Source organism: Natrinema longum (genome assembly GCF_017352095.1).
GTDB lineage: Archaea > Halobacteriota > Halobacteria > Halobacteriales > Natrialbaceae > Natrinema > Natrinema longum.
In genome coordinates this window covers 229,110-685,542 of sequence record NZ_CP071463.1, presented here as the reverse complement: position 1 = coordinate 685,542, position 456,433 = coordinate 229,110, and the positions used below count along the sequence as shown (strand labels likewise).

General features: G+C 64.0%; 437 protein-coding genes, 5 tRNA genes, 1 other RNA gene and 8 pseudogenes (2 of these 451 only partly in view). 244 read left to right on the top strand and 207 right to left on the bottom strand.

From position 1 onward, the window contains the following. Positions 1-951, top strand: partial view of a bacterio-opsin activator domain-containing protein gene (locus J0X27_RS03305; protein ID WP_207271040.1) — the 3' portion only. The gene continues 741 nt to the left of window position 1, outside the view; only the last 951 of its 1,692 coding nucleotides appear in the window; its start codon lies off the left edge, out of view; it ends in the stop codon at positions 949-951. Positions 952-1,046: 95 nt separating this feature from the next. Here the strand turns inward: J0X27_RS03305 and J0X27_RS03300 are convergent, their stop codons facing one another. Then, positions 1,047-2,066, bottom strand: coding sequence for an LLM class flavin-dependent oxidoreductase (locus J0X27_RS03300; RefSeq protein ID WP_207271039.1), 1,020 nt, complete (start codon positions 2,064-2,066; stop codon positions 1,047-1,049). Positions 2,067-2,290: 224 nt separating this feature from the next. On the opposite strand from J0X27_RS03300, the gene dpsA reads away from it, so the two are divergent. Further along, positions 2,291-2,836 (top strand): DNA starvation/stationary phase protection protein DpsA, encoded by a 546-nt coding sequence (dpsA, locus tag J0X27_RS03295; protein ID WP_207271038.1) that lies wholly within the window; start codon positions 2,291-2,293, stop codon positions 2,834-2,836. 184 nt (positions 2,837-3,020) lie between these two features. Here the strand turns inward: dpsA and J0X27_RS03290 are convergent, their stop codons facing one another. Next, positions 3,021-3,407 (bottom strand): metal-dependent transcriptional regulator, encoded by a 387-nt coding sequence (locus tag J0X27_RS03290; protein ID WP_207271037.1) that lies wholly within the window; start codon positions 3,405-3,407, stop codon positions 3,021-3,023. A 163-nt stretch (positions 3,408-3,570) separates the two neighbouring features. On the opposite strand from J0X27_RS03290, the gene J0X27_RS03285 reads away from it, so the two are divergent. After that, the gene (locus tag J0X27_RS03285) at positions 3,571-3,750 is read left to right on the top strand and encodes a hypothetical protein (RefSeq protein ID WP_207271036.1); all 180 of its coding nucleotides are present in this window, start codon (positions 3,571-3,573) and stop codon (positions 3,748-3,750) included. A 260-nt stretch (positions 3,751-4,010) separates the two neighbouring features. Here J0X27_RS03285 and arcS read toward each other — a convergent pair whose 3' ends face one another. Next, complete coding sequence (gene arcS / locus J0X27_RS03280; RefSeq protein ID WP_207271035.1) at positions 4,011-5,762, bottom strand: archaeosine synthase subunit alpha; 1,752 nt, start codon at positions 5,760-5,762, stop codon at positions 4,011-4,013. Between the two features lie 287 nt (positions 5,763-6,049). On the opposite strand from arcS, the gene J0X27_RS03275 reads away from it, so the two are divergent. Next, entirely contained in the window at positions 6,050-8,062 is a 2,013-nt protein-coding gene (locus J0X27_RS03275; RefSeq protein ID WP_224214671.1) for a hypothetical protein, read from the top strand. A gap of 89 nt (positions 8,063-8,151) precedes the next feature. On the opposite strand, the gene J0X27_RS03270 is transcribed toward J0X27_RS03275, so the two are convergent. Both J0X27_RS03270 and tgtA read right to left on the bottom strand, forming a co-directional pair. Then, positions 8,152-8,508, bottom strand: coding sequence for an RNA-binding protein (locus J0X27_RS03270; RefSeq protein WP_207271034.1), 357 nt, complete (start codon positions 8,506-8,508; stop codon positions 8,152-8,154). Between the two features lie 91 nt (positions 8,509-8,599). Then, on the bottom strand, positions 8,600-10,093 hold the full coding sequence (gene tgtA, locus J0X27_RS03265) for a tRNA guanosine(15) transglycosylase TgtA (protein WP_207271033.1): 1,494 nt from the start codon (positions 10,091-10,093) through the stop codon (positions 8,600-8,602). Between the two features lie 205 nt (positions 10,094-10,298). Between tgtA and J0X27_RS03260 the strand changes: the two genes are divergently transcribed. Beyond that, a complete protein-coding gene (locus tag J0X27_RS03260; RefSeq protein WP_207271032.1) occupies positions 10,299-10,820 on the top strand; it encodes an SRPBCC family protein in 522 nt (173 codons plus the stop codon). A 105-nt stretch (positions 10,821-10,925) separates the two neighbouring features. Further along, positions 10,926-12,263 carry a Trk system potassium transporter TrkA gene (gene trkA, locus J0X27_RS03255; RefSeq protein ID WP_207271031.1) on the top strand — a complete coding sequence of 446 codons (1,338 nt, stop codon included), beginning with the start codon at positions 10,926-10,928 and terminating at the stop codon, positions 12,261-12,263. Positions 12,264-12,266: 3 nt separating this feature from the next. On the opposite strand, the gene J0X27_RS03250 is transcribed toward trkA, so the two are convergent. Beyond that, complete coding sequence (locus tag J0X27_RS03250) at positions 12,267-13,313, bottom strand: NAD(P)/FAD-dependent oxidoreductase (protein WP_207271030.1); 1,047 nt, start codon at positions 13,311-13,313, stop codon at positions 12,267-12,269. Between the two features lie 76 nt (positions 13,314-13,389). Then, positions 13,390-14,124 carry a histidine kinase N-terminal 7TM domain-containing protein gene (locus J0X27_RS03245; protein ID WP_207271029.1) on the bottom strand — a complete coding sequence of 245 codons (735 nt, stop codon included), beginning with the start codon at positions 14,122-14,124 and terminating at the stop codon, positions 13,390-13,392. Between the two features lie 135 nt (positions 14,125-14,259). On the opposite strand from J0X27_RS03245, the gene J0X27_RS03240 reads away from it, so the two are divergent. The 5 genes from J0X27_RS03240 to J0X27_RS18065 all read left to right on the top strand — a co-directional run bounded on the left by J0X27_RS03240 (position 14,260) and on the right by J0X27_RS18065 (position 18,515). Beyond that, complete coding sequence (locus tag J0X27_RS03240; protein WP_207271028.1) at positions 14,260-15,042, top strand: prephenate dehydrogenase/arogenate dehydrogenase family protein; 783 nt, start codon at positions 14,260-14,262, stop codon at positions 15,040-15,042. After that, positions 15,039-16,604, top strand: coding sequence for a small ribosomal subunit Rsm22 family protein (locus J0X27_RS03235; protein ID WP_207271027.1), 1,566 nt, complete (start codon positions 15,039-15,041; stop codon positions 16,602-16,604). Before J0X27_RS03240 ends, J0X27_RS03235 begins: the two co-directional genes overlap by 4 nt. Before the next feature lie 51 nt (positions 16,605-16,655). Further along, positions 16,656-17,462 carry a 5'/3'-nucleotidase SurE gene (gene surE, locus J0X27_RS03230; protein ID WP_207271026.1) on the top strand — a complete coding sequence of 269 codons (807 nt, stop codon included), beginning with the start codon at positions 16,656-16,658 and terminating at the stop codon, positions 17,460-17,462. A gap of 287 nt (positions 17,463-17,749) precedes the next feature. Further along, positions 17,750-18,145 carry a helix-turn-helix transcriptional regulator gene (locus J0X27_RS03225; RefSeq protein WP_207271025.1) on the top strand — a complete coding sequence of 132 codons (396 nt, stop codon included), beginning with the start codon at positions 17,750-17,752 and terminating at the stop codon, positions 18,143-18,145. Between the two features lie 241 nt (positions 18,146-18,386). Further along, positions 18,387-18,515 carry a hypothetical protein gene (locus tag J0X27_RS18065; RefSeq protein ID WP_277410075.1) on the top strand — a complete coding sequence of 43 codons (129 nt, stop codon included), beginning with the start codon at positions 18,387-18,389 and terminating at the stop codon, positions 18,513-18,515. A 60-nt stretch (positions 18,516-18,575) separates the two neighbouring features. Here the strand turns inward: J0X27_RS18065 and nreA are convergent, their stop codons facing one another. After that, a complete protein-coding gene (gene nreA / locus J0X27_RS03220; protein ID WP_207271024.1) occupies positions 18,576-19,913 on the bottom strand; it encodes a DNA repair protein NreA in 1,338 nt (445 codons plus the stop codon). 288 nt (positions 19,914-20,201) lie between these two features. Here nreA and J0X27_RS03215 point away from each other — a divergent pair, with 288 nt between their 5' ends. Beyond that, positions 20,202-21,164 carry an NADPH:quinone reductase gene (locus tag J0X27_RS03215; protein ID WP_207271023.1) on the top strand — a complete coding sequence of 321 codons (963 nt, stop codon included), beginning with the start codon at positions 20,202-20,204 and terminating at the stop codon, positions 21,162-21,164. A 37-nt stretch (positions 21,165-21,201) separates the two neighbouring features. Here J0X27_RS03215 and J0X27_RS03210 read toward each other — a convergent pair whose 3' ends face one another. The 3 genes from J0X27_RS03210 to J0X27_RS03200 all read right to left on the bottom strand — a co-directional run bounded on the left by J0X27_RS03210 (position 21,202) and on the right by J0X27_RS03200 (position 23,349). Next, positions 21,202-21,591, bottom strand: a complete 390-nt coding sequence (locus J0X27_RS03210) for a DUF7344 domain-containing protein (protein ID WP_207271022.1) — start codon at positions 21,589-21,591, stop codon at positions 21,202-21,204. A 223-nt stretch (positions 21,592-21,814) separates the two neighbouring features. Continuing rightward, positions 21,815-22,822, bottom strand: coding sequence for a TIGR04024 family LLM class F420-dependent oxidoreductase (locus J0X27_RS03205; protein ID WP_207271021.1), 1,008 nt, complete (start codon positions 22,820-22,822; stop codon positions 21,815-21,817). Between the two features lie 125 nt (positions 22,823-22,947). Further along, entirely contained in the window at positions 22,948-23,349 is a 402-nt protein-coding gene (locus J0X27_RS03200; RefSeq protein ID WP_338147519.1) for a DUF8152 family protein, read from the bottom strand. A 50-nt stretch (positions 23,350-23,399) separates the two neighbouring features. On the opposite strand from J0X27_RS03200, the gene J0X27_RS03195 reads away from it, so the two are divergent. Beyond that, positions 23,400-24,827 carry an FAD-binding oxidoreductase gene (locus tag J0X27_RS03195; RefSeq protein WP_207271020.1) on the top strand — a complete coding sequence of 476 codons (1,428 nt, stop codon included), beginning with the start codon at positions 23,400-23,402 and terminating at the stop codon, positions 24,825-24,827. 139 nt (positions 24,828-24,966) lie between these two features. Further along, positions 24,967-26,514 (top strand): TrkH family potassium uptake protein, encoded by a 1,548-nt coding sequence (locus tag J0X27_RS03190; protein WP_207271019.1) that lies wholly within the window; start codon positions 24,967-24,969, stop codon positions 26,512-26,514. Positions 26,515-26,537: 23 nt separating this feature from the next. On the opposite strand, the gene J0X27_RS03185 is transcribed toward J0X27_RS03190, so the two are convergent. Then, positions 26,538-28,325 (bottom strand): histidine kinase N-terminal 7TM domain-containing protein, encoded by a 1,788-nt coding sequence (locus J0X27_RS03185; protein ID WP_207271018.1) that lies wholly within the window; start codon positions 28,323-28,325, stop codon positions 26,538-26,540. Positions 28,326-28,440: 115 nt separating this feature from the next. Next, positions 28,441-30,132, bottom strand: coding sequence for a thiamine pyrophosphate-binding protein (locus J0X27_RS03180; protein ID WP_207271017.1), 1,692 nt, complete (start codon positions 30,130-30,132; stop codon positions 28,441-28,443). 95 nt (positions 30,133-30,227) lie between these two features. On the opposite strand from J0X27_RS03180, the gene J0X27_RS03175 reads away from it, so the two are divergent. Beyond that, the gene (locus J0X27_RS03175) at positions 30,228-31,088 is read left to right on the top strand and encodes a UbiA family prenyltransferase (protein WP_207271016.1); all 861 of its coding nucleotides are present in this window, start codon (positions 30,228-30,230) and stop codon (positions 31,086-31,088) included. Positions 31,089-31,099: 11 nt separating this feature from the next. On the opposite strand, the gene J0X27_RS03170 is transcribed toward J0X27_RS03175, so the two are convergent. Together J0X27_RS03170 and J0X27_RS03165 are read right to left on the bottom strand one after the other, a co-directional pair. Next, entirely contained in the window at positions 31,100-31,303 is a 204-nt protein-coding gene (locus tag J0X27_RS03170; RefSeq protein ID WP_207271015.1) for a hypothetical protein, read from the bottom strand. 157 nt (positions 31,304-31,460) lie between these two features. Next, the gene (locus J0X27_RS03165; RefSeq protein WP_207271014.1) at positions 31,461-31,736 is read right to left on the bottom strand and encodes an amphi-Trp domain-containing protein; all 276 of its coding nucleotides are present in this window, start codon (positions 31,734-31,736) and stop codon (positions 31,461-31,463) included. A gap of 519 nt (positions 31,737-32,255) precedes the next feature. Here J0X27_RS03165 and J0X27_RS03160 point away from each other — a divergent pair. Beyond that, positions 32,256-32,642 (top strand): annotated as a pseudogene (locus J0X27_RS03160) (type II toxin-antitoxin system death-on-curing family toxin); the annotation flags it as partial. A gap of 187 nt (positions 32,643-32,829) precedes the next feature. Here the strand turns inward: J0X27_RS03160 and J0X27_RS03155 are convergent. Both J0X27_RS03155 and J0X27_RS03150 read right to left on the bottom strand, forming a co-directional pair. Further along, positions 32,830-34,008: a redox-regulated ATPase YchF gene (locus J0X27_RS03155; RefSeq protein ID WP_207271012.1), complete on the bottom strand. Its 1,179-nt coding sequence runs from the start codon at positions 34,006-34,008 to the stop codon at positions 32,830-32,832. Between the two features lie 120 nt (positions 34,009-34,128). Continuing rightward, the gene (locus tag J0X27_RS03150; protein ID WP_207271011.1) at positions 34,129-34,866 is read right to left on the bottom strand and encodes a GNAT family N-acetyltransferase; all 738 of its coding nucleotides are present in this window, start codon (positions 34,864-34,866) and stop codon (positions 34,129-34,131) included. Positions 34,867-35,056: 190 nt separating this feature from the next. Here J0X27_RS03150 and J0X27_RS03145 point away from each other — a divergent pair, with 190 nt between their 5' ends. Beyond that, on the top strand, positions 35,057-35,506 hold the full coding sequence (locus J0X27_RS03145) for a hypothetical protein (protein ID WP_207271010.1): 450 nt from the start codon (positions 35,057-35,059) through the stop codon (positions 35,504-35,506). A 41-nt stretch (positions 35,507-35,547) separates the two neighbouring features. On the opposite strand, the gene J0X27_RS03140 is transcribed toward J0X27_RS03145, so the two are convergent. Both J0X27_RS03140 and J0X27_RS03135 read right to left on the bottom strand, forming a co-directional pair. After that, a complete protein-coding gene (locus J0X27_RS03140; protein ID WP_425491933.1) occupies positions 35,548-36,135 on the bottom strand; it encodes a DUF7344 domain-containing protein in 588 nt (195 codons plus the stop codon). Between the two features lie 409 nt (positions 36,136-36,544). Next, a complete protein-coding gene (locus tag J0X27_RS03135) occupies positions 36,545-37,243 on the bottom strand; it encodes a helix-turn-helix domain-containing protein (protein ID WP_207271009.1) in 699 nt (232 codons plus the stop codon). Positions 37,244-37,777: 534 nt separating this feature from the next. Between J0X27_RS03135 and J0X27_RS03130 the strand changes: the two genes are divergently transcribed. Beyond that, positions 37,778-38,728 carry a formyltetrahydrofolate deformylase gene (locus J0X27_RS03130; RefSeq protein WP_207271008.1) on the top strand — a complete coding sequence of 317 codons (951 nt, stop codon included), beginning with the start codon at positions 37,778-37,780 and terminating at the stop codon, positions 38,726-38,728. A 43-nt stretch (positions 38,729-38,771) separates the two neighbouring features. Here J0X27_RS03130 and J0X27_RS03125 read toward each other — a convergent pair whose 3' ends face one another. Further along, positions 38,772-39,818, bottom strand: a complete 1,047-nt coding sequence (locus J0X27_RS03125; RefSeq protein ID WP_207271007.1) for a dipeptide epimerase — start codon at positions 39,816-39,818, stop codon at positions 38,772-38,774. Position 39,819: 1 nt separating this feature from the next. Then, positions 39,820-40,839, bottom strand: a complete 1,020-nt coding sequence (locus J0X27_RS03120; protein WP_207271006.1) for an N-acetyltransferase DgcN family protein — start codon at positions 40,837-40,839, stop codon at positions 39,820-39,822. Between the two features lie 373 nt (positions 40,840-41,212). Here J0X27_RS03120 and J0X27_RS03115 point away from each other — a divergent pair, with 373 nt between their 5' ends. From J0X27_RS03115 to J0X27_RS03095, 5 genes and pseudogenes are all read left to right on the top strand, one after another. Continuing rightward, positions 41,213-42,649, top strand: a complete 1,437-nt coding sequence (locus tag J0X27_RS03115) for a sulfatase (protein WP_207271005.1) — start codon at positions 41,213-41,215, stop codon at positions 42,647-42,649. Further along, positions 42,649-43,074, top strand: coding sequence for a GtrA family protein (locus J0X27_RS03110; protein ID WP_097378684.1), 426 nt, complete (start codon positions 42,649-42,651; stop codon positions 43,072-43,074). Before J0X27_RS03115 ends, J0X27_RS03110 begins: the two co-directional genes overlap by 1 nt. Positions 43,075-43,173: 99 nt before the next feature. Beyond that, positions 43,174-43,728 carry a YqaA family protein gene (locus J0X27_RS03105; RefSeq protein ID WP_207271004.1) on the top strand — a complete coding sequence of 185 codons (555 nt, stop codon included), beginning with the start codon at positions 43,174-43,176 and terminating at the stop codon, positions 43,726-43,728. A gap of 82 nt (positions 43,729-43,810) precedes the next feature. Further along, positions 43,811-45,174: pseudogene (locus J0X27_RS18195) on the top strand (MFS transporter). Positions 45,175-45,423: 249 nt separating this feature from the next. Further along, the gene (locus J0X27_RS03095; protein WP_207271003.1) at positions 45,424-45,618 is read left to right on the top strand and encodes a hypothetical protein; all 195 of its coding nucleotides are present in this window, start codon (positions 45,424-45,426) and stop codon (positions 45,616-45,618) included. Positions 45,619-45,718: 100 nt separating this feature from the next. Here J0X27_RS03095 and J0X27_RS03090 read toward each other — a convergent pair whose 3' ends face one another. Next, entirely contained in the window at positions 45,719-46,648 is a 930-nt protein-coding gene (locus J0X27_RS03090; protein ID WP_207271002.1) for a Vms1/Ankzf1 family peptidyl-tRNA hydrolase, read from the bottom strand. A 29-nt stretch (positions 46,649-46,677) separates the two neighbouring features. Next, on the bottom strand, positions 46,678-47,070 hold the full coding sequence (locus J0X27_RS03085; RefSeq protein ID WP_207271001.1) for a DUF5802 family protein: 393 nt from the start codon (positions 47,068-47,070) through the stop codon (positions 46,678-46,680). 370 nt (positions 47,071-47,440) lie between these two features. Between J0X27_RS03085 and J0X27_RS03080 the strand changes: the two genes are divergently transcribed. The 5 genes from J0X27_RS03080 to J0X27_RS03060 all read left to right on the top strand — a co-directional run bounded on the left by J0X27_RS03080 (position 47,441) and on the right by J0X27_RS03060 (position 53,613). Beyond that, positions 47,441-48,892 carry a hypothetical protein gene (locus J0X27_RS03080; protein WP_207271000.1) on the top strand — a complete coding sequence of 484 codons (1,452 nt, stop codon included), beginning with the start codon at positions 47,441-47,443 and terminating at the stop codon, positions 48,890-48,892. Positions 48,893-49,382: 490 nt separating this feature from the next. After that, the gene (gene mutS / locus J0X27_RS03075) at positions 49,383-52,106 is read left to right on the top strand and encodes a DNA mismatch repair protein MutS (protein WP_207270999.1); all 2,724 of its coding nucleotides are present in this window, start codon (positions 49,383-49,385) and stop codon (positions 52,104-52,106) included. Positions 52,107-52,261: 155 nt separating this feature from the next. After that, entirely contained in the window at positions 52,262-52,405 is a 144-nt protein-coding gene (locus J0X27_RS03070) for a hypothetical protein (RefSeq protein WP_207270998.1), read from the top strand. Positions 52,406-52,537: 132 nt separating this feature from the next. Then, positions 52,538-52,993, top strand: a complete 456-nt coding sequence (locus J0X27_RS03065) for a YbhB/YbcL family Raf kinase inhibitor-like protein (protein ID WP_207270997.1) — start codon at positions 52,538-52,540, stop codon at positions 52,991-52,993. Positions 52,994-53,451: 458 nt separating this feature from the next. After that, on the top strand, positions 53,452-53,613 hold the full coding sequence (locus J0X27_RS03060; RefSeq protein WP_207270996.1) for a hypothetical protein: 162 nt from the start codon (positions 53,452-53,454) through the stop codon (positions 53,611-53,613). Between the two features lie 170 nt (positions 53,614-53,783). Here J0X27_RS03060 and nucS read toward each other — a convergent pair whose 3' ends face one another. Beyond that, a complete protein-coding gene (gene nucS / locus J0X27_RS03055; protein ID WP_207270995.1) occupies positions 53,784-54,527 on the bottom strand; it encodes an endonuclease NucS in 744 nt (247 codons plus the stop codon). 133 nt (positions 54,528-54,660) lie between these two features. Here nucS and J0X27_RS03050 point away from each other — a divergent pair, with 133 nt between their 5' ends. Beyond that, entirely contained in the window at positions 54,661-55,233 is a 573-nt protein-coding gene (locus tag J0X27_RS03050) for a hypothetical protein (protein WP_207270994.1), read from the top strand. A gap of 38 nt (positions 55,234-55,271) precedes the next feature. Here the strand turns inward: J0X27_RS03050 and J0X27_RS03045 are convergent, their stop codons facing one another. Beyond that, positions 55,272-55,757: a DUF7984 family protein gene (locus J0X27_RS03045; protein WP_207270993.1), complete on the bottom strand. Its 486-nt coding sequence runs from the start codon at positions 55,755-55,757 to the stop codon at positions 55,272-55,274. A gap of 360 nt (positions 55,758-56,117) precedes the next feature. On the opposite strand from J0X27_RS03045, the gene J0X27_RS03040 reads away from it, so the two are divergent. Beyond that, complete coding sequence (locus tag J0X27_RS03040) at positions 56,118-58,052, top strand: beta-CASP ribonuclease aCPSF1 (RefSeq protein WP_207270992.1); 1,935 nt, start codon at positions 56,118-56,120, stop codon at positions 58,050-58,052. Positions 58,053-58,220: 168 nt separating this feature from the next. Here J0X27_RS03040 and J0X27_RS03035 read toward each other — a convergent pair whose 3' ends face one another. The 8 genes from J0X27_RS03035 to J0X27_RS03005 all read right to left on the bottom strand — a co-directional run bounded on the left by J0X27_RS03035 (position 58,221) and on the right by J0X27_RS03005 (position 65,292). Further along, positions 58,221-59,918: a sensor histidine kinase gene (locus J0X27_RS03035; protein ID WP_207270991.1), complete on the bottom strand. Its 1,698-nt coding sequence runs from the start codon at positions 59,916-59,918 to the stop codon at positions 58,221-58,223. A 333-nt stretch (positions 59,919-60,251) separates the two neighbouring features. After that, positions 60,252-60,965, bottom strand: coding sequence for a 5,6-dimethylbenzimidazole synthase (gene bluB / locus J0X27_RS03030; RefSeq protein WP_207270990.1), 714 nt, complete (start codon positions 60,963-60,965; stop codon positions 60,252-60,254). Positions 60,966-61,053: 88 nt separating this feature from the next. Further along, on the bottom strand, positions 61,054-61,872 hold the full coding sequence (locus J0X27_RS03025; protein WP_207270989.1) for an endonuclease III domain-containing protein: 819 nt from the start codon (positions 61,870-61,872) through the stop codon (positions 61,054-61,056). Positions 61,873-61,969: 97 nt separating this feature from the next. Next, positions 61,970-62,383 carry a DUF371 domain-containing protein gene (locus tag J0X27_RS03020; RefSeq protein ID WP_207270988.1) on the bottom strand — a complete coding sequence of 138 codons (414 nt, stop codon included), beginning with the start codon at positions 62,381-62,383 and terminating at the stop codon, positions 61,970-61,972. A gap of 156 nt (positions 62,384-62,539) precedes the next feature. Next, positions 62,540-62,908: a hypothetical protein gene (locus J0X27_RS03015; protein ID WP_207270987.1), complete on the bottom strand. Its 369-nt coding sequence runs from the start codon at positions 62,906-62,908 to the stop codon at positions 62,540-62,542. 69 nt (positions 62,909-62,977) lie between these two features. Further along, positions 62,978-64,321, bottom strand: coding sequence for an alkaline phosphatase family protein (locus tag J0X27_RS03010; RefSeq protein ID WP_207270986.1), 1,344 nt, complete (start codon positions 64,319-64,321; stop codon positions 62,978-62,980). Between the two features lie 174 nt (positions 64,322-64,495). Further along, on the bottom strand, positions 64,496-64,624 hold the full coding sequence (locus J0X27_RS18060) for a hypothetical protein (protein ID WP_277410076.1): 129 nt from the start codon (positions 64,622-64,624) through the stop codon (positions 64,496-64,498). Positions 64,625-64,761: 137 nt separating this feature from the next. Then, positions 64,762-65,292, bottom strand: coding sequence for an inorganic diphosphatase (locus J0X27_RS03005; RefSeq protein WP_207270985.1), 531 nt, complete (start codon positions 65,290-65,292; stop codon positions 64,762-64,764). 205 nt (positions 65,293-65,497) lie between these two features. Here J0X27_RS03005 and J0X27_RS03000 point away from each other — a divergent pair, with 205 nt between their 5' ends. Further along, entirely contained in the window at positions 65,498-65,857 is a 360-nt protein-coding gene (locus J0X27_RS03000; RefSeq protein ID WP_097378703.1) for a PadR family transcriptional regulator, read from the top strand. On the opposite strand, the gene J0X27_RS02995 is transcribed toward J0X27_RS03000, so the two are convergent. Continuing rightward, positions 65,854-66,471: a DUF7108 family protein gene (locus J0X27_RS02995; protein ID WP_207270984.1), complete on the bottom strand. Its 618-nt coding sequence runs from the start codon at positions 66,469-66,471 to the stop codon at positions 65,854-65,856. The genes J0X27_RS03000 and J0X27_RS02995 overlap by 4 nt on opposite strands. Before the next feature lie 67 nt (positions 66,472-66,538). Continuing rightward, complete coding sequence (gene rnhA, locus J0X27_RS02990) at positions 66,539-67,132, bottom strand: ribonuclease HI (protein ID WP_207270983.1); 594 nt, start codon at positions 67,130-67,132, stop codon at positions 66,539-66,541. A 162-nt stretch (positions 67,133-67,294) separates the two neighbouring features. On the opposite strand from rnhA, the gene J0X27_RS02985 reads away from it, so the two are divergent. Beyond that, positions 67,295-68,257, top strand: coding sequence for a transcription initiation factor IIB (locus J0X27_RS02985; protein ID WP_006184711.1), 963 nt, complete (start codon positions 67,295-67,297; stop codon positions 68,255-68,257). A gap of 122 nt (positions 68,258-68,379) precedes the next feature. Here the strand turns inward: J0X27_RS02985 and gfcR are convergent, their stop codons facing one another. After that, on the bottom strand, positions 68,380-69,033 hold the full coding sequence (gfcR, locus tag J0X27_RS02980; protein ID WP_097378706.1) for a transcriptional regulator GfcR: 654 nt from the start codon (positions 69,031-69,033) through the stop codon (positions 68,380-68,382). After that, a complete protein-coding gene (locus J0X27_RS02975) occupies positions 69,030-70,154 on the bottom strand; it encodes a glucose 1-dehydrogenase (RefSeq protein ID WP_207270982.1) in 1,125 nt (374 codons plus the stop codon). The genes gfcR and J0X27_RS02975 overlap by 4 nt, the downstream gene beginning before the upstream one ends. Positions 70,155-70,282: 128 nt before the next feature. Here J0X27_RS02975 and J0X27_RS02970 point away from each other — a divergent pair, with 128 nt between their 5' ends. From J0X27_RS02970 to J0X27_RS02960, 3 genes are all read left to right on the top strand, one after another. After that, positions 70,283-71,581: an HAD family hydrolase gene (locus tag J0X27_RS02970; RefSeq protein ID WP_207270981.1), complete on the top strand. Its 1,299-nt coding sequence runs from the start codon at positions 70,283-70,285 to the stop codon at positions 71,579-71,581. A 311-nt stretch (positions 71,582-71,892) separates the two neighbouring features. Beyond that, the gene (locus J0X27_RS02965; RefSeq protein WP_207270980.1) at positions 71,893-72,573 is read left to right on the top strand and encodes a helix-turn-helix domain-containing protein; all 681 of its coding nucleotides are present in this window, start codon (positions 71,893-71,895) and stop codon (positions 72,571-72,573) included. A 142-nt stretch (positions 72,574-72,715) separates the two neighbouring features. After that, positions 72,716-73,651 (top strand): dihydrodipicolinate synthase family protein, encoded by a 936-nt coding sequence (locus tag J0X27_RS02960; RefSeq protein ID WP_207270979.1) that lies wholly within the window; start codon positions 72,716-72,718, stop codon positions 73,649-73,651. Between the two features lie 82 nt (positions 73,652-73,733). Here J0X27_RS02960 and J0X27_RS02955 read toward each other — a convergent pair whose 3' ends face one another. Then, the gene (locus tag J0X27_RS02955) at positions 73,734-74,330 is read right to left on the bottom strand and encodes a hypothetical protein (protein ID WP_224214676.1); all 597 of its coding nucleotides are present in this window, start codon (positions 74,328-74,330) and stop codon (positions 73,734-73,736) included. A 4-nt stretch (positions 74,331-74,334) separates the two neighbouring features. On the opposite strand from J0X27_RS02955, the gene J0X27_RS02950 reads away from it, so the two are divergent. Then, a complete protein-coding gene (locus J0X27_RS02950; protein ID WP_207270978.1) occupies positions 74,335-74,874 on the top strand; it encodes an HAD family hydrolase in 540 nt (179 codons plus the stop codon). A 27-nt stretch (positions 74,875-74,901) separates the two neighbouring features. On the opposite strand, the gene J0X27_RS02945 is transcribed toward J0X27_RS02950, so the two are convergent. Continuing rightward, the gene (locus tag J0X27_RS02945; RefSeq protein ID WP_207270977.1) at positions 74,902-75,135 is read right to left on the bottom strand and encodes a DUF5822 domain-containing protein; all 234 of its coding nucleotides are present in this window, start codon (positions 75,133-75,135) and stop codon (positions 74,902-74,904) included. A 118-nt stretch (positions 75,136-75,253) separates the two neighbouring features. Here J0X27_RS02945 and panB point away from each other — a divergent pair, with 118 nt between their 5' ends. Continuing rightward, entirely contained in the window at positions 75,254-76,066 is an 813-nt protein-coding gene (panB, locus tag J0X27_RS02940; protein ID WP_207270976.1) for a 3-methyl-2-oxobutanoate hydroxymethyltransferase, read from the top strand. A 208-nt stretch (positions 76,067-76,274) separates the two neighbouring features. Then, a complete protein-coding gene (locus tag J0X27_RS02935; RefSeq protein ID WP_207270975.1) occupies positions 76,275-76,472 on the top strand; it encodes a DUF7511 domain-containing protein in 198 nt (65 codons plus the stop codon). A gap of 119 nt (positions 76,473-76,591) precedes the next feature. Here the strand turns inward: J0X27_RS02935 and J0X27_RS02930 are convergent, their stop codons facing one another. Continuing rightward, positions 76,592-77,389 carry an alpha/beta fold hydrolase gene (locus J0X27_RS02930; protein ID WP_207270974.1) on the bottom strand — a complete coding sequence of 266 codons (798 nt, stop codon included), beginning with the start codon at positions 77,387-77,389 and terminating at the stop codon, positions 76,592-76,594. A 231-nt stretch (positions 77,390-77,620) separates the two neighbouring features. On the opposite strand from J0X27_RS02930, the gene J0X27_RS02925 reads away from it, so the two are divergent. Both J0X27_RS02925 and J0X27_RS02920 read left to right on the top strand, forming a co-directional pair. After that, positions 77,621-77,869 carry a DUF7127 family protein gene (locus tag J0X27_RS02925; RefSeq protein ID WP_207270973.1) on the top strand — a complete coding sequence of 83 codons (249 nt, stop codon included), beginning with the start codon at positions 77,621-77,623 and terminating at the stop codon, positions 77,867-77,869. After that, positions 77,866-80,133 (top strand): CDC48 family AAA ATPase, encoded by a 2,268-nt coding sequence (locus J0X27_RS02920; protein ID WP_207270972.1) that lies wholly within the window; start codon positions 77,866-77,868, stop codon positions 80,131-80,133. The genes J0X27_RS02925 and J0X27_RS02920 overlap by 4 nt, the downstream gene beginning before the upstream one ends. 183 nt (positions 80,134-80,316) lie before the next feature. On the opposite strand, the gene J0X27_RS02915 is transcribed toward J0X27_RS02920, so the two are convergent. Then, on the bottom strand, positions 80,317-80,763 hold the full coding sequence (locus J0X27_RS02915; RefSeq protein ID WP_207270971.1) for a UPF0179 family protein: 447 nt from the start codon (positions 80,761-80,763) through the stop codon (positions 80,317-80,319). Positions 80,764-80,821: 58 nt separating this feature from the next. Next, positions 80,822-81,244 carry a DUF5820 family protein gene (locus tag J0X27_RS02910; protein WP_207270970.1) on the bottom strand — a complete coding sequence of 141 codons (423 nt, stop codon included), beginning with the start codon at positions 81,242-81,244 and terminating at the stop codon, positions 80,822-80,824. Between the two features lie 527 nt (positions 81,245-81,771). Here J0X27_RS02910 and J0X27_RS02905 point away from each other — a divergent pair. The 8 genes from J0X27_RS02905 (at position 81,772) to J0X27_RS02870 (ending at position 92,643) form a co-directional block, all read left to right on the top strand. Further along, positions 81,772-83,844, top strand: coding sequence for a PrkA family serine protein kinase (locus tag J0X27_RS02905; RefSeq protein ID WP_207270969.1), 2,073 nt, complete (start codon positions 81,772-81,774; stop codon positions 83,842-83,844). 1 nt (position 83,845) lies between these two features. Further along, positions 83,846-86,131 carry a PrkA family serine protein kinase gene (locus J0X27_RS02900; RefSeq protein ID WP_207270968.1) on the top strand — a complete coding sequence of 762 codons (2,286 nt, stop codon included), beginning with the start codon at positions 83,846-83,848 and terminating at the stop codon, positions 86,129-86,131. After that, positions 86,122-87,447, top strand: coding sequence for a YeaH/YhbH family protein (locus J0X27_RS02895; RefSeq protein ID WP_207270967.1), 1,326 nt, complete (start codon positions 86,122-86,124; stop codon positions 87,445-87,447). Before J0X27_RS02900 ends, J0X27_RS02895 begins: the two co-directional genes overlap by 10 nt. After that, the gene (locus tag J0X27_RS02890) at positions 87,440-89,470 is read left to right on the top strand and encodes a SpoVR family protein (protein WP_207270966.1); all 2,031 of its coding nucleotides are present in this window, start codon (positions 87,440-87,442) and stop codon (positions 89,468-89,470) included. Before J0X27_RS02895 ends, J0X27_RS02890 begins: the two co-directional genes overlap by 8 nt. Positions 89,471-89,546: 76 nt before the next feature. Beyond that, on the top strand, positions 89,547-90,581 hold the full coding sequence (locus J0X27_RS02885; protein WP_207270965.1) for a HEAT repeat domain-containing protein: 1,035 nt from the start codon (positions 89,547-89,549) through the stop codon (positions 90,579-90,581). A 135-nt stretch (positions 90,582-90,716) separates the two neighbouring features. Next, a complete protein-coding gene (locus J0X27_RS02880; protein ID WP_207270964.1) occupies positions 90,717-91,115 on the top strand; it encodes a secondary thiamine-phosphate synthase enzyme YjbQ in 399 nt (132 codons plus the stop codon). A 263-nt stretch (positions 91,116-91,378) separates the two neighbouring features. Then, positions 91,379-91,822 carry a response regulator gene (locus J0X27_RS02875; protein ID WP_207270963.1) on the top strand — a complete coding sequence of 148 codons (444 nt, stop codon included), beginning with the start codon at positions 91,379-91,381 and terminating at the stop codon, positions 91,820-91,822. An 86-nt stretch (positions 91,823-91,908) separates the two neighbouring features. Next, on the top strand, positions 91,909-92,643 hold the full coding sequence (locus J0X27_RS02870; RefSeq protein WP_207270962.1) for an SDR family oxidoreductase: 735 nt from the start codon (positions 91,909-91,911) through the stop codon (positions 92,641-92,643). Positions 92,644-92,663: 20 nt separating this feature from the next. Here the strand turns inward: J0X27_RS02870 and J0X27_RS02865 are convergent, their stop codons facing one another. Beyond that, entirely contained in the window at positions 92,664-94,013 is a 1,350-nt protein-coding gene (locus J0X27_RS02865; RefSeq protein WP_207270961.1) for a sodium-dependent transporter, read from the bottom strand. A gap of 352 nt (positions 94,014-94,365) precedes the next feature. Here J0X27_RS02865 and J0X27_RS02860 point away from each other — a divergent pair, with 352 nt between their 5' ends. The 3 genes from J0X27_RS02860 (at position 94,366) to J0X27_RS02850 (ending at position 97,330) form a co-directional block, all read left to right on the top strand. After that, on the top strand, positions 94,366-95,910 hold the full coding sequence (locus J0X27_RS02860) for an acyl-CoA carboxylase subunit beta (protein WP_207272012.1): 1,545 nt from the start codon (positions 94,366-94,368) through the stop codon (positions 95,908-95,910). Between the two features lie 4 nt (positions 95,911-95,914). Continuing rightward, positions 95,915-96,271 carry a DUF8022 family protein gene (locus tag J0X27_RS02855; protein ID WP_224214677.1) on the top strand — a complete coding sequence of 119 codons (357 nt, stop codon included), beginning with the start codon at positions 95,915-95,917 and terminating at the stop codon, positions 96,269-96,271. A gap of 294 nt (positions 96,272-96,565) precedes the next feature. Next, positions 96,566-97,330 (top strand): hypothetical protein, encoded by a 765-nt coding sequence (locus J0X27_RS02850; RefSeq protein ID WP_207270960.1) that lies wholly within the window; start codon positions 96,566-96,568, stop codon positions 97,328-97,330. A gap of 57 nt (positions 97,331-97,387) precedes the next feature. Here the strand turns inward: J0X27_RS02850 and J0X27_RS02845 are convergent, their stop codons facing one another. Next, complete coding sequence (locus J0X27_RS02845; RefSeq protein ID WP_207270959.1) at positions 97,388-98,515, bottom strand: SPFH domain-containing protein; 1,128 nt, start codon at positions 98,513-98,515, stop codon at positions 97,388-97,390. 165 nt (positions 98,516-98,680) lie between these two features. Here J0X27_RS02845 and J0X27_RS02840 point away from each other — a divergent pair, with 165 nt between their 5' ends. After that, positions 98,681-100,525, top strand: a complete 1,845-nt coding sequence (locus tag J0X27_RS02840; protein WP_207270958.1) for an acetyl-CoA carboxylase biotin carboxylase subunit — start codon at positions 98,681-98,683, stop codon at positions 100,523-100,525. Positions 100,526-100,922: 397 nt separating this feature from the next. Here J0X27_RS02840 and J0X27_RS02835 read toward each other — a convergent pair whose 3' ends face one another. Then, entirely contained in the window at positions 100,923-102,041 is a 1,119-nt protein-coding gene (locus tag J0X27_RS02835; protein ID WP_207270957.1) for a TIGR04053 family radical SAM/SPASM domain-containing protein, read from the bottom strand. 147 nt (positions 102,042-102,188) lie between these two features. Between J0X27_RS02835 and J0X27_RS02830 the strand changes: the two genes are divergently transcribed. Next, positions 102,189-102,545 (top strand): Htur_1727 family rSAM-partnered candidate RiPP, encoded by a 357-nt coding sequence (locus J0X27_RS02830; protein ID WP_207270956.1) that lies wholly within the window; start codon positions 102,189-102,191, stop codon positions 102,543-102,545. Continuing rightward, positions 102,542-103,759 carry a TIGR04347 family pseudo-SAM/SPASM protein gene (locus J0X27_RS02825; RefSeq protein ID WP_207270955.1) on the top strand — a complete coding sequence of 406 codons (1,218 nt, stop codon included), beginning with the start codon at positions 102,542-102,544 and terminating at the stop codon, positions 103,757-103,759. The genes J0X27_RS02830 and J0X27_RS02825 overlap by 4 nt, the downstream gene beginning before the upstream one ends. A 62-nt stretch (positions 103,760-103,821) precedes the next feature. Here J0X27_RS02825 and J0X27_RS18190 read toward each other — a convergent pair whose 3' ends face one another. From J0X27_RS18190 to J0X27_RS02815, 3 genes are all read right to left on the bottom strand, one after another. Beyond that, complete coding sequence (locus tag J0X27_RS18190; RefSeq protein ID WP_281255548.1) at positions 103,822-103,953, bottom strand: DUF7577 domain-containing protein; 132 nt, start codon at positions 103,951-103,953, stop codon at positions 103,822-103,824. Positions 103,954-104,050: 97 nt separating this feature from the next. Then, positions 104,051-104,356: a CGCGG family putative rSAM-modified RiPP protein gene (locus tag J0X27_RS02820; RefSeq protein WP_207270954.1), complete on the bottom strand. Its 306-nt coding sequence runs from the start codon at positions 104,354-104,356 to the stop codon at positions 104,051-104,053. A gap of 104 nt (positions 104,357-104,460) precedes the next feature. Further along, positions 104,461-104,886 (bottom strand): MoaD/ThiS family protein, encoded by a 426-nt coding sequence (locus J0X27_RS02815; RefSeq protein ID WP_207270953.1) that lies wholly within the window; start codon positions 104,884-104,886, stop codon positions 104,461-104,463. 89 nt (positions 104,887-104,975) lie between these two features. Here J0X27_RS02815 and J0X27_RS02810 point away from each other — a divergent pair, with 89 nt between their 5' ends. Further along, a complete protein-coding gene (locus J0X27_RS02810) occupies positions 104,976-106,358 on the top strand; it encodes a heme-copper oxidase family protein (RefSeq protein ID WP_224214678.1) in 1,383 nt (460 codons plus the stop codon). A gap of 24 nt (positions 106,359-106,382) precedes the next feature. Here the strand turns inward: J0X27_RS02810 and J0X27_RS02805 are convergent, their stop codons facing one another. Continuing rightward, complete coding sequence (locus J0X27_RS02805; RefSeq protein WP_207270952.1) at positions 106,383-106,985, bottom strand: twin-arginine translocation signal domain-containing protein; 603 nt, start codon at positions 106,983-106,985, stop codon at positions 106,383-106,385. Between the two features lie 94 nt (positions 106,986-107,079). On the opposite strand from J0X27_RS02805, the gene J0X27_RS02800 reads away from it, so the two are divergent. Beyond that, the gene (locus tag J0X27_RS02800) at positions 107,080-108,345 is read left to right on the top strand and encodes a cation:proton antiporter (protein WP_207272007.1); all 1,266 of its coding nucleotides are present in this window, start codon (positions 107,080-107,082) and stop codon (positions 108,343-108,345) included. Positions 108,346-108,354: 9 nt separating this feature from the next. Here J0X27_RS02800 and J0X27_RS02795 read toward each other — a convergent pair whose 3' ends face one another. After that, positions 108,355-109,569 carry a hypothetical protein gene (locus tag J0X27_RS02795; RefSeq protein WP_207270951.1) on the bottom strand — a complete coding sequence of 405 codons (1,215 nt, stop codon included), beginning with the start codon at positions 109,567-109,569 and terminating at the stop codon, positions 108,355-108,357. Positions 109,570-109,572: 3 nt separating this feature from the next. Further along, positions 109,573-110,199 (bottom strand): DUF7998 family protein, encoded by a 627-nt coding sequence (locus J0X27_RS02790; protein ID WP_207272006.1) that lies wholly within the window; start codon positions 110,197-110,199, stop codon positions 109,573-109,575. 247 nt (positions 110,200-110,446) lie between these two features. On the opposite strand from J0X27_RS02790, the gene ddfA reads away from it, so the two are divergent. Beyond that, complete coding sequence (gene ddfA / locus J0X27_RS02785) at positions 110,447-110,728, top strand: DdfA family disk-determining factor (protein WP_207270950.1); 282 nt, start codon at positions 110,447-110,449, stop codon at positions 110,726-110,728. Between the two features lie 455 nt (positions 110,729-111,183). Here ddfA and J0X27_RS02780 read toward each other — a convergent pair whose 3' ends face one another. Together J0X27_RS02780 and J0X27_RS02775 are read right to left on the bottom strand one after the other, a co-directional pair. After that, positions 111,184-111,936, bottom strand: a complete 753-nt coding sequence (locus J0X27_RS02780; protein WP_207270949.1) for a ribonuclease H-like domain-containing protein — start codon at positions 111,934-111,936, stop codon at positions 111,184-111,186. A gap of 86 nt (positions 111,937-112,022) precedes the next feature. Next, complete coding sequence (locus tag J0X27_RS02775) at positions 112,023-112,679, bottom strand: DUF7504 family protein (protein WP_207270948.1); 657 nt, start codon at positions 112,677-112,679, stop codon at positions 112,023-112,025. Positions 112,680-112,817: 138 nt separating this feature from the next. On the opposite strand from J0X27_RS02775, the gene J0X27_RS02770 reads away from it, so the two are divergent. Beyond that, positions 112,818-113,555 carry a DUF7547 family protein gene (locus tag J0X27_RS02770; protein ID WP_207270947.1) on the top strand — a complete coding sequence of 246 codons (738 nt, stop codon included), beginning with the start codon at positions 112,818-112,820 and terminating at the stop codon, positions 113,553-113,555. 105 nt (positions 113,556-113,660) lie between these two features. On the opposite strand, the gene J0X27_RS02765 is transcribed toward J0X27_RS02770, so the two are convergent. Beyond that, the gene (locus J0X27_RS02765; protein ID WP_207270946.1) at positions 113,661-114,020 is read right to left on the bottom strand and encodes an OB-fold domain-containing protein; all 360 of its coding nucleotides are present in this window, start codon (positions 114,018-114,020) and stop codon (positions 113,661-113,663) included. Beyond that, a complete protein-coding gene (locus J0X27_RS02760) occupies positions 114,017-115,174 on the bottom strand; it encodes a thiolase family protein (RefSeq protein ID WP_207270945.1) in 1,158 nt (385 codons plus the stop codon). The genes J0X27_RS02765 and J0X27_RS02760 overlap by 4 nt, the downstream gene beginning before the upstream one ends. A gap of 523 nt (positions 115,175-115,697) precedes the next feature. Between J0X27_RS02760 and J0X27_RS02755 the strand changes: the two genes are divergently transcribed. Continuing rightward, the gene (locus tag J0X27_RS02755; protein WP_207270944.1) at positions 115,698-116,117 is read left to right on the top strand and encodes a RidA family protein; all 420 of its coding nucleotides are present in this window, start codon (positions 115,698-115,700) and stop codon (positions 116,115-116,117) included. Positions 116,118-116,349: 232 nt separating this feature from the next. Here the strand turns inward: J0X27_RS02755 and hflX are convergent, their stop codons facing one another. Then, on the bottom strand, positions 116,350-117,651 hold the full coding sequence (gene hflX / locus J0X27_RS02750) for a GTPase HflX (protein WP_207270943.1): 1,302 nt from the start codon (positions 117,649-117,651) through the stop codon (positions 116,350-116,352). A 358-nt stretch (positions 117,652-118,009) separates the two neighbouring features. Here hflX and J0X27_RS02745 point away from each other — a divergent pair, with 358 nt between their 5' ends. Beyond that, a complete protein-coding gene (locus J0X27_RS02745; RefSeq protein WP_207270942.1) occupies positions 118,010-118,327 on the top strand; it encodes an FUN14 domain-containing protein in 318 nt (105 codons plus the stop codon). Positions 118,328-118,358: 31 nt separating this feature from the next. On the opposite strand, the gene J0X27_RS02740 is transcribed toward J0X27_RS02745, so the two are convergent. The 8 genes from J0X27_RS02740 to J0X27_RS02705 form a co-directional block, all read right to left on the bottom strand. Then, a complete protein-coding gene (locus J0X27_RS02740; RefSeq protein WP_207270941.1) occupies positions 118,359-119,084 on the bottom strand; it encodes a ribosome assembly factor SBDS in 726 nt (241 codons plus the stop codon). Positions 119,085-119,255: 171 nt separating this feature from the next. Beyond that, entirely contained in the window at positions 119,256-120,017 is a 762-nt protein-coding gene (psmA, locus tag J0X27_RS02735; RefSeq protein WP_207270940.1) for an archaeal proteasome endopeptidase complex subunit alpha, read from the bottom strand. Between the two features lie 4 nt (positions 120,018-120,021). After that, positions 120,022-120,507: an Rpp14/Pop5 family protein gene (locus J0X27_RS02730; protein WP_207270939.1), complete on the bottom strand. Its 486-nt coding sequence runs from the start codon at positions 120,505-120,507 to the stop codon at positions 120,022-120,024. 1 nt (position 120,508) lies between these two features. After that, entirely contained in the window at positions 120,509-121,138 is a 630-nt protein-coding gene (locus tag J0X27_RS02725; protein WP_207270938.1) for a class I SAM-dependent methyltransferase, read from the bottom strand. Continuing rightward, positions 121,122-121,826 (bottom strand): RNase P subunit p30 family protein, encoded by a 705-nt coding sequence (locus tag J0X27_RS02720; protein WP_207270937.1) that lies wholly within the window; start codon positions 121,824-121,826, stop codon positions 121,122-121,124. The genes J0X27_RS02725 and J0X27_RS02720 overlap by 17 nt, the downstream gene beginning before the upstream one ends. A gap of 159 nt (positions 121,827-121,985) precedes the next feature. Continuing rightward, the gene (locus J0X27_RS02715) at positions 121,986-122,273 is read right to left on the bottom strand and encodes a hypothetical protein (RefSeq protein WP_207272004.1); all 288 of its coding nucleotides are present in this window, start codon (positions 122,271-122,273) and stop codon (positions 121,986-121,988) included. A gap of 358 nt (positions 122,274-122,631) precedes the next feature. Next, positions 122,632-123,450: a transcriptional regulator TbsP gene (tbsP, locus tag J0X27_RS02710; protein ID WP_207270936.1), complete on the bottom strand. Its 819-nt coding sequence runs from the start codon at positions 123,448-123,450 to the stop codon at positions 122,632-122,634. A 450-nt stretch (positions 123,451-123,900) separates the two neighbouring features. Beyond that, on the bottom strand, positions 123,901-126,048 hold the full coding sequence (locus J0X27_RS02705) for a hypothetical protein (RefSeq protein ID WP_207270935.1): 2,148 nt from the start codon (positions 126,046-126,048) through the stop codon (positions 123,901-123,903). Positions 126,049-126,191: 143 nt separating this feature from the next. Here J0X27_RS02705 and glyA point away from each other — a divergent pair, with 143 nt between their 5' ends. The 3 genes from glyA to folD all read left to right on the top strand — a co-directional run bounded on the left by glyA (position 126,192) and on the right by folD (position 129,444). Further along, positions 126,192-127,439, top strand: a complete 1,248-nt coding sequence (gene glyA, locus J0X27_RS02700) for a serine hydroxymethyltransferase (RefSeq protein ID WP_207270934.1) — start codon at positions 126,192-126,194, stop codon at positions 127,437-127,439. Between the two features lie 200 nt (positions 127,440-127,639). After that, positions 127,640-128,452: an alpha/beta fold hydrolase gene (locus J0X27_RS02695; RefSeq protein WP_207270933.1), complete on the top strand. Its 813-nt coding sequence runs from the start codon at positions 127,640-127,642 to the stop codon at positions 128,450-128,452. Positions 128,453-128,550: 98 nt separating this feature from the next. Then, complete coding sequence (folD, locus tag J0X27_RS02690) at positions 128,551-129,444, top strand: bifunctional methylenetetrahydrofolate dehydrogenase/methenyltetrahydrofolate cyclohydrolase FolD (RefSeq protein ID WP_207270932.1); 894 nt, start codon at positions 128,551-128,553, stop codon at positions 129,442-129,444. A gap of 167 nt (positions 129,445-129,611) precedes the next feature. Here folD and J0X27_RS02685 read toward each other — a convergent pair whose 3' ends face one another. Further along, positions 129,612-130,337, bottom strand: a complete 726-nt coding sequence (locus J0X27_RS02685) for a DUF7117 family protein (protein WP_207270931.1) — start codon at positions 130,335-130,337, stop codon at positions 129,612-129,614. 309 nt (positions 130,338-130,646) lie between these two features. On the opposite strand from J0X27_RS02685, the gene J0X27_RS02680 reads away from it, so the two are divergent. The 4 genes from J0X27_RS02680 (at position 130,647) to J0X27_RS02665 (ending at position 133,856) form a co-directional block, all read left to right on the top strand. After that, on the top strand, positions 130,647-131,291 hold the full coding sequence (locus J0X27_RS02680) for a hypothetical protein (RefSeq protein WP_207270930.1): 645 nt from the start codon (positions 130,647-130,649) through the stop codon (positions 131,289-131,291). 242 nt (positions 131,292-131,533) lie between these two features. Beyond that, the gene (locus J0X27_RS02675) at positions 131,534-131,680 is read left to right on the top strand and encodes a hypothetical protein (RefSeq protein WP_207270929.1); all 147 of its coding nucleotides are present in this window, start codon (positions 131,534-131,536) and stop codon (positions 131,678-131,680) included. Between the two features lie 463 nt (positions 131,681-132,143). Further along, the gene (locus J0X27_RS02670; RefSeq protein WP_007108369.1) at positions 132,144-132,419 is read left to right on the top strand and encodes a PadR family transcriptional regulator; all 276 of its coding nucleotides are present in this window, start codon (positions 132,144-132,146) and stop codon (positions 132,417-132,419) included. 129 nt (positions 132,420-132,548) lie between these two features. After that, a complete protein-coding gene (locus tag J0X27_RS02665; protein WP_207270928.1) occupies positions 132,549-133,856 on the top strand; it encodes an MgtC/SapB family protein in 1,308 nt (435 codons plus the stop codon). A 269-nt stretch (positions 133,857-134,125) separates the two neighbouring features. Here J0X27_RS02665 and purD read toward each other — a convergent pair whose 3' ends face one another. After that, positions 134,126-135,418 (bottom strand): phosphoribosylamine--glycine ligase, encoded by a 1,293-nt coding sequence (purD, locus tag J0X27_RS02660; RefSeq protein WP_207270927.1) that lies wholly within the window; start codon positions 135,416-135,418, stop codon positions 134,126-134,128. Positions 135,419-135,557: 139 nt separating this feature from the next. On the opposite strand from purD, the gene J0X27_RS02655 reads away from it, so the two are divergent. Beyond that, positions 135,558-136,394: a hypothetical protein gene (locus J0X27_RS02655; protein ID WP_207270926.1), complete on the top strand. Its 837-nt coding sequence runs from the start codon at positions 135,558-135,560 to the stop codon at positions 136,392-136,394. Between the two features lie 22 nt (positions 136,395-136,416). Here J0X27_RS02655 and J0X27_RS02650 read toward each other — a convergent pair whose 3' ends face one another. Then, positions 136,417-139,101, bottom strand: a complete 2,685-nt coding sequence (locus tag J0X27_RS02650) for a DEAD/DEAH box helicase (RefSeq protein ID WP_207270925.1) — start codon at positions 139,099-139,101, stop codon at positions 136,417-136,419. A 3-nt stretch (positions 139,102-139,104) separates the two neighbouring features. Continuing rightward, positions 139,105-140,790, bottom strand: coding sequence for a ribonuclease H-like domain-containing protein (locus tag J0X27_RS02645; protein ID WP_207270924.1), 1,686 nt, complete (start codon positions 140,788-140,790; stop codon positions 139,105-139,107). 303 nt (positions 140,791-141,093) lie between these two features. Between J0X27_RS02645 and J0X27_RS02640 the strand changes: the two genes are divergently transcribed. The 6 genes from J0X27_RS02640 (at position 141,094) to acnA (ending at position 148,597) form a co-directional block, all read left to right on the top strand. Beyond that, a complete protein-coding gene (locus tag J0X27_RS02640; RefSeq protein ID WP_207270923.1) occupies positions 141,094-141,786 on the top strand; it encodes a hypothetical protein in 693 nt (230 codons plus the stop codon). A gap of 177 nt (positions 141,787-141,963) precedes the next feature. Further along, positions 141,964-142,980 carry a thymidylate synthase gene (gene thyA / locus J0X27_RS02635; protein ID WP_207270922.1) on the top strand — a complete coding sequence of 339 codons (1,017 nt, stop codon included), beginning with the start codon at positions 141,964-141,966 and terminating at the stop codon, positions 142,978-142,980. Further along, on the top strand, positions 142,977-143,534 hold the full coding sequence (locus J0X27_RS02630) for a dihydrofolate reductase (protein WP_207270921.1): 558 nt from the start codon (positions 142,977-142,979) through the stop codon (positions 143,532-143,534). Before thyA ends, J0X27_RS02630 begins: the two co-directional genes overlap by 4 nt. 501 nt (positions 143,535-144,035) lie before the next feature. Further along, positions 144,036-144,464 carry a calcium-binding protein gene (locus J0X27_RS02625; RefSeq protein WP_207270920.1) on the top strand — a complete coding sequence of 143 codons (429 nt, stop codon included), beginning with the start codon at positions 144,036-144,038 and terminating at the stop codon, positions 144,462-144,464. 632 nt (positions 144,465-145,096) lie between these two features. Continuing rightward, positions 145,097-145,630, top strand: a complete 534-nt coding sequence (locus J0X27_RS02620) for a calcium-binding protein (RefSeq protein ID WP_224214679.1) — start codon at positions 145,097-145,099, stop codon at positions 145,628-145,630. Between the two features lie 189 nt (positions 145,631-145,819). After that, positions 145,820-148,597 (top strand): aconitate hydratase AcnA, encoded by a 2,778-nt coding sequence (acnA, locus tag J0X27_RS02615; RefSeq protein ID WP_207270918.1) that lies wholly within the window; start codon positions 145,820-145,822, stop codon positions 148,595-148,597. A gap of 187 nt (positions 148,598-148,784) precedes the next feature. Here the strand turns inward: acnA and J0X27_RS02610 are convergent, their stop codons facing one another. Then, complete coding sequence (locus tag J0X27_RS02610; protein WP_224214680.1) at positions 148,785-149,633, bottom strand: cupredoxin domain-containing protein; 849 nt, start codon at positions 149,631-149,633, stop codon at positions 148,785-148,787. A 382-nt stretch (positions 149,634-150,015) separates the two neighbouring features. Between J0X27_RS02610 and J0X27_RS02605 the strand changes: the two genes are divergently transcribed. Both J0X27_RS02605 and J0X27_RS02600 read left to right on the top strand, forming a co-directional pair. Further along, positions 150,016-152,205 carry a thioredoxin domain-containing protein gene (locus J0X27_RS02605; RefSeq protein ID WP_207270916.1) on the top strand — a complete coding sequence of 730 codons (2,190 nt, stop codon included), beginning with the start codon at positions 150,016-150,018 and terminating at the stop codon, positions 152,203-152,205. 269 nt (positions 152,206-152,474) lie between these two features. Next, entirely contained in the window at positions 152,475-152,648 is a 174-nt protein-coding gene (locus tag J0X27_RS02600; protein ID WP_207270915.1) for a DUF7556 family protein, read from the top strand. Between the two features lie 118 nt (positions 152,649-152,766). Here J0X27_RS02600 and J0X27_RS02595 read toward each other — a convergent pair whose 3' ends face one another. Both J0X27_RS02595 and J0X27_RS02590 read right to left on the bottom strand, forming a co-directional pair. After that, on the bottom strand, positions 152,767-153,390 hold the full coding sequence (locus J0X27_RS02595) for a phosphoribosyltransferase (RefSeq protein WP_207270914.1): 624 nt from the start codon (positions 153,388-153,390) through the stop codon (positions 152,767-152,769). Between the two features lie 131 nt (positions 153,391-153,521). After that, the gene (locus tag J0X27_RS02590; protein ID WP_207270913.1) at positions 153,522-154,181 is read right to left on the bottom strand and encodes a class I SAM-dependent methyltransferase; all 660 of its coding nucleotides are present in this window, start codon (positions 154,179-154,181) and stop codon (positions 153,522-153,524) included. A 186-nt stretch (positions 154,182-154,367) separates the two neighbouring features. Between J0X27_RS02590 and J0X27_RS02585 the strand changes: the two genes are divergently transcribed. From J0X27_RS02585 to J0X27_RS02575, 3 genes are all read left to right on the top strand, one after another. After that, positions 154,368-156,476, top strand: a complete 2,109-nt coding sequence (locus J0X27_RS02585) for an ATP-binding protein (RefSeq protein WP_224214681.1) — start codon at positions 154,368-154,370, stop codon at positions 156,474-156,476. Between the two features lie 108 nt (positions 156,477-156,584). Next, positions 156,585-157,652 (top strand): pyridoxal-phosphate-dependent aminotransferase family protein, encoded by a 1,068-nt coding sequence (locus tag J0X27_RS02580; RefSeq protein WP_207270912.1) that lies wholly within the window; start codon positions 156,585-156,587, stop codon positions 157,650-157,652. A 312-nt stretch (positions 157,653-157,964) separates the two neighbouring features. Further along, a complete protein-coding gene (locus tag J0X27_RS02575; RefSeq protein WP_207270911.1) occupies positions 157,965-159,815 on the top strand; it encodes a carbon starvation CstA family protein in 1,851 nt (616 codons plus the stop codon). A gap of 78 nt (positions 159,816-159,893) precedes the next feature. On the opposite strand, the gene J0X27_RS02570 is transcribed toward J0X27_RS02575, so the two are convergent. Next, entirely contained in the window at positions 159,894-162,632 is a 2,739-nt protein-coding gene (locus J0X27_RS02570; protein ID WP_207270910.1) for a DNA-directed DNA polymerase, read from the bottom strand. A 216-nt stretch (positions 162,633-162,848) separates the two neighbouring features. Between J0X27_RS02570 and J0X27_RS02565 the strand changes: the two genes are divergently transcribed. The 3 genes from J0X27_RS02565 (at position 162,849) to J0X27_RS02555 (ending at position 164,142) form a co-directional block, all read left to right on the top strand. Beyond that, on the top strand, positions 162,849-163,013 hold the full coding sequence (locus tag J0X27_RS02565) for a DUF7331 family protein (protein ID WP_169924337.1): 165 nt from the start codon (positions 162,849-162,851) through the stop codon (positions 163,011-163,013). Positions 163,014-163,148: 135 nt separating this feature from the next. Beyond that, complete coding sequence (locus tag J0X27_RS02560; RefSeq protein WP_207270909.1) at positions 163,149-163,658, top strand: DUF7322 domain-containing protein; 510 nt, start codon at positions 163,149-163,151, stop codon at positions 163,656-163,658. Between the two features lie 22 nt (positions 163,659-163,680). Further along, a complete protein-coding gene (locus J0X27_RS02555; protein ID WP_207270908.1) occupies positions 163,681-164,142 on the top strand; it encodes a DUF7346 family protein in 462 nt (153 codons plus the stop codon). A gap of 42 nt (positions 164,143-164,184) precedes the next feature. On the opposite strand, the gene rad50 is transcribed toward J0X27_RS02555, so the two are convergent. From rad50 to J0X27_RS02540, 3 genes are all read right to left on the bottom strand, one after another. Then, positions 164,185-166,869, bottom strand: a complete 2,685-nt coding sequence (gene rad50, locus J0X27_RS02550; RefSeq protein WP_207270907.1) for a DNA double-strand break repair ATPase Rad50 — start codon at positions 166,867-166,869, stop codon at positions 164,185-164,187. Further along, positions 166,866-168,239, bottom strand: a complete 1,374-nt coding sequence (gene mre11 / locus J0X27_RS02545) for a DNA double-strand break repair protein Mre11 (protein ID WP_207270906.1) — start codon at positions 168,237-168,239, stop codon at positions 166,866-166,868. The genes rad50 and mre11 overlap by 4 nt, the downstream gene beginning before the upstream one ends. Positions 168,240-168,513: 274 nt before the next feature. Continuing rightward, positions 168,514-168,783, bottom strand: a complete 270-nt coding sequence (locus J0X27_RS02540) for a MarR family transcriptional regulator (protein WP_207270905.1) — start codon at positions 168,781-168,783, stop codon at positions 168,514-168,516. A 126-nt stretch (positions 168,784-168,909) separates the two neighbouring features. Here J0X27_RS02540 and pan1 point away from each other — a divergent pair, with 126 nt between their 5' ends. Next, positions 168,910-170,127, top strand: a complete 1,218-nt coding sequence (gene pan1 / locus J0X27_RS02535) for a proteasome-activating nucleotidase Pan1 (protein ID WP_207270904.1) — start codon at positions 168,910-168,912, stop codon at positions 170,125-170,127. Between the two features lie 341 nt (positions 170,128-170,468). Here pan1 and J0X27_RS02530 read toward each other — a convergent pair whose 3' ends face one another. Together J0X27_RS02530 and J0X27_RS02525 are read right to left on the bottom strand one after the other, a co-directional pair. Beyond that, complete coding sequence (locus tag J0X27_RS02530) at positions 170,469-173,078, bottom strand: outer membrane protein assembly factor BamB family protein (protein ID WP_207270903.1); 2,610 nt, start codon at positions 173,076-173,078, stop codon at positions 170,469-170,471. Positions 173,079-173,209: 131 nt separating this feature from the next. Beyond that, positions 173,210-173,347 carry a hypothetical protein gene (locus J0X27_RS02525; RefSeq protein WP_207270902.1) on the bottom strand — a complete coding sequence of 46 codons (138 nt, stop codon included), beginning with the start codon at positions 173,345-173,347 and terminating at the stop codon, positions 173,210-173,212. Positions 173,348-173,838: 491 nt separating this feature from the next. On the opposite strand from J0X27_RS02525, the gene J0X27_RS02520 reads away from it, so the two are divergent. Further along, positions 173,839-174,393, top strand: a complete 555-nt coding sequence (locus J0X27_RS02520) for a GMP synthase subunit A (RefSeq protein ID WP_207270901.1) — start codon at positions 173,839-173,841, stop codon at positions 174,391-174,393. A gap of 150 nt (positions 174,394-174,543) precedes the next feature. On the opposite strand, the gene J0X27_RS02515 is transcribed toward J0X27_RS02520, so the two are convergent. Further along, the gene (locus tag J0X27_RS02515) at positions 174,544-174,705 is read right to left on the bottom strand and encodes a preprotein translocase subunit Sec61beta (RefSeq protein ID WP_097379553.1); all 162 of its coding nucleotides are present in this window, start codon (positions 174,703-174,705) and stop codon (positions 174,544-174,546) included. Between the two features lie 85 nt (positions 174,706-174,790). On the opposite strand from J0X27_RS02515, the gene J0X27_RS02510 reads away from it, so the two are divergent. Then, positions 174,791-175,093, top strand: coding sequence for a thioredoxin family protein (locus J0X27_RS02510; protein ID WP_097381592.1), 303 nt, complete (start codon positions 174,791-174,793; stop codon positions 175,091-175,093). A gap of 204 nt (positions 175,094-175,297) precedes the next feature. Then, the gene (locus J0X27_RS02505; RefSeq protein WP_207270900.1) at positions 175,298-175,942 is read left to right on the top strand and encodes a molybdenum cofactor guanylyltransferase; all 645 of its coding nucleotides are present in this window, start codon (positions 175,298-175,300) and stop codon (positions 175,940-175,942) included. A gap of 113 nt (positions 175,943-176,055) precedes the next feature. Here the strand turns inward: J0X27_RS02505 and yqeC are convergent, their stop codons facing one another. Together yqeC and ffs are read right to left on the bottom strand one after the other, a co-directional pair. Then, positions 176,056-176,805 carry a selenium cofactor biosynthesis protein YqeC gene (gene yqeC / locus J0X27_RS02500; RefSeq protein ID WP_207270899.1) on the bottom strand — a complete coding sequence of 250 codons (750 nt, stop codon included), beginning with the start codon at positions 176,803-176,805 and terminating at the stop codon, positions 176,056-176,058. A gap of 188 nt (positions 176,806-176,993) precedes the next feature. Then, an RNA gene (gene ffs, locus J0X27_RS02495) (signal recognition particle sRNA) lies at positions 176,994-177,305 on the bottom strand. 522 nt (positions 177,306-177,827) lie between these two features. Between ffs and nadE the strand changes: the two genes are divergently transcribed. Further along, a complete protein-coding gene (gene nadE / locus J0X27_RS02490; RefSeq protein ID WP_207270898.1) occupies positions 177,828-178,679 on the top strand; it encodes an NAD(+) synthase in 852 nt (283 codons plus the stop codon). 92 nt (positions 178,680-178,771) lie between these two features. Here nadE and J0X27_RS02485 read toward each other — a convergent pair whose 3' ends face one another. After that, positions 178,772-178,954: a hypothetical protein gene (locus J0X27_RS02485; protein ID WP_207272115.1), complete on the bottom strand. Its 183-nt coding sequence runs from the start codon at positions 178,952-178,954 to the stop codon at positions 178,772-178,774. 342 nt (positions 178,955-179,296) lie between these two features. Then, the gene (locus J0X27_RS02475; protein WP_097379546.1) at positions 179,297-179,665 is read right to left on the bottom strand and encodes an Hsp20/alpha crystallin family protein; all 369 of its coding nucleotides are present in this window, start codon (positions 179,663-179,665) and stop codon (positions 179,297-179,299) included. A 145-nt stretch (positions 179,666-179,810) separates the two neighbouring features. Here J0X27_RS02475 and J0X27_RS02470 point away from each other — a divergent pair, with 145 nt between their 5' ends. Beyond that, complete coding sequence (locus J0X27_RS02470) at positions 179,811-180,152, top strand: DUF5798 family protein (protein WP_207270897.1); 342 nt, start codon at positions 179,811-179,813, stop codon at positions 180,150-180,152. 101 nt (positions 180,153-180,253) lie between these two features. Here J0X27_RS02470 and J0X27_RS02465 read toward each other — a convergent pair whose 3' ends face one another. The 4 genes from J0X27_RS02465 to J0X27_RS02450 all read right to left on the bottom strand — a co-directional run bounded on the left by J0X27_RS02465 (position 180,254) and on the right by J0X27_RS02450 (position 182,824). Then, positions 180,254-180,664: a CoA-binding protein gene (locus J0X27_RS02465; RefSeq protein WP_207270896.1), complete on the bottom strand. Its 411-nt coding sequence runs from the start codon at positions 180,662-180,664 to the stop codon at positions 180,254-180,256. Positions 180,665-180,774: 110 nt separating this feature from the next. After that, positions 180,775-181,407 carry an RAD55 family ATPase gene (locus tag J0X27_RS02460; protein WP_207270895.1) on the bottom strand — a complete coding sequence of 211 codons (633 nt, stop codon included), beginning with the start codon at positions 181,405-181,407 and terminating at the stop codon, positions 180,775-180,777. A 181-nt stretch (positions 181,408-181,588) separates the two neighbouring features. After that, the gene (locus tag J0X27_RS02455; protein ID WP_207270894.1) at positions 181,589-182,443 is read right to left on the bottom strand and encodes a geranylgeranylglycerol-phosphate geranylgeranyltransferase; all 855 of its coding nucleotides are present in this window, start codon (positions 182,441-182,443) and stop codon (positions 181,589-181,591) included. A 198-nt stretch (positions 182,444-182,641) separates the two neighbouring features. Next, a complete protein-coding gene (locus tag J0X27_RS02450) occupies positions 182,642-182,824 on the bottom strand; it encodes a DUF7511 domain-containing protein (RefSeq protein WP_207270893.1) in 183 nt (60 codons plus the stop codon). Positions 182,825-182,974: 150 nt separating this feature from the next. Between J0X27_RS02450 and J0X27_RS02445 the strand changes: the two genes are divergently transcribed. The 5 genes and pseudogenes from J0X27_RS02445 to J0X27_RS02425 all read left to right on the top strand — a co-directional run bounded on the left by J0X27_RS02445 (position 182,975) and on the right by J0X27_RS02425 (position 188,870). After that, a tRNA-Arg gene (locus J0X27_RS02445) sits at positions 182,975-183,049 on the top strand. Positions 183,050-183,149: 100 nt separating this feature from the next. Further along, positions 183,150-184,451, top strand: a pseudogene (locus J0X27_RS02440) (DUF7845 domain-containing protein); the annotation flags it as partial. Positions 184,452-184,814: 363 nt separating this feature from the next. After that, positions 184,815-187,436 carry an ice-binding family protein gene (locus J0X27_RS02435; protein WP_338147521.1) on the top strand — a complete coding sequence of 874 codons (2,622 nt, stop codon included), beginning with the start codon at positions 184,815-184,817 and terminating at the stop codon, positions 187,434-187,436. Positions 187,437-187,884: 448 nt separating this feature from the next. Then, positions 187,885-188,139 carry a DUF7692 domain-containing protein gene (locus J0X27_RS02430; protein WP_207270891.1) on the top strand — a complete coding sequence of 85 codons (255 nt, stop codon included), beginning with the start codon at positions 187,885-187,887 and terminating at the stop codon, positions 188,137-188,139. Positions 188,140-188,342: 203 nt separating this feature from the next. After that, positions 188,343-188,870, top strand: a complete 528-nt coding sequence (locus J0X27_RS02425) for a hypothetical protein (RefSeq protein ID WP_207270890.1) — start codon at positions 188,343-188,345, stop codon at positions 188,868-188,870. Between the two features lie 431 nt (positions 188,871-189,301). Here the strand turns inward: J0X27_RS02425 and J0X27_RS02420 are convergent, their stop codons facing one another. Beyond that, complete coding sequence (locus tag J0X27_RS02420; protein WP_207270889.1) at positions 189,302-189,631, bottom strand: DUF5789 family protein; 330 nt, start codon at positions 189,629-189,631, stop codon at positions 189,302-189,304. A gap of 151 nt (positions 189,632-189,782) precedes the next feature. Here J0X27_RS02420 and J0X27_RS02415 point away from each other — a divergent pair, with 151 nt between their 5' ends. Continuing rightward, on the top strand, positions 189,783-190,115 hold the full coding sequence (locus J0X27_RS02415) for a 2Fe-2S iron-sulfur cluster-binding protein (RefSeq protein WP_207270888.1): 333 nt from the start codon (positions 189,783-189,785) through the stop codon (positions 190,113-190,115). A 127-nt stretch (positions 190,116-190,242) separates the two neighbouring features. On the opposite strand, the pseudogene J0X27_RS02410 reads toward J0X27_RS02415, so the two are convergent. The 6 genes and pseudogenes from J0X27_RS02410 to J0X27_RS02385 form a co-directional block, all read right to left on the bottom strand. Next, positions 190,243-190,995, bottom strand: a pseudogene (locus tag J0X27_RS02410) (RNA-guided endonuclease InsQ/TnpB family protein); the annotation flags it as partial. Positions 190,996-191,147: 152 nt separating this feature from the next. After that, positions 191,148-192,509 carry a restriction endonuclease gene (locus J0X27_RS02405; protein ID WP_207270887.1) on the bottom strand — a complete coding sequence of 454 codons (1,362 nt, stop codon included), beginning with the start codon at positions 192,507-192,509 and terminating at the stop codon, positions 191,148-191,150. Positions 192,510-192,619: 110 nt separating this feature from the next. Next, on the bottom strand, positions 192,620-192,943 hold the full coding sequence (locus J0X27_RS02400; protein ID WP_207270886.1) for a hypothetical protein: 324 nt from the start codon (positions 192,941-192,943) through the stop codon (positions 192,620-192,622). Positions 192,944-193,175: 232 nt separating this feature from the next. Continuing rightward, positions 193,176-193,832: a MaoC family dehydratase gene (locus J0X27_RS02395; protein WP_207270885.1), complete on the bottom strand. Its 657-nt coding sequence runs from the start codon at positions 193,830-193,832 to the stop codon at positions 193,176-193,178. 364 nt (positions 193,833-194,196) lie between these two features. After that, positions 194,197-195,021, bottom strand: a complete 825-nt coding sequence (locus J0X27_RS02390) for an alpha/beta fold hydrolase (protein ID WP_207270884.1) — start codon at positions 195,019-195,021, stop codon at positions 194,197-194,199. 77 nt (positions 195,022-195,098) lie between these two features. Continuing rightward, positions 195,099-197,300, bottom strand: coding sequence for a VWA domain-containing protein (locus J0X27_RS02385; protein ID WP_207270883.1), 2,202 nt, complete (start codon positions 197,298-197,300; stop codon positions 195,099-195,101). Between the two features lie 34 nt (positions 197,301-197,334). Between J0X27_RS02385 and cobN the strand changes: the two genes are divergently transcribed. From cobN to J0X27_RS02370, 3 genes are all read left to right on the top strand, one after another. Further along, positions 197,335-201,225 carry a cobaltochelatase subunit CobN gene (cobN, locus tag J0X27_RS02380; RefSeq protein ID WP_207270882.1) on the top strand — a complete coding sequence of 1,297 codons (3,891 nt, stop codon included), beginning with the start codon at positions 197,335-197,337 and terminating at the stop codon, positions 201,223-201,225. A gap of 69 nt (positions 201,226-201,294) precedes the next feature. Further along, positions 201,295-202,041 carry a precorrin-8X methylmutase gene (locus J0X27_RS02375; RefSeq protein WP_207270881.1) on the top strand — a complete coding sequence of 249 codons (747 nt, stop codon included), beginning with the start codon at positions 201,295-201,297 and terminating at the stop codon, positions 202,039-202,041. After that, positions 202,038-202,877 carry a cobalt-precorrin-7 (C(5))-methyltransferase gene (locus tag J0X27_RS02370; RefSeq protein WP_207270880.1) on the top strand — a complete coding sequence of 280 codons (840 nt, stop codon included), beginning with the start codon at positions 202,038-202,040 and terminating at the stop codon, positions 202,875-202,877. The genes J0X27_RS02375 and J0X27_RS02370 overlap by 4 nt, the downstream gene beginning before the upstream one ends. 192 nt (positions 202,878-203,069) lie before the next feature. On the opposite strand, the gene J0X27_RS02365 is transcribed toward J0X27_RS02370, so the two are convergent. From J0X27_RS02365 to J0X27_RS02345, 5 genes are all read right to left on the bottom strand, one after another. After that, the gene (locus J0X27_RS02365; RefSeq protein ID WP_207270879.1) at positions 203,070-203,291 is read right to left on the bottom strand and encodes a hypothetical protein; all 222 of its coding nucleotides are present in this window, start codon (positions 203,289-203,291) and stop codon (positions 203,070-203,072) included. A 189-nt stretch (positions 203,292-203,480) separates the two neighbouring features. Continuing rightward, a complete protein-coding gene (locus J0X27_RS02360; protein ID WP_207270878.1) occupies positions 203,481-206,060 on the bottom strand; it encodes a heavy metal translocating P-type ATPase in 2,580 nt (859 codons plus the stop codon). Between the two features lie 85 nt (positions 206,061-206,145). Further along, a complete protein-coding gene (locus tag J0X27_RS02355) occupies positions 206,146-206,892 on the bottom strand; it encodes a helix-turn-helix domain-containing protein (protein WP_207270877.1) in 747 nt (248 codons plus the stop codon). 168 nt (positions 206,893-207,060) lie between these two features. Next, the gene (locus J0X27_RS02350; protein WP_207270876.1) at positions 207,061-207,429 is read right to left on the bottom strand and encodes a cupin domain-containing protein; all 369 of its coding nucleotides are present in this window, start codon (positions 207,427-207,429) and stop codon (positions 207,061-207,063) included. A 663-nt stretch (positions 207,430-208,092) separates the two neighbouring features. After that, a complete protein-coding gene (locus tag J0X27_RS02345) occupies positions 208,093-208,443 on the bottom strand; it encodes a nuclear transport factor 2 family protein (protein WP_207270875.1) in 351 nt (116 codons plus the stop codon). A 253-nt stretch (positions 208,444-208,696) separates the two neighbouring features. Between J0X27_RS02345 and J0X27_RS02340 the strand changes: the two genes are divergently transcribed. Both J0X27_RS02340 and J0X27_RS02335 read left to right on the top strand, forming a co-directional pair. Then, a complete protein-coding gene (locus J0X27_RS02340; protein ID WP_207270874.1) occupies positions 208,697-209,476 on the top strand; it encodes a DUF7847 domain-containing protein in 780 nt (259 codons plus the stop codon). Between the two features lie 427 nt (positions 209,477-209,903). After that, positions 209,904-210,161 carry a hypothetical protein gene (locus J0X27_RS02335; protein WP_207270873.1) on the top strand — a complete coding sequence of 86 codons (258 nt, stop codon included), beginning with the start codon at positions 209,904-209,906 and terminating at the stop codon, positions 210,159-210,161. 285 nt (positions 210,162-210,446) lie between these two features. On the opposite strand, the gene J0X27_RS02330 is transcribed toward J0X27_RS02335, so the two are convergent. Then, on the bottom strand, positions 210,447-214,754 hold the full coding sequence (locus J0X27_RS02330; protein ID WP_207270872.1) for an Eco57I restriction-modification methylase domain-containing protein: 4,308 nt from the start codon (positions 214,752-214,754) through the stop codon (positions 210,447-210,449). Positions 214,755-215,085: 331 nt separating this feature from the next. Here J0X27_RS02330 and J0X27_RS02325 point away from each other — a divergent pair, with 331 nt between their 5' ends. Further along, a complete protein-coding gene (locus J0X27_RS02325; protein ID WP_224214682.1) occupies positions 215,086-215,634 on the top strand; it encodes a nucleotidyltransferase domain-containing protein in 549 nt (182 codons plus the stop codon). Positions 215,635-215,652: 18 nt separating this feature from the next. Then, positions 215,653-216,141 (top strand): DUF8154 family protein, encoded by a 489-nt coding sequence (locus tag J0X27_RS18250; protein WP_484549480.1) that lies wholly within the window; start codon positions 215,653-215,655, stop codon positions 216,139-216,141. Between the two features lie 143 nt (positions 216,142-216,284). Here the strand turns inward: J0X27_RS18250 and mct are convergent, their stop codons facing one another. Then, positions 216,285-217,454 carry a succinyl-CoA:mesaconate CoA-transferase gene (mct, locus tag J0X27_RS02320; RefSeq protein ID WP_207270870.1) on the bottom strand — a complete coding sequence of 390 codons (1,170 nt, stop codon included), beginning with the start codon at positions 217,452-217,454 and terminating at the stop codon, positions 216,285-216,287. 163 nt (positions 217,455-217,617) lie between these two features. On the opposite strand from mct, the gene glmS (J0X27_RS02315) reads away from it, so the two are divergent. The 7 genes and pseudogenes from glmS (J0X27_RS02315) to J0X27_RS02285 all read left to right on the top strand — a co-directional run. After that, positions 217,618-218,073 carry a methylaspartate mutase subunit S gene (gene glmS / locus J0X27_RS02315; protein ID WP_097379509.1) on the top strand — a complete coding sequence of 152 codons (456 nt, stop codon included), beginning with the start codon at positions 217,618-217,620 and terminating at the stop codon, positions 218,071-218,073. An 8-nt stretch (positions 218,074-218,081) separates the two neighbouring features. Then, positions 218,082-219,515, top strand: a complete 1,434-nt coding sequence (locus J0X27_RS02310) for a methylaspartate mutase subunit E (protein ID WP_097379508.1) — start codon at positions 218,082-218,084, stop codon at positions 219,513-219,515. Further along, positions 219,516-220,790, top strand: coding sequence for a methylaspartate ammonia-lyase (locus J0X27_RS02305; RefSeq protein WP_207270869.1), 1,275 nt, complete (start codon positions 219,516-219,518; stop codon positions 220,788-220,790). It abuts the gene before it with no gap. Further along, a complete protein-coding gene (mch, locus tag J0X27_RS02300) occupies positions 220,783-221,844 on the top strand; it encodes a 2-methylfumaryl-CoA hydratase (protein WP_207270868.1) in 1,062 nt (353 codons plus the stop codon). The genes J0X27_RS02305 and mch overlap by 8 nt, the downstream gene beginning before the upstream one ends. A 54-nt stretch (positions 221,845-221,898) precedes the next feature. Further along, a complete protein-coding gene (gene citE / locus J0X27_RS02295) occupies positions 221,899-222,942 on the top strand; it encodes an L-malyl-CoA/beta-methylmalyl-CoA lyase (RefSeq protein WP_207270867.1) in 1,044 nt (347 codons plus the stop codon). A 282-nt stretch (positions 222,943-223,224) separates the two neighbouring features. Continuing rightward, positions 223,225-224,295: a glycerophosphodiester phosphodiesterase gene (locus J0X27_RS02290; protein WP_207270866.1), complete on the top strand. Its 1,071-nt coding sequence runs from the start codon at positions 223,225-223,227 to the stop codon at positions 224,293-224,295. A 293-nt stretch (positions 224,296-224,588) separates the two neighbouring features. Further along, positions 224,589-224,783 (top strand): annotated as a pseudogene (locus J0X27_RS02285) (response regulator transcription factor); the annotation flags it as partial. Here the strand turns inward: J0X27_RS02285 and J0X27_RS02280 are convergent. From J0X27_RS02280 to J0X27_RS02255, 6 genes are all read right to left on the bottom strand, one after another. After that, on the bottom strand, positions 224,742-225,509 hold the full coding sequence (locus J0X27_RS02280; protein WP_207272114.1) for a response regulator: 768 nt from the start codon (positions 225,507-225,509) through the stop codon (positions 224,742-224,744). The pseudogene J0X27_RS02285 and the gene J0X27_RS02280 sit on opposite strands and share 42 nt — an antisense overlap. Before the next feature lie 230 nt (positions 225,510-225,739). After that, complete coding sequence (locus J0X27_RS02275) at positions 225,740-226,891, bottom strand: acyl-CoA dehydrogenase family protein (protein WP_207270865.1); 1,152 nt, start codon at positions 226,889-226,891, stop codon at positions 225,740-225,742. Between the two features lie 96 nt (positions 226,892-226,987). Then, a complete protein-coding gene (locus J0X27_RS02270) occupies positions 226,988-227,389 on the bottom strand; it encodes a hypothetical protein (RefSeq protein WP_224214722.1) in 402 nt (133 codons plus the stop codon). A 178-nt stretch (positions 227,390-227,567) separates the two neighbouring features. Beyond that, complete coding sequence (locus tag J0X27_RS02265; protein WP_207270864.1) at positions 227,568-227,945, bottom strand: cupin domain-containing protein; 378 nt, start codon at positions 227,943-227,945, stop codon at positions 227,568-227,570. Positions 227,946-228,068: 123 nt separating this feature from the next. Beyond that, positions 228,069-228,494, bottom strand: a complete 426-nt coding sequence (gene nikR / locus J0X27_RS02260; RefSeq protein WP_097381588.1) for a nickel-responsive transcriptional regulator NikR — start codon at positions 228,492-228,494, stop codon at positions 228,069-228,071. A 255-nt stretch (positions 228,495-228,749) separates the two neighbouring features. Beyond that, positions 228,750-229,520: a creatininase family protein gene (locus J0X27_RS02255; protein WP_207270863.1), complete on the bottom strand. Its 771-nt coding sequence runs from the start codon at positions 229,518-229,520 to the stop codon at positions 228,750-228,752. A gap of 729 nt (positions 229,521-230,249) precedes the next feature. Here J0X27_RS02255 and J0X27_RS02250 point away from each other — a divergent pair. Then, positions 230,250-231,041 carry a mechanosensitive ion channel family protein gene (locus tag J0X27_RS02250; RefSeq protein WP_207270862.1) on the top strand — a complete coding sequence of 264 codons (792 nt, stop codon included), beginning with the start codon at positions 230,250-230,252 and terminating at the stop codon, positions 231,039-231,041. A gap of 126 nt (positions 231,042-231,167) precedes the next feature. On the opposite strand, the gene J0X27_RS02245 is transcribed toward J0X27_RS02250, so the two are convergent. Continuing rightward, a complete protein-coding gene (locus tag J0X27_RS02245; protein WP_207270861.1) occupies positions 231,168-231,701 on the bottom strand; it encodes a hypothetical protein in 534 nt (177 codons plus the stop codon). Positions 231,702-231,841: 140 nt separating this feature from the next. Here J0X27_RS02245 and J0X27_RS02240 point away from each other — a divergent pair, with 140 nt between their 5' ends. The 3 genes from J0X27_RS02240 (at position 231,842) to J0X27_RS02230 (ending at position 236,477) form a co-directional block, all read left to right on the top strand. After that, positions 231,842-232,291: a hypothetical protein gene (locus J0X27_RS02240; protein WP_207270860.1), complete on the top strand. Its 450-nt coding sequence runs from the start codon at positions 231,842-231,844 to the stop codon at positions 232,289-232,291. A gap of 118 nt (positions 232,292-232,409) precedes the next feature. Further along, on the top strand, positions 232,410-235,904 hold the full coding sequence (locus tag J0X27_RS02235) for a PAS domain S-box protein (protein WP_207270859.1): 3,495 nt from the start codon (positions 232,410-232,412) through the stop codon (positions 235,902-235,904). A 123-nt stretch (positions 235,905-236,027) separates the two neighbouring features. Then, complete coding sequence (locus J0X27_RS02230) at positions 236,028-236,477, top strand: hypothetical protein (RefSeq protein ID WP_207270858.1); 450 nt, start codon at positions 236,028-236,030, stop codon at positions 236,475-236,477. Here the strand turns inward: J0X27_RS02230 and J0X27_RS02225 are convergent. Continuing rightward, positions 236,462-237,130, bottom strand: a complete 669-nt coding sequence (locus tag J0X27_RS02225; protein ID WP_207270857.1) for an O-methyltransferase — start codon at positions 237,128-237,130, stop codon at positions 236,462-236,464. The two genes, J0X27_RS02230 and J0X27_RS02225, sit on opposite strands and share 16 nt — an antisense overlap. Before the next feature lie 216 nt (positions 237,131-237,346). Between J0X27_RS02225 and J0X27_RS02220 the strand changes: the two genes are divergently transcribed. Beyond that, positions 237,347-237,802, top strand: a complete 456-nt coding sequence (locus J0X27_RS02220) for a dCTP deaminase/dUTPase family protein (protein ID WP_207270856.1) — start codon at positions 237,347-237,349, stop codon at positions 237,800-237,802. 20 nt (positions 237,803-237,822) lie between these two features. Here the strand turns inward: J0X27_RS02220 and J0X27_RS02215 are convergent, their stop codons facing one another. The 3 genes from J0X27_RS02215 to J0X27_RS02205 form a co-directional block, all read right to left on the bottom strand. After that, positions 237,823-238,035 carry a hypothetical protein gene (locus J0X27_RS02215; RefSeq protein ID WP_207270855.1) on the bottom strand — a complete coding sequence of 71 codons (213 nt, stop codon included), beginning with the start codon at positions 238,033-238,035 and terminating at the stop codon, positions 237,823-237,825. Between the two features lie 93 nt (positions 238,036-238,128). Further along, positions 238,129-238,929: an enoyl-CoA hydratase/isomerase family protein gene (locus J0X27_RS02210; RefSeq protein ID WP_207270854.1), complete on the bottom strand. Its 801-nt coding sequence runs from the start codon at positions 238,927-238,929 to the stop codon at positions 238,129-238,131. Next, positions 238,929-240,497 (bottom strand): long-chain-fatty-acid--CoA ligase, encoded by a 1,569-nt coding sequence (locus J0X27_RS02205; protein WP_207270853.1) that lies wholly within the window; start codon positions 240,495-240,497, stop codon positions 238,929-238,931. The genes J0X27_RS02210 and J0X27_RS02205 overlap by 1 nt, the downstream gene beginning before the upstream one ends. Positions 240,498-240,681: 184 nt before the next feature. Here J0X27_RS02205 and J0X27_RS02200 point away from each other — a divergent pair, with 184 nt between their 5' ends. The 4 genes from J0X27_RS02200 (at position 240,682) to J0X27_RS02185 (ending at position 243,166) form a co-directional block, all read left to right on the top strand. Continuing rightward, positions 240,682-241,302, top strand: a complete 621-nt coding sequence (locus J0X27_RS02200; RefSeq protein WP_207270852.1) for a universal stress protein — start codon at positions 240,682-240,684, stop codon at positions 241,300-241,302. Between the two features lie 205 nt (positions 241,303-241,507). Next, entirely contained in the window at positions 241,508-241,678 is a 171-nt protein-coding gene (locus J0X27_RS02195; protein WP_207270851.1) for a hypothetical protein, read from the top strand. 204 nt (positions 241,679-241,882) lie between these two features. Then, positions 241,883-242,311, top strand: coding sequence for a hypothetical protein (locus J0X27_RS02190; RefSeq protein WP_207270850.1), 429 nt, complete (start codon positions 241,883-241,885; stop codon positions 242,309-242,311). Positions 242,312-242,917: 606 nt separating this feature from the next. Further along, a complete protein-coding gene (locus tag J0X27_RS02185; protein WP_207270849.1) occupies positions 242,918-243,166 on the top strand; it encodes a hypothetical protein in 249 nt (82 codons plus the stop codon). Positions 243,167-243,366: 200 nt separating this feature from the next. On the opposite strand, the gene J0X27_RS02180 is transcribed toward J0X27_RS02185, so the two are convergent. The 7 genes from J0X27_RS02180 to J0X27_RS02150 all read right to left on the bottom strand — a co-directional run bounded on the left by J0X27_RS02180 (position 243,367) and on the right by J0X27_RS02150 (position 247,692). Further along, a tRNA-Thr gene (locus tag J0X27_RS02180) sits at positions 243,367-243,440 on the bottom strand. 12 nt (positions 243,441-243,452) lie between these two features. Beyond that, entirely contained in the window at positions 243,453-243,968 is a 516-nt protein-coding gene (locus J0X27_RS02175) for a GNAT family N-acetyltransferase (RefSeq protein WP_207270848.1), read from the bottom strand. Next, complete coding sequence (locus J0X27_RS02170; RefSeq protein ID WP_207270847.1) at positions 243,937-245,157, bottom strand: phosphoglycerate kinase; 1,221 nt, start codon at positions 245,155-245,157, stop codon at positions 243,937-243,939. The genes J0X27_RS02175 and J0X27_RS02170 overlap by 32 nt, the downstream gene beginning before the upstream one ends. Before the next feature lie 101 nt (positions 245,158-245,258). Next, the gene (locus tag J0X27_RS02165) at positions 245,259-245,867 is read right to left on the bottom strand and encodes a CBS domain-containing protein (protein WP_207270846.1); all 609 of its coding nucleotides are present in this window, start codon (positions 245,865-245,867) and stop codon (positions 245,259-245,261) included. Positions 245,868-245,951: 84 nt separating this feature from the next. Continuing rightward, entirely contained in the window at positions 245,952-246,722 is a 771-nt protein-coding gene (locus tag J0X27_RS02160; protein ID WP_207270845.1) for a GTP cyclohydrolase III, read from the bottom strand. A 73-nt stretch (positions 246,723-246,795) separates the two neighbouring features. Next, positions 246,796-247,122: a DUF5785 family protein gene (locus J0X27_RS02155; protein WP_207270844.1), complete on the bottom strand. Its 327-nt coding sequence runs from the start codon at positions 247,120-247,122 to the stop codon at positions 246,796-246,798. A 213-nt stretch (positions 247,123-247,335) separates the two neighbouring features. Continuing rightward, positions 247,336-247,692 (bottom strand): DUF555 domain-containing protein, encoded by a 357-nt coding sequence (locus J0X27_RS02150; RefSeq protein WP_207270843.1) that lies wholly within the window; start codon positions 247,690-247,692, stop codon positions 247,336-247,338. 304 nt (positions 247,693-247,996) lie between these two features. On the opposite strand from J0X27_RS02150, the gene J0X27_RS02145 reads away from it, so the two are divergent. Further along, entirely contained in the window at positions 247,997-248,167 is a 171-nt protein-coding gene (locus tag J0X27_RS02145; RefSeq protein WP_169924357.1) for a hypothetical protein, read from the top strand. Between the two features lie 153 nt (positions 248,168-248,320). Beyond that, positions 248,321-249,052, top strand: coding sequence for an archaeal proteasome endopeptidase complex subunit beta (gene psmB / locus J0X27_RS02140; protein WP_097379481.1), 732 nt, complete (start codon positions 248,321-248,323; stop codon positions 249,050-249,052). Between the two features lie 87 nt (positions 249,053-249,139). On the opposite strand, the gene J0X27_RS02135 is transcribed toward psmB, so the two are convergent. Further along, positions 249,140-250,264 carry a Gfo/Idh/MocA family protein gene (locus J0X27_RS02135; RefSeq protein ID WP_207270842.1) on the bottom strand — a complete coding sequence of 375 codons (1,125 nt, stop codon included), beginning with the start codon at positions 250,262-250,264 and terminating at the stop codon, positions 249,140-249,142. Between the two features lie 361 nt (positions 250,265-250,625). Here J0X27_RS02135 and J0X27_RS02130 point away from each other — a divergent pair, with 361 nt between their 5' ends. Next, positions 250,626-251,321, top strand: a complete 696-nt coding sequence (locus J0X27_RS02130; protein WP_207270841.1) for a ThuA domain-containing protein — start codon at positions 250,626-250,628, stop codon at positions 251,319-251,321. A gap of 55 nt (positions 251,322-251,376) precedes the next feature. Here J0X27_RS02130 and J0X27_RS02125 read toward each other — a convergent pair whose 3' ends face one another. Together J0X27_RS02125 and J0X27_RS02120 are read right to left on the bottom strand one after the other, a co-directional pair. Next, the gene (locus tag J0X27_RS02125) at positions 251,377-252,669 is read right to left on the bottom strand and encodes a TIGR00341 family protein (RefSeq protein WP_207270840.1); all 1,293 of its coding nucleotides are present in this window, start codon (positions 252,667-252,669) and stop codon (positions 251,377-251,379) included. Positions 252,670-252,786: 117 nt separating this feature from the next. Next, positions 252,787-253,638 carry an eIF2B alpha/beta/delta subunit family protein gene (locus tag J0X27_RS02120; RefSeq protein ID WP_207270839.1) on the bottom strand — a complete coding sequence of 284 codons (852 nt, stop codon included), beginning with the start codon at positions 253,636-253,638 and terminating at the stop codon, positions 252,787-252,789. Positions 253,639-253,829: 191 nt separating this feature from the next. On the opposite strand from J0X27_RS02120, the gene J0X27_RS02115 reads away from it, so the two are divergent. The 4 genes from J0X27_RS02115 (at position 253,830) to J0X27_RS02100 (ending at position 256,282) form a co-directional block, all read left to right on the top strand. Next, positions 253,830-254,153, top strand: a complete 324-nt coding sequence (locus J0X27_RS02115; protein WP_207270838.1) for a DUF7969 family protein — start codon at positions 253,830-253,832, stop codon at positions 254,151-254,153. Positions 254,154-254,227: 74 nt separating this feature from the next. Further along, entirely contained in the window at positions 254,228-255,304 is a 1,077-nt protein-coding gene (locus J0X27_RS02110; RefSeq protein ID WP_207270837.1) for an Mrp/NBP35 family ATP-binding protein, read from the top strand. Further along, complete coding sequence (locus J0X27_RS02105) at positions 255,301-255,567, top strand: DUF7976 family protein (protein ID WP_207270836.1); 267 nt, start codon at positions 255,301-255,303, stop codon at positions 255,565-255,567. Before J0X27_RS02110 ends, J0X27_RS02105 begins: the two co-directional genes overlap by 4 nt. Positions 255,568-255,679: 112 nt before the next feature. After that, positions 255,680-256,282 (top strand): uracil-DNA glycosylase, encoded by a 603-nt coding sequence (locus tag J0X27_RS02100; protein ID WP_207272001.1) that lies wholly within the window; start codon positions 255,680-255,682, stop codon positions 256,280-256,282. 19 nt (positions 256,283-256,301) lie between these two features. On the opposite strand, the gene J0X27_RS02095 is transcribed toward J0X27_RS02100, so the two are convergent. Then, entirely contained in the window at positions 256,302-256,520 is a 219-nt protein-coding gene (locus J0X27_RS02095; protein ID WP_207270835.1) for a hypothetical protein, read from the bottom strand. A 112-nt stretch (positions 256,521-256,632) separates the two neighbouring features. On the opposite strand from J0X27_RS02095, the gene J0X27_RS02090 reads away from it, so the two are divergent. After that, the gene (locus J0X27_RS02090) at positions 256,633-257,373 is read left to right on the top strand and encodes a glycosyltransferase family protein (protein ID WP_207270834.1); all 741 of its coding nucleotides are present in this window, start codon (positions 256,633-256,635) and stop codon (positions 257,371-257,373) included. 41 nt (positions 257,374-257,414) lie between these two features. Then, positions 257,415-257,498: transfer RNA gene (locus tag J0X27_RS02085), tRNA-Ser, on the top strand. 229 nt (positions 257,499-257,727) lie between these two features. Here J0X27_RS02085 and J0X27_RS02080 read toward each other — a convergent pair. The 5 genes from J0X27_RS02080 to J0X27_RS02060 all read right to left on the bottom strand — a co-directional run bounded on the left by J0X27_RS02080 (position 257,728) and on the right by J0X27_RS02060 (position 264,317). Next, positions 257,728-258,897 carry an ABC transporter ATP-binding protein gene (locus J0X27_RS02080; RefSeq protein ID WP_207270833.1) on the bottom strand — a complete coding sequence of 390 codons (1,170 nt, stop codon included), beginning with the start codon at positions 258,895-258,897 and terminating at the stop codon, positions 257,728-257,730. Positions 258,898-258,899: 2 nt separating this feature from the next. Beyond that, complete coding sequence (locus tag J0X27_RS02075) at positions 258,900-259,784, bottom strand: carbohydrate ABC transporter permease (protein WP_207270832.1); 885 nt, start codon at positions 259,782-259,784, stop codon at positions 258,900-258,902. A gap of 1 nt (position 259,785) precedes the next feature. Continuing rightward, complete coding sequence (locus tag J0X27_RS02070; protein WP_207270831.1) at positions 259,786-260,670, bottom strand: carbohydrate ABC transporter permease; 885 nt, start codon at positions 260,668-260,670, stop codon at positions 259,786-259,788. Positions 260,671-260,688: 18 nt separating this feature from the next. Further along, positions 260,689-261,876 carry an ABC transporter substrate-binding protein gene (locus tag J0X27_RS02065; protein WP_345778257.1) on the bottom strand — a complete coding sequence of 396 codons (1,188 nt, stop codon included), beginning with the start codon at positions 261,874-261,876 and terminating at the stop codon, positions 260,689-260,691. Positions 261,877-262,343: 467 nt separating this feature from the next. Further along, positions 262,344-264,317 (bottom strand): 3-hydroxyacyl-CoA dehydrogenase/enoyl-CoA hydratase family protein, encoded by a 1,974-nt coding sequence (locus J0X27_RS02060; RefSeq protein WP_207270829.1) that lies wholly within the window; start codon positions 264,315-264,317, stop codon positions 262,344-262,346. A 115-nt stretch (positions 264,318-264,432) separates the two neighbouring features. Here J0X27_RS02060 and J0X27_RS02055 point away from each other — a divergent pair, with 115 nt between their 5' ends. From J0X27_RS02055 to J0X27_RS02035, 5 genes are all read left to right on the top strand, one after another. Next, on the top strand, positions 264,433-265,575 hold the full coding sequence (locus tag J0X27_RS02055) for an acyl-CoA dehydrogenase family protein (protein ID WP_207270828.1): 1,143 nt from the start codon (positions 264,433-264,435) through the stop codon (positions 265,573-265,575). Positions 265,576-265,867: 292 nt separating this feature from the next. After that, positions 265,868-266,407: a CBS domain-containing protein gene (locus tag J0X27_RS02050; protein WP_207270827.1), complete on the top strand. Its 540-nt coding sequence runs from the start codon at positions 265,868-265,870 to the stop codon at positions 266,405-266,407. Between the two features lie 164 nt (positions 266,408-266,571). Further along, a complete protein-coding gene (locus J0X27_RS02045) occupies positions 266,572-266,811 on the top strand; it encodes a DUF8015 family protein (protein WP_207270826.1) in 240 nt (79 codons plus the stop codon). Positions 266,812-266,887: 76 nt separating this feature from the next. Then, the gene (locus tag J0X27_RS02040) at positions 266,888-267,790 is read left to right on the top strand and encodes a universal stress protein (protein WP_207270825.1); all 903 of its coding nucleotides are present in this window, start codon (positions 266,888-266,890) and stop codon (positions 267,788-267,790) included. A 92-nt stretch (positions 267,791-267,882) separates the two neighbouring features. Then, positions 267,883-269,100 carry an MFS transporter gene (locus J0X27_RS02035; RefSeq protein ID WP_207270824.1) on the top strand — a complete coding sequence of 406 codons (1,218 nt, stop codon included), beginning with the start codon at positions 267,883-267,885 and terminating at the stop codon, positions 269,098-269,100. A gap of 195 nt (positions 269,101-269,295) precedes the next feature. Here the strand turns inward: J0X27_RS02035 and J0X27_RS02030 are convergent, their stop codons facing one another. Both J0X27_RS02030 and J0X27_RS02025 read right to left on the bottom strand, forming a co-directional pair. Further along, positions 269,296-269,838 (bottom strand): DUF7122 family protein, encoded by a 543-nt coding sequence (locus J0X27_RS02030; RefSeq protein WP_207270823.1) that lies wholly within the window; start codon positions 269,836-269,838, stop codon positions 269,296-269,298. Next, complete coding sequence (locus tag J0X27_RS02025; RefSeq protein WP_207270822.1) at positions 269,838-270,746, bottom strand: RsmB/NOP family class I SAM-dependent RNA methyltransferase; 909 nt, start codon at positions 270,744-270,746, stop codon at positions 269,838-269,840. The genes J0X27_RS02030 and J0X27_RS02025 overlap by 1 nt, the downstream gene beginning before the upstream one ends. A 123-nt stretch (positions 270,747-270,869) precedes the next feature. On the opposite strand from J0X27_RS02025, the gene J0X27_RS02020 reads away from it, so the two are divergent. Both J0X27_RS02020 and J0X27_RS02015 read left to right on the top strand, forming a co-directional pair. Further along, complete coding sequence (locus J0X27_RS02020) at positions 270,870-271,616, top strand: proteasome assembly chaperone family protein (protein ID WP_207270821.1); 747 nt, start codon at positions 270,870-270,872, stop codon at positions 271,614-271,616. 59 nt (positions 271,617-271,675) lie between these two features. Continuing rightward, complete coding sequence (locus J0X27_RS02015; protein ID WP_207270820.1) at positions 271,676-271,954, top strand: acylphosphatase; 279 nt, start codon at positions 271,676-271,678, stop codon at positions 271,952-271,954. Between the two features lie 149 nt (positions 271,955-272,103). On the opposite strand, the pseudogene J0X27_RS02010 reads toward J0X27_RS02015, so the two are convergent. Continuing rightward, a pseudogene (locus J0X27_RS02010) lies at positions 272,104-272,600 on the bottom strand (hypothetical protein). A 116-nt stretch (positions 272,601-272,716) separates the two neighbouring features. Here J0X27_RS02010 and J0X27_RS02005 point away from each other — a divergent pair. From J0X27_RS02005 to J0X27_RS01970, 9 genes are all read left to right on the top strand, one after another. Next, entirely contained in the window at positions 272,717-274,165 is a 1,449-nt protein-coding gene (locus tag J0X27_RS02005) for an NAD(P)H-hydrate dehydratase (RefSeq protein ID WP_207270819.1), read from the top strand. Continuing rightward, on the top strand, positions 274,158-274,655 hold the full coding sequence (gene moaC / locus J0X27_RS02000; protein WP_207270818.1) for a cyclic pyranopterin monophosphate synthase MoaC: 498 nt from the start codon (positions 274,158-274,160) through the stop codon (positions 274,653-274,655). The genes J0X27_RS02005 and moaC overlap by 8 nt, the downstream gene beginning before the upstream one ends. 12 nt (positions 274,656-274,667) lie before the next feature. Continuing rightward, positions 274,668-275,696 (top strand): NAD(P)H-dependent flavin oxidoreductase, encoded by a 1,029-nt coding sequence (locus J0X27_RS01995; RefSeq protein WP_207270817.1) that lies wholly within the window; start codon positions 274,668-274,670, stop codon positions 275,694-275,696. Between the two features lie 154 nt (positions 275,697-275,850). Continuing rightward, the gene (locus tag J0X27_RS01990; protein ID WP_207270816.1) at positions 275,851-276,243 is read left to right on the top strand and encodes a hypothetical protein; all 393 of its coding nucleotides are present in this window, start codon (positions 275,851-275,853) and stop codon (positions 276,241-276,243) included. A gap of 156 nt (positions 276,244-276,399) precedes the next feature. Beyond that, positions 276,400-277,581, top strand: coding sequence for a sugar phosphate nucleotidyltransferase (locus tag J0X27_RS01985; RefSeq protein ID WP_207270815.1), 1,182 nt, complete (start codon positions 276,400-276,402; stop codon positions 277,579-277,581). Between the two features lie 2 nt (positions 277,582-277,583). After that, entirely contained in the window at positions 277,584-279,386 is a 1,803-nt protein-coding gene (glmS, locus tag J0X27_RS01980) for a glutamine--fructose-6-phosphate transaminase (isomerizing) (protein WP_207270814.1), read from the top strand. A 262-nt stretch (positions 279,387-279,648) separates the two neighbouring features. Continuing rightward, positions 279,649-280,476 (top strand): undecaprenyl-diphosphate phosphatase, encoded by an 828-nt coding sequence (locus tag J0X27_RS01975; protein ID WP_207270813.1) that lies wholly within the window; start codon positions 279,649-279,651, stop codon positions 280,474-280,476. Between the two features lie 63 nt (positions 280,477-280,539). Further along, complete coding sequence (locus J0X27_RS18185) at positions 280,540-280,737, top strand: HVO_A0556 family zinc finger protein (protein WP_425491970.1); 198 nt, start codon at positions 280,540-280,542, stop codon at positions 280,735-280,737. Positions 280,738-280,805: 68 nt separating this feature from the next. After that, a complete protein-coding gene (locus J0X27_RS01970; protein ID WP_207270812.1) occupies positions 280,806-283,259 on the top strand; it encodes an MFS transporter in 2,454 nt (817 codons plus the stop codon). A 238-nt stretch (positions 283,260-283,497) separates the two neighbouring features. On the opposite strand, the gene J0X27_RS01965 is transcribed toward J0X27_RS01970, so the two are convergent. Then, positions 283,498-283,884, bottom strand: coding sequence for a hypothetical protein (locus tag J0X27_RS01965; RefSeq protein WP_207270811.1), 387 nt, complete (start codon positions 283,882-283,884; stop codon positions 283,498-283,500). Between the two features lie 234 nt (positions 283,885-284,118). Here J0X27_RS01965 and J0X27_RS01960 point away from each other — a divergent pair, with 234 nt between their 5' ends. The 3 genes from J0X27_RS01960 (at position 284,119) to J0X27_RS01950 (ending at position 286,922) form a co-directional block, all read left to right on the top strand. Next, a complete protein-coding gene (locus J0X27_RS01960) occupies positions 284,119-284,379 on the top strand; it encodes a MarR family transcriptional regulator (RefSeq protein WP_207270810.1) in 261 nt (86 codons plus the stop codon). Between the two features lie 106 nt (positions 284,380-284,485). After that, complete coding sequence (locus J0X27_RS01955; RefSeq protein ID WP_207270809.1) at positions 284,486-285,925, top strand: flippase; 1,440 nt, start codon at positions 284,486-284,488, stop codon at positions 285,923-285,925. 79 nt (positions 285,926-286,004) lie between these two features. Continuing rightward, the gene (locus J0X27_RS01950) at positions 286,005-286,922 is read left to right on the top strand and encodes an alkaline phosphatase family protein (protein WP_242634233.1); all 918 of its coding nucleotides are present in this window, start codon (positions 286,005-286,007) and stop codon (positions 286,920-286,922) included. A 58-nt stretch (positions 286,923-286,980) separates the two neighbouring features. Here the strand turns inward: J0X27_RS01950 and J0X27_RS01945 are convergent, their stop codons facing one another. Then, positions 286,981-287,919, bottom strand: a complete 939-nt coding sequence (locus J0X27_RS01945; RefSeq protein WP_207270807.1) for an O-antigen ligase family protein — start codon at positions 287,917-287,919, stop codon at positions 286,981-286,983. Between the two features lie 731 nt (positions 287,920-288,650). Between J0X27_RS01945 and J0X27_RS01940 the strand changes: the two genes are divergently transcribed. After that, the gene (locus J0X27_RS01940; protein WP_207270806.1) at positions 288,651-289,811 is read left to right on the top strand and encodes a glycosyltransferase family 4 protein; all 1,161 of its coding nucleotides are present in this window, start codon (positions 288,651-288,653) and stop codon (positions 289,809-289,811) included. 164 nt (positions 289,812-289,975) lie between these two features. Continuing rightward, complete coding sequence (locus tag J0X27_RS01935; RefSeq protein WP_207270805.1) at positions 289,976-290,899, top strand: hypothetical protein; 924 nt, start codon at positions 289,976-289,978, stop codon at positions 290,897-290,899. A 252-nt stretch (positions 290,900-291,151) separates the two neighbouring features. Here the strand turns inward: J0X27_RS01935 and J0X27_RS01930 are convergent, their stop codons facing one another. Then, positions 291,152-292,243: a glycosyltransferase family 4 protein gene (locus J0X27_RS01930; RefSeq protein WP_207270804.1), complete on the bottom strand. Its 1,092-nt coding sequence runs from the start codon at positions 292,241-292,243 to the stop codon at positions 291,152-291,154. A gap of 193 nt (positions 292,244-292,436) precedes the next feature. On the opposite strand from J0X27_RS01930, the gene J0X27_RS01925 reads away from it, so the two are divergent. Together J0X27_RS01925 and J0X27_RS01920 are read left to right on the top strand one after the other, a co-directional pair. Then, complete coding sequence (locus tag J0X27_RS01925) at positions 292,437-293,414, top strand: NAD-dependent epimerase/dehydratase family protein (RefSeq protein ID WP_207270803.1); 978 nt, start codon at positions 292,437-292,439, stop codon at positions 293,412-293,414. Continuing rightward, on the top strand, positions 293,414-294,781 hold the full coding sequence (locus J0X27_RS01920; RefSeq protein ID WP_207270802.1) for a nucleotide sugar dehydrogenase: 1,368 nt from the start codon (positions 293,414-293,416) through the stop codon (positions 294,779-294,781). The genes J0X27_RS01925 and J0X27_RS01920 overlap by 1 nt, the downstream gene beginning before the upstream one ends. Here J0X27_RS01920 and J0X27_RS01915 read toward each other — a convergent pair. Then, a complete protein-coding gene (locus tag J0X27_RS01915; protein ID WP_207270801.1) occupies positions 294,730-296,169 on the bottom strand; it encodes a sugar transferase in 1,440 nt (479 codons plus the stop codon). The two genes, J0X27_RS01920 and J0X27_RS01915, sit on opposite strands and share 52 nt — an antisense overlap. Before the next feature lie 406 nt (positions 296,170-296,575). On the opposite strand from J0X27_RS01915, the gene J0X27_RS01910 reads away from it, so the two are divergent. The 5 genes from J0X27_RS01910 to J0X27_RS01890 all read left to right on the top strand — a co-directional run bounded on the left by J0X27_RS01910 (position 296,576) and on the right by J0X27_RS01890 (position 300,771). Then, positions 296,576-297,562 (top strand): GDP-mannose 4,6-dehydratase, encoded by a 987-nt coding sequence (locus J0X27_RS01910; RefSeq protein ID WP_207270800.1) that lies wholly within the window; start codon positions 296,576-296,578, stop codon positions 297,560-297,562. Positions 297,563-297,706: 144 nt separating this feature from the next. Further along, complete coding sequence (locus J0X27_RS01905) at positions 297,707-298,243, top strand: OB-like fold-containing membrane protein (protein ID WP_207270799.1); 537 nt, start codon at positions 297,707-297,709, stop codon at positions 298,241-298,243. Further along, positions 298,236-298,760, top strand: coding sequence for a metal-dependent hydrolase (locus J0X27_RS01900; RefSeq protein ID WP_207270798.1), 525 nt, complete (start codon positions 298,236-298,238; stop codon positions 298,758-298,760). Before J0X27_RS01905 ends, J0X27_RS01900 begins: the two co-directional genes overlap by 8 nt. Positions 298,761-298,890: 130 nt before the next feature. Further along, positions 298,891-300,012: a DUF4330 family protein gene (locus J0X27_RS01895; protein ID WP_207270797.1), complete on the top strand. Its 1,122-nt coding sequence runs from the start codon at positions 298,891-298,893 to the stop codon at positions 300,010-300,012. Between the two features lie 12 nt (positions 300,013-300,024). Next, positions 300,025-300,771 (top strand): hypothetical protein, encoded by a 747-nt coding sequence (locus J0X27_RS01890; protein ID WP_207270796.1) that lies wholly within the window; start codon positions 300,025-300,027, stop codon positions 300,769-300,771. 92 nt (positions 300,772-300,863) lie between these two features. Here J0X27_RS01890 and J0X27_RS01885 read toward each other — a convergent pair whose 3' ends face one another. The 5 genes from J0X27_RS01885 to J0X27_RS01865 form a co-directional block, all read right to left on the bottom strand. After that, positions 300,864-301,607, bottom strand: coding sequence for a beta-ketoacyl-ACP reductase (locus J0X27_RS01885; protein WP_207270795.1), 744 nt, complete (start codon positions 301,605-301,607; stop codon positions 300,864-300,866). Positions 301,608-301,731: 124 nt separating this feature from the next. Then, positions 301,732-303,309, bottom strand: coding sequence for a class III poly(R)-hydroxyalkanoic acid synthase subunit PhaC (gene phaC / locus J0X27_RS01880; RefSeq protein WP_207270794.1), 1,578 nt, complete (start codon positions 303,307-303,309; stop codon positions 301,732-301,734). Beyond that, positions 303,306-303,851, bottom strand: a complete 546-nt coding sequence (locus tag J0X27_RS01875; RefSeq protein ID WP_207270793.1) for a poly(R)-hydroxyalkanoic acid synthase subunit — start codon at positions 303,849-303,851, stop codon at positions 303,306-303,308. Before J0X27_RS01875 ends, phaC begins: the two co-directional genes overlap by 4 nt. Before the next feature lie 51 nt (positions 303,852-303,902). Then, positions 303,903-304,388, bottom strand: coding sequence for a hypothetical protein (locus J0X27_RS01870; protein WP_207270792.1), 486 nt, complete (start codon positions 304,386-304,388; stop codon positions 303,903-303,905). Further along, complete coding sequence (locus J0X27_RS01865; RefSeq protein WP_097379403.1) at positions 304,385-304,705, bottom strand: AbrB/MazE/SpoVT family DNA-binding domain-containing protein; 321 nt, start codon at positions 304,703-304,705, stop codon at positions 304,385-304,387. Before J0X27_RS01865 ends, J0X27_RS01870 begins: the two co-directional genes overlap by 4 nt. Before the next feature lie 264 nt (positions 304,706-304,969). Between J0X27_RS01865 and J0X27_RS01860 the strand changes: the two genes are divergently transcribed. The 3 genes from J0X27_RS01860 (at position 304,970) to cdd (ending at position 307,546) form a co-directional block, all read left to right on the top strand. Next, a complete protein-coding gene (locus tag J0X27_RS01860) occupies positions 304,970-305,608 on the top strand; it encodes a MaoC family dehydratase (protein ID WP_207270791.1) in 639 nt (212 codons plus the stop codon). Positions 305,609-305,711: 103 nt separating this feature from the next. Then, on the top strand, positions 305,712-307,115 hold the full coding sequence (locus J0X27_RS01855; protein ID WP_207270790.1) for a phosphohexomutase domain-containing protein: 1,404 nt from the start codon (positions 305,712-305,714) through the stop codon (positions 307,113-307,115). A 41-nt stretch (positions 307,116-307,156) separates the two neighbouring features. Continuing rightward, positions 307,157-307,546 carry a cytidine deaminase gene (gene cdd / locus J0X27_RS01850; RefSeq protein WP_207270789.1) on the top strand — a complete coding sequence of 130 codons (390 nt, stop codon included), beginning with the start codon at positions 307,157-307,159 and terminating at the stop codon, positions 307,544-307,546. Between the two features lie 73 nt (positions 307,547-307,619). Here cdd and J0X27_RS01845 read toward each other — a convergent pair whose 3' ends face one another. Continuing rightward, positions 307,620-308,048 carry a DUF488 family protein, N3 subclade gene (locus J0X27_RS01845; protein ID WP_207270788.1) on the bottom strand — a complete coding sequence of 143 codons (429 nt, stop codon included), beginning with the start codon at positions 308,046-308,048 and terminating at the stop codon, positions 307,620-307,622. Positions 308,049-308,107: 59 nt separating this feature from the next. Here J0X27_RS01845 and J0X27_RS01840 point away from each other — a divergent pair, with 59 nt between their 5' ends. Further along, positions 308,108-308,929 carry a nucleoside phosphorylase gene (locus J0X27_RS01840; RefSeq protein WP_207270787.1) on the top strand — a complete coding sequence of 274 codons (822 nt, stop codon included), beginning with the start codon at positions 308,108-308,110 and terminating at the stop codon, positions 308,927-308,929. 42 nt (positions 308,930-308,971) lie between these two features. Here the strand turns inward: J0X27_RS01840 and J0X27_RS01835 are convergent, their stop codons facing one another. The 12 genes from J0X27_RS01835 to J0X27_RS01780 form a co-directional block, all read right to left on the bottom strand. Next, entirely contained in the window at positions 308,972-309,670 is a 699-nt protein-coding gene (locus J0X27_RS01835; protein WP_207270786.1) for an ABC transporter ATP-binding protein, read from the bottom strand. Further along, positions 309,667-310,443 carry an ABC transporter ATP-binding protein gene (locus J0X27_RS01830; RefSeq protein WP_207270785.1) on the bottom strand — a complete coding sequence of 259 codons (777 nt, stop codon included), beginning with the start codon at positions 310,441-310,443 and terminating at the stop codon, positions 309,667-309,669. Before J0X27_RS01830 ends, J0X27_RS01835 begins: the two co-directional genes overlap by 4 nt. 73 nt (positions 310,444-310,516) lie before the next feature. Continuing rightward, a complete protein-coding gene (locus J0X27_RS01825) occupies positions 310,517-311,650 on the bottom strand; it encodes an ABC transporter permease subunit (RefSeq protein WP_207270784.1) in 1,134 nt (377 codons plus the stop codon). Beyond that, entirely contained in the window at positions 311,647-312,549 is a 903-nt protein-coding gene (gene urtB / locus J0X27_RS01820; protein ID WP_207272000.1) for an urea ABC transporter, permease protein UrtB, read from the bottom strand. The genes J0X27_RS01825 and urtB overlap by 4 nt, the downstream gene beginning before the upstream one ends. A 70-nt stretch (positions 312,550-312,619) precedes the next feature. Next, positions 312,620-313,870: an urea ABC transporter substrate-binding protein gene (locus J0X27_RS01815; RefSeq protein ID WP_224214685.1), complete on the bottom strand. Its 1,251-nt coding sequence runs from the start codon at positions 313,868-313,870 to the stop codon at positions 312,620-312,622. A gap of 568 nt (positions 313,871-314,438) precedes the next feature. After that, positions 314,439-315,206: a mechanosensitive ion channel domain-containing protein gene (locus tag J0X27_RS01810; protein WP_207270782.1), complete on the bottom strand. Its 768-nt coding sequence runs from the start codon at positions 315,204-315,206 to the stop codon at positions 314,439-314,441. A 1-nt stretch (position 315,207) separates the two neighbouring features. After that, a complete protein-coding gene (gene dacZ / locus J0X27_RS01805) occupies positions 315,208-316,020 on the bottom strand; it encodes a diadenylate cyclase DacZ (protein WP_207270781.1) in 813 nt (270 codons plus the stop codon). A 536-nt stretch (positions 316,021-316,556) separates the two neighbouring features. Further along, complete coding sequence (locus J0X27_RS01800) at positions 316,557-317,387, bottom strand: IS5 family transposase (protein ID WP_207270712.1); 831 nt, start codon at positions 317,385-317,387, stop codon at positions 316,557-316,559. Between the two features lie 146 nt (positions 317,388-317,533). After that, positions 317,534-318,160, bottom strand: a complete 627-nt coding sequence (locus tag J0X27_RS01795; RefSeq protein WP_207270780.1) for a hypothetical protein — start codon at positions 318,158-318,160, stop codon at positions 317,534-317,536. A gap of 55 nt (positions 318,161-318,215) precedes the next feature. Further along, positions 318,216-318,431 carry a hypothetical protein gene (locus J0X27_RS01790; protein WP_207270779.1) on the bottom strand — a complete coding sequence of 72 codons (216 nt, stop codon included), beginning with the start codon at positions 318,429-318,431 and terminating at the stop codon, positions 318,216-318,218. A gap of 504 nt (positions 318,432-318,935) precedes the next feature. Then, positions 318,936-319,020, bottom strand: a tRNA-Leu gene (locus J0X27_RS01785). 46 nt (positions 319,021-319,066) lie between these two features. After that, positions 319,067-319,240, bottom strand: coding sequence for a hypothetical protein (locus J0X27_RS01780; RefSeq protein ID WP_207270778.1), 174 nt, complete (start codon positions 319,238-319,240; stop codon positions 319,067-319,069). 237 nt (positions 319,241-319,477) lie between these two features. Between J0X27_RS01780 and J0X27_RS01775 the strand changes: the two genes are divergently transcribed. After that, positions 319,478-319,786, top strand: coding sequence for a transcription initiation factor IIB family protein (locus tag J0X27_RS01775; protein WP_207270777.1), 309 nt, complete (start codon positions 319,478-319,480; stop codon positions 319,784-319,786). Positions 319,787-320,057: 271 nt separating this feature from the next. Here J0X27_RS01775 and J0X27_RS01770 read toward each other — a convergent pair whose 3' ends face one another. After that, the gene (locus tag J0X27_RS01770; RefSeq protein ID WP_207270776.1) at positions 320,058-320,522 is read right to left on the bottom strand and encodes a phosphopantetheine adenylyltransferase; all 465 of its coding nucleotides are present in this window, start codon (positions 320,520-320,522) and stop codon (positions 320,058-320,060) included. Between the two features lie 147 nt (positions 320,523-320,669). Here J0X27_RS01770 and J0X27_RS01765 point away from each other — a divergent pair, with 147 nt between their 5' ends. The 3 genes from J0X27_RS01765 (at position 320,670) to J0X27_RS01755 (ending at position 324,930) form a co-directional block, all read left to right on the top strand. Next, positions 320,670-322,925: an NADP-dependent malic enzyme gene (locus J0X27_RS01765; RefSeq protein ID WP_207270775.1), complete on the top strand. Its 2,256-nt coding sequence runs from the start codon at positions 320,670-320,672 to the stop codon at positions 322,923-322,925. Between the two features lie 4 nt (positions 322,926-322,929). After that, the gene (locus tag J0X27_RS01760) at positions 322,930-324,390 is read left to right on the top strand and encodes an outer membrane protein assembly factor BamB family protein (protein ID WP_207270774.1); all 1,461 of its coding nucleotides are present in this window, start codon (positions 322,930-322,932) and stop codon (positions 324,388-324,390) included. A 168-nt stretch (positions 324,391-324,558) separates the two neighbouring features. Further along, positions 324,559-324,930: a 30S ribosomal protein S8e gene (locus J0X27_RS01755; protein WP_097379384.1), complete on the top strand. Its 372-nt coding sequence runs from the start codon at positions 324,559-324,561 to the stop codon at positions 324,928-324,930. Between the two features lie 296 nt (positions 324,931-325,226). Here the strand turns inward: J0X27_RS01755 and J0X27_RS01750 are convergent, their stop codons facing one another. The 4 genes from J0X27_RS01750 to J0X27_RS01735 all read right to left on the bottom strand — a co-directional run bounded on the left by J0X27_RS01750 (position 325,227) and on the right by J0X27_RS01735 (position 330,052). Further along, positions 325,227-326,222, bottom strand: a complete 996-nt coding sequence (locus J0X27_RS01750; protein WP_207270773.1) for a phosphate uptake regulator PhoU — start codon at positions 326,220-326,222, stop codon at positions 325,227-325,229. A 227-nt stretch (positions 326,223-326,449) separates the two neighbouring features. Continuing rightward, positions 326,450-326,677, bottom strand: coding sequence for a DUF7511 domain-containing protein (locus J0X27_RS01745; protein WP_207270772.1), 228 nt, complete (start codon positions 326,675-326,677; stop codon positions 326,450-326,452). 222 nt (positions 326,678-326,899) lie between these two features. Continuing rightward, the gene (gene ppk1 / locus J0X27_RS01740) at positions 326,900-329,341 is read right to left on the bottom strand and encodes a polyphosphate kinase 1 (protein ID WP_207270771.1); all 2,442 of its coding nucleotides are present in this window, start codon (positions 329,339-329,341) and stop codon (positions 326,900-326,902) included. 18 nt (positions 329,342-329,359) lie between these two features. Beyond that, a complete protein-coding gene (locus tag J0X27_RS01735; protein ID WP_207270770.1) occupies positions 329,360-330,052 on the bottom strand; it encodes a metallophosphoesterase family protein in 693 nt (230 codons plus the stop codon). Between the two features lie 173 nt (positions 330,053-330,225). On the opposite strand from J0X27_RS01735, the gene J0X27_RS01730 reads away from it, so the two are divergent. Then, positions 330,226-330,891 carry a 2,5-diamino-6-(ribosylamino)-4(3H)-pyrimidinone 5'-phosphate reductase gene (locus J0X27_RS01730; protein ID WP_207270769.1) on the top strand — a complete coding sequence of 222 codons (666 nt, stop codon included), beginning with the start codon at positions 330,226-330,228 and terminating at the stop codon, positions 330,889-330,891. A 30-nt stretch (positions 330,892-330,921) separates the two neighbouring features. Here J0X27_RS01730 and J0X27_RS01725 read toward each other — a convergent pair whose 3' ends face one another. Further along, complete coding sequence (locus J0X27_RS01725) at positions 330,922-331,692, bottom strand: enoyl-CoA hydratase/isomerase family protein (RefSeq protein ID WP_207270768.1); 771 nt, start codon at positions 331,690-331,692, stop codon at positions 330,922-330,924. 131 nt (positions 331,693-331,823) lie between these two features. Here J0X27_RS01725 and msrA point away from each other — a divergent pair, with 131 nt between their 5' ends. The 3 genes from msrA to J0X27_RS01710 all read left to right on the top strand — a co-directional run bounded on the left by msrA (position 331,824) and on the right by J0X27_RS01710 (position 334,216). Then, positions 331,824-332,354, top strand: a complete 531-nt coding sequence (gene msrA, locus J0X27_RS01720; RefSeq protein ID WP_207270767.1) for a peptide-methionine (S)-S-oxide reductase MsrA — start codon at positions 331,824-331,826, stop codon at positions 332,352-332,354. Between the two features lie 69 nt (positions 332,355-332,423). After that, the gene (locus J0X27_RS01715) at positions 332,424-332,849 is read left to right on the top strand and encodes a CBS domain-containing protein (protein ID WP_207270766.1); all 426 of its coding nucleotides are present in this window, start codon (positions 332,424-332,426) and stop codon (positions 332,847-332,849) included. Between the two features lie 146 nt (positions 332,850-332,995). Further along, the gene (locus J0X27_RS01710) at positions 332,996-334,216 is read left to right on the top strand and encodes an FAD-dependent oxidoreductase (protein ID WP_207270765.1); all 1,221 of its coding nucleotides are present in this window, start codon (positions 332,996-332,998) and stop codon (positions 334,214-334,216) included. Between the two features lie 232 nt (positions 334,217-334,448). On the opposite strand, the gene J0X27_RS01705 is transcribed toward J0X27_RS01710, so the two are convergent. Next, complete coding sequence (locus J0X27_RS01705; protein WP_207270764.1) at positions 334,449-334,808, bottom strand: winged helix-turn-helix domain-containing protein; 360 nt, start codon at positions 334,806-334,808, stop codon at positions 334,449-334,451. 113 nt (positions 334,809-334,921) lie between these two features. Between J0X27_RS01705 and J0X27_RS01700 the strand changes: the two genes are divergently transcribed. Further along, entirely contained in the window at positions 334,922-335,611 is a 690-nt protein-coding gene (locus tag J0X27_RS01700; protein ID WP_207270763.1) for a cob(I)yrinic acid a,c-diamide adenosyltransferase, read from the top strand. Positions 335,612-335,754: 143 nt separating this feature from the next. On the opposite strand, the gene J0X27_RS01695 is transcribed toward J0X27_RS01700, so the two are convergent. Further along, positions 335,755-336,429, bottom strand: a complete 675-nt coding sequence (locus tag J0X27_RS01695; RefSeq protein WP_207270762.1) for a hypothetical protein — start codon at positions 336,427-336,429, stop codon at positions 335,755-335,757. A gap of 410 nt (positions 336,430-336,839) precedes the next feature. Continuing rightward, the gene (locus J0X27_RS01690; RefSeq protein ID WP_207268959.1) at positions 336,840-337,670 is read right to left on the bottom strand and encodes an IS5 family transposase; all 831 of its coding nucleotides are present in this window, start codon (positions 337,668-337,670) and stop codon (positions 336,840-336,842) included. Positions 337,671-337,804: 134 nt separating this feature from the next. Here J0X27_RS01690 and J0X27_RS01685 point away from each other — a divergent pair, with 134 nt between their 5' ends. Continuing rightward, complete coding sequence (locus J0X27_RS01685) at positions 337,805-338,767, top strand: aminotransferase class IV (RefSeq protein ID WP_207270761.1); 963 nt, start codon at positions 337,805-337,807, stop codon at positions 338,765-338,767. A gap of 250 nt (positions 338,768-339,017) precedes the next feature. Here the strand turns inward: J0X27_RS01685 and J0X27_RS01680 are convergent, their stop codons facing one another. The 3 genes from J0X27_RS01680 to J0X27_RS01670 form a co-directional block, all read right to left on the bottom strand. Beyond that, positions 339,018-339,482, bottom strand: coding sequence for a hypothetical protein (locus tag J0X27_RS01680; protein WP_207270760.1), 465 nt, complete (start codon positions 339,480-339,482; stop codon positions 339,018-339,020). A gap of 160 nt (positions 339,483-339,642) precedes the next feature. Further along, on the bottom strand, positions 339,643-340,644 hold the full coding sequence (locus tag J0X27_RS01675) for a restriction endonuclease (protein ID WP_224214686.1): 1,002 nt from the start codon (positions 340,642-340,644) through the stop codon (positions 339,643-339,645). Between the two features lie 310 nt (positions 340,645-340,954). Next, positions 340,955-341,176: a hypothetical protein gene (locus J0X27_RS01670; protein ID WP_207271999.1), complete on the bottom strand. Its 222-nt coding sequence runs from the start codon at positions 341,174-341,176 to the stop codon at positions 340,955-340,957. A gap of 356 nt (positions 341,177-341,532) precedes the next feature. Here J0X27_RS01670 and J0X27_RS01665 point away from each other — a divergent pair, with 356 nt between their 5' ends. Next, positions 341,533-342,222 (top strand): glycosyltransferase family 2 protein, encoded by a 690-nt coding sequence (locus tag J0X27_RS01665; RefSeq protein ID WP_207270759.1) that lies wholly within the window; start codon positions 341,533-341,535, stop codon positions 342,220-342,222. Positions 342,223-342,316: 94 nt separating this feature from the next. Here J0X27_RS01665 and J0X27_RS01660 read toward each other — a convergent pair whose 3' ends face one another. From J0X27_RS01660 to J0X27_RS01650, 3 genes are all read right to left on the bottom strand, one after another. Next, positions 342,317-342,946 (bottom strand): DUF447 domain-containing protein, encoded by a 630-nt coding sequence (locus J0X27_RS01660; protein WP_207270758.1) that lies wholly within the window; start codon positions 342,944-342,946, stop codon positions 342,317-342,319. After that, positions 342,943-343,794, bottom strand: coding sequence for a triphosphoribosyl-dephospho-CoA synthase (locus J0X27_RS01655; RefSeq protein ID WP_207270757.1), 852 nt, complete (start codon positions 343,792-343,794; stop codon positions 342,943-342,945). Before J0X27_RS01655 ends, J0X27_RS01660 begins: the two co-directional genes overlap by 4 nt. Positions 343,795-343,950: 156 nt before the next feature. Continuing rightward, positions 343,951-344,352, bottom strand: a complete 402-nt coding sequence (locus J0X27_RS01650) for an SHOCT domain-containing protein (RefSeq protein WP_207270756.1) — start codon at positions 344,350-344,352, stop codon at positions 343,951-343,953. Between the two features lie 165 nt (positions 344,353-344,517). Here J0X27_RS01650 and J0X27_RS01645 point away from each other — a divergent pair, with 165 nt between their 5' ends. Continuing rightward, positions 344,518-344,862, top strand: a complete 345-nt coding sequence (locus J0X27_RS01645; RefSeq protein WP_207270755.1) for a cupin domain-containing protein — start codon at positions 344,518-344,520, stop codon at positions 344,860-344,862. Positions 344,863-345,100: 238 nt separating this feature from the next. Here J0X27_RS01645 and J0X27_RS01640 read toward each other — a convergent pair whose 3' ends face one another. The 3 genes from J0X27_RS01640 to J0X27_RS01630 form a co-directional block, all read right to left on the bottom strand. Then, positions 345,101-345,859: a tRNA-dihydrouridine synthase gene (locus J0X27_RS01640; RefSeq protein ID WP_207270754.1), complete on the bottom strand. Its 759-nt coding sequence runs from the start codon at positions 345,857-345,859 to the stop codon at positions 345,101-345,103. A gap of 1 nt (position 345,860) precedes the next feature. After that, positions 345,861-346,853: a 2-phospho-L-lactate transferase gene (gene cofD / locus J0X27_RS01635; protein ID WP_207270753.1), complete on the bottom strand. Its 993-nt coding sequence runs from the start codon at positions 346,851-346,853 to the stop codon at positions 345,861-345,863. 142 nt (positions 346,854-346,995) lie between these two features. Further along, positions 346,996-349,464, bottom strand: a complete 2,469-nt coding sequence (locus tag J0X27_RS01630; protein ID WP_207270752.1) for a DUF5059 domain-containing protein — start codon at positions 349,462-349,464, stop codon at positions 346,996-346,998. Between the two features lie 421 nt (positions 349,465-349,885). On the opposite strand from J0X27_RS01630, the gene J0X27_RS01625 reads away from it, so the two are divergent. Next, entirely contained in the window at positions 349,886-351,283 is a 1,398-nt protein-coding gene (locus J0X27_RS01625; RefSeq protein ID WP_207270751.1) for an FAD-binding oxidoreductase, read from the top strand. Positions 351,284-351,316: 33 nt separating this feature from the next. Here J0X27_RS01625 and J0X27_RS01620 read toward each other — a convergent pair whose 3' ends face one another. Then, positions 351,317-352,870, bottom strand: coding sequence for a glutamate-cysteine ligase family protein (locus J0X27_RS01620; RefSeq protein WP_207270750.1), 1,554 nt, complete (start codon positions 352,868-352,870; stop codon positions 351,317-351,319). Positions 352,871-352,973: 103 nt separating this feature from the next. Here J0X27_RS01620 and ligA point away from each other — a divergent pair, with 103 nt between their 5' ends. The 10 genes from ligA (at position 352,974) to J0X27_RS01570 (ending at position 361,642) form a co-directional block, all read left to right on the top strand. Beyond that, on the top strand, positions 352,974-354,707 hold the full coding sequence (gene ligA / locus J0X27_RS01615; protein WP_207270749.1) for an ATP-dependent DNA ligase LigA: 1,734 nt from the start codon (positions 352,974-352,976) through the stop codon (positions 354,705-354,707). 104 nt (positions 354,708-354,811) lie between these two features. Further along, positions 354,812-355,180, top strand: coding sequence for a rhodanese-like domain-containing protein (locus J0X27_RS01610; RefSeq protein ID WP_207270748.1), 369 nt, complete (start codon positions 354,812-354,814; stop codon positions 355,178-355,180). Between the two features lie 361 nt (positions 355,181-355,541). Further along, entirely contained in the window at positions 355,542-356,132 is a 591-nt protein-coding gene (locus J0X27_RS01605; RefSeq protein WP_207270747.1) for a hypothetical protein, read from the top strand. A 516-nt stretch (positions 356,133-356,648) separates the two neighbouring features. Further along, a complete protein-coding gene (hisC, locus tag J0X27_RS01600) occupies positions 356,649-357,794 on the top strand; it encodes a histidinol-phosphate transaminase (RefSeq protein WP_207270746.1) in 1,146 nt (381 codons plus the stop codon). Further along, positions 357,791-358,342, top strand: coding sequence for an adenylate kinase family protein (locus J0X27_RS01595; protein WP_207270745.1), 552 nt, complete (start codon positions 357,791-357,793; stop codon positions 358,340-358,342). The genes hisC and J0X27_RS01595 overlap by 4 nt, the downstream gene beginning before the upstream one ends. Continuing rightward, entirely contained in the window at positions 358,339-358,956 is a 618-nt protein-coding gene (locus J0X27_RS01590; protein WP_207270744.1) for a CDP-alcohol phosphatidyltransferase family protein, read from the top strand. The genes J0X27_RS01595 and J0X27_RS01590 overlap by 4 nt, the downstream gene beginning before the upstream one ends. A gap of 82 nt (positions 358,957-359,038) precedes the next feature. Then, positions 359,039-359,581 carry a multiprotein bridging factor aMBF1 gene (locus J0X27_RS01585; protein ID WP_207270743.1) on the top strand — a complete coding sequence of 181 codons (543 nt, stop codon included), beginning with the start codon at positions 359,039-359,041 and terminating at the stop codon, positions 359,579-359,581. A 178-nt stretch (positions 359,582-359,759) separates the two neighbouring features. Continuing rightward, positions 359,760-360,404, top strand: coding sequence for a triose-phosphate isomerase (gene tpiA / locus J0X27_RS01580; RefSeq protein WP_207270742.1), 645 nt, complete (start codon positions 359,760-359,762; stop codon positions 360,402-360,404). 112 nt (positions 360,405-360,516) lie between these two features. Continuing rightward, on the top strand, positions 360,517-360,954 hold the full coding sequence (locus J0X27_RS01575; RefSeq protein WP_207270741.1) for a DUF8159 domain-containing protein: 438 nt from the start codon (positions 360,517-360,519) through the stop codon (positions 360,952-360,954). Between the two features lie 73 nt (positions 360,955-361,027). Then, complete coding sequence (locus J0X27_RS01570) at positions 361,028-361,642, top strand: toll/interleukin-1 receptor domain-containing protein (RefSeq protein WP_207270740.1); 615 nt, start codon at positions 361,028-361,030, stop codon at positions 361,640-361,642. Here J0X27_RS01570 and J0X27_RS01565 read toward each other — a convergent pair. Further along, entirely contained in the window at positions 361,639-362,337 is a 699-nt protein-coding gene (locus tag J0X27_RS01565; RefSeq protein WP_207270739.1) for a J domain-containing protein, read from the bottom strand. The two genes, J0X27_RS01570 and J0X27_RS01565, sit on opposite strands and share 4 nt — an antisense overlap. A 358-nt stretch (positions 362,338-362,695) precedes the next feature. Between J0X27_RS01565 and J0X27_RS01560 the strand changes: the two genes are divergently transcribed. The 3 genes from J0X27_RS01560 to J0X27_RS01550 all read left to right on the top strand — a co-directional run bounded on the left by J0X27_RS01560 (position 362,696) and on the right by J0X27_RS01550 (position 364,708). After that, on the top strand, positions 362,696-363,121 hold the full coding sequence (locus J0X27_RS01560; RefSeq protein WP_207270738.1) for a DUF3054 domain-containing protein: 426 nt from the start codon (positions 362,696-362,698) through the stop codon (positions 363,119-363,121). A gap of 294 nt (positions 363,122-363,415) precedes the next feature. After that, positions 363,416-363,631 (top strand): DUF8015 family protein, encoded by a 216-nt coding sequence (locus J0X27_RS01555; RefSeq protein ID WP_207270737.1) that lies wholly within the window; start codon positions 363,416-363,418, stop codon positions 363,629-363,631. Between the two features lie 78 nt (positions 363,632-363,709). Continuing rightward, positions 363,710-364,708: an ornithine cyclodeaminase family protein gene (locus J0X27_RS01550; protein WP_207270736.1), complete on the top strand. Its 999-nt coding sequence runs from the start codon at positions 363,710-363,712 to the stop codon at positions 364,706-364,708. A gap of 52 nt (positions 364,709-364,760) precedes the next feature. Here J0X27_RS01550 and J0X27_RS01545 read toward each other — a convergent pair whose 3' ends face one another. From J0X27_RS01545 to J0X27_RS01535, 3 genes are all read right to left on the bottom strand, one after another. Then, positions 364,761-366,017, bottom strand: coding sequence for an inorganic phosphate transporter (locus J0X27_RS01545; RefSeq protein ID WP_207270735.1), 1,257 nt, complete (start codon positions 366,015-366,017; stop codon positions 364,761-364,763). Between the two features lie 112 nt (positions 366,018-366,129). Further along, positions 366,130-367,557, bottom strand: coding sequence for a zinc ribbon domain-containing protein (locus J0X27_RS01540; RefSeq protein WP_207270734.1), 1,428 nt, complete (start codon positions 367,555-367,557; stop codon positions 366,130-366,132). Further along, positions 367,554-368,732, bottom strand: coding sequence for a thiolase domain-containing protein (locus J0X27_RS01535; RefSeq protein WP_207270733.1), 1,179 nt, complete (start codon positions 368,730-368,732; stop codon positions 367,554-367,556). The genes J0X27_RS01540 and J0X27_RS01535 overlap by 4 nt, the downstream gene beginning before the upstream one ends. Before the next feature lie 342 nt (positions 368,733-369,074). On the opposite strand from J0X27_RS01535, the gene J0X27_RS01530 reads away from it, so the two are divergent. After that, the gene (locus J0X27_RS01530) at positions 369,075-370,073 is read left to right on the top strand and encodes a DHH family phosphoesterase (protein WP_207270732.1); all 999 of its coding nucleotides are present in this window, start codon (positions 369,075-369,077) and stop codon (positions 370,071-370,073) included. A 119-nt stretch (positions 370,074-370,192) separates the two neighbouring features. Here J0X27_RS01530 and J0X27_RS01525 read toward each other — a convergent pair whose 3' ends face one another. Beyond that, on the bottom strand, positions 370,193-370,651 hold the full coding sequence (locus J0X27_RS01525) for an Hsp20/alpha crystallin family protein (RefSeq protein WP_207270731.1): 459 nt from the start codon (positions 370,649-370,651) through the stop codon (positions 370,193-370,195). Positions 370,652-370,804: 153 nt separating this feature from the next. On the opposite strand from J0X27_RS01525, the gene J0X27_RS01520 reads away from it, so the two are divergent. Next, entirely contained in the window at positions 370,805-371,494 is a 690-nt protein-coding gene (locus tag J0X27_RS01520) for a type 1 glutamine amidotransferase domain-containing protein (protein WP_097379286.1), read from the top strand. A 136-nt stretch (positions 371,495-371,630) separates the two neighbouring features. Then, positions 371,631-371,807 (top strand): hypothetical protein, encoded by a 177-nt coding sequence (locus J0X27_RS01515; RefSeq protein ID WP_207270730.1) that lies wholly within the window; start codon positions 371,631-371,633, stop codon positions 371,805-371,807. A 314-nt stretch (positions 371,808-372,121) separates the two neighbouring features. Here the strand turns inward: J0X27_RS01515 and J0X27_RS01510 are convergent, their stop codons facing one another. Next, positions 372,122-373,006 carry an IS1595 family transposase gene (locus tag J0X27_RS01510; protein ID WP_207269143.1) on the bottom strand — a complete coding sequence of 295 codons (885 nt, stop codon included), beginning with the start codon at positions 373,004-373,006 and terminating at the stop codon, positions 372,122-372,124. Between the two features lie 124 nt (positions 373,007-373,130). Between J0X27_RS01510 and J0X27_RS01505 the strand changes: the two genes are divergently transcribed. The 7 genes from J0X27_RS01505 to J0X27_RS01475 all read left to right on the top strand — a co-directional run bounded on the left by J0X27_RS01505 (position 373,131) and on the right by J0X27_RS01475 (position 379,993). Beyond that, entirely contained in the window at positions 373,131-373,367 is a 237-nt protein-coding gene (locus J0X27_RS01505) for a hypothetical protein (RefSeq protein WP_207270729.1), read from the top strand. A 208-nt stretch (positions 373,368-373,575) separates the two neighbouring features. After that, positions 373,576-373,782 carry a DUF1918 domain-containing protein gene (locus J0X27_RS01500; RefSeq protein ID WP_207270728.1) on the top strand — a complete coding sequence of 69 codons (207 nt, stop codon included), beginning with the start codon at positions 373,576-373,578 and terminating at the stop codon, positions 373,780-373,782. A gap of 75 nt (positions 373,783-373,857) precedes the next feature. Continuing rightward, on the top strand, positions 373,858-374,307 hold the full coding sequence (locus J0X27_RS01495; RefSeq protein WP_207270727.1) for an RNA-binding protein: 450 nt from the start codon (positions 373,858-373,860) through the stop codon (positions 374,305-374,307). Positions 374,308-374,559: 252 nt separating this feature from the next. Beyond that, positions 374,560-375,198: a TetR/AcrR family transcriptional regulator gene (locus tag J0X27_RS01490; protein ID WP_224214687.1), complete on the top strand. Its 639-nt coding sequence runs from the start codon at positions 374,560-374,562 to the stop codon at positions 375,196-375,198. Continuing rightward, a complete protein-coding gene (locus tag J0X27_RS01485; RefSeq protein WP_207270726.1) occupies positions 375,195-376,676 on the top strand; it encodes an MATE family efflux transporter in 1,482 nt (493 codons plus the stop codon). Before J0X27_RS01490 ends, J0X27_RS01485 begins: the two co-directional genes overlap by 4 nt. Positions 376,677-376,840: 164 nt before the next feature. Beyond that, complete coding sequence (locus J0X27_RS01480; protein ID WP_207270725.1) at positions 376,841-378,079, top strand: cation:proton antiporter; 1,239 nt, start codon at positions 376,841-376,843, stop codon at positions 378,077-378,079. A 162-nt stretch (positions 378,080-378,241) separates the two neighbouring features. After that, a complete protein-coding gene (locus J0X27_RS01475; protein WP_207270724.1) occupies positions 378,242-379,993 on the top strand; it encodes a YcaO-like family protein in 1,752 nt (583 codons plus the stop codon). A gap of 72 nt (positions 379,994-380,065) precedes the next feature. Here the strand turns inward: J0X27_RS01475 and J0X27_RS01470 are convergent, their stop codons facing one another. Next, on the bottom strand, positions 380,066-380,581 hold the full coding sequence (locus J0X27_RS01470; protein ID WP_207270723.1) for a hypothetical protein: 516 nt from the start codon (positions 380,579-380,581) through the stop codon (positions 380,066-380,068). A gap of 151 nt (positions 380,582-380,732) precedes the next feature. Here J0X27_RS01470 and J0X27_RS01465 point away from each other — a divergent pair, with 151 nt between their 5' ends. The 6 genes from J0X27_RS01465 (at position 380,733) to J0X27_RS01440 (ending at position 386,657) form a co-directional block, all read left to right on the top strand. Then, positions 380,733-381,212, top strand: a complete 480-nt coding sequence (locus J0X27_RS01465) for a cupin domain-containing protein (protein ID WP_207270722.1) — start codon at positions 380,733-380,735, stop codon at positions 381,210-381,212. 80 nt (positions 381,213-381,292) lie between these two features. Beyond that, the gene (gene cmk, locus J0X27_RS01460) at positions 381,293-381,904 is read left to right on the top strand and encodes a (d)CMP kinase (protein WP_207270721.1); all 612 of its coding nucleotides are present in this window, start codon (positions 381,293-381,295) and stop codon (positions 381,902-381,904) included. A 440-nt stretch (positions 381,905-382,344) separates the two neighbouring features. Then, positions 382,345-382,854, top strand: coding sequence for a hypothetical protein (locus J0X27_RS01455; protein ID WP_207270720.1), 510 nt, complete (start codon positions 382,345-382,347; stop codon positions 382,852-382,854). After that, the gene (locus J0X27_RS01450; RefSeq protein ID WP_207270719.1) at positions 382,847-384,433 is read left to right on the top strand and encodes a sodium/proline symporter; all 1,587 of its coding nucleotides are present in this window, start codon (positions 382,847-382,849) and stop codon (positions 384,431-384,433) included. The genes J0X27_RS01455 and J0X27_RS01450 overlap by 8 nt, the downstream gene beginning before the upstream one ends. A gap of 54 nt (positions 384,434-384,487) precedes the next feature. Next, complete coding sequence (locus tag J0X27_RS01445; RefSeq protein WP_207270718.1) at positions 384,488-384,943, top strand: hypothetical protein; 456 nt, start codon at positions 384,488-384,490, stop codon at positions 384,941-384,943. Between the two features lie 73 nt (positions 384,944-385,016). Further along, a complete protein-coding gene (locus J0X27_RS01440) occupies positions 385,017-386,657 on the top strand; it encodes an acetate--CoA ligase (RefSeq protein ID WP_207270717.1) in 1,641 nt (546 codons plus the stop codon). A gap of 103 nt (positions 386,658-386,760) precedes the next feature. Here J0X27_RS01440 and guaB read toward each other — a convergent pair whose 3' ends face one another. Then, entirely contained in the window at positions 386,761-388,263 is a 1,503-nt protein-coding gene (gene guaB / locus J0X27_RS01435; protein WP_207270716.1) for an IMP dehydrogenase, read from the bottom strand. A gap of 524 nt (positions 388,264-388,787) precedes the next feature. Between guaB and J0X27_RS01430 the strand changes: the two genes are divergently transcribed. The 5 genes and pseudogenes from J0X27_RS01430 (at position 388,788) to J0X27_RS01410 (ending at position 393,047) form a co-directional block, all read left to right on the top strand. Then, positions 388,788-389,690, top strand: coding sequence for a DUF5794 domain-containing protein (locus J0X27_RS01430; RefSeq protein WP_207270715.1), 903 nt, complete (start codon positions 388,788-388,790; stop codon positions 389,688-389,690). 57 nt (positions 389,691-389,747) lie between these two features. After that, positions 389,748-389,923, top strand: a tRNA-Trp gene (locus J0X27_RS01425). Positions 389,924-390,466: 543 nt separating this feature from the next. Then, positions 390,467-390,856, top strand: a complete 390-nt coding sequence (locus J0X27_RS01420; RefSeq protein ID WP_207270714.1) for a DUF488 family protein, N3 subclade — start codon at positions 390,467-390,469, stop codon at positions 390,854-390,856. Beyond that, positions 390,856-391,181: pseudogene (locus J0X27_RS01415) on the top strand (DUF7845 domain-containing protein); the annotation flags it as partial. The gene J0X27_RS01420 and the pseudogene J0X27_RS01415, both read left to right, overlap by 1 nt. 903 nt (positions 391,182-392,084) lie before the next feature. Further along, entirely contained in the window at positions 392,085-393,047 is a 963-nt protein-coding gene (locus tag J0X27_RS01410) for a hypothetical protein (protein ID WP_207270713.1), read from the top strand. 387 nt (positions 393,048-393,434) lie between these two features. Here J0X27_RS01410 and J0X27_RS01405 read toward each other — a convergent pair. Next, positions 393,435-393,521 (bottom strand): annotated as a pseudogene (locus tag J0X27_RS01405) (IS6 family transposase); the annotation flags it as partial. 348 nt (positions 393,522-393,869) lie between these two features. Between J0X27_RS01405 and J0X27_RS01400 the strand changes: the two are divergent. The 3 genes from J0X27_RS01400 (at position 393,870) to J0X27_RS18055 (ending at position 395,708) form a co-directional block, all read left to right on the top strand. Further along, complete coding sequence (locus J0X27_RS01400) at positions 393,870-394,700, top strand: IS5 family transposase (RefSeq protein WP_207270712.1); 831 nt, start codon at positions 393,870-393,872, stop codon at positions 394,698-394,700. A gap of 129 nt (positions 394,701-394,829) precedes the next feature. Further along, positions 394,830-395,399, top strand: a complete 570-nt coding sequence (locus J0X27_RS01395) for a hypothetical protein (protein ID WP_207270711.1) — start codon at positions 394,830-394,832, stop codon at positions 395,397-395,399. A gap of 177 nt (positions 395,400-395,576) precedes the next feature. After that, complete coding sequence (locus J0X27_RS18055) at positions 395,577-395,708, top strand: hypothetical protein (RefSeq protein WP_277410079.1); 132 nt, start codon at positions 395,577-395,579, stop codon at positions 395,706-395,708. Between the two features lie 416 nt (positions 395,709-396,124). On the opposite strand, the gene J0X27_RS01390 is transcribed toward J0X27_RS18055, so the two are convergent. Further along, positions 396,125-396,361, bottom strand: a complete 237-nt coding sequence (locus J0X27_RS01390) for a winged helix-turn-helix domain-containing protein (RefSeq protein ID WP_207270710.1) — start codon at positions 396,359-396,361, stop codon at positions 396,125-396,127. A 64-nt stretch (positions 396,362-396,425) separates the two neighbouring features. On the opposite strand from J0X27_RS01390, the gene J0X27_RS01385 reads away from it, so the two are divergent. From J0X27_RS01385 to J0X27_RS18180, 4 genes are all read left to right on the top strand, one after another. Beyond that, complete coding sequence (locus J0X27_RS01385; protein WP_242634232.1) at positions 396,426-397,172, top strand: DNA methyltransferase; 747 nt, start codon at positions 396,426-396,428, stop codon at positions 397,170-397,172. Beyond that, positions 397,173-397,955, top strand: a complete 783-nt coding sequence (locus J0X27_RS01380; RefSeq protein WP_207270709.1) for a DNA-methyltransferase — start codon at positions 397,173-397,175, stop codon at positions 397,953-397,955. It abuts the gene before it with no gap. 204 nt (positions 397,956-398,159) lie between these two features. Beyond that, complete coding sequence (locus J0X27_RS01375; RefSeq protein ID WP_207270708.1) at positions 398,160-399,038, top strand: hypothetical protein; 879 nt, start codon at positions 398,160-398,162, stop codon at positions 399,036-399,038. Between the two features lie 53 nt (positions 399,039-399,091). Further along, positions 399,092-399,373, top strand: a complete 282-nt coding sequence (locus J0X27_RS18180; RefSeq protein WP_425491931.1) for a DUF7692 domain-containing protein — start codon at positions 399,092-399,094, stop codon at positions 399,371-399,373. Here J0X27_RS18180 and J0X27_RS17825 read toward each other — a convergent pair. Further along, positions 399,366-399,629, bottom strand: coding sequence for a winged helix-turn-helix domain-containing protein (locus J0X27_RS17825; RefSeq protein ID WP_224214690.1), 264 nt, complete (start codon positions 399,627-399,629; stop codon positions 399,366-399,368). The genes J0X27_RS18180 and J0X27_RS17825 overlap by 8 nt on opposite strands. A 227-nt stretch (positions 399,630-399,856) precedes the next feature. Between J0X27_RS17825 and J0X27_RS01370 the strand changes: the two genes are divergently transcribed. The 3 genes from J0X27_RS01370 to J0X27_RS01360 all read left to right on the top strand — a co-directional run bounded on the left by J0X27_RS01370 (position 399,857) and on the right by J0X27_RS01360 (position 400,917). Continuing rightward, the gene (locus J0X27_RS01370; protein ID WP_207270707.1) at positions 399,857-400,348 is read left to right on the top strand and encodes a PadR family transcriptional regulator; all 492 of its coding nucleotides are present in this window, start codon (positions 399,857-399,859) and stop codon (positions 400,346-400,348) included. Further along, entirely contained in the window at positions 400,345-400,485 is a 141-nt protein-coding gene (locus J0X27_RS01365) for a hypothetical protein (RefSeq protein ID WP_207270706.1), read from the top strand. The genes J0X27_RS01370 and J0X27_RS01365 overlap by 4 nt, the downstream gene beginning before the upstream one ends. 207 nt (positions 400,486-400,692) lie before the next feature. Next, positions 400,693-400,917, top strand: a complete 225-nt coding sequence (locus J0X27_RS01360; protein ID WP_207270705.1) for a hypothetical protein — start codon at positions 400,693-400,695, stop codon at positions 400,915-400,917. Positions 400,918-400,930: 13 nt separating this feature from the next. Here the strand turns inward: J0X27_RS01360 and J0X27_RS01355 are convergent, their stop codons facing one another. The 3 genes from J0X27_RS01355 to J0X27_RS01345 form a co-directional block, all read right to left on the bottom strand. Then, entirely contained in the window at positions 400,931-401,122 is a 192-nt protein-coding gene (locus tag J0X27_RS01355) for a hypothetical protein (protein ID WP_207270704.1), read from the bottom strand. 203 nt (positions 401,123-401,325) lie between these two features. After that, positions 401,326-401,490, bottom strand: a complete 165-nt coding sequence (locus J0X27_RS01350) for a hypothetical protein (RefSeq protein ID WP_169924347.1) — start codon at positions 401,488-401,490, stop codon at positions 401,326-401,328. 702 nt (positions 401,491-402,192) lie between these two features. Continuing rightward, positions 402,193-402,411 carry a DUF8106 domain-containing protein gene (locus J0X27_RS01345; RefSeq protein WP_207270703.1) on the bottom strand — a complete coding sequence of 73 codons (219 nt, stop codon included), beginning with the start codon at positions 402,409-402,411 and terminating at the stop codon, positions 402,193-402,195. A gap of 381 nt (positions 402,412-402,792) precedes the next feature. On the opposite strand from J0X27_RS01345, the gene J0X27_RS01340 reads away from it, so the two are divergent. Beyond that, complete coding sequence (locus J0X27_RS01340; RefSeq protein ID WP_207270702.1) at positions 402,793-403,959, top strand: hypothetical protein; 1,167 nt, start codon at positions 402,793-402,795, stop codon at positions 403,957-403,959. A gap of 89 nt (positions 403,960-404,048) precedes the next feature. Here J0X27_RS01340 and J0X27_RS01335 read toward each other — a convergent pair whose 3' ends face one another. Further along, on the bottom strand, positions 404,049-405,092 hold the full coding sequence (locus J0X27_RS01335) for a M48 family metallopeptidase (protein ID WP_224214691.1): 1,044 nt from the start codon (positions 405,090-405,092) through the stop codon (positions 404,049-404,051). A gap of 285 nt (positions 405,093-405,377) precedes the next feature. Between J0X27_RS01335 and J0X27_RS01330 the strand changes: the two genes are divergently transcribed. Then, positions 405,378-405,776 carry an SPW repeat domain-containing protein gene (locus J0X27_RS01330; RefSeq protein WP_207270701.1) on the top strand — a complete coding sequence of 133 codons (399 nt, stop codon included), beginning with the start codon at positions 405,378-405,380 and terminating at the stop codon, positions 405,774-405,776. Positions 405,777-405,802: 26 nt separating this feature from the next. Here J0X27_RS01330 and J0X27_RS01325 read toward each other — a convergent pair whose 3' ends face one another. Next, positions 405,803-406,792 carry a nucleoside recognition protein gene (locus J0X27_RS01325; protein WP_207270700.1) on the bottom strand — a complete coding sequence of 330 codons (990 nt, stop codon included), beginning with the start codon at positions 406,790-406,792 and terminating at the stop codon, positions 405,803-405,805. Positions 406,793-406,913: 121 nt separating this feature from the next. Between J0X27_RS01325 and J0X27_RS01320 the strand changes: the two genes are divergently transcribed. Then, entirely contained in the window at positions 406,914-407,507 is a 594-nt protein-coding gene (locus J0X27_RS01320) for an NADPH-dependent FMN reductase (protein WP_207270699.1), read from the top strand. 18 nt (positions 407,508-407,525) lie between these two features. Here J0X27_RS01320 and J0X27_RS01315 read toward each other — a convergent pair whose 3' ends face one another. After that, positions 407,526-408,170: a hypothetical protein gene (locus J0X27_RS01315; RefSeq protein WP_207270698.1), complete on the bottom strand. Its 645-nt coding sequence runs from the start codon at positions 408,168-408,170 to the stop codon at positions 407,526-407,528. A 435-nt stretch (positions 408,171-408,605) separates the two neighbouring features. Between J0X27_RS01315 and J0X27_RS01310 the strand changes: the two genes are divergently transcribed. From J0X27_RS01310 to J0X27_RS01280, 7 genes are all read left to right on the top strand, one after another. Beyond that, positions 408,606-409,136 (top strand): hypothetical protein, encoded by a 531-nt coding sequence (locus tag J0X27_RS01310; protein WP_207270697.1) that lies wholly within the window; start codon positions 408,606-408,608, stop codon positions 409,134-409,136. Positions 409,137-409,327: 191 nt separating this feature from the next. Further along, positions 409,328-410,380 carry a DNA-methyltransferase gene (locus J0X27_RS01305; RefSeq protein ID WP_207270696.1) on the top strand — a complete coding sequence of 351 codons (1,053 nt, stop codon included), beginning with the start codon at positions 409,328-409,330 and terminating at the stop codon, positions 410,378-410,380. A 120-nt stretch (positions 410,381-410,500) separates the two neighbouring features. Further along, complete coding sequence (locus J0X27_RS01300) at positions 410,501-412,168, top strand: gamma-glutamyltransferase family protein (RefSeq protein ID WP_207270695.1); 1,668 nt, start codon at positions 410,501-410,503, stop codon at positions 412,166-412,168. Positions 412,169-412,242: 74 nt separating this feature from the next. After that, complete coding sequence (locus tag J0X27_RS01295; protein ID WP_207270694.1) at positions 412,243-415,410, top strand: PAS domain-containing protein; 3,168 nt, start codon at positions 412,243-412,245, stop codon at positions 415,408-415,410. A 107-nt stretch (positions 415,411-415,517) separates the two neighbouring features. Then, a complete protein-coding gene (locus J0X27_RS01290) occupies positions 415,518-415,817 on the top strand; it encodes a HalOD1 output domain-containing protein (protein WP_207270693.1) in 300 nt (99 codons plus the stop codon). 115 nt (positions 415,818-415,932) lie between these two features. Beyond that, positions 415,933-416,811 carry a universal stress protein gene (locus J0X27_RS01285; protein WP_207270692.1) on the top strand — a complete coding sequence of 293 codons (879 nt, stop codon included), beginning with the start codon at positions 415,933-415,935 and terminating at the stop codon, positions 416,809-416,811. A 300-nt stretch (positions 416,812-417,111) separates the two neighbouring features. Continuing rightward, complete coding sequence (locus J0X27_RS01280) at positions 417,112-418,524, top strand: aryl-sulfate sulfotransferase (protein ID WP_207270691.1); 1,413 nt, start codon at positions 417,112-417,114, stop codon at positions 418,522-418,524. 162 nt (positions 418,525-418,686) lie between these two features. On the opposite strand, the gene J0X27_RS01275 is transcribed toward J0X27_RS01280, so the two are convergent. After that, complete coding sequence (locus tag J0X27_RS01275) at positions 418,687-419,208, bottom strand: DedA family protein (protein WP_207270690.1); 522 nt, start codon at positions 419,206-419,208, stop codon at positions 418,687-418,689. A gap of 120 nt (positions 419,209-419,328) precedes the next feature. Here J0X27_RS01275 and J0X27_RS01270 point away from each other — a divergent pair, with 120 nt between their 5' ends. Then, positions 419,329-419,781 (top strand): metal-dependent hydrolase, encoded by a 453-nt coding sequence (locus J0X27_RS01270; RefSeq protein ID WP_207270689.1) that lies wholly within the window; start codon positions 419,329-419,331, stop codon positions 419,779-419,781. A 47-nt stretch (positions 419,782-419,828) separates the two neighbouring features. Here the strand turns inward: J0X27_RS01270 and J0X27_RS01265 are convergent, their stop codons facing one another. Further along, complete coding sequence (locus J0X27_RS01265; RefSeq protein ID WP_207270688.1) at positions 419,829-420,320, bottom strand: metal-dependent hydrolase; 492 nt, start codon at positions 420,318-420,320, stop codon at positions 419,829-419,831. A gap of 165 nt (positions 420,321-420,485) precedes the next feature. Between J0X27_RS01265 and J0X27_RS01260 the strand changes: the two genes are divergently transcribed. Then, entirely contained in the window at positions 420,486-420,887 is a 402-nt protein-coding gene (locus J0X27_RS01260; RefSeq protein ID WP_207270687.1) for a RidA family protein, read from the top strand. A gap of 33 nt (positions 420,888-420,920) precedes the next feature. Here J0X27_RS01260 and J0X27_RS01255 read toward each other — a convergent pair whose 3' ends face one another. Then, positions 420,921-421,940: a lysylphosphatidylglycerol synthase transmembrane domain-containing protein gene (locus J0X27_RS01255; RefSeq protein ID WP_207270686.1), complete on the bottom strand. Its 1,020-nt coding sequence runs from the start codon at positions 421,938-421,940 to the stop codon at positions 420,921-420,923. Between the two features lie 120 nt (positions 421,941-422,060). On the opposite strand from J0X27_RS01255, the gene J0X27_RS01250 reads away from it, so the two are divergent. From J0X27_RS01250 to J0X27_RS01220, 7 genes are all read left to right on the top strand, one after another. Continuing rightward, positions 422,061-423,638 carry a sulfatase gene (locus J0X27_RS01250; RefSeq protein ID WP_207270685.1) on the top strand — a complete coding sequence of 526 codons (1,578 nt, stop codon included), beginning with the start codon at positions 422,061-422,063 and terminating at the stop codon, positions 423,636-423,638. Between the two features lie 210 nt (positions 423,639-423,848). Next, a complete protein-coding gene (locus J0X27_RS01245) occupies positions 423,849-424,709 on the top strand; it encodes a hypothetical protein (protein WP_207270684.1) in 861 nt (286 codons plus the stop codon). Positions 424,710-424,797: 88 nt separating this feature from the next. Beyond that, positions 424,798-425,781, top strand: coding sequence for a glycosyltransferase family 4 protein (locus tag J0X27_RS01240; RefSeq protein ID WP_207270683.1), 984 nt, complete (start codon positions 424,798-424,800; stop codon positions 425,779-425,781). Continuing rightward, a complete protein-coding gene (locus J0X27_RS01235) occupies positions 425,782-426,879 on the top strand; it encodes a glycosyltransferase (RefSeq protein WP_207270682.1) in 1,098 nt (365 codons plus the stop codon). It abuts the gene before it with no gap. Between the two features lie 167 nt (positions 426,880-427,046). Continuing rightward, positions 427,047-427,781 (top strand): hypothetical protein, encoded by a 735-nt coding sequence (locus J0X27_RS01230; protein WP_207270681.1) that lies wholly within the window; start codon positions 427,047-427,049, stop codon positions 427,779-427,781. A gap of 211 nt (positions 427,782-427,992) precedes the next feature. Continuing rightward, on the top strand, positions 427,993-428,571 hold the full coding sequence (locus tag J0X27_RS01225; RefSeq protein ID WP_207270680.1) for a FixH family protein: 579 nt from the start codon (positions 427,993-427,995) through the stop codon (positions 428,569-428,571). 132 nt (positions 428,572-428,703) lie between these two features. Then, positions 428,704-430,119: an FAD-dependent oxidoreductase gene (locus J0X27_RS01220; RefSeq protein ID WP_207270679.1), complete on the top strand. Its 1,416-nt coding sequence runs from the start codon at positions 428,704-428,706 to the stop codon at positions 430,117-430,119. Between the two features lie 26 nt (positions 430,120-430,145). On the opposite strand, the gene J0X27_RS01215 is transcribed toward J0X27_RS01220, so the two are convergent. Continuing rightward, positions 430,146-431,192: an NAD(P)/FAD-dependent oxidoreductase gene (locus J0X27_RS01215; RefSeq protein ID WP_207270678.1), complete on the bottom strand. Its 1,047-nt coding sequence runs from the start codon at positions 431,190-431,192 to the stop codon at positions 430,146-430,148. A 263-nt stretch (positions 431,193-431,455) separates the two neighbouring features. Between J0X27_RS01215 and J0X27_RS01210 the strand changes: the two genes are divergently transcribed. The 4 genes from J0X27_RS01210 to J0X27_RS01195 all read left to right on the top strand — a co-directional run bounded on the left by J0X27_RS01210 (position 431,456) and on the right by J0X27_RS01195 (position 436,634). Then, positions 431,456-431,830: a winged helix-turn-helix transcriptional regulator gene (locus J0X27_RS01210; RefSeq protein ID WP_097379214.1), complete on the top strand. Its 375-nt coding sequence runs from the start codon at positions 431,456-431,458 to the stop codon at positions 431,828-431,830. A gap of 107 nt (positions 431,831-431,937) precedes the next feature. Then, positions 431,938-433,368 (top strand): DEAD/DEAH box helicase, encoded by a 1,431-nt coding sequence (locus J0X27_RS01205; protein WP_207270677.1) that lies wholly within the window; start codon positions 431,938-431,940, stop codon positions 433,366-433,368. A gap of 97 nt (positions 433,369-433,465) precedes the next feature. Then, complete coding sequence (locus J0X27_RS01200; protein ID WP_207270676.1) at positions 433,466-434,992, top strand: DUF790 family protein; 1,527 nt, start codon at positions 433,466-433,468, stop codon at positions 434,990-434,992. A gap of 256 nt (positions 434,993-435,248) precedes the next feature. Beyond that, a complete protein-coding gene (locus tag J0X27_RS01195) occupies positions 435,249-436,634 on the top strand; it encodes an FAD-binding oxidoreductase (protein WP_207270675.1) in 1,386 nt (461 codons plus the stop codon). A 135-nt stretch (positions 436,635-436,769) separates the two neighbouring features. Here the strand turns inward: J0X27_RS01195 and J0X27_RS01190 are convergent, their stop codons facing one another. Further along, positions 436,770-437,891: a pyridoxal phosphate-dependent aminotransferase gene (locus tag J0X27_RS01190; protein ID WP_207270674.1), complete on the bottom strand. Its 1,122-nt coding sequence runs from the start codon at positions 437,889-437,891 to the stop codon at positions 436,770-436,772. A 148-nt stretch (positions 437,892-438,039) separates the two neighbouring features. On the opposite strand from J0X27_RS01190, the gene J0X27_RS01185 reads away from it, so the two are divergent. Further along, complete coding sequence (locus J0X27_RS01185) at positions 438,040-438,705, top strand: DUF6517 family protein (protein ID WP_207270673.1); 666 nt, start codon at positions 438,040-438,042, stop codon at positions 438,703-438,705. 153 nt (positions 438,706-438,858) lie between these two features. Here the strand turns inward: J0X27_RS01185 and J0X27_RS01180 are convergent, their stop codons facing one another. Then, a complete protein-coding gene (locus J0X27_RS01180; protein WP_207270672.1) occupies positions 438,859-439,722 on the bottom strand; it encodes a 2-oxoacid:ferredoxin oxidoreductase subunit beta in 864 nt (287 codons plus the stop codon). Next, positions 439,722-441,476: a 2-oxoacid:acceptor oxidoreductase subunit alpha gene (locus J0X27_RS01175; RefSeq protein ID WP_207270671.1), complete on the bottom strand. Its 1,755-nt coding sequence runs from the start codon at positions 441,474-441,476 to the stop codon at positions 439,722-439,724. The genes J0X27_RS01180 and J0X27_RS01175 overlap by 1 nt, the downstream gene beginning before the upstream one ends. Before the next feature lie 276 nt (positions 441,477-441,752). Here J0X27_RS01175 and J0X27_RS01170 point away from each other — a divergent pair, with 276 nt between their 5' ends. Continuing rightward, positions 441,753-442,391 (top strand): FAD-dependent oxidoreductase, encoded by a 639-nt coding sequence (locus tag J0X27_RS01170; RefSeq protein WP_207270670.1) that lies wholly within the window; start codon positions 441,753-441,755, stop codon positions 442,389-442,391. On the opposite strand, the gene J0X27_RS01165 is transcribed toward J0X27_RS01170, so the two are convergent. Next, a complete protein-coding gene (locus J0X27_RS01165) occupies positions 442,392-442,859 on the bottom strand; it encodes a DoxX family protein (RefSeq protein ID WP_207270669.1) in 468 nt (155 codons plus the stop codon). Between the two features lie 135 nt (positions 442,860-442,994). Between J0X27_RS01165 and J0X27_RS01160 the strand changes: the two genes are divergently transcribed. Next, positions 442,995-443,939 carry a hypothetical protein gene (locus tag J0X27_RS01160; protein ID WP_207270668.1) on the top strand — a complete coding sequence of 315 codons (945 nt, stop codon included), beginning with the start codon at positions 442,995-442,997 and terminating at the stop codon, positions 443,937-443,939. 65 nt (positions 443,940-444,004) lie between these two features. On the opposite strand, the gene mce is transcribed toward J0X27_RS01160, so the two are convergent. The 4 genes from mce to J0X27_RS01140 form a co-directional block, all read right to left on the bottom strand. Beyond that, positions 444,005-444,388, bottom strand: a complete 384-nt coding sequence (gene mce / locus J0X27_RS01155) for a methylmalonyl-CoA epimerase (RefSeq protein WP_207270667.1) — start codon at positions 444,386-444,388, stop codon at positions 444,005-444,007. 194 nt (positions 444,389-444,582) lie between these two features. Further along, positions 444,583-446,751, bottom strand: coding sequence for a PQQ-dependent sugar dehydrogenase (locus J0X27_RS01150; RefSeq protein WP_207270666.1), 2,169 nt, complete (start codon positions 446,749-446,751; stop codon positions 444,583-444,585). A 175-nt stretch (positions 446,752-446,926) separates the two neighbouring features. After that, positions 446,927-448,609 (bottom strand): acyl-CoA mutase large subunit family protein, encoded by a 1,683-nt coding sequence (locus J0X27_RS01145; RefSeq protein WP_207270665.1) that lies wholly within the window; start codon positions 448,607-448,609, stop codon positions 446,927-446,929. 87 nt (positions 448,610-448,696) lie between these two features. Further along, a complete protein-coding gene (locus J0X27_RS01140; RefSeq protein WP_207270664.1) occupies positions 448,697-449,023 on the bottom strand; it encodes a DUF7967 family protein in 327 nt (108 codons plus the stop codon). 56 nt (positions 449,024-449,079) lie between these two features. Here J0X27_RS01140 and J0X27_RS01135 point away from each other — a divergent pair, with 56 nt between their 5' ends. Beyond that, positions 449,080-449,319, top strand: coding sequence for a DUF8142 family protein (locus tag J0X27_RS01135; protein ID WP_097379201.1), 240 nt, complete (start codon positions 449,080-449,082; stop codon positions 449,317-449,319). Positions 449,320-449,354: 35 nt separating this feature from the next. Here J0X27_RS01135 and J0X27_RS01130 read toward each other — a convergent pair whose 3' ends face one another. The 4 genes from J0X27_RS01130 to J0X27_RS01115 form a co-directional block, all read right to left on the bottom strand. After that, positions 449,355-449,945 carry a GNAT family N-acetyltransferase gene (locus J0X27_RS01130; protein ID WP_207270662.1) on the bottom strand — a complete coding sequence of 197 codons (591 nt, stop codon included), beginning with the start codon at positions 449,943-449,945 and terminating at the stop codon, positions 449,355-449,357. After that, positions 449,851-450,729: a M48 family metallopeptidase gene (locus J0X27_RS01125; RefSeq protein ID WP_207270661.1), complete on the bottom strand. Its 879-nt coding sequence runs from the start codon at positions 450,727-450,729 to the stop codon at positions 449,851-449,853. Before J0X27_RS01125 ends, J0X27_RS01130 begins: the two co-directional genes overlap by 95 nt. Positions 450,730-450,965: 236 nt before the next feature. After that, a complete protein-coding gene (locus tag J0X27_RS01120; RefSeq protein WP_207270660.1) occupies positions 450,966-451,892 on the bottom strand; it encodes a DUF7983 family protein in 927 nt (308 codons plus the stop codon). A gap of 120 nt (positions 451,893-452,012) precedes the next feature. Beyond that, positions 452,013-452,669 (bottom strand): HAD family hydrolase, encoded by a 657-nt coding sequence (locus J0X27_RS01115; RefSeq protein WP_207270659.1) that lies wholly within the window; start codon positions 452,667-452,669, stop codon positions 452,013-452,015. A gap of 127 nt (positions 452,670-452,796) precedes the next feature. On the opposite strand from J0X27_RS01115, the gene J0X27_RS01110 reads away from it, so the two are divergent. After that, complete coding sequence (locus tag J0X27_RS01110; protein ID WP_207270658.1) at positions 452,797-454,464, top strand: aldehyde ferredoxin oxidoreductase C-terminal domain-containing protein; 1,668 nt, start codon at positions 452,797-452,799, stop codon at positions 454,462-454,464. A 24-nt stretch (positions 454,465-454,488) separates the two neighbouring features. Here J0X27_RS01110 and J0X27_RS01105 read toward each other — a convergent pair whose 3' ends face one another. From J0X27_RS01105 to J0X27_RS01095, 3 genes are all read right to left on the bottom strand, one after another. Further along, positions 454,489-454,767 carry a ubiquitin-like small modifier protein 1 gene (locus J0X27_RS01105; protein WP_207270657.1) on the bottom strand — a complete coding sequence of 93 codons (279 nt, stop codon included), beginning with the start codon at positions 454,765-454,767 and terminating at the stop codon, positions 454,489-454,491. Between the two features lie 120 nt (positions 454,768-454,887). After that, a complete protein-coding gene (locus J0X27_RS01100; protein WP_425491930.1) occupies positions 454,888-455,397 on the bottom strand; it encodes a YciE/YciF ferroxidase family protein in 510 nt (169 codons plus the stop codon). A 127-nt stretch (positions 455,398-455,524) separates the two neighbouring features. Continuing rightward, entirely contained in the window at positions 455,525-456,082 is a 558-nt protein-coding gene (locus J0X27_RS01095) for an NAD(P)/FAD-dependent oxidoreductase (protein ID WP_207270656.1), read from the bottom strand. A gap of 189 nt (positions 456,083-456,271) precedes the next feature. Between J0X27_RS01095 and J0X27_RS01090 the strand changes: the two genes are divergently transcribed. Next, positions 456,272-456,433 carry the beginning of an MFS transporter gene (locus tag J0X27_RS01090; RefSeq protein WP_207270655.1) on the top strand. It continues 1,041 nt past the right edge of the window, so the window shows 162 of its 1,203 coding nt (coding positions 1-162); the start codon lies at positions 456,272-456,274; the stop codon falls past the right edge of the window.

The following is a 456,433-nucleotide window of genomic DNA, read 5'->3' as shown; positions in this document are numbered from 1 at the left end:
ACCGGGCAGGGGCCAGCGGGGGCGGCGGTCCGAACCGGCCGAGTGAGGGTGATCAACGACACCGAGAGCGACCCCGAGTTCGAACCGTGGCGCGAGGCCGCTTACTCCCGGGGCTACCGGTCGTCGGCAGCGATCCCGATCATCCACGAGGACCTCGTCTACGGGGTATTGTGCGTCTATTCGTCGTCGCCGCGATCGTTCGAAGGACCGGAAGCCGGCGTCCTCGATCGAATCGGCGACATCGTCGCCCACGCGATCACGGCGATCGAACGCAAGGACGCGCTGGTCAGCGACGCCGTCGTCGAACTCGAGTTTCGCATCGGGGCGATGGCCGAGGAACTGGTCGAACTCTCGGCGGCGGAATCGTGTACGATCGAGTTCGAGCAGTTGGTCAGTGGTGACGAGGCCTTGCTCGCGTACGGCTCCGCACACGGCCTCTCCAAGGAGGAGTTCACCGACGCCATCGACAGGACCGACGGGATCGAAGACGTTCGGTTCCGCTCGGTCAGGCGGGACGAACTCGAGTTCGAACTGATCGCACCCGCGGCCGTCTCGCTGTTCGAAACGATCGCCACGCACGGCGGTCGCGTCGCGTCGGCGACGATCGCCGACGGGGAGTTCCGGTTCGTCGTCGAACTCCCGCGTGGCCGGGACACTCGGCGGATGATCGAGCACATCAAGTCCCAGCGCGAGGACGTGACCTATCTCGCGCAGCGCACCACCGAACGGGGGACCCGAAGCGATTCGTCGACCCCGTCCGTGCTCGAAGACGAGTTGACCGACAAACAGCGGGCGGCCCTCGAGACCGCCTACTTCGCGGGCTATTTCGATTGGCCCCGCGGGAGTACGGGCGAGGAGATCGCCGAGCGACTCGGAATCGCGCCGGCGACGTTCAACCAGCACCTTCGGACCGCCGAGCGGAAGTTCTTCGACTCGGTTTTCGGCGAGTAACGGGGCCGACGTTTCATACGGACCGCTGTCAGTCAGTGCCGGCGACCCCGGACCCGTCCGTGGGGTCGCCCGGTCGCTCGAGACAGGGAACCGTCTTAGAGCCCGACGCCGTCCGCGAGGAGTTCGTGAGAGCGCAGGACGTCGTCGTGATCGGCGATGATGTTCTGGACGACGACGTCGTCGACGCCGACCCGATCCGTGAGTTGCTCGAGCAACTCGGCTACCGTCTCCGGACTCCCCGAAATCGAGCGCGGCCAGTCGCCGTCGGGAAGCGGGTTCGGCGTCGGCTCCGGGACGCCCCCGAGTTCTTCGATCGCCGCCTCGACGGACGGTGGCGATCCGACGACGCCGCGTCGCATCCGCTTGTAAGACGCTTCGGCGGTCGCTCGCAGCCTGGCTGCGTCGTCGTCGCTGTCCCCACAGGCGACGTTCATCGCGAGCATTCCGGTCGGTTCGTCCGGGCCAGCACCGAGTGGTGACGGTTCGAACGTGTCGCGATACGTCTCGAACGCACGCTCGGCGAGGGTCGGTCGGATAAATCCGGCAAAACAGTACCGGAGCCCGAGTTCGCCGGCGATCTCGGCGCTCGAGGGACTCGAGCCGAGGACCCACACCTCGGGAACGTCGTCCGCGGATCGGGGGAGCTGGAGGTCGGCGTAGGCGTGGTCGTCCGGGAACCCGTCGTAGAGGTGGCTCACGGTCGCGTCGATCTTCTCGGCGTGGTCCTCGTCGGGGTTTCGTTTCTGTCGGTCGGTCCCCAGCGCACGGTCCGCGGCCGGGATTCCGGTCGCCCGCCCGAGGCCGAGATCGACGCGCCCCGGAGCCAGCGCGTCGAGGGAACTGAACGTCTCCGCGACCTTGAACGGCTGGTAGTGGTTGAGCAAGACCGTGCCGGAACCGACTCGGATCTCGTCCGTTTCGGCCGCGAGGTGCGCGATCAGCGTCTCCGGGGTCGTGCTCGCGATCGAGTCCGTCATTCCGTGGTGTTCGGCCATCCAGAACCGCGTGTAGCCGAGCTCCTCGGCCAACCGGGCGAGCTCGACCGTATTCTCGTAGGCTTCGGTCGCAGTACCGCCTTCCGGGACGGGTGCGAGATCGACGATAGAGAGATCCATACCGACCGCTCGGAAGCGAACGCCCAATAGCCGTTCGATTCGTCGCGATTGTGACTGGGCAAATCACCGACGATCGATCCACGAGAGTTCGACGCCGCACTGGAGACGGCCGATCGACGAGGGATGCCGTCATCGAAACGGCCGCGAGCGATTTTTAGGTCGTACGAAAAAATATAACTAAATTGAAAACTTATATGGGTGAGCAAGTCGTTCTAGAGACTGTGATGAACACGCAGAAGACCGTCCACCAGGAAGCCGGCACCGTCGAGGAGAACGCGCTCAGGCTCGAGCCCGAGAAGGCAGAACAGATCGTCGAGGCGCTGAACAGGGACCTCGCGGATGCGTACGTCCTCTACCACCAGCTCCACAAACACCACTGGAACGTCGAAGGCGCGGAGTTCCTCGACGTCCACGTGTTCCTCCAGGAGGTCTACGAGGACGTCGAGGCAGCAGCCGACGAGGTCGCCGAACGGCTGCAGGCCCTCGGTGGCGTTCCCCACGCGAGCATGACGACGCTGGCCGATAACGCCACCGTCGAACCCGAAGACGAGGACGTCTACGACATCCGGACGTCGCTCGCGAACGACCTCGAGATGCTAGGCGACATCATCGAGAGCTACCGAGAGCACATCGAACTCGCGGAAGGGCTGGGCGATCACGCGACCGCCCAGATGCTCCGCGAGCAACTCGAGACCATCGAGGAACACACCCACCACATCGAACACTACCTCGAGGACGATACGCTCGTCCTCGAGTCGGCGACCAACTAACTGCCGATCAGTCGCGGCCGGCATCATTGCTCCGACCGCGATGTCCGATCGTCACGTCGGGTTCCGTCTTCCGGGCGGCCGTTATTTTCGCGCTCACCAGGGCTGTCATTTCTCCCTTGTCGGCTGATCGTCGCCGCCGAACCCCAGAAGCCACTCGCTTGCGAACCAGCACCCCTGAACTGGATCAGGCGGAGACGTCCACGGCGTCGATGTCCTCGGTCTCGAGGAGGGTTTCCGCGACCCGTTCGGTGACGAGGGCACTGACGTTCCCCGCGAGTGCCATCGCCTCCCCGTCGGGCTCCTCGAGGTCGAGGACATCACGGAAGAACGTCGACAGAACCACGTACGTCTCGTACAGCTCGGCGGCCCTCTCCCGTCCGTGCGCGGTGAGCGTCGCCCCGTCGTACGGTTCGTAGGTGAGATAGCCGTGGTCCTCGAGTCGCTGGAGCGTTTCCGTAACGACCGCCGGGGACCGGTCGAGTTCGTCCGCGACGTATCCCGGTGAGACCGGTTCGCCCACGTCATGAACGGCGAGATAGCACACGAGCAGGTACTGGGAGGCGTCGGTCATGCGTGTCGAGTGGTGCTATCGCGGACGAATCGCTGGTGGTGGGTACGACCCGCGTCGATATCGGAGACGGGCGACGCGGCGACCGATCCCGTCGACCTGCGATCCCGTCTCGGATCGACTGGCATACGATTTAGGGTAGCCTAAAACATTAAAATAGTTGCGGATGGGCGTCGTCGTCGAAACGCCGAGGGGCCTCGAGCGAGAACGGACGACCGTGACCGACCACGGCGAGGATCGATCCGACGGCGATCGAATCGAGTACCGCGAGTGTGAGCTCTGTGGCGACCGGGTGCCCGCCCCGGTCTATCGCGAACACCTGCTCAAGGAGTGTCCTGGTCGCTGACCGCGGGCATCGCTCAGTCGTTTTCTCGTAGCGAGACGCGGCGAAACCCATATCCGACTCGTCGAAATCACAGGGAGATAGTGACGGGACGGGTACGATCGAGGATCTGGCAGTGTCCGAAGTGTGGACGGCGCGTCAACGGGTTCGTGAACGGCCGTCGGTGTCCGTCCTGTCGGGAGGCGGTCCTCGACGACGCCGAACACACCGATCGGCGTGATATCGACGGGGAGTGATCCGTTTCCCTTCCTCCCTCCGCCGCGTCACGTTTCTTCGACGTGACGGATCTCGCAGGCGATCCCGCGGCTACTCTCGGCCATCTCGCGGCCGAACATCTCGGCGCGGCCGACGGCGAACGCCTTCGGTCCCTCGACGATCACCTCGTCGCCGACGCGGATGTCCTCGTCGGCGTCGACGACCCCCGGCGCGAGCACGCTGCCGTGGGGAACGAAGCCGTCGATCTCGACGCGCTTGACAGGGGCGTCGCTCTCGAGCCAGCGCCGTGCGCCCGCGAGCGTAAAGGACAGCGTTCCGTACTGGGGAACCATCGTCGCGAGTTGGGTATCTTCGGGGTCGCGCACCTGGATCTTGGGATAGCGGCTGGTCGTCTGGATGTCCGCGAACAGCTCGTCGCCGGCCCCGTCGCCCAGCAGGTAGTCCGCGATGGCGCGGACGGTGTTGTGCTCGCGCTCGCGCTTGGAATATTTCAACTCGCCCGAGAGCGCACTCGAGAGGTTCGCGAGTGACTCGTCGTCGGTCGGGTGTTCGTCGACGGTGTAGGTGATTTCGAGGTCGAGCGCCTCCTCGACGCGCTCGACGATGTCGCGATAGCCTTCGTCGGGAACGTGGGCAATGATTTCCGGGTACTCGTTTCGTTCGAGGTAGCGCTGCAGGACCGCGCTCACGAACTGTTTCTCGTCTTCCGACCAGCGACCCGTCACGACGGTGTCGTAGTGCTGGGCGGGGTAGGTCGTCTCGAGTTCCTGGGGGACGACGCCGATCGGACTGGTCATCGAAACGAGGTGGGCGCGCCACTGGATGGCGTCGTGGAACTGGCGGTGGCTCTGGGACTCGCTGTAGGGCTTGGCGGCCGAACACGGGACGAGTACGAGCGGATTCTGGAAGCGATTGCGGTACCGCGTCGTCACCCGGTCGGCGAAGCGCTGGATCTCCACGCGGCGGAGGGTGTCTGACGTCGCAGCGTCGATCCGGGCGTCCCGCAGGATTGGCGTCCGCTCCTCGAGGTAGCCCCACTGGGAGTCGAGTTCGCGCATCGCGGCGGTGAGCCACTGGTCGTGACGGGTCTGGCCCTCGATGTAATCTCGAAGACGGCCGTCCCGAATCCGGCGGCGGACGATCGCCAGTTCGGCCTCGAGAGCGTTGACGTTGTGCGCGGCACAGTCCTCGCGAGTGAACTCCTCGCGGGGCCCCTGACAGGCGGGACACGAGCAGGGGAGTTCCTCGAGGTCCTCGAGGAAGTACGCTTCGTCGGTCGTGAGATAGCGGCCTTCGGTACCTTTCACGACGGCTGCGGTCTCGTCGAAGAGGTCGACGCCGGCGTAGGCGAGCACGGCGACGTTTCGCGGAGTGGCGACCCCCGAGAACAGCAGGGCGGTGTCGGTGGGAATCGCCTCGCGAACGTTCACGACGGCCTCGACCAGCGCCGCGCCGTGGCCCATCACGGACTGGACGTCCGAGACGGCGTAGGCGTCCGTCCCGTGGTCGTCGGCGCTCTCGCTCGAGACGACGGCGACGCTCGGATAGTCGACGTCAGGGGAGTCGACGGCGAACGACTCTCGGACTTCCTCGGCGGTGCCGCCGGGGAACGCTCGATGGGGGAGCACCGTGAGTTTCGAACCGTCGCCGTCGGGGAGTTCGCGGTCCTCGCTCCAGAGCGAGCCCGCGTCCTCGAGGACGTCGTCGACGAGTGACGGCGTCGAACGCGACGACGAGAGGCGGAGTTCGCCCACGCGCGCGGCCCCGTCGCGCTCGTGTACTTCGAAGTGATCGGTCATACCCGATATGATCGGGGCGGGCGAAAGAGGGTGTCGATACGCGGGGCCGGGGAGCGCACCGGTTGACGCGATCGCGGACGCGTCTCTGTCCTCGGAAACTGGATCGAGACGAGATCCGGCTTCTTACGGCCGACTCAGAAACCGTCGCATCGAGCGTGTTCTGTCCGACAGCACACTCGTCGTTCATCCTGACTGTTAGTCGCTGCATTGTTCTCGACGGGGACAGAAACCATCCCCGGATATTTGGGAAAATTAACCTTTATACCTCTCCAGTGGGAGGTCAAAGTATGCCATCGGAATCAGACTCGAGATTGCGGTCAGGAGGCGGCTATCGGGCATTGCTCGCCGTCCTTCTGGTTGCTGCAGTTGGAGTAGCGACGATCGGAATGCCGGTCGTCAACAGTGGAATGACGACGACCGCTGAAGCGGCGGAATCGCCGGAGATCGCCGAATCGTACGACTCGGTTTCGCAGGTCGATTCGGAGCGCGATCCGGCCGACGAGGTCTACCTCGGTGAGAACGGGAGCGCCGTGCTTCAGTACGACGACGACGAGGGTGACGTCAACCAAATCGACCTCGGCATGGATGTCAGCGAAGGGCTGGCCTACATGCTGGTCGTCGACGATATCGAGGATCAAGACGAGGAGTTCCAGGAAGCGAACTTCTCGGCAGTCCTCGATCAGAGCGGGTTCTCCGGCGACGGCTCGTTCGTGATGGAACAGCCCGAGGAAGTCGAGAACTTCGAACTCGACGCCTCCGGTGAGGTCACCGACGAGACGAACGAGTTCGAGGCGACCGCCACCGGCACGTTCGAAAGCCAGGGTGGGGCCGCCGGCACCGTCGATACGGACGGCCAGATTACTGCGACCGCGGATCGCTTCGAGACGAGCGGCTCCGTCTCCGCCGACGGAGCGGCGGGCGCGATGACGGGAGCCAACAGCGAGGGAGAGAGCCTCGATCTCTCACTCAACGATACGAGCGACGGCTACACGCTCGACGTGACCCAGGAGCGGGGCGTCTACGACTGGTCGGCAAGCCAGTGGGAAACCCGTGAGCAAGCCGAGCAGACGCTCCAACAACAGTACGGCAGCCTCGCCACGGATCTCGGTGGAACGAGCGAAATCGAGATCTCGAACTACAACTTCGAAGAACGCAGTTCCGGTCAACACAAGCTCGAACTCGAGTTTACCGTCGAGTACACCGGAATCGACGACGGTATCGAACAGCAACTCACGACCGTGCTGGCCAACAGCGAGGAGTACGATCTGAGCCAGTCGGAAGCCGCGGAGGTCGCCGGCACCGTCACCGACCTCGAGATCCAGACCTTCGAGTTCTCGATGGCCACGAGCGGCGGTTCGATGGACGCCGAGTGGGACATCGCCATCGACAACTACGGCGAACTCTCGCTTGCGATGATCGATCTGGCGGAGGCGTCGTCGATGAGTGAGGAGATGGCCCAGGAGGACCTCGAGGATGCCCGCACGGCGCTCGAAGCCCAGCAGGCGGTGGATCTCCAGTCGGAAATCAAGTGGAGCGCATCGGTCGAGCAGACCTCCGATCAGAAGATGGAACTCGACGCCGAACTGTCGAGTAACACGGAAAACTGGGCCGCTTACATCGACGAACTCGAGGCCAACGACGTCGACCCACAGAACGACGTGAGCTTTAGCCTGACGGCGAACACCGACGGCGACGAACTCGCGGTCGACGCACAGTTCGAAATCGAAGCCGAGGATATGGCCAGTCAGGCGATCAATTCGTGGGCCAACTCGGTCCAGAACAACCCGACGACGATGTCCTCGGACACCGACGAGTTCATGACGGCACTGTCGGAGTCCGAACTCGAGGTCGCCCGGGTGGACGGTAACATCGCCGACGGGACGGTCCGCGTCGAAGGCGGAGCGAAGTTCGAGAACATGAGCAAGGTTGCGGACACCTTCAGCGACAGCGTGTCCATCAGCGGGATGGCATCCGGGTCCGCCGGTAACAGCACGTCGCTGTACGTCTACGTCGACGACATGGGTGTCGACACCGAGTCGGCCACCAAGTCCGACATCGAACACCTCGACGTGGTCGGTTCCGAGACGACGGTCCACGAGGCCGGCGAGTGGGACGAAGAGTTCCCGGAACCGGACACTGACGCCATGAGCGAGTATCTCGGCGTCGCCTCCGAGAAAAGCAGCGAAAGCAACGAAAGCGGCGACGGAGACGGCGGCAGCGATACCGTCCCCGGCTTCGGAGTCGGTGTCACGGCGATCGCAGGGCTGCTGACGGCGCTCGTGCTCCGACGGCAGGCCTAACACAGCGGACGACCGTCACGATCGACCCGAACTCGTATTTTTGCGCACGATCGACCCCCAGGAGTACCGACAGTCCCGTTCCTCGCGTCTCAGACCGTCTCGAGGCACGTCGCCGTCGCGGACGTCTGACCGCGGTTGAACGACAGGACCTTGATCCGGAGCACGTCCGTCGGTTCGCAGTGGTCTGGGATGTCCTCGACGAAGACGACAAAGCCCTCTATTTTCCCGACCGCACGTCGCTCCCCGGAGTGATGGTCAGTGAATTCGCGGATGGCGACCTCTTCGACATCGCCGATATCGATCGGTGGCTCGCGTTCCTGGGCCTCCCTGTGGCGTTTCCGAGAGCGCCGCTGGTCCGCGGAGCCGCCGCGGATCCGTTTGAACAGCACCGATGCGATCACGAGCGCGAGGACGACGCCACCGGCGAGTGCGACTTGCCCGAGCATACCGCAACCGGCTGCCGCCTGGGTCTTCGATGTTCCGGTCCCGGTCGGCCGTCGACGGGCGAGCGGTCGCCGAGTGGGCGTTCAGTGACTGTCACCGATTGCGATTCCGGTCGGCCGCAGTGAGATCGACGAGTGCGATGCCGTCGGGAAGCCGGTCGCGAACGTCCGCCGGCCAACCCCGGTGAGCGAGCGTCACGGCAGTCTCGGGGTTCGTCTCGACGAGTCGTGCGACACCGTCGGCCGCGGCCGCGAGGGCAGCCCGATCCGTCCGTGCGGGAACTTCGGCGGTGAGCGGATAGCTCTTCGAGAGCGCCCGCGGGAAGGGGCCAAACGGTGGCTCGACGCGCCAAGCGTCGTCGAACTCGTCGCCCCGCGGGGCGTCCCCTTCAGTGAGCAATAGCCTGTCCGGGACGGACAGCCGTGTGAGGCGGTCGTGGTGGCGAACGACTTCGGGCCGCCGAGCGCTCTCGTGGGAGGTGTAGAAAAACGACCCCTTCGAGACCGGATCCGAGCGCTCGAGTTGTGCGGCGTGATCGAGCAGGGTGCGATAGCCATCGAGCATCGTCGGGTGGGCCCGGGCGCGTTGCTCGACGAGTTCCAGCAGGTTGCCGGCGCGGATCGCCTGCTTGATCCGCCGGATTTCGGCGAAGGTGACGTGGAGGTTGTGCGCGGCGAGTTCCGATTCGCGCTCGCGGTCGGGAAGTCCGCGGAGGTCGGCCGGGGAGTGGTCGGTACAGACCGCACAGGAACAGGGGAGGTACTCGAGGTCCTCGAGGGCTCGCGTCCCACGGACCGTCAGGTAGCGGTCGTCTCGCGCGTAGAGCGCGTACGCTGCCGAGTCGAACAGGTCACAGCCCATCGCGACGGCGAGGGCGAACATCATGGGGTGACCGGCACCGAAGAGATGAACGGGCGCGTCGGCACCGAGTCCGCGTTTGGCGGCAGCGACGACGTCGATCATGTCGTCGTACCGGTAGTCGTTCATCAGCGGGACGACCGCGCCGACCGGAAACACGTCGAGTCCGGTCCCGTCGGCGTGGCGACCGGCTCGCTCGCGTAGCGCCGGATACGTCGAGCCCTGAACGGGGGCGCTGACGAGCATCTCACCCGTATCGGCGGCGTCGGCGATCTCGAGTCGGTCCTGGGTGGTCTCGAGGTCGGATTCGGCGCGCTCGCGGGAGACGTCCGGTGGGGTCGGAATGTCGACCGGCGTGGCGATGTCGGAGCCGATCTCGCGCTGAAACGCGAGGATCTCCTCGGTCGTGACGTCGATGGAGCCGTATTCCGACAGCTGGAACGACCCGGAGTCGGTCATGATCGCGCCGGGGAAATCCAGGAGTTCGTGGAGGCCCTCCTCGAGGGCGCGCTCACGGAGATCGTCGTCGCCGTGGATGATGTAGGAGTTCGTAATGAGGATCTCCGCGCCGAACTCCGTGGCGAGTCGACGAGGGCTGAGCGTATCCAGATTCGGGTTGATAACCGGGAGGAGGGCCGGGGTTTCGACGGTGGCGTCGGCGCGGGGAACGGTAAGCTCCCCGATACGGCCGCCGGCGTCGGTGTCCCGGACTTCGAAGCAATCGCGCATCGACCGTCCGTTGGGTCCTCGGACGTAAGTCAATGAAGGTTTCCGGCCGATCAGCCATCGAGATACCCGAATCCGTCGTCCGCAGGACGCGACGGCGTATCGATCCAGGGCGCGCGTGGCCGATGCGCGCCGTGAGGCGGGCGAGTGAGCCAGTCCCCGCCGATAGTATGACAATCCTTACTTTCGAACGGCTCCTAGGGCTGGCGTGGACAGAATTCTCCTCAGTACGCTCGCCCATCGGTCGCCCGAGGAGGTCTTTCCGTACGTGCGCTCCTTTACCGACTACCCCCGCTATACGGACCACCTTCGAGAGGTCCGGGTCGACGGCGACGGCGACGTCGGCTCCGTCTACGACCTCGAGTTGGCGTGGTGGAAACTCAGCTATACGGCTCGTTCGAGGGTGACCGATATTTCGGCCCCGGAATCGCTGTCGTGGCAGCTGGTCAACGATATCGACGCCCACGGCGAGTGGCGCGTGAGACCGGAGCCGGAGGCCGCGCCGCCGGACGTTGAGACGGCGAGTCGGATCTTCTTCGAGGCTCGCTATGACCCCTACTCGGCCGACAAAAACGCGATCTCCCTCCCGCGGTTCGTTTCGCTGGACTGGGTCATCGAGAAGGTCGAGCCCAAGCTACTCGAGGAAGCCCGGACCGTCGTCGAACGACTGGTCGCGGATATCGAGGGCCGCAGGCGCGAGGTCGAGTTGACGGTTCACGAACTGCCCTGAGACGGCTCGATCAGGCACAATTCACTTGCTGTTCGGTAGTGACGACTCCAGTATGACCGATCGAAGGACTAGCACACAGCTGCGATATCCGCGGGTGAACGCCTGATGCGTGTGCTCGTCGTCGGTGCGGGCGACGTTGGCTCGAACATCGCGGCGAGCCTCGACGACGATCACCACGTGGTCGTGATCGATACGGACCCCGATCGGATTAGTTCGATCACCTACTCCCACGACGTACTCGCGATGGAGGGTGACGGCACCTCGATCGAGACGCTCAGGGACGCCGGCATCGAGCGGGCGGATATGGTCATCGCGAGCACTGACATCGACGAGACCAACATCGTCGTCTGCGGTGCGGCGAAGGCGGTCAGCGATCCGTTCACGATCGCTCGGGTCAGGAAGACGACGTTGTTCGGGACTTGGACGCAGTCCGAGGGGGCGTTCGGCGTCGATTTCATGGTCAGCACCAACCTGCAGACCGCCGAGACGATCGTCCGGATCGCCGGCCTTCCCGGGGCACACGACGTCGAAACGTTCGCCGACGGGCTCGTTCGGATGGCCGAGTTCGAGATCGGATCCGACAGCCCGATCGCCGGTGAGACGGTCTCCGAGGCCGACCGATTCGAGGCACTGACCTTCGCAGCCTTGCTGCGTGATAGCGACGTCATCATTCCCCAGGGCGACACCGAGATCAGGGACGGCGATGCCGTGGTCGTCATCGGCTCCAAGGAGAGCGTCCGTGCGTTCGCGGGTTCGCTGTCGCCGGAACCGACGCTCGAGGACGCACGCGAGATCGTCGTCGTCGGCGGGACGGATATCGGCTACCAGGCGGCGCGACTCTTCGAAGCGGAGGGACTCGAGCCGCGACTGGTCGAGCGCGATCCCGGGCGGGCGCGGGAACTGGCCGAGCAGTTGCCGGGGACGCTGGTCCTGGAAAGCGACGCGACGGATATCGACTTCCTCGTCCGGGAACACGTCGACGACTCCGACATCGTCGTGGCTGCCCTCGAGAGCGACGAGAAGAACCTGCTCGTCTCCCTGCTGGCAAAGCGGATCGGCGTCAAACGAACCATCGGGATCGTCGAGTCCGGCGAATACGTCGACCTCTTCGAGACGGTCGGCATCGACGTGGCCGTCAATCCCAGGCTCGTCACCTCCGAAGAGATCACTCGATTCACCCGCAAGCAGCGGACCGAAAACGTCGCCATGCTCGAGTCCGATCGCGCGGAGGTCCTCGAGATCGAAGTCGACGCCGATAGCGTCCTCTTCGAGCGACGGATTCAGGACGCGATGGCCGGCCTGCCCGCTGCCGTGGTCGTCGGCGCGATCAGTCGCGACGGGGAGTTGATCACCCCACGTGGCGAGACGATAGTCGAAGCCGGCGACCACGTGGTCGTCTTCGTCGATACCGACGTGCTGGAGACGGTGATCGAGGCGTTGTGACCGTTATGCGGTCGATATTTGCTCGGCGGTTTCGATCCCGTTCCGGAGCGCTGCGTGGAGTCGCGCCTCGCCGGCAACCCAGTCGCCCAGACAGTACAGCCCCGCCGCCTGAGCACGCTGCAAGGGACCCTCTGGGACGGCGGCTTCGGGTAACGCGTACCGCCACCCCTGGTGGTCGGTCCAGTCGGGGTCACGCAGGCGCTGGTCGTCGAGGAGGTCGGCGGTCAGCGCCGCGAGGCGCTCTTCGTTCGCCGCCGGTGGCTCGTCGTACCGGTCGACCGACCACTCGTGGTTGGCCTGGACGATCAGCAGCGACTCGCCGTCGGGGACGTGACCGGGTTTGCACTCCTCGCGGCCGATCCAGCCGATTTCGTGGTCTTTGTCGGTGTTCACGAGCGCGTAGTAGGGTCGCTCGAGTTCGAAGGGATAGTGAAAGACTCCGGTCCAGACCGTCCGATAGGGAACCCCCTCGACGGCCTCGACGAGGCGGTCGCGTTCGTCGGCGTCCCAGTCGGCCGAGCGGAGGAGCGAGGCGGTCTGTGGTGCCGGCGGGCTCAAGAGGAGCGTCTCGAACGGGCCCCAGCGGGTCCCGTCGGTGTCCTCGAGGTGCCAGACGCCGTCCTCGCCGTCGGCGGTTCGGTGCAGCGTCTCGATCCGGGTCTCCCGGTGGATGGTCGCGTCGGTTCGATCGAACAGCCGCTTTGCGATCTGTGTCAATCCCTGTCGGTAGGTCCACTTGTGCCCGTCGCGGTCCTCGCCCGGCGAAACGTCGCCGTCCCGGTCAAACGTCCACACCGGGTCGGTGATGTCGACCAGCCCGTCGGCGTCGACGGTTTCGGTCAACAGGTCGACGACCCGTTCGTCGTCGGACGTGACGTAGTTCGCCCCGTAGTCGTAGACGACGTCGTCCCGACGCCTCGTCGCGGCCCGCCCGCAGAGCCCGCGTGATTTCTCGAGGACCGTGATCTCCGTCTCGGCCGCCGTTCGCTCGAGCCCCTCGGTTGCGGCCGCCGCGGCCGCTCCCGCGCCGACGACTCCGATTCGTTCCATAGTCGGGATTCGGACTCGAGCCTTGAAATATCGTGGTTCGAATCCGCTGATTTTCCCGGTCGCTCCGAGTACGATCTCAACGCAGAAAGTTCCCGATCCAGCGATACGGGAGGGGGAGCCGGAGGTATCGTTTCTGCTGGGCTTGCACCCAGCCGATCGTCGTGAGTGCGCCGGCGATCAGCGGCGCGATCGATGCGGTTCCGGCGAGGAAGACGTTGCTGCCGACGATCGCGACGGTCGTCGCGGCCCCGGCGAGAGCGTAGGTGCGCGTGTATCGAACGTCGGTCCCGCGTCGCCAGGCGAGGCCAAAGAGGACTGATCCGGCTCCGAACAACGCGACGAGAAACGCCGTATGCAGCCAGTAGCCGACGTTGGGTTCGATCACGGTAAAGGCCAGTGTGGCAGCCGTTTTCCCTGGAATATCCCAGTACAGCGCGTGTGCCGGGTTGGTTATCGCGAGCGCGATCTCGAGGCCGGCCAGCAGTGCGACGAGCCGATAGACCGTCCGCTGAGCGGGAAGCGCCGGCGTGCTGCTGGCCGTGCTGGCGAACAACAACCACCCCAGCCCGGCCAAGACGGCTCCCAGCGTCGCGATACTGAAGAAGAACCCTTTCACGACCGGGCTCGGATCGAGGACCTGTGCGGCAAACAAGCCGTTCCAGACCGCGACGCCCATGAGAAACAGAATGTACGAGAGGCCGTTGTCGCGGTCCCGGTAGGCGATCGCGGTCGCCAGATACGGATAGGTCGTCAGGACGACGAGCACAGCCCCAGTTGCGAGCACCACGGGCGTCAACTGGGTAGTGTTCATACACCCACTCTCAGTCGAACTGACTTGTATATTCTGGCAGATGGCTGGGGGATTCGAGCGCCGGCCCGCGGCCGGCGGCCCACGCGAGTCGATCGATCGAACGGCTTTTGCAACGTCGGCAGGTAGGAGTGGCCGATGGACGTACTGATCGTCGGTGCGGGCGCGATGGGACGGTGGTTCGGGGCGGCGATCGACGCCCGAATCGCGTTCGCCGACATCGACCGGGACGCGGCGGCCGCCGCAGCCGAGTCGGTGGGCGGCGACAGCGCCGACCTCGAGGGCGAGACGGCCTACGACGTCGTCTGCCTCGCGGTGCCGATGACCCACGTGACCGACGCGATCAGCGAGCAAGCCGGGCGGGCACGACGGGCGATCGTCGATGTCTCGGGCGTGATGGAGCCCGCGATCGCCGCCATGAAGCGACACGCGCCGGCCCTCGAACGGGTGAGTCTGCACCCGCTTTTCGCACCCGAACGGGCACCCGGATCGATCGCGGTCGTCCGCGATCGGTCGGGGCCGGTCACCGACGAGTTGCTGGCCCGACTCGAGGCCCGAGGGAACGGGTTGCTCGAGACGACGGCCGCGGAGCACGACGAGGCCATGGAGACGGTCCAGGCGGCGACCCACGCCGCGGTCCTTTCGTTTGCGCTCGCGGCGGAGTCGGTGCCGGAGGGGTTCGAGACGCCGATATACGAGGGGTTGCGGCGGCTCGCGGGGCAAGTGACCGGCGGTACGCCGCGGGTGTACGCCGACATTCAGACGACGTTCGACGGTGCCGACGCGGTCGCCGACGCCGCAGCCGAAATCGCGGCCGCCGACGCCGACGAACTCGAGGCGCTGTATCGGGAGGCGGCGGGGACCTGGCACGCGGGAATCGGGGACCGACGCGACGACGAGATCGGAGGTGATTCGGAATGAGCGATCAACGCGAATCGATCCGATCGAACGCGAAGTATCTCCGTCACGTCCGACCGATCGATCCCGACGAGATCTGCGAGTACGTCGAGGGGAACCCCCATCCCGCGGTCGTCCGACAACACCTCCGCGAGGACGCCGCGGCCCTCGGGCTGATCGAGCGCGACGACGGCACGTTCGTCCCGGTCGACGACGAGCCGGTTTCGCCCCGTCGGGGGCCGGTCGAGCGATTCCCCGCACCCTACGAGCGACGACTCGAGGACGTACTCGCCGACCGGTACGGCCCGAACTGGGAGGCGGGTGCCTCCGGTGACCTCCTTCGGTCGACGATCCGCCGGTTCAAGGCCGACTATCTCGACGGTCACCCCGTCGAATACGACGCGGACGTCGCGGCCGGCTACGCGATCTATCACCTGCCGGGGTACTACGCGGCGATCCAGTACGCGCTCGACGACCTGGCGGATCGCGGACTGCTCGGTCGGACCCTTCGCGTGCTCGATATCGGTGCCGGCGTCGGGGGTCCCGCGCTGGGGCTGTGTGATTACCTCCCCGACGATGCCTTGCTCGAGTATCACGCGATCGAGCCAAGCGCCGCCGGGGACGTGCTCGAGGAGTTGCTCGCGGAGACGGGACGGAACGTCCACCCGACGATTCACCGGACGACTGTGGAGGAATTCGACCCCGAAGCGGCCGTCAGTGGGGGCGACTCGGCCGACGGATTCGAGCCGACCGCGCCCGACGACGGGTTCGATCTCGTCCTCGCCTGTAACGTTCTGAGCGAACTCGACGACCCGGTTTCGGTCGCGCGATCCGCCCTCGAAGCGCTGGCTCCCGATGGCACCGTCCTCGCGATGGCCCCTGCGGACAAGAACACCAGCGTCGGACTACGCGAACTCGAACGCGAACTCGAGGGGGAACGCCGCTGGGCTCGGGAGGCCGTCGATTTCGATGCGGCCGCCGCCGGGGACGCGGAGCGGTACCGACGCGGCGAGGTGACGGTCTACGGACCCACCGTTCGGCTCTGGCCCGGCGAGACGCCCGCCGATCGGGGCTGGTCGTTCGACGTGCGGCCCGACCTCGAGGTGCCGACGTTCCAGCGCCGCCTCGACGAGGCGACGCCGGACGGCGACGACGACCACGCGCCCGGCGAGTTCGTCAACGTCGACGTCCAGTTTTCCTACTCGCTGCTCCGACTCGATGGCCGGCGGCGGATCGACATGGCCCTCGAGACGAACGAGTGGGCGAAGATGGCCGAGATGGAGCGCCACGTCACCGAGCGGATCGACCTCGTCGCGGCGAAACTCAGCCGATCGTTGAGCGGCGGCGACGGGAACGGCGATCGCGGGAGCGGGCGATCGAACCCCCTGTTCAAGATCAGCGACGGCAGCGAGGACACCGACCACTACGCCGTCGTCACGAACGAGACCGCGCTCAACCGACCGCTGCTCGAGGCCGACTACGGCGACGTCTGTTCGTTCGAGGGGGCCCTCGCGCTCTGGAACGACGACGAGGAGGCCTACAATCTGGTCGTCGACGAGGAGACGATCGTCGACCGGATCGCCTGAATAGCGTCCGGAAGCGGTGGGCTTTTCGCGCCGCCGGCCAACCGACACGACATGAGCGACGACCTCGAGATCCTGTTGACAAACGACGACGGGATCGACAGCACCGGTATCAGGGCACTGCACGACGCCCTCTCCGAGCACGCCAACGTGACCGTCGTCGCTCCGGCAGACGACCGGAGCGCCTGTGGCCGCTCGCTCTCCCACGAGGTCCAGGTCGACGAACGCGAGTTGGGGTATGCAGTCCACGGAACGCCAGCCGACTGCGTCGTCGCCGGCCTCGCCGAACTCGGCCCCTTCCCCGACCTCGTCGTCGCGGGCTGTAACAAGGGCGCGAACCTCGGGGAGTACGTCCTCGGTCGATCGGGGACGATCAGCGCGGCCGTCGAGGCCGCCTTCTTCGACGTCCCCGCGATCGCGACGTCGCTGTACGTCCCCGTCGACGACACCCCCTTCGCGGAGATCGATGTCACGGCCGACGAGTACGCCGAAGCGGCCCGCGTAACGTCGTATTTCGCCGAGCACGCGCTCGAGGCCGGTGTCTTCGAGCACGCGGCCTATCTCAACATCAACGTCCCGCTCCCGGACGGCGAGCCCGCGCCGATCGAGATCACGCAGCCCTCGAAACGCTACGAGATGGACGCCGAACGCGACGGCGCTCACGTCACGCTCCACGACCGCGTCTGGGACGACATGGATCCCGGCTCGCTACCCGACGCAGCGGGAACGGACCGCCGTGCCGTCGTCGAGGGTCGTATCAGCGTCTCACCGCTGACGGCACCACATTCGACGAACCACCACGAGGTACTCACCGAACTCGCCGACGGCTACCTTGAGACGGTCACGTCGGGCGAGCGCTGACGACCGTCTCGACTCGATTCGGGGCTTGGCTCCGCGGAAATCGGAGACTACCGCAGTATCGAACGGTTGGCAGCTCTCGATCGCTCGGTCCGCGGTGGTCGACGAGCCTGTCGGTCGCCGGACGTGATGACTGACTTGCGGGTCGCAAGGTGGCCGCTATTCGATGACGGTACCGTCAGGATAATCACAACGTAACTGGTGGAATCCAATCGTGTATTATAATAAACATAAAATCAAGGTAGGTGGGCGTTCAAGCTGTGGTAGTTCCAATGGAGCGTGATCAATAGATGGTATTCAATACACTCTGGACCCGCATTTCGTCTCTCTGGAGCAGTTCGGGCGACGACTCCCGTTCGGGTGAGTCGACGGCGACATCGAGCGAGGAATCGGGCGAGCACACGGAGGACGAGACGTTAAGCTACGCCGAAGAGATCGAGTACGGCGTCGACGAACGCGAACTACCCGACGAGGACAAGATCCTTCGATTACTCGTCAAACGCGGCGGCCGCGTCGACCAATCGACCGTCCGCGAGGAAACCGGCTGGTCCCAGGATCGCCTCGAGGAGGTCATCGACCGCATGGAAGACGACGATCAGATCAGCGCGATCACCGTCGGTCGCAAACGCGTGATCTGCCGGCGCGGGTTCGAACCCAACGGCTATCGCGGCCATCTCAACGAGTAACGTTCCGGCCGAACGCCGCGACGGTGTCACTCTTCGACGCTCGGAAGCCCGTCAGGGGAAGCCGGCCCCGGCTGCCGTTCTGCCACGCTCGTCGTCGAGTCGCGTCCGAGATGCCGTCGACGGGGAGTGTGACTCGCCCCGGAGATCGCCTGCGTCCGGCCGTCGGATTCGGTTGCCGGTCGTGACGGGTCGGCTGACGTGACCATCATATTTATGGAAGCGAGTTGTGAAGCCAGCTAGCATGCCTTCAGACGAGTTCCTCGACGGGGAATCGCTCACTGGACGACAAGCAGCGGTCATCTTTGCGGGCTTTCTCAGTTTCATTCTCCTCTCCGGCCTCGCGCTGGTCCTCCTCAGAGGGCTGTTCTGACGGTCGGCTACCGCGGGGTCCCGCGTCCCTGGGATCGCGACTCCCGATCGCAGCCTTCGGTCAGTCTCGAGTCGAAAAGGCGTTCAAGTTCGATTGCAAGCCGGCCGCGAGTGCCGATTTGCGCCGCAATCGTGCCTCCGAGACAGGCAACTGCGTCGCGATCGTCGACACGGCCTCGTGGAAGGTCTCGGCTTCGCCGTACTCCCCGGCGAGTGACCGCCGATCGCTGCCACCGGGAGGGCCGTCGAACGCGTTGCGGACGCTCTCGCGGACCTGCCAGACGCCGACCGGTGCCCAGTAGTCGTCGGACACCTCGCGCAAGACGAGACACTTCGCCTGCCGACCGATCGACTCGAGGTGCTCGAGGACGCCCAGTCGGGCGGCGTAGTACGCCCCCGCGGTCTCTTCGACGTAACTCGAGCGCCCCTCGTACCCCTCCGCGGCGCTCGCCATCCAGACGTCGTCGTGGGGGTCGGGGTTCCAGATGCTGCCCGGTGCTTTCATCTCGACGAGTTCGAACTCCCAGTTCCCGGGCGTGAGGACGATCCAGTAGCGGTTGCCGACGTACTCGTTGGTCCAGACCTGCACCTCGTCGATGCTGGGCGCGTTATGGATGCGACCGCGCAGGAACTTGCCGATCGCGTCGTCCACCGCGGTGATCGACCACCGCGTGGGCACCAGCCGGCGCTGTTCGGTCTGCCCGAGCGCGCCCGCCGAGAGGATCGAGTTGATGTCGTAGACGTCGAACCCGCGCCGGTAGAGGTAGGTCATCGCCCCTTCCGCCCGCCAGTCGTCGTCCTCCAGGGCCTTCTTGATCGGTCGGGGAACGTAGGGGTTCTCCCGCAACTCCGCGCCGTTGGCAGTCGCGCGGGGACCACGCGGCGTCGCCACGTCCGTCCCCGCATCGAGCCCGAGGTCCGGTTTGCCGTCCAGCCCGATCTCGAGGTCGACCGGCCGATCGGCGATGGCGACCTCGCGTTGGACGCCGACGAAACCGTCCCAGACGTCGTCGACGTTCGGCGTCAGCCGACTCGCGATGGACGGCGACTCGACGTTCGCACGCTTGCTCGAGTTCAGGAGGCCGGTCCGCCGCTGGAGCACGTCGTCGATGGCGTACCCCTGCTGGTACCAGTCGCCGTCGGTGACGTAGTCCTCGGCGGCGGCCTCGTCGCCGACCGGCGAGAGCAGTCCCACGGGAATGTCGGGATAGTTCGACCGGCCGACGAAGATCGAGGGCGACGTCGAGCCGACGAGCGTGTCGCCACTCAGGGCGTCGTCGAACTGGCGTTCGAACTCCTCGAGGTGATCCGTAATCGCGTAGGACTTCTCCTTGGCGAGGCGTCGACGCTCGGCTTCAGCGTCGGGTTCCAAGTCCTCGATGTAGTCGTCGAGGCGCATTCATCGATACCACGCAGGGCACGGCTTTGAATGTTGAGTTCTGGAGGGCCGACGACCGTCAGTCACCGGCCGGGGAAGATGTCAGAGGCAGAGGTTCGGGTGGGCGTCGGATCACCGAACCTCACTCCATCGTTCGTACCGGGTGGTAAAATACCCGTCAGCGCGTTTTCAGAGTCGGAAAACGCGGTGGCACCGACGCCGACGTTCCATCGCCCACGCGACGCTCAAGGCGTGTCCGCTGCCGCCACGTGCACCATTATACGTCCCTGGTACGTTCTCGCCACCAGTATGCGAGCTGTCCGTCTCCACGAACACGGCGACGCGGATGTACTGCAGGTAGACGAAATCGACCGCCCGGAGCCCGCCGCGGACGAACTCTTAGTCGAGGTCGCGGCTGCGGGGGTCAACCCCGTCGATACCTACTTCCGGGACGGATCGTACGACCCGGTCGCCGTTCCCTTCACGCCGGGCGTCGATTTCGCGGGCGTCGTCGCGGACACCGGATCGGCCGTCGACGACTTCGATGCGGGCGACCGCGTCTACGGCACCGGGATCGGCAACGCCTCCTCGCAGGGAGCCTACGCCGAGTACGCGACGGTCCCGACCGATCGGGTCGTCGAACTCCCCGCCGACGCCGACCTGACCGAAGCGGGGGCCGCGGGCGTCGCGACCGTCACCGCCTGGCGTGCGCTGATCGATCACGCCGACCTCGAGCCCGCCGAGTACTGCCTGATTCACGGGGGATCGGGCGGGGTCGGCCACGCCGCCGTCCAGATCGGTGCTGCCGTGAGCGGCCGGGTGATCACGACGGCCGCCGAGGAGTACCACGAGACGCTGGTCGAGCGAGGGGCGGAAACCGTCCTCGACTACGCGCGCGACGATCTCGCGGACGCCGTCCTCGAGGCGTCGGACGGCGGCGTCGACGTCGTCCTCGATCACCGCCTCGACGACTATCTACAGTTCGACGCGGACGTCGCCGCGCTGGGCGCTCGCGTGGTCGGCATCGGGGAGCGAAGCCCCGATCCGGGCTTCACGAACGACGGTACCGCCCGGTCGAAAGACGTCTCTTACCAGTTCATGAGCGTGTTCAACACGCCGGACCTGCGCGTTCCCCTCCGAGGGATCGGCTACCTCATGACCGACGCGGTCTCGATCGACATCGCGCGGACGTACGACCTCGAGGAAGCCGCCGACGCACAGCGGGCTGTCATGGACGATAGCTTCCTCGGAAAACTCGTCATCGAGCCGTAACGATCGTCGGGCCGTCGCCGATCTACCGCGATCCCTTTTATACGGGTTCGGAAACCGCGTTCTGCCGGTCGAGCAGCGTCCGTCCGCGATCGCGGAGCGTGACCGTTTCCGTCTCGGTTGCGTAATCGACGACGTCCGCGCTTGCCAACTTCGGGATGTGAGTGTGGTGCAGCGAAATGCTGACGGCCCGTCGATCCCGCGGGGAGACGTCGGCGTGATCCGAAATCACGTTCGGCTCCGTGCGCGTCTCTCGAGTCGCGATCTCGACTGCAAGCTCCGTGAGCGTCGCGGACCCGCCGGCCCCCTCGAGGTGGTCCAACACTGCGTACCGTCGCTGATTCGCCAACAGATCCAGTGCCGTCTCTACGGCGTCGGCACGCTCACCGAACGCCGTGAGGCTTTCGGGCGAAGTCAGTAGTGGGATCATACACCCGGTAGGCCCTGGTTCGTATATATACAACGTGTGAGTGAGATCGAAACACTACGTTCCGTTGTCACTGTCGGGAATCGTCGCGTCGACCACCTTTCCCGTGCGATCCCGCGACACGAGGGCAAAACGGGGACGCGTCGTACGGGCTGCTATCCGTCGTCGACGGCGCAACCGCGACCCGTCTCGGGGTTGCACCGGGACATCGGTACAGTAGCCCGTCTCAGGACAGTTCGGCGACTGCTTCCATCGTCGTCCGCTTGTCTTCCTCGGTCATTCCGTTGACGAAGCCGACGCGAACGGCGTCGACACCCTCGATGTCGCTGTATTCTTCGACCCACTCGCGGACTTCCTCGGGGGTCCCCGCAGGAGCCAGCTCGTCGAGCACGTCTTCGGGCAGGGCCGCGGCCATCGCGTCGGTATCCCGTTCCTCCCAGGCGGCCCGTATCTCGTCGACGACGTCGGGGTAGCCCTGTTCGGCGACCGAATTCCCGTAATACGGGCCGTAGGCCCCGAGCAGGAAGGCGACAGTGCTGCGGGCTTTCGTGCGTGCCGCTTCGCGATCTTCCGAGGCGATTCCGCGGACGATCGGGGCCACTCGCAGCTCCGAGAGGTCGTTTCCGCCGAGTTCGGCACCGCGCTCCAGGTCCTCGAGGCGATCCCGAAGCCCGTCTCTCGTGAACAGTTGCGGTGCCCAGCCGTCGCCGAAGCGACCGGCCATCTCGGTGGCCTTCGGGCCGAGCGTGCCGACGTCGATCGGCGGCGGGTTCTCGCTGGGTCCCCGTTCGTATCCCAGGCCGGGAATCTCGAAGATCTCGCCGTCGTAGGCGGGGTTGCCCTCCTCGTAGACCGCGCGCATGATCTCGATCACTTCGCGCGTCCGTCGCAGCGGCCGATCGAACTCCTGGCCGTGCCAGCGTTCCGTGATCGCCGGGGAACTCGGGCCGATCCCGAACCGGAACCGGCCGTCAGCGGCGGCCTGCATCGTCAGTGCCGTCTGGGCGAGCATCGACGGCGTCCGTCCGTACGGCGAGATGACGTCGTTGGAGATGCCGAGGTCGTCCGTGCGGTCGGCGGCCAGCGTCAGCGGCGGCACGATGTTCCAGCCGGTCGTCTCGCCGACCGTGATGCGATCGAAGCCCAGGTCTTCCGCCTGCACGGCCCGGTCGGCGACGCCCTGTGGCCGGTCGTAATCTCCGAGTCGCACCAGTAGGTCCAGTTCGGCGTTCACAGTGCTCCCCTCCGCGTCGGCGCTCGAGTCGCGCGTCGTGTCATCACTGTCAACCGCGACACGAACTCACATAAATTTGTAGCGTTTCCATCCATTCGCCCGAAGCGACCGCTCGTGATCACCGATCACGTCTGGTAGCGGTCGCCGAGTATCTCCTCGCACAGCCGCCGGGCCGCCTCGAGGTGTTCACGAGCCTCGTCGTGGGCCGGTTCGTCGGCTTCGGAGAGGAGGTCGCTCACCGTCTCGACGCGCTCGCGAACGATGTCGGCCTCGAGGTCGCTCGTCGCGGCGTCGCGAGCGACCGCCTCGGCCTCGCCGAGCCAGCGACTCGTCGCTCGCTCGAGGGGCAGTTCGGCGGTCGCCTCGAGGTGGCGGGCGAGCGCGCGGGTTCGGTCCTCGAGGGACGCCGACGCGTCACTGTCGGACGGATCGGGAGACGAGTCGTCGGTCACAGTCGTCCGTTCGGTCGCGAGCACCGTGATGGTTTCCGTTCCCGACCCCGTCCGGAGCACCGGGCGTTCCCTCACCCTTCGAACTGGTGGGAAACGTTGATACTGGTCGTGACTAACGTGGTCCTATGACACCTGATTGTTCGTTCCTCGAGGACCTCGACCTCGCGGACGAGCAGCTATCGTTCGCGGACGGGCGACGGGAATCACACGCGGCCGACTGGGGGACGGAACACAACGACGGCGACGGCGTCGTTCCGGACGCCGTCGTCTGGCCCGAGAGTACGGACGACGTCTCGGCAGTGCTCGCTGCTGCACAGGATCGCGGTGTCCCGGTAACCCCGTACGCTGCGGGGACCGGACTCGAGGGCAACGCCGTCCCCGCCCACGGGGGGATCAGTCTCGATCTCACGCGCATGGACGACGTCGTCGATTACCGGCCCGAGGACTTCCAGATCGACGTCGGCCCGGGGATCATCGGCTCCGACGTCGACGAGTACGTCGCCAGCGATGGGCTGTTCTTTCCGCCGCTGCCCTCTTCGGGCGACATCTCGACGATCGGCGGGATGATCGCGACCGACGCCAGCGGGATGCAGACCGTCCGGTACGGCGAGATCGCCGACTGGGTGCTCGGACTCGAGGCAGTGTTGGCCGACGGGACCGTCATCGAGACGGGATCGCGGGCGATCAAGACCTCGAGTGGCTACAACCTGACCGATCTGCTCGTCGGCAGCGAGGGGACGCTGGCGGTCGTCACCGAGGCGACGCTGGAACTCGCCGGCCGGCCCGAACAGATCCGCGGCGGGCGAGCCATCTTCGAAACGCTCGACGACGCCGCCGAAGCGGTCTTCGACGCGGTCCGGACCGACGTCGGCGTCGCCAAAATCGAACTCGTCGACGGACTGAGCGCGAGGATGGCCAACGAGTATCTCGGGAGCGAACTCCCCGACGCGCCGATGGTCTTCCTCGAGTTCCACGCCAACCACGGGGTCGACGAGGAGATCGAGCTCTGCCGAACGATCTTCGAGAATCACGACGTCGTCCGCTTCGAGATGAGCGACGACGACGGCGAGATGGACGACCTCTGGCAGGCCCGTCGTGAACTCGCCTACGCCGTCGCGAGCTACGATCCCGACCTCGAGCCGCTCCATCCCGGCGACGTAACGGTCCCGATCAGTTCCTACCCCGAAACCGTCCACGAGACGAAGCGGCTCGCCGACGAGTACGACCTCCTCGTGCCGTGCTTTGGCCACGCGGGCGACGGCAACCTCCACTACAGCGTCCTCGTCGACCCCGACGATCCCGAGCAGGTCGAGCGCGGTGAGGATCTGTATCGGACCCTCGTCGACCTCGCGATCGATATGGGCGGGACCGCGACGGGGGAACACGGCATCGGACAGGGCAAACAGGCCTACCTCGAGCCGGAGCACGGTGCCGGCGCGGTCGAGGCCATGCGGACGATCAAGCGAGCGCTCGATCCGTCCGACACGCTCAATCCGGGGAAGATCTTCCCCGAGACGGCCGACGGCGAACGGATCCGCGACCCCGAGCAATAGGGGTGTACTGGATCACCGGCCGCCGTACGGTGCGTGCCGACCGTAACGCAGTTTTTATTGAAGATCCGTGATTCCGATCGGATACTCACGCACGGGCGGCACATCGACGAGGTTGTAGTTCGCTCGAAACCCGATATCTATGAGACACAGGATTCGCGTCGACGTCCGGTCCAGTTGTAGCCTCGTCGGAACCGTACTGAAGTACCTCTCGTTGACGCTGCTCGTTCCGACCGTCGTCGCGCTGTCCTACCGGGAGTGCCCGCTGCCGTTCCTCGTCGCCCTCACCGTCGCCGTCGCCGTCGGCACGGGACTCGAGCGTCTCGAGCCAGAGCCCACCCTCGAGCACCGCGAGGCGTTCCTCATGGTAGCGCTGACGTGGCTCGTGGTTCCCCTCGTCGGAACGATTCCGTACCTCGTCGCGGGGACGGGAACGATCGCCCATCCCGTCAACGCCTTCTTCGAGAGCATGAGCGGGTTCACGACGACCGGTGCGACGGTCATGGGCGAGATTTCCGTCGAGACACACTCGCGGTCGATCATGCTGTGGCGACAGCTCACGCAGTGGCTCGGCGGGATGGGCATTCTCGTGCTCATGGTCGCGATCCTCTCGGAGCTCTCCGTCGGTGGGACACAGCTCATCCGCGAGGAAGCGCCGGGCATCCAGGTCGAGAAACTGACGCCACGGATCCGGCAGACCGCGCGGGCGCTGTGGCTGATTTACGCCGTGTTCACGCTCGCCGCCGTGGTCGTCTACTACGGGCTCAATATCGTCGGGATGGCTCCGAAAATGACGTTCTACAACGCCGTCGCCCACGCGCTCACGACGCTCCCGACAGGCGGGTTCTCGCCGGAGGGGCGCAGCGTCGAGGCCTTCGAACCGATCGTCCAGTGGGCAGTCATGCCCTTCATGGTCATCGCCGGAACGAACTTCGCGCTCTACTGGTACGCCTGGCGTGGCAAGCCCGAACGCCTGATCGGCAACGCCGAATACCGGTCGTACGTCCTGTCGATGGGCGTCGTCGGCGGGCTCCTCTCTCTGCTGTTGTTCCTCGGGGTCGGCCTCGCAACGGTTCCCGAACACGTCGCCACGATTCCGGGCAGTCTCGAGCGCTCGCTGCGCCACGGGCTCTTTCAGACGCTCGCGATCGTAACGACGACCGGCTACGCCAGCATGGACTTCAACACGTGGAGCGAATCGACGCAAGTCATCCTCCTGTTCGCGATGTTTCTGGGGGGGTCGGCCGGCTCCGCTGCCGGTTCGATCAAGATCATCCGCTGGTACATCGTCGGCAAATCGATTCGGCGCGAACTCTTCACGACGATCCACCCACAGGCCGTCCGTCCGGTTCGGATGGGCGGGGTCGGCGATGTCATCGACGAGGAGGCGATCCACAGCATCTTCGTCTTCATCGTGCTCTTTCTGGCCCTGTTCGTGGTCTCGACCGTCCTGTTGTTCCTCGACGCCTACCGAACCCCCGGCCTCTCGCTATCGGCGCTCGAGGCGATCAGCGCCACGATCGCGACGCTCGGGAACGTCGGCCCGGGCGTCGGCGTCGTCGGCCCGATGAACAGCTACGAGCCCTTCTCCAGCGCCGCAAAGCTGTATATGATCTTCCTCATGTGGATCGGCCGGCTGGAGATCCTCTCCGTGCTGGTCATTCTGACGCCCGCATACTGGCGGTCGTAGCGGTGCCGACGACGCGAACTGGGCTACTCGCCTTCACCGACGGTCGAAAGCGAATCCACGTGCCCGTCGTCCGTGCCACGGTCGTAACCGTCGACGCCGATGATATCGAACCGCGCACCACCGTCGACGCCCTCGGTTGCGGTCACTTCCCAGCCGTGTTCGTCGCAGATGTCCGTGACGATCGAAAGCCCGAGCCCCGTCCCGTGTTCGCTCGTGGTGTAACCCGACTCGAAGACCACCGCCGGATCGTCCTCGAATCCCGTTCCCGAGTCGGCGACGAAGAACCCCCGCTCGAGCGTGCCGACGGTGATCGTAAGAGTCGCTTCGTCGCGCACCGTCTCGAGGGACGGCTCCGACGTCGCGGAACCATGCTCCACAGCGTTTCGGAACAGGTTCTCGAGTAACTGCCGGAGCTGCGTCCGATCCGCCTCGATCAGTCGGTCGTCGACGACCGACAGCCGAGCGCCGTCCGTCTCGACCGTCGACCAGGCGGCGCGAGCGACGCTGTCGAGTGCGACCGGTTCGAGTTCGAGCGCGCCTTGCCCCCGTCGTGCCAGTGCCAGCACGTCGTCGATCAGTTCCTCCATTCGCTCGTGGGACTCGGCGACGGTTCGGACGTACTCCGGATCGTACTCCTCCTCGAGCAAGTCGAGGTACCCCTTCGAGACCGTCAGCGGGTTCCGAAGGTCGTGGCTGATGACGGCCGCAAACTCGTCGAGTTTGCGGTTCGTTCGCTCCAGTTCGCGCTCCCGGCGGACACGCTCGGTCACGTCGTGGACGACGATCGTCCAGCCGATCGCTCGGCCGCGGCCGTCGTCGATTGGCGACGCCGAGAGCGTGTAGTGGCGGGGATCGTCGCCGTCCTCGAGCGAGAACTGAGCGGTGCGCTCGTCGTCGTCAGCGGTCGTTTCCGTCTCGATCACCGACTCGATATCGACCGCCGGAACGACGGCCGCGATCGGTTCGCCGACGAGCCCGTCGTGGGGTCGTCCGAAAACCTCCTGTGCGACCGGATTGCTGTCGACGATTCGGCGGTCGCCGTCGACGACGAGCACGCCGTCCTCGAGGTTCGCGACGACCTCGCTGCGTGCGATCGGCGTGATCTCGAGGAGGCGATACCGATAGAGGCCGAACGTGATCGCGAGCCCGGTGACGGTAAACCCCATCGGCGTCACGCCGATGATCTCGAGCGAGGAGGTAGACACCACGGCCGTCGCCCAGGGCACCGCGATCGCGACGAGCACGACGACCCCCTGCCAGCGGTAGAGCCGTTCGCTTCGCACGACCAGATCGAGGACGAGCACGGACGTGGCCGCGAGACAGATCGTCGCGTATCCGAGGTGGACGAACAGCCCGACGTTCGGCTCCGAGGTGGCGACCGTCGCGGTCGACGCCCACCAGCCGCCGAGCGAGACCGTCTCCTCGAACGCCGATCCCCAGAGGACGCCGGTCCAGTCGTTGATCGCCAACAGCCCCACCATGACCAGCGGTTCGATCGCGAGCAGGCCCCGCCGGCGACGGGTCAGCCATCGGTCGTTGCCCGTGTACTGCAGCGCGAACACGAGAAACAGGGTCGGAATCGCGGCGGCACACAGCCACTGGACGTCCGCCCACCGCAGTTTCCAGGCCAGCGCCGTCGATTCGATCTCGAGGACGTGTGCGCCCAGCCAGACGGCGACGCTCGCCATGAGTGCGGTCAGCGCCGCCGAGCCGGAGGCTGGACGAGTCCGCCACGCGGCCACTGCAGTGCCGATGGCGACGACGAACGAGAACAACAGGACGATGCTGTAGGGATTGATCTCCCAGCCCATCCGTTCGTAGCTATCCTTGCGCCAACGACACCCAAGTGTCTACCGGCCAAACGGCGATCCAAAAGGGGTGGACGGATCAAAACGTGAACCGGGTCCTGCTCGGGGCGGCGACGGATCAATCGTGGACCAACACGTCGAGCACGTCCGGGCCGTCGCGACCGAGTGCGTCCTCGAGTGCTCCCTCGATTCCGTCCGGCGTCTCGACGCGTTCGGCGCGCGCGCCGTGACTCTCGGCGTTTTGCACGAGGTCGACGGCGGGCTCGAAGTCCATGCCGACGAACTCGTAGTCGTCTTCCTCGCCGCCCATAATGGAGAGCGTGTTGTCCTTCAGGATACGGTAGTTGCGGTTGTCCGAAATGACGACGGTCAAATCCAGGTCGTAGCGGGCGGCGCTGTAGATCGAGTGGGGGTAGTACTGGTAGGAGCCGTCGCCGATGAAGCCGATCACGTCGTCGGGATCGTCCCGCTGGGCCTCCGCGACGGCGGCACCGACTGCCGCCGGCAGCCCGTAGCCGAGGCCACCGCCCTTGTTCGAGATGTACTGTTCGGGAGCGAGATCCCAGCGAGTCAGCATGGCGTACTTCGAGGTGACTCCCTCGTCGACGATGGCGGCATCGCCCGCGACGCGCTCCATCGCGTCGACCAACTCCGCCTTCGAGGCGCGGGGATCGTCCTCCGCGTCGCCTTCGCCGTAGCCGGCCATCTTGGCCTCTGCCAGCTCTTTGACCTCGGCGACCGCCTCGAGGCGCTCGGCCACGACATCGTCCGAGAGTCGCTCCTGAACGCGTTCGGTGATCCCCTGCATGACGAGTCCCGGATCGCCGATCACGGCTGCGTCGGCCGGCTGGTTCTTGCCCACCTGCCAGCTGTCGTCGCTCAGGTGGATGCAGGTCGTCCCGGGGTCGACCAGCGCCTCCTCGTGGCGGGTCAGCGTCGTGTTCGTCGAGACGCCCGCAAAGCAGATCGTGTCAGTGTCCATCAACATCGCGGCCAAGTCCTCGCTGGTCGGCAGGTAGGAGACCCACTGCTCGTGGTCGGTCGGGAAGTCCACCTCGCAGGAGAGGATCTCGCCGTGGACGCGGGCCCCCGTCGCCTCCGCGAGGTCGACCGCAGCGGCGACGGCGTCGGCTCCCGAGCGGGCGACGTGGTCGCCGACGACCATCACCGGGTCGTCGGCTTCGGCGAGCAGGTCTGCGGCCCGCTCGAGTTGGGCCGGATCGCCGCTGCCGCCGTTGGGAATCGGGCCGAGCCGTTCGGGCTCGGCGTCGGTTTCGCTCATCATCACGTCGAGGGGGAGCCCCAGGAAGACCGGACCGGTCGGGGGCGTCATCGCGACGCGGAAGGCCCGCCGGAGCATCGCCGGCAGCGCCGAGACGTCGAGTACCTCGTCGGACCACTTGCAGAACTCCTCGGCCATATCGACCAGGTTCCCCGAGAGAATGGGCTCCTCGTGGCGGAAATCCGTGCTGTGATTGCCCGCCGTCACGACCAGCGGCGCGCCGGCGATCTTGGCCGCATAGAGGTTGCCGAGTCCGTGGGCCAGGCCGGGCGCGATATGGAGGTTCGCCACCCCGACCGGGGTAACGGAGTCGTCGTGGTGGGCGTGATACCGCCGCCGCTGGGCGTAGCCGCCGGCCATCCCGACCGCGATGTCCTCGTGGAGGCCGAGCCGATACTCGAGGTCGCTGTCGCCGATCGCGTCCATGATCGGGAGTTCGGTCGTCCCCGGATTGCCGAAGACGTAGTCGACGCCGTAGGTCTCGAGAGCGTCAGTGAAGAGATCCGCGCCAGTATACTCGTCCGTCATGCTCGCTCGTGGTACGGCACACCACATCAAATTGTGTGTTTCGGAACCGCGGTGCCCGCCCGAGGTATTATCCGTCAGTTCGTTGTCGTCCGGGTATGGCTCTCGCGAGAGACGGGACGGGTTCGGGCGCGGTCGCTCGAGCGTACTGGTCGCAGGTCCACCCCGTCTTCATGACGCCGCCGCTTGCCGCGTCGCTGTTCGGAGCGATCCTCGCCGGAAGCGTCGAGCCGCTGCGCGCCGGGGTCCACGTCGTCGCGATGTTCGCGGCGGTCTACACGGCCCACGTGAAAGACGGCTACGTCGATTTCCACGTCCGCGGGGAGGACGACGATCACCCGCTGACCGAACGGGGCTGTCGACTCGGCCTCGCGGCGTCGACGGCGGTGTTCGCGGGCTGTTGTCTCCTGCTCGCGGCGCTGGTCGACGTCCTCGTGCTGGCGGTCGTGGTTCCGACGTGGCTGATCGCCTACCACCACGCACCCCAACTCGACACGAACCCCGTGACGGCGACGACCGGCTACTCGCTCGGGATCGCCCTTTCGATTCTCGGCGGGTTCTACGTGCAGGCCGGGACGATCACCCCCGTCTCGTTCGGCTTCGCCGTCGTCTTCCTGATCCTGCTGTCGGGCGTCAAGGTGATCGACGACGCGCAGGACTACGCCTACGACCGCTCGATCCGGAAGCGAACGGTCGCGGTCGCCGTCGGCCCCGACCGCGCCTACGCCGTCGCCTACGGACTGATGACCGCGGCGCTGATCGCCGTCACCGCGTTCGCCGTCCTGCGGATCTTCCCGCTGACCGCCCTGGTGGCGGCGCTGGCCTTCGCCGCGGTCGCCGGCGTCGCGCGCCGGGCCGACCCCGAACTCGCGACCATGCTGCTCGTTCGGGGCTCGTACGTCTTTCTGGCGGTCCTCGTGGCCGCCGTCCGGTTCGATCCGCTCGGCCGTCTCGTCTGACCTCGAGCGCCCTACAGCGACTCCCGGAAGCCACACCGAGGACAGTACATGCAGCCGTCCCTGACCAGCGTGTAGCTCCCATCACAACGACTGCACTGACAGCCCAGCGAGCAGCCGACCTCGCGCGCGAGTCCGGCGACCGTGGTCCGAAACAGGCGCTGCTGGCGCTCGGCCGCCTCGAGTCGCTCCTCGAGAGCGGCTAACTGTGCCGCCATTGCTCGATCGCGTCGGGGTTCTGAAACGCCCGTGTGACGTGGGGTCATGCGGGGGGTAGGTCGTCATCGAAGAAAAGCACGCCCCTACCCGACAGCGGCCGCGATAGTCCGCGCTGTCGTCGGTATCGACCGCCCGGAGAATCCGACCAGAGCGCCGCTACTTGGCTTCGCTCTCTTCGGTTCCCTCCGTGGTTTTCGGCGGCTTCCAGTCGAGTTTGACCGTGACCGTCTCGCGCTGGCCGCGCAGGATCGAGGAGCGCTCGCGGACGCCGACCTCGTAGGCGATCGACCCCGAGGGCGTGAGATCGACCGTTTTGTTCCCCGTTCGGACCGACGTTGCTCCCGTCCCATCGATCTCGTCGGCCAGCGCTCGCAGTCGTTCGGCGGCCTCTTCGCGGGTGACTTCGTCGGCGGAAAGGGTCTTGTCCACCATATCGGACCCAACTACGTTTCGCGGGATAAATAGCACACCCAATGGCGTATCGGTCATAGATGTGCAAAAATACATAATAAAACTGCATTCACACCTACTCGATTAATTCACGACCGACTATCAGTTCCCGTCGGACTGATTCCGAACCGACCCGACGATACCCGGCCCGACCCGGCTCGACCCGGTTCGCTACAGCGGTAGCGAGGCGAACGCCGACGGCGTTCGCCGCGGAAGAGCAATACCGTTCTATTAGTGGCTGACGGTACAGTGCTCCCTCTCATCGGGACTACCGGCACGTATCAGACGACAACTGTTTCTCGGTCCGCGAGAAGCAACACGTCATGGAGTATCGTAGCGTACTGCGCCATCTGCTGCTTTTTTCCACGATCTGTCTCGGAACCTCCGTACTCGAGGTGGTGGTCTCCGAGGTCCGGACGCAACCGCCGGTATCGAATCTCCGCGAGCTATGGACCGACCCGATCTGGTGGTTCGGACTCCTGTTCACGTATTATGTCGTGTGGCGTTATCGAGTTTGCCCTGAACTACATCGAGAGTGGGAGTTTCGGGACGGTGCCCGAAACGATTCACGAGAAATCATTTCACCTCCTCAGACTGTTGGTGGCGAATCACCCGTTCGTCGATGCGAACAAACGCACCGCGCTCAACACGACGGTCGTGTTCTACTTCCTCAACGGATATCGGTTCACGTACGACAACGAGATCAGGATGATCCTCAAGCAGTTCGGCACCGATCAGACGACCGTCGAAGAAGCAGAAACCATCGAATACCTTCGTTCTCATACTGAAGAAATCGACCTCGTCGGAGAGATCGAACAGTGGCGTGATGATCTCATCCAGTACGAACTGGACGAACTGACCGGTGATTCGTCTAACCCGAACGATTAACCGCAGTCGGGGCGATACACCAGATATGGCGACAGAGGAAAGTTCAGAGTCCGATTCTCCCCTCGATGAAGTAATGGACGACATCCGACGAGAACTCGTCCAGCGGGTGGCAGCAGCTGACCGGGACGCGAACCGCGAGATCTACGACGCCCTCGAAAACGAGTAACGCGCTTCGACTCTACTTTTATCAGTTCGTACTCACGATCTTGATCACGTCGCCTTCCTCGAGTTCGTACTCCTCGCCGATCTCCCGATTCGACTTGGCGTTGACCGCGTGGAGGTAGCCGTCGCCGATGTCGGAGTGGACGCTGTACGCCAGATCGACGGGTGTCGATCCCTGGGGTAGCAGGAAGGCGTCGGGGAGGACGTTGCCGCTGCCGTCGGACCACTTCGAGGCGTCCTCGACGGGGTAAGCGGTGAGGTGCTCGAGGAGGTCGTACACAGCGTGATCGAGCGCCGCCTGCACGCCGGTGCCGCTCCATTCGGCCATCGTGTCCGCGAGGTCCTCGAGAGCCCCACGCTGGGCGTCGTTGACGCCGTCGCCGATCTCGATCGACTCGTCGCCGGGATCGTACTCGATGAGATCGTTGTCCGCGGCCCGGCGCAGGGCGAGTTCGCCTTCTGCGGTCGTCGGGATCACCGGTTTATCGAGGTCGAGCAGACGTTCGACGTTCTCCTCGGGTGCGACGTCGATCTTGTTCGCCGCGACGACGATCGGCTTGGTTCGCTGGCGAACGTCACGGGCGAGCGCTTCGCGGTGTTCGTCCTCCCACTGGATGGGGTCGTCGGGGTAGTCGAGGTCCCGAAGGGTCATCGCGATCTGTTTGGGCGATGCGCCGAAGCCGGAGAGCATGTCCGCGAGCGCGTCGTCGATGTCGAAGTCGGGCGAGCGGGACTTGCGTTCGACCGACTCCCAGTTGCGATCGACGATGCCCGCCAGCCAGAGGTCCATCTCCTCCTCGATGAAGTCGATGTCCTCGAGCGGGTCGTGGTCGCCGATGTCGACGGGTTCGCCCTTCTCGTTCGTGCCGCCCGAGGCGTCGACGACGTTGACGATGACGTCGGCGTTCGTGAGTTCGTCCAGAAACTGGTTGCCGAGTCCCTTCCCCTCGTGAGCGCCGGGCACCAGTCCCGCCACGTCCAGGAGTTCGATCGGGACGTAGCGCTTGCCGTCCTCGCAGTTCTCGGCGTTACAGCGCTCGTCGCGCTCGAGACAGGGGCACTCCGTTCGGACGTAGCTCACCCCGCGGTTGGCGTCGATCGTCGTGAACGGATAGTTGGCGACGTCGACCTCCGCCATCGTCGCCGCCGTGTAGAACGTGGACTTGCCGGCGTTTGGCTTCCCGGCAAGCGCGATCGAAAGCATACCGGTCCGTAGCCCCGTCGACAGGAATTGTCTTTCGATTCCGCGAATCCGACGGGAGCCGTCGTGGCGGAGACGGCCACCGGGTCCCGTCGCGACCGTCGCAGGAGTCGATCCGACTCGTTAGTCTCGGAGTTCGACGGCCATCATCACCTCGTCGACGTAGTGGCCGTCGAGTTTGTAGTGGTCTTCCCGGATCGCTTCGGTCTCCCAGTCGTGTTCCTCGAGGAACGCGATCGCCTCGTCGTTGGTCGAAGGAACGCTCTGGTAGACCTTCTCGTACCCGTTGGAGCCGGCCCACTCGAGGCCCCGCGAGAGGAGGTGCGAGCCCAGGCCGTGGCCCTGATACTCCTCGAGGACCCCGACGGTGAGTTCGGCGGTGTGGCTCAACTTCTCGAGTTCCGGCGCGTGGAGGTGGACCCAGCCGACGACCTCGTCCTCGACCGTCGCGACGAAGAACATCCGGGACTGGAGTTCGTTGTGCCGGAGCAAGGCGTCCTCGTGATCGATCTCGTCGGCGACGCTCTCGGCCTCGATGTAGGTTTTCTCTTCGGCGACCCGCCGGATCGCGCCGACGATCCCCGACAGGTCCTCCTGGCGCGCCGGTCGGATGTGGAACTCGAGGTCGTCGGCGACGTACTCCTCCTCGGCACCGGCGTCGATCGTGACCCTGAGCTTCCCGTCGTCTTCCTCGAGACGGCCGTCCCGCTTGAGGATCGCGACGTGGTGACGGAACCCACCGGGGTCGAGGTCTAGGCGGTCCCGCGCCTCGTCGGGGTCGACGACCCCGTGTCGCTCGACGTACTCGTATATCCGTTTCCGGTCCGTGTGACCGAACTCGAGCGTATCTGTTGACGCCATGCCACACGCTACCACTCGTCAGTACTTAATCTTTGGCCGGCTGAAACGCTCGAACTCACCGGTCTCCGGAGCGGACAGTTAAATCGAAAACTGGTGCAGGCGGAAGGGTTTGGGCTGGCCGCTCTTCGGCCCGAGCGTGCGGGTCGTCTCCGCCTCGGCGCGCTCCGAGGGGTGGTGGCTCTTCGGCCCAATGATCGACGCGAACGTGGTGGTCGCTGGTTGTGCGCTCGTCCTCGCGGTAGCGGTCGGGTTGGTTGCCCACGAGTGGACGCACGCGGCGGTGCTTCGACTCGCACGCGTCGAGTACTCCGTTTCCTACTTTCCCGGGCGTTCCGACGGGATCCTCGGACTCCTCGTGACCCGTCCCTGGGCCGTCGTCTCGCCCCGGCCAACCGGCGGCGAATCTCCCTGGGCGCTCCGTCTGGCGGCACTCGCACCGTTCGTCCTCGCGGTTCCCGTCTTCGGACTGGCCGGTGCCGGCTACGTGACCACCGAGACACCGATCGTCGCCACGGCGGCTATCGGCTGGCTCGCCTGTGCGCTCCCGAGCCCACAGGACTTCTCGGTCGCCTTCCACGTCCATCGACTTCTCGAGGAGACCGCCGAACCGAACACCGTCGGCCCCGCTCGGGCCGATTGACGATCGTCGGTTCTGTCCCTCAGCCGGCTGGCGACCTGACCCTACGCGTCGAGCCAATCCGACGCGTTGAGCCAGCCTGTCGACCACGCGTGTGCGCCCGTGACGACGGACATTGCGACGAGAACGATCCCTGTAGTGACGAGTCCGGAGACGGGGACGAGCCCTGCGGCGGTCGTACCGACCAACAGGGTACAGAGGGCGATCGTCGCCGCGTACCGCCGTGGCCACTGATCGGAGGGATCGGGCTCACGAGCGGGCTCGAGATAGGAGTCGAACTGTGCCGTTTGCGGTGTCGCTTCGACGACGCCACGGTCCTTCTCGTAGTCGATGAGCCCGTGATTGTCGAGTTTCGGAAGGTGGGACTGATATAACGAGATGTAGACCCGCTGGCGTTCGCTGGAGCTGAGATTCTCGACGGTCGTTCCCTGCTCCCAGGCGGCGACCTGTTCGGCGAGCTCCCGCAACCGGACCGGTTCCTCTCCGTCACGAACGTAGCGAATCACGTCTCGGCGGCGTTTCGTCTGCAGGAGGTGGTAGATGTCGTCCAGCGACAGTTCCGGGGGGCTCTCGACCTCGTCGGACGCTCGCGCCGACTCGTCGGCGGTATCCATCCGGTTGCGTCCGCTCACATCGGATCTCGCTGAACAGTATTCTCGTCGAACAAATAAAACTACCCACTATTTACGGGCGGAGTTCCGACCGGGCAAAAATCGAACTTCAGGCCGTGAGACGGCCCGTTATTGGCCCGATAGTGAAGCGGTCACACAGCCACGAATGACCGCTCACGATGCGTGAGCACGGGTGATCCACCGGCGTTCACAACGCTTCGGCGTGTCGGGATCGGCATCACGCCGACGTTCTATTATTGCTACGTTCACTAATAAAGCTATTCATTGCCCCAAATTCGAGCGATAGACGGGAACAAATCCTCTTCGTGCAGTAATATCTGCATACGTTGCACAGATTGGATCTGAGAACGGTTTCCGAGATGGATCCGAATCGGGTCCGCTACTCGAGTCGACGACGAGCGTTCGATTCTCAGGGATCGATCGTTATCGGGGCGGTTCCGTCGGACAACTCCGCGCTGACGAGCGCGGCGTGACTCCGACGGAGCCGTTCGGAGAGCGCCTGGTGTGAAATATCGAGTTCCGCGGCCAGTTCCTTGAGTGTCACCCCTCTCGGGACGTCGAAATAGCCGAGTTCGTGGGCCTTACAGATCGTTTCGTACTGCGTTTCGGTCAACGGTGTCCGCGCGCTCGCCAGGTCGTTGACGCCGCTGATTCTGGTGACGTCGACGCCGAATTCGTACTGCTCGAGGAGTTCGTGACACGTCGAGACCGACGCTCGGTCGTGAAAGAGCAACTTCAGCTTCCAGCGACCCGCTCGGCCCTGGGCCGTCAGGATCGCGCCGTCGTTTTCCGTCACGATCTCCTCGAACAGTTTCACGCCGTCACCGAACTCGAGTCGGAAAAGCCATCGGTCGTGCTGGCCGATATCGGCTGCGTCGTCCGTCGTGGCGTTCGTCCCGTCAGCGGCCACGCTCGCGAGGACATCGACGGACGGATCCGCCTCGAGCGCCTGCGTGAGGGTGTCCCGATCCGGACCGCTCGCCCAGACGAGTGGCGGCGATCCACCGATCATGCCGCCGATCTGGAACTCGAACCCCGACACTCGATCGAACGTGCGAGCGAATCCGAGTCGATCGGTCGGAACCTCGAGTTCGACGACTGTAGTCATCATCGGGTTCCACCACAAAGACGTATAGACGGATTTGGTTTCCGGTAGCCTTTCCCGCAACCCAATTTCGATGACTGTCACTTCCGGTTGAGCCTCAGGTATCACAACCGATTGCGTCACTGGAGCCTTGATACTGCGATTGACGGCTGACGTAGAACGGACTGTATCCCCAACATGACAATGTAAAAATAAGATTCGTGGCCCCCCTCGGGACGCCACCCGAGCATCGGAGCCGATCCATCGCGTTTTCACTCCCTGCGACTCCCGGCCAGAGACAAGTACGATCCCAGTCTTCGTCCGACTGGCCACGGTGAGCGATCGGCCGACAGGGAATGCACGGCATCACTCGCGTGGCCACTCGAGTGGGGTGGGTGCCGATCGAGGGTCGAAATCGCGAGCCGCCTCACTGCCTCGGACATCACCGTGTTATGCGGTCGATTCTCACGGCTCTCTTCGGAAAGCAGGACTTTTAGCCACTGGTGGACTGGGATTCGTCATGATGACTCGCGATTCGCTCGAGCGGAGGTGGCAGCGATGACGACCGACGTGACCGAAATCACGGTGATCGGAGACGACGACACCGGGCTGGTTGCCAACGTGACCAGCCTCCTGTTCGAGCGTGGGATCAACATCGAGGACCTCGATCAGGCGGTCCGGGACGGCGTCTTCCGGATGTATCTCGCCGTCGACACCAGCGAGATGGTCTGTACGGAGGAGACGCTCCGCGAGGACCTTCACGACCTCGGCGACGACCTCGGACTGGACGTCCAGGTCCGGTTCCCCGCCGACCGCGAAACCCAGCAGATCGCCGTCCTCGTCACGAAGGAGAGCCACTGCCTCGAGGCGCTGTTCGAGGCCTGGGCCAACGACGAACTCGGCGCGGACATCGGGGTGGTCATCGGCAACCACGATGACCTGCAGCCGCTGGCCGAACACTACGACGTCCCCTTCCACGACATCGGCGACGAGGGCGGCCAGCAAAACGAGGACCGACTCCTCGAGCTCCTCGCGGAGTACGACGTCGACCTGATCGTTCTCGCGCGGTACATGCGGATTCTCAGCCCCAACGTCGTCTTCCGCTACGAGGACCGTATCATCAACGTCCACCCCTCCCTGCTGCCGGCGTTCCCCGGTGCGGAAGCCTACCGGCAGGCGATCGAGGAGGGCGTCCGCGTGGCCGGCGTCACCGCCCACTACGTCACGACCGACCTCGACCAGGGCCCGATCATCACCCAGCGCGCGTTCGACGTCCCCGACGACGCGGATCTCGAGGGCATGAAGCGCCGTGGCCAGCCACTGGAGGCCGATGCCTTACTCGAGGCCGTCCAGCTCCACTTAAACGGCGACGTCTCCGTCCACCGCGGTCGGACCTCCGTCCGGGAGAACGGCACTCACTACCAGCTCGGTCTCCCCGAAGAGATCGAGGAGTTCACGCCCGATCGACCGGTCGACGGCATCGGCAGTGCGGTCGCCGACGACCAGTAACGGACGCCCCACCGAGGGCGAGTCACCGCTCACGACCGACCGGTTACGACGACTCGAGGACGGCACCCGTTCCCGGCCGTTCGAGGCCGGCGAGATCGATCCGGCCGTCGGGCATCGGGACGCCGTCGGCGGGATCGTCGGCCAACAGCAAGGAGCCGTCGAGGTCGGCGTAATCGAGCAGCGGCGCGAGGTGACAGGCCGCCGCGATCGAGGCGTTCGATTCGGTCATACAGCCACACATGACCTCGAGACCGTGGGCGCGGGCGGCACTGATCATCCGTCTGGCTTCCCGGAGCCCGCCACATTTCATGAGTTTCAGGTTCGCGATGTCACAGCGGTCCGCGACCTGCGGGATATCCGCGAGCGTCACGCAGGACTCGTCGGCGGCGATCGGCAGCGCCGAGCGCTCGTAGACGAACTGCAGCCCCTCGGGATCCTCCGCGGGGACCGGCTGTTCGACGAACGCGAGGTCGAACTCCGCGAGCCGGTCGATCTTCGCGAGCGCTTCGTGGGGCGTCCAGGCCTCGTTCGCGTCGACGAACAACCGGGCGTCGGGCGCGACCGACCGGATCGTCCGGACGATCTCGAGATCTCGGTCGGTGCCGAGTTTGACCTTGAGCGTCCCGTAGCCGCGGTCGACGGCCGTCGTCGCCTTCTCGCGCATCGTCTCGAGGTCGTCCAGCCCGATGGTGTAGGACGTTTCGAGGGTCTCGGTCGGATCGAGTCCCCAGTATCGATACAGCGGGACGTCGAACCGTTTCGCGACGAGGTCGTGGAGGGCGATGCTCACTGCGGTCCGCGCGGCCGGATTCCCCCGAACCGTCTCACGCATGCGACGCTCGATCCGCTCGAGGTGGTGGGGATCGCCGACGTCTTCGACGATCGCACAGAGGTCGGGCAGGACGGCCGCGACCGTCGCGGCAGTCTCGCCGTAGTGTTCGGACGGCGCGGCAGCGCCGACGCCGGTCGTTCCGTCGTCGGCCCGGATCCGGACGAGCACGATTTCGGTCTCGGTCGTCGTCCCGCGGGCGATCCCGAAGGGATACTCGAGGGGAAGCGAGCGACGTTCGACGGCGGTCTCGAGGGACATCTCAGCAGAGCACCTCGAGCAACTCGTCGGTTCCAAAGCGGAGCACGTCGCTCGCGGGCGTTCCCAGCGCGTCGGCGTACTCGTCGACGGCCGTGCGGGCGTGCTCGTCGTCCTCGAGGTCAGCGGTGTTGAGCGCGCCGGCGACGACCTGACTCTCCGCGACCGGTGTGGCGATGCGCTCGTAAAGGTCGACGTACGTCGAGATCGACGGCAGCGAGAACGACTCGTAGCCGTGGATTTCCTCCCGGCCGGCCTCGTGACAGAGCACGAGGGCGTCGGGCATCGACCCGTGGAGTATCCCCAGCGTAACCGGTGAGTACGCCGGATGAACGATACTCCCTTGCCCCTCGACGAACAGGTAGTCGTGATCGTCACCCTTCTCGAGAATCATTGCTTCGACCGCACCCGCCGTGAAGTCGCTGACGACCCGATCGATCGGGTTGCCCCAGCCCTCGATCACGATCCCCGTCTGCCCGGTCGGGATCACGGCGGCGTCGTGGCCGGCCCGGCGGGCGTCGCGAGCCAACTCCATCGTGGTCGTCATCTTGCCGACCGAGCAGTCCGTGCCGACGGTGAGGATTACCTCGGCGTCGACCTCGCCAGCGACGCCGTCCGCGACCGTGAGGTCGGCCGGCGGATCCCGGATATCCCGGAGCTCGCAGTCGTTTTCCGCCGCCAGTCGGGCGAACTCCTCGTCGTCGGCGAGGAAGTAATGCAGTCCCGAGATCACGTCACAGCCGGCCTCGAGGGCCGTTCGAACGTCCTCGCGCCACCGTTCGTCGAAGCCGCCGCCGATCGGAGCAATGCCGATCACGAGCGCATCGACGTCGGTCGGCTCGAGATCGGCCATCTCGGCGACGATCGGTGCGTCCTGAACGTCGGGGACGAACTCGGCGACCCGTCGGCCGCTATTCGCGCGGTCGAGAACGGCGACGGCTTCGTGGTCGGAGTACCGGAGCACGCCGAGAGCGGTCTTGGCCTGGTCGGGAAACAGTTCGTGAGCGAGGATGGCAACGCGCATATCCGAACATGAGCGAGGGGCTACTTAACGATAGAGACACGGAACCGAGAGCAGGGAGACGACCCGGCCGAAGGGGCACCTGTTCGGCGTCGTGGTTCGGATCACGTCGGATACAGTAGTGAGCGCTGAACTGTTCGATACCGTGATCGTCTCAGCTGCTAAGTACATATTTGAGAGAGTATCGTATTAGCATAAATATATCACTTCGCCGATACCGAAACCCTCATTCCAATTACTCACCGATTCGGTTGCAACGAAATGGTTCACCAGTTCGGACAGGCCGATCTCGCTCCGCTCTTCGGTACGTCCGTCGTCGCTCGGTGGAACCGTAGTATCGTGGCGAACCGGCGACCGGCGGAGTAACTGAATACACATGGAAACTGACACTTCAGTCTCGAACGTCGTGCTCGTGACGGTCGACTCCCTGCGGGCGGACGCGATCGGTCCATACGATGCCGACCGCCATACGCCAGTGATGGACTCACTCGCCGACCGTGGAACCGTTTTCGAACGAGCGTTCGCGACCGGTAACTGGACGCCGTTCTCGTTTCCGTCGATGCTGGCTTCGCGCCCCGTATTTGGGGATAGTGGACGGATCGGCGTCGAGGATTCGCCGACGCTCGCGGAAGCGGTCTCCGAGGCGGGCGTTTCGACCGGTGGCTTCAACGCCGCAAACGGGTTCCTCACGACACACTGGGGATACGACGACGGGTTCGACGAGTTCGACTCCTTCGTCGCGAACGTCGGTTCCAGCGTCTACAGCCGGTATCTCGCGACCCACCCCACCGTCGAGGCGTGGCTCCAGTTGGCCGCGTCGCCGATCCGACGGGTCGGTTCGTGGCTCCGTGGGGAAACCGACGACCGTCCGTTTCTGGACACGTCACGGATGTTCGACGTCGAACACGCCGCGTGTTCGTTCGTCGAAACGTCGGAATCGCCGTTTTTCCTCTGGGTCCACTACATGGACGTCCACACGCCGTACGTCCCCGCGCCGCGGTACATCCGTGAGGTTTCCTCCGGTCGACTCGGGACACATCGAATGCTGCTCGCCCATACCCGGACCGGGCTGGGATTGGACGTCAGCGATCGAACGCTGGCGGATCTTCGAACCCTCTACCAGGCGTCGGTTCGGCAGGTCGACGCGAGCATCGGACGGCTACTCGAGACGCTCTCGGCGAACGGACTCGACGACGAGACGGCCGTTATCGTGGCTGGAGACCACGGCGAAGAGTTTCAGGAACACGGTCACCTCGCGCACTATCCGAAGCTATACGACGAACTGATTCGGGTCCCGCTGATCGTCGACGTGCCCGGTGCCGAGGGGAGACGGGTAGCGGGACAGGTCGGACTCGATGCGCTTCCACCGACGGTCACCGACTTGCTCGACGTCCAACCACCGGATTCTTGGACCGGCGATACGCTCGTCCCGAGCGTGCTCGAGGGTGATTCGCCGGCGGACGAGCCGATCGTCTCGGTCACCGTTCGTGACGACTCCGTGACGGCACAGCCGATTCCACGATCGCTCGCGGACGGCGACCTCCTCGTCAGCGTCCGGGACCGGGACTGGACGTACATCGAAAACGTCGACACGGACGAAACCGAACTGTATTACCGGCCCGACGATCCGCGCCAACAAACCAACCTCGCTCCCGATCCGACCCCCGAGCAACGCGACCGACTCGACTCGTTCGCACCGATCGCGACGGAGCACGCGACCATGATACGGGCACAGGACTCCGAGGAGACGGCCGACGATGGGGCGGTCGACGAGGACCTCGAGGCCCGGTTGTCGGCCCTCGGCTATCGATAATGATCCGATCGTTCCTTCGCAGCCTCCACGACGGGCCGTTTGCCCGCCAGCTACGCCGGTTCGTTATCGTCGGGGCCGTCGCCGCCGGCGTACAGTTGGTGTTGCTGTGGGCGTTCGTGGACAGTGCCGGACTGCATTACCTGCTCGGTGCGTTGCTGGCGATCGAGATTACGATCGTCCTCTCCTACGTTCTCAACAACGCGTGGACGTTCCAGCGGTCTCAAAACACCGGGACCGTCGACTATCTCGTCGGGTTGCTCAAGACGAACGTCGTCCGTGGGACGGCGATCCCGATCCAGATCGCTGTGCTCTTCAGCATCGTCGAGTGGGCACACGCGCCGTATCTGGTGGCCAACGGGATCGCCATCGTTCTCAGCGGCGTCTATCGGTACGTCCTCGATGCGCGATGGACGTGGGGGACGTGACGACCCGGTTCCGTCTCGACCCGGTCTCGTCCAGATCGCGACGACGTATCGAACCATTAAACGGAACGGAAGTCGAGTATCCGACAAACGATACCAGCAATGGTCGCGATATCCGTGGTCCTCGATGGGGTGATTGCCCTCCTCGCCGGAAGCACCGAGACGATCGTCGAGTCCGCGACCGGTTGGCCCGGGATGGGGATCATCTTCCTCTACTCGTTCCTGATCGCGTTCGCGCTCCCCGGCCCCAGCGAGGTCGTCCTCCTCGCACCGATCGACCTCGGGTTCCCGCCATGGCTGGCGCTCTCGAGCATCATGCTCGTCAGCGCGATCGGAAAGGCAGCTGGCAGCGTTTTCGCGTTTCATATCGGGCAGGAGGTCAAACAATCCGGGCCGGTAACTCGGTGGCTACGGCAGTCCAGATGGGACGTTTTGGGCTGGTCGGAAAAGCGTTCCCTCCAGCTCGCACGACGCTACGGCTACGGCGGACTCGCGATCGCCCTGTCCGTGCCGTTCTTTCCCGACACGATCTCGATATACGCGTTTGCCGTCCTCGAGCGGGATTACCCGAAGTTCGCCGTGGCCACGTTTCTCGGGAGCCTCGGACGGCTCGTCGTGACGGTCGGCTTCGTCGGTGGTCTCGTGAGCGTGTTTTGAGCGCGCCGGGTCGACCACTGGAACGGGTCGGCTCAGGGCAAATGTTACCAGTGTTTAGCGGTTCACAGCCGACCGCTACGTAATGACTGACCGCTGGCTCGTCGCCTGGGGACTGGGCTCGGTCGCATTCGGGGCCGCATCGCTGCTGACACCTCTCTATATCGTCCTGCTCGGCGCATCGCCGGTACAGCTCGGGGTGTTGGCAGCGACGGCAGCCATCGTCGGCGCACCCGGTGCGATCGCGTTCGGTCGACTCGCGAACCGGGTCGATAGCCGTCGACCGCTGGTGGTCGGGACACTGATCGGTGTCACGGCATCGCTTGCCGTCATCCCGTTGCTGTCGTCGATTACCGCGGTCGTCGTCGCGAACGCGGTGCTCTGGCTGTTCGTCTCGTCGGTCGGCCCCGTCTTGACCATGCTCGTCGTCGACGAGATACCGGAGTCCCGCTGGAGCGAACGGATCGGGCTCGTCAACAAGTATCAGGGCTACGGCTGGGCCGGCGGCCTCGTCCTCGGAACGGTCTGGCCGTTCGTCGGGAGCCGACTGCTCGCAGCCGATGCGGTACCCAGAACCCTGTTCTGGGCACTCGCAGCCTGTGCCGGCGTGAGTGCGGTCCTCGCGGCACGAACGCTCCCGCGGCCCGCACCCTCGGACCACGTCACCGACGACCGTGCCGTTCGACGGATCGGCCGACTCCTCACGAGTTCGGGTCGTGGCATCAAGGGTGCGACGTTCGTGTTCGCACCGAACCGGCTCTACTGGACGACGCGTGGGATCGATCCGCGACGGCTGGCCACTCGTTTCGATCCGGCACTGACGACCTACTTCGTCGCCGGACTCTTCTTCTTTACCGGCTCCGCAGCGTTCTGGGCTCCGCTCCCGCTGTTTCTGACCGACATCGGGTTCGACTCGGGGCAGGTGTTCGGGCTCTATCTCGCCTCGAGTCTCGGCTCCGCGGTCTGTTATGAGGGCGCTGGCAGTCTCTCCGCTCGATACGACGTCCGGCACCTGCAAGGGGTGTACTGGCCGCGAGGGCGGTATTGTTCCCGTCGATCGTCGCCATCACGGGATTGGGAGTCTCCGTCGCCTTCGGCACTGCGGGCCTCGTTCTGGCACTCGTCGGGGTCACCTGGGCCGGAATCGCCGTCGTCGGGACGGCGATCGTTACCCGGCTCGCACCGCCGAGCGTTCGCGGCGAGATGCTCGGGGGCTACGTCGCCCTGGGCGCGATCGGCGGCGGTCTCGGGGGCGTTCTCGGCGGCTGGGTAGCGACTCTCGGCTATCTCGCTGCGTTCGTCGTCGCCGGTGGACTCGTCTCGATCGGTGCGGTCCTCGTCCTCTCGCTCGAGGCGATCTCCCCGAGCGATCCCGTTGGGGCGTCGTCGGCGTCGAGGGCTACCGAGAGTGCGGAGAGCGACGCCACGCCTCCGGACACCACCCGATGAGCGGCGTTCGCCGGAGAGAGCTGTAACGCTGGCGAACAGGACCCTCTCTCAGCCGCCTTGGCGTCCGGATGTGCCTCGACTGCGTCACCACATTGGGTACGCGAGACGATTTCGAGGGCAGACAGACGCACTCGAGCGTTCGTCTCTGAGAGCGAAAAACGTGTTTAACCCCCTCGAGACGTATTCTTGCCGTCGATTCCGGTGTAACGGACGATGCGCTTATGATGATGGGCCATGATGCCATGGAACATGAATGGTGTCCTCAACGAGACGACGAACAAGATCCACAAGTACGAATCCGGCCAGTCGGACTTTCAGACGAGTTGCGGAGCGACGTCCCACGTCGCCCACGAACACCTCCGGCTGGTCCCCGTCGAGCAAGCGATCGACGGCGCCGACGCCGACAGGTGTGGGCGCTGTTTCGACGAGGGAGGGGGCTACTGATATGGTCTCCTGTCCGTCAGTGCCGGTGGGACCGAGGCCGTCCTGCGGTCCCGCCGGGACATCGGGACAGCAAACCGTATGAGACCGACGGGATCGACTCCTACAGGACCCGCAGTTCGGTCGTCCAGAACGAGTGGACGGCCTGTTCGAGCGCCGGTTTCGGATCGCCGGTCGCGTCGACGGCGGCCGTCGCGCTCGGCTCGAGATCGGATTCCTCGACGAGCGCGTCGACGATGCCGCGCTGGCCGACGAGATACAGCGGCGTGTCGGCCCGGTCGCCCCCGGCCTCGTACTCGGCGAGCGCCTCCCGACAGCGCTCGAGGTGGTCGTCGATCTGTCCGTCGCGAATCCGCTCGAATCGAGCCTGGGAGAATCCTCCTTTCGAGTGGCTCCCCTTGACGTCGCTTTCGAACCCGCGATAGGCGACCCGGTCGTCGTCCTCGTAGGTGCCGAGGGCGAACAGATCCGTCCGGACGAGCGCGATCGCGTGTCGGCCGGTCGGCAGGAACCACTCCCGCTCGAGTGCGAACCTGTCGTTCCAGACCGCGTCCTGTTCGGGGACGAGAGGGGGTTCGAGGGTCACCGCGAGGAGTCCCGCATCGTCGACGCAACACAGACACGGTGTCGCGTCCTCGAGGAGTGCGATCCGATCGCCCAGGACGTCGTCGAGGGCAGTCCGAACCGAGTCCGAGACCTCGTCGGCCACCCCGACGGTCAGTGCGCCTTCGGGACCCGTCCGAAACGAGGATAGTCGCTCGAACACCGCTTCGAGGTCGCCGCCCCGGAGTCGATCACGGCGACGGACGGTGAGCCCGGGGTCCGCCTCGGGTTCCCGTTCGAGTTCGCCCTCGAGTTGGGCGATCCGATCCTCGAGTCGGTTGATTCGCTCCTCGGCGTCCTGTCTGGCGGTCGCAGCGTCGGCCCGCCGTTCGGATTCGGCCTCGTAGCGCTTCCGCAACCGCTCGTTTTCGTCCTCGAGTTCGTCGATTCGCTCCTTGAGCGATGCGCGGCCGAGCAACTCGTCGAGCATCCAGCCGAAAACGCGAAGCGAGCCTACTTCTACGTTCCGACGTTTCCTCGGTCGTCTGACGGGCGGGTGTGGCCCCGCTCCTGCCAGTTTCCGGTAAACTCGAGCAACTGCCTGGCACGTTCTCGACGGGCGAGGAACACCTCTCGAAGCGAGGGCGGGTTCCTGATTTCGGTTCCCTCGAGCATCGATTCCGGAAGCGCGAGCGTGTTCGTCGGGACGGTCGTCGACCCGTGAACCGGGAAGTGCCGGGATTCGAGTTTCATCACCAGCGGGGCGTCGAGTCGCTCGAGGCCCGTCCCACTCGCGTACACCGCCTCGTTGATCCGCTCGTGTTGGGTCTGATCCATGAGTGCGCGATCCCCGTCGGTCGGGGTCACGTAGAGCCGTCCGAGATAGTAGCCCTGTGAGAACACCTCGAACATGCTAACTAGTCACATGGTCTGGATCGGTATAACTGTTTGCCGAGACGTTTAAATCGGCGCGCTATCAGACCGGTCGCTCGAGGCGGCTTCCGGCGTCGGTGAGCGACCGTCGGCCGTGATCGTTGTCCCCTCGAGTGGACGAACCGGACCGAGACCGATTTTCTCACGGACTCAGCGGCGGGATTTCGGGGTTTTGACGCTGTAAGCAACGGTCGGTCGACCTGAGAGCCGACCGTTCCCGAACGAGACCGGTCAGGGGAACTGTGCCTCTCTTGAACGCTCAAAAGCGCTCTCGACCGCTGAACGGACGGTGTAAACGGTTCGAACGAAGCTCCGCCTTTTTAGTACGTTCCGGTCAAGGTCGGAGTCGATGACAACCACTCGGTCGGTTGCCCTCTTCGTGGCCCTCGCCGCCCTCGCACTCACAGCCGCACCGCTGGTAAGCGGTGCCGTCGTGAGTCCGTTGACCGGGGCCCAACTCACCCAACCCGACCACGCCGAGACGGGAGCGATGAACGCGTCAGTCGGGGGGACGGGACCGACGAACGCGTCAGTCGGGGCGTTGATGCAAGCGAGCGCAGCCGATACCAAACAGACGGTCGATACCGAGATGTTCGACGCAGCATACGACGCTTCGGACACCGACAGCCAAACTGCGCTCGTCGACGAACGAACGACCGACCTCGAAGCGCAGTTGCGGGATCTCGAGGCGGAACGCGCCGAACTCCGGGAGCAACGTGACAATCTTTCCCGTGGAGCCTATCAGTCTCGAATGGCGACGGTGACGGTCGAAATCGCGGCCCTCGAACGATCGATCGATCGAACCGAGCGCCGTGCTGCCGAGACGGGTGGGACCGAAACTCGACTCGCTGCGCTTCGGGAGAACGCGACCGAAGCCCGACGAAACGCCTCGGAACAAGCAGGCCCCAGCATCGAGCCGGTCGCTCGAGGACTGTCCGAGCCGAAGGGGTCGGCCGGTGTCGGCACGGGACCACCGGCCGATCGTGGCGGGCCCGCCGACAAGGGTGGGCAAGGGGCTGATGGCACGCTCGGAAACGCCAACGGTGAGTCAGGTCCTGAGCGCGCACCCGGAAACAGCGCCAGCGGGTCCGGGCCGGATCCGAAACCCGGGAACAGCGGCGATTCGGGGCCTGAGAGCGCACCCGGAAACGGCAACGACTCGAACCCCAAGGATACACCCGGGAACAGCCCCGGTGGAACGGATACCACGCCTGGGAACGGCGGCGACTCGGGACCTGAGAACACACCCGGAAACAACGGTGATTCGGGACCTGAGAACACACCCGGAAACAACGGTGATTCGGGACCTGAGAACAAACCCGGCAACAGCGGTGACTCGGGATCTGAGAGCACACCCGGCAATAGCGGTAACTCGGAATCTGAGAGCACACCTGGAAACACCGGCGACCCGGGATCTGAGAGTTCACCCGGCAACAACGGTGATTCGGGATCTGAGAGTTCACCCGGCAACAGCGGCGATTCGGGATCTGAGAACACACCCGGCAACACCGGCGATTCGGGACCCGAGAGTACACCTGGCAACAGCGGTGATTCGGGATCTGAGAACACACCCGGCAACACCGGCGACTCGGGACCTGACAGCGCGTCCGGAAACAGCGCTCGTGAGCCCGGATCGGAGACGACACCTGGGAACAGCGGCGGTGAGTCGGGGCCCGATAGGACGCCCGGAAACGACGGCGAATCGGGAGCCGGGAACGGGGCTGGAAACGGTGCGAGCGGTGAGCCAGGATCGGATAGCGGCTCCGGAAACGGCGGTGGGTCAGGAAGCGGGGCTGACTGACGGCACCTGTCGCCCGCCAGTGACTGACTCCGTTACAATGCGGATCGTTTTCGAACGGTCGACCGGCTGTCGGTAGGACCTTCCATCCCGTTCGTGGTAGCTCCTGTATCGGTTCCTTGTACGGACTCCTGACAATCAGCGCCGGCCCAGCCGCGACTCCCCTGTGGGGTGGCCGGGATCCGTGACAGCAGCCCGTCTCGGGAGTCGACCCCTCGCGTTCGCTCGCGCTCCCGACAGTGGTCTCGGTGTCCGTGGTCTCGGGTACGATTTCGTCCTCGAAAGTGGTATTCGCGCCCGCTCCTGAGCAGCGACCGAACCGCTGCCTGCCGACCGGCGGTCGCGTCCCGATCGCGTGAACACGACCGACGACGGGACGAGTCGGCCCCCGCATCGCGATCCACGAGTCCCCGTGTACGCTGATCGAGCGGACGACTCGATCTGAGGGGGCGATCCAGCAAGGTATTTCCGCGTCGGGGGGCCGAATTCGGGTATGGATCCGGCGCTTGGCCCGCCCGAGGCGATGGCCGCAAAGCGCGACGAGCTGACGCCCATGATGGCGCAGTACCACGATCTCTGTGCGCGCTACGACGAGGCGATCGTCCTCTTTCAGGTGGGCGACTTCTACGAGACGTTCTGTGGCGCGGCCGAACGGACCGCGCGCCTGCTCGAGATCGCCCTGACGAGCCGCGAGGACAGTACTGGCGAGTATCCGATGGCCGGCATCCCCATCGACAACGCCGAATCGTACATCGAAGAGCTACTCGAGGCGGGCTACCGGGTTGCAGTGGCCGATCAGGTCGAAGAGCCCGGCGAGAGCGCGGGCGTCGTCGAACGGGCAGTGACGCGCGTGATTACGCCCGGAACGCTCACCGAAGACGAACTCCTCGCGAGCGACGACAACAACTTCGTGGCGGCAATCGCTCGCGAGCGAGCGGCCCGAACGGGGGACGACGAACTGGCACTCGCTTTGCTCGATGTCTCCACGGGCGATTTCCTCGCGACGAGTTCCACCGCCAGGGAATCGATCGCCGACGAGGTGAGCCGCTTTGCACCCGCCGAGGCCGTCGTCGGACCGGACGCGCCCGCCGACCTCGTCCCCGAGAACTGTATGGTCACGCCGTACGACGAGGCAGCGTTCGACCGTGACAGCGCCGGGGCGAAGCTTTCGACGTACTTCCGCAACCCCGACGCCTTGCTCGCGAGCGACGCCGAAATCCGTGCCTGTGGCGCGTTGCTTTCCTACGCCGAGTACGTCCGCGGCGGGACACACGAGGGTGAAAGCGGCGAGACGAGCGACGACGATACGGACGAGGCCCCGAATTCCGAGGGGGGTGCCCGCCTCGAGTACCTCACCCACCTCACGCGGTACGATCCCCGCGAGTACCTCCTGTTGGACGCCGTGGCGCTGCGCAGCCTCGAGCTGTTCGAACCGCGCGCCGTCCACGGGCGCGAGGACGCGACACTCGTCGGCGTCCTCGACGAAACCGCAAGCGCACTCGGCGGCAGAAAACTTCGGGACTGGCTCCGGCGGCCGCTGCTCGAACCCGACCGCATCGAGGCGCGACTCGACGCCGTCGCGGAACTCACGAGCGCGGTCCGGACGCGCGAGCGACTGCACGAGCGTCTGCGGGACGTCTACGACCTCGAGCGGTTGATCGGGCGGATCTCCCGCGAGCGAGCGAACGCCCGGGACCTGCGGTCGCTCCGTGACACGCTCGCGGTAGTCCCCGACGTTCGCGAGGAACTCGCCGATGCGGAGTGTGATCGGCTCCGGGAACTGTCCGCCGATCTCGATCCGCTGACGGCGGTCCGCGAACTGATCGACGACGCGATCGTCGCCGATCCGCCGATCGAGATCACCGAGGGCGGGGTCATCGCTGAGGGGTACGACGGGGACCTCGACGAGTTGCGTGCGACCGCCAGAGACGGCAAGCAGTGGATCGACGATCTCGAAGCCCGCGAGCGCGACCGGACCGGGATCGACTCGCTGAAGGTCGGCTACAACTCGGTCCACGGCTACTACATCGAGGTGACGAACCCGAACCTCGATGCCGTTCCCGAGGACTACCAGCGCAGGCAGACGCTGAAGAACTCGGAGCGATTCGTCACGCCGGAGCTCAAAGAGCGCGAGGATCGGATCGTCGGTGCGGAAGAACGCGCGGACGAACGGGAGTACGAACTGTTCCGTGACGTTCGCCGCGAGATCGCGGCGGAGGTCGAACGCGTGCAAGGGCTCGCCGAGGCGCTCGCGACGCTCGATGCCCTCGTCTCGCTGGCGTCGGCCGCCGCCCAGTACGACTACTGTCGGCCCGAGATCCTCGAGCGCGACGGGAGTCAGACCCTCGAGATCGAGGGCGGTCGCCACCCCGTCGTCGAACGGACACAGGAGTCGTTCGTCCCCAACGACGCTCGCTTCACCGACGATCGGCGGCTGGCGGTGATCACGGGGCCGAACATGTCGGGGAAATCGACGTACATGCGGCAGGTGGCCCAGATCGTCCTGCTGGCACAGGTCGGGAGTTTCGTCCCGGCACGCGCCGCCCGGATCACGCCGGTCGATCGGATCTTCACCCGCGTGGGAGCCAGCGACGACATCGCGGGCGGGCGCTCGACGTTCATGGTCGAGATGGACGAACTCGCGACCATCCTGCGGGAGGCCGACGAGCACTCCCTGGTTCTGCTAGACGAAGTGGGTCGGGGTACCTCGACGGCCGACGGGATGGCCATCGCGCAGGCGATCACCGAACACCTCCACGACGAGGTCGGCGCGACGACGCTGTTTGCGACCCACCACCACCCGTTGACCGAACTCACCGAGGACCTCGCGGCCGCGTTCACGCTGCACTTCGAGGTCGATCAGACCGACGGCGAGGTCGTCTTCCACCACGAGATCGCGCCCGGCGCGGCGACGGGCTCCTACGGCGTCGAGGTCGCGACCGCGGCCGGCGTTCCCGACCCCGTCGTCGACCGGTCGCGAGAACTGGTCGCTGACGCGGCGGAGGAGGACCTCGAGACGGACGACACCAGCGCTGCCGACTCGAGTGGCGACCCCGTTCCAGAGCCGACGGAGAGCGCTCCGGAAGCCGCGACCGCGGACGGTGGGGACGTGCCGACGGACGTCGCCGCCGAACTCAGAGCACTCGACCTCGCCCACCTCACCCCGGTCGAGGCGCTGACGGAACTCGATCGGCTGAAGCAGCTACTCGAGGAGTGACGACCGCTTGCTCATCGTCGGGTCGATACCGACGGACTACGAGTTCGCCATAGTCAACGATCAATCACACGAGTGAAGGGTCCCCGCGTTCTGGGAGTCGGTCAGGTTGCAGGGACCGGCACAACGCACAACCGCCTCGGCGAGAAGCTAGTGGTATGACATACCGAACGACGATCGGGTGGTCCCTCATCACGTCGGGTATCGTCACGCTGTTGCTCGCCTTCCTGCCGGGCGATTCGCTGTGGTGGGGCATCGGGCTGTTGGTCCTCGGGATCGCTATATTCGTCGGTCGTCGGTAACCACTCGCCCGCCGTCTCGTCGATGGTGAGCGACACGTCAACCAGTGACACCGCCGTTCGTGGCACCGCGTGTAAGTTTCTTCTCTCTCGGCGGTGAGGGCTCGAAACGGGCGCACACGGAGCGTGAACAACATGGGAGACCTCACACTCGAGAGTCAGGCCTTCGACGACGGCCAACGGATCCCCGAGGAGTATGGCTACACGGAGACGAACGTCAACCCGCCCCTCGAGATCCGCGGCGTCCCCGACGACGCGGCGACCCTCGCGTTGATCGTGGACGATCCGGACGCGATAGAGCCCGCCGGCAACGTGTGGGACCACTGGATCGTCTGGAACGTTCCGCCGGAGACCGGGACGATTCCGGAGGACTGGGACGCCGCGGACGCAATCGAGGGAACGAACGATTACGGCGACCGCGGCTACGGCGGCCCGAACCCGCCGGACCGGGAGCACACGTACCGGTTCAGACTCTTCGCCCTCGAGATGTCGATCGACCTCGGACCCGATGCGGCCGCCGCCGATCTCGAGTCGGCGATCGAGGGGCACGTGCTCGAGCAGGCGCGGCTCGAGGGCACGTATCCTGCCTGACTGATGGGGCCTCGGAGAGCAATTCTGGCTCCCGTCCCGTGCGCCCCATCGAATCGCTTCGTACAGTAGACCGATCGACCGCTGGCGGCTGATTCAGTTATGGGTCGGTCGGACAGGTGGTTTTTCTCCGCGGCCTCCGGATATCGACGGACCGGATGACTCATCGACGAGGTCGAGCAATCGTGGTTGAACTGGAGGGGACGGTTGCATGAGCTACGTGTTGTGGGCGCTGCTGGCGATGGTCTGTTACTCGTTCGCGTTCCTGTTTATGAAAACAGCAGTCCAAGACTTGCCGACGTTCACCGTCATGCCGATCGCGGTCGGCACGCTGGCCGTGAGAGCGACGACTGTGGCGGCCCTGTTCGGCGAGTGGTCAGTTCCGTCGGTGACGAGTCGACCCGTCAGGTTCGCATTCGCAGCAGGACTCTGTCTCGCCGGTGCTGTCGTCGGCTATTTCCGTGCGCTTCGACTGGTCCCGTCAGCACCGTCTTCCGATCTTCGGGATGTTTCTCGTCGGTGGTGCACTCCTCGGCATCGTCGTCTTGGGAGAGCCGGTCACGGCGAAGAAGGCGCTGGGAATCGCGTTCGGCGCTGTCGCGGTCGTCCTCATTGCGACGTGATGACCCGCGTCTCCGTACTCGTGGCCTGAGCGAGTCCTGAGAGAACGGCACGATACGCACGTATCCGTGCCGGGCCCGTCATCGGAACGGAATTCGAAATCACGGCCGTGAGTGGAATCTCCGCTACCGTTCGAGTGGTCGATGGGGTCATCCGACCGTCCGCGACGCGATCACTCGTCGGGGGGTTCGAGCGAGACGAACTCGAGGCCGTGTTCGGTCAGCAATCGACTCGCGCGGTCGGTCACCGACGGCGCGACCAGGATGCCCCGAACGGCGGCGTCGGCGTGGAGGTCGCGCTCGAGGGCGTCGACGTAGCGTCGGAGCTGGCCCACCGCGTCGGGACCGACCCGTCGGCGCTTCAGTTCGACGACGACCGCTCGACCGGCCGCGTCCTCGCCGTAGATGTCGACCGCACCCGCGGGCGTGTCGCGCTCGGTCGCCAGCGGGGTGAACTCGGCCTCGAGCAGGGCGGGGTCCTCGAGGATCCGCTGTCGGAGGTCCTCTTCGGTCCCGACGAGGGCGAGGTCGTTCTCGTCCGACCCCGAGAACGCCGACACCTGCAGGATGTCCCGGAACCGGACACACAGTCGCTCGTCCGGCGTCGACCGCACGCTCTCGAGGACGAGCGCGCCGTCCGCACAGAAAACCTCGTGTTCACACCCCGGCGGCTGCCAGTTGACCGGCTGTTGGCCCTCGTCCGTGTGAACGAGCGCCGCCCCGTCGGGTTTGAGCATGACGTGGCGATCGCCCGCCTCGAGCCGGCTCGAGGCTCGACCGTCGTAATCGACCGTACAACGCCCGTAGACGGTCACGATCGCGTCGCGGTCGATCCCGTCCGCGATCACGTCGCGTGCCGCCGACGGCGTCGGTCCCTGGAGGGTTTCCGTTCGCTGGTCGTGCCCTGAATCCGTCACTGGAACGAGGTAGTGCCGGGACGGATAAAAGGTGCCCGCTGTCGGGTGAATCCCGCGTCGATTCCGCGGTCGCTGTCCGCGCCGGGCGGAACGCAGAAGGTATATTTTCGTCCGGCCCTGCTCGAGAGACACAATGTCGAATCTTCCGACCCGTCGTGGATTCCTCGCACTCGCCGGCACCACCACAGCCGCGTCGCTGGCCGGCTGTTCGCAACTCGATTCCCTGTCGCAATCGGACGGCGGTTCGAACGACGCGGTCACCCTGGCCGTCACGCCGGCCCAAGCGGAGCTAGCGGAGCTCGAATCCGAGGTCCGCTCCGAGATCGAGAACGGGACCCTCAGCGAACGGGCGGCAGCACAGGAGTTCCGCGACGGCCGGGCCGAGTTGACGGCGGAAGCCACGACGGCCGTCGAAGAGTCCGCCGGAAGCGATCTCACGATCGAGGAGTCAGCGCCGGAGTACGGACTGCTCCGTGCGACGGGGACCGACGCGGCGATCATGGAGACGCTCCGAAGCGGCGACGTCAGCGGTATCTACCCCGGCGAGCAGTACGACCTCATCATCCAGCAACGGCAACAGGAGGAGCAACGACGGGCGATGCTCGAAGAACAACAGCAAGCCCAGGACGCGGAAAACGCGACCGACGACTCCGGAACCGAAAACGCGACCGACGACTCCGGGACGGAAAACGCGACCGACGGGTAGCGGCGTACTGGCTGGCGGTCTGATACGTTCCACCAGTCCTACCGCTCGATCGAGAACGGACTCTCCCGTTCGGTCCAGTTCCACCCGGGGAGTCGCTCCTGAAAGCCGGCGGCGAGGGCCGCCTCGCAGTCGTCGATGCCGGCGTTTTCTTCGGCGTCGCCGTGGACGTGAACGTCGGCGTAGTGGAAGGTCGCCTCCCCGAGGGTCCGAAGGGGCTGGCTGCCGGCGATCGTCCCGGCCAGTTCTCGGCCGAGGATCTCGTCGACGACGAACCCCGGATAGTCCCCCTCGACGTCGAGATCCCTGAGGATCGCGACCATGGCGGCGACGTTGACTGCGAGATCGCCGTCCGCGAAGACGGCGTCGACCGCGTCGACGTACTGGTCGTCGGTGACGGCATCGACGTCGGTTCCGAAGATCTCGCCGAGATCGTCGCGGACGTCGTTGATCAGGGGGACGATCGTCTCGGCACGATTGACGACCCAATCCCGCTCCTCACGGACTCGAGCAGCTGTCAGATGCATTTGCGACCGACGACTACGGTCTCCACGGCCCTGGTTTTTGCGAAGGCTTTTATACCACGCAAAGAATAGCCCCGAGTAAGCGGGTTCTCCCTGGAATTGTCCCGCACGGACCAGGATAACCGATCCGGAAGCGTGTTCGTCAGGCACGGCGTAGGATACGATGAATCGGGAGACGAGATGGAGTGTACGCTACGTTGTCCGACCTGGACGACGGCGCTCGCTATCGGTTTCGACGCGGCAGACACCGTTTGGAAGCCGCCGACGAATCGCGAGCCGGTTCCGATTCCCACTCGTCCCTGCTCGGCCTGACGTCGGACGCGGTTCCGGACGGTGAGTTCACGCAAGCCACATTCGGCGATTATGAGCACTGTAGAGCAGCAACTCGACGATCTCAAAGCACAGATCACGAGCGAGTTACCGAGCGATATCTCGGTCTCCTCGGTGAAGTACGAAGGCCCCGAACTGGTGGTCTATACGCGCGACCCGAAGAAGTTCGCCCAGCAGGGCGACCTCATTCGGCAACTCGCGAGCAAACTTCGCAAGCGGATCACCGTCCGGCCCGACCCCAGCGTTCTCTCGCGACCCGAACAGGCCCGCGAGGAGATCATGGACGTTATTCCGGACGATGCAGGCGTCACCGACCTCGACTTCCACGCCGACACCGGCGAAGTCGTCATCGAGGCCGAAAAGCCCGGCATGGTCATCGGCCGGCACGGATCGACGCTCCGAGACATCACCAAAAACGTCGGCTGGACGCCCGAAGTCGTCCGTACGCCGCCGATCGAGTCCTCGACCGTCTCGAACGTCCGGAGCTTCCTCAAACAGGAACGCGACGAGCGCCGAGACATCTTGGAGAAGGTCGGCCGACAGATCCACCGCGAGGAGATGTCCGACGACGAGTACGTCCGCATCACCACGCTGGGCTGCTGTCGCGAGGTCGGCCGCGCGTCCTTTATCCTCTCGACGCCCGAGACGCGGATCCTCATCGACTGTGGTGACAAACCCGGCGCGGAGGGGGAAGTACCGTACCTTCACGCCCCCGAAGCGCTCGGCGCGGGACCACAGACCATCGACGCCGTCGTCCTGACCCACGCCCACCTCGACCACTCCGCGCTGATCCCGCTGTTGTTCAAATACGGCTACGACGGCCCGATCTACTGTACCGAACCCACGCGCGACATGATGGGGCTGTTGACCCTCGACTATCTCGACGTCGCGGCCAAGGAAGGTCGAGCCCCGCCCTACGAGAGCGAGCAGGTCCGCGAAGCGATCAAACACACCATTCCGCTCGAGTACGGCGACGTGACCGACATCGCGCCGGACATCAAACTCACCTTCCACAACGCCGGCCACATCCTCGGCTCGGCCGTCTCGCACTTCCACATCGGTGACGGCCTCTACAACGTCGCCTTTTCGGGCGACATCCACTACGAGGACACCCGCCTGTTCAACGGCGCGGTCAACGACTTCCCGCGGGTCGAGACGCTCGTCCTCGAGTCGACCTACGGCGGTCGCAACGACTACCAGACCGACCAGGAGGACTCCGAGGAGAAACTCAAGGAGGTCATCAACGAGACCTACGACAAGGGCGGCAAGGTCGTCATTCCGGCGTTCGCCGTCGGTCGATCCCAGGAGATCATGCTCGTCCTCGAGGAGGCGATGCGCAGCGGCGACATCCCCTCGATGCCGGTTCACCTGGACGGGATGATCTGGGAGGCGACGGCGATCCACACCACCTATCCAGAGTACCTCCGAGACGACCTTCGGGACCGCATCTTCCACGAGGACGAGAACCCCTTCCTCGCCGAGGAGTTCAACCACATCGACGCCGGCGAGGAGGAGCGACAGGACGTCGCCGACGGCGAACCCTGTATCATCCTCTCGACCTCGGGGATGGTCACCGGCGGCCCGATCATGTCCTGGCTCGGCCACATCGGTCCCGACCCGGACTCGACGCTCGTCTTCGTCGGCTACCAGGCTCAGGGTACCCTCGGGCGACGCATCCAGAACGGCTGGGACGAAATCCCCACCAGCGAAGTCGGTGCCATGGGGAGCGGCGACGGCCGCGGCACCCTCTCGCTGAACATGGACGTCGAAACGGTCGACGGGTTCTCCGGCCACGCCGACCGCGCCGGCCTCGAGAACTTCGTCAAGACGATGAACCCACGCCCCGAGAAGGTACTCTGTGTCCACGGCGACGAGCGCTCCACGCAGGACCTCTCCTCGGCGCTCTACCACGACTACGATATGCGAACCTTCGCGCCGAAGAACCTGGAAACGTTCCGCTTCCTCTGAAAGCCCTCGGCGTGCTCGAAACCGCCGACGGCGTTTTCGGCATCGAGGAATCTTCGATTCATCCACGACGCCCTGGCGGGCACGCCTCGCCCGTTCAACGTCCGCCAGGACAACCAGCGGCGCGGCGCGCGGTCGACCTGCCCGCCCCCGTGACTCGAGCGGGGCAGGTCATTCCTGGAGCGGTGCTGGACGCTCCCGTGTCGCCTCGGCTTTCGGGAGTTCGACGACGAACGCCGCACCACCTTCTTCGGCAGTTTCGACCCACACGTCGCCGCCGTAGCCCTCGACGAGGGTGTCGACCAGGTAGAGGCCGATACCGGTGCCCTCGCTCTCGAGGCCTTTCTGACCGCGCCCGAAGATCTCGTCCCGTTGCCCCTCGGGCACACCAGGGCCGTTGTCCGCGACGCGGATACTGACTGTTCCGTCTCGGTCCTCGATCGAAAGCACCACGCGCGGGGCGTCCGCGGTATTGTGTAGCACGGCGTTGTTGAGGAGGTTCGTGAACACGGAGGACAGCATCTCGTTGGCCTGAACCGTCACGTCAGTCGACGGCTCACCGTCGACACGAAACGCCGCGTCGGGGTAGCTGGTTCGCGCCTTCTCGAGTTGGTTCCAGACGACCGGCATCAGGTGAACGGGCTTGAGGTCCAGGTCGCCGTCGGTAGTCAGCGTTTCCACGAGGTCGCCGATGACCTGCGTGAGGTCGATGACGTGGTCGCTGCTCTCGAGCATCAACTCGAGGTGTTCCTGGCCGTCGGGGTCGACGTGGTCGGAGAGGAGTTCACCACGCCCCGTGATAACGTTCATCTCGTTTCGGATGTCGTGGCGGACGATCCGATTGAGGACGGTCAGTTCCTGTTCTCGGTTTTTCAGTTGCGTCACGTCCCGGAGGACGATCAACCGACCCGACTGTCTCCCTCGCGAGTCCGTTAGTGGCGACAGTTGGATGGCGAAGTGTCGGGCCTCACCGTCGATTTCGAGCGTGCATTCGTTCTGGGCGTCGGCGGTGTCGGTGAACTCGGGAAACCGGGACGAGGGGAACGTCTCCGCGAGGGAGTCCCCGACCGCCATCTCGCTGCCGACGAGTCGTTTCGCCGAGGGGTTCGCGTCGACGATCCGATCCGCCGCGTTGACGACGAAGACGGCGTCTTGCATGTTGTCGATCACCTTCGTCCGCGCGACGGGGACGATATCGAGGAGCTGTAATCGGTCCACTGCGACGTAGAAGCCGACGACCTTGACCGTACTCGTCAGGGCGAGCGTATCGACGGGGACGAACCCGAGCCACCAGACGAGTAGTCCGACCGTGACGAACAGTATCGTCGCGATGAGGACTCCCGCTTGCTTTTCGAACCCCGGAAGCGAGCGGAGCAACCGGAACAGAAGGTAGACTGCGAGACCCAGATACGCCATCATCGTCACGGCGTAGATCCAGTACAGCGGCTCGAACGTGGGGACGAGAAGTCCGGTCGCCGGATCGATCGACGCGGTGTACAACCATTCGTGACGATCGTTCGTCCACGCCACAAACTGGGTCAGGACCGGGACGGCCGTGAGTGCCGCCCCGTTTCGATACGTGATGTACTCCTCGTTGTTGGTGTACTCGACCGCCATGAGCAGATAGCCGATTCCCATGAACGATCCCGCGACGAACCGCCAGTTCCACCAGAAGAGTTTCGTCGACTCCGCCGTCGCGAACAACTGAAGCGACACCGTCACGGAGAGGACGATCACGCCAGCGATGTCCAGCAGGAACCCCTTCGCTCCCCGCCGATCGCGGTGTCGCCAGATCGTGCTCAACAGCACGGTACAGACGACCGCCGCGGCGATGTACGGGAGCGCTATCGGGGTAAATTCGTACGTCATATCCGGATAGAGCCGCCGTGTTGACCGGATGCGCCCCCTCGAGGGAGTGGGTTCCGACACGTGCTTCTATCGACCGTCCGGCGTCGCTGACCGCCTCTACGCGGACAAACTCGCGGTGTACCGGCCGATGAAAGAGACATAAAATACGGTATTTCTCCTATGGCATGAATTGTCAGTGGTCGAATCTCATTAACGTTGTGGCGGAAATGGGGCTGCACCGAGTGCTCGTGGCAGTCGAACTCGACCGTCAGTGACGACAGCGACGGTGTCTCGGCGACCACCCTCGTCCAGGTGTCCACCGCCAGAAGGCGACGACCGTGGCTGCGATTCGGATCAGGAGCTCGGCCCGTGACCGCGACCGTCGTCACCGTCACGCTCGCGGGCAGCGTCGGTCGTCCGATCCGGATTCCACCGTCCCTCGTGGACGAGCGTCTCGACATCGAGTCGGTCGCGCCAGCCCTCCCGTTGGAGGACGGGTTCGTCGGGGAATCCGTCCGCCGGATACCCCAGACAGAGATACGCCACGGGTTTGATATGTGGTGGTATTCCCAGAACCTCCCGGAGCTCGTGTGGGTAGAGAACGCTTACCCAGCCGACGCCCACCCCCTCCACTCGAGCGGCCAGCCAGAGGTTCTGGACGGCGAGACACGTCGAATAGACGTCAGTTCGTCGCATCGAACTCCGACCAAGGACGTGTGGCGCGCCTCGCGTCGGATCACAGGTCACACAGATGTTGACCGGCGAGTCGCGGATTCCCTCGAGTTTCAGCTCCGCAAACTCGCTTCGGCGTGGTTCCTCGTACCCCTCTCGTGCGGCCGCGATGGCACGCTCCGCGATGTCGGCGATGTCGGCTTTCGTTTCCTCGTCCTCGACGACCACGAGATCCCACGGCTGGGAGAAGCCGACGCTCGGCGCGTGATGTGCGGCCTCGATGACGCGCTCGAGGAGGGCGTCCGGAATCGGCTCGTCGCGGAACCGCCGGATGTCGCGTCGATCGAAGATCGTCTTGTACACTGCAGCCCGTTCCGCATCGCCAAACCCAACCATAACTTCACGAATGCAAGCTCGGTTGTATAACGGCGCTGACTGACCGTCGAATCACCGGCTCGAGCGGGGCGTCTCGGGAGTGGTCCCGTCACTCTACCTCGGGAGCCTCGGCCGGGTCGACGACCTCGCCCGTTGCGGGGAAGACACCGACCTGATCGCAGACGTCGGCCATCGGGCAGGCGTCGGGGTCCTCGAGACAGGCGGGCGTGCGAGCCGTACAGTACTCGCGGCCGAACTGGATCGTCGCCGTGTGGCCGAAGCCACACTTCGCCGCGGGGACGTCGCGCTCGAGGACGGCGCGAACGGCCTCGTGAGCCGCGTCCGGGCTCGCGATTCCCATGCGGCGGTAGATCCGGTGGACGTGCGTATCGACGGGGAAGACGCCGCCGCGACCGCCGGCGAAAAGCAGGACGCAGTCGGCGGTCTTCGGACCGACGCCTCTGACCTCGAGGAGCGTCTCGCGGACGACCGACGGCTCCTCGTCTCTGACGAAGGCGTCGAACGCGGCGGCCGAGCCGAACTCCTCGAGAACCCACGCCGCGGTGTCGATGATGGTCTCGGACTTCTGGTTGTACAGACCCGCGCCGCTGATCGTCTCGGCGAGCGTCGACTGCTCGGCGCTCGCGAGCGATTCCGCGAGGTCGACACCGTCGCCGTCGTAGCGATCTAGCAGCGCGTCGTGAGCCGGCTGGCTCGCCTTGTCGCTGGTGTTCTGACTCAGGATCGTTCGCACGAGGCAGGTGAAGGCATCGCGGCCGCCGTACTCCTTCTGCCAGAACAACTCGCCCAGTCGATCGACGACCTCCTCCGCGCGGGTTGCTGCGGTCGCGGGATCGAACTCGGCCGCCGCCCCACCGCCCGCCGTCCCGCCACTGATATTGACTGCAGGCTCCGGATCGTCGCTCATGCCCGTCCGTTAGGACTGCGGGATCAAAACCGCGACGGACTATCGGCCGACGCCCACTGCGACTCGAGGACCTCTCGAGCCGATGCCCCGGAACCGCCTACTCGACGGTAATCGTCACCGTCGCCTCGGCTCCGTCCGCCAGCGCCGCGACGAGGTCCTGATCGAACCCCTCCGCTGCGAACGCCGCCCCCACCACGACGGTCCGCTCGTCGACGTACTCGCTCGTGCGCCCGACCGCGCTGCGCTCGCTGGTGAACTCGAGGTCGGGATCGCCCCGTCCCGTCACGGACTCCGTGTACCCGTCGGCTTCGATGGTGACCGTGATCGTCGCGGCGGCGTCCCGACACGCAGCGACGAACTCGGGGTCGAAATCAGCCGGCGCACGGTCGGCCTCGATCGCGAGAATACAGTCGCCCGCGGGGGTGAGGTAGTCGTCGGTCGTCACCTCGAACGTGCTCGCGTGCTCGGCGCTGACGTGCTCGTGGCCGCGAGCGTGGATGATCTCTTCCATGGCCGTCGGTTCGGTGCCGAGCGGAAAACGCCCTCGAATCCGGCTCGGCTACTCGTGTGCTTCCAACTCGCGATCCACGGATTGATCGGTCAGGTAGGGATCGGTCCCGCGGTGACTCTCGTCGGAGAGCCCACGGTGCCAGCGGGAACGCCCAACTCACGAACCGGACCGATAGCCGGCCCGAAACTCCCGCACGCCGGCCCCGAGCAGGTTCCCGACCACGACGTACACCAGGAGTACGATGAACCCTGTTCCCCAGTCCGCGTGCAGCGAGCCGCGGACGAGACCGACGAGGACCGCGATCGCGGCACCGGCGACTGCGAGGGTTGCCAGTCCGAGTTGGAGCGAAGACCCGCTCGTTCTGTAGAGCAGATACTGCGGGAGCCCGATCCCGATGGCCAGATAGAGACCAATACCGGCCGGGGTAACGCCCAGAACCGCGGTGCTTTCGGTGATGGCGCTTACGAGTCCGGCCAGCAGAACCGCCACGCCTAGACAGCCGACGACCACGAGCGACCGTTTCACACTCGGATTTTTGTTTAAAAAGTTAAACGTGTTGTGGTGGCCGTGGAATCGACCGCGACGTCTCGAGGTCTAGACCAGACTCGCGCCGTCGAAGTCGCTGCGACTGTACTCGACGTCCATCAGATCGAGGATCGTCGGCGTGATGTCGAACAGGTCGGCGTTGTCGATCGTCGCGTCGGGGTGGTCGATGTACAGCGACGTGTCGTCGAAGCTGTGCATCCCGTTTCGTGGGCCGGTGTCGAAGATTTCGGCGTCGCCTTTGAAACCGGATTTGAGGTCGAAGCCGTTGTTCGGGATCGCGACCAGATCCGGTGCGATGTCGTCGTGATCGCCACGGAAGGCCTCCTCCTTCTCGACGACGCGCTCGACGACCGGGTTCCCGTCGGGCCCCTCGAGCGCCTCGAGGTCGGCTTTGAGTTCGTCCCGGACCGCGTCGTACTCGGCTTCGGGGACGGAGCCGCGGGGCTCCCGTCCCTCGAGGTTGATGTAGAAGCGACCGGGGATGAACGAGTAGGCCGTCGTATCGTCGGCAATGTCGTTCAGTTCTTCGGGGTCGTCGGTCCGGAAGGAGAGCCACCCCTCCTCTCGGAGCCACTCGTTGAAGTGAACCTCGTAATCGAGGCTGGTAAAGCCGTGATCGGAGGCGACGATCAGCGTGACGTCCTCGGGCAGCGAGTCCCGGAGCCGGCCGATGTAGTCGTCGATCTTCTTGTAGAACTCGATGAAGTCGTCCCTGTATTCGCCGTCGCGCTCGTAATCCTTGAACAGGAAGTGGTTGACCCGGTCGGTCGTCATGAAGACGCCGAAGAACAGGTCCCAGTCGTCCTCCTCGATGTAATGCTGGAAGGCCTCGTACTGGGCGTCGACCGTCGCGTGGGCGTCTTCGATGAACTCGGCTTTGTCCTCCTGGTGGCCGAGTTTCGGGTTGACGTCGATCCGGTAGTCGAGCGTCTCGAGGTAGTCACGAACGTCGTCGGGGTAGGCCGCCTTCTCGAGGCTGGGCGAGAGAAAGCCCGAGACCATTCGCTGGACGTTGCGCTGGGGCGGGAAGGTGACGGGGACGTTCATTACCGTCGCCTTGCGACCGTTCTCCTGGACGCGGTCCCAGACGCGGTCGGCCTGGACCTCCCGGCCCATCGGGACGTAGGTGTCGTAGGTGCCGACTTCTCGGTCTTGAAAGCCGTAGACACCGGTTTCGCCGGGGTTCATCCCGGTCGTCAGCGACGGCCAGCAGGCGCTGGATTCCGGCGGGACGATGCTGGAAATCTCCTCGGCGGTCCCGTCGTCGGCGATCGCAGCGAAGTTCGGAAACAGTTCCTCGTTCTCCGAGAGGAGACTATACGGCACGCCGTCGACCCCGATGAACGCGACCCGGGGATCGCCGTCGCCCCGTAATCGGTCGAACAGACCCATGGACGGACGTAGTTCGACCGCATACAAGAAGGTTCGTTTCGAGACAGTCTTTTGTGAATGGCTGACACTCGAGAGCCGGTTCGACGGTCACCGCCGGTGACGACCTCGAGTGGGTGCCACCGAATCGCCGCGATCGGGCGGAGGGCGAGAGCTGGTCCGAACGGCCGTGAGTGGCTACGCGTCGTGCTCGCTCGCGGCTTCGGGATCGAAGTTGGTCGGAACGACCGTGAGGTGGGCCATGCCGGCGGCGGACTCGGTCGAATCGTCGGCGGACGACGTTCCTGGGGAGTTCGATGCTGCCATACGGTGAGAGATAGGGCAGGATCGGCCATAAAATTACCCATGCTCATAACGTATGTGGTCGACGGGTGTGGATAACTCTCGGGTATCCGCTCGTCCGCTCGAAAACGGAGCGGACCACACCGCGGCGACGACGTGGATTAGAAGTTCTCGTCGTAGAGGTCCTGGGCGTGCTCGATCGCGTCGTAGGCGGCCTGCTTGTCCTCCCAGCCCTGCGTCTCGACTTCCTTGCCCTCCTCTAAGTTCTTGTAGGTCGCGAAGAACTCGTCGATCTCGTCGAGTTGCTGCTGTGGAATGTCGTCGAGGTCCTCGATGTGATCGTAGCGTGGGTCCTCGCTTGGCACGGCGATGACCTTGTCGTCTTGCTCGCCGTCGTCGTCCATCTTCATCAGCGCGACGGGACGGGCTTCGATGACGCAGCCGGGGAACGTCCCATCCTCGACGAGGACGAGCACGTCGAAGGGGTCCTCGTCGTCGTAGTACGACTGCGGGATGAACCCGTAGTCGCTGGGATAGTGGACGTTGCTGTGAAGCACGCGGTCCAAGACGACGCCGGGGACGTCCTTGTCGTACTCGTACTTGTTGCGCTCGCCCTTGAGACATTCTACGACGGCGTAGATCTCTTCTGGCGGATTCGGTCCGGTCTCGAGGTCTTCCCAGAGGTTGACCATGTATCTGAGAGTCCGCGGTCGATCAAAAAGTACTTTCGTAATCGAGTGTCTGTATCTACGTGACGGTTGCCAGATACCAAACAGACACGAATCGGGCACGTACACCAGTGTCCGGCGGTGTAGCGGTCGGTTCGGGCATGTCCGACCGACTGATACGAAGGATTAGTTGAGAAGTCTTAAATAGTCTGGTGACATTTACCCACGTATGTCAGAGGCACAATCAATTACCGGCGAACAGAGCATTGCCCGCGAACTTACAGCGTTCCAGAACAACATCCTCGTCATCCTCGCCAAGGAGCCGATGTACGGTCTGGCGATCAAACGCGAACTCGAGGACTACTACGGGACGGAGGTCAACCACGGTCGACTCTACCCCAACCTCGACGAACTCGTCGATCTGGGGCTGGTCGAGAAGAGCGAACTCGACAAGCGAACGAACCAGTACTCCCTGACCGACGACGGCTACGACGCCGTCCTCGACGGGCTTCAGTGGAGTCTCTCGAAAGTCGTTACCGGCGACGACCGCGCCGACGAGATTACCGAAATCGTCGAGAACAGCTACTAACGCTCGACTTCCGGGAACGGCTCTCCAGCCGTCTCGAAGACGAGTTCGATCGACTCCGCGAGCAGTTCTCGTTGTTTTGCCGACGGCCAGGCGTTCCTCACGACGTACTCGTCCCGAAACTCCGTGAGTTCCTCGCTCGTCAACGACTCGATCGGTTTCGCGTAGTGATTGCCCGCGAAATCGGCGAGCATCGCAGCGTTGTCCCCGTGAACGTCCCCGTGAGCATCCCTGACCGCCGCGACGAGTTCCCGATTCCGTTCGTCGACCGCTTCCCAATCGTCCGGGTCGTCCGTTCCCTCGAGTGGAATCTCGATGCCGCGATCGATGTTCTCGATTCGGTCGGTCCGGATGACGCCGTCCTCGTGCCACTCCGCGGGGTGGCAGACGAGGACGTCGTCGCCGTCGTCGTCGCGGATACGGAACGTAAAGTCGTGCTTGTCGAGTAGTTCGTCGCGGCGGTCTTCGTAGGCCTCGATCTCGTTGTCGTCGACCGCAGCGCGTTTCAGGCGGGTCAGCCGTTCGACTTCGTCGACGACTCCTCGAGGGAGCTGTCCGTCGTCGGTCGCTGCGGCGTCACCGTCCCCATCGGCGTCTATCGCGTTCCCATCGGTCATAGGAGAGCGTACGCACTCGAACGGTTTTGCCCTTGCCGATCCGGGCTCGGCGGTCGGTCCTCGTCGTCTACGCGTGATCGAGTGCCTCGTTCACGAGGCCGTCCGCGCGGTCGTTGACCTCTCGAGGGACGTACTCGAGGGTCCACTCTTCGAACTCGCGAAGCAGTTCGTGGCCGGTCACGCGCTTCTCGCGGAGTTCGGGGTTGTTGGTGTCGTACTCGCCGCGAACCTGCTTGACGATGAGTTCGGAGTCGCCCCGGACGTGAACCTCGTCGTAGCCGTAGTCGCGCGCGGCCTCGAGGCCCGTGATCAGCGCCTCGTACTCGGCCTGATTGTTCGTCGCCGTCCCGATCGTTTCGCCGCCTTCGGCGACGATTCCGTCGCCGGTGACGATCACCCAACCGATCGCGGCCGGGCCGGGGTTCCCCCGCGAGCCACCGTCGAAGTAGACGTGGGCTCGGCCGCCACCCTCTCGGAGCAGTGCCTCGAGGTCGCGGGGATCCGAGCCCTGAATCACGACCTTGTCGTCGTAGGCCACAGCGGTCGCACCGCCGCGGCTCGCTCGCCAGCGTTCGTGGGCAGTGTTTCCAGAATCGACGGCGACATCCGCCTCCTCGAGTCGTTCACGGGCGGCCTCGACGTCGCATTCGATGACCGGCATTCGTCTCCGTGATCGGCCAGAGCCGGATAAATGCTTTCCGGTTCCGAATCGTAAACTTCGCCTTTCAACCCCTGTAACGGTTGTTTTTCGGGGGTATAACTCAGTAGCGCGAACCACTCGCCCAAAGTTTATATAGGATAGTGATACTACTATAAAAGTGCGATGACACGGTCCACCCGCCAGCGGGAGCGAACGCGCGAGACGGACGAGACCGAGGATCAGGAGGGGGTACGTGCCTGCCCCGAGTGTGAATCGGATAATCTCGTTAAGGACTCCGACCGGGGTGAGCTCATCTGTGAAGACTGTGGGCTCGTCGTGGAGGAAGAACAGATCGATCCTGGCCCGGAGTGGCGGGCGTTCAACCACCAGGAACGACAGGAGAAGTCCCGCGTCGGCGCGCCGACGACTCAGACGATGCACGACAAGGGACTGACGACGACCATCGACTGGAAGGACAAGGACGCCTACGGACGCTCTATTTCCTCGAAAAAGCGCAGTCAGATGCACCGGCTGCGCAAGTGGCAGGAACGCATCCGCACCAAAGACGCCGGCGAGCGGAATCTGCAGTTCGCGCTCAGCGAGATCGATCGAATGGCCTCCGCACTGGGGGTTCCACGCTCGGTCCGTGAGGTCGCGTCGGTCATCTACCGGCGCGCGCTCAAGGAAGACCTCATTCGTGGCCGATCGATCGAGGGCGTCGCAACGTCTGCGCTGTACGCCGCCTGTCGAAAGGAAGGGATTCCGCGAAGCCTCGAGGAAATCTCGGAAGTCTCCCGCGTCGAACGCAAAGAGATCGGTCGCACGTATCGATACATCTCGCAGGAACTCGGCCTCGAGATGCGTCCCGTCGACCCGAAAAAGTACGTCCCGCGCTTCTGTTCCGAACTCGAACTCTCCGAGGAAGTCCAGACCAAGGCCAACGAGATCATCGAGAAGACGGCCGAGGAAGGGCTGCTTTCGGGCAAGTCACCGACCGGCTACGCTGCGGCGGCGATCTATGCTGCCTCGCTGCTGTGCAACGAAAAGAAGACCCAACGCGAAGTCGCCGACGTCGCACAGGTGACCGAAGTGACGATTCGGAACCGGTATCAGGAACAGATCGAAGCGATGGGCATTCACGGATAACGTCGCCGCGCCGTTTCGAACTCGCTTTTTTTATCGCGTCGTCGATCGATCAGCGGTGCTCTCCGATACAGAGAGCAACCGTCGGACGGGTGCCGTCGTCGCTCTATCGTGGCCGAGAGCCGTTATTCTTCTTTGCCGACGCTGATGACCTGCAACAGCGAGTAGACGGGGACGCCCTCGAGTTCCTCGAGGCCCTGTTTGTCCGCGAGGACGATACAGGCGAGTGGCGTGCCACCTTCGGCGCGGATCGCCTCGATCGTCTCCTCCATCGTGGTCCCGCTGGTGATGGTGTCGTCGACGATGTAACACTCGCGGTCCCGAATCCCGGCGAAGTTCCGCGAGAACGTCCCGCCGAGTTCCTCGATGTCGCCCTCCTCCCACTGGTGTTTCGCGGGGGTGTAGGTCCCGAGGTCCGTCTCGAGTTCGCGGGCGACGAGGGTGGCGATGGGACCGCCGGCCTTCTCGATGCCGATCGTCAGATCGACGTCCTCGCCGTGTTTGGCGAGCATGTCGGCCATCGCTTCCGCGATGGCACTCATTCGTTTGCTGTCTCGGCCGATCGCGGACCAGTCGACGTGGATGTCCTGTGGGCCGCTGCCGCCCGCATCCGGCTGCGGTGGTGCTTGATCGGTCGGTTGTGGCGTCGTGTTGCTGCGTTCGACGAGCCAGCTCGCCGTCTCCCGGGAGACGTTGAGCTCGTCAGCGATTTCGCCCTTCGAGAGGCCCCGAGTCGCGAGCTCGGCTGCGCTCTCGATCAGGTCGTCGACGTTTTTCATATGGGTTCGAATTCGAGCGCGGTTTTTATAGTCGTATCGTCATCCGTATCCGTCGTCGATCCGGAGCCAGCCGTCGGGACGGGTGCCGTCACCGCAGGGAACGCACGATCGAGGGCTTCGAGACCGTAGACGCCGGTCACGAGCTCCTCGAGGACCCACTCCGGAAGCGCCGCGAGGGTATCGATGGCGCGTTCGAACTGCCTGCGATTGGAGTTGACGCTGCCGACGAGGGCCTTGTTGTGCAAGACCAGTTCGCGGTGGAGTCGGCCGCCGCTGATCTCGAACGACCAGTCGTCGGGGACGCCAAGCAGCGCGGCGACGCCGTTCGGGGCGAGTGCCTCGATGGATTCGAAGGCGTGTTTCGCGTAGCCGGTGGCCTCGTAAACGACGTCCATCGGCTCGTAGACGGCCGGAATCTCGGGGACCGACGTCTCGCGGGAATCGATATACGTCGCGCCCAGCCGTTCGACGATGTCGATGGACGGATCCGGGCGGTCCCGCCGCCCGAGACAGTAGACACGATCGTACCCCAGCGTTTCGGTGAACATCGCGACGGTCAACAGGCCAAGCGAGCCGTTGCCCAGCACGAGCGCGGATTCGGGCCGCCAGTCGAACGCGGAGCGAGTCGCCCGGGCGTGCTCGAGCGCCTTTTCGGTGATACTGATCGGCTCGACGAGAAATCCCCATCGGGCCAACTCCTCGGGAATCGGAACGAGACAGTCGGCCGGACTCGTGATGTACTCGGCCATGAACCCGTGTGCCCCGACGATCCCTCGCTCGACGTACTCGCCATCGGGTGCCATGTCCGGTTGCCCCCGCTCGAAATACTCGTTGGTCTCGACTCCCGCGGGGGGTCGGCGAACCGTCGGGACGACGTATTGGCCCGCCTCGAGCGTCGTCCCGTTCGGGTCGTCGACGATCCCGACGGCTTCGTGACCGAGAATCAACTGCTCATCCCCGTCGGGGACGCCACCGTGGCTTCCCTCGATGACCTCGTAATCGGTGCCGTCGACGCCCACGCGGCAGATTCGAACGAGCGCTTCGCCGGACGACGGCTCGGGAACCGGCCGCTCGACGACTTCGGGGACGCCCGCCCCGGGCACGACTGCGATGGCTTTCATACTCCTCGGTAGGGACTGCGAGGATAAATATTTATTTCTAATCGAGTAAATACCTCGTCAGCCGACCGAGCGGCTCCGACGCGTCGCTACTGGAAACGATTATCCGGCTGCCGATGCCTGTAGCCCACATGGAACGATACGATCTCGTCTATCAGCTCTACGACGAGTACGACACGAAGACGTTACAGGAGTTTCAGGAGTTCGTCGACGTCTTTCCGGCCGTCGATTCGCGGGTCGCCCTCGAGCACTGGCAGGGCGCGACCGAGGAACTCGAGGATCGCAAGGACGAGATCCGATCGTCGTTTGCGGCCGGCGAAACGTTCGCGGAGATCGCCGCCCGAGCGACCCGCGATCAGGCCTTTACCGCGCTCGACCTCGAGGCGAAGTACGGTCGCGCGGTGAACGTCCTCGTCCTCGACGTCGACGAGACGCTGCGCTCCGCTGGCGGCACCGACAACGAAATTCCACGGGACACGCTGCACGTCTTGACGGAGTTTCACGAGGCCGGCGTCCCGATCGTCATCTGTACCGGCCAGACTTTGGAGAACGTCAAGGGGTTTGCCATCCAGGGACTGGGCAGCGAGATCGTCCACTCGGGAGAGCTCTCGATCGTCTACGAAGCGGGGACGGGCGTGTTCACGCCCGGCCACGGCGCGGCGACGAAGCAACTGCTCTACGACGACCTCGAGGAGGAGATCCGGACCGTCTTCGACGACGTCCGGTCGCGCGTGCTCCCCGAAGCCCCCGAGGACCTCCGACGCGGCTGTCACCTGCAGGGCAACGAGTTCAACGTCACGATGAAACCGAACTACGAGACCGGCACCACGGACGCTCGGGACATCATCGACGAGGCGCTGGTCTACCTCATCGACCTGCTGGCGGACGCCGTCGGCACTACACTCGAGGGGGACGACAGCGATTCGTCGACCGAGAGCGAGGCGGACAACGGGACCACGACGCTCGCCGGCGAGACGGTCGTCGACTGGACTCGTGCCTTCTACGCCGCACAGGACCCCGAGATCAGGGCCGTCCTCGAGGGCGAGGGGGCCTATCCCGACCTCGCCGTCGACGACGCCCCCGAGATCCTTACCGCGGTGCTCGATCGCATCGACGTCGCCTACTACGAGGCGGATGCGGCCGAGATCGGCAGCCTCGAGTTGAACAAGGTCGTCGGCGTCGAGCACGCGCTGGACGTCCTGGGCGTCGACGACCCGTTCGCGCTCGTCATGGGGGACTCGAAGAGCGATCTCCGCGTGATGGAGTGGGTCGCCGACAACGACGCCGGGATCGCGGCCGCTCCGGAACACGCGTCCCAGGACACCTTAGAGCACGTCCTCGAGACGGACGAACTCGTCTTCGATCGGGGGAAGAGCGTCGACGTCCTGCGAACGGTGTACGCCCTGAACCGACTGGCCCGTCTCGGGTGAGCGACTCGGAGCGCTCGCGGACCCGTCGCCACCGTTCTACGACGTGATTTCGACCGCCGGTAGCGGCGACGAACCCATTTAAACGGCCGGAAAAGGAAGGCCCGTTCATCAACCGTACTCGAGTCGTCCCTTCTATCAGCACGATCCGGGCGAACGTGGTCGTCAGCACCTGTCTCACGGCCGTTCGGAGATGGCCGTGGCGACAGGAGACCGGTCGGCCCGATACGTCTCGGACGGATCGGGTTCACACGCTACGAGACCGGTCCCGTTCCCCGATCGAACTCGAGCAACCACTTCGAGGTGAGTATCCAATGACGACGATCGCAGAACTCTCGCTTTCGACCGACGCGTTCGCGCTCGCAGAGACCCTTCAGCAACGACCGACGCTCGAGGTCCGCGTCGAAAGCGTCGTCGCGGAGGGGCCGGATCGGACGGTCCCGCTCGTCTGGTTCTCGAACGTCGATCGGAGCGAACTCGAGGCGGCGCTCGATGCCGACTCGACCGTCGACGAGTACCGGCAGTTACTCGAGACGACCGAGGCCGGCCAACTGTTCTATCGGCTCCAGTACTCCGAGGCAGTCAGCTCGGTCTGTTCCTGTGTCTACAGACACGGGGGGACGGTTCTCGACGCCCAGATCTCGGACGGTCGATGGACGCTCCGGCTCCTCTTTCCCTATCGGGAGGGGCTCTCGGATGCCGTCGCTGCCATCGAGGACCACGGCGTCCGGATCGACGTCAAGCGCATGGTCGAGGCCGGCCAGGGGGAGGACCTCGAGACGACGGCGGCCCTGACCGAGCCCCAGCAGGAGGCCATCGCCGAAGCCTATCGCCAGGGCTACTACGACGTCCCGCGAGAGATCTCCCTCGAGGAGCTGGCGAACGAACTCGATATCTCCCATCAGGCGCTCTCCGAGCGGCTCCGCCGGGCGAACCGCGTACTCGCCGGCGAACAGTTAGAGGAGCCCGCAAGCGAGATGGCAACCACCGACTGAGACGAACTCCTGTCACTCGGTGATAGCGCAACCGCACGCCGGTTCGCGGTTGCGCCGTCGGGTTCGCGGGTGCGACGGGACATCGGGACACCAGACCGTCTGACGGGCGACGTTTTTTGTTCGTGCCCGGTGGACGGTTCCCATGGTCGATCAGGAGCCCGGCGCTGCCGATCCACTGTCGCTTCGTGGCGTCGTCCCGCCGACCGTCACCGCGTTTCACGACGACGAATCCGTCGATTACGATCGCACCGCCGACCACGCCCGATTCGTCGTCGACCGGGGTGTCCACGGCGTCTTCCCGCTCGGAACCAACGGCGAATTTCCGCTGTTGTCCGGCGACGAACGCGACCGGGTCGTCACGGCCGTCGTCGAGGAAGTCGGCGACGAGGTCCCGGTCATCGCCGGCGTCGGCGCGCCGAGTACCTACCAAACCGTCGCCCACGCCGAACACGCCGAGTCGGTCGGCGCGGACGGACTCGTCGTCGTCACGCCCTACTACTACCCGCTGGATCGTGAGGGAACCCTCGAGCACTACCGCCGCGTCGCCGACGCCGTCTCCCTCCCGGTCTACGTCTACCACATCCCGAGCAAGACCGGCAACGAACTGCCACTCGAGACCCTGGCCGAACTCGCCGAACGCGACGTCGTCGTGGGCGTCAAAGACTCGAGCAAGGACGTCCCCTGGCTCGCACAGGCGATCGACCGCAACCCCGAGTTGACCTTCCTCGCGGGCTCGGACTCGCTGATCTTTACCGGGCTCGAGATCGGCTGTTCGGGCGCGGTCAGCGCCGTCGCCAACGCGTTCCCGGAGCTCGTCGTCGAGTGCTACGAGGCCTTCACCGACGGCGACGAGGACCGCGCCCAGGAGCTCCAGAGCACGATCTTCGATGTCCGGGACGCGTTCAAAACCGGCGGCGCGTACATGTCCGGCGTCAAGACCGCACTCCGGATGCGGGAGTTCGACGTCGGCCCGCTGCGGAGTCCCCTCCGGCTCAAAGACGACGACTCCGCCGCCGAACTTCGGGAGGGCCTCGCGGACCTCGATGGCGTTCTCGACGGGCGCTTGGGGAGTCACTGACCGACGTTATCGTAGCCATTGACGGTCGCTGCACACCCGATCGCAAGCCGTCGTGCAATCGGTGTGTAAATCGTTTCAGTCGTTACGATGGACAGTCGGTCCCGGCGAACGGACGATCGCGCTCGTTCGCGCCGTCGACCGCGAGCGACCGCGTCGTGCCGACCAGCTCGGTCTGCCACTCCCGGTCGTAGGCCGGTTCCTCGACTGGCTCCCGCGGCGGGAAGACGGCCCCGTCCGCGAACTGGCCCGACCCGCGCTCGGCGAGGAGAGAGCCCGCGCGGTCGTCGTCTGCCCACCGACGACCGCCGTCGGTCCCGCCCTCCTCGGCCCGCGCCCAGCGGGCCTCGAGGACGTACTCGAGTACCGCGTCGGGGTCGTTCCAGACGCTGCCGAGCGTTCGCACCAGGTAATCGTCTCGAACGGCGAACCTGAAGCTCCCGAGTCTGTACAGATCGAACCCGCGTGCCCTCCCGTCGGCGGTCACGTCGCCGTTCGAATCGTCCTCGAGGTGGGCGTCGATCTCGTCGGGGTCGAACGATCCTGCGAGGTCGTGGATCTTGGGCTGGACCGTTTTCGGGCTGGACCGTTTCTTCGACAGCCGTGCCCGTGTCGGGTAACCGACCGATCGGCCCGTCGGTGTCGCGATCGAAGTTCCTATTCCGGTGTCGCTCGTATCCACAGTCGTGACCGAGTACGACGCAGTCGTCTACGATCTCGACGGGACCCTCGTCGATCTCGACGTCGACTGGAACGCCGTCGCCGTCGACGTCTCCGCCGTCTACGAGCGTGCGAACGTCGAACCGCCCGGCGACGGGCTCTGGGAGATGCTCGAGACCGCGTCCGACGTCGGACTGGCTGCCGAGGTCGAGTCAGCGATCGCCGCCCACGAACACAGGGGGGCACGGACCTCGACTCGGCTCACGCACGCCGACGAACTTCTCGAGCGATCGCTGCCGGCGGGCGTCTGCTCGCTGAACTGCGAGCGAGCCTGCCGGATCGCGCTCGAGGAACACGCGCTCGCGCCGGCAGTGGCTGCCGTCGTCGGGCGTGACACGGTCGGGACGTGGAAGCCCGATCCGGAGCCGTTGCTCGCGACGGTTCGTCGACTCGGCGTCGAGCCGGAGGGGGCCCTGTTCATCGGGGATTCCGCGCGGGATCGGCAGACGGCACAACGAGCGGGTGTCGACTTCGAGTTCGTTGGCGACGGTCCCTCGGGCGTTTGAAACTCGTCGGCGCGGTATTCGCGTCGGTCACGTCCGTTTTCGTTTCGCGTAGGCGAACACGACCAGGGATGTGACTAACCAGACAGGAGCGGCGACTCGGATCGCGAACTCGGCGCGGTCGGCCCAGGTCGGCAGGGTCGCGGTCGTCGACAGCACGGCGACCAGCGGTGCCCCGACGATGATGGTTGCGACGAACGTCGTCTGCATTACCCAGCCGTAGTCGACCCCGTCGGGCGAACTCGTCTCGACAGGTTCTGGCACGTCCGTGTATGGCCATCCGTTCGACTTAAGCGCGCCGAGTCGCCGCGAGGGGAACACGGGTGGATCGACGGCAGCCGAAGAACAACGACGTTTAATCGTCGGAGACTAACCTGTGGGTATGCCTAGCGTGCGGGATATCAGGGCGAAAGCGGGCGAGGAACCGATCACGATGCTGACGGCCTACGACGCACCCACGGCGTCGATCGTCGACGAGGCCGGCGTCGACATCATTCTCGTCGGGGACAGCCTCGGCAACACCAGCCTGGGGTACGAGACGACGCTTCCGGTGACCGTCGACGACATGGCCCGTCATACCGGTGCCGTCGCACGGGCGACCGACGATGCGCTCGTCGTCGCCGACATGCCGTTTCTCTCGATCGGCGTCGACGAGGCAGCGAGTATCGAGAACGCCGGCCGGATGCTCAAAGAGGAGGAGGCTCACGGCGTCAAACTCGAGTGTGGGCCCCACACCGTCGATCTGACCGAGAAGTTGGTCGAACTCGGGATTCCCGTGATGGGGCACCTCGGACTGACGCCCCAGCACGTCAACCAGTACGGCGGCTATCCCCGACAGGGGACGGACCAGGAGGCCGCCGAACGCATCCTCGAGCTGGCCGAGGCTCACGAGGCGGCCGGCGTGTTCTCGCTCGTCCTCGAGCACGTGCCGTCGAACCTGGCGGCCGACGTGACGGCGGCACTGGAGATTCCGACGATCGGGATCGGTGCCGGCCCGGACTGCGACGGACAGGTACTCGTGGTCGACGACGCGGTCGGGCTCAGCGAGTGGTCGCCGTCGTTCTCGAAACAGTTCGGGAACGTCCGAGCGGAGATGGAATCCGCGGTCGGCGAGTACGTCTCGGCGGTCGAATCCGGCGAGTTCCCCGCCGACGAACACAGCCACGAGGAGAGCGACCTCGAGGAGATTTACTGAGCCGAGGTCGGAGCGGCACACCGTCTCCGGCTTGGAAAGCCGGTTCGATCGGGCTGGTATCGCCCCAGCAGTGAATCCGTTCGACGATCCCGCCACGGACACGGAATACTAGGGAACTGATATAGTATATACTCTCATTCTATGCTCAGTGGCAGTATTTATATGACGTGCAGGCATAAAACGAAACCGAACGGCGGAAACCGATACCATGTCACACTCATCGAGGGACACCTGCGACCGCGACTCGGAGACCGATCACGCCGCGGGGCTCCAACACGTGACCGTCGAACGGGCCGGCATCGCAGTCTGTACGATCTTTCCGCGAGCGGTCGGCGAAGACGCGACATCGACGCAATGGATCGCGGCAACCGCCGATTCGTTCGTCGCGCTCGAGGGGAGCAGGTAACCCGCCGACGGTGGCCGTCCGTCGCTCGGAAACCTACGGTGAGGGTACTGGGGATCGACCCGCTTTGATACTGCCCGTCAGCCGCGGGAACGGCTCGGTCGCCTCCCTGTCCGTGCAGTCTAGTACCAGTCTCGGTTCCGATCGGCATCGAGTCCCGCCAGAAACTCCTCGACGACTCCGTTGAACGCCGCAGACTGCTCGATCATCGCCAGATGTGCCGCGTCCTCGAGTTCGGCCAGCCCGGCATCGTCGATTTCGTCGGCGAGATACTCGTGAAACCACGGCGGCGTCAGCTGATCGTACTCCCCGTACGCTACGAGCGTGGGCGTATCGATCTCGTCGATTCGATCGCGGACGTCGAACTGGTGGCAGGTCAGGAAGTCCCGACGCGTGACCGCCTGTCCGCAGTCGTCCATCCGTTCCATCGATCGCTCCCGGATTTCCGGATCGGGGTCGTGGAAGAGTCGATCCGGGCCATGCAGGAACTCGACGGCCCGCTCGAAGTCGGACTCGAGCCACGCCAACAGATCGTCCAGGACGCCGAGTCGCGCGCCGGTTCCCGTCAGCACGGCTGCTTCGGGATCGAACGGACGCTCGAGCAGGATCTGCAGAACGACGGCACCGCCAAGCGAGTTTCCGACGAGGATCTCCGCGTCCGTCGCCTCCGCGACGGCCAACACGTCGTCGGCGTACGCCGATAACGTCGTGTATCCGGCGCTCGCGTTGATATCGTCCGACTGGCCGTGACCGCTGAGATCGATCGTGACGATCGGATGGGCCTCTGCAAGCGCCCGTTGTCCGTTCCACATCTCTCCCGATCTCCCACTCCCGTGAACACAACAGATCGGGGGGCCCTCACCACCTCGATCACTGACGTCGTATGCCGTCTCTCGACCGTGATGTGATACCGTCTCCATACGGAGTCTCACGACCGGGACAGGTATAAAGACTCGAGACAGTTGCGACCGGAGCACGCCAGCAACGAGGATACGGTCCGTCCGACCCAACGGTCGCTATCTCCGCATGGCTGCTCGCGAATTTCACTGTGGACCACGAACAATCAGCTTCGTATCGACTACCGCGCCCTCATGCGATCAGCCTGCAAAAGGTTTATATAGTCCTGGTGCTTACTTTGGGTTAGTTACAGCATGACTCTCGACCAATTCACCCCCGAAGAGGGGCAGGTGGCCCGTCGATACGAGTACGACGACAGCACGGTGATGGCTGTCGACTTCGGTACCGACGCGGCCGACGCCTCGGTCGATCTCGTCGACGATACGGTTATTATCGTCCTCGATGACGACCAACACGAGATCGATCTCCCTGCGAATACCGAGACCGCGCACACGTTTATGAAAAACGGCGTTCTCACTATCGAACTGGAGGCAGACCGATGAAACTTACTGTAAAACCACTGAAGCAAAAGGACGCGGGTCGCGGACTGGCCGCGATCGACCGTGTCTCGATGACCGAACTCGACCTCGAGAACGGAGATTACGTCGTTATCTCGGGCAACGGCGACGGACAGGCCGTCGCTCGCGTCTGGCCCGGCTACCCCGAAGACGAGGGACGCGGTATCGTCCGCATCGACGGCCGCCTGCGCCAGGAGGCCGACGTCGGGATCGACGACAACGTCAGTATCGAACCGGCGGACGTCAAACCCGCCAAATCGGTCACCGTCGCACTCCCACAGAACCTGCGGATCCGCGGCGATATCGGTCCACTCGTCCGCGACAAGCTGAGCGGACAGGCCGTCACTGAGGGGCAGACGGTACCGTTCTCGCTCTCCTTTGGGCCGATGGCCAGTTCCGGTCAGTCGGTTCCGCTGAAGATCGCGAGCACCTCGCCGTCGGGAACCGTCGTCATCACGGACTCGACGAGCATCGAAGTCTCCGAGACGCCCGCCGAGCAGGTGAGCTCCGGCGGCCCCGCCTCTGCCGACGGCGTCCCGAACGTCACCTACGAGGACATCGGCGGCCTGGACAACGAACTCGACCAGGTCCGCGAGATGATCGAACTGCCGATGCGCCACCCCGAGCTGTTCCAGCAGTTGGGCATCGAGCCGCCCAAAGGTGTCCTCCTGCACGGCCCACCGGGGACCGGGAAGACCCTGATGGCCAAGGCCGTCGCCAACGAGATCGACGCCCACTTCGAGACGATCTCCGGCCCGGAGATCATGTCGAAGTATTACGGCGAGAGCGAGGAGAAGCTCCGCGAGGTCTTCGAAGAAGCCGAGGAGAACGCCCCCGCGATCGTCTTCATCGACGAACTCGACTCGATCGCGGCGAAACGCGAGGACGCCGGCGGCGACGTCGAACGACGCGTCGTGGCCCAACTGCTCAGCCTGATGGACGGCCTCGAGGAACGGGGCCGGGTGACGGTCATCGCGGCGACCAACCGCGTCGACGACATCGATCCCGCGCTCCGGCGTGGCGGCCGATTCGACCGCGAGATCGAGATCGGCGTCCCCGACAAGGAGGGCCGCAAGGAGATCCTGCAGGTCCACACCCGGGGGATGCCCCTCGACGAAGGGATCGACCTCGAGCAATACGCCGAAAATACCCACGGCTTCGTGGGAGCCGACCTCGAGTCGCTGGCCCGCGAGAGCGCGATGAACGCGCTCCGGCGGATCCGCCCCGACCTCGACCTCGAGTCCCAGGAGATCGACGCCGACGTCCTCGAGTCCCTGCAGGTCACTGAAGGTGACTTCAAGGAGGCGCTCAAGGGCATTCAACCCTCCGCGATGCGGGAGGTCTTCGTCGAAGTCCCCGACGTCACCTGGAACGACGTCGGCGGCCTCGAGGACACCAAAGAGCGACTCCGCGAGACGATCCAGTGGCCACTCGACTACCCCGACGTGTTCGAGCAACTGGACATGCAGGCCGCCAAAGGCGTCCTCATGTACGGTCCGCCGGGCACCGGGAAGACCCTGCTCGCGAAGGCCGTCGCCAACGAGGCCCAGTCGAACTTCATCTCGATCAAGGGACCCGAGTTGCTGAACAAGTACGTCGGCGAGTCCGAGAAGGGCGTCCGCGAGGTCTTCGAGAAGGCCCGGTCGAACGCGCCGACCGTGATCTTCTTCGACGAGATCGACTCGATCGCGGGCGAACGCGGCCAACGCCAGGGCGACTCCGGCGTCGGCGAACGCGTCGTCTCCCAGCTCCTGACCGAGCTCGATGGGCTCGAGGAGCTCGAGGACGTCGTCGTCATCGCGACGACCAACCGGCCGGACCTAATCGACAGCGCCCTGCTGCGCCCCGGTCGCCTCGACCGCCACGTCCACGTGCCGGTTCCCGACGAGGACGGTCGCAAGAAGATCTTCGACGTCCACACCCGCAACAAGCCGCTGGCCGAGTCCGTCGACCTCGAGTGGCTCGCGGGCAAGACGGAGGGCTACGTCGGTGCCGACATCGAGGCGCTCTGCCGCGAGGCCTCGATGGCCGCCAGCCGCGAATTCATCAACTCGGTCGACCCCGAGGACATGAACGACACCCTCGGAAACGTCCGCATCGGCCGCGAGCACTTCGAGCACGCGCTCGAGGAAGTCAAGCCGAGCGTCACCCCCGAAACCCGCGAGGAGTACGAGGAACTCGAAGAAAAGCTCCAGCAGGCCGAACCCGGAGAGGGACAGGACGAACAGCTCGGACGGACCTTCCAGTAACCGGTCGGTCCGTTCGGTCACGGGAAACGGGTCCGGCTGACCCCACGAGCGAGGAGACTGCCTCGAGGACGAGATCGGTCGCTCACACGGGTTTTCATCGGCTTCACTACGATAGCGATGGCTCGGTCCGTCGGTTCTGTGGCAGCCTCGAGGTCGGGTTCGCGGGCGCGTTGGGACAGCGTCTCAGTCGTCGGTATTCAGTTCGACCAGTTCGAGCGACCGATCGAGGTGACAGACCTCGTGTGGCGGCTCGCCGATGATCGCTTCGATGCGATACTCCTCGTCGAACTCGATGCCGTCGGGTTCGCAGTACTCGTGGCTCGGACACTCGACGTAGGGACAGGGACCGGGAAGACTCGTTTTGCTGCCGGCGAACGCGCCCTTCGAGGTGATGTTCGCACGCGCGGTGACCGGTTCGACCTCCACGGCGCGAACCCCGCCGTCGTGGATGGCACACTCGAGGGTCTGGGCGTTCTCGCGGATGGACGTGATACGGTATTTCGTCCCCTGAGAGAGGTTGAGACACTGGCTCCGGTAGGGACAGCCGGCACAGGCGTCGGCTTCGCCCTCGTAGACGAACTCGGTTCCCGGTTCGGCCAGCCGAGACCCGATGAGCGTAACGGTCGACATGGTTCCCGGTAGTTGCCACCGGCGGTTAAGCGTCACGTCCCGTCGGCCACGACCCGGGTTACTCGCCGCCCGTGAGTTTGTCGAGCCGGTCGAAGTACGCCTCACGAGGGACCTGATACAGCTCCCGATACGCGATCTCGCCGTCGTCGAACGCCCGCGCGAGTTCCACGGTCCGCTCGAGTGCCGCCCCCCGCGTCGGGAATCGCAGCGTCTCGTCGAGCGAGACGTCCGGCTCGAGATAGAGGGTGACGAACCAGTCCTCGGCGTCGGCGGTATCGGCAGGGTTGACGCCGGGGCGGCGGGTCCGCTTGCCGTGGGTGAGATACAGCGTCGGCAAACACGCTGCGGGAAACTCCCCGCCGTCGAAGACGTCCGGGCGGTACGCGAGCACGAGCCGTCCGTGCTCGCCCTCGCTCCAGACCGTCCAGCCATCGGGCAGCCTCGAGCGGTCCACGCCGTCGTTTGTCGCCGGGTCCGACATGGCCGTCCGTACGACCGCCGACCGTAAATTCCCGTCGTCACCGCGGCCGTCCGACAGCGCGCGCGAGCCGACGTGGACGCTGCAGGCCGGCAACTTATGCCCGCGTCCGCCGAATGTGGTGCATGTTACACCACACCAGTATATTATTCTCCAAGTATCTCCTCGAAACAAAATTCTGGTAAATACCTTTTGGGGCTAAGGTTAAGTGGCTGGATTACTCACTCATTAAATACTATCGGTATCCGCTTGCCGGACCGATCCACTCCGCGCCCGTCCCCGGCGCATCGTTGCTCGAGACCTCGAGGGGTGTCGCGCAACGTGACGTGGTGAAAAACGGCATATGACACGACAATACGCCGCCCGCGATTGGGTTACGCTCCTCGGACGCCCGTTCGAGGAGATCGACGAGTACTGCGCGTTCACGCCGGGTGACGCGAGGCGACGGATTCCGACGGTTCGGCCACGTGGTGCCACGGCTGGTCGAACGACTACACCGAAGAGGGGGGACCCCCGCAACCAACGATACCATGACCGGTGATATCGAAACACTCGAGCAGCTCAGTACGGACTACAAGGAATCGATGCCCGCAGACCTGCGGGAAACCAAGTCCTTCGACTGGTACCTAGAGGAGGTCTACGAGGACCCGAAGGTGGCCCGCAACGCCCACCAGCGCGTCGCGGACATGTTCGACTACTACGGGACGACCTACGACGAGACCGAGGGCATGGTCGAGTACCAGCTCGCGAGCGAGGATCCGTTGAACGACGGCGAGAACACCTTCTACGGGAAGGTAATCCACCAGTCGATCCACGAGTTCGTCAACAAGGTGAAATCGGGGGCCCGCCGACTCGGGCCCGAACGCCGGATCAAGCTCCTGCTGGGTCCGGTCGGGTCGGGGAAATCCCACTTCGACAAGCAGGTCCGCACGTATTTCGAGGACTACACGCTCCGGGACGACGGCCGGATGTACACCTTCCGGTGGATCAACCTCTGTGACGTCATTCAGGATCAGGATCCAGCCGACGACACCGTCCGGTCACCGATGAATCAGGATCCGCTCGTCCTCCTCCCCCTCGAGCAGCGCCAGCGGGTCATCGACGATCTCAACGAGAACTTGGACGCCCCGTACACGATTCAAAACGAGCAGTCCCTGGACCCCGAAAGCGAGTTCTACATGGATCGGCTGCTGGCGTACTACGACGACGACCTCCAGCAGGTTCTGGAGAACCACGTCGAGATCGTCCGCTTCGTCGCCGACGAGAACAAACGGCAGGGGCTGGAGACCTTCGAACCCAAAGACAAGAAGAACCAGGACGAGACCGAACTCACCGGCGACGTCAACTACTCGAAGATCGCCATCTACGGCGAGAGCGACCCGCGAGCCTTCGACTACTCGGGGGCGTTCTGTAACGCGAACCGCGGCATCTTCTCCGGCGAGGAACTCCTGAAACTCCAGCGGGAGTTCCTCTATGACTTCCTGCACGCCACCCAGGAACAGACGATCAAGCCGAAGAACAACCCCCGGATCGACATCGACCAGGTGATCGTCGGCCGCACCAACATGCCCGAGTACAAGGACAAGAAGGGCGACGAGAAGATGGAAGCGTTCAACGACCGCACCAAGCGGATCGACTTCCCCTACGTCCTCTCCTACGAGGACGAGGCCAACATCTACGAGAAGATGCTCAACAACGCCGACGTCCCCGACATCAACGTCGAGCCACACACCTTAGAGATGGCGGGGCTGTTTGGCGTCCTCACGCGGATCGAGGAACCCGACACCGAGACCGTCGGACTGCTCTCGAAGGCGAAAGCGTACAACGGCGAGATCGACGAAGGCGACGACATCGACATCAAGAAGCTTCGCGACGAAGCCGCCGCGAAAGCCGAGATCGGCGAGGGGATGGTCGGGATCTCGCCTCGCTTCATCGGGGACGAGATCGCCGAGGCGATCATGGACTCGAAACACCGCCAGCGCGGGTTCCTCTCGCCGCTTACTGTGTTCAACTTCTTCGAGGAGAACTTAGAGCACCACGGCTCGATTCCCGAAGACAACTTCGAGCAGTACTACCGCTACCTCGAGACGGTCCGCGAGGAGTACAAGGAACGCGCCATCGAGGACGTCCGCCACGCCTTGGCCTACGACATCGACGAGATCCAGCGCCAGGGCGAGAAGTACATGGATCACGTGATGGCCTACATCGACGACGACACGATCGAGGACGAACTCACGGGCCGCGAGCAGGAACCCGACGAGACCTTCCTGCGCTCGGTCGAGGAGAAACTCGACATCCCCGAGGACCGCAAGGAGGACTTCCGACAGGAGGTGAGCAACTGGGTCTCCCGACGCGCCCGCGAGGGCGAGGCGTTCAATCCCCAGGACAACGAGCGCCTGCGCCGTGCCCTCGAGCGCAAGCTCTGGGAGGACAAGAAGCACAACATCAACTTCTCCGCGCTGGTCAGCGCCAACGAGTTCGACGACGACGAACGCTCCGCGTGGATCGACGCACTGATCGAACAGGGGTACTCCGAAGGTGGAGCCAAGGAGGTGCTCGAGTTCGCCGGCGCGGAGGTCGCCAAAGCCGAGATGGAAGACTAACATGACCGGACACGACTACGTCTCCGAGGCCGATCGCACACTCGAGGAGACCTACGAGGAACCGATGAGCCTCGCGGCGTACGTCGATCGGCTCTTCGAGCAGCCGACGATCGGCTCCCACGCTTCGAAGTACCTGCTCGAGGCGATCGAGGCCGCCGGCACCCGCACGGTCGTCGAGGAGGGCGAGGAGAAAGAGCGCTATCGCTTCTTCGACGATCCGCACAACGACGGCGAACACGCGATCCTCGGCAACACCGAGGTGCTCAACGGATTCGTCGACGACCTGCGCTCGATCGCCGCGGGGCGGGCGAAAGACGAGAAGATCATCTGGTTCGAGGGGCCGACGGCGACGGGCAAGTCCGAACTCAAGCGCTGTCTGGTCAACGGGCTGCGCGAGTACTCCAAGACTCCCGAGGGGCGTCGGTACACGGTCGAGTGGAACGTCACGACCGCCGAGGCCGGCGAGCGCGGGCTGAGCTACGGCGGCGACGCCACCGCGAGCGACGACCAGCACTGGTACGAAAGCCCCGTTCAGGCCCACCCCCTGTCGGTGTTCCCCGAGAGCGTCCGCAAGGACCTGCTCGAGCGACTCAACGCCGACCTCGACGACCACGTTCCGGTCCAGGTCGATGCGGAGCTCGATCCGTTCTCCCGGGAGGCCTACGACTTCCTCGAGGAGCGCTATCGCCGGAACGGCGAGGAGGAACTGTTCTCGGCGATCACCGACGAGAACCACCTCCGGGTGAAAAACTACGTCGTCGACACGGGCCAGGGCGTCGGCGTGTTGCATTCCGAAGACGACGGCCCGCCGAAGGAACGGCTCGTCGGCTCGTGGATGCACGGGATGCTCCAGGAACTGGACTCGCGGGGCCGGAAGAACCCGCAGGCGTTTAGCTACGACGGCGTCCTCTCGCAGGGAAACGGCGTCCTCACGATCGTCGAGGACGCGGCCCAGCACGCCGACCTGCTCCAGAAGCTGCTGAACGTTCCCGACGAGCAATCGGTGAAACTCGACAAGGGGATCGGGATGGACGTCGACACCCAGATGCTGATCATCTCGAACCCCGATCTGGAGGCCCAGCTCAACCAACACGCCGACCGCAACGGGATGGACCCGCTGAAGGCGCTCAAGCGCCGACTGGACAAACACCGCTTTGGCTACCTGACGACGCTGAGCCTCGAGACGGAGCTCATCCGGCGGGAGCTCACCAACGAGATGGCGGTCTGGGAGGCCGACACCTACGAGGAACTGGCCGATCGGATCCGTGCACCGGTGACGGTGACGGTCAAGGGTCGCGAGGGCGAGACGCGCGTCCAGGAGTTCGCGCCCCACGCCATCGAGGCGGCTGCGCTGTACGCGGTCGTGACGCGACTCGACGAGGAGGATCTCCCGAACGGACTGGATCTCGTCGACAAGGCGCTGATCTACGATCAGGGCTACCTCCAGGAGGGCGATACTCGCCGCCAAAAGGACGAGTTCGACTTCGACGACGACGGGGACGACGGCGATCACGGGATTCCGGTCACGTACACGCGGGATACGCTCGCTGAACTCCTGCAGACCGATCGGGACCGCCACCACGCCGACCTCTCGGTCGAGGACGTCGTCATGCCCCGCGACGTGTTGAACGTCATGGTCGAGGGACTGATCGACGCGCCGGTCTTCTCGACTGGCGAGCGCTCGGAGTTCGAGAACCGGGTCGTCCCCGTGAAAAACTACATCTACGACCAACAGGAGAGCGACGTCATCGAGGCCATCATGCACGACAAACGCGTCGACGAGGAGACCGTCGCCGAGTACGTCGAACACGTCTACGCCTGGGAGACCGACGAACCGCTGTACAACGACCGCGGCGAGCGCGTCGAACCCGACCCGCTGACGATGAAGCTCTTCGAGATCGAGCACCTGGGCCGGTTCTCCGAGGCCGAGTACGAAGGGAATCGCCCCCGCGAGAGCGTCCGGAACTTCAGACGCGAGAAGGTCATCACCTCGCTGAACCGCCACGCCTGGGAGCACCGCGACGAGGACTTCGCCGTCGAAGATGTCGACCTCACGGCGATCCCGGTCATCAAGACGGTCCTCGAGAGCCACGATTGGGACGACATCGAGCGGACCTTCGAGGACTTCGATCCGCGACAGTGGAGCGATCCGCCAAGCGGGACCGAGACGGCGGCGGTCAAGGAAAACACCATCGAGACGATGGTGAACCTCTTTGGCTACTCCGAAGCGTCCGCCGAACTAACCAGCAGACACGTCATGGGGCAGGTGAGCTACCGATGGGACTGAGAGACGACCTCGATCGATTCCGTGAGGTGGGCGAACAGCGCCGCGAGGATCTGGCCGATTTCATCCAGTACGGCGACCTCGGCCAGAGCCGGCCGGGCGAGATCAAGATCCCCGTGAAGATCGTCTCGCTGCCGGAGTTCGAGTACGATCAGCGGGACAAGGGCGGCGTCGGTCAGGGCGAGGACGGGACGCCCGATACCGGCCAGCCGGTCGGCCAGCCACAACCTCAGCCGGGCGACGACGGCGAGGACGGCGAGCCCGGCGAGGAGGGGGGCGACCACGAGTACTACGAGATGGATCCCGAGGAGTTCGCCGAGGAACTCGACGAGGAACTCGGGCTCGACCTCGACCCGAAGGGTAAGAAGGTCGTCGAGGAGAAGGAAGGACCGTTTACCGACCTCACCCGAACCGGCCCCAACAGCACCCTCGACTTCGAGCGGATGTTCAAGGAGGGACTCAAGCGCAAGCTCGCGATGGACTTCGACGAGGAGTTCCTCCGGGAACTCTGCAAGGTCGAGGGAATTTCGCCCCGCGAGGTCTTCGAGTGGGCCCGCGGCGAGAACCTCCCCGTCTCGATGGCCTGGGTCCAGGAGGCCTACGACGATATTCCGGCCGAAGAACGCGGGACGTGGGCGTCGATCGAGGCGGTCGAGGCGAACGTCGAGCGCGAGGACGTCCAACAGAAGATCCGCCGCGAGGGGATCGACCACGTCCCCTTCCGCCGCGAGGACGAGCGCTACCGCCACCCCGAGATCATCGAGGAGAAAGAGAAGAACGTCGTGGTCGTCAACATCCGCGACGTCTCCGGCTCGATGCGCGAGAAGAAACGCGAGCTCGTCGAGCGGACCTTCACCCCGCTGGACTGGTACCTCCAGGGCAAGTACGACAACGCCGAGTTCGTCTACATCGCCCACGACGCCGACGCCTGGGAGGTCGAGCGCGACGAGTTCTTCGGCATCCGCAGCGGCGGCGGCACCAAGATCTCGAGCGCGTACGAACTCGCCGCCGAACTGTTGGAGGAATACCCCTGGACCGACTGGAACCGGTACGTCTTCGCCGCGGGCGACTCGGAGAACTCCTCGAACGACACCGAGGAGCGCGTGATCCCGCTGATGGAGGGGATCCCGGCGAACCTCCACGCCTACGTGGAGACACAACCCAGCGGGAACGCGATCAACGCCACCCACGCCGAGGAACTCGAGCGCCACTTCGGGACCGACGCGGAGGACGTCGCGGTGGCCTACGTCAACGGCGAGGCGGACGTGACCGACGCGATCTACGACATCCTCTCGACGGAAAGTGAGACCGATGAGTAACTCAAATTCGAACGCGGACCGATTCCGCAAACAGGCGATTGCCAGCGATCTGGAGGGGCCGGTCGACGAGGCCCGGAACCTCGCGGTGAAACTCGGCCTCGAGCCCTATCCGGTGAAGTACTGGATCATCGACTACGACGAGATGAACGAACTCATCGCCTACGGCGGGTTCCAGAGCCGCTACCCCCACTGGCGGTGGGGAATGCAGTACGACAAGCAACAAAAGCAGGGCCAGTACGCGGGCGGGAAGGCATTCGAGATCGTCAACAACGACAACCCCGCCCATGCGTTCCTCCAGGAGTCGAATACGATCGCCGACCAGAAGGCAGTCATCACCCACGTCGAAGCCCACTCGGACTTCTTCGCGAACAACGACTGGTTCGGCATGTTCACCAGCGGGCGCGCCAACGAGGAGCAGGTCAACGCCGCCGCCATGCTCGAGCGTCACGCACGGGCGATCGACGAGTACATGTCCGATCCCGACATCGACCGCGCCGAGGTCGAGAAGTGGATCGACCACTGCCTGACCCTCGAGGACAACATCGACCAGCATCAGGTGTTCAGCCGGCGACTCGACGTCGACGGGCCCGCGGGCACGGAGATCGACGACGACCTCGCCGAGCAACTCGACGAACTCGAACTCTCGGACGAGATCAAAGGCGAAGTGTTCACCGAGGAGTGGCTCGACAAACTCGAGGAGGAAGACATCGCCCCGAGCTTTCCCGAAGAGCCCCAGAAGGACGTGCTGGCGTTCGTCCGCGAGCACGGCAAGCAGTACGACGACGAGGCCGGACGAGCGGTCGAGATGACGGAGTGGCAACGCGACATCCTCGACATGATGCGGGCGGAAGCCTACTACTTCGCCGCCCAGAAGATGACGAAGGTGATGAACGAGGGCTGGGCCGCCTACTGGGAGTCGACGATGATGACCGACGAGGTCTTCGCCGGCGACGACGAGTTCCTCAACTACGCCGACCACATGGCGAAGGTGTTGGCCTCCGGCGGCCTCAACCCCTACAGCCTCGGAATGGAGCTGTGGGAGTACGTCGAGAACACGACGAACCGTCGAGCCGTCCTCGAGGCGCTGTTGCGCGTCGAGGGAATCTCCTGGCGCAATCTCATCGATGTCGTCGACTTCGATGCGGTCCTCGAGATCCTCGAGCCGCCGGCGGCGATCGAGACCATTGCGCCCGAGACGCTCGGGCGACTCGAAGAGCTGCCCGAGAAGTGGGTCGACCACGAGGCACTCGAGCGGGCTCGCGAGGGCGAGATCGACGTCGAACAATACCCCTGGAAGGTACTGACCTACGAGGGATTGGCCCGGCGACACTACTCGCTGGTCAAGCGCCAACACCGCGGCTTCCTCGCACGCGTCAATCAGAACGAACTCGAGCGGATCGGCCGCTACCTGTTCGACGACGCCCGCTATTCGTCGGTCGAGGAGGCGCTCGAGGACATTGATTTCACCGCCGGCTGGGATCGGATGTTCGACGTCCGGGAGAGCCACAACGACGTGACCTTCCTCGACGAGTTCCTCACCCAGGAGTTCATCACGGAGAACAACTACTTCACCTACGAACACTCGCAGGCGACCGGGCAGTTCCACGTCGCCAGCGACGCCGCCGAAGACGTCAAAAAGAAGTTGCTGTTGCAGTTTACCAACTTCGGGAAACCGACGATTGCGGTCTACGACGGTAACTACAACAACGCGAACGAACTCCTGTTGGGCCACCAGTACAACGGGGTCATGCTCGATCTGGGGCAGGCCACGGAGACGCTCAAGCGGATCTTCGAACTGTGGGGCCGCCCGGTGAACCTGCTGACCATCGTCAAGGAGGTCGACGAACACGACATCGAGGTCGCCAAGCGCCGCAATCGCGAGCCCGAACCGGAAGAGCAGGGCAAACTGATCCGATACGACGGCCAGACGGTCACGACCGAAGACGTACCCTGGGAGGAGGTCGAACACCTCTCGGCCGACGACATCGATTACGACACGAAACCCGAGGAGTGGCTCGCCTGATCGCGTTTCAAGCACTCCCTTCCGACCGCCGTTGGCCGGAACCCTTTTGATGGCTATCACCCATGCACGGGACACGATGGATGTGGATGGGGGCGGGGGCCTCGAGCAGCAGGGCGGGGGAGCAGCGGGATTCGACCTGCCGGCAGTCCTCGCACAACTCGACGATACCGATCCGGCGGAGCAGCGAGCCGCGGTCCGTCGGATCCGAACGGCGATCGACGAACGGGGGCTGGCCGGGGCGTGCGTTCCGACGGTTCCGAAACTCCGCGCGCTCCTCGAGCGCCCGGAGCTCGACTTTCACGAGGAGATCGCCGCCTGTCTCGCCGATCTGGCGGCCGAAGCGCCGACCGACGTCGCCCCGTCGACTGAGGCGATCGTTGCCGTTGCCGCCGAGCGAACTGATCGGCCGGAGACGCGGCCACTCCTTCGGTGTCTCGCCGCCGTCGCCGCCGAGCGACCGGACGTCGTGGCCGACTATACGACGGCGATTACCGGCGTACTGGAGACACGACGCGGCTTCGATCACTGCGGGCTGCAAGTGCTGGCACACGTCTCGACGGCGGACCCGGCGGCGATCCAGCCGGCGGTCCCGGTTCTCACCGATGCGCTGGCGGTGAACCCGGTCGAGAACGGGACGCCGGCGCTCCGAGCGCTCGGTCGGTTCGTGCGATCCGAGGGGGAGGTACCGTCCCGGGAGTTCGTCACGCACGCTGCCACGCTCGTCGATCACGACGAAACGGCACTCAGACACGACGCGATCGGCTGTCTCGGCGACGTGGCCGACCACGATCCAGCCGCGGTCGAACCGGTCTGTGGATCCCTCGGGGCTTCGCTGTCCTGTTCGGACCCGGATACGCGGGCCATGGCCGCGATGACGCTGGCACGGGTCGCCGACGGGATCGAATCCGCACTCGAGCCGGTTCGCGAACAGCTCTGTGAGTTGCTCGCGGACGACTATCCGCACGTCCGGGTAAACGCCTGCATCGCGCTCGGGAACGGGCGCGTCGACGCGGCCGCGCCACGACTGCGGGCGCTCGCGAGCGACGATCCGTCCCCGAACGTCCGCGACCGCGCCCAATGGGCACTGACACGGACGACCGTCAGTCAGTGACGGCGCGCCCGCGAACCGCAGTGTGGTTGCGCGGGGACGTCGGTACAGCAAACCGTATGACCCGCCTTTCCTGATCGCGCCGATATCGCGAGGAAAACCGGAACCGACTCCATCCGTGCGGTCGTCCCCTCGAGCATGTCGTTTGCAGTCTCGACCGAGTCACGGCTGACGACCGTCGACGTGACCGATCGCATCGCCGCGGCCGTCCCCGACGGCCTCGAGGAGGGGATCTGTACCGCGTTCGTCCAGCATACGACGGCCGGACTCGTCGTTCAGGAAGCCGAACCGCGGCTCCGTGACGATCTCGAGTCGTTCCTGCGGGACGTGGTTCCCGACGAGGGACACGCCCACGACGAACTGGACGGCAACGCGGACTCGCATCTCCGCGCGTCGCTGGTCGGCCCGGACGTGACGATTCCAGTCGCGGACGGCGAGCTGGCGCTGGGAACGTGGCAGTCGGTGCTGCTCGTCGAGTGTGACGGCCCGCGAACGCGGACCGTGTCCGTGACGACCGTCGGCGAAAGCCGTCCGTAACGGCCGGTGAATACGCGCTCGCGGATCGAGGGAAATCGGTCTTACACCCCGACGGGGTAGGAGTCGGTTGAACGTCGGCGAGTAGCCCGTTCGATTCGGACACTGCTATTCCCCGAGATGCGCCCACGTTGAGCCTCGAGACGCGGTTCTGTCCGCAGGTTCCAAATCACTTAGTACGTAGGCTTAACCGGGTCTCCTGACTAGGTGGAGGCGTGTGTCACATTGGATGACCCCACCACACGCTTGTCAGTCGTGAGCCGCCCATGAGCGGTCGAGGGGCCGATTCGGTCGATGTGCTGCTCGTCGAGAACGACGACGCGGACGCCCGGTTGATCCGGGAGGCGTTCGACGAGTTAGCCATCGAAACGTCGCTCCACGTCGTGGCCGACGGGAACGAAGCGCTGGCACAGGTCACCGACCACGACGGCGAGTCACCGTCGATCCCGGATCTCGTCCTCTTAGACATGGATTCGCCGGGGATGTCCGGCCTCGAAGTACTCGAAGCGTTGAGCGACGAGTCGGAACTCGTACCGCTTCCCGTGCTCGTCTTGACGCGGTCGCCGACCCGCGAGCACATCGACGAGAGTTACGAACTCGCGGCGAACGCGTCCCTCAGGAAACCCTCCGATCCGGCGGGGTATACCGAACTGGTCGACGCGATCGCGGACTTCTGGTTCAAACGAGCCGAGTTGCCGACCGATTCGTAGCGCCGGCTCCGTCGGTTCGCTCTCCGTCGTGTGCCCGCCCTCGACAGCCCCCGTCTTTGATGCGACCGGAGCGCACACCCTAGAGCATGGCAGTTCCGACCGCGTTCGACGTCGACTTCGACGGAACCGTCGCAGTGATCACCGGCGCGAGCGGCGCACTCGGCAGCGGCGCTGTCGAACGGTTTCTCGAGGCGGGTGCGACGGTCTGTGCCGTCGACGTGATCGCGCCCGACGAGGGAGACAGCCTGCTCGAGCCCGATCCCGCCGACGAATCCGATCTCGCGTTCTACGAGGCGGACCTGACCGACGAGGACGACGTGGCCGACCTGATGGCGACCGTCGTCGACGACCACGGCCGGATCGACCACCTGCTGAACGTCGCCGGGACGTGGCGGGGCGGCGATCACGTCGAGGACACCGATCTCGAGGAGTTCGAGTTACTCGTGGACGTCAACCTGAAGACGGCCTTTCTGGCGTCCAAACACGCCTTGCCACACCTCCAGGAGACGGCGGGGTCGATCGTCAGCATCAGCGCCCGGTCCTCGCTCGAGGGCGGCGCGGGCGATGGCTCCTACCGGATCACGAAAGCCGGTATCCGGCTGCTGACGGAGACGGTAGCCGAGGAGAACCGCGGGACCGTCCGCGCGAACTGCGTCATGCCGAGCGTGATCGATACCCCGATGAACCGCGAGATGATGCCCGACGCCGATCACGACTCGTGGGTCGACCCCCTCGAGATCGCCGACGTGATGGCGTTTCTCTGTAGCGACGGGGCCGCGGTGACGAGTGGTGCTGCGGTGCCAGTGTACGGCGAGGCTTGATCGGCGAAAACGGCCGCCGATTAGCCGAGGATACCGCTGATCGCCTCGTACGCACCGATCGCGTTCAGTCCGAGGATCACGACCAGCGTGACGACGACGGGTATTCGAAGCGCCCAGATCCAGGCCGTTCCCCACCCGCCGAGGTTTCGAATCCCTTTGCCGAGTTCCTCGAGGCCGAGGTCGGTCTTGACCCAGCCGATGTAGATGGCTAACAACAGTGCGCCGAGGATGAGCAGGATGTTGTTAGCGAGTTCGTCGTAGACCGTGAGCCACGAGAGACTTCCGTCGTACGCGACGGGAACGCCGAAGAGGAATATCACGGTCCCGATGAGAAGCGTCGCCGGGACGCGATCGACGCCGCGTTCGTCGATCAGGTAGGAAACGACGACCTCCATGATACTGATCGCGCTCGAGAGCGCCGCGATGGTGACGGTACCGAAGAAGACCGCCCCGAGAACGCTGCCGAACGGAATGTTGCTAAACGCCTGCGAAAGCGCGATGAAGATGAATCCCGGACCGTCGCCGATTGCGACGATGTCGGCGACGGCGAGGTCGCCGGAGAAGAGGACCGGGAACGCGACGAGGCCGACGGTGAACGCGATCGCCGTGTCTAATCCGACGATGATGACGGCGTCTTTGGCGAGGTTACGATCCTCTCCGAGGTAGGATGCATAGGTGATCATCACGCCCATCCCGAGCGAGAGCGTGAAGAACGCCTGTGCGGCTGCTGCGGGTAAGATACTGGTCCAGTTCGCGGCAATAGTACCCAGTTCAGGTGACAGGTAGTATGCGTAGGCTTCCCCGGCATTCGGGAGCGTTCCGGCGTAGATTGCCAGACCGGCCAGGAGGATGATGATCGCGGGAACCATCAGCTTCACGGAGAATTCGATACCGCGCTGGATACCGAACCCGACGACGGCGATGACGGCCGCCATGAAGATCGCGTGTGTGAGGACCGACATCATTCCCCCGGTCGTTGCTCCGAACTGCGCCGCACCGTCTGCGGCGTAGTTCCCCTGCAGTCCGTAGACGGTGTACTGCAAAACCCAGCCAGCGATGACGCTGTAGTACGAGAGGATAACGAAGCCCGCGAGGACGAACACCCACCCGATCCGCTGCCACGAACCCGTGCCGATCTGCTTGAGCGCGCCGACGGGATTTCGATCCGTGTACCGGCCGACGGTGAACTCGACTAAGATCACCGGGAACCCGATGACCGCGATCAAAGCGAGGTAGACGACGAGGAACGCCGCGCCGCCGAATTCACCGACTTGATACGGGAACCTCCAGACGTTACCCAATCCCACTGCACTGCCGACCGCGGCGAGGATGAACCCCGCTCTCGTTGCCCATGTTTCGCGTTGTGCCATGGTTTAACCCTTTCTCACCATGCCTTAAAACCTTACATTCGGGGACTATATTCAGTATTTTCCGCTTTCAGTGTCATCTGTCATGATTCGTTCCGCATTTGTTCATGAATCGAAAAGTACGTCACGGAATATCCATCCACAATGTGGATGTGTTTCACACTAGGTGGGAATCGATTCCTCCGACCCGTACCCCGGCCACAGCCCAACGGAACTACCACCGGTCGTCCGCCGGCCCGTGTGATACGATAACGCCCGAACCCTCATGGGAAATAATACGAGTTACAGAACGTTTTTTATTCCGGTGGCCGTTGCCTCGGCCAATGAGTCGCCACGGGAGGGTTTCCCTATGACGATGGAGGACCGCATCGACGAACTCGAGGAACTCCGCGAAGAGGCACGGAAAGGCGGCGGCGAGGCGCGAATCGAGAAGCAACACGACAAGGGGAAGATGACCGCCCGCGAGCGGATCGACTACTTCCTCGACGAGGGCACCTTCACGGAGTTCGACCAGCTCCGGACCCACCAGACGAGCCAGTTCGGGATGGAGGAGAAGAAGATCCCCGGCGACGGCGTCGTCACCGGCTACGGCGAGGTCAACGGGCGCACCACCTTCGTCTTCGCCCACGATTTTACGGTCTTCGGGGGGTCGCTCGGCGAGGTCTTCGCCGAGAAGGTCTGCAAGGTCATGGATATGGCGATGGAGGTCGGCGCGCCCGTCATCGGGCTCAACGACTCCGCTGGAGCCCGCATTCAGGAGGGCGTCAAGAGCCTCGCGGGCTACACCGAGATCTTCCGCCGGAATCAGGAAGCCAGCGGCGTCGTCCCGCAGATCTCGGCGACGATGGGTCCGTGTGCCGGCGGAGCCGTCTACTCCCCGGCGATCACCGACTTCATCTTCATGGTCAAAGACACCAGCCACATGTACATCACCGGCCCCGGCGTCACCAAGACCGTCACCGGTGAGGAGGTCACCCACGAGGAACTCGGCGGCGCGATGACCCACGCCAACAAGACCGGCGTCGCCCAGTTCGCCTGCGAGAGCGAGGAACAGGCCTTGGACGACATCAAGCGGCTCCTCTCCTATCTCCCCCAGAACAACGTCGAGGACCCACCGCGCGTCGAGCCCTGGGACGACCCCGACCGGCGCGACGACGCGCTCACGGACATCGTCCCGCCGAGCCCACAGAAGCCCTACGACATGACCGACGTCATCGATAGCGTCGTCGACGAGGGATCCTTCTTCGAGGTGGCGGACAACTTCGCCCAGAACATCGTCGTCGGCTTCGGCCGCCTCGACGGCCGCTCGGTCGGTCTCGTCGCCAACCAGCCCCGCGTCAACGCCGGCACGCTGACCGTCGACGCCTCGATGAAGGCCTCGCGGTTCGTCCGCTTCTGTGACTCCTTTAATATCCCGATCGTCACCTTCGTCGACGTCCCCGGCTACATGCCCGGAACCGACCAGGAACACCGCGGGATCATCCGCCACGGCGCGAAACTGCTCTACGCCTACGCCGAGGCGACCGTTCCCCTCCTCACCGTCATCACGCGGAAGGCCTACGGCGGTGCCTACTGCGTCATGGCGTCGAAGAACCTCGGCGCGGATGTCAACTACGCCTGGCCGACCGCCGAGATTGCCGTCATGGGCCCACAGGGCGCGGTCAACATCCTCTACCGCGAGGAACTCGAGGAGGCCGACAACCCCGACGAGCTTCGGGACGAACTCATCGAGGAGTACCGCGAGGAGTTCGCCAACCCCTACACTGCGACCGACAAAGGGTTCCTCGACGATGTCATCGTCCCCACGGAAACTCGGCCGCGGCTCATCCGCGACCTCGAGATGCTCGAGACCAAACGCGAACAGAACCCGGACAAGAAACACGGCAACATCCCACTGTAGTCAGATGACCTCACAGCAACAGACGGTCGGTGACGGACGTGGCGACCCCACGACGGCCGACGATCCCGCTACCGGGAACGACCCGGCCCTCGCCGGAGGGCTGCCGACGAATGTGGACCTGAACCTGCCGGCGGACGCGGACGACGACGAGGCCGCAGCGATCGTGGCTGCGATCGGCGCGCACCTCCACGATCAGGCGCTCGCGGCCGCCGCCGCGGCAGCCGAGGGCGAGGAGACGTGGGACGACGAGCGCTGGGCCTTCACGGGTCGGGTTCGCGCACAGCAACACCGGACTGTCCGCGTTCCGCGCGATGCACCGACCGATCCGTGGTCGGCTGCGGGGCGGACGAAGCAGTTCTGACGGCAGTTCCGACAGCGTTTCTGAACCGATTCGATCCCGGTTTCTCTACCGATAGCGACCCCGCTGCGGTCTTTTCACGCTTCATAGACGTCGGGTTGCAGCCGTTGGGTTCGTGCAGAAAAGCCATATTCTGGAAGAGTATTTGACACTATATGGGACGGTCACCCTCCGCGAACCAGTCGATTGAACGGTCCGGGATCGTTCGATTCGGTTCTCGAGAACGAAATATCGGTCCAGAGTCGCGTCAACTGCCCGCGTTGCCGCTTTCGAACACTGAAACGGATGCCTGACAGTATGCGTGACCACACCGTCACACTGCTGGTGGTCGTCCTCGTCGTGATGACTGCGGGCTGTGGCGGCCTCGTCGACGATGGGACCGATTCCACGACGAACGACGCGAACGAGAGCGAACTCCTCCCCGGACTCACCGGGGAGGAAGTGACGGACAGCTATCTCCTCCTCAGTGCGCACTACGACGCGTTCGACCACAAATCCTACCGGAACAGCCGGGAGACCGTGATACGAGACGAAACGGGAACGGTCGTCGAGCGCGAGACGGAAACGACAGTCGCTGCGCCGACCGGATCGCCGGCCCGCGTCGAGCGAACCGTCTCCGGGGACGGGACCGAAACGGTGACCTACGATCACTGGATCGACACCGAACTGCCGATCGTTCGAACGAACGAGTCCGGAACGGTCACGTACACGCCGGATTCGACGCGGGCTATCGAACCGACTCCGCCCATCCCGCTGGAGGAGGCCTACGGCGCAGTCGAAACCGTGACGGTCGAGAACGGGTCGGACGAGCAGTATCGCCTCGAGGGCCACACCGACCAACTCGGTCGCTACGAGAACGTCTCGTTTACGCTCACGCTCGCTGCTGACGGCCATCTCGCGGCCTACACGCTCGAGGGCGAACTGACGACCGACGGCGATCGGCGATTCGTCACGGAGGAGTTCACACAGGAGATCACGGCCGTCGAACCGGTCGAGCCGGCGTGGCTCGAGGAGGGCCGCGACGAGATCGAAGAAGAACTGAATTCGAGTACTGACGATTAACGGCGGAAGATTCCTATCCGTGGGCCACGTCTACTCCGCGTCAGCGTCAGGTTCCAGTTACGATTCGTCGTCCGTCTCCGACATCGTGATCGGATTTTCGGCCTCCATTCCCACGTCCTGCCCTTCCTTGATCGCTCGAGCCTGTTCTTCCATCGCTTCGACGTCCATCTCGGCTTGCTCGTCGATCTCGCCGATGATGTCGGCGATGTCGTCTAATCCGATCAGTTCGCGGGTTTCGTCGTCGAACTCGAGGCTGTCGAGTTCCGCCCCGTTGCCCTCCACGTCACTGCCCGAGAGGTGCTTGCCGTAGCGACCGACCAGCGAGGTGAGTTCCTGGGGCATGACGAAGGTCGTCGATTCGCCCTGGCCGATCTCGGCGAGCGTCTCCATCCCCTTGTCGATGACGGCGCGTTCGCCCATCGATTCGGCCGAGCGGGCACGCAGGACCGTCGAGATCGCGTCACCCTGGGACTCGAGGATCTGGCTTTGCTTTTCACCCTGGGCGCGGATGATGTTCGACTGCTTGTCACCCTCGGCCTTCTCGACGGCGCTGCGGCGTTCACCCTGGGCCTCGAGGATCATCGCGCGGCGGCGGCGCTCGGCGGAGGTCTGTTCCTCCATCGCGCCCTTGACGCCCGCGGAGGGGGTTACCTCGCGGACCTCGACCGATTCGACGCGGATGCCCCACTCGTCGGTGGGTTCGTCGAGTTCGGTGCGGATGCGCTCGTTGATCATCTCCCGTCGGCTCAGCGTGTCGTCGAGTTCCATGTCGCCGATCACGGCCCGCAGGGTCGTCTGGGCCAGGTTCGAGACGGCGCGCTGGTAGTCGTCGACCTCGAGGAAGGCGCGTTTTGCGTTCATCACCCGGATGTAGACCACGGCGTCGGCCGTCACCGGCGAGTTGTCGCGCGTGATCGCTTCCTGCTGGGGGACGTCCAGCGTCTGCGTTCGCATGTCGAACGTGTATATCCGCGAGACGAACGGCGGGACGATGTTCAACCCCGGCTCGAGCAGTTTGCGGTACTCGCCGAAGACCGTCAGCGCCGCTCTGTCGTAGGCGTCGACGATCTCGACCATCTGCCAGACCGTGATCACGACGAGCAGGAGTCCGACGAGCCCGACGATCAAGAGCGGATCCTCGAGCACGGATTGGGCCTGCAGCGGGCTGCGTATGAACTCGTACATCGTGTGTATGAGGGTCTCAGATCGGATAACGCTTGCCCATAACTACCATGGGGGGGGCGTTCCGCTCGGTTCGCGGGAGGCGGTTCGTCAACGGTCGAGAGCCGCCGCGTTGTCGAATCCGTTGCGAAAAAGTAAGGTAGGGGCCTACCGACGGTTTTCACAGGAATGTTCAGGAAGGTTCTTGTGGCGAACCGCGGGGAGATCGCCGTCCGCGTCATGCGGGCGTGCGAAGAGTTGAATATCGGGACCGTCGCCGTCTACTCCGAGGCCGACAAGGACTCGGGCCACGTCCGCTACGCCGACGAGGCGTACAACGTGGGGCCCGCTCGTGCGGCCGACTCCTACCTCGATCACGAAGCGGTCATCGAGGCCGCCCGCAAGGCCGATGCCGACGCCATTCACCCCGGCTACGGCTTCCTCGCCGAGAACGCCGAGTTCGCGGGTAAAGTCGAGGCGGCCGAGGGAATCACCTGGATCGGTCCGTCCAGTTCGGCGATGGAATCGCTCGGCGAGAAAACCAAAGCCCGGACGATCATGAGCGAGGCGGACGTCCCGATCGTTCCCGGGACGACGGACCCCGTTACCGAGCCCGAAGAGGTCAAAACGTTCGGTGAGGAACACGGCTACCCGATCGCCATCAAGGCCGAAGGCGGCGGTGGCGGCCGCGGCATGAAGGTCGTCTGGGACGAAAGCGAGGTCGAAGACCAACTCGAGAGCGCCAAACGCGAGGGAGAGGCCTACTTCGACAACGACTCGGTCTACCTCGAGCGCTACCTCGAGCAACCGCGCCACATCGAGGTCCAGATCGTCGCCGACGAACACGGCAACGTCCGCCATCTCGGCGAGCGCGACTGTTCGCTTCAACGACGCCACCAGAAGGTCATCGAGGAAGGCCCCTCCGCGGCCCTGACCGACGAACTCCGCGAGGAGATCGGTGAGGCCGCCCGTCGGGGCGTCGCCGCCGCCGACTACACCAACGCCGGCACCGTCGAGTTCCTCGTCGAGGAAGACCCCGGCCGCGAGGGCCCGCTGGGCCCCGACACGAACTTCTTCTTCCTCGAGGTCAACACGCGGATTCAGGTCGAGCACACGGTCACCGAGGAGATCACCGGTATCGACATCGTCAAACGCCAGATCAAGGTCGCTGCCGGCGAGGAGATCGACTTCGAGCAAGACGACGTCGACATCGACGGCCACGCGATGGAGTTCCGGATCAACGCCGAAAACGCGGCCAACGACTTCGCGCCCGCGACCGGTGGGACCCTCGAGACCTACGACCCGCCGGGCGGGGTCGGGGTCCGCATGGACGACGCGCTCCGACAGGGCGACGAACTCGTCACGGACTACGATTCGATGATCGCGAAGCTCGTCGTCTGGGGCGAGGACCGCGACGAGTGTATCGAGCGCTCGCTGCGCGCGCTCCGCGAGTACGACATCGCGGGCATCCCCACGATCATCCCGTTCCACCGGCTGATGCTGACCGACGAGGAGTTCGTCCAGAGCACGCATACGACGAAGTACTTGGACGAGGAGTTAGACGAGAGTCGCATCGAGGAAGCCCAAGAGCAGTGGGGCGGCGACACCGGTGACGGCGGCGCAAGCGAGGACGAAGAGGAGGCCGTCGAACGCGAGTTCACCGTCGAGGTCAACGGCAAGCGCTTCGAGGTCGAACTCGAGGAACACGGCGCGCCCGCGATTCCGGCCGGCGACGTCGACGCCGGGGGCGCGACGGCCAGCCGTCCGGAGCCGGCAGGCGGCTCGAACGAGGACGGCGGGGGCGCGGAACTGGAGGGCGACGGCGAGACCGTCGACGCCGAAATGCAGGGGACGATCCTCGACATCGAAGTCGAGGAAGGCGACGAGGTCGCCGCCGGCGACGTGCTGGTCGTCCTCGAGGCGATGAAGATGGAAAACGACATCGTCGCCTCCCGTGGCGGCACCGTCACGCAGATCGCCATCGAGGAAGGCGACAGCGTCGATATGGGCGACGTGCTGGTCGTCCTCGAGTAACGCGGGCACACGGGTGTGGCCCGGCATCGTTGCGAACGGATTCGGGGGAATCCCGAAGTCGATCGTCCCCCATCGACCGATCGCACGCGCCGCCGATCCGAGACCCTGTGACCGATCGTCGGGATACGACGGCTGCTCCCCGGTATGGTATTCGTCGACCATCCACCCATATCTGCTCCGGTGGTGCGTGCACTCGACTGCGACTGATTCCGATGTAACGGTTCCACCGAGCTATCGTCGACGGCGTCGAGCCTGTGCGATCGACGGGGTCGTCCCCAGTCGTCGTTGATCAGCCAGCCAGGATCGGACGCCGTCACTCCGTTTCTCTCCGCACGAACCTACGAGCGATCCGCTCGTTTCGACACGAGTCGACCCCGGATGGGGTCACAGTCGGCGGTCAGTCGCCGCTCGAGACGCCACGTGTCTCGCCGTCGGCATCGTCCCAGGGGAGCGGTCCGTCGTAGCCCTCGGGAACGAACGGACAGAGCGGATCGCTGGCGAGTGGGTCGCCGGTGTGGGCGAACGCACGCGATCGGCTGCCGCCACAGACGTTGCGATAGGGACAGGCACCACACTTGCCCGAGAGCCGATCACGGTCGCGCAGCGACTGGAACAGCGGCGAATCCCGGTAGAGCTCCGTGACGGGCCGATCGCGGACGTTGCCGGCCGACTGCGGCAGGAATCCCGACGGGAACACCTCCCCCGTGTGACTGACGAACGCGAAGCCGTCGCCCGCGACGATCCCGGTCCGGCGTTTGACGCCGGGATCCGGTTCGTCCCCGGCCTGCTCGGTCCGTCGTTGCATCGATACGCGCCGATACTGCGGGGCCTCGGTCGTCTTGACGCCGAAGGGCTCCGTCTCGCTGACCTCGGCCAACCACTCCATCACCGCGTCGGCCCGCTCGGGGTCGACCGGCTCGAGAATCCGACCCCGGCCGACGGGGACGAGGAAGAAGACGCTCCACATCACGGCCCCGATCTCGGTCAGCAGATCACGGATCGCGGGGAGTTCGTCGACCGTTTGCCGACAGACCGTCGTATTGACCTGGACCGGGAGACCGGCGGCTCGAGCGTCCTCGACGGCCCGTATCGTCTCCTCGAAACTCCCGTCCTCGCCGCGGAAGGCGTCGTGGGACTCCGGGGTCGCTCCGTCGAGACTGACCGCCATTCGTTTGAGCCCAGCGTCGACCATCGACTCGATGCGGTCGGCGGTTAGCGACCCCGTTCCGCTGGGCGTGATCGTCATCCGCAGGCCGAGGTCGTCGCCGTAGGCGATCAGTTCCTCGACGTCGTCCCGGACGAGCGGGTCGCCACCCGAGAGGACGACCAGCTGGCCGTCGCCGAACTCGGCGGCTCCCTCGAGCAGGGCTTTCCCCTCCGCCGTCGAGAGTTCGTCGGGGTGGCGCTGGGGCTTGGCGTCGGCCCGACAGTGATCGCAGGCGAGCCCGCAGGCCTGGGTGAGTTCCCAGATGAGGACGAACGGTCGCTTGGACGTGTCGAGAGTTCCGGGGGGCATAGGGGAGGCTGGGGATCGGAGGGCCGAAAACGACCCCACTGTTCCCGCCGGGCGGGAAGACGGGAAGATGTTCGACCGCCGGGCGGGGTATTCCCGCTCGCTGGGAGGTCGCGCAACTACCTTCGGTATCGTCTCGTAGGTGTCGATATGGTCGAGAAAGCACGTCGGTCGGCAGTCGAGAGCGACGAGCGAGGGAACCCGACCCGGCAGTGGGAAGTCTTCATCCGCAACGAGGAGGGGGACCCGATGCGCCACGTCGGGAGCGTCGCCGCCGCGAGCGCAACGGCGGCACACGAACACGCGTCGCGGCTGTTTGGCTGGTACGCCGCCGACGTCTGGCTCTGCCCGGCCGACGCAGTCGAGCGGTACTCGACGCGCGGTCTCGCGGAGACGGCCGAAGAGCGGCCGGACGAAGATACTGGCGACGACGATAGCGACGGAGAGGGCGATGAACCCCGCGTCTACAAGGAAACCGCCGGTGCCTCGGAGGTGAACAGTCTGTGATCTCGATCAGCAAACTGCTCTGTGACCTGGACGCCGAGGGCGACGGCCTGCGCTACGACGCGGCCGAGGGTTCGGACAAACCACAGATTACCGAGGAGAAACAGCAGCGGCCGGTCGTCGTCTGGAACACGACCCGCCGGTGTAACCTCTACTGTTCGCACTGCTATGCCGGTGCCGAGACCGAACCCGCGACCGGCGAGTTCACGACTGCCGAAGCCAGGTCGTTTCTCGATCAACTCGCCAACTACGGCGCGCCCGTCGTCCTCTTCTCGGGGGGCGAACCGCTCGTCCGCGACGATCTGGTCGACCTCGTCTCCTACGCGGCCGACCGTGGACTTCGCCCGGTGTTGTCCTCGAACGGCACCCTAGTCACTCCCGAGAAGGCCGCAGCGTTGCGGGACGCCGGGCTCCAGTACGCCGGCATCTCCGTCGACGGTCTCCCCGAGCGAAACGACCGTTTTCGAGGCGAAGACGGCGCGTTCGACGCCGCCGTCCGCGGCATCGAGAACTGTCTCGAGGCCGGGCTCAAAACCGGCCTGCGCTACACGATCACCGAGGCCAACGCGCCCGACCTCGAGGGGGTCGTCGACCTGCTCGTCGACAAGGGGCTCGATCGGTTCTGTTTCTACCACCTCGATTACGGCGGGCGGGGAGCCGAGATCGTCGACGCCGACCTCTCGCCCGAAGCAAAGCGCGAGGCGATCGAGCAGGTCGCCGATCTCACGCTCGAGTACCATTCACAGGGGGAGGAGATCGAGACCCTGCTCGTGGGCAACTACGCCGACGCCGCGTTCCTCGTCGAGTACGCCCGGGAGAACTTCGGCGAGGAGAAGGCACGAGCGGTCTATACCCATCTCGAGCGAAACGGTGGCGATCCGACAGGCGAGCGGGTCGCCGACGTCGACTATCAGGGGAACGTCCACCTCACGCAGTTCTGGCAGGGATACAGCCTCGGCAACGTCCGCGACCGGCCCTTCGGCGAGATCTGGGAGGACGAGTCGAACCCGTTACTCGGGGCGTTGCGGAACCGTGAGGAGCACCTGAAAGGGAAGTGCGGGGAGTGTCAGTACCAGTCGATCTGCCGCGGTGCCTCGCGGCTGCGTGCGCTGGCGTCGACGGGCGACCTCTTCGAGCCCGATCCGCAGTGTTACCTCACCGAGGAGGAGGTGTACGGCGAGGGAGGCGGGTCGGTCGTCGGCGGTGCCGCGGACTGACTCGGAGGCACGGGCGGGTCTCCGGACGATTCCGAAGCGTCGGGCCTCGACTCGCCGGCCCCTCAGCGGCGGGAATCGGGTCTCGCGGGGAGTTGGCCGAGACAGTGACGGCAGTAGGTGTAGCTGTGTTCGTTCTCCGTGCCACACACGCGGCAGGTGACTGGATCGTCGAACGGTTGCGTTCGAGCGGTCATCGTCGGTGCTACCGGCCCGGGTCACATAGCTCACAGCCTGACGATCGCAAGGGAGCGAGCGCTGTCGGTCGATTTACCCGGTGCGTGGTCGCCGCGCTCACTCCGCGCCGACGTGGACGCGAGTCACGTGTCCGCCACAGCCACATCGATCGACGTACTCGAGGCGAATCCCGTCGAAGGCAGCCTCGAGTTCGTCCCAGAGATACGTCTCGGGATGGCCGTGCTCGCCGTGGGTGATGAGGTTGACGTGGTAGCCGGCGACCGTCTCCGAGATCGCGTCTTTCGACTGCTCGACGATCAGGTCCCGATCCATCGCGTGTTCGGGCCCCTCGAGGTTCGCCGACCACGATGCGTCGTGCTCGTTGCGCGTGGCGGGTTCGCCGCTGGCGGCGTCGTGACTCATACTCGGTACTCGACTTCGGACGGACCTAAGGCCTAATACGAACGTGTTCGCCCTACTGACCGTCGCCGCTCCCGCCAGTGTCGCCGCCGATGGCCGCAGCAGTCTCAACAACAGAACATGAACGGATAGATCAGCGCGACACGGTCGTCGTCCGTGAGTTCCGTCTCGAATCCGCCGAGGTGCTCGTTGAAGCGGCCGTTGACACAGACTCGAGCGTAGGGCCGGGTCTGGTCGCCTTCCGGATTCTTGCGCCAGGTGCCGGGCAGGTCGTCGGGCACCGGTGCCCAGCCGCTGTGGGTCGCGTCGGCTTCGGTTTCGGCGATGAGCATGTCCTCGAGGTCGTACTCCTCGAAGAAGGCCTCGAGGAAGTCCCGGAGCCGGGTCCCCTCGAAGGTGAACTCGAGTTCATGACTGCCGACGGCGGTGCGGACGTGGCCGGTACACCGGACGGTAACGGTCGTCGCGTCGAGTTCTCGCTCGCCCGTTGTGGCTGCTCGTCGGTCGGCGGTCGCGGCTTGATCGGTTCCCATGGATCGGTCGTACGGGGCGAGCGTGCAAACACTCGGTTCCGAACGTGTTCGGGAAGAACGGGAGGGCCGTCCGGGCCAAACCTCGAACCATGAACGGAATACCTGGCGGGTTACGGACCGACCAGCAGCCGCCGATGGTGATCCCGTTGCGGCACTTCCTCCTCGCGCTGGGATTTCTCGCCGTCGGAATCGGTGGCGGGACCGTGATGGCCGTAACGACGCTCCCCGGACGCCCGGGGCTGGCACACCTCCACGTGTTACTCGTGGGCTGGATCGCGGTGACGATCATGGGTGCGATGACCCAGTTCGTCCCCGTCTGGTCGGGCGCGACGATATACTCGCGACGGGTGGCAGTCGCACAACTGTGGCTCGTCACCGTCGGACTGGCCGGCTTCGGGGTAGCGTTACTCGCCGGCGCACTCGAGTGGCTCCCGGTCGGCGCTACGCTCATGCTCGCGGGGATCTGGCTCTTCGTCTACAACGTCGGACGAACCCTCGCACGCGCACGCCCGTTCGATTTCACGGAGCGACACTTCGCGCTGGCACTCGTGTGTTTCGCCCTCGTCGCACCGTTTGGCTTCCTGCTGGCGATCGACTTCACGACGCCGGTGTTCGAGTCGCTGCCGGTGTCCCGGTTCGACCTCCACCTCTCTCACGCGACGCTCGCGCTGTTCGGTGCCGTGTTCGCGACGGTCGTCGGCGCGCTCTTCCAGCTCGGGAAGATGTTCACTCAGGCGGAGCCCGACCGTCACAGCGACCGGTTGCTCGCCCTCGAGCAGTTCTGTTTCCCCGCCGGGCTCGTCGCGCTCGCACTCGGCCGAGGGCTGACCGTCGAGCCGCTGGCGCGGGCCGGCGGGATCGCCCTCCTCCTCGGACTCGCGGCGTTTGCGGTCGTGATCGGGCGGCTACTGGCCGGGGCGACCGTCGAACGGTCCCCCATGCTCGTTCGCTACTGGGTCGTCGTCGCGGCGCTGGTCACGTGGGTCGCCCTCGCCGCACCGACGTGGTGGACCGACCCGCTCGCGTACGAATCGCTGTTCGGCCATCCCGACGCACAGGCGCTGTTGTTGCTCGGCGTGTTCGGCTTCGTCGTCATCGGCTCGCTCTACCACATCGTCCCCTTCATCATCTGGATCGAGCGCTACAGCGATCGGCTCGGCTTCGAACAGGTCCCGATGATCGACGACCTCTACGACGACCGCCTCGAGCGGGCGGATTTCTGGGCGACGCTCGCCGGGTTCGCCGGTCTCTCGGTGGCACCGCTCATCGGGATCCCCTCCGCCGTGGTCACCGCGAGTCACGTCCTCGCGACGGTCGGGATCGGGCTGTTCATCGCGAACACCCTCCTGACGATCCACCGCCACGGACCCGACGGGATCGGCGGCGTACTCGTGAGCACACTCGAGTCGAGCGAGGAGACGGCCCCAGCGGGTAGTGGAGAGCCCGACGTCGACGTGCCGCCCGAACAGTAGCCGCGGGTCGAGCCCGTCCCACCCCTATTCGTCCGGCGAGACGTCGACCGCTGGCTCGTAGCGCTGGGATTCGATCGTCGAGACGACCAGTTCGCCGTACTCGGCGGCCGTGAGGTCGCCGTCGTTGTACGCCGTCGCGAGCGGCGTCTCGACCGTCGCCGATCCGTACGACGCCGGCGCGTCGTCGAGGATCGTCGCCCCCAGTGCGACGGCGTCGTAGCCGGTGTCGACCAGGGCCGCGTACCCGCCTGCGATCAGTGCAACGTCGTGGACGTTTCCCTCGTCGTGGCGGTCCGTGTTGACGTACTCGAGCGTCAGCACGTCCCGTTCGCGCTCGACCGACTCGACGGCCATCTCGTACTCCTCGAGCGTCGATGCGAGTCCCTCGGGGTCGGTGACGTCGGTCGCCGCGAGTTCCGGGATCCGTTCCTCGAGGATCGAGCGTCGTTCCTCGACGGGGAGCGCCGGAACGTACTCCGAGACCGGCCACTCCTCGTTCTCGGGGAACTCCGTTCCCATCTCCTCGATACAGCCCGCGAGGGCGACAGCGCCAGCGAGTGAGCCGGCCTGCAGGAACTGCCGCCGCGACAGCGATCCGCGTCCCGTTTCCGACGCGTTCGGATCCACCGGTGTGGGTTCGCTCGCTCCCGTCATATGCGTTCGTTCTGCAAACGCCGGCACGGCGCTGAAGGGGCGATTCCTCGTAGTGGTACCCGCCCAGATGGCCCTCGAGCTGTACAACGTCGGACTGGTCGTAATCGGTGCCACACTGTTCGGCGTCGCCGTCCTCCCACGGTTCGTCTCCGACCGTGCGATCTCGCTGCCGATCTTCTTCGTCGCCTTCGGGATGCTCGTCTTCGGGCTGCCGATCGGATTGCCCCCGCCGGATCCCCTCGAACAGGGGACGACGACGGAGCACCTCGCCGAACTGGGCGTCATCGTCGCCCTGATGGGCGTCGGACTGAAGATCGATCGGGTGCCGGGACGACGCGCGTGGGCGTCGACCTGGCGATTGCTCGCGATCACCATGCCGCTGTCGATCGCCGGCGCGGCGCTGCTGGGCCGGTGGCTCGGCCTCGTCGTTCCGACCGCGATACTGCTGGGGGCATGTATCGCGCCGACCGATCCGGTGTTGGCGTCGGAAGTACAGGTCGGTGGGCCAGGCATGGGCAACGAGGAAGAGGGGCTAGAGGGGGCTGCTGGCGGGGAAGACGAGGTCCGGTTCGCCCTGACCTCCGAGGCCGGATTGAACGACGGACTCGCCTTCCCGTTTACGAACCTGGCCATCGCGACTGCTCTGGTCGGCCTCGCGCCCGGCAACTGGATCGGCGAGTGGCTCGTCGTCGACGTCGGCTACCGGATCGTCGTCGGCGTGATCGCTGGGATCGTCCTCGGCTATCTGACCGGCCGTCTCGTGTTCGCGACGGAGCCGGAGACGCCCGTCGCGGAGTCGGTCCAGGGACTCGAGGCGATCGCCGGCACGTTGCTGGTCTACGGGACGACCGAACTCGTCGGTGGCTACGGATTCATCGCGGTCTTCGTCGCGGCGCTGATGGTTCGTCACGACGAGCGCTCACACGAGTACAACCGATCGCTCCACGAAGTCAGCGAGTTCGCCGAGCAGGTGATGATGTCGTTCATCATGCTCTTCTTCGGCGGTGCGATCGTCGGCGGTCTCTTGGACCCGCTCACGCTCACGGGAACCGTGGTGGCGGTCGCGATCGTGTTCCTCGTTCGACCGCTCGCCGGGCTCGTCGGGTTTCTCGGGTTCGATCGGGACCCCGCCGAACGGGCGACCATCGCGTTCTTCGGGATTCGCGGGATCGGCTCGTTCTACTACCTCGCATACGGACTCAACGAAGCCGCGTTCCCCGACGCGGACGTGCTCTGGGCCATCGTCGGAGCGGTCGTCCTCGTCTCCCTCGTCGTCCACGGGATCACCGCGACGCCGGCCGTCCGCTGGCTCGAGGCACGGGCGGAGTCGTAGCCCCTGTCGTCATCCGGCACGCTCGAGAAAGATCGTCCAGAGGACGCCGGCATAGAGGATCGCACCGAGCACCGAGAGCCACTGTCCCGTCCCGACGAGGGGCGGAACTGCGCCGAGCGATCCGACGACGGCGAGTCCCAGGCCGGCGACGAGCGCGACGACCGACGCCCTCGCAGTTCGGTCTCCGATACCGGGGACGGAGGCGACAGCAGGTGGATAGAAGTGGTAGGTGACGCCGACGATCGTCAGCCCAAGGAAGCCGCCGACGGCCAGTCGGTAGTGGGCGTCGAACGCAGTCGCGGGAACGCTCGAGGCGGGCAGGAACGCGAACGCCAGACCGAGCGCCGCGACCAGGACCCCGGAGGCTGCCCCGGCGAGTATCGCCCAGCCGCCGACGCGCCGGCGGTCGGTTTGCCGACGAAATCCGACGACGGCGACCCCGAAGCCGACGAGTGCGGTCGCCTGGAGCCCGGCACCGACGCGAAACAGCGATCCGCCACGGAAGTCGACTGCGAGCAGTGCGGGACCGACGATTCCGGCACCGACGACGAGGGAAACCAGCAGGGGGTTCACCGAGGCGACCAACAGCCGCGGTAACAGCCGGAACCCGATCGCGAACACGAGCAGCGCCGCCGTTCCGGCCGCGAACACGTGGGTCACTGCCGGCCCGCTCGCCGGAAGAACCGGCGGCTCGAGGCCGAGTTCGCCCACCACCGACAGCGACGCGCCGACGAGCAGGTACGCGAACACGACGGGAAGGGCGGCGTTCGCGAGTCGATCGACCCGTTTGCGGCGGGTCTCGGTCGCGCCCGTGCCGGTTTCTCGCCCCGTCGGATTATCCCGGACGGTCCAACCGAGGACGGCGACGAAGACGAGACAGCCGACGAGCCAACTCGTCGCACTCGCGGCCCCGAGTATCGGCGGTCCGAGTCCAACACCGGCCGCGAACGCACCGGCCGTTCCGGCCAGTGCGAACGGAAGGTGGACCGCCGGCGCGTGCGGAACGGCCAGCTCACGCGCGAAATACGACGGGACGAGCGTGTACGCCTTCCCGAAGACGACGTGGAGGACGAACCCGAACACGCCGAGGGGAACGGTCGCCGCTCGCGGGAGGCCCGTCGCGACGGCGACCTGCCACGCGAGAAAGAAGCCGACGCCGACCGCGACGAACGCGCGCGACCAGCGCGTGACAGTTGCGGTCGCGTTTCCGGGCCCCGTCGCCATCGATCAGAACGGGGAGTGCACGGTCGTCTCGTCGCCCTCCTGTCTGGCAGCCCCCGGCCCGCTGCCGGCCGACTCGGTCGGTACCTCGCCGGACTCGCGGTACTGGCTCTCGAGGCGCTCGAGCGTCTCGTTGAGGTGTTCGGACTGGTGGTGGGTCGACCGAACGCGGACGCGGACGAGTTCGTACGCGTGGCGATCGCTCAGGCCGTTCCACGCCCGAAACGATCCCTTGACGAGCGCGTCGGCCTGCGGACAGAACTCCGTCGTCGGACTGAACTCCGCCCGGAGCACGGTCGGATCGTCGGCGTCGACCGCATACCGGTATCCCGCGTCGGGATGGCGGCGATCGAGGTTGAGCCGCGCCAGGTTGTAGCCGAACGTCGCGTCGTAGACGCCCCGTTCCTCGAACAGCTCCTGGGTAACCTCGTGGAAGGCGACGTGATCGTCACCCTCGAGGACGTCGTGCCCCTCGAGGAACGACCCCGGCTCCGGGATGTGTGCGGGTTCGAACGTCGTCAGCTGGTCGAAGCCACCCTCGCCGTCGCCCGTCGCTGTCGATCGTCCGCCCGAAAAGGGATTCATTGTACGTCGAGCAACGGCCCGGATCCCCCAGTAGCTCGTCCCGAACATGTACCCCATTCGTCAATCGGTCCTCGATTACCGCGGATTGCCGCTCGCTTCGGACACAACCGCTCGTTTCGTCTCGACTGTCTATCCCTGAACAGTTTTTGATTTTGTGAATAAAATAAATTCATAGATAATTTTTAGTAAAATAAATGCCTTGATGTACACCTTCGGCATCTAGTGCCCATATGTGGTGCGCAAGCTCGGATTGGGGCCAGAGGATTTATACTGGATCAAAGAAAGAGTCCGGCCAATGCTACTCTCAGCCGATCGGTCGGAATCAGCAGATGGGCAGTCTATCAGCTTCAACGTCATCGCTGCGATCGCCGAACAGGAAGGCGTCGATCCCGTCGATCTCGAGCCGCCGGAATACGATGCCCTCTACGAGAGCATCAACCCCGAAGCACTCGACTCGCTCTTCGAGACTCGAGCGAACGGTCACCAGCGACCGACTGGTCGCGTCGAGTTCCCGTTCTGTGGCTACGATGTCGTCGTCACGAGCGACGGCGAGGTCGACGTCTCCGATCCCGAGTAAGACACCTCCCGTCGGGCGGTTCGCGTTCGCCACGCCGCGGGAACCGATCGAACCCCGTCCGTTTCCGGACCGGCGAGCAACGAGGCGGCCCGTAGTCGCCGCGTTCCCCGTCGGCACGGATCTCGTACTCGGTCTCGATCGACGAAGTATCGCGGCCATCCACGGCGTCTCAGTGTCGTTGAACGGCAGTGAACGCGCGCTCGCGGATCGACGACAAGCATCGAGGGCGGCCCGCAGACGACAGTACGGCCACCACCGGCCACCAGCACCTGCTTGAGGGCGGTCGCGTCGATTGCGTCGTCGACGTCCCGCAGATCGATGTCGCGAAGCCGACCGCCGTCGGTCTCGCGGCCGTCGTCGTCCGCGGACGGGTACGTACAGCAGTCTCGGTCGATAACGAGACACAACGGTTTCTCCGGTCGATCGGGCGCTCTGAACGACCGGTCCCGGGCCGCTCAGTCGCCCCTCGTGGCCGCCTCGAACACGTTCTCGTGGAGCCGATCCGCGACGATCTCCATCAACGGCTCCATGTTGCGCGTGTCCGCCCGATTGTACTCGACGAGCGTCTCGAGGGACCCCTCGTCGCCGCGTTCGTACTCGTGCCAGAGTCGGACCGCGTCACGGCCGCTGAGATCCGGCATCTCCCGGGCGATCCCGACCTCCTGTTCGATCGCTTTCAGCCCGCCGTCGAGTCCGAGTTTCTTGCAGGGATACATGAGGTCGACGTGTGGGAGATCGACGTCGACGTCGAAACACGTCTCCAGGAAGGGGACGTCGAAGCGCTGGCCGTTGAACGTGACGAGCAGCGCCGACTCGGCGAGTTCGCGCTCGAGGCGCGCCGCCGTGAGATCGCGCCCCTTGACGAAGGTCTTCGTTTCGCCGGCACGATGCAGGCTCACGGTCGTCACGTCGTTCGACGCGGCGTCGAGTCCGGTCGTCTCGATGTCCAGAAAGCACGTTTCGTCGCTGACGTTCTCGTAACACCGCCAGCGGCTCGAGGCGGGTAACGCGTCCGCGAAAACGGAGACGTCGCCGCGCTCGAGATGCGTCCACCCCTCGTCGATGAAGTCCTCGATGCGGTCGGCCAGCGTCGACCCGACGACGCTGCCGTCGAACTCGTCCCAGTGCGTAATGCCGTTCTCCCACAGGCGTCGTTCGGTGGTTTCCCCAACGCCGCGGACGGGAATGAAACTGTTCTCGATTCGCACACCAGTGCAGGGGAACGGGGTGAGTAAAAACACTTGGATCGGCCGGCGTCGACCCGGTTCCCGCGATTCGACCGGCCCTGAACGTGTTAGAGTTCGATCCAGTCGGTGGTCGTATCCGCGTCCCGGAGGTGCCACCGCTGTTCGTCGGTCCCGTTCTGGGACCGAACCGTGACGACGGCATCGAACATCGGCTCGAGGAGATTGACGGCGTCGTGGTCGGCCGCGAGCGGCAGGTGATAGTGGCCCATTCCACGCGCCTGTGTGACACGAGCCGTCATCACGTGAAGCAGCCGAAACACCGTCTCGGCATCGGACGCCCGGAGCAGGGGAACCATCGAGTCGACACAGACGCGAAGCTCCGACGGCTCGAGACCGTCGGCGGCGTCGGCGAACTCGTCGATCGCCTCGATGATTTCGATTCCGAGCGTTCCCAGCGGTGGCTGCCCGCTCTCCGTTCGGGTGTTCGCTCCCGCTTCGAGTACCGCACTCGAATCGATCGTGTGTGTCCGCTCGTCCGCGGCAGTTTCGGTCCGTTCGCAGGCAACGTGATCGTCTTCGCTCGTGACGAACAGGCGGTACCGAGAATCGCGTTTCGCTGCCCCGAGCAGTTGTCGACAGGCCGTCTCGTGTGTACCCGCCGCCGCGCCAACGAGCAAAACGTTGCTCCCCTCCCGCTTGAGCGCGTCCAGCCTTCGCGCGAACGTCGCGCGATCGGACACGACTCCCCCTTGCTCGTCTTCCATTCGTGTTATCAGTCAGCCGGAATCAGTATAAAAATTGTGGCTACAGTCAGATCCGAAAAGATGTCTCCGATCGGGACGGTTCCCTCGCGTCGTCCACCCGATCGTCCGGTTTTTCACACCAGCGATCGTAGGGTGGGTATGGCCGATCAGGACGACGAACTCGTCGACGCCGTTCGCGAGCTGGCACGGACGATCGACGCCCTCCGGACGGAACTCGAGGGATCGCACCCGCGCCGCCGGCCGCCGCTCCGACCGCCAACGCCCCGTGAGCTGCTTCGATTTACCGACGACGTCGCGCTGCCGGCCACACTGGCCGTCCTCGAGACGAGCGTCCGCGCGCTCGAGGCGTTCCAGCGGAGCCTGAAACTCCTCCGAACCGAGCGAGAGGCCCGTGATCGAACGACGGCAGCCGCCGAGACGACCAGCGAGCGCGCGAACGAACTGCGCCGAACGACGCTCTCTCAGCTCGATACCGTCCTCGCAGAGCTCCAGCGGGCCGCGTCGGGGGACGGATTGCCGGCCAACGAACAGGCGCGTGACCTCCTCGAGGAGGCGCGTGAACTCCGCGACGACGTGGACACCCGCCTTCGGAACGCCGCTGACCGCGAACGGGAGGCGACGGATCCGGACCGAACGACGTCCGAGGGGAGCGTTGCGATCGACATCGAAGAGGGGCCGCCGACCGACTCGGAGACGGACGATGACGACTCCGATCCGGCCGTCGACGTCGACGCCGAACTCGAGACGCTTCGGGATCAGTACGCCGACGCGGACGACGACGGTCCACACGAGGCCGAGGACTCGAGCGATGACGAGGACTCGGTGGCGGACGATGGCGGAGCCGATGACGGTGGAAACGATCCTGGCGAGAGTTGAGGCCACGACGATACCGACTATCGCAGTTGTCGAACGGTAGTTGCACTCGCCCGCGAGCCGGCACAACGGCTGGCGCTGGCTGCGCTGCTAGGAGTCGGCGACGGCTCAGGCCGGCTCGAACCGGTATCCGTCCCACTCCTGACTGTCGGGCTCTCTGATTCCCGCTCCGGGTTCGCGGAGTTCGTCGACGTGGACGGGACGGACCTCGTCGCCAGTCTCGACGTCGCCGGTGGTCAGTTGACCGATCGCGCGGACCGACTCACCCTCGACGTCGAACTCGACGATCGCGAGGTGATTGGGCTCGCGGACGCCGGGCGGCGTCGCCGTGCTGGTCGTCCAGGTGACGATTTCGCCGGTGTATTCGCTGAGATCGATCGTTTCGACCGGCTCCGTGCCGCCGGGTCCACGCGGATGACCGGGGTAGCTGATCGAACCGTCCTCGTAACGCGTCGCCTCGAACGTCATTGTGCAGCCTCCATGATTGTCGTGATCACGCAGTTGCCAAAGCCGCCGACGTTACAGCACAGCCCCACGTCCGCCTCGACCTGTCGCGGGCCGGCCTCTCCCATCAGTTGTTCGTAGATCTCGACACCCTGGGCGACACCACTCGCACCCAGCGGGTGCCCTTTGGACTTGAGTCCGCCCGACGTGTTGATCGGTAACTCGCCGTCGCGTTCCGTGTGGCCGTCCTCGACGAGTTTCCAGGCTTCGCCCTGCTCGGCGAAGCCCAGCCCCTCCATCTGCAGGAACTCGAGGATGGTGAACATGTCGTGGAGTTCGGCCACGTCGATGTCGTCTGGACCGTAGCCGCTCATCTCGTAGGCACCCTTGCCGCTCTCGACGACGCCGCCCATCACGGTCGGATCCTCGCGCTCGTGGACGACGTGGGTATCCGTCGCGCCGTCGATCCCGGAAATCACGACGTAGTCGTCCGTGTACTCCCGTGCGACGGATTCCGGACAGAGCATGAGCGCCGCCGAGCCGTCCGTGATCGGACAGAAGTCGTACAGCCGCAGCGGGTCGGCGACGATCGGTGACTCCAGGACCGTCTCGAGGTCGACTTCCTTCTGAAACTGCGCGTGGGGGTTGTCCACGCCGTTCTCGTGGTTCTTGACTGCCACCTTCCCGAGGCTCTCCCGGGGCGCGCCGAACCGCTCGAGGTAGTGACGCGCCGTCAGTCCGGCGAAGGACGGCAGCGTCACGCCCGTCTTGTACTCGACGGGGTGGGTCAGCGACGCGATGACGTCGGTGGCCTCCCCGGTCGTCTTGTGGGTCATCTTCTCGCCGCCGACGAGCAGGGTCATGTCGCTGGCCCCGCTGGCGACGGACTGCCAGGCGGCGAAGATCCCCGCGCCGCCGCTCGAACTCGTCTGGTCGACTCGCTGCGTGTACGCCGGCATCGCGTCGAGGTCGTGGGCCAAGGCGTTGGGCACGCCGGTCTGGCCCTCGAACTCGCCGCTTGCCATGTTCGAGACGTACAGATGCTCGACCGCGTCGGCCTCGACACCCGCATCCTCGAGACACTCGATACCAGCCTCGGCGAGGAGATCCTGGATCCACTCCCCCTCCCGCTGCCCGAACTGGGTCATCGAAGCGCCGATGATTGCAACACGTTCCATATCCCAAGCCACTCAGGTCAGCGATTTATATGATGTGGTTAGTAACCAGTTCTCGAGGCGATCGCATCCGGCCACGGTTGATACAGCTCTCGTCGTCGCAGGGTGGCCCGTGTCCGTGGGTCGCGTTACCCTACTCTGTCACGGCGACAACTACGTTCGATTCGCAGAAACGGAGTTCCTCCCGTGCAGTGACGAGGAGACGAACGATCGTTCAGCGGGACTCGCTGGCAAGCGTTCCCGGAGACCGAGTTCGAGAGTGACTGTCCCAAGGGCCGCTGCGAGTGTCCCGAGTTCGTCACGGTGACGCTCGACAGTTGCTCCGATATCCACCACGTTCGGTCGAAGCATCGCCGAAGTCGCTTCGTCGCTTGCACTATCGCTACTAGCTTGAACGATGTGTCAATTAATACGTCCAGATTGAAGCGGCAATTATGCGCTTGTAACCGCTTTTAACGCCATAGAAGTCCCCATTCCACCAGATTATCCCCCAATGCTTATACTTGAGAGAAAGATAAACTGAATCATGGAAAACGAACAGATAGCCGAGTCTCGTCCTGTTCGTGCCAGCGAGTCCAGCCGAAAGCAGCGGGACGGATCGGCGTTCACTGGCGCGTTCGGAAAGAAAACTGGGAGTTCCGATCTCCTCTTTCTCGAGGGAACCCTCCCAGAGCAGGATGGGGAAGTCGCTCGTACCGAACCGCCATCGCGACAGCTAGAGATCTGTCTCGAAAACCTCGAGGCGGAGCTCCGTCGGTACGGGAAAGATCCGTCCCACGTTCTGCAATTGACGCTGTATCTTGCAGACATGGACGCGTATCGGAGCGTCAACGAAACGTATGAAGAATTTTTCGACGAGACACAGCCCGCGCGCACAACCGTCGGCGTCTGCGAACTCCTTGGTGGTGCCGCAGTGACCATCGATGGCGTTGTTGCCATCGAATGACTCGACGGAGGGCGTCCGTGGTGCGTTCGCTGCTGTGAGCCACGGATCGACGGAAACAGCCGGACGTTCCCGACCGTTTCGTTCGACCCAGAGAACGACACAGGTCCCCTCGGGTAGACTGGTCTTTGTCTTCGAGTAATACCGGAATCAGTGACGTGTGTCCCGAGAATCCTCGGTCGAGAAGCACGACCGGCCCGCCGATCACGCCGACCGCTCTCGTGCGTCGGATCGATTACGCCGACTCGGCCGCCGCCGTCCGCAACTCGCTTGCACGCGAGCGGGCCTGGGAAATGACCGCCGGTCGGGCCTCGAAGGATACGACGACGTCCTCGTCGCCGTAGGTGACGTCGTCGACGTTGGCGTTGTCGTGGATCCACGAGACGACGCTCATCGTGTCGTCCGTCATCGGCAACATGAGCCGTTCTTCTTCCCAGTCGGGCAGTTCGTGGTCGATCCGCTCCAGCAGGCGATCGACGTTGAGCCCGTCCTTGGCGCTGACCGCGACCGGGTTCGGTGCGAGCGACGAGAGCGCCTCGCGCTTTTCGGCGAGGTCCTCGTCGCTGACCTGGTCGATCTTGTTCAGCACGGTCACGATCGGGGCCTCGTTGCGCTCGTAGAGAGTGTCGTGAGAGGTGACCAGCTTCTCGTGGATCTCGTCGATCGGTTCGCTGACGTCGACGACGAGCAAGACCAGATCCGCCCGATAGACCGAATCCAGCGTCGACTTGAACGACTCGACCAGCCAGTGGGGGAGATCACTGATGAACCCGACGGTGTCGGTCACCAGCACGTCTCGCCGATCGATGTCAGCCCGCCGGGTCGTCGTCCCGAGCGTCGTGAACAGTTTGTCCTGGGACTCGGCCGTCGGATCCAGATCGGGGTGGAGCTCCTCGTTTTCCTCGACCTCGAGGTCGGTCGCGAGCTGGCGCAACAGGGTCGACTTGCCCGCGTTGGTGTAGCCAGCCAGTGCGACCAGATCGAATCCCGAATCGCGCCGGCGCTCCCGGCGGTGCTGTTCGGTCTGCTCGATCCGCTCGAGTTCGTCGTTGATCCGGCTGATCTGGGCCTTGATGTCCCGCTCGCGGCTCTCGTCGTACTCGCCAAGCCCCATGAAGCCGGGGTGTTCCTCGCGCTTGGCGAGGCTGGTCTTGGCCTCCGCACGCGGGAGTTCGTACCGGAGTTCGGCCAACTCGACCTGGAGCTGGGCCTTCCGCGTCTGGGCGCGCTGGCCGAAGATCTCGAGGATCAGGGTAAAGCGGTCGACGACTTCGACGCCCTCGGGCAGGAGCTGCCCGAGGTTGTACATCTGGTAGGGACCGAGCCGGTTGTCGAAGACGACGGTCGTGGCGTCGGTTTCCGCGACCAACTCGGCCAACTCCTGGGCCTTTCCTTCGCCGATCTGGAGGGCCGGGTCGGCCCGTCTGGACTGGGTGACTTCGCCGACGACGGTATAGCCCGCCGCGCGGGCCAGGTCGCGGATCTCGCTCGTGTCGGCCGTGCCGGAATCGACGCGTTTGGCGATAATCGTGTTCATGCGGGTGGCTGTGTGTATGCCGGGCGTGATCGGACGTGCTCGCTCGAGCGGTGCCGCTCGTCGGTCCCGTGACCCGTCGCTCTCGGGTGCCGGTTGCACCGACGTGACGGGCACCGCCGCGTGGACCCGGATACGTTAACGATGCCGACCGAACACCTCGGTTGGACGCACGTCGTTCATAGCCGGCCGTACGCGACGAACCGTCTTGAATCCCGCGCCCGATGCGTCGTCCCGGCTCGTGCGTTCACGCCGTCGAGTTACCGCACCCCGCGACAGTGCCTCCGTTCGATCGACCGGGCTCTCGTCGGCGGGCTCCGACCACAACAATCATAGGAACTGATTCGAATGGGAGCGAACGATGATCGATCTCGATCCGACGACCCTCGGGCTGGAGTTCGGGGGCGGCGCAGCAATCGGCGGCATCATCGGGTTCGCCGCCAAGAAAATCGCGAAACTCCTCGCGATCATCGTCGGCGTTCAGTTGATGCTCTTTCGTTACCTCGAGTCCCAGGGCATCCTCTTCGTCGACTGGAATCGACTCTCGGCCGGACTGTTGAAAACCCAGCAACGCGCCCAGGGTGCGGCGGACGTCCACTGGGTCCAGTCGATCGTGTCGACGCTGTCGATCGGTGCGGGCTTTACCGGCGGCTTCCTGGTCGGTTTCAAACGCGGATAACGCCGGCGTTCGGCGGCTGCGAGCGACCCCGCTATCGCGTCTTCAGATCGTCTTTGTCCTTGACGATTTCCGTCTCCGCGTTGCCGCTGGTGTGTTCGTTGACGGTGTCGTAAAACTCGTTTTGGAGCCCCGCCGGGAAGGTGAGCACGCCGATCCAGGAGCCGTCGTTTTGCCACTCTTCGCGCTCGAGATCGCCGAACTGACGGATCTTCGCCTGTGCGCTGCCGGCGTAATCGGCCGGCACCTGCACGGCGACGGTGACCTCCTCGAATCGGATCGGGATCACCGGCCGCAGGGCGTCCAGCGCGTCGTCGACCTGTTCCTGGACCGGCTCCATCGGATCGACGGTAAAGCCGGCCTCCTCCAGGGCGTTCTCGATCCGTTCGGGCGGATGCGGTGCGTTGTCCATCTGTGGGTTGACTGCGTTGCGCGTGATGGTATCGATCAACTGCTTGCGTTTCTGTTCTTGCATCTCGCGGCGCTGATCGGCCGTGATCTGAATCTCCCCTTGTTTGATCACGTCGGGAATGATCTCGAGTGGCTCCGTGGTATCGAAGACCTTCTCGAGGTCGGCCTCCGCAGGTCGATCCCCCCGAGAGGCGTCTTCGAAGACGTCCTCGGCGGCGATTACGTCCTCGAGGTCGCCCTCGAACTCGTCGCGTTTGATCTCCAGCGCCGCGTCCGGGTCTACGAGCACTTCGAAACGCGCCCCGTGTGATTCGAGTCGCGCTGTCACCGCCTCGTCAAGCGAAATCATACCGGACTCTTCCCTCGCCAATGAAAAGAGTGTTTCCCGACGTAAGCGGCAATCACGGCTGACTCCGTCGGACCGTCTCGAGACCCGGCCCGGACGGTCACACCGCTGGTCGTCGGTGATCGACCGTCCACACACCGGCAGCCGAAAACGGAACGGACGTCGTCGACTCGATTACTCGGCGGACTCTTCGTCGTCCTCGCCGGTATCGAGGAGGTCGTTCTCCTCGAGGTAGTCGGCGATACGGTCCTGGTCGAACTGTTCGAAGGACTCGGTTTCGGCGTCGACGGTCGCCAGTCCCACTTCGTTGGGGAGCAGGGAGCCGTCGTTGACCGACGCGAGCGCGTCGAGGGCGAGTTGGATGCCGCCATCCAAGTCGGCCTCGTCGTCGTAGTGCTCCTCGAGGTAGTTCTGGAGTTCGCCGCGGTCGGAACCGACGGCCAGTGCCTTCCACTCGTAGGGAGTCCCCGAGGGGTCGGTCTCGAACAGGCGCGGTTCGCCGTTCTGGATGCCGCCGACGATCAACGCGACGCCGAAGGGGCGGGCACCGCCGACCTGGGTGTACTGCTGGATGTGGTCGGTGACTTCCTTGGTCAGCGTCTCGACGCCGATCGGCTCGCCGTATCGGAGCTGGTTGACCTGCGTCTGGCGGCGTGCGAAGTCGATCAACTGGCGGGCGTCGGCGACGTGGCCCGCGCTGGCGATACCGATGTGGTCGTCGGCCTTGTGAATCTTTTCGACGCTCGAGTCCTCGAGCAGCGGGGAGGGGACTCGTTTGTCGACCGCGAGGACGACGCCGCCGTTCGTTCGGACTCCGATACTCGCCGTGCCTCGTTTGACCGCCTCACGAGCGTACTCGACCTGGTAGAGTCGACCATCGGGCGAGAAGATCGTGATGCCGCGGTCGTACGCCTGTTGTTGTTGTTGTCCCTGCATAGTATCACACGAGATCGTAATCGAGGTCTGTCGCGCCCACGAACGCCTCATCGAGTCGGACGTCCCCAACGCCGTCCCGCAGGACGGCGACTCGCTCTTCGTTCCCGAACACGACGTTTCTCTCGTCGGAATCTTGCCCGCCGCGTCCTAAATAGTTTTCTTCAGCCGCCCGGATCGTGCCACTGATACCGCGGACCCGAATCCCGACGGGAGCGCCGTCGATCGCGTCGATACAGGCCAGTGCCGCTCGAGCGGGTTCGGTCTCACCACGTCGGACCCTGACGATCGCTTCCCCCCGGCCGTCGGCGAACGCGAACCGAACGACCGTCAGATCGGCGTCGGCGCTGCCCGGATCGCCCAGGAGGTTCTGGCCCGCGTACCACAACTCCCGCTGGAACGATCGGCTGTCGATCCGCTCGTCGGGCCAACTCTCGAGTTCGACGGCGAGATATCGCCAGCGCGGCCGGAGGTGCTTCGGGAGATGTTTCATCCTATTCGGCCGCCGCGTCGACGTCGGTCGGACCCCGTTCTGCGACTAATACGCCAACCTGGTCGTGGACCCGTTCGACGGCCGTCAGCGAGAAGCCGGCGTCGGTAAAGGCGTCCGCGAGCACGCCGACGGTCGCCGGATCGTCGACCTCGGGCGAGTAGAACGGCTCGTCGGGGTCGGGCTCCCCGAAGAACATCACGTCCCCGAGGACGAACCGACGGGGCTCGAGGTCGGCGATGACCGCGATCGCCTCGCGCTTTTCCTCGTCCGAGAGGTGATGTAAGGCGAAGTTCGAGGTGACTACGTCGACCGGACCGTCGTACGCCGGCTCACGGAAGGTGCCGTGATCGAACGCGAGGTTCTCGAGGCCCGCCTCGGCGGCTTTCCGCGTGGCTTCGGCCATCATCTCCTCGCTGATGTCGCGGCCGACCACCCGCTTCGCGTCGGGGGCGAGCGCGAGCGCGATCGCACCCGTCCCGGTCGCGAGGTCGAGGACGACGTCGTCCTCGCCGGGGGCAGCGTGTTCGACAACGAGGTTCGCACAGGCGTGATACTCCTCGGATTTCGAGTCGTCGTACTCGCCGGCCTTCTCGTCGAACCGGGCGGCGTGTTCCTCAAGCGTCCTCTTCATACCTGCCCCGTTGGACCCCCGGCTCAATGAACGACTCGGAGTCGACGTGCCGATTGCGCTCGGCCAGCCGCCCCCACTCCGCGAGGCCGTCCTCGACGAACTCGGGCGAGAAGCCGATCCGGTCGCCGAGCGCTTTCAGTTCGCGCGGTGCCCGTAATTCGAGGTGTGAGGTCGGATCCCCACTCACGACGTAGGGAGCGTCGTAGTGGGCGACGATTTCCCGGAGCTTTCGCAGCGATTGCAGGATCCGGACACGACGACCGCCGCTCTCTCGTAGCACCCCCGAGAGGTCGAACTCGAGGCGGACGCCGTTTTCGACGGCGGCTTTCACCAACACGTGGTTGACGTCGCCGCTCTCGGTCATCGGATGTGCGAGCACGTCGACTTTCGGCTGTTCGACGGCGAAGCGATTCAGCGCCGTCGTCCCGCCGTGGATCCCGACGATCGTTTCCGACGTTCGATAATTCCCCACCGACCCGCCCGCTTGCTGGGGGTCGTCGGCCCGGATCTCGACGCCCTCGACGACGTCGAGCCCGTACTCCGCGCGGATCCGTTCGGGATCGTAGTCCGCTCGAGCGTCGTCGTGATTACGCACGACCACGCCCTCGTAGCCGTAGTCGGCCGCCGTTTGTGCGAGCCTGGCGACCGTGCTCTGTCCGTCGGGATGGGCGTGGACGGCCTCGTACATATGTGACCCGTCTCACGGCGTCGACTTGGGGTTTGCGCCATGTGGCGACCGACTGATCGAATATGGAATTCGATCGTAGAGAGTGTTCGTTAGTCCCAAACCGTAGCTGAAAGTCCCAGCAGACGAGAGTGACGCAATCAGTCGATGACGAGCGATCCGTCACACGAACGTCCTGAAAGAGACGATCCCCACTGTGAGCATCAGGAGACCGAGAGCGACCACGATGACGGCACCGCCACAGTTGACGACGCGGTAAATCAACGAATGCTCCCGATCGAAATCCTCCCTCGTGAAGACGTTGTCAAGACCGACCGCGAAGGTGAACGTCGTTCCGAGCCCGATAACCGCGGTGGTCACGAACCCAGCGAGTACAAGGCTGACGACAGTGACGAGACTTCCGATCAGTCCCAGTCCGAGACCGACAACATAGAGCTGACGGGCGTCCATCGTCACACTGAGCCGACACTACAATCACGGCGGATATGTATCTGCCGATCGTGCGCCCCGCCGGAACTGACTCCCAGTCCGCTACTGAGGGGCGTACAGAATTACATGGCCGGGAGCGCGCCCGAACGAATCGTGAGGGCGCGGGACTCGGGGGAGGGCAGGCGCTTACCCGTAATCTACCGCGAGCGAACGAAGTGAGCGAGCGGCCTTTTTTGGTCGAGATTTTTTGCGCGAGTGGTGAACGAAGTGAACCCGAGCGGAAAAAGGTCGGTGCGAGTGCTTTTGATCGAAATTTTGCCGAGGGACATCGCGCTGGCGGCTTTGCCGCCAGCGCGATAGACCGCAGAGCAAAATTTCGCTAGTTGAGAATCGACTGCGCCACCGTCGCGAGCTGGCCGTTGTCGGCCTCGCTGAGTCGGTCGTCGCCGATCTTGAGACGCAGGCGCGGGCGGCCGACGTCGATCGGGACCTTCTCGGTGTCGATCAGGCCCATGTCCTCGAGCTTGGTCTTCGTTCGGGAGAACGTCGCCTTGGAGGCGATGCCGACGTCTTCGCCCCACTTGCTGATGTCGTAGAGCAGCGCCTCGTTTTTGGCTGCAACGAGCAGCGAGATGGTGACCTCGTCGAGCCCGTTGCCGTCCCCGCGAGCGGTTTCGAGGGAGTTGAGGATCGCAGTGAAATCCGCCTCGGCTTCGGGGCTGATCTCGTCGGCGAGGGTCTCGCGGACGTCCGTAATCGGGGGCGTTCGAAGGTTGAATTCGGTGGCACCGTCCCAGCGGCCGGCGTAGGTGTCGAAGGTGTCCGCGACGAAACTCTCGTCGTCGGTGATCAGCCCGCCGACGCGGTCGCCGGCGTGGACGATGGCGATCACGCGATCGTCGCTGACCAGCAGCGAGTTTTCGGGTGCTTCCTCGAGCGTGCGCATCGAGAGTGCCCCCTCGCTGATGAGATCGGCCGCGTTCGAGGCGACGATGAAGTCGTCCATGACGTCTTTCAGGGTTCGTTCGTCGGCGAGCATGTGGACCGACGGCAGGTCCCCGTCGAACGCAGTCGCGACGGCGACGAACTCTTCGATGGCGTCTGCAGACGGGTTGACCATATACACGTCACCGGTCGCGTCCTCGAGCATGGAGTCGAGGATATCGTCAATCTGATGGTTTAGTAAATTCGAAGTCATGTCTATACAGAAGTAATCGGGATCGGTCTACTTAATTTTGGTGGCCGTTTGCACAGCAGAACTTCTCGTTTAGCGCCTGAACCGGTGATTTTTGTCCCTACATTCGTTAGTTCGCCAACGAAACGATCCTATCTCAGCCGGACATGTGAATCGAGAGATACCATCCGTGGGTCGGCCACTGTCTCGAGTGTCCGTCTCAGTATCGGCCCTCCAGCAGTGCAGACGTCTCGGGGACTGGGTTGGGTGATCCGAGACATCAATTTGTCAACAATAACTATATACATGAACCGTGTTATTACCGTATCGTATGGGTGTTCGACACAATCGACTGTGGTGGGTCGTACAGGAGTTGGCAGAGCGGACGAGAATCGGGCAGAACGCGGATCGGTCGTCGCGGCAATTGACGGCGCGAGCAAAGCGGGTCAGTACGTACGGCGGCCCGTAACCGAGTTATCGATCGAACCGGCGACTCAATTCTTTCGACCAGTAGATGTCGCCATCGTAGATAACTGAGGCCTCCGTTTCTTCGAGCATCGTCGCGAGTTCCGGTTCGGTAAGCGTAAAGCTCGATTCGTTGCCACAGAGGAAGGCATACTCGTTGGTTTCGGTGTGGGGAAAGTAGTACGAGCCGGTGACTCGCGTCGAGTAGCAATCGAGTGTCAGTAGATACTGCGGTTCGCTCTCGACGTCGTCGAGTTCCTCGAGTGTGGCGGTCGTCGGAAAGGGGGTCTCGCCCTGTGTGAGCGAGTGGGTGCCGTCGCCGACGACGGCGTAGTCTTTGCCCATCATGATTCGTCTTCGGGCGAGTCCCATCGCTCGTTCGATGCTGAAGCCGTGAACGAGCAGTTTGGCGAACGTCGAGCCGACCTTGACGGCGTGGTCGTTCAGGACTTTCGTGAACGTGACGGCACCGGCGACGCTACCCTTTTGGATCAATCCCATCCCTTCGTAGAACGAGCCACAGGCGTTCAGGAAGAACGTCTGGGCGTTACAGCGCTCGAGGCTCGAGGTCGAAAGCGTGCCGTCGGGACAACAGAGCCCGTCGGTCTCGCAGTGACCGATGTAGTGGACGAAGTCGTGATCATCCTCGAAAACGCGGGCGAGGGCGGCCGTATCGAGCGATTCCGCCACGGTGACGTCCATCGACAGTTCGTCGGAGCGTTGGTGATAGATTTCGGCGACGTCGTCGTGTTCGCCGGCCATCTCCGGATCGTTCAGGACGACACAGATCGAGGTCGAATCGCTCGTCCGTTCGAGGAAGTTCAGGCGGTTGTGATAGGCCTCTGGGGTGGACTTGAAGACGTCGATCGGGACGCCATCGGCGAGCCAGCCGTGGGTTCGGCCGTTCCGGAGTCCGGGTTTGACGATGTCGACCGAGGCGACCTGTCCGGTGCTCGCTCTGTCCGGGGCAGGCGGTCGTCCGCTCGCGGTCCCGGGTCCGGGATCGCCACCCCGATAGAAGTCCTCGAGCGAGCGTTCGACCAGTTCCTGGCCCTCGAGTTCCGAGGTCTGGGGCGTGTAGATCATGCTCAGCCGGTCGAGCAGGAACGGGAGCGTCTCGACGCTGTCGTAGGCAGGGGTGACGTACGTCGAGAGGTGCCACTCCGGAAGCCGGTGTTTGATCGCCGCGTAGGGGACATCGAGGTAGGTCGCGAGCCGATCCTGGGGGGTGGCATCGTACAGCGCGTTGGCGTCGAGCTCGAGTGCGTCGAGCAGGCTGTACTCCGAGAGGGTCGTTCCGTACGGGCCCACGTTACGGACGAGACAGTCGAGAAAGAAGGTCTTCCGGAGCAACCGTTCGACGTCGCGCTCGAGTTCGGGCATCGGCGCGAGTCGCTCCTCGATCGCGTGATCGGCGAGTCGGAGTCGGGGCCGGGCGTGATCCGTCCCGGTTGGGGTCCCGGTTCCCGTCCCCGTCGTCCGCACGGTTGCCTGCAGGTAGTACGCCAGCGGCGCAGTCACGAACAGCGACTCGTAGTCCGGCGGGACGACCAGCTCGATCCCGTGATCGGGGGTATCGGACCGAATACAATCCGGGATCTCGAGGGTATCGCCGTGCTCGATCAGTGACGGGTGGCCCCGAAGCGTGGGGTACGACCGGTCCGGTCGCTCCGTTTTGTGTGAGGCGGCCATCCGCGTAATGGCCTCGGCGATGGCCGAGGGGGAGTCGGGGACGGTGATCGTCCCGGCGGGGAACTCGTGACGACAGCGGACGCCGAGGATGACGCGCGTTCGGTCCGGAAAGGAGACGACGACCTCCTCGTAATCGTCGGTCTTCCGGATCGTTGCGGAGCCGGAGAACCGAAGGTAGGACTTGATCTCCGTGTCGATGTCGATGACGTACTCGTCGGGAGACAACGAGAGCGGCTCCCCAGTGGGGTCGAGTTCGTGCTGATCCTCGAGGCCGAGGGAGAACGCGTAGACGACCGCGTGCGGGAACCGGAGTTCGTCAGTCGTCAGCACGATCGTGTCGTCGACTGGCCGCGAGATGTCGACGCCGGAGCCGTCGACGACGAGTTCGTCACCGATGACCGTTAGCTCGGCGTTGTCCGCGTCGGTGACGTGGAGGGTGTCGCCGTCTACCGCCCACTCTATCATTCGGTTGGCTGAATGTCACTGGGAGAAGTTAGTTGTATCGGGGTACCTGTTCCAAACGGCAATTACTGTTCGGGAGTACTCGATAGTGGCTCGACTTGCCGGGGAAGGGTACACTTATACAGCCGCCAGACTGCAGTTCGGATATGAACCACGACAAGGTTCGGGACGTCGATCCCGCCGTCGCCGACGCCCTCGAGGCCGAGGTAGACCGCCAGCGAGAGACGTTACAGATGATCGCCAGCGAGAACCACGCAAGCGAGGCGGTCATGGACGCGCAGGGCAGCGCCTTGACGAACAAGTACGCCGAGGGCTATCCCGGCGAGCGCTACTACGGCGGTTGTGAGTACGCCGACGAGGTCGAGCAGCTCGCGATCGACCGCGCTACGGAACTGTTCGGTGCCGACCACGTCAACGTCCAGCCCCACTCGGGCACGCAGGCCAACCAGTCGGTCTACTTCGCGATGCTCGAGCCCGGCGACAAGATCCTCTCGTTGGATCTCAACCACGGCGGCCACCTCAGTCACGGTCACCCGGCGAACTTCACGGGGCAGCTCTACGAGGTCGAACAGTACGAGGTCGACCCCGAAACGGGCTACATCGATTACGATTCCCTCGCGGCCCACGCCGCCGAGTTCGATCCCGACATCATCGTGTCGGGGTACTCCGCGTACCCGCGCGAAATCGAGTGGGAGCGGGTTCAGGCGGCCGCCGACGAGGTCGACGCGCTCCACCTCGCGGACATCGCCCACATCACCGGACTCGTCGCCGCCGGCGTCCACCCCTCGCCGGTCGGCGTCGCCGACTTCGTCACCGGTTCGACTCACAAGACCATCCGCGCCGGCCGCGGCGGGATCGTCATGTGCGACGAGGAGTACGCCGACGACATCGACGCCGCCGTCTTCCCCGGCGGGCAGGGCGGCCCGCTCATGCACAACGTCGCCGGCAAGGCCGTCGGCTTCAAGGAAGCCCTCGAGCCCGCGTTCGAGGACTACGCCGAACAGACGGTCGCGAACGCGAAAGCGCTCGGCGAGTCCCTCACGGAGAACGGCCTCTCGCTGGTCTCGGAGGGGACCGACAACCACCTCGTGCTCGTCGATCTGCGCGAGAGCCACCCGGACACGTCCGGCGGCGACGCCGAAGACGTCCTCGAGGAGGCCGGTATCGTCCTCAACGGCAACACGGTGCCCGGCGAGACGCGCTCGCCGTTTAATCCAAGCGGGATCCGTGCCGGCACGCCGGCGCTGACGACCCGCGGCTTCGACGAGGACGACTGCCGGACGGTCGGTGACCTGATCGCCCGCGTCGTCGACGCCCCCGGAGACGAGGCCGTCATCGAGGAGGTCCGCGCCGAGGTCGACGACCTCTGCGACGCCAACCCGCTTTACGAGTAGTCGACGGCCGCGTCGCCTCGGCCGGTCCGGCTACGAACGGCACGCGATCCCGTTTTTCCGCGACTTCTTAGGCAGGCTCGAGACCGGTGAGGTCCACGACCGCGTTGGTGCTGGGAACCACGTCGCCGATCGTCGCCCGTTTCGAGCGAGATCCCTTCGGACCGAATACCTTTTGTAACTTACCAATGAGTCTAGTTAGCATGAGTGACGAAACGGCGACGGCGATGTACCGAACCAGAACCGACGCGTTGACCACCGACGTCGGCGAGGGACGGCCGGTCGTCTTCGCCCACGGGACATTGATGGATCGGACGATGTTCGAGCCCCAACTCGAGGCCCTCAAAGACGAGTACCGGGCGGTCGCCTACGACCTGCGGGCGCGGACGGACCGGTACGCGCCGGAGTACGATCTGTGGGAGCTGGCCGACGATTGTGCGGCGCTACTCGACGGGATCGGGGAGGACAGCGCGGTCATCGCCGGCATGTCGATGGGCGGGTTCATGGGGCTGCGCTTTGCCCTCGAGTACCCCGAGCGGGTCGACGGGCTGGTCTTGATCGACTCGATGGCGACGCCCCATCCCGAGGAGGAGCGGGCGGAGTACGAGGCCCTCGTCGAGCCCTACGAGGACGTCCTCGAGCCGCTGCCCCGCGAGATCGCGGCGGGCTCGACTGGCGAACTGTTCGGCCAGACGACCCACGAGGAGAACCCGGAACTCGTCGAGGCGTGGGTGGATCGCTGGGCCACCTATCCCGGCCGGGCGGTCCACTATGAACTCAACTCGTGGCTCGGTCGCGAGGACGTGACCGACCGGCTCTCGGAGATCGACGTGCCGGTCCTGATCGTCCACGGCGAGGAGGACCCCTCGATCGCGCCCGAACAGGCCGAGCCGATGGTCGAGGAGCTGCCCGACGCCGAGATGGCACTGATCCCGGAGGCGGGACACACCTCGAACCTCGAGGGGCCGGAGGCGGCAAACGACGCGATCCGGACGTTCCTCGACGAGCGGTTCTGAGAAGATGTATCCACGTACGTGTATATTCGGGCCGATACTGGCCCAGTTCTGAGCACGAATCCGGGGATTAATGAGCCTCGCGGTCGCCCACTCGAGTAATGACCGAGATCATCGACGGCAACGCCGTCGCGAGCGAGATTCGGGACGATCTGACAGACGCGATCGAGACACTCGCCGACGCAGGTTCACGGCCGGGACTGGCGACCGTGCTCATGGGCGACGATCCCGCGAGCCAGACCTACGTAAATATGAAACAACGCGATTGCGAGGAGGTCGGCATCGACGGTCACCACGTCGACGTCGACGGTGACGCGCCCGCCGAGGAGCTGTACCAGACGATCGACGACCTCAACGAGAATCCCGACGTTCACGGCTATCTCGTTCAGGACCCCGTCCCGGACCACATCGACTATCGCGAGGTAATCCGACGGATCGACCCCGCGAAGGACGTTGACGGGTTCCATCCGGAGAACGTCGGTCGTCTCGTCGCCGGCGATGCTCGCTTCCGTCCCTGTACGCCACACGGCGTACAGAAACTGCTCGAGGCGTACGATATCGAAACCGAGGGCGCCGACGTAACGATCGTCGGTCGCTCCCGGATCGTCGGGAAACCGCTCGCGAACCTCCTGTTTCAGAAAGCCGACGACGGCAACGCGACGGTGACGGTCTGTCACTCCCGAACCGACGATCTCGCTACGAAGACGCGGAACGCGGACATCGTGGTTGCAGCGGTCGGCGCTCCGGAACTGATCGACGGGTCGATGATCGGTGAGGATGCCGTCGTCATCGACGTCGGAATCAACCGCGTCGACGCCGACACCGACAAGGGGTACGAACTCGTCGGCGACGTCGAATTCGAGAGCGCCAAGGAGAAAGCGAGCGCGATCACCCCGGTCCCCGGCGGCGTCGGCCCGATGACCCGTGCGATGTTGCTCTACAACACGGTCAAAGCCGCGAGTCTGCAGGAAGACGTCGCCGTCGACCTCCCCTGAGTCGCCGGTCCCGGGTTCGATTTCGCGTCTCCCGCTTTTCGTCGCGTTCGCCGGCTCCGGTTTCGATCTCGGCGAACGGAATCGATCACCACGAACGGTGACACGGCCGCGTCGATGGCGGCCCCGCCGGCTCCGTTTTCCGCGTCGGTCGCTCGTTCTCCGTCGGGTCAGTCGATCGAACCGAACTCGAGGCTCTCTAACCGTTCTTGGGACCGTGTGAACGCGAGTTCGTCGCCGCGAAGGCCGTTTGTCAGGTTGCGGGTCGCCTCGACGAGCCGTTCGGCAGTCCGTGGCTCGACGTCGCCGTCGAGCATTCGAATCCGCGTGACGTGTTCGCCCAGTGTCTCGAGTGCGCTTCGCTCGCTCGCGGTCAGGTTGCGGTCGTCCGTCCAGGTCCGAACGTCACGTCGGTACTCACGGATCGCGTTCGCGTACGCGAGGCCGCGGGCCGCCCGGAGCGAGCGAGGGACGTCGTCGACGGGCGGACGCTCACCCTGATCGGCGTCCCGGAGTAACGCGAGGAAGTACAGCTCTTCGCGCTCCTCGAGGTGGATCTCGCGGGCGACGATGTCGGCGACGTGGAGCAGTTCGGTCGCGGCGAGGTAGGTATCGTCGAGTTCGCGGAGCGTCCCGGCGTTGACGAATCCGCGTCGGCGAACGTACTCGCGACAGCGGTCCCGAGCGCGTTCGGCGAGGTCGTCGGTCGCGACGTCGTCGATCGCGTTCCGAACGGGGGTGAGATCGAACGCCACCTGGAGATCGGTGTGTTCGGTGCGTTCGTCGACGCCGACGCTTTGCAGGCTGCCACAGCCCGGACAGCCGACACTCCCGGTCTCGTAGTACGACCAGCGGGTCCCACACTCCGTGCACTCGCGCTCACCCCGGATCTTCATGTGAGCGACTACGGCCGGGATACCAAAAGGCCCACCGGACCGGCGACGGATGCTCGAACGACGCGATCGGCGGTCGGCGAGGACCGACCGTGGACGGGAATCGGATCCGCCGACGCTCGATCGTGGCCCAATGGCTGCCCTGAGCGGTGTGAAAGCGACGACAGTCGCCCGCGCCTGAGCGTCGGTTGCGTCGGAACGTCGTTCAATCGACGATGATGGTCATCAGTGTCGTGGCGTCGTTCAATAGGTGATTAACGGACGGCAGGTGCAGGCCACATCGAAACCAACCGGAACGTCCTACCCGAATATATGTCCGGTACCCAACTGAACCGACGGACGTTCGTGGCCGCGGCAGGAACAGCAAGCGCACTCGCGTTAGCCGGTTGCGCTGACGGCGGCCCGGGTGACGAAGACAACGAAACGGAAGACGGCAACGGGGAACCTGCTGGGGACAACGAGACCGACGAGGAAAGCGGCGACGAAACGTATACGCTGACAGCGACGGTTCAGGACGACCAGGAAGAACCGGTCGAAGGCGCGACCGTCACTCTCGAGGAGGCGGGCGTCGGCGGCATGGGCGACGAAGAGATGGGGAACGAATCGGAAAACGAATCGGGGAACGAGTCGGCCAACGAGTCGGTCACCGAATCGGAGAACGAGTCCGAGAACGAATCAGCCAACGAATCGGCCAACGAGACCGAAGACGGTGCCGCCACCCAGAGTTTCCCGATGGAAGACGAAACCGACGAGAACGGCGACGTCGAATTCGAGGAACTCGAGAACGGAGAGTACACTGTGAGCGCCGAAGACGGGGGGCAGGAAGCCGAGGACGACGTCGAAATCGATGGGGCCGACGAAGAGGTTACCCTGATGCTCGGGGAAGACGGTGGGGCCGCAAACGAAACCGAAGACGGCAACGAGACTACGGGTGACAACGAGACCGAAGACGTGTAATCGATCTCCGATCGCCGCAATCGAGACGCTCCCATCGAGCCCGGTCCGGCTCGGGAACGACCTCTCTACTGAATGGGATTCAGGTGGAGCTGTCGAACGGTTCTGACGATCGTTTCAGGACGGAAACCGCTCTTTCCGGATCGAAACGGAGGATCGACGTCGCCGCCGACTCGCGACTCTCGACCGACGGCCTGGGATTCGGCGTGGCGGCTTTTTTGCCCCCTCGGTCGATACTACTCCGTATGCGTGACGAAGACGAGATCCGCGAGCAGTACGAGTTCCTCAAAGAACACCTCGAGAGCGACGACATGCGACACGACGGTGTCGAAGAGATGTTTACCTACTACAAGCGCGCGATCGGCTGGGTGCTCGAGGAAGAACACATGTGATCGAGGACGTGTCGGGAGCGGTCGACCCCGCGTCTGACCGGACACTGTGTCGTTACCTTTAAGTCCCTCCAACAGAACCTTTCACGTGACGCTTCGCTTGGAGGGCCGAAGCGTCAGCGGGGACCAATTCAGGGCGGCAAGCGATCGCGTGACATTTTTCCGTCACGCGATCTGCTTTCCTGTTTCGATGTACTACACGCTGGAGCGACGCGAGTGCGATAGTCGCGACTTCGTTCGAAGCCGACAGCGCTTGGCGTTATTCAATATAATTGTACCGAAACGTAATCACTGAACTGTAAACATGAACCACTCATTATGTGTGGTCGACCGAGCGATTCGTCACGGGTGTTATGGGTTTTCTGTCCCGAAAACGTGGCTCCTCACTGGTAATAGCCCTCTTTCGATCGGAACAACCCGATAGCCTTATTAAAATTCGACAGTAAGTGTGATTGGTACTTTCCCAATGTACGACCTGACAGGATTTCAGCGTGACTTGCTCTACGTCATCGCTGGCGAGGACGAACCCCACGGACTGGCGATCAAAGAAGAACTCGAGCAGTACTACGAGAAAGAGATCCATCACGGCCGGCTCTATCCCAACCTCGACACCCTCGTCGACAAGGGACTCGTCGAAAAGGGCCGCCGCGATCGGCGAACGAACTTCTATACGCTCACCCGTCGCGGTCGCCGCGAACTCGAGGCGCGCCGCGAGTGGGAATCCCAGTACGTCGACTTATAAAGAGCGCCCGTCGACGCAGTCGGACTTCGCCACCGCCGTCGGAGGCCGCCCCCAGTCGCTACTGCGGGTCGTGTGGCCCCGCTCGTCACCGGCGCGTCGTTTATATGTGGCCATAGCAAACGAGCAGTAGTGAACGAGGCTGCGCTGCAGGTCGCCGACGCGCCCCTCGAGGAACCGATCGTCCGGCTCGCGCTGGCCGGCGCACTGGGGATGTTCCTCGGACTCGAGCGCGAGTGGTCCCAGAAGTCCGCCGGCATCCGCACGTTTTCACTGATCAGCCTGCTCGGTGCGGTCTTTACCGTCCTCGTCCGTGAGGGCGACGTCGGCGAAAGCCTCCTCTTTCTGGGTGGGCTGTTGGTGATCGTCCAGGGAGTGTTGCTCGCCGTCCAGGGGCTTACCGAAGAGGACCCGGCCGACACGGGACTCTCGTTGACGACGTCGGTCTCGATGCTCGTCGCCTACGGCATCGGGGTGCTTGTCGCTGCCGGGTTCATCCTCGAGGGCGTTACCGTCGCCGTCCTCTCGTCGCTGCTGCTCGTGTTGAAACGGGAGCTCCACGAATTCGCCTGGGGGCTCTCCCGCGAGGAAATGCGTTCGACGACGGAGTTCGCCATCCTCGCGTTCGTCATCTATCCGCTCCTTCCGGCCACGTACGAGCCCGAAGTCGCAGGGGTCACGATCCCGCTCGAGCCCCAGGTCATCTGGCTGATGGTCGTCGCCGTCGCGGGGATCGGCATCGCCAACTACGCGATCGTCTCGACCTACGGCGGGCGCGGCATCGCGATCACCGGTTTCTTCGGCGGCCTGGCCTCCTCGACGGCCGTCGTCGGAACGATGCTCGATCACGTCAACCAGCGCCCCGAGGCAGCCTCTTACGCCGTCGCCGCGATCCTGTTGGCGAACGCCGCCATGGCCACCCGCAACCTCGCGATCGCGGTCGGCTTCACCGCCGGCGGTGAGACCGGCATTCTCGTCGAGGCGGTCGTTCCGCTCGGAGCCGTCATCCTGCTCGCCTTCGCCGTCGCCGCCCTCACGGCTGACTGGAGCGAGTCCGGCCCCATGGAGCTCGAGAGCCCGTTCTCGCTGAAGAACGCCCTCGCGTTCGGGGCCGTCTTCCTCGTCGTCCTCGTGTTCGGATCGCTGGCCGAGACGTGGTTCGGAACGCTGGGCTTCTACGCGACCGCCGTCGCCAGCGGCTTCGTCTCGAGTGCCGGCGCGACGACCTCCGCCGTCGTCCTCTATCGTGGCGGGCAGCTCGGTCCGGCCGAGGCGACGATCGCGATCTTGCTCGCGACGGTCTCGAGCATCGTGGTCAAGGCGTTGCTGGCAACGACGTCGACGAACGACGGCTTTCGGAACCGCGTCGCGGCCTACAGTACGATCCTCCTGGTGGGTGGTGGGCTGGCCGCAGCGGCGATCGCCGTTGTTTCGGCCTGACTCCCGTTACTCGATCCCGTTCTATGTGACGATATGGACCGAGCAACGGCGCGACCGGCGATAGCGACGGTCCCCGGTGAACGGGTCAGCGAGTGGGTCGACTCTCACCACCGATTCGCCACCCCAGCACGTACGCCTACGGGGTCGTCCGGGATGCAGGCGGCGAGGCGATCGAAACCGTCGCTGAAGAACAGGATCCGAAACCCGGTGACCGGAACCGGTCGGCGGCGGTAGCGACCGGGGTGATCGTGTTGTGGCGGTCGGGGTCGTTACTCGCCGCGAAGTTCGTTCATGTGGTCGATTCGCTTCTGGACGAGGTCGGCCTTGCCGATGTCGTGGCGCACGCGCAGTCCCTCCTCGCCGGCGACTGCGAGCGCGTCTTCCGCGATCTCCTCGGCTTCGTCGATCGAGTCGGCGACGCCGACCAGCGCGAACGACCGCGAGGTGGTCGTGTAGATGCCGTCGTCTCGCTCTTCGACGCTGGCGTAGTACAGCAGGGCGTCACCCGCACTCTCCTCGTCGACCTGCACCTTCGCACCCGCCTCGGGTTCGGTCGGGTATCCCTCCGGGACGGCGTACTTACAGACCGTCGCCTGCTCGGCGAACGCCAGTTCCGGCAGCGGGTCGCCGTCGCGAGCGGCGGTGAGCACGTCGAGGAAGTCGGTCTCGAGGACGGGAAGCGTATTCATCGCCTCTGGGTCGCCGAAGCGGGCGTTGAATTCGACGACGCGCGGGCCCGTGGTGGTCAGCATGAACTGACCGTAGAGGATGCCACGGTAGTCCTCGAGGGCGTCGACGGTCGCCTCGATGATCGAGACGGCCTCGTCGTAGTCGTCCTCGGTCATGAACGGCAACTCGTCGGTCGCGTCGGAGTAGCTGCCCATGCCGCCCGTGTTCGGGCCCTCGTCGCCCTCGTAGGCGCGCTTGTGGTCCTGCACTGCCGGCGCGGTCCGGAACTCGCCGTTCGCGACGAACGCCTGAATCGTGAACTCCTCGCCGATCAGCCGCTCCTCTAAGACGATCCGGTCGTACTCGGAGTCGCGGATGTAGGCCTTGCCCTCCTCGGCGGTGACCTGGTCGCCGATGACCTTGACGCCCTTGCCGCCGGTCAGCCCGGCGGGCTTGATCGCGAGGTCGCCGTCGTAGTCGTCGATGAAGTCACAGGCCGCCTCCACGTCGTCGAAGGTTTCGAAGTCCGGACAGCCCGGAACGTCGTTTTCCCGCATGAAACGGCGCTGGAACGCCTTGTCCGTCTCGATGCGGGCGTCTTCCGCTTTGGGGCCGAACGCGTAGACGCCAGCGGCCTCGAGTGCGTCCGCGACGCCGGCTTCGAGCGGTGCTTCGGGGCCGATGACGGCGATCGTCGCGTCGACGTCCTCGGCGTAGTCGACGACTGCCTCGGGGTCGGTCGTCTCGAGCGACTCGAACCCGGCGGCGAGACGGGTGATACCGGGATTCTTGTTGCCGGCACAGGCGTACAGGTCGGCTTCGCTGTCCTCGAGCGCACGGGCGATGGCGTGTTCGCGGCCACCGCCGCCGATCAGGAGCACGGTCTCTCGCATGGTCGATAGCGGAACGCACGAACCTGTAAGCGTTGCTCTTTCCTCGAGCCGAAAGTATACACGATCATGGCTACGCGACCGAGCGCGTCCCGCTCGAATCGATAGAAAATATATACCGCTTGGTTGTAATATCTCGTTCATGAACCGCCGCCCGTTCCTTCAGGCCCTCGCCACCGGTGGTGCCCTCCTCTCGGCCGGCTGTACCGAGTCGCTTCCGCTCACCGGGACGCGGTTGGAGACCGACGACGTGTTCGAGGAGTACTGGTACGAAGAGACGGATCTCCTCGTCCAGTTCCGCGACGACGTCGACGTAGAGCAGGCGATCCTCGTCGATTCCTCGACCGACGAGGAATTCGATCGCGTCGAGGGCCCGGTCGGAACCGCTCGCTTCCCCGTGCTCTTCCCGAATCGGCTCGAGACGGCCCTCTCCAGTTATCCGGGACTTCGCGTCCGAGCCGAGACGCCGGACGGGACGGCGCACCTCTCCGTCTGGGACGTGATCCACGGCGTGACGAGAGCCGTCGAACCGCTCCCGGACGGTCGCGCCAGGTTCACGCTCGAGAACCAGGGTGATGCCCCGCTTCTCGCGCGCTTCGTCGCGATCTACGGCGACGTTCCGAACCCGACGGTCGATCCGCAGGCCGACTCGTTCGACTCGTCGACGTTCGATCCGGGGCCGGGCGTCATCGGTATCGAGGAGAACCGTCCGCTCTCACCGTCGAGAACCGATCTCGTCGTCCCGCCAGGCGAGACGAAACCGTTCGAAACGACCTACGCGCCGTTTGTCTTCCCCGACGGTGTCGACGCGGCCGACTGTGGCGATGCGGAACGCCGCGGGAAGATCGCGGTCCTTCACGGCTCCGGCGGCAGCGCCACATACGGGTTCACGTACACGCTCGATGGTGAACCGGCTGCACGTGACGGGCAAACCGCGGCCGTCTGTGAGACCGTCGAGACGGGGTCCGAATCGAACTGATCGAACGATCCCAACATCGTCGTCAGGCGTAAAACAGCGGCGGTCGCCGATCGCCCCCGTACTCCTCGTCGGGGAGGTGGGGCTCGAGCGCCCCCTCGTCGGCGTCGCCCAGCAACTGATCCAGCACGTCCACGGCCGCGTCGCGGTGGAGCGGCTGGTTGTCGTTCCCACACTGGTCGTCCATCACGCAGGCCGGACAGCCGTCGACGTTCCCGCAATCGCAATCCGCGATGAGTTCTCGAGCGCGCTCGGCGACGGCCTCGTAGTTCTCGTAGATCGCCCGCGCGAAGCCCAGTCCACCCTCGATACCGTCGTAGATGAACCAGCCACTGGCGGGGGTACGCTCGAGACCGTTCGCGATCTCCCGTACCGTGGCCTCGGCGGCGGCGATGTTTCGCGGCGCGCCGTCGCCCCCACTGCCCGCGGGTCCGAACTGGGAGCTCGCGTCCGCATCCGTGTCTGCCTCCCGATCGAGATGCGAGTCGATCGTCAGGGTCGCGAGGCCACCGAGGTCGCGCTTGTCGACCATCAACTCGAGGGGCGCGACGCCGATCGTCGCGTGCTCGGCGGCGTGGAGCCCACCCGCGTAGCCCAGATGGGCCGTCCCCGCCAGCCCGTCCTCGAGTTCGGGCACCTCGAAGCTCCGGTATTTCTCTACCAGCGCAGCCTCGACGCGCTGGGGCACCTCGAGCCAGCACAGTTGCGTCTCCATCTCGAGTGGCGGGTTCTCGGTTGGGATCCCCTGCTCCGTGCGCTTCCCGCCGTGAACCGCGACCTTGTCGTAGCTGCCGTGATACACGAGCACCCGGCCGCGGCCGAAATGCAGCGTGAACTCGCCGATCTCGCGGGACTCCTCCGAGACGGCGTCCAGCACCGTCACGTCGGTGCGCGTCCGCGTGTAGTAGTCGACGTCCGTCGGCCGGACGGTCACGGAGGGCCGGGGCGCGTCGTGGTCGACGTCCGTCACCTCGTATTGCTGGCCCTGATGCAGCCGGACTGCGCCCTCGTGGAAGTCCCGCAGCACTCGCTCTTTCGCGAGCGGCTCCATCTCCGGGTCGTGGCGCTCGTCGACGCCGTCGGCGAGTTCGACCTCGTACTCCTGACCCGTCGTCGCGTACAGCGAAATCGTCCGTTGGGGTCGCGGCGGCCCCACGTAGGAGACGCCGGTCTCGAGGCTGCCCCGTAACTGCCCCGCGCGCCGCCACATTTCGACGGCCCGCTCGAGGCGACCCCGATCGGCGAGGGTCCCTCCGTCCGAGTCGTCGATCGCGAGTTCGTCGGCCGCACAGCGCAGGTGCTGGGCGAACACCGCGTCGTTGGTCACGTCGACGACGGCGTCTTCGACGTCGGCCTCGAGCAGGTAGTCGGGGTTCGAGACGACGTACTGGTCGAGCGTTCGGTGTTCGGCGACCAGCACCGACAGGGCCCGCTTCGTCCCGCGACCCGCGCGGCCGATCTGCTGCCAGAACGACTGGCGCTGCCCCGGGTAGCCCAGTTGCACCGTCGCGTCCATCTCGCCGATGTTGATCCCCAACTCGAGGGCGTTGGTCGAGGCGACGCCGTCGAGCACGCCGGTCTTGAGCTGGTGTTCGGTCCCGTGGCGTTTCTTCCGCGAGTGACCCGCGTGGTAGGGCTCTAAGGCGGCTCCGCGGTCGGGGTTCGTGTAGTAACGACGGTTGTCGCGGCGGTGTTTCGACGCCCGCTTGACCGAGAGTTCGGCGAGTTTCCTCGAGGGGGTAAAGAGCAGGGTCTGGGCGTCGTGGTAGGTGAGATGCGAGAGCATCCGCGGGGCCTCGACGGTGGCGGGGACGCGCTCGACGATGGCGTCCTCGGCCGCGTCGGCCGTTCCCTCCTGTGCTGGCTTGCCGTCGTCCTCGCGAGCCCGTGGCGGCGGGTTCCAGAGCACCAGATCCCGCGGCCCCGTGGGTGAGCCGTCCTCGTCGACGACCGTCACGGATTCGTCGATCAGCGCCGTCGAGTGCGCTTCTGGGTTGCCGATCGTCGCGCTCGTGAGAACGAACTGCGGGTCGGCGTCGTAGTAGCCGAGGACCCGCTTCAGCCGGCGAACGATCCACGCGACGTGCATTCCGTGGACGCCCGTGTAGGTGTGGGACTCGTCGATCACGACGAGGTCACAGGCCGAGAGGAACCGCGCCCAGCGGTCGTGGTCGTGGAGGTAGGTGTTCACGCCCGCGAAGTTGGAGATGATGACGTCGGCCTCCTCGCGGATCCGCTTGCGATTGCGCCCGCGCTCGGTGTCGCCGTCGTAGACCCGGACCGTGATCTCGAGTCCTAGCTCGTCGAAGAGGTCGTTCAGCTCCCGCTCCTGATCCCGCGAGAGTGCCTTCGTCGGGTAGAGAACGTACGCCGTGGCGTCCTCGTTTCGAGCGCGGGCCTCGAGATAGTTTCTGGCGATCTGAAGGGCGTAGATCCGAGTCTTCCCCGACGACGTGCTCGTCGCGACGCAGACGTTTTCGTCGCGGGCCAGCGCCTCGAGAGCCTCGGCCTGATGCGAGTAGAGGGCGTTCTCGAGCGGCGCGGCCAGTTCGGGACGGAGCACGCGCTCGTTGGGTACCGTCGACGCCTCGCGGCCGGACCGCTCGAGGACGGTGACGTCGTCGCCGGCTCGGTAGCCGGGGAAGGTGTCGACCAGTTCGTCGCCGGTGACCGGTACGTCCGCGTGCTCGGCTTCGTGTTCGCTACTCATGGCTTAGAAATCGCTCAGTCCGGTTTGCTCGCTGTCGGTGCCGTCGCTCGCGTCGCGTCGGATCGCTGTTCGTCCCGTCGCCTCGGGTCCAGCCCGCTCGGAGCCCGACCCGCTCGCACTCGAGGGAGCGGCCGACGACGAGCCGCTCGAATCGGGCCGACTCGAGGCCGATCCGCGTTCGATCGACGACGCCGACGCCGTCGGCGCGTCCCGCAACCGCTCGTAGACGTGCCAGAGCGCCCGGCAGTCGTCCTCGCAGTAGGCCTCGTGGCGGTCCCACTCGAGTTCGGTGCCCGTCCGCATGAACCGCTGGTAGGCCGCCGCCGTCGCCGCGCCGTCGAGTCCCGTGGCCGCGTCCTCGTAGCCCAGCGCAGCCGCGACGGCCTCGAGTCGGTTCGTCCGGCCGGGCAGCAGGGCGTTCTCGTTCCCCACGGCCCAGAGGTAGAGGTCGAACTTCGGGATCGACTCCCACTCGTCGGTGTAGTAGGGGAGGTGCTTGGCGATGAAGGCTCCGAGATGGCGATAGTCGAACCGCCAGCCGTTCCACGTGAGCAAGGCTCGATTCGGGTGCATGCCCAGCAGCCAGTCGCAGAAGGCCTCGAGCACCGACGCCGGGTCCGTCGGATCGTTCGTCTCGACGAACGCACGATAGGTGTCCGTGGCGGGGTCGTAGACCCCGACCTGCCAGATGATCGTCGGCGAGAGGCCGTCGGTTTCGATATCGAGACACAGCGGCGGCTGCGACCAGTTCTCGCCCGGGAGCGACTCGTCGGTTACTCGTCTCGGCTCGCCGGTCTCGAGGACCGTCGCGTGCCGGTGGCTCCGCCGCGCGCGGTCGCGACCGACGCCGGGGAGATCGGCCAGCGTCTCGAGGGGTGTCTCGAGGAGGTCGGCCCGCGTCGTCACGCCGCGATCGGCGAGCCGTCCGGCCGTCTTCGGGCCGATTCCGGCGACGGCCTCGAGGCCGAAGTCGGTCACCGCGTGGGTGTCGACCCGGTCGATCCCGTCGGCGGTGACGGTCACCGTCGCGATCGACTGGCGGCTCCCGTAGCCCTCGACGGGGCCGACACCCCGGAGGCGAACGGCGACGCGGTCTCCCTCGACGGGATCGTCATCGTCGATGCCGCTGTCGCCGACGACGTCGTGGTCGACCGCGCGGACCTCGCCACTCGGTGATTCGAGGTGCCACAGTTCGTCGTAGCCGGCCGGTTCGCTCCCCGTCAGAACGGTCGTCACCTGGCCGGTCGGCAGCGCCGTCGCGAGCGTCGCTGTCCCCTCGAGGATCGTTTCGAGCGTCGTCGGTCGAACGGTCGTCGTGACGTCGTCACAGACGATCGCGGCGACGCCCGGGTCGGCGATCGGCCGGTCGCTCGAGCGGGCCTCCGACGATGCTCGAAGCGATTCGAGCCCCTGTGCGACGGCGATCTCGATGGCGTCGGAACCGCCGTCGGCACGGATCCGTTCTCGATGCGGGGCCGGCCCGCTACCGGTCTCGAGGGGCGGGTGAAACGCCGGCGCGTCGAACGCCCGTCGGGCTCTGGCGAAGGCCTGTGGCTCGCGCTCCGGACCGAGCACCCAGACGGCGTCGGGCTCGAGGGTCGCCTCGAGATCCGCGAGCGTCGCGGCGGGGCGGTCGGTGATCGCAGACGGCGGGAGGGCGAGCAGGCAGACGCCGTCTCGGGCAGTCATCGCTCGTCGGAACGGCCGCACCGATAAAGACGGTTTGGATACCGAAGTGAAAGTGAAGCGACCCGAATCGACCGGCGCGGAAACCGGGTTGCCCGGATCGGTTCGAACGGGACCTACCGCTCCCGACCAATGAGGGTGACAGCGACCGCTGATACGTGGTTCAGCATGGTCAGTATCGATCGCGTTTCGCTACTGTCAATCGAATTTCGCTACTGTAGCCTATTCAGGTGGAATACCGAGTCGGTACAGTAGATGTTTTTTCTTTGAACACGATGTAAGTACAAGCGTCTGCTATCGTTCCCTATGAGACGACGTCAACTCCTCGTCGGCGGCCCGTTCGTACTCGGTGCAGTGTCCGGCTGTGTCGGCAGGTTCCACCCAGCCAACACGCGACGTGAGGCAGACCGCGTACACTTCACGGAAATAGCGGGCGACTACGTCGTTTCGATCCGAAACGAACTGACCGAATCAGTGGATGCGTCGGTCACAGTGACTGCTGCCAACGGGGCGACGGAGGACGAAACCGTCTCGGTCGAACCAGGAGACGAGACGCCGGTCAGGGGCTTGTTCACGGCGGGGCCGGAACCGTACACTGTGTCGGTGTCGACCGACGAAACGGCGACGGAACGGACGCTGCGGCCGACCGAGTCACCGTACGACGCGTTTGCGTACACGATTTCGTCGGACGAGATCAGCTTCCAGAAGGGCTACAGACCGACGTCCGATATCGTGATCTCGAACGATAGCGACGAGCGCGTCGACGTTCGACTGACGATCAGCGATTCCGCGGACAGCGCTACTTTCTACGATATCATCACTCTCCCGCCGGACGACCTCGTGGCCTTCCGAGACGTCTTCGTGGCCGGGAGAGAGTACGACGCCACTGTCCGGGCCGACGGGATGACGAAATCGACGACACATCTGAATTCGGATACGAATAGTCTCTGGGTCGATGTCGAGCGTCACGATCTCCGCCTCTCCGTCTCGGAACGGTGACTTTCCCGCCCCGGAACGAGTACGGATCGTGCCCGGAACGCCGCTACTGGTTGCTTGCGCTCCCCTCGAGGGGGTCGAAACGCTCGAGAACGATGAGACCGTCATCGATCCTATTCCTGGCCTGATAGTTTCCGGATCGTGCGTTATTATGGTCGTTCGGTCGCTACAGTACGGGCAATGCGACAGTATCTCGATCTCGTCGACGCGGTCCTCTCCGAGGGCACGCACAAGCCCAACCGGACCGGCGTCGACACGATTTCGTCGTTCAGCGAGCACTACGAGGTCGACCTCCAAGAGGGGTATCCGCTCCTTACGACCAAGGAGATGGACGGCTACCGCTGGAACTCGATGCTCCACGAGGTCTGCTGGTATCTCTCCGGCGAGGAACACATCCGTGACCTACGGGAAGAGACCAAAATCTGGGACGCCTGGGCCGACGAGGAGGGGCGGCTCGACACCGCTTACGGCCGCTTCTGGCGACGGTTCCCGGTTCCAGACGAGGATGCACAACTCGAGGGCGAATCCTGGCCCGACGAGAGCCAGCAGTGGGTCACCGAGGAAGCCGACGGTCGGAAGACGTTCGATCAACTGCAGTACGTCATCGACACGCTCTCCGACGCGCCCAACTCGCGGCGGCTCGTCGTCAACGCCTGGCATCCCGCCAACGCGGCCGTCTCGACGCTCCCGCCCTGTCACTACTCGTTCGTCTTCAACGTCCAGGGCGATCGGCTGAACTGCCATCTCACGCAGCGCTCCGGTGACACCGCACTCGGCATCCCGTTCAACATCGCGGCCTACGCGCTCCTGACGAAAGTGATCGCCCAGCAGACCGGCTTCGAGCCCGGCACCTTCGCCCACACCGTCGTCGACACGCACGTCTACTGTGGCCGCGGCGAGCGCGGCGAGTGGTACGCCGACAACCTCGAGGCGCTCCAGTCGAGGCTGGCCGATGTCGACGACCGCGAGGAGTACCGCGAGGTCCGCGAGTGGCTCGAGTCCGAAGCCCCAGCCGAGGCCGCGGGTGACGACCGGCTCGATCACGTCCCCGGCCTGCTCGAGCAACTGTCGCGAGCGCCCCTCGAGCGACCGACCCTCGAGGTCGCGGACGTCTCGATCGACGAGTTGGCGTACGAGGACGTCGAGCTTCGGGGCTACGAGTCCCACGACGGCATCGAGTTCTCGGTGGCCGAATGAGCGAGGATCGGACCGCACCGGGGGACGCGACGCCAGCGTTCGAGACCGACCGCGAACTCGTCGGCATCGTGGCCGTCGCGGACAACGGCGTCATCGGGCGCGACGGCGACATGCCCTGGCACATCCCCGCCGATCTCCAGCACTTCAAGGAGACGACGATGGACCACCCCGTCATCATGGGCCGGGTGACCTACGAGGGGATCCTCGAGACGCTGGGCGAACCGCTCCCCGGCCGGACGACCGTCGTACTGACGAGTCGGGACCTCGAGACGCCCGAGGGAGCCGTGGTCGCACACGGGCTCGAGGAAGCCCTCGACCGGGCCGACCGAGCAGCGCGGGAGCGCCACGACGATGCGGATCGGATCTTCGTCGCGGGCGGAGCGACCGTCTACGACCAGTTCCTGCCCGCGCTCGATCGGGTGATCGTGACGGAGGTCCACGATGACCCCGAAGGCGATACGTACTTCCCGGATTGGAACCGGGAATCGTTTCGTGAGGCGACTCGGGACGAGCGCGACGGGTTCGCGTTCGTGGAGTTCGTTCGGCGAAACTGAACGAGCGTGGGGGCTGCCCGTCGACGGTTTGGCTCGTCGTCTCCGCCAGTCGACGTGGTCGATCGATTCGCCGTAGAACTGGGGACATGGGTCGCGTCCTGTCGGTCAGTGCCGGCCCAGCCGCGACCCGTCGGGGGAGGCCGGGACACAGTGACACCAGCCCGTCACAGGTCGGCACAAGAATACCCCAGCCGCCCCTCACGGGATCATCCTCGGATTTATGTTCTACTCGTCTCCACACAATACGCCGTTTGATGGGTGAAGCACCCGATATCCGAACTGAATAGCGCAATACGACGGTGGAGCGTCCCGACGGTCATATCCGGCCGTCGGGTGGCTATCGCTTACCAGGGAGTGAGAGCCCGAACCGTCGACAGAGCACGCCTCCAACTCCCCGTTCTCCGAGTATAGCTCTTCGTTGACCATGAAACGATCGGACTCACTTATAGAAAGTTGGCTCGAGAACCATCTATCCCACAGCCAGGGATGCAGGTGAGATACATGACTAGAGATTCCGACGAGCGGTTCGATAACTCGAGACACTCGTTCACGAAAACGGAGGCTCTCGCCGCGGCGGGACTCGCACTCGGCGCGAGCGCGACGGCGGGGACCGCTGTTGCACAGGACGACGAGCAGGTCGTCGTATACGAAGACGACTACCGGCCGGATGTCGATTTCGATGTCGTCTCGGAGGTAGAGGGCGGAATGAAAGTAAACCTGATCGCGGCCTCCGGGTCGGCCGACGACGTCTTCGACGACCCGGACGACTGGGACGTGTACATCATCAACTACGACATGGACACGGATGGCCCGACGTGGGGGCTCCTGTTCACCGAGGAAGTCGACCTCGACGTCGGCGACAGCGAGTCGATGGGCGAGGACGGCGTCTTCCGGAACTCCCGACTGAACCTCGTCGAAGTCGGGCTGTGATGCCACACTGATTCGGATCGAGAAGTCACCAGAGACTGCCCGTTTCCCTGCTTCGCAACCGATTTTCCAAACACGGCAGCGTGAACTCCGCGGTACCGGAGATCCGTGCTCGAGAACTCCAGTCCCGGAGCTGTTCGAGGCGGGGAGAATCACTGAACGTGACCGGTCCCCGGTGATGGATTTTGCGGGGACAGTCCGAGGAAATCATTTGTTTTGCTGTATGAACAGTTCCAAGCACCACCGCTACGACCGCAAAAGCGCCTTGTAGAACGGTTACGACGGTGCAATCGTAGATCGACGTCCGCGGCCCACCGCGGTCGAAATGGATGACGCTCGACTTCGGTCGGTTCGTAACGGTAACAGACAGCAGCGTCTCCGATGAGATCCGTTTCGCTCGATAAACAACTATTGCTGATAGCTGGGTCCCGTTGCTCTCTGAAACATCGAGATGGGGGTGTATAGGGGCGGAGCGGTCAGATCCCGAGATATTAGTTCGTCTTAGACGGTGAAACAATGGCGTTGACTTATGCGAAAATTGGGTCAAGGGTCGTCTGCCCCCGAAGGAGGGGACTCAAGTGAGAGACATGACAGAAGACAACACAGGACTATTCGACGACTCGAGACGCTCGTTCATGAAGAAAGGAGCGCTCGCGACGGCGGGACTCGCTCTCGGTGCAGGCGCGACGGCGGGAACCGCCGCCGCCCAGGAGGACGGGCAGGTGCTCGTGTACGGAGACGACTACAAGCCGGGGCAGGACTTCGAGGTCGTCTCGGCGCTGAACACACAGACGAAAGAAGACCTGCTCGAGGATTCCGGGTCGGCGGACGACGTGTTCGACGATCCGGACGACTGGGACGCGTACATCATCAACTACGACTTGGGCGTGGACGCCCCGACGTGGGGCTTCCTGTTCACGGAAGAACTCAGCCTCAGTTCGGGAGACAGCGGGACGATGGGCGAAGACGGAGAGTTCCGCGACTCCCAAATCGACCTGATCGAGGTTACTCCCGGTGCGACCGCTAACAGCAACGGCAACGGCAACGGCGAGGAAGAGGACACCGAAGAAGAGGATACCGAAGACGAAAACGGCGGCAATGGTGCCGGTGCGAACGGCGGCGGCGGTGGCGGCGGCAACGCCAGCGATGGTGGTGCCGGCGGCAACTGACGCTCCGAGCATCCAACCGACGTGACGACTTTGCGGCGACGGTCAGTCCGACTCCCCAGTCGTCGTTCGGTCGCGTTTTTTCCACGGTGGCAGCGTTGATACCACAACACATACCGACAAATGGTGGGTTCAGTGGGGAATACTTGCAATTCTCGACGGATTCAAATTCACGGGCCTCTAACTCGAGGCATGGCACCCGACGACTTCTCGGATGCGATCCGGGAGTTCGAACACGGCAACGAGACGTACAAGATGGCCGATCTCACGGTCCTCGAGGAGCGAGGACTGTGCGATCTCGAGAAACTCCCCGTGAGTATCCGAGTGCTCCTCGAGTCGGTCGTTCGGAACGCGGACGGCGAGCACATCGACGCCGCAGACATCCGTAACGCGGCGTCGTGGCAGCCCGAGGTTCCAGACGTGGAGGTTCCGTTCCAGCCCTCGCGCGTCGTTTTGCAGGATCTGACCGGCGTCCCCGCGGTCGTGGACCTCGCGGCGCTGCGGTCGGCGGCCGACCGCAAAGGCGTCGATCCGACCGTCGTCGAACCCGATGTCCCCTGTGACCTCGTGATCGACCACAGCGTGCAGGTCGATTACTTCGGCAACGAGGACGCGTACGAGCGCAACGTCGAACTCGAGTACGAGCGCAACGAGGAGCGCTATCGGTCGATCAAGTGGGCCCAGCAGGCCTTCGACGAGTTCAACGTCGTCCCGCCGGGGACGGGGATCGTCCACCAGGTCAACCTGGAGCACCTGGGGCGGGTCGTCCACGCACGTGCGGACGACGACGGCGACCAGTGGCTCCTGCCCGATACGCTCGTCGGGACGGACAGCCACACGCCGATGATCGGCGGCATCGGCGTCGTCGGCTGGGGCGTCGGCGGGATCGAGGCCGAGGCCGCGTTGCTCGGCCAGCCGATCACGATGAGCCTCCCCGAGGTCGTCGGCGTGCGCCTCTCCGGGGAGCTCCCCGAGGGTGCGACCGCGACCGACCTCGTCCTCCACATCACCGAGCAGCTCCGACAGGTGGGCGTCGTCGACAAATTCGTCGAGTTCTTCGGCCCCGGCGTCGCGGAGCTCTCCGTCGCCGACCGCGCGACCATCTCGAACATGGCCCCCGAACAGGGGTCGACGATCAGCATGTTCCCCGTCGACGAGAAGACCCTCGACTACCTCGAGCTGACGGGCCGCGACGAGGACCACATCGACCTCGTTCACGAGTACCTCGAGGCCCAGGGCCTGTTCGGCGAGCAGGAACCGGAGTACACCGAGACCGTCGAGTTCGACCTCGGCGACGTCGAACCCAGCCTCGCGGGTCACAAGAAGCCCCACTCTCGCATCCCGATGGGAGATTTGGACGAGCACTTCGCGACCCTGTTGCAAGAGGAAGGCGTTCTCGGTCAGGGCGGCGAACCAGCCATCGGTGACGGTGGTGGCGTCGAAGCGGACGCCGGCACGGAGGGCTCCGCGGCCGTCGAACCCGGGCTCGGACTCGAGGAACGCGTCCCCATCGAGCTCGAGGACGGCTCGGAGGTCGAGATCGGGCACGGCAGCATCGTCGTCAGCGCGATCACCTCCTGTACGAACACCTCGAACCCGTCGGTGATGATGGCGGCCGGCTTGCTCGCGCAAAACGCCGTCGAAGCCGGACTGGACGTCCCCGAGTACGTCAAGACATCGCTCGCACCGGGCAGCCGCGTCGTCACCGAGTATCTGAAACAGGCCGACCTCCTCGAGCCCCTCGAGGATCTCGGCTACCACGTCGTCGGCTACGGCTGTACGACCTGTATCGGCAACTCCGGGCCGCTACCGGACGCGATCGAGGCCGCGATCGACGAACACGACCTCTGGACGACGAGCGTCCTCTCGGGTAACCGTAACTTCGAGGCCCGCATTCACCCGAAGATCCAGGCGAACTATCTCGCGAGCCCGCCGCTGGTCGTCGCCTACGGTCTCGCCGGACACATCGATATCGACCTCGAGGAGGAGCCCATCGGCACCGACGACGATGGCGAGCCGGTCTTCCTCGAGGACATCTGGCCCGACAGCGACGAGATCCACGAGGCGATCCACGGCAGCGTCTCGCCCGAACTCTTCGAGGAAAAATACTCGCAGGTCTACGACGGCGACGAACGGTGGGACGCGCTCGAGGCCCCGACTGGCGAGGTCTACGACTGGGACTCCGAGTCGACCTACATCCGCGAGCCGCCGTTCTTCCAGGACTTCCCCCTGGAGAAGCCCGGCGTCGAGAACGTCGACGACGCGCGCTGCCTGCTGACGCTGGGCGATACGGTCACGACCGACCACATCAGTCCGGCCGGCCAGTTCAGCGAGGACCTGCCCGCCGGCCAGTGGCTGAAAGAACGCGGCGTCGAGCCCCACGAGTTCAACACCTACGGCTCCCGCCGAGGGAATCACGAAGTCATGATGCGCGGGACGTTCGCGAACGTCCGCATCGAAAACGAGATGCTCGACGGTGTCGAGGGCGGGTACACGATTCACCATCCGACGGGCGAAGAGACCACCGTCTTCGAGGCCAGCGAGCGCTACCGCGAGGACGACACGCCGCTGATCGTCATGGCCGGCGAGGAACTGGGCACCGGCTCGAGCCGCGACTGGGCGGCCAAGGGGACCGATCTGCTGGGCATCCGCGCGACGATCGGGCAGAGTTACGAGCGCATCTACCGCGACAACCTGCTCGGCATGGGCGTCTTGCCCCTGCAGTTCCAGGATGGCGACGGCTGGGAGGAACTCGGCCTCGACGGCTCCGAGCACTTCACCATCGAGGGGCTCGAGGACGGGCTCGAACCCAACGCCGAACTGACCGTGACCGCGGAGGCCGACGACGGCTCGACCACGGAGTTCGACGTGACCGCACAGGTCGCCACGCCCGCCGCGGTCGAGTACGTCGAGAACGGCGGCGTCCTCCACCTCGTGCTCCGGCGGCTGCTCACCGAGGAACTGCAGTAGGACTCGAGTCAGGGAATCGGTTTTTCGTTCTTCGGTACGGCTCTCGCGAATCGTCCACCGATAACCGGACGTGAGGGGTCAGTATCGGCCACTCGCCGGCATGCCGTCGTCCTCGGAGTCGAGACGATCGTTCGGCAGGTGAGTCCTAGCAGAAATGGAGAGTCGCCGCTTCATCGGCGTCGTCGTGCTACGCGGTTTCATCAGCAAAGCGATCGATATCGGCGAGCACGTCCCTGAACGGCACTGTCCCCCGGTCCTGAATCGTTTCCGGGTCGAGTACGTCTGCGTCGAGGATCTCTTGTGGTGTTAGCCACGACCACTCACAGCCCTCGTTCGCGTCGTTCGTCTCGTTGAGTTCGTGCTCGAGGAACTCTCTGCTAAACGGGGCGAGGAGCGGCGGATCCTGACTCCCCTCGAAGGTGTCCTCGTAGTCGGGGATGTCCTCCTCCGTGAGGTCACCGACGATAATCCGCATGCTCATTCCGAGAACGTGGTGTGGACCACAGTACAAGTCGTACACACCCGCTTCGGTGAACTCGTAGAGCCATGCGCTATCGATGCTGAGAACGGGTGACGAGAACGGCGGCACCCCGTCAGGCACTCGCTGTTGGAAGCCCACTCCGGGATGATACGCCGTAATCGTGTGATCGGGGCTTTCGGGAGTGAACTGCACGACGTCGCCAGCGTTCACGTGGATGCCGCTTGGATCGAAGTGGAAGAAAGGCGTTCGGTCCGGATCGTTCGGGTCGTCCGGTTCGTCCGTGTGGAGTTCGACTACGTGATCGGGCTCTAGGTTCTCGGGGACCGCCGTGGCATCCGGCGTCGCGAAGCCGTACTGGGGATCGATCCGTCGAGAACTCGTCGCTTCGTCATCCGAGCCATTGGATTCGTCACCGGAGGCGATCGCCGTGTTGGTGCCAAGCGAAAGCATGGTCCCTGCACTCAACAGTTTCAGGAGCGGTCGCCGCTCGAAATCGAACCGCTTGTTCAGTGGGTTATCGAGCGATTCTTCGGTTCTCTCTTCGTCAGGTGCCATCATTGTCCCCCCTCTGTGTTCGTTCCGCACTGCATCAAGAATGTCAATATCAATATGCTTATAGTGGCACGATCGTTTCGTATTCGTAAAAACAGTTAACCGACACATCCGATCGCTGGTCTCCGTCGACTGCGATTCGTCGTCCCAGTCATGGTAATATTTGACATACCATGAAGAACGCCTCAAATTGGTCGTTGAGAGATACGTGTGGTGGGGGAAGATACGGACTGAAACTCCAGTAGAACCCGTTACGCCTCGTGTGCGACCGGAGACGAGCGTTGCACGTCAACGGATAGCAGGCCGTTCCCTTCGATCGACCGTCGCTGCGGTCGGAACGGGCACGGACAGCGGTCTTTTACAACCGCCGCCCGTAGATGCGTTCATGACAACCCCGACGTCACGGAATCGGCTCGAGGAAGAGGAGAGCCCCTACCTGCGCCAGCACGCGGACAACCCCGTCAACTGGCAGCCCTGGGACGAGGAGGCACTCGAGGCCGCGAAGGAACGCGACGTGCCGATCTTCCTCTCGATCGGCTACTCGGCGTGTCACTGGTGTCACGTGATGGAAGAGGAGAGTTTCGAAGACGAAGCGGTCGCCGAGGTGCTCAACGAGAACTTCGTCCCGATCAAGGTCGACCGCGAGGAGCGCCCGGACATCGACAGCATCTACATGACCGTCTGTCAACTCGTCTCCGGCCGGGGCGGCTGGCCGCTGTCGGCGTGGCTCACCCCCGAGGGCAAGCCCTTCTTCGTCGGGACCTACTTCCCGAAGGAGGGCCAGCGTGGCCAGCCCGGCTTCCTCGAACTCTGTGAGCGAATCAGCGACTCCTGGGAGAGCGAGGAGGATCGCGGCGAAATGGAGAACCGCGCCCAGCAGTGGACCGACGCGGCGAGAGATCAACTCGAGGAGACTCCGGCGGCCGCCGGGGCAGAAGCCGGCGGATCCCCAGCACCGCCCTCGAACGACGTTCTCGAGACGGCTGCGGACGCGGTCCTGCGAAGTGCCGACCGCCAGCACGGCGGCTTCGGCTCGGGGGGCCCGAAGTTCCCACAGCCCTCGCGGTTGCGCGTTCTCGCCCGAGCGTTCGATCGAACCGGACGGGAGGAGTATCTCGAGGTGCTCGAGGAAGCCCTCGACGCGATGGCAGCGGGCGGGCTCTACGACCACGTCGGCGGCGGCTTCCACCGCTACTGCGTCGATCGGGACTGGACGGTTCCACACTTCGAGAAGATGCTCTACGACAACGCCGAGATTCCCCGCGCCTTCCTCGCCGGCTACCAGCTGACCGGCGAGGACCGCTACGCGACGGTCGTCGCGGAGACCCTCGAGTTCGTCGACCGGGAACTGACCCACGAGGAGGGCGGCTTCTTCAGTACGCTCGACGCACAGAGCGAATCGCCCGAGACCGGCGAGCGCGAGGAAGGTGCGTTCTACGTCTGGACGCCCGCGGAGGTCCGTGACGTCCTCGAGAACGAAACCGACGCCGAGCTCTTCTGTAAGCGCTACGACGTTACGGACTCGGGGAACTTCGAGGGGCGAAATCAACCCAACCGCGTGAGGCGGGTTTCGGAGCTCGCCGGCGAGTTCGACCTCGGGGAAAGCGAGATCCTGAAACGACTCGAGTCGGCCCGCCAGCAGCTGTTCGAGGCTCGCGAGGAGCGGCCCCGGCCCGACCGCGACGAGAAGGTGCTCGCGGGCTGGAACGGGCTCATGATCTCGACGTACGCCCACGCAGCGCTGGTCCTCGGCGAGGACGCGTACGCCGAGACCGCCGTCGACGCCCTCGAGTTCGTCCGCGAGAAACTCTGGGACGACGAGGAAAAGCGGCTCTCGCGGCGATACAAAGACGGGGACGTCAAGGTCGACGGCTACCTCGAGGACTACGCCTTCCTCGCGCGGGGCGCACTGGACTGCTATCAGGCGACCGGCGAGGTCGATCACCTCGCCGTCGCACTCGAGTTGGCTCGCGTCATCGAGGCCGAGTTCTGGGACGCGGATCGGGGAACGCTCTACTTCACGCCCGAGAGCGGCGAGTCGCTCGTGACCCGGCCACAGGAACTGGGCGATCAGTCGACGCCGTCGGCGACGGGCGTGGCGGTCGAAACGTTGCTCGCACTCGAGGCCTTCGCCGACGAGGCCTTCGAGGGGATCGCCGCGACCGTCCTCGAGACGCACGCAAACGAGATCGAGGCGAGCGCACTGGAACACGCGACGCTCTGTCTCGGGGCCGACCGGCTCGCGTCGGGCGCGCTCGAAGTGACCGTAGCCGCCGACGAGTTCCCCGAGGAGTGGCGCGACCGGTTCGCGTCGCGGTATCTGCCCGATCGGCTCTTCGCGCTGCGACCGCCGACCGAGGACGCGCTCGAGGGCTGGCTCGATCGACTGGCACTCGAAGACGCACCCGCGATCTGGGCGGGGCGAGAAGCGCGGGACGGCGAGCCGACGCTGTACGTCTGCCGTGACCGGACGTGTTCGCCGCCCACGCACGACGTCGAGACGGCCCTCGAATGGCTCGGTGAAAACGGCGACCGTGACGAGGCAACGAACGACGGCTCGGGAAGTCCGTTCTAGGGCCGCCTCGAGGGGTCGACGTGTTACCGGGGTCGACCGGGTGAGCGAAGCGATCGAGGGACGGCTCCCGAAAAGTTCGCTGTCCTGTGCGATTCGGTGGGTCGTATCCCACGGGATCGTGCGTCCGTCTCCGATACTCTGCAAGTGCGTCTAACTTCCGCGCGTTTTAATTCCAGCACTGCAAAAGTTTGGCGCATTATGCCCGATATTCAAACACCGATTCGTACTATATCGATACATTCATAGTTATAATCGTTCTACCTCCGTCCATGGTGCCTGAAGCAGAGTCGATCGGAAGCCGATCGGGCGATACAGCTGATGTCGTCACAGCGGTCGACGAGATCGACGGCTCCCCACACCTCGTCATCGCGGATATCGCACGGGACGACGGGTGGATCGCCATGACCGAGGGAGATGCCGTCTCGCTCGAGGAGTGGCGGTAACTGCTTTCAGGAACCCGGCCCTCCGACGGGCGTCGATCCGGTTCGTCGATCGAGCTCGGGAGCCGGTGCGGTACAGTTCTGGACGGCGTGGCCTGGGCCCCGACTGCTCGAGCGACGGCTACTGGGTGAGGTACTCGAGAGCCGCTTCGTCGCTCACCTGGCCGAAATCCCGGTAGTACTGGCCGACGGCTCGGAAGTCGGCGGGCGTCTCGAGTGCGATCACCGCGTCGGCCTCCCCCTCTAAGGCCTCGATCGACCGCGGAGAGCCGACGGGGACGGCCAGCACGATTCGTTCCGCCCCGGCCTCTCGAACCTGTCGGAGGCAGGCCGTCGCCGTCGCGCCGGTCGCGACCCCGTCGTCGACCACCACGACCCGTCGTCCACGGAGATCGGGCATGCCGGTCCCGTCGCGATAGCGATCCGCCTTCTGACGCGCGTTTTCCGCTTCCGCGGCCCGGATTTCCTCGAGGACGGACTCGGAGACGTTCAGTCGGTCGATCAACTCGTCGTTGTACCAGACGCTGCCGTCGCTGGCGACCGCGCCGAGGGCGACCTCCGGGTTCGTCGGCGCACCCACCTTCCGTGCGACGACGACGTCGAGCGTCGCGTCGAGCGCGTCGGCGACCGGCCGGGCGACCGGTAACGCACCGCGGGGAATCCCGAAGACGATGTCGGCCTCGAGGTCGCGGTCCTCGAGGGCCGCTGCGAGGCGTTCGCCGGCGTCGGTTCTGTCCTCGAACATGGTCGGTCGGGACTACGACGGCGTCGCACTATGCGTTTTCGTCGCACACACCGGGAGCGGATGTCTGAGGGGACCGGACGCGACCGACGGCATCGAGCGGATTCCGCGGCCGATCACCGGCCCCTCGTGGCTCACTCGGTCCGCCGCCGGAGTCGCCCGCGCAGGATCGGGGTCGCCGGAAACAGTCCGATTCCGGTCCGTTCGATCTCGAGGACGTCCAGGGCGTCGTGCCCGACGAACCGCTCGATCGTCTCGCGGTTCAACTGACAGCCGCCGGCGGCGCGTTCCCACAGCGGCGTGAGTCGATCCTGCGCTCGGGCGCGCCAGCCGTCGTTGCGGACGTGCTCGAGGAAGCGCAGTTCGCCCCCGGACCGCAGGACGCGAGCCACCTCGTCCAGGGCGGCGTCGGGATCGTCGATGGTACAGAAGACCGCCCCCGAGAGGACGACGTCGAAGCTGTCGGCCGCGTAGGGGAGCGATTCGCCGCGGGCGTCGCGCAGGTGAACGCGCAGGTCCGTCTGGGCCGCCTTCTGGACGGCGCGCTGTCGCATAGTCGGATCCGGTTCGACCGCGTGGTACTCGAGGTCGTCGCCGGCGTCGGCCGCGTACGGAAACATCGCGCCGTTGCCTGCACCGAGATCGAGGACGCGCCCGGAGAGGCCAGCCGCGAGATACTCGCGATGGGGCCCGATCAGAAACCGATCCGGCATGAATCGATCGTACAGCGCGGTGAAGAGCGGACGTGAAAACCGCCCCTCACCCGTGGCGTGTCGTGGCGTACAATCCGTCATGGTGCGACTCGATGGGACCGACGACGACCCGACTGATACAGGTTTCCCACGCTGCTCGAGAGACACGTCGCGAGAGCCGTGACCCGACGTTCGACGAGAGCGCCACGACGCTCACAGCCGCCGGTGTGCGCTCCTGGTCGACACGACGGCACAACCCTCATACTGACGGTCCCCTGACTACGACTAGTGGATCCCTGGAATCGTGTGCTCGCTGTGCTGGGAGGGCACCACATCATTGTCGCACTCGGCGCGATGTATGTCGCAGTCGCTACAGCACGGGCCGTCGTGCGAATCACGGCGGGGATACCGTTCGGAAACGTCTTCATCACGTCGGTGCTCATCGCTGGCCCTGGTGTCGTCCTCCTCGTCGTCGGCTATCGATTGCGCTCCTTCGATATCCGAACGGAATTCTACGCAGCCATCGGGGGCTGGTGTTTCGGTGGTCTCGGCGTCATTCTCGGCGTTCTCGTCCTCTACAGTCTCCAGCCCGGCGAGGTCATCGACAGTCCGTCGACGGTCCTCATCCTGACTGCCCTCGGGAGCGTCGCCGGCCTCGGAGCCGGGATCTACGACGCGGAGGCCAAAACGCGAACCCGAGAACTCGAGCAGCGCAACTGCGAACTCGAGGCCACACGCTCCGAACTCGAGGAAACGGTCGCCAGACTCGAAGACGCGAACACCCAACTCGTGGAGTCGAACGAGCGCCTCGAGCACTATCGGGAATACACTGACGACATCCTGAACGCCGTCCACGATGTCTTCTACGTCCTCGATTCCGACGGCACGTTTCAGCGGTGGAACGAAACCGCCTGTGAGGTGACGGGGTACTCGGACGACGAAATCGCCTCGATGACTGCCGTGGAGTTCGTCGACGAGCGCAATCGCGCGGTGATCGAGGACGCGATCCGGGAGGGGTTCGAAACCGGAAGTCTCCAACTCGAGACGGCACTCCAAACCAGCGACGGCGAGGCGATTCCATACGAGTTCTCCGCTTCGAGTCTCGAAACGCCCGACGGCGAATCCGTGTTGGCAGGGGTCGGTCGCGATATCTCCGGACGCGTGGCCCGCGAGCACGAACTCCACCAACGCGCCCAGCAACAACGCGTCGTCGCCGAACTCGGACAACTCGCTCTCGAGACGGACGACCTCGACGAGCTCATGGCGGAAGCGACGCGGCAGGTGGCGGCCGTTCTGGACACCGACTACTGCAAGATCCTCGATCTCGACGACGGCGGCGAGCGGCTCGTCCTCCGTCAGGGGGTCGGCTGGCGGGACGGGCTCGTCGGGACGGAGACGGTATCGGCCGTCGAATCGGCGTCCCAGGCCGCGTACACCCTCGAGACCGATCGGCCGGTCGTCGTCGCCGACCTCGAGACGGACGAGCGGTTCAGCGGCCCGGCGTTGCTGACGAGCCACGATGTCCACAGCGGTATCAGCACCATTATCGGCCCCGTCGACGAGCCGTGGGGAATTCTGGGGACACACGACACCGACACCAGGTCGTTCACCGAGGAGGACGTCACCTTCGTCCAGAGCGTCGCGAACGTCCTCGCCGAAGCGATCGAGCGCGGACAGTACCAGACGGAACTCGAGGACTTAGTCGCGGACCTCGAGGAATCGAACGAGCGCCTCGAGCAGTTCGCCTACGCGGCCTCCCACGACCTCCAGGAGCCCCTGCGAATGGTCTCGAGTTACCTGCAACTGATCGAGCGCCGGTACGGCGACGACCTCGATGCGGACGGCGAGGAGTTCCTGGCGTTTGCCGTCGACGGGGCCGAACGTATGCGCGAGATGATCGACGGGCTGCTCGAGTACTCACGCGTCGAGACGCGCGGTGACGACCTCGAACCGGTCGACCTCGAGGCGGTTCTCGAGGACGCTCGCAAGAACCTCCAGATGAAGATCGCGGGCCACGACGCGGAGATCACGGCGGAGCCGCTTCCTCGAGTCGAGGGTGACGAGGGACAGTTGCGTCAGGTGTTCCAGAAGTTGCTGTCGAACGCGATCGAGTACAGCGGCGAGGAACCCCCGCGAATCCACGTCTCCGCCGAACGGAACGGAACGGACTGGACCGTCTCGGTCGCCGACAACGGGATCGGTATCGAGCCGGACGCACAGGAGCGCATCTTCGAGGTGTTCCGCCGGCTCCACGGGTACGAGGACCACGCCGGAACCGGCATCGGCCTCGCGCTCTGTGAACGGATCGTCGAACGACACGGCGGCGACATCTGGGTCGAATCCACGCCCGGAGAGGGAACGACGGTCTCGTTTACGCTGCCGGCACCGCCGGACTGAGACGCCGCGTCGGACCCGTTCATCGGCTGGACCACGATCGAGTGCAGAACGTCCGATTCCGGCGATCGTCTCGAGCGTTTTATGGCCGAACGTGCCGGTAGTCCCCGTATGACAGACGACCGACTGCGGATGACTCCCGGCCCGACGGAGGTCCCCACAGCCGTCCGCGAACGGATGAGCGAACCGACGCCGAATCCGGACGTCGAGCCCGAATTCTTCGCGTTCTACCGCGATCTGACCGACGAACTCGGGGCGATCTACGGCGACGACGACGTCGTCATCCTCGGCGGCGAGGGGATCCTCGGCCTCGAGGCGGCCATCGCGTCGCTGGTCGAGCCGGGCGATCGGGTGCTGTGTATCGCGAACGGGCTCTACGGCGAGGGCTTCGCCGACTTCGTCGAAATGTACGGCGGGGAAGCGGTCGTCTGTGCCACCTCGTGGCGCGAACCGCTCGATCTCGAGCGAATCGAATCCGAACTCGAGACGGACTCGTTCGACGTCGCAACGATGGTTCACTGCGAGACGCCGACGGGCGTGTTGAACGATATCGAACCGGTCCTCGAGCGACTCGAGGCCCACGACGTCGTCACCGTCGTGGACGCAGTCTCCTCGCTTGGCGGCGTGCCAGTGCCGACCGACCGGATCGATGTCTGCCTAGGGGCCTCACAGAAGTGTTTCAGTGCGCCGCCGGGACTGACAGTCTGCTCGGTCAGCGACCGCGCCTGGGAACGAATCGAGTCCGTCGAAACGGAGAGCCTGTACACCGATCTCGAGCCCTGGCGCGACGCTGCCGACGGGGAGTGGTTCCCCTACACGCACCTGTCATCGAACCTCTACGGCCTCGAGGCGGCGATCGACCTGCTACTCGACGAGGGCCTCGAATCCGTCTACGCGCGCCACGAGGAGGCCGCAACGCGCTGTCGGGCCCGCGCCGCCGAGTTGGGGCTGGCGCTCTATCCCGCCGAGTCGGTGGCGTCCCCGACCGTGACCGCCCTCGAGGTTCCCGGCCGAGCACAACACCTCCAGGAAACGCTTGCCGACGAGCACGATATCGTCCTCGCGACGGGGCTGGGCGATCTCGCCGAGGACGTCCTCCGGATCGGTCACATGGGACACAACGCACGCATCGACCGCGTCGAACGGACGATGGACGCGCTCGAAGCCGCCCTCGGGTAGCACTCAGCACCGCCGTGCGATCCAGCGAGAACGATGAATGCCAGAGCCGATCGCACAGCCGCGGTGTGGTCGGTCGGACGAACGCGGCTGTTCCCGTGGCGTCCCTGCGTGTCGGTCGACCCTCGGCAGGGGAACATAATTTGAACCATATTACCAATACGGAAGAATGTAGTGTCGATTTTCAAACAATCGTATCACACCAGGGAATCGGTGTAATTATGCCGTTTGATATAAAGAACCTGACTGAAAGGATCCGATAGTGATAAATAAATATTAAGGTCATCGCCGTCCGTGTGTTTGTGTAGACGTGCCATGACACAGGTAATTTGGATCATCGCGGCGGTACTGGTGACGTTCACAGCCGGCTACGTGGGGTACTCGCGGTATCTCACGCGATTCGTCGAACTCGACGAGGAGGCGGAGACGCCGGCACACAAATACGAGGACGGACAGGAGTACGTCCCATCGAAGAAACCGGTGTTGTTGGGCCACCACTACTCGAGTATCGCGGGTGGGGCCCCGATCGTCGGACCGATCACGGCCGGTGCCATCTGGGGATGGGTGCCGGCGTTGCTGTGGATCGCGCTCGGGAATCCGTTGATGGGGGCGGTTCACGACTTCGTGTCGCTCTCGGGCAGCCTCCGTCACGAGGGGAAGTCGATCGGCTACATGATCGGCGAGTACGTCGGAGAGAGCGGCAAAAACATGCTACTGTGGTTCGCGTTCCTGACGATCATGCTCGTCGTGGCCGTGTTCGCACTGGTGGTCGCGATCGTCTTCAACGCGTATCCACAGGTGGTGACGGCGTCGACCATCTACATCCTCCTGGCGTTGGTCTTCGGCGTCTACCTCTACCAGTTCAACGGTCCGTTCATCCCAGGAACGATCGTCTTCGTGGTGGGCGTCTTCGCTGCCGTCTGGGTGGGACTCCAGTATCCGGTGGCGCTGTTCGCCGGCGACTACCCCGCTGGAACGATCGTGTTGCTCAGCGGTGACGGGAGTGTGATGCCGGGTGCAGCCGCACTCGAGGCGGTGGGAGGCGGTAACACCGCAGGCTGGATCCCGTTCGTGCTGGTCTATGCTGCGATCGCGAGCGCACTCCCAGTCTGGGTGTTGCTTCAACCTCGGGACTACCTCTCGTCGTTCCTGCTGTACACCGGTGTCGGTGGCGCGACCGTCGCCATCGTCGTCGGGACGTTCCTCGGCACCTCGTCGGAACCACTCGTCGTCGACAGCACGATCGGCGCGTTCGAAGGGTTCTGGGGCGTCGAAGCGGCCGGATACGCGCCGCTGTTCCCGTTGCTATTCATCACGATCGCCTGCGGGACGATTAGCGGGTTCCACTCGCTGGTGTCGTCGGGGACGACCGCCAAACAACTCGACAACGAGACCGACGCCCGCTTGATCGGGTACGGCGGGATGCTCGGGGAGGGCCTGCTCGCCGCGGTCGCTCTCTCGACGCTCGCGGTGTGGGGGGCCCCCGATGTCGCGGGTGGTATCGGCGCTGCCCTCCCGAATTTCGCTTCGGGCGGCGGCGTCATCCTCACGAGCTTCGGGATTCCCCAGACCGTCGGTGCCGTGTTCATGGCGCTGGTGCTGTGTAGCTTCCTGCTTACGTCGACGGACACGGCCGTCCGGCTCGGTCGCTACATGATGGAAGAGATCGTCGGCACGCCCGCAGGACGGACCGATACGGGGCTGAACCTCGATCCACGCTCGATCGCACGCGGTCGATACACGAACCCGATCGTGCAGATCGTCCCCGCGTACCTGCTCGTCGTCTCCGGTCAGTGGGTCGTCCTCTGGCAGCTCTTTGGCGGCGCGAACCAGCTGCTCGCGGCGCTGGCGCTGCTTACCGCGACCGTCTGGCTGGCAAACTGGGACGACAACAAACAGCTCGTCTCCACCGGGGTCCCGATGGCGATCATGGTCACGATCACCGTCCTCGGACTGCTGATCCTGGTGTTCTACGAGAACCTCTATCTGAACCTGCTCCAGGGCGGAGCGGAGTCCCTCGAGGCGATGATATCCTCGGGCGTACAGATGGTGCTCGGACTGGTTCTCGTCGGCCTGGCGCTCGCACTCGTCAGGTTGGGGTACAGCAACATCCAGACCGTCCGTCGCAGCCCCGACCGACCCGCGGCCGAACCGGGAGACGACTGACACCACGCCGAGACCGCTCGTTTTTTCGCCGCCGTCGCGGCTACGGTCCGAAAGCGACGCAAAGCGCGCCGAGTCGCGTCACCAGTATTGATCGAGTCCGGTCTGTTCCTGCCCGCTCTTGACTTCCTCCCAGGAGATATCCAACGCCTCGAGGATCCGCTCGATCGGTCCCTGTAGCGTCTTCTCGAGCATCTTCTCGTAGTCGACCTCGAACGCCTCGGGGATCTGGTCTTCGTACTCGAAGCAGATCACGTCGGGATCTCTCTTGAATGCCCCGTAGACGGGATCGGTGCGGGCGTCGAACCCTTCCTCGGCCTCGAGCCGTTCGAAGAAGGACGGATCGACGCGGTCGAGGTAGAGCCGTTTTGGCTTGCTCCCGCGCTGGAAGTTGGTTCCGAGCAGGAGATTGGCGTACTTCGCGCCCCTGACCTGTGCCGTGTCGGTGTCGTAGTTGTCCAGTCGCTTGCCGATCCCGCCCGGAATCGCGATCTCATCGAGGGAGATCTCGCCGGCCAGTACGTCCTCGATGACGCCGTTGACGTACTCCTTCGCGCCCTCGATGTCGCCCTCGCGGACGATCATCTCGATGACCCGATGCTGGACTTCCTTGGTGATCGGCGCGATGTCCGAGCGCTGGTACTCGAATCCCACGATGTCGACGTCGTTGACGTCTTTTCCTTCCTTCCAGGTGATGTGACCCGCGTAGCGTTTCTTCTTTCCCGCCTGGAAGAACCGACGGTAGAGCTTCTCGAATTCGATCTGGAAGCGGTGTGACTCGGCGTTCAGGTCCTCGCGCGCGAAGTCGTCGTAGCGGCCGTTGATGTACTCCTCGATGTGGAAGGAGTGCTCGAGGGCGTCTTCTTTCGCGACGTCGGGGCCGAGCTCGAGCATGACGCTGTCCGTGTCTCCATACGTAACTTGATAATCGAGCTCGTTTGCGGCCGAGTCGGTAAATTCGATTACTTCGCGGCCAGTGGCCGTGATTGCTGCTGCTGCTTCCTTATCATAGAGCCTGAATTGTTCCCATCCTGACACACCGTACAGCGAGTTCATGATGACCTTTACCGCCCCCTGCTGGCGGTCGTACTGCTCGTACTCGAGGCTCCCGGGTTCGTGCTCGTTTCGCAGTTCCTTCTTCTCCTCGCGCTCGGCGAGCAGTTCGGTGATCATCTCGCGCATGACGCCGTCGGGCTCCTTGCGGAAGTGGATCCCATCGTCTCCGACCGGTGCGACGTAGGTTTCCCCGTCGTACTCGTCGGGATCGACCTTCGTCTCCGGCGAGGCGTTGATCGTCGTCATACACATCGGATACAGCGACTTGAGGTCGAGGACGGTCACGTTCTCCTTGACGCCCGTGATCGGCTCGAACACCGCCCCGCCCTCGTACTCCTCGCCGGCCTCCTGTTGGCCCTTCGATGGCAGCGCGAACCGCCCGTAGGCCTCGTGGAGGACGTACATGTCGACCGCGTCGCCCGGCGTCGGCGCATCCTCGAGTTTGCAGCCGACGAACGAGCGCACTTCGTCCCAGAACGGGATGATCTCCTGCTGGCGGTCGAGTTCGACGCAGAGTTCGACGTCCCGCAGGTTGTACTCGAGCAACTGCGTGGGGTCGCCCTCCCAGAGGTCGCCGATGTCGCCGGCGTAGCGCTCCTTGCCGACGCCCAACTCCGCCTCCCCGACGGCGTCGAGCCGGTAGGAGTCCAGTTCGGAGAAGACCATCCGCTGGTAGCCATAGAGCAGGTCGAAGACGATCCGGCCCTTGATGTCGGGGCCGCCCCAGTTGCTGCGCCAGACCTCGTCGACCCGCGAGAGCCGGTCGATCGAGAGGTCGTACTCGTGGTGGGGACCCGCGAGCTCCTCGAGGCGGTCGAGGAAATAGGGCGCGTCGAAGTCCTCGAAATTCCACCCAGTAAGAAGGTCCGGATCAGTTTCTCGGACGTACTCGATGAATGCCTCGAGCATGGCCTCCTCTTCCTCGAAGCTCCGCACTTCGTGGTCGATCTCGCCCTCGATCGGATCGTAGTCGTCGATCTCGGTCGGAATCTCGCCGTCGCCGATCGGGGCCTCGTAGAGCCACATGATGTACTCGTCGTCGTACGAATCGTGGCTGGTGAGACAGACGATCGGTTCTTCGCCGTCCTCGGGGAATCCCGAGCGATCGTCGACCTCGATGTCGAAGGTGTTGACGCGTGGCTCGGCCTGTACGTCGGCCGCCTCGACCTCGTCGTGGGGGACGACCAGCGACTCGTCGTCGGCGCGGCGTTCAGGGACCCGGATCCCGCTGCGGACGTCCTTGTCGATCAGGAACCGGTTGGGGAACAGGATGTCGGCCTCGAAGTGGTCGAAGTCGTCGCGGACCTGTCCGACGTCTCGGGGCGTCTGGCCGAAGATCTTGGTGAGGCTCTCGCCCCGGATGCTCTCGTAGGGCTCGCCGTCCTCGTCGTACTCCGCGCTGCCCGTGAGTCGCTCGTAGTGCTCCTCGGGCGGTCGCTCGAGGCTCTCCGTCGGCGCGTAGAAGTAGGGTCTGAAGCCGACGACCTGTACGTGCTCTAACTCGCCCTCGGGCGTCCGTCCGAAGACGTGCATGATCGGTCGCTCCTCGTCGCCGTAGCCGGCGACCGTGTAGTCGACCTGCATCACGGCAAGCTCGAGTTGGCCCGCCGATTCGGGGAGCGTCTCCTCGACGACGTCGATCACCTCCGCAGCGTTCGAGCCGCCGTTGCCGGCGACGGCTACCGCCTCTTCCGTCGGCCGGTCGTCGGTCCCGTCGGAGTCGCCGCCGAACTCCGCGAGTCCGGTCTGGCCCGCCTCAGTCATGATACCGGGTTTTGCAGTCGCCGGATAAAAACCCCTCCGTCTGGAGTGGTCCCCAGTGGCGACGCTCGAGTGATGTCGACGGCACCCCTCGCCCACGCTCGACTCGTCCGACGACTATCGGATGTCAGGAGTACAGCGCCCATGCTTGCGGAAGCAGCAAGACATATAAATTGGTAACACATAGCATAGAGCCAGGTGACCGATGTGTCCACCCATATGAACGATGACGTGACGGATCAGCGCGAACCGAGTAGTGAACCCGCGGGGACCGCAACGATCGAGTCCTACGAGACCGAGGACGGCGTCGTCTTCTATGACGCCGAGAATCCGCTGGCGTGGGTAGAGACCTCCCGGACGCTTACTCTCGAGGAACTGGCCTGAGACGGGCTGCTGTCGCTGTTTTTCGGCGTCCCCGCGACCCGCTGTGGGGCTGGGACGGTACTAACTGACAGGAGTCCGGACGAAACGGCACTCGCGAAGCGAACGTTTTTCCTTCCGCTGGGCATCGTCTCGAACGTGGTATTCGACCGGACCGAGAACGAGCCCGAGGAGTGGGACCCCGAAGAGGAGTTCTACGACCCCGAGAGCGACTCGTTGACGATTCCACAGGTCTCGATCGAGGACGACGGTCCGGACGACGACCTGGACGAACTCACGAACCCGATCAGGGCACCGACCGTTTCGACCGGCGAAATGGACGTTCCCGACGAGATCCTCCAGACGTTCTGGGTGCTGGTGGTGGTGCTCAACGCCGCCGTGTTGCTCGTCTCGCTCGGTCTGTTGTTCCTGATTTTCGAGGGGAACCTGACCCGTGGGGGACCCCTCGTCGGTGGTGGACTCGTTTTGCTCGGTCTGGCCGGTCGACGATACAGACGGTTTCGGGCAGGCGACTACGGCAACACTGCCGGTACTGACGGTTCCGGAACCGATACCGCCGCTGACGGCGGCTCCGAGGACACGGAACCGACCGAGTCGACCACGGAGGGATCGGCCGAAACACCTTCACGGGACGGTACACAAGAGTAGCTACCCGACCGACCCATCGCCTATGAAAACAGTCGAGGACGACACCGGCAGACGATACCTGCTTCTCAGACGATCGGACAACGCGAGTCTCGTCCGTGATCCCGAAACCGGCAACGAGTGTTACGTTCAAAACGACCGCCTCGAGGCCGTCGACGGCGAGTCGGCGCTCGAGACGGCCGCCGGAACCGTGGCCGATCCGGTCCTGACGTTGCTGACCAACGTCCACGACGCGGAGACGCTCGGCCTGTTGATCGAACTCGCCGATCGGGGGCCACTCGGCGTCCGCACCCTGCTCGACGCCTACCAGTTCTGCGAGAGCGATCTCCACGGCCGGCTGACGGTCCTTTCGGCGGCCGGACTGCTCGAAGAAGCCGACGTTGCCGGCGAACGCGGATACGGGCTCACCGAGGACTGCGAACGCGCACTCGAGACGATCCGACCGGAAATCGAGCCGTCGAACGACGGGACGGCGGATACCGACTGAGTTCCGACCCCCCGTTCGGCAGCGATGCCGACGTTCTCCCCGTCAGTCCGACGCCAGCAGCTCCGCTTCCGGCGGCTCGCCGCGCTCGAGTCGCGACCGGTTCGACGTGGCGTCTTTCTCGACGCGGACCAGCGAGTCTGCCGCGCCGACGAGTTCCTCGTCGTGGCTGACGACGACGATCTGTTCGACGCCGAGATCGCGCATCGACTCGATCAGCGAGACGAGTTGGGTCACGTGACCCGAATCGAGAAACACCGTCGGCTCGTCGAGAATCAGCGGCGGCATCGGTGCCGATCCGTCGACGCCCTCGGCGAGCAGTCGGTAGATCGCACACCGCAGGCTGAGGTTGAACAGCGCTCGTTCGCCGCCGGACAGCTGTTCGGGCTCGAGAGCCTCGCCGTCTTTCTGATACACGGTCAGCCGGTAGTCGCCGTCGAGATCGATCGCCGCGTAGGAGTCGTTCTGATAGACCAGCTCGAACGTTTCGTTGAGCAGCCGCTCTAGGGTCTCGACGTTGTGCTGGCGCAGTTCTGCCCGCAGGTCGCCGTACGTGGTCTGGAGGCTCTCGGCCTCCTCGTAGAGGGATTCGAGTTGCTCACAACGATCCTCGACCGACTCGAGGCGGTCGCGAAGCCGCTCGAGTTCTTCGAGTTCGTTCTCGGCGGCACCGATGGCGTTTTGGATCTCGGTCCGCCGTTCCTCGAGTTCGGCGAGTTTGTCGTCGACCTGTTCGATGTAGCGCTCGGCGTTTTCCTTGTCCTCGCGTGCCGTTTCGATGCGGTCCTCGTCGAACTCCGACTCGAGGTCGCGTTTGCGGTCGCGCTTTTCGGAAAGCGTCTCGCGGCGCTCGTCGTTCATCTCCCTCCAGTCCTGCCGCCGTTCGCGGAGGGTTTCGATCTCGCTCTCGAGGCTCGCCCGCTCGTCGGCGATCGCGGAAACGCGTTCGAGGGATTCGAGGGTCTCCGTGAGCTCCCCGCGTTCGGTGTTGATCTCGCCGAGTTCGGCCCGTGCATCGGCCACCTCGTCCTGGCGTTTGGCCGCCGCGGATCGCTTTTCCTCGGCGTCGGCGTCGTACTCCGCGGCGTCCGCTCGGAGCTGATCGCGCTGGTCGCGCCGGTCCGCGAGGCTCTCGCGTTTCTCGGCGAGTAACTGTTCGATGTTGTCGCGATTTTCCTCGAGTCGCTCGACCCGTCGTTCGGCCTCGCGGAGGTCCTCGGCGCGGTCGATCCGGTCGTCGATCTCGTCGCGCTCCGCGTCGAGGTCGTCGCGCTCGGCCTCGAAGTCGGCGAGTTCCTCCTGGCGGTCGTCGAGCACGTCGACGTGGGGCGAGTCCTCGACCGGCTGGCCACACTCGGGGCACTTCCCCTCCTCGAGCAGCCGTTCGCCCTCCTCGATCGCGTTCTCGGCGGTGCGGATGTCGGCAGTGATGTCGTTGATCGCCGCGACCAGCTCCTCGCGTTCGGTCTCGAGGTCGGCAAGGCGAGACGCCGCCTCGCCGAACGCGATCGGCGCGTCGTCGAACGTCGCCCGCGCGGACTCGATCTCCGCCTCGAGGTCCTCGAGTTTCGCCTCGCGGTCCTCGATCGCCTCCTCGTCGGCCTCGATTCGCTCGTCGAGGTCGTCGGCCTCCTCGCGAGCGCGTTCGGCCTGGGCTTCGAGGTCGTCGGCCTCCTCGCGGAGTCGCTCGATCTCGTCGGTTCCGGTTTGAATCGTCACCGTCAGTTCCTGTAGCTCGTCGCCGAGGTCCTCGTCGCGAGCCTCGAGTTCCGCGATGCGGTCCCGGACCGCGTCCTCGCCGGGGTCGTCGCTCTCGAGGTCGACGGTCTCGAGGAGGTCGCCGCGTTCGGCCGCGAGTTCCTCGCGGCGGTCCCGAACCTCGCTGATTTCGTCGCCGGCCGCCTCGCGCTTGCGCTCGGTCTCGGAAATCTTCGATCGGAGGTCCTCGATATCGGCAGTCAGTTCCGCGATCTCCTCGCGGGTCTCCTCGTGGCGTTCGAGGACGTCTTCTGCCGTCTCGAGCGTCTCCTCGGCCTGCTCGCGCTGTGTCTCGTAGTGGTCGATCTCCTCGACGACGTCGCTGCGCCGGGACTCGAGGCTATTCAGCCGCTCGTGGAGCTCTTTCTCTTCTTTCTGCTCGACCTGCGTGCGAACGTCCTCGAGGACCTCTCGCTGCCCGTCGAGAACCGTCTTGACCCCGAGACGTGCCTCGCTGGCCCGCTCGCGGTAGTCCTCGAGCGCGCCCAGCTGGAGGAGATCGTCGATCATGTCCTGGCGGTCGCTCGGCGAGGCGTGAATGAGCTTGTTGACCTCGCCCTGGCGGACGTACGCGCAGTTGACGAACGCCTCGGCGTCCATCCGCAGGAGCTGGGTCACCTCCCGGCGAACGTCGCGGGCACCCTCGATCGTCTCCGTCGGCGTCTCGAGGACGCACTTCGTCGTGGTCGCGCGGTCGCCGCGCAGTTTGAGCCGGCGTTCGACGTGGTACTCGCGGCCGTCGTGGGTGAACCACAGTTCGACCTCGGACTCCTCCTCGCCGGTCGTGATCACGTCGTCTAAGGTGCGGTCGTCGAGCGCCTTCGAGCCGTAGAGCGCGAAGAAGACCGCCTCGAGCAGCGTCGACTTCCCGCTGCCGTTGACGCCGTGGACGACGGTGACGCCGCGCTCGAGCGTGAGGTCGGCGTCGCCGTAGCACTTGAAGTTCAGCAGGCGGACGCGGTCGACCCTCACGCGAAATCACCCAGCGAGGCGGTGTCGGCGTCCGTCTCGTCGGCGTCGTCGGCCGACCCGGTAGCCGCGTCGTCCTCGGTCGGTTCCACGGGGTCGTGGGCGGCCGACTCTTCGCTGTCAGCGGCGTTCGCTGATCGGTCGGCGTCGGCGGCGTCGACTTGGTCCGTACCCCCGTTGGCTACGGTTTCCTCGGCGAGCTGGTCGGCAACCGTCGTCACGTCCTCGTCGCCAGGTTCGCGCTCCGGTGCGGGCTCGAACGCCGACTCGTCGTCCTCGAGTAGCTCCCGGACTCGCCGTTCGACGGCGTCGCGGACGTTCGAATCGGCGAGGTCGTCGCTCCGGACGGTCTCGTCGATCTCGAGTGCGGCGTTGCTGAGGCCCATCTCGCGTATCCGTTCGCGGACGGCGTCGTCCGGGTTGGCGAAGCTTACCGACACGTCGTCGTCCTCGTCGGGGAGATCCCGGCGGTCGTTGACGCGGGCGACGAGGGCCCCGCGGTCGATCGCGAGTTCCTCGATGGCCGCCGGGGCGATCGGTCGGCCCTCGCCCTCGACGGTGACGATGACGACCGCGTCCGCGAGGTCGTGCTGGCGGACGCGTTCCTGCACGCGATCGATGCCCTCGCCGTCCGCGAGTTCGACGTCGACGAAGACGAACTCGCGGGTCGAGGAGAGGCCCCGGCGACTGATCGCGACCTCGTCGTCCTCGAAGTCCACGAGATTGTAGCCCCGGTCCTCGCGCTCGCTGGCGCTGGCGCGCTCGGTCGACCCGCAGTAGGTGACCCACGTGTCCAGTACCTCTGCGGTGTCCGGCGTGTGGTTGTCGCCCAGCAGGACGGCGTCGAAATCGACCGTCGACTCCGCGAGGGCGGTTTCGGTATCCCAGTCGGCGTGTGCGAAGGGCTCGAAGAGACCGTGACTCACTAAACTGGCATGAGCCGCTTCGTCCGGCAGCGCGTCGAAATCGTAGGTGAGGTCGTCCCGGCGCGAGCGGGGGACGAAGTCGAGGCCGTAGAAGGCGGTGTCGTCCACGAGGATCGGCTCGGCACCGAGACGCGTCGCCAGTCCGAGGTCCGCGAAGAGATCGAGCCACTGTGCGTCGCGTTTCGACTCGTGGTTGCCGACGACGGCGAGAAAGGGGATGTCGGCGTCCGCCAGCGTCCGGAGGACGTCGACGGTCCCCTGGAGGTCGACGAGTCCCGGCCGCCGGTCGTGAAAGAGGTCGCCGGCGTGGATCACCGCGTCGACGTCGTCGGCGACCGCGTCCTCGACGACCGAGCGGAAGGCCTCGAGGAAGTCCCGTCGTCGGTCGGGCGAGTTGTACTGCTGGTACCCGATGTGGGTATCGCCCGTGTGGATAACCCGCGTCATTGGCCAGTCGTTGGCGAGCCCGCCCTAAATGGGTTCCGTGACCGAAGTGAAAGTAAAAGCGACACGTCACAGGGCCGGGCCAACGCTCCGGCAGATCGACGACGGGCCGCGATGCCGACCTGTCCGTGTGGCGGCGCGCTATTCGCTTTCGAAACGCGATCGGAGAGAGCGCCTCGCGGACGGTCAGGGATCGCACAGAACCCACCAGCAGTAACGAGACGAGGGCGAGAAAACCGACGTGAGAAGAACCGCTCAGCAGACTGTGACGGTCGCGTTATGCCTCGATATCGAGGCTGTAGAGGCGCTTTCGCGCGTCGGAGAAGGAGAACCGGGAGTCGATGACGTTTTTCTCGTCGAGTCGATTGAGCGCGTACCGAACCGTTCGCGAGGGCAAGAGCGTCTCGTCGGCGATCTGTTGTTGGGTCATCGTCTCGTTGTACTCGAGGACTTTCGCGACGAGTTTCGCGCTCGGGGGTAGCTCCCGAACGTCGTCCCATGTTCCCCGATCGCTGGTCTCCCCTCGAAGCGACTCTGAAGCACTCATCGTACCTCCCCATTCCGAATACGAGGTAATAATATTTTCCATTCGTTCTAATGTTTTGCAGTTATATCCCGTTCGCGAGTGCACCTACCCGAAGTCTCTTATGAACCAACTTCCAAAGGACGGGTAATGAGCGATACTGTGGACGACGTCGACCTCCCATACGACGAGGACGAGGCGTCCCAACAGGAGAAGATCCAGGCGCTCGAGGACCGGCTGGAGATCCTCGAGACACAAAACGAGGAGATGCGCGACAAACTCCTCGATGCCAACGCCGAGAACAACAAGTACCAGCAGAAACTCGAGCGACTCACGCACGAGAACAAGAAGCTCAAGCAGTCCCCGCTGTTCGTCGCCACCGTCCAGGAAGTCACGGACGAGGGCGTCATCATCAAACAGCACGGGAACAACCAGGAGGCCCTGACCGAGGTCACCGACGAGATGCGCGACGACTTAGAGCCCGACGCCCGGGTCGCGGTCAACAACTCCCTCTCTATCGTCAAGCCGCTCTCGAACGAGACCGACGTCCGCGCCCGCGTGATGGAAGTCACCGAGAGCCCGGAAGTCAGCTACGAGGACATCGGCGGCCTCGAAGAGCAGATGCAGGAGGTCCGGGAGACCGTCGAGATGCCCCTCGAGAAGCCCGAGATGTTCGACGACGTGGGTATCGACCCGCCGAGCGGCGTTTTACTCTACGGGCCGCCGGGGACGGGCAAGACGATGCTCGCGAAGGCTGTCGCCAACCAGACCGACGCCACCTTCATCAAGATGGCCGGCTCGGAGCTGGTCCACAAGTTCATCGGTGAGGGCGCGAAGCTGGTCCGTGATCTCTTCGATGTCGCCCGCGAACACGAGCCCGCGGTCATCTTCATCGACGAGATCGACGCGATCGCCGCCAAGCGAACCGAATCCAAGACCTCCGGCGACGCCGAGGTCCAGCGGACGATGATGCAGCTCCTGAGCGAAATGGACGGCTTCGAGGAACGGGGCGAGATCCGGATCATCGCCGCGACGAACCGCTTCGACATGCTCGACCGCGCCATTCTCCGGCCCGGCCGGTTCGACCGTCTCATCGAGGTCCCAAAGCCCAACGCCGAGGGCCGCGAGATCATCTTCGAGATCCACACCCGCGGCATGAACGTCGCCGACGACGTCGACTTCGCCGAACTGGCCGTCGACGCCGAAGCGGCATCGGGTGCCGACATCAAGGCCGTCTGTACCGAGGCCGGCATGTTCGCGATCCGCGACGACCGCACCGAAATCCGGATGGAGGACTTCCGCAGTGCCTGGGACAAGGTCCAGGCCGAATCCGAGGAGAACGAACAGGTCTCGAAGACCTTCGCCTGAGTTCCTCGGTCCGAGATCGACGACGGCTCATTGCGTTCTGTGTTCGTTCGTTTGGATAGAGTGGTTCGAAAAACGGATTACTTCTCGATCCGACAGTAACGTAACTTTGGGTATGTTTTCTCCAATGGAGTCAGTCTTCGATAGACGACGGTAGCGCGCGCCGAGAGACCGGTCTTCCGGACACTATCTGAAATCCGCTCCGGAATTGCACCAGCGACGGAAGGTACTGCTGACTGGAGTCGCCTTCTAATTCGTTCGAACTCCGTCCGAACGAGCGGTGGTTGCTCTTTGTATGGGCAGGGGCCTCGATTCGAGATTGATGGGTTACTGCCCTCGTAGCACTAACCCGCGTTATACGCACTGACCACCTCTAAAACGTCCTGAAAGCCCACATCTACGCCATTATACCGTTCACCAGTATTGTGGGCTTGAAGCACTTCCAGTACCTCTTGGAACGACGGCTCGCCAGGATCGGTTGGTAATCCGTCATCGGCCACGGTTGAAGGAGATGTAATAGTATAGCCGTCGGACGGGATCGACTGGATCTGCTCTTTGTCGGCCAACTGAGTGTCTCCGCCATCACTACTTACACCAATCGAATAGCTATCCGTAGTGTCCGCGTTCTGTTCAGCCGTTACATCGACATCATACGATCCGGGTTGTCGGTCCTGTATCACGATCAACTCTTCCGTTGATCCCTCCCCATCGAGTGTGACCTCGTGATACGACCCATTTGGAATTTCGACTCGGTCCGGACCAACGACACGTCCCTCCGGATCCGCAACAGTGGTATTGACTGGTGAAGCCGTAAGAGTAAGCATCGATGAGGAGAGTGTCGTAACGTCTACAAACGTCGTGATCGCTGTCGTATATTCTTCGACGATCGTTTGGACATCCTCCGCAGTTGCAGGAGTTCCGTTTTGTAGTGCTTTTTTGAACGCGTGTCTATCACTGTTCAGTCCCCCATCTCCAACCCATTCATCCGCGAGTTCACGTACTTTCGATATCCCATCATCGAACTTCTTCGCTGCTTCCTGGTTGCTATGATCTTTTTCGAGTCTGGTGGCAGCGGTTTCGAAATTAGATGCAGCAGATGTGTATTTATTGTAGTAGTCGTCCTCTTGAAATCCCTGAGCATAGTTAAGTGCAGAACCAATCGAGGTCGAATGTCTAATATTGTTTATATTGTCGCGGAAAGCTGTAAGTTCGTCTTCCGCATCGCTGTAATCCTTGTCGCTCAACTCGTACGTTATTTGCGCAATATTGATATATGCATTAAAGAGTTCTTTGACGCTTTCTTTTTTCGCAGCTTCGCTGCTAAACATCTCTGCCGTGCGTTGGGCAGCCGTTGCCATTTCGTCCAGCGTATCGGAATCGTTGAGAATTGCCGCCTCAACCGAGATCGTCGCGACCGTTTTCTCGTTCGCATAGAACGGAAGCGAGAACGAAACGTCCGACCCCTGGCTCTCGAAGGCTTCTGCTGTATCTAGTTCGATGGTTAGCGGGACCGTCTCTCCTTTTGGAATGTCGAATGGTGGAACGCTCGAGTCATACTCGTCGACCATCCACGACTCCTCGATGAACGTGATTTCGTCCATTGACTCAGGAGTTATTCTAACCTCTCTTTCGGAATTGTTTGTGATGGTGAATTTTCTTGTAGGCGTCCCGCCAATAACGTTTGCACCGAACTGGAGCGTATCACGATCCACCGTGATTTCTGCAGGCGGAGAGTCGGAAGAGCCAGTCTCTGCTGCCTTAGAGTGATGCCCTAGTGTTCCAAGGGTAACGCGACTTCCCTCGCTTGAACCCTCGACACCCGCATCTAGTGCATAGACTGTGCCATCGTTACTCCCGACGTAGACAGTACCGTCCACGACTGTTGGAGACGACTCAATTACACCGTCAGTTGAAAACCGCCACTGTTCGACTCGATCTGCGGTCTTTGCCGTTGGATCAAAGGCATAAATCGTACCGTCGCCGTCACCGATGTAAACGACCCCATCGGCGACCGTGGGCGAGGATCTGATTGGATTGGTCGTTACGTCAGGTGCAATTGGTGTTCTCTCACCGGAATCAGCTTGTAGTTCGAAGAGCGTCCCAAACGAATAATCTGCTGCATAGACTGCCCCATCAGCGACCGTTGGTGAGGAGTAGACACCGGAATCCATGTTCCTTCTCCATTCCTTTTCACCACTGTCAGCGTCGATCGCATAAAAGTGGAAGTCGTAACTTCCGACATAGACTGTCCCGTTAGCAACCGTCGGAGACGAAATTATGGAGTCACCCGTCTCAAACGACCAATTCTCCGATCCGTCATCTGCACTAATGGCATAGACGCTATTATCACTACTGCCGACATAAACTGTCCCGTCACTGACTGTCGGAGACGAATCAACGGCACCGTCGGTCGAAAACGGTGAGTCCCATCGTTCGGTCCCGTCAGCAGCGTCTACTGCATAGACGTTCTGATCTCCCGCGCCGATATAGACCGTCCCATTCGCTACTGTTGGTGACGAATTGATGTCGCTGGCTCCTGTCTCGTACTGCCACTGTTCAGTCCCATCGTCGGCATTTATTGCATACACGACCCCGCTCTCATCAGCAATATAAACCGAGTTATTGGTAACTGCGGGCGACGAATATAGATCACCACCCGTTTCAAACGGGGAGTCCCATTTCTTGGCACCTGTGTTCGCGTCTAATGCATAGACATTATTGTCATCACTGCCAACAAAAACGGTCCCATCAACAACCGTCGGTGAACTTTGAACGGCACCCCCTGTCGAGAAGGTCCACTGTTTCGCTCCACCAGACGTGCCTCCCCCATCTTGCCCGCTGACTATTCCAGTCGTGCTAAATAGTGCACCAGTACCTGCTACTTTCAGCAACTCACGACGCGTATTATTAATAAACATACCTGAATTTCTTTCAGACATGTATGTCGTTCTCATTCGACTACTGGCTTCAGTCTTGGGGCCAAAGCGGACTAGCCGAGGTTAGACGCGCTCTGAACGGCAGGGAACACATACCTATTTTGACAACACACAGCTAGTTGTCGGAAAACGTGTCTATCTGTCCGCCGTTAGAGCGCTGAGAAGACGAGGTACGGTACGATGAACATGGCCACCGTCAACACGGCGAGGATTAGCACGTATCCGATGCCCGTTCCTGCCGCAGTGAGCCACGACGGATGCTCGAATTCGCTGAGATCGACTGCCATGTGTCTGCCATCCGGTGACGAACGCATAAACGTACCGGAACTCCGAGTCGAAAATCGGCGTTTACCGCCGCGATTCCGGCCGCAACTATCGTAGCCGTGAACGTCAATGCTCTCCACCTCGCCCGACGACGGTGCGATGAGTGTGTCAATCGTTTCAGTAGCTACTGTAGTACCGTTCCACCCGTCGACTGCAGGGTCGGCGGAGATCAGACCGCCGGATTCGACCCTCCAGTGCAGGCGTGGGCCGCCACTATCGATAGCTATCCTGATACCGCTCCCCGAAGAGCGAACCGGGCCTGTCGCCGCGAGGTGAAGCCAAAGCCGACCGCGTCGCATCGAGCGGCGTCACACTCCCAACAGAACGTCCCGGAATCGGGATCCCTCGAGTGGTGCGTCCGTTATCTGCGGGAGATGACATCGACCCGGCAGCTCGTTGGACTCGAGATCGATTTTCGGACTCCTTTTACCGGGTGACCCGCTACGAGCACGCAATGACGAAGATCGTCGTGGTGGACAACCACGGACAGTTCACCCACCTCGAGCGCCGGGCGCTTCGCGACCTCGGCGTCGATACGGAACTGATCGACAACGACACGCCACCCGAGGACGTCGACGCCGACGGCGTCGTCCTCTCTGGCGGGCCGGACATGAATCGGATCGGGAAGTCGACCGACTACCTCGCGGCCGACGTGCCGGTCCTTGGTATCTGTCTGGGGATGCAACTGATCGCCGAAGAACTCGGCGGCCGCGTCGAGAGCGGCGAGTACGGCGGCTATGCCGACGTCAACGTCGATATCGTCGACGAGGAGGATCCGCTGACCGGCACGCTGCATCCTGAAACGCGCGTCTGGGCGAGCCACGCCGACGAGGTCACGGAACTGCCCGACGGGTTCGAACTGACCGCGAAAAGCGACGTCTGCGACGTCGAGGCGATGAGCGACACTGACCGGGATCTCTACGGCGTCCAGTGGCACCCCGAGGTCGCCCACACCGAGGAGGGTGACGAGATCTTCGAGAACTTCCTGGCGATCTGCGAGTCGCGATAGACCCCCTCGAGTACCTGCCGTTTTCTTCGAGCGCTCACACTCGAGCGGGGAGTCCGTTCCGAGCGCTCCCGGTACTGCGACGAACGGTTAGGAGCCGGCACGACGGTCCGGCGCTGGCGCTACGAGAGACGATGTCGAAAGAAGGCGGCGTTACGAAACGAACGTCAGTAGCTGGACCAGCACGCCCAGCATGACGCCGAACGCGATGACCGTCTTTGGGTCGATACGGATCGCGTTCGAGTCCTCGGAGTCGAAGTACCGGACGAGTCCGGCACTGGACATCAGGCCGCCCGTGTTCTGTCCTTTATCCATACCGGATCCTATGTGCCCCTGAAACTAAACCTTTCGACCGACGCCGTCGACGACGACGGCAATGCAGTGGCAGTGGGAAACCCTTATGCGCGGCGCGTGGCAACTAGCGCTGAACCGTATGACTGTCACACTCAAGGACTTCTACGCGGACTGGTGTGGCCCCTGCAAGACCCAGGACCCGATCCTCGAGGAGCTCGAGGACGACTGGGAGGGCCGATTCGAAGTCGAGAAAGTAAACGTCGACGAACAACAGGACATTGCAAACGAATACCAGGTACGATCGCTGCCGACGCTCATCATCGAGAACGACGACGGCATCGTCGAGCGCTTCGTCGGCGTCACCCAGCGCGACGACATCGAAGACGCCCTCGAGTCGGCCGGCGCGTAAGCGACGATCACGTTCGTTTCCTGTCGGTTGTTGTTCGGAGGAGCGGTTGCCTCGAGCGACGCCGCTCAGTTGCCGATCGGTTCGACCGCGACCTGTGGACGCTCTCTCGGGGTATCGACGGACGCTCGAACTACGCAAACGAAATCGGCTATAGCTCGGCTATTCGACCGGACGTTTTTCGTATCGCTGGACGAACGGCCGACCATGACTCTCGAGACGGGTCGACCCGAGCGAGCGGCTATCGTCCTCGCGGGTGGCTACTCGACTCGCTTCGGCGAGGCGGACAAAGCCGTCGCCGACCTCGCCGGGACGCCGATGATCCGCCGCGTCGTCGACCGGATCGAACCCGTCGTCGACGACCTCGTCGTCAATTGTCGGGAAGAGCAGGTGCCAGCGATCCGGGAGGCCCTGGGGGGTGGCCTCGAACCGGACGCGTCGTTTGCGATCGACCCGATTCCCGATCGCGGACCCATGGCGGGTATCACGACGGGACTTCGAGCAGCCAGCGGAGCGGACGCGTTCGTCGTCGCCTGCGATATGCCCTTCGTCGATCCCGACTTCGCAGCCCATCTCTTCGATCGGGCGGCCGACCACGAGGCCGCGGTGCCCCGGCTCGACGACCAGTGGTTCCAGACGACCCAGGCCGTCTACAGCGTCGAGCCGATGCTCGCCGCCTGCGAGCGCGCTCTCGAGCGCGACGAGGGACGGATCGTCGAACCCCTGCTGGAACTCGACTACGTCGTCGTCGACGAGGACGAAATTCGGGAGTGTACGGCCCTCGAGACGTTCGAGAACGTCAACACCCGCACGGAGTTCGAGGGGGCGATCGATCGACTCGGGGATGAGTGAGTTGGTACCACAGTCGGCGGCGAGACGACTGACACCGCTCCTCCCTGAACGGCCAGTGCCGGGGTCGCTTGCCCCCGGTTCGCGAGCCCGCGTTCACTGACCGTCAGCGACGCCTATCTCTCGAGGACGTCGACGACCGGCTCGTCGGCGATCATCCGCGCCAGGACCACTCGCGGTACGCGCGGCGCTCGCTCGAGTACTCCCGTTGCGATTTCCTCGGCGATCGCTCGTCGGTCGGGGTCGTCCACCTTGTTGAGCAGCGGGACGACCGTCGCCCCGTCAGGAACGCCGTTCAGCCCGCCACGGTCGCTCGTGAGCACACGACTCACGTCCTCGGGTCGGACCGGATCACCGAGCTCGAGTCCAGTGATCGCTGCCACTCGCTCCGGTCGGTGGACGGACTCGGCCGAGAGCGGCTTCCCGACGGCGTGGACGCTCGCGATCGGGATCACGGTATCGACTCGCTGGGGAAGTTGCGGTTCGTCGTCGCCGGGTGCTTTGAACTCCCGCGTCCGGGCACCGTCGGCCTTGACGAGGACGAGATCGGCGGCGTCGGCCGCCGCGAGATCGTCGACGATCGCGGGGTCGTATCCCACGTACCGGTCCTCGCGCTCTCGCTCCGGGACGACGCCGACCGGCCACGCGTCCGTTCGCTCGAGTGCCGTGACCGGATCGTCAGTCACGACCACCGTCTCGACGTGGCGATCGAAGATGGGAATCCGGACCGTCGCCGTCACGACCGCTCGATGGGCTGAATCGCCCCTCGTCCGCTCAGCCAGCGTGTAGAGCGTCGTCTTCTTCCCGCCCGCACCGACGACGGCGACGACGCCCGACTCCGCCCCAAGTGCCTCGAAAACGTCCATATCGCTCTTTCTTCTGGTATCGGCTAATGGTTTGGGCTCGAGACCGTCTCTGCTCGATCCGGACGGGGGATCGATCCACGAACGCGGGAGTCTCGAGCGGGGCGCAACTCGAAGCACAGTTCCGTCGAAACCGTCGCGGAGATCGGACTCGGCAATCGGGTAGTACTGTCGCCCTCGAAAGAGTATGAATGTGGACGGCCACGGTTGCCCGGCGTTCCGGACGGGGGAATCTCGGTTGCCTTCTCCACCCCGCGACCCGTCGAGCGACAGGTGTCCGGCGGTCCACTGCTCGCTTCCGCGCCTGATGGGCTGTCGCCGACTAACCACGATGGGTCGTCCCTGCGGACGGCCATCGTAGACCGCTGTCCCCGACGGACGAGGCTTCCATGTTGGCTCCCGAGGCCCCGGCCGGTCTGACCGGACGCCCACGGTGTTCGGTCCCCGCTGATGACCATAGCGCGGGTAACGAGCAGGGCCAAACTGCCCGACCTAGTCCATCTCGTTGTAGACGACTGGTACTTAAGGGCCTTTCGCCTCGCGAACCGCCCGAGCCAGCGGCGATCGGGCGACTCGAGGGGTACCACAGGCGATTGGAACGTATCCTCCGCCAGACCGTCGCTCGCGGCACGAAATCGCGTCCGATAGGGACGCCGGCGGGCACGCCGGAGCGAGCAGTGAGTGGGACGAACACCGATTGACACCGCAGGACTGTTCCGTTTCGGAACCGATCCGGCCCGCGTCGGGTTCGCTCACCTTTCTTTGTGGCCGGCTATTTTGGATATTGCAATATTTTTCCGAATATATATTGTAGTATAGTCCATTAATCCTCGGCAATTGGCTAATCATTTGGTCAGAAACTGTTATATCGCGTGACCGATCTCCCTCGAGTGAACGATGAGCTATCGACTCCACGTTATGGCCGTCGATCGTCCGTTTTCCGGCCCCTGGCCGGGAGATCGCCGTGACCGTCCCGGAACCCGACGGAGGGCCGTCGCTCGAGCGGTCGTCGCCTCGTCAGTCCGATGACGATGGCCGATTCCGACGCGTCCCTCGCGGATCTCCCTCGCAGTTCGGACGGACTCGCGACCACCGACGACGCGCTGGCACGGCTCCGGGAGCGACTCCCCCGATTCCTCGAGGAACGGGTCGCCGATGCCGGCGCGGACCGTCTGGTCGTGGGCCTCGACGGCGGCGTCGAGACGGCGTTGGCAGCGACGTTCGCGGTCGAGGCTGTCGGACAGGACCGCGTAACGGGTCTCGTGATGCCGGCGTTTCTGAGTCACGAGGCGGTGTCCCGAAACGCGGAGGCGATCGCGACGGCGCTTGGCATCGAACACAGGCGGGTGCACCTCCAGCCGGTCTTGGCCGCGTTTCAGGAGGCGGTCGGTGGCTCCGACGGACCGGCCGACGACCTGGTCGCAACGAACAACGCGCTGTCACGGCTTCGGATGGCCTGTGCGTACTACGTCGCGAACACGACGAACGCGCTCGTCGTGGGAACGATCAACCGCACGCAGTCCCTCCTCGGTTCGGTCACGAAACACGGCGAGACGGGTGCCGACTGCCTCCTGTTCGGCGACCTCTACCGAACCGAAGTCGAGGCGCTCGCTCGAGCCGTCGGTATCCCCGAGGCGTTGACCGTCGAGACGTCGGGGTCGCCGCTTCACCCGGGCGAATCGCCGGCAGCGGCGCTCGGAATCTCGACGGAGACCGTCGATCGGGTCCTCCACGCCCGCGTGGACGACGGCGTCGACACGGCGACCGTGACCGAACGGACCGGCGTCGATCCGTCGATCATCGACCAACTCGCCGAGTGGTGCGACCGAACCCGGCACAAGCGTCGTTATCCCGAAACACCGGGGACGGACGCCTGACTGCTAGGGCCCCACCACGAGCCGTCGATGAAGCCGGCGACTCGAGAGGCTGTCGTCAACGGCCACACTGGAAGGCCGCCGACGATGGGTCGTTACGCTTCGCCCCCGGCACCCTCGGGCACGTCGCCGAACTCGCCCGCCACGAATTCGCGGGTGACGTCGGCGGATACCTCCTCGAGCGCTCGCTCGAAGTGTTCGCTCGTCAGTTCGATCGATTCGACGTCGCGTTCCTCGCCGGTCGCCTCGGCGCGGACGTGCTCGCGGACGGCGATCATCGGGCCCCTCGATCGCGACGAACTCGCCGCTCGAGACCCCGAGTTCGGTCATCGTCTCGCGGTCGATCGCGGCCAGGCCACTGCCTGCGTCCTTCCGTTTGAGTGGTTTTACACGGAGTCGCATGGCCACTGTGGTGTGCTTTGGACGGTCGTGATCGATGTCGTTCGTCGACGCGTTCGAACGTCAAACGACGGATTCAGGACAGGAACCGACCGATCGACGGACGCGAATCGAACGGTCGACGCGGAGGTGGTTCACCGGGGTGGACCCGGGAAACGGTTCACCGCAGCGGACGTGGTGGAACGGGGATGCTCGGTCGCCCGTGCCGAGTCCGGGGACGGTTAGCCCTCGAGTGGGATCTCTTTCCCCTGGGTGGTCGAGTCGGCGGTCGGCAGCCGGACCTCGAGGACGCCGTTCGTGTACTCGGCAGCGATTTCCTCGTCGTCGATCACCTTGGGGAAGCGGAACCGACGATGGTAGGTCTTCTTCCGGCCGCGACTCTCGTCGGAGTGCTCGGCGGCGACGTTCAGGATGCCGTCGTCCCATGCCAGATCGATCTCGTCGGTTTCGAAGCCCGGCATGTCGATCGTGAGGACGAACTCGTCGTCCTCCTCGTACAGTTCGTAGTCGCTACCACCTGCGTCACCGAACAGTTGGGAGGGCAGGTCGAGGCCTTGCATCCATGTGCTTGGTGGGCTCGTTCGCACCATGGCTGATCACCTCGAATTCAGTAGACGATTGCCCGCGGTTCGTAATAAATCTGCCGAATAACGTCCATCGGTAGCATACAACATTTCGACCGGTCGACTACAACGGAGGAAAAGGCCCATTAGTTCCCCAACACATCGGACAGGTATGGGACTCGGCAGCACTGCAAAGAAGATTCAGGCGCTTTCGGACCGGGCCGAAGCGATGTACAAGCAGGTACAGAAACTCCAGCAACGGATCACCGGGCTGGAAGAGAAGACGGACGAAACCCACGATACGGTCACGCGCATGGACCACCAACTCACCGAACAGCGCGCGCTCTTGCTCGCGATCGCCGACGAGCAGGGGATCGATGGAGAGGCGATCCTGGCCGACGCGGCGATCGACGACGCCGAACTCGAGGCCGACGCCGACGCCGAGGACGCCGAGACGACGGCGAACTCGGAATCGACGGACGACGCGACCACAGCCGACACGCCGGCAGAATAGCGCCACGGGACGAGCCGCCTCCCCGACGTCGAAAACGCTCGGCGCGGTCGAATCGAGTCGGACGCAGCGTCGACGGCCCGTTCGTCGCGTCGGATTCCGCTTCAGGCGACGAGCCGCCGGTGTTGTACCTTCATACACTGATCCTGAACGACGGCCCGACCGTCGGTTTCCGCGCGGGCCGCTGCCTCGTCGTCGCGAATGCCTTGCTGGGTCCAAATCGCCGCCACGTCGTCGCGCTCGAGGGCTGCATCGACGATCTCACTGACCTCGTCGCTGGGCCGGAAAATGCAGACTACGTCGATCTCGGCCTCGACGTCCGCGAGGGAGTCGTAGACGTCCCGACCGAAGATTTCGTCGGCGAACGGATTGACCGGAATGACGTCGTAGCCGTGCTCGAGCAGATACTTCGGCACGTCGTGGGCCGCTTTTCCAGGTGTGCTCGAGCAGCCGACGACGGCGATGGTGTCGTACGCGAGTATCTCCTCGAGTTCCGCCGGAGAGTCAACTGGCATGTGTGACTGTACGGGTTCGATCAGTAAACCTCTCGGGGTTCATACGGTCTCCTGTCCGTCAGTGCCGAGCAGGCGTCGTCGGCCCAGCGCTCGCCTCCGCTCGGGCTCCACTACGGTGAGAGACCGGCGGTCCGAATCGTGGGCTCGTCGCCGTCGGCCGACTCCTCGAGTTCGATGACGGCGTCGAACAACTGTTTGAGCGTGTTCATCGTCTGGTCGTCGTGGGCGGTCGAGTCGATGACGTAGACTCCCAGCGCGTCGGCACTCTGGATCCGTCCCGTAAAGACGTGGAGGAACCGAAAGACCGTCTGGAGGTCGGAGTACATCAATAGCGTCGAGACCGAATGCAAGAGGACCCGATTTTCCGTGAGGCCCCGACTCTCGTAGAACTCCTGGAGGAACTCCGAGAGCTTGATTCCGATCCCGGTCATGTCGACAGGGGAGGAGGCGTACTTGATCCGCGGGTCGTCGTCGATCGTCCCGATGCCACGCTGTTTCGTGACGCAATCGACGACGCCGATATCCGGTTCGATCCCCTCGGCGACGGTCTCGGCGAAGCTCTCGAGGACCTTGTCGGCGCTGTCTTTCGTGGTGACGATGATCGACCCGTCACCGCGGTTCGCGCCGCTCGCGAGGATATCGAAGGCGATCCGTCGTTTCCCCGTCAGTGGCGGGCCTGCGACGAGTACGTTCGCCCCCGGATCGAGTTCGGCATCCGGAAGGACATCTGCGAGGTCATACATACGAGATACTCACATCCATCGCCGTGGCAGCGACCGTTACTGGTTCCATAGCCCACTCCGGCGTCCGGCGTGTTGTTATTGAAATATGCGAAGCGGCTTATAGTACTTTTGATTATAAAACCAGTAGCGCACTTGTGAGCCGATGAGACGGCTTCGGGCACCGTCCCGTTCGACCCCGCTGCTATAGCGAGATCGGGAGGGATCGGACGCCACGGCCGACGATAAACGCCAGTGCAGCGAGAAACATCCCGTACTTGAGGCGTGATTGGCCGCTGCTTGGATCCGCGAAACTCTCGTATGCGGCGACGAGCATGACGGCATCAGCCGGGGCGACGACCACTAGATAGGCAAGCCCGAAGTCACCACGGAGGTAGGGGACGGGACTCGCGACGACGGCGACGACGAGGAGGCCAGCAGCGACGGTGAGCGCTCGCCGTTCCCCGATCGCGATCGGGAGCGTGTGCAACCCTTCCGCGCGGTCCCCCTCGATGTCCTCGACGTCTTTGATTATCTCTCGAGTCACCGTCGCGATCGCCGCGAGGACGAAGAGCACGACCGCCGGACCGATCTCCTCGACCGCCGCTGCCCCGAAGAGGAACGTGCTGCCGACCAGATACGCGACGAGCGCGTTCCCGAGGCCGGGCAGTCCCTTGAACAGTTCCGTGTACGCGATCAACGCGAAGAGATTGACGGCCGCGATGGCGATCGCCAGCGTGGGGAGGGTGATAGCGAGCGCGACCGCACCGGCGAACAACAGGAGACTGAACGCGAGCGCGCCGCGGGGACTCACCGCACCGCGGGGGATCGCCCGCTCGGGCTGATTGATCCGGTCGATCTCCCGGTCGAAGTAGTCGTTGATCGCGTTGCCCGCACCGACCGCCAGCGCCGTCGCGCCGACCGCCGCGGCGGTCGCAAGCGGCTTCTCGGCGAGGCCACCCGCGACGAACGAGCCGATGAACGTCAACACGCTCGCTGCGATCACGTTTACCGGCCGTGTCAACTCGAGCAACCCGCGACCCGTCTCCCCGGCAGTCATACCCGGCAGTGGTCATTCAGGCTGGTTAAACGGTACGGTCCGCGAGCACCGGCCTCGGTCTCCGCACCCGGCTCGTTTCTTCGTCAGCCGTGTGATTCGTCTCAATCAGGGCTTTTAGAGCGTGTTTCCGACGGATACGCGATCAGAAATAACGTCGTAACCCACCCGCCCAGGGACCCACTGCTCCGACTCGATGTCTCAGCGCCAGGCTTCGAGATCACAGAGCCCGTCACCCTCGATCTCGAGCCACTCGCGTACCCGCTCGTCGCCGCTGGCGTCCGCGGGGACGGCGGTCCAGACACCCTCGTCGTCCGAGAGCAACTCGAGGGGCGTCACGCCGGACTGCGTCTCGTCTGGGACTGGGGTCTCGTGTCTCGTCATGGTCCACCTCGTCCGTGGGGCCCCATCCTAAAGACCCCCGGAGCCGATTGTCACCGGCTGAAAATTCCTCGAGAGGGGGGTGTGTCGGTCCCTGTCTCATTCGGTGCAAATCGAGTGACTTATACGGACCCGCCCGGAATAACGCGATGCGGGCGCTTAGCTCAGCCTGGACAGAGTACTTGGCTTCGGACCAAGCTGCCGCGGGTTCAAATCCTGCAGCGCCCATTCGTTTTCCGAACGGATCACATTCGCAAGACGGCGGTACATCGTTTATAAATGAGCCGCCGATCGCGCATTTGATTTCGTTCGATTATCGAACGGGGGTCTCGGCCCACGATTCCCGAACATGCGTCACTGGGAGAGTGGCGAGCGGTTGCAACTCCCCTGGGAGAATCAGGTCGGCGAAGTCGATGGAGTCGACGTCGAGTTTCACACCAGCAACATCGAACTCGACCGCGGTCTCGAGTTGCTGCCGGAGTTCTTCGCGGCGATCTTCGAGCACGCCGGCGAGCGCATTCACTCGGAGTATTTCAGAACGACCCCGCATTCGGCGAGTCGAATGTGGGCGTACGAGCGGTACGTTCGGATTCGCCGTGAATGGGCTGAGAAGCTCTCGTCGGCCGGTGTCTTACAGAAGGTCGCGCACTATCTGTCCGACCTCGAGGGAGTGAAAGCCAAGCTCCATCTCGACAACGAGGAAGTCGTCAACCACCAGAATCGGCTGTTCTTGAATCCAGCATCCGCAAGCAAGCTCCTACCGAGCCACACGTACGGACGGAAATTCGAGATCTACCAGCTCGCCGATCCCGACGCGGTTTCGAAGGATCACCCATCCTACCACCCGAAGGTGGAAGTCCTGGTGAACAAGTCGATGAACGACGGCGAGGCATGGGCGTGGGCCGATCGCCACGAAGTGACTGAGCAAATCGAGGAGACCCTGTTGAACGCGCTGCACTGGGAAGACATCCCGCTCGGGCCCGACGGCAGCGGTGTCTACGTTGCTGACGATCACTTCGACGCGGTCGCTCGAGACGACCTGGTCGAACTGTACGAAGATCCCACCCCGCGCCTCGAGGCGAAGTCGGACCACCTGTTGATGACGACGCTCCGCGATATGGGCGAGACCGCCCGCGACGTTTCGGAGACGATCGCGACCGATGGCGGCGCGACCGTCGACGACCTCGCCGACCAACTGGGGAAGCACCCCGCGACGATCTACCGAGCGATCAACGACCTCGGTGACATCCTCGAGTTAGACCAGGGCGACGTGTCGTTCCGAGCCCGGAAGTATCGCGAGGAACTCCGCGCGCTCGTCGAGTCCGCCGAGTACGCGATCGAGAGCTACGCCGATCGGATGCAACACATCATGGGCTTGGCCGATCACGTCGCCGAGTCCTCGCCCTTCCAAGAGTGGCTCGCGAAGAACGGTGCTGACCTCGAGTTCGACGAGAACGGCGACCCGCGACAGATGCGGATCGATACGATCCTTTCGCGGTTGAAGTACGATAGTTTCGAGAACGTCGCGACGATCGCCAGTGAGGCCCTCGAGAGCGGGGGTCGGCACCGCGATCGCACCGCAGCGCCGGCGGGGTCGTTTCGCGCTTCGCGCGAAAGCCCCCTTGGCGGGTGTCTCCAAGGGGACTTCGACAAAAAATTACAGCACCCCGCCCCTGCTTCCGCACGTGGAACTCCAGTTGAAGCACATGAAGCGGGGGTCAGCACCTATCGCCACGTAATCTGTATTGTCACTTCCCACCTACTGGACCGGTTGTCAAGCGCGTCGGAATGGACTCACTAATCGAATTTGAAGACTATCTGGAGAAAATATTGTACACCTAAACAGAATTAACATCCTGAAAACGATATCTTACACCGAAGAGTTCCAGATATGGAGTACAATCCAACAAGAAGAACAGTCCTCGCATCGAGTGGGTTGCTCACAGCTGGTCTCGCCGGTATAGGCGCGGCGCAAGAAGGTGAAGATCCCCCGATTCAAATCCAACAAGACGGTCCGGCACCGGTCGATCTCGGGACGGCCTGTGATTTTTCGATCCTGGCAAAATCCGGAATATCGAGCGTTCCCAATTCCGACGTGGCGGGAGACATTGGCGTGAGCCCGATTGCGTCGACTGCGATAACAGGATTCGATCTGACGTTGGATGCGACGGGCGTCTTCGCGACGTCGACGCAGGTGGGCGGACGGGTGTACGCGGCAGATTATTCGGAGCCGACCCCGTCCAGATTGACCACGGCCGTGAGCGATATGGAAACCGCGTTTACCGATGCGTACGGCCGCATCCCACCGGACTTTACAAATGTAGGCGGCGGCAATCTCGACGGAGAAACACTGACTCCAGGAGTGTACAATTGGGATACGGGCCTCTCGATCGACGGAGATATCACCCTCGACGGTGGTCCGGACGACATCTGGATTTTCCAGGTCGCGGGAGGTCTCAGCGTGGCGAGTGGGGTAACCGTCAATCTGGAAGGGGGCGCGCAGGCCGAGAACATCGTCTGGGTGGTCGCCGGTGGTCCCGGCGTCGAGATCGGAACGGACGCAAACTTTGCGGGGGTCGTGCTGGCCCAGACGGCGATCAACGTACTCACCGACGCAACGGTGGACGGCTGTTTGTACGCCCAAACCGCCGTCAATCTTCAGATGGCGACGGTTACCGGCTGTGACTGCGATCTCGTAGACCTGCAAGTGGACTCGGCGTGTGAAGATGAGGAGGGGGAGATCACGGTATCGAACCCCAACAGCGTCTCGGTGATGGTAACCGTCACCGGTCCCGATGCGTACGAGGAGACCATGGAGGTTCCTGCCGGCGGTTCGGCGACGTGGGGGAATCTCGCGGACGGAACGTACTCGCTCGAGACCGACAATATCGCAATCGGTCTCGACATCACGACGCTCGACATTAGTTGCGATTCGGCCATTCCTGACGTCGTAACGACGCCGGCGACGGAGGTTAACGGCTCGACGGCCACGCTCAACGGTGAGTTGACCGACCTCGGCGACTTCGACACCGTCGATGTCTTCTTCGAGTGGCGCGAACTCGGCGAGGAGGAGTGGAACACCACCGCGCCGCAGACACTCGACGCGTCCGGCGACTTCGACGACGAAATCGCGGGCCTCGAACCCGGAAACACGTACGAATTCCGGGCGATCGGGCTGGCGAACGGTGAACGCGTCGAAGGGGCCACGCTTCGCATCATCAAGACGGTGCCAGGTGTACCAGAGGTCATCACAGAGCCGGCAACGGAGGTCAACGGCTCGACGGCCACGCTCAACGGCGAACTGCTCGATCTCGGCGACTACGACACCGTCGACGTCTTCTTCGAGTGGCGTGAACTCGGCACGGAGGAGTGGACTGCCACCGAGACGCAGACCCTTGACGCGCCCGGCGACTTCAGTGACGGGATTGAAGGCCTCGAACCCGGCGGCACGTACGAATTCCGGGCGGTCGTCGTGGCTAATGGCACGCGTGAGGAAGGAGCCATTATCTCGTTCACCAAAGACGAACCTGGCGCACCCATCGTCGAAACTCAGGTGGCGACGGAGGTCAACGGGTCGACGGCCACGCTCAACGGTGAGTTGATCGATATCGGTGACTTCGACACGGTCGATGTCTTCTTCGAGTGGCGCGAACTCGGCGAGGAGGAGTGGAACACCACCACGCCGCAGACGCTCGACGCGCCCGGCGACTTCAGCGACGAGATCTCCGGCCTCGAGCCCGGGAACACGTACGTATTCCGGGCAGTCGTCGTGGCGAATGGCACGCGCGAGGAAGGAACCATCGTCTCGTTCACCAAAGTTGAGGCCGGCGTCCCCAATGTCGAGACAGAGCCGGCGACGGAAATCAACGGGTCGACGGCCACGCTCAACGGCGAACTGATCGATCTCGGGGACTTCGACACCGCCGACGTCTTCTTCGAGTGGCGTGAACTCGGCGCAGACGAGTGGATCACCACCGAGTTCCAGACGCTCGACGAGCCTGGTAACTTCAGCGCCGGGATCGAAGGCCTCGAACTCGGTTCCACGTACGAATTCCGGGCGGCCATGGTAGCGAACGATGAACGGTTCCTCGGAACCACGCTCTCGTTTACCAAGCTCAGCCCGGACGAGTTGGACGTCGAGACGAAGCCGGCGACGGAGGTCAACGGCTCGACGGCCACGCTCAACGGCGAACTGCTCGAACTCGAGGGTGCAGCGGAGGTTACCGTCTACTTCCTGTACCGCGTCAAGGGGACCGAGGTGTGGACGTTTACCGACGAGACGGTCCTCACCGGACCCGGACCGTTCAATGCGACGGCGATGAACCTCGAGACTGGCACGACCTACGAGTTCCGAGCGGTCGCTCAGGTCGGTGCCACGGTTGTCTACGGGGACATTCTGGAATTTACGAAGGCACCCGAGAATGGGGACGACGGGAAGAACAAGAAGAAGCTAAAACGCAAATATAAGCGTGCAAAGCGTGAGTACGAGGAGTACAAAAAGAAATACGAGAAGGGCAAGGTGAACAAAAAGCAACTCAAAAAGAAGAAACACGCCTACGAGCGCGCAAAACGCGAGTACGAGGAGTATAAACAGAAGTATAAGCACGCGTCCTGAATCGGCCAAACAACCGCCTTCGGGCGCATTCGACCGCGCTGACCGTGGCATCACCTCGATCGGTTCTTTATTTGGCCCTCTTGAACCGCGGTGTAATAGGACTCTTTGGGCCAGTCGAGACGATCGTGCAACCGTCGACATAGTAGCACTCTTCAGATTTTTGATCACAGTATTTTGCATACATATTAATCGAAGAATTCTCACTGTGAACGTTTGAATAGAATCTCTGGAACTCGTTTCCAAAACAACCACTCGGGGTTGTACGTCGACAGAATCCGATTCCTGAATATGTACACGAGTCGCGACTCGCCGTGTGCATATCTCGAGTTGAGCCGTCGCTCGAGTCCGTGTTCTCATCCGCTATTCGATAGGACTCACCGATTGTGGGCCGAAATGGGCCGTTCAGTGAGTCGAAAAAACTAGGATTTCGGTGGTCGTGTGTACGAGCATGCGAATCAGAACCGACGGCGACTACGCGTATCGACGGGATGCGATCGAACGCGCAGCTGACTGCTACGATTGTAACAAGACGAAGGCAGTCGTCAGTGCCTGCGACGACGTGCGGAAGTTCGTCCAGGCTATCCGCCAGGTCCTCGAGCGCGACGACCTTACACTCGAACAGCGTCGGGAGATCGCCGAGACGCTCTCGACTCGAGCAGTAACGTTCGAGGTTGAGACTGAAATCGGGGTCATCACCGACTGACTCTATCCATCTATTCGAGATTCCGGCAAGTGAGATAGCCGTACGGTAGGTACGCATGTGCGGTAACTACGGGTCGCTACTGAGAGGGGGTCCACCCGCCAGTAGAAGTGAAGTAGTATCAGCAGATCACCTACTTAGAATGTCGTTCCTATTTGATCTCCGAGAGGGATGACCTTTTTCACCGTGAGTCTGGCTGCATAGGTATGAAGCAGTCTCGACGGGCATTCGTGGTTGTTCTGGTGGGAATCGGGAGTGGGTGTGTAGGAACTCGCCAGTCCTCGCCAACGACCACAGAGTCTGACACGGACGGCGACGGGGTTCCTGATCGCGCCGACCGCTATCCGAACGACTCTCGTAGGGCGTTCCGAGATCATAGCAGGGAAGGCACCTACACGCTTCGTCCCGGTCAATTCTCGGCCACTGCGCTCACGAACTCGCCAGAGGCGAGTGGCGAGGTCTTGCACTACGACGTTGAAGTCGAAGGCGACACGGAGGTTGATTGCCTCGTCTTTGAGCGGGAGGCCTATGACGCCTACGCGGCCGGTGCCCGCGATGTTCCCATCGTCTCCGAATATAGCCGAACGGGAGTTACCAAAACAACCCTCACACGCACGCTTGACAAAGGCGAGTACCTCTTTTCACTTGATTACACCAGCCAAGTGACCGCTCCAAGCGAACAAAGCGTTACCGTGAATCTCTATCTAGAACTCGCTGAACCAGCCGACCAATAGTACACTGCCACTAGCGTCCCCCTTACCTCCTCCCTTATCCAAAGGGTATCTCTCCACCACCGTTCTGCTAAAAAATGGAAGCGATCGAGATCTTCGCTTGCTCGGTCCCGCGGTGATCGCCACCACCGTGCCAGCGAATCAATGGGAGATCGCTCGAGCGGTTCAGGATTACATCGATGGGCCGAGAGCGGACGTGACCGACGACCATGGCGGGTCTGCCTTCGACTGAACGAAGCACCGGGGCTTTGGTTCGATGCTCGAGTGGGCGTCACCGGGATTCGCGATCATCCAAACTGGTCAAGACGGGGAGTGCACGCATCGATCGGCAGCCAGTTTTCTGCAGACACTGGAGAAGCGATTCCAAATCAGGGTGCTTCCCGGGTCTTTCAGGCTCGCCGTGGTGAATCTCGGGAATGGTCTTTCAGGAGGGCTCAGAACGATTCGTCCGGTTCCTCGGTTTGCTCACCGAGCGCTGGCGGCGTGCGATCGCTGTAGCCCTTCCGTCCGATGGCACCTTCGGAGACGTTGCTGAAGATGGCTGTACGGGCCTCCGCAGGCGAATCGAACTGCTCTTCACGCACCGGATTCAGCACCTCCTCGAGCGTCTGTTCGCCGTCTTGGAACCGGAGGATCGCACTCCCGTATGCCTCGACCAGTTCTTCGCACGTCGTCGGATACTCGTGTTGATCGAGCTGGTGGGCGAGGGGGCCGAACTCGACCCCGTGCTCTCTGAGGCGTTCGCTATCGGTTGGGTCAGACATGACGGGGTATTTTACATCATCGATCATAATAAATGCCACACGTGATTTCTCGGCCTGGGTAGTTCGTCACAGATGTGATTCCGTGTGCCCTGTTGAATAGAGTGGAAGGGTCGGTCAAACGTATTTGTGCGTGGGAGTGGCAGCGTTTCACATGCCCACAATCGAATTCGAGGGTGAAACGCTCGAGGCCAACACCGGGGACGACCTCCGTCGAACACTCCTCGATGCAGGGCTCACCCCGCACAACGGGAAAGCACAGTATACGAACTGTCACGGCAACGGGATCTGCGGAACGTGTGCCGTCGAAATCGTCGCGGGCGAGGCCGCCGATCCCACAAAGAAAGAGCGCCGTCGCCTCAGATTCCCGCCCCACAGTCCCGACTCCGGGCTCCGGTTAGCGTGTCAACTCTCGATCGAGGACGACCTCGTCGTTCGGAAACACCCGGGCTACTGGGGCCAGAACATCGAACACGACGAGCCGTGATATCGTGAGTCGTCCGTGCCGTCCCTGTAACAGAACTGGTCGAACCGTCCCGATACTGTCAGAGACACTCCGCTGATTGACATCCTCCTCCGGCTAAAGCCGGAGGAATCCCAAGCGTTGGGATATTAGGGTTTGCAGACCCCCTGCCTCTCGTGTTGAACGACCCGCTCTCGCGGTCGAACAGGAAGACTCCGGGCTGTGCCAACCAGCCGTTACTCATATCACCCGTCGGGGGATTCTGAGTTATCTTTCTCCGAATGTTCACCGCACCGTTCACGTCCGCGTTCATCGTCGTCTCGCACGACGAACAGACGTACAAACCCCGCTCCACGCGGTTGCTATCACGAATCTGCCCACAAGACGAACACGTCTTGCTCGTGTTCTCCTCGTCTACACGGTCAACGAGAATGCCGTGTTCTTCGGCCTTGTACTCAAGCAGACGAGCGAAGCGGTCGAACTCCCACCCGTGGAGTTTCTTGTTCCCCGACCCAACCCAGTTCCGCGAGTCACCGTTCTCATCCTCACGGATGTCGCTGAGGTCGCCAACCGCAATCTCTCTTACACCTTCTTCGACACACCGCTGAACGATGTGTTTCGAGAGGGTGTGGAGGAAATGGTCTTTGCGTCGGGAGAGTTTCTGCCGAGCCGTCCGCGCACGTTTTGACGGCCCGTTCTCGCCTTCGGTTTGGTACTCCTCGCGGGTGAAGTAGTGCTTGTCCTCTTTCAACGTGTTCCCTGGATACAGCTCCGAGGGGCCATCCTCGTAGTTGATGGCAAGGTAGTTGCTGATTCCGAGGTCGATCCCCGCCGTGTTGTCGCCCGGTGCGTCTTCCACGGGGATCTCCTTTTTACAGACGAGGTGGAGTTCCCACTCGTCGCCGTATTGCGCCTGTTCAGCGTATAACTGTATCTCGTGGCACCGCCATCTTCGAGGAACTCCTGTACGGTGGCGTAGTACTTCGGTCGGTGGATCCCGACAGTCGGTTACAGGACGCACTCGCGCTCGGGGAGGAGCAAACGGGCAGGGTTTTCTCAGAGCACGCCCGTCGCGACGAGCCCCACGAGAACGACGAGGAGCACCGACACGACGGCCCCCGCGGCGAGTGGCACGTTCTCCATCGCCTTCCGGTGGAGGGGCATGACCTCGTACTCCTCGCGGAACGCCTCGAGGTTCGCCTCGTCGTAGAAGTACTTGGTCGCGAGCGCGAACCGCTCGGTGACCGCACAGCCGGTACAGACCGGCTCGCCCTCGAGGCGTTCGGTCCGGATGTGGGCCTCGCAGTTGATGCTGCCACAGTTGTCACAGTAGGTCAATGACGCGGCCGAGTCCGCGTCACAGTGGACGCAGCGATGGATGCCGTCCTCGATGGGGAGCCGGGAGGGGCCGGCAGCGTAATACTCGTACGCGTAGGAGTACTGCTGCAACCGTGTCGTCTGTCGAACCTCGGGCAGATAGATGGGGGTGATCGACTGGACGGAGACGTCCGACTGGCGCGGCTCGCAGGTCTTCTCGTAGGTCACGTTGTTGTCGCCGGTGTAGGTCACGGTCGTCGTGTGACGATCCCGGAGTCGATCGACGGCCCAGGACTTGTATTCCGTTTCGGTCTGGCCGAACCGATCTACCTCGACCGTGTCGAACACCTCCTCGAGCGCTGTCTCCTCAAGTTCGATCGTTCGTCGCAGGTTGTCGGTGACGAGCCGGCCGACGTCGTCGTCTAGGATTCGCGGTCGGGTCCGCCCCGCGTGGACGACGAACGTGGTCGTCTCGTCGAGGCGATGGATCACGCCGACCGACGTCTCGAAGACGGCGTTCGTCCGTGCGCTGATGACGACGACCGGCTCGAACGTCGCCTGAACGTGAGGATCCGGAAGCTCGTCGGGAGCGACGTTCTCGACGTCGCGAAACGCCTCGCGGACGGGAGCGTCGATCCCGCGAGCGGGATCGAACGGTCGGAACGTCTCGTCACAGAGGATCTCGATGCGGCCGTTGTAGAGATCGAGGCCGACTTCGTCGGCGATCTCGCGGAGGTCCCGCCCGTCGACGAGCTGGATCGGATAGGGGTCGTCGGTCCGGTCGAGTCGCTCGGCGTACTCTCGAGCCGGACCGGTGAAGCGTCCGGTCGTGACGACCATGCCGCGTTTCGGGCCATCGTGGTCGAACGTCGCGATCGCGGAGTGGAGTTTCTGGACGACGGGCCGACCGACGGTCTCGGTGTGCTTACACTCGACGACGATCCCCCGCCGGGTTCCGTCGACGACTTCCACCATGGTGATGTCCCGTCCCTCGTCGGCCGTTCGCGACGCCTGGCGAACGTCTTCGTAGCCAAGGTTTCGAAACACGTCCTCCATCACGTCCTCGAATTCGAAGCCCGAAAGCTCGTCTAGTACCGCCATCGTTCGTCCGATGTCGATGTCGCCCCGGTGACAAATACGTTGCGCTCGAGACGGGGTCCGGGTCGCTCGCGTCGCGGTGGAGTCACGGACAGTTCGACCGCACTGTGAGATCACTCGGCTGCGTTGCCCTCGAGCCACGACTCGAGTCGAGCGACGACCGCCCGTGCGATGGCGTCACCGATTCGGTCGGACGCGTCGGAGAGGTCCCAGACGTAGTCGCCGGTCCCGGTGATGGAGACCCACTCGACGTAGCCGTGGCGATCCAACTCGAGCAAGAGCGTCTCGAAGACGGATTCGTCGAGGCGACACCCCAGCGATTCTTCGATCGACGCGGCCAGTTGGGAGGTCGTTGCGACGATGCGCCCCTCGATGGTGGTATCGGCGATTGCGGGTCCTGCTGTCGGTGTCGGCGGGGATGGCGGCCGATCGGTCATTCTCGGACTGCATCTGGGCCAGGGGGTATTAACAGTGGTGTATTCGGGACGAGCGGTGGGGCTGCCAGCTATCCCACCAGGGGCAGCGACCGGGTCGGCGGCTCGGGACTCCGTGGGACACGAGTAAGTGGGCTGCCCTCGTCGTCACTGCTCCCTGCACGTCTCTGATCCGACCGTGCCGATCGCCGTACAGTGGTCCCTCGCGGTGTGGGGCAGTCCGACTACTCGACCGTCATTCGGCGGGTAACTCGTCGATCATGACGACGGCCTCGCCATCGATGACCGTCTCGCCGTCCTCGTCGCTGACGATCGTCTGTAACCGGTACTGATCCCCGCCGAGGCTCTCGACGATTTCGCACTCGGCGGTGACGTACTCGCCAATTCGCACCGGGGCCGCGAACTCGAGGTCCTGGGAGAGATAGACCGTTACGCCGGGGAACCGTGCGAGCGCGGCGCTGATCGTTCCCGCGACGAGCGTCCCGTGGGCGATCCGCCCCTCGAACCGGGTGGCGTCGGCGAACTCGGACTCGAGGTGAAGCCGGTTGGTGTCGCCGGAGACCTGTGCGAAGGCGGTGACGTCGGCGTCCGTGATCGGTTTCCGAAAGCGGACGTAATCGCCGACCCCGAGCGAGTCGTAGTCATCCGCCGAGCGCTCCATAACCCAGGTTTCGTCGCCGAACGCGATCTCCACAGCCGGCGTCGGCGTCGTCGAGTCGACCTCCAGGTGGGGAGCGGACGCGTCTCCAACCGAGGGGCTGAACCCCATCGCGGCGAGGAGCGCGTTGTTGGCCTCGACGTAGCTATTGACGACGTGTTTCGAGATGCTGGACCACTGCTCGGCCGCTGGAAGGGAGGTGTCGGCGTCGGCGTCCGGACATTGACTACTCATAGGTGTGTGGGAAGGTCCCGTTCGGCGGGAGGCGCGATTCCGAATAGAACTAGCACGGTCGCTGCCTTTGTCGTGTCGCCAAAGTATATTGGTGATTGGGGGGTACTCTCCCGACCGCTGACCGGTTCCCTGCGCCTCCGATCGCTCCACGTCGAACAGTTTCGCTTCCCGGCGATGCTGGTCCGTGCCCGGTCGTAGCCGTGGGAGAGCAGCCGCGGAGGTCGAACGGACGGGAGACAGCTGGGTGATCGAACGGATGGAAGGCGGCCGGGTTCTACTGCGTTCTTCGAGGGAACATCGGGCAGGGCGCGTGATCGATCGATACCGATCGGGACGGCGCTGGTGCCGTCCGCGGATGCGTGGCCTACGCCGGGAGCCCCGCGAGAAAGTCACTCGTCACCGCGTTGAACGCACGAGGGCGGTCCCGATTGACGAGGTGTCCCGAATTATCGAGTTCCAGTTGGTCGCCGTCGGCGACCGCCGAGACGATCTGTTGTCCCTGTCGTTTGACGAGCGGGGCTTCCTGCTCGCCGTGGACCACGAGCGTCGGCGTTTCGATGCCGGTCAGTGCGGGCGGATCGTACCGATAGAGGGCGTCGAAGATCTTCCGAAACTCGGCGGTCGAGATGTCGCCGACCTCCTCGATCGCGTCGGCCCTGATCTCGGGATCGACCGACAGCCACCGCTGTCCGGTCGTCGCCTGAATGGAATACAGCATCGATCGGAACGTGACTTCGGTTCCCGATAGCGACAGCGACGCGGACAGCGCCGGAAGCGGCGACCAGAACGACTTCACGTCCGTCGGCAGCTCGATCGGGGGCATCGACCGCACTGCGCCGCCGAGAATCGCGCCCGCCGCGCCGTCGGGATGCCGATCCAGATACTCCTGGACGACCATCGATCCAAGCGAGAGCCCACAGAGGATCGGCCGGTCGATCGCGAGTTCCGAACACAGCGCCTCGAGGTCGTCGGTAAAGAGCCCGATCGAGTACTGGCTGGGCTCCGTTCGACCGGTTGCTCCGTGGCCCCGAACGTCGAGCGTGACGACCCGATAGTCGTCGGCGAAGTGCTCGACCTGGGGTTCCCAGGCCGTGCCGTCCATCCAGCCGCCGTGGACGAACACCAGCGGTGGGCCGTCGCCGTTCGTCTCGTACCAGATGGTCCCGTCCTCGAGTTCGAGTTCTGCCATACGACGACTAGGGGCCGATCGCTCTTACAATGACGGGTTGCGGCTGACGGACCTGTAACGAGCGCTCGAGCGACCGACTACTGGCCGTCGTCGGCCGCGCTCTCGGCGGCGGCCCGAACCGTTTCGACCGACAACGAGGCGAGGTCGACCAGTTCGCCGTCGGTCTCGCCGGCGACCAGTTCCGAGAGGCCGGCCCGGGAGTCGTCGCCGGCGTCGACGACGATCACGCGAGTATCGCTCGTGGCGAGCGCTCGTGCCGCGGTTCGCGTCGCTTCGGTCGGGCTCCCGTCGGCGACGTTGGCCCGCCCGTCGGTGACGAGGACGACGACCGAGGCGTCGGTGTCGGCACGCTCGAGGACCCGTCGAGAGGTCTCGAGGCCGGCCGGCAGCGGCGTCCGATCGCCCGAGGGAAGGTCCTTGAGGTGTCGAGCCGCCAGCGAGACGCTGTCGGTCGGCGGAAGCAAGACGTCGGCGTCGTCGCCGGCGAAGGCGACGAAGGCGACCTGATCGCGGTGTTCGTAGCTGTCCCGCAGGAGTTCGAGGACCACGCCTTTCGCGGTCCGCATCGCCGGGCGCATCGAGGCGCTGGCGTCGACGGCGAAGACGATCGTCACCGCGGTCTCGCCGGTCCGAACGGACTGTCGGAGATCCTGTTCCGCGACTCGAGACTCGCCCCGGCTCGCTGCCGACCGGACCGACGCCGCGGCGTCGATCGCACCGTCGCCGGAGGCGGGTTCGGTGCGGACCCGAGCGCCCCGGTTGTCCGTACTCGGTGTCGTACTCGCCCGGGTTCCCGTCGCTGCCGCGTTCTCGGTGCGCTCGGTGGTCGGCGTCTCGAGGTCCGGGGCCCGTGCGTCGCCCACGCCGGCCCGTTGCTGGCCGGGGACCAGCGGCTGGCCGGTTTCGTCCTCGCCGTCCGCTGGCGACTCGTCCGCGTCCGACTCCTGCTCGCTCGAGTCGTCGTCCGACCCCTCCCCACCGGTATCGGCGGGTGACCGATTCGGCGAGGCCGGTTCGTCGCCGTCCTGCGGTCGCTGCTCGGGTTCGGAGTCGCCGTCGGACTCGTCGCCCGCCCCGTCACCGTCCGCACTGTCGTCGGGGCCCTCGTCTCCGTTTCCCTCGCCGCGATCACCGCGTCCGTCACCGTCCCCGGGTTCGGGATCGGATTCGTCGCCGGCTTCGTCGCCGTCACCGTCGTCCGCGTCGCTCTCGGTCCCGTCCCCATCCTCCTCGTCGGGTGCCCCGTCGTCGAACCGATCCTCGAGCAGGTCGTCGAGATCGGGTTCGTCTTCGAAGGGCGTGCTCCGCAGGCGGTGTGGGAGCGCGTAGGTCGCCGCCTCGTACACGTCGGACTCGATGACGGTCTCTCGCCCCTCGAGTGCGGCCAGGGTCATGGCGGTTCGAGCGGTCGCGACGTCGCCGCGGTGGCCGTCGACGCCGGCCTCGAGACAGAGCTGGGCGATTTCGGCCTTGAAATCGGTCGGGAGGTCGACGCTCGAGAGGCGGTCGCGTGCCGCGGCCAGGTCGTTGCGGAGCCGCTCGATCTCGTCGGTATAGTCCGTCGTGGCGTCCGTTTCACTCCCGCCGTCGACCTCGAGGGCCCGATCGATGATCTCGACGCGGTCGTCGACCTCGCGACAGCCCTCGACGGTCGCCTGGAGGGCGAAGCGGTCCCGCAGTTGGGGACGCAGATCGCCCTCCTCGGGGTTCATCGTCCCGATCAGGGTGAACTCCGCGGGGTGGGAGACGCTGATCCCGTCACGCTCGACGGTGTTGACGCCGCTGGCGGCTGCATCGAGGACGACGTCCACGAGGTGATCGTCGAGCAGGTTGACCTCGTCGACGTAGAGGATGCCGCGATTCGCGCGAGCCAGCAGTCCGGGATCGAAGTCGGCCTCGCCGGCCAGCGCGTCCTCGACGGAGAGGGTGCCGACGACCCGGTCTCGAGTCGCACCCAGCGGCAGGGTCACGAGGGGGACGGGTCGCGTCTCGATCGGCAACTCCTCGGAGTCGCGGTCGCGACAGCCCGCACACTGGTGGGTCGGATCGTCGGGCGAACAGCCGTAGGGGCAGTCGGCGACGGCCCGCTGCTCTGGCAGGAGATCGACGAGCGCCCGGACGGCGGTCGACTTCGCGGTCCCTTTCTCGCCGACGATCAGGGCCCCGTCGAGGCCGTCGTTGGCCGCGACGGTGAGCAACACGCGTTTCAGCTCGTCCTGTCCCACGATCGCCGGAAAGGGGAGTGACGACAGCTTTTTGCCCCCGGCGTTTGCAACCATACTTGAGCTAATACAACAGAGGTTTAAAAACGCGATGACAACGATCGGGATATATACCGCGACGGAGAACGAACTCGGCTCGATCGGCCGGGCCGCCGGGCGTCTCGAGGACGTCGAACTCGAGGTCCGCTCGGAGAGCGACCTCGAAGACGAGGCCGACGTCGAGGAGTTCGTCGAGGAATTGCACGACGCCGCGGCAGCGATTTTCTGGCTGCACGGGGCCGAAGACAGCATGCCAGGCTACGACTACGCGACGGGTGCCCTCGCGGAGGCGGGCGTCCCGCTGATCGTGAAGGCGACCGGGGACGCCTTCGCGTTCGAGGACACGACGGTCTCGGACGGTCATCGAGATCGCGTCTACGACTACCTCGAGAAGGGCGGGACGATCAACGTCGAGAACCTGTGTCGATTCCTCGCCGCCGAGTACGAGGGTCGGGACGTGGAGTACGACGATCCGACGGAACTCCCCACGGAGGGCGTCTACCACCCCGACCATCCGGGAATCGAGTACGCGGAACTCCTCGAAACTCACGACCCCGACAAGCCGACGGTCGCAGTCTGGTTCTACGAATCGCACTGGACGCACGAGAACACCCGCTACGTCGACGCGCAGGTCCGGGCGCTCGAGGAGCAGGGTGCCAACGCCCTGCCGATCTTCTGTAACCCGGCCACCGATACGGACGAACAGGAAGACGCCGAGTGGGTGACCGACAACTGGCTCATCGATGATGATGGCCAGTCCGTCGTCGACGCCGTGCTCTCCTCGTTTATGTTCTCTCTCTCGATGGACGAGCGCGGCCGTAGCGCCGACGACGAAGGCAGCAGTGCGGAGGACGTCTTCCTCGACCGGCTCGGCGTGCCCGTCCTGCAGACGGTCACCACGATGCGCTCGCGCTCGCGCTACGAATCCAGTGACACGGGCGTGATGGGCTTCGAACTCGCCCTCTCGGTCGCGCTGCCGGAGTTCGACGGGAACGTGATTACCCACCCCATCTCGGGGAAGGAACGCACCGACGACGAGGCCGGTATCGGCTCCGCGCCGAAACACCACTTCCCCATCGAGGATCGGATCGACCACGCGACCCGACTGGCGGTCAACTGGGCAGAACTCCGACACACACCCAACGAGGAGAAGCAGGTCGCCGTGGTCCTCCACAACTACCCGCCCAGCGACGACGGGATCGGGACCGCGTTCGGCCTCGATTCGCCGGAGTCGACGGTCAATCTGCTCGCGGAACTCGACGCTCGAGGGTACGATCTCGGCGACGAGATGCCCGACGACGGCCAGACGCTGGTGGAGAAATTGACCGCACAGCTCACGCTCGAGGACCGGTGGGTCGCGCCGGAGGACGTGCGCGATCTCTCGGTCGACGTGGTCTCGCCGGAGACGTACGAAGCGTGGTTCTCGGAGGCCGACGAGCGGTTTCAGGAGAACATCGTCGAAGAGTGGGGCGACCCACCGGACCGCCCGTTCGCGATTCCGGGCGTCGAGTTCGGGAACGTGCTCGTCACCGTCCAGCCGCCCCGTGGGTTCGGCATGGACCCCTCGAAGGTCTACCACGACTCGAACCTCCAGCCGCCACACGACTACTACGCCTTCTACGGCTGGCTTCGAAATACGTTCGAGACCGATGCAGTGGTCCATCTGGGAACCCACGGCAGCCTCGAGTGGCTCCCCGGCAAGACCGTCGGGCTCGACGGCGAGAGCGCGCCCGATCAGCTGGTGGACGACGTCCCGAACGTCTACCCGTACATCGTCAATAACCCGGGTGAAGGGACGCAGGCCAAGCGCCGTTCCTACGCGGCGATCGTCGACTATCTGACGCCCGTCATGCGAAACGCCGGGACGTACGACGAGTTATCGGAACTCGAGGAACTGGCAAACCAGTACCGCGAGGCCGGAATGGAAGACGCCCGCGCCGACGACGGCGACCACCTCGAGACCCTCATGCGTGAGAAAGTCGAGGAACTCGACCTCGCCGTCGAACTCGGCATCACGGGGACGATCGACGAGAAAGCCGACGTTCGCGGGCCCGACGAGGCGGGTTCGAGTCTCGCCGAGGGCGAGGTGACGGGAGACGAGATCGACGTCGACGAACTCGTCGAACGGATCCACGAGTACCTCACGGACATCAAGACGACCCAGATCCGGCTCGGACTCCACACCATGTCCGAGCCGCCGGAGGGCGAGCGCCTCACGGAGTATCTGGTCGCGCTGACCCGACTCGAGAACCCCGGCGCGCCGAGCCTGCGCGAGAGCGTCGCCGGCGCGCTGGGCGTCGACTACGAGAAAATGTTGAACGCGCCCGGCGAGTACGACGACGCCCTCGGGATGACCTACGCCGAGGCCGCCGACGAGGTCTACGAGACCAGCGTCGACCTGATCGAGACGCTCGCGGAACACGACTTCGACATCCCGGTCTCGGAGCGTGAGGCCGGCCCTGACGACGAAGTGAACGTCAACCTCCTGATCGTCGACCTCGAGACGATCGGCGACGGGCGCGCGAAGTCCGGCGCGCACAACGACCTGCGGGAGGCGCTGGCGTACATCTGCGAGGAAGCCCAGCCCCGCGTGCAGGGAGCCGAAGACGAGATTCCCAGGACCGCCGACGCCCTCTCGGGCGAGTACGTGCCGCCGGGTGGCTCCGGCGCGCCGACACGGGGCGGCGTCGACCTGCTGCCGACCGCGCGGAACTTCTACACGCTCGACCCGCGCAAAGTGCCGGCGAAGGCCGCCTGGCAGGTCGGCAGCGAGGTCGCCGAGGGCGTCTTAGAGCGCCACCACAACGAAACCGACGAGTACCCCGAGGAGATCGGCGTGGTCGCCTGGGGGACGCCGACCGTCCGCACCCGCGGCGAGACCATCGCCCAGGTGCTCGCGATGATGGGCGTCGAACCGCAGTGGACGGACGCCGGCCGCATCGACGACGTCGAGCCGATCCCGCTCGAGGAACTCGACAGACCCCGAATCGACGTGACGACGCGCGTCTCGGGACTGTTCCGCGACGCGTTCCCGGCCGCGGCGGGCGTCATCCACGACGCCGTGGACGCCGTCGTCGACCTCGACGAACCGCACGAAATGAACTACGTGAAGAAACACATCGAGGAAGAGCAGGCCGAACTCGAGGCCAAAGAGGATCTCGACGAGTCGGCCGCTCGAAAGGCCGCGAAACACCGCGTCTTCACGACCCGACCCGGCGGCTACGGTGCCGGGACCAACAAGGCCGTCGACGAGGGCAACTGGGACGACCGCTCCGATCTGGCCGAGGTGTACGTCCAGTGGGGCGGGTATGCGATGGGCTCTCGCGGTCGGGTGTCCGACGCTCACGACGCTTTCGAGCGTCGCCTCTCGAGCGTCGACGCGACGGTCAAGATCGAGGACACGATGGAGCAAGACGAGTTCGACTCCTCGGACTGGTACGCCTTCCACGGCGGCTTCATCTCCGCCGTGAGCGAGATTTCGGGCGCGGAACCGGCTTCCTACGTCGGCGACTCCTCAGATCCCGACAACGTCGATGTCTACACCAACGAGGAGAAGGTCCGCAAGGCGATGCGCTCGCGCGTGCTCAATCCCGACTGGCTCGAGTCCATGGAAGAACACGGCTACAAGGGCGCGGGCGACCTCTCGACGACGGTCGACGTGACGCTGGGCTGGGACGCGACTACCGGCGTCGTCTCGGATACGCTCTGGGAGGAAGTCGCCGAGAAGTTCGCATTCGACGACGACCGACAGGACTGGATGCGCGACGTGAACCCGTGGGCGCTCGAGTCCATCACGGACACCCTACTCGAGGCCATCGAGCGCGACCTGTGGGACGCCGACGACGAGGCGGTCGATCGACTGCGCGATCTCAACCTCGCGGTGGAGGGCGACCTCGAGGCGCGGACGACCAACGAGGCCGTGGGGGCAACGACCGATGACTGACGGAATCGAACCGGCGACCGAACAGGTTCGGCTGACAGCCGATAGCCGCGACCGAGCGAGTGATACCCGATGACTGATCAGGACTTCGAGGAGGAGTACGCCGATCTGGGAGCAACGACACAGAACGCGATGGACATCGCGGAGACGAGCATGGACATCGTCAGGCAGTTCACGCCCGACGAGACGCTGGCCGACCGCGTGCGCCAGAAATCGGTCCACTCGATGGGCGACATCGAGTTCCAGCATCTCATCGAGTTCACGGGGAGCGACGACCTCGGTGCCGACGAGGACGCACCGGTCCGTGCCGGTGCACGGGCCGTGCTCGACGAGGCCGACATCTTTACCGACATCACGATGGTGAAAGCCGGCGTCACGGGCCGGGGCCACGACTGTGAGGTCTCGAAAGCTATCGGCCACGGGAAGGAACTCGCCGCCGAGACCGGGATGACCCGAACCGCTGCGGCGATGCTCGAACTCGACAAAGAGGACGCCTTCGAGGACGCGATCGTCACGATCGGGAACGCGCCGACGGCCGCGCTGGCGCTGGCGGACTGCATTGAGCAGGGGACCCGCCCGGCGGTCGTCGTCGCGAACCCGGTCGGCTTCGTCAAGGCCGAGGAGAGCCGCGGGCGCATCCGCGAGGTCAGCGAGGAGTACGGCGTGCCCGCGATCACCCACCGCGGCCGCCGGGGCGGCAGCGGCCTCGCCGCGGCTCTGACGAACGAACTGATCCACGTCGCCACGGACGCACGAACCGACGAGATCGACCTCGAGCTCGACGCCGAGACGCGGGCTGCGGACGGCCGGAACCGATGAGCGACGAGTACGACCTCGACGCGGGACCGGATCCGGCGACGTTCGCCGCGGACGCTGCAGAGCCCGATCTCGACGAGGGCGCTGCGCCAGAGGGGCAGCGAGGCGAAGGCGGTGAAACCGCCGAAGCCGGCGACCCCGTCTACGTCGTCGGCGTCGGCCCCGGCAATCAGGAGTATCTCACCCCTCGCGGCGAGCGGGCGATCCGCGAGGCCGACGTCGTCGTCGGTTTCACGACTGTCGTGGAGTTCATCGAGGACCTGACCGACGCCGACCTGCTGACCTGTGGCTACAGGGACGAAGCCGAAGCACTCGAGGAGTTCGCCGAGCGCGTCGCCGCCGGCGAGTCGGGAACCGCGGTCGCGATGGGCGATCCCAACCACTCGGGCTACCAGTTCGTCGGCAAGGTCCAGGCTGCCGTCGAGCGGGAGGCGAGGAATCGGGAGGCCGATCCGAGACCCGTCCGCGTCGTCCCCGGCATCTCGTCGCTCCAGATGGCCGCCAGCCGCGCCCGGACGCCCATGGAGGACACCGAGTTCGTCACGCTGCACAAAAGCGGCGACCTCGAGTCGGACCTGGACAGGCTCGCCGCCGCGGTGGGCGAGCGCCACCTGCTCGTGCTCCCGCGACCCTACGACCGGATGCCCGGCGACATCGCGGCGTTCCTGCTCGAGTCGGGTGCCGATCCCGACCTCGAGGCGCTGGTCCTCGAGAAGTTGACCCACGACGACGAGGCGATCCACCGGTTCACGCTCGGCGAGTTGTCGGCCCATGCTGGTGGGAGCGGGAAAGCGGAGACGCCGTTCTCCGATCTGGTCGTGCTGGCAGTCCGACGCTGACGACAGTGGCTGCCCGATCGAGGGAGGGCGGTCGTTGCTCGAGGCTCCGTTCCGCAGTGGCTGCCCGGAATTTCGGAGACGCCAAACGAGGAGCAACGACGAGTAGTAACGACCGAGCCACGTCTCGACGCCGACGACCGATCGCGTCGAATCGGCCGGGACGTATCCGACCGATCCACCACTGACTCTCGCTCAACACCGACCGCTTTCGTCGGGCGACCAGGTGCACGCATCGCCCGTCGTCAGGTCGTTTGCATCCACGTACGCCCAGAGACAGGCGTAGTGACAGAAGTACGTGGGCGAGCCACAGTCGTCGGTACAATCACGGACGCAGATCGGATCGTGGTCGAAGAGACGCGACCCACAGTAGGCACACTCCTCGTCCGCATCGGGCGTTTCGACGGTCGTCGACATAGCTGCGCTACGAGGCAGGTCACAGAAAGCGTTTCGGGGATATGCTGCCGAGTCCGGTCGGTTCTGTGCCCGTACTCCTCCTCCAGTCGGTGCCACGGGGGCGCGTGAACCGAGCGATGACGCCCGTGGGGTCTCCAGCGCCGGGCATCAGTCCCGGCGCTCGAGTCGATCGAGACCGGGTTTCGATCGTCACTCGTCGCCGGGTTCGATCGCGTCCCCGTCGCCGTCGGCCAGAGCCGCCGGAAGCTCCGGTTCGACGTTCGCCAGTCGCATCGCGTTGCCCGTCACGCCGAGGCTCATCCCCATGTCGCCGATGACGACCGCGTGGATGACCGTCACGATGCCAAACGGTGCGCCCGCCGCGAGGACGGCTTTCACCGCGAGGCTCGCCCAGATGTTCTGTCGGATGACGCCGTTGGCGCTCGTCGAGAGTTCATAGAGGTAGGGCAGTCGCGTGAGGTCGTCGCTCATCAGCGCGACGTCGGCCGTCTCGAGGGCCGTATCGGTCCCCGCCGCGCCCATCGCGATGCCGACGCCCGCCGTCGCGAGGGCCGGCGCGTCGTTGATCCCGTCGCCGATCATCGCGACGCGGCTCCCGTCCCCATCGCCGTCGCGGTCGCCGTCGAGTCGCTCGATCCACTCGAGTTTCTCGTCGGGGAGCAACTCGGCGTGGTACTCGTCGATCCCGACCTGCTCGGCGATCGCGCGGGCGGTCCCCTCGTTGTCGCCGGTGAGCATCACGACGCGGATCCCTCGTTCCTGCAGCCGCGAGACGGCCCACTCGGCTTCGGGCCGGACCCGGTCCGCGACGCCGATGACCCCCAGCGGGCCGTCCTCGGTGCCGACGACGATCACGGTCTTGCCCTCGGCCTCGAGCGTCGGGACGACATCGCTCGCCACGTCGAGACAGCCTTCGCGCTCGCAGTCCGGTCGGGCGTCGGCCGACTCGATGACCGTCCCGCCGTCGGTCGTCGCGTGCGTGTGCTCGAGGTCCGCAAGCCCCTCGAAGAGAGCGGGTTTCCCGACGTAGTGGGTCTCCCCGTCGATGTCGGTGCGCACTCCCTTCCCGGTCAGCGCTTCGAACGCCGAGACGTCCGGCTCGTTCGGGTCGATCCCCCGTTCCTCGGCGTAGCCGACGATCGCCCGCCCGAGGGGGTGCTCGCTCCGACGCTCGGCCGCGCTCGCACGCCGGAGGACGTCCTCTTCGTCGGCCCCTTCCAGCGGGATGACGTCGGTCACCGACAGATCGCCCGTCGTGAGGGTCCCCGTCTTGTCGACCGCGAGGGTGTCGCTCTCGGCGACCGCCTCGAGGTGGCGACCCCCTTTGATCAGCACGCCGTTACGGGCGGCGCTCGTGATCCCGGAGACGACGCTGACCGGCGTCGAGATGACGAACGCACAGGGGCAGGCGATGACCAGAAGGGTCAGCCCGCGCAGGAACCACGTGTTCCACGACGCGTCCACGAGCAGCGGTGGGCCGGCGGCGACCGCGATCGCGAGGACGACGACGATCGGCGTGTAGACGCTCGCGAAGCGGTCGACGAACTGCTCGCGTTTCGTCCCTTCGCGCTCGGCGTCCTCGACCAGCCGGACGATCCGGGCGATCGTCGAGTCCTCGGCCGCCTGCTCGACCTCGACCTCGAGATAGCCCGACTCGGCGATGGTCCCGGCGAAGACCTCGTCGCCCTCGCTCCTGTCGACGGGGACGCTCTCGCCGGTGATCGGCGACTGATCGACCGCGCTCTCGCCCTCGAGGACGGTGCCGTCGGCGGGAATCTTCTCGCCCGGCCGAACCGTGACGACGTCGCCGATCGCCAGCTCCGCCGCCGGGATCGTCTCCTCGGAGCCGTCCGCACGCTTGACGGTGGCCGTGTCCGGCGAGAGATCCATCAGCTCCCGCAGGGAGTCCCGTGCCCGGTCCATCGAGTACTGCTCGAGGAGTTCGGCGACGCTGAAGAGGACGGCCAACGTGGCCCCCTCGAAGGGGTGGTGGGCTCCGACCGCGGCGACGATGCCGACGCTCATCAGGAAGTCGATATCGAGGCTCCGATTGCGGACGGAGTAGTAGCCGTTCCGGAAGATCGGCACGCCGGCGACGGCCGCGGTGAGGATAAAGAGCAGCGAGGAGAGGTCGTAGCTCCGGCCGACGACGGTAAAGAGGGTCGGGTCGGCCCCGGTGAAGACGAACTCGAGGGCCATCCCGACTGCCACGAGGACGGCACCGACGCCCGTAATGACGGCTCGCCGACTCCGCCAGACGGGTTGCTCGTCGCCGATCCCGTCGCCGGTCTCCCCGATCGGCGTCGCGTCGTAGCCCGCGGCCCCGATCGCGTCGACGACCCGCTCTGGATCGACCGTCTCGTCGACCGTCACCGTCACGCGGCCGGCGGTGGGTCGGGTCTCGATCGTCCCGATCCCGTCGACGTCCTCGAGGGCGTTTTCGACCTTGGTCGCACACGAGGCACAGTCCATGCCGGGGACGGAGACCGTCAGCTCCGTGTCCGTGGCGACGATCTCGTAGCCGGCCGCTCGAACCCGCTCGCGGATCTCTTCGTCGCTCGTTCGCGTCGGATCGTAGTCGACGACGAGCCGACCGCTTGTCACTCTCGCGTCGAGGTCGTCGATCCCCTCGAGTCGCTCGACGCTGTTCGTTACCTTCCCGGCACAGGACGGACAGTCCATGTCGGGGACGCGAAGCTCGAGGGTCCGACTCGAGCCCGCGTCGTCGGCGTCCGACTCCGGCGGTGTCGGTGGTGAAGCGTCACTCATTACCTGTCCCTACTCACTCGTTCCCTATACCGGTTATTCGGCGTGCGCCAACTCCCCCTTCGTCGCACGAGGAAATCGGACCCGGTCAGTGGCCCGCTGCGAGCGTCTCGAGCGAGTCGTCCTCGTCGACGAACGTCGTCGCGAGGCTCGCTTCGGCCCGGCGGAGCCGGTAGGAGAGCGTCGACCGCGGCACGTCGAGTTCGGCCGCGAGTTCGGAGAGGTCGATCCGCCGGGGCGTCTCGTAGTAGCCGTGTTCGACGGCGGCCCGCAGTGCGTCCCGCTGTTCGGCCGGGAGCGTGTCCTCGGCCTCGAGTCGGTCGCGGTCCGGATCGAGGTCGGTCAGCCGCAGCATCTCCATGCCGGTACACTCGCCGACCTCGTCGCCGAGCGCGTCGAAAAACTCGTGGACCGGTGCGTCGCTCCCGAGGACGATCCGCCAGCGGTAGCGCCGCCCCTCCCGGTAGGTCTCGAACAACAGCCCCTCGCCCAAGCGCTCGAGGGCGAGGTGGGGGACCGACGTACAGACGTCCGTCCGATCCCAGTAGGTGTAGACGACGAGTTCGTCGCTGCCGCGATCGAGGACCTGCGTTTCGCAGTCGGCTCCGCAGTTGTCCCGAACCAGACAGTCCGCACAGAACGTCGGCTCCCGGTAGGCGTCTTCGAGGGCTTCGATCCCCGCCGCGGACCCGGTCGCGTGGTCGACCCGCCAGAGGCTCTCGGGCGTGACGTGACACGACAGCGACCGAACCGTCGTCTCCGGATGCGACTCGAGGGTGTCCGCGACCGGGTTCGTTCCGGGATCGTACTCGAGGGCGAAGACGAGTTCTCTCACAGGTGACTAGTGGCGCTCGCGGGATGAATTGGGTTTCGGTCGTCGCCGTGGCGGGTCGGTCCGTTCGACGAACCGACGGACCACCGGGGCCGCTTCTCAGCGCTCGCGGTCGGGGGACTCGCGGCTCGCGACTGCACTTCCGGCGTCGCTTCCCTCGGGTCACCGGCCTCAGCGATCCGGCTCGTACGGATCGAAGTCGTCGCGTTTGGCGTTCAACAGCAGGGCACGAACGGTGTCCTCGGCATCGGCGGGGTTGAACGGCCGGAGCGGGTGGCCCGGTTCGACGGCGAACCACTCCCCGGCGGCGACGACGTACTCCTCGTCGGGCGTCTCGACGTGCAGGTGGCCGTCCAGTACGTAAAACACCTCTTCGCTCTCCCGATGCGAGTGATACGGCGCGAACGACTCGCCGGGGTCGGCCTCGACGAGTTGGATGGAAAGCCGATCCAGATCGACCGCATCGTCGAGATAGTAGTGGTCGCCCGACAGGCCGTCCCTCGGTTCGACGGCCGTCGCGTCAATGACAGTATATCCCATGAGAACAGTACGCATCGTGGCGTAATATACTATTTCCTTATTTACGACGCTACGCCCGTGTACTGCAGTCGAAAACGGGCCGTCGGTGAGTCGACCGCGACCGACGGCCCGTACTTGCAAGCGGGACGATTCACCCGAGCGCTTGGAACTCCGTCGACCCACAGGAACAGGCCGTCGTTCCGATGGGGCGGATACGGCCGTCCAAGAGTTCCTTCGCTGCGTATACCGAGTCACAGCTGGCGCACACGGCCACAACGCGGTTGTGGTCGCGCAAGGTGATCACCCCATCCATACCAGGGGTCGATCACTACTTCAATTTTCGTTCAGGATCCCCCATCACTCCCTCGAGCCGGACAGTCATCGGCAACGACAGGACGGGGACGGCTGCACTCCTGTGGCCCCTCGAGGCCGGGTCCGGGACGTGTGTCGAATCGACCGCGACGCGTCCGTTTCCGCGAGCCGAGCGCTCGGTCGGGGACTCGAGCGGGCGTGGGTTCGGACGATCCGCTGCCCCGATGTCCCGGCACACCCCCATGGCGGGCCGCGGCTGGGCCGGCACCGATCGGCAGGAGTCCGTCTCACGTCCGATCGGCACCTCGGACCGCCGGTGCTCACGGCCCGTCGAAGACGGGACGACGAGGGGGGTGATCCCGGCCCGTCGCGTCAGTCCTTCGGGGAGCGCTTCCCGGCGAAGCTCTGGAACAGGATCTCGTCGTCCGGGATGTAGAACGTGTCCGTGGCGAACTCGTAGACGTTCTCGGGCGTTTCGGCCTGCCAGACGATGTAGGCGAACTCGTCTTCGACGGTCTCCTGTTGCATGTCGATCGTGGCCCCCTCCTGTGAGAACTCGGCGAAGAGGTCCTCGAAGAGCCCCTCGATCTCGTCGAGTCCCTCGAAGGTCCCCATGTTGGTCACGACCACCGACTCCTCGGTGTAGTCCTCCATGACGCCCGCCAGGTCCTGCTCGCCGAACGTCGACAGGTGATGCTCCAGTACCGCGTCAGTTGATGGCATGTGATAACACACCCCTGTGGGGGCACAACACACACTGATATGAAGATTTGGGACGGCAACGCCCGGCTGGCCCGCCGCTTTGGTCGGTCTCCGCTGCCCGTTCGACCGCTCGTCGATCCCGCGTTCGGGCCTCGAGCACGGGGGTCGGTTCGGGTCGCGGGGTCTCCGACCGTCCGTCGCGTCGTCGGTTCCGATCCCGCGTCCCTCGAGTCGTTCCCACACCTATATGTATAGCTGGTTGAAATATCGGGGTATGGCAGTTGTTCAGGCCCTTCGGCGGTCGCCGGGCGCGCTCGTCCGGACGCCCGTACTCGTGGTTCCCGCGCTCGTGTTGTTGGCGTTCCAGCTCCCCCAGTTGCTCCTCCAGTCGTCGAGACCGCTGTTGGCCTCGGTGCTCTCGCTTGGCGCGTCACTCCTCAGCCTGGTCGTCGCGCCGTTCTTCCAGGGCGGGATGATCGGCATGGCCGACGAGGCACTCGAGGGGCGCAGTTCGCTGGGGACGTTCGTCGCCACCGGGAAGGCACACTACGTCCAGATCCTGATCGCGTATCTGTTGCTCCTCGTGGTGAACATGATCCTCGGCATGATCTTCTTTTTCGTCGGGTTCGGGGCGTTGTTGGTCGGCATCGCGGAGTTGGGGGCGCTCCCGGTGGTCGTGCTGGGCGGGGTCGCCGCCATCGTCGCGCTCGTCTACCTCGTGTTCCTCTTCTTCCTCCAGTTTTACGGGCAGGCGATCGTCCTCGAGGGGGAGACGGCGATCGACGGCCTCAAGCGGAGTTACCGCGTCGTCCGGTCGAACCTCCTGGCGACGATCGGGTACATGCTCGTGGCGGTCGTCGGCGGCAGCCTGGTCGGCCTCTTCGTCGGGAGCCTGTCGATGCTGGCCACGCCCGAGGCCGCGGAGCTGGGACTGCCCGTCCTCTCGACGGGCGGGCTGATCGCCGCGGGAGCGGTCGCGACGGTCATCAGCAGCGTCGTCTCCGCGTTCCTGCTGGTCTACTCGGTTTCCTTCTACCAGCTCGTCACCCAGTAGATGGCGGCCGTCGGTCGTGGTGGCCGACTCGAGGCCGTCGTCCCCGTCGTCGATCGAGACGCCGGCCCGAGTGCGGGGTTTCGGGCTTCTCGAGGGGTTCTCGAGGGTGTCTCGAGTCCGGAACGGGAGGGTCTCGAGCCGGTGTCTGGCGGTCGAGATAGCTCGGCCCCGACTCTTTTCCAGCCACTTTGCAGTAGATATAAGTCACAATAGGTCAACGCCTAAACTGGAAGCAGTCTCCAGAAAAGGGGGCTAGATGAAAACGCCCCGGGTGGGTGCACACCCGAGACTTGCTTCCAAATCCCTCACCGGGGATTTGCAAGCATGATTACGTTCATTCTACCGGGATATAAACGTCCCGCACGGCACCCGAATCGCCCGACGGAACGAGCCCCAGCGCCAGCCACAGTCGCGAGCGGTGAGTCCGATGTGTAGCGATCCTGACTCGAGCGATGTCGACCCTGGCTCGAGTACTGCCGAGTCCGGCTCGAGCAACGTCGAGTCCGGCTCGAGCGATGTCGACCGCGATACGAGCGAGCCCGACGACCACGGCTCGCAGTACCTCCCCGATTGCCCGCGTTGTGGCACGCCCGTCGCCATCGTCTCCGCGACCGGTCCCAATCGAGCCACCGCGAGTCCGTGTGGCTGTCTCGTTTCGCCGGGACTGATAAACCGCGAGCGCTAAGTGCGACCGCGGGGCTCGAGCCCCGGCGGTCAGCCGGCCGGTCGACGCGTCGAGTCGAACCACCTGACACACCACCCTACCGTCGACAGCACCCGTCGGCCGGCCGGTTCGCAAACGGGTCTCGAGCGTATTTTTGGACGCTAGAACCTCGAGAGAGACGTGTCCTTCCCACGGCACTACGACAGTGAAAGACCGCCAGGAGGACCGCAGGCCTGCCCTTCCCCGAGTCGCGTGCCGCCGCGCGATCCCGCGCGGCGACACGCTCCCGGCCACGTGGCGCGCAGTTCAGTCGCCGACCGCTTCCTCGACGATCTCGATTTCCTCCTCGGTCAGCCCGTACAGTTCGTACACGATTTCGTCGATCAACTCGTCCGTCTTCTCGATCTTGGCCTCGAGTTCTTCGGCTCGAGCCGTCGTCTCGAGGTAGTGACCCAACTCGTCGTCCACACTGTCTATAGCAGGAAGAATCAGTGCTTTCAGCCGATCTGCGGGTGAATTAGTTTTCGTTGCAGTCTCTCGGAAGTTCGCGAAACCATCAGCTTCTTCTACGGCAACAGGGACAAACACTTCGATGAGACTGGCCTCAAGTTCGTCGAGATCAGTTAGACGGAACGCTTCGATAGGATCAGTTTCAGTATAGCCCCACCGATCAGTCTCATAATCTGACTCATCGTCAGGCTTGTAACGAGCGGTAGCGGTAACAACGACAGTATCATCGCTCGGCCGTTGTATCTCAACACGACCAATACGGAGATTATCACGTTCTCCCGTGGTTTCGTAGAGAATAGAGTCAGTTGGCGCAGTCTTTGGTGGCTGATAGAAGCCAGCGTCATCAAGTGTCGGACCTTCCGAATAGTTCGCGAGATACTCGAGGGGATCTAGCGTTAATGAATCTAGATTGTTATTATAGGACATAATCCTCTCAGATAGATAGCAGAGCAACTCATGTTGAACAGCGAAATTAGCACCTTCGGAAAACAAGGTTTGAAGGATTTGATTGCTATCTATAGCTCCCTCTAGGTATTCAGTGTGTGATTCTTTGATTTCGTCGGAGATTGTTCCATCAACACTGATATCCTTGTTTCCGCCAGCAATCGAGAAGGGATAGAGATACTCACTTCTAAACGTATAGTATCCTCCCCTAAAGGTGGATCCGGTGTTAACCATGAAAAACCAGAAGACGTTACTATTCAATAACGCGAGGACATACTTCGGATCCAGGTTACAGTCTTCCTCGAGCGGTATTCCTTCTATGTCGGTGTTGTGATATATGCCAGATGGTTTCAACGTAAACTCTGGCTGATTGCCGAGTCGCGGCGTGATTATGTACTCTCTTTCGTAGTCCAGTAGATTCTTCGGATAGACGTAATCCCACCACTGGTCATGGTCCATCTTCCCGCTCTCTCTTTCACGTAGTGTTTCTTCGTGGCTGCAAAGATACTCGTATGTTTTCGGATACTCTTGTTCTAGCCGTTGTTTTGAGACGAACTCCGCTTCGGACTGATTCTCTGAAATCTCGTACGGAAAAATAACTTTCAAACGGGGATCGACCCGACGATAACGGTCGGAGTCATTCCCTTTGAGCATTGGTTTTAGAAGTCCTGTTTCCAGTACATGTGTCTCATCGGTTTCTTGATTCTTGACAGCAATCTCACCATCATTCGGTTCACTTACTGGTTCTAAAATGTAGACAGCGTCTGCACTGGTCGCAATCCCCTGAAATACTTTTTCGCTGACTTCTTGTAGTTCTGGACCTGCGCCAGAGACTGTTTCGAGGACACTAGCGACCTTTGCAGAATTGAATGCCCACGAGTCAGCGCCGTAGTCGGCTTTGATTGTGTTTAACTCAATATTATCAGAGCCTTCTAGTACTTCCGTGTCAACTTCCGTATATTCGAACTCCTCTTGAGGCGATTTAGAGAGGAACAACAAACACGTGTAGATCGTAGCCGCTTCGAATACCTGTGAATCACCAAATGAGACAATCTTCTTGAGTGCGGTATTTTCCGAGATGTATTCCCTCAGACCTTCACCGAAATTCCCTTGGAAGAATTTGTGAGGTTCGATATAGCCGAACTCGCTATCGTCACTTAGCAATCGATGCCCCTTTTCGGTAAAGCATACGTAGAGATCGAAATTCCCAGTTGCAGACTGATACGAGTTAGTAAGGTAATTCGCTTGCTCGGGAACCGCTTGCCGTAGTTCCTGTATTTTCACGTATGGGGGGTTCCCGATTACGGCATCAAACCCTGCCCCCTCCCGCTTCTCTCCATCGTCATCGAAGAACACCTCGGGATACTCCAACTCCCAGTGGAAGAACGCCTCGTCACCACTCATCGCCTGGGCCGTCTGGAACCAGTCCTCGCCCTGCACCGCCGCCCACGCCTCGTCGTCGTCGATCGCTCGCGCCAGCCGCTCGTAGGCCCCCTCGGGCACGTCCAGATCGAACTGCTCGGCGGTATGGACGTTCGTCACCTCGAAGAGGCGCTGATAGAACGCGTCGGCCCGCACCTCGTCGTAAATCTCCTCCATCGACTTGACGTCCTCGAGGGACTCGTTGTCGATCTCGAGCAACTCCTGCATCCGGTCCATGACGTGCTCCAAGGTGTCCTGGCGAACGCGGGCCAGCGCCTGCTCGAGGGTCAACTGGCCGCCGTCGTCCGCGGTCTCGCTCGAGAGCACCGCCGTCACGTCCGAGCCGACCAGCGAGTTGCCCGCCTTGAGGTGGTGATCGAGGAAGGCCAGTGGCTGATCGGCCGCCAGCGTCTCGAGCCACATCGAGAGCTTCGCGAGTTCGACTGCCATCCCGTTCAAGTCGACGCCGTAGATACACTCCTTGGCCACGTCCCGGCGCACCCGCTGTTCGTCGAAGGCCGTCGCCTCCTCGAGTTCGCGCACCTCCTCCATGACCTGCTGGGCCAGATACTCCGTCGCCCGCGTGAGGAAGTGGCCACTGCCCATCGCCGGATCGAGGATCTTCAGGTCGGTGACCCGCCGGTAGAAGGCCCCGAGATACTCGTGGGTCCCCGGCTCGAAGCCCTGCTCGGTGAGATCGGCTTTGATCTCCGCGACCAGCGGCCCGACCGTCTCCTCGACGATGTAGGTCACGACGTAGTCCGGCGTGTAGTAGGCCCCCGTGGCCTTCCGCTCGCCCTCGTCGTTGACGACGTAGAGCCCGCCCTCGTCGACGGTTTCGACCGCCTCCGCCACCGACACCTCCGTGGCGGGTTTCCAGACCTGCCCGCCGTCTGCCGCGACCGCGGCGTAGTCCTCGGGCGCGATCCGGAACTGGTGCTCTAACAGCCCTTCGTAGACGCTGCCCAGATGGCGCGTATCGAGGTCGGCGTAGTCGGCCAGCACGTAGCGGCCCTCGTCGTTTTCCGTCGTCGAAATCCGATAGATGACCTCCGCGAGATACCGATTGCTGACCTCGTGTTCGGCCAGGAAGTCGTGGGTCTCACGGTTGAACAGCCCGCCGTTGTACGGCGGGATCCCCAGCGATTCCTCACCCCCGTCGATCAGCCGGAACAGGTCCTCGAGCCGGCTCCACATCGTCGTCGAGTGCTCGCTGTAGGCGTCGTCGAACCCGTCGTCGACCTCGCCGATCTCCTCGTGGATCTCGAGGCGCAACTCGTCCAGGCTGAAGTTCTCCTCGTACTCCGCGACCGCGTCCCCGCCCTCCGGATGGATCAGGCCCCGCGATTCGGCATAGAGGACGAACATCAACCGATAGAGGAGCACGAGCGACTGCTCTTTGAGCTCCCCGAGCCCGTCGTCGTCGTCGGGATCGATCGCGAGATCGTTCGTCTCGACGAACCCCCGTCCCAACACCCGCAGCGCCGTGAAGACGTTGTCCTGTAAGTCCTCCCCGAGTTCCTGTGCGACCGTCTCGCTCTCCGAGCGAACCGAATCGAGGTAGGTCGTCCCACCCGACTCCCGGAACGCGGCCGGCCGGAAGAACGTGTAGAAGTACTTGAACGCCTCGAGATCCCCGCGCTCGAGGAGTTCCGGCAGATCGATCTCGTAGTAGGTCTGGGTCTCGTAGTCTTTCGTCCCGTAGAGTCGCCACTTGCGGCCGTTGGTCAACACGCCCCACTGAATCCCCTCGGGCGTCCGCTCGAGGTAGTGTTTGATCTGGTGGGAGGCGTTGCGATACGGCCGCTGGTCGCTGAATCGGGTCGTGAAGTCGGCGTCCCACTGTTTGGCTTCGACCAGTCCGACACCCCGATCGAACAGGTCCGCCGTCTCTTCGCTGCTCAGGTAGACCTCGGCCGCGTCCCGGCGCGCCGCGGTGTCCTCGAACAGGAGCACGTCGACGTACCCCCCGCCGTCGGGCAGCGTCGTCTCGACGTTGGTTCCAAAGCCCAGGATCTCGAGTACCTCGTCGATCCAGTTGTCGATCAGCGGATCCTCCTTGTAGCCGTCGACCAGCTTCGACTCGAGGTCGTACAGCGCCTGCAGTTCCTCGAGAGCCTCGCTCGCGGCTGCGTCGCAGTCCCACTCCTCGCGGTCCTGAATCCGCTCGTCGAGATAGTACCCGGAGAAGAGATTCGAATTCGTGTACGGGCGATCCGACAGCGTCGCCTGACTCATGGCTGTCCTCTTGAATTGTCACCTGAAGAAACCACCGGTCGCTGGGGTCGCTCGAGATGGCGGTTGCGGACGACGAAGTGGGCGGCGAATCGATACCGGACGTCTGCAGTCTGGGGAGTCGATGGTATATCAGTAGTTCCCGCTCCTGATATAAACTTTAAGTAGATAGCGTAAGATAACGCTTACAATGAAAACGGAGTCGAACGGATCATCGGCGAACCGAACGAGTATAACCGTGGATATCCCGGTCGATGACCGACGATTATTCAGAACCGCGGTTATCGACGACGTTCTGACACTCTTAAGCCGAAATCACGATTCCGAATTCTCGATGACGGACCTCGCGACCGCGGTCGATCGCTCGAGACCGGCGGTTACCAAGGCGGTCGACGTCCTCTCGAGCAACGACCTCGTCGTCACGGAACGACGGGGTCGGAAGCGTCTGGTACGGATCAACCGGGAACGGCTGTCCGTTCCGGACGATCCGTATTTCCGAATCCCGCAATCGGAGTTCCACGATCCCGTACGGACGGCTGTCGAGACGCTCGGGGACGAACTGGACGGCGTTGTTGCGATCGTCCTGTACGGGAGCGTCGCCCGCGGTGAGGCCGATCGACGAAGCGACATCGATCTCTGGGTACTGGTCGAAGACGACCGAATGGAAAACCAGCGGGAAGCGAATCGAGTCCGTCGGCACCTCGAGGACGAATCGTTCGACACTGGTCGGTACGCGTACGAGATCGATGTCGAAGCGCTGCCGGCAGTTCCGAACTATCTCCCTGAACTTCGAGAAATCGTCCGAGATGGAATCGCGCTCTACGAGACCGAGGCGTTTGGAACCGTTCGAAACATGATCCTCCGGGGGGGCACCGATGAGTGAGGATCCGATCCGAACGCGATCACGGACGCGCTTGAGACCGCCGTCGACGCGTTCAACGAGGCCGGACACGGGATCCCGGCGTACGAGGAAGCGATCGACACGGACGACGATTGGAAAGCCCAACTCACGAAGGGTTGTTCGCTCCTTCGCGCCGTCGAACGAATCGACGAGGACGGGTACTATACCGCGACTATCGAACTCTGTTTCGGAGCCATCGAGCGATCGATAGAGGCGTACGCACTCGCGGAAGGCGGGGATGAATTGCGAGACTTCCACGATCACGCGTACTGCTACGATCGCGCATCGGAGCTCGCACTTCTCTCGCGCCCGACCACGGACAAACTCGAGGGGTTGTACACGGAGAACCGGACGGACAGCGACTACGGTGGGAGACGACCGACGAAAGCACAGGCTGACGCGATGCGAGTACTCGCTCGCGAAATACACGACCACGTCAGCAATCGGATCCGAGAAGGCGGTGCGTGCGTCTGTTATCGTCGCAACTGAAACGATTCACACACTGATCGCAACGCTGTCGTGCGATCAGGTGTACAATGACTTTCAGTTGCGACGATAGCTGTTCTCGACTCGAAGCCGGTGTCGTTCTTCGAACGGACAGTTCGGCCGGAAACGAATCGATATTCCGCCGCTCAGTCGTCGGCCGCTTCGGACTCCTCGCCCAGTAGCTCCTCGCGGTGCTCGTCGAGCAGCGGCGCGCGACCGCGGGGCCGGGGGTTGGTCTCGCTCATCTTGATCGGGGTGCCCGCGATCTCGACGTCCGCGTCGGCCCCGGGCTGTTCGACCGGCACCAGCATGTCTCGCGCGTGGACGTGATCGTCTTCGAAGATCTCTTCGGTGGTCTGGACCGGCGCGGCGGGGACCAGTCCCTCGAGCTGGCCGACGAGTTCGTCGTTGGTCTGCTCGATGGCCCACTCCGAAATCTCGCCGCGGAGGTGATCGCGGTGCTCGAGGCGCTCGGCGGTCGTGGGGTACTCCTCGGCGAGGTCGTCTCGCCCCATCACGTCACAGAGTTCGGCCCAGTGGTTGTTGTTGAACGCGGCGATGACGGCGTAGCCGTCGGCGGTCTCGAAGGCGTTGTAGGGGAACAGCGTCGGGTGGGAGTTGCCCCGCCGGGTTGGGGCCTCGCCCGTGTACGACTGCTGGTAGATGGCGCGTTCGGTGAAACTGAGCATCGAGTCGTACATGGCGGTGTCGACGTACTGGCCCTCGCCGGTCTGTTCGCGGTGGTTCACGGCGGCGAGGATCCCGATGCAGTTCAGCGTCGCGGTGAAGAGGTCGCCGACGCCGGGCCCGGTCTTGGTCGGCGGGCCGTCGGGCTGGCCGGTGGTTTCCATGACGCCGCCCAGCGCCTGCGCGATGAGGTCGAAGGAGGGCTGGCCCTGCCGCTCCGTTTCACCGGTCCGCGGGTCGCCAAAGCCCCGAATCGAGGAGTAGATGATGTCCTCGTTGTACTCTTTCAAGGTCTCGTAGCCCAGATCGTACTTCTCCATCGTCCCCGAGCGGTAGTTCTCGACGACGACGTCGGCCTCCTCGACGAGCGAGAGGAAGTCCTCGCGGTCCGCCTCGTCCCCGAGGTTCAGTTCGAGACTGCGCTTGCCCCGGTTGACGCTCTGGAAGTAGCCGCCGTAGGCCTCCTCCTCGGAATCGTCGACGAACGGGGGGTTCGATCGGATCATGTCGCCACCCGGCCGTTCGATCTTGACGACGTCCGCACCGAGATCCGCGAGTAACATCGTGCAGTACGGCCCAGCGAGCACCTGGGTCAGATCCACAACGCGAAGGTTCGAGAGCGCTCCCATGTGTGTATACCACCCTTCCGAAACCACTACCAAAACCCTTACCATCGATCATGTAGTTGTCTCTGCGTACCAATGGTCGTGTGATCATTCGACATTGAGATGGTGAAAGGATATTTAATGAGTATTATCATGGAAGATCATTAGGTTTATACGGGGGTCGCTCATGGTTTCGGATACGATGTCCCAAACGGTCGTCCTCGGCGTGATCGGCTCCGATGCCCACGTCGTTGGCATCACAATCTTAGAGCAAGCCTTCAGTGCAGCCGGCTTCGATGTCGTGAATCTCGGCGTTCAGACCTCCCAGGAGGAGTTCGCCGAGGCAGCGGTAACCCACGACGCGGAGGCTGTACTGGTCTCCTCGCTCTACGGCCACGCCGAGCAGGACTGCCAGGGATTCCACGGCGTCCTCGAGGACGCGGACGTCGACGCGGTCACGTACATCGGCGGCAACCTCGCCGTCGGTCAAGACGAGTTCGAGCAGACCCGCCGTACCTTCCGGGAGCTCGGCTTCGACCGCGTCTTCGATTCCGAAACCGACCCTGAGGACGCGATTGCCGCGCTCCGCGAGGATCTCCAGATCTCACCGACGGAGTCGGAACGGGCGACTATCACTTCGTAGATGCCCAGATGATACGAGACGAACGCATTCCATCCGACGAGCTACGGCGTATCGACGAAGAGATCCGGTCGAACTGGCCGACGGGTGCAGACGTCGACTTCGAGGACGCGATCGAATACCACGAGTCGCTTCCCGACCACAAGCGATTCGCGGACGTCCTCGAGTCGGCCGACAAGCCCCTCCTCCAGCCACGAGCCGGCGTTCCCCGGCTCGACGACCAGATCGAACTCCTCCAGTACCTTCTCGAAGAGGGACAGGCCGATCTCCTGCCGACCACGATCGACTCGTACACGCGCGACAACGAGTACGAGAAGGCCCAGCAGGGGCTCGACAAGGCCCTCGAGACGGGCGACGACACCCTCAACGGCTTCCCGGCCGTCAACCACGGTGTCGACGGCTGCCGCGAACTGATCGACGCGGTCGACGCGCCGATCGAGGTCCGTCACGGCACGCCCGACGCCCGGCTGCTCGCGGCGATCACCTTCGCCGGCGGCTTCCAGAGCTTCGAGGGCGGCCCCATCTCCTACAACATTCCGTACACGAAACGCCACGGGTTAGAGGAAACGATCGAGAAGTGGCAGTTCGTCGATCGACTCGCGGGGGCCTACACCGAACGGGGCGTGCGGATCAACCGCGAACCCTTCGGCCCACTGACGGGGACCCTGGTCCCGCCGTCGATCGCGATCGCGGTCATGCTGGTCGAGGGCAAACTCGCCGCCACGCAGGGCGTGCGCTCGATCACCCTCGGCTACGGGCAGGTCGGCAACGTCGTGCAAGACGTCGCCGCCCTGAACGCCCTCAAGAAGTTGGGCAACGAGTACCTCCCCGACGAGGTCGTCGTCACGACGGTCTTCCACGAGTGGATGGGCGGCTTCCCGCCGGACGAGGCCCGCGCCAACGGCGTCATCAGCCTCGGCGGCATGACCGCCGCCATCGCCCAGCCGGACAAGGTCATCACCAAGTCGCCCCAGGAGTTCCAGGGGGTTCCGACCAAGGAGGCCAACTCGGCTGGCCTGCGCACGACCCGGCAGGTCATCGACATGGCGATCGAGCAAAAGATCGACATCGACGGCATCGAGGAGGAACAGGACCTCATCGAGCGCGAGACCCGCTGTCTGATGGACACCATCTTCGAGCACGGCGACGGCGACGTCGTTCAGGGGACGCTCAAGGCCTTCGACTCCGGCGCACTCGACGTGCCCTTCGCACCCAGCGACAGCGCACGGGGTGCCGTCCTTCCCGCACGGGACGACGACGGTCGCGTCCGCATCTTCGAGTGGGCCGACCTCGCGATGGACGACGACATCAAGGAGATTCACAGAGCCCGACTGTCCCAACGTGCGGACACCGAGGGCCGCGATCAGTCGTTCCGGATGGTCGCGGACGACGTCGACGCGATCAGCGACGGAAAACTCATCGGCCGACCCCAGGGTGACGTCTAAATGGAGATTACAGGAATACACGCCACGCCCGGCTACTCCGGGTTCTTCTTCGACGACCAGCGCGCGATCAAGCAAGGTGCCGAACACGACGGCTTCACCTACGAGGGCGAGCCCGTCACCGACGGCTTCGACGAGATTCGACAGGCCGGCGAGTCGATCATCGTCGATATCGAACTCGCCGACGGCACCGTCGTGCGGGGCGACTGTGCCGCGGTCCAGTACTCCGGTGCCGGCGGGCGCGACCCGCTCTTCCAGGCCGAGGCGTACGCCCCCGTCATCGAGGGCCCCGTCGCCGACGAACTCGAGGGTCGGGACGCGACCGACTTCCTCGACAACGCCGAACTGCTCGAGGAGATGGAAGTCGAGGGAGACCGACTCCACACGGCGATCCGCTACGGCGTCTCGCAGGCGCTACTGGCCGCCGCGGCCGAGGCCGAAACCACCACGAAGACGGACGTGATGGCCGACGCGCTCGGCACCGAGCCTGCGACGGAGCCGGTTCCGGTCTTCGGCCAATCGGGCGACGACCGCTACAACAACACGGAAAAGATGTTCGTCAAGGGCGTTCCCGTCCTGCCCCACGCGCTGATCAACAGCGTCGAGAAGATCGGCGAAAACGGCGAGACCCTCCTCGAGTACGTGGAGTGGCTCGTCGAACGCTCCCAGGAACTGGGCCCGGAAAGCTACGAGCCCCGCTTCCACATCGACGTCTACGGCATGATCGGGGAGATCTTCGGTGCGCCCTACGACCGCGAGGAGGTCGTCGACTACTTCGCCGCGCTGGAAGAAGCCGCCGCGCCCTACCCGATCCAGATCGAGGGGCCGATGGACGTCGGCGACCGCGCCGACCAGATCGACGCGATGGTCGAGCTCCGCGAGGGGCTCGCCGAGGCCAACGTCGGCGTCGACATCGTCGCCGACGAGTGGTGTAACACCTTCGAGGACGTGCAGGCGTTCGTCGACGCCGGCGCGGCCGACCTCGTGCAGGTCAAAACGCCCGATCTGGGCGGCATCCACCGCAGCGGACAGGCGGTCCGCTACTGCGAGGGAACCGACACCCGCGCCTATCTCGGTGGCACCTGCAACGAGACGGAAACCTCCGCACGCGCCTGCGCTCACGTCGCGCTCGCGACCAACGCCGCGCAGGTGCTCGCAAAGCCCGGGATGGGCTTCGACGAGGGGTACATGATCGTCGAAAACGAGATGCGACGCACGATCGCCCGCCGCAAGCGGGACCGACAGCAACAGACCGACGAGGTGACTGCAGATGACTGACTGGACCGATCCGGACACGTTCGCACAGGCACTCGAGGAAGTCGAGACGAAAGAGAAGGGCAACTGCTTCGAGGACTTCGAGGAGGGCGATGTGATCGAGCACGATCCCGGGCTCACCCTCACCCGCTGGGGCAACGAACAGTGGATGGGCCAGACGTTGAACCACGACCCCGCCTACTGGCGGACCGACGCCGCCGAGGACCGCGGGTTCGACGAACCGCCGATCCACCCGGACTATCTGACCGCGGCGACGCTGGGCATCACCGTCGAGGATCTCAGCGAGAAGGGCGGCTACTTCCTCGGACGGACCGACGTGCGGTTCCCCGAATCGCCCGTCTACGCGGGCACCGAACTCCACGTCGAGAGCGAGGTCGTCAACTGTGCGACCTCGAGTTCCCGACCCGAGTACGGCATCGTCTCCTGGCGAACCCGCGGCACGGACGCCGAGACCGGCGACGTGCTCTGCTCCTACGAGCGGACGAACATGATCCCGCGTCGCGACCCCGTCGCGACCGACGGAAGCGGCACAGCGGCCGCCGAGGACGAGGACGAACCCGACCTCCCCGAGGAGTTCATCGCGCCCGAGGGCGGCTACTACGAGGACTTCGTCGCCGCGCTCGAGCAAGCCGACGACGAGAACGCTGCCGTCGCCTACCGCCACGAGCGCGGCCGCACGCAGGACGACGTGACCGTCGCCTCGCTCCCGTTGGCGACGCTGAACACGGCCAAGCAACACCACAACGTCGACGTGATGAGCGACTCGCCGTCGGGCAACATCGTCACCTACGGGGACGTGACCCGATCGACGGCGCTTGGCCACGCCCGCTCGGACGAACAGACCTGGCGCGAGGTCGGCTTCGACGACGAATCGTTCCACACGTTCGTCGCCGTCGGCGACACCGTCTACGCCTTCACGCGCGTCATCGAGGCCGAGGACGACGCCTCGAGCGACGAGGCGGGGACGGTGACGTTCGAACACATCGCGTTCAATCAGGACGACGAACCCGTCTACTCGGGAACACGAACCGCCGAGATTCGAAAGCGTTCTAACTGACACGATCGAACATCATAAACGAACGCAGACAGATACGCACTCCGATACATACACATGACTGACGACATTCGACTCTGCCGTACGTTCCAGACCGCACCGGCCGCCGTTCCGAAAGACGACTCGGCGAAGTATCTCACCTCCGCGCTCGAGGCGGAAGGCTTCCAGGCCCCCGACTGGCTCGTCCCCGACATGGAAGACGGGACGGCACCGGACATGAAAGCCGAGGGGCTGGAGAACACCATCGAGAAGGTCCCCCAGTACGATTTCCCCGGCGAGATCTGGCCCCGCGTCGAGTGGAGCTACGAGGACGAGGAGTACTGCGAGAAGGGCCGCGACCAGATCGACCGACTCGTCGCCGAGATCGGTGACGAGATCGACGGCGTCGTCGTCCCCAAGGTCGGCCGCCTCGAGGACGTCCAACGCGCCGCCGAGGTCGTCGCCGAAGCGGAAGCCGAACACGGCTACGACGACGGCTCGATCGGTCTCTCGATCATCGTCGAGACCGGGCGCGCCCGCTCGGACCTGCGCGAAATCGCCAGGTTCGGCGAGGACTCCCGACTCACCGCGCTCGTCTTCGGTCCCGTCGACTACGCGGCCGAACTCGGCGGCCGCGATCTGGGCGAGGGCATGCCACGCTGGGACGGCCTCCTCGAGGCCCTCTCGAACGAGGCCAGCGCCGGCGGCCTGCTCTCCATCGGCGGCCCCTTCGACGACCTCTTCAAGGAACGCGCCGGGCTGACTTACTACAACGCCGACGAGTACGCCGACCAGGTCGAACACGAAGCCAAACTCGGCCTCGACGGCTCCTGGTCGCTGTACCCCAAGCAGACGATCCAGGCCAACACCGTCCACATGCCCACGCCCGACGAACTCGAGCGCGACGTCCACAAGATCGAGCGCTTCAACGAGGCCAAACGCGAGGGGACCGGCGCGGTCACCATCGACGGCCAGATGGTCGACGAAGCCACCTTCAAGAACTTCCGGAACACCGTCCAGCAGGTCCGTGCGATCGACGACATGCGACCCGCACAGACCGAGGACTACTACGAGGACGAGCTGCTGACGCGGGCCCGCGAACTCGAGCTGTCCTACCGCTGAGGGCCTCGAGGCACGCCGTCGGGCATCCGGTCGTGAGCGAGAGGAGCCACTGCGAGGCAGTGCAGACCGGATCGCACGACAGGTGTGCGATCAGTCTGTGACTGGTTGCGGTCGTTAGTTTTCGTCGCTGGCCGTCGATTCCGAGCGACCGCTATCCGGCCCCGGGTCGATTGTGCTTCGTCCAGTGGCATGCGCCGGGCCCCGTCGTCCGGAGCCGCGACTACATACCGCTCTGGAGCCCTCATAGCAGCGGCTATGTTCGAGACGCAGCCACGATCGGTCATGCTCGAACGCGCCACTGCGGAGCGACCGTCGCGTGGAACGTCGATTCCGAATCGGACGAACAGCGTCGACGATCGAACAGCCCCACCGATCCGAACTGGGGAGCGAGACGGGGCGACGGCGACGGGTCGTCGGCGAGGGGTCCTGATCGGCGCAGCGGGACTCACGGTGGCGAGCGGGCTCAGGCTCACCGACGGGCTGGGCGGGGCGACCGACGACGACCGCGAAACGGGGGAGCCATCGCGGGAGAGCGACCCGACGCTCATCGCACACCGCGGGTTCGCCGGAGAGAACCCCGAGAACACGATCGCGGCCGTCGAAGCGGCCGCGAACGGCGACGGAGCGACCGCCCGGCAGGCCGATTTCGTCGAAATCGACGTCGTGCCGACGGCCGACGACGACGTGGTGGTCTTCCACGACGACGGGCTATCCGAGCGCGGTGGTGACGGTCTGACCGATGCGAGCGGGATCGTCTGGGAGACCGACACTGAAACCGTGACCAGCGCGGAGGTACTCGACAGCGGCGAGACGGTCCCGCTTCTCACGGCGGTGCTGGACGCGATCCCATCGAGCGTCGGCGTGAACGTCGAGTTGAAGAATCCCGGCAGTTCGGACCTGCGGTTCGGCGAGAAACTCTCCAGTAGCGAACTGGACGGCCAGAAAGAGATCTGGCGGCCGTTCGTCGAACGCGTCCTCGAGATCGGCGACGACTACGAGAACGAGATCCTCCTCTCGTCGTTTTACGAGGCGGCACTCGCGACGAGCCGCGAGGCGTCGACGTACCCGATCGCACCGCTGGTTGGAGACTCGATCACGGACGGGCTCGAGATCGCCCGGACGTACGACGCGGAGGCGATTCATCCGCCGATAGGGATGATTCAGGGGACGTCGTTCGTCGACGCGTCGGACGTGGCGGACGTCGATCCGGTTACCCTCGCCCACGAGGAGGGCCGCGACGTGAACGTCTGGACCGTCGAGACGAGCGAGCAGGCCCACCAGCTCGCGGCGGCCGGCGTCGACGGGGTCATCGCCGACTACTCGGATCTGCTCGATCGTTCCAGTAGTCGCTGATCGACAGTGACCACCCGCACCCGAAACCGGTGGCCAGACGCTGCCCCCGAGCTGTCAGCGCCGCCTGCATCGTCTCACGGCTCCGAGAGACCGCCGACCGGGCTCGAGAGTCGTCGCGTGATCGATGTGACCAGCTGACGTTCGCCACGGTAATTGGACAAACAACCGAGCAGTCGGGCGTTTTTGAGAGTATCAGCTATCCGAAAATTGATAGCTGGGGCGAGATTTATCACGCAGAGGTACCATTGGTGACGCGTGGCTGTAATCGATGAAAGGAACGGAGGGGTTACCAAATGAGTGACGGGCCGGAAGTGCTCGTCGTCGACGACGAAGCTCGGCTCGCGGATCTGTTCGCCGCGTGGCTTCAGGGTGAGTGGGTCGTCGAGACGGCCTACGACGGGGAGGAAGCGCTCGAGAAGATGGCGGACTCCGTCGAGGTCGTCCTGCTAGACCGCCGGATGCCAGGACTCTCCGGCGACGAAGTTCTCGGCGTACTGTTGGATCTGGAGGGTTCGGGTTCGGATGGCTCGCTCGAGCAGCAGGTGGTCGCCGTCGCCGATACTGAACGAGTTCTGGAGCGGCCACTCGGCCCTGTCGTGGTCGGAGAGCCACGGAATGACCGCTCGTTCACCGCGATCGTACTCCCCGAGCCAGGCGAACGTGATCGAATCGTGACCCGTCAGTTCTTCGCGGAGCGTCCGTTCGACGGTACGGGGTGAGGTGGCATCGACCAGTCGGCACCGAACGCGGCTGACCAGTCCCATCAGGTCCGCAGGGAGGTCCCGGACGGCATGTGCGCTCTCGGCATCTTTGTGGGAACCGTCGGCGTTCGGGCCGGTCTCGATCGGTATTTGCGTGTTCGTTTCGGTCGCGAGACGGTCGGTGATCGTATTCGCCAGCCGCGTTGCCGAATCGTCGGCCGCGCGAGCGAGCACGTCGCTCAAAACGACACTGTCGTCGCCGTCCCCGTCCCAGTGGACGAACGTCGGCGTTTCGGGGGCTTCCGAGTCGACGGTATCGACGAGTCCCGGGACGTTTGCGACGGTGCTCGCATCGATGACGACCGCGTCGATCTCCTCCCGCTCGAGTCGGTCGGCCGCCTCTGTGGATCGCTGGGCGATGACGACGTCGACTGGGGCGTCCGTAAGCGATAGCGTAAGCGACGCCCGCGTCGAGCGATTGCTACTGACACAGAGCACGCGCGGCCGGCTCATACTGGTTGCGTTCCGGTTACAGACATCTGAATTCTCGGTTTCGACCTCCGAATATTGGCTCTAGACATATCAATCACGACGGGAGCGAACGTGCCAGCATAGTGGATACCCAACGGGATTGTTCTTTCGACCACGCACTGACCGACGAGAAAAACGGTGCGATGACGGTTCGGCGGACTGGGAGTCGTGTGACCGGACGTATTCCGCCGGGGGAGACGAGCCGAGTCGACTCAGGGCGCTTGCCCGTAGATCAGGTTGCGCTGGATTTCGTTCGCCCCCTCGTAGATAACCGGGATCCGCGCGTCCCGATAGACGCGGGCGATCCGACGCTCGTCCAATACCGAACGGCCGCCGTGGAACTGCATGCCCTGTTCGGCGACGTCGACTGCCGTCTCGGTTGCCTTCGTCTTCGCCATCGCGGCCCAGTAGCCCGCGTTGTCCTCGTTGGCCACCTTCTCGCGGGCACGCCACGTGAGCGTCCGGGCGCTCTCGAACTCGACGAGCATGTCAGCGAGGCCGTGTTGGACGCTCTGGAAGTCGCTGATCGTCCGCCCGAACTCCTCTCGATCGTGGGTGAACTCCCAGGCCTCTTCGATAGCGGCCGCGGCGATACCGAGCCCGTGGCCGGCGACGGCGACGCGACCGTGGTTGAAGAAGTCCGCGAGGAGCATGAAGCCGTCTCCCTCCGAGCCGATCAGGTTCTCTTCGGGAACGCGGCAGTCGTCGAACTCGATGTGGGCCTGCTTCGAGGCGCGCATCGCCATCTTTTCGGGGATATGCTCGGCCTCGTAGCCGTCCGTATCCGTCGGGACGATGAACATCGAGTGGTTGCCGTAGCGGTTGTCCTCGTCGTTCCCGGTCCGCGCGTAGAGCGTTATCCAGTCGGCCTCGACGCCGTTGCCGATCCAGTACTTTTCCCCGTTGATGACGTACTCGTCGCCGTCTTTGTCGGCCGTGGTCTGCATCCCCGCGAGGTCGCTGCCGGTGTCGGGTTCGGAGACCGCGAGCCCGGACCGCTGGTCGCCCTCGGCGACGGGTCGGATGTACCTCTCACACTGTTCCTCGGAGCCGTGTTCGTACGTGATCTCACAGCCGAAACTCGCCAGCTGGAGCGTCAGCGCGATCCCCGCGTCGGCCCGGTAGAACTCTTCGGTCATCGCGAGCAACTGCGCGAGATCCAGGCCCCGGCCACCCCACTCCTCGGGAATGTCCTGTGCCACGAGGTTCGCTTCCCGTCCCGCCTCGAGGATCTCCTCGGGATACTCGCCCGACTGGAAGTACTCCTGGGCGTTCGGTTGGATGTGTTCGCGTGCGAACTCGCGAGCCTCGGCTTTCACGTCGTGTGCGTGCTCCGGGACGATGCTGTCGTCGAGCAGTTCCATATCATGCGTGATGGTTCGACCGTCCAAATAGCCGGGGGCGAATATTGCAACTCCCGGTCCGGTATCTGCTCGACTCCCGCCCGTAGCCCCCCACCGTTATCGAAGTGTTCGAACGAGATCGTCCATCGAGGCGGCTTCGTTCGCGTGGTCCTCGAGCAGGGCAATGTCCCAGACCAGATCGGCAAGCAAGTGGGCATAGAGCACCGCGCCGGTCACGATCGCGAGGGGTGCGCTGACGAGAGCGAGTGCCGGTACCACGAGGCCACCGACCACCACGTGACTCAGGAGTCGAGAGAGGACGCCGACGTCGCCGGGGTCGAAGATCTCGGACTGGTCGACGATCGCCGTTCGTGGGTGAGACAGACAGAATCGAACGGCGCTCCAGTTCCCGGTTTTGAACCGGGCGATGAGGAAGTGATCGAGATCGACGAGGACGCCGACCGCGGTGCCGTAGGCGACGACGATCCCAGCCGGGACCGAATAGCCCAACGGAGCGATCGGCGGGACCAACGCGGTCAGAACCGCTGTGACGACGACCGAGATGGCTGCGTGGTGTTTCGAGTAGATGGACTCTCACCTGCTGCCGGCGACCACGCCGACGACCAAAACCGTCCCGCCGATTTGCCGGACGGCCTTCGGTCGGCGCGGGCCCTCGAGGAACCGTCCGGACGCTCGGTTAGCCGGCAAAGCCCGAGAGCGACCACTCCCCGTCGTCGCCGTCGTCGTCGGCGATGCTCGGCGCGCTCACGAGGACGAACGCGCTCTCCTGGTCGTCGTTGCGGATCTGGCGCGTCGACGACGGCGGAATCCACAGCGCATCGCCCGCCTCCATCTCGACCGGTTCGTCGTCGACGACGACCGTCGCTGCTCCCTCGATGAGGACGTAGATCTCCTCGTGATCGTTGTCGGTGTGGTCGTGTGGTTTGCTGTTCCAGCCGGGGTCACAGCGTGCGACCGTCACGCCCACCTGTTCGGTCTCGAGTGGGTCACTGAGGAAGTGCATTGCGCTCGAGACCTCCTCGACGTCTTCGTAGTTTACCTTCCGGTAGGACATACGTCTCCATTCGCCGGGACAACAGTAAAACTACGCGTTCCGTTTCGATTCGTTCAATGCGGCCGGCCGCGATAGCTACCACGAGACGGCAGGACTGCCCCGAGTGCGTCCGGAAAACCGGGACTAGCCCTGCGCGAGCGGATCGAAGCTATCGACCGGGATCACGGAGTAGTCGACGGTCAGTGCGTCCCTGGTCGCCCGGATCTTCCCGACGAACGCCGAGATATCCTCGAGTTCGCCCTCGAGGACGAACAGTTCCATGCAGTAGTGATCGCCGACGTGGCTGTGGAAGTTCGAGGCGACGAGGGACTCGTGTTCGTGACGCAGGTGCATCATCCGTTCTTCGACGCTCGTGGTCTCGTAATCGAACAACACCGTGACGATCCCCATCAGGTCCCGGTCCTCGAGTCGGGTGTCCTCGAACTCCCCGAGCAGGTTCCGCGAGGCCTCCCTGACGACTTCGCTCCGCCCGGTGTAGCCGTGTTCCTCGGCGAATTGGTCGAGTCGATCCAGGAGTTCGTCCGGCATCGAGACGCTGACGACTGCCATGTAATAACCCAGGGGCAGTTCGCTATTAAGGATTATTATGTCGTTCGACACTCGATATGATCGGTGACGAGACCACCCGCCGCTGCGGACATCGTCGAGCGACGCTCTCGAGGGGATCGGCGGCGGGCATCTCGAGTCGGCAGCGACTCGAACTGAGCAGCAGGGCAGCGGCTCGGACGGGCTGCTGTCACTGGGTCCCGGCGCACGCCCACAGTGGGGCGCGCCTGGGTCGGTACTGACTGACAGTCGTCCGTCTCACACGTGGTCTCTCGGGAGCAGGTCCTCGAACGGCTGGGCGTCGAGCCACTCACAGAGCGCGACGAGCTGGTCGCTCGCGGCTTCGAAGAGGTCCCTGCCCTTCTGGGCGGACGCGTCGGTCTGGTCGCCCAGAACGCCGTTGTCGGTGTTGTCCGCCGCATCGTAGAACGTCCGCGAGCCGTGTTTGACCGTCTCGGCGTCGTCGACGCTCGGAACACCCTCGTCTCTGGCGTCCTGCAGGCGGTCGTCGTGGACCAGCGTCGGCTCGAGGAACTGGATCATCGAGGTCTCTTTCGGGCCGCCGTGGGGCCCGTTTTGCTCGAATAGTTCGTCGACGAGGTCCGGAATCGACTCGTCCCACATCCACTCGATCGCGTATGCGACCTCGTCTTGCCGGAGCCGTGCCCCGACCTCCCGCAGATGTGGGACGTTACCGCCGTGAGCGTTCACGTAGATGACCCGATCGATTCCGTGAGCGGTGAGGTTTCGGGTCAGCGACTCCATGTACGATCGGAACGCCGGCGGTTCGACCCACATCGTCCCGTGGAACTGCCGGTGGTGTCCACTGACGCCGATGTTCACCGTCGGCGTGCAGAGATAGCCCGTTCGATCGGCGACCTCGCGCGCGAACGCCTCCGCGATCAGGTGATCGGTCGCCTCGGGCAGATGGGGACCGTGTTGTTCCGTCGATCCGAGCGGCACGAGCGCGAGCGATTCCGAATCGAAGTACGTCTCGAGGTCCGGCCATGCTTCGTCACCGAGATACATGTCAGTCCCTCGTATGCGCAACACCAATAGCGTAGTGACCACGGACGAACCGCCGGATCGGCGGACACGACGGACCACTCGAGCAGCGACCGAAATCCCCGAACCGGCGGCGAACGGAGTCGCTGACGGACGGTCGGTGGTAATACCGCATTACCGAATGCGACGCATCCGACGAAACGCGCTCGACTACTCGCCGCGATTTTTCGAAGAGCGGAACCTCTCGTACCAATAAATCGATGCGCGTCCGATAATCGGCACTCGAACGGACGATCGATACCCGCGTTCATCGAATGGCAGCCGACTCGGAGGACGGCCGCTCAGCCGACGGTCGCCGCCGTTTCGAACCGGAATCGATCGAAATCGGGACCGCAATCTCGACTGGGATTCGATCCGGCACCGCCGGCACCAATGAGTGAAACTGGACACGTTCGGTCGACCGGTGACGGTTCCGAACCGCGCGTGCGGTAGCGCCGTTTCCGTCGTGACACCGTGGTGGGTCACAAAACGCGTTTATCGCACGCCCGCTCGAGGGTCGTCCCGCGATCGATCCGGAACGGGTTCGTCGTCGCGTCGAGAATCCGTATCGATCGCTCACGGTACGGTCTTCGCACAATTCGCGGTAACGGACACTTCAATTCCGGGACCGTCATCGGTCTCGATTGGTTGGTTTCATGATCGATTGATAGGCACTCAATTACAAAGGACGGCGGCCGACAACCGAAGTCGTACATGGTACCACCGTACCCCGCACAAGCACAGGTTCCCGACTGGCTACAGGACCCGATCGCGGAGCTACTCACGTTCCTCCCGCGGATAATCGGCGCAGTGGTGATCCTCTTCATCGGCTGGGTCATCGGCCGGCTGGCTGCCCGCGTCGTGGGACGAATCGCCGACGGCATCGAACTCGACCGCATGGTCCTCGAGACGCCGCTCGGACGCATCCTCGGCGGAACGGAACAGGCGGTCTCGAGCGCGTTCGGCAAACTCGCGAAGTGGTTCGTCTACGCGCTCGCGTTCCTCGCAGCTGCGAACGCGCTCGCGATACCGACGCTATCGGAGTGGATCTCGACGGCGGTCTCGTACCTACCGGCGTTCATCGCGGGGCTGCTCGTCATCACCCTCGGCTTCGTCGTCGCCGACTTCATCGGTGATGCCATCGAACGGACCCGGGCCGCGACCCAGACGGCATACGCCAGCTGGTTCGCGACCGGAACGCGGATGTTCCTCTACTTCACGGCGGTCGTCATCGGTCTCGACACGATGGGGATCGACGTGGGTATCCTCTACGTCTTCGCGCGAGCGCTCGCGTGGGGGATCGGCGCGGCCCTCGCGATCGGTGCGGGCATCGCGTTCGGCTGGGGCGGCAAGGACTACGTCGCCAACAACATCGATACCTGGATGGGGCGAACGAGTAGCGTCAAGCCGGACGAGGAGAGCTCCAGCGGCCGCTCGAGCGGCGGTCAACGGCAGCGTTCCGACCGGGAACGCGGCTCGGGGTCCGGTCCGACCGACGACGACTGAGACGGTTTGCTGTCCCGATCTCCCGGTGGGACCGCAGGACAGCGCGGTCCCACCGGCACTGACGGACGGGAGGCCGTCCGAGCAGAGTGACGACCGGTCGAGGGCAAGACCGACGCGACGTGGCGATCAGTTGACTTCGATTCCGGCCGCGGCTCGGTCCGCGTCCGGCTCGTCGGTCTCGTCGCGCGGAAACAGCGGTTTGACCGGGACGATCACGTGGGCTCGCACGAGCCGCCCGTCGTTCCGTCGCCACTTTTTCAGGTGTGCGATCGAGTGTGAGCCGTCGTAGCCGTCCTCGATTCGTTCACAGATCTCGACGAACTCGTCCTCGTCGAACAGCTCGGCGGAAACGCGATCCGTCTCGACCGCGACGCTCCCGCGACGTGCATAGACGTCGAGGCGTCCCTCGAACGCGTACTCGAGGTCCTCGATCCAGTCGTGGATCTCGGCGACCGTCGGCCGTGTCGGTGCCGTCGGAAAGGTGATCGACGCCTGATACTGATCCGGGCGCTCCCGCACGTGTCGCTGCCAGACCCGGTACAGGGACCGTGTGGCTCCGATGCCGGGGACTCGCGAGATGGCAGTGGTTGCTCGATCGGCCGCGGCCGCGGCGCGTCGTCGGAGGGTCGTCACGGAGTCGGTTCGATCGTGTTCCGGCATTCGTTCTCACCTCCGACTTGCGGGCACCGGTAATACGTCCTTTGTTGTGGCGGCGTTCTCGAGCCGCCGTCGATGCGAACGACCTCCCGCGCCGACGGTTCGCGAGAGTTTTGTACAATCCGTTACTACCACTGTACAGAATGCCTCGTACAGGGCCCAGTCCCTCGATTCCGCTCCTCGCCGGCTCCCTCGCGACCGTCGCCGCCGGCGTCGCCGTTAATACCGGCTTTGAGACGTCGATCCGAACGCTTCCAGCCCTCTTTCTGATCGCGCTCGGCGTCGCCGGGGTCACGAGCACGACGCGAGCGTACGGGCGAGCACGGCTCCGCCACACCGCGACACGATGGTGGCTGCTCGCGTTCGCTACGTTCGTTCCCTACGCGCTGGCGACGGCCCCCGAAAGCGACGCGGCGGCGGCGGTCGGCGAGGCCTTCGCGGGCCCGATCGTCGGTCTCGTCCTCGAGTCGCTGGCAGGGGCGACGGTCCTCTGTGCGGTCTCGACGACGGTCCTCTACTGTGTCGCCTGCTACGGACTCCATCCGGGTCGGCCGACGCCCGAAGAGCGCGTTCTCGTCGACGGCGACGACTAACCGGGCGCGAGCGAAGGCGATCCTCGTTTTCGAAGCCGTGCTCCGGCCGCCCTCCCGACGCACCCTCGAGACGGCGATGGGCGCTGGACTTATCCGTTCGAACGGCTTTCCTTGTCTAATGACCGAACGGGTGGAACCGACCGATCGAGTACCCTGGAACGACGGTGACGAACGAGCGCCACTCCAGTGGTACCGGACGCTCGTCGAGACGGTTCCGGACGGCGTCTTCCAGCTGGATGCGGACGATCGGATCGTCGCGGTCGATGACACCCTCCTCGAGTTGACCGGCTACACACGCGACGCGCTTCGCGGCGAGCACGTCTCGATGCTGGTCGACGAGCGAGTCATCGAGGCCGGCGACGAAACCGGTCGCACCGCCAGCGACGGGACGATTCGGACGGCTCGAGGCACCCAAATACCCTGTGAACTGCGCCTCGAGACGGTGCCGGGCCCCGACGGCCGCCGGGGTGCGATCGGAACTGTCCGCGAACGCGACCCCTCGGAGCGTGCCCAGGAGTCGGCAGTCGATCCGACCGAAACGGCCGACCGGGCCGACCCGGCAGTGGAAGCGACACCGGAGGCGGACCCGTCGTTGGAGTCGATCACCGCTGTGCTCGAGGAAGCCGACGTGGGCGTGTTCGTCCTCGACGAGGCGTTCGAGATCGCGTGGATCAACGAGGCTACCGAACGGTACTTCGGGATCGACTCGACGGCCGTGGTCGGGCGAGACAAGATGGCCGTTGTCAACGAGACGATCCGTAACCGGGTTGACGATCCCGATCGATTCATCGATATCCTCACCACGGCGTACGACGACAACAGCGACACGGAACGATTCGAGTGCCGTATCACGCCCAGCGACGATCGCGAGGAACGCTGGGTCGAACACCGGAGCAAACCGATCGAATCCGGCCCATACGAAGGGGGCCGGGTCGAACTCTACTACGACGTGACCGAGCAACACCGGCGCGTATACCAGCTCCGTCGGCTGAACGAGTCGGTTCGCGAGTGGCTCGCCGCCAGCACGCGCGAGGCCGCAGCGGAGCAGGTCTCCTGCCATCTCCTCGACATCCTCGGGCTCGAGATCAACGGCGTCTTCCTCTACGACCCGGAGTCGGAGACACTCGAGCCGGTTGCCCAGTCCGAACCGGCCGTGGCGCTGTTCGACGAGGTGCCGACGTTCGCGGAAGGTGAGGGGATCGCCTGGCGCGTCTTCGATACCGGCGAACCGTCGAGCTACGACGACGTCAGGACGGATGCGGACGTCTACAATCCCGACACACCGATCCGCAGCGAACTCTGCCTTCCGATCGGGGACCACGGCGTCGTCATCATCGGCTCGGAAGAACGCAACGCGTTCGACAACGGCGATCTCTCGCTGGCCAAGATCGTCGCCTCGAGCCTGGAAGTGACCTTCGATCGAATCAGTCAGGAGCGGTCCCTCGAACGCGAGCGGGCCCAGACCGAAACGCTCCTCCGGACTGCGCCGGTCGGGATCTCGGTCGAAGACGCCGACGGAGAGGTGGTGCTGGCGAATCGGCACGCGCAGACGGCGCTCGGACTCGGCGATCGGGACCCCCTCGGCGAGACCGAACTACTCGCCGAACTGACCGTCGTCGACGCCGACGGCGAGCCGATCGGGCCCGAATCCGGCCCCTCCGCACGGGTGCGGGAAACCGGGGAACCGATCTCCGACGAGGAAGTCGTGATCGAGGATCCGTCGGGAGAGCGGAAGTGGTTCTCCATCACCGCCGTTCCCATCTTCGGCCCCGACGGCTCGCTCGAGCGGGTCATCTCCGCGGGCGAGGACGTGACGGCACTCAAAACACAGGAGCGCCGCCTCGAGCGCCGCAAGCACGAACTCGAGACCGAACTGAGCGAGATCCTCGGCCGCGTTTCGGACGCGTTCTACGCCCTCGACGACGAGTGGCGGTTTACGCACGTCAACGAACGGGCCGGGGAGCTGCTGGGACGTGACCCGGCGGAACTCGTCGGCGAGAACGTCTGGGAGACGTTCCCGACCGGAACGAGATCCGACCTCATCGAGCGCTATCGGGAGGCAATGGAGTCACAACAGCCCGTCTCGTGGCAGCGCTACTCCGACTCGCTCGACATCTGGATGGAGATCAGGGCCTATCCCTCCGAGACGGGACTCTCCGTGTACTTCCAGGACATCACGGACCGGAAACGTCGGGAACGCCAACTCGAGCAGTACGAACGGATCATCGAAACGATCGAGGACGGCATCTACGTCCTCGACGAGAACGGCCGGTTCACGATGGTCAACGAGGCGTACACCGATCTCACCGGCTACGATCGCGACGAGTTGGTCGGGAGCCACGCCTCGCTCGTCGCCGACGAAGCGGTCATGGACCTGGCCAAGCGAATCGTCGCCGACGAGAGCGACGAGCCGACGATAGAGACCGAAATCGAGACGAAATCCGGCGATCTGTGCCCGATAGAGGCGACGGTCACGTCGCTGACGACCGCGGAGACCGGACGCGAGCGAATCGGGGTCGTCCGCGATATTACGGAACGGCGGGAACGACAGCGCAGACTCGAGGCGAGCGAGCAGCGCTACCGTACCCTCGCCGAGAACTTCCCGAACGGCGTCGTCGCGCTGTTCGACGACGAGTTGCGGTACACGGCGGCCGGCGGCCAGCTGTTCGGCGAGATGGGTATCGAGGAGGAAACGGCGATCGGCAAGACGATCTACGAGCGCTATCCCGACGACCTGGTCGAAGCGATCGAACCCCGGTTTCTGGCCGCCCTCGACGGGGAGGAACAGTCCTTCGAACTGTCCCACAACGACCGGGAGCTCCGCGCCCACACCCTCCCGGTCCGGACCGGTGACGAGGTCACCGCCGGAATGCTCGTCGTCCAGGACATCACCGAACGGACCGAGTACCAGCGCAAACTCGAGGAATCGAACGAGCGCCTCGAGCGGTTTGCATACGCCGCCTCCCACGACCTGCAAGAGCCCCTGCGGATGGTCACGAGCTATCTCCAGCTGATAGAGCACCGCTACGCTGCCGACCTCGACGAGGACGGCCAGGAGTTCATCGACTACGCCGTCGACGGAGCCGAGCGCATGCGCGAGATGATCGACGGCCTGCTCGCGTATTCCCGGGTCGAAACGCAGGGAGAACCCCTCGAGCCGGTCGACCTCGAGGCGGTCCTCGACGACATCCGCGAGGACCTGCAGTTTCGAATCACCGAGCAGGACGCCGACATAACGGTGGACTCGCTTCCCCGCGTCGTGGGTGATTCGAGCCAGCTCCGGCAGGTGTTCCAGAACTTGCTGTCGAACGCGATCGAATACAGCGGCGAGGAACCACCGCGGATTCACGTCAGTGCCGAGCGGACCCGCGACGAATGGGAGATCTCCGTTCACGACGAGGGGATCGGTATCGATCCCGAGGATCAGGAGCGAATCTTTCAGGTGTTTCAGCGGCTTCATAGCCACGAGGAACACCCCGGAACGGGGATCGGGCTCGCGCTCTGTCAGCGGATCGTCGAGCGCCACGGCGGCGAGATCCGAGTCGACTCCGCGCCCGGAAAGGGGGCGACGTTCTCGCTGACGCTCCCGGCCGTCGACGCGACTGGCTCCTGATCGCGATCGGCCGTCGGTGGAACGGACCCGGTTGGATCGACAGCGCGACCGAGCGATCGAGACGCATCGCTCGCGGTCAGCCAACAGCTATATATCCGACCGCCCACTGGACCCGGCAAAGCGGTGCACGACGTGATCCCGACAATACGCGGTTCGGATCGATTCCCGCTCGTCGCCTCGCTCGCCTGTTTCGCCGTCGTCGGCGTCGCGAACGTCGCCGTCGACGGGGGTGGACTGACACTGGGAGCGACCGGGCTCGCCGTCGCCGGCGTCTACGGCGTCGCTCGCTACGCACGGTCCGTCAGCCGGCAGACGCTCGCTCGAACGGCGCTAGGACTGTGGCTGGCGTTCCTCGTGGTCGCCGGCACTCACGCGCTCGGGGTCGAGACGATCGGCTCGATCGCGCCGGGTCCCACCGCCGCGACGGTCGTCGCCGTTTCCGCGGCGACGTGGGCCACGCTGCTCGCCGCTGCGGGATCGACGGTCTTTCTTTGGTTTCGGGAGTACGGGTCCCCGTCGCGGGCCGACGAACAGGTCCTCGAGGGCGAGGCCTCCGACTACTCGACGCGGTAGCTCACCGCGATTCCTTCGCCGAGGGGGACGACGACCGTCTCGAAAGCCGGATCGGCACGGACGGTCTCGAGGTAGTCGATAACGCCCTGCGTGTGCTCGTCGACGGCCGTCGGGGAGCCGCCCGCGGCCCACTCGAGCAAGTGGTCGAAGTCGACGACGCTGGCCGTGATCACGTTGTCGGCGACGACGACCCCGCCGACGGGGAGTTTCGATCGGACGGCCTCGAAGGCATCCGCGTAGCGCTCCTTCTGATGATCGATCAGGACGACGTCGAACGGACCGTCGTAGCGGTCGATCGTTTCCATCGCGTCGCCGAGTTCGTACGCTGTGAGGGCGTCGTAGCCACCTGCGGCCATGTACTCGCGAGCGAGCTCGAGTTCGTCCTCGTCGACCTCGGTGAGTACGATCTCGCCGTCGTCGGGGAGGGCGTCGGCAAACCAGTACGCCGAGTAGCCATACCCCGATCCGAACTCGAAGATCCGTTCCGCGTCGCTCAGGCGGGCCACGAATCGGAGGAACGCGCCGACCTCGGGACCGACGTGGGGAAAGCCCTCGGCGGCGGCGTACTCGTCCATCTCGATCAGCGTCTCGTCGGGATCCGGCCCGACCGCGCGAACGAAGCGAGCGATCTCGTCGGTGAGAACGTCGGTCATACGATGGCATACGGGACCCAGCCTATAGGGTTCCGGGAGGCAGATCGGCTCCGCCACGCGTCCCGGCCGCCTCCCGGTTCCAACCGGCGGGGAACGAGACGCAGGAACGCGGTTCCTGCAGACAGTGCCCGACCGTCCGCGTGGCCGTCGAGACGGACCCACGAAACGCCTCCGACAGTATCCTTTTTGATGCTCGGAAGCATCGTATCACCCGACATGTCTACCGAACACCCTCTCACCGAGTACGTCGACAATCTGGTGTACGAACCGGTTCAGGTCTCCGAAGACGGGATCGACTTGACGGTCAGCGCCATCTACGAGGTGGCCGCCCCCGGCCGGCTCGACTTCGGCGGCGACGAACTCACCGACGCCGACCTCGAGCCGGTGCCGACGGAACTCGACACTCCCCAGGACGAGTACGGCTGGTGGCACCTCGAGGGCGGCCAGTACGTCCTCCAGCACAACGAGTTCCTGACGGATCTCGAGGAGCCGGTACAGCTCCAGCCACGGAACGAGCTGTTAGCTCGTGGCGGCTCGCATCCGTCGATGCAGGTGCGAGACCACCTCCCGCTGATCCCGCTGACGGTCGCCGACGGGGGGCTCAAGATCAAGGAGAACGCGCGGGTGTCGACGCTCGTTCCTATCGGGATCGATTCAGCGGCGACCGAGTAACTGCGTCCCGCGGGACGCAACTACGAGTCGTAGGCGATGTGTTCGATGGCGACCACCAGTCGGTAAAACAGGGACAGGAGAGCGAGTACGGCGACGAAGACGAGCGGGAGGATAGAGAAGACGAAGACGGAACCGGGGCTGAGGATACCGTAGCCGCTGATCACCAGCCAGACGAGAACGGTTGCGATTCCGGCAGGCGACCGCATCAGGTCGCGGAGTGGGGAGGGCGACATAGGTAAAAACTCCAACCTGAAGGTCAAAAATAATTTCGGTGAGTGGGCGTAACGAAATAGTACAAAGCCACGACGGAACCGGCGGCGACCGGCCTATCGGCCTTCGTACTCGGGATCCCGGTCCTCGAAGAAGGCGCTGACGCCCTCCTCGTGATCCTCGGTCTCGAAGACGATCCCCTGTGCCGTGGCCTCGTCGGTGAGGGCTTGCTCGAGGGATTTCTCGAGGCCCTCGCCGAGGAGACGGTTGGCGTGACGCAGCGCGATCGGCGGGCCGGAGACGATCCGTCCGACGAACTCCTCGACACGCTCGTCGACCTCGTCGCTGTCGTAGACGTGATTGACGAGGCCGATCTCCAGTGCGTGCTCGGCGTCGATGATGTCGCCCGTGAGCACGAGTTCCTTCGCGACGTTTTCCCCGACGACTCGGGGGAGCAGATAGGAGGTGCCGGCGTCGACGCTCAGGCCGACCTGCCGGAAGACGAAGCCGAAGACGGCGTCCTCGGTGGCGAGTTGCATGTCACAGGCCAGCGCCAGGTTCGCACCGGCACCGACGGCGGGGCCGTCGATGACCGCGACCGTCGGCACCGGGAAGTCGATGAGCCGCCGCATCAGTTCGTTCGTCGACCGCTCGAGCGTCCGGACCCGTTCGTCGGCGGGGACGTCGTTTTCGATGCCTTCGACCATCGACTCGATGTCGCCGCCGGCCGAGAACGACCCGCCCGATCCCTCGACGATCACGCAGCGGGCGTCGCTGCCTTCGATTTCGTCGAGGGCCTCGGTGAGTCCGGCACTGATCCCCTCCGAGAGGGGGTTGCGGCGGTCCGGCTGGTTGAGCGTGATCGTCGCGACCCCCTCGTCTTCGATCTCGAGGAGGACGTCGTCGCCGAGCGACATTATGCGTCCCCCTCCGCTTCGCGAAGTTTGAACTTCTGGACTTTCCCGGTCGTCGTTCGGGGGAGTTCGTCGACGAACTCGACTTCACGCGGGTGTTTGTACTCCGCGAGGTTGGTCAGGCAGTACTCTTTGATCTCGTCTTCGGTGACGTCGCCGTCGGGCGTGCGAACGATGAAGGCCTTGACCGTCTCCCCGCGGCGTTCGTCGGGGATGCCGGCCACGGCGGCGTCGGCGACGTCCTCGTGCTCGAAGAGGAGCTCCTCGACCTCCCGTGGATAGACGTTGTAGCCGCCGGTGACGATCATGTGCTTCTCGCGGTCGACGACGTAGAAGAAGCCGTCTTCGTCCTTGTAACCGATGTCGCCGGTGTGGAACCAGCGGCGGCCACCCTCCTCGGTGAAGGCCTCCTCGTTGGCCTCGGGTAGGCCGTAGTAGCCTTTCATGACGTTCGGGCCAGCGACGACGATCTCGCCGGTGATCTCGCGGAGATCGGCCTCTTCCTCGTCGATCGGTCCCTCCTCGACCGGCGAGACCTCCTCGAAGTCCGCGTCGACGACCTTGGAGTCGACGCCGGGGACGGTCTTCCCCACGCTGCCGACGCGGCGACCGTCCAGCGGGCTATTGAAGTGAGTGATCGGACTGGTCTCGGTCAGTCCGTATCCCTCATAGACTTTCGGCTCGTAGAGTTCCTCGAACCGACGCAGGACCTCGACGGGGATCCCGGATCCTCCGACGCCACAGAGCCGCACCGACGAGAGATCGAACTCCTCGGCGTTGGGCTGGTTGATGACGTCGTTGTACATCGCCGGCACGCCGTGGACGATCGTCAGCGCCTCGTCCTCGACGAGCGAGACGGCGTCCTGTGCGTCCCATTCGGGCATCGGGTAGAAGGCAGCGCCGTTGAACAACGCCGTGTTCATCACGACGGTCATCCCGTAGATGTGGAACAGCGGCAACACGCCGAGCTGTTTGTCGTCCGGCCGAATCCCGTCCGGAATGAGCTTCGACGCCGCGTTCGCGTTCGACGCGAGGTTCGAGTGGGTGAGCTGAACGCCCTTTGGCTGCCCGGTCGTCCCCGAGGTGTAGGGCTGGACCGCGACGTCGTCGTCGTCGCGGTCGGCGACGTCGGGATCACCCGGCTCGAGGAACTCCTCGAGCGTGCTCGCACCGTCGGCCTCGCCGCCGATGCTGACCACGTGCTCGACGGCCGTCTCGTCTTTGACCTCGTTGACGAACGGAACGAGATCGGCCAGCGCGACGACGACTTTTGCCTCGCTGTCCCCCAGCAGATGACCGATCTCGCGGGATTTGTACTGCGGGTTCATCGGGACGACGACCCCGCCGGCTCGAAGCGTTCCGTGGAAGGCGATCAGAAACGGCGGCACGTTCGGCAGATAGAGTGCGACGCGGTCGCCCTCGCCGAGACCTCGTTTCTCGAGCGCAGTCGCGAACGCCCCTGTCTGCCCCCAGAACTCCTCGTAGCTCGTTTCCGAGCCCTGAAACCCGATCGCGGTATTGTCGCCGTATTCCTCGACGGCACCCGCGAGATTAGTGACAAGATTTGTCATGCTCCGTGCGATACGTTTGCGCGTATCGTAAAAAAGATTTACATCGTTCGATAGAACGACCGGAATCACTTTCCACCGATAATGAGAAGATGTGTACTCGGATTGAAAAGAACGCGATTTGGCGTTCGAAGGCGAGCCCTCACGGAGGGAGTATTTAGGGACAGACGGCTTATGTCATCGTGTCATGTATCAGGACATCCTCATCCCGACCGACGGGAGCGACGGGACCCGTCAATCGATCACACACGGGTTGACGATCGCGGATCGGTTCGACGCGACGATCCATGCGCTGTCGATCGTTCCCGAAGGACCCCTCGGGACGCTCCAGACCGATGAAGCCATCCCGGCGGCCGAACGGGCAGTCGAGCGCGTCGAGACCGAGGCGACGAGGGAGGGCGTCGACGCCGTCACCGCGGTCGAACAGGGTGTCCCCCACGAGGAGATCCTCGCGTACGTCGACGAACACGGGATCGACATGATCGTCATGGGCACACAGGGCCGGACCGGACTCGACCGCGTGCTGGTCGGCAGCGTCACGGAACGGGTCGTTCGCATGGCCGACGTGCCGATCGTGACCGTCCGCCTGACCGACGATCTCCGGATCGAAGACGCCGACGAGGCGGAACGGATCGCCAGAAAGACGGCCGAACAGGAGGGGTACAGCGAGATCTCCGTCCGAGAGGACCCACACCGGACCAGCGCATCCTGGATCGTCCCCCTCGAGACCGACTCGGGACCGGTTCACGTCCACGTCGACGCCCTGACGAGCGAGGCCCGACTTGCAAGCGGCACCGAGACGACGTAACCGATACCGGCTGGCAGCCGAGAGATAACGCCTCGAAACGATCGACTCCTCCCCGAAAAACGGACGCGGTAACTACACGTGTGCGAGAGTCGCGGGCGGCCCATCTCTCTCGGATCGCTATTCAGTCGTCGTCCCGTGACGGTCTCGAACAGGCGACTGTTGCTGTGAGAGGTAGTTTTTAATGCGTGGATATACATGCCATCACATGGCAAACAGCGAGGACGATAGCTGGGTCGGCATCAGGAACACCACGACTGTCCCGAGTCAGTCGGCGCTGCTGAACGGCCACATTGCTCCGGAACCGTTGGCCCTTGTGGTGATCGCGATCCTACTGCTTACTGTCCTCGCAACCGGTCATCAACTCGGACTCTGGTAACTCTCGAGCGAGTCCGCGGATGATGACGACGGAGGCAGTACTCTCTAGTAGCCGATTGGGTCGGTTCACGATCCCAGTCCCGGACGGACTGTTTTACCGTTAGGAGAGGGATTCATAGAACGACTCACACACCCGCTGTGCAGGCATCCTAATTCGATAAGTACAGGGGGTAGAATTAACTACACGTATTCAACAGCATCATACATGAATCGGCTTCGCCAGTGGTACTTTCCGCTGGGGTTTGCAATCACCATCGGCCTTATCTTAGCTGCCATCACGCTCTTCGTCCAGATCTACATAGCACGTTTTGAGTATGGTGACGGACTTGCTCCGGGGATAATAATGCAGTTCTGGATAGTTGCTGGGTCATTTCTCCTCGGGGCTATTTCGGCATTCACTTCCGCACGATACCATGTCATCTCATCCGTTCTTATTGCCGTTGGCATATACGGGTGGACGCTTCTTATCTCGTGGTCTGCCATGGTTGATTCAGCACAGTCGCCCGGTGCTGGTCTCACACCAACCCTGTTTGACCTCATCATAGGTCCATTTTGGTTTCTCCTGCTGATTATCGGTCTTATCGTCGGTGGAATTGAATACGGAATCCGGCATCTGCTTAATTCGCAGCTATAGCGGTCAGTTCGCAGACCTACTTGTCGGCCAATTCACCATCGAAGTGGATGTAATCAACACTATGGGAAGAGTTCTATGACACCCTCGTTAGGAGGCAACGTAGCGTCCTCTCTGTTGATCGTTCTATCGTAACGACTGCAACGATTCACACACTGATCGCACAGTTGTCGTGCGATCAGGTGTGCATCGACTCGCAGTGACTACTAGCGAGTCGACAGCAGTCACACCCGGTGTCCGCTGGGCGTATCACGGGTCGTTTGGACAGTCGACGTCGACCCGCACGTGCCACCTACCGCTTTCAGCTGATAACAGCGGTAGTACCTGACTGTGTAGCCAGTAGAGTTATCTGTGAATGATCCGGACGTTTTATCGGCGAGGGATAGGGGAGATCCGACCACACAGCCACCACCAGATCCACTCTGGAACAGCACCAGAACTCGCCACCCGAAATCGAGCCATGGAACTCAATCGCCATATTGCCACTCGATTTCGGATCTCCCTCCCCAGTCGAACACCCATCGACAGGGGGCTCCAACGCTGCCCCTCCCGGTCAGCGTTTTGTCCGCTAACCGGACTGTCAGACCGTTCGAAAAACAACCACAAATAATGTCCACCGATCAGAATTACGACGATTTCCTCACTGCCGTCGCCTTGGCCGAGTTTTCGTACCGACGGCAGAGAGAAAATCCTCGGCTGGCTGCGAGATCCTGGCAGCTCGCGGTCAGTCGCCTCGCGAAGTACGATGTTGACCCCTACGAAGCGGTTGATGCGCTCAGAGCCGACGACAGGCGGAACGCGATCGCCCACCTCGAAAGAGGGCCACCCGAGACGACAGACCCGCCGATTCGTCGGTGAATCCGAGCCGTTGTCAAAAACGCCGCGGTCAACGCCGTCAATCAGGAAACGTCACGGGATGTGGGTCATCCACGACAGTGGCGGAACGGTACCCAACCCCAGCGCAGGGCTGTTGTACTCACTATCGCTACCAGTCCGCCGTATCCAGGAGTGGAATTTGAACCCACGAAGTCTCGGTACAAGTCGAGTTCGCGCCGTCAAGCCAGGGGTGGGATTTGAACCCACGAAGTCTCGATTACAAGTCGAGTGCATGAACCGCCCATGCTCCCCTGGCGCACTCCGTGGGTTAGCCGTCCTCCTTTGAATGTGTATCGTTTTCGTCCCGGTCCGCGAGCGAGCGTCGCATCGTCACCCGGAACTCGTCGTAGCCGTTCCGACGGTAAAACTGCCGTGCACCTCCGTTGTCGGCCATCACTTCGAGGAGCATCACGTCGGCCCCCTGTTCGAGGAGCGACTCCTCGGCGGCCTCGAGCAGTGCGGAGCCGATTCCCCGATCCCGGGCGGCGGGTTCGACGTAGATGTTCGAGAGGAGGCCGCGTGTGGTCTCGAGTTCGAGGGTCCCGCGTTCGATCGAGACGGAGGCGAACCCGACGATCCTGTCGCCGAGGCGGGCGACGAGCAGCCCGTCGTTGACGAGGTAGGCTCCGAGCGTCTCCCGCATCGCCTCGCGGTTGGCCTCCGGGCGGACGGCGGACTCGTGCTGGCGCTGGTCGCGAGCGAGTCGGACCCACAGGTCGGCGACGGTGTCGATATCGTCCCGCGTGGCGGTCTCAATCGTGGGTTGCGGGTTGCTGGGGGGCATTCTCGAGTGCCGTGACGGCTGGAAGTGATTCCGCGGTGAGCATCCGCAACGCAGCGCCGCCGCCGGTACTGACGTGAGAGAAGCCCGTAACGCCGAGTTTGCGCAGTGCAGAGGCCGTATCGCCACCGCCGACGATGCTCGTCGTGGTCTCCGTGGCAGCGCCGTAGAGTTGCTTGGTCCCGTTCTGGAAGCGGTCGTCCTCGAAGACGCCGGCTGGCCCGTTGAGGATCACCGTTTCGGCATCCGTGAGGATCCGCCGGTAGTAGTCGAGCGTCGACTCGCCGATATCCATCGCGGACTCGCCGTCTCCGGGTGGCAAGGCGTTGACACCGAGTTCGTGGCGGCTGCCGTCGCGAGCGACGGCAACGTCTCTCGGAAGCGCGATTCGGTCACCGTAGGCGTCGAGTAAATCTGCGGCACGGTCGATCTCGTCCCAGTACCCCTGGTCGTAGATGAAATCGGAACTGGCATCGCCGAGGTCGACGCCGTCCGCGATGAGAAAGACGTTGCCGACGACGCCTGCGGTGAGGACGTGATCGGCCAGCCCCTTCTCCAGGACGGACCAGGCGACGTCGATCGAATCCGATACTTTCGCGCCACCGAGAACGTACACTCGTGGTTCGGGGGTCGCTTCGATAGAGCCGAGAATATCGAGTTCGGATTCCATCACGCGGCCGGCGTAGCCGGGAAGGACCGTCGGCAGTCCGACGAGCGAGGGTTGTGAGCGGTGGGCGGCGGCGAAGGCGTCGTTGACGTACGCGTCGAGGACGGGTTCCAGTCCCTCGACGAGGTGGGTCCGAGCGGCTCGTTCGGGCTCGAATTCCATGTACTCCTCGCTGTAGAAGCGCGTGTTCTCGAGCACGACGCAGTCGCCGTTCGTAAGCTCCTCGACGGCCGTGCGAGCGGCGCTCGTAAAGGTCGAATCGACGTACTCGACGGGCTGGTCGAGCAGTTCCGAGAGGCGATCGGCGTGGGGCTCGAGGCAGACGAAATCGTCACCGCCGGGCCGGCCCTGGTGGGCGAGAACGGCGACGCGGCCCCCGCGTTCGAGCAGTTCCGAGAGGGTGTCGACGTGGGCGCGGAGTCGGGCGTCGTCCGCGAGCGTGCCGTCGTCGATCGGACTATTAATGTCGACGCGAACGCCGATAGTAGTCCCGTCGACGGCCAGATCGTCGAGGGTCTCGATCATTACCACTCTGTCCACCGCGGCACCCGAAAGGTCTTTCTATCGGAGAGATACGGCTCGGTGACTGGTGTCACGGCACACGCTGTCGTCGTCACCGGGAGCGGTCACACCGTTCGGCAGTCCGCACAGACCAGTTGCCCGTTGGCGTCCCAGAGCGCATCCGCAAGCGACCCACAGGCCTCGCAGACCCCCTGGGTGGTGTACTCGTCGCCGCCGTTGGGAAGCATTGCGGTGCCGGCTTCGTCGGGAGCACGAGCGGCCGCGGGGTCGGCTGCCGTCTGCGTCCGGTCGATCGGTGGTTCGCTCGAGCGGGCAGGGGTCATCGTGGCCTGGAACGAACCCGCGGCGGCGATGACGTCGCGTTGGGTTACCAGACCGACGATGCCGTCATCGCCTTCGACGACGACGTTACGGATGTTCTGGCGGGCCATCGTGGTGGCGACGTCGGTCAGCGACCGGTCGGGACCCACCGTGATGACGGGCGTCGTCATCACGTCACCGACGGTCGTCTCGTCGGGATCGTCGGCGTCGGCGACGAGTCCGAGCACGTCCCACTCGGTCACGATGCCGACCGGGTCCGCGCCACGGACGACGAGCGCACAACTCGTCCGTTCGTCCCGCATGAGTCGAACGACACCGCGAAGGGCGTCGGACTCGCTGACGCCGACGTAATCGCTCGTCAGCACATCTCTGACTGACAGTTCCGATTCCATGTGTGAATTAACCCCACGGACGGGCTAAAAGCTACCCCCGTCACACTTAAGCGAAGCGGCGGCGAAGTTCCCTGCGTCTCGTTTTCAGGCCGTTTCCCACTCGAGTTCGACTCTGGTGCCGTCCGCTCGACAGGTTTCGAGGGCGTGTTTCGCCTCGAAGCCGGCTTCGTGGGCGCTTTTGCCGCGGCCGACGCCGACCTGCATTCCGACGTCGACGGTCTCTTCGACGTGAGTGATCGCCTCCTCGTAGTCGTCTGCTTCCAGTTCGGGACAGACGACGATGACGTTGTCCCCGCCGACGAAAAACGAGAGGCTATCGTGAGAATAGCGCATGTGCCGCATGAGTTCCGCGTATCCCTGCTCGATCTCGATGAACGTGTCGAAGGCGTTGAGTTCGTCGGTGTAGTTGCCGGTCGCGTTGATCACGTCGAAGTGTGCGATCTGGACGTCGTCGTCGGTTCGGTGGTCGTCGTCGATGTCCCGGCCCTCGAGACACTCGCGACGGTTTTTGTCCTGTGCGCTGCCGGCTTCCTGCAGTCGGTTGGTCGCGTCGGACAACGCCTGGACGGGACTCGTGCCGGTCGCGACGCCGAGGCTGAGCGTCACGGGGTATCGGTTCCCGACGGACTCCTGGAGAAGCGCGTGGTCCTCGAGCGAGCAGCCGTTCGTGACGGCGATCATGTTGTCGAAGCGAGTGAAAAAGACGTACCCGCCACGATTACCGACGAACTGTGAGATATCCGCGAACAGCCGGGACTGCATGGTCTGCAGGTCGGCCTCCCGCCGGGGCTCGGGCGTTACGGTCCAGGGCCCGTAGTTGTCGATCTGAACGAGCGTTACTTGCGTGTTTGTCACGGTGTCGGACTCTTTCGAACGGTGTCGTATAAGCGATACGCAATCCAGATTCGTGATGGAGGCGGACGGGCGTCTAGGCGTGTTTCTTCTCGGGGTTTTTGCCCTGCGGGTGGTACGTCCAGAAGTCTCCCGCTCGCATCGCCGCGCCGACGGCCTTGTGCATGTCGAGCATCGTCTCGAACTCCGCGGGCTCGACGTACTCGAAGATTTCGCTCATCGGGACGACCGTCTCGTAGTTGATCCGGATCGGATACTCGCCGTACTCCTCGACGAACTCGTCGCGGTCCATCGGGAAGTCCTCCTCCTCGTCGACCTTGTCCGCGATGATCCGCATGTCGAACTTGCGCATCCCCTCGCTGCCTTCCTCGCCATCGGGATCGACTGGCCAGTTGCTACTCATGCTCGGACGTGTGTAGGGGATCCGCAAAAGGATTTCTCCTCGTCGCTGCCAGTCCGGTTCCGATCGGCCATACCGTCCGGGTGTAATCGGTGCGATGGCGTCACGAACCGACCCCACATCCCCGACCGCTGACTCGAACGATCGGTCGTCCGTACTCGGACCGTCGTTCGTCTCGGGAGGTAGTGGTAGTTCGTCGGCGCGCCTGCAGGCGCGCTAGTCGTCTTCCGCCTCCGTCTCGATGATATCGACGACCGACAGCGGGACGTCGCGTAGCGCGCCGCCGACCTCGCTTTTCGCGATCCGAGAGGCGTGTTCCTCGCCGTCGGCGTTGAACACTTCCATCTCGAGTGCGAGACCGACGAGTGCGGTGTCGGCCGCGATAAAGGCCGAGTCGAACGGCTCCCCGCAGGCCGGACAGCCCGTCGCGCCGACCTCGACCTCGACGTAGTCCATGTCTTCGCTGTTGAGTCGCTTCCCGGCTTCGCTGACGGCGACGCCGATCGCGTCGTCGATCGCATCGACGTCACGAACGAGCCATGCCGCTTCCATCGCGACGAGATAATTGCCCATACCACCTGGTCGGTCCGGGGGGTTTCCTGCTTTGCGGTTCGTCGGCGCTCTCGTTCCCACGGGACACACGCGGTTCGAGCGTGCGCACGTGAATCGGATGATTCCCATAACTTATGGGAAATCCCCGGATCGATTCTCACCGACATACCCGTAGATCGACGCGGGCACGCCCTCGGTTGTTTTGTAGACAAGTGAAATTGAACCGCATGCAAGCGTCGACCTGGTCGAACAGTAACGATCGTTATGAAAGTCACACAGGAGGAACTTTTATATATGCCCTCGGCCAGAGCACGGATGAACGCTGATGATATCCCGCGCGTACCACGCGACGCTGTTCGCACTGTACCAACTCTGTATCGTGATCGGCATCGTCGCGATGCCACTCGCGATCGCCGCCCGTCAGGCAGGGGTCACCCTGCCGGTCCACCGCATCCTCGAAAACGTCGAGGAGGCCTACGAAGCCACGACGCACTGATCGACCGAACCGAGCCCGACTCGTTTTCCCGCTCGTCGACCGGCGAGCTACGGAACTCCCGCGCCAGCGGCCCCGCTCTCGAGGTCGGCGAAAGCGGAAACCGGAATGGTGACCGCCGGTGTTTTATACCGTCCCGGCCGTAGATGACGATCAATGCGTACGCCCACCCACGACTCCGATTTCTCTCGGACAGTCGATAAGTTGGCCGACGATCCAAACCCCTACGAGCCGGAAGTCGGATCGATGCCCCAGAACGACCTGACACAGGCCGATCTGGACAACGTCAACAAGACCGGGACCACGACGATCGGCATCTCCACCGCCGACGGCGTCGTCATCGCGACCGATATGCGTGCCAGCCTCGGCGGCCGGTTCGTCTCGAACAAGAACGTCCAGAAGGTCGAGCAGATCCACCCGACCGCCGCGCTCACGCTCGTGGGCAGCGTCGGCGGTGCGCAGTCGTTCATCTCGACGCTGCGCGCCGAGGTCAACCTCTACGAGGCCCGCCGCGGCGAGGGCATGAGCATCGACGCGCTGGCGACGCTGGCCGGTAACTTCGCTCGCGGCGGCCCGTTCTTCGCCATCCATCCCATCCTGGGCGGCGTCGACGACGAGGGCAGCCACGTCTACAGCATCGACCCCGCCGGCGGCGTCATGGAAGACGACTACACCGTCACCGGCAGCGGGATGCAACTCGCCTACGGTCACCTCGAGCAGGCCTACGAACCGGACATGTCGAACGAGGAGGCGAAGACGGTCGCCGCCCGCGGGATCAAGTCCGCCGTCGAGCGCGACACCGGCTCCGGGAACGGCGTCTTCCTCGCGGAGATCACCGACGAGGGCGTCGACATCCACGGCCACCACGACTTCGACGAAGTCCTCTAAGCGGTCGAAACAGACGTTTTCCAGTGTTCTCCGCTCAGTAGCCGTGGCTCTCGGATCACGGAATGGCGGAAAAACGGGGTTCGTTCGTTACTCGAGTCGCGCCGCCTGCTCGAGTTCCGCGTCACTGATACGAGGGTCGGCGAGCGTCGTCGCCCGCCCCGTCTCACTCGAGCGGTAGATCGCGTCGATCACGCGCTGGACCGTCAACGCTTCCTCGACCGTGTTCGTCTCCGGCGGCGTGCCGGCGGCGACGGTCTCGAGGAACTGTTCGTCCTGCTTGCCGTAGCCGGTGATGGAGCTGTCGCCGCTCAGAGTGACGTCGGCGTAGTGATCGCAGCCGGCGGTCCCGGCTTCGAGAATCCGCAGGTCGGTGTCGCCGATATCGAACTGGGCACCTGCCTTGGTCCCACGAACTTTGAAGTCCATGCTCTCCTCGCGGTTGGTCGCCCAGGCGGCCTCGAGCGAAATCGTCTGGCCTTCGGCGGTGCGGATGAAGGCGCTGACGGAGTCGTCGACCTCGTAGGTTTCGGCCTCGGCGTCCCAGTTGTCACCGAAGCCCTCGGGGTCGGCGTACTCCTCGCTCGTGCCGAAGGTCGTTCGCGCGACGCCGCTGACTTCGACGATCTCGGGGAAATCGAGCGCGTAGAGCGCGAGGTCGAGCGCGTGGACACCGATATCGAGCAACGCGCCCCCGCCAGCGAGTTCGGGATCGGTAAACCACGAGCCGGGACCGGGAACACCGCGCCGACGGACGTAGTCCGCCTCGACGTGGGTCAGATCGCCAAAGCGACCGCGGGCGTGTTGTTCCTCGAACATGGCCATCGACGCGGCGTGGCGATTGTGAAACCCGACCATACAGATGCCCGCCGAGCGAGCCGCCGCTTTGGCGATCCGCTCGGCGCTTTCCAGCGTGTGTCCGAGGGGCTTCTCGACGAGAACGTCCAGCCCCGCCTCGAGGGCGGCGATGGTGATGGGTTCGTGGAACCGGTTTGGCGTCGTCACGATGACGGCGTCGACCGCCTCGTCGGCGACGAGTTCCGCGTGGGTCTCGTAGGTCCGTGCGCCGAACTCGTCGCCGAACCGGTCGCGTTGCTCCGGAACAAGGTCGACGCCGGCGGCGACAGTCGCGCCGAGTTCCTGCATGCTTCGCGCGTGAAGGTTACCCATGCCCCCGAGGCCGACGATCCCGACCCCGATCCCGTCCCCGATCATGTCCAAACACCCGATTTCGTCTCAGCAACAATGGAAGTGCGGTGAGAAACAAGCCATTTCGACATCGTTCGTGCTCGATCCCGGTCCATACAGAGTGGCGGTCAGCGATCGAAATAAGGGTTGTGACCGATTAATCTGTACAACCATTGCGTATTTCACGTATTACTATATTATTACGGCACCACACCCCAGATGTATTGACCGAAATCGTATTCCGATCCGTCGCAACAGATCCGACGTTTGACAGGAGGGGTCGGTGTCCCGTCGGTACTCCCGACGGTGGTTCGGGGTGCGAATCGCGACGGAGTAGAACCGTGTTACTGCCACCAGTATAAGGCCCCGGAGAGCGGACCGATCCGCCATGGTCGCAGTCACGATCTGGAACGAGTTCCGACACGAACGGACGGACGACGACGTCGCAGCGGTCTATCCGGACGGTATCCACGAGACGCTCGCCGACGCGCTCGAGGACGACCACGCCGTCCGGACCGCGACGCTCGACGACCCCGAGCACGGCCTCACCGAGGACGTCCTCGCGTCGACGGACGTGTTGCTGTGGTGGGGCCACGAGGCCCACGACGAGGTCACCGACGAGGTCGTCGACAGGGTTCAGGAACGCGTCCTCGAGGGAATGGGCCTACTCCTCCTTCACTCGGCCCACTACTCGAAGGTCTTCAAGCGGCTCATGGGCACGTCCTGTAGCCTGCAGTACCGGGAGGACGGCGAGACCGAACGCCTCTGGGTCGTCGACCCCGGCCATCCGATCGCCGACGGACTCGGGGAGTCGATCGAACTCCCGGAAACGGAGATGTACGGCGAGCCGTTCGACGTCCCCGAACCCGACCGGCAGGTGTTCGTCAGCTGGTTCGAGGGCGGCGAGGTGTTCCGCAGTGGCTGCTGTTACCGGCGCGGAAACGGCCGGATCTTCTACTTCCGACCGGGCCACGAGACGTATCCGATCTACGAGAACGAGGACGTTCGGCGGGTGCTGCGCAACGCGGTCGACTGGGCCGCGCCGACCGAGGGCGCGCCACGGACGTTCGGAAAACGGGACTGATGGCGATCCACGCCTGCACTGGGGGACCGAATCCGGCGGTGTGATCCGAGTCGACTCACCCGCTGCGTTGTGTCTCGACCAGTTCGACGACTACCTCGAGGTCGACACCGGTCGCCGCCTCCAGGCGCTCGCGAACGTCGTCGGCGAAGTCGTCGGGGAGTTGCTCGCCCGGCGGGCGTTCGACGAGGACGGTAACGCCCGGTTCAGCGCCAGTGTAGACGTCGACGAGTTCGTAGTCGACGGCGAGTTCCTGGAACTGGAGATCGGCACCGTCGACCAGTCGGTCTTCGCTCATCGTCTCGAGTTCGGTCCGCACGTCGTGTTCGACCGCCGCAGTCCGGTACGTCCCGTAGGTGACGCCGCCGAGAACGGCAGTGAGGATGACGATCCCGACCAAGAGGACGACGACCCGCGAACGCAGTCTTCCGTAGGCGCGCTCGACGTCCGCGGAGCGGTGGGGCCGGTAGCCCGAGAGCCACAGCAAGAGCAACGCCGCGAGATTGATCGAGAGCATGTTGACGAGCACGAGCGTGCCGGCAGTGAGCACGACCTCCGGACGCCCCCAGGCGATGCCCAGTCCCGCGGTGGCAGCCGGCGGAACGAGCGCGACGGCGATCGCGACCCCAACGAGGACCGACCCGACGTTGCGAGTGAGGCTGACGACCGCAGCCACGCCGGAGCCCAGGGCGAGAAACAACGCGAGGAGGTCGGGGGTGATCCGCTCGCTGATCTGGGGAACCGTCGTGATGTCGAATCCCGGCGGGAGCAATACCGTCCCCCTGAGTACCCACCCGATCGTCGCCGCCGTCGCGATCGAGACCACGAGTCCCGCACCCTGGAGCACGACGCCACGCGTCGCGAGCGATTCGTCGTCGACGACGACGCCGACGCTCGCCGACAGCGCCGGCCCCATCAGCGGCGCGACGACCATCGCACCGATGATCGTCGCCGCGGAATCGAGCAACAGTCCCGCCGTCGCGATCGCCGTGCTCACGACGAGCAGGCTGAAGTAGGTCGACGCTGCCGGTGCGAGATCGGCCGCTCGCGACCGGAGTTCCTCCCGAGAGATCCTCGTTCCCGAAAATCGACTGGACAGATCGTCGGTCCGATCCGAGACGATCGTCTCCGCGGCCGTGACGACCGTGTACGAGCGTTCGTCGAGCCCGGCGGCTCGAAAGTCGGCCACCAGCCCCTCCACGGCCGGCGGCGGGACGGGAATCGAAACGAGTGCCTCGAACTCGCCACGGTCCGTATCCCGTGACACAGTATAGTCGACGCCGGCCTCCTCGACCGCCTCGAGGACGAGGTCCAACTCGCCTCGCGGCACGAATACCTGGACGAGACGCATAGGGCCAGTACAGCCGAGACTGGCATAGGCTGTTGCCACACGACGGCGACTGTCAGACCAAGCGACCGATCGGAACCGTGCCGACCGACCCCGGTGAAGAACCCCCAGTGTCTCGGTTCAGAATTCCGTTCGACCCTCGTCCGTAATCACGCTCTCGAGCAACTCGACCGGCGTCGCGTCGTAAGCCGGGTTGACCACGTCGAAGCCGTCGGCGGGTTCGGCCATCACCTCGCTGCCCGACCGGAACTCGTTTTCGAAGACGAACCCCTCGCTGACGAGCTTCGCGGCCGAGCCGAGCACGGTGACCGGGACGTCCAGTCGGGCAGCCGTGGACGCGATCGGGAACGTTCCGACGCGGTTGTACAGCGTCTCGTCGACGATGCAGTCCATGCCGACGACGACCCGGTCGCACTCCTCGAGGTAGGTCCCGTGTGCGCTGTCGGTGATCAGCGTGGCGTCGACGCGATCGAATTCGGCGAGCGTCCGGGCGGTCTTTCGCCCGAGGTACCGGGGACGGGCCTCGGTGACGTACACGTCGAAGTGCTTGCCGGCACCCGTTGCCTGCTCGAGGGCCTCGAGTACCGTCGAGGAGTAGTCGTGAGTCAGGATGGTCGCCCCGTCCGCGAGGGTATCGACGGCGTTTTCGGCCGCGAGTCGCTTGGCGGATTCGATCCGCGAGACGACCTCGTCGATCGTTTCGCTCGTGACCCGGCGGGCTTCCTCGACGGTGTCGGGGTCGGCGTCGGTCACGCCGCCGACGACCTCCCGGACGGCGTTTTGCAGCGAGGCGTGCGAGGGGTTCGCCCGCCGCAACACGGACCCGTTCCGCTCGAGGGCGCGGGTGTACTCCTCGACGGTCGCGAACTCCCGCTCGACAAGCTCCTCGAGGGCCTGTGCGGCGTGAACTGCAACCACCGAGGAACTGTGCGTCTGCATTTCTCGGATTTCCTCGGCCGTCTCGTCGATCATACTCGGATGGTTTCCCGTCAGCGCAAAAGGTGTTCCGGGTGCTCTCATCGCGTCGCCGTCGTGTGGCTTTCGTCGGCCGTCGGACGGCAGTTGGATCGGGTGGCTGGCTCGGAGGGCCGACACCGGAGCGGCCGCCCCTCAGTCTCACCGGTGCCCGCAGGCTTACGTTCTCGAGCCCCCTAGTACCGGTGATGACCGTCACCGTCCGGTACACCTGTCCCCACTGCGGAGCCGTCGTGAGCGTCGAGCGCCCGCCGGATCTGGCGGATCGGTCGGTCACGAAGGTCCGCCAGCCGGGCTGGGACTACGCCGACCCGACCGACCCCGACCGCGAGTCGGTCGACGGCATCGAGTTCCTCTGTGGTGAGGACGGCACCGTCACCGATCTCGAGGGCGAGTCCGTCGAGGGCTGTGGTCGGCCCTTCTATCTGAATTTCGTGCGCTACGAACAGGGCGTCGAACTCGATCCCGATCCGCCGACGTACGGTGGGCCACGGTTCGATTTTAACGGGTGACGACTGGCGCGGCGGAATCCCACCCGAACGGGTTCGAACACAACCCTTTTCGACGCTGGCAAGTACCTAGCGACATGGACGAAGCCGCCGTTCGCGACCGCCTTCGGACGGTCGAGGACCCCGAACTCGGCGACGATATCGTTTCGCTCGGACTCGTCAACGACATCACCGTCGACGGCGACGAGGTCGATATCGACCTCGCACTCGGCGCTCCCTATTCCCCGAGCGAGAGCGACATCGCTGCCGAGGTCCGCGAGGTCCTCACCGCGGAGGGCCTCGAGCCGGATCTGACCGCGAGCGTTCCCGATCGCGACGACCTCACGAGCGAGGAACAGGTACTGCCGAACGTCAAGAACGTCATCGCCGTCGCCTCCGGGAAGGGCGGCGTCGGCAAGTCGACCGTCGCGGTCAACCTCGCAGCCGGGCTCTCGCAACTGGGGGCTCGCGTCGGTCTCTTCGACGCCGACGTCTACGGGCCGAACGTCCCGCGGATGGTCGACGCCGACGAGCCGCCGATGGCAACCGAGGACGAGACGCTGGTTCCTCCCGAAAAGTACGGCGTCAAGCTCATGAGCATGGCCTTCCTCACCGGCGAGGACGACCCCGTCATCTGGCGCGGGCCGATGGTCCACAAGGTCATCACCCAACTCACGGAAGACGTCGAGTGGGGCCACCTCGACTACCTCGTCGTCGACCTCCCGCCGGGGACCGGCGACACCCAACTGACGATGCTCCAGACCATGCCTGTTACCGGTGCGGTCATCGTCACGACCCCACAGGACGTCGCCTTGGACGACGCTCGCAAGGGCCTCGAGATGTTCGCCAAACACGACACCGTCGTCCTGGGAATCGCCGAGAACATGTCGACCTTCGCGTGTCCGGACTGTGGCGGCGAACACGACATCTTCGGCTCCGGGGGCGGCGAGGAGTTCGCCGAGGAGCACGAACTCCCCTTCCTCGGCTCGATCCCGCTCGACCCGGCCGTCCGCGAGGGCGGCGACGGCGGGAAGCCGACGGTTCTGAAAGAGGGAGACGGCACGAGCGACGCCCTGCGGACGATCACCGAGAACGTCGCCAACAACACCGGGATCGTCCACCGGCAGGCGATCTCCCAGAGCCGACGCAACGAGGCCGCCTCTCCGGACCGATGAGCGACGGCGGTACCGACGAGGGCCGAGAGGCGAACGATGCCGCGGCGGCCGACGGGTTCGAGCCCGACCCCGAACGCGTCGAACTCCTTCGCTCGATCGCCGACGACGTCCGCGGCGACACCAGCGAGAGCAAACAGCTCGCGAACGTTCTCTACCGGACCAGCGACCTCTACGACGAGCGCGAGGACACCACGCCCGAGGAGATCGTCCGCAACGTGAAGTTCATTCTCGAGGTCACCGAGCGCGGCGGCCTCGATCGCTGAGTCGGCCGCTCCGTGACCGGTTTCCCGACGCCTCGGGCGCGTCGCTTTTGCGTCTGCCCCTCGAGATGCGAGTGTGGACGCGAACCAACAGTCTCGAGGGAACCCCTTCGGCATGGACGAGGAGTGTCGGAACTGTCCGGCGCTCTGTGAGACGCGCAGCCGGGTCGTCCACGGCTACGGCGACGTCGGCGCGGACTTCCTGTTCGTCGGCGAGCGCCCGACGGCGCGAGCGGACGAGGTGGGGGTCCCCTTCGCCGGCGAGGGCGGCAGCGACGGCGACGGCGGGGTGCGACGGCTCCTCGAGCGGCTCGGGCTGTGTGACGTGACGTCTCCTGTCGCAGCACCCACGCTCGAGAACGTCTACCTGACGACCCTCACCCGCTGTCGCGACCCCGACAGGGAGCCGACCGACGAGGAGATCGGCAACTGCGACCCGTATCTCAACGCCGAGATCAGGATGATCAACCCCGAAATTCTCGTTCCCGTCGGCGAACGCGCGCTCACGGAACTCGGCGAGGAGTACACGACGACCCCGGCCGAGGCGCTCGCGCTTCCCGACGACCACGCGGCGCGGATCCGCGGTCGCGGGTTCGAACTCGTTCCCATGATCCATCCCCGCGAGCAGACCGACGACCAGACGCAGGCGTGGCTCGAAACCTTCGTCGAACTGATGGCGTCGGACTATCGGCAGACGAAGGGACGGCAGGAACGGTGAGACCCAGCGGCGAGAGCGATTACCAGTAGGGGTTCGCGCGCCAGCGTTTCGAGCCGATGCCCGACGCGATCAACGCTCCCACGGCGAGGACTGCAACGACGAGCACGCCGAGCGTCGGGACCAGGAACTCGCCCGGTGAGTTGAGCAGGTAGCCGGTTCCGAATCCGTACACGCCGAGGACTGCCAACGTGGCGACGACGAGCGTCGCGAGCAGCCCGGCGATCGTTCGTTCGTCCATACCGGATCCCTGGCGCTACACCATTATAATTCATCATCATTTCGGCTCCGTTGGCGGGCGGTCGACCCCCGGAAGCGCCGCGTTCAAGGACCGCGCGCTCGGAGTACGTCTCATGATCGTCGTCGTTCCGGTCGATCCGCCACGGGAAGGACTCGTCCTGTCGTCGCTCGTCGACGGCTCGCCGGTGACCGAAGCCGAGGCAGTGTCGCTTTACGAGGCCGCCGTCGCCGACGTCCTGTGGGCCGTCGCTCAGAGCGGCGGCGACCTCCTGATCAACTACCGCGACGAGGAGACCCTGCCCGCGGACCACGCGGCGGGCGACCCCGAGGCCGAAGTCCGGGCGCTGGCTCTCGACGCGCTCGGCGAGGACGCTGCCGTGCGGTTCGAACGTCAGGTCGGCTCGAGCCGCTCGGCACGGGTCGGCAACACCGTTACGCACCTGCTCGAGCAGGAGGGTGCCCAGAGCGTGGGGATCCTCGAGCCGACGGTACCGCTGGTGGCCCGAACGGAGATCGACGGGGCGGCGATGTCGCTGCGCCGCTACGACGTCGTTCTGGGGCCGTCTACCGGGGGCGCGACCTACTTCGCCGGCTTTTCCGAGCCGATCGATTTCACGGACGCGTACGCGACGCCCGAGCTGTCGTCGCTGGCCCGGCGGGCAGCCGACGACGGCCTCGGCGTCGGCTTCGCACCGATGCTCCCGACCGTCTCGACGCCGGCCGGATTGGAAGCAACTGTCGCCGGACTCGAGGCTCGACGGACCGCCGAGCGGCCGGGTGGCGAGGCGACGGCGGCGCTGATCGAGGAACGAGGGCTTACCGTGGGTGCAGACGGCGAACTCGAGCGCGAATAGACCGACAACCATTTTTGAGCGTACGGAGAACGTGCAGGTGAGGTGGGGTGGCAGAGCGGCCCAACGCGCCTGCCTTGAGAGCAGGTGGCTGTCAAGCCTCATGGGTTCAAATCCCATCCCCACCGTCTTCTCACGAGCACTATACGACGAGCACCGCGAGGAGTATCGCGAGTGAGAAGACGACACGGTGGGATTTGAATCAGGGAGGAGCTCGTCTCCGACCGTGGTTCAAATCCCATCCCCACGGTTTTCGGGGAGTTGCTCGAGCAGAACACGAACTGCGGTACCGCAATCTGACGTTCGAAACGCCCCGCAAACGGAACGCCCGTCGTCGAGACCGACACCGAAGAGTGGCTACTCTCGAGGGGCTCGTTCGATCCGCTCGGGCGACCTGCGAGCGGTCGCCGAGTGATAGCGCGCCTCGCCGGTCTCCGGGTCGAAGAGGTGGAGTCGTTCCGGATCGGACGCCACCGTGATCTCGTCGCCCGACTGCAGTTCGGTTCGCGGTTCGGCCTGGATTTTGAAGACGGCGTCGCCGACCGAACAGTGCACGAGGAGGCTGTCCCCGAGTGGTTCCGTGACGTCGACCGTCGCCGTGAAGGTCGCGTCTCCGAGGTCGGGAGACTCCTGTGCTAGGTAGAAGTCCTCCGGGCGAACGCCGAGAACCGCGTCGTGACGATCCCCCGATCGTTCAGGGATCGGGTCCGTTCCGGGAGTCCCGGCGTCGGTGCCGGCACCCGGGAGCGGTATCTCGAAGCCGTCGTGAATCGCGGTCCCGTCTTCGACCGTGACGTCGATCATGTTCATCGCCGGATCGCCGATGAACTCCGCGACGAACCGATTCTCCGGGAAGTCGTACAGCACCTGCGGGGAATCGACCTGCATGAGTCGTCCGTCGTTCATCACGACGACCCGTTCGCCGAGGGTCATCGCCTCCGTCTGGTCGTGCGTGACGTAGACGGTCGTCGTCTCGAGCTCCGCGTGGAGCCTCGTGAGCTCGGCGCGCATCTGAATCCGTAGTTTCGCGTCCAGATTCGAGAGCGGCTCGTCCATCAGAAACGCGTCCGGATCGCGGACGATCGCTCGCCCGAGCGCGATCCGCTGGCGTTCTCCGCCCGACATGGCCTCGGGCTTCCGGTCGAGGAGGTCCGCGATATCGAGCGTCTTCGCGGCTTCTTCGACCCGCTGGTCGATCTCGTCGTCGGTGAACGCCCCGGCCGACTTCATCCCGAAGGTGATGTTCCGTCGCCCCGTCATGTGGGGGTAGAGCGCGTAGTTCTGGAACACCATCGCCACGTTCCTGTTTTTCGGTTCGGTACTGGTGACGTCTCTGTCGTCCATCCCGATCCGTCCGGCCGTCGCCTGCTCGAGTCCGGCGAGGAGTCGGAGCGTCGTACTCTTGCCACAGCCACTCGGGCCGACGATCACGAGGAACTCCCCGTCCTCGATGGTGAGGTCGATTCCGTCGACGGCGACGACGTCGTCGAACTCCTTGCGGAGGTTCTGTAGTTGGATAGTTGTCATCGTTATTTCTGTTGGATAGTGAATGTTTCCAGGAGCGGTTTCCGGAAGACGATCATCAGGACCAGCGGCGGAATCAAGGTCAGCATCGACCCGGCCATCACGAGCGACCAGGAGAGCTGTCCGCCCTGCACGTCGCCCTGAAGCAGTTGCAAGCCGACCTGTGCGACCTGATTGGCCTCCGAGTCGATGATCACCAGCGGCCAGAGGTACTGATTCCACGCGTAGACGAACATGATGATCGAGACGCCGACGAGGACGCCTTTCGACATCGGAATCAGCACGTAGAGCATGAATCGTATCGGGCCGACGCCGTCGAGCTTGGCAGTCTCGACGATCGACGTCGGAATCGAGAGGAAGTGCTGTCGGAGGATGAACACGGTCGTCGCGCTGGCGAGATAGGGAACGGTGATCGCGAGTAGACTGTTTCCCCATCCGAAGTCGTTGATCAACTGGAACAGCGGGATGAACCGAACCGGGACGGGCAACAGGAGCGTAAACAGGATGAACAGGAACACGAGGTCCTTGTAGGGAACCCGATAGTAGACGATCGCCATCGCCGCACAGACCGAGATGACGAGCTTCCCGGCGACGACGACGATCGACATCAGCAACGAGTTCCACATGAATCGGCCGAAGTTGTAGTCGACGATCGCCTCCCGATAGTTCTCGACGGCGTACGTGCCGGGAACGAGATCGCCGAGACTCGTGACGATCCCCTGTTGTTTCGTACTCACGACGAGGGCGACGACGATGGGAAACACTACCAGCAACACCAGCACCCAGAGTTGCAGATGGACCCCGGCAGTGCTCCCCTGTGCCGTCCGCTCGGGGGTTCGTCGTTTCATCGCATCGATTCGGCGCTTCGTGTATTGGATGACTCCGTCCATTCTACCCACCGTAGTACGAATACTCGTCAGTCACACGAAATTGGACGTACATGAGGACCCCGACGACGAGGAACAGAACGACCGACTTCGTGGATGCGATGCCGAAGTTGAAAAAGGAGAACCCCTCCTGATACAGATCGAAGATCAGGATGTTCGTCGCGCTCGAGGGGCCACCGCTGGTCAGCAGATCGACGAACGCGAACGTGCTGAAGAACGCGTAAATCGTGTTGATAATGACGAGGAAGAACAGCGTGGGCGTCATTATCGGCACGTAGACGGAGACGAGGCGACGAAATCGACTCACTCCGTCGAGTCGAGCGGTTTCGGTGAGCGCGTCGGGAATCGTGTTCATCGAGGCGATCATGAAGATCACGTTGTAGCCGATCTGCTTCCAGATCGCCGCGAGGACCACGACGACGAACGCTTGCCGACCGTTGTTGAACCAGTCGAGGTCGATCCCGAGCGCCTCGATCGGCCCGGTCAGGACGCCCAGCGTCGGGTGCAGCATGAACAGGAACACGAGCGCGCCGACCGCCGGCGGGAGCGCGTACGGCCAGATCACGGAGAGCAGATACGCAGTCTGGCCGGACTCCACCTCGTGGATGAGGAAGGTCACGTACAGCGAAAACGAGATCACACCGATCACCACGAGCGCGGCAAAGAGAACCGAGAGGAGGACGCTCGAGCGATAGTCCGAACTGGTCAGTATCGTCACGTAGTTTTCGAGTCCGACGAACTCGTCTTGCCGACCGAAGCCCGAGTCGAAGAAACTGGTCCGAACCGCCAGTGCCGTCGGATAGTACAGGAAGACGACCGACACGACGATCGTCGGCAAGAGCAACAGCGCTGCCTCGAGCCGTCCGTCGAAGATTTCGCGCGTGGACATGGTAACGGGACTCGCTGATCAGTTGTAGTAGTCGTCGAGAATCGTTTCGACCTCGTCTTTCATCGCGTCGATCTCGGAGCCGATGTCGTCGGCGTTGATGATGTCGACCGATTTGTCCTGCACGGTCGTCTGGACGTTCCGTGCCGGCCCGAGCAGGGCCCGTTTCGTCGCCGGATCGTCGGCATCGCCGTTCTGGAGTTGCTCGAGTGCGACGTTGTACATCGGGTTCTCCTCGAACCAGCCCTCCTCCCTGAGCGAGTCGACCGAGGGCTGTGTGATCGGATAGTAGCCCGATCCCTTGTGCCACTCCGTCTGGACCTCGGGGGCCGCCATGTACTCGAGCAGTTGCCCGATCTCCTCGTAGCGGTCCTCGGGGAGTCCATCGGGCACGTAAAACGACGCCCCGCCGATGACCGGCCCGACGCGGGTGTCGCTGATACTCGGGTAGGGAGCCGCGTCGACGTCGAAGTCCTCGGAGTCGGCGATCAGTCCCGCGACCGACGCGGTGCTCGTCAGGACCATCGCGGCCTCCTGTTCGATGAACAGCGACGTCGCCTCGCCCCACGCCTCGACGCCCGGATTCGTGTAGAGGCCGTCGTCGGCCATTCCCTTCCACCACTCGAAGAGGTCGTAGATCGCGTCGGGCGTTCGGAACGTCGAGGGGTCGCCCGCGTGGCCGTTCTCGGCATCGGTCATGAGTTGGCCTTCGAAGCCGTACCACGTTTCGACGAACCAGACGTGATTCGGCCAGGTGATACCATACTGGGTGACCCCCTGATCGACGAGTTGCTCGGAGGCGGACCGGACCTCCGCGAGCGTCCGCGGCGGGTCGTCAGGATCGAGTCCGGCCTCCTCGAACGCGTCGCGGTTGATGTACATGATCGCGTTCGAGTTGTTGAACGGCAGCGACGCGAGTTCGCCGTCCACGGTGAAGAACTCCGCGACGTTGTCGAGGAAATCGTCCGTCTCGAAATCGTCGGGGAGGATTTGCTCTACCGGGCGTACCTGGCCGGTATCGAGCACTTGCTGTGCAAACAGGCTGTCGACCTGTAGCATATCCGAGACGGACCCGGAATCGAACGCCGCGAGCGTGTTCGTGAGCACGTCCTCGTAGGAGTCCTGGAACTCCATGTTCACCGACGTCCCGTGTTCGCTCTCGAAATCGGCGGCGATCGTATCGAGCGTCTCTCCGTTCGTCCCGCCCATCGCGTGCCACACGGTCAGTTCGTCGGCGATCGGTGAGAACTGTTGCGTCCCCCCGCCACTCCCCAGACAGCCCGCCAGACCGGAGAGAGCGCCGAGCGTAAGTCCGGACCTGGTGAGTACGCCCCGCCGTGAAATGCCACCCATCGCTTCCTCAGTAGACTTCATGCAAGAGAACGTACGAAAAAGCCGGATAATAGACCCTGCTAAGAGGACTATATCCGGTTACGACGCGCTGAGATAGCTATATATATCTATTGTAAAGAATGATCAACTGGACATCTAGTCGGCCCGTTAGTCTTCCGTCGGCCCGTCAGTCGTGACTTACCGATCGTCGTTTCGTCCCGGCCCCGTACGCGTGGGGACTACACATACCGCTCAGATCTGCACCGGCAGTGACAGAGTAGTTGGCCCGGTTTGCGAGCGGATTCACCGCGGCTCGACGACGATCGCGGATCGGCCCAACCGGCTTACTTCCCTTCGAACTCGGGTTCCTCGTCGCCCATGAACGCGGTAATTCCTTCCATCAGGTCGTCGGTCGCCATCAGGTGTCCGAACGCCGACGCCTCGTACTCGAGGCCGGCGTCCGTGTCGTCGCGGCCGGCCAGCATCGCACGTTTGGTGAACTTCTGGGCGATCGGTGGCCCGCCGGCGAGGTCCGTCGCCAGTTCGAGTGCGCGATCCTCGAGTTCGTCGTTGTCGACGAGTTCGTTGACGAAGCCGTACGATTCCATCGTCTCGGCGTCGTAGCGCTCGGCGGTGAGGATGATCTCCTTCGCGCGACCTTCGCCGACGATGTGTTTGAGCCGCTGCGTTCCGCCCCAGCCGGGGATCAGACCGAGATCGAGTTCGGGCTGGCCGAACTCGGAGCGCTCGCTCGCGACGCGCAGGTCTGCACAGGTCGCCAGTTCCATCCCGCCGCCGAGACAGAAGCCGTCGATCCCGGCGACGACGGGCATGTCACAGGCCTCGAGGCGTCCGAACGTGGACTGTCCCAGCCGCGAGAGCTCCTGGCCCTCGATCGGGTCGGCACCGTCGCCGGCCATGCTCTGGACGTCCGCCCCCGCGGAAAAGGCCTTCTCGCCTTCCCCGGTCACGAGGAGCGCACGAACCTCCTCGTCGTCTTCCAGGTGTTCGACCGCGGTCGAGAGCTCTTCGAGCAGCTCGTCGCTGATCGTGTTCATCCGGTGGGGTCGGTCGATGACGACGTGACCGACCATGTCGCCGGGGTACTCGATCCGGACGGTCTCGAAGTCGAGCTCGTCGGAGTCGTCGTCATCGTCGTAGAAGCCGCCTTCGGCGGCGCGTTCCGCGAGGTACTCCGCGGGCGCGTAGCGCTCGTGGCCGGTCTCCTCGTAGGCTTCCTCGAGCGTCTCGTGGAGGGTCTCGAGGCCGTACTCGTCGACGAGCTTGACCGGGCCGTCGGGGAAACCAGCGCCGAGTTGGACGGCCTCGTCGATCGATTCGGGCGGCGCGACGTCGCCGCCGATCAGCTTGGCGGCCTCGTTGGCGATCGTCGCGAGGAGTCGTTCCTCGACCAACTCGGACTGCTGATCGGACGGGATCTGGACGCCGTCACCGTCCTCGTAGTCGTAAAAGCCCTTGCCGGTCTTCTTGCCCAGCTCTTCGTTCTCGACTTTCTCTTCGAGTAGCGGGGCCGGCTCGTAGGCCGCACCCAGCACGTCGTGCATGTACTCCAGGACGTGGTAGCTGACGTCGTTGCCGACCTGGTCGCCGAGTTCGAAGCTCCCCATCGGCAGCCCCATGCCGTACTTGGTCGTGGAGTCGACCTCGGCGATGGTCGACTCGTCGTTGCTGACGAGCCAGGACGCCTCGTTCATCAGGGGGACGAGGATCCGGTTCACGATGAAGCCGGGCGAATCCTTGTGGACTCTGACCGGTACCTTCTCGAGGTCCTCGGCGAGTTCCTCCGTTACGTCGAGGGTCTCGTCGGCGCTTTTGGCACCCGAAATCACTTCGACGAGGGGCATCCGAACCGGCGGGTTGAAGAAGTGCATCCCACAGAACTGGTCGGGACGGTCCGTGAATTCCGCGAGATCGGTAATCGAGAGACTCGAGGTGTTCGTCGCGAAGACGGCGTGATCCGGCGCGGCGTCCTCGAGTTCGGTGTAGACGTCCTCTTTGATCTCCATCTGTTCGGGGACCGCTTCGATGACGAAGTCCGCGTCACCGACCGCTTCCGACATGTCGACCAGCGGCGTCACCCGATCGAGGGCGGCGTCGGCTTCCTCCTGGGTAAGCTGGTCGTTTTCGGCGAGCTTGTTCAGCGACCACTCGATCTGTTCGTAGCCGTTCTGAACGAACTCGTCTTTGATGTCGCGCATGTTTACGTCGTAGCCCGCCATTGCGGCGACTTCCGCGATACCGTGGCCCATGTTTCCCGCACCCAGAACTGCGATGGTGTTGATATTGTCCAAATCCATGCTTGAGAGTCCAATGTGGACGGGTTTCAACGTTTCCCTCTTCCGATCTATAAACAGCACTTCTGTTTACTATCGGTTACAAACTTCTTTATCGCTTGGATAGTAACGAACGACTATGGAATTCGGACTCAGTGAAGAACAACAGCAGATCCGCGAAGAGGTCCGCCGGTTCGCAGAAAACGAGATCGTTCCCAACGCAGAAGAGTACGACACCGAGGAGAAGTTCCCCCACGAAGTCGTCGACAAGGCGGCCGAAATGGGCCTCGTCGGCTCGACGATCCCCATCGAGTACGGTGGGGCCGGCTACTCGACGCTCGAGTCGGTGATCATCGCCGAGGAACTGTTCTCCCACGACCCAGGGATCGCACTCTCGATTATGGCCTGTTCGTTCGGAACCGAAGCCATCCGCGAATTCGGGACCGAAGACCAGAAAGAGCGGTTCCTCGAACCCGTCGCGACCGGCGAGAAGATCTCCGGGGCGGCGATCTCCGAACCCGACACCGGCTCGGACGTCTCCTCGGTCTCGACGCGCGCCGAGAAGGACGGCGACGAGTGGGTGATCAACGGCAACAAGATGTGGATCACCAACGGCAGCGTCGGCGACTTCTTCGTCGCGCTCTGTAAGACCGATCCCGACGCCGAGAGCCGCTACGACGGCTTCAGTCAGATCGTCATCGAATCCGACCGCGACGGCTTCAGCGCGGACAAGATCACCGGCAAGCTCGGCATTCGAGCCTCCGACACGGCCGAACTCATCTTCGACGACGTTCGCGTTCCCGAAGAGAACCTCATCGGCGACCGGGACGCCGCGTTCCTCCAGCAGATGCAGTTCTTCGACGCGACCCGTACCGGCGTCGCCGCACAGGGACTGGGTATCGCGAAAGGCGCACTCGAGGCCTCCCTCGAGTACGCGGAGGATCGCGAGCAGTTCGGTCAGTCGATCTCGGAGTTCCAGGCCATCCAGCACAAACTCGCCGATATGGCGACGAAGACCGAAGCAGCACGCAACCTGACCTACAAGGCCGCCTGGAACGTCGATCAGGGCAACGACATCACCAAACTCGCCTCGATGGCCAAGGAGTACGCCTCCCGCGTCGCCGTCGACGTCTCCAACGAAGCCGTCCAGATCCACGGCGGCTCCGGCTACGTCAACGACTTCCCCGTCGAGCGGTTCTACCGAGACTCGAAGATCACCCAGATCTACGAGGGAACCACCGAGATCCAGAAGAACGTTATCGCCCGCGAACTGCTGGACTAACGGCCGAAACTTCGATCGAAGCCGCCGAGAGACACACCGCGTCTTTTGTGAAGCCGAGTACACCGCTCACACCTCGCGGTGCGCGGGGCCGCGTTGTCGCTCGTCACCACGAGACGGTGGGCGGATGGGGCCCGCGTCGCATTCGATCCGAGCGCTGTCGCTCGGGGCGGTTGTTCCGGCCCGACCAGCCGTTCCCGCTACAGTGACGAGCCGGACCGGTGCCGGCACCGATCTGTCAGCGAAACCGGAACCAACCCAAAATACTTTCTATAACCCGTAGTAATCCACTCGTATGGAACTCCCGACGCCCGCGGACCTCCGACAACGTCGTACCGAACTCGGACTTACCCAGAGCGAACTGGCGGACACGGCCGACGTCTCCCAGCCGCTGATCGCCCGCATCGAGGGCGGGGACGTCGATCCGCGGCTCTCGACGCTCCGGCGGATCGTCAACGCCCTGGAAACGGCCGAGAGCGACGTCATCCGCGCCGATGATCTCATGAACGAGGCCGTCGTCAGCGTCGCGCCGGCGGACCCCGTCAGCGATGCCGCCCAGAAGATGGAGGAAGAAGCCTACTCCCAGCTGGCAGTGATTCAGGACGGGATCCCGGTGGGATCGATCAGCCAGAGCGACCTCGTCCACCTCGACTCCGACGACCGCGACGAACCCATCGAGGACCACATGAGCGAAAGCTTTCCGACCGTCTCGAAAGACGCCACCCTCGACGAGATCAGCAACCTCCTCGAGCACTACAAGGCCGTGATGATCACCGAAGCCGGCGAAACCGTCGGGATCATCACCGAGGCCGACATCGCCGCGCGGCTCTCCTGACGGGCTTCGGTGGCGTCGTTCGATCCACTCGGCAGCTGGGGGGTCGGCGGGGGTGGCTGTGGGGAACCTACATCGCACCCATCATAGAACCGACCGACGACTCCGAGCGGGCTGGAATCGGTCGACCACTCTTTTGAAGAAACGACCTCCATTCGACTAGGAAGATGGACTACTACGACCGACTGCTGGCCGGGATGCTCACGTCCCTGGTCGTCGGGGCTGCCGTTGGATTCCATCCCGCCGTCGATTTCCGGCTCGGGCTCTTGGGTGGCGCGTTGCTGGCGACCGCCTTCCTGTGGGAGGCGATCGTCCGCCACCCGCCGGTACCGACGGCAGAGCCGGGGTACGCGGTTGCAGCCATCGTCTGGCACGGACTGGTACTCGCCGTCCTCCTCACGGTGTGAAACATAATCGCCGGTGGCCAGGAACAGTGAGAGCGTTTTAAGCGACCCGCAAGCGAATCACGAGCCAGAATACGCTATGTACGACTCCATTCTCGTCCCGACCGACGGTAGCGACCACGCAGTCCGGGCCGCCGAACACGGCCTGGCGCTCGCACGCTGGTTCGACGCGACGGTTCACGTCCTCACCGTCGTCGACGTCGCCGCCGCCGGTGGCGTGTTCAATGCCGGCGGTGTCGACGCGGAGTTCGTCCAGCGACTCGAGGCCGAAGCCGAGACCGCGACCGAGCGAATCGACGCGATCGCCGACGGGAACGAGACGGTTCGGACGGCGATGCAGAGGGGGAGTCCCGCCGACGTGATCCTCGAGTACGCCGCCGAAAACGGGATCGACCTGATCGCGATGGGGACCCACGGCCGAACGGGCGTGAACCGCTACGTCGCAGGCAGCGTCACCGAACACGTCGTTCGACGGTCGGACGTTCCGGTACTGACCGCTCGAGTGGCCGACCGAAGCGAATGGGCCGGCGGCTACGACGAGGTCCTCCTCCCGACGGACGGCAGCGAGGAGGCGTCCGCCGCGGTCGACCACGGACTCGAGATCGCCACGAAAGCGGACGCACGCGTCCACGCCGTCAATATCGTCGATGTCAGCAACGTCGCAGTCAATCGGAACGTCGCGGCATCCCGCGAGCTGCTTTCCCAGTTCGAATCCCAGGGGGAGACGGCAACCGAAGCGATCGCAACGCGGGCCCGAGATGCCGGTCTCGAGGCGGTGACTGCCGTTCGGAAGGAGTTCCCCGCCAGTGGCCTCCTCGAGTACGCCGCCGAAAACGAGATCGACCTGATTGCGATGGGAACGCACGGCCGAACCGGGCTCGGTCGCGTTCTCCTGGGCAGTACGACGGAACGGCTAATCAGGCGCGCGGGGATGCCGGTCCTCGCCGTCAAATCGAGTTCCGGTGACTCGAACTCGGAGTGAGACCCCTCGGCTGGACGGCTACCCGCGGCCGTGTCGGGATCGTGACCGATCGGCCGCCTCGCTTTTTCGGGTGTCCGCCGTATAGTCGAGCGATGACAGCCGTTGCCGGCACCAAGTGGCGTGCGCTCGTCCTCGTCGGGGTCGCCGAACTGTTCGCGATGACGCTGTGGTTCAGCGGGACGGCCGTCGGTCCGGAACTGGCCGAGAGCTGGCACCTCACGCCCGCCGAGACGGCGTGGTTGACCAACGCCGTCCAGCTCGGGTTCGTCGTTGGCGCGCTCGGGTCGGCCTCGCTAACCATCGCCGACGTCGTTCGGCCGCGATACCTCTTCGCCGGGGCCGCCTTCGTCGGAGCGGCGTCGACGGCCCTCATTGCCGCGGCCGTACACAGCGGGCCGCCGGCTATCGTCCTTCGATTTCTCACCGGTGTCGCGCTCGCTGGTGTCTACCCGACGGGAATGAAGATGATGGCCTCGTGGTTCGTCCAGGGCCGCGGCCTCGCCATCGGCGTCCTCGTCGGTGCGCTCACCGTCGGCTCCGCGTCGCCACACCTGCTCCGGGCAGTCGGCGGCATCGGACGGCCACGCCTCGTCCTGTACGGAACGGCCGGTATCGCAGCGATCGGGGGACTCCTCGCGCTCGCGTACGAGGACGGCCCACACCAGCCCGAAACGGCCCCGTTCGATCCGAGCGCGATACGCCGGATCGTCACGGACCGGGCCGTCGTTCTCGCGAACACCGGCTACTTCGGCCACATGTGGGAACTCTACGCGGTCTGGACGTGGATCCCGGTCTACCTCCTCGCCAGCCTCGAGGCCAGCGGGACGCCGGACCCGGCACGGCGAGCGGCACTGCTGGCGTTCGGGACGATCGCGATCGGCGGCGTCGGAGCGTGGCTCGCCGGCTCGGTCGCGGATCGGGTGGGCCGATCGCTCGTTACCAGCGCGTCGATGATCCTCTCGGGCACCGCGTGCCTGCTCGCGGGCGTCGTCTACGGCTCGTCGCTGGCCGTGATCACGCCCTTCGTGCTCGTCTGGGGGTTTTTCATCGTCGCGGACTCCGCACAGTTCTCCGCGGCGGTCTCCGAACTCGCGGACGACAGCTACGTCGGCTCCGCGCTCACGCTCCAGACGGCAGTCGGCTTCTGTATCACCATCGGATCGATCCAGTTGCTCCCCGTCGTCCAGCGTGCCGTCGGCTGGCAGTGGGCGTTCGTTCCGCTCGCGATCGGCCCGTTGATCGGGACGATCGCGATGCTCAGATTGCGAACGCGACCGGAATCGAAACGGTTGGCCGGCGGCCGAGGCTAACTCGTCGTTCACCCGCCGGTCACACGATACCGGCGGACTCGTGTCAGGCAGCCGCCAGCCCGTTCGATAACGGCCCCTCGAGCGACAGTGGGACATCATCCGGTGATATACAGCGGTCCCCTCACTGCCCCGTTTCAGCCGGGCAACGATTAGCCGAACGAGCGGACGGCAACGACTGCGACCCGCCGAACGCGCTTATCGGGACGACGTGAGGTCGCGCTGTCGTCCCTTCGGTACCATCGAGCGCAGTTCGCCGTGAACGTAGAGGCCGATCCCGAGGGGCTCGAGTCGGTCAGCGACCGTCTGCGCGGCGATGAGATACCCCCAGTCGCCGTCCCACGCGAGTTCCTGGTCCTCGCCGCTCGCGAACCGTCGTGCCGCCTCGCGGTCGAGATCGATCACGCACTCGGTCGCGTGACGGCCAAACCGCTGGGCGAAGTCCGTCGTGGGCTTCCAGTGTTCCTGGCGGGTGCGCAGACAGGTCATGCCGATCGCCTCGATCTCGAGCGGCGTCGGGGCCTCGCCGCCGTAGATCCAGATCTTGCCCGCGCCTTTCTCCCAGAACGTGTACTCGTCGAACGTCGCGGGCGGAATCCCGAACCGATCCGCAAAGAGGGCGACGACCGCCTCGCGCGTGGCCCGTCCCGCGACGGTTCGCTCGGACTCCGTGGCCGGCAGTCGGTCGAATCGCTGGCCGTCGTTTGCCGCGAGATCGGTGGCGTCGGGGCCCTCGCTCATCACGCGGTCACCTCCAGTTTCGCCACGAAGAAACCGCCGGTATCGTTCTGGTGGGGATAGATTCGGGCTGCCTGCTCGAGACTCGAGTCGAAGGTCTCGCCGTCCCACTCGGTCACTCCCGGCGAGTGCTCGAGCCCGAGATCGAAGTCGACGACGCGACAGTCCTCCTCCTCGAGCGCGTGCTGGACGACGGCCTCGTTCTCCTCTGGGGCGAAGGTACACGTCGAGTAGACGACCGTCCCGCCCTCGCGAGTGGCCTGGATCGCCCGCCGGATGATCCCCTTCTGGATGCCCGCGACGGAGGAGATGTGGCCCTCCGACCAGTTGTCCAGCGCGTCGGGGTTCTTCCGGATCGTTCCCTCGCAGGAACAGGGCGCGTCGACGAGCGTCCGGTCGAACGCGTCGAAGTCGAAGCGCTCGAGCGAGTAGTTTCGTGCGTCGGCGTTCGTCACCGCGAGGCTGGTCGCCCCGAGTCGTTCGGCGTTGAACCGCAGCGCCGAGATCCGGCCGAGGTTGTTGTCGTTCGCGACGACGGTTCCGCGGTCGTCCATCAACGCGGCGATCTGGGTCGCCTTCCCGCCAGGGGCGGCACAACAGTCCCAGACCCGCTCGCCGGGTTCGGGATCGAGGACGACTGGCGGCACCGCCGACACCTCCTCCTGACCGTGCGTAAAGCCGTGGAAGGAGGTCCACGTCGATCCCGGCGAATCGGTCTCGAGGTCCAACACGCGGGGGTTCCAGTCGGCTTGCTCGTAGCCGACGCCCTCTTCGGCGAGGGCCTCGAGCGTCCGCTCGACCGAGGCCTTGATCGTGTTCACGCGCACGGCGTTGCCCAGCGGCCGCTCGCAGGCCGCGAGGAAGGCGTCGAAATCGTCGACGATCGATCGATACCGCTCGAGTGGCTCCATTGGCCGCAGGTTTGGGGGCCCTGCGCTTGTGGGTTTCGAAGCGGGCGGCGTGTGGCCGCCGGTGTGATTCGTTTGGCACCCACTGCCCTCGATTTTATACTGCTGACGGCCATCGGTCCGACCATGGCAGGAATCCGCGTTCAGGGACCGGAACCGGAACTCGAAGCGCCGACGCTCGTCGAAGGGTTTCCAGGAGTCGGTCTGGTCGGCAAGATCGCGACCGACCACCTCGTCGAGCAACTCGAGATGCGCTACTACGCGAGCGTCCACTGCGAGGGGCTCCCCCGGATCGGCGTCTACCGCGGCGGCGATCGGACGGCGCGGCCGCCGGTCCGACTCTACGTCAGCGAAGCACACGACCTGCTCGCGCTCCAGAGCGACGCCCCGATCACCTCCAAGGCCGTCGAGAGCGTCGCGGACTGCCTGACCGGGTGGATCGTCGAGCACGGCGTCACGCCGATCTACCTCAGTGGGCTTCCCGCCGAGCGAGACGACGAGGACCGTCCCGACCTCTACGGCATCGCGACCGGCGACGGCGGCGACCGACTCGATGCGACCGACGTCCCGGTTCCGCCCGAGGACGGCGTCATCACGGGACCGACGGGAGCGCTCATCAACCGCGCTGCACAGGAAGACTACGGGAGTCTCGGCCTCGTCGTCGAGTGCAATCCCCAATTCCCCGACCCCGAGGCCGCGAGCGTCCTGCTCGAGGACGGCATCGGGTCGGTCGCCGATCTCGAGGTCGACGTACAGGAACTCATCGACCGCGCCGAGGAGATCCGCGCGAAACGCGAACAGCTGGCCCGGCAGATGCAGGCGATCGGCCAAGAGGAGAGTTCCCAGGCCCAGCCGCTGCGAATGTATCAGTAACGATCCGCGCGGCGCTCCCGGCGGCGGATTTTTTGACGGTCGCGGTCGAGTATCCGCATATGAGCGATCGAACCCGCGCACGCGTCTTCGTCTCGGGGACGGTACAGGGCGTCTACTATCGCGCGAACACTCGCGACACCGCCCACGAGAGGGGTATCGACGGCTGGGTTCGGAACCTCGAGGACGGCCGCGTCGAGGCGGTCTTCGAGGGGCCGGCCGACGCCGTCGAGTCGATGATCGAGTGGTGTCAGACCGGCAGTCCGGCGGCAAACGTCGAGGACGTCCAAGTCGAGTACGAGGAGCCACAAGGCGAAGACGGGTTCGAAATCAGGTACTGAGACGGACGACTGTTTTAGTACCAACTGCAACTATTTACACACTGATCGCGCAGCTGTCGTGCGATCAGGTGTGCAGTGACTTACAGTGGCTACGATAGTTCCCGGAACCACGTCCGGGATACTGACGGTGAGTAAACGGATAACCGTGGTTACTCGAGATCGGCCAGGTATTCCTCGAGCCACGGCGGCTCCGCCGTATCCTGCCACTCGGCCCAGTCGGCCTTTTCACCGGCGTAGTACGCCCGATACGCGGCGACCGGATCGCCGGGCCGTTTGTACTCGTCGGGCATCGCCTGTGGACGCGGTGTCGGCTCCGCAGCGGGGAACGCGATGTCGTCGGGATCGATTCCGTCGATGACGCCCCAGCTCGCGTGATCGTCGTCCTTGTCGTAGCGCTCGACGAACTCCGCGTTGAGCGCTTCGGCGTGGTCCCGAAGGCGAAGCCAGTTGGCTCGCGACTCCGTTGCCCATCTCGTTACGGGATGGTCGACGTGCGTCGACCGATAGAGACCGTCCGCCTCGGAGCCGTTCTCGCGAACCGCGGTGCACAGTACTTGCGCGGCCTCGAGCAGCAGTTTGTTCACGTGCTGGTCGCAGTGATAGCGGGCAGCCAGCCGCGATCCTCGTCGAGCCAGAAGACGTTCACAGCGGGGCTCAGGGCTGTGCTGGCTTGAACATGCTGGTCACCGTGGGTCGTAGACCCGTCTCGGCGAGCGGTCCACGTCCGCAATCTTCAACGGTCGGCCGGTCGAACCCTCGGTCATGATTACAGGCGAGCGAATGGCCGCCGTCGACGCAAACGCCGCGGCGCTGGGCGTGCCACGAAAGCAGTTGATGGAGTCGAGCGGGCACGCGGTCGCCCGCGAGGTTCGGACGATCGTCGATCCCGGCGCTCGAGTCGTCGTCGTCGCCGGCCGCGGAAACAACGGCGGCGACGCGTTCGTCGCTGCCCGCTTTCTGGACGACTACGACGTCACGACGGTGTTGCTCGGTCGCGCGGAACGGATCGGGACCGACATCGCTCGCGAGAACTGGGCCGCCCTCGAGCAAGCCGAGTACGAGACGCGGGCGGTGACCGACTCGAGCGAATTCGATCGCGACGCCGAGGGATTCGGGCTCACCGACGCGGACGTGATCGTCGACGCGATGCTCGGAACGGGAATCAGCGGCGACCTTCGGGAGCCCGCGGCGACCGCGGCCGGGGCGATCAACGAAACCGACGCCACCGTCGTCGCGGTCGACGTGCCCTCCGGGTTCGACGCGGATGGGGGCGACCACGCGGACAACGGGGTCGAGGCCGATCGCGTCGTCACCTTCCACGATTCGAAGCCGGGCCTCGAGGACCTCGAGGCGACCGTCACCGTCGCAGATATCGGCATCCCGGCGGCCGCAGAACGGTTCGTCGGCCCCGGGGACGTCGACCTCGCTCGACCCGACGGCCGTGAGGGACGCCCGTTCATCATCGGCGGCGGCCCCTACACCGGTGCGCCGGCGCTGGCCGCCCAGGCCGCGTTGCGGGGCGGCGCGGACCTTTCGTTCGTCGCTGCACCCGACTCCGTCGCCAGCGAGATCCAGGGCTATACCGAGGATCTCATCGTCCAGCCCTACGAACACGACGTTCTCAGGCCCGAGGTAGCCGACGACCTGCTCGAGACGGCCGAGCGCTACGACAACGTCGTCGTCATCGGCCCTGGGCTCGGGGACGCCGAGGAGACCCTCGCGGCCACCCAGGAGTTCCTCGAGTCCTCGACCGGGCGGGTCGTCGTCGACGCGGACGCGCTCGCGGTCGTCCCCGACCTCGAGACGGACGCGACGCTGGTCTGTACGCCGAATCGTGGCGAACTCGCGCGGATGGGCGGGCCGGATACGGACGATCTGGCCGCGGCGGCCGACGAAATCGAGGCGTTCGCGGCCGAACTGGGGCACGTCGTCCTCGCGAAGGGCGCGAACGACGTTATCACCGACGGGGAACGGACCCGGATCAGCCGCTCCGGGACCGTCGGGATGAAAGTCGGCGGGACCGGCGACACGCTCGCCGGTCTCGTCGCGGCGCTGCTCGAGGATACCGAACCACTCGAGGCGGCTGCCGCGGCTGCACACGTCAACGGGCTCGCCGGGGAACGACTGGCCCAGCGAGACGGCCACGGGTTCGTCGCGTCCGAGGTCGTGAACGAACTCCCCGCGGTCCTGTGGGGTGGTTCGGATGAGTGAGAACGACGACGCGGCCGCCGACGAGCTTACCCACACGACCGACGAGGGCGACGTCCAGATGGTCGACGTCGGCGACAAACCCGACAGCGAACGCCGCGCGGTCGCGGCCGGTGAAATCCGCCTCCAGCCGTCGACGATCGAGGCGATCCGGGACGACGAGGTCGGCAAGGGCGACGTCCTCGCGACCGCCCGGGTCGGCGCGGTCCAGGCCGTCAAACACACCTGGGAGACGATCCCGATGTGCCACCAGATCCCGATTACGAACGTCGAGACCGACTTTTCGCTCGCCGAGGATCGGATCGAACTGCGGGTCGCCGTCGAGACCACCGGGAAGACGGGCTGTGAGATGGAGGCGCTCGAGGGCGTGACGACCGGTCTCAACGTCGTCTGGGACATGGTCAAGGCCGTCGAGAAAGACGAGGACGGACAGTACCCCGACACCGGGATCGAGAACGTGGGCGTGCTCGCGAAGGAAAAGCAGCGAGCGTAGCGGGCAAGACGGATGACACTACGAACGACGCTCTGTGACCTGCTCGAGATCGAGTACCCGATCGTCCAGGCACCGATCGGGAGCGCGACTTGCCCTGCACTCGCGGCCGCCGTCTCGAACGCCGGCGGCCTCGGTCACCTCGCGGTCACGTGGCGCGATCTCGCGGAAACGCGGCGGGTGATCGACGAGACGCGCGGGCTGACCGACGAGCCGTTCGCGGTCAACCTCGTGGTCGACGACGCGACGACGAGCGTGGCCACGGCCGACCACCTTGAGGTGGTCCTCGATGCCGGGGCCGAGATCGTCACGCTCTCGTTCGGGGACGCCGCCCCCCACGTCGGTCGGATTCACGACGCGGGTGCGATCGTCGCACAGACGGTCGGGAGCGCCGAAGAAGCGCGCGACGCCGTCGACGCCGGCGTCGATATCGTCGTCACGCAGGGACTCGAGGCGGGCGGCCACGTCCAGAGCGACGTGGCGACGACGGCGCTCGTCCCGAGGGTCGCGGACGCCGTCGGTGCGGACGTTCCGATCGTCGCGGCCGGCGGAATCGGCGACGGCCGGGGGATCGCGGCCGCGCTCGCGCTCGGTGCCGACGGCGCGTGGCTGGGAACGCGGTTCGTCGCGACCGAGGAGGCACGGGTCCACGAGGTCTACCAGCGACGGCTCCGCGAGAGCGACGAGACCGACACCGAGTACACGACCCTCTTCGAGAAGGGCTGGCCGGGAACGCCACACCGCGTATTGCGAAACGAGACGCTCGAGCGGTGGGAGCGCGCGGGCAGCCCCCCTGCCGGGGAACGGCCGGGCGAAACCGATACCGTCGCGACCACCGGTGACGGCGAGCCGATCGAACGCTACGACGAGGCCCTCGCGACCCCGGACGTCGACGGTGCGATCGAGGAACTGGCACTGTTCGCCGGCCAGAGCGTCGGACAGGTGGCCGAGATTCGGCCCGCCGGAGCCGTCCTCGCGGACCTCGTCTCGGAAACCCACACGGCGATTTCGGAGTTCCCCGGTCGCTCGAATCACGACGGGTGATCCTCTCGTGGGCTCGAGATGACGGCAGACCGGGGGACCACCCCTTCGTGACCGGCTCGAGTGAGGGCGCATCGCGCTGTTCACGTTTGTTCAGAGACAGTATGTCCAGTATAATTAACTATTTGCAACGCCGGAACGTATTCGACCGGTACGAATGAGTACGCTCACTCTCTGGCCGTGGGCTGCGCTTGCGTTAGTAATCGGACTCGTCTTGCTGTCGTCGACGGTCTGTCTCTGCTATGCGATCGGAACGGACGCGAACGCTCGCGGTGCAAACGGGATCGCCTGGGCGATGTTCGCGATACTGCTCCTGCCGATCGCCATCCCAGCATACGGGGCGTACAGAACGCGACTCCCTGCTCGAGACGAACCGCCCGGATCGACCGAACGCCGCCTCGGCGCGTTCGGAATCGGCACCACGACCGCGTTCGTCGTCTCGGCACTCGTCTCGCCGCCGGATCCGTTCACCCAGTTGCTGTACGTGGTTCCGCTGGTGGTCGTCTTCGTCCCCCTGGCTGCGGTCGTCTGTTACGAGCCCGGCTGGTGAGGGCTCGGTTCCTGAATCACGTTCCGATCGCCTCCGTCCGGGATCGGTGGCCCCGAATCGAACTCGGTATCACGCCACCGTCCGTTGTTGAGCTCTCGTCGAGAGCGACAGTTCGAGCCACAAGAATAATATCTGCGGATTACTCTCACTCTGCCAATGACGATTCGTTCTGCGGTTGTTCTCGCGGCAGGGGAGGGGGCCCGTCTCCGTCCCCTGACGAAACATCGGCCAAAGCCGATGCTTCCCGCGGCGACGAAACCGATTCTCGAGCACGTCTTCGATGCGCTCGTCGACGCCGGCATTACGGAGATCACCGTCGTCGTCGGATACGGGCGGACGCACGTCCAGTCGTATTTCGGCTCGACGTACCGCGACGCCTCTCTCGAGTACGTCGTCCAGGACAAGCAACTCGGCAGTGGACACGCCCTGTTGGCTGCCGAATCCGAGGTTTCCGAGCCCCAACTCGTCCTCAACGGGGATCAACTCGTCGCCCAGCGGATCGTCGAGGACGTTCTCGCTGCTTACGACGATGGCGACGACGCGATCGCGACGCTCGGACTCGTTCGTGACGCGGCCGTCGACAACTACGGCGGCGTGATCCTCGAGGACGACGGCAGCGTTCGGGAAATCGTCGAACGTCCCCGCGACGACCGGACGTACCAGCTCAACGCGGGCGTCTACGCCTTCGATCCGGAACTCTTCGAATATCTCCGGGGGCCGGAACCACAGCTGAACGAGTACTCGCTCGTCGACGGAATCGCGAACGCGATCGACGCCACGGAGACCGTCCGGGGCGTCACGTCCGAGGGAATCTGGATCGACGCGACGTATCCCTGGGATCTCCTCGAGGTAACCGAGACCCTCTTCGAGAGCGTCGACGGTGTCGAAAGCGAGATTTCGGCCGATGCTCGCGTTCACGACTCGGCAACGATCGTCGAACCGGTCGTGATTTCCGCCGACTGCGTCGTCGGCCCGGGCGCTGTCGTCGGCCCGAACGTCGCACTCGGCAAGAACGCGACGGTCGGGGCGAACGCCGTCGTCGAGACCAGCGTCGTCGACGCCGACACGCGCGTCGGTTCGGGGGCGACGCTCGTCGACTGCGTCACTGGGCGGAACGTCCGGATCGGCACTGGCTCGACCGTCGTCGGGGGGCCAGGCGACGTCCGCGTCGGCGACCGCGTCCACGAAGCCGAACGACTGGGCGCGTTGCTCGCGGATCGCGTTCGCGACGGTGGCGGCGTGACCTACGCGCCGGGGACGATCGTCGGCTCCGATGCCGTCATCAACGCGGGAACGACCGTTCGCGGGACGATCGAGACCGGAACGGAGGTTCAGTAACGATGTGTGGTATCGTCGGGTACGTCGGCTCTACCGACGGGAGCGATGCCGTCGACGTCGTTCTCGACGGGCTCTCACAACTCGAGTATCGTGGCTACGACTCCGCCGGGCTGGCCGTACCGACCCCCTCGATGCGGGTTTCGAAGGCCGCCGGCGAACTGTCGGCACTCGAGGACGTGGTTTCTCGCCCTGGCCTCGCGGGCGAATCGGTCGGAATCGGTCACACGCGCTGGAGTACACACGGCGAACCGTCCGACGCCAACGCCCACCCACACGGCGATGCGGCGGGACGGGTCGCCGTCGTCCACAACGGAATCATCGAGAACTACCAGCGGCTGCGCGACGATCTCGTCGATGCGGGCGTCGCCTTCCAGAGCGAGACGGACACCGAAGTCGTTCCCCACCTGATCGGGCGCTACCTCGACCGCGGTGCCGACCCCGAGGCTGCGTTCCGGCTGGCGATCGACCAACTCGAGGGCAGTTACGCGATCGCCGCCGTTTTCGACGGCTCGGAGACGGTGTACGCAGCGCGCCAGGATTCCCCGCTCGTCGTCGGCCTCGGAGAGACCGGGACGTACCTCGCGAGCGACGTCCCCGCGTTCATCGAGTACACCGACCGCGTCTGCTACCTCGAGAACGGCGATTTCGCTCGACTCTCCGCGGACGGCGCGGTCATCACCGACGGGGAGGGAGAACCCCTCGACCGGGCGACGGAAACGATCGCGTGGGACTCCGAAGACGCGGAGAAAAGCGGCTACGACCACTACATGCTCAAGGAGATCCACGAGCAGCCGACGGCCCTGCGGCAGTGTCTCCGGGGCCGGATCGACGAGCTCGGGGGGACGGTCGATCTGGCGGAACTCGCCGCCATCGACCACGACGGACCGGTCCAGTTCGTCGCCTGCGGAACGTCGTATCACGCGGCGATGTTCGGTGCGGAGCGGCTCCGGTCGGGCGGCGTGAGGGCACAGGCGTTTCTCGCCAGCGAATACGGGATCGATCGCGTTCCCGTCGACGAGGGGACGCTCGTCGTCGGCGTCACCCAGAGCGGCGAGACCGCCGACACGTTACGCGCCCTCCGTGAGGCCGACCGCGCCGGGGCGACGACGCTCGCCGTGACCAACACGGTCGGCAGCTCCGCCGCTCGAGAGTGCGATCACGCCCTCTACATCAGAGCGGGTCCCGAGATCGGCGTCGCCGCGACGAAGACGTTCGCGAGCCAGCAACTCGCGCTCGCACTGCTGGCGTTCGAACTCGGCGACGGCCCGACCCGCGGGGAACTCGAGGCACTCCGAGACATCCCCGGGCAGGTCCAGACGGTCCTCGAAACGACGACCGCCAGAGCGGTCGCCGAGGCGTTCGTCGATGCCGACGCGTACTTCTTCGTGGGACGGGGCTACCACTACCCGGTCGCGCTCGAGGGCGCGCTGAAAATGAAGGAGATCACCTACCGTCACGCGGAGGGATTCGCATCCGGCGAGTTGAAACACGGCCCGCTGGCGCTCGTGACCGAAACCACGCCGGTGTTCGCGATCGTCACCGGCGACGGCGAAACCGCTCGGAAGACGATCGGAAACGTCAAAGAAGTCGAGGCCCGCGACGCACCCGTCGTGGCGATCACCGACGGGGAGTCCGACGTGACGCGCTACGCCGACTACGTCCTCGAGATCCCCGCCGTCGACGACATCAGTGCGTCAGTGCTCGCGAACGTCCAGTTGCAACTGGTCGCCTACTGGGTCGCCAACCTGCTGGGACGCTCGATCGACAAGCCGCGCAATCTGGCCAAGAGCGTAACAGTTGAGTGATACTATCAGTCGTACTGTTGCCTATTCGATGATCCCACCGTCTCTTCTCTGATTCGTTCTCAGACACGCCGCGGTGCCGCCAGCCCGTTTCACTCTCGTGTCGACCGGCCGCGTCGACGACACGACCGCGGCCACTCTGTGATGCTCGCCGGTCGAAGGGATCCCGCGGCTCGAGCACTGGCCCGTTCGACGCGGACCGGGACGCTTCGACGGCGGCTCGAATCGGGCCGATTTAAGTGGCCCTGTGCGTCGACTAGCACCAGTGAACCGCGCCGAACTCGTCGTTGCGATACTCGCCGGGATCGTTCAGGGGGTCGTCGAATGGTTGCCCGTCTCGAGCCAGGGGAACCTCGCACTGTTCTTGACTGCCGTCGGAACGGATCCCAGCGTGGCGTTGCAGCTGGCGCTGTTTTTGCAACTCGGGACGACGCTGTCGGCGGCGACCTACTATCGCAGGGACATCGCGACAGCCGTTCGTTCGGTGCCCGGATGGCGACCCCATCGGGCGTACGCCAGTGAGAACGCGATCGCCTCGTACATCGTCGTCGCCTCGCTCATGACCGGTCTCGTGGGGATTCCGCTGTACGTGTACGCGGTCGATCTCGCCGGCCGGCTTACCGGCGGCGTCTTCATCGCCGCGATCGGCGTCCTGTTGATCCTGACCGGCGTCCTCCAGCTCGCCTCGGAGTCGGTGTCGATGGGGGTTCGCGACGCGCCGACGCTGCTCGATTCGGTGCTCGTCGGGGCCGTCCAGGGCGTCGCGATCCTCCCTGGTATCTCTCGATCGGGTGTGACGACGAGTACGCTACTGTTTCGCAGCTACGACCCGCCGGCCGCGTTCCGGCTCTCCTTTCTGTTGTCGATCCCCGCGAGCCTCGGTGCGGCCGCACTCACCGTCGCGGGTGCCGGCGGGCTCCCCGGCATCGCGCTCGGGCCCGCACTGGCCGCACTCGGGATCAGCGCCGTCGTCGGCTACCTCACGATCGATGCCCTCATGCGGGTCGTCGATCGGGTTCCGTTCTGGGTCGTCTGTTTCGGCCTCGGCGCGCTCGCGATCGTCGGCGGGGGCGTCGTCACCGTCGTCGTATAATCGAATCGGTTCGACAGATCAGGGCATGCAGTATCCGGCCGATCACCTCACCTATAGTAGCACCTGCAAGTCATTGCGCACCTGATCGCACGACAGCGTTGCGATCAGCGTGTCAATCGGTTCAGTTGCAACTATAGTGACGCCCTCGAGGGAAGCATCTGTACGTTTTGTGAGGAGGGGGAACTTCTGCGGGACAGTTTCAAAGGAAACGATGCGGTGATCTGTGACGCCTGTGGGACGCCGGGCGCGCAAGTGTGGTAACGTTGCGCTCCGGTCAGTTCCTTCTCCGAACGAAAATATGATACCGTCGTACACTCACCAGACAGACAATGTCTACTGACGGCGATCCGGACGCCCTTTCGGACGCCACGGCGTCGTTTCTCGCCGACCGCGATGACGGCGACCAGGTACTCGAGACCGTCCTCGCGGCCGACGCCGAACACGACACTTGGACGTTCGACGATATCGATCTGGATTCGGGAACGTTCGGGGAACTCGTGTCGAGCGGAATCGTCGAGAAGGTCGATGGTGCGTATCGAGTTGCTGACCCTAAGGTCGTCGAAGCAGTGATGGCAGGTGAGGAGTTCGAAAAAGAACCGACATCAGTAGCTGACGACCGCGGGTTCGATCTCGAGCGGTTCTGGACGGCCATCGATCCTCGAGCGATGGTCGCGTTGGTCGGGGCGCTGGTCGTCGTCGCCGGTGCCAGAATGACGGCGTTTCGGTCGATCTTTCAGAGCGGCCGAGTCGTCTCGCCCGCGAACGATCCCTACTACTTCCGCTACTGGATGGAGGAACTGGTGGCGGAGGCATCGGGACCGACGGAGTACGGAGTACTGATGGATCCTCCTCACAGCGTCGCACTCCGGCGACCACTGGCCCACGCGACGAACTGGTTCGTTGCCGAGTTACTTGGCGGCGGACAGGGAGCGGCCGACACCGTCGCAGCGTGGCTCCCCGTCGTCGCGTCTGTCGCGCTCGGACTCGTGATTTACAAAGTGGCCGTCTTGCTGACTCGGGACGTCCGGGTCGGGGTCGCGTCCGTTCTGGTCTTTGCAGTGACGCCGATCCACGCGGTCTACACGGGACTGGGGTTCATCGATCACCAGCTCCACCAGTACTTTTGGCTCGGAATTACGCTGCTGACGCTGACGTGGCTCGCGGTTGATCTCCAGCGACGGCTCGAGGCGAGGTCGGAGCCGCGTCCAGGCGTTCTGGCACAGCTTCGAACGCCGCTGACGTGGGTCGTCACCATCGTTTTCGGCCTCTCAGTCGCAGCAGGGATCCACGCCTGGGGCGGCTCGCCGCTGTTGCTGATCCCGCTCGCCGGCTACGTCGCGTTGCGAGTCGTGATGGACGCTCGAGCAGATGTCTCGCCTGCACTCGCGAGCCTGCCGTTGCTCGTTGGCCTCTCATTTGGCAGCTGGCTCTCGCTGGCGCTGCACCACCGCTGGGGCTGGCAGCCGGAGTTCGTTGCGACAACGCCGGCACTGGTGCTTGGCGGCTCGGTCGCCGTAATCGCACTCGGCGAACTGTGGCGGCGGCTCGATATCCACCTCGGCGGCTTGCTCGCACTCGAGACGGCCGTCGCCACAGGGGTACTTCTCGCCTTTCGGCACCTGCAGCCCGACGACTGGGCCGAAGCGATGGCACGCGTCGACGACCTGCTCTTCCGGGAGAGCGCGACCGAGGCGGCCTCGCTGTTTTCGACGGAGTACTTCGTCATCTTCGGGCCGCTCTACCAGCTTGGCATGGGGTTTTACATCGCACTCGCGGTCCTGGGCTGGATCGCCTGGCTCGTCGTCCGTCGGTACGAACCCGGCTGGTTGCTCCTTGGCACCTACGCGGGCTACCTGCTCGTCCTGGCAGGGATTCAGGTCCGCTTTGCCGGCCAGTTGGCGATTCTGCTGGCCATCCCCACCGGGATGGGCGTCGTCCGACTGCTCTCAGCCATCGAGCTGGCGCGTCCGCCGGTCCCGTTTCGGGATCGAGACGCCACCGCTGGGGATGACCTGCAGGAGGGAGCGACCGTCGCCGCCGACGGCGGACTCGAGCCCTCGATTTCGGTTCCCGATGGGCGACGGCTCGCCTATCTGCTCGGGATCGGGCTGCTCGTGTTCGGGCTGAGCCTCATCTACGTCCCCACACTGACGGCCAACGTGACCTACAGCGAGGCACAGCTCGAGGCCGTCGACGCGATCGACGACCACGCCGACGCGGCGAACCGAACCCATCCCGCTAACTTCGTGTTGAGCGAGTGGGGCGACAACCGGATGTACAACCACTTCGTCAACGGCGAATCACAGCAGTACGTCTACGCCCAGAGCAACTACGAGGAGTTCCGAGCGGATTCAGATCCCGACGGCTGGTACAACCGGTTCAGCGGTCGGGTCGGCTACGTCGTCGTGACTCCCGTCGACGGGAACGTCTCGTCCGACACCGCACAAGCCCGCCTGCTCGAGGATCGTGGGGCAGGCGGAAACGGCTCCGACGGGCTGGCCCACTACCAGGCGATCGCCGTCGACGACGACGCCACGGCCTTCGCAGTCGTTCCCGGAGCGAAGCTCGCAGCGTCCGGTGAGCCGGGGTCGAACGTAACAGTCGAGACCGATGTCTCCGTCTCCGGAGAGTCGTTCACGTACGAGCGGACAGTGGCGGTCGGGGAAAACGGTCAGGCGACGGTGAGGGTGCCCTACGCCGGTGAGTATACGGTCGGCAATCGGACGGCGACCGTTACCGAAGCGGACGTGCTAAACGGGAAGTCGGTCGCGCTCGAGGAGTGAACGACCCGTTCGTCTCGTGACGGTGTGTCGCTGTCCGAGGGGACTCACTCCCTCGAGGGCTGGTTCGCGTCGTCTCTTTCTCGAAGGCTGCCTCGATCGTCGAGGCGGGTCGTGAGCCGATCGGTTTCGACACGGCGGGCTCTGACTTCCGCGAGGAGCGTCTCGAGCGGGGTACTCTCGAGGGATGTGGGGTTCGTCGGACTCGGCAGTCGCGAGGCAGGGGTCCGCCCCGAACTGCTCAGTCCCCGCTTTCGCCTCCCGTCTCGCTGGTTCGGTCGCCGTCGCGTTTCGGGCTCTCACCCTCGCGTCGACGGAACGCCTCGCGGGCTGCCTCGAACGGCCCGCTGACCGTCGTGATCGCGTTCGCCCGACCGTCGTCCGCGTATGCGCTCCCGGCCTCGGGGAGGTGCCGGTGCAGACACTCGAGTTCCGCCCGAAGCTCCCGACAGTGGCGCTTCGCCGCCAGTCGAACGTCCGGCTCGAGCGTCTCGTCGTCGGTGATCGCCTCGAGCAACGTGGTGGTATCGGTGTCGATCGACTCGAGAAGGGACCGATAGCTGCTCGAGTGGGCCGATTCGTCTCGCCGGTCGGGGCCTTCTTTACCCCGTGTCTCGTCGTTGGACATGGCTTCCGTAGGCTGGATACGGGAGCTTCTCGCGGACTCGGTGCCGCTAACACCGGTCCGCTATTCTGCGACTCACCGAATTAGAGAGTCACATATAGCTTCCGTACCACAAACAATACCCTCCTCTGACATAAGCCTAACTACGAACGTAGTCTTTTTAAATCGACGTATGTCGTGCCTCTTGCTGAAGATACTACTGATTTTTCCGTTTTGCTAGCCGGGTATCGCGAATAGATGGTCGAGCGAGTACCTTGGATGGCTCCTGTCGACTACGAGATTATGCTCTTCTTCGAAGATCATCCTATTCTGGTTTCTCCACGGGTTCTCGCAGCGAATATCGAGTATGATCGCCAGTATGTGAGTAAACGGTGTCGGGCTCTTGCCGACGCAAACTTATTAGAGATCATCGATACTGGCCTCTATCAACTCACAGATACTGGGAAGGAGTATCTTAAGGGCGAACTGGATGTGAGCGATCTCGAGCGCAATAAGTAGGAAATTGCAATCCACATACTTTATTATACTCAAGAGATCTTGGACCATATCGACTGTTCAGTTGAACTGTTGACTCTATATATTAGATAGTTAGATAACCTGCAAAATGAAGAAATCACTGCTCAGGTTGATGTCGGTAGCATTCTTTGGGAGTCTAGTCGGACGTGGACTTCGCTACCTGCTCAACGTGGTAATCGCACGGGGATTAGGACCGGAGGCACTCGGTCTCTTTGCATTTGGTATGGTAATTATGAAGGCGTTTAGTGTTCTTTCTAGGTTCGGGTTAGACACAGCAGCTCGAAAGTACGTTCCAGTGTATAATAATCAAGGAGATAAGGCGAAACTGTGCGGTATTTCTGTACTTTCAATAGCATTCCCATTTTTTCTTGGAATAATCATATCAATCATCGTATTTGTTGTGTTACGGACAGGGAATTTTGGACCCGAATTTGCTCCAACAGCGTCACTTTTTGTTGCGGGTATTCCACTTTTTTCCTCCATGATGGTGGCACAAAACGCTACGACCGGCTTCAAAGAAACACGATACGCCGTTTATATTCGAGATATTATTCAGTCTAGCACGGCAATTTTATTCATTGCGATAGGAGCACTTTATTTTAAAGACTTGAATATTACTATTTATGGATATATTGCTTCATTCGGAATTGGTTTACTGTCTGCAGTGTATTTTTTATCCCGTCTTGGGGCATTCCAATCATACCCGGAACTAGAGCTTAAAAAGATACTAGCATTTTCTGCACCACTTGTCGTTGTTGCAGTAGCTCAGTATATTGTATCATGGACCGACATATTTATGCTCGCAATATTTGTTTCGCCGACTGAAGTTGGTTGGTATCAAGCTGCATACCAAACTTCCGTTTTGCTTGTATTGGTTCTTAGTGCAGTGAACTCAATATTCCCAGCTGTTGCCTCTGATCTGTATAGTAGTGATCAATTGAAAACTCTTGACCAAATATACTCTACTGCTACGAAGTGGGTATCTTATCTTACAGTTCTTGGTTTTGTTTTTATAAGTATTTTCTCCCGTGAAGTGTTACTATTATTTGGAACGTCGACTGAATCGGCACGTATTTCACTCATTATTCTAGCATTTGGTCAAACGATAACTGCTAGTACTGGGCCAGTTGGATTCCTATTGACAATGTCCGGTCATGAGCGTCTTGAAAGTATAAACACTGTTTTTCTTGCTATCTCTAATATAGTTCTAAATTTCATACTTATACAATCGTTTGGGATTATTGGTGCCTCAATAGCAACAGCAACATCGCTTTTGGCTTTGAATTTGATTCGAATTGTCGAAGCATATCATTTACTCGGGATTCAACCATATGAGCAATCCTACTGGAAAGGATGTATCGGGATACTAGCATCATCTATTTTTATGATTCTAGTATATCGCTTTGCGAGTGGGAGTATAATTCCAACTAGTGTAGTCGGAACGATAGCTCTGGTACTGTTCTTATCGATTATGGTATTGCTGGGATTCGACACACAAGATCAGAAATTGATAGAGGCAATAAAGTAACTCTGGGATTCCCCAACATAGAAAGATAGAAAACCTATCGATTACGATGAAGGTGCATATGAATACGACTGAGCGTCTAATGCGGGCACTTCAGAATCCCAGACTCTTTGCACGGGGATTGAATCGCGCATATCATAGGCGTGCTGGACTTCGCTCGGAAAATCCAAGCGGTATTGATGTTTTCACTGAAGATTGGGATACGCTCGTGGTCCTCGATGCGTGCCGATATGATATGTTTGCATCCGCTAACCAACTTGATGGGGAGCTCACGCCGCGAATCTCGAAAGGATCATCTACAGTGGAATGGTTGCGGGCAAACTTCAGTGGGCGCGATCTCAGTGATACGGTCTATGTCACGGCAAATCCCCAACTCGAGCGCAATCGTGAAGAGTGGGATGTGAACCTACATAAGATCATCAATGTTTGGCTTGAAGAAGGATGGGACGACGAACACGGAACTGTCCGTGCCGAGACGATGACCGACGCTGCGCTCAAGGCCAATAAAAAGTATCCACACAAGCGGCTCGTTGTTCACTATATGCAACCACACTATCCGTTTGTCCCCGCTGACACGGACTTCGATGACGATCATCTACGGAAAATCGACGGTAATGGTGGTTCCCCATCAGGGGAAAACGTCTGGGGAAAGAAATTCACCGGAAACTTGGATGTCTCTCGAGACGAGCTCTGGTCGATCTATCTTGAGAACCTCGAATATGCCCTCGAGAGTGTTGAAACGTTACTAGGGGAGATGTCTGGAAAGACAGTAGTCACCGGCGACCACGGGAACTACGTTGGGGAGCGCGCATTTCCGACCCCGATCAGAGAATACGGACATCCGCGTGGGCTATATGACGAACCGCTAGTCAAAGTTCCGTGGTTCGTATACGATGGTGAGACACGACGGGAAATCGTTGCCGGTGAGAGTACTGAATCAACTGATAACGTTGAGTCGGAGGTTGTGGATCAACGATTGCAGGATCTGGGGTATTTATAACTCCATCTTGGCTGTTTTTCCGCATATATAAATAACTTGGAACTACTGGTTACTGTGATCAGATATCCCGAATCAGAGACTGAGTTATACCGGCAAACATCCAAAACGAATACATTCGCGTCAATCTTCCTTCAGACATCATGTACATGAGGAAAACAACGAGAGAACAAAGGGTTGCCAGTGGCAAATAATAACTCTCTTTTTGAAATATTGATAGAATAAATAATTGCTTGAGAGTTACCAATATCAGCAAGGCAAGGGCGATCGCAGTTGGGAATCCAATATGGATGATGGCACTAGCGAGATAGTTATGTGGGTACCCGGCATCGACGACATGAGGCGAGGAAATCGGAGCATATCGGTAGAACCCAACGCCAAAGAGAATGGACATAGGCGTTTGGATTACCTCCTGCAGAGAACTTGTAATTAAATTGTATAGAAGTCCAATAGAGTACAAAATATGTTCTAACGTAAACCTATATCCGCCAGTAAAGTTAAAAAATGATCTAAGGACTACAACAATAATAATACTACCAACTCCAAGAGCAGATGTAGGAACTAAGATTCTCATTGACCTTGTAGAAAGAAGTATCAGTATAAATGAAAGTCCGACTCCAATCATAGCTGCCCGAGAACCTGTCAGAATGAGTCCAAAAGCCAACACTGGAAGAGCAATTAGTTCTAATCGAGATTTCTTCCAACTATATTCAGTTAGTATCTGTGCTGTCGCAATAACGATCGCGATACCAAATATACTTGATAAGTAATTAGCTGAAATAGCTAACGGAATTCCGTCACCAACCGCAACTCGTCTTATCGAATCCAATCCGGAGTTTATTATGTATGCCAATATATAAAGTGACACAATCGCGCCGGTGGCTACAATCCACCTATAGGCTAATTTCAGTGTGTTCTTGTCAGTTAGAGTTATTGATGCTAATAAAATTAGAGGACCTAGAATGAACTCTACATAGAACCTTAGTGCCTTTTCTGGCATTGGATTATAGATTAGATTATAATAAAATGATAAGGTTAATAGGAGAACTATGGCTGTGAGTATCAACATATTATATGATATGCGGAATTTTTTCTCAGTAACTATTTTTATAGAGGAAAAAAACACTACAAGCACTGAGAGTGGCAATAGGACATAAGTTGTTGAAATACTCCCGACTAGATCGATTCCTCTAAAAAAAGTAGACAATAATATGATTAGTAAAAAGGTAATGAAATATATAGTCCTCAGATTTGGTAGTTTCTGCGAACTATAGCTGGTATTATGTGATCGCATTCAGATCAACTCAGTCATATCGAGCGTTATTTAATGCCATCAATAAATCTTCCGCTCTAGGAGTCTACCTCTTGGTGAAAACCTCGAGTAAAATACTTTGTAGTTGAAGACAGAATGGTTGTTCAACTATGCCATCATCTATTATCTAGTAGATTAATATTGTGAGTTTCCCATTCTAATTAAATGAATAATTAGATTATTTCCTCAATTCGGCTATGCCAGGCCATTTCTAATATGTGGATGTTGTGTGAAAATAAAATATAGAATTTATTTCTCCAAAATGGATTTAGATACACTTTTTTATCTATATCTCCTTTACTCATAGAGCAGTGGTGATTAAATACGTGCTTTATATATTCTACCAGACAAGATTGCAAGCAGATAGGAAATAACGGATATATGAAAATGAATTACCGAAATAATCTGAGCTGTGAGAAATGACAAGAATCATCTTCGTAACACTAGTTGACTTATCTGGTACATCCGGGCAGAACCTCTACTCGAGGGAAGTCGCAAACTCCCTAAACGAGCTCGAGGGGTGCTCACTCGAGATTATCTGTCCCTACCCTAAACGTGAAAAAACAGAACTACTCTCGTCGGACAATATATCAGTCCACTATCTCTCAAAAAAACGGCGACAGGATCCGAAATGGAACCTTCGAATTCAACCAGAGATTATAAATCACCTTCAAAAGATACACCGAACTAAACCAATAGATGGCATTGTTACCCCGTTAAAACCTGGGTTGGTTTCACCTCCACTATTTTCGTACTGGTACGACATTCCACAAATTCTTCTTGTAGAAGGGATGCTAGAGAAGAACATTGCTAAGATGTCTCCCTTCCCCGGGGCGACGGCAATAGCGAAAGGAATTGTGAAAATAAACGCGATGAATAGTACACAGGCATTCGCTGCATACGATGAAGCCAGAGACATGATCCGATCGCGAAGTGGCTTTGCGAATACCCCGACTGAAACGTTCCACCATGGCGTTGATACTGATCAGTTCCGGCCGATACCCCGTCAGAAAGCTAGAGCGCAGATTGATGCGGAATTCCGAGACGATGATTTCGTAATCGGATTTGTCGGCAGTTTCAAAAAATATCATTGCGTCGACCCACTACTGAGAGCAGTAGATAGTTCTCAGAAAGAAATCAAACTATTGCTAGTCGGCGAAGGACCCGAACACGAGCAAATGGAATCCCTCGCAAAGACCTTAGATGTGGATGCACACTTTACTGGGTTCGTCGATCACGAGACGGTAAATACGTATATTTCTGCGACTGATGCCGCCTATGGTGCTATCGACCCAGATCATTGGGGAAGTCCAATGAAGGTATTCGAGTATCTAAGCTGTGAACGCCCTGTTATTGCAACACACTCCGATTCACTTTCGTTTGTCGAATCGGAAAACTTGGGTGAGATTGTGCGCACACCTTCCCAACATGAAGTCGAATCGGCTCTCGAGTCGTTACATGAGATGTCCAATGAGGACCGGGTGGAAATGGGAAAACGTGGAAGGAAATATATCATCGAGAATAGAACGTGGGATACACTGGCGAAAAAAATAGAAGAAGCAATCAAAGAAAGACAATGACTGATACTATCGTCTTAGGCATGGATGAAGCAACGTGCTACGAGACGTTTCAAAAGCACTACCTTGGGAAACACATCGAGAGCGTATAGGATAAAGATGCTGAGAAAGTCGATTGGTTATGACTTAGTGAGGGAGACTATAACCAACCCCTACTCAAAATAAGTATGACTCCCTCCATATCACCGAAATCCATCGTCACAGACGCACGCAAAGCTATCAAGAATCCCGAACGAGTCCGGCGACGGATCCGCCAAACACTCGCTCGCTCAGTTACCTCACGAGACTATACACCGGTTGAGAGCTACTATGAGCGCGACTGGGACACGCTCGTTATCCTCGATGCCTGTCGGTTCGATACCTTCAGAGACACACACCAGTTCGACGGCACTCTCGAGCGCATCCAGAGCAACGCGAGCCATACCAGCGAGTTCCTTGAGAAGAATTTTTCCGACGACCAGTTTGACATCGCGTACGTCTCCGCGAGCCCCCAACTCGTCGGATACGAGGATACGTTTGCGCATGTTGAACATGTCTGGTCCGATCAATGGAACGATGAGTTAGATACCGTCACTCCCGACACTGTTACGCACTCTGCCCTCGAAATCGCAGAAGAATACCCACAGAAACGGCTTATCGTCCATTACATGCAGCCACACTATCCGTTTATTGGGGAGACAGGCCGTGATCTTGGACCACAGGCGAGCTTCACTGGTGGCCTTCGACCGCGAGAAGGCCTAACAATTTGGGAACGGATGTCTGCCGGTGAAATAGATTCCAAGACTGCCCGGAAAGCATACCGCGAGAACCTCAAGATCGTACTACCCCACGTTCAGGAGCTTACCGAATCGATTGACGGGAAAACGGTTGTCACGAGCGACCACGGGAATCTGTTCGGAAAGCGAATCTCGCGTCTCCCACTCACGATATACGGCCATCCGCCACGATTCACGGACAGAGAGCTCACGTCAGTCCCTTGGCTGGAGCTGCCATATGAGGATCGGAGGACAATCACGACGGCAGACGAAGCGAAACAGATCGACATTCCAGAGCAAACAACCGATCGGCTTGAGGCGTTAGGGTACCGATGACGCGTAGGCTTGTAGTACTGCGCGCGTGGAAAGACCGAGAGCTTAGGCGTTAGCCGACGGCTCGATCGAACTGTACCGCGTCGACGAAGACCCCGACGAATCCGAGAACGTAGCCGAAGCCAACCCGGCGGTCGTCGACGAACTCGAGTCAACACTCGACGACTGGCTCCAGTCGTTCGACCACGCTGACGCCGACGGTACCGTCTCGATGCGAGACGAAACGAAGGAACGACTCGAGGATCTCGGCTACCTTCAGTAGGCGATGGACCGGAGATGCGCTGTCGTCCGTTCGACAGTCGTTTGCCACGCGTAATCGTCTTCGAGGGACCGAACGCGTTGCCCCGTCTCGAGCCACTCGGAGACGCGGGGAGCGATCGACTCTCCGGCGTCCAAATCGACGAGTTCACCGCGTCCTGCGACGAGTTCCTCGAGTTGATCGAGGTGCGAGCAAACGACCGGTAATCCGGTGCTGATCGCCTCGAGAACGGTCCGTGGGACGCCCTCAGCTCGACTCGGAAGGACGAGTACGTCGCCGCTGCGGTAAACCCGCGGCATCTCGTCGTAGGGAACGTGACCCAGGAAGTGGACCGAGTCATCGATATCTAGCTCGCGAGCGAGCGACTCCAGATCGCTTCGCAACGGCCCGTCGCCACACAAATAAAGCTGCGCGTCTGGATGCGTACGCTTGATCTGTGGGAGCGCCTCGAGAGCCACCGAGGGGCGTTTTCCCTCTACTAACCGCCCGACGAAGAGAACGACCGGCTCCGTACTATTGATCAACCTACTCTCACGCCCGTCAGAACCAAATCGGTTTGTATCGATTCCGTTCGAGACGACTTCGATCCGACTCGAGACGCCGAACTCCCGCACGCGGTCCCGGTCCGTCTCGGTATAGCAGAACACCACATCGGCCTGATCGAACGTCCACCGACCGAGCGTTCGCAGGTACAGCCGAAAGACGTTCTCGGGAGCGCTCTGCGAGTAGAGTCCGTGGTTCGTAATCGCCAGTGGGATATCCCCGAGACGGCGCTTCAGCGCCGCCAGATTCGTCGAGAAATAGAGATGGGAGTGAGCATGCATGACATCGAACTCCGCAGCCGAAGCCAGATACTGTGCGACCCCTGAACTGATGTCGTTTCCGAGGAGACTTGCTGTCGGATCGTACCGAATCACCGTATATCCGTCTCGAGTTTCGATGTGAGGGAGGTCGGGATCGGATTGCACCGTGACGACGGTCACGTCGTGACCCAGTGCCGCCTGATCGCGACTCATCGCGTGGACGTGATACTGTCCACCGCCCTTCGTATCGGGATAGAGCTTCTGTGCGACGCGAAGAATACGCATTCGTTAGGGGGTGTGGATCGAACACCTATGAGTATGCTGGTCTATTCCGATCCGGTGAATGAAATCTACGAATGAACTTCCGGCTCTTAGATGGCCTATAAAATAGTTCCACACAGGCCGGGGTGGTCCATAAAATAGTTGCGTACAGGCCGGAACGGTTAAGCGGATGTGTTCATAGAGAAGACAATAGTTAATGCGCATACTCGTAACTGGAGGCAGCGGTTTTATCGGCTCTCATCTGGTCGATTTCGTACTCGAGAGGACGAACCACGAAATCGTGGTTCTCGATAACTTCTCGACAGGAACGAAAACCAACCTGCCGAACTCGGATCGACTCGAGGTCGTCGATGGCGATGTCTGTGACGAGCAAGTAGTCTCGAAACAGGTCGGTCGCGCGGATTCCGTATACCACCTTGCGGCCGCCGTCGGCGTCCAGAAGATCGTCGATTCACCGCTCGACTCGCTGCGGACGAATCTACGCGGAACCGAACTGGTACTCGAGGCCGCAGTCGAAGACGGAACGCAGGTGTTCATCGCGTCATCGTCTGAGGTGTACGGGAAGTCCGAGGCGGTTCCGTTCGCGGAGTCGGATGACCGAGTGCTCGGCCCAACTGAGAGCCTCCGCTGGAGCTATGCCTCCGCGAAGGCAGTCGACGAGGCATTGGCTCTCGCGTACAACCGGAAACACGATCTTCCCGTCGTCGTCGGACGGTACTTCAACATCGTTGGCCCACGCCAGACGGGTCAATACGGGATGGTCATTCCGACATTTGTTGAGCAAGCGCTTACGGGCGAACCACTGACCGTCTACGGGGACGGCACACAGACACGGAGCTTCACACACGTCCGAGATGCCGTCCGAGTGACGTACCAACTACTACACTCACTCGAGGCCTACGGCTCGGTGTTTAATATCGGCTCACCGCATCCGACGAGCATCAACGATCTCGCGGAACGAATTATCGAACTCACGGACTCCGACTCCGAAATCGAACACATCCCCTATGAGGTCGCCTTCGACGAGAACTTCGAAGAACCACAGCAGCGCGAACCGGACGTCACGAAACTCGAGGAGACGCTAGGATGGCATCCGGAGACGGAACTCGACCGCATTCTCGAGGACGTGATCGCGGAACGGCGGTCGCGACTCGAAACTGAGGAGGGAGTCTAATGACCGGCGTTCGAGAGCGGATCGAAGAACGGGCGGCAACCGTCGCAGTAATCGGCGTCGGATACGTCGGCCTGCCGCTGGCCTGTCACTTCACGAAAGCCGGCTTTCGTGTCGTCGGATTCGACATCGATGAGGACCGAATGAAATCCCTCCAGCGCGGCGATTCGTATATCGACGATATCGACGACAAGCGCCTCGAGCGAGCGCTCGACAACGATTTCGTCCCGACAAGTGATCCGGAGAAACTCTCCGAAGCGGACGTATTCATCGTCGCCGTCCCGACGGGGATCCAAGAGGGAGAACCAGACATGGAAGCGATCAGGCAAGCGAGTCAGACGATCGCAGAACACGCACCCGATCGTGAGATTTTGTACGTCTGTAGTAGTACGGTCTTCCCGGGAGCGGCCGATGAGATTGTCCGTCCGGCGCTTCAAGCAGGTGGTCGCCGTCCGGGTGAGGATACCCTCGTCGCCGTCGTTCCGGAGCGAATCAATCCCGGTGGCCGATACGAGTTCGAGGATATCCCTCTGATCGTCGGTGCGGATAGTGATCTCGAACGGACTGCAGCACAGAAACTGTTCAATGCAGTCACTGTCGGAACCGCGCCAGTAACGTCGACGAAAGCCGCCGAGATGGCCAAGACGCTCGAGAACACCTACCGAATGGTGAATATCGCGCTCGTCAATGAACTCGCGCGCCACGCTGAGGAAGTCGACGTCGACATTTGGGAAGTGATCAACGCAGCGGGAACGAAGCCATTCGGATTTCAGGAGTTCTATCCCGGTCCTGGTGTCGGTGGACATTGTATCCCAGTCGATCCCCAGTTTTTGACCTGGCTCGGTCGACGTGAGGGTGACCCGCTCCGACTGGTCGAACAGGCAAACGTGATCAACGAGACGATGCCAGCACACGTCGTCGATCAGGTGGAGACTGGACTGGGAGCCCGCGGCGTCCCGATCGACGATGCCTCGATCGTCGTACTCGGACTAACGTACAAGCCGAATGTCTCCGATATTCGTAACTCGCCTGCGATGGCGATTTGTGAGAACCTCTGTGCGAAGAATGCGACTCTCACAGCTATTGATCCGTACGTCGATAGTACGACCCTCGCCAACGATCAGATTGAACCGGAAAACGAAATTGATCGCGACCTAATCGCCGATGCAGATATCACGCTCTTGCTGGTCGATCACGATGTCTTCGAGTATGATGCCCTCGAAGACGCGCCGTTCGTCTTCGATGCCCAGAACGCGCTACCAACGGAGACGGCAATGCCCGTCCTTCGACTCGGTGATGGTGAATCACTATCGAACGCTCACTCGCGACCAGCGAGTTCGGCGACGTCCTCAACGACCTTCCAAAGTTGACGGAGCAAAATCTTCAGATCGAGCAGAAGTGACTGATTTCGGATATACTGGAGATCGTACTGAACTTTCTCGGTAGGCTCCTGACTCGTCGCGTCGTTGATCTGGGCGAGTCCGGTTAGGCCAGGTTTGACGAACCATCGCTGTCGCCACTCGATCGCTTCGCTCTCAAATTCGGACTCGAGTTCGGTCTGTGCTGGCCGTGGACCAACAATGCTCATACTTCCGGTTAGGATCGACCATAGCTGCGGGATTTCGTCGAGATGAGTCGTTCGAAGGAACGTCCCGAGTGGTGTCCGACGGTCCGTTTCGATAACCGTCCCCACTTCCCCGCCCCGTTTCGGTTTCAGCGTTCTGAATTTCTTTATCTGGAACGTTTCGCCGTACAGATAGGTCCGCTGTTGGCTGAAAAAGACCGGCCCTTCGCCCTCTAGTCTAATCGCGAGGACGATAAGCAGAATAAGTGGTGAGAGAACGAGCAAAGCCGTCCCCGAAACGACAATGTCGAACGTTCGTTTCATGAGATAATCGAATGGATCCCATGGCTCTACCTCTACGTCGATGAGCGTTCCAACCGCATCTTCGGAAACGAGTACCTTATTCGCGTACTCCCGGTGAACTTTCGCGTTAACGCCGTGTTCGTAGCAGGCATCGAGTGCACCGAAAAACTCTGCACGGTCAGGATGATGGAACGCAAGCACGACGGTATCGATATCGTACTCGATCAGGGTGTCTTCGATTCGTGAAAGCCCACCGAGTCGAGTAAGCGAATCGCTATCCGTGAGCGTATCGACCTCGTTTTCGATTTCCGTGAGACCGTCGTCTTTCTGTACGGTCACACCACCGTCAGTGACAGTGTGCCAGTTAACGGCAGTCGGGCACAGATATCCAAGTACGAGTGCGTCGACCTCAGGCGCGATCCGTTCGATCTGGGCCAGGTCATCGCCGACGATCAGTGTGCGGCCGTCCGACGCAGTCGGCCGCCGGCGGATCCAGACGAACCACGCGGGGATCAAGAGCATCAATATTCCGACGATCATGACCAGCGTCGCCCGCGGCAGTCGATGGCTCCACTGGAAAAACCCGAGTGTCGCTAACGCAAGTCCTGCTACCCCGACTCGTTTTTGCGCGATGACTACCGTCTCGAGGATCCGACGAGGACGGGGTTTGTAGAGCGGAAGTAAACAGCCAGCGACGATACCGACGCTCAAAGGTAACGCCCAATACAGCGATTCCCCAGTTAAGACGGTCACATCAAGACGGTTAAAGAGCGGAATGTAGGTAGTAAACAGATACTGAGATACCGGATGGTTAGCAGCGGTGACAGCGATACCAGTCGCCAGTATCACCCCAATCAAACTGACAATACGATACCGCCATCCGGTGAGCATTCGATACGAGCGATTGTAGGGTAGTGATATAAACTTGCTGGATATGTCGAGGAATTTGATTCTATCCTCTGTTGTATCCGTACTGGTTGCCAGTTCAGAACGGCTCTCAGAAGAGATTGAGAGCCGAGGAGACCACATCCGTTGTCAGACATACACGATTAGTGATTGAAATCAGACGTGTCGGTGTTCTCGACCTCTATCACTGAATCAGAGTACGGGTTGAATCCCCGATTCGGCGTCACAATGCCCAATTTCAGGACCGTTCGGCCGTCCGCTGCGAGGACTGTGGACTGTAACGGAGGAATTTATAGTCGATGTTCTTCGCCGTGTTGTAACTCGTGTACGCTCCGATTCCACACACCGAAGACGTACTCTTTTTGTAGGGATGGTAGCACAGATTCACCTAATGGACGTGCTCGTTACCGGCGGTGCAGGCTTTATCGGCGGCCACATTGCTGAAGCCGTCGCAGGCCGCGGCCACGACGTGACCGTACTGGACAATTTCGAACCCTACTACGATCTCGGCATCAAGGAACACAACGTCGAGGCCGCGAAAACGGCCGCCGCCGAGGCCGACGCGAGCTATGATCTCATCGACGGCTCGATCACCGACGGATCGCTCGTCGACGACCTCGTCGCCGACGCTGATGTCGTCTATCACCAAGCGGCTCAGGCGGGCGTCCGGACAAGTGTCGAGCAACCACAAAAAGTCAACGCGTACAACGTCGACGGGACGATGAACCTCCTCGAGGCCGCCCGGCACACCGATCTCGAGCGCGTCGTCCTCGCCTCCTCGTCGTCGGTCTACGGCAAGCCGGCGTATCTACCCTACGACGAGGAGCATCCGACGAACCCCGTCTCACCGTATGGCGTTTCGAAACTCGCGAGCGAACAGTACGCGCGCGTCTACAACGAGGTCTACGGCCTCCCGACGGTCGCACTCAGGTACTTCACCGTCTACGGCCCGCGGATGCGGCCGAACATGGCGATGACGAATTTCGTTTCGCGGTGTCTCCACGGCGAACCGCCGGTGATCTACGGGGACGGCACACAGACCCGTGATTTCACTTACATCGACGATATCGTTCGGGTCAACGAACAGCTTCTCGAGGACGACAGCGCGGACGGCCAGATCTGTAACGTAGGCTCGACGGACAACATCGACATTCACACCCTCGCGGAAGTCGTCCGCGACGAGATCGATCCGAGCCTCGAACTCGAGTTCGGCGAGCCCCGCGAGGGCGACGCCGAACACACCCACGCCGACATCTCGAAAGCCAACGCGGTCCTCGGCTACGAGCCGACAGTCGACATCCGCCAGGGAGTCTCGAAATTCATCGACTGGTACCGCGAGAATCGGGAGTGGTACGATCCGCTCGTCCGGTCATCGTAGGACGATCTCGTGGTCCGAGAGCGCCCGCTACCGTCGACTCCGCCTCGATCCGCGGACTCGAATAACGAGTGCTGACGGATATAGACGGCGCGCTCCTTCGAACATCGATACGATAAAGGAACCGCTGTGCCAGAGGAGTGACGAATGCGCCCCGCGACCAGAGTCGTCGTCGTCGCCGTGTTACTCCTCGTCCTCGGCGGACTCTGTGTTCACTACGGTGCGACCTACGACGACAACTGGCCTCACCCGACCGGTGATCGAATCCAGGACGCGGGACTCGAGCAGTCCGTCGGCGACCGGGTACTCCTGTTCGGCGAGGTACGAGGCGTCGACGCCGAGGCCGAGACCATCACCATCCAGGTCACGGACGACAGCGGCGAGGTGGCCGCCGAGCTCGAGGTTCGGGGCGTCGCAAGCGAGGTGAAACCGGGCGGTGTCGTACAGGTCTATGGCCTTCTCGAGTCCGAAACGGAGCTCGCCGCCGATCGGACGGTCGTCGTGAACCGTGATCCGTCGGCGGCGACCTACAAACTCGGGGCCTCGGTCGTCGGTCTCCTGTTGGCGGTCGGCTACTTCCTCCGGCACTGGCGCGTGACCGGCCGCGAACTCGCCTTCGAGCCGAGAGTCGGTCCAGCGACGTCAGATAGCGAGCCGAAATCGGAGGGGAACCGCCGTGGCTGATCTCCTCTCCCACGTCCTCCTCGCGTACGCGGGCTGTACGATCGCGGGCTGGTACCGCCCGATCCCGGATCGGTGGATCGCCGTCGTGATGGTCGGCGCGGTTCTGCCGGACCTCAACCGAATGACGTTGCTCGTCGCGAGCGGGACGCTCGAGGCGATCCTCGGCGTTCCGTTCGATCTCGACGCGCTGTCGACGCTCGGGGGAGCGATCGTCCTCGCGGGGATGGGTGCGATGGTCGTCGCCGACAGGCACCGACGGACGTTCACCGCGCTGCTCGCAGGTGCGCTCTCACACCTCGTCGTCGACGGCGTCAAGACCTACGCCGACGGCGCTGCCGGGGCGTGGCTCTACCCGTTCACGTGGGCCCGCCATCCGACGCCGAGTCTGTACGTCTCGTCGGATCCCGTCGTTCTCATCTCTGTTGGACTCCTTGCAGGAACTGTTGCTGGCATCGATCGGTACGGGAGACGGTCCGATGAGACCGAAACTGATCCTCGACCGCAGGAGGAATCGTAGCCGCTGTCTCAAAGGACCTCTCTCAGTAGCCGGTTACAGATTTCGCCTCCGGAAGTGATGAGAACGAGAACATAACAATAACTATAGTCCCGGCCCCGACTTTCTCGTTTATGAACCTCCGGAGTGATGTATGCCGCTGATCGACGACGAGGGTAACCTCTTCGGCGTCGTCAACGTCATCGACGCTCTCGCAGTCGTCCTCCTGCTTGCCGTCATCGTCGCGGGAATCGCGTTCGTCGGGGTACTCGGCAACGGCGAACCCGAAACCAGGTACGCTACTGTCGATCTCGGCGGGCAACCCGATTATGTCGCCGATCGCGTGAGCGAAGGGGATACCGTCAGGGTCGACGGCTCCTCGCACAACCTCACGGTGACCGATGTCTACGTCACGCCCGCGATGGCCAGCAACAGCGGAAACCAGTCACAGGTGACGGTTCGCACAAAGATCAACGGCGAGACCGTCGAGGTCGACGACAGGGACGAACGGGTCTTCAAATACGCCGGCGAACGACTTCGCGTCGGGGCAGAGGTCGCGATGGATACTGACGACTACACCACCACTGGTCGTCTGACGAGTCTCGAGTCCGACGGATCGTCCCTCACGGTCGATGAGACGCCGGTCTTGCTCGAGTCGACGATCTCGGACCGGACGGCGGAGGAAATCAGCGAAAACGATACCGTCACGCTCGGCTCGTATACCACGGCAACGATAACGAACGTCCGGTTGTACCCGATCGGTGGAGATCGGTATCGGGCGCTCGTCGGAACTGAACTCAACACTCACCAACAGGGATCGATGCCGACCTACGGTGGCCAGACAGTCACCGTCGGGAGCCAGATCAACCTGAGTCCTGATGGATACGATCTCAACGGTGAAGTAGTCCGACGCGGGTCCGATCAGGAGATCGGCAACTCGACGACGATCAACGCCGAGATCGAAATCGAGAATATCCAGCCCGCGGTCGCGGACGAGTTCAGCGTGGGCATGACCGAGACCGTCCGCGATGAGACGTTGGTCACGATCCAGTCGGTCGACACTGAGGCGGCCGATACCGTCCTCGAGAGCGAGAGCGGAGAGATCTACCTCCGCGAGCATCCGAAGAACAAGGACGTCACGCTTTCCGTCGAGTTACAGACGCGACGGACCGACACTGGCGTGCGATTCCACGGTGACTCGCTCCGGACCGGCGATAGCGTGGTCCTCGACTTCGGGACGACGACCGTCAGCGGAACGGTCACACAGATAGAGTAGCAGCGATCACAGATGAGTACCAACGCACGCGATGGATCGGTGATCGTCCGGGTCGGACGGACGGTAGCCGATCGCATGCGGACGGCTATCGACCGTTCACGGCTCGGATCGCTGTCCCACTCGCACAACGACTCTCACGCCTCCGAATCCGAGGAGACGACCGCTACGCCATCGCCGTCGGTGCTCGAGCGGATCGCGAGCGGGTCGGCACTTCGGTCCGCGATGACGGCCACGAAGACGCGAGTACAGCCGGTCGCCTCGAGCGCGCGACTCACAGCCCTTGGAGAGACGTGCTATCGGTACGCGACGTCGTCCTTTGGCTATCGGTGGCTCACGACGGAGCCGGAGCCGGACGTTATCGTCATCGATCTCCGCGAAACCAACGCGATCGGCCCGTTCCTCGATAGTCTCGATCGCGTACTGGATGGCGCGACGGGCGCGATGCCGACGTCTGCCGTCACCGAAGTTGTGACTCGAGTCGGGACCGCCGTTCGTGACCGACCGCTCGCAGCAGCGAGCGTTTTCGCACTCCCCACCGTTGCTGTTTCGCTCATCGTGCTCGGACTCAGCGGCTCGCTCGATCTCCCGCTGCTCGGGGTTCACCTCGCCGCCGCTGTCTTGGCGGTTCTCGGACTCCGTTCGCGACGGAGTCTCGATGACCTTCTCGAGATGCAGGCAGTCCAGCTCCTCGTTGCGGTGTTCGAACCGCCGGAGCCGCCGGCAACCGAGATGCGAACCGACGAACCGGACGACGAATGACTGTCGCTCAGTTCGGACATTGCTCACCGTCTACTTAGAGACGCGCCAGCGGTACAGACGCGTATCGAGAAGAACCGATGCTCCGGCAGAACTCAGAGATCCATTCCGCCGTTGACGTCGATCACTTCGCCGGTAACGTACGAGGAGTCCTTGCTCGCGAGGAATCGGACCACTGCGGCGATGTCCTCGACTTCCGCAAGTCGCTCGAGTGGAATCCCTGCGATGATCCGGTCGAGGACCTCGTCGGGGACGCTCTCGAGCATGTCGGTTGCGGTGAAGCCGGGCGCGACGCAGTTGGCCGTCGATCCGCCTTTGGCGAGTTCGAGGGCGATCGTCCGCGTGAAGCCGAACATGCCGCTTTTTGCGGTCGCGTAGTTGGCCTGGCCGAAGTTGCCCTGTTTGCCGACGACGCTCGAGATGTTGATCAGCCGCCCCTCGTCGGCGTTCCAGATGTCGTCGTAGAACAGCTGGGTGCAGTTGAACATGCCACCGAGGTTGACGTCCATGACCCGATCCCACTCCTCGCGGGACATCTCGGTGAACTGCTTGTCGGCCGTGATGCCGGCGTTGTTCACGAGGACGTCGGCCGGACCGAAGGCTTCGTGACAGACCTCGAGCATGTGTTCGACCTCCGCGCGATCGGAGACATCCGCCCTGGCTGCGACGGCGGAGCCGCCGGTGGACTCGATCCTGTCGACGGCTTCCTGTGCAGCTCCCTCCGACGACCGGTAGTTGATAACGACGTTTGCACCTTCCTCTCCCAGGTACTGAGCGATACCGCGACCGATACCCCGCGCTGACCCTGTGATGACGCAGGTACGACCATCCATGGACATAACTCACACATTCAACGTCCGATGGTAAATAACGACCTGTTAGATATCACGTTATCCGACCCGAGAACACTCCGAGGGAGGGGCGAGAAGACGTCCCGAGCGGTGCCCACTGGCGGGGTCGCAACTACTGCTCTCGAGCCTGTTCGATCCAGTCTTCGATGCGGCTCGGGGCGATGCCGGTTTCGGCGGCGAGCTCCGCCACGTCGGCTGCCGCGAGGGCGTCGAACGTTTCGATCCCTGCGGCAGTGAGGTCCGCGGCGTAGGCGTCACCGATACCCCGTAGATCGGTCAAATCGTCGGTTTCGGACTCGATCTCGGACGCGGCGTCCTCGCCGGCGACTTCCTCGACGACGTCCTCGTCGACGGTCATCTCGCCGGGCGCTGCGGGCTCCTCCTGAACGTCTTCTTCGCCGCGCTCGACGATCTCTTCCGCCGACCGATCCGTGCCGTGGAGTTCGCTGGTCTCGGCGTCGAGATCGGTCTCGGAACGTGCCTCGGTGCTCGAGCCGCCGTCCGCGAGGTCTGCCGTCCCCGATTCGTCGCCCGCGACGTCTTCCGTGAGGGAAGCGTCCGGTTCCTCGGCGGCTGGCGTCTCCAGTTCGGCGTCGGCGTCCGTCCCGTTCGAGCGCTCCTCGAACCACTCACAGACGTCGGGCCAGAGTTCGGCGTGGCTCCGCGAGGAGACCGACATGCCGATGTGGCCCGTCGCGAACTCGAGGATCTCGGTGTCATCCGAGGCGATCACGTCGTTGAACGGTTTGGAGGCCGCCGGCGGGATGAGGTGGTCGTACTCGGCGACGATCTGGAGGACGGGCATGTCGATGTTCGTGAGATCGACGTGCTCGCCGCCCAGGTACAGCTCGTTTTCGTAGAGCTTGTTGTCCTGGTAGATGTCGCGGATGAACTCCTCGTAGGCCTCCCCCGCGACGTCGATCCCCTCGTCGAGCCAGCGTTCCATCCGGGCGAAGTTCTCGACGAAGTCCTCGTCTTCGACGTTGTCGTAGAATCGGACGTACTTCGTCACGTTGTTCGCGACGGGGTCCATCAGCGCGAAGCCGACGTCGAGGAACTCCGCGGGGACGTTGTCGAAGGTGTCCGTGACACGGTCGGGGTCGTAGTACTCCTCGCCACCCCAAAGCTCGAGGACGCCGCCGTCGCCGGTAAAGCAGAGTCCGGCGGCCATCAGCGCCAGGTTCTCGACCTTTTCGGGGTACAGCGAGGCGTACATGGCCGACTTCGTGCCGCCCATGCAGTAGCCGAGGATGTTGATCGAGTCCTGCCCGGAGCGTTCGCGGACGACGTCGACGCAGTTGTCGATGTACCGGTTGACGTAATCGTCCAGCGACAGCGAGCGGTCCAGCTTCGAGGGCTCGCCCCAGTCGATCAGGTAGACGTCGAACCCGGCCTCGAGCAGCGTCTGGACCACGGACCGATCCGGCTGGAGATCGAGGATGTACGGCTTGTTGATCAGCGCGTAGACGATGAGGATGGGGATGTCGTGTTGCTCCTCGGTCATCGGCTCGTAGTGGAGGAGCTCGAGTTTGTTTTCCTCGTAGACGACCTCGCTTGGCGTCGCTCCGACCTCGACGGTCTCGATCGTTTCGGTCCGCTCGGGGGCGACCCGCGTCTTCTCGGCGAGGTCGGCCGTCGCCTCCCAGGCCTGCCGTTGCATGTCCAGAACGGTCGCGTATGGGTTTTTCATTGCTCCTCTAGGTGTTCGAGAACGCGGTCGAGTTTCTCCTCGACGGCGTGTTGGCGGCGCTCGAGTTCGACGAGTCGGTCGCCGATTTCGACGACGTCGCCCTCCGTCGCGAAGCCGAGAGTGTGTAGCGTCTCCTCGGCGGCTTCGTCGGCCTGTTCCTGGAGTTCGAGGACGTCGCCGACGGTTTCGCCGGTCATCTTGGCGAAGGCCGTCGTCGACATGATCTCCTTGAACGCCTCGTTGGACGTGTTGAGCCAGATGTCGCGGAACTCCTCGATGTCGACGTCTTCCCCCTCGAGTTGGTCGTTCATCCGGTCGACCATCTGCTGGGAGGCGTTCATCCACGTCTCGTAGGCGCGGGCGTATCCCTCGACGCCGTCGGAGAATTCCTCCTCGTCGCTCATCTCACCGACCGTCTCGGACCAGCTCTCGACGAACTGGGCCTGGGCCTCCATGTTGTCCTCGAGGGCCTCGAGGAATTGTTCGTTCCACTGTTCGACGAACGCGTTCCAGTTTTGTGACTGGGGCTGTGAATCTGTCATTGGAATAAAATTGGGTGCCGTGTGTGAAAAGGGTACGGCCGGTTCGGCGATCTACGCCGAGACGTCGAACTCGTCGGCAGCCTCTTCGACGTTTTCGGCGACGGTGCTGACGTTCTCCTCGACCTGTTCGTGGGCCTCCAGTGCCGCGTCGAAGGACGTGTCGACGACCTCGGAGTAGCTGGCGGCGAACTCCTCGTAGGCGACTTCCGACTCTTCGAGGGCGTCGAGGTAGGCCTGGATCGACTGCGACTGGGCCTCGGTGGCCGAATCGAAGCCTTCGTCGACGAGTTCGCGGAGTTCGCCGAAGTCGGCCGCCTCCTCGGGGAGGGAGGCCTCGAGGGCGTCGAAGTAGGCGTGAATCGCGCCCTTGGTCAGTTCGGCGTTGGATTCGAACAGCGAGTTCGACGTTTCGACGGCGTCGGCGAAGGCGCTGATCGAGTTCTCCTGGGCCTTGATCGCGTCGTGGGTGAGTGATTGGCTCTGTTCGAGTGCGGTGCGCTGTGCGTCGAAGACTGCGGTGAATGGGTTCTGAGTCATGATTGGTCCTCTCGGTTGCGTTTGACGGGGACGACGATCGTCTGGACGATGTCGCCCTCTTCGATGTCGAGGGCTTCCCGTTCGGGGCCGGGGATGCTGATCCGACCGCCGCTCTGGACGCGGGCCTTGAACGTGGCCGTGCCCATGTTCATGGGCCCGAAGGCCGACGTGTTCTCGAGCGGATTCGCCGACGTGGCCTGCAGCAACTGTTTCATCATCTCCTGCTGGGATTCGGCGACCTGCTCGCCCGCTTCCTGCATCTGCTCTGTAAACATCGCAGGCGGGAACCAGGGCGATCGGTCGGAGTCGTCCGTCATCAACAGTTCGTTGGATCGCGGACATAATAAGCCTTTCCACTAGATACCATTAGATACCATCGAATGGTGGAGGGCGGATCGGATCGCCGCTGTCGGGAGCGGCTGTGCACGACCCGCGATCAAACCGGAGACGTGACGACTCGCTGTAAGGTGAAATTTTTCATCTCAGCCCTCCTAAGAGACAATTACTCCGTATTTCGGTCAGCAAAACGCTGTTAGGTCAGCCAAAGAAGTCATATACACCCCACACTTACCCGGTCGTAGATGTCCCACCAGAACGCTGGCGAAGACAACCTTACCGCCATGACGGACGCATGGTCGGCCATGACGCGGGGGTTCCTTCGAACCGCCACTGCTGCGAATCGAGCGGCAGTTTCTGCGATGCTCCCGTCCACCACTGCCGAAAACGGATCGAATAGCAACAGAATCGCCCCGTCGATCCCGTCGATCGACTACTCCGACCTCGACTGGCAGTTCGATCGCACCGTCGACGATCCGGACGGGATCAGCGTCGGCGATACGGTCACCTTCGAGAAGGTCCTCAGCGACCAGGACGTGCGAGCGTTCGCCGCCGTCAGCGGCGACACGAACCGTCTTCACCTCGACGAGGAGTTCGCGTCCGACACCCGCTTCGGCGAACGCATCGTCCACGGCACGCTCGTCTCCGGACTCATCAGCTCCGCGCTGGCTCGCCTTCCCGGGCTCACTATCTATCTCTCCCAGGACCTCGAGTTCAGCGGCCCGGTCGGTATCGGCGACCGAGTATCCGCTCGCGTCGAAATCGTCGAAGACCTCGGTAACGACCAGTACCGACTCGAGACGGTCGTCCGCGACGAGGACGACGACGTGACCGTGATCGACGGCGAGGCCGTCGTCTTGATCGACGACCTGCCCGCCGAATAGCTGTTTTCTCGACTCTGTGCGACGTCTTCGGTCCGAGAACGCGTTGGAACGTCCGAGAACGCGTTGCAACGTTGCTAAGTAGTTCCTCGCGGAACGGACGCACATGACGCTGTTTGGGACCGCAGGAATCCGTGGTCCGGTCACGGAGGTATCGCCGTCGCTGGCACTGTCCGTCGGCCAGGCCGCCGGCGATTCCGGCGAGACGTTCGTCATCGGCCGCGACGGTCGAGAGACGGGACCGGCGCTCGCGGCGGCGATGGAAGCCGGCCTCGAGAGCGCCGGCGCGGACGTTCGCCGCGTCGGAGCGGTGCCGACGCCAGCACTCGCCTTCGCCTCGCAGGGACGACGTGGCGTGATGCTCACCGCGAGTCACAATCCGCCCGCGGACAACGGCATCAAGCTCTTCGTCGACGGCGTCGAGTACGATAGCGACGCCGAACGGACCATCGACGACCGGGTCGCCAGCGACGACTCCCGGCTCGCTCCCTGGGACGAGTGGGGTGACTCCGAGCGCCTCGCAGTGCTCGAGGGGTATCGATCCGCCGTCGACCGCTACGTTCACGAGCAGTTCGCGGATCGGAGCCGGGACGACCACCTTGGGGAGGTGTCCGCGAGCGATCCCCTCTCGGGACTGCGAATCGCCGTCGACTGCGGGAACGGCGTCGGCGCGCTCGCGACGCCGCAGGTCCTCGAACGCCTCGGCGCGACGGTCGTCGCGGTCAACGCGTCCGTCGACGGCCACTTCCCGGGTCGGGAGAGCAAGCCCACGCCGGAGACGCTGTCGGAGTTCACCGCGTTCCTCGGGAGTGGCGAGTTCGACCTCGGTCTGGCACACGACGGCGACGCCGACCGCCTCGTCGTGTTGGGCCCGGACGGCGACGTGATCCACGAGGACACGATCCTCGCCGTGGTCGCGGCTCACTATACGGCAGCCAGCGACGCCGACGATCCCGTCGTCGTCACCACGCCCAACGCCTCCGCACGCATCGACGAGCGGGTTCGTGAGGCCGGCGGCCGGGTCGAACGCGTCCGTCTCGGATCGCTTCACGAGGGGATCGCACGGGAGCGCTCCCGTGGCACCCCCGATACCGAACTCGCCTTCGCCGCCGAACCCTGGAAGCACATCCACACCGCGTTCGGCGGCTGGATCGACGGCGTCGTCAGCGCCGCGGTCGTCGCCGCACTCGTCGCCGCTGCCGGCGACACCGAGACGCTTCGCGAGCCGGTCACCGAACGGCCGTACCGAAAGGTCAGCGTCGAGTGTCCGGACCCGGCCAAAGCCGACGCCATGGCCACCCTCGAGACGACCCTTCCCGAGGCGTTCCCCGAGGCCGCGGTCGAGACGGAGTACGGCGTCCGCCTCGAGTTCGCGGACGCCTCGTGGCTCCTCGTCCGCCCGAGCGGAACGGAACCGTACGTGCGCCTCTACGCGGAGAGCGACGCCGTCGACGAGCTCGTCGCCGACGCGCGAACGGTCATCGAAGCAGCGGTCGAGGACCGGCGGTAGGAGTCGACATTCTTTGGTGCCCGCCCGTCGAAGCACGTCCCATGAACGAACTGATAGCCGCCGCTCGAGACGTCCAAGACAGGGCCCACGTCCCCTACTCCGACTACCGGGTCGGTGCCGCCCTCGAGACGGCCGACGGTGAGGTCTTCGTCGGCTGCAACCTCGAGAACGCGAACTTCAGCAACAGCCTCCACGCCGAGGAGGTCGCGGTCGCGGAGGCGGTCAAAAACGGCCACCGCGAGTTCTCGCGGCTCGCCGTGAGTTCGGGCCGGCGCGACGGCGTCACCCCTTGTGGGATGTGCCGGCAGACGCTCGCGGAGTTCTGCGACGACGACCTCGTCGTACTCTGTGACGAGGGGGAAAGCGAGGTAACCGAGTACACGCTCGGCGAACTGCTGCCGAACACGATCAGTCAGGACACCCTCGAGTAGCTCGACCTCCCATGGTCCGTGGGAGCCGGACATCGTCTCCGGAGACCGTTCGGCGACCGCTCGCCGACGGCACTCACGCCTCCGACTCGAGGAACTCACGCAAAATAGTCCGGTGACAGCGTTTCTTCTCGGTGTTTTCGTAACAGACCAGCGCCAGCGATTCGCCGGCCGCCAGCCGACCGTCCAGCGCCGCGAGGGCCGCCTGCGCGTCGTCCGTCTCGAGGTACTCCCGATAGGCCGCGCCGAACCCGACTTGGTCCCACGCGGCGTTGTGGGCCCCTTCCTCACAGAGCCCCTGCATCTTCATGTCCTCCTCGCGGTCGCGCATCGACTCGAGCAGTTCGGTCGGCGGGCCGAGTGCCGGCCGGTTCTCGTCGACGGCAGCGTGAAACCACGACGTTGGCTGGCGAACAACGCCGACGCGGGTCGCGTCCGCCGGCAGGTCGGCCAGATCGTGCTGTAGCGCGGCGACGTAGGTATCCGTGAGCGTCCCGCGTGCCATACGCGCAGTACGGCCGCCCTGCATTTATATACAGCGTCGGGCCGAATCGCCGCTATCCGATGGCTCGCAACAGCGAAGACCCGAACGCCGACGTACAGTATCACCTCGAGGTCGGTCCCGAGGACGTGGCCGAGACCGCCCTCCTGCCGGGCAACCCCGAACGACTCGAGAAGATCGTGGCGTTCTGGGACGACCACGAGATCCGCGGCCACCATCGCGAGTACCGAACGGCGACCGGTAGTTACGAGGGGACGCCGATCTCGGTCACCTCGACGGGCATCGGCAGCCCGTCGGCGGCGATCGCCGTCGAGGAACTGGCTCGCGTCGGCGTCGATACGTTCGTTCGGGTCGGCTCCTGTGGGGCGATCCAGCCGGGGATGGCCGTCGGCGATCTGGTGATCACCACCGGCGCGGTCCGTCAGGAGGGGACCAGCGACGAGTACGTCCGGGCCGATTATCCGGCCACTGCGGATCAAGAGGTCGTCTCGGCGCTGGTCGCCGCCGCCGAGCGTCTCGGGTACGACTACCACACCGGCGTCACGATGAGTTCGGACTCGTTCTACGCCGGCCAGGGACGACCGGGGTTCGGCGGGTTCGAAGCCGCCGGTGCCGACGACCTGGTCGAGGAACTCAAAGCGGCCAACGTCGCGAACATCGAGATGGAGGCCAGCGCCATCCTCACGCTGGCGAACCTGTATGGCCTCCGTGCCGGCGCGGTCTGTACCGTCTACGCCAACCGCGAAACCGGCGAGTTCAGAACCGAGGGCGAATCCCGCGCCGCCGAAACCGCAACGCTCGCGACGCACCTGCTCGCGAAGATGGACGCCGTCAAACGCGAGGCCGGCGCGGATCGCTGGCACGCCGGCCTCTCGCTCGAGTAGCCCGAGCGAAGGCCGACGACGGTCCCGCTCGGGGGTCCGGAATCACACCACGAGATGCTCCGCCAGTTTCTCGCGGTTCTCGATGTCCGTGTCGTCGAGTTCGTTTACGATACGCCCCTTATCCATCGCGTAGCAGCGGTCCGCCAGGTTCTGGATGACCGAGAGGTTCTGCTCGACGAACAGGATCGTCGTCCCGAGGTCGTCGTTGATGCGTGCGAGATCCTCGGTAATGGACTGGACGATCGAAGGCTGGACGCCCTCGGAGGGTTCGTCGACCAGCAGCAAGTCGGGGTCACCGACGAGTGCGCGACCGATCGCGAGCATCTGCTGTTGGCCGCCGCTCATCGTCTCGGCGTCCTGACCGGCCCGCTCCTCGAGGATCGGGAAATACTCGTAGACGCGGTCGTACAGCGTCTCGTCGCCGCTCCCGACGTTCTCGCCGATCAGGAGGTTTTCCTCGACGGTCAACCCCGGGAAGACGTCTCGTCCTTGGGGAACGTAGCCGATACCGAAGCCGGCGCGCTCGTCGGCGGACCGGTCGGTGAGGTCGGCGTCACCGTACCGAACCGAGCCGGAATCGGGCTCGAGCAGTCCCATAATCGTCTTCAACAGGGTCGTCTTGCCGACGCCGTTCTTGCCCATGACGCCGACGATTTCGCCTTGTGCGACGTGGCAACTGACGTCACGGAGGATCGGCGTGCCCTCGTAGCCGGCGGTAACGGTCGTCATCTCGAGGCTCATGCGTCTTCACCCAGGTAGATGCGCTGGACGTCTTCGTCCGCCTCGATCTCCTCGATGGAGCCTTGCTGGAAGATCGCCCCCTGGTTCAGCACCGTCACCCGATCGGAGATCTTGCGGACGAACTCCATGTCGTGTTCGATGACGACGAAGGCCATGCCGTCGTCGTTGAGCGACCGTATCAACTCCGCGACGCTCGCGGTCTCCTCGACCGACATCCCCGCGACGGGCTCGTCGAGCAACATTAGCGTCGGCTCGAGCGTCGTCGCCATCCCGATCTCGAGGCGCTGTTGTTGCCCGTGCGAGAGGTCGCCGGCGGGCGTCTCGGCCCGGTCGGCGAGACCGACTTCCGCGAGGGTCTCCCGGATCGCCGAGTCGACGTCGGCGCGGTCAGTTCGCTGGAGCGGGATCTGCAGGTTCTGGGCGACGGTGAGGGCTTCGTAAATATGGGGTGACTGGAACTTCACGCTGAGGCCCGCGTCGATCCGTTCGTGCGACGGCATGTCGGTGATATCGATCCCGTCGAAGTAGACGCTCCCCTCGGTCGGCGAGAGCTGTCCAGTGATCAACTCGAGCAGCGTGCTCTTCCCGGCACCGTTGGGGCCGATGAGACACCGCAACTCACCTTCGTCGACCGTGAAGTCGACGCTATCGACGGCGGTCAATCCGCCGAAGCGTTTGGTGAGGGCCTCCGTCGCCAGCACCGCATCGCGATCGAGACCCGTCGCGGCCACGGCGGGTTTGATTCTGGCGTTCGGATCGCTCGGTGTGCTCACGACGGATCACCTCCGACGGCGAGCGGTCGGTGGGTAGCGACGGCGATTCGCGACTGGTCGATGAGAGGGTCGATCATTCCACTGGTTCCTCCGTTGGACGGCTGGACGAGCGGTCCCCGAGTCGATCGAGCAACCGCTTTCCGATCCGGTCGAGAGACGGTGCGACACCCGATGGCAGTAGCACTATGATACTGATCAACAGCCCGCCGATGATGACGAACGCCCATTCGGGTCCGAGCGGGCCGACGCCTTCCGTCAATCCGGTCCGCATCCGCTCGATGACCAGCGTCGCGCCGACGGTGCCGAGCAGCGACTCGCGACCGCCGACGCTGGCCCACACCACGGGCAACGCGGCGAACTGGATGCCGAAGACGGTCGGGTCGACGTAGTTCCCCCAGGCGGCGTAGAAGACGCCGCCGACGGCCGCGAGCGCACCGCCGATAGTGAACGCGACGAGTTTCACGAACGCGATGTCGTAGCCGAAGGTAGCGGTCCGCTGTTCGTCTTCGCGGACGGCGACCATCGTCATGCCAAAGCGGCTGTTGACGAGGACGCGCAACGCCAGGTAGGTGACGACGAGCGACACCAACAGCGCGTAGTACAGCGGGACGATGTCGCCGAGCCCGACGTTCGTCTCACCGATACCGATGACGAGATCGGGAACGTCCGGCATTCCGTTGAACCCGCCGAGTTGGGCCTCGCCGACGGCCCACTCGCTCCCGGCGGTTTGGGCCATGAACGTGTTCAACACCAACGCCACGACGAGCGTGATGATAGTAACGTAGACGTCGCTCACGCCGCCGTAGAACATGAAGTATCCGAGCACCAGCGCAAACAGCGTCCCGGCGACGACCGCGCCGACGACTGCGGCCGTAATGCCGCCCGCCGACGAGAAGTTCACGCCGATGACACCGAACGCGTAGGCGGCGATTCCGAAGAACGCGACCTGACCGAAACTGAGCACGCCGCAGTACCCCCAGACGAGGGTCAGGCTCAACGCCAGAAACGCCAGCGCGAAGTACTTCGTGGACGTCAAGACCGAGTACAGACCCACGAACTGGGGATAGGCGGCGAGGCCAACGACGGCCAGCGCGAACGCGACCCAGAACGGCGTCGAGTTGCCGAGCGTGTTCGGCCCCTCGAACCGGCCGCGAATCCGACCGAGCGGCCCCGCGGACGATTCGCGTGAGTCGAAATCGGCACTCATTGGTCGGCCCTCCTGCGTTCACGCCAGTCCTCGACGTATCCCGAGATGCCGTTGGGGAGCAGCCGAAGCAAAACGATCGCGACCAGCAACATCGCCATCAGTCCGACGAACGTGCCGAGTTGCCAGCTGAACACCGCGTTGACCAGCCCCAGCAGCGTCGACGCCGACAGCGTTCCGACGACGACCGACGAACCACCGACCACGACGGCGACGAACGACTCGACGAGGAAGGTACTGCCCCGGTCGGGAGTGATCGCGCCGATCGCCGGTGCGTACAGCGCGCCGGTCAGTCCCGCAAGCGCCGACCCGATCGCGAACGTCGTGACGTACATCCGGTCGGTATCGACGCCCATCGCGCGCGCCGTCTCGGGATCCTCGATGGTCGCCCTGGCCTTGACCCCGAACTCCGTTCGGGTAAACAGGAGGAAGAGGCCTCCGAGGACGACCAGAGCGGCCGCTGGCAGGAATACGCTCCGATAGACCGACGAGGTGTACGGTCCGTACGCAACGTTTCCCATCGGCGTCGAGATGCTGTCGAGGCTGGACCCGAAGACGATGAGCAACAGTTGTGCGACCACCAGGGAGAGTCCCCAGGTCGCGACCATCGAGTCCAGCAGCCGGTCGTAGAGGTGCCGGACGATGAGTCGCTCGACGACGATGCCGAAGACGGTCGTCACCACGACGCCCGCGACCATCGCGAGGGGGAGCGGCGCGCCGGCGTGGTAGGCCAGCGCCGTCCCGTAGATGCCGACGAGGATGAACTCGCCGTGTGCGAGGTTGATGACTCCCATCATACCGAAGACGATGGCCAGACCGACCGTCACTAACACGAGGAATCCGAAACTGTTCAGAAACTGGAACAGGAGCGACAGTCCGTCGTAGACCGTGGCCGCCGCCATCGGCCCCACCGCTGTGCTCGCGGTCACGGACGATCACCGCCGGCTTTGATCGCGTTGTGTTCGATCATCATCACACGTCGTAGACGTCTCCGGGTTCGTACTGGGTCTGTTTGGACTCCTCGCGGAGGTCACAGCCCTCGCCACCCTCGACCTCCTCGCGGAGGAACGTCGGTTCGATGAACTGTTCGCCGTCGAAACTGATGTCGTGATTCTCGTCGGCGTGGGCGACGCGCATCTTGTGCGTCATGTGGTGGGTCGCGCCGTCGAGTTCGATGTCCCCCGAGGGAGCCGCGATGTCCATGCCCTCCTCGAGCACCGAGATGACCTCCTCCTGATCGAAGGTGCCAGCCTCCTCGACGGCGTCGCGCCACATGTATACCGAGAAGTAGTTGTTCTGTGCCTCCTGGTTGAGGTAGTTGGCGTCGGGCCAGCGCTCGTAGAACGCGTCGACGAAGCCCTCGCCGCGTTCGTCGCCGAGTTCCTCCATGTAGCTGACGCCGGCGTAGACGTCGGTCAGGGCGTCGGGTTCGTAGCGGATGTGTTCGTGCCCCTGGGCCATCGTCGTGGAGGTCCCGATGGGAATCAACATGTCGTTGGCGTCCCGCTGGTCGTAGAAGTTCTCGTGGTTGGCACCGACCAGCATCGACATGATGAAGTCGGGGTCTTCGGACTGAATCCGGTTGATGACCGACGAGAAGTCGGTCTCGTTCAGCGGAATGTACTCCTCGCCGACGATATTGTAGTCGTTCTCCTGGGCGATGACGTTGACCCAGTCGCCCGACAGCTGGCCGAAGTTGTAGTCCGCCGCGATGATGTAGATGTCCTCGCCGTACTCCTCGGCCATGTACGGCGTCACCGCGCCGAGTTGCTGGCGCGCGGTCGCGCCGACGGGGAAGATCGTGTCGTCACACACGCCACCCTCGTACTGGGTCGTGTAGAAGTACAGCTGGTCGTAATCGTTGATAATCGGCCGGATCGCCTCGCGGGTCGCACTCGAGTACCCGGCCCACAGGGCGTCGACCTCGTGCTCGAGGATCATCTGCTCGGTCAGCTCCTGGTAGCGCTCGTTGTCCGACTGGGGGTCGGGATCCTCGATCTGGACCTCCTCTCCGAGGATGCCACCGTCCTCGTTGATCTCCTCGATGGCGAGTCGCGTCGCCTGCCACTTGGAGGTCCCGTTGAGCTGGAAATTGCCCGACCGGTCCTCGAGAATACCGACGGTCGGCCCGGCGGAGCTGCCAGACCCCGTACAGCCGGCTAGAGCCGCACCGATTCCCGAAGCGCCGGCGGCCAACAACGAACGTCGAGAGGCGTTACGCACGGAGACGATCACCGCCGTTACAGATTCGATCGTTCAATATGACTAACGTATCATAGTTCGGCACGAACAATCCTGAATATCCAGTCATTTCTACAGTCCTTCGACAATCGGAGACGATATATAAGGATTCCCGGAATATCATCCAAACATAACCCAATGTCGAAATACGATAGTAATTCCATTCGTATCCTTATATTTCTGCGACATGGACGAACGAATAACCGAAGCGAACCGCCGCTCTCCGTCTCGCTGTCGCGACGAGAGTCAGGGTACTGCGAATGCGCAGGAAAATCCGGCGGGGTACGAACCGATTGCCCTAATAGGTGATTACATTCGAGAAGATCGTCCACTTATCGATATATTTGACGACGAATGGGTGGTCCATCTGGACGCAGCGGAACCCGTCGCGTAAACAGTTATTACTGTTCGGTCCGGGAGGCAACGCGTGTTCGACGTACTGCTGCAGTAGGTACGGACGACCCGAACCGTTCGCTGATCGTCTTCTCGAGTCGCTGCTCGTTTCTCGCGGGGGTCGGAGCGGGAGCCGCTGCGAATCGAATTCGCGAGTTCACTCCCGCATTCGGACGATACCGTCCTCGAAGACTTTCCGATTCGGCACGATGTACTCCTCGGAGTCGTCCTCGATCTTGGTGACGAACAGATCGACTTCCTGGACGATGCCGGTCTGGTCGCCGATCCGAATCTCGTCGCCGATCCCGTAGGGCTGGTTGAGCAGTAAGTAGATTCCTGCCGCGCTCGAGACGAGGAAGTCCTTGAAGGCGACGGTACCGACGATCACGACGCCGATGGCGTAGACCGTCAGCAAGATCAGCAACGCCAGCACGTGGACGCCGACCTGGCCCAGCGCGATAATGAAAGTGACATAGAGGACGGAGTACTTGACCAGTTTCGGGATGACCGACACTTCGGGGAGCTTGACGCCCCGCAGATACTCGCTGACGATCAGTTCGGACTTGTCCGCGACGATGAAGCCAAGAATGAGCACGAGGACGGCGATGAACAGTTGGGGAACGAACTCGGTGATCCGAAGCCAGAAGGCGTCGGTGTCCAGCAACTGTGCGATGTGGATCGCGGTCAACACGGCGATCCCGTAGATGAACCACGAACTCAGCCGTGCGACGATCTCGACCGTCGAGGTGCCGATCGACTGGGCGGTCCGCTCGAAGGGGGTCCCCTCGACTGCTTCCGGGACGCCCGACGCGGAGAGCAACTCCTCGTTGAGCCGGCCGACGAGGTAGCCGACGATCAGGCCAAGCGTCAGTACCGCCGCCGCTATGACGGCCGGTTCGTTGAGAAGCGGCTGCCACTCGACCATATCAGTACGCCTCCGGATCGACCTCGAGGATGAGCTCGCCGGCCTTGAACGCGCGAACGAGCCCGTCGCTTTCGGAGAGCACGATCGCGATCGCGTTCGTGTCCCGCGTGATCGCACCGCCGGCCATGTGCCGCGCCCCCAGTCCCTTCGGAATGTCGACGCCCTCCGCCGAGGGCTCGAGGTAGCGATACGCGGAGACGATCTTCCCCGCGTCGGAGATGATGAACGCGCCGTCGAGCCGCGAGAACTCCTTGAGCATGACGTTCACGATCGGGTCGCCGACGTGGACGTGGGACTTCTCGAAGGGGTTGTACGACAGCGGCCGGGACTTGTTCATTACCTTGCCCGCGTCGCCGACGATGAACAACGCGCCCACGGGCTTGCCCTTCTGGCCCTTCTTTCCCAGTTCGATCGCCAACTCGAGGACCGCCTTGACGACCTCCGGGTCCGCGCGGGATTTGACGAACAGGTCGTAGATCCCCGTCTGCGTCTCCGCGTCCGCCCGAACGCGAGAGACGGTATCGATCTCGTCGCTGAAGACGCTCGTCGCACAGGCGAGCGCGTCGCCGTCCTCGACGACCCCCTGTTCGAGCGCCCCCTCGAGGCCGAAGCGGATCCGATCGGTGATCTCCTCGAACTCGAGCGGTAACTCGACGAACGTCTCCGCGCCGACGGCGTTTTCGGTGCCGACGACGACGACGTCGAGATCGTCGACGGCCGCGAACCGTTCGTAGTACGAGCCACTCGGCGAGAAGAGGACGACCGAATCGACACTCGCAAAGAGATCCCCAAACACGTCGTCTAACCCGACCATTGATACTACAACCCGTTCCTGCGCGAATAAGCGTTATGGAGTGTCTGACGTTTGTCTGTCGCTTCCCTCTCCGTTCGACTGAGTTCAATTATCTGACGAGACGTCGTCATTCGATCCGCGACACTCGTCGTTCGACCCCTGAACCGCCTCATCGCGAGTGACCGACCGCCGCTGGTCGTCGTCACGACCCGTTTCGACGTGTGGGGCCGGTTTGGCCACTCGAGGGCGGGCGACGGTCCTGCAGCCTACTCGAGGCGGATGCCGTCGCGGTTCCGTCCTCGAATCCCTGCTGGGGTCGCGAGCCAGTCGTCAGTCGTCTCGATCGCCGTGTTCGCGTTCGAACGAGATCAGATCGGGGCCTCACCAGAGTAATCGGAAAGTGGCTAAAGCCGATTCTGCTTGGTCGAAACGCCTGTAATCCGTCCGTAGTCTATCAATCTCTAACCCGTCTCCCGGTCGTGGGATAGGACTGAGACACATCGCAGGGAATCTATCACAATATTCGGCTGTGTTGAATCGCCATACGGCGGTGGATTTCACTGTTTGACGGCCCGCTTGATGTTATAGACGACACACATCAGGGTAATTTCACGGAACTCTCGATACCAGGTACGCGCTCGCACGGCGTAGCCGAGCGAGCGCTTGATTGCGGAGTTCACGGTTTCAGTCATTGATCGCTGAGCGTACCGATTGTCGTCAATACGAGCGTTGTGAGCGTGATCGTATGGGGCGAAGATCCGATGTTTGATCAGCGGGCGAATGTCGAGTTCACGGAGCTGGTCGCGGAGCGCTTGCTTATCGTAGCCCTTGTCAGCGGCAAGGGACCGGAGATCGCCCGCATTCCGGCGGGCGATCTGCTCACAGAGGTCCGCGTCGCTTCCTTCTAACGTTGTTGAACAGTGGAGATCAAGAACGGCTTGCGTTGCTGTATCGACGAGTTTTGTGACTTTGAGCGTTTGAACGCGGTAATTCGTTCGGTGGCAGTAGTGGCGGCTCGCACGATCACGTTCGTAGAATGTTGCGTCGATAGCAGCGTGTTCAGAGGGGTTGTGCAGCTGCGCCGAGTGGCGCAGCAGCACTCGACAGACACTCATCTCGATCCGATCAAACGACTTACACAGCGTAGATGGATCGGGGAGATCGGCCACGTCAAGGCCGATCTCCCCTGTTATTTGCGGCATTTCCTTCAACAGATCGATCGTCATCCGGTAGGACGTATCGAGGTAAATCCGGAGGCAATGCAGCGAAATGAGGGCATAGTCGGCGAATCCGCCGCCACCAGTCGGGGCGGCGGATTCGCCTCGTTCACCCGTAACTCTTTGTGCAATCGAGACGCAACGCTCGGTGAAGCGGGAGATTTGTGTCATGGACAACCAAATTTCCCCGCTTCAACTCCTTCGATTTACTGACCTTCCCCGACGCCGTCTAGTGATTCAACGCAGCCCAATATTCTCGCACGATATAGCCCCAAGTGATGACGAACCTCTGCTGTCGCCCGGTCCTTTGGCCGGATTTACGATCGTGTCTCCATCAGATTCACAGCTGATTTCACATCCTCTTTGTCGGCTGAATACACCCACATGTGACACTCATCACCATCATAAACAAACGAGATCCGTTTTTTTGTAAAGCCAAACGAATACTCTGTCTTCGAGATGTCTGAATATGCGAACCTCCAGATTTCATCCCCAGAAACGGCGTAGAATGCATCCTGTAAAAAGAATATAAGAGAGTTTAGATATTTCCTGCCGTTCGGTTGCGAGACGCCGATAGTGGTTCGGGGGTTCCGTTTGTCACCGACCCTGATCCCTTGAACACCCGTTTTGAAAATATAATCTGCTTTTCTAATCCCATCCTCAACCTGGCCATGTATTCCCTCATCATACTGAAATAACAAACCATTTATCTTTCGATAATATTGTCCTTCTCTAATTTGCATTTCTGTGGATATTTCGCCTGTCTTTTGTATTTGTGTAGACTCATATTCAAACCGACTCCGATCCATCTTCAAAATGGCTCGAGAATTTTTCGCACTAACATTTGAGGAGAAGAGACCGGATGATGCGCTCCCACTCGTAACCGAAATCTGAACCCGGTCGTTCCCGAGCCAACTGAGGCTCATCGTTCCAATATCCGCCATATTAGAGGCTAATATTAGCAAAGAGATGGTTTTTGTGGTGTGCTCCGTTCACTGGTCATTTCAACATCCAGGCACCTTCCTTGTTCTTCTTGCGCTCTTCGCGAGACAAGAAGTCCTGTGGCTGATGGTTGCCGCCGGAACTATCGAACTGATAGTCGTACTCCCACTCGTCGTAGTTCTTCTCGTGGCGGAGCCACTTGTTGTACCGCCTGACGCCTTCCTGTAGCTTCCCTTTCGCCGTCTCGGACTGATCGTACTCGAACGCCAGCACTCGACGAACGCTTGCCCCTCGTCCTCTGAGGGCGGCATTGAGTAGCCGTCACAGTGTTCCCACCGCCACTTATCGAAGCGGGCAGTACGGTAGGCAGATCCGTAGACCGTGTACTCGGAGTAGCCGGTTGCACTCTCAGGGTACTTCCCAACATTCAACAGCCATGCCAGGAACCGGACTCGATGTTCTGTGTAGTTGAGAAGTTTCTTGTCGTTCAGCCAACCCTCGTGCGATTTTGGTATTACCACTATGCCACGGTCGAGGTCGATCTCCGCACCCTCCATCTCTGGACAGCGCAAGAACATCAACGGTATTTCATATCCCATTGCTCACCAGCCGAGGTGAAAACGGAGAATACAGCGTCTGAAACCGCAATTTCTGATGCGCGGGACCGGATTCGAACCGACGCAAGAAATGCTCGCTCCCGCTGGTCGCTGCGCGTTCCTTGCAGGGTTCGAATCGGTCGACGATCGCTGTCGCTCGCGAGTTTGCTCGCGACAGCCATGCGCGGGACCGGATTCGAACCGGCGGACTCCTACGAGACAGCGTCCTAAGCGCTGCGCCGTTGGCCTAGCTTGGCTACCCGCGCTCACCACCGAGTTTTCGCGAATCGAGTAAGTACCTGTCGGTCCACGTTACCGGTGTGTGACCGGTTCCTCCGGCGACCAGTCCGGCGGGACGATGTGCGTGACGTGCTCGGAATCTCGAAGTTGATGCAATTCCGCGGCCTGTTCGGCCAGCGATCGCTCCCGATAGGGCATCTCGAGCCCACAGCCGGTACAGACGAGTTTACAGGTTGGTGCTTTCATACGGGGTCCGAATCGTACCGACCGCCCAGTGGCTCGGTACTCGAGTCGGCACGCGGTTTAGTAGTCGTCTCGTATTCGGACAGAAAACCGACCGATATCGGGACTCTCACGGGCTGCTACTCGAGTGGCGGTCGGTCTCGAAAAGCCGAGCGGCGACCGGTCGTGGCGACGGGCCCGCCGAACAGCGCCCCGATCGCGGACCGGAGCTTTATGCCGACCGAACCGATATGCAGGGGCATGCACAGCGCCCGTGATCGCATCGAGTACGAACCGTGGCTCGAGGAACTCGAGACCGCCGCCGAGCGCCTGGAGCTATCGACGGAAGCGCGGTCGTGTGCGGTCGACCTCTTCCTCGCCGACGTGCCGTCGGCCGATCGCTCGAAACGAGCTGTCCTCGCGGCCAGTCTCTACGCGGGGTCGCTCGTCGCCGGCGACGGCCGGACACAGGGCGCAGTCGCCGACGCTGCCGACGTCTCCCGACTCTCGATCCAGTCGCGCTGGAAGGACCTCCTCGAGTCGGCCGGGCTCGAGCCCCCCCGCTGGTAACGGTCTCCTACAGGTGAGCGGTCACCGTTCCACTGGCGACCTGTGGCCGGCGACGGACACTGTCGACTCTCGGCTCTCGCTGGAAACCGGCTATCGAGCACCGCTTCGAAGAACCCTCACGCGCCTCATACGGACGACTGTCAGTCCCGATCCCTGAGACGGTTTGCTGTCCCTGGGACCGCAGGGCGGTCCCGGTCCCACCGGCACTGACGGACGGGAGACCGTCTGCGGCGGGCCGCGGATACGCCGGAAACAGTGATAACAGACCGTCTCAATCGTCGACGACGGCACCGTGTTCGTCGATCTCCCCCGCGACGATCCGCGTACTCGAGATGATATCGCCGTCGTCGGCGAGGACGTGGGGAACGACGACCACTTCCAGGGGGTCGTGGCCGCGTTCGCGGCGGATCTCGTTGATTCGCGTCCCACCCTCGCGGGTTTCCGGCGAGACGACGAGATACTCGAACTGCGGTTCGGTCGCGATCCCCGTCGGCGCTTCGAGCATCCGAATGTCGAACTCGCGGTCGTAGTCGGCGGCGATCGACTCGAGTTCGGCCGCGAGATCCTGTTTCCGTTCCTCGTACGAGCGGACGTTCCGGTCGACATCTCGCGTCTTCGGTGCGAGTTCGTCGCTGGTCAGCCCGACCGTCACGTCCCCGAGTTCGAACGCCCGTTCGAACAGCCGTCGGTGGCCGTCATGAACGGGGTCGAAGGTCCCACCAAGCGCGACGTCCATATCACAGGCCACTCCCGCGGTGCGTATAAAACGGTCGAATCGACGTATTTTCGCGACGAACGGGGCGGTCGGTTCGGGGACGGTTTACGACAGGTGTCGAAACTCCCCTTCGCATTGTTTTTAGTAGTCCCCCGCAGTGTCCCCGGTATGGGACTAGACGAGGACGCACTGGAGTATCACCGGACCGATCCACCGGGAAAGATCGAGATATCGACCACGAAACCGACGAATACGCAGCGTGACCTCTCGCTGGCCTACTCGCCGGGCGTCGCCGCGCCGTGTCTCGAGATCGACGAGGACGAAACCGAGGCCTACAGCTACACGGCGAAGGGGAACCTCGTCGGCGTCGTCTCGAACGGCTCGGCCGTGCTGGGGCTCGGAGACATCGGCGCGCAGGCGTCGAAACCCGTCATGGAAGGCAAGGGCGTCCTGTTCAAGCGCTTTGCCGACATCGACGTTTTCGACATCGAACTAGACGATTCCGACCCCGACAGACTCGTCGAGGCCATCAAGATGATGGAGCCGACCTTCGGTGGGATCAACTTGGAGGACATCAAAGCGCCCGGCTGTTTCACCGTCGAGGAACGGCTGCGCGAGGAGATCGACATCCCGGTCTTCCACGACGATCAACACGGCACTGCGATCATCTCCGGTGCCGCATTGCTCAACGCGGCCGACATCGCCGGAAAGAGCCTCGAGGAACTCGAGATCACCTTCTCGGGCGCGGGCGCGAGCGCCATCGCGACGGCGCGGTTTTACGTCTCGCTGGGTTGCAAGAAGGAGAACATCACGATGTGTGACTCCTCGGGGATCATCACCGAGGAGCGCGCGGCGGCGGGCGACGTCAACGAATACAAACAGCAGTTCGCCCGCGACGTGCCCGAGGGCGGCCTCGCGGACGCGATGGAGGGTGCAGACGTCTTCGTCGGCCTCTCGATCGGCGGCATCGTCTCCCAGGAGATGGTGCAGTCGATGGCCTCGAATCCGATCGTCTTCGCGATGGCCAATCCCGATCCGGAGATCGCCTACCAGGACGCCAAGGAGGCCCGCGACGACACCGTCATCATGGCCACCGGCCGCTCGGATTACCCCAATCAGGTCAACAACGTGCTCGGCTTTCCCTTCATCTTCCGGGGCGCGCTCGACGTGCGCGCCACCGAGATCAACGAGGACATGAAGGTCGCCTGTGCCGAGGCGCTGGCCGAACTGGCTCGTCAGGACGTCCCCGACGCGGTCGTCAAGGCTTACGGCGACGATCCGATCCAGTACGGTCCCGACTACATCATTCCAAAGCCCGTCGACCCCCGCGTGCTCTTCCGCGTGGCACCGGCGATCGCCGAGGCCGCGATGGAGTCCGGGGCGGCTCGCACCGAGATCGACCTCGAGGCCTACGAGGAGGAACTCGAGGCCCGACTCGGGAAGTCCCGCGAGATGATGCGGGTCATCCTCAACAAGGCAAAGAGCGATCCCAAGACGGTCGCGCTGGCGGAGGGTGAAAACGAGAAGATGATCCGCGCGGCCTACCAGATCCAGGAGCAGGGGATCGCCCTGCCGGTGCTGATCGGCGACGAGGACACGGTCAAGGCGACGGCAGCGAATCTCGGTCTGGACTTCGATCCCACCGTCGCCGACCCGTCCGTCGGCGACTACGAGGAGTACGCCGAACGGCTCCACGAACTCCGCGCACGCAAGGGGATTACCCGCAGCGAAGCCGGCGAACTCATCGAGCGCGATTCGAACTACTTCGGGAGCGTGATGGTCGAGCAGGGCGACGCCGACGCGCTCCTGACGGGGCTTTCCCATCACTACCCGTCGGCGCTCCGACCGCCGCTGCAGGTCATCGGCACCGACGAGGACGTCGACTACGCCGCGGGCGTCTACATGCTGACGTTCAAGAACCGCGTGATCTTCGTGGCCGACGCGACGGTCAATCAGGCCCCCGACGAGGAGGTCCTCGCCGAAGTCACCAAGCAGACGGGCAAGCTGGCACGCCGGTTCAACATCGAACCGCGTGCCGCCTTGCTCTCGTACTCGAACTTCGGCAGCGTCGACAACAAAGGGACGCGGAAACCCCGCAAGGCAGCGTCGATGCTGCAGGACGACCCCGAGGTCGACTTCACGGTCGACGGCGAGATGCAGGCCGACACCGCCGTCGTCGAGGACATCCTCGAGGGAACCTACGGCTTCTCCGAACTCGACGAACCCGCGAACGTGCTGGTCTTCCCGAACCTCGAGTCGGGCAACATCGGCTACAAACTGCTCCAGCGACTCGGCGGCGCGGACGCCATCGGCCCGATGCTGGTCGGGATGGACAAGCCGGTCCACGTCCTCCAGCGGGGCGACGAGGTCAAGGACATCGTGAACCTGGCCGGCGTTGCGGTCGTCGACGCCCAACAGGAGTAAACGCGTGAACGAGGACGCTGCCCGTCGGGAGACCGACTCCGGTCGAGGCTCGGGGACGGCTGCCGCCGCTCGGAACGGCCGCGAAGCCGGTGAGACGCCGATCTCCCGGCGGCAGCTGCTCTCTATCGGGGCGACTGCCGGAACCGTCGGCCTCGCGGGCTGTGTCGGGCGAGAGTCCCGGTCGCCCCCGGACTGTTCGGCCGTCGCTGCCGCCGCGGAACGCGAAGACGGCTCCGTCCCGCTTCCGGCGGACGACGACATATCGATGTTCCGTCGCGGTTTGGGCCGGTACGGATACTATCCCGACGAAACCGTTCCGGCCGCCGTTCGCGTCGACTGGTCGGTACCGACCAACGAGATCGGTCACACTGCCGCCAAGTCGACGCCTCGGCCGACGCCGGACGGCGAGACGATCCTGATCGCGAGCGACACCGGACGAATCGACGCCTACACCCCGGCCGGCGAGCGACGCTGGGGCATCGAGACCGGTGCGTCCAGAAGCCTCGGCTTTCACGGCACGCCGGCGATCGTCGACGGCACGGCCTACATCGGCGGCTACGACGGCGATTGCTACGCCATCGACATCGACTCCGGCGAGGTGATCTGGCGAACGGCCGCACGCGAGTTCGGCGGCGCGATCGCGATCGGCTCGAGTCCCGCCTACGTCGACGGCACCCTGTACCTCCTTGCGGAGTACAGCAACCCGGACAGCGGCGCGCTCTGGGAACTCGACGCCGCGACCGGCACCCCGACCTGGAGCGACGACCGCCTCTGGGGGATGCCCCATCCCTCGCCCGCGATCGACTGCGAGGCCGGCCGGCTCGTCACCGGATCGAACGACGGCGTGGTCTATTGTTGGGAGTTCCCCTCGCTCGAGTTCGCCTGGTCGTTTCAGGCCGGCGGCGAGGGCGGCCCCGACGGCGAGTCGAAGGCCGGCGGTCGGTTCAATCTCGGTGCCCAGATCAAAGGGACGATTCCGACCTACGACGGGGCTGCGTTCGTCGGTTCCTGGGACGGGCGCTTCTACCGGCTCGACCTCGCGGACGGAAGCGAGGAGTGGTCCTTCCAGACCGGCAATATCGTCATGTCGAACCCGGCGATCGATCCGGATCAGGGAGTCGTCTACGTCGGAAGCGACGACCACCACGTGTATGCACTGGATACCGAAACGGGCGACGAGCTGTGGTCGGCGAACGTCGGCGGTCGCGTCATCGGGTCGGTAACGGCAACTGCCGAATCGATCCTGGTCGGCTCCTACGACACGCACCTGTACGCCCTCGACCGAGCCACCGGCGAGCGACGCTGGCGGGTCGAAAACCGCGGCCACGTCACCAGCGGTGCGATCCCGCGAGGCGACCGCATCTATTACGCCGAGCGCGGCGTCGTCTCGAACTTCTACAACGACGACGAGGAGACGGTCCTCGAGGAGCCCGGCCACGCGTACTGTCTGGTTCCGGACGAATGAGTGCGGGCCGCTGTCAGTGACCGCGAGCGGAGTGAACGAGAGTCGGAAGACGATTCGCGTCTTCCGGTGCTTTTGATCGAAATTTTACCGAGGGAGGGGCGAAGCCGCGACCGCAGGGTAAAATTTCGTAGCAGTGCATTCAAGTATACGCCCGGATTGTGATCGGGTATGCAAGATCAGGGACGCTCTACGCGCAAGCGAACCGGTGGTCGGCTGAAGAACGTTCGAAAGCGCCGCAAGGACGAACTCGGTCGACTCCCGACCGAGACCGAGGTCGGCGAACAGCGCTTCCGGACCGTCGACGCTCGCGGGAACGTCACGAAGACCCGCGCGCTCGCAACGGATGTCGCGAGCGTCAACAAGGGCGACGAGACGGTCTCCGCGGAGATCGAGGACGTCGTCGAGAACGACGCCAACCCGAACTACATCCGTCGGAACATCATCACGAAGGGTGCCGTCATCGAGACCAGCGAAGGTCGCGCTCGCGTCACCTCCCGTCCCGGACAGACCGGTCAGGTCAACGCCGTTCTCCTCGACTAACGCGGACTGATTTTCGAGGTATCGCGACTCGTGACAGCCTCGTCCGGTAGCGAGTACTGTCCCCAAGCGCCACGGGCCGCTCGTCACGTCGCGTCACACGTCCCCGATAGCGGGGTTCCAGACGGGCGTGATCGGGTCCGCCAGCCGCTCGAGTTCACCATCACAGACCGTCTCAAAACGCGGTCCGCCATGCCGCTGTCCTTCGTTCCGAACGGGTAACGCAGCCACGGCGCTCCTCGAGGACTGATCGAACGACAAACGAGCCGTGAAGCCGTCGATTTCGGATCCGGTGCCGTTCAGGGACGCGGTGCCGCCTTCTGGAGGGCCGTCTCGGCGATGTTGCCACCGTAGTCGGCGCTTCTGGACAGCGAGTCGACGATCAGTCCGAGCGACTGGGCCTGGGCGGGCTCGAGGTCGCGGAGCATATCGTCGATCCGCCGGGTGTGTTCGTCGATGTCGACGACGCCGGCGAGTGCCTCGTGGCCGAGACGGGTGGCGTCCGTGGCTTCCTCGGCGAACAGCGCGTCCATCGATCCCTCGAAGACCGTCGCGGCTTCGGCGTGGAGTCCGTGGATGGCATCGGCCACGTCGGTAGGGAGGTCCTCGAGCTTGAGCGCGATGTCGCTGATCTTGACCGCGTGGTCGGCGATCCGCTCGAGTTGGCGGGCACTGGAGTGGTAGTCGAAGCAGTCCTCGCGGGAGACGCCGAGTTCCTCGACGGCGCGTGGCGAGCGCAGCGTCGCACGGAAGATCCGCGAGACGACGAGCCAGAGCCGGTCGACGTCGTCGTCGCGCTCGATCACGTCCTCGGCGATCGCGTCGTCGTTCTCGATCAGCGCGGTGACCGCGTCCTCGAGCATCGATTGGGCGATCAGGCGCATCCGCGTGACGGCGTTGACGATCGACAGCTCCGACGAGTCGAGTAAATCCTGAATGACCACGCTGTCCGCGGTCTCTTCGAGCACTTCGACGCCGACGAGCCGCTGGGTCGCGTCGCGGATCGCGCTCCGCTGGTCGGTCGTAATCCGGCCGGCCTCGAGGGAAATGACGTCGAAGCCGCTGACGTACATCGTCATCACTGCCCGCATCAGTTCTTCGTCCTCGAGTCCGGAGACGTCCAGTGTCCCTTCCTGGCGACGGTTCTCGCGTTCGGGCGTCAGGAGGAGTTCGTCCCCTTCGGGATAAAATTCGACTGTGGTTCCGCTGCTGACATCGTTGTCGGTCGCCCAGGTCTTCGGCAACGAGACGGTGAACGTCGATCCACCCGTGACCTGAACCTTTCGCGTCTCCATAGGATGGCTTTCCAACTAATACAATATAAATCCACTAGTCTATAGAGTTGTTCAGAGTCCCGATTTGAGGGCGGAATGGCCGTGAAAGAGGTATTTCACTAACTATCGGTTGGTATACGTACTGCGACATCAGGAAACATATATAGTACTATTTATCTCTAGTACTGGAACGGGATCAATCGAGTGACCACCGAATCGGACGGCCCAGACACACTCGAGACGCCACGTTACCGGCACTCTTCGAGGTCGACGACAGCCGCTGCATCCGCTGACAGCCAGGTCGTCACTCGCTTCGCCTCGGGGCACTCACGCGGCGAGATCGTCCATCGATCGGGCCGGTGCTCGTACCGGACGACGATCGACTCGAGGTCGGACTCGTCCGTCGCGTACCGCGCTGCTGTGGCTAATCGCTGTCGGGGTGATCGATCGCCGTAACCGCCGGTGGATCCGTTCATGGGTCTGTGAGGTCCGTAGGGATGGGAATTCACGACACGTACAAAGCGACTGGTAATTGTGATATTGAGCGATCCATACGAATTATCTCGGCTCCGTATCGGTGTCATCGCGGATGCAACCGGTGTTCCGTTCGTCGAGAGTACAGTCCCCGTCCCCTGGCTGGGCAGTCGACAGGCCGGGAGGGGACGACCCAAGCAGGCCCCGTTTCGCGAGTGCACCCGCTACTGTCGGGTGTCCCGTTGCGCATCGTCTACTGCGGATCGCATACACGTCTCGTGGACGTTCGTGGTGGAGCCATCGTCCGCGGGCTGACACCGATCGTAGGTCCCATCCGATCGCATCACCCACCTGTTCTGATCGTCCGAGAGCAGCGTCTCGAGGATGCCGTCGAGTCGACGCTGGAGCCGGGAATCCTCGATCGGTGCGATCGCCTCAACCCGGTTATCGAGGTTGCGGGTCATCCAGTCGGCAGAGCCGATGTAGTAGCGCTCGTCGCCGCCCGCGTGGAAGTGAAAGATACGCGAATGCTCGAGGAAGCGACCGACGACGCTGTAGACATCGATCGTGTCGCTGACCCCCTCGAGTCCGGGACGGAGGCGGCAGATGTCCCGGACGATCAGGTCGATGTCGACGCCGGCCATCGACGCCTCGTAGAGTTCCCGGACGATTTCCGGGTCCTCTAACCGATTCATCTTGGCGACGATGTGTGCGTCCTCGCCGTCGCGTGCGTGTTCGGTTTCGGCTCGGATGAGGTCGACGAAGCGATCTCGCATGTTCCCCGGCGCGATGAGGAGTTCTCGGTAGTCTCGATGCATCGAGTGGCCGGTGAAGTAGTTGAACAGTCTGACGAGGTCCTGCCCGATATCACGATCGGCCGTCAACAGTCCCAGATCCTCGTACCGTTTGGCGGTCTCGGAATGGTAGTTGCCGGTTCCGACGTGGGAATAGAGCCGAACGCCGTCGTCCTCCTCGCGGACGACCAGCGAGGTTTTCGTGTGCGTCTTGTAGCCGATCGTCCCGTAGGCGACGTGGATCCCTTCTTCCTCGAGTTTCTTCGCCCACTCGAGGTTGTTCTCTTCGTCGAAGCGAGCCTTGAGTTCGACCATGACGGCGACCTGCTTGCCGTTGCGGGCGGCCTCGATCAGACTCTCGATGATCTGTGAATCGCTCGCCGTTCGGTAGATCGCGGCCTTGATCGCGAGCACGTCGGGGTCGTTGGCCGCCGTCTCGAGGAATCGTTGGACGGTCCCCTCGAAGGAGTGATAGGGGTGGTGAACGAGCACGTCGCCGTCGCCGATCGCGTCGAAGACGTTCGTCGCGTCCTCGGATCGACCCAGTCGCGGATGGGGCTGTGGCGACCACTCGGTGAGTTTCAGGTCGGGGCGCTCGAGGTCGGTCAGGTCGGCGAAGTCGCGGTAATCCAGCGGGCCGTCGAGGTGAAACACCTCCCGCGCATCGAGATCGAGTTCGCGCGTGAGGATGTCGCGGATCGTTTCGGGCGCGTCGCGCTCGATCTCGAGCCGGACGGCGGTGGCGAAGCGCCGTTCCTCGATGACCTCCTCGATCATCTCGATCAGGTCCTCGGCGACCTCCTCGTCGCGTCTGACCTCCGCGTTGCGCGTCACTCGGAAGAGAGCGGTGTCGACGACCTCGACGTCGGGGAAGAGCAGATCGAGGTTCGCCCGGACGATGTCCTCCAGAAGGACGTACCGCGTGTCGTCGCCGACCTGGACGAATCGGAGCTGATTCCGCGGGATTTTCACCCGGGAGAAGGTCAACTCGTCGCCGGGCCGTTCCCGCGTCAACACGGCGAGTGAGAGGCTCTGGTTCGAGATAAACGGAAACGGATGGGCCGGATCGAACGTCAGCGGAGTCAGGGTCGGCAGGACGGAACTCTCGAAATACTCGCGCAACTGCTGGCGTTCGTCGACCGCGAAGTCGTCGTAGTCGAGGATCCGAATTCCCTCGTCGGCCAGCGCCGGGCGGATCTCCTCGCGGTAACACGCGGTCTGGCGTTCGAACAGCGGCCGGGCCTCCTCGAGGGCGGCCGCCCACTGCTCGTCGGGCGTTCGTCCGTCCGGCGTCTCCTCCGTGACGCCGGCCGCGATCTGTTCTTTCAGTCCGCCGATGCGCTTCCGGAAGAACTCGTCGAGGTTCTTCGTGACGATCGCGAGGAACTTCACACGCTCCAACAGCGGATTGTCCGCATCGAGGACCTCGTGGAGGACGCGACGCTGGAAGGCGAGTTCGCTGAGCTCGCGGTTCAGATAGTAGGACGGATCCGAGAGATCGACGCTCGAGTGTGTCGCCCGGTCGTCCACGGACGCGGGGACCGGTAACGCGTCTCGGTCTGGATCCGTTGCCGAGTCCGTTTCGGCGGTCGTGTCGGCGCGATCGAGCGCTACGGTTTCCGTTGCCCGAGTGACGTCGTTCGAGGTCGATGTCTCGTCGTTTGGCTGCTCGTCTGTCCCGTCCGAATCGGTGGCCCTGTCGGGCTCGTCACTCCCTGTGTTCCGAGCGCTCCGTTCGGAGACTGCGTCCGCGTCGTTCGCCTCGAGCAGCGATCGAAACGCGAACGCCGAATCGGTGGTCACCGTCTCGTCGGGCGGCCGTTCGTTCGTCGTGTCTCGTTCGTCGTTCTCCGTCGTGTCTCGATCGCTCATCCCGAAATCCCCCGCATCTCACTCGCTATCGGTCGTGACGATCTTCTCTGACGACCGCTCGACGTGGCTCGTCCCAGCCACGCTGACGACTTCTCCGCGGCGAACGTCGTAGGCAGTCAGCCGCCCACCGTAGACACAGCCGGTATCCAGCCCCACTGCCCACTCCCGTTCGATCGGATCCGCGAGAACGGTATGGCCGAAGAAGACCCGCGGCGGCCCCTCGTAGCTCTCGAACCAGAACGGCCCGTCGTAGCCGTCGCCGTCCGGCGACCGCAGCGTCAACACGTCCTCGTCCGAGTGGGCCGACAGCGGACGGCTCGGATCGAGCCCGCCGTGGACGACGAGTCCGCCGTCCCACGAGATCGCCGCCGGCAACGACTCCAGATACTGGTAATCGACCACGTCGAGATCCGGCAGCGAGGCCTCCCCCTCGAGGAGCTTTTGCTCGTTGTTTCCCCGAACCGAGACCAGCTGCGAGGACCGCCTGACGCGATCGAGGACGGCCTTGCTCTCCGGTCCCTTTCGGACCAGATCACCGACGAACACGGCGAGATCGTTCGCGCCTACTTCCAACGTGTCCAGCAACGCCTCGAGCGAGTCGAGGCAGCCGTGGACGTCACCGATGACGTAGACGTCGTCCCGGGTCTCGAGGTCGATGTGCCGGTGATCGAACGATACTGAGTCGTCGAACGCGGAGTTGGTTGTCGTCACGTCGTGTCCGTTCGACCCGTCGGCCGAGACCGGATAAGTCGTTTATATGTTCCGAATTGATCGCTATATACCCGCGTATAGTACCGCTGAGACCGGCGTCCGTCGCTCACCGCGGAGGAAACCGATCGACGAGAGACGGACATTTCTTTACGAGTGGGCGCGCCACCACGGGTATGGACGTCATCGTCAACGCTGCCGCGAGCGCGGACGGCAAACTCTCCTCGCGCCGGCGGGAACAACTCGCGATCAGCGGTGCGGACGACTTCGCGCGCGTCGATCGCCTCCGGGCAGCGAGCGATGCCGTCGTCGTCGGCGTCGGGACCGTCCTCGCGGACGACCCCCATCTGACGGTCAAAGACGACGACCTGCGGAGCCAACGCCGGGAGGACGGCCGCCCCGGCAACCCCGCACGCGTCGTCGTCGACTCGAGGGGACGGACCCCGACGGACGCGGCGGTCCTCGACGACGAGGCGACGACGTACGTCTGCCTGAGCGAGGCTGCACCCGTCGATCGACGGATGGCCCTCGCCGACCACGCCGAGTTGATTACGGCGGGCGAGGAGCGCGTCGACCTCCTGCGTGCCTTTGCGACGCTGCAGGAGGACGGCCTCGAGCAACTCATGGTCGAGGGTGGCGGCGAGCTCATCTTCTCGCTGTTCGAGGCCGGGCTGGTCGACGAGCTACGGCTGTTCGTCGGCCCGAAAATCATCGGCGGTCGCGACGCCCCGACCCTCGCCGACGGCGAGGGGTTCGTGTCGGAGTTCCCGACGCTCGAGCTCGCGGCCGTCGACCGGATCGACGACGGCGTGGTGCTGACGTGGCGCGTCGAGGACCGCTAGCGGGTGGCCGAGAGCGCGCCAGTGCTCGCGTTACTCGAACTCGGGCTCCCGATCCTCGATGAACGCTGCCATCCCTTCACGCTGGTCGTGCGTCCCGAAGAGGCTCGCGAAGGCGCGTTTCTCGTATGCCAGGCCGCTTCCCTGCGATCCCTCCTGAGCCTGATTGATCGCTTGCTTGGCGGTCCACATCGCGAACGCCGGTTTCGCCGCGAGTCGGTCGGCCAACTCGGAGACGACGTCCGCGAGGTCCTCGTCGGCAACGACCTCGCCGAACAGGCCGGCCTCGGCGGCCGAATCCGCGTCGAGGCGCTCGCCCAGGAAGATCATCCGTCGTGCGGTCTCGTCGCCGACCAGCCGTGGCAGCCGCTGGGTGGCACCCCAGCCGGGGATGATCCCCAGATCGATCTCGGTGTTGCCGATCAGCGCCGACTCGGCTGCGACGCGGAGGTCACAGGCCAATGCCATCTCGCAGCCGCCGCCGAAGGCGTAGCCGTTGACCGCCGCGATCGTCGGCGCGGGGAACGTCTCGAGGGCGTCGGCCACCTCGTGGCCCAGCTCTCCCCACTCCTGTGCGGCTTCCGCCGACAGGTCCTGCATGTATTTGATGTCCGCCCCGGCGATGAACGCGTCGCCGGCCCCCGTCAGGACGAGTGCGCGCGCGTCTTCGGCCGCGGCCTCCGCGATCGCTTCGCTCATCGCCTCGAGCGTGTCGACGTTCAACGCGTTGAGCGCGTCGGGTCGGTCGACGGTCAGCGTCGCGACGGTGTCGTCCCACTCGAGTCGGACTGTGTCCCATGACATGTTCCCGCGTTTGGGAGCGATCGCCATATCCTTTCGCACCTGCTTCACGTCCCAGGGCAGGGGCCGGCCGTCCCGCCAATGGAACCGGTTCGCCCGTCACATCTTTCCTCGGTCACGCCCTATCCCCCGCTATGGAACGAGCCACGTTCGGCGGCGGTTGTTTCTGGTGTACCGAGGCGGCGATGAAAGAACTTGAGGGCGTGGCGTCGGTCACGTCCGGCTACGCCGGCGGGCACGTCGAAGATCCCTCTTACCGCGAGGTCTGTTCCGGATCCACCGGCCACGCGGAAGTCGTCCAGGTCGAGTACGATCCCGACGTCATCGGCTACGACGAACTGCTCGAGGTGTTTTTCGCCACCCACGACCCGACGCAGTTGAACAGACAGGGACCCGACGTCGGGACGCAGTACCGGTCTATCGTCCTGTCCCACGACGACGAGCAACACGGGCAGGCCGAGGCGTACATCGAGGCCCTCGACGCGGAGTACGACGACGACGTCGTGACCGAGCTGGAACCGCTGGAAACCTTCTATCGCGCGGAGGAGAAACATCAGGACTACTTCGAGAAGAACCCCAACGACGCCTACTGTACGATGCACGCGGCCCCGAAAGTCGAGAAAGTCCGCGAGAAGTTCGCCGAGAACGTCGCCGCGGAACAGTAGGTTCGCTGACTTGCGGTCACGCGAAGGCTCCAGTTTGGATACTACGCTTCGCCCGAGTACGAGTGACCCATGTCACTCGGCAAACTCGGCCCACAGAACGTCGTCACGACGAGCCCGGACAGCGACCTCGAGGAGATCACGGCCACGCTCGAGGAAGAAAACGTCGGATCGGTCGTCGTCACCGAAGACGACGAACCCATCGGAATGCTCACCGACCGCGATGCGGCCCTCGCGATCCACGAGCACGACGACGTCGGTTCGGCGTCGGTCGAAGACGTAATGACGGACGATCCAGTGACGGTCCACGAGGACGACGACCCGTTGGCGATCTCGGAGGCGATCCGCGACAACAACGTCCGCGGGTTCCCCATCGTCGACGACGACGGCGAGTTAGCGGGCATCGCGACGCTGGACGACCTGGTCGCGACGATCGGCGAGGAACTCGAGAACGTCGCTAACACGATCGAGGCACAGTCGCCCGAGTACAGTCCGTAACGCAGCGATCGCGACGACCGAACCGATCCGTCTCGATTCGATCCCGATCCTCGACGCCGCCCCTCTTCCGCCGTCGATTGTCCGTCCGAGCCGATCACCGACCCAGTCAGTGAAACGTTCGTCCGTCTGGGGTCCGTAGTTGGGGTATGGATAGCCGAACGGACGTCCTCGTTATCGGCGGCGGTGCTACCGGGACGGGAATCGCCAGGGACCTCGCGCTCAGAGGCGTCGACGTCACGCTCGTCGATCGGGATGGCCTCTCTTCGGGAACGTCGGGACGCTCCCACGGCCTGCTTCACAGCGGGGCTCGCTACGCCGAAGTCGACGGCCCCGAGGCTCGCGGGTGTCTCGAGGAGAACCGAACTCTGCGCCGAATCGCGGGCGCGTGCATCCGGGAGACCCGCGGCCTGTTCGTGCAACTGGGCGACGACGATCCGGGGTATTTCGAGGCGAAGCGCGACGCCTGTGCGGACGTCGGAATCCCGACCGAAGTGGTCGACGGGGAGACCGCCCGCGAGACGGTCCCGGAGCTCGCCGACGAGGTCGAACGGGCGATGTGGGTTCCGGACGGCGTGGTCGTCCCGTCCCGGCTGGTCGCCGCCAACGCGGCCGACGCTCGCGAGCATGGCGCACGAATCCGCACCCACGCACCGGTCACGTCGATGACCGTCGAGGGCGGCCGAGTAACGACCGTCACGCTCGGCGGCGCGGTCGACGAGACGCTCCGGCCGAGCTACGTCGTGAACGCGACAGGTCCCCACGCCGGCCACGTCGCCGACCTGGCCGGCGTCTCCGTCGAGATGCGTCCGACTCGCGGCGTCATGGTCTCGGTCGCGTACGACGACCTCGAGCCGGTACTCAACCGGTGTCGCGAGCCGGCGGACGGGGATATCATCGTCCCACACGACGGGGAGGTCGTTCTCGGTACGACGAGCGTGGCGGTCGACGACCCCGACGACTACGAGCGGGCCGACTGGGAGGTCGAGCAGACGGCGTCCGAATGCGCGGCGATGCTCCCGCCGGTCGCCGACGCCGATCGCGTTCGGACGTGGTGGGGCGTCCGCCCGCTGTACGAACCCGACGAAGCCGCTCGCGGTGGCCGCGGCATCTCCCGCGGGTTTCACCTGCTGGATCACGCCGACGAGGGCGTCGAGAACTGCTGTAGCATCGTCGGCGGCAAGTTGACGACGTACCGCCGGATGGCCGAGGCGACCGCGGATCTCGTCTGCGACCGACTCGGCGTGGAGGCGACATGTTCGACTGCTAACGAGCGACTGCCGGGCGCGTCGGAGCCGGCGCTGCTCGACGAGTTCGTCCGGCAGTTCGACGGACAGGGACCCACCGATAGCGATCTCGTCGGTCGATAGTCCTGGGCCCGTTCGCGGTCGAGTCCCGCCGACAAAACAGTGCTGCAGACGGCCACTGGTGTGACGATGCTGTAGACGGCCGCCGGCGTGCTACAGAGATGATCGATCGGGACCGTGCCAGGAGCGACCTCCTCGGCCTGCCCCGTAGCGACGCCCTCCGTCGTTTCGTCGGGGGCTGGTCGACCGATCGATCGGGAGGACGGACCCCTCGAGTCGACGGCGGGCGGCCGGCTCAAAACTCCCGTGTGAGGTCCGACCAGAGCCCGTGCTCGGTCGTGTGGTCGATATCGACGCACAGCTCGTTGTCGTCGTCGAGGCTGATCGAGATCCGGTCGAGATTGGCGACGTATCGCGATTTCCGGTGTCGGCCCCGACGGACGCCGACGGTTTCCTCGACGATCCCGGCCTCGGTCAGACAGTCGAGTTTGCGATAGGTCGTCGAGAGGGGCTGTCCAGTGGTTTCGGCGATGGCCTCGACCGTCATCGGCTCCTCGAGCACTGCGATGATCTCCCGGCAGCCACTGTCGTCGAGTGCGGCAACAACGCACTCGAACGCGGGCGCATCGTCCGATGCGGAGATCTCGAGGGACATTGGATGCAACCTGGTTAGGAGCGAGGACTAAAGACACGTTTGGTTAGCGATGCCACAGGTGTGTCACGGAGCGATGGAGCAACTACATGTACGATCGGTCCGACCGATTTCGTATGAGCGACGATCGAACACCGGAATCCGCGGTCGAGAACACCCCCGGACAGGGGCGAACGCCCGAAGCCGAGCGGATCGAACCCGCCGCTCCCGAGGAGTTCGGCCTCGTACAGGTCTGGTGGGGCGACGGAAAAGGGAAGACGACGGCCTCGCTCGGCATGGGAATGCGCGCTGTGGGCCACGGCTACCGCGTTCACATGCTCCAGTTCATGAAAGGCGGGGCCTCGAGCGTCGACGCAGTCCGCGGCGAGTACAACGCCATCGCCGCGCTCCCGGGGTTCAGCTACGAGAACCTGGGACACTACGGCTGGCACGGGATGGCAGACGGGAGCGACGAGGCCGACCACGAAGCCGAAGCCCAGGCCGGACTCGAGCGCGCACACGACTTGCTCGAGGCAGCGGGCGAGGCCGATCTCGACGAGCCGATCGCCCCCGACGCGGAGCCGGAAGCGGGAATGCACATGCTGATTCTGGACGAAGTGCTCTACGCCGCGGATCGCGGCTTGCTCTCGGAGGAGGAGGTCCACGACCTCATCGACGCGAAGCCGACGGATCTCGAACTGGTGCTCTCGGGGAGCCACACCGAGCCGTCGTACCTCGCGGATCGCGCTGACCTGATCACGAACGTCCGCAAGGTGAAACACCCGATCGACGACGGCCAGCGGGCACGCCGCGGGACCGAGTTCTGAGGCGGGAGGCGGGCCACGAACGGACCGTCGATCCCCTCGACGGCCGCAGACGTCGATCAGCGCCGATCGGGGAACAGCTCCGGGGCCGCACTGCCCCATCGGCGCGACGCTCGGATCCGATTTCGAGACCGATCCGACTCGAGTTATCGTGACTTCGAACTCGAGGGCCGGGACTCTTGCTCGTCATCGGACGTCGCATCATCGTCGTCCGTCTCGGCCGATTCGTCGGCCGTCGATTCGTCACCGCCGGTCCCACCGACCGTCTTTTCGACCTCCTTGCTGACCGTGTCGCTGACGGTCTCCTCGACCGTTTTGTTCACGTCCTCGCTAACGGATTTCCCGACTTTCTCGGCCACGTTGTCGACTTCTTTGCTGACCGTGTCGCTGACCGTTTCTTCGACTTCTTTGCTGACCGTGTCGCTGACGGTTTCCTCGACCTCTTTGCTGACCGTATCGCTGACGGTTTCCTCGACTTCTTTGCTGACCGTGTCGCTGACGGTTTCCTCGACTTCTTTGCTGACCGTGTCGCTGACTGTCTCTTCGACTTCCTTGCTGACTGTTCCGGTAACCGTCTCTTCGACCTCCTTACTGACCGTGTCGCTGACTGTCTCTTCGACCCGCTGGGCGACCTCCGTCGTCATCCAGTCGGGATCGAACCGAGCCATCTTCCACGCGACGTGGATGACGTAGGAGACTAACACGCCGAGCCCGAACGCGACGCCAACGCCGGTTCCGACGACGAGAATGAACACGACTGCTGCGAAGATCATAACGCCGTACGCGAGATCGACGAGGAAATCGACGCGAGTCGGGTTCATCGTCGACACCTCTCGACTGCTCGAGTGTGCTGGGTTTCCGATTGCATTACTAGCTATCAGAACCGCAGACGAAAATACTCGTCTACTCGAATTCGGGGTACTCGAGTGATAGCCGTCCGGTCACCGAGAATACCGCCGTCCCCTTCACGACACGGCGCTGGCAGCTGCGTAGCCAGCGCCGGATCGCTGGCTGCCAGTTCGGTACGCGTGGTCACTGTGGTCGATATCGACGAAATCAGTGGCTTCGATACTACTGCCGGAGTGAGGTCGGCGGTAGCGTCCACACAGCCGACCGAATCCGAACTCGTCCAGGCGGCATGCCTTGTCCCTGCCACACGTGGGACGATACCGACGGGATCTGTAATTATATGTTGGATGGGCTGTGTTGAATCGCCATACAGCGGTGGATTTCACTGTTTGACGGCCCGCTTGATGTTATAGACGACACACATCAGGGTAATTTCACGGAACTCTCGATACCAAGTACGCGCTCGCACGGCGTAGCCGAGCGAGCGCTTGATTGCGGAGTTCACTGTTTCAGTCATTGACCGCTGAGCGTACCGATCGTCGTCAATACGGGCGTTGTGAGCGTGATCGTAGGGAGCGAAGATCCGGTGTTTGATCAGCGGGCGAATGTCGAGTTTGCGGAGCTGGTCGCGGAGCGCTTGCTTATCGTAGCCCTTGTCAGCGGCAAGGGATCGCAGATCGCCCGCGTTCCGGCGGGCGATCTGCTCGGCGAGGTCTGCGTCGCTTCCTTCTAACGTCGTCGAGCAGTGAAGATCGAGAACAGCTTGCGTTGCTGTATCGACGAGTTTTGTGACTTTGAGCGTTTGAACGCGGTAATTTGTTCGGTGGCAGTAGTGGCGGCTCGCACGATCACGTTCGTAGAATGTTGCGTCGATAGCAGCGTGTTCAGAGGTGTCGTGCAACTGCGCCGACTGGCGCAGTAGCACTCGACAGACACCCATTTCGATCCGATCAAACGCCTTACACAGCGTAGATGGAGCGGGGAGATCGGCCACGTCAAGGCCGATCTCCCCTGTTATTTGCGGCATTTCCTTCAACAGATCGATCGTCATCCGGTAGGACGTATCGAGGTAAATCCGGAGGCAATGCAGCGAAATGAGGGCATAGTCGGCGAATCCGCCGCCACCAGTTGGGGCAGCGGATTCGCCTCGTTCACCCGTAACTCTTTGTGCAATCGAGACGCAACGCTCGGTGAAGCGGGAGATTTGTGTCATGGACAACCAAATTTTCCCGCTTCAACTCCTTCGATTTACTGACCTTCCCCGACGCCGTCTAGTGATTCAACGCAGCCGTTGGATGTCATCAGTCCACAGGGTTATTAGGTTCTCTTCGAAACCACCTGAGAGCGATGAACGAAAGCGAACTCGAGGCTTACCACGACGGCGACATCGTCCCACTGTCCGAAGCGAAAGTCCCCATCGATGATCCGGGGTTCCAGTGGGGCTACAACGTTTACGATCTGCTGATCACGGTCGAGCACGAGCCGTACCAACTGGCCGAACACGTCGAGCGAACGTTCAAATCGTGCCGGGCCTCGAAAATGCCCCTCGAGATGCGTCCCGAAGAACTGTCGGGCATCGTCCGCGACGTCGTCGATCGCAACGTCGATCTCGCCGGTCCCGACGAGGACTTCATGGTCTTCATCAGCGTCTCCGGCGGGTGGAACGTGTACGAGGGGTGTCACGAGCCACCCCGGGTCATCGTGTCGGCGAGGCCGCTCCCCTTCGAGCGGATGGCCAGGGATTTCATCGACGGCAAACACTTCGTCACCACGAGCGTCCGACAAGTACCGAACGAGTCGATCAGCCCACTGGTCAAACACCGCTCGCGGATGCATTTCGTGTTAGCCGACATCGAGGCCAAACAGCGGGATTCGAACGCCGATCCGCTGTTGTTGGATAGTGACGGGAACGTCACGGAGACCGCTATCGGGAATATATTCGTCGTCACCGACGGGACCCTCCGGACGCCGCCGCTTACCGATGCGCTTCCAGGAATCACTCGAGAAACCACGATTCGACTCGCGAGGGAGGAACTCGATATCCCCGTCGAAGAGACCGACCTACAACTGTACGACGTCTACAATGCCGACGAGGTGTTCTGGACGAACACCTCACACGTCGTCGCGCCGATCACGAAGGTCGACGGGACCGAAATCGGATCCGGTCGTCCCGGCCCGATAACCGAACGGTTGCTGGACGCTCACAGCGACCGCGTGGATGTCGATATCGTCGCACGGTTCCTGAAACACTTGGACCCCGAGGAACGCCCGGAGACGCTTCAACTGGGCGGTGATCACGGGGTCCAGTGACGTTCGCTACTGCTGCTATCCATCCCCGTGTTACCGACAATTTCAGAGTGATGTGAGTGGCGTTCGACGAGTGTTCGCTTTCGCCCGTTCCTCTCAAAGTCGCGGGCCTCGGCACTCGAACGAGAACGACGTACCAGTGCCGTATGCCACGTTCCGGTTTCACATCGTCGTCGCCAGTACTACCGACGACCGAAGACACGAAATGCGACACGAGTGAGAGACCCCGAGGCGCGTTCGAACAGCCTCGCTGTCACTGGTGCGCTGGGCAATAGTCGCGCGAATCGTGGACGGCAGTGAAACACCGGTCGTGCTCGCAGGAGTTCGTTTCAAGCCCCTCGTACACCGCGTTGACATTCGACCGCTCTGCCTCTACGCAATCGGGGCAGGCGTCGGTCGTGAACCAGTTCGGAGGCGGCCCGACCTCGACCGTGTGGGTCGCTTCGGTGTCGCAGTTGTACATGGAGCAGGATCTGGTGTCGGGTGATTCGTCCTCGAGTATCGCGTCGAGAACCGTCCGGACACTCTCGTGACCGTCGGCGATCATCTCGCCGTCCGCTGTTTCGATTTTCGGACCCCACATCCCGGACGATTCGAACTCCTCGCACCCATCGAACCGGTCTCCGAACTGTGGACACGGATCGCTGCACCGTTCGTGTATCGAGAGTCCGAACGGAAAGTCGAACTCAGCCTCATCGAATGAGAATTCGGGAGTCATCGTTCAGTTCGGTCGATCGGCATCGCGGGAGAGTGGTAGATCAAACCGATGGTCTCGGCACTCACGACTCACAATTTTCCATAGTAAATGTTCCCCGCTGCACTCGATATCGTGATATCGGTTTCCAGAAGGGGGACCGATTACACGGGTTCTTACTCCTCTAGAGGTGGTCTCGGGACGGAATATAGACCTGCTTCAATGGGACTGTCGCCTGATACTCGGATTCGAGGTCGTCGTAGTGCTGAATCAGGAGGTCAATGAACTCATCCCGGTCGATGAGTGTGACCCGCTGTTCGGCGTTCCGAGCCGCGTCTTTTGCCTCACTCGTATAACCACCAGTCGAGACGAATAGGCCCCGTTCACCGTTCCCAAGGGTTCCGGTGAACGCTCGCATATCCGGGGAACCAACCTTCGACTGTTGGCGTTTGACCTGGACCTTGACGTATGGCTCTTCGAACCCTAACGAGTCCGGGTGAGCGACCACGTCGATACCGCGGTCCTGACTGTCCCGCGTCTTCTTCGCGTGGTATCCCATCGCTCTCAGGACTGCGGCGACCAACTCTTCGAAGACGAACGGGTCCATGTTCGCAAGAACGTCGGAGATGAGTTCGTCTGCCTGGTTCTCAACCTCGTCGACGAACGGTACGGTGTCCTCGTCGTCCTCGCTCTCGTCGGGTGTCTTCCCGCTTAGAACGCCTGTGATTTCATCAACGCAATCGTCAACCGAAAACACCGTTAGCGTGCTTCCGAGCGTGTTTTTCGTCGATGTCGTGAACTCGTCGCGGGAAACGGTGTCCCTCCATTCAACACGTCTGACGTGTGGATATCCAGGTGGGTGGTCGCCCGGTTTCCACTCGTACCCACTCGTGACCTCACCGACGAGATACTCGCGCTCCGTCTTGTCGTAGCTCAAAACCAGATGTCCCTCCTCCATCTCGAGTGCGAATCGATTCACTTGCCCTGCGTTCTGGGCGATACGCCGACTGTTGTGTTCGGAGTATTCGTCGGTCGAGTTAAATCGCGCTTTCATCGCCTCGTATGAGTGGACATCAGCAACGCCTCCCAACTCCTCCCATCCGACTGCGACCAGAGAACGAGACTCGAATTCGTCTACTAACTCGTTGTCGTTCCCGGCGCGAACCATGAACCCTCGCTCAGTCATGTTACCGAGAGTGTTCCGAACCTCGGAGTATCAAGGTTCGCACGTCGCACCGTCTCACTAGCACCTCCACGGTTGGACTCCCTGCATCTCTTCGTGTGATGTGATGTATTCTGGTCGCTCCGCTTCGCTATCGCTGAATAACGGAAGCATCCCCTTACAGAGGAGATGCAGACCTCGGCACTCATAGGGCTCGTCACGACCGGATGCCGAGTCCGGTTCGGAGCGGGTGTATCGTCATCGGCCACGCGACGCTACGGCGGTCGCTCCAAAGACGGTTTGGTTTCGCCGGAAAACGAGGTCAGTTCTCGAGTTACGACCCTCGTCCCGCCGTCTCGTTCGCGAACGCGGCGTTCCACTCGTCGATCAGGTTCTCGAGTCGGCCCGTATTCCCGTGGGAAAACGTCCGTGGAGCCTGATCGGTGGCCGTCCGTGGGTCCTCGGTGACGGCACTCGAGTGGGGTCGCGTTCGAGTCGTGGTTCGGTCGGTGGTCGGTTCGGCGTCGGTCGTGGACTGCAGGCGTTGTGTGCTCATGTCGGTCGGGTGGTGGATATCGTCGAACATCGGTACTCGTCGGCAACGAACTCAGATTGCTACGTGTACGACCGACATCTCTACTCACCCCTTTCTCCTCCTTGATTATAAAAGTTCATGATAGATATCGTCTCTGCGAGCTGGTGTCTGAAAACAATTATCGTGGGTCATGTTAGCATGAGGATGGCGGGTGAGTCGTCGGGACCGCCCACCCGTCGATCCGGGTATCGTCGGCTCGAGGAGCCAACGGCCCCCTTCGTCGCTTCACTACGACTGCAATCGACGAGCGCGGGGATACGCCACACCGCAACTCCGATACTTTGAGAACCCGCCGTCGAGTTCTCACGGCTAACACGATGGGACGCGACGGTCGAGACGACGCTGTCGGCGAGCCGGACGTGAGCTTCGTGGTGCCGGCGCGAAACGAGGCCGCGTACATCCGAGGTGCCCTGGCGAGCCTCGCCACGCTGGATACCGACTACGAGTACGAGGTGATCGTCGTCGACGGTTCGTCGACGGACGAGACGCCGGCGATCGCCCGCGAGTACGGCGCGAACGTCGTCCGGGAAGCCGGCTCGAGCGTCGCCGCTGCCCGAAATCTCGGGGCCGAACGGGCGACCGGCGAGTGGCTCGCCTTCGTCGATGCGGACACGCGGGTGCGAGCGAACTACCTCACCGAACTGCTGGGCTTCGTCGAAGCCAACGGACTCGCAGCCGCGAGTTCCTACTGCCGGATCAGCGGCCCCCGACGGGCGAAACTCGTGGAGGTGACGATCAACCACGGGTTCTCGCGGCTCGAGCGCCCGATCCTGCCCGGATTCAACTCGTTCGTCCATCGGGAGGCGTTCGCGGAGATCGGCGGCTTTCCGGCCGTCGGAAACGAGGACACGGCGTTCAGTCGGCGTCTTTCCGCTCGGCTGCCGACGGCCTACTGCCCGACGGTCCTGGTCGAGAGCTCCGGGCGACGGATCGCAGAGCAGGGGTTGTCCGGGGCGCTGTGGCACTACCTCCGGCACGATATCGATCGCCTCCGGGCGGAGTACTAACCGTCTGCGATCGGGTAGATCCTCGGTCCCGAGCCCGGCGAATTTCGATCGAACGTGACCTCGAGCGATCGCTGCTTACCAGGAAGGACGGTGCCTACCAAGAAGAGTGCTTACGCACGCACTCGAGCGCCTCGCGTTCGCGCGGTCCCCCGGCGCGGTCGACGACCGAGGCACAGTACGCGAGGCGGTCTCGAAGCTCGCGCTCGTCGTAGTCCTCGACCGCGAGTCGCGACGCGGCGACGGTCGCCTCGACGACGGCACCGAACCCCCGGTCGATCGTCGGGACGGTTTCCCGCTCGATCGTCGACTCGAGGGGGCGAAGCGTCCACTCCTCCCAGTCGGTGTCGCCCTCGGTCCCGGAATCGACCCGATCGACGGTCACGCGGGTCCAGGCGCTCGCGGACGCGAGGATCGGCTCCTCGTGCTCGACGATCGAGAGGGCGGCCTCGGCGAAGTCGACGGGGTCGTCGACGAACTGCACGTAGCCCTCGCCCTGCCGGTGGAAGTTCCGGCGGGTACGGGTGTTTCCCCACGTCCGGGCGGTGACCGGGTCGCCGGCGTGGAGGCCGAGTGCGGCGGCGTTCCAGCGTCCGTTCGGGCCCAGCGTGGTCACGACCGACTCGGTGACGCCCGAGAGCTCGACGGGCCACTCCGCGAGCCCCGTCCCGGCGTCCTCGCCGTCGGTCACTGTGTCCTCCGCCACGGCGTCTCGCTCGTCGGTCATACGTCGATCGCCTCGTGCTCGAGCGCGATGAACAGTCCGGCCGCGGTAACGTCGGCCGTCGTCCCCGGATTGATCCCGCGATCGACGAGGTCCTCGGCGAAGGCCTCGACGGCGCTCGGGTCCGTCTCGAGGGCGTCCGCTTCGACCAGCGCCGCGGCGCGGTCGGTCACCGATCGAGCGGTCGCCTCGTCGTGACGCGTCGCGACGAGGGTGTCGGGTCGCTCGGCGAGCAGGGAGAGGAAGGTCGCCGCGGTCCGGTCCGATATCGGGCCGTCGGCCGCCGCGAGCCGTTCGGCCGCCGCGAACGAACGGTCGAATCCCCGGACCCACTCCCGAGCGACGTCGTCGCCGGGAACGCTCCGGTCCATGACATCGAAGAGCGTCAGCCCGCGGGCCTCGAGTTCTGGAATCGCGTCCCCGCCACGCCGGACGTCGAGGGCCGCCATGTCGTCGGGCGGGTCGGCGACGGCCACGTCGACGTGCTCGAAGGCGCGGTAGAACGCCGCCGCGTCGCCGACGGTCGTTTCCTCGACGGTGGCCTCCACGACGGGCTGGGAGAGCTCGGTTCGCGCGGCCCTGACGAGCGGGACGAGCAACAGGAGCGCCCCGAACTGGGTGTTGCCGCCGTCCTGTGTGGCCATCCCGTCGACGGCTCGTTCGAACGCCGGGCCGACCGCCGCGCCGTCGGCCGCCAGCTCGAGTCCGTCGCGAGCACCCACCGCTCCGGCGAGGAAGTGTTCGAAGCACAGGTCGGCGAGGTCTCGGTGCCGGTCGACGTTCCCCGGCTTGGGGGTCCCCGCGACCTCGAGGAGGAGTGCCAGTTCCGCGTTCCCTGCCGACGATCGCATAGTTTCCGGTGCGTTCTCGTGCGGTTTACCAGTTGCTGTCCTGACTCCGATGGGGCGGACACGGGGCGGCCGACTCGTCGGTCTGCCGTGCCGATGTTCCGGCGCACCCACACGGCAGTTCACGGGTGTGCCGGCACTGACTGACGGGAGTCCGTCTCATTCCAGGACGGGCTCTCGCTCGTCGGTGCGCCGGTCGGTCCCCTCGGTCTCGAGGAGTCGATCGAGACGATACTGAAACTCTTCGTCGTCGATGTCACCGGCTGCGTAGCGCCGTCGGAGGGTTTCGACCGGGTTCTCCGTCGAGTCGGTCGTCGACGTCTCGGTTGGGGCCCCATCGGGAGCGGCCTCGGCCTGTCGAACGACGCCTCGCGTCAACTGTCCGGCGACGATGAGGGTGACGGCACTGACCAGGAGGAACAGGGCTGCCAGAGCGACGTCGCCGGTCAATCCGACGAGTCCGAGCACCAGCGTCGGCACACCGACCACCGAAGCGATGATCGCGACGGCAGTTCGGCCCGCGGGACTGGCCGGTGCGTATCGGTGGACCAATTCGTACATCGTTCCTACTGTTTTCGACCCGGAACAAAAAAGGCCAGGAGAGCCTTCCGCATTGGATTCGACTCGATCCGAAAGCCCCCCATCGAAAATCGGGGCTCTGGCGGCGGCCCGTTCTGTTGGGTCGCCGTCCCAAGGATTTACGGCTCGAAGCGAGAACTATCGCCCATGAGCTACGACGTCGTTGCGAAGACCGACCCGGAGTCAGTCATCGACGACGAGTGGGGTGGCATGTGGTTTCTCAAGAGCGAACTCGGGACCGAAGAGCTGGGGATGTCGGTCCTCGAACTCGAGCCCGACGGGAAGGGGATGGAACACGACGAGGCAGACTCCGGCCAAGAGGAGGTCTACTACGTCGTCGAAGGGACGATCGACGTCGACCTGACGGCCGCCGACGAGACGGTAACGCTCGAGGCCGACGAGGCGATCCGACTCGACGCCGAGGAACCGCGCCAGCTCCACAATCGAGGCGATGAGCGTGCAAAACTGATACTGGTCGGCGCACCGTTGTAATCGTCGGACGACGTGTCGGGGGTCGTTCTCCTGACAGTCGCGTTCTTCGGACAGTCGGTGGCAAGCCGTGGCTGTCTCCCGCCGGTCTCCGGCGGTGGGTGGAGAGACACACGGCGCATCGCGAGTGTGGGGAACCGCTTACAAGCACATCCCGCACGCTCACCGCCGACTAACTCGAGCGGTCCACCGACGAGCGAACAGGAGACGCCGACGAGAGAGCCGCCGCAGATAATTCGTCTCAGTTCGCTTCGATCCCGAGCCGTCGCTCCACCGCGTCTCGAACGCGCTCGAGGACGACCGGGTCGTCGCTGGGTCGACCGACGCTCACCGCGTCGGCACCGTACGCGACGTACTCGCGGACGGTCTCCTCGTCGCGGACGCCGTTGTTGGCGATCACGAACAGATCGGTCGCCGCGACCACGTCGGCGATCACGGACTCGGAGTCCATCGCATCGACGTGGACGAACGCCGCCCCTGCCCGCTCGAGTCGCTGCGAGAGCGCCGGCAGATCGACGCCGGGAACCTCCGCGCGAACTTTCACGCCGACGAGTGCTCCCGTGTCGCTCGCTCGGGCGACGTAGTCAGCGAGTCGATCGCCGTCTCGCAAGAGAGTCTCGCCGCAGCCGACGGCACAGAGTTCCGCCTGTCGGCAGTGGGCGTTGATCTCGAGATACGCGCCTCGATCCCGGCAGACGCGGGCCGCCTCGGCGATCGGCTCGGCGGTCGCGCTCCGGACGTTGAACGCCGGCTGGACGGGAGCGTCCTCGAGTGCCTCGAGTTCGCGGTCGACGAAGGCGAGGGGATCGTCGGGCAGGAACTCGGTGCGCTCGCGGTCGACGAGTTTCCGAGCGGCCGCTCTCGACGCCGTATCGAGAGCGATGCCGCCGAGGAACGCAGCGCCCGCGGACGCCGCGCCTGCCCGTGCCCAGTCGGAATCGGCCTCGCCGCTGAGGCTGGCGAGGGCGAGTCGCGGCGTAAACGAGATGCTCGTGGCCATCTCAGTCCACTCGCTCGATCGCGGTTTCGACCGCGCGGGTCACGCGGCGGGCGTCCTCGCGGGAGTCGATCGTGATATCCGTCTCGATGGTCGGCCGGTCGAACTCGGCACCGTCGGTCTCGTCGATCACGAATGCGTCCGCGAACGGGTAGGCCGTCGCCAGTCCCTCCGTGCTCGGCTCCGCGTTGACGGCTTCCATGAGGTCGCCGACGGGGCCGGAGAAGGCGTCGTCGCCGAGAAACGGCGAGACGGCGACGACCGTCGTCTGGCTGAGTTTGTCCGCCACCCCCGGCAGCGCGAGCATCGGGCCGATGCTGGTGACCGGATTCGATGGACCGATGACGACGGTGTCCTCGAGCGCATCGAGGACGCCCGGGGCGGGCTCGGCGTCCGAGGAGCCACGGAACTCGACGGTGTCGACGGCTGGCTCGCCACGGTGGGCGACCCAGTACTCCTGGAAGTGCATGAGCCCCTCGTCCGTGTGGACGAGGCTGGCGACGGGGTCGTCGCTCATCGGGAAGAGGTCGATGGTCAGGCCGAAGGCACTCGCGAGCCGTGCGGTAGCCTCGCTCAGCGTCTTGCCCTCGTCGAGCAGGCTCGTCCGCGTGATGTGGACGGCCCGGTCGCGGTCGCCGATCGTCATGAACTCGGCGACGCCCGAGAAGCGCCGCCAGTTCGCGAGTCGCCGACCGTCGGTCTGTCTCTCCTCGGGAAGGTACTGTGGCCCCTCGGGGAGTCCCGCGGCCGACGCGATGTCCATCAGTGCCGAGTTGGTCCGATGCGTGTCGCCGTCGATTCCCCACCACGTCTCTCGGTCGAGGATCCCACCGCCCTGAAACAACAGCGTATCGACGTCCGGCGAGACGAAGAGCCCGCCGATCTCGATGTCGTCGCCGGTGTTGGCGACGACAGTGGTCTCCTCCGGCGAGAACGCGGCTGCAGCGCCGTCTAACAGCTTCGGCGTTCCAGTGCCCCCGGAGAGGAAGGTTACCATACCTACACCTCTCGAGCGTGGCTACTTAATCGCTTTCGGCCGTCCCTCGGCGTCGGGAGTCCCGACCGAACGGATTCGTCGGCCGATCGATGGCCGGCGTCCCGTGGTGGTGACGACTCCCCCCATCGGGAGTGTGGGAGATTCATTCAACGATGATCGTTCCGACCATTCCGGCGGCCTCGTGGGGGATACAGACGTACTCGTGTTCACCCGTCGTCTCGAACGTGTGGACGTACGACTCTCCCGACGTGACCGCACCCTGGCCGTTCTCCCAGCCCTCGCGGGCGTCCGTCTCGCTTTCGAACCCACCGGACGCCCAGTAGGTTGCGTCGCTCGGAATCCCGTCCTCGTAGGCCGACACCGAGTGGGGTTCGCCCGATGCGTGCGTCCAGGCGACGGTCTCACCTTCCTCGACGGTGAGTTCCGCCGGTTCGAACGCGACGGCCTGCATGTCGACGACGTGGTCGGCGTCGTCGGGAACGCCCTCGACGACGTTCGGCCCGCTCTCGAGGTCGGGCTCGTCGTCGGCCTCCCCGTCGGAACCGGTCGTGCCGTCGTCGCCCGGCGCTGCATCGGGCGCGCCGGCGACGGCGAACTGCGCCCGCAACGTCGCCGTGGCGAACGTTTCGGCGGCCCCGTCAACTCCCGACCCCGACTCGAGGGCGGCGATGTAGTCCTCGAGCGCCGCTTCGAAACTCTCGTAGATCTCGTGGTCGGCTTCCTCGAGGGGCTCGTGGACGCGCGCTTCTTCGAACTCCGCGAAGACGTCCCGCATGATCGACGCGGCGGCCTCCCCGTACGAGCCACCGGCGGACGCCACGACGGTGTACGTCGCCTCGAGCGCCTGCTCGTCGAACGTTCGGGCCGCTTCCGGGACGGACCCGTCGTTCTCGGCAGCACCTCGAGCGTCGCCGAGCGCGCGCTCGAAGGACTCGTAGCGGTCGTGATCGGCGTCCTCGAGCGCTTCGTGGAACCCGCCCGCGCCGCTCTCGAAGTGCTCGAACGCGTCGCGAACGACGGTTTCAGCGCGAGCGGACTCCCCGAGGACGTCCAGGACGCCGGCGTCGAACACACGGGCGGCCATGGACCCGCTTTCGACGGCGCTCACCTGCGCGGTCGTTCCGGCGGTCGTCTCGAACTCGAGGAGGCGATCGCGGATCCCGGTCGCGTGGTCGTCGACGGCCGCGTCGTCGCCGCTCTCGAACGCCTCGATGATCCCGTTCAGATGCTCGTCTTCGAAGGTCTCGTAGAGCGATTCGTCGGTCTCCTCGAGCGTCTCGTGGAAGTCGGCCTCGTTGGACTCGAAGCGCTCGAACAGCCCGCGGGCGGTTTCGGCGGCGACCTCGTTCTTGCCGAGCCGATACCGTTCCAGCGCGTCCTCGATCCGGACTTTGAAGAAGCCCGCCTCGAGCAACGCGGGCTCGACGCCGGTCCCCAGGGCGTCGATCCCGGTCACCAGCCCGTCGTCGATCGTCTCGACGGCGCTCGTGACTCCCGCCGCGTCGTCGTTCTCGATGGCGGTCGCGAGCGCGTCCAGACCGTCCTCCTCGAACCGGTGATAGGCGTCTTCGCTCGCCTCCTCGAGGGCCTCGTGTGCGCGAGCGCCCTCGAAGTGCGCGAAGACGTTCTCCGCGATCCGTGCTGCCGCATCCGGGTGCCCGCGATCGAAGAGCCAGGCCGCGTCGTGGGCCCGCGCTCGATAGACGTTCAACGCGGCCGCGTGAGCGAACGCGGTCGACGGCCCGCCCAAGCCCGCGAGTGCGGCGGCGTCCCAGCCCCGGGCCTGATACGTGGCGAGCTGCCCGGCACCCGCCGCCTCGGTGGATGCGAGCGCGTAGCCGCCGTCGACGGCCGCCGCGAGCGCGTCGCTCGCACTCGAGCGGACGCCCTCCACGTCTTCGGTTTCGGCGGCCGTAACGAGGCTCTCGATGGCGCTTTCGAACCGCTCGTAGACGTCGGCGTCCGTCTCCTCGATCGCATCGTGGACGGCCGCCTCCTCGAACCGCCCGAGTGCGTCGGTCGCGACGGTTTCGGCGGCGTCGAAGGCCCCGGCCGACGCGAGCACGACGGTATCGGCGACCGTCGTCCCGAACGCCTGAAGATCGAACGCGCGCGACGCCGGCTCGCCGACGAGGGCCCGTTGGGCCTCGCGGAGTTGCTCGTCTCCGATGACGGCCTCCTCCCGTGTGCGACCGATGTCTCCTCGCTCCAGCCCCTCCGTCCGAAGTTCGCCGAGGGCCTCCTCGAACTCCTCGTAGCGAGATTCGTCGGTCTCCTCGAGGAGTTCGTGGGCGTTGTACTCGCCGGTAGCGGTCTCGAACCGAGAGAACGTGTGCTCGGCGACGGCAGCGCCGGCCTCGGTCTCTCCGGCCCGTCCCACCGCGAGTGCGTCCCACAGGCGGGCCCGCATCGCGTTCCACTCGGCGGCGACGGCCGTCTCGATCGGTTCGGCGATCGTCGATTCCTCGTCGGACGACTCCGGGGCCCCCTCGCCTTCGGTCGAGTCGGGTTCGGCGTCCCCTCCGTCGGTCGTCTCGGAACACCCGGCGAGCCCGAGGCTCACGAGTGCTGCGCTGCTGCCCTTCAGCCACGCGCGTCGCGTCCGTTGCATAATTTTTAGGCTCGCCTAAATATACAAATGCGTTCCGATTTTGGCCAGCCTAAAATAAAGTTGGCGCGGCGACGCGTCCCTCCGATACGCCCCTGCCGATGGCGATCCGAAACCCGGTTCGGACGGCTGCTCCACGACAGGAGCGGGGGAATCGCCGGCACGATCGCGGTGACCGCCGGCGGATTCTTTCGGGCTGTCCGAACGCGTTCGAATCAAGAACCCGGTGAGCCACACGTGAAGCTTTCCCCGAATATCTTTCGCCCCCTCCCGGTATCGCTACCGTCTTCCGGATAGATGGACCCCTCCGCAGGCCGTCCCGTGGTCCTCCCTGTTCTCGAGTCTCTCCCGTCGGCGGACCTATTATAATTATTGATTATGTGAAACTATATGCCCGAGCGAAGCGTACGAACGCTGAGTAATAATGGCAGTGGCAACCACACCCGTAGACGACGGTGCAATAGACGGATTCCGCGAGGGGCTTCACGGCGAGTTGCTCCGTCCCGGGGATTCGAACTACGACGAGACGCGAGCGATCTGGAACGGGATGATCGACAAGCGTCCGGCACTCATCGCTCGAGCGATGGGCGTCTCGGACGTGATCGCGGCGGTGGACTTCGCCCGCGAGCAGGAGATGCTGCTCGCGGTTCGCGGTGCCGGGCACAACATCGCGGGCAACGCGGTCTGTGACGACGGACTGATGCTCGACCTCTCGGCGATGCGGTCGGTTCGCGTCGATCCGGCGGAGCGGACGGCTCGCGTCGAGCCGGGAGCGACCCTCGGCGACTTCGACCACGAGGCGCAGACGTTCGGGCTGGCGACGCCGACCGGGATCAACTCGACGACCGGCGTCGCGGGGCTTACGCTCGGCGGCGGCTTCGGCTGGCTGGCTCGCAGGGACGGGATGACGGTGGATAACCTGCGCTCCGTGGATATCGTCACTGCCGACGGCGAACTGCGTCACGCGAGCGAGACGGAAAACGCGGATCTCTTCTGGGGGATTCGGGGTGGCGGCGGCAACTTCGGCGTCGTCACCTCCTTCGAGTTCGATCTCCACGAGGTCGGTCCCGAAATCCTCTCGGGACCGATCGTCTACGCGGGCGAGGACGCACGGGACGTCATCCGGCACGTCCGGGATTTCAACGAGGACGCACCGGATGAAGCCGCCGCCTGGATCGTCCTCCGGAAGGCACCGCCCCTTCCGTTCCTTCCAGAAGCCGTCCACGGCGTCGGCGTCGTCCTCGTCGTGACGTTCTACGCCGGAGACATGACGGAGGGAGAAGAGGTCTTGGCTCCGCTCCGGGAGTACGGAGACCCGATCGCCGATGCCGTCGGCCCCCACCAGTACGCGGCCTTCCAGCAGTCGTTCGATCCGCTGCTCACCGAGGGGGTCCGGAACTACTGGAAGTCGCACAACTTCAGCGAACTCTCGGACGAGGCCATCGATACCGCGGTCGAGCACGCAGCCGATCTCCCGTCCCCGCTGTCCGAGATCTTCTTCGGGCAACTCGGCGGCGCAATGGCGCGCGTGCCCTCGGACGCGACGGCGTACCCCCACCGGGACGCCAAATACGCGATGAACGTCCACACGCGCTGGGAGGACCCCGCGATGGACGAGGAGTGCATCGCCTGGTCCCGGGCGTTCTTCGACGCGATGGCTCCGTACGCCACCGGCGGCGTCTACGTGAACTTCATCAGCGAGGACGAAGGCGAGGAGACGCTCGCCTACGGGGCGAACCACGATCGGCTGGCCGAGATCAAGGCCGAGTACGATCCGGGGAACCTGTTCCGGATGAACCAGAACGTCGAACCGGCCCGGTAATCCTATTTTTACTGCCACACCCCTCTCGAGGGGCTAGTCGCCGATCCAGTCCGCGAAACTCCCCTCGAGCAACGTCTCCGACTGCCGAGCCACGTATCGCTGTTGCATCTCCGTGATCGCCGCCTCGAGGGTCGCGCCGTCCTCGAGGGCCGTCTCGACCTGTTCGCGTTTCCAGCTGGCAGGTGTTACCACCTGTCGGACGCGGCGTCGGAGCGGGTAGAGGTACTTCGCGGCCTCCTCGTCACTGAGCCCGCGGTTGGTGAGTCCGTCCTCGGCGTGAGCCAGCAGGTCCTCGTAGAGGGCGAGCCCGTCGGTCGTCTCCTTGCCGTCGTTGGTGATCCAGGTCAGGTCGGCCGCGAGCCCGTCGACCATCGCCGCGTAGAAGTTCTCCCGGGCGATCTGCCAGTCGAGTTCGACGACGGGGTGCTCGAGGCGGGTGAGACTCTCCATCAGCCCGGCAAACGCCGCGAGGAAGGCGACGGAGTCCCGGACCGTCGGCTGGGACGGAATCGGGCGGAACTCGATGCGGGCGTTGGCTGCCGAGCGCGTCGGGCCGCCGAAGACCGGGCGGACCCACCGCCAGTAGGTGCCGTGTTTGCGGCTGAAATGGGGGAACTGGTCGTCGAAGCGTTCGCCCCCGTCGACCGGCATGGGGACGATGGTATCGTCGCCGGCGATCCGGTCGATCGCCTCGTCGACGGTCTCGAGATCGTGGGGAAATCGGACCTTCCCTTCACCGGTGGTCGGATCGTTGAGCACGGTCTCGAAGACGCTGATACGGTGTTCCATCCAGCCGTCACGGAGGATCTCGTCGGCAGTCGCGTCGTCGTCGTAGAGGTCGGCGGGGAAGAACGGGGAGTTGACCCCGAGCGCGAGGAGGGGGCCTGCGATCCGCAGCGCGTAGTTGAAATACTCGGGAAGGTCGGGGGCGTGAGCCACCTGATAGTGGGGCTGTATCGACGTGATGAGGCTCTCGGGCATGACAGTGTCGCCCTGCAGCGAGACGTGTGGGGCCTCGATGCGCATCCCCGCGGAGTCGGCCTGATCGGTGTTGGCCATCGCGTGATATCGGGCGGAGTCGCTCATGTTCGTCGCGACGTGGACCGTGTGCGCAGTGCCCGCTGCGTCCGTCGTCGTCCGCTCGACGCTGTCGGTGAGATAGGTTTCCGCGTTCTCGCCTTCGGGTGGGATCGTCCAGAGCGCGTCGCTGACTAGCCGCATCCGCTCGGAGCTGGTCACGTCGAGTGCCGTCTGCAGTCGGGCCTTGACCTCCGACTCCTGGGCCGCCAGCCCGTGGGCGTTTAGCGGTTGCGGGCTCGTGGTCATTTCGGCGTTGTGCAAGCCCAGTTCCTTCTCGAAGCCGATCAACTCGAGCAGTCGGCGCGGAACCCGCCGCAACGCACAGTCGTCGGCCTTGACCGCGTAGAACTCGTACTCGAGGCCGATAATGGCCTGTGGGTTGTCGAAGACCCCCTCGTCGACGGCGTCTTTGATCACCTCGGCGTCCGCTTCGGCCCGCTCGCGAAAGTCGACGGCGTCGACGGTCAGGATGTCCGCGACCCGTGCGGCGAGGTCCTCCTCTGTCATACCTCCGAGTGAGTGACCGATTGCCTTCAAAGCACGTCTCTCGAGCGACGGTCGGCGATCGGTCTCAGAACCGTTTTACTCCCCCCGGCGATACACACCGCCGATGGAGTTCGCCACGTTCGCCGACCGCGCCGGGACGATCGACGCCGAACCCGCCGACCTCGAGATCGTCGCTCACGTTCGGGAGTTGCTCGCCGAGGCCGGCGACGACCTCGAGATCGTCGCGCGCTTCGCCCAGGGCCGGGTGTTTCCGGCCTGGGATTCGACGACCCTGGATATCGGCCCCAACGCGTGTTACGAGGCGATCGCCCGCGCCGCGGGGACGAACGTGAGCGCCGGCGACGTCGAGGACCGCCTCGCAGCTGTCGGCGAGATCGGCGACGTGGCGGCGAGTTACGACTTCGGTGGCCAGCGGGGACTGAGTGCGTTCACCGGCGGTGGCGGCGCTGGAAGCGAGAGCGAGGGCACCGGGGGCGACCTCACCGTTCGCGAGGTGTCCGATACGCTCGAGGAGGTCGCCGCCGCCGAGGGCTCGGGGAGCCAGGATCGCAAGGTCGACCTGCTCTTTGGACTGTTCAATCGCTGCTCGAGCGAGGAGGCGCGTTACCTCGCCCGGATCGTCCTCTCGGAGATGCGCATCGGGGTCGGCGAGGGGGCAGTGCGGGACGCGATCGCCGAGGCCTTCGACGTGCCCGCAGAGCGGGTCGAGCGCGCCCTGCAGGTGTCGAACGACTACGGGCAGGTCGCACGGATCGCCCGCGAGGAGGGGCTCGAGGGACTCGACGCGATGGACCTCGAAGTCGGCCGGCCCGTTCAGGCGATGCTCGCCCAGGCCGGGACGGTGACCGACGCGCTCGAGGAGTGGGAGGAGGCCGGCGTGGAGTGGAAATACGACGGGGCTCGCGTGCAGTTACACCACGATCCCGCCGGCTCCGGAGGGGCGACGGCGGAGACCCGTGTCTTCTCGCGGAACATGGAGGAGGTCACCGACGCGCTGCCCGAAGTCGTCGAGTTCGCCGCGGACCACCTCGAGGAACCCGCGATCCTCGACGGCGAGGTCGTCGCGATCGACGCCGACGGCTCGCCGTTACCGTTTCAAGAGGTGCTCAAGCGCTTCCGCCGGAAACACGACGTCGCGAAGGCCCGCGAGGCCGTCTCGGTCCGGCCGGTCTTCTTCGACTGTCTCCACGCCGGCGGCGACGACCTGCTCGCGGAGCCGTTGACGACGCGCCACGACCGGCTTCGATCGGTCCTGGTGGACTCGACCGTCGATTCCGGAGCCGTCGACGACGAGGATATCGAGGGACTCTCCCTGCTGTGGCGTACCGACGACCCCGAGGAGATCGAGTCGATCGACGCCGACGCCCTCGAGGCGGGCCACGAGGGGATCATGCTCAAAGACCCCGACTCGACGTACTCGCCGGGACGACGCGGGAAGCACTGGCGGAAGCGAAAACCGGACGTCGAGACGCTCGATTGCGTCGTTACCGGTGCGGAGTGGGGCGAGGGCCGTCGGGCGACGTTCCTCGGGACCTTCGAACTGTCCGTGCGTGCGGGCGACGACTTAGAGACCGTCGGTAAGGTCGCGACCGGAATCACCGACGAGAAGTTGGCGGAACTGACGGAACTGCTCGAGCCCCACGTCGCTGCCGAGGAGGGACAAGACGTCGACCTCGAGCCCGCGGTCGTCTTCGAAGTCGGCTACGAGGAGATCCAGTCCTCGCCGACGTACTCGTCGGGATACGCGCTCCGGTTCCCTCGGTTTCAGGGCGTCCGGCCCGACAAGGACCCCGCGGACGCCGACTCGCTCGAGCGACTCGAGCGCCTTCGGGGGTAGTAAGCGACCGGCCGTATCCCTCCTGACAACTGCGTCTCCGGTGGACGCGTCGTCGCCTCGTCCGAGACGCCACGGCTTTGTATACTGAACCCAATACTCCACCAATGACTAGCATCCGCCCGGACGAACTGGCCGAGCGCCTCGAGTCGGGAGACGACCCGTTTCTGCTCGACATCCGTCCGAAGTCGGCCTTCCAGTCGAACGCGATCGAGAACAGTCACAACCTTCCCGTTTACCAAGCGTTGCGACGCGGTGACGACGCGGCGTTACGCGACAGACTCGAGGAGATTCCTGCCGACGAAGACGTGGTCGTGATATGCAAGATGGGGATGGTCGCCAAGCGGGCGACGAGCCTGCTGGTCGAGGAGGGATACGACGCAGCGACGCTTGCGGGTGGCATGAGTGGCTGGACCGGCTATCGGAACGGCTCCCTGGGATACAAATTGCGGTCGTTGCTCTGGCGGCTTCGGTAGGACCGGTATCACGCCGGCAACGGAACTGCCACGTCCGTCCTATAGCAGTAGATAGTAGCACAGTTTATTTACTCAGATATATACTCGAAACCGAATCGGGCGAGTCGGTAACGACAGATGCGAATCTGACCCTGGCACTTCTCTCAGCCACCGATGATATTGGCAGAGCCGTACTGAATACAGAGCGCGACTGCGACACGAGTCGAAGGTCGATCTACGAAGGGGAGTGACCGGTCAGTAGAGGGGAGGCAGTTTCCGGAGCCGTACTCCATCTGGCTGGTGCTGGTAAAGCGACCTCCTGAAGTGAGCGGTCAATTCTATCACCAGAAAGCATTTATTGGTAATGTATATTCAGTTTCACATGACCACGCCCTTGACTATCGATCGGTACAAGGAGAACGCAGTTCCGCTGACCCTATTCCTCATAACGGCGGTCGCCGTCCTCATTGTTCCCCCGATCGTTGAGGGGGAGTTGGGGGTATATGGCGCGGTCTGGATCGTGATTGTAATAGCTTTTGTGACCGTGTTTCCGTATGCATGCGTCGTCGCGGTGGGGACTCTTCCACTTCTGTACGCTGATATTGCGAGTTTTGCGGCACCTGATACGGACGCCGATGCCTTCCATTCGTTCTCGTGGAACGCAGCCCTACGACACGTGGTGGCTGGATTCTCATATGTGGTAGGAGCAGCCATAGTTGGCGCCATCGGAATTGGCACTCAGATGACGGTGCTGGTGGACTATACGATACTAGATGGCTTCCACCCGTCGTTCCTGATCGGAAGCATGATCGTCGCGGTGGCTTTCGTCCGCGCCCAGTTGTGGCGATACGACAGGCCCCTGCGCACACTCCCGCTCCGTACGGTCTTCGGGACGCTGGTACTCGGAGGTCTGCTGGCTCTGTCCATAGTCGCTGCCTTCTGGGTGTTCAATGATGCGCCGGCCTACCTCTAAGCATACCTGATAGACACTCTACTGTTCAGTTCGCACACGAAGCGAGCAGATGGTTCACCGGTTTCGACGCGAAACAAACGGAGCCGTCGTGCTGAACTTATTCTCTGTATTCAGTACGTCGTTTCTGGCAGTGATCGGAGAGGTGAACGCCCGTTCCGGTAACGTCTCGATCTATACTGAACGTGGATTTCACGCCTAACTCTGAATAAAGAAACCGTATTACCAACGACTGATAGTGACAACTGAACGTTATTACACACCTGCTCGTACGACGGCGGTTCGATCAGTGTGTCACTCGTTTCGGTGCCGACGATAGCCGATTCGCTCGGACGCGTTCGGCCGCGATTCGGCAGCGACTCGCGGTTCCCGCCGGTCACTGCCCACTCCGAGGCCGTCGCTCACCCCTCGTCACCCCTCACCGCGGCCCGAGCCGTGTCACGGCGGATCGGCGGGTCAGGGCGGAACGACTGACCATATGTAAGCACCCTTAAGAGCCACGGGAGACAGGATTCGCGTATGCAACCGCGCGACCTGTCCGATCACGTCGCATACGAGGCGGGTCGAGGCATCGAGGAGGTCGCCCGCGAACTCGGGCGCGACCCCTCGGAGTTCATCAAACTCGCCTCGAACGAGAACCCCCACGGCCCGTCGCCGGCCGCCGCCGTGGCGATCCGCGAGACCGCCTCGAGCGTGAGTTCGTACCCGAAAGCCGCCCACGCCGACCTGACGACCGCCGTCGCCGCCCGCTGGGGCGTGACCGACGAGCAAGTCTGGCTGGCAAACGGCGGCGACGGCGCGATCGATTACCTCCACCGGGCGACCCTCGAGCCGGGGGACGACGTGCTCGTTCCCTCGCCCGGCTTCGCCTACTACGGGATGAGTTCCCGGTTCCACCACGGCGACGTCCGGGAGTACGACCTCGAGCGCGAGGACGATTTCGAACAGGACGCCGACGCGGTCCTCGAGCGTTACGAGGGCGACCGGCTGGTCTTCGTCACGAGCCCGCACAACCCGACCGGCTCGACGATGCCCCTCGAGGAGATCGAGCGCCTCGCCGACGCAACCGACGACGAGACGCTGATCGCCGTCGACGAGGCCTACGGCGAGTTCGCCGATCGCGACAGCGCCGTCGCGCTGATCGAGGGGCTGGACGGCTTCGAGGCCCGCGACGACGTCGCGGTCCTCCGGACGTTCTCGAAGGTCTACGGGCTCGCCGGCGTTCGACTCGGCTACGCCGTCGTCCCCGAGGAGTGGGCCGACGCCTACGCCCGCGTGAACACGCCGTTCGCGGCGAGCGAGCTCGCCTGCCGGGCCGGCCTCGCCGCCATCGACGACGAGGAACACGTCGTGCGAACCGTCGAGACGACCCGCGAGGCACGCGCGTACATGCGCGAACACGTCGACGCTCACGTCTGGGAGAGCGAGGGCAACTTCGTCCTCGTCGACGTCGGCGACGCCTCGGCCGTCGCGAACGAAATGCAAGACCGCGGCGTCATCGTCCGGGACTGCTCGAGTTTCGGCCTGCCGGGCTGTATCCGCATCACCTGTGGTACCGAGGCGGAAACCGAACGCGCGGTCGAAACGCTCAACGCCGTCCTCAAGGACCTCGATCTCGAGACGCAGCCGCCGGGCGATTCGACGGCGGAGGTCGCGGACTCATGAGGGTCGCGGTCACCGGCACACCGGGCACGGGGAAGACGACCGCGACGGCGCGACTCGAGTCCCGATGGGAGGCCCACGACGGGACGGACGACGGGTCGACGCCCGACCTCGAGGTGATCCACCTCAACCGGGTGCTCGAGGAAGCGGGACTCTACACCGAGGTCGACGCGGAACGGGAGAGCAAGGTCGCCGACCTCGAGGCCCTCGAGGAGTGGCTCGCGGACCGCGAGGACGTCGTGATCGAATCGCACCTCGCCCATCACTTCGACGCCGACCGGGTCGTCGTGTTGCGGTGTCACCCGGAGGCGCTCGAAGAGCGACTGCTCGAGCGTGGCGAAACCGAGGCGAAGGCCCGCGAGAACGCCGAGAGCGAGGCACTCGACGTGATTCTCTCCGAAGCCGTCGAGGAACACGACCTCGAGTCGGTCTACGAGATCGATACCACAGATCGCGATCCGGACGCCGTCGCGAGCGACCTCGAGGCGGTGACGGCGGGCGAGCGCGAACCGAGTGCCGGCGACGTCGACTTCGTGGAGTACCTCGTATGACACTCGATCGATTTCGACCGTACGTGTCGCGGTTCCTCGACCCGTTCGTCGAGGGCTTCGACCGGCTCGGACTGACGCCAAACGGCGTGAGCGTGATCGCGTTCGGCATGGCGATCCTGGCCGCGGTCGCATTCGCCCTCGGCGGGCTCGAGGACCCGATCTGGTACGTCGCGGCGGCCGTGTTAGTCTTCCTGAACGGCTGGCTCGATATCGTCGACGGCGCGCTCGCACGCGAGCAGGAGGTCGCCTCGGCCGGCGGAGACCTGCTCGATCACGTCCTCGATCGGTACGCGGACATCGTCGTCATCGCCGGGCTAGCTGCGGGCCTCGAGGACTTCCTGCTGGGCTTTGCCGCGGTGACCGGCGTCGTCATGACCTCGTATCTGGGGACGCAGGCCCAAGCGGTCGGTCTCGACCGGGTCTACGGCGGGCTCGTCGGTCGCGCCGATCGGCTGGCGATCATCGGTATCGCCGGCTTCCTCGCCTATCCGCTGGCGGGGACGACGCTGGGCGGGGTGACGCTCGTCGGCTGGCTGCTCGTCTTCCTCGCGGTCGTCGGCCACCTGACTGCGCTCCAGCGCTTTTACTACTCCTGGGTCGCCCTCGAATACTAACCGCGTCCGGCCGCTGAAACCGATTTCTACGGGCTGAAACCGCGCCGCATCCTTTATCCCTTACCGCGATATAGGACCCCACATGGTTCAGTGCGAGATGTGTGGGGCCGAGACGTCGTCCCCGAACACCATCAAAGTCGAGGGCGCGAAGCTAGACGTGTGTTCGAACTGCACGGACTTCGGCACTGAAGTCAAAGATACCTCGAGTTCCAGCGGGTCGACGAAGTACTCGACCAGTTCGAGTTCGTCCTCGAGTGGGGGCGGTCAGTCGACTGCCTCGAGTGGGAGTACCTCGAGTTCGGGTGGCTCGAGCCAGCGCCGCTCGGACATGTTCGACGACATGGACGAACTCGCGACGGATTACGACGATCGGGTCCGGACGGCCCGCGAGAGCAAGAGCCTGAGTCAGTCGGATCTCGCCAACGAACTCAACGAGAAAGCGAGCCTGATCCGCAAGATCGAACGCGGGGACACGCTCCCGAGCGATCGCGTCCAGTCCAAACTCGAGAACTTCCTCGAGATAGAACTGAGCGCCGAGGGAAGCTCCGGCGACGATTCGGAATGGTCGGGTGGCTCCTCGACCGGGAGCTACACGCTGGGTGACGTCGTCAAGCGGAAGGACTGAGACGGTTTGCTGTCCCGATGTCCCGGTGGGACCGCAGGGCGGTCCCGGTCCCACCGGCACTGACGGACGGGAGACCGTCTGAGACGGGCCGCTGTCAGTCCGTGTGGCACGTTGCCCACGCTGTCTTACGCGTCGCCGACTCGCAAACTATTTCTTTCGGGCGGGTGCGGTTGGCCCTATGTTCGTCCTCGTCAACCTGAAGACGTATCCATGCGATCCGATCGCAGTCGCGGAAGCCGTTCGCGACGTCGACGAAACAACCGACGCCCGGCTGGCCGTCGCGCCGCAGGCGGCTCAGCTAGAGCGAGTCGCCGAGACCGGCGCGGAGACGTGGGCTCAACACGTCGACTCGATCGAACACGGGAGCAACACCGGCCACACGCTCGCCGAAAGCGTCGCCGACGCCGGCGCGGTCGGCACACTGATCAATCACTCCGAGCGCCGGCTGAAACTGGCCGACATCGACGGTGCCGTTCGGGCGGCCCAGCGGGCCGACCTCGAGACGGTCGTCTGTGCGAACAATCCGGCCCAGATCGGCGCGGCCGCGGCGCTGGGCCCCGATTCGGTCGCCGTCGAGCCGCCGGCACTCATCGGCACCGGGACGCCGGTCAGCCAGGCCGATCCCGACGTCGTCGAAGACGCGGTCGACGCGGCCGCCACCGTCGACGCCGACGTCTCCGTTCTCTGCGGGGCGGGTATCAGTACGGGCGACGACGTCGTCGCCGCGGGCGATCTCGGGGCCGAAGGCGTCTTGCTCGCCAGCGGCGTCGCGAAAGCCGACGATCCGAAAGCAGCGCTCGAGGACCTCGTCGAGCCGCTTTGAGCGCGATCCTCGCCGTCGAAGCGACACCCTTGAACGGATGGGCCGCTCCGGAGGCCCAGCGAGCGGGACGGGTGCCGACCGACTTTTCTGGATACCCGCCGAACGGAGACGTATGACCGACGACGGGTCCGGTGCCGAGGGGGACGGCGAGCGCGGGGACGACGCGTCCGCGGGGGAGCGACCCGTGGCCGTCACGCTGGAGAACCGACTGATGAGCCACGGCATCTACGTGACGTCGGTGGCGTGGATGGACGGGACCGAGCCACCCGGCGAAGACGGTGTCGGGATCGAACTCGAGTACGAAGTCGTCTCCGAGGCAGCCGCTGTCACGGACGACGAGGTCGGTGCCGTCCTGCGGACCCTTCTGACGATCGGCGACGAACGGGAGTGGACACCGGGACGCCTCGAAGTAACGTCACTGACGACCGATGGGGACGTTCGTGGCTGGTGGTACGTCGAACGCGAGTGGTTCGACGGACTCGGCGAGGAACTTTCCGAACTCGAGTTCTCCCAGCGCGTACTGTCTACCATCAAGAATTACCGAGAATAACTGGCCGGGCGTTACAGACGATCGAGAGATAGATTAATGACGACGCACACGTCTGTGTACCGTAGGCGATGAGATGACCGGAGAACAGCTGTACGTTTCCCACGCCCCCGGCGATCTCGAGCTCGTCCAGGACCTGTTCTCGACGGTCAAGAACTTCCCCTTCGGCGTGCACATCGCGCTCGAGGAGGTCGAATCCGGACGGTCCCGAAAGCGACTCGAGGGGCGACTCGCCAACAGCAATATCGTCGTCGCGGTGTTGACCGCGGACGCGGCCGAGAACCGGTGGATCAACCAGGAGATGGGGTATGCGGTGGCCAAGGGAATTCCCGTCCTCCCGGTGTACGACGAGTCCGTCAGTCGTCGCGGATTCGTCAGTGACGTCGAAGGCATCACGATCGATCGAAACAACCTCTCGTTTACGATCTTCAATCTGCTCTGTCGACTGCGAAGCGAACTCGCGCCGCTGGGGGCGCTGTCCGTTCCCAACTGGTATATCAGGTTCCCGTGTACGATTCCCGACTGTGGCCACCCGGTCACGCTCGAACTCGAGCAGGGACAGACGAAACTCTGGAAACTCCACAAACACGGGAAACTCCTGACGACGTCGTGTGAGGACTGTGGATCGACCTATTTCTTCAATCCCGCCACGATCGGGTTCGTGAGCCGCGACGACGGAGCCTCCCCTTAGTCCTCTTCACGGAGCCGTTCGTAGGCATCGGTAACGAGCGTGAACGCGGACTGGCTGCCGCTTTGGCGGTCCGGATGGGCGCGTTTGACCTGTCGGTGAAACGCCTCGCGGATCGCCTCATCGCTCGCGTCGGCGTCCACACCGAGCACCTCGCGGGCTCTCGTTCTTCGCATGGCCACGTCGGCGACGATCCCTCGCTCCTCGGCATCGGCCGTGCAGTCGGAACAGAGCCGTTCGGTCCGTCCGTCGATCGTCGTGACGCGGAAGCGTTCCTCGACGACCCGCTCGTGGCACTGCCGACAGCGATCGTGATCCGTGTCGGGATCGCTGGTGGACGTGTGGGAGGCCGTCCGCGAGCCGATTGGGCCACCACCGTCCGGATCGCTCCTGTCGTCGTCACCATCGGGATCCGGTGCCTGGGCGAGACACGACGGACAGCAGGTCAGCGCGGTCCCATCGTCGAGGATCACGTCCTCGAGTTCGGCCGCGAGGTACCTGCCGGTACAGCCGTCGCAAGTGGCCCGTCGCTGGTCGAACGCGGTCCCCGTCCGAACGGCCGCTCTCGCGTGGGGTTCACAGTCAGGGCAACAGACGACTTCGTCGCCGTTCGGCATCGTCACCGTCGTCGATTCCTCGCGGGAAACCGTTCGGCCACAGCCCTCACAATCGGCCCGGCGGTTGCCGACCACAGCCATCACTCGAGCGGTTCGGGCCGGCCGTATATTAGTTCTGTTGCTGACAGTCTCGGTCGGTGCCGACGTCCCGCCCGATCGACCCCCGCTCCGAACGACGGCTGCCGTAGGATCGTCTTACTGGAGGGGGTCGAACGGGGTCGTGTGACCACCGATTCTGAACGGAGCCGATAACGAAGTGACCACCCCTCGTCCGTGCGACCGTGCGAGGCACTCCTCGCACGACGCGTTGTCCGTTGGACGGTACTCGGCGGCTAGCCGTCGAGTCCCTCCTCACAGGTCGTGACGGCAGGCGAGTAGCAGCCGCCGACCCACGATCGAAACCGGGGAATCAATGGGATCGCAGAACTGAGAGCCACGTATGGACACGGCAGTTCAGACGGAGGCTCGTACCGCCACGGCCGATCGCGAACGGATCGCAACCGCCGTGGTCGACGTCGTCCTCATCGCCGGCCTGGTCTTGCTCGGGCGCATCGAACACGGCGTCAATCCGATCGCCGAACCGATCGCGTCACTCGAGACGGTCGCACCGTTCGTGATCGGCTGGGCCGCTATCGCAGCGCTCGCCGGTATTTACACCCGCGACCGTCCCGTGGGGAAAGAGCGCCTCCGACTGACGACCCTGAGTTGGATCGCAGCAGCGAACGTCGGACTCATGCTTCGGGCCTCCGCGCTGTTCGATGGGGGGGCGACGTGGCCGTTCCCGCTCGTGATCACCGGCTTCGGACTGATCGTCCTGCTCGGGTGGCGGGCCGCGTACATGCTGTACCGATCGGTGACGAACTAAATCGAGGGAGCCCGTCTCGAGGCGACGGACGTGAGCCGGATCGACCCTCTTCGAGAGCGATGGATTTCTATGCGGAAGGGAGTAGATCGCGTCACCGTATCGAACGTCGGATGATGAGGACGTTGAGGGACGAGACGCACAGATCGGGCGACGAGCCACAATAATTCGAAATCGATCGAGCCGGGCCATAAGTTACGAGAATACCACACAAGGATTTTCGATTAGAGACACATCCACCACGAGCCAATTATGGGAAACGCTTATATGGGAATTTCTCCTACTATAGAATAGATTATGACTGGATATTACGACATTGTTCTCGGCCTCATCCCAGTCGCACTGCTCGGTATCACCGCGGCTCTCACCGTCGTCGGGATCTCGTGGACTGCGGCGGTACCGCTCGGTTCGCTGGTCGCGATGGGGATCATCGGGCACGCAATGTTCGTCAATACGCCAGCAAACACCGCCGACGAACCCCAGTCGGCGCGGCCGCCGATCAACGCCGACTGATCCGATCTCTCTCCGTCGCCCTCTCCCAGTATTCCCGGTTTCGGTTCCTTTTCCCGTCTCCGATTCGTGGTGTTTGATATGACTGACACGCTGTTTCTGACCAGCGCGGAGGTTGCCGACCTCGCAACGCCGGCAGAGTACGTCGACGCCGTCCGCGAGGGATATCGCCAGCGCGGCGAGGGGGCACCGGCCAAGCCGCGATCGAAGTTCCTGCGTGGCGATCCCGAGGGCATGTTCACCGCCTACGCTGCCATCCTTCCCGAGACGGGCGCGATGGGCGGCTACATGTACAGCGCGGGCTTCGGTGCCGTCGACGGCTGGTTTATGACCCCACTCTTCGACGCCGAGAGCGGTGCCCCGCTCGCCCTCCTCGATGGCGCGAGCATGAACCCGTTCAAGACCGGAGCCGCCGGTGCCGTCGGCGTCGACGAACTCGCCCGCGAAGACGCCGACACCCTCGCGATCATCGGTAGCGGCGCACAGGCGCGGGGCCAACTCCACGCCACCGCCACGGTCCGTGACTTCACCGAGGTGCGGGTCTACTCGCCGACCCCCGAGAACCGCGAGTCGTTCGCTGCCGACTTCGACGACGCCCTCGCGGCCGACGTCCACGCGGTCGACTCGAGTACGGCCGCCGTCGCCGACGCGGACGTCGTGATCACGGCCACGCAGGCCAACGAGCCGGTCGTCGACGGCGACGACATCGCGCCCGGGACCCACATCACCGCGATGGGCCAGTACTCGCCGGACGCGCGGGAACTGGACGCGAACACGATCGCGAACGCGACCTACGTCCCGGACCTCCGCGAACGGGCGACGTTCGACGCCGGCTCGTTCATGCAGGCCCTCGAGGAGGGGGCGATCACCGAGGACCACGTGCACGCGGAACTGGGCGAGGTCGTCGCCGGGACGGAACCCGGCCGGACGAGCGACGACGAGATCACCGTCTTCGATAGCGGCGGGACGGGCATCGAAACGGTCGCCGCGGCGTACCTGCTCTACGAGCGCGCCAGCGAACAGGGGCTCGGACAGACGATCGAGTTCGCACCGGCGAGCGAAGCGCTGACGGGGAACTAGGCGCTCGAGAGTGCGGCTTTCGGCGACGAAGCCGACGGAACGACGCCGGTAGCTACGTTATGAACGAAAACAGGATGTACGCACCGCTGAGCGACAGCACCGGCGTGAGTACCCAGAGGACGACGATCCGGGCCGTTGCTGCGGGGTCGAACAGGCTTTCGGCGGCCAGTTCGCTCGGTCGTTCCTCGCCGATCGGCGGGACGCCGCCGTCCGAGACCTGTTCGTCCGGGTCGGGGGCGTCCCCTTCGGAGAGGTCGCCGACCGTCGGGCTCGCGGGCGTGTCGTCGGCGGCGTCGGTCGGTGAAGCCGCGAGTGACCCCGTCGTCAACTCCGGGATCGACTCCTCGGTCGGAGCCGGCGTCGCGATTTCCACGAGCGTGCGCGCGCGACTCGCCCGCCCCCAGCCCAGGCCGATGATACAGGACGTCGTACTCACCGCGAGGCTGGCCGGAATTCCGAGCCAGGAGAGGACGGTGATGATCGTCGCCCCCACCGTCGAAACGATGAGCGCTGCCAGGATCGGGAGATCGGTAATGTCGTTGCCCACCGTCGCCAGCGTCCGTCGGGCGATCGTGAACCCGCCGAGGCTGATCGACCCGACCGCCAGGAGAATCGCCGGGCTGGGGTCGATACTCCCGCTCCCGACCAGCGGCGCGACCGCGTTCGCGGCGTTCGACGCCCCGGCACTGAACCCCATGTAGCACGCGATCACGACCACCAGTGTCGCGCCACCGACATCTCTGGTCGCCGCGTTTTGGTTGATCCTGGGCCGGGGAATCCGCCCTCGAGTATCGACGGCGATCAACGGGTCTCGCAGGCGGCCGAACGCGAACTTGGCGTCGAGGTAGGGGTACAGATACCGGCCGATGATGGCTCCCACCGAAGCGGCGGTCAACGGGGCGACGATCCACGCAGAGAGGATCGTGAACATCAGGGCAGCGTCGAGCGTCCCCGTCGCCAGCCCGAGCCCGACGATGGCACCGACCGCGGTCATCGACGTCGACGCCGGGACGCCGTAGGCGTTCGACACCAGGAGCGAGAGGCCGGTGAAAAAGAGGACGCCCACGCTCGCTTCGGGCGAGAAGACTGCCGCGTCGACGATCCCGCTGCTCATCGTCTCGATGACGTTGCGCCCGACGGTCCACGCGCCGACGAACGCGAAGACGGTGAAAAGCGCCGCGGCGGTGACCTTTCTGACGATCCGGCTCCCGACCGCCGGTCCGAAGGCGACGCCGGTCGAAGAGCCGCCGATGTTGTACCCGACGAACACCGCAACCAGCAACCCGATGACGAGTACTGCCTCTGCCATGCGCTGTTCTTTGTCGGAGGGAAGGAGAAACCCCGCCTCTTAGGATCGGGTTACGTCCGACGCCGCCGTCGGCAGTCGACGTCCCGGATTCGACGACGGGACACGAGGTGCGCTACTCGCCTGCGGGCCGAATCTTGAACCCGTAGCGGGTGACGCCTTCCTGCGTGTAGATCCGGCGGATCGTCGTTTCGATCCGGTCGCCGACCGAGAAATCGGCGGGGTCCGCGTCGGTCCCCATCGCGGGGGCGCTGACCGTCTCGTCGCCGCCGTCCGTTTCGAGCGCGACGATCGCGGCCGCGTAGTCGCCCGATTTGGCCTGCTGTTCGGCGAACTCGGGCGGCGCGCCGCCCTGCGAGATGGTCGTGACCGCTTCGATGGTCCCCTCCCCCGCGAGTTCGACGGGGTCGTACTCGGCGAGCGCCCCGCAGTCGTCACAGGCCCCTTCCGGCGGGAACGAGAGCGCACCGCACTCCGAACAGCGACCGGCCGCGAGCCGGTAGCGCTGGGGAATCGAGCGCCGCCAGGAGGGAACGCTGACGTAAGCGCCGCCGCCCGAGGGCGGCCCAGTGGTCACGACGCCGCGCTGGCGAAGGTACTCGGCGTAGGAAAGCGGGTCCGCGCCCTCGAGTGCGGTTTCCACCGGTACGTTCCCGTCCGCTTCGACGACCATGGCATCGGCACCCGCGCCGCTGCCGTGGGAGACCGCGAGGACGGAGTCGTAGCCGTCCTCGAGCGCGCTCGCGAGCGACAGCGGAACGCTCGCAGCGCCCAGATCGCCCAGTTCGTGGACCGTCGCGGCGGCCCGAATCTCGTCGGTGCCGACGCCGGCCGCGCCCGCAGCGCGGTAGGGGAGCTTCCCGTCGGGGGCCTGAATCGCGGCCGCGTCGGGCTCGGGCTCGACCTCAAGACCGGCGACGGCCCCGCCGATCGTCTCGGTAAAGGCCTGCCGGTCGTACTGGGTGACGCCAAGGCCCTGCGTCTCGTCCTCGTCGGTGTTGCGGAACCGGGTTCCGGGATACGGCGCGGCGTACTCGGCTCGATCGACGATCTCGGCCGGACCCTCGCGTTCGAGGACGAACGCGGCCCCACCGGCTCCGGCGGCGTGGTCCACGCCGTCGTCGGGATCGCCCTTCGGTGCGTCGGCGGCGACGACGAGCGCAGTGGTCGCGTCGGCCTCGAGCGCGTCCAGGCCGGCCCAGAGCGCGCGCGTTCCGGCTCGCGTGCTGCCGGTGAAGACGTGACGGGTCGTCGACTCGGAGAGGGCGAGCATCGCGCCCAGCCGGGCGGTGGGGTCCTCCTCGGCTTCCGGCGGTCGCGAGGATGCAAACGCCAGCCAGTCGATTTCGCTGGGATCGGTCGCCGCGGCCTCGAGGGCTCGCGCCGCAGCCTCGGAGCCCATCGTCAGGGCGTCCTCGTCGGCCGAGGGGACGGCCTTCTCGGTGACGCCAGCGGCGTGGAACTGTCCCCAGGCCTCCTCGAAGGCCTCGCTACTGATGCGGAACCGTGGCGCGTAGGCACCGACGCCGGTGATCGCGCTCATGCTGTCACCTCCTGCTCTTTCTCGAACACGTGAACGACGGCGGCACCACCGCTGCCGCCGACGTTGTGGGTCAGCCCGCGGGTCGGGTTCTCGACCTGTCGCTCGCCGGCCTTGCCGGAGAGCTGTTTGAACGCTTCGACGACCTGCCCCGCGCCTGTCGCGCCGATGGGGTGGCCCTTGGACTTGAGCCCGCCGGAGGTGTTGACCGGGAGTTCGCCGCCGAGTTCGGTCGCGCCGGACTCGATCAGTCGGCCGGCCTCGCCCGTCTCACAGAAGCCCAGGTCCTCGTAGGCCAGCAGTTCCGCGATGGCGAAGCAGTCGTGGACCTCCGCGAAGTCCAGGTCGTCGGGCTCGACGTCGGCCATCTCGTAGGCCGTTTCGGCGGCGCGCTGGCTCGCCGGGATGCCGGTGTAGGTGTCGCGCTGGAAGAGGCCGACGGTGTCGCTGCCGGCACCGACGCCGGCGACGCGGATGGGGTCGTCCGTGTAGTCGTCGACGACGTCCTCGCTGACGATCAGGGCACAGGCCGCGCCATCCGAGGTCGGACAGCAGTGATAGAGGTTGAGGGGATCGGCGACGACCGGCGCGGACTGGGCGTCCTCGAGCGAGCACTCGAAGCCCAGTTGCGCGTGGGGGTTCTTCGCGCCGTTCGCGTGGTTCTTGACGGCGACCCGCGAGAGCTGTTCGCGCGTGGTGCCGTACCGTTCCATGTGGACGCTGGCCATCTGGGCGTAGACCCCGGAGAACGTCGTCCCGGAGAGTCGCTCCCACTCGGTCTCCCCGGAGACGCCGAGCCAGTACTTCGTCGCGTCCGAACTCGTGTCGGACATGATCTCGAAGCCGCCCGCGAGGACGACGTCGGCCATCCCCGACTTGACCGCCTGGACGGCCTGTCTGACGGCGTATCCGCTGGCCGCACAGGCGTTTTCGACCCGCGTCGTCGGCACGCCGTCGAGGCCGACGTGTTCGGTCACTGCGGGGCCGGAAAGACCGAGTTGGCGGCCGCCGACGCCGAGGTTGCCGACGAACGCTTCGTCGACGTCCGCGGCCTCGAGTCCCTTCGGAACGCTCGCCGTCGCTGCGTCGAACGCCGTGCGGAACAGCGACCGGTAGCTTTCCGACGGGAATGCCCCGTAATCCGACTGTCCCGCGCCGACGAGGTAGGCGTCTCGCATACTCGCCCTTCTGATGGCCGCTGTGAAATAAGTGTACACTTGGTCACGATCGTTCGTGCAGAACGGGTCCCGACGGGCCCGGCTCGATGGCCACTCGCTGGCCGGCTCGGGGAGGGATACCGGTGGCGGTGTGATTCCGCGACTGCTCCGTCGAATCACGTCCGGAGGGCGACTCGAACGGGGCTTCGATCAGCGTCGCCCCGGCCGCTCGCAGTCGCTGGGAACCGGCCGATTTCGACTCCCACGGCGACCGCGGACGTGATCGGTCGCCCCGCTTCGATGGAATTCAGGAATACTGAAACGCGACGCGGGATTCAAGCGGCTCGTCCGCGTATCTCCGGTATGTCACGCGCGGACGAACTCGTGTCCGTCCTCGAGCGGACCGACTCGCTGGCGATCGTCTGCCACGACAATCCCGACCCGGACTGTCTCGCCAGCGCACTCGCCCTCGAGGCGATCGCGCTCGACCACGACGTCGAGGACGTGACGATCGCCTACGGCGGCGAGATCTCTCATCAGCAAAACCGCGCGTTCGTCAACTTGCTCGAGATCAGTTTGCAGACCCTCTCGGAGACCACGATCGGAGCGTACGATAGCGTGAGTTTCGTCGACCACTCCAGACCGGGCGCGAACACCGAAGTGTCGGCGAGCGTCACGCCCGACATCGTCGTCGATCACCACCCCGGCGAATCGGTGGACGCCGCCTTCGCGGACGTTCGTGAGGAGTACGGCGCGACCGCGACCATCTTCATCGAGTACCTCCAGGAACTCGAGGTCGACCTCACGACGCGGCTGGCCTCCGCACTGCTCTTTGCGCTCCACCGGGAGCGTCTGGACTTCGTTCGCGAGCCCACGCGACGGGAGTACGAGGCCGCACTCGCCGTCTACCCCGACGTGGAACTGGAGATCTTGGAGCAACTGTACGGCAGCGCCTTTTCGCCGGGGACGCTGGACGCGATCGGACGGGCCATCGCCAGCCGGGAACGCCGGGGCTCGTCGCTCGTCGCGAGCGTCGGGAAGACCGGTGAGACGGATGCGCTCCCCCAGGCTGCGGACTACCTCCTCAACCTCGAGGGCGTCGACACGGTGTTGGTCTACGGCATCGTCGACGACGTGATCCGGCTCAGTGGGCGCTCGATCGATCCACGGGTCAACATCGGCGAGACGCTGGAAGCGGGCTTCGACGAACTGGGTGCGGTCGGCGGCCACCACGACATGGCCGGCGGCCGGATCGAACTCGGACTCTTCGCCGACAACAACGACGACGCCGACGAACTGCTCGCGTTCGTCGGTGGGCGACTCACCCGTCGGTTCTTCGACGCGTTGAACCTCGACGACTGAGACGGGCTCCTGTCGGTCGGTGCCGGCACGCCCACACAGCGGGTCGCAGGTGCGTCGGGACCCACTAACGGCAGGCCGTACGCGGGCACCCTCGAGCGACCGGTCGGCGTCGCGAGCCGCTACTCGATGTCGATCGAGCGTGCCTCCTCGCTTGCCTCCCGTTTCGGGAGGTGGATCGTCAGAATCCCGTTGTTGACGCTTGCCATTACGCCATCGACGTCGATCGGAGCGGGCAGTCGAAGCTGCCGACTGAACGATTGTGTCTTTCGCTCGCGCCGGATGTAGTTCTCGTCACCGTTCTCCTGGCGGTGCTCACGCTCGCCCGAGATGGCCAGCGTGTCGCCGGTAAGCCGTAACTCGAGGTCGTCGCTCTCGTATCCCGGCACGTCGACGGTGACGACGAACTCGTCTTCCTCGTCGGCGAGGTCCAGACTCGTCTCCGAACCGCCCATCGAGAGGTCGAGTTGGCTCCGGTTGTCGACCTGGGTTTCCCACGATCGGGCTGCCGTTTCGATCTGGCGATTCAATCGCTCGAGCAGGTCGTCGATTCCGTCGAAGGGACGAGGTCGATCTGACATGCTATCACCGACCGGAGCTACGTTGCCGACGGCGAAAAAGGCAACCCCCCGGGGGACTGCCGGTCCGATACACTAATCCGTTTGCGGGTAAATTTCCCGGCAGAACTGGATGAAGGGCTGGTCGTTTTTACGCTCCCGCCCGTACTACTGAGCGTGACGGACGCACTATTCGTAGTCAGCGAAGAAGGGTACTGGGGAGAAGAATGCGTCGAGCCACTCGATACGCTCACCGCAGCCGGCGTCGAGATTACGGTCGCGACGCCGTCGGGGAGCCCACCGGTCATCGACGAGCGATCGCTCGACCCCGAACAGGTCGACGAAGAGACCGTCGAACACGTCCGTGAGGTCCACGAGAACGACGAGCGGCTGAACGATCCGATCCCGGTTGCACAGGCCGACGCCGAGGGGTACGACGCCGTCGTCTTCCCCGGCGGTCACGGGACCGCGTGGGACATCAATCAGGACAAACACGCCCGGGAGTTGCTCCGTGATATCGTCGAGGGCGACGGCAAGGCGCTCGTCGTCTGCCACGCCGTCGGCATGCTCGGGTTCGCCCGCGACAGCCACGGCGCGTTCATCGTCAACGGTCGTGACGTGACCGGCTTCCCCAACGAGTGGGAAGAGGGCATCGTTGACGAGGCCGACCGGATGCCCGACGGTCGGAAACTGCCCTACTGGACCGAAGACGAAGTGAAAGCCGCCGGCGGGAACTGGGATGCCGAACTCGATTCCGCGACCAGCGTCACCGTCGACGGCGACCTGATTACCGCCCGCGGTCCCGGCTCCTCGAGCGCGGCGGCCGATCAGCTCCTCGAGGAACTCGATATCGAACTGCAGGCCTGAACGCGGACCCGACTCGAGTCGATTCGAACTGATCGACTCGCGAGCGTCGTCGACCCAGCGGCCCGGCGTGACTCGAGGCGCGCAGCCGAGGGGGCCGGACCGAGCCAGTTATCAGCACCGGTTCCCGAACACGTGCGTGGACTCAGCTCGATCGAATCCGTCCGAACCGGCCGGGTCGTTGCAGAGTCGCGGCTACCACATCACCGTCGACGACGGCCGCGAATCGTTTTTCGCGCTCAGTATCGAGGACGCGTCCAGCGAGGACGCGTGGCTCATGTCGGATACCGTCGTCGCGCTCGATGGAATGCGATAACGCCGGGAGACAGCGAACCGCTTCGCGTTCCGCGTCGCCACGCGGCCACTACCAGAAACACCGCAGACGAATCGCTCGCCCTGCGGTGGCGCGTGGTGTCGCCCGTCCGAACGTCGAAGCTCCGCTGAAAGCCTCCGTTATACGTCTGGCGTCCTCGACGGTACGGACAGGTCGAGTACTGAACGTCATCGACAATAGTAGCAACTGAAACGAGTTCCACACTGATCGAAACGCTGTCGTGCGATCAGGTGTGCAATGACTTTCAGTTGCGACTATAGCTTCAATTTACGCTCTTGCGTAGTTCATTGTTGATTTCAGAGTGTTGCTCGAATAGCGTGTTTGAGTGCGTCTCGTCCCGGTTTTCGATATAGTTCTCGGCGAAGCTGGAACGCTCTGAGATACTGTGTCAGCTTATCTTTCGAGATACCTCGATGCGGCGAGAGCCACCGTCGCGTCAGCGACGCGTGGCTCTCGCAGGTATTGACGTGGACCTCTTCGTCGGCGTATTCACCGTCACCGTGGACGACGTATTCACGGGTGAATGCGTCGTCCGCTTCGAGTGGCTCGTACGCTCGAAAGCCGTCAGTATAGACAGTCAACGACTCCTCTTGGCGGTCTGCCAAGAGGAGTCGAATCGTCGACTCGTTGGCGGCTTTCGCTGGGATTACGTACCGCTGTCCTGTGCCGCGATCAGCGAGAATGAACACGGGTGGCTTGTCGCCGTCATATGAACCTCGCCCACGCGTGGACAGGCCACGCGAGCGCGACTCCTGGTCGCGCTCGCGGCCTTTCTTCCCGGCAGAAACGTACACTTCATCGATTTCGACCGGGCCGACAAGATCGAGAGAGGGCGCATCGAGCGCTCTGGCGAAGCGCTCGATGCGCCGGTGCATCGTTTTATGTGTGACCTCGATTTCGCACTGGAGTTGTCGGAGACTCGTGTTAAACCGGAGAAACGCGTAGATCGAGAACAGCCACCGGCGGAGTGCAACCTTCGAGTGAGCGAAAATCGTGCCCGTCTTGTCGTTGAACGTGCGGTCGCAATCCTTACAGAGATACCGTTGGAACTCTCTGTAGCTGCCGTTTCTGACCGTACGGTCAGAACGGCAGCGGGGACAGGTAACACCGTCACGCCAGCGAACCTGCTGCAACAGGTCCGCTGCGACCGATTCCGACCCAAACACATCGAGTGGAATCATTCGTGTCGGGCACCGCTGACGCGGTGCCCTTGTCCTCTTTGACTTCACAGCGACCGCTCAGCAGTATCAACAATCTCCTACGGATGAGCGTCAATTTATATTCTGACAGCCTCTCGGTGTTTGTATGAAGGTGCCCTCGCCCTCCCTCAGAGAGCATCTCGAATTCGTAGCAACGGTCCTCGCGACGTTCGCCGTCGTTCAATATACGGGTGTGTTCTCCGGGAATCCCGGAGAAATCGACCCGACCTATCTCGTCAGACTCGGCCTCCTTCTTCCAATCACTGCATATCTGTTGACAGCCATCCTAGCAAACGTCGAGTGGTTACCACAATGGAACAAGATGGTCCGAAACGAAGAGTGAGCAGTAGTGCCACGGGAATCCGAATACTAGGATTTCGACGGAGCCAACGGCGCGAGATGCGAACGAGGGCGACGCGCCGAGCGCTCGGTCGAGAACACGGCCGCGAGACGGATCCGGTCGATATCGGCCGAGGGGGGTCGGAGTGGCCCACGCTCCCGTCGTGGCGCGAATCAGTCCCTTTTTACGCGGCGGCGGGGAATCATCGACCATGAGCTTCGAGGAAGACGACAAAGTCGTCCTGCACGACGAGCACAGCGAGTTCGACGGCCAAATCGGCACCGTCTCCCAGACGATGGAGTCGATGTTCGGCGACGTCACCTACACCATCAGCTTCGAGGACGGCCAGGAGGCCGGCGTCCCCGAGGACGCCCTCGAGGCAGCCGACGACGCCGACGTCGACGCAGACGAGGAGTAACCACCACTCGCGGGTCGTCTCTCGCGCCACGCACCCGTCACTACCGCGCCACACCCAGCCACTTTCGAACCGCAGATGCCACAGATCCCGCTTCACTACGTCGATTTACGGACGTTCTGCTACGCCACCGAGGACGAAAAACGCGTCGAGGAGGCGCTGCGAACCTTCCTCCCCGACGGCGACGACGACCCCTTCGAGATCGAGCGCGCCGAGAGCGAGGGCCACTACGGCGACCGCATCCTCGTGCTCTCGGCTCGCGTCGAGAACGCCGACGACGTCCGCTACGTCCTCTCGCGGTTGGCCGACCTCGAGTCCTTCGACAATCTGATCGACGAACTCGACGAGCGGGTCACCGAAAACACCGAACTCTTCCTGCGCCTCGACAAGCAAGCCGCCTTTCAGGACGAGGTCCGCCTCGGCGACGGCATCACCTTCCGCGGGAAGGTCGAGGCCTACCCCGCGAAGAAGGAACGGGCCGTGGAAAACGCCAAAGAAGTCCTCGAGCGACTGCGCGAGCAGGGGTAGGCGCTCCCCGCAGTGGTCTCTCAGCGATCGGAGCCACTGACCGTCACTGTACACCCGACCCAGGACGGCAGTGCGATCGGTGTGTGACCCGTTTCAATGGGTGCCGTCGGCGGGTGTGTTGTCCGACGGGAGCTGTCGACGCGGTCTATCGCCCTCGAGTACCACGTGGGTCGTTCGTCGACCGAACACGATCGTCCGGTGGCGAAGGGCTTTTGACTGACCAGTCAGTAAGTACGTGTAGATACCAGTTGAATGACCGACGAGACGACCGACGATCTGATGGAGGCAACGTATCGAGCACTCTGTAAGCACGGGTATGCGGAGCTGACGATGCAGGATATCGCCGCGGAATCGACCAAGACCAAGGGCACGCTTCACTACCACTTCGAGGGCAAACAGGACCTCCTCGAGTCGTTTCTGGAGTATCTTCTCGATCAGTTCGAAGCGCGAACGGAAACCGTCCCCGGCGAGACGGCGGCCCAGCGGCTCCACGAGTACATCGACGAACTGCTGACGCCGTCCGACGAGGAGTCGGCCGAGGAGTTCCGGACGGCGATTCTCGAGATCAAGGCCCAGTCGCCGTACAACGAGGCCTATCGAGCGCGGTTGCGAGAGTTCGATCACACTCTTCGGGACCGCATCGCGGGGTTCGTCGCGGACGGACTCGAGACGGGGGAGTTCCGCGCGGACGTCGACCCCGAAGAGACGGCCGACTTCCTCGTCACCATCTTCAACGGCGCGGAGACGCGGGCGGCCGCGGTCGATCGATCGCCCGAGTGTACGAAGCGCTACGTCCACGCGTACATCGACGACACCCTGCGGGCAGACGGCTCGAACGGTGGAGACGTGGGATCAGGTGATAGCGACGATGCGACGGAGGCAGGCGAATGAGCCTGCTCGATCGCCTCGTCGGCTGGATCGAACGGCAAATCCTGGACCCACTCTCCGGACTGTTCAAGGGCCGCGAGGAGTTCGACCTCACGTCGGGCGGGATCGCGAAACCGTTGTTCTACCTGTCGCTGCCGATCATCGTAACGAACCTGTTGCAGACGGCGTACAACCTCATCGACACGTTCTGGCTGGGCCAGTACAGCACCGAGGCGCTGGCGGCGATCAGCTTCGCGTTCCCGATGGTCTTTCTGCTCATTTCGGTCGGGATGGGGCTCTCGGTGGCCGGGAGCGTCCTCGTCGCCCAGTATATCGGTGCCGACGAGGAGTCCGACGCCGAGTACGCCGCCTCCCAGACCGTCGCGCTGTCGTTGCTCGCGGCGCTGCTACTCGGCGTCGTCGGCTACGTCTTCGTCGAGGAACTGCTCGGCCTGCTCGGTGCCTCCGAGGCCGTGTTGCCGCTGGCGACCGACTACATGCAGGTCATCTCGCTTGGCATGCCCTTCATGTTCGGCTTCTTCGTCTTCATCGCCTTGATGCGGGGCTACGGCGACACGATCACGCCGATGCTCGTGATGTTCGGCTCGGTCCTGCTCAACGTGATCCTCGACCCGTTCATGATCTTCGGCTGGGGGCCGTTCCCCGAACTCGGGATCGAGGGCGCGGCGATCGCGACGGTCTTCTCGCGCTCGCTCGCGCTCGTGGTCGGGCTGGCCATCATGTTCAGCGGCGTCCGGGGCGTCCGGATCCGACTGGCCCAGATGCGGCCCGACCTCTCGTTCGCGAAGAAGCTCGTGAGCATCGGCTTCCCCGCCTCGATCGAGGGGATGGGCCGGGCGCTGTCGATCAACCTGTTGTTGGTGATCGTCGCGTTCTTCCCGGACACGGTCGTGGCGGCCTACGGGATCGGGACCCGCGTCTTCTCGGTCATCTTCCTGCCGGCGATCGCGGTCGCCCGCGGCGTCGAGACGATGACCGGTCAGAACGTCGGCGCGGGCAAACCCGACCGGGCGAAAGCCGCGGCGGACTTCGCCGCCCGGACGATGCTCGTCGTCCTCGGGGCGCTGGGCGTCGTGGCGTGGCTCGCCGCGGAGCCGATCACCGCCGCGTTCACCGACAATCCCGAAGTCATCGAGATCGGGACGACGTTCATTCGATACGTCGCTCCCTCCTTCGGCTTCATCGGCGTGATGCGGGCCTACAACGGAAGCTTCCGGGGGACCGGCAAGACACTGACCGCGGCCGCGATCGTCATCGTGATCTACGCGCTCGTGCGGCTCCCGATCGCCTACGGCCTCGCGACGGCCTACGACTACCGGGGGATCTGGGTCGCCTTCGCGGTCTCGAACGTCGTCGGTGCGGCGCTGGCCTACGGCTGGTACCGCCGCGGAACGTGGCGGGACGCCGACGTCACCGACGAACCGATGGCCCCCGGACCGGGCGACAACCTCGAGGTGGGAGAGGCCAGCACCGACGACTGACGCCGACGAGTGTGTCGGTACCCACACCAGTGAAGTACTCTTGAACCGTCGATTCGACCTGACCCGACTACGATGCCCCACCCGAACTGGAGTCACTGCTCTCGAGACGACGAACCGAAACGACGATCCAACCATTCGATCCCGGACGAGGGAGGGTAACCGCGATGGTCGAGGCCGTCTCGATCGACATCCTCAGTCTCCTGCTCGTCCTGTCGGTCGCGTGGGTGTTCGGCGCGTTCGCCGAGCGCCTCGGCTACCCGACGATGATGGGCGAGCTGTTCGCCGGGATCGCCTTCGGACCGGCGTTGCTCGGACTCTTGCGACCGTCGGAGCTGCTCTCGGTCCTCGCCGAACTCGGGATCTTCCTCCTGATGGTCTACGTCGGCATGGAGGTCGATCTCCGCGAACTGTTCGAACTCGGCCCCCAATCGCTGCTGATCGCCTTCGGTGCCTTCGTCATCCCCTTTGGACTGGGCTACGCGGCCGGCGTCTGGCTCGGCGTCTCCGTCGGCGCGGCGCTCTTTCTCGGGCTCGCCATGGCCGCGACCTCGCTGGCGACGAAATCGCGAATCCTCGCCGACCTCGAGCTTCTGGATACGCGGATCGCGAACGTGTTACTCGGCGGCGCGCTCGCCTCCGACGTGGGGGTGCTCATCGCGTTCGCCGGCGTCGACAGCTACGTGACCGCGGGCACGCTCGATCCGACCGAGATCGGGCGGATCCTCCTGCAGGCGATCGGGTTCTTCGCGGTGACGCTCGTCATCGGGTATCGCTTCCTGCCGATCGCGTGGCGATACATCGAACGCCAGCGGGAGCGATACGGCTTCGTCGATCGAACGACGGCGTTTACGTTCGCCCTGCTCGTCTCCCTCCTGTTCGCGCAACTCGCGACGCTGGCGGACCTGCACATGATCATCGGCGGCTTCATGGCGGGGATGTTCCTCCGGCAGGCCGACGTCGAGCCGGGGCTCTACGAGCACATGCACACGGTGATGTACGACCTCGCGATGGGGCTGTTCGCGCCGGTCTTCTTCGTCACCGTCGGCTTCCAGATCACGTTCGACGTGTTCTCCGACTCGCTCGGCGTGCTCGCCACGCTGGTCGTGATCGCCTTCCTCGGCAAGATCATCGGCTCCTGGCTGTTCTCGCTGCCGACGTCGCTTTCCTCTCGCGAGGGACTGGTCGTCGGCTTCGGCATGAACGGCCGCGGGACGGTCGAAATCATCATCGCCAGGGTCGCCCTCGAGGCCGGGGTCATCGACCAATCGATGTTCTCGATCCTCGTCTTCATCGCCGTCTTCACGACCGCGCTCGTCCCGATCACCGTCACCTGGGGCGTGCGCCTGCTCGAGGCGAGGGACGAACTCGTCTACCTCGATTCGGCGACGCCCGTCGAGGACTGAGACGGTCTCCCGTCCGTCAGTACCGGTGGGACCGGGACCGCCCTGCGGTCCCACCGGGAGATCGGGACAGCAAACCGTATGGGGGGCACTGCCTCGCTCTCGGGGCCACACCGTCGCGGCTCGAGCGGGGCGCTTTTGCCGCCCGCGCCAGCAGCTAGAGGTATGCACGTCCACGTCGTGGGTGACGATCCCGTTCGCGAGGCGGTCGTCACCGCGCTCGACGATGTCGATATCGGTGTCCGCGACGCCGCTCCAGCGGAACTCGACGACGCCCGCTTCGCAGTCGTCAGCGACGTCGCGGGGTCGGCGACGTTCGAACGGGCAACCGAGGCCGCCCGGTCCGGCGGAACGCCCTGGATCGCCGTCGAGATCGGCGGGGTCGGCGGCCACCCCATCGAAGCCGTCGACGCCGCCATCTCCGGATTCGCACCCGCGACCGGCTGTTTCGACTGTCTCCGCGCTCGCGTCGCGTCGAACCTCGAGGAGCGAGCCGACGGCCCACAGGCCGACCGCAGTGCAGCGCGACTCGCCGGTGCGGTCGCCGGCCGGGAGTGCGTTCGCGTCCTCTCGGGGGCTGAAGGGTCGATCATCGGACAGGTTCGCGAAGTGCCACACGCCCGGCGGCGGCTCCTGCCCGTTCCCGGCTGTGCGTGTGCGGAGACGGACCGTGACCGATCCCTCGATCGGGACGCGGACGCCCTCGAACTCGACGCCGCCGTCGAACACGCCGAGGGGGCGATCGACGACCGAGTCGGTGCGATCGCGAGCATCGGCGAGATCGAGTCGTTCCCCGCCCCCTACTACCTGGCGACGGTCGCGGAGACGACCGCCTACAGCGACGCGAGCGCGCCGCGACAGGCGGCTGGCGTGGCCGACGACTGGAACGCCGCGCTGATGAAAGCCGTCGGCGAGGGACTCGAGCGCTACTGTGCCGGCGTCTACCGCGAGGCCGACTTCGTCCACGCGAGCGAGGACGACCTCGAGAGCGCCGTGGCCCCGACGGCCCTCGTCCGCCCGGACGACGCGCCGGCCTACGAGTCGAGCGCCGACCACCGCTGGGTGCCAGGCGAGAACCTCGCGACCGGCGACCCGACGCACCTCCCCGCCGCGGCGGTCCAGTTTCCCCAGCCCGGCGACTCGCTCGTTCCGGCGATCACGACCGGACTGGGACTTGGCTCCTCGACGGTCGACGCGCTGATTTCCGGGCTGACGGAGGTGATCGAGCGCGACGCGACGATGCTCGCGTGGTACTCGACGTTCGACCCGCTGGGGCTGTCGGTCGCGACGCCGGCGTTCGAACGCCTCGAGCGACGCGCTCGAAGCGAAGGGCTATCCGTGACGCCGCTGCTCGTCACGCAGGACATCGACGTCCCGGTCGTTGCCGTCGCCGTGCACCGCGACGCCGACGGCGACGCGATATCGCCCGGCGAGGAGCCGTGGCCGGCATTCGCCGTCGGCTCCGCGGCCGACCTGGATGCCGAGGCGGCCGCGACGTCGGCGCTCGAAGAAGCGCTGCAAAACTGGATGGAACTGCGGAACCTCGGGCCCGAAGCGGCCGACGAGGCCGGGGGTGCGATCGGCGAGTACGCGTCCCGCCCGGCCGCTGGGCGGGCGTTCGTCGACACCGATCGGACGGTTCCGGCGGCCAACGTCGGTCCCGATCCCGTTCCGACCGGTCTCGATCGGCTCGAGACGCTGTGCTCGCGGGTGGCCGCTGCCGGACTGACGCCCTACGGGGCGCGGCTGACGACCCGCGACGTCGCCGACATCGGCTTCGAGGCCGTTCGGGTCGTCGTTCCCGGTGCCCAACCGCTGTTCACCGACACGCCGTTCTTCGGCGAGCGGGCACGGACCGTCCCGGCGGATCTCGGCTTCGAGCCACGGCTCGAGCGGGATTTCCATCCGTACCCCTGACGGGATCGTCGATCGAACGGACGTCTCGGTCTATCGGCGGTCGCTGCCACGGGACCGTCGCGAGAGCAGGGCTCAATCGGCAGTGTCGGTGTCGGACGATTCGCCGTTGCCGTCGATCGGTTCGGTCCCGTTCGAACCGGACTCGGCCGTGGTCGGGGAGGCCGTCGCGTTCGGGTCGTTCGCTTCCGTCTCCGTCCCCCGATCGACGTCCAGTATCAGATCGTCGTTCGTGATCCGAATGTTCACGAACTTCGTGCTCGGCGTGATCGTCGTCTCTCGGAAGGTCTCCTCGTCGCCCTCCCGTCCGTACTTGACCACGCGGAAGTTCTGCTCGGTCGCCTCGAGATGGGGCGGTGACGCCGACTGGTTCGCCGTGACCGTGTAACTCTCGTCGTAGGTCTGGCGGTTCGTGCCGGGTTCGTAGGCCTCGAGCGTGAGATCGAAGTGGCGGTCGGCCTCGCTGTGGATCTCGATGGGAACGAGCCCCTGAAAACTCCCCTGGTAGTGCTCTTGTAGGGCCTCGAGACAGCCGGAGAGCCCCACGGTCGCGGCTACCCCGGCAGTTCGAAGTAGCGTACGGCGGTTCACGTGGTGCCCTCAGGGTCGGACGACCGTATGCGTTACTCTTCGATCGACATCGCGGCCAGCCGCCGAGGGTCGACGTTGCACCCATCGCCCCCCGCATCACCCACTCCTCCCCGTCCAGAGGATTTTTGAATAGAACGCCGAATGTAAAACCATGGAAAAAGTCGCGATCGACGACGTCGACATCGAAGTCAACCCGATGGAGGTACACTCAGTCAGACGGCCGATCTCCGACGCGCTCGGCTTCACCGACTTCGCGATGAACTACTTCGAACTCGAGCCCGACGAATCCTTCTCGGGGGGGATGCACACCCACTACGACCAGGAGGAAGTCTTCTACGTGCAGGAGGGGACCGCGACGTTCGACACGGAGGAGGGTGAGGTCGTCGTCGACGAGGGTGAAGTGATCCGGTTCGAGCCCGGCGACTTCCAGACGGGCTACAACGATACCGACGAGCGGGTCGTCGGCTTCGCCTTCGGCGCGCCCAAATCGCAACACGACTGGGAGGAACTCGAGTCGCTGGTCTACTGCCAGGAGTGCGAGGAGGAGCTCGGCCACGGGCTCGAGCTCACCGACGAGGGGGCGTTCCGACTGACCTGTACCGAGTGTGAGAACACGTTCACGCTCGGGTAGCTCGTCGCCGGCGTGCGACGAGTTCCCGCCCGGCGGTCCGTAGCCGGAACCTTTTCACGAGGGACCGAGAGCATCAACGTATGGCTGTCCAAGACAGTTCGAGCGCGGAGATCGACACGACGCTTTTCATCACCGTCTCCGGACCGCCGGGCTGTGGTGCGACCACGCTCTGTGAACGGCTCGCCGACGCGATCGGCTGTCCGTACGTCTCGGGCGGGGACATCTTCCGCGAACTCGCCGCGGATCGCGATATGAACCTCAATCAGCTCACCGCGAAAGCCGACGAGTCCGACGAGATCGACCGCGCGCTCGACGAGCGCCTCCAGCAGATCGCCGAGAAATGGGGGATGGCCAACAAACCGTTCATCCTCGAGTCCCGGCTCGCGGGGTGGCTCGCGGGCGACCGCGCGGATCTGCGCATCTGGCTCGACGCACCCGAACACGTCCGACTCGAGCGGATCGACGATCGGGTCGAAACCGAGGCGGAGATGCGCGTCCGCGAGGTCAGCGAGGCCGGCCGATACCAGTCCTACTACGAGATCGATATCGACGACCAGGCGTTTTACGACCTCCAGATCAACACGGCGCGGTGGAGCAAGACCGGCGTGTTCGCGATCGTCAAAGCCGCGATCGAGGAGTACGATCCCGGAATCGACGAAGGGGCGTTTACGACGCCGCCGATGGACGTCTAACCGTCGGGACCGCGCCGCGTCCTCGATCGTCGCCGCCCTGTCTTCTCGTCATCGAGTAACGGGTCGCGTGCAGCCACGCGGCCACCGTCCCGTTCGCTGGCAGCCGGTGAGCGCGTGCACAGTGGCGGTTACCGAGGGCGGTAGGGCCGATAGCGACTGTTACCGATCGCTCCGCCGGTGGTCGACGACGGCGGTCGACGACGCCGCCCGAACGGCAATAAAAGTGGGGGGCTCGCTTCGCTCTGTGATATCAGTAGCTAGTAAAATAATCATCCACAATCCCACAATTTATACATGATCGTGGCCAGTACTGACCGCATCGGCCGGGGCGCTCGCGGAGGCGCGACGGTCGCCACCAGTTCGACTCACACGCGTCCACGGACAGGCGAGGTCGAGGGGGAGGAACCGGGGGCCCTTCCGAGGGCAGGTGGGGTGTAGCGATGCCACGAAACACGATGATGACGGCGATCGGGCTTCTCGCAGTGGGCGCACTCGTCACCGCGAGTATGGGACTGTACCGAACGTTTTCGTTCGTCGCGGCGGCGTTCATTCTGGCCGTCGTCGCGTCGGCGTCGATCGAGCATCGCGGCTCGTTGCTCGAGCCATACACCGGCCTCGTCGCCGGACTCGCCGGGATGTTCGTCCTCGGGCTCGCCGGGATCTGGCTGCTGTGGAACCCCGGCGTGACGAGTTATACGTACGCGCTCGGCGTTCCGAGGCCCACGCTCGTCTACTTCGCGTTCCTGTGGCTGGCTCCCGCGTTGGCGGCGATCTACTACTCGTTGATTTTCGATCGGATCGGTAGCGAGGCGATCGTCGACGACATCATCAGCGAGGCACGGGACCGACAGCAACGGGCGGACCTCCCGCTCACTCCACGGCGAATCGACAGGGCTACCCGGGGGGACGGCCGCGACGGAACGGCCGACGCGGGGGATGACGATGACTGAACCAACCACGCTCCCGCCCGTCCCGCTACAGACCGGCGGGATCCCGGTCGCGGACGATCCGATCATCCTCGGGTTCGGAACGGTGTACCTGCTGATCGTCGTCCTGATCGGTATCTGGGGATACATGCGGACACAGACGACCGGCGACTTCCTCATCACCGGCAAGAGCATCGGGACCTGGGTGCTCGCGATGACCGCCTTCTCGGTCATCCAGTCGGGCTTTGGCTTCGTCGGTGGTCCCGAACTCGTCTACGCGTTCGGCACGACGCCGCTGTGGATCTTCTTTACCGCACCGCTTGGCTTCCTGCTCACCTGGGTCGTCCTCGCGAAACGGCTGCGCCTGCTCGCGGACATCCGGAACGTGTTGACCCTGGCCGACGGGATGTACGTCCGCTACGAAAGCGACTGGGTGCGTGGACTCACCGGTCTCGCAGTCGTCGTCGGCGTGATCGCCTATCTGGCGACGAACCTCGCCGCGTTGCAGTTCGTCATGCGCGCGATCTTCGGCGTGCCCGTCATCTGGGGCCTGCTGGGTGGCGCGCTCATCCTGTTGCTCTACAGCATGCTCGGCGGGATGATCGCCGGCGTCTGGACCGACTTCCTGCAGGCGCTGACGATGATCACCGGCGCGGTGTTCGTCTTCGCGTACGCCATGTCCTTCGGCGGCGGAATGGGGGCCATCTCTCGCAACCTCGCGACCGCCGATCCGGCGCTGGTCTCGCCGTTCGGCGCGATGGGCGGGGCGACCACGGCGGTCCTCGTCGGCGTCGCGTGGTGGATCCTGTTCTCGGTCGGTGCCGCCGGACAGCCCCACCTCATTACGAAGTTCTACATGAGCCGCAACCTCGAGATCCTGAAGTGGGGCGCGCCGATCGCCGCCCTCTCCTATGCCGTCTCGAGCCTGATCGCCTTCTCGGCGGGGCTCTCGATGCGTTCGATGGTCGAGGCCGGCGAGATTCAGGAGACGTTCAGCGCGAGCGAGGTCGGCCCCGTCTTCGTCCTCGAGTACACGCCGAGCATCGTCGCCGGGCTCATCCTCGCGGCGCTGCTGGCTGCGATCATGTCGACGAGCGATTCGTTCCTCAACATCGGCGCGGCGGCCATCTCGAGGGACATCCCGAGAGCGATGGGCCAGCCGATCGACGACGACCGGACGGAACTGCGCGTCACGCAGGCGGCGCTGGCCGGCCTCACCGTGCTCGCGACGGGCGTCGTCTACTTCTCCGACGCGCTGGTGGGCATCCTCGGGACGATCGGCTGGGGCTTCTTCGCCGCCGCCTTCGTCCCGGTCGTCGTCTTCGGGATGAACTGGAAGGGTGCGACGAAGTGGGGGGCGATCGCCGCCCTCCTGGGCGGCCTGGTCGTGAACATCGTCTTCAGCGCGATCCCGGAGGCTGCGGGGGCCGCCAACGTCGACTGGCTGGTGACGCTGGTCATGGGGGTTTACCCCTACCCCGACGTGTTCCCGGTCGGAACCGTCGCGCTCCTCGTCGCGATCGTCCTGTTCGTCGGCGTCTCGATCCTGACCCAGGACGGCGACGACCTCCCCGCGGACCTCCACGCACTGCTCGAGCGCTGATCGCCCGTGACCGACCACCGAACCCGACTCGCGGCCGACGGAAGCGAGGACCCAATGCCAACCGAGACGATCATCGCCCGACTGACACACTGGTTTCGCCAGCGACCGAACTCGCTCGAGTTCTGGGAGCTGGTGGTGACCGACGAGCGCCTCCTGTGGTGTTTCGTCGGCGAGTCGTACCGATCGCTGCTCCTGCGGGCTGATATGGGCGAGCGCGACCGAGAGCGGATCGCGGACCTGCCCCCCGACGCGATCGCGGCGTTCGACGATCGGAACATCGCCGTCCCGCTCGAGGCCCTCGAGAAACTCCACCTCGTCACCGGGACGCGGCTGCGTCGGGCGCGACTCGTCGTCGGCTGGCAGCCACGCGACGGCGACTACGAGGAACGAACCCTCTCCCAGTCGCGGACCGCGGATCCACAGCGGGAGCTCGTGACCGACCTGCAGTCGGATCCGCGACTCGAGGGCGTGGACGTGGTCGTCGAGACACCGCGGTTCCCTCGCCTCTAAACTCGAGTCGCATCGGGTCCGTCGACTGTGACTCGTCCGACGGTTTATCCCGACCTTCGTGGTACGTCGTGGTATGACGTGGTACGTTACGCTCGAGGCGGACTCGTACGACGCGGCGCGCGAATCGTTCGCGTGGGACGTTCCGGCGGCGTTCAACGCCGCGACCGATCTCGTGAGGAAACACCCGGACGGCGACCGACCGGCGCTCTTCCAGGCGTCCCCGGACGGTCGCCGCGAGACGTACACCTTCGACGACCTCGACCGGCGGTCCAACGCCGTCGCCAACGCCCTCGAGTCGATGGGCGTCGATCGTGGCGACCGGGTCGCGGTCGTCGTGCCCCAGAAACCCGAAAACGTCCTCACCCACCTCGCCTGCTGGAAGCGCGGGGCGGTGTCGCTCCCGCTGTCGGTGCTGTTCGGCGACGGTGCCCTGCGATACCGCCTGCAGGACAGCGAGGCTCGAGTCGCCGTCGTCGACGCGGCCCAGTGGGAGACGATCCGCGCCGTCGCGCCGGACTGCCCTACACTGAAACACGTCCTGGTCGTCGACGCGGAGCCGGCGGACGAGCGCGTCGGCGAGGCGAGCGTCCACACCTTCGAGGGGGCAGTCGACGATCGCTCGAGCGAGTACGACGTCGTCGAGACCGACGCCGACACCCCGGCGATCATCATGTACACGAGCGGGAGTACCGGCGATCCGAAGGGGGTCCTCCACACCCACGGCGTCTGGATCGGTCACTGTCCGGCGTTTTCGATGTACTTCGAACGGGACCTCAGGGGCGAGTCGGTCTACTGGACGCCCGCCGACTGGGCGTGGATCGGCGCGCTGGGCGATCTCGTCTTCCCCGCGTGGCACTACGGCCGGCCGGTCGTCGGCTCCCCGATGGGGTCGTTCGATCCCGAAACCGCGTTCGAGATCGCCGCCGAATTCGACGTGACGAACGCCTTCGTCCCGCCGACCGCGATCCGGATGCTCATGGGGGTCGACGAGCCGACCGACCGCTACGACCTCTCGCTCGAGGCGATCTGCTCGGGCGGCGAACCGCTGACCAGCGAGATCCTCGAGTGGGCCGACGAAGAACTGGCGGGGACGGCCGTCAACGAACTGTACGGCCAGACGGAGGCGAACCTGCTGGTCACGAACTGTCGCGAGTGGTTCCCCGCGAAGCCCGGAAGTATGGGGAAACCCGTTCCCGGACACGATGTCGCTGTCGTCGATCCGGACGACGGCGAGGCCGTGGAGCCGGGCGAGGTCGGCGAGATCGCCGTTCGGCGCGGCGACGACCCCGTGCTCTTCGAGGAGTACTGGAACGCCCCCGAGAAGACGGCCGACGTGACCGCGGGGGAGTGGCACCTCACCGGGGACCTCGCGAAACGCGACGCAGAGGGGTACGTCTGGTTCGTCTCCCGCGACGACGACCTCATCATCACGAGCGGCTACCGCGTCGCCCCGCGGGAAGTCGAGGAGACGATCCTCGAGCACGCGGCCGTCGAACAGGTCGGCGTCGTCGGCGTGCCCGACGATACGCGAGGTGAGATCATCAAAGCGGTCGTCCAGCCGGTCCCAGAGGAAGCGGGATCGGACGAGTTACGGACGGAGATCCGTACCCTCGTCAGGGAGCGGCTGGCGGAATACGAGTACCCCCGCGAGATCGAGTTCGTCGACGAACTGCCGACGACGACGACCGGAAAGATCCGGCGGACGGAATTATAGAGCCACTGAGACGATCGACACACTACTCGCACCGCTGTCGTGTGAGTCGGTGTGCAGTGACTGTCAGTGGCTCCGAGAGGGTACCGTTCAGCGGCGACGGTCGCTACTCGCTGTCGGGCGAGTAGTTCGGCGCTTCGTCGGTGATGACGACGTCGTGGGCGTGGCTCTCGGCCTGGCCGGCCGAGGAGACGCGGACGAACTCCGAGCGCTCCTTGAACGCGGGGATCGTCTCCGCGCCGACGTAGCCCATGCCCGACTGCATGCCGCCCGCGAGCTGGTGGAGCTCGGACCTGAGCGTGCCCTTGTAGGGGGTCGCGGCCTCGACGCCCTCGGGGACGTACTCGTCTTCCTCGTCGGGTTCGTCCTTGAGATAGCGGTCACTGTCGCCGGACTTCATCGCGCCGACCGAGCCCATGCCCCGATACTGCTTGTACTTCTTGCCGTTCATCGTGACCACGCGACCCGGTGCCTCGTCGGTGCCGGCGAAGTAGGAGCCGAGCATGACCGCGTCCGCGCCCGCAGCGATCGCCTTGATCGCGTCGCCGGAGTAGCGAATACCGCCGTCGGCGATGACCGGCACGTCGTGTTCGGCGGCGACGTCGGCGACCTGCGCGACGGCCGTAATCTGGGGCATCCCCGACCCCGAGACGACTCGCGTCGTACAGATCGAACCGGGGCCGATCCCGACCTTCAGGCCGTCGGCGAACTCGACGAGGTCCTCGGCCGCCTCCCGGGTGCCGATGTTTCCGACCACGACATCCGCGTCGACGGCCTCCTTGATCTCGCGTGCGCCGTCGATGACGTTCAGGTTGTGCGCGTGCGCGGTGTCGATAAAGAGGACATCCGCGCCTGCCTCGTCGGCGGCTTCCGCGCGGTCCTGCTCGAACGGGCTGACGGCGACGCCACAGCGAAGGCGACCGTCCTCGTCACGGACGGCCTCCTGATACTCGCGGCGCTGGAGGATGCCCTGCATCGTCACGAGGCCGACGAGGAGGTTCTCGTCGTCGACGACAGGCACGCGTTCGATCTTGTGGTCGTACATCATCTCGAACGCGTCGCGGGAGTCGACGTCCTCGTGGGCCGTGATGACCTCGTCGGTCATGGCTTCGGTGACCTGGTCGTCCTCGTTGACCTCGAGGTGGGGCCGGATGTCGGTACTCGAGATGATCCCCAGGACCTCGCCGCGGGTGTTGACGACGGGTGCGCCGCCGACGCCCTGCCGGGCCATCAGTTCGTCGACCTCGCGGACGGTCATCTCGGGGTCGGCGGTGACGACCGAATCCAGCGGGATGATGAGTTCGTCGGCGCTCTTGACGCGACCGATCTCCTCGACCATCTCGTCGATGTTCATGTTGCGATGGAGGACGCCGAGGCCGCCGTGGCGGGCCATCGCGATCGCCATGTCGCTCTCCGTGACGGTGTCCATCGCCGCCGAGAGGATGGGGACGGAGACCTCGACGTTTCTCGAGACGTTCGACGTGAGGTCGGCGTCGTCGGGTTCGACGCGGCTCTCCTTGGGGCGGAGAAGGACATCGTCGAAGGTTAGCGCTTCCGGTACCTGCAGTTTCGAAGAATAGGGCTCGTGCTCTGGAACGTCGTTCGCCATGTAAGCCGTCCGGCCCCCTGTGCAAAAAGCGTTGCGAGATAAATACGGGTGTGAACGGTTGACGGGGCCGTCAACGGGCGATTCGCCCCGCAGTGGTGACCGTCGCGCCCGTCCTCGGTCGGACTCGCGGGGCGGTCCGACCGGTTTCGCGGCTGACGGGTACAATCTCGGGACGCGGGCGGACCGTCGGCTCGAGTCCACGCATGCGGTCCAGACCTGTGCATTTCCGCACGGATCTGGACGCTACTGCCGGAACACTACCGGGTCGTGAAATCCCGTCTCACACAACGTTTATTGACGGTCCCCCCGTTCCTGTAGGTATGTACGCTGTGAGTGCAGCCGCGTTCCGAACCGTTGGCATGACGAGTTCCGACTCCGTCGACGCCGCGTTCGGGAATTTTACAGGTAAACTCACAGCTCGAGGCCCTACGCCGAATGCGATCGACTGGTCTCCACACCGGTCGGTACGGGACTGCCCGTCATATCGCCCACTGGCCTCGGGTCACGGCCATCGGCCCTGACCGATGAGTACGTCACGGCATCCGGTCGCGCTCCAGATGGAGCGCATCGTCGGCGGCGACGCCAGGCTCCTGGCGCTGGTGATGATGTTACCGTTAGTCGACGGTGTCTTCCCCGCGTTGATCTTAGCCGGTGCACTCGACGAGCCCCTGGGTGCGATCCAGGTCGGGCTCCTGATCTTCGGTGGGAGCGCGACCGTCGCCGTCATTCTGGCGGAGATGGAGGGGACGCCACGCGAACAGGCGACCGTCGTCTTGCTCGTTGGAGTGCCGCTGATACTGCTCGCGGCAGTGCAGGCTGCCCTCGCACCGGCGATCGGCAGCGTCCTCGACGACGCCACCATCACCCGATTCGCGGCGCTGGTCATCCTCGCGATCGCGGCCCAGACCGCCAGCGCGACGATCGGAGAGTACCTCCCCAACCCCGTCGTGATTATCGGGCTGGGGCTGGTCGCGAGCATCGACCCCTCCGGGGCGACGTTCTCGGTGATGGCCGATCCCGCCCTCGTCGCCCACGGGACGCTGGCCGCCGCCGTCGGCGTCGGCTTCGCGCTCGGGATCGCCCTCACCGGGCCCTACCTCCGGGAGTTCATGGACATCGATCGGTTCCGCTTCGGGAGCGCGGTCGCGCTCGGCTTGCTCCCGCTGTCCCTGCTGGGGATGGCCTTCGGCCAGGCTCCACTGGCCGCGTTGCTCGTCGCCGCCGTCTTCGCCGTCGACTTCCCGTTCCGGGAGTCCGACGACGAGGCGGACGAGCCCCCGACCGACGCGACGGCCCAGCTGGACGCGATGGCCGACGGTGCCGGGGCCGACGCGGGCGAGCCCGCGCCTGGGGACCAGGGTGGCGAGTCCGACCCGTATCCCAGCGACGACGGGACGGACACCGCGGGCCGGGCCCCGTGGCTGTAGCGCGATTCTGTGCCGAATCGAAACCACTTTAGGGACGATGGCCCAACGGAGACTCGAGGGGTCGTGGCCAAGCCAGGCATGGCGGCTGACTCCAGAGGCTACGGCGCCCGGGACGACACTCCAGACTGATATACTGATCGGACACCTGATCAGTGTCCGTGTGATGACCCTCTGGAGTTCCGAGGCGCACCGGAGATATCAGTAGATCGGGGGTTCAAATCCCTCCGACCCCACTCTGACCTTAATTATTGCGGCTTCGTACGAATTAAATCTGTTAGAAAGAATCTATACCTGACGAGGTGGTCAGCGTGACGCTTTCCGAAACGGAAGCGAATCGTCTCCGAATCAACCGGGGGCTCACACCACTGCCGACGAAAAGCCGCGAGTTCCGCTGTGGCGAATGCGGTGCCCGTTGTACTCTGTTGCTCGACGGTCAGTCGGAAGCCGGTCACAAGCGAGGGTGTTCTCGCCGACTCGAGCGTACGGGCTCGAACCGGGTCCGCCCGGCACTAGTCGACGGCGAGGAGGCGCAGCGATGATTGGGTTCGTCCCAGCGAGTCGGCTATTCGACGTCGAGAGCCGAACGCCAATGGATCATCCAGTGACCCGATTGACCGACGACGTCAGTGAGGTGATCGAGACCTCTGGAGGTGATCCAGTGTGACCCGGTTCGCCGAACGGGACGAGTGCCCACAGTGCGAGGCGACCGTCTCCACGACCCGACCGCTGTGTCCCGACTGCTTTCGTGAGATTCGCCGTGTTCGTGGTGAGTTGCTGTGAGCGTTGCCGACAATGCCAATCGGGGCCGAAACGCCGCAGAGGCCGCCGCCGAAAACAGGGAGTCAAACCCGGCCGCGATCGCGTGGAATTCCGTCGACTTCGAGCGGCGGTACCGAGACCACCTCAAGCAACCGGGCTCACAGACGGTGATCGTGGAGTTGTCGGACCGCGCTTGCGAGCGGGATGTCTGGCTCGTCTGTCGGAAGAAAGACGTTCACTGGTGTCACCGACGGTTGCCCGCGAACACGATCAGCGCCCAGATCGAAGACATCGAAGTCGTTCACCATCCAGACCCGTCGACAAACTCCTTCGGCACCGATGATAACGAGAGTGACGACGACGCGGAATCGACGCTTGCCAATTTCGCTGAGGCCGGGGATGCGTGATGTCGCAGATCGAGACGACACCACATGAGATCGAGGGCCGCTGGAAGTGGCCCGATTGGGGTCGTGGTCCGTACGACGCGCTGTCGTCGGTGATGCTCGGACCGCCCTTCGAGGGCTACCTCGAAATCACGACCGAAGTCGATGGCGAGCCCTGGCTCCTTGAGGTGAGCTATAGCAAGTCGGGATTCGCACCTCGGCTGTCGGACGGGATCAACGCCGAGCGACTCTACGAGTGGGATATCTGGGCCGTGGGCGCGGCGAGCGAAAGGCATCGTACAACATAGGCCCGCGGTTCCCGAATATGCGCCACTGGGAGAGCGGCGAGCGGCGTCGGTATCGCCGGATTCGTGGTCGTCGAGAGCGCGGCGCCCGGTACGATTACAGTCCCGCTCATGCGCGGGCTCGATGTCCTCGGACCGATGATTTGGCTCACCGTGATTGTCTTCGCGTATCTGCTATTCCGCGGCTGGAGAGCTCGCCAAGAGGCGGAGCGGGTCCGCGCGTACATGGGCGGAGGGCGAAATCAATGAACCTGCCCGGAAAATTCCAGACAGCGTCGACGAGGCCGAACGGGTAGAACCGGCCACGAACCGACCGACAGCAATGAGCAAACACGACCTATTCAGAACCGGACCCGTCGTCTTCGGCGTTCGGCGGTACCGCCCGGCCGATCGAGACACGATCGTCGGCCTGTGACAGTCCCGATTCGGCTGCGAGCCAGACGATGCAGAGGGGCGGCTCGACGAAGCGACGTCGGACTATCCGACGGGGCGCTTCGTTACCTCACCGTCGCAGCATGGCCGTGTTCTCGGGTTTAGGATTACGACCGTCACCAACGAGCGGACGAGACGAATTCTCTACGCACTCGGAATCGAGATGGACGTATGAGCCACGACGTGTTTATTTACGCTGATCGGGAGACCATCGAACACAAAATCGCCGAAAATACGTCGGAGCACCACGATTATGCCTTTTAAACGGTCAATAGGACGCCCCCGGCAGACCGCGCCGGAATGATTGGCGTTGTTCTGCGACGGCGATCGTAATGAGCATATCTGCATTGTCGTTCGGGTTGCATAATGGACAGAGAAATAACAGAGCGTATCTAAGACACATCTACACGATGTTTAATTACTATCTAACATCGCACCTTGGATTAGGTAATTAGAGTGAATTTTAATACTTTTTAATAAGATAGTATTGTATACCTGTAGAAATATTATAGATTATGAGGAGAAGAAAAATCCTCAAGTCAGTCGGTGCAGCATCAGGCATTGGGATCGTGGGCGCCAGCTCCGTTCAAGCAAGGAGTAAAGATCCAAGTGATGTGGATGTCGAAACGTATGAAGAAAATAGCAAGATTGAACAGGTTCTTAGAGAGGCCAAGCAGGAGATCGGTTTCAAGCAGGTCCTTCAGGAAGCTAAAGGAAGAAATTGGACACCAGATTGGTCGGGTGCAAGATGTGGAAAAACTTCGACTCAGTCAGGGTCGTATAAATGGGCAGTAATCGAACTGCATAATCAGTTTGAAGATCGAAAAGATGCTTTCTTGTCTTGGATTGGAGATAATACGACCAAAAACAGTTTACAAACAAACGCGGCTATTCAAATATTTGAGAAAGCTAAAGAATCCGAGGTTAATTCTGATTTGAATTATACTTTCTTTGGATATAGTGGGAGTACTTCGATATATAAACCGAACGAGGATGAGAATGGTGGTCAAGTGAACCATTCGTCATCTACTAGGGAAGTGGTAGTGAAAGAGAACGACTTTTCTGAACAGATTAAATCAGAAACAGGTGATCAGAAATTCACCAGCGCGGCATCCGATTCCAATTGTTGTGTTGTTGATGCCTGTGTCTGGAATAATTCCCTGAGTGATATTGGGTGTGTCATTCAGACCATAACCTCATTTACAGGAGTCATTACGGGATGTACTAGTTGTGCAATGGGTAATCCTCTCGGGTGTGTCGGGTGCATCGCAGGCCTTGGCGGACTCACTTATTTAATTAATCACGGATGTTTACCAGACCATGGTTGTACAGATGCAAAAGTTTCTCTAAATGAAAACTTCTATGAAGATCATGACACATCATGCTCTGAATATGAACCTTCAAATGATAAGAGAATTCTCTTAAATGACTGGGATGATGTGGGCGAAATTAATGATAGCTATGGAGGTTGTTTCTGACACTACGCTATAATTCATAGCCCGATGAATTGATAAAACTTCTTACGATATTTGATTTATAAATGGGTCATATTATCTAATCAAAACATCTATGTCCCATAGTGTTAAATAAGAATACAATATCTGAAATCACAGAAAACTACATGGGATTCACTCAGAACGATCGTATGCGAAAACTATCCACAGCACTAGTGGCAATTGGAATGGTCTTACTAGCAATAGCATTCATAACAGTTGAGCCAATCTTATCTACGTTGTATATATTGATTGGTGTGATGTCATTATTCGTATATGCCTCTAGTGACGCTATGGAGGTACTATACTCCAATAAATACAAAGTATTCCTTTCATTGACTATAATATCTTTCCTTGTTTTCGGGGTAGTGTTCAAATAAGCTGATTCCATGCGGAGCTGAACGATCTGATCCGCTCGTCGGCGGTTTCTGCTTCGGCGTTGCTAAAACAGTTCGAGAAACACATGTGTCACTTCTCGTTCGACAATGTCTAAGTTGATCTCGTCTAAACAACCGTTGAAGCGAGCGTTTTCGGGCATAGAGCACTCGGAAAACGCTCCGCCTCACTTTTCAGTCCTTATCTGAACACCGCCACTCGGACGGGGACAGTCTATTTGTGCCAGAGGGAGCTACTACGAGATCGAGAACGTAAATCCATATCCTGACGTAACGTCTAAATTATATGAGGAAGGCTTTATTCCTGGAAGAATAAATCAAGAATATGTTCGATCGGCTGCGTTGAATCACTAGACGGCGTCGGGGAAGGTCAGTAAATCGAAGGAGTTGAAGCGGGGAAATTTGGTTGTCCATGACACAAATCTCCCGCTTCACCGAGCGTTGCGTCTCGATTGCACAAAGAGTTACGGGTGAACGAGGCGAATCCGCCGCCCCGACTGGTGGCGGCGGATTCGCCGACTATGCCCTCATTTCGCTGCATTGCCTCCGGATTTACCTCGATACGTCCTACCGGATGACGATCGATCTGTTGAAGGAAATGCCGCAAATAACAGGGGAGATCGGCCTTGACGTGGCCGATCTCCCCGATCCATCTACGCTGTGTAAGTCGTTTGATCGGATCGAGATGAGTGTCTGTCGAGTGCTGCTGCGCCACTCGGCGCAGCTGCACAACCCCTCTGAACACGCTGCTATCGACGCAACATTCTACGAACGTGATCGTGCGAGCCGCCACTACTGCCACCGAACGAATTACCGCGTTCAAACGCTCAAAGTCACAAAACTCGTCGATACAGCAACGCAAGCCGTTCTTGATCTCCACTGTTCAACAACGTTAGAAGGAAGCGACGCGGACCTCTGTGAGCAGATCGCCCGCCGGAATGCGGGCGATCTCCGGTCCCTTGCCGCTGACAAGGGCTACGATAAGCAAGCGCTCCGCGACCAGCTCCGTGAACTCGACATTCGCCCGCTGATCAAACATCGGATCTTCGCCCCATACGATCACGCTCACAACGCTCGTATTGACGACAATCGGTACGCTCAGCGATCAATGACTGAAACCGTGAACTCCGCAATCAAGCGCTCGCTCGGCTACGCCGTGCGAGCGCGTACCTGGTATCGAGAGTTCCGTGAAATTACCCTGATGTGTGTCGTCTATAACATCAAGCGGGCCGTCAAACAGTGAAATCCACCGCCGTATGGCGATTCAACACAGCCGTTCGATCGTATCACTCGACCTCTCGGATCCGACTTCGAAGAAGATAGGGACAACACCGCCAGCTGGTCCCCACAAGACGTTTTTCAATAGGCATAGGTGAGCGAATATGAATCGCTCTCGGAGGAATCAAAGATGATATGGGATTGTCAGGCTTGCGGTGTGACCGTCCAGAGCGGGCACAGTTGCCCTGAATGCGGCAGCGGTCAGTCTGAGGCAACTGCCGCGAAGGAAGTGGCGACAGACGGCTCGAGCGGGAAGGCGGGGGCGGGAGCACCGCCATCCGATGACGGGTATCTGCCAACAGACGTGTGGGTGACGATCGCAGCGGTCGGGACTGCGCTGGTCGCTGGATACGTGAGCTATGCAATTATAAACTTACAGTGGGAGTCGCTACTTCCATTCCCGGTCATCACCGTGCTCACGTTCGCGTTCCTTGTACGAAAGGAGTCTCCGAGAAGGGCAGTCGGAACAGGACTCTACATCATTGCGGGGCTCCTCTTTCTCTGGGTAGCCCATTACATAGTCCGGTATCTGGATGTCTTTGTTGCCCTCGCTGGGCCCAATCTCCTATTCGCCATCGGTGCGGCAATAGTCGTCTGGATGGTTTTGTTAGCCGTCGCTACCGCTGTACTGGGTGTGCGTTTGAACCGAACCGAGGAGAAATAGATGCCGACTGTCGGGACGCGTTCGTGCCGCCACTCGAGGTGTTCGGAACCGCAAAGCAAGGACAGACATGTTGTTCAACACGTGCTGTGTGTCGCAATAGCACGGTCTAGTTTTTCGCCGGAAACGATTCGGCGTTGTTGCGACGCTCGATGGCTACAGCGAGTCTCGAGGAACGAGATGGATCGGATTTGCTGTCGACTGAACGCGGATAGCTTCGAGAACGTCGGGATGATCGCGAGTGAAGGCCTCGAGAAGTGGGCGAAGTCGGGGAGCGATTCGACCGAACGCCGTGGCCTCGAGCGGACGTGACTCCCGGTAGCGGGACTGAATTCGGATTCGTCGACGCAGTCGCAGAACGTGGAACCGGCTCACGTGGTAGCACCACTCTCGTTTTCGCCGTGTGCTACACGCTCGGTCGAATACCATCGCTGCTTAGATAACTCTGGTTGGAACCAGTTTCTCGAGGGCGGGGTCAGAACCGTGATCGCACCGCAACACCTGCGGGGTCGTTTCGCACTTCGCGCGAACGACCCCTTGGCGGGTGTCGCCAAGGCGACAGCACCCAAAAATCACAGCATTCCTCCTCCACTTCTGTCCGTCTCCAGTCGAAAGCTCTGTTCCACAGGAAACAGTCGAAACAACGACCGGAGGTAATCTGGAACTTCAGAAACCTTGCTTAGATATTCTACATCTTCCAATCAGGTCTACTGTATCAGGTAATCGGTTCACTCACCGGCGCGTTCAGCTTGTAGAGTGAGCTTGCCGCGCTCAGTAAGCGAGTAAATCTTCCGTCGCCCTTCTTGCTTTCCCTCAATATACCCGGCCTCTTCTAGTTCCTGTAGATGTTCGTACACCGTAGGACCTTGTCTGCCGAGGACGTTGGCGAGTGCGTAGCCGTGGCGGGGCTCTTCATCAAGTAAGGCGAGTATCCTGCGCTTCGCATCTGTCAGTGTTAGCCCCATCTCGTCCTGGGGTTTGCATGGATTGCTGATAAGCGATGTATACCCAAGCGCCTATGCATTGGTAATGTCCTACCTATCTGTGAAGATGATGCAACAGTCAAGTGCCCCAAAGGGTAAACGAGAGACCAATCAGATGTACCTCGTTGATCTCGAAAGAGTGGTGTCAGATGCTGACACCCAGGAAGATGTTCTTAGCGCGACGGAGGGAGTCTGGAGCGCTATCTACGAGCGCATGGACCCGACCGAGACGCTATGGGTCGTCGCGCCGAACGCGTACCGAGACGGCCGTATGTGGCCTATTGCGATGGCAGTAGCTGACTACGCCAGAGAAGAATCAGGACTCACCCTGAAGAACACGATAACAGTCCACCGATGGGAAGACCGTGGAGCCGATATGGAATCGGCATATGATGAAATCCTGTTCTTCGTGAAAGATAAACGCGAATATCAGTTCCACAAGGACGACATCCGTGTGGCACACGTATACGAGGGCAACGAGTGGGGCGGCGAACGCAAGGAAGGTAACAGCGCCTACCACAACACCAAGGTCCGTCGATACAACCCTGACGGCAAGGACCCAGGCAACGTCTGGCTAGATGAAGATCGCACGCAGACCGATAACCAAGAGGTCGATGAAGTTGAGCCAATCCCTCTCCGTGAGGCGCTCCGTCGGTGCGTTCTCGTGGGCACCAACGAAAGCGAGACCGTCTATACACTCTGGACAAACGAAATTGAAGATATGGTCTCCGATGAGGAGCGCGTTGCTGAGCCACTTGATGTGACTGTGCTACGTGAAGAGGTGAGTGGATAGATGCTCGACATAGACGAAATCGACGACCTCGAAGTACACTGGAGTACAAGCGAAGAGATGACTGAGGTCGAGGACGGGACCGTACAGTCGGTTATCACCTCACCACCCTATTGGGATCTCAAAGACTACGGACACGAGAATCAAATCGGGACGGCCGATGAGTCGTACGAACACTACCACGACCGGATGGAGGCTGTCTGGAGTGAGTGCTACGATGTACTGCGTGATGACGGAACGATGTGGGTAGTTGTTGACACCGTAATGGAGCGGGGCGATCTCCAATTCCTGCCATACCATATCGCTGAACGGGCCGAGGATATTGGGTTCGTACTCCAAGATATGGTCACTTGGTACAAGCCGACCGCCATCGCTGGCATGACTGATCGCAACGTGGTGAACAAGAAGGAATACGTCGTCTACCTATCAAAGTCGAAGAACCACAAATTCCGAGAAGAAGAGGGACAAAACGGTCTCGAAGACCCTGCTGTCACGGAAAAACACCGTCTCGGTAATCTGTGGCGGCACCCGGTGAAGCGAGGGACTGCGGGTCAGAACGTGTTACATAAGGCCCCCTACCCAACCTCGCTCATCAACCGCATCGTCAAGGTCTCGACGGATCCCGGCGAGACGGTGCTTGATCCGTTCTTCGGAAGTGGGACAACCGCGGTTTCCGCTCTCGAATTTGACCGTCAGTGTATCGGCTACGAACTGAATGAGGAATTCCGTGAAGTTGTCGCTGAGCGGCTCGCGTCGTTACAGCAACGCTCATTAACTGAATTCTGAACAGCTAATATTCTCACTTTAGAGAATCGCAATCGAAGAGATTCAGAGGACCTCTATGAAAAGTAAGCGATACTCGTCCTACAAGATATAATGTATTATAGAGTACAGAAGTACAACTATATTTTCTTCGTCACATAGGTGAGTGACTATGCCTAGCTGATCACGGATTCATAGGTTATCCCGTCGCAGTGTGCGGGATTCTATGTGACTGACAATAACCCTTGGACAGATACACTCGGATTTACCGATTTAGGTACCGACGAGCGTGAACAGACCTTGGATGAGGTGAAGGAACTCATCAAATCGCTCGGGAATGAGCACCCAGAGGTATTTGAGGATTGGAACATTGACGCCGGTGACTACCAACGCGAACTCAAAGATGCGGTCTTCTCACTCGGTGGAAGCTTCCGACAGTCACACGGCGCGGATAACGAGGACATTGTCCGCGAAGTTTTCTTGGAACCCGCCGAGGAGCAAGGATACCTCTCGTTCACCGATCAGCGTGGGAGTGAACGTATCGATTTCAAAGGTCGACTCAAGAACACTGGAGAGATCTTTGCGATGGACGTGAAGGGCGGTGAAGGGCAGAGTATCGGTCACCTGCTCGTTCCAACCAATACTGACACCCTGATGTTGTGGAGCGAGCGGAACGCTCGCAATACCAAATCTCCCGCATCTCGGCTGAACGAGGTAATCAACCGAGCAGTGCGATGGGGACTAAACCAAGATGAGGACCCACGGTATATGATTATCCGCGACCCGCCAGCAGGTGCCCGTACGGAGAACGGTCGTGTCATCCCTGATGTGATCGTCTTCCCGAACGAATACCCGTCGCCGAGTAACCCAGACCCAGAGATGCCGGCACTAGATGATCTCCACTTTGCCGAGGTCCTGTTCAAGGTCACGACTGACATCGGTGGCCTCAACGATGCACAGTGTCTGAAGCATATTTGGTGGCATGAAATGCACTATGACGGTCGAGATGGGGGGAAGATCGACAAGAGTATCTACAACGCGTATGACGACAGTATCGAGTTACGAACACAAGCTATTGATTACTCGCGCATTTCCGACGTAGTCTGATTGGAAGCCTCCGCTCCCCTTTGGTTGTCCGTCGTCAAAATTAGATTCTCGATATGCATACGAGATCCAGATCGTCGTGTGTTTATTTCGAGTCGGTACATCGTTTGGAACCATGTTCTCTGCTGGATGAACGACGACTTCCACTGATAGAGGGTCGAGATACCCATTCCGTTAGTCGAGACACTAGGATTTCCGGGGTCGTGTGGACAAGTGTACGAATCAGAACCAACGGCGATTGTCGTATTGACGAGACGCGATCGAACGCAGCTGATTGCTACGACTGCAACACGACGAAAGCAGTGGTGAATGCTTGTGAAGGAGAACTATTCAATTAGCATCCGACTCGAGTCCGTCCGCATCAAGCTCCCCATTGAGATATTGCTCCCCGAGATCGGTGATAACGTAGTAGCCTTCATCGACTCGGTCGACGAGCCCGTACTCCACTAACTTGGACAGCCGCCGACTGACGCCGGTTCGATCGCGATCGATGTTTCTCCCGATCGTGGTCGGGCCGAGCTCTAACCCGGTATTCAGAACCTCGAGAATCCGATCATCTGTCGGATTCTGCATCCAGTCACCGGGTTTACGCATCAGTTATCCGTTTCTGACCGGCTTCTTACATCGTTCGGAACGCTCGAGTGGTTAGACGATAACGTAGATAAAACTCTACAATATCGTAGAAGGCTTTATATCGCCTCGAGAAGAAATAGCAACCGCGGGCTTCGCAGAGAGTCGACTCTTCGTCGAATCTCTCGAAAATGCGGTCCGGTGCTACAGACACCGGGTCCGCGTGGCTCGCGTACGCAGGCACACAAGCCATGTTCGACGACGATTCGCGGGATTGTGAAACCCCCGCTCGAGCGGACGCATCGCCACCCGACCACCGCGACACCCAGTGCACGACAGCCCCGAGCCACGAGGACAGCCCTACCTGGATCGAGCTCACCGCCTTCCAGCGGGACCTGCTCGCGGCGATCGCCCGCCTCGAGGGCGAGGCCGACACCACCGACCAGCGCGCGATCACGCACGCCCTCGAGCGCACCTACCCCTACGTCGACCACGTCCAGCTCCAGTCGACCCTGGCCGCGCTGGTCGGCCGCGACCTGCTGGTCAGCCGCCGGGTCGACGAGCGCACGAGCGACTACACCCCCACCGACGCGGGGCGGAGCCTGCTCGCGCGGCGCACCGACGCCCTCCTCGAAGCCTGCGCGGCCACGTCCCACGCCGCTGACGAGCCCGCGTCACGGGCGGGAGACGGTCCCTCCCGAACGGGCGAGGCCGCCCCTCGAGACCCCGAGGGGGACGAATGACCGGGACTCGAGACGAGGAGCCCAGGCGGTGCCCCGACTGCGGCGCGGTGCTTCCCGAACGCGATCCGCTGATCGGCTGGTGGCTCTGTGACGACTGCGCGCTCGCGCTCGACGACGAGGGCGCGCGGCTCACCTGAAGCGGCGGCTCCCGATCGGCGGTCTCCGAAGGGGAGTCCACGCGATCGCTCGGCCCCACACGACCCGCCCGCGACGCGATCGGCAGCCACCGCCCGCGGGCCCCGAGTTCGGATCGGAGCCCCTCGCTCGAGGGAAGGGAATCGCGGTGAGCAGGGGGACGGGGGAGAGGGAATCGTGGTGAGAAGGGGGACTCGAGGGGGAACACGGTGAGCAAGGGGGTTTCGGAGACGGGGAAACTCGAGTCGGCGTCGGTCCGCGGGCAGTCGCTCGCCACCGGCGGTGCCGACTCGAGGCTCACGACCGCCGAGGTCGCGGCATTCGTGGCCGCCGATCCCGCGACGGGGGAGGCCTCCTCCGGAACGCGCTTGTGGAGTCAGACGTGGCTGTCGGCCGCGAGAGATGGCACACCGTCGAAAACCCGCGCGGAGTGACTGCCTGGATCGATCAGTCCGAGGCACGCTTCGACAGTCGGTCGTCGGGGGTAGTTACTGGCTCGAAATCGGTCGAGCCACACTGGCAGCCCTGCGGTCGACCGATCGGGAGAATCGTCCCGTTGGCGGTCTCCTTCGCTGCGAAGACGGACTCACACGCCGTACACGCGGCCATCACCGTTTCGTCTTCGTCACCTTCGCTCACGTCGCTCCGTAGCCTCCTCGAGACGATAAAGAACGCGTCAGTCCCTCGAGACCGTCCGCTGTTCTGTCGCGTCGCGCTGCCCGTGCCGCCTCACGATCCGAGACCGCGACGCGAAACGACGTGGAACGGGGAGCCGACTCGGCACCTCCGACGAGCGAGATCGCGAGACGCCCCGCGACGCCACGCTCCGGGTGACGAACCCGTCAGGGTCCGGTGTGACCGTCGGGAAGCGTGTTGACCGGATAGAAGACGAATTTCTCGTCTTCCCAGTCGATTTCGGCCGCGATGACGTCAGATTCGAAGAGGCGAAACAGGAAGTAGGGGCTCTCTATCGAGAGCTCCGAACTGTTGTCGTCGTCGCCGTTCATGTACTCCCTCGGAGATGTCAACGTATATGACTGCTGAGACACGGGATAGCAGGTCGCATTCGTACACCGACGGCGGGACGCGGCGGAGGCCGTGCTACCGATGTGACTCGGATCGACTGTCGCCGGGCGGCGACCGATGGCGGGGGACCACGCGCGAGTCGCGCGCGGTGACACTCCGACGAGCCGGGTTTCGATCTGATCTCGAGAAAGAATCGATGTCCGTGAGACGACCGCGAGGTCGCGTCTCGGGGAGTACCGTCAGCCGAGGATGCCGTAGTAACCGCCCGTTACGAATTCACTCCGGGTGAGAGGAATTGGGCACAGTTGGGACACCAGACGGTGTTGTCGGCTCGGCGCTTCTGTTTACTCCCGCAGTCGGAACAGCGCTCGGCCGAATAGCGAACCATACCATCCATCACGAGAGCGCGATTATATCCCTTCCGAATCGGCTATTTAAAGAGATAGCGCGGCTGAAAGTCACGTTCCGGTGACGATCACGACGAGCGAGAGCCGCCGATCGGCCCCGAACGAGGTTCTCGATCACGTCGCCACTCGAGGGAGCGTCTCGAGGAGCGAAACGACGCGAACAGTGGCCGTTCCTCGAGGACGTCGGTCGATGTGCGACGACTCCTCGAGACGGCTCGCGACGGCGGGACGCCGTCGAAACGGCCGCAAACGGGACGGCGCGAATCGACGGTCCGGCTAGCAACAGAGCGTCTCCGTCCGCTTCGGGGTCGAATCGGCGCTGGTCGGTCGGGAATCGATCGTCGTCTGACAGTCGGGGCACTCGTACTCGAGTCGGTCGTCGTGGGCGCGGACGAGCCAGTCGCCGCCGATGGGACTCTCGTGACCGCACTCGAAGCAGTGAAGCGTCGCCTTCCGCGACGAGACTCCCTCGAGTGGGGAACTGATTGCGTTCATTAACAGGGATAGGGCCCGAACCCGAATAACGTTGTTGACGGCCGCAACAACTCCTATCGTCCCATCCCGGTCGTCCGCCGGCAGTGGGGACCCCACTCCCTCGAGACCGTGACGCCGAGCCCGCGTGGGGGAGAGTCGAGCGGACGACGGACCCTCGAGACACCACGACGACCCGACGAACCGAGCGAGGCCGTCACTCGGATGTGGACCGCGGCGGACGGGGTTCCCAGTTCGTGTTATTAAACTAAAATTTTAACTGTAATTGAATTGAACTCCGATCGTGTGCGTCGGGCGGATCGCCGCGCGGGCCACAGCGGTCCGCTGGCACACCGCCACGGTAGCACCGTTCCGTCGAACGCAGCTCAAATTTCCACATCACCGATGACCGAGCACACCACTAGCGACACCGCATACTACCGTCGGCTCGACGATCGACTGACCACCGTCGCGACGACTCCCGGAGCGACCGTCAGGAGCGTCCTTCGCGATACCCGTGGTGCATTTCCGACGGTCGCCTACGAGCGGTTACGACACCTGGGTCTCGCCGACGAACTCCCCGAGGGCGACCCCGCATCGGTCGACGCCGCCGAAGCCGTCCGGACGCCCGAACTCCACCCGCTCGATTTCGAGTGGTACTTCACCGACGATTCCGTGGCCGATATCGCGGCCACGCTTCGCGATGCGGGCAACTCCGTCCTCTGTCTCGGCGCGCCGACGGTCGCCGCCCGCCTCGCCCGACGTGGCGTTCCCGTGACGCTCGTCGACCGCAACGACCTCTTCGAAACGCGGTTCGAAACCGATCTCGACTCCCTTCGCTTTTGCCAGGCCGACGTCCACGAACCGTTACCCCTCGAGTCGACGTTTCCGGTCGTCTTCTTCGACCCGCCCTGGTATCCGGAGCACACGGAAGCGTGGCTCTATCGCGCCTGCCAGCACGTCCGCCCCGGCGCGCGGCTCTACTTCGTGTTGTTCCCGCCGCTCGTCCGGCCCGCAGCGCTCGCCCAGCGAACCGACCTGCTCGAGACGGCCCGACAGGTCGGTCGCGTCTCGATCGACGACGACGCGATCGGCTACCACACGCCGGCGTTCGAACGGCGAATACTACAGGACAGCGACGCCCCCGTCGTGGCCGACTGGCGGCACGCGGATCTCGCCAGCGTCGACGTGAGCGACCCGGGCGCGCTGGCCGGGCCACCGACGGTCTCGGGAGGGTCGGAGTGGGACACCTTCGTGACGGACGGCCAGGTGGTAAAACTGCGACGGACGGTCACGGACGGGACGACGGACGTCCTCGCCCCGATCGACGGCTGTGACGGCTACGTCCTGCCCAGCGTCAGCCGCCGGGACGCACGCCGGCAGAACGTCGACCTCTGGACCTCTCGCAACCGCGTCGCGACGGTCGGCGATCGTGCCGTCGTTGCCGAGGGACTTCGCTTGCTCGAGACCGGGATCGACCGCTCGGCGCTTTCGGCCGCCGAGTTCTCGACGACGGTCCCCGCCAGCAGGAAAGAGACGCTCGTGACGGAGTTAAACGCCATCCTCGAGTAGCCACTCGTCGCTTTTCGTCGAGAGGAGCCAGAGGACACGCCACTCCCACCGCTGTCGTTCGCGTCGGTGTGCGGCGACGTTCGGACGTATCAGTGGCGACGAGAGCCGTCCCGGCCGTCGGACACCTGCTCGAGAACCAGCCCCTCGAGGCGGGCGATGCGCTCGTCGGTACTGGGATGGGTTCGGAACAGGTCCCACGATCCGGCCGGGGTCTCCCGCGGGAGGATGTCGAGCGCGCTGGCGGACTTCGCCCAGGTGCGTTTGTCCTCGCTGGGTCGTTCGCGACCGTCGTCGAGCGTCTCGAGGGCGCTGGCGAGGTCGCTCGGGGAGCCGGTCAGTTCCGCGCCGGCCCTGTCGGCGGCGAACTCCCGGCCACGCGAGAGGACGGCGATACCGAACTGACAGCACAGTTGCTGGACGGTGGTGGTGGCCGTCAGCAGCGCCCAGAGAACGAAATAGGCGACGTAGGCCAGGGGTTGGCTGAGCAGCAGCCGTCGCGTCGGTGGCTCGTCCGATCCGATGTGTTCGGCGACGAGCAGCGGCGTGAGCACGAGATCCATGATCCGGCTATCGCCGTTGACGAGGTGGCTGAGTTCGTGGGCGATCACGGCCTCGAGTTCGGCCGCCGAGAGCCGACTGACCAGCCCGGTCGTGACGATGATCGTCCCGTCGAGACGGCCGCCGACGGCGTAGGACTCGGGACGCCGGCGGTCGGCGACGTAGACGTCCGGCTCCGGGATGGCCGTCTGCTGGGCGAGCCGACGGGTCATCGCGGCGATGTCGGGATCGGTCTCGGACGCGGGGGCACCGGATTCCCCCAGTTCCGCCCGAAACTGTCGGATTTCCTCACGGACGGGCCAGTAGTACAGGACCGGCAACAAGACCGCGCCGGTCGCGACGACGATGGGAATCGGGTTCGCGAGCACGGTCGAGAGCAGTCCGTAGGCGTCCCCGGGAACCGGCAACAGGAGTATCCCGAGGACGAACGCAGCCACGAGGAGGACGAGCCAGGACAGGAATCCGCCGACGAGGATCGCCGTGCCGGCGATGAGTATCGAAACGACCGTCAGCACGGTCAGTGCGACGAGCATCCGCCAGAGCAGGGATAACTGCATTCGAGCGGTACCGTTCATGTAACTCCCACCTCGGAACGGGGGTGTCCATCGGATCGGTAATCAGTGTTGCGGGTCGGGGGTCATGTCAGTAGTACGGATGGCTCGCGGTGGCGGGACTCGAGTGCGAGCGAGCCATGCTCGAGCGACCGTCGAGTCGATTCTGGCGACGAATCGACGCCTCGGCGTCTTGGCCGACGACTCGTCGGCTCGGTGGTCGGGCAGCCACTGAGGAACGGAAACACCGTTCCCAGGGTATAAAACCGACCGACGCGCTGAAATATATCGATCGCATTACAACTAGGTATGAGCCGGACACGATCCGCGGACGGTGCAGCCGTGTTAGTCGAACGGACGGCCGGACTGACCGCAGCGCTGGGTGCGTTCGTCATGGTTTCCTCGGCCGTCTTCACGATCACCGATACGATGGGGATCCACAACGTCCTCGTCGGTGCGGTCGTCGCCCTCATCGCGTCCGTACAGGCGTATCGGGTCAGTACGACGCACAGCCCGAACGTGGTCCTCGCGGCACTGCTCGCAGTGCTTGGCGTCTGGATCGCGGTCGCGCCGATCGTTCTCTTCGACGTGAGCCGCGAGCTGGTACTGGGCGTCAACGGCGTCTCCGGTGCGCTCATCGCGATCCTCTCGCTGGCCGGCGTCTACGGGAGCCTCCGAACGTCGAAGCCGACAGCGGCGACCGCCTGATACCGGTCGCAGTCGGTTCGTCCGCCCTAGACCAGGAAGAAAACGCCGATCGCCACGAGAATGAACGCGGCTTTCAGACAGACGTTGACGACGATTACTTTCGTTCCGAACGCCGCTCCCCAGATCCCGAACTGGAAGGGGATCGACCGCTTGACCGTCCCGATCGTCAGCGAGACGAGGCTGCCCACGAGCAGCGTGATCACCGCTTCCGACGGCGTCAACACGTCACCGATCAGGGGGGCGACGGTGATCGCGCCGGTCGTCGGATCGACCAGCGAGACGAGGATGACGGGCACCGCTGCTGCCGGCAGCCCGAGCAGGCCGGCGATCGGCTCGAGGAGGGCACCCGGATCGTCGATCCCGACCGACGCGAACGCCGCGAGGATCCGATCGGCGTACTCGAGCGCGAGGAAGACGAGCGAGTAGACCACTGCCAGTCGCGGGACGATCGAACGCAGGCGATCGAAGGTGCTCTCGGCGGCCTCGCGGAGTTTGTCGCGGTTCGTTCGTGGTTCTTCGTCGGGGAGGTCCGGCTCGAGGGCACCGCTGTCGTACTCGTAACCACGCAACAGGAGGGCACCGGCCAGCAGGCCGACGAGGGTGATGGCCAGCGAGATGCCGGCCCGCGCGCCGACGTACATGAGGCCGACCTGCAGGCCCAAAATCGGGACGAGAACGGGCCCGTAGTAGGTGAAGATGTGCTGCACGAAGCCGAAGAACGTGTTGATGACGACGGCGATCAGGGTGGCGCGATCGTCGAGGAGGCCGGCCTCGCGAAACTCCGCGAGCATGCCGTATCCCGCCGTCACCGAGACCGCGTTCGTGAGGACGGCGGTTCCGACTTCCGACGGGAGGTTCGCCGGCTCCGTCACATATCGTCCGACGCGCGCGACGACTGCGACGAGTCCGTACTCGACGGCGAGGTTTGCCAGCCCGACGCCCGCACCGATCAGGACCGCGATCGTCAGCACGCGCGGGAGCGCTTCCTCGAGGAGCACGGGCAGGACTGACTGCACGACGAGGGGTTTGCCGTCCCGCGAAAAATGGGTATCGAATCCGGAGACCGTCTCCGGCAGGTTCATATCAACGAGCGATCGTTTCGGGTGGCTTTTCCCGCTTCCGGTCGTCCGGAGGGGTATGAGCCAGAGCGACGTTCACGTGGCTGCACTCTGTGGCAGTCTCCGCGAGGGAAGTTACACCCGGACCGCACTCGAGTCCGTCCTCTCGGCCGCCGAGGACGCCGGCGCGACGACCGAACTGCTCGATCTCCGCGAGTACGAACTCCCGACGTTCGACGCGGATCGCGACCGCGAGGCGGCGGGCGACGCCGAGGTGCTGGCCGAGCGCGTCCGCGACGCCGACACCATCGTGCTCGGCTCGCCGATGTACCACGGATCGTACGCCTCGCCGCTGAAGACTGCGATGGATTACTGTGGCTTCGACGAGTTCGAAGACAAGACGGTCGGGTTACTGGCTGTCTCGGGCGGGGCCTTCCCCGTGACGGCCCTCGAGCACATGCGGTCGGTCTGTCGGGCGCTGAACGCGTGGGTGATCCCCCACGAGGCGGCGATCCCGAACGCGAGCGCGGCCGTCGAGGACGGCGAGTTCGTCGACCCGAAACTCGAGGAGCGGGTCCAAACGCTGGGGCGGCGAGCGGTCCAGTACGCCGCGATCGAGCCGGATCCGGACTCCTTCGAGAGCGATCAAAACGTGGGCGCGGCGGGGAAGTGATCGGGACGGGCGAGACGGTCAGGGGTCGAGGAACCGCCGGAGCCGGTGGTAGTGTGCGAGGAACGCGAAGAGACCGAAGACGACCACCCCGATCTGCAGGGGTTCGATCAGAACGACGACCGTCGTGACCCCGACCGAGAGCGGCGGTGTGGAGAGTCCCCAGTCGAAAAACCAGGCGGTAGCGAGCAGCGTCGAGCCGCCGGCGGCCAGCAACAGTCCCGAAACGATCGGCGTCTCGGCGATGTGCGGCCCCGACGAGCGGCTGAAAACGCGGTGCTCGAGGGCGAACTGCACGCTGAGGATGCCGGCGAGGAGACCGGAAGCGAGGGTAACGCCGGCCACGCCCCCGACCAGTTCGGCGACGAGGAGCCAGACGATCCAGCCGGCCGTAAACAGGAGTGCTACGGCGAGCCGGCGTGGCTGCAACACGTCTCCGGGGTGGGTAACGGTGACGCCGAAGATCCCTGCCCTGGAGAGCGCGCCACAGAAGAGGAGTCCGAGCCCCGCGAGTGCAGTCGACGTCGTCCGGGAGCCGACGACGAGAGCGAACCAGCAGCCGACTGCGATCGTTTCGATGACCGCGGTCGAGAGCGCGGCAGCGGTGCCCATGACGCGTCGCCGCGTCGTTCGACCGAGGGCCCGTGGCTGGCGGATAACGCTCATATCATGACCCCATTCCGGGGAGTCCCTTTCGTTATGGGAGCCTTTCGTCGGCCGGCTCGGAGCGCGCCGGCCGTCTGCGATCGGCCGGGGTACTACCACGTTACCGGCGTGATCGATAGCCGGAGCGACACATCCCATCGGAACCGCAACCGAGCGCACGGTCTCCGTCTCGCGGAGCGCACCTGGCTCTCGGTGGACATCGATCGGACAGGAGAGGGACGGTATTTCGGAGAACGGACAGTGAGACGCCGTCTCGATCCCGTTCTCGCCCGTTCGTAATAGATCCGTTCGATCGGTGTCGGCTAGTGGGAGCGTCCGTAATAACCGATTATACTGTCGGACCGATTGAATGATCACTCCGTCGGGGACGACGAGCGTAGCCCACTGTGGAAACGGTGGACAGAACTATGTACGGTGGTGTGGTTGTAGCGGATTATGCCGGAGATGGAACAACAAGACGAAACGCTGTCCGAACTCATCGTCAAAGAAGCGATCAGTAAAGGAATGGATTCCCCGATGCGCGAATCGATCCTCGAGGCGGTCGAGGAATCGGAGGGGGGAGGATCCGGCAGCCGGCTTCCGCTCGCAGGGGTGCTGTTCGGTCTCGGCGCGGCCGTCGGGTTCCTGGCAGGTCGACAGTCGCCCGAACTCGAGGAGTCGTCCCTCGAGGAACCGGAACTCATCGAGGACGTGATGGAGACGGCCGAGGAGGGCGGCGAGGAGATGGCCGAGACGACCGAAACCGAGGAGAGCGACTCGGGTTCGCGGCGACTGCCACGGCTCCTCCTCGTACTGGGTGCGGTCGCAGGGGCGGTGGTTCTCCGCCGTCGGCTCTCCTCCGACGCCGAAGAGGAGTGGGAACCGATCGAGGAGTTCGAACCGGCGACGGGCGGCGAGACGGAGGAGGAGACGGACGAAACACCGGCGGCGGCGGACGAGACGGACGAGGAGATCGACGAGGAGTAAGCGGACGGTACCGACTCGAGTGAGCGGACGGCAACAGCGTGGTCTCGCGTACCCCCATCGGTTCCGTGGCCCGTTTTTTCGGCGATCAGTGTCCGTCCACTCGAGTCCTGCGAGGGCCTGCTACGGTTCCCTGTCCCGAGAGGAGAGCGAACCACAATAGGCTAAGGGAGTGACGCCGACAGGGTAACGTAATGGAGACGACCCACCGCGTTTTCGTCGGTGACTCTCGTGACCTATCGCAGGTGACCGACGACTCCGTCGAACTCGTCGTCACGTCCCCGCCGTATCCGATGATCGAGATGTGGGACGATCTCTTCACGGAGCTCGACCCGGCGGTCGGCGAGGCGCTGGCGGCCGGCGACGGACGCGACGCGTTCGAGGCGATGCACGCCCAGCTCGACCGCGTCTGGGACGAACTCGAGCGGGTGCTGGTCGACGGGGGCATCGCGTGTATCAACGTGGGCGATGCGACCCGGTCGGTCGACGGGAGCTTCCGGGTCTATCCGAACCACGCCCGCGTGCTCGAGGCCTTCGAGCGGCGGGGATTCGATCCGCTCCCGGATATCCTCTGGCGAAAGCCGGCCAACAGCGCGGCCAAGTTCATGGGCAGCGGGATGATTCCGCCTAACGCCTACGTCACCCTGGAACACGAGTACATCCTGGTGTTTCGGAAGGGCGAAGAGAGCCGCTCGTTCGAACCGGGGGCCGACCGGCGCTACGAGGCCGCCTACTTCTGGGAGGAACGCAACCGCTGGTTTACCGACGTCTGGACCGACGTCAGGGGCGAGCTACAGGCGATTGACGCGACGGACGACGACCTCCGGGAACGGTCCGCCGCGTACCCTCTCGAGATTCCCTACCGCCTGCTGTGTATGTATTCGGCCTACGGCGATACCGTCCTCGATCCGTTCTGGGGGACCGGGACGACCACGCTCGCGGCGATGTGTGCCGGTCGGGATTCGGTCGGCTACGAACTCGAGGACGCCTTTCTCGAGGTGTTCGACGAGGGCGTCGAGGCGGTCCCGGCGCTGTCGCGATCGATCGGCCGAGCGCGTCTCGAGCGCCACCGCGAGTTCGTCGACCGCCGCCGCGAGGAGGGCAAGGGATTCGAGTACGACGCGGACTACTACGAGACGCCGGTCGTCACGAAGATGGAGCGCGGGATTCGGCTGCGCGAAGTGAGCGCGGTCCACGAGACCGACGATGGCTACCGACTCGAGCACGCGCCCCTCGTCCTCGAGTGAGACGGTCCGCTGTACAGATGTCCCGGCGCAATCGCGAACCGCCGTGGGTGTCCGGGTCGTCCCGACGATCGACGCGTGGCGGGGGACTACTATTTTGAGCGTCGGCGTTTCGCTATAGGTATGGACGACTCAGTGGACCTGGATCGGTTCGACTCGCGGCGCTCGACCGTCTACGCCGCCCGCGGGATGGTTGCGACGAGCCAACCGCTCGCGGCGGAGGCCGGCATCTCGATCCTCCGCGACGGCGGCAACGCCTTCGACGCCGCGGTCGCGACCGCAGCCGCGTTGAACGTCGTCGAACCTACCTCGACGGGGCTGGGCGGCGACGTCTTCGCACTCTATCGGACCGCCGACGGCGAAGTCGGCGCGATGCGTTCCTGTGGCGGTGCCCCGACCGACGCGACGATCGACGCCGTCAGGAGCGCTCTCGAGGCCGACGACGATCCCGAGCGCTATTACCCCGCGTCCCGTGGCTACGCCGTCGACGGCGACGCGAGCGGGGACGAGCTCGGGATGCCCTTCCTCGGGCCCCACGCGGTGACGGTCCCCGGTACCGCTCGGGGCTGGGAGGCGACCGTCGAGCGACTGGGGCGGAAATCGCTGGCGACGGTTCTCGAGCCCGCGATCGAATACGCGACCGAGGGGTATCCCGTCTCGCCGGTGATCGCCCACCACTGGTCGAGCGCCGAGGAGTTGTTCGTGGACGATCACGCCCGCGAGGCGTACCTCTTCGACGGCGAGAGCCCGGAACCGGGGCAGACGGTTCGATTGCCGAACCTCGGCGAGTCGTTGCAAACGATCGCCGACAGCGGGGCCGACGTCGTCTACGAGGGAGCGATCGCCGACGAGATCGTCGCGGAGATTCGGGCGGCGGGCGGCTTCATGACGAAAGACGATCTCGCGGCGTTCGAACCCGAGTTCGTCGACCCCGTGAGTACGAGCTACAACGGCGCGACGGTCTACGAACTCCCGCCGAACAACCAGGGGCTGATCGCCCTCGAGGCGCTGAACATCGCCGAGGCGATCGACGCGGGGGGACACGACTACGACTCGTCGGAACGGGTCCACGCCTTCGCCGAAGCGACGAAGCTCGCGTTCGTCGACGGCCACCACTACGTCGCGGATCCGGCCTTCGAGTCGGTCCCGCCCCTCGCCTCGAAAGCCTACGCTCGAGAGCGGGCGCGGGCGATCGAGCCGGAGCCGATACGGGACCCCGAGATCGGGGTTCCGAACGCGAGCGCCGAGGATTCGGACACCGTGCTCTTGACCGTCGGCGACGACGAGGGCAACCTCGTCTCCTACATCAACTCCCGCTTTGCCGGCTTCGGGAGCGGCCTGGTCGCCGGCGACACCGGCATCGCGCTCCAGAATCGCGGGGCGTCGTTCTCGCTCGATCCCGACCATCCGAACAGCCTCGAGCCGGGCAAACGCCCGTTTCACACGCTCGTGCCCGCGATCGCGAAGTTGGGCGACGACGACTGGATGGCGTTTGGCGTCATGGGCGGCTACATGCAGCCCCAGGGTCACGTCCAGGTGCTCTCGAACGTCGTCGACTACGGGCTGTCGCCACAGGCCGCACTCGACGCACCACGCTGGCGATACCGCGAGGAGGGAACGCTCGGCGTCGAAGAACGACTGCCGAATACGGCCGAACTCGCACGGACGGGACACGACGTTCGGGTCCTCCCCCCGGTCATGTTCGGCGGTGCACAGCTCGTTCGTCGACGAGGAGCGACCCTCGCCGGGGCGACCGAGCCGCGCAAGGACGGGCTCGTGATCGGCTATTAGTATCGGACGTGACCCCCGATCCCTGAAGCGGAGATCGACGCGAACTTTTTATTCGTCCCGGCCGACGAAGCGGTATGGCTCGCGGTCTCGAGGGCGTCGAGACGACCCCGGTTCGTACCCTTGTAGTCGGCACGTCCGACTGGCTCCGGACGGCCACGGCGGGGCTGGCAGACGAGTCGGTCACCGTCACGGGGTCCGTGTCGTCGGCGTCCGAACTCACGGACGAGCGGATCGACACGGCAGACTGTGTCCTGACCGACGACCGGGACGTTCTGGCCGCGCTCGGCGAGACGTGTCCGATCGTGTACGCCGTCGATCCGGCCACCAACGAATCGGTCGCACAACTCCGAGCGGACGGTGCCACCGACGTGATCGCCACGAGCACGATTCAGGAGCCGCCACTGGTGGCACATCGGCTTCGGCAGGCTCTCGAGTACGATTCGATGCGACGAGAGGACGACCGTCGCGTGGACTGGTACCAGGCATTGATCGAACAGTCCTCGGACCTGTTGGTCATCCTCGACGAGGGTGGTGAGGTCACGTACGTCAGTCCGGCGGTCGAACGCGTCGGCGGGTTCGATTCGTCCAGAATGCGCGGGGCGCACATGCTCGATTACGTCCACCCCGACGACATGCAGACGGTGGCCGACGCGTTCGAGGACGTTTGTGAGGCCGAGCGCGGCTCGACGCGGACCGTCGAATACACGTGTCAACACGCGGACGACACCTGGTACGTTCACAAGGCCGTCCTCACGAATCGACTCGGAGACGGGACCGTCGACGGGATCGTCGCCTCGATTCGAGACATCACGACGTATCACCGAATCGAACAGGAGCTCAGCAAGTCCTTCGAACGCGTTACCGACGCCTTCTACGCCCTCGACGCCGACAGGCGATTTACGTACGTCAACGATCGGACACTCGAATTGCTCGATATCGATGGCTCGGAGCTGCTCGGTCGGAAGGTTCTCGATGTGTTCCCGGAAATGGAGGGCTCGGCGTTCGAGACGGCAGCCGTCGCGGCGATGGACGACCAGGAGCCCCGGACGGTCGAAACGTACTTCGACCCCTACGGCGGCTGGGTCGAAGCACGGATCTATCCCTCCCCCTCGGGACTCTCGGTCTACTGGCGGGACGTCACCGAACGTGTCGAGCGGGAACAGGACTTGACCAAGCGGACCGAGCGGTTACAGACGCTGGTCGAGAACGTCCCCGTCATCCTGTTCGTTCTCGACGAGAACGGGACGCTCACGCTCTCGGAGGGACGGGGACTCGAAAACCTCGGCTTCGACTCCGAAGACGTCGTCGGCAAGTCGTTTTTCGACGTGCTGGAGGACTACCACGAGGCGTGTGCCGACGCGAGGACGGCCCTCGAAGGGGAGGCCGTCCACTCACGCAGACGGATCTCCGATCGCGTGCTCGAGACGTGGTATCGGCCGATAACGGACGGCGAGGGTGATACCGTCGATCGCGTGATCGGCATCGCGAACGACGTGACCGAACGGGTGCAGTATCAGGAGGCGCTCAATGCATTGCACGAGGCGACCAGTCACCTGCTGACCGTCGAATCGAAAGACGAGGCCTGCGAGTACATCGTCGACGTCGCAACCCACGTCCTCGAACTCGACAGCGTCGTCTATCGGTTCGACGAGCAGAACAACGAACTCGAGCCGGCGGCGGCCGCGTCGGCCCTCGAATCGGCCATCGGCCCGCCGCCGCGGCTCCAGCCAAACGACAGCATCACCTGGGAGTCGTTCGTGACCGGCGACGCCGTCGTCTACGACGACGTGAGATCCGACGGTCGGGTCTACGAGGAGGGGACCGCCGCCCGAAGTGGCCTCTACGTCCCGCTGGGTGAACACGGCGTTCTCGTCGCGCTCTCGACGACGGTCGGCGAGTACGACGACGAAACCGTCGAGCTCGCCCAGTTGTTCGCGACGGCGGCCGAGGCCGCACTCGATCGGATCGGCCGGACGCGCCGACTCCACGACCGCGAGCAGGAGCTCAAACGGCAGAATCAACATCTCGAGCGGCTCAACGACGCTAACGGGGTTCGACAGGATCTCGAACAGCTCCTCTTGCTGGCCGAATCCCGCACCGAGATCGAACGCGGAATCCCCGAGCGCCTCGCCGAACTCGAGGCGTGCTCGCTGGCCTGGATCGGCGAGCCAGACCCCAGTGGCAATCGGCTCCAGTCACGCTCCCACGCCGGTTTCGAGCGCGGGTATCTCGATGCCGTGACGGTGACGACGGTCGATAATTCGGCCGCCGAACCGGCGGGGCGGGCTGCTCGCACCCGAACGCCGGTCTACGTCGAGAACGTCGCGGAATCGGTACACGACGGAGACTGGCGGAGCGATGCCCTGTCGCGAAATTTCCAGTCCGTCTTCGCAGTGCCCCTCGTCTACGATGGGTTCCTCTATGGCGTCCTGTCGATCTACGGTGAGAAGCGGGACGGGTTCGACGAGACGCTTCGATCGATGCTGAGCGAACTCGGCGAAACGATCGCGTACGCGATCGACGCCGTCAAGCGAAAGAACGCGCTGGTCGGCGACAATTACACCGAGGTCGAACTCGAGGTCGCGGCCGATGCGACCCTCTGTCAGCTCGCGGCCTCGCTCGAGAGAGCCGTCACCTACGAGGGGGCGACGGTCCGCGCCAACGGCTCGCAGCTCGTCTTCGCCGCTGTCGAGGGAGCCGCCGACGGATCGGTGGCCGCCATCGACGAGACCACACTCGAGGGGATCAGTGGCGTGTCGACGATCGCCGAACACGAGGACGAAACGTTGCTCCAGATACAGCTCACCGATCCGTTTCTCGGATCGATCGCCGATTCACACGGCGCGCGGTTACGGGAGTTCGTCGCCGACGAATCCGGTGGTCGCGCGATCGTCGACGTCCCGGACGCCGTCGAGGTCCGCGACGTATTGGCCAATATCACCCGAAGCGGCCCGTCGGTCTCGATGGTCGCCAGACGCGAGCAACGCACGAACGATCCCGAGACGATCGACGGCCCCGCGCGCAACACCTTGCTCGAGACGTTTACGGATCGGCAGCGGGAGGTCGTCCAGACGGCCTACCACGGCGGATTTTTCGAGTGGCCCCGGCAGGCAAACGGCGAGGAAATCGCCGGCTCGCTGGACATTTCCCCGCCCGCGTTTCACAAACACGTCCGGTCGGCCGAGCGAAAGCTGTTCGCGGCCCTGTTCGAGGGGACGACCGGTGAGGAGTTAACTGATTAACCATCCCCTTCGAGACCCGTTATACAGTTAACGACCAGACTCTTTACAACAACTCGTGAACGAGAGAATGACTTCCCACGGACGTACTGGGGGTACGTACAACATATATGACAGAGATGAGTTCACGATCACCGGCGACCGAAATGGGGGATCAGTATTCCGTGCAATACGATAGACTCGACGACGAACCGCTCAGCGTTGCCGTAGCGGAGGCAGTCGCAACGTTTCGCAACGAAGCCGTCACCGAGATCGAGCCGCTGCATTACTCGATCAACGCCGACGCGCTCGAGCGGCTGTTCGAACCGCGTGCGAACGGTCTCCGCTCGGGCGGTTCCGTCACGTTCGAATACAGCGACTGTCTGGTAACGGTCACTGCCGGCGGCGAAATCCATATCGAATCAGCCTAGCGATCGGTACCGCTCCGTCGCTTCTGCCTTTTCTCCGATCGCTTCCGCGACAGCTGAGCGGCCACGACGGGCAGCGTCCAGTACATGTAAGCGGGTCGGTGTTGAACCTCGTTCCATGACCACTCGACTGCTCGTCCCGACCGACGGGAGCGATTCCGCGAGGGCGGCGCTCGAGCACGCACTGGATATCGCCGCCGATCGGGATGCGACCGTCAACGTGCTCTACGTTGCGGACACGAACGAACCGAGTCTAACGCAACTCGGCGGCGACGTCGTAGACGTCCTCGAGCGTGAAGGCGACGAGATCCTCTCGGATGCCGCCGCACTCGCCGAGGATCGTGGCGTCTCCGCTACCACGACCGTCGTTCAGGGCGATCCGCGAAAAACGATCGCGGACCACGCCACCGTCGACGAAGTCGATCTCGTGGTGATGGGGGCCCACGGGCGACGCGGGATCAGCGAGTACGTCCTCGGAAGCGTCACCGACTACGTCGTGAATCGGAGCGAGGTTCCCGTGGTGACCGTCCGTGGGGCCGACGACGCGACACGGCGCTACCCCTACGCCGACGTGCTCGTTCCGACCGACGGCAGCGACCACGCGACGGCCGCAGTGGAACGGGCCGCGTCGATCGCAACCCGACACGGCGCGACGCTCCACCTGCTATCGATCGTCGACGAACTGCCGGAAACGATCGCCTCGGGGTCGTCCCAACTCTCCGAACAACTCGAGGAGAACGTCCAGGAGGTCCTCGACGAGGCCGAAGCGATCGCGAGACGAGCGGGGGCCGATCCCGTGACGACGACGGTATCGACCGGTTCGGTACCACGAGAGATCACCGCCTACGCCGACGCGGAGGGGATCGACCTCGTCGTGATGGGGACCCACGGTCACACCGGACTCGATCGACACCTGCTCGGCAGTTTTAGCGAGCGCGTGATCCAGACGTCGCCGGTGCCGGTCCTCACCACGAGACGAACGGCCGAACGTGACTGAGACGGTTTGCTGTCCCTATTTTCGGTGGGACCGCAGGGCGGTCCCGGTCCCACCGGCACTGACGGACGGGAGACCGTCTGAGACCGGCTGCTGGCACTGGGTCCCGGCCCCCCGCCCCACTGCGGGTCGCGGCCGGGCCAACGCTGACTGCCAGTCCGCCGCCTGAACGCGGTCCCCGAACCGCGTCGTCGCTGTCGATTCGGGGCGGAAACGAGTTAGAAAAAATACTTGTGTCCGATCGATGAACCAGAACCAAATGGTCCGCACAACGGTGCTCACGTGCTCGCCGGTGATCGAATCGTGACCGAGGGATCGCGTCCATCGCTCGCTCGGTTCCGGTCGGCACTGTCGCGAAACCGACTCCGAATCGCGTTCGTAGCGATCGTCCTCGTGTCGGCCGCCGTCGTCGTCAGCGCGTCGTCGGGCGGGATTTCGACGGCGTCGAAAGAAGCCGTTCCGAACGCACCGGAGACGGACAACCATACCGTCGTCACCGAATCGGGCCGTGCCGGAACGATTACGGCCTACGAACCCGACGGCGACGTGCTCTACTACAACAACACGCGAACGAAGTACTTCGACGTCGACCCCGTCGAAGACGACCCGCTGACCGTCGAGTACACCGCGACGGACACGATCCACACCGAGGGACCGGCCTGTTCCGATCCGCCCTGTGCGCGAAACGTCATCGAACGGGCCGACCTCGAGACCGGCGAGGTCGAGGTGCTCTACGAGCGCTACGATTACAAGGAGACCGCCGGGGAGTGGCACGACGCGGACCGCATCAACGAGAGCCACGTCGTCGTCGCCGACATCGTCGCGGATCAGGTGTTCGTCGTGAACACCGAGACGGAGGTCGTCGAGTGGCTCTGGGACGCCCAGAGCGACTTCCCCGTCGAGGAAGGCGGCCCCTATCCGGAAGACTGGGCCCACGTCAACGACGTCGAATACATCGACGAGGGCGAACTGGAGGGGACGATCATGGCCAGTCTCCGGAACCAGGACCAGGTCGTCTTCCTCGACCGAGAGGAGGGCCTGCTCGAGGACTGGACGCTCGGGGCGGAAAACGAGTACGACGTGCAGTACGAACAGCACAACCCCGATTACATCCCCGAGAGCGAGGGCGGCCCCGCCGTCGTCGTCGCCGACTCCGAGAACGGACGCGTCCAGGAGTTCCAGCGCGAGGACGGCGAGTGGAATCGTACCTGGGAGTGGGAAGACGATCGGATCCAGTGGCCCCGCGATGCCGACCGGCTCCCCAACGGCAACACGCTGATCACCGACACCCACGGCAATCGCGTGATGGAGGTCAACGCCACCGGTGATATCGTCTGGGAGGTCGGCTCGACGCTGCCCTACGAGGCCGAACGCCTCGAGACGGGTCCCGAAAGCGAGGGCGGCCAGAGCGCGGCGGCGCTGGGCCTCGAGTCCCGGACCGAAGCCGACACCGGCGGCGGTGGCGATAGCGGTGGCGGCGGGTTCGACATCGATCCGCTCGGATTCCTCGGCGATCTCATCGAATCCGTTCTGCCCCACCGGATCTACAACGGACTCCTCTTTGCGACGCCCGTCTGGATGGGCCAATCGGAGTTCGCCGCCATCGGGATCGCGCTCGTGAGCGGACTCACGTGGCTCACCATGGAGATCAGGTGGCAACTCCGTGACGCCGGCATCAGGTTCCGGCTGCCCGTCTACCGAGGGGGCGGCGACTGATGCCCGCGCTCGCTTCTCGGTCGTCCGGGTAGGCACGGGGTCGCTCGAATCGGGCGAGACGACCTCGACACGACCTCGTTTCTGGGACCGCTCGAGCGTCACCGTTCTCGAGACGACCGCGAGAGTCGCTGGTATCCGAGCGAAGGACTACGCGATCCCCGTCTAGGCGAGCAGGTGGCCCCCGAGGAGGTAGAGCGCGGCGAGGATCGACTGAAAGGAAAGCGACCCAACCGCCGACAGGACGGCAAACGAACGCCACTCCATCTCGGACAGGCCGGCGGGCACGGTGGCCAGTCCGCGAACGAACAGCAACGTGTTGCTTACCGGAACCGCGAGTGCGCCCCAGCGGTCGAACCAGCCGTCGAAGCGCTCGAGTCGCGACTCGGTGATCGGAAACCAGCGCTTTCGCAGGACGTACTCGCGACCGGCCCGACGGACGAGATAGAACAGCCCGCACTGACCGATCGTCGTGCCGACGACCGCGACGGCGACGATCGTGATCGACTCGGGCATCGACGAGCCGATCAGGGCGAGTGCGGCCGGGACGACGAGTTCGCTCGGCATAAAGCGGAGCAACATCGCCCCCTCGAGCACGCAGATCCCGAACAACACTGCGAACGCGAACTCCGACGTGAACAGCGACTCGAGCCGGGGCGGCGTGTCCTCGAGTTGCAGCGGGAGCATAGCGGTCGGTACTGTTCCCGTGGTGTAAGTACTATTGGTCTCTCCGAGTGCGTGCGATACGTCTGGTCTCCCCGCCGCGAACCACAAGCTATCTTCGGGAGCCGTCCGAAGGGAATCGTGATGGGGCCGGGACGGCTCGCGTTCCTCGCTGGAGCGTTCGCGACCCACGCGATCGTCGGCTACGCACTCGTTCGAGGGGGTACTGGAGCCGATCCGCGACTCGGAATCGTGTTCGGGCTCGTTCCCGACGTGGATTTCCTCTTTCTCTCGGAGTGGGGGCAGCCGTTCGTCCACCGCGGGATCACTCACACGCCCCTGTTCGTGCTGGCGGTCGTCGCTGGCAGCTACGCGATCGCTCGCAGTCGAGAGATCGCGGCCGCCGTCGCTCTCGCATTGGGGTCACATCTCGTTATCGACGCGCTCTCTCCGATGGGAATCGACCCGCTATTCCCGCTCGAGACGAACTGGAGTCCCGGGCTCCCGGTACACGGACCGACCGCGACGGTCGTCCTCTGGACGGCGTCGGTCGGGCTTCTCGCGTGGCGAACCGACGCGTTTCGATCGGGCGACTAGCGCCCGTGGCAACGGATCGGTCGATCTCGGCGCGGGCACGGCGACGACTACGAGATCGGCTGCCAGATCGCCAGACTCATCGACGCGGACAGCGCGATCGATCCGACGAGCAGGAACGCGCGGTTGATCCGACCGTTCTTGGACGCGAACCAGTCCAGCGTGACGTGGGCCCGCCAGAGTGGTGCGAACGGGGTGATCCCCATCGGCGTCACGAGATCGCCCGCGAGGTGGGCGAGGATGCCACAGACCCCGAGGACGAACCCGAACTCGAAACTACCATCGATCCCGACGTTCGAGCGCGCGAGGAGCACTGTTCCCGTCCCGGCGACGAACCCAATCAGGAGGGCGAACCAGACGGTGTGCGTCGGCCCGCGGTGAGCCACTCGGTCGATTCCGTTGTCGATGTCGGGGAGGGTCGCCGTGGCGAGGACGAGTACACCACCCCAGAGAGCCGCCTCGAGCGAGTGGCTGGCGGCTATCAGCGGTACGAACGGCGCGTACAGGAGCGCGTTGAATCCGGCGTGGCCGTCTCGGTACATGCGTTCGGATCGTCGGCCACACTCGGATCCGCAAGCGGTTAACTGCTCGGGGAGGGCGACATCGACGAGACAGTCGTGACGCCCCTCTCCGACGACGCCGATCCCGTTCGCGACTACTTCCACATGATTGGTAACATATAACCTGGGGCGGGGGAGAGGCCCGATATGGGACACGATCGAATCGACCCGGAGGGTATCGCCGATCCAGTAGACGATCTCTACTCGCAGGTAGTCGTTTCGTCGGGCGAAAAGACGATCCACGTCGCCGGAACGACCGCCCGCGATTCGGATGGTCTCGTCGTCGGTGAGACCTACGCGGAACAGATCGAGCAGACGCTGACGAACGTCGAGGCATCGCTCGCTGCGGCCGGCGCTGATCCAGCCGACGTCGTTCGACAGACGATCTACGCGCTCGACTGTGACGCCTTCGTCGAGGAAGCGTACCCCCACGTCGTCGACTTCTACGGCGACGACGCGCTCCCGGCGTCGGCACTGATCGGGGCCGACAGCCTCGCCGATCCCGACTACCTCCTGGAACTCGAGGTGACGGCGGTCCTCGAGGAGTAGCGACGACGGTCCGACGGGTCCGGCGAGCCCGACTCACCGCAGTGCCCGAACGCCAAAGCCCGACACCGAGAGCCCGCCGATCAGGACCGGCATCCAGTAGATCGCACCCCGGAAGATGAGTACGGCCGCGGTAACCGTCGACGCCGGGACGCCGGTGGTCGGGACGAGCAGCGTGACGAACGCGGCCTCGATCCCCCCGAGTCCGCCCGGAAGCGGGGCTGCACCCGCGAGGTTCGCGAGCGGGATCACGAACAGCAGGACGTACGGCGGGACGGTCTGTCCCAGTGCGGCGAACGCGATCAAGAGTGCGGCCGTCTGGAAGAGCCAGCCACACAGCGACAGCCCGATCACCGCCGAGAGACGCCACCGATCGGTCGCTACGCGTTCGATGTTTTCGAAGAACCTGCCCATCCGATCCGTCAGGTCTTCCTCGAGCGTCTCCGAATCGAAGCGATCGAGGCCGAGCCGGCCGAGACGCGGGGCGATGATCGCCGGGAGACGATCGATGAGTCCATCCCGGTACCGCCAGACGAGCACCATGACGACTACGATAGCTCCGATCAGTGCGATCGCCGACCCGACGGCCGTCTCGAGGCGCTCCCCGATCGCTGCGGTGGTCGCGTAGTAGCCGACGCCCACGAGGACGAGCGAGATCGACGGGATCACGTTGAGGACGTCGACGGTCGCGATCCCGACGAGTCCGGTTTCGTAGCGGGCGTCGGACACCTTCGAGACGAGCAGGGCCGCGATCGGTTCGCCGCCGGCCTGCCCGAAGGGCGTGACGTTGTTGGCGAAGACGGCACCGGCGTAGACGAAAAACGACTTGACGAGGGGGATCTCGACGTCGAGAGCGGCGAGCACTGTTCGAAGCATCAGGCTCCAGGCGGCCAGCCAACAGAGAGCGAGGGCGAACGTGGCGGCGACCAGGGATGGGGTCGCGGAGAGCAACGTGTCGATGACGCTCCGTGCGCCGACGAGGAAAAGCAGGACGGCGAAGACCGCAATCGCCCCGAACGCTCCGATGAGGAATGCCCGCCGGTTTCGCTCGTCCATGGCTGGTATGAATCGTCATCGAACTTGAAACGTCTGATCGACGTCGGCGAACGCGGCGTGACGGTCGGCCGTCCGGGTAGTTCAATCGATTTATTTGCGTGGAGGTGAGTAACGCCAGTAATGGAGCCGACTCGCCAGTCGAACGTCCTCTTCGTCGTGCTGGATACGGTCCGAAAGGACCGGCTCGGTCCGTACGGCTACGAGCGGGAGACGACGCCCGAACTCTCTCGGTTCGCCCAGGAGGCGACGGTCTTCGAGTCAGCAGTCGCCCCCGCCCCGTGGACCTTGCCCGTCCACGCCTCGCTGTTCACCGGCCGTTATCCGAGCCAGCACGGTGCCGACCAGGGGAGTCCCTACCTCGAGGACGCGACGACCCTCGCGTCAGTGCTGTCGACGGCCGGCTACGACACCGCTTGTTACTCCTCGAACGCCTGGATCACGCCCTACACCGGGCTCACCGACGGGTTCGACCACCACGACTCGTTCTTCGAGGTCCTTCCCCGCGATGTCCTCTCGGGCCCGCTGGCGAGCGCGTGGCAGACCGTCAACGACAACGAATACCTCCGGGACCTCGCCTCGACGATCGTCCACCTCGGAGCGAAAGCCCACGCCAAACTCGCCAGCGGCGAGGGCGCGGACTCGAAGACACCTTCGGTCATCGACCGCACGAAGTCGTTCATCGACGACAGCGGGAGCGACGAGGGCTGGTTCGCGTTCGTCAACCTGATGGACGCCCACCTCCCCTACTACCCGCCCGAGGAGTACCGCGAGGAGTTCGCACCCGGCGTCGATCCCGACGACGTCTGTCAGAACTCCAAAGAGTACAATTCCGGAGCGCGGGCGATCGACGACGACGAGTGGGAGGCGATCCGCGGGCTGTACGACGCCGAGATCGCACACATGGACGCCGAACTCGGCCGGCTGTTCGAGTGGCTGCGCGAGACCGGACAGTGGGACGAGACGACCGTCGTGGTCTGTGCCGATCACGGCGAACTCCACGGTGAACACGACCTCTACGGTCACGAGTTCGCCCTCTACGACCAACTGATCAACGTCCCGCTGCTGGTGAAACACCCGGAACTCGAGGCCGACCGGCGCGACGACCTCGTCGAGTTGCTCGATTGCTATCATACGGTCCTCGAGGCACTCGACGTCGACCCCGAGACCGTCGTCACTCGGGCAGCAGACGGCGAGCCCGTCGCTCGCGACCCGACGCGATCGCTGCTCTCGAGCGAGTATCGGGCGTTCGACGGCACGGCCGATCCCGATCCCGGCCAGCAGGCCGTCCTCGAGGGGGACGGGGACGCCGATTACGGGTTCGTCGAGTACGCACAGCCGGTCATCGAACTCCATCACTTAGAGGAGAAGGCCAGCGAGGCGGGCATCGAACTCGCGGACGATCATCGCGCGTACGCGAGGCTTCGCGCCGCCCGCAGTACCGACGCGAAGTATGTCCGCGCGGACCGCATCCCGGACGAAGGGTATCGGCTCGACGCGGATCCGGACGAGGAATCGGCCATCGAGCCGTCCGACGACGAGACCGTCGCCGCGACCGAACGGGCGCTCGCGAACTTCGAAGACGCCGTCGGCGGCGCGTGGGACGACCCGACCGAGGCGGACAGGGACGAAGCCGATGCCCTGGCCGAGGCCGACGAGGAGACACAGGAGCGGCTTCGCGAACTCGGCTATCTCGAGTGATACGGTTTGCTGTACCGATGTACCGGTGGGACCGCAAGGCGGTCCCGGTCCCACCGGTACTGACGTACAGTAGACCGTATGAGTCACCGACCGAGCCGGACGCCGAAATCGACCGCGTAGTCGGTGAATGATCGGTGGTTTCGGCCAGTTCCGGTGACTTTCAAGAACCAATAAGAATACAGTGGTCGAATCGAAAGGTAGCGCCAACTAATGGACGACCAGCACTTCCTCGAATCGGAGTGGGACTACTGTCTCGTGCTGGATGCGTGTCGATACGACGTGTTCAGCGAGGTCTACGACGAGTATCTCGACGGCACGCTCGAAAAGCGCTGGAGCACGGGGTCGTCGACGCCGGAGTGGGCATACCGGACGTTCACCGACGAACACGACATCGCGTACTTTTCGGGGAACCCCTTCATCAACGACCTGGGCATTCCGCTCAACGAACTCAAGTGGGGCGCGAGTTGCGACTACGAGTGGTCGGCGTCCGATCACATCAGCAACGTCTTCGACGTCTGGAAGACCGGCTGGGACGACGACCTCGGAACGGTTCCGCCCGACAGCCTCGGTGACGCGTTCCGAAACAATCCCGAGGCCGTCGAGCGGGCCGAACGGACGGTGATTCACTACATGCAGCCCCACGCGCCCTATCTCTCCCGGGGGAAGGGACAGAAGCTCAAACAGATCCAGAAGGGGATCCGCAAACAGGAGGAAGCCGAACAGTCGGACGGCGAGGGCGGCGGCACCCTCTCGTCGCTCGGCGATACGATCCGGCCGAAAGTCGAGAACACGCTCGAGGGGAGCGAACTCGCACAAAAAGCAGGCCTCTGGCTCGAGCTCGACCCGGCGGACCTCGTCAAGAACGGGACCCGCGAGGCGGCACTGGCGCTGTACGAGGAGAACCTCCGGATCGCACTCGAGTCCGTCGCCGACCTGGTCGAGGAACTGGACGGACGGGTCGTCGTGACCGCCGACCACGGGGAGGCCTTCGGCGAGGAGGGCGTCTGGGAACACCACATCGAAACCCACATTCCGCCGCTGATGGAGGTCCCGTGGCTCGAAGTCGAGTAACGCCGAAAATTCGACCGAGACGGGCGAGCACCGGTTCGGGCCGGTGATCTCGAGTGATCGACCGTCTCGATCGGGATCGGAATTCGACATGAAGATCAGTCACTACTTCGAATTCGAGGACCGCGTCACCGGCGGCATTCACGAGTCTGTCGTCCACCAGCGGAAGATGCTGGATCGGCTGGACATCGAGTACACGACCGAGCCGACGCTCGAGGCCGACGTGTTCCACTGTAATCTCATGGGACCACGCTCGGTCTGGTACGCGAGGCGGGCGGGCGCTCGCGGGGTTCCCGTGGTCGCCAACACCCACGTCACCGCGGAGGACTTCGGGGACAGTTTTCGGTTCACGAACGCCCTCGCCAAACCGCTGAAACCCTACCTCGAACGGGCCTACGGGCTGGCCGACGCGCTGGTCTGTCCGTCGGCGTACAATCAGCGGCTGATCGAAACCTACACCGACGCGCCGACGACCGTCATTTCGAACGGCGTCGACCGCGAGAAACTCGAGGGGTTCGAGTCCCTGGAAGCCGAGTACCGCGAACGGTACGACCTCGATCCGCCGACCGTCTTCCTCGTCGGCCACGTCATCAAGCGCAAGGGGTTGGAGACGTTCGTCGAGTTGGCCCGCCGAATGCCCGAACTGGACTTCGCGTGGTTCGGCCCGCTGGACCTTTCATTGAAAGGGACGGAAACGACGAGGCTGATCGAAAACTCGCCGGACAACTGTACGTTCACCGGCTACGTAGACGACATTCGCGGGGCGTTCGCAGCGGGCGATGTCTTCTGTTTCCCCACCCACGAGGAAAACGAAGGGATCGCGCTGCTGGAGGCGATGACCGCCGGCAAACCGGTCCTCGTCCGGGACATCGAGACGTTCTCGTGGCTCGAGGACGGGGACGATAGCCTGAAGGTAGCCGATTCGGGGGTCGGTGGGTTCGAGGCGGCGCTGAACCGGCTCAAAGATCCGACGCTTCGGGATCGGCTCGGAACGAACGCGGCACGGCGAAGCGAGGAGTTCTCGCTCTCGACGGTTGCGAACCAGTATCAGTCGCTATACGAGGAGGTGGCCTGAATGAAGATCGGATTCTTTACGGACAGTTATTTCCCAGAGATCGACGGCGTAACGTATACGATCAAGCTCTGGCGTGAGGAGCTCGAACGCAAAGGACACGAGGTCTACGTCGTCTACCCCGACGGCGACTACGACCCCGACGAACGTGAGGTCCCGGTCAGATCGCTCCCGAATCCCTTCTATGCCGGCTACCGGATCCCGCTGACCCGCCGTGCCTCGACGCTTCCCGACCTCGATATCGTCCACTGTCACGGCCCCGCCCCGATCGGCGTTCTCGGCCGCTACTACGCCTGGAAACACGACCTACCGACGATCTACACCCATCACACGCCCCTCGAGGAGTACTTCCACCAGAGCATCAAACTCGAGTCGATCGCGGGGCTGCTCTCGAAGCTGTACGTCCCCGTCGAGAACGGCTTCCTCGGGAGTTTCGACGTCGTGACCGCGTCGACGGAGCGAATCGACCGCGACGTCGAACACGTCCAGCTACCGGTCGGGATCGACATGGACTTCTTTCAGCCGACCGCGGAAGACTGGTACCCCGATCGGCGGGTCATCGGCTACAGCGGTCGACTCAGCATGGAGAAGAACGTCAGCGAGATTCTGCGGGCCGCCGAGGCGTTGCCGGAGTACGATTTCGTCGTCGTCGGCGAGGGACCGTATCGCGACTGTCTCGAGCGCAACGCCCCCGAAAACGTCGAACTCCGGGAGTTCCTCCCCCGCGAGGAACTGCCGATCTTCTACTCCTCGATCGACACGTTCGTCACCGCCTCGACCGCGGACACCCTCGGGCTCTCGACGCTCGAGGCCAACGCCTGCGGGACGCCCGTCGCGGCCGCCGACGTCCCGCCGTTCGACCAAACGATCGGCTCCGAGAACGGCGAGCGGTTCGAATACGGCGATCTCGAGTCGATGGTCGACGCGATCGAGACCTGTCTGTCGACCGACCGCGAGACCAGAGGGGCCGTCGAACGCTACTCGGTCAGCTACACGATGGACCACCTCGAGCAACTGTATCACAACGTGCCGCTGGCGAAAGACGAGTCCCCGACCGAAGCCGAGAGCCCGTGGCGGTTCTCCGAGGAAGAACGGAGCTGAATCGCGTTCCTGACGAGACGCGCATCCGGCGTCACTCATCCTCGGACCGTCACTTTCGCTCGGCGGAACGGTCGAACGACCCGAGACGACAGCCACGCCACCCATCGCAGCCGTTAGGACGCTGGACGGCGAAGGGCAGGTACGTCGGTGGTGGAATCCAGTAACCGATGACTCGACAGAATTCCGGATTCGATCCGACGCACGTCCTGGTCGTGACGGGCGACCAGGCGGCCGAAATTCGCGCGACGAACGCCGCGATCGACGCGATACTCGACCACGCTGATACCGTCGACATCTGGATCGAGGAAGCGCAGTTGGGCGACGACCACCCTGCTCTCGTCGCGTCTCTCCGCGATGCGTTCGCTCGCGTGAGCGACGATCGCTTCAGGGGGACCGTCGACGACGTCAGGAGCAGTCTTTCGGCGTTACTGTCGGACCATTCGTTCCATCGGTTCGTCTCGCTACGGCGTCTGGACGCGTTTCGAGACGGGCAGCGACTGCTCACCTACGTCCCGGACCACCGAACGTTCGAGGTGAAGACGACCGTCAGTTCCGGTGTCGAGGCCGCGATCCGCGGCAGTGTCGAAACCGAAGCCGCAACACTCCTTCCGGCTGGCCCCCTCGTCGACTGGGACGCCGACGGCCACCACTACGAACTCTCACCGCCACATCTCTGTCTCGAGGAGGGTTGCCACGCGTTGACGAATATAGCCGGCGTCGCCCTCGACGACGACCGTCGCGAGATCCGCCTCGAATGGGAGACCGGCTCGGAGACAGTCCGCTCCAGACTCGTCGGCAAACTGAGTCCCGAGAAACCGACTCGGTTCCGGTTCGATTCGACCGACCGGTACGAGGACGTCGCCAGCGCGTTCGACGAACTCGCCGACGACCTCGAGTGGTAGCACTCGCGTTCGTCGGTCCGTCGGAGTCTGCTCACCAGCGATCGGTCGCATCCATCCCGTTACGAGGGCGATCGACGGTATCTCGGGCCGTTTGCTTCGCACCAGCCACGTGACTCCGTGCGTTGCGATGTCTCGATGTCCTCGCGGCGGGGCAGCGTTCGCGAATCGAACCAGAATCGTTTCCGTTCGATGCGTCCTCCGCTATCGTGTAATGATGTTTCCTAGACGACTGGTCGTCGTCGGAACGATCGCGGTACTGCTCGTTGGAGCCGTCGGCCCCGCCGTCGCCCACGAAACACGGGCTATCGACGGGAACGAGATAACGTTCGGCGGCGCGGACGAACCGCTGGTCACCGGCGACCGAATGTGGCTCGAGTTCTCGGTCGTCGACGCGGAATCGGGCGATCCGGTCGAAACCCACGCCGCGAACCTGACCGTCTCCGTCCAGACGGGCGACCACGAGAAGCGAGCCCTCGAGGTCAGCGAAAAGCACGGTGAACCGGGGGTCTACGAAGCGCCGGTCGTCTTCACGGATCCCGGCGACTACGTCGTCCACCTAGAGGGGAGCCTCGACGGAACCGACGTGCACACGCACTTCGAGACGACCGTCCACGACCACACCGACCTCGAGTACCCCGGTGACGCTACCGCCGACGAAGCGTCGGACGGGGACACGGACGAGAACCGGACGCAGGCGGCTGGCTTGGGATCCGATCTCACGGTCGCCGCCGTCGTCGGCGCGATCGGACTCCTCGCCACCGGTGTGGCGATCCTGCTCCGGCGACAGTAACGCCGAGTCGGATTTCCGACGGGATGCCACGGGCGCTTGCCGGTGGCGTTCGAATTACAGACGACGAGCGCTCCGGGGGCGTCCGTACACGCCCGGTTAGTTCTTATATAGCTCACTGTTCACAGTGGTGGTATGAGCGACCCATTCGTCGTCGTCGGCGGTGACGCAGCGGGGATGTCCGCAGCGAGCAAGGCGAAACGTGACGATCCCGACCGCGACATCGTCGTCTTCGAAAAGGGGGAGTGGGTTTCCTACGGCGCGTGCGGGTTGCCCTACTACGTCAAAGGCGAAATCCAGTCGCTCGAGGAACTCGTTTCGGTGACTCCCGAGGAGTTTCGCGAGGAACGCGACATCGATCTCCGAACGGGACACGAAGTCGTCGACATCGACACCGCGGATCGGACGGTCACCGCCGAGGGCGATGCCGGGACAGTCGTCCAGCCCTACGACCACCTGCTGATCGCGACGGGAGCGGAGTCGGTGGTGCCATCGATCGACGGCACGGACCGCGAGGGAGTGTACACGCTCGGTTCGATGAGCGACGGGAAGGAACTCCGCGAGTACGTCGCGCGCGCTCGCGACGGCGAATCGTTCCAGCAACCGGATCGAGGGCCGGCCTGTCGCTACCTCGAGGACTGTACCGGCCCCGTCGGTGTCGTCGGCGGCGGCTACATCGGCGTCGAGATGGCCGAGGCGCTGGCAGCGAACGGGTTCGAAGTAAATCTCTTTCAGCGCGGGGACCGCGTTCTGAAGGGGTTCAGCGACGAAACCAGCGAGTACGTCGCCGACCACCTTCGAGACGAGGACGTCGCACTCCACCTCGATGCCGACGTCCTGGAGCTGGCAGGGGGAGACCGCGTCGAAGCCGTCGTCACCGCGGACGACCGGATCGACGTCGAGATGGTGTTGCTCGGAACCGGCGTTCGTCCCCGAACGAAGCTCGCCGAGGACGCGGGTATCGAACTCGGTGACACCGGTGCGATCGCCACCGATTCCTACCGCGAGACGAGCGCGCCGGACGTCTACGCGGCGGGCGACTGTGCCGAGGCGACCCACGTCGTCACGGGCGAGCCGGCGTACGTGCCGCTCGCGCTGACCGCCAACCGACACGGACGTGCGATCGGCCAGACTGTTACCGGGACGCCGACCGAGGGTGGCGATATCGCCGGCACGGCCGCCGTCAAGGCCTTCGACGTCGAAGCGGCACGCACCGGGATCCTGGACCCCGAGAAAGCCCGCGAAGCCGGGTTCGATCCGGTGAGCGAGACCGTGACCGCGAAATCCCGCGCGGGCTACTACCCCGAGGGCGGGGACGTCACGATCACGCTGACCGCTGACCGCGACTCCGAACGGGTCCTCGGTGCGAGCCTCGTCAGCGAGTACGGCGAGGGTGCAGTCCACCGCAGTCACGCGGTCGTCGCGGCGCTCTCTGAGGGGGCCACCGTCGCCGACGTCGAAAACTACGACCTCGCGTACGCGCCGCCGTTCAACACCACGTGGGATCCGGTGCTGGTCGCCGCGAAGGTGCTATCCGGGAAAATGGGGTAGCTGCTACGACCCGCGATCCGTTTCGATCAGTCTCCGTCCGCCGTCGAGTGGTCGGCGGCCTGGCTCCGTAACCCGTCCGGTATCGCTGGAACGTCGCTCGCGGTGACGGCACCCTCGGCCTCGAGTTCGGCGAGCGATTTCGGGAACGTGCGGAGTTCCTTGTGGATCGCGATTCCCGCCTTCGCGCCCTGGCCCATCGCGACGGAGACCTGATTGTGTCCCGGCGTCAGATCGCCGACGGCGTACAGCCCGTCGACCGAGGTTCGGCCGTGATCGTCGACGGCGACCGTGCCGTCGTCCGTCAGTTCCGCGCCGAGGGAGACCGCGAGCCCGTTGTTGTACTCGCTTCCGTACATCGCGAAGCCGCCGGTGTACTCGCGGATCGTCCCATCGGCGAACTCCAGGGCCTCGAGCCAGCCGTCGTCGCCGTTTCGGACGCCGGTCACGTCCTCGTCGACGACGTCGACGGGGTGGCCCTCGAGCAGCCGTGCCGTCTCGTCGCTCCAGGTCGGTTCGTCGCCCCGGAGTAGCAGGTCGACCTCGTCGGTGAAGTTGAGCATGATCATCGCGACGTGGGCCGCGCTCTCGCCGTGGCCCATCACGTACACCGGCTCGTCGACGAACATGTACGCGTCACAGTGGAGACAGTAGTGGAGTCCGCGCCCGGTTCGGGGCAACGGTGGGTCGGGCCGCTCGTCGGAGAAACCGGTCGCGAGGACGACCCTGTCCGCGACGGCCGAGCCGTCGGTCGTCTCGAGTGTAAACGACTCCCCGGTCCGCTCGACGTTCGTGACGAACTCCCGTCGGTAGTCCGCACCGTAGGATTCGATCTGCTCGACGGCGGTCGAGAGGAACTCGTTGCCCGACACCGATTCGGGGGTGCCGATGACGTTGTGCGTGTCCTGCATCATCGCTGCCCGTCCACCGCCGCGGTCGAAGACCGCGGTTTCGTGGCCGAGTCGTGCCGCGTACAGCGCGGTCGTCAATCCCGCCGGGCCGCCGCCGACGACGACGACCTCGTAGCGGTGGTCGGTTCCGGTCGCATCGCGAGTCTTCCGTTCGGAGTCACTCATTGTAACCTGGTTACGACCCCACACGTATAACGTTCAGCTAACAGGACGGTGACCCGGTTACGGATCGGTAAGTCGTGGTCCGAAATCGCCGGACGGGATCGCCGAACGTTTTTGATTACTGAGGGTGAACGTCACGTCGAACGACGGTATCGTCGGCCGACCGAGGCGGCGGATCGCGCCGTCAGGGGACGGGAAACCCAACTACATAACGTAAGTGAGTTACAGTAGGTAACTATAAGGCCGTCCACCGCCAACGCCGCCATATGGGAGAGTCGACTCAACAGCTGGAAGTCTGGTGTGCGGGCGAGGACTGGTGTTCGATCACGTCGACCGCCACGCTAATCGGGAAGAAGTGGCACACCGTCGTCGTCCACCGGCTGCTCGACAACGGGCCGCTGGGATTCAACGCCCTCCAGGAGGAAATCGGCGGCATCTCGAGCAAGGTCCTCTCGGACGTCCTGGACGACCTCGAGGAGAAGCAGTTAGTCGATCGGGAGATCGTCAACGAAAAACCCGTTCGCGTCGAGTACTCGTTGACCGAACTCGGCGAATCGCTCGAACCGGTTATCGACGCGATGCAAACGTGGGGAAAACAGCATCTGGCAGCCGCATCGGACAAGGACAGCTCGATCGCCTGAGACGGCCCCTGTCCATCTGACGCCGTGCGTTCCACACCCCGGCGCGGCGAGTCGACCCACCGAACCGGAACCGACAGTATATGTGGCACCTGTCCCGACTGTGACCCGTGACGCGGACCAGTGACTCCGCGGCGATCGAACTCCGCTATACGGACGGTACGGTCCGGATCGACGGCCTCGAGGACTCGATCGTGTCTCCCTCGTCGCTCCGCGAGTCGGTATCCGACCTCGAGGCGGATCCACGGACCGGCGACTGGCGTGTCCCCGCCGCGAGCTACGCCGACCTGTGGGCTGCCCTGACGAAACGGGACGTCGCCGTCGACGATCGCGTCCTCGATCTGGCGACCGTCTCCGGCCTCCATTCGGCGTACGAACTCCGCGAGTACCAGACGACTGCGCTCGAGGCGTGGCTCGAAACCGACCGGTGGGCCGACCTCCCCGATCGCGAGCCGATCGCTCGCGCACCTGCCGGCGTCCTCGAACTCCCGACCGGCAGCGGCAAGACCGTCATCGCGCTGGAAGCGATCGACCGACTCTCGGTGCCGACGCTCGTCGTCGTCCCGACGATCGACCTGCTCGAGCAGTGGGAACGCGAACTCGAGCGGGAGTTCGGCCCGCCGATCGGCCGCTTTGGCGGCGGCGAACAGCGCCTCGAGCCGATCACCGTCTCGACGTACGATTCGGCGTATCTGAAGGCCGATTCGGTCGGCGATCGGTTCGGGTTCGTCGTCTTCGACGAGGTCCACCACCTCGGCGGCGAGGGGTACCGCGAGATCGCTCGACTGCTCGCCGCACCCGCCCGACTGGGGCTGACCGCCACATTCGAGCGTCCCGACGGCGCACACGAGGTGATCGAAGCCGTCGTCGGCCCACTCGTCCACCGCGTCGACGTGGACGAACTCGCGGGCGACCACCTCGCCAACTACGACCTCAAGCGACTCGAGGTCTCGCTCACCCCCGAGGAGCGCGAGGCATACGAGCGAAATCAGGGGCTCTTCACGGACTACCTGGCGACGTCGGGTATCGAGATGCGCAGTGGCTCGGATTACCAGGAACTCGTCAAGCGGTCCGGCAACGACCCCGAAGCGCGCGAGGCGTTGCTCGCACGCCAGCGCGCACGCGAGATCATGCTCGGCAGCGAGGCCAAGCTCGAGGCCCTCGCCGAAATCCTCGCCGATCACCGCGACGAGCGGACGATCGTTTTCACGGCCCACAACGACCTCGCCTACGAGGTCAGCGAGCGGTTCCTGATTCCGACGATCACACACCAGACCGGTACCACGGAGCGACGGGAGATCCTCGAGCGGTTCCGCGAGGGGACCTACACCCGAATCGCGACCTCGAACGTCCTCGACGAGGGCGTCGACGTGCCCGACGCCAACGTCGCGGTCGTGCTATCGGGAAGCGGGAGCGAACGCGAGTTCACCCAGCGACTCGGGCGGATCTTGCGGCCGACGGCCGACGGGGAGCGGGCGCTGCTCTACGAAGTCGTGAGCGAAGATACCGGTGAGGAGCGCGTCGCCAGCCGGAGACGATAGTGCGGGCTCGGTCCGGGGCGCTCCGACGGCGAGCCGACGGGCGTGAGGGGCCGGTCGTCCGGACGACTTTTGCCGACGCCACACCGAGTCGAACGCGATGCTGACGAAGGACCTGCTTCGCGTCTCGCGGGCCGGCGGCGGCTACCACCCGCAGTTCGCGGTCCGGAGCCACCGGCCACTCGCCGCCCGGGTCATCGGCACCTATCAGGGTCACGTCGGCGAATCGCGCGGGGCTCTCGAGGACGCACTGACCGCACTCGAGCGCGACGCCGACGATTTCAAACTCGTGCGCGGGCTGGCGGCGCTGCTCGAGCGCGAGGCGGTCTTCGAGACGAACGCGGCCGTCGACCCCGAACGGGCCCGCAGGGCCGCCTTCGAAGCCGCCGAAGCCGTCGGCGTCGTCACCGAGGACGAGCGCGCGATGGCGCTCATCCGGGCGGGCGAATCGCTCGACGTCTCGGCCGACGACCTCGAGGCGGCACTCTATGCGGATCTCGAGGATCGACAGGTCCTGTCCGCGGTCGAGCCTCGGTGGGATCCCGACGGGCTGATCGCCCAGTACAACCTCTCGCTCGCACAGACGGCGCTGTTCGATGCGACCGAGGTTCGCGTCCGCTCGAGCGACCCGAAGGCGCTGATTTCGGCGATCAAGCGCCTGCGATTGATGTACGAGATCCGCCGAGACGAGGGGGCCGCGGGTGACGGCGACCTGTCGGAACGGGAAGTCGTCGTCACGGGACCGACACACCTCTTTCGTGCCACTCGGCGGTACGGCACCCGATTCGCCCGCCTCCTGCGGACGGTCGCGAACGCCGACCGGTGGCAACTCGGGGCGACGATCGACGACCGCGGGACGGAACGGACGCTCGAACTCTCCGACGAGGACCCCGTTCGCGTCCCCGACGCGGAGCCGGTCGCGGAGGTGTCGTTCGACAGCGGCGTCGAGGCGGCGTTCGCCGCCCGGTTTTCGAACCTCGATCTCGACTGGACGCTCGTCCGCGAACCGGAACCGCTCGCGACGGGAACGCGGGTGATGATCCCTGACTTCGCCTTCGAATACGAGTACGGTGACTTCCGCCTCTACTTCGAGATCATGGGCTTTTGGACGCCCGAGTACGTCGCGAAGAAGCTCTCACAGCTCGCGAGCCTCGAGGACGTGGACATGCTGGTCGCCGTCGACGAGTCGCTGGGCGTCGGCGAGGAGATCGCCGCCCGCGACCACCGCGCGATCCCCTACTCGGGAACGGTGCGAGTCAAAGACGTTGCCGACGTCCTCCGGGAGTACGAGCGCCAACTCGTGGCCGAGAGCGCCGCCGCACTCCCCGCCGAGCTCCGCCCCGACGCGGACGTGGTCGGCCTTGAGACGTTGGCTGCCCGCCACGACGTGAGTACGGACGCGCTTGCGGACGTCTCGTTTCCCGAGCACGACCGAGTCGGTCGGACCCTGATTCGACCCGCCGTCCTCGAGACGCTCGCCGACGAGATCGATCCCGGAACCGATCTCGCGGCGGCCAACGCGATCCTCGAGGAGTACGGGATAACCGACTCGAGTGCGATCCTCTCGCGGCTGGGCTATCGCGTGGAATGGGAGGGACTGGCCGGCGGGACGATCGTGGAGCGGTAGCGAGGGCGGCGTGTCGGCGGAGGGAAGCGGCGGTGTGATACTCACCCAGTTACTCCGGGACGACGGAGACCCGCTCTCGGTTCTCGGTTGCAGGAGCTGACCAGGTTGCAGCGTGTTCACACGAGCTACTAGCTGCGGGAATGTCATCCGATAGCTATCTTAGTCACCGGGCGGTAGCTACCCCGACCCTTGGTAACGCCACACACGCATCTGGGGGCACGAACCGCTCTCCACCTGGAGGACGGGAGGAAAAACCATGGCAACGACACCAACGGACGAGACGGAGATCGAACAGTTAGCGGGAACGCTCCGAGGGGAGTTGGTCCAGCCCGATGACCCGGCGTTCGACGACGCGCGTGCGATCTACAACGCGATGATCGACACGCACCCGCGGCTGATCGCCCGGTGTGCCAACGTCGCGGACGTTCTGTCGGCCGTCCAGTTCGGCCGCGAACACGACCTCGAAACGGCGATCCGCGGCGGTGGTCACAGTACCCCTGGATTGGGAACCGTCGACGATGGACTGGTCATCGACCTGTCGGAGATGACCGGCATCCGCGTTGATCCGGCGGCGAAGACTGTCCACGTCGAACCCGGCTGTACCTGGGGGGACGTGGATCATGCGACCCACGCGTTTGGACTGGCAACGGTCAGTGGAGTCATCTCTACGACCGGCGTCGGCGGCCTGACCCTCGGCGGTGGGCACGGCTATTTGAGCCGCACGTACGGCCTGACGATCGACAATCTGGTGAGTGCGGACGTCGTGCTGGCAGACGGCCGACTGGTCCATGCGAGCGCGGACGAAAACGAGGACCTCTTCTGGGCGCTGCGCGGCGGGGGCGGCAACTTCGGCGTGGTCACTTCCTTCGAGTTCCAGTTGCATCCAGTCGAGACGGTTATCGCCGGACCGCTATTCTGGCCGATCGAGGAACTCGAGTCCACGATGCGCTGGTATCGGGAGTGGCTGCCGGAGGCACCGGAAGACGTCTACGCTTTCTATATGACTGCCGAGGTACCGGGTGATCCCTTCCCGTCGGAACTCCACGGCGAGAGCGTCTGTGGAGTCATGTGGTGTTATCTCGGGCCAGCGGATGCGGTGGAAGACGTGATCCAACCGGCCCGTGAGGTCGCCGAACCGCTCTTCGAGCACATCGGGCCGATGCCCTATCCGGCGCTCCAGACCATGTTCGACGATCTGTACCCGCCGGGTGACCACCACTACTGGAAGGGGGACTTCGTGCACGAACTGACCGACGACGCCATCGCCGAACACCGGCGGTTTAGCGAGGTACCGACCACGAAGTCGTCGATGCACCTCTATCCCATCGACGGGGCCGTTCACAACGTCGCCGAAGACGAGACGGCCTGGAGTATGCGCGACGCCACCTGGTCGATGGTCATCGTGGGTGTCGACCCGGACCCGACAGCCACTGAATCGATCACGGAGTGGGTCCGCGACTACTGGGAGGCAGTTCACCCGCACACGGCCGGTGGCTCGTACGTCAACTTCATGATGGAGGAGGGAGACGATCGAATCCGGGCCACCTACGGCGACAACTACGAGCGGTTGCAGGAAGTGAAAGCGAAATACGATCCGGACAACTTCTTCGCCGTGAACCAGAACATCGAACCGGCGGGCTGAGAACGTCCCGTCCACCACGGTTCGGATGACAGGAACACTCGAGAAAAGGGGCTTCTGCTCGTCGAGGGCACTCCCGGCGACGCTGCCGCCCGCTCCCGATTGGACAGGCGTCGGAAGCGATCCGCCGTCCAGCCGCTATCGAACGGCTCGAGTCGCGTCGTCGATGATCTCGAGCGCTTCTTTCAGTTCCTCGGTTCCCGTCGCGTAGGACAGTCGCGCGTATCCCTCGCCGTTCGCCCCGAAGGCGTCGCCGGGGACGACGACGACGCCGCGCTCGAGTACTTCCTCACACCAGCCCTCGGGCACCTTCGGCATCGCGTAGAAGGCTCCTTCGGGGGTGGGTACCTCGAGGCCGGCGTCGGTGAGGCCGTCGAGGACGAGGTCGCGCCGTTCCTCGAACGTTTCGACCATCTCTTGGACCGGTTCCTGTGGACCGGTCAGGGCGGCCTCGGCGGCGAACTGTGCGGGCGCGGAGGCACAGGCCTGGCTGTACTGGTGGACCCGCAGCATGCGCTCGATGCGGCGGTTCGAGGCGACGACCCAGCCGAGACGCCAGCCAGTCATCGAGTAGGTCTTCGAGCAGGCGCTGACGACGACGACGTTGTCGGTCTCCGCGAATTTCAGCGGCGAGTGGTGCTCGCCCTCGAAGACGATGTGCTCGTAGACTTCGTCGGAGATGCAGAGCACGTCGTGTTCGTCGGCGATGCGGGCGAACTCGCGCATGTCGGCCTCGCTCTGGACGGCCCCCGTCGGGTTCGCCGGGCTGTTGACGACGAACGCCGCCGTCTCGTCGGTGATCGCGTCCTCGACCGTCGCGGGGTCGAGCGTCAGATCGTCGCGCAGGCCGACCGGCTTCGGCGTGCCGTCCGCGATGTGGGTCAAGGCGTCGTAGGAGACGAAGCCGGGGTCGGGGAAGATCACTTCGTCGCCCGGATCGACGTGGGCCTCGAGCACGAGATGCAGCGCCTCGCTCCCGCCCGACGTCGCGATGACGTCCCCCGGATCGATCTCGAGGCCGTAGTCCCGATCGTACTTCGCCGAAATCGCCTCTCGGAGCTGGCGGATCCCCTTGTTGGAGGTGTAGGCGTCGGCCCGCCCGGCCTCGATCGCCTCGATCGCCCCGCGACGTGCGTGGGCGGGGGTCGGGAAGTCCGGCTGCCCGAGTCCGAGGTTGATCGCGTCCTCGCCCGCGGCCTCGAACACTTCACGAATACCGCTGATCGACACGTTCTCGACTCGAGTTGCGAAGTCAGTCATGGCTAAACGGGGGCGGTCGACCCCGATAACTCTTGATGTGTTCGGCAGACTCGTTTCGGTGACTGACCGATCAGGACCGCCGATGGATTCGGGCCGTGAGACTGCCCGAGTCACAACAAATATGGCGCTCGTCTCGAATCCCTGGGTAATGACTCTCTCGCGACGATCGGTGCTCGCCACGGGCGCAGCCGGGACGCTCACACTGACCGCCGGCTGTCTCGGGTTCGTCCTCGGGAACGAGCCCCTCGAGTTCGATGCCGACCAGGCCGCGCCGGCCGACGGAGCCCTCGAGAACACCGGCTACAGCGAAGAGACGGCCACCCAGGAAACGCTCGAGCGAACGGAGGAAATCGGCGGCGTCGAACGCGACTTCGAGGCGTCGATCTGGACGTCGACCTACCTGAAGACGGTCGACTACGGGGGCCAAACGCGCGATGGAAGTGCCTTCGCGGCCGTCTCGGTTCCGGGGATGGAGGTCGTCGGCCAATCGGTCAACCCGCTCGACGAGATGTCGAACAAAGAGCTGCTCGAGCAGTTTCTGAGTGAGGTCGACGGCGAGCACGGCGACGTCAGGGACATCCAACACGAGAACTCGTTTTCCCTCGAAATCCTCGACGACAGCCGGGACGTCGATACGTTCGTCGGCACAACGGACCTCGAGGGGGAATCGATCGACGTCGAAATCAAAATTACGTCGTTCGATCACGAGAGCGATCTGCTCGTCCTGCTCGGAGTCTTCCCGGAGACGCTCACCGAAGAGTCGGCGAACGTCGAGTTGCTGATGGAATCCGCCGAGCATCCGGTCGAAAACTGACTGCCACTCCGTTCGTCGACGGTCGGCTCCCCGCTCTGCTCGACCGTTTCGATACTCGCTTCCACGCGACGATCCTGATCTGAGCCGTCCTCGCCGCTCCTCGAGCGTGTCGTCGAGCCCACGAAAAGACTTGCCGGAGCGCGGCGGCGGCCGTTAGTAGAACTCGCGGACGAGGTCCATCGCGTCCTCGGGTGCGCCGTCGGGAATCTCGGACATGTCCTCGGTGACGCCGTGTTGCTCGTGGTACGGCACGGAGTTTTCGTCCTGATACAGGACGCCCTGATACTCCTTGTCGCTGTCGAGGATGACCTCCTTGGCGGCCTCGTAGTCGGTCGGGTCGTGGCCCTCCTCCTCGAGGTCGACGAGACTGTCGCGGAAGTAGTCGTAGGTGTCGACGTCGTTGAACGTGACACACGGGCTGAAGACGTTGACGAAGCCGAAGCCGTCGTGTTCGATGGCCTTCTCGACGATCTCGGCGTGGCGCATCGCGTCCGAACTAAAGGACTGGGCGATGAAGCTCGCGCCGGAGGCCAGCGCGAGGGCAAGCGGGTTGACCGGCGGCTGCTTTGGCCCCTCGGGCGTCGTGCTGGTCTCGAAGTCCGACCGCGAGGTCGGCGAGGCCTGCCCCTTGGTCAGTCCGTAGATGCGGTTGTCCATGACGACGTAGGTCATGTCGACGTTCCGGCGGACGGCGTGGACGAAGTGACCGGCACCGATCGAGTAGCCGTCACCGTCCCCGCCGGCGACCATGACCTCGATGTCGGGGCGGGCCATCTTGACGCCGGTCCCGACCGGTAGCGCGCGACCGTGAACCCCGTGCAGGGCGTAGCTGTGCATGTAGGTCCCGATCTTGCCGGAACAGCCGATGCCCGCCACCACGAAGGTGTTGTCGGGATCGTTGCCGGTGTTCGCGAGGGCTTTCATCATGCCGTTCATCGTCCCGAAGTCGCCGCATCCGGGACACCACGTCGGCTGCTTGTCGGATTTGAAGTCGGTGAATCGTACGTCGGAGCTCATTATGCTGGTACCTCCTCGGAGAGTTTCTCGGTAATGTCGTCCGCGAGTTCGTCCGCCTTGAAGCGGACGCCTGTGTACTTGTTGATGCGCTTCACGCGGGTAAGTACGTCGTGTTCGATCACGTCGGCGAACTGCCCGTTCGCGTTACACTCCACGACGATCGTCTCGTCGGCGGCCTCGATCTCCTCGGTCAGGTCCGGCCGCGGGTGGATGTAGGGCACCGAGATGACGTGGACGTCGATGCCGTCCTCTCTGAGGTAGTCGAGCGCTTCGACGAGCGCGCCCTCGTTGGATCCCCACGAGATGATGAGGTTGTCCGCGTCGGGGTCGCCGAACTCGCGGTAGTCCCAATCCTCGTCGTCCCTGGCAGTCTCGACCTTGCGATTGCGCTTGTCGACCTGGTGGACGCGTTCGTCTTCCGCTTCCGTCCGGCGGCCGAGCTCGTCGTGCTCGAGGCCGGTAGACATGTGTGCGGCGTCGGTCGTGCCGGGGATGGCACGCGGGCTGACACCGTCGTCGGTGACGGCGTGGGCGCGGAAGTGGCCCTGTGCGTCGAGCCACTCGTCGACCTCGTCCTCGTCGACGAGTTTGCCACGGTCGATCTCGACCTCGTCCATGTCGAAGGCCTCGGGCGGGAACGTCTGTTCGGTGACCGACATCGCCAGGTCCGAGACCAGGAAGACCGGCGTCTGGTACTTCTCGGCGAGGTTGAACGCTTCGACGGTCTTCCAGAAACACTCGGTGATCGACGTCGGGGCGACGACGAACCGCGGGACTTCGCCGTGGCCGCCGTACAGTGCCATATTCAGGTCGCCCTGTTCCTGTTTCGTCGGCATCCCCGTCGAGGGACCCGAGCGCTGAACGTCGGCGATGACCAGTGGCGTCTCGCTGGTCGCGACCAGACCGAAGGTTTCGGTCATGAGGTCGATCCCGGCTCCCGACGTCGCGGTCATCGATCGAGCACCGGCCCGTGCGGCACCGAGGGACATGTTGATCGCCGATAACTCGTCTTCGGCCTGCACGACGTGGCCGCCGTACTCCTCGATGCGACCGGTCAGGTACTCCATGATCGAGGTCGCGGGCGTGATCGGATACCCGGCGTAGAACCGGCAGCCGGCGGCGATCGCACCCATGCCGATCGCCTCGTTGCCGTTCAAGAGGACGTAGTCGCTGTCGGTCGTCTCGATGTTGTACCCGAGGTGATCCAGATCGTAGTTCTCCTGAACGTACTCCTGGCCGGCTCGAGCGGCTGCCTTGTTGTTCTCGACGATCTTCGAGCCCTTGCCGCCGAAGCGCTTCTCGAGGGCTTCGTCGAGGTATTCGACGTCGAAGCCGGTGATCTCGCACGCGGCACCGAGCGCGACGATGTTGCGCATGATCGCGCCGCCGGCCTCCTCGGCCAGCGATTTCAGCGGCACGTCGACTGCGGTCATCTCGTCGGGGATTTCGGCCTCCCAGGATCGCTCACCGTCGTAGATGATGGCGCTTCCCTCGTGGAGTTCGTCGAGGTTCTCGTCGATCGTCCGCTGAGTGAGCGCGACCAGAATATCCAGTCGGTCGACGACGCTCTGGACCTGCTCGACGGAGGTGCGGATCTTGTACGCCGTGTACCCCCCGCGGATCCGTGACGCGAAGTCTTTCGAGGTGAATACGTGCCGTCCGGCTCGGGCGAGTGCCTGAGCGAAGATCTTGCCCGTGGAGTCGATGCCGTCCCCGGCTTCGCCTCCAACCGCCCAGTTGAGGTCCTCAGCCATGTTATGCTGGGCCTTGCCTCCCATAAATGAAAAGGCTTCTGAAACCCTAGCCGGACAACCGCAACAGCGGGTGATGTGTTCGGCAGAGAAGGTAACTATTCATTAATCGTTATAGAATCTGCAAAAGATATTCACACGGTGGAAGAAACGGACAACTGCGTGACCGTGTCCGCTCGCAGTCCAGTAGATTTTGTCAGGTGGAGCTGTGAACGCTGTCGGCACGACACCGCGGACGGAACGGAACGTCTTTTCAACCGGCCACCGAACGGATTCGACATGGAAGGGACGCCAGTCACCGTCGCATCGGTCAGCGAAGTCGGTCCCGAGACCGTCACGCTCGAACTCGAGACGCCCGACGGGTTCGATGCCCTGCCGGGACAGTTCGTCTTGCTCCGGGCCAAACCGGACGAGGAAGTACTCTCCCGACATTACACGCTCTCGTCGCCCTCGGTGGGCGAAACGTTCGAACTCACCGTCGGCGTCGATCCTGACGGCGATCTCTCGCCGTGGCTCGCGGCGCTCGAACGCGGCGACACCGTCCACATCGACGGTCCGTTCGGTCGGATCACCTACGAGGGCGAGGACGACGTCGTCGCGCTCGCCGGCGGACCGGGAATCGGCCCCTCGGTCGCTGTCGCGGAAGCGGCCCACGACGCCGGACACGACGCTGTCGTGATCTATCAGGCCGACGAACCGGCACACACCGACCGTCTCGAGGCCCTCGAGGACGCGGGCGCGACGGTCGTCTTCGTCGACGACGGCGTGAACGACGAGTTGGCGGATGCCATCGAAACCCACCGCGAGGAGGGACAACTGTACGCGTTCGGCTTCGACGACTTCGTCACGTTCGTCGCCGACGCGATCGAGGATGCCGGCGGCGATCCGGACGACGCGCTGATCGAAAACTTCGGGTAACTACTCCCCGGGGCCCTGCGACCGTCCCAACTGGAGGAAAGCGAGTGCTGCACCCAGCAGTGCAGCGTTTTTGGAAAATTCGATGAGCTCTTGTTGCTTCTCCTCGGGATCGTCCACGTTCCAGAAGTCGTGTAGCAGCGGCGTGACGCTCCCGAAGAAGACCGCCACTGCAGCGGCAGACGCGACGGGCATCCGCCACAGCACGATCCCGACGCTGCCGAACAGGAGCCCGCCGCTTATCGCCGGGACCGACAGCGACGGCACCGGCGCGTGCTTCGACTCGGCGTACTGGATCCGCTCCTCGAGGTTTCGGAAGTTGTCCGTCGCCATGAACGCGAGAACAGCACCGAACAGGACGCGTGCAAGGCGAAAGGGTCCGCTCTCGGCAACCGATCCGCCGTTCGACTCCGACTGACGGAGTGGGGTGCGCTCGCTCGTCCGCGTCTCGCGCTGTATCGGATTACGCATGCTCCGGAATACACGCGCGACGGGTTTCAGCCGGGCCGTGACATATGCCTGCCTCGGGAGTACAGACTGTTTCCTCAGAATACCTCTCGGAGAGCGTGACAAAGGTGTTTAGGCCTCATTATCGTTGGGTCGTGTATGCGACGCCGAGACCTCCTCGTCGGGACGGCTGTCACACTCTGTGGGCTGGCGGGTTGCGTGGGTTCGGAGTTCGAGCGGCTCCGGGCAGCGAGCAGTTCCGCCGAATACGCGCCAGCCGACGACTCGAGTGACGGCCCTGACCGGGACGGGACCGACGCCGAATCGGACACCCCAATCGAAGTCGGGAACCCCGACGACGTTCCGTTCCTCCCTGCGCACCCGCCACACGAAGTCGTACTCCGGAACCCAGGTGAGACCGAGCGACCTGTGTCGGTAGTGATCACGGCCGGCGGTGGTGTGGAGTCCGACCGTGACGACGACGGCGACGATACCGACCCGCTGCTCGAGCGTGAGTTCGACTTGCCGGCGGGAGAGCGGCTCGCGTTCGTCCTCGTCGAGCCCCGTTCGTACACGGTCACCGTTAGAACCAGCAGCGACGATGGGAGCAACGAGTCGACAGTGACCAGCGGGGTCGATCGACACCCGTTCGACTGCGTCCGTTCTCGCACGACGGTGACGCTCAGCGAGACCGGCGTGCGGTCCGAGTCGACTTCGTCATCCGTTCCCTGTCCGGTACCGTCGGTCGCGGACACGTCGCTCGAGATCGGAGAACGGACATGTGCGGGTCGAATGGACGGCCACCAGGCGGTCGTCGAATTCGCGGACGAAGCCGTGATCGTCGACGGCGAGAGTACGACACCGACGCCCTGTCACGACCTTTCGCTGGCCGAGACGGAGTACGACGAGCGCCGCGACGCCCTCGCGATCACCGTCGCCGTTGACGACGAGAAAGCGGGTACCTGTGTCGACTGTCTCGGCGTCGCCGACTACGAGGCCCGAATCGATCTCGAGGGGCGCTATCCCGGCCGCGTCGAAGTCTCCCACGAGACCCCTGCCGAAACACGGCAGGTCACCGCGGTCGACTATCAACTAGGGGAGTGACGGGAATCGGTCGCCGGTCGCTCTCGGGACTTCGGGGCTGGGGTTTCAGTCGCCAGGCTATCCGATCAGTGTTCAACGAGTTCGATCAGAATTCCGCCAGTGTCTTTCGGGTGCAGAAACGCCACCGAATGACCCCACGCACCCGGTCGTGGCTCCTCGTCGATCAGCGACACCTCGTGCTCCCTGGCCGTCTCGAGGGCCGACTCGATGTCGTCGGTCGCGAGCGCGAGGTGGTGGATCCCCGCGCCGTTGGTCTCCAGGTACCGCGAGATCGTCCCCTCCTCGAGTGGCTCGAGCAGTTCGAAATAGCCGTCGCCACACTCCAGGAAGACGACGCGTAGCCCGTCGAACTCCTCCTCGTGGACGCTCTCGAGCCCGAAGAGGTCGCCGTACAGTTCCGCGAGTGTCTGTGCGTCGTCGGTCGCGATCCCGGCGTGATCGAAGTGCATCGGATTGTACTCCTCGGAGCGGCCGTGTTACTGTTATGATTTTTCGTGGCGTTCGGTTCCCGCTCACTCCGTCGAGACTGCCGCGACGGACGCCGATCTCGCATTCGCGTTCGGACGACGGTTCGGTGTCCGGGTCGCCCACGTCCCGCTCGAGGGTGGGACCTCGACGTGCCGTCGGGCAGTGCCTCGAGCCGTTACGCGTCGTCGGCCGCGGTCTCGTTCGTACCGGTCTCGGTTTCCGTTTCGTTGGCCGCCGTCTCGTTGCCGTCGGCGATCGGTTCGTCCTGAGTGTCCGCCGTCGCGTTCTCGTCGGGTTCCTGCTCCTCGGCTGGGGTTCCCGCCGCCCCCTCGGGCATCGAGAGGGAGTCGCCCTCGCCCGGTGGGACGATCCGCATGACCGCACCGGTGTCGCCCGTCGGAGTGCCCTCCCGGTTCGCGAGCACGTACACGTTCCCCTCGTCGTCCTGACCGAACATGCGGACGAAGTACGGGAAGGATCCGTCCTCGGTGCCTGCGACCTGCAATTCTTCCATCTCCCAGAGTTCGTCCCGCGGAACCACCTGTTGGTCGCCGTCCGAACCCGCCTCGGTCGCGGTTTCGTTCCCGTCGGCCGTCTCGTTCCCGTCGACAGTTTCATTCATTCCTGCCGTCTCGTTCGCATCGACAGTCTCGTTCATCTCCGCCGTCTCGTTCCCACCGTCCGCACCAGCCATTGGTTCAGCCCCGCCGCCGTCAGGATCGGCGGCGGCGAGGAGTCGCCCTGCCGGCTCTTCGCGGGACGGATCAGATGTCCAGTCGCCGAAGACGTACTTCCCCTCGAGGCCGGCGATTTGCCCGGCTTCGTAGACGTGGCCGCCGACGATCACGATGCCGACCATCTCTTCCCGATAGATGTGGGGATACTCGACGATCGGATCCTGGAGTTCCTGACCGTTGTACGGCGCGTCCTCGGGTGCCGAATCCGGGCACTCCGCCGGCGGCTGGCTCGGACTGTCCGTGCTGAAGCAGTGGGTCCCCTCCTTGACGTTCCAGCCGTAGTTGCCCCCCGCCTCGACGAGGTTCGCCTCTTCGAACAGGTCCTGGCCGGCGTCGGCGACGAACAGTCGTCCGTCGCTGTCGAACGAGATGCCAAACGGGTTCCGGAACCCCCACGCGTAGTGTTCGTCGAGCGCGTCGTCCTCGTCTACCAGTGGGTTATCCTCAGGGATGCCGTACGGCTGGTCCGTTCCCTCACTGTCGACGTCGATTCGAAGGACGCTTCCGAGCAGGTTCTCGCTGACGTCCTGGCCGTTCCCGCCGTCGTTTCCGTCGTACCAGTCGTCGACGTGCCCCTCCATATCATCGTTCGCACCGCCGCCGTCGCCCATCGGAACGTAGAGGTAGCCGTCGGGCCCGAACGCCATCGGCCCGGCGTCGTGGTTGTACTGTGGCTTCTGGAACTCCAGGAGCACTCGTTCCGACTCGGGATCGCCCTGGCTCGCATCGTCGGTGGCCTGGAACTCCGAGACGACTTCGACGTGACTCCACCCGTCGGGCGTCTCGTCGTTGGGCGGCGCGCTGTAGTGAACGTAGAACTGTCCGTTCTCCGCGAAGTCGGGATGGAACTCGACGCCGAGCAACCCCCGTTCGTCGTAGTCCTGATTCGGGTCGGCGTACGCTCCCTCGAACGTCCCGAGTTCGACGAGCCGGTCGCTGACGTCGAGGAACGGCTCGTCCCGGAGCCCGTCGTCGGTGACGACCCAGAGCTCACCCGTCTGATCCGCGACGAAGTACCGGTCTCGCTCCTCGTCGGCAACTGCCATGTCCGTCGGCGCGGTCATCCCCTCCGCGATCGTCCGGACGCCGATCTCCGCCCCCGGCTGGAAGAACCCCTCCGAATCGCCGGCTTCCGGCTGCTCCTGGGCCCCGTTTCCGCCGCCGACCGACACGTCTCCGCGCATCGTCGCCCGATGGGGCTCACAGTAGTACTCGGCCATCTCGCTCGTGGCCTCGAACTCGAGCGTCTGGGTCTCGCCCTGCTCGCTCATGAGTTCGGTCCGCTCGAGTGCTTCGCCCTCGCCGTCGACGATGACCATATTGTGCGCGATACCGTCGAGGTTCTCCCACGTGAGTTCGTACGTGGTCCCCTCCTCGAGTTCCAGCGTCGGGTTCGTCTCGTCCGCGATCGCCTCGGGTGCGACGCCTTGCCAGCCGCTCGTCTCACCCCCGAGTTCGATCGTTTCGGCCTCCTGGGCGAACGCAGCGGTGCTCAGCCCGACGACCCCGCCCGCAGCGGCGGCGGCCTGTAACACGCGACGGCGGGACGCATAGTTACGGGATGATTCCCCGACCGGGATCGACCGCTCGGCGGGTTGCTCGCTCATGATGTGCTCACGAGAGCGCCGTCACCCGAGGTGATGATAAACGGACCAGACCGTTCCTCCGAATTCCCAGCACAACAAAACGTTGTCTTCGAACCGCCGGACCGAATCGGGTGTAAAACGGTATTACTCGAGAGACAGCAGGGATATTACCCGGCCCCGACCGTCGTTCGATCGCTCACATCGCGCCGCCTGGCTGGTACTCCCCGAACTCGTCGCGCATGACGTTACAGATCTCGCCGACCGTCGCGTAGGCCTTGACCGCGTCGATGATGTACGGCATCAGGTTCCGATCGCTTCGTGCCGCATCGCGCAGCGCCTCGAGGCTCGCGTCGACCGCCTCGTCGTCGCGCTCGGCGCGAACACCCTCGAGGTTGTCGATCTGTCGCTGTTGGTCCTCCTCGGTGACCTCTTCGACGTCCATCTCGGGGTCCTCGTCGACCTCGAACTCGTTGACGCCGACGATGATCCGTTCTTTCTCCTCGATCTCTCGCTGGCGGTCGAAGGACGTGTCCTGGATCTGGCGCTGGACCCACTGCTGTTCGACGGCCTCAAGCATGCCCCCGCGTTCTTCGACCTCCTCTAAGATCTCGTAGGCTTCTTCCTCGACCTCGTCGGTGAGCGATTCGACGTAGTAGCTGCCCGCGAGCGGGTCGATGGTGTCGGCCGCGCCGGACTCGTGGGCGAGGATCTGCTGGGTTCGCAGGGCCGTGCGGACCGACTCCTCGGTCGGCAGGGCGAGTGCCTCGTCCTTGCCGTTCGTGTGCAGGCTCTGGGTGCCCCCGAGCACAGCTGCAAGCGCCTGGTAGGCGACGCGGACGACGTTGTTCTCGATCTGCTGGGCGGTCAACATCGAGCCCGCCGTCTGGGTGTGGAACTTGAGCTGCTTGGATTTGGGGTCGTCCGGGTCGAAGCGCTCCTCGATGAGGTCGTGCCACATCCGGCGGGCCGCACGGAACTTGGCGACCTCCTCGAAGATGTTGTTGTGGCCGTTGAAGAAAAAGGAGAGCTGAGGGGCGAACTCGTCGACGTCGAGGCCGGCCTCGATCGCGGTCTCGACGTATTCGATGCCGTCGCCCAGCGTGAAGGCGAGTTCCTGGGCGGCAGTGGAACCGGCCTCCCGGATGTGATAGCCCGAGATCGAGATGGTGTTGAACTTCGGCGTCTCCTCGGCACAGAACTCGAAGATGTCCGTGATGATCCGCATCGACGGCTCCGGCGGGTAGATGTACGTGTTCCGTGCGATGTACTCCTTCAGGAGGTCGTTCTGGATCGTCCCCCGTAGCTCCGAGCGGTCGACGCCCTGCTGGTCGCCCACCGCGATGTACATGGCCAGCAACACCGACGCCGGCGCGTTGATCGTCATCGACGTCGAGACCTCGTCGAGCGGGATGCCGTCGAAGACCGTCTCCATGTCGTCCAGGGAATCGATCGCGACGCCGGCCTTGCCGACCTCGCCGGCGGCCATGTCGGCGTCGGAATCGTACCCCATCTGGGTCGGCAGGTCGAAGGCCATCGAGAGCCCCGTCTGGCCCTGATCGAGCAGGTAGTGATACCGCTCGTTGGTGTCTTCGGGCGTCGAGAACCCGGCGTACTGGCGCATGGTCCACAGCCGACCGCGGTACCCCGTCGAGTAGACGCCGCGCGTGTACGGCGGCTCCCCCGGATTGCCCAGATCCTCCTCGTAGTCGAGGCCGTCGACGTCGGCCGGCGTATAGAGCCGATCGACCTCTTGACCGCCCGTATCGGTCGTGAACGTTTCCTTGCGCTCGCCGAACCGATCGAGGACCGGTTCGACTTCTGCCTCGTGCCACGCTTCCTTGCTGGCACGGATCTCCTCGAGTTCGTCGGGATCGAACATTACGAACATCGTGGACCGGGCGGGGCTTGAACTTTGATGAACACGTCAAGCTTCCGCGGACGGTCGCCGGCGTCGTCCTGAACCGCTTCAGACGCCGTCTTCCGGGTCGTGTCGAGCCGCCATCCGCGAGGCTTCCTCGGCATAGCGGTCCCGCGTCTCCGGATCGTCGACGGTGCCCAGCGCGTCGGCCGAGACGAGGAGGCTGGCTTTGGTCTCTCGAGCGGGGCCGGTAAAGCTCGTCAGCGCCCGCTCGCGACGGTGGTAGCGGCTGCCGTCTTCCGTCGCGTACACGAGGATGATGATGTTGAGTTCGTCGTCCCCGTACGTTCGCTCGACGAGCCAGACGCGGACCTCGTCGCCGTTCTCGTCGGAATCGCTGCTCTCGACTGCCGAATCCGATTCGTTGGAGTTCATGAATATCGTTCGTATCGCCACAACCGCTTATGGTTCGTGGTATCGACGCGCCATCTATGCCAGGGGACCCGGCAGCGTCGACCGCCGGAACCGGTGATCGCCGCCGCGCCGCCCGCTACGTCGCGCCCTGTCTGGCGCTCGGGTTGGTGAACCTCGGACTCCTGTTGGGCTGGGGGGTGGACCCGCTGTGGGCGTTTGCGATCGTGCCACCGGTGGTGTTTCTCTCCGGAATCGGCTGGGTCGCGTTCCGATACGGTATCGGTGAGCGACCCGCCGACACCGAGTACGAGGGCTGAAACCCGACGGCCGATCCCTGCCATCCCGCAGTCATCTACCGACCGGTATCGTACTTGTACGTGGCCGACTCCGGGTCGATCCCGAAGTCCTCCGGGGACTCCTGGTCGTCCGTTTCCTCGCGCCCCTCCGGGGCTCGCTTGAACGCCTCGCGGAACCGATCGGGCATCCTGAACTCCTCGATATCGATCGCCAGCGGTACCGCGTCGGGATCGACGCCGTCGCGCTTGTCCGCGAGTCGCTGCTGGAGGACGCCCGGCAGTTCGGACTCCTCGATCCGCTGGAACCCAAACTGGGCGAGGTAGGCCCCCTCGCCGGTCAGGACGTAGACGGTGTCGAACCCCTCGTCGCCGGCGTACTCCACGAGTCGTTCGACGATGTGCGCCCCGACGCCCTGTCCGCGCCACCCCTCGAGGACGCCGATACTGGTCAACTCACAGACGTCCGCCGCCGACTCGTCGTCGGGCTTGTGGACGCGGATCCGACCGAAGCCGGCCTTCTCGCCGGAAGCCTCGTCGATCGCGACGACGTAGTCACGGGAGCGAAACGCCGTCTCGTCGAGCCCCATCGACTCGATGTGATCCAGCAACCAGACCTCTTCCCTGTTTTTCGCGTCCCGCACGTACATGATTCGACGTAGGTGGTGTGCAGCCAAAAGGGTTTGTGGGCCGGCCGTCGCTCGATCGCGCGACCGGTCGACCGGTGACCGCCACGGCACGGTCGTCGGCGGCGTACTCCCGTCGTCGGGGGTACGCCCGAACGGCAAGCGTTACGACCAGCAAACAGACGACGACACCAGCCTCGATCGTCCCCAAGAGCCGTCCGAAGACCGTCCGCGACCACGACCCCGGATCGCCACGCATCCACGCGATCGCTCGAGCGATGCCAGCGATCGGTAACAACAGCGGGGCCAGGACGAGAAAGACCAGTCCGGCGACCGTCCGGAAAACGCTGTAGGCGAGCGTCTGGACGAACGCGTCGTAGCCCTCGAGATGAGCGAGTTCGTGGGCCACCAGCGCCTCGAGTTCGTCGGGCGAGAGCAGTCGGAACAGCGACCGGTCGAGGACGATCGTCCCGTTGCGCGCAGTGCCCAGCGCGAAGGCGTTGGGCGTGGGCAATCGTGCGAGCAGCACCGTCGGCGAGTCGACGCTCATCCGCGACTCGAGGCGATCGAGCCGGCGGAAAAAGTCGGGCGCGTGGGACCGGGGGAGTTCGACCGCCTCGACGCTCGAAAGCAGTTGCGACGTGCCGAACCGGTAGCTCAGCACGCCGACGACGACGGCAACGGTGAGGATCAACGCGAGCGTGCCGATGGGCCCCGGTGCGGTCACCCGAAGTACCGACAGCGCCCAGTAGCTGACCGCGGCCAGCACGAGGTACCAGGCGAGCAGTACGAATCCGACGACTGCCATCAGGAGCCGGGTTCCCCTTCCCGCTCGAGGAGGACGCATCGTTGTCGGTCGCGTCTAGGGACGGCCGCGTAAAACGGGTATCGGACGGCCCGACCGGTCGCGGCGGGAAGTCGTCGCGGTGATCGAAAACCGACGGCTGGGCTGTTCCGATACGCACCAGCCGTCGGGCCGCTCCAGTTGGTGCTGGCAGTCGGGCTGCACCGGTGAGCGCCGGGACTCCGTCCGCACCGCGAACGCTACCCCGCCGACAGCGCCTCCTCGAGTCGGTCCTCGATCGCGTCGAGTTCCGCGCGCAACTCCTCGCCCTCGGCACCCTCGAGGTCGTCGATCCGATCGGCGATGCCCTGGAGTCGCGAGTACTTCTCGTCCTCGTCGACGCCGGTCTTCTGGACGTAGACGTCCTCTTCGACGTCGTAGACCTCTCCCTCCTCGAGGTCGGTAACGGCGAGGACCACGTCTAACTTGTCGCGGTCGACGCCAGTGACCCACTCGCGTGGGATGCCACGCTCGTCGAGAGCGGCGAAGATCGTCTCGGCGTCCGTCGGCCGTCGTCGCTGTCGGGTCGTCCGCCGGACGGTTCCGTACCGACCGTGGAGTTCCTGGTCGGGGCCGAGTCGCTCGAGTAACGGATCCCTCGCCGACCGGCGCAACCGATCGGCACCGTGCTGGACGTCGGACGCGAGCACGTAGAGATCCGTCAGCGAGTCAGTATCGAGCGTCGACGGCTCGTCGCCCTCGAGGCCCTCGAGCAGTACCGAAAGCAACATCGCGTCGTCGTGAACCCGCTCGGATGGCTCCCGTGCGTCCGCCGCCGGGACGAGAAACGGACTCGCTCCGCCGACGCCAGCGGGATCGTACCTGATCCGGTCGTCGTCGGCCGCGTACTCGTCGGCGAGCGTCACGACGCTGGCGTAGGGTTCGACCCCCGGTTGGAGGTGGTCGATCGAGACGTCCCCCTCGTCGAGTTGCTCGAGGAAGACGACGAACTGCTCGCGCCAGAGCGGCCGCGTTTCGCCGCTATCGCCGAACCGGACGACGATCCGGTCGTCGTCGGTCCGCTCGATCCCGAAGGGGCGTCCGGAGACCGGCGTCACCAGTTGGGCACCCGACTCGAGATCGCGACACTCCCGTCGAAGGCTCGTCCAGGTGTCGTCGGCGTCCATACGGCGGCTACGACGAGCGGGCGGAAAAACCGGTGCCACGAATCTGCCACCGGTGTCCCTCCTCGTCCCTGCACCGGTCGTCGTGCGGTCGACTCGGCGTCTCGAGGCCTCACCGTCCGATCACTGGAGCACCGACGGAAGGCCGGAAAGCGACGGGAGCCGGTAGGTCGGGTCCACGTCCGCCTCGGGCGGGTCCCCCTCATCCGATCGGGTGAGCAACACCGAATCGATGCCCGCGTTGTCGGCCGCGCGCACGTCGACGGCGCGATCACCGACGTAGATCGCCTCGTCGGCCTCGAGCGTCTCCATCGCGGCCTCGATGTTGGTCGGATCCGGCTTGCGCCGGGCCAGCCCGTCGGGGGTCAACGGACAGCCGTAGATCGTCTCGAACGGCGACCGGAGTCCGACCCGGTCGAGCAGCGTCGCGACGACCGTCGGATGGTTGTCGCTGACGATCCCGAGCGGTTGCTCGAGCGATCGAACCGTGGTTACGTCGTCGTATGCCGAGCGCAGTCCGTCTTCGACCGCCGCTCGCTGGGTCCTGACCATCTCCCGGGCGGCCTGGGCACAGAACGCGTCGGTGTCGATGTCGAGGCTGCGACACCGGTCGGCGATCGACTCGAAATCGCCGCGTGCGAGTTCCCGCAACGTCTCGGCCTCCGGCCCGGATCGGCCAAGCGTCTCGTAGGTCCGGCCGAGCGCCTCGCGAAACCGCTGGGGCGAGGGGGTTTCGACGACGACCCCGTCGAAGTCGAACAGGACCGCATCGTAGTGCATAGCTGAGCGGTCGTTTCCGCTCTGCGATAATAATTCTGACTGATGTGTGTGTGTCACAGTCTCGTAACGGATTCGGTTGCATCGAAAACAACCCAGAGCTAAGACCCCTCGCCTGTTATTACATCGCATGCTCCACGCGGAAGGGCCGCTGCTCGCAGTCGACGTCGGTGACCGAACTGCGACCGAAACGACCATCGACGAAACGCTCGAGACGGCCGTCGGCGGACGCGCCGTCGCCACGGCACTCGCCCACGAACGGATCCCGTTCGACGCGGACCCGTTCGGGCCCGAGAACCGTGCGTATCTCGCCACGGGCCCCCTCCAGCAGTCCTCCATGTCCTTTACCGGCCGGATGAACATGACCGCCCTCTCGCCGCTGACCGACGGCCTGGTCTCGACCAACGCCGGCGGCTATCTCTCGCGGAACTTCGTCGGGACGGGGATCAGCGTCCTCGAGCTCGCCGGCGAGAGCGACGAGTTGCTGGCAGTGCACGTCACCGATCAGGGTGTCGAGTTCGAGGACGTGCCGGAACTCGAGGGGGCGACCGTGCCCGAGACGTCCGACTACGTGGCCGAACACCACGACCTCGGTCCGGACAACTGCATCGCGATCGGGCCTGCCGGCGAGAACCGAGTACGGTTCGCCTCCGTGATGACCTTCGACTCGCGGGCGTTCGGCCGCGGCGGATTGGGTGCCGTCCTCGGGTCGAAGAACGTCAAGTGCGTCACCTTCCAGGGTGACAGCGCGCCCCCCGTCGAAATCCCGGACCCGCCGGAGATGGAGATCCACCGGGAAGCGGCCCAGTCCGACGACCGAATGCGACGGCAGGGGACGACCGGCGGCACCGAGTTCATCAACGACAACTTCTCGCTTCCCACCCGCTACTTCCGGGAGTACGAGTTCGAACACGCCGACGGGATCGGCGGCAACGCCGTCGAGGAGAAGAAGTACAAAAAGGGCGCGTGCTCGGCCTGTGCCTACGCCTGCAAGCTCCCCACGCGGGACGAAGAGAGCGGTGTCGAAACCGAAGGGCCCGAGTTCGAAACCGTCTACGCGTTCGGCTCGAGCCAGGGGGTCGGCGACATCGTCGACGTGATGAAGGCAAACGAGCTCTGTGACAGTCTCGGGATGGACACGATTTCGGCCGGTGTCACCGTCGCGGCCTATCTCGACAGCGTCGACGAGTTCGGCAACGCCGAACTCGCACGGGAGGTGACCGAACAGATCGCGTTCCGCGAGGGGATCGGCGACACCCTCGCCGAGGGCGTCGACCGCTGTCACGACGAGCTCGGCGTCGACAACTACACCGTCAAGGGCATGGAGTTCGCCGCCCACGACGGACGCGTCCTCCACGGACAGGGGCTCTCCTACGCGGTCGCGAACCGGGGTGGGGACCACATGTACGCCGGCATGCTGAGCCTCGAGTACAGCGGCGAACTCGATCCCGACGGTACCCTCGGCAAGGCCGAGCGACTCGTCCAGGAGGAGAACGCCTCGGCGTTCCGGGACACGGGGATCGTCTGTGCGTTCGGCGGCGACTACGTGACCGACGAGCGACTCGAAACCCTGTTCGACGCCGACTACGGGGAACTCATGGAAATCGGAGCCCTGACCGTTCGCCTCGAACGCCACTTCAACAACCAGCGCGGGTTCGACCGGAGCGACGACGGACTGCCCTACGAGATTCCCGACCTCGAGGCCGCGATCGGGGAGTACTACGAGGCCCGGGGCCTGACGGACGATGGGGTCGTTCCGGACGCGGCACTCGAGTCGATCGCGCCCTCGGCCGACTGAGAGCGGTCCGATCGGACCCGTCGCTCACCCGCCGTACACCGACGGCACCAGCCGGAGTACGGTGTCGGTCTCGAGGGCCGTCTCGAGGCCGTCGAGGTGGACGACGTTCTTTTGGTCCTTTGTAACGACCGTGTCCCCCGCCAGTCCGTCGCCGTCGTCTAGAAGGTCGCCCTCGAGGCGCGGGTACGCCGCCTCGAGTTCGACCAGGAGGTCGCCGACGGTTTCGGCGTCGGTCTCGTAGCGAACGGTCTTCTCACCGACGACGTCGCGAAAGGGGCCGAAGAAGACACACTCGAGTTCCATGGCCGGTCGTTCGGCGCGATAGCTCTTGTAGCCGCGGGTTCACCGACCTGTACGGCGGACTGCTCGTCGCTCGTCGAGCGCTCACGACACGGATCTACCACCCGCTCCGAAACGGAGGCTTCACGATGGCGTCAGCCGATCCCACAGCGAATTTATGTCCGTCGCCGTCTCCAGCGTCTCGAGTTCGCGGAAGGCGGATTGCTCCTCGTCGTAGTTCGACTCGAGGGGGCGTTGGATGTCGTCGCCGAGTTCGAGTTGCTCCGCGATCGTCGTCAGCCCCTCGTAGGCCGTCATCTCGACGCGTTCGGTCATCATCCCCGCGTTCAGGTAGACCATGTTCAGCAGTTCGTCGTCCTCGATCTCGGCCTCGAGTTCGCGGCGGTCCTCCTCGATCCCCTCGAAGATGGCAGCGTCTCGGGCTTCCGCAGGCCGATCGAGTGCCGCGAAGACCTCCTCGAGGCGTTGGACCTGCGTTCGGGTCTCGTCGCGGTGGTCCGCAAAGCCCTGGCTCATCCGGTCGTTGGTCGTGTTTCGTGCCATCTCGTCTAGCGTGTCGACGAGTTCCTGTTCGACGTAGTACTGCTGGGCGAGCTTGTGGATGAACAACTCGTGAAGGTCGTTCATTGCCATGCAGACGAACTGCCACCGACCAGTCGCTTAGTCGAATGCCCCGAACACGCAGGCGCGGCGCTGTCGGTCGTTTTCACCGTGGAACGTGGACTTCCTCCGCATGGGATCCACTGCTCACTCCGATCGATCACGGCACGTCGTCCGGCACGTCGAAATCGTGGAAGTGCTCGCCGTTCTCCTTGCTGAGAATATCGAGTGCCGCCGACGCGCCGTCGCCCGCGGCGATGACCGCCTGCCACTCCTCGTCCCGGACCGTCGCGCCCGTCGCGTACAGATCGTCGATACTCGTCTCCGTATCGAGGTCGACGTCGACGGTGCCGTCGTCGTCGAACTCGACCCCCACGTCTTCGGCCATCGAGCGATCCGCACCGGTCGCGAGCACGACGTAGTCGGCCTGGTACTCGCCGTCCGCCGTCTCGACCCGGAAGCCGTCGTCGCCCGGTTCGACGTCGATGACTGCCTCGCCGACGCGTACGTCCGCGCCGCGGTCCCGGACCTGCCCGCGTGTGAGCGCCATGAACTCGCTCCCGCTGATGCTCCGAATCCCGGGATAGTTGAACAGGTGGGCCTTGTGCATCCACGTCTCGTCCGTGTCGAAGACGACGGTCTCGAGGCCGTTCTTCGCCGTGAAGAGCGCTGCGCTCAGGCCGGCGGGGCCGCCGCCGACGATCGCGACGTCTGGCATGGGCGGACCGACCACGAACGGCGGAATAACCGATTTCACCGGTCCGCGTGACTGTCACGAGCGCTCGCATACCCGACGCCGACACCGTCCGTCCCCGCTCGATGTGGTCTCGAGCGGCGGTTCCTCGGACGCCGGACCGATCCGCCGCGACCGCAATCCTGTTGGAACTCCTCGCCCGAGGCGAACCCAGTGGCAACCGCGACGGAGCGTCGACGATCACTCTGGGTACTGGTCGCTGCAGCGACGCTGACGGTCATGTCGGGAGCGATCCTCGGACCGATCGTCCCGCAGATCCAGCGCGAACTCGGCGTCTCCGGCTCCGCGGCCGGCCTCATCATCACCACTCACGGC

Coding starts and splice junctions, on each gene's coding strand:
- J0X27_RS02790 (WP_207272006.1), bottom strand. CDS start 110,199: ATGTTCGGGACGAGCTACTGGGGGATCCGGGCCGTTGCTCGACGTACA.
- cmk (WP_207270721.1), top strand. CDS start 381,293: ATGGCTGTCCAAGACAGTTCGAGCGCGGAGATCGACACGACGCTTTTC.
- J0X27_RS01535 (WP_207270733.1), bottom strand. CDS start 368,732: ATGCGAGACGCCTACCTCGTCGGCGCGGGACAGTCGGATTACGGGGCA.
- J0X27_RS02565 (WP_169924337.1), top strand. CDS start 162,849: ATGAACGATGACGTGACGGATCAGCGCGAACCGAGTAGTGAACCCGCG.
- J0X27_RS01500 (WP_207270728.1), top strand. CDS start 373,576: ATGAGCTTCGAGGAAGACGACAAAGTCGTCCTGCACGACGAGCACAGC.
- J0X27_RS02265 (WP_207270864.1), bottom strand. CDS start 227,945: ATGTCCTACCGGAAGGTAAACTACGAAGACGTCGAGGAGGTCTCGAGC.
- J0X27_RS03020 (WP_207270988.1), bottom strand. CDS start 62,383: ATGGAAGAGATCATCCACGCTCGCGGCCACGAGCACGTCAGCGCCGAG.
- J0X27_RS01230 (WP_207270681.1), top strand. CDS start 427,047: ATGACTCGACAGAATTCCGGATTCGATCCGACGCACGTCCTGGTCGTG.
- J0X27_RS01550 (WP_207270736.1), top strand. CDS start 363,710: ATGACTGACACGCTGTTTCTGACCAGCGCGGAGGTTGCCGACCTCGCA.
- J0X27_RS01625 (WP_207270751.1), top strand. CDS start 349,886: ATGGCAGTGGCAACCACACCCGTAGACGACGGTGCAATAGACGGATTC.
- J0X27_RS02375 (WP_207270881.1), top strand. CDS start 201,295: ATGACTGATCAGGACTTCGAGGAGGAGTACGCCGATCTGGGAGCAACG.
- J0X27_RS01810 (WP_207270782.1), bottom strand. CDS start 315,206: ATGGTCGAGTGGCAGCCGCTTCTCAACGAACCGGCCGTCATAGCGGCG.
- J0X27_RS01925 (WP_207270803.1), top strand. CDS start 292,437: ATGCGCATACTCGTAACTGGAGGCAGCGGTTTTATCGGCTCTCATCTG.
- J0X27_RS02900 (WP_207270968.1), top strand. CDS start 83,846: ATGACCGGACACGACTACGTCTCCGAGGCCGATCGCACACTCGAGGAG.
- J0X27_RS02960 (WP_207270979.1), top strand. CDS start 72,716: ATGGTCGATCAGGAGCCCGGCGCTGCCGATCCACTGTCGCTTCGTGGC.
- J0X27_RS01730 (WP_207270769.1), top strand. CDS start 330,226: ATGGACGTCATCGTCAACGCTGCCGCGAGCGCGGACGGCAAACTCTCC.
- J0X27_RS01490 (WP_224214687.1), top strand. CDS start 374,560: ATGACCGACGAGACGACCGACGATCTGATGGAGGCAACGTATCGAGCA.
- J0X27_RS01870 (WP_207270792.1), bottom strand. CDS start 304,388: ATGACTCAGAACCCATTCACCGCAGTCTTCGACGCACAGCGCACCGCA.
- acnA (WP_207270918.1), top strand. CDS start 145,820: ATGGCACCCGACGACTTCTCGGATGCGATCCGGGAGTTCGAACACGGC.
- J0X27_RS01765 (WP_207270775.1), top strand. CDS start 320,670: ATGGGACTAGACGAGGACGCACTGGAGTATCACCGGACCGATCCACCG.
- J0X27_RS01920 (WP_207270802.1), top strand. CDS start 293,414: ATGACCGGCGTTCGAGAGCGGATCGAAGAACGGGCGGCAACCGTCGCA.
- J0X27_RS02065 (WP_345778257.1), bottom strand. CDS start 261,876: ATGGGCGGGACGAACGGAGAGACGCTCGATACGATCGCCGCCGATTTC.
- J0X27_RS01955 (WP_207270809.1), top strand. CDS start 284,486: ATGAAGAAATCACTGCTCAGGTTGATGTCGGTAGCATTCTTTGGGAGT.
- J0X27_RS02525 (WP_207270902.1), bottom strand. CDS start 173,347: ATGGCAGTCGATCTCAGCGAATTCGAGCATCCGTCGTGGCTCACTGCG.
- J0X27_RS01645 (WP_207270755.1), top strand. CDS start 344,518: ATGAGCTACGACGTCGTTGCGAAGACCGACCCGGAGTCAGTCATCGAC.
- J0X27_RS02810 (WP_224214678.1), top strand. CDS start 104,976: ATGAACGGAATACCTGGCGGGTTACGGACCGACCAGCAGCCGCCGATG.
- J0X27_RS01120 (WP_207270660.1), bottom strand. CDS start 451,892: ATGGACGCCGACGACACCTGGACGAGCCTTCGACGGGAGTGTCGCGAT.
- J0X27_RS01775 (WP_207270777.1), top strand. CDS start 319,478: ATGCACAGCGCCCGTGATCGCATCGAGTACGAACCGTGGCTCGAGGAA.
- J0X27_RS01875 (WP_207270793.1), bottom strand. CDS start 303,851: ATGACAGATTCACAGCCCCAGTCACAAAACTGGAACGCGTTCGTCGAA.
- J0X27_RS02105 (WP_207270836.1), top strand. CDS start 255,301: ATGAGCGACGGCGGTACCGACGAGGGCCGAGAGGCGAACGATGCCGCG.
- phaC (WP_207270794.1), bottom strand. CDS start 303,309: ATGAAAAACCCATACGCGACCGTTCTGGACATGCAACGGCAGGCCTGG.
- J0X27_RS01170 (WP_207270670.1), top strand. CDS start 441,753: ATGGAAGGGACGCCAGTCACCGTCGCATCGGTCAGCGAAGTCGGTCCC.
- J0X27_RS01755 (WP_097379384.1), top strand. CDS start 324,559: ATGCAAGATCAGGGACGCTCTACGCGCAAGCGAACCGGTGGTCGGCTG.
- J0X27_RS02100 (WP_207272001.1), top strand. CDS start 255,680: ATGGACGAGGAGTGTCGGAACTGTCCGGCGCTCTGTGAGACGCGCAGC.
- J0X27_RS01195 (WP_207270675.1), top strand. CDS start 435,249: ATGGCAACGACACCAACGGACGAGACGGAGATCGAACAGTTAGCGGGA.
- surE (WP_207271026.1), top strand. CDS start 16,656: ATGAGCGACGACCTCGAGATCCTGTTGACAAACGACGACGGGATCGAC.
- J0X27_RS01940 (WP_207270806.1), top strand. CDS start 288,651: ATGACAAGAATCATCTTCGTAACACTAGTTGACTTATCTGGTACATCC.
- J0X27_RS02090 (WP_207270834.1), top strand. CDS start 256,633: ATGATCGTCGTCGTTCCGGTCGATCCGCCACGGGAAGGACTCGTCCTG.
- J0X27_RS01310 (WP_207270697.1), top strand. CDS start 408,606: ATGCCGGAGATGGAACAACAAGACGAAACGCTGTCCGAACTCATCGTC.
- J0X27_RS01095 (WP_207270656.1), bottom strand. CDS start 456,082: ATGCCAGACGTCGCGATCGTCGGCGGCGGCCCCGCCGGCCTGAGCGCA.
- J0X27_RS01400 (WP_207270712.1), top strand. CDS start 393,870: ATGACACAAATCTCCCGCTTCACCGAGCGTTGCGTCTCGATTGCACAA.
- J0X27_RS02720 (WP_207270937.1), bottom strand. CDS start 121,826: ATGTACGAGGCCGTCCACGCCCATCCCGACGGACAGAGCACGGTCGCC.
- J0X27_RS03135 (WP_207271009.1), bottom strand. CDS start 37,243: ATGACTACAGTCGTCGAACTCGAGGTTCCGACCGATCGACTCGGATTC.
- J0X27_RS02645 (WP_207270924.1), bottom strand. CDS start 140,790: ATGACTGCCCGAGACGGCGTCTGCCTGCTCGCCCTCCCGCCGTCTGCG.
- J0X27_RS01410 (WP_207270713.1), top strand. CDS start 392,085: ATGAGGAGAAGAAAAATCCTCAAGTCAGTCGGTGCAGCATCAGGCATT.
- J0X27_RS01455 (WP_207270720.1), top strand. CDS start 382,345: ATGCCACGAAACACGATGATGACGGCGATCGGGCTTCTCGCAGTGGGC.
- J0X27_RS02015 (WP_207270820.1), top strand. CDS start 271,676: ATGAGCGATCGAACCCGCGCACGCGTCTTCGTCTCGGGGACGGTACAG.
- J0X27_RS01105 (WP_207270657.1), bottom strand. CDS start 454,767: ATGGAACTCGAGTGTGTCTTCTTCGGCCCCTTTCGCGACGTCGTCGGT.
- J0X27_RS01275 (WP_207270690.1), bottom strand. CDS start 419,208: ATGCTCCCGCTGCAACTCGAGGACACGCCGCCCCGGCTCGAGTCGCTG.
- J0X27_RS01985 (WP_207270815.1), top strand. CDS start 276,400: ATGACGATTCGTTCTGCGGTTGTTCTCGCGGCAGGGGAGGGGGCCCGT.
- J0X27_RS02505 (WP_207270900.1), top strand. CDS start 175,298: ATGACTCTCGAGACGGGTCGACCCGAGCGAGCGGCTATCGTCCTCGCG.
- J0X27_RS18065 (WP_277410075.1), top strand. CDS start 18,387: ATGCCTTCAGACGAGTTCCTCGACGGGGAATCGCTCACTGGACGACAA.
- J0X27_RS01655 (WP_207270757.1), bottom strand. CDS start 343,794: ATGCGATCGTCGGCAGGGAACGCGGAACTGGCACTCCTCCTCGAGGTC.
- J0X27_RS03195 (WP_207271020.1), top strand. CDS start 23,400: ATGACACCTGATTGTTCGTTCCTCGAGGACCTCGACCTCGCGGACGAG.
- purD (WP_207270927.1), bottom strand. CDS start 135,418: ATGCGAGAGACCGTGCTCCTGATCGGCGGCGGTGGCCGCGAACACGCC.
- J0X27_RS03045 (WP_207270993.1), bottom strand. CDS start 55,757: ATGCATCTGACAGCTGCTCGAGTCCGTGAGGAGCGGGATTGGGTCGTC.
- J0X27_RS02165 (WP_207270846.1), bottom strand. CDS start 245,867: ATGGAATCGGAACTGTCAGTCAGAGATGTGCTGACGAGCGATTACGTC.
- glyA (WP_207270934.1), top strand. CDS start 126,192: ATGAACCACGACAAGGTTCGGGACGTCGATCCCGCCGTCGCCGACGCC.
- J0X27_RS02305 (WP_207270869.1), top strand. CDS start 219,516: ATGGAGATTACAGGAATACACGCCACGCCCGGCTACTCCGGGTTCTTC.
- J0X27_RS02335 (WP_207270873.1), top strand. CDS start 209,904: ATGTGTAGCGATCCTGACTCGAGCGATGTCGACCCTGGCTCGAGTACT.
- yqeC (WP_207270899.1), bottom strand. CDS start 176,805: ATGGACGTTTTCGAGGCACTTGGGGCGGAGTCGGGCGTCGTCGCCGTC.
- J0X27_RS01700 (WP_207270763.1), top strand. CDS start 334,922: ATGAGCGACGATCGAACACCGGAATCCGCGGTCGAGAACACCCCCGGA.
- J0X27_RS02390 (WP_207270884.1), bottom strand. CDS start 195,021: ATGGCAGAACTCGAACTCGAGGACGGGACCATCTGGTACGAGACGAAC.
- J0X27_RS01295 (WP_207270694.1), top strand. CDS start 412,243: ATGGCTCGCGGTCTCGAGGGCGTCGAGACGACCCCGGTTCGTACCCTT.
- J0X27_RS03085 (WP_207271001.1), bottom strand. CDS start 47,070: ATGTTCGAGGTGTTCTCACAGGGCTACTATCTCGGACGGCTCTACGTG.
- J0X27_RS01190 (WP_207270674.1), bottom strand. CDS start 437,891: ATGACTGACTTCGCAACTCGAGTCGAGAACGTGTCGATCAGCGGTATT.
- J0X27_RS02175 (WP_207270848.1), bottom strand. CDS start 243,968: ATGCCCCCCAGCAACCCGCAACCCACGATTGAGACCGCCACGCGGGAC.
- J0X27_RS02250 (WP_207270862.1), top strand. CDS start 230,250: ATGGTACCACCGTACCCCGCACAAGCACAGGTTCCCGACTGGCTACAG.
- J0X27_RS02395 (WP_207270885.1), bottom strand. CDS start 193,832: ATGAGTAGTCAATGTCCGGACGCCGACGCCGACACCTCCCTTCCAGCG.
- J0X27_RS02670 (WP_007108369.1), top strand. CDS start 132,144: ATGTACGACCTGACAGGATTTCAGCGTGACTTGCTCTACGTCATCGCT.
- J0X27_RS02595 (WP_207270914.1), bottom strand. CDS start 153,390: ATGTTCGAGGACAGAACCGACGCCGGCGAACGCCTCGCAGCGGCCCTC.
- J0X27_RS02385 (WP_207270883.1), bottom strand. CDS start 197,300: ATGGTTGCAAACGCCGGGGGCAAAAAGCTGTCGTCACTCCCCTTTCCG.
- J0X27_RS02020 (WP_207270821.1), top strand. CDS start 270,870: ATGGCAGGAATCCGCGTTCAGGGACCGGAACCGGAACTCGAAGCGCCG.
- J0X27_RS01110 (WP_207270658.1), top strand. CDS start 452,797: ATGCTCCACGCGGAAGGGCCGCTGCTCGCAGTCGACGTCGGTGACCGA.
- J0X27_RS01555 (WP_207270737.1), top strand. CDS start 363,416: ATGACTGGATATTACGACATTGTTCTCGGCCTCATCCCAGTCGCACTG.
- J0X27_RS02225 (WP_207270857.1), bottom strand. CDS start 237,130: ATGACCGACGTTCTCACCGACGAGATCGCTCGCTTCGTTCGCGCGGTC.
- ppk1 (WP_207270771.1), bottom strand. CDS start 329,341: ATGAGCGATCGAGACACGACGGAGAACGACGAACGAGACACGACGAAC.
- J0X27_RS01715 (WP_207270766.1), top strand. CDS start 332,424: ATGTCACTCGGCAAACTCGGCCCACAGAACGTCGTCACGACGAGCCCG.
- J0X27_RS02520 (WP_207270901.1), top strand. CDS start 173,839: ATGACGAAGATCGTCGTGGTGGACAACCACGGACAGTTCACCCACCTC.
- J0X27_RS02115 (WP_207270838.1), top strand. CDS start 253,830: ATGACCGTCACCGTCCGGTACACCTGTCCCCACTGCGGAGCCGTCGTG.
- J0X27_RS02060 (WP_207270829.1), bottom strand. CDS start 264,317: ATGGATTTGGACAATATCAACACCATCGCAGTTCTGGGTGCGGGAAAC.
- J0X27_RS01630 (WP_207270752.1), bottom strand. CDS start 349,464: ATGCAACGGACGCGACGCGCGTGGCTGAAGGGCAGCAGCGCAGCACTC.
- J0X27_RS03065 (WP_207270997.1), top strand. CDS start 52,538: ATGGGAGACCTCACACTCGAGAGTCAGGCCTTCGACGACGGCCAACGG.
- J0X27_RS02460 (WP_207270895.1), bottom strand. CDS start 181,407: ATGTATGACCTCGCAGATGTCCTTCCGGATGCCGAACTCGATCCGGGG.
- J0X27_RS02985 (WP_006184711.1), top strand. CDS start 67,295: ATGACACGGTCCACCCGCCAGCGGGAGCGAACGCGCGAGACGGACGAG.
- J0X27_RS02275 (WP_207270865.1), bottom strand. CDS start 226,891: ATGGAACTGCTCGACGACAGCATCGTCCCGGAGCACGCACACGACGTG.
- dacZ (WP_207270781.1), bottom strand. CDS start 316,020: ATGGTCGGGTTAGACGACGTGTTTGGGGATCTCTTTGCGAGTGTCGAT.
- J0X27_RS01860 (WP_207270791.1), top strand. CDS start 304,970: ATGTCCCACCAGAACGCTGGCGAAGACAACCTTACCGCCATGACGGAC.
- J0X27_RS01575 (WP_207270741.1), top strand. CDS start 360,517: ATGACCGACGACGGGTCCGGTGCCGAGGGGGACGGCGAGCGCGGGGAC.
- J0X27_RS03000 (WP_097378703.1), top strand. CDS start 65,498: ATGTCAGAGGCACAATCAATTACCGGCGAACAGAGCATTGCCCGCGAA.
- J0X27_RS03115 (WP_207271005.1), top strand. CDS start 41,213: ATGGAAACTGACACTTCAGTCTCGAACGTCGTGCTCGTGACGGTCGAC.
- J0X27_RS01115 (WP_207270659.1), bottom strand. CDS start 452,669: ATGCACTACGATGCGGTCCTGTTCGACTTCGACGGGGTCGTCGTCGAA.
- J0X27_RS01480 (WP_207270725.1), top strand. CDS start 376,841: ATGGTCGAGGCCGTCTCGATCGACATCCTCAGTCTCCTGCTCGTCCTG.
- J0X27_RS02075 (WP_207270832.1), bottom strand. CDS start 259,784: ATGGACGGAGTCATCCAATACACGAAGCGCCGAATCGATGCGATGAAA.
- J0X27_RS02350 (WP_207270876.1), bottom strand. CDS start 207,429: ATGGGATATACTGTCATTGACGCGACGGCCGTCGAACCGAGGGACGGC.
- J0X27_RS02935 (WP_207270975.1), top strand. CDS start 76,275: ATGTCACACTCATCGAGGGACACCTGCGACCGCGACTCGGAGACCGAT.
- J0X27_RS01560 (WP_207270738.1), top strand. CDS start 362,696: ATGGACACGGCAGTTCAGACGGAGGCTCGTACCGCCACGGCCGATCGC.
- J0X27_RS02830 (WP_207270956.1), top strand. CDS start 102,189: ATGGTCGAGAAAGCACGTCGGTCGGCAGTCGAGAGCGACGAGCGAGGG.
- J0X27_RS01430 (WP_207270715.1), top strand. CDS start 388,788: ATGAGTACGTCACGGCATCCGGTCGCGCTCCAGATGGAGCGCATCGTC.
- J0X27_RS02795 (WP_207270951.1), bottom strand. CDS start 109,569: ATGGCGACGGGGCCCGGAAACGCGACCGCAACTGTCACGCGCTGGTCG.
- J0X27_RS01965 (WP_207270811.1), bottom strand. CDS start 283,884: ATGTCCAACGACGAGACACGGGGTAAAGAAGGCCCCGACCGGCGAGAC.
- J0X27_RS02110 (WP_207270837.1), top strand. CDS start 254,228: ATGGACGAAGCCGCCGTTCGCGACCGCCTTCGGACGGTCGAGGACCCC.
- J0X27_RS02280 (WP_207272114.1), bottom strand. CDS start 225,509: ATGAGCCGGCCGCGCGTGCTCTGTGTCAGTAGCAATCGCTCGACGCGG.
- J0X27_RS02880 (WP_207270964.1), top strand. CDS start 90,717: ATGTCGTTTGCAGTCTCGACCGAGTCACGGCTGACGACCGTCGACGTG.
- J0X27_RS02570 (WP_207270910.1), bottom strand. CDS start 162,632: ATGACTGAGGCGGGCCAGACCGGACTCGCGGAGTTCGGCGGCGACTCC.
- J0X27_RS01505 (WP_207270729.1), top strand. CDS start 373,131: ATGAAGGTGCCCTCGCCCTCCCTCAGAGAGCATCTCGAATTCGTAGCA.
- J0X27_RS01835 (WP_207270786.1), bottom strand. CDS start 309,670: ATGAGCCTCGAGATGACGACCGTTACCGCCGGCTACGAGGGCACGCCG.
- J0X27_RS01345 (WP_207270703.1), bottom strand. CDS start 402,411: ATGAACGCAATCAGTTCCCCACTCGAGGGAGTCTCGTCGCGGAAGGCG.
- urtB (WP_207272000.1), bottom strand. CDS start 312,549: ATGGCGGCGGCCACGGTCTACGACGGACTGTCGCTCCTGTTCCAGTTT.
- J0X27_RS01690 (WP_207268959.1), bottom strand. CDS start 337,670: ATGACACAAATCTCCCGCTTCACCGAGCGTTGCGTCTCGATTGCACAA.
- J0X27_RS01215 (WP_207270678.1), bottom strand. CDS start 431,192: ATGAGTGACTCCGAACGGAAGACTCGCGATGCGACCGGAACCGACCAC.
- J0X27_RS01750 (WP_207270773.1), bottom strand. CDS start 326,222: ATGGAGACGCGAAAGGTTCAGGTCACGGGTGGATCGACGTTCACCGTC.
- J0X27_RS02995 (WP_207270984.1), bottom strand. CDS start 66,471: ATGACCGATGGGAACGCGATAGACGCCGATGGGGACGGTGACGCCGCA.
- J0X27_RS01610 (WP_207270748.1), top strand. CDS start 354,812: ATGACTAGCATCCGCCCGGACGAACTGGCCGAGCGCCTCGAGTCGGGA.
- J0X27_RS01125 (WP_207270661.1), bottom strand. CDS start 450,729: ATGGCAGTCGTCGGATTCGTACTGCTCGCCTGGTACCTCGTGCTGGCC.
- J0X27_RS02745 (WP_207270942.1), top strand. CDS start 118,010: ATGATCGATCTCGATCCGACGACCCTCGGGCTGGAGTTCGGGGGCGGC.
- J0X27_RS01300 (WP_207270695.1), top strand. CDS start 410,501: ATGGACGACTCAGTGGACCTGGATCGGTTCGACTCGCGGCGCTCGACC.
- J0X27_RS02965 (WP_207270980.1), top strand. CDS start 71,893: ATGACGACGATCGCAGAACTCTCGCTTTCGACCGACGCGTTCGCGCTC.
- J0X27_RS01585 (WP_207270743.1), top strand. CDS start 359,039: ATGGTTCAGTGCGAGATGTGTGGGGCCGAGACGTCGTCCCCGAACACC.
- J0X27_RS01545 (WP_207270735.1), bottom strand. CDS start 366,017: ATGGCAGAGGCAGTACTCGTCATCGGGTTGCTGGTTGCGGTGTTCGTC.
- J0X27_RS03225 (WP_207271025.1), top strand. CDS start 17,750: ATGGTATTCAATACACTCTGGACCCGCATTTCGTCTCTCTGGAGCAGT.
- J0X27_RS02855 (WP_224214677.1), top strand. CDS start 95,915: ATGACCTCACAGCAACAGACGGTCGGTGACGGACGTGGCGACCCCACG.
- J0X27_RS02905 (WP_207270969.1), top strand. CDS start 81,772: ATGACCGGTGATATCGAAACACTCGAGCAGCTCAGTACGGACTACAAG.
- J0X27_RS02865 (WP_207270961.1), bottom strand. CDS start 94,013: ATGGCACAACGCGAAACATGGGCAACGAGAGCGGGGTTCATCCTCGCC.
- J0X27_RS01160 (WP_207270668.1), top strand. CDS start 442,995: ATGCGACGCCGAGACCTCCTCGTCGGGACGGCTGTCACACTCTGTGGG.
- J0X27_RS02130 (WP_207270841.1), top strand. CDS start 250,626: ATGGTCGCAGTCACGATCTGGAACGAGTTCCGACACGAACGGACGGAC.
- J0X27_RS03235 (WP_207271027.1), top strand. CDS start 15,039: ATGAGCGATCAACGCGAATCGATCCGATCGAACGCGAAGTATCTCCGT.
- J0X27_RS01240 (WP_207270683.1), top strand. CDS start 424,798: ATGAAGATCAGTCACTACTTCGAATTCGAGGACCGCGTCACCGGCGGC.
- J0X27_RS02290 (WP_207270866.1), top strand. CDS start 223,225: ATGCTCGAACGCGCCACTGCGGAGCGACCGTCGCGTGGAACGTCGATT.
- J0X27_RS01565 (WP_207270739.1), bottom strand. CDS start 362,337: ATGGCTGTGGTCGGCAACCGCCGGGCCGATTGTGAGGGCTGTGGCCGA.
- J0X27_RS01100 (WP_425491930.1), bottom strand. CDS start 455,397: ATGGCAATGAACGACCTTCACGAGTTGTTCATCCACAAGCTCGCCCAG.
- J0X27_RS02215 (WP_207270855.1), bottom strand. CDS start 238,035: ATGTCGCCCTCCCCACTCCGCGACCTGATGCGGTCGCCTGCCGGAATC.
- J0X27_RS03250 (WP_207271030.1), bottom strand. CDS start 13,313: ATGGAACGAATCGGAGTCGTCGGCGCGGGAGCGGCCGCGGCGGCCGCA.
- J0X27_RS01270 (WP_207270689.1), top strand. CDS start 419,329: ATGGGGCCGGGACGGCTCGCGTTCCTCGCTGGAGCGTTCGCGACCCAC.
- J0X27_RS01910 (WP_207270800.1), top strand. CDS start 296,576: ATGGACGTGCTCGTTACCGGCGGTGCAGGCTTTATCGGCGGCCACATT.
- J0X27_RS02050 (WP_207270827.1), top strand. CDS start 265,868: ATGGAACTCCCGACGCCCGCGGACCTCCGACAACGTCGTACCGAACTC.
- J0X27_RS02840 (WP_207270958.1), top strand. CDS start 98,681: ATGTTCAGGAAGGTTCTTGTGGCGAACCGCGGGGAGATCGCCGTCCGC.
- mre11 (WP_207270906.1), bottom strand. CDS start 168,239: ATGACGCGGGTTATCCACACGGGCGATACCCACATCGGGTACCAGCAG.
- thyA (WP_207270922.1), top strand. CDS start 141,964: ATGCGACAGTATCTCGATCTCGTCGACGCGGTCCTCTCCGAGGGCACG.
- J0X27_RS01350 (WP_169924347.1), bottom strand. CDS start 401,490: ATGAACGGCGACGACGACAACAGTTCGGAGCTCTCGATAGAGAGCCCC.
- J0X27_RS01265 (WP_207270688.1), bottom strand. CDS start 420,320: ATGTACCGAGACGGCCACGCCGGATTCAACGCGCTCCTGTACGCGCCG.
- J0X27_RS01315 (WP_207270698.1), bottom strand. CDS start 408,170: ATGAGCGTTATCCGCCAGCCACGGGCCCTCGGTCGAACGACGCGGCGA.
- J0X27_RS02055 (WP_207270828.1), top strand. CDS start 264,433: ATGGAATTCGGACTCAGTGAAGAACAACAGCAGATCCGCGAAGAGGTC.
- J0X27_RS02025 (WP_207270822.1), bottom strand. CDS start 270,746: ATGGAGCCACTCGAGCGGTATCGATCGATCGTCGACGATTTCGACGCC.
- J0X27_RS01665 (WP_207270759.1), top strand. CDS start 341,533: ATGGGACGCGACGGTCGAGACGACGCTGTCGGCGAGCCGGACGTGAGC.
- J0X27_RS02575 (WP_207270911.1), top strand. CDS start 157,965: ATGACACAGGTAATTTGGATCATCGCGGCGGTACTGGTGACGTTCACA.
- J0X27_RS01220 (WP_207270679.1), top strand. CDS start 428,704: ATGAGCGACCCATTCGTCGTCGTCGGCGGTGACGCAGCGGGGATGTCC.
- J0X27_RS01225 (WP_207270680.1), top strand. CDS start 427,993: ATGATGTTTCCTAGACGACTGGTCGTCGTCGGAACGATCGCGGTACTG.
- J0X27_RS02640 (WP_207270923.1), top strand. CDS start 141,094: ATGAGACGACGTCAACTCCTCGTCGGCGGCCCGTTCGTACTCGGTGCA.
- J0X27_RS01845 (WP_207270788.1), bottom strand. CDS start 308,048: ATGGCACGCGGGACGCTCACGGATACCTACGTCGCCGCGCTACAGCAC.
- J0X27_RS02815 (WP_207270953.1), bottom strand. CDS start 104,886: ATGGGAACCGATCAAGCCGCGACCGCCGACCGACGAGCAGCCACAACG.
- tbsP (WP_207270936.1), bottom strand. CDS start 123,450: ATGACTTCGAATTTACTAAACCATCAGATTGACGATATCCTCGACTCC.
- J0X27_RS02035 (WP_207270824.1), top strand. CDS start 267,883: ATGACAGCCGTTGCCGGCACCAAGTGGCGTGCGCTCGTCCTCGTCGGG.
- J0X27_RS01570 (WP_207270740.1), top strand. CDS start 361,028: ATGACCGGAGAACAGCTGTACGTTTCCCACGCCCCCGGCGATCTCGAG.
- nreA (WP_207271024.1), bottom strand. CDS start 19,913: ATGCGCCTCGACGACTACATCGAGGACTTGGAACCCGACGCTGAAGCC.
- J0X27_RS02030 (WP_207270823.1), bottom strand. CDS start 269,838: ATGAGCGAGGGCCCCGACGCCACCGATCTCGCGGCAAACGACGGCCAG.
- J0X27_RS02625 (WP_207270920.1), top strand. CDS start 144,036: ATGACTAGAGATTCCGACGAGCGGTTCGATAACTCGAGACACTCGTTC.
- J0X27_RS01745 (WP_207270772.1), bottom strand. CDS start 326,677: ATGAACGGATCCACCGGCGGTTACGGCGATCGATCACCCCGACAGCGA.
- J0X27_RS18055 (WP_277410079.1), top strand. CDS start 395,577: ATGGATCGGATTTGCTGTCGACTGAACGCGGATAGCTTCGAGAACGTC.
- J0X27_RS01440 (WP_207270717.1), top strand. CDS start 385,017: ATGACGTGGTACGTTACGCTCGAGGCGGACTCGTACGACGCGGCGCGC.
- moaC (WP_207270818.1), top strand. CDS start 274,158: ATGAGTGAGAACGACGACGCGGCCGCCGACGAGCTTACCCACACGACC.
- J0X27_RS02080 (WP_207270833.1), bottom strand. CDS start 258,897: ATGACAACTATCCAACTACAGAACCTCCGCAAGGAGTTCGACGACGTC.
- J0X27_RS02205 (WP_207270853.1), bottom strand. CDS start 240,497: ATGACAAATCTTGTCACTAATCTCGCGGGTGCCGTCGAGGAATACGGC.
- J0X27_RS02405 (WP_207270887.1), bottom strand. CDS start 192,509: ATGGCGGTACTAGACGAGCTTTCGGGCTTCGAATTCGAGGACGTGATG.
- J0X27_RS01150 (WP_207270666.1), bottom strand. CDS start 446,751: ATGAGCGAGCAACCCGCCGAGCGGTCGATCCCGGTCGGGGAATCATCC.
- J0X27_RS02555 (WP_207270908.1), top strand. CDS start 163,681: ATGAAAACAGTCGAGGACGACACCGGCAGACGATACCTGCTTCTCAGA.
- J0X27_RS02210 (WP_207270854.1), bottom strand. CDS start 238,929: ATGTCGCTCGGCGACGACGTCCTCCTCGAGATCGAAGACGAGGGGGTC.
- J0X27_RS02485 (WP_207272115.1), bottom strand. CDS start 178,954: ATGATCGCCGTCCGCGAGCACGTCCGCGCCGAGGCGACCGGCGAGGAA.
- J0X27_RS02365 (WP_207270879.1), bottom strand. CDS start 203,291: ATGTCGACGACCGTCGAAACGCCCGATGCGGACGAGGAGTGTGCCTAC.
- J0X27_RS01290 (WP_207270693.1), top strand. CDS start 415,518: ATGACAGAGATGAGTTCACGATCACCGGCGACCGAAATGGGGGATCAG.
- J0X27_RS02155 (WP_207270844.1), bottom strand. CDS start 247,122: ATGAGTAGCAACTGGCCAGTCGATCCCGATGGCGAGGAAGGCAGCGAG.
- J0X27_RS02470 (WP_207270897.1), top strand. CDS start 179,811: ATGGGACTCGGCAGCACTGCAAAGAAGATTCAGGCGCTTTCGGACCGG.
- J0X27_RS01620 (WP_207270750.1), bottom strand. CDS start 352,870: ATGACAGAGGAGGACCTCGCCGCACGGGTCGCGGACATCCTGACCGTC.
- J0X27_RS01450 (WP_207270719.1), top strand. CDS start 382,847: ATGACTGAACCAACCACGCTCCCGCCCGTCCCGCTACAGACCGGCGGG.
- J0X27_RS01825 (WP_207270784.1), bottom strand. CDS start 311,650: ATGAGTGCCGATTTCGACTCACGCGAATCGTCCGCGGGGCCGCTCGGT.
- J0X27_RS01930 (WP_207270804.1), bottom strand. CDS start 292,243: ATGCGTATTCTTCGCGTCGCACAGAAGCTCTATCCCGATACGAAGGGC.
- J0X27_RS01255 (WP_207270686.1), bottom strand. CDS start 421,940: ATGGACGAGCGAAACCGGCGGGCATTCCTCATCGGAGCGTTCGGGGCG.
- J0X27_RS02970 (WP_207270981.1), top strand. CDS start 70,283: ATGGAACGATACGATCTCGTCTATCAGCTCTACGACGAGTACGACACG.
- J0X27_RS01445 (WP_207270718.1), top strand. CDS start 384,488: ATGCCAACCGAGACGATCATCGCCCGACTGACACACTGGTTTCGCCAG.
- J0X27_RS18190 (WP_281255548.1), bottom strand. CDS start 103,953: ATGACCGCTCGAACGCAACCGTTCGACGATCCAGTCACCTGCCGCGTG.
- J0X27_RS01130 (WP_207270662.1), bottom strand. CDS start 449,945: ATGTACGTGCGGGACGCGAAAAACAGGGAAGAGGTCTGGTTGCTGGAT.
- J0X27_RS01510 (WP_207269143.1), bottom strand. CDS start 373,006: ATGATTCCACTCGATGTGTTTGGGTCGGAATCGGTCGCAGCGGACCTG.
- J0X27_RS02685 (WP_207270931.1), bottom strand. CDS start 130,337: ATGAAGATCCGGGGTGAGCGCGAGTGCACGGAGTGTGGGACCCGCTGG.
- J0X27_RS03245 (WP_207271029.1), bottom strand. CDS start 14,124: ATGAACACTACCCAGTTGACGCCCGTGGTGCTCGCAACTGGGGCTGTG.
- mct (WP_207270870.1), bottom strand. CDS start 217,454: ATGGGAGCGCTCTCGAACCTTCGCGTTGTGGATCTGACCCAGGTGCTC.
- J0X27_RS03105 (WP_207271004.1), top strand. CDS start 43,174: ATGGTCGCGATATCCGTGGTCCTCGATGGGGTGATTGCCCTCCTCGCC.
- J0X27_RS01285 (WP_207270692.1), top strand. CDS start 415,933: ATGACCACTCGACTGCTCGTCCCGACCGACGGGAGCGATTCCGCGAGG.
- mch (WP_207270868.1), top strand. CDS start 220,783: ATGACTGACTGGACCGATCCGGACACGTTCGCACAGGCACTCGAGGAA.
- J0X27_RS01340 (WP_207270702.1), top strand. CDS start 402,793: ATGACCGAGCACACCACTAGCGACACCGCATACTACCGTCGGCTCGAC.
- J0X27_RS01640 (WP_207270754.1), bottom strand. CDS start 345,859: ATGGCCACGAGCATCTCGTTTACGCCGCGACTCGCCCTCGCCAGCCTC.
- J0X27_RS01390 (WP_207270710.1), bottom strand. CDS start 396,361: ATGGGGCTAACACTGACAGATGCGAAGCGCAGGATACTCGCCTTACTT.
- J0X27_RS01475 (WP_207270724.1), top strand. CDS start 378,242: ATGCACGTCCACGTCGTGGGTGACGATCCCGTTCGCGAGGCGGTCGTC.
- J0X27_RS02775 (WP_207270948.1), bottom strand. CDS start 112,679: ATGGAAGACGAGCAAGGGGGAGTCGTGTCCGATCGCGCGACGTTCGCG.
- J0X27_RS02725 (WP_207270938.1), bottom strand. CDS start 121,138: ATGAAGAGGACGCTTGAGGAACACGCCGCCCGGTTCGACGAGAAGGCC.
- J0X27_RS02755 (WP_207270944.1), top strand. CDS start 115,698: ATGGAAAACGAACAGATAGCCGAGTCTCGTCCTGTTCGTGCCAGCGAG.
- J0X27_RS03155 (WP_207271012.1), bottom strand. CDS start 34,008: ATGCTTTCGATCGCGCTTGCCGGGAAGCCAAACGCCGGCAAGTCCACG.
- hflX (WP_207270943.1), bottom strand. CDS start 117,651: ATGAACACGATTATCGCCAAACGCGTCGATTCCGGCACGGCCGACACG.
- J0X27_RS02330 (WP_207270872.1), bottom strand. CDS start 214,754: ATGAGTCAGGCGACGCTGTCGGATCGCCCGTACACGAATTCGAATCTC.
- J0X27_RS02045 (WP_207270826.1), top strand. CDS start 266,572: ATGGACTACTACGACCGACTGCTGGCCGGGATGCTCACGTCCCTGGTC.
- J0X27_RS02765 (WP_207270946.1), bottom strand. CDS start 114,020: ATGACGTTCGAGGCGACGCGTTACGAGGACGGTTCGATCAGCTACCCC.
- J0X27_RS01855 (WP_207270790.1), top strand. CDS start 305,712: ATGACGCTGTTTGGGACCGCAGGAATCCGTGGTCCGGTCACGGAGGTA.
- J0X27_RS01890 (WP_207270796.1), top strand. CDS start 300,025: ATGAGTACCAACGCACGCGATGGATCGGTGATCGTCCGGGTCGGACGG.
- J0X27_RS03130 (WP_207271008.1), top strand. CDS start 37,778: ATGACGACCGACGTGACCGAAATCACGGTGATCGGAGACGACGACACC.
- J0X27_RS02590 (WP_207270913.1), bottom strand. CDS start 154,181: ATGACGGATTGTACGCCACGACACGCCACGGGTGAGGGGCGGTTTTCA.
- J0X27_RS02760 (WP_207270945.1), bottom strand. CDS start 115,174: ATGGAACGTGTTGCAATCATCGGCGCTTCGATGACCCAGTTCGGGCAG.
- J0X27_RS01590 (WP_207270744.1), top strand. CDS start 358,339: ATGACACTCGATCGATTTCGACCGTACGTGTCGCGGTTCCTCGACCCG.
- pan1 (WP_207270904.1), top strand. CDS start 168,910: ATGAGCGATACTGTGGACGACGTCGACCTCCCATACGACGAGGACGAG.
- panB (WP_207270976.1), top strand. CDS start 75,254: ATGCCTAGCGTGCGGGATATCAGGGCGAAAGCGGGCGAGGAACCGATC.
- J0X27_RS01200 (WP_207270676.1), top strand. CDS start 433,466: ATGCTGACGAAGGACCTGCTTCGCGTCTCGCGGGCCGGCGGCGGCTAC.
- J0X27_RS02540 (WP_207270905.1), bottom strand. CDS start 168,783: ATGAGTGCTTCAGAGTCGCTTCGAGGGGAGACCAGCGATCGGGGAACA.
- J0X27_RS01145 (WP_207270665.1), bottom strand. CDS start 448,609: ATGTTCGATCCCGACGAACTCGAGGAGATCCGTGCCAGCAAGGAAGCG.
- J0X27_RS01525 (WP_207270731.1), bottom strand. CDS start 370,651: ATGTCAGATCGACCTCGTCCCTTCGACGGAATCGACGACCTGCTCGAG.
- J0X27_RS03080 (WP_207271000.1), top strand. CDS start 47,441: ATGACAACCACTCGGTCGGTTGCCCTCTTCGTGGCCCTCGCCGCCCTC.
- J0X27_RS02845 (WP_207270959.1), bottom strand. CDS start 98,515: ATGTACGAGTTCATACGCAGCCCGCTGCAGGCCCAATCCGTGCTCGAG.
- glmS (WP_207270814.1), top strand. CDS start 277,584: ATGTGTGGTATCGTCGGGTACGTCGGCTCTACCGACGGGAGCGATGCC.
- J0X27_RS01595 (WP_207270745.1), top strand. CDS start 357,791: ATGAGGGTCGCGGTCACCGGCACACCGGGCACGGGGAAGACGACCGCG.
- J0X27_RS03110 (WP_097378684.1), top strand. CDS start 42,649: ATGATCCGATCGTTCCTTCGCAGCCTCCACGACGGGCCGTTTGCCCGC.
- J0X27_RS03070 (WP_207270998.1), top strand. CDS start 52,262: ATGACATACCGAACGACGATCGGGTGGTCCCTCATCACGTCGGGTATC.
- trkA (WP_207271031.1), top strand. CDS start 10,926: ATGCGTGTGCTCGTCGTCGGTGCGGGCGACGTTGGCTCGAACATCGCG.
- J0X27_RS01180 (WP_207270672.1), bottom strand. CDS start 439,722: ATGAGCTCCGACGTACGATTCACCGACTTCAAATCCGACAAGCAGCCG.
- J0X27_RS02510 (WP_097381592.1), top strand. CDS start 174,791: ATGCGCGGCGCGTGGCAACTAGCGCTGAACCGTATGACTGTCACACTC.
- J0X27_RS02800 (WP_207272007.1), top strand. CDS start 107,080: ATGGCCCTCGAGCTGTACAACGTCGGACTGGTCGTAATCGGTGCCACA.
- hisC (WP_207270746.1), top strand. CDS start 356,649: ATGCAACCGCGCGACCTGTCCGATCACGTCGCATACGAGGCGGGTCGA.
- J0X27_RS01685 (WP_207270761.1), top strand. CDS start 337,805: ATGAACGAAAGCGAACTCGAGGCTTACCACGACGGCGACATCGTCCCA.
- J0X27_RS01710 (WP_207270765.1), top strand. CDS start 332,996: ATGGATAGCCGAACGGACGTCCTCGTTATCGGCGGCGGTGCTACCGGG.
- J0X27_RS02895 (WP_207270967.1), top strand. CDS start 86,122: ATGGGACTGAGAGACGACCTCGATCGATTCCGTGAGGTGGGCGAACAG.
- J0X27_RS01465 (WP_207270722.1), top strand. CDS start 380,733: ATGGAAAAAGTCGCGATCGACGACGTCGACATCGAAGTCAACCCGATG.
- J0X27_RS02370 (WP_207270880.1), top strand. CDS start 202,038: ATGAGCGACGAGTACGACCTCGACGCGGGACCGGATCCGGCGACGTTC.
- J0X27_RS02340 (WP_207270874.1), top strand. CDS start 208,697: ATGGCAGTTGTTCAGGCCCTTCGGCGGTCGCCGGGCGCGCTCGTCCGG.
- J0X27_RS18060 (WP_277410076.1), bottom strand. CDS start 64,624: ATGGCAGCATCGAACTCCCCAGGAACGTCGTCCGCCGACGATTCGACC.
- rnhA (WP_207270983.1), bottom strand. CDS start 67,132: ATGCCGGTCATCGAATGCGACGTCGAGGCCGCCCGTGAACGACTCGAG.
- J0X27_RS01245 (WP_207270684.1), top strand. CDS start 423,849: ATGGACGACCAGCACTTCCTCGAATCGGAGTGGGACTACTGTCTCGTG.
- J0X27_RS01935 (WP_207270805.1), top strand. CDS start 289,976: ATGACTCCCTCCATATCACCGAAATCCATCGTCACAGACGCACGCAAA.
- J0X27_RS02620 (WP_224214679.1), top strand. CDS start 145,097: ATGAAGAAAGGAGCGCTCGCGACGGCGGGACTCGCTCTCGGTGCAGGC.
- J0X27_RS03290 (WP_207271037.1), bottom strand. CDS start 3,407: ATGACCGACGCCTCCCAGTACCTGCTCGTGTGCTATCTCGCCGTTCAT.
- J0X27_RS02145 (WP_169924357.1), top strand. CDS start 247,997: ATGATATCCCGCGCGTACCACGCGACGCTGTTCGCACTGTACCAACTC.
- J0X27_RS01330 (WP_207270701.1), top strand. CDS start 405,378: ATGAGCCGGACACGATCCGCGGACGGTGCAGCCGTGTTAGTCGAACGG.
- J0X27_RS03215 (WP_207271023.1), top strand. CDS start 20,202: ATGCGAGCTGTCCGTCTCCACGAACACGGCGACGCGGATGTACTGCAG.
- psmB (WP_097379481.1), top strand. CDS start 248,321: ATGCGTACGCCCACCCACGACTCCGATTTCTCTCGGACAGTCGATAAG.
- J0X27_RS03275 (WP_224214671.1), top strand. CDS start 6,050: ATGCCATCGGAATCAGACTCGAGATTGCGGTCAGGAGGCGGCTATCGG.
- J0X27_RS01950 (WP_242634233.1), top strand. CDS start 286,005: ATGCGGGCACTTCAGAATCCCAGACTCTTTGCACGGGGATTGAATCGC.
- J0X27_RS03165 (WP_207271014.1), bottom strand. CDS start 31,736: ATGGTGGACAAGACCCTTTCCGCCGACGAAGTCACCCGCGAAGAGGCC.
- J0X27_RS02530 (WP_207270903.1), bottom strand. CDS start 173,078: ATGAGAACGACATACATGTCTGAAAGAAATTCAGGTATGTTTATTAAT.
- J0X27_RS02655 (WP_207270926.1), top strand. CDS start 135,558: ATGAACCGCCGCCCGTTCCTTCAGGCCCTCGCCACCGGTGGTGCCCTC.
- J0X27_RS01945 (WP_207270807.1), bottom strand. CDS start 287,919: ATGCCAGAAAAGGCACTAAGGTTCTATGTAGAGTTCATTCTAGGTCCT.
- J0X27_RS01915 (WP_207270801.1), bottom strand. CDS start 296,169: ATGCTCACCGGATGGCGGTATCGTATTGTCAGTTTGATTGGGGTGATA.
- J0X27_RS02910 (WP_207270970.1), bottom strand. CDS start 81,244: ATGTCGGACCCGGCGACAAACGACGGCGTGGACCGCTCGAGGCTGCCC.
- J0X27_RS02120 (WP_207270839.1), bottom strand. CDS start 253,638: ATGATCGACGAGACGGCCGAGGAAATCCGAGAAATGCAGACGCACAGT.
- J0X27_RS01675 (WP_224214686.1), bottom strand. CDS start 340,644: ATGACTGAGCGAGGGTTCATGGTTCGCGCCGGGAACGACAACGAGTTA.
- J0X27_RS02885 (WP_207270965.1), top strand. CDS start 89,547: ATGGATGTGGATGGGGGCGGGGGCCTCGAGCAGCAGGGCGGGGGAGCA.
- J0X27_RS01305 (WP_207270696.1), top strand. CDS start 409,328: ATGGAGACGACCCACCGCGTTTTCGTCGGTGACTCTCGTGACCTATCG.
- J0X27_RS01680 (WP_207270760.1), bottom strand. CDS start 339,482: ATGACTCCCGAATTCTCATTCGATGAGGCTGAGTTCGACTTTCCGTTC.
- J0X27_RS01705 (WP_207270764.1), bottom strand. CDS start 334,808: ATGTCCCTCGAGATCTCCGCATCGGACGATGCGCCCGCGTTCGAGTGC.
- J0X27_RS01725 (WP_207270768.1), bottom strand. CDS start 331,692: ATGTCATGGGACACAGTCCGACTCGAGTGGGACGACACCGTCGCGACG.
- J0X27_RS02070 (WP_207270831.1), bottom strand. CDS start 260,670: ATGTCCACGCGCGAAATCTTCGACGGACGGCTCGAGGCAGCGCTGTTG.
- mce (WP_207270667.1), bottom strand. CDS start 444,388: ATGCACTTCGATCACGCCGGGATCGCGACCGACGACGCACAGACACTC.
- J0X27_RS02220 (WP_207270856.1), top strand. CDS start 237,347: ATGTCTACCGAACACCCTCTCACCGAGTACGTCGACAATCTGGTGTAC.
- J0X27_RS02235 (WP_207270859.1), top strand. CDS start 232,410: ATGACCGAACGGGTGGAACCGACCGATCGAGTACCCTGGAACGACGGT.
- J0X27_RS01235 (WP_207270682.1), top strand. CDS start 425,782: ATGAAGATCGGATTCTTTACGGACAGTTATTTCCCAGAGATCGACGGC.
- J0X27_RS02740 (WP_207270941.1), bottom strand. CDS start 119,084: ATGATTTCGCTTGACGAGGCGGTGACAGCGCGACTCGAATCACACGGG.
- J0X27_RS02450 (WP_207270893.1), bottom strand. CDS start 182,824: ATGACGAGACACGAGACCCCAGTCCCAGACGAGACGCAGTCCGGCGTG.
- J0X27_RS02185 (WP_207270849.1), top strand. CDS start 242,918: ATGTCCACCGATCAGAATTACGACGATTTCCTCACTGCCGTCGCCTTG.
- J0X27_RS02875 (WP_207270963.1), top strand. CDS start 91,379: ATGAGCGGTCGAGGGGCCGATTCGGTCGATGTGCTGCTCGTCGAGAAC.
- J0X27_RS02125 (WP_207270840.1), bottom strand. CDS start 252,669: ATGCGTCTCGTCCAGGTATTCGTGCCGCGAGGCGAGTTGGACCTCGTC.
- nadE (WP_207270898.1), top strand. CDS start 177,828: ATGACGATGGCCGATTCCGACGCGTCCCTCGCGGATCTCCCTCGCAGT.
- dpsA (WP_207271038.1), top strand. CDS start 2,291: ATGAACACGCAGAAGACCGTCCACCAGGAAGCCGGCACCGTCGAGGAG.
- J0X27_RS01605 (WP_207270747.1), top strand. CDS start 355,542: ATGACCACGCCCTTGACTATCGATCGGTACAAGGAGAACGCAGTTCCG.
- J0X27_RS02915 (WP_207270971.1), bottom strand. CDS start 80,763: ATGTCGACCGTTACGCTCATCGGGTCTCGGCTGGCCGAACCGGGAACC.
- J0X27_RS02425 (WP_207270890.1), top strand. CDS start 188,343: ATGAAGCAGTCTCGACGGGCATTCGTGGTTGTTCTGGTGGGAATCGGG.
- J0X27_RS01380 (WP_207270709.1), top strand. CDS start 397,173: ATGCTCGACATAGACGAAATCGACGACCTCGAAGTACACTGGAGTACA.
- cobN (WP_207270882.1), top strand. CDS start 197,335: ATGACAACGATCGGGATATATACCGCGACGGAGAACGAACTCGGCTCG.
- J0X27_RS02245 (WP_207270861.1), bottom strand. CDS start 231,701: ATGCCGGAACACGATCGAACCGACTCCGTGACGACCCTCCGACGACGC.
- J0X27_RS03175 (WP_207271016.1), top strand. CDS start 30,228: ATGGCTCTCGCGAGAGACGGGACGGGTTCGGGCGCGGTCGCTCGAGCG.
- J0X27_RS03145 (WP_207271010.1), top strand. CDS start 35,057: ATGATCGACGCGAACGTGGTGGTCGCTGGTTGTGCGCTCGTCCTCGCG.
- J0X27_RS01165 (WP_207270669.1), bottom strand. CDS start 442,859: ATGCGTAATCCGATACAGCGCGAGACGCGGACGAGCGAGCGCACCCCA.
- J0X27_RS03150 (WP_207271011.1), bottom strand. CDS start 34,866: ATGGCGTCAACAGATACGCTCGAGTTCGGTCACACGGACCGGAAACGG.
- arcS (WP_207271035.1), bottom strand. CDS start 5,762: ATGACCGATCACTTCGAAGTACACGAGCGCGACGGGGCCGCGCGCGTG.
- gfcR (WP_097378706.1), bottom strand. CDS start 69,033: ATGAAAAACGTCGACGACCTGATCGAGAGCGCAGCCGAGCTCGCGACT.
- J0X27_RS02580 (WP_207270912.1), top strand. CDS start 156,585: ATGACAGACGACCGACTGCGGATGACTCCCGGCCCGACGGAGGTCCCC.
- J0X27_RS02135 (WP_207270842.1), bottom strand. CDS start 250,264: ATGATCGGGGACGGGATCGGGGTCGGGATCGTCGGCCTCGGGGGCATG.
- J0X27_RS02820 (WP_207270954.1), bottom strand. CDS start 104,356: ATGAGTCACGACGCCGCCAGCGGCGAACCCGCCACGCGCAACGAGCAC.
- J0X27_RS02920 (WP_207270972.1), top strand. CDS start 77,866: ATGAAACTTACTGTAAAACCACTGAAGCAAAAGGACGCGGGTCGCGGA.
- J0X27_RS03190 (WP_207271019.1), top strand. CDS start 24,967: ATGAGACACAGGATTCGCGTCGACGTCCGGTCCAGTTGTAGCCTCGTC.
- tpiA (WP_207270742.1), top strand. CDS start 359,760: ATGTTCGTCCTCGTCAACCTGAAGACGTATCCATGCGATCCGATCGCA.
- J0X27_RS01960 (WP_207270810.1), top strand. CDS start 284,119: ATGGTCGAGCGAGTACCTTGGATGGCTCCTGTCGACTACGAGATTATG.
- J0X27_RS01540 (WP_207270734.1), bottom strand. CDS start 367,557: ATGAGCGCGATCACCGGCGTCGGTGCCTACGCGCCACGGTTCCGCATC.
- J0X27_RS01885 (WP_207270795.1), bottom strand. CDS start 301,607: ATGTCCATGGATGGTCGTACCTGCGTCATCACAGGGTCAGCGCGGGGT.
- J0X27_RS01370 (WP_207270707.1), top strand. CDS start 399,857: ATGTTCGACGACGATTCGCGGGATTGTGAAACCCCCGCTCGAGCGGAC.
- J0X27_RS03050 (WP_207270994.1), top strand. CDS start 54,661: ATGTCGAATCTTCCGACCCGTCGTGGATTCCTCGCACTCGCCGGCACC.
- glmS (WP_097379509.1), top strand. CDS start 217,618: ATGGTTTCGGATACGATGTCCCAAACGGTCGTCCTCGGCGTGATCGGC.
- J0X27_RS01260 (WP_207270687.1), top strand. CDS start 420,486: ATGGGACACGATCGAATCGACCCGGAGGGTATCGCCGATCCAGTAGAC.
- cdd (WP_207270789.1), top strand. CDS start 307,157: ATGAACGAACTGATAGCCGCCGCTCGAGACGTCCAAGACAGGGCCCAC.
- J0X27_RS01135 (WP_097379201.1), top strand. CDS start 449,080: ATGCCAGGGGACCCGGCAGCGTCGACCGCCGGAACCGGTGATCGCCGC.
- J0X27_RS03005 (WP_207270985.1), bottom strand. CDS start 65,292: ATGGTCAACCTCTGGGAAGACCTCGAGACCGGACCGAATCCGCCAGAA.
- J0X27_RS18180 (WP_425491931.1), top strand. CDS start 399,092: ATGCATACGAGATCCAGATCGTCGTGTGTTTATTTCGAGTCGGTACAT.
- J0X27_RS02170 (WP_207270847.1), bottom strand. CDS start 245,157: ATGATCGAGACCCTCGACGATCTGGCCGTCGACGGGACTACTATCGGC.
- J0X27_RS02730 (WP_207270939.1), bottom strand. CDS start 120,507: ATGAAACATCTCCCGAAGCACCTCCGGCCGCGCTGGCGATATCTCGCC.
- J0X27_RS03120 (WP_207271006.1), bottom strand. CDS start 40,839: ATGCGCGTTGCCATCCTCGCTCACGAACTGTTTCCCGACCAGGCCAAG.
- J0X27_RS02200 (WP_207270852.1), top strand. CDS start 240,682: ATGTATCAGGACATCCTCATCCCGACCGACGGGAGCGACGGGACCCGT.
- J0X27_RS02190 (WP_207270850.1), top strand. CDS start 241,883: ATGAATCGGCTTCGCCAGTGGTACTTTCCGCTGGGGTTTGCAATCACC.
- J0X27_RS02455 (WP_207270894.1), bottom strand. CDS start 182,443: ATGACTGCCGGGGAGACGGGTCGCGGGTTGCTCGAGTTGACACGGCCG.
- J0X27_RS03040 (WP_207270992.1), top strand. CDS start 56,118: ATGAGCACTGTAGAGCAGCAACTCGACGATCTCAAAGCACAGATCACG.
- J0X27_RS01495 (WP_207270727.1), top strand. CDS start 373,858: ATGCCACAGATCCCGCTTCACTACGTCGATTTACGGACGTTCTGCTAC.
- J0X27_RS01385 (WP_242634232.1), top strand. CDS start 396,426: ATGTCCTACCTATCTGTGAAGATGATGCAACAGTCAAGTGCCCCAAAG.
- J0X27_RS01175 (WP_207270671.1), bottom strand. CDS start 441,476: ATGGCTGAGGACCTCAACTGGGCGGTTGGAGGCGAAGCCGGGGACGGC.
- J0X27_RS02680 (WP_207270930.1), top strand. CDS start 130,647: ATGTCCGGTACCCAACTGAACCGACGGACGTTCGTGGCCGCGGCAGGA.
- J0X27_RS02515 (WP_097379553.1), bottom strand. CDS start 174,705: ATGGATAAAGGACAGAACACGGGCGGCCTGATGTCCAGTGCCGGACTC.
- J0X27_RS03090 (WP_207271002.1), bottom strand. CDS start 46,648: ATGCTCGACGAGTTGCTCGGCCGCGCATCGCTCAAGGAGCGAATCGAC.
- J0X27_RS02465 (WP_207270896.1), bottom strand. CDS start 180,664: ATGCCAGTTGACTCTCCGGCGGAACTCGAGGAGATACTCGCGTACGAC.
- J0X27_RS01865 (WP_097379403.1), bottom strand. CDS start 304,705: ATGACGGACGACTCCGACCGATCGCCCTGGTTCCCGCCTGCGATGTTT.
- J0X27_RS02860 (WP_207272012.1), top strand. CDS start 94,366: ATGGAGGACCGCATCGACGAACTCGAGGAACTCCGCGAAGAGGCACGG.
- J0X27_RS03170 (WP_207271015.1), bottom strand. CDS start 31,303: ATGGCGGCACAGTTAGCCGCTCTCGAGGAGCGACTCGAGGCGGCCGAG.
- J0X27_RS01650 (WP_207270756.1), bottom strand. CDS start 344,352: ATGTACGAATTGGTCCACCGATACGCACCGGCCAGTCCCGCGGGCCGA.
- J0X27_RS03285 (WP_207271036.1), top strand. CDS start 3,571: ATGGGCGTCGTCGTCGAAACGCCGAGGGGCCTCGAGCGAGAACGGACG.
- J0X27_RS02835 (WP_207270957.1), bottom strand. CDS start 102,041: ATGCCCCCCGGAACTCTCGACACGTCCAAGCGACCGTTCGTCCTCATC.
- mutS (WP_207270999.1), top strand. CDS start 49,383: ATGGATCCGGCGCTTGGCCCGCCCGAGGCGATGGCCGCAAAGCGCGAC.
- J0X27_RS02360 (WP_207270878.1), bottom strand. CDS start 206,060: ATGAGTGACGCTTCACCACCGACACCGCCGGAGTCGGACGCCGACGAC.
- J0X27_RS01695 (WP_207270762.1), bottom strand. CDS start 336,429: ATGAACCCGACTCGCGTCGATTTCCTCGTCGATCTCGCGTACGGCGTT.
- J0X27_RS02310 (WP_097379508.1), top strand. CDS start 218,082: ATGATACGAGACGAACGCATTCCATCCGACGAGCTACGGCGTATCGAC.
- J0X27_RS01795 (WP_207270780.1), bottom strand. CDS start 318,160: ATGGCGGATATTGGAACGATGAGCCTCAGTTGGCTCGGGAACGACCGG.
- psmA (WP_207270940.1), bottom strand. CDS start 120,017: ATGCAGGGACAACAACAACAACAGGCGTACGACCGCGGCATCACGATC.
- J0X27_RS03185 (WP_207271018.1), bottom strand. CDS start 28,325: ATGGGCTGGGAGATCAATCCCTACAGCATCGTCCTGTTGTTCTCGTTC.
- J0X27_RS03270 (WP_207271034.1), bottom strand. CDS start 8,508: ATGCTCGGGCAAGTCGCACTCGCCGGTGGCGTCGTCCTCGCGCTCGTG.
- J0X27_RS03095 (WP_207271003.1), top strand. CDS start 45,424: ATGAATGGTGTCCTCAACGAGACGACGAACAAGATCCACAAGTACGAA.
- J0X27_RS01485 (WP_207270726.1), top strand. CDS start 375,195: ATGAGCCTGCTCGATCGCCTCGTCGGCTGGATCGAACGGCAAATCCTG.
- J0X27_RS02415 (WP_207270888.1), top strand. CDS start 189,783: ATGCCCACAATCGAATTCGAGGGTGAAACGCTCGAGGCCAACACCGGG.
- J0X27_RS02695 (WP_207270933.1), top strand. CDS start 127,640: ATGAGTGACGAAACGGCGACGGCGATGTACCGAACCAGAACCGACGCG.
- J0X27_RS02675 (WP_207270929.1), top strand. CDS start 131,534: ATGCGTGACGAAGACGAGATCCGCGAGCAGTACGAGTTCCTCAAAGAA.
- J0X27_RS01670 (WP_207271999.1), bottom strand. CDS start 341,176: ATGAGCACACAACGCCTGCAGTCCACGACCGACGCCGAACCGACCACC.
- J0X27_RS02605 (WP_207270916.1), top strand. CDS start 150,016: ATGACAACCCCGACGTCACGGAATCGGCTCGAGGAAGAGGAGAGCCCC.
- J0X27_RS03010 (WP_207270986.1), bottom strand. CDS start 64,321: ATGGGTCTGTTCGACCGATTACGGGGCGACGGCGATCCCCGGGTCGCG.
- J0X27_RS02040 (WP_207270825.1), top strand. CDS start 266,888: ATGTACGACTCCATTCTCGTCCCGACCGACGGTAGCGACCACGCAGTC.
- J0X27_RS02325 (WP_224214682.1), top strand. CDS start 215,086: ATGACGGACCTCGCGACCGCGGTCGATCGCTCGAGACCGGCGGTTACC.
- bluB (WP_207270990.1), bottom strand. CDS start 60,965: ATGGTTGGGTTTGGCGATGCGGAACGGGCTGCAGTGTACAAGACGATC.
- msrA (WP_207270767.1), top strand. CDS start 331,824: ATGGAACGAGCCACGTTCGGCGGCGGTTGTTTCTGGTGTACCGAGGCG.
- J0X27_RS01995 (WP_207270817.1), top strand. CDS start 274,668: ATGACACTACGAACGACGCTCTGTGACCTGCTCGAGATCGAGTACCCG.
- J0X27_RS02770 (WP_207270947.1), top strand. CDS start 112,818: ATGGCCGATCAGGACGACGAACTCGTCGACGCCGTTCGCGAGCTGGCA.
- J0X27_RS01895 (WP_207270797.1), top strand. CDS start 298,891: ATGCCGCTGATCGACGACGAGGGTAACCTCTTCGGCGTCGTCAACGTC.
- J0X27_RS02095 (WP_207270835.1), bottom strand. CDS start 256,520: ATGGACGAACGAACGATCGCCGGGCTGCTCGCGACGCTCGTCGTCGCC.
- J0X27_RS02240 (WP_207270860.1), top strand. CDS start 231,842: ATGCCTCGTACAGGGCCCAGTCCCTCGATTCCGCTCCTCGCCGGCTCC.
- J0X27_RS03180 (WP_207271017.1), bottom strand. CDS start 30,132: ATGACGGACGAGTATACTGGCGCGGATCTCTTCACTGACGCTCTCGAG.
- J0X27_RS03210 (WP_207271022.1), bottom strand. CDS start 21,591: ATGATCCCACTACTGACTTCGCCCGAAAGCCTCACGGCGTTCGGTGAG.
- J0X27_RS03240 (WP_207271028.1), top strand. CDS start 14,260: ATGGACGTACTGATCGTCGGTGCGGGCGCGATGGGACGGTGGTTCGGG.
- J0X27_RS02610 (WP_224214680.1), bottom strand. CDS start 149,633: ATGGCACCTGACGAAGAGAGAACCGAAGAATCGCTCGATAACCCACTG.
- J0X27_RS02255 (WP_207270863.1), bottom strand. CDS start 229,520: ATGTATCTCGGTGACGAAGCATGGCCGGACCTCGAGACGTACTTCGAT.
- J0X27_RS03125 (WP_207271007.1), bottom strand. CDS start 39,818: ATGTCCCTCGAGACCGCCGTCGAACGTCGCTCGCTTCCCCTCGAGTAT.
- citE (WP_207270867.1), top strand. CDS start 221,899: ATGACTGACGACATTCGACTCTGCCGTACGTTCCAGACCGCACCGGCC.
- J0X27_RS01660 (WP_207270758.1), bottom strand. CDS start 342,946: ATGACCGACGAGCGAGACGCCGTGGCGGAGGACACAGTGACCGACGGC.
- nikR (WP_097381588.1), bottom strand. CDS start 228,494: ATGGCAGTCGTCAGCGTCTCGATGCCGGACGAACTCCTGGATCGACTC.
- ligA (WP_207270749.1), top strand. CDS start 352,974: ATGGAGTTCGCCACGTTCGCCGACCGCGCCGGGACGATCGACGCCGAA.
- J0X27_RS01185 (WP_207270673.1), top strand. CDS start 438,040: ATGACTCTCTCGCGACGATCGGTGCTCGCCACGGGCGCAGCCGGGACG.
- J0X27_RS01905 (WP_207270799.1), top strand. CDS start 297,707: ATGCGCCCCGCGACCAGAGTCGTCGTCGTCGCCGTGTTACTCCTCGTC.
- J0X27_RS02150 (WP_207270843.1), bottom strand. CDS start 247,692: ATGGGCAATTATCTCGTCGCGATGGAAGCGGCATGGCTCGTTCGTGAC.
- J0X27_RS02870 (WP_207270962.1), top strand. CDS start 91,909: ATGGCAGTTCCGACCGCGTTCGACGTCGACTTCGACGGAACCGTCGCA.
- J0X27_RS02400 (WP_207270886.1), bottom strand. CDS start 192,943: ATGACCGATCGGCCGCCATCCCCGCCGACACCGACAGCAGGACCCGCA.
- guaB (WP_207270716.1), bottom strand. CDS start 388,263: ATGGCGAACGACGTTCCAGAGCACGAGCCCTATTCTTCGAAACTGCAG.
- J0X27_RS01365 (WP_207270706.1), top strand. CDS start 400,345: ATGACCGGGACTCGAGACGAGGAGCCCAGGCGGTGCCCCGACTGCGGC.
- J0X27_RS03300 (WP_207271039.1), bottom strand. CDS start 2,066: ATGGATCTCTCTATCGTCGATCTCGCACCCGTCCCGGAAGGCGGTACT.
- ddfA (WP_207270950.1), top strand. CDS start 110,447: ATGCTACTCTCAGCCGATCGGTCGGAATCAGCAGATGGGCAGTCTATC.
- cofD (WP_207270753.1), bottom strand. CDS start 346,853: ATGGTAACCTTCCTCTCCGGGGGCACTGGAACGCCGAAGCTGTTAGAC.
- J0X27_RS02475 (WP_097379546.1), bottom strand. CDS start 179,665: ATGGTGCGAACGAGCCCACCAAGCACATGGATGCAAGGCCTCGACCTG.
- J0X27_RS01990 (WP_207270816.1), top strand. CDS start 275,851: ATGAGTACGCTCACTCTCTGGCCGTGGGCTGCGCTTGCGTTAGTAATC.
- J0X27_RS02715 (WP_207272004.1), bottom strand. CDS start 122,273: ATGGACGCCCGTCAGCTCTATGTTGTCGGTCTCGGACTGGGACTGATC.
- J0X27_RS02600 (WP_207270915.1), top strand. CDS start 152,475: ATGGTGCCTGAAGCAGAGTCGATCGGAAGCCGATCGGGCGATACAGCT.
- J0X27_RS02705 (WP_207270935.1), bottom strand. CDS start 126,048: ATGATAGAGTGGGCGGTAGACGGCGACACCCTCCACGTCACCGACGCG.
- J0X27_RS02890 (WP_207270966.1), top strand. CDS start 87,440: ATGAGTAACTCAAATTCGAACGCGGACCGATTCCGCAAACAGGCGATT.
- J0X27_RS02195 (WP_207270851.1), top strand. CDS start 241,508: ATGGCAAACAGCGAGGACGATAGCTGGGTCGGCATCAGGAACACCACG.
- tgtA (WP_207271033.1), bottom strand. CDS start 10,093: ATGCGCGATTGCTTCGAAGTCCGGGACACCGACGCCGGCGGCCGTATC.
- J0X27_RS02975 (WP_207270982.1), bottom strand. CDS start 70,154: ATGAAAGCCATCGCAGTCGTGCCCGGGGCGGGCGTCCCCGAAGTCGTC.
- J0X27_RS02930 (WP_207270974.1), bottom strand. CDS start 77,389: ATGGAGACGGTATCACATCACGGTCGAGAGACGGCATACGACGTCAGT.
- J0X27_RS01840 (WP_207270787.1), top strand. CDS start 308,108: ATGGCTCGCAACAGCGAAGACCCGAACGCCGACGTACAGTATCACCTC.
- J0X27_RS01320 (WP_207270699.1), top strand. CDS start 406,914: ATGAGCCAGAGCGACGTTCACGTGGCTGCACTCTGTGGCAGTCTCCGC.
- J0X27_RS02420 (WP_207270889.1), bottom strand. CDS start 189,631: ATGTCTGACCCAACCGATAGCGAACGCCTCAGAGAGCACGGGGTCGAG.
- J0X27_RS03035 (WP_207270991.1), bottom strand. CDS start 59,918: ATGACGTACGAATTTACCCCGATAGCGCTCCCGTACATCGCCGCGGCG.
- J0X27_RS02850 (WP_207270960.1), top strand. CDS start 96,566: ATGCGTGACCACACCGTCACACTGCTGGTGGTCGTCCTCGTCGTGATG.
- J0X27_RS01140 (WP_207270664.1), bottom strand. CDS start 449,023: ATGAACTCCAACGAATCGGATTCGGCAGTCGAGAGCAGCGATTCCGAC.
- J0X27_RS02005 (WP_207270819.1), top strand. CDS start 272,717: ATGATTACAGGCGAGCGAATGGCCGCCGTCGACGCAAACGCCGCGGCG.
- J0X27_RS01210 (WP_097379214.1), top strand. CDS start 431,456: ATGGGAGAGTCGACTCAACAGCTGGAAGTCTGGTGTGCGGGCGAGGAC.
- J0X27_RS01250 (WP_207270685.1), top strand. CDS start 422,061: ATGGAGCCGACTCGCCAGTCGAACGTCCTCTTCGTCGTGCTGGATACG.
- J0X27_RS02345 (WP_207270875.1), bottom strand. CDS start 208,443: ATGCCATCAACTGACGCGGTACTGGAGCATCACCTGTCGACGTTCGGC.
- J0X27_RS02925 (WP_207270973.1), top strand. CDS start 77,621: ATGACTCTCGACCAATTCACCCCCGAAGAGGGGCAGGTGGCCCGTCGA.
- J0X27_RS01530 (WP_207270732.1), top strand. CDS start 369,075: ATGTCACGCGCGGACGAACTCGTGTCCGTCCTCGAGCGGACCGACTCG.
- J0X27_RS02650 (WP_207270925.1), bottom strand. CDS start 139,101: ATGAGTAGCGAACACGAAGCCGAGCACGCGGACGTACCGGTCACCGGC.
- J0X27_RS02630 (WP_207270921.1), top strand. CDS start 142,977: ATGAGCGAGGATCGGACCGCACCGGGGGACGCGACGCCAGCGTTCGAG.
- J0X27_RS03025 (WP_207270989.1), bottom strand. CDS start 61,872: ATGAGCGACGATCCGGAGCCTGCAGTCAATATCAGTGGCGGGACGGCG.
- J0X27_RS01800 (WP_207270712.1), bottom strand. CDS start 317,387: ATGACACAAATCTCCCGCTTCACCGAGCGTTGCGTCTCGATTGCACAA.
- J0X27_RS02430 (WP_207270891.1), top strand. CDS start 187,885: ATGCGAATCAGAACCGACGGCGACTACGCGTATCGACGGGATGCGATC.
- J0X27_RS01770 (WP_207270776.1), bottom strand. CDS start 320,522: ATGGACGTCGCGCTTGGTGGGACCTTCGACCCCGTTCATGACGGCCAC.
- J0X27_RS01335 (WP_224214691.1), bottom strand. CDS start 405,092: ATGAACGGTACCGCTCGAATGCAGTTATCCCTGCTCTGGCGGATGCTC.
- J0X27_RS01780 (WP_207270778.1), bottom strand. CDS start 319,240: ATGAAAGCACCAACCTGTAAACTCGTCTGTACCGGCTGTGGGCTCGAG.
- J0X27_RS01970 (WP_207270812.1), top strand. CDS start 280,806: ATGTCTACTGACGGCGATCCGGACGCCCTTTCGGACGCCACGGCGTCG.
- folD (WP_207270932.1), top strand. CDS start 128,551: ATGACCGAGATCATCGACGGCAACGCCGTCGCGAGCGAGATTCGGGAC.
- J0X27_RS17825 (WP_224214690.1), bottom strand. CDS start 399,629: ATGCGTAAACCCGGTGACTGGATGCAGAATCCGACAGATGATCGGATT.